The organism is Paenibacillus shunpengii (assembly GCF_042684905.1).
Taxonomy (GTDB): Bacteria; Bacillota; Bacilli; order Paenibacillales; family Paenibacillaceae; genus Paenibacillus; species Paenibacillus shunpengii.
The window spans coordinates 2,008,086-2,469,458 of record NZ_JBHUMJ010000002.1 but is presented as its reverse complement, the minus strand read 5'-3'; the positions used below and the strand labels follow the sequence as shown (position 1 = coordinate 2,469,458).

The 461,373-nt window shown below is 43.7% G+C and carries 430 protein-coding genes, 14 pseudogenes, 2 riboswitches and 1 other annotated feature (2 of these 447 running past the window's edge); of the genes and pseudogenes, 290 read left to right on the top strand and 154 right to left on the bottom strand.

The genetic code is table 11. From position 1 onward, the window contains the following. The 7 genes from fsa to ACFSVM_RS11530 all read left to right on the top strand — a co-directional run. Nucleotides 1-17: the end of a fructose-6-phosphate aldolase gene (gene fsa, locus ACFSVM_RS11560; RefSeq protein WP_076313803.1), read on the top strand. The gene continues 649 nt to the left of window position 1, outside the view; 17 of the gene's 666 nt are visible here — the last part of the coding sequence; its start codon lies beyond the left edge, outside the window; the stop codon is at nucleotides 15-17. Nucleotides 18-58: 41 nt separating this feature from the next. Beyond that, a complete protein-coding gene (gene gndA / locus ACFSVM_RS11555) occupies nucleotides 59-1,495 on the top strand; it encodes an NADP-dependent phosphogluconate dehydrogenase (protein ID WP_379262226.1) in 1,437 nt (478 codons plus the stop codon). Between the two features lie 269 nt (nucleotides 1,496-1,764). After that, entirely contained in the window at nucleotides 1,765-3,405 is a 1,641-nt protein-coding gene (locus ACFSVM_RS11550) for a hydroxysqualene dehydroxylase (RefSeq protein WP_379262224.1), read from the top strand. Between the two features lie 252 nt (nucleotides 3,406-3,657). After that, nucleotides 3,658-3,990 carry a hypothetical protein gene (locus tag ACFSVM_RS11545; protein ID WP_076313806.1) on the top strand — a complete coding sequence of 111 codons (333 nt, stop codon included), beginning with the start codon at nucleotides 3,658-3,660 and terminating at the stop codon, nucleotides 3,988-3,990. Continuing rightward, entirely contained in the window at nucleotides 3,983-4,786 is an 804-nt protein-coding gene (locus ACFSVM_RS11540; RefSeq protein ID WP_076313807.1) for a lipase family protein, read from the top strand. Before ACFSVM_RS11545 ends, ACFSVM_RS11540 begins: the two co-directional genes overlap by 8 nt. A gap of 1 nt (nucleotide 4,787) precedes the next feature. Beyond that, nucleotides 4,788-5,933: a hypothetical protein gene (locus ACFSVM_RS11535; RefSeq protein WP_379262221.1), complete on the top strand. Its 1,146-nt coding sequence runs from the start codon at nucleotides 4,788-4,790 to the stop codon at nucleotides 5,931-5,933. 111 nt (nucleotides 5,934-6,044) lie between these two features. Continuing rightward, nucleotides 6,045-11,201, top strand: a complete 5,157-nt coding sequence (locus ACFSVM_RS11530; protein WP_379262220.1) for a protein kinase domain-containing protein — start codon at nucleotides 6,045-6,047, stop codon at nucleotides 11,199-11,201. Here the strand turns inward: ACFSVM_RS11530 and ACFSVM_RS11525 are convergent. Further along, the gene (locus tag ACFSVM_RS11525; RefSeq protein ID WP_076313810.1) at nucleotides 11,174-11,932 is read right to left on the bottom strand and encodes a response regulator transcription factor; all 759 of its coding nucleotides are present in this window, start codon (nucleotides 11,930-11,932) and stop codon (nucleotides 11,174-11,176) included. The two genes, ACFSVM_RS11530 and ACFSVM_RS11525, sit on opposite strands and share 28 nt — an antisense overlap. A 264-nt stretch (nucleotides 11,933-12,196) precedes the next feature. Here ACFSVM_RS11525 and ACFSVM_RS11520 point away from each other — a divergent pair, with 264 nt between their 5' ends. Beyond that, entirely contained in the window at nucleotides 12,197-12,853 is a 657-nt protein-coding gene (locus ACFSVM_RS11520; RefSeq protein ID WP_379262217.1) for a CPBP family intramembrane glutamic endopeptidase, read from the top strand. Between the two features lie 100 nt (nucleotides 12,854-12,953). Here the strand turns inward: ACFSVM_RS11520 and ACFSVM_RS11515 are convergent, their stop codons facing one another. From ACFSVM_RS11515 to tlp, 5 genes are all read right to left on the bottom strand, one after another. Further along, the gene (locus tag ACFSVM_RS11515; protein ID WP_076313812.1) at nucleotides 12,954-13,250 is read right to left on the bottom strand and encodes a putative quinol monooxygenase; all 297 of its coding nucleotides are present in this window, start codon (nucleotides 13,248-13,250) and stop codon (nucleotides 12,954-12,956) included. 29 nt (nucleotides 13,251-13,279) lie between these two features. Beyond that, a complete protein-coding gene (locus tag ACFSVM_RS11510; protein WP_076313813.1) occupies nucleotides 13,280-13,708 on the bottom strand; it encodes a MarR family winged helix-turn-helix transcriptional regulator in 429 nt (142 codons plus the stop codon). Nucleotides 13,709-13,807: 99 nt separating this feature from the next. Continuing rightward, nucleotides 13,808-14,446 carry a nitroreductase family protein gene (locus tag ACFSVM_RS11505; protein ID WP_090724400.1) on the bottom strand — a complete coding sequence of 213 codons (639 nt, stop codon included), beginning with the start codon at nucleotides 14,444-14,446 and terminating at the stop codon, nucleotides 13,808-13,810. Between the two features lie 221 nt (nucleotides 14,447-14,667). After that, nucleotides 14,668-14,856, bottom strand: coding sequence for a hypothetical protein (locus ACFSVM_RS11500; RefSeq protein WP_047910314.1), 189 nt, complete (start codon nucleotides 14,854-14,856; stop codon nucleotides 14,668-14,670). A gap of 39 nt (nucleotides 14,857-14,895) precedes the next feature. Continuing rightward, nucleotides 14,896-15,123: a small acid-soluble spore protein Tlp gene (gene tlp, locus ACFSVM_RS11495; RefSeq protein WP_076313815.1), complete on the bottom strand. Its 228-nt coding sequence runs from the start codon at nucleotides 15,121-15,123 to the stop codon at nucleotides 14,896-14,898. A gap of 302 nt (nucleotides 15,124-15,425) precedes the next feature. Between tlp and ACFSVM_RS11490 the strand changes: the two genes are divergently transcribed. The 5 genes from ACFSVM_RS11490 to ACFSVM_RS11470 all read left to right on the top strand — a co-directional run bounded on the left by ACFSVM_RS11490 (nucleotide 15,426) and on the right by ACFSVM_RS11470 (nucleotide 21,785). Next, nucleotides 15,426-16,778, top strand: a complete 1,353-nt coding sequence (locus ACFSVM_RS11490) for an amino acid permease (RefSeq protein WP_090724401.1) — start codon at nucleotides 15,426-15,428, stop codon at nucleotides 16,776-16,778. Between the two features lie 276 nt (nucleotides 16,779-17,054). Then, nucleotides 17,055-18,041, top strand: a complete 987-nt coding sequence (locus tag ACFSVM_RS11485; protein ID WP_076313817.1) for an ABC transporter substrate-binding protein — start codon at nucleotides 17,055-17,057, stop codon at nucleotides 18,039-18,041. A 32-nt stretch (nucleotides 18,042-18,073) separates the two neighbouring features. Beyond that, nucleotides 18,074-19,309: an amidohydrolase gene (locus tag ACFSVM_RS11480; RefSeq protein ID WP_090724403.1), complete on the top strand. Its 1,236-nt coding sequence runs from the start codon at nucleotides 18,074-18,076 to the stop codon at nucleotides 19,307-19,309. Further along, nucleotides 19,306-20,502 (top strand): amidohydrolase family protein, encoded by a 1,197-nt coding sequence (locus ACFSVM_RS11475; protein ID WP_090724405.1) that lies wholly within the window; start codon nucleotides 19,306-19,308, stop codon nucleotides 20,500-20,502. The genes ACFSVM_RS11480 and ACFSVM_RS11475 overlap by 4 nt, the downstream gene beginning before the upstream one ends. Then, nucleotides 20,499-21,785, top strand: coding sequence for an amidohydrolase family protein (locus ACFSVM_RS11470; protein ID WP_090724406.1), 1,287 nt, complete (start codon nucleotides 20,499-20,501; stop codon nucleotides 21,783-21,785). The genes ACFSVM_RS11475 and ACFSVM_RS11470 overlap by 4 nt, the downstream gene beginning before the upstream one ends. A 127-nt stretch (nucleotides 21,786-21,912) precedes the next feature. Here the strand turns inward: ACFSVM_RS11470 and ACFSVM_RS11465 are convergent, their stop codons facing one another. Beyond that, nucleotides 21,913-23,574, bottom strand: a complete 1,662-nt coding sequence (locus tag ACFSVM_RS11465) for a PucR family transcriptional regulator (RefSeq protein ID WP_379262211.1) — start codon at nucleotides 23,572-23,574, stop codon at nucleotides 21,913-21,915. 155 nt (nucleotides 23,575-23,729) lie between these two features. On the opposite strand from ACFSVM_RS11465, the gene ACFSVM_RS11460 reads away from it, so the two are divergent. The 4 genes from ACFSVM_RS11460 (at nucleotide 23,730) to ACFSVM_RS11445 (ending at nucleotide 28,000) form a co-directional block, all read left to right on the top strand. Then, nucleotides 23,730-24,212, top strand: coding sequence for a hypothetical protein (locus tag ACFSVM_RS11460; RefSeq protein ID WP_090724410.1), 483 nt, complete (start codon nucleotides 23,730-23,732; stop codon nucleotides 24,210-24,212). Nucleotides 24,213-24,391: 179 nt separating this feature from the next. Further along, nucleotides 24,392-25,855 carry a MocR-like pyridoxine biosynthesis transcription factor PdxR gene (gene pdxR, locus ACFSVM_RS11455; protein WP_090724411.1) on the top strand — a complete coding sequence of 488 codons (1,464 nt, stop codon included), beginning with the start codon at nucleotides 24,392-24,394 and terminating at the stop codon, nucleotides 25,853-25,855. A 32-nt stretch (nucleotides 25,856-25,887) separates the two neighbouring features. Continuing rightward, complete coding sequence (locus ACFSVM_RS11450) at nucleotides 25,888-26,832, top strand: D-alanine--D-alanine ligase (RefSeq protein ID WP_090724413.1); 945 nt, start codon at nucleotides 25,888-25,890, stop codon at nucleotides 26,830-26,832. Further along, nucleotides 26,822-28,000, top strand: a complete 1,179-nt coding sequence (locus ACFSVM_RS11445) for an aminotransferase class I/II-fold pyridoxal phosphate-dependent enzyme (RefSeq protein ID WP_090724414.1) — start codon at nucleotides 26,822-26,824, stop codon at nucleotides 27,998-28,000. The genes ACFSVM_RS11450 and ACFSVM_RS11445 overlap by 11 nt, the downstream gene beginning before the upstream one ends. Here the strand turns inward: ACFSVM_RS11445 and ACFSVM_RS11440 are convergent. Next, the gene (locus ACFSVM_RS11440) at nucleotides 27,975-28,856 is read right to left on the bottom strand and encodes a PhzF family phenazine biosynthesis protein (protein ID WP_379262207.1); all 882 of its coding nucleotides are present in this window, start codon (nucleotides 28,854-28,856) and stop codon (nucleotides 27,975-27,977) included. The two genes, ACFSVM_RS11445 and ACFSVM_RS11440, sit on opposite strands and share 26 nt — an antisense overlap. Nucleotides 28,857-29,244: 388 nt before the next feature. On the opposite strand from ACFSVM_RS11440, the gene nhaC reads away from it, so the two are divergent. Further along, nucleotides 29,245-30,642: a Na+/H+ antiporter NhaC gene (gene nhaC / locus ACFSVM_RS11435; protein WP_379262205.1), complete on the top strand. Its 1,398-nt coding sequence runs from the start codon at nucleotides 29,245-29,247 to the stop codon at nucleotides 30,640-30,642. A gap of 150 nt (nucleotides 30,643-30,792) precedes the next feature. Here the strand turns inward: nhaC and ACFSVM_RS11430 are convergent, their stop codons facing one another. Beyond that, a complete protein-coding gene (locus ACFSVM_RS11430) occupies nucleotides 30,793-31,308 on the bottom strand; it encodes a hypothetical protein (protein ID WP_083655940.1) in 516 nt (171 codons plus the stop codon). 279 nt (nucleotides 31,309-31,587) lie between these two features. Then, nucleotides 31,588-33,003, bottom strand: coding sequence for a catalase (locus ACFSVM_RS11425; protein WP_090724417.1), 1,416 nt, complete (start codon nucleotides 33,001-33,003; stop codon nucleotides 31,588-31,590). Nucleotides 33,004-33,270: 267 nt separating this feature from the next. On the opposite strand from ACFSVM_RS11425, the gene ACFSVM_RS11420 reads away from it, so the two are divergent. Beyond that, nucleotides 33,271-34,584, top strand: a complete 1,314-nt coding sequence (locus tag ACFSVM_RS11420; RefSeq protein ID WP_256702896.1) for an alkaline phosphatase — start codon at nucleotides 33,271-33,273, stop codon at nucleotides 34,582-34,584. 255 nt (nucleotides 34,585-34,839) lie between these two features. Here ACFSVM_RS11420 and ACFSVM_RS11415 read toward each other — a convergent pair whose 3' ends face one another. Continuing rightward, nucleotides 34,840-35,715 (bottom strand): hypothetical protein, encoded by an 876-nt coding sequence (locus ACFSVM_RS11415; protein WP_379262203.1) that lies wholly within the window; start codon nucleotides 35,713-35,715, stop codon nucleotides 34,840-34,842. 315 nt (nucleotides 35,716-36,030) lie between these two features. Here ACFSVM_RS11415 and ACFSVM_RS11410 point away from each other — a divergent pair, with 315 nt between their 5' ends. The 3 genes from ACFSVM_RS11410 to ACFSVM_RS11400 all read left to right on the top strand — a co-directional run bounded on the left by ACFSVM_RS11410 (nucleotide 36,031) and on the right by ACFSVM_RS11400 (nucleotide 40,307). Next, nucleotides 36,031-36,609, top strand: a complete 579-nt coding sequence (locus ACFSVM_RS11410) for a TetR/AcrR family transcriptional regulator (protein ID WP_076313828.1) — start codon at nucleotides 36,031-36,033, stop codon at nucleotides 36,607-36,609. 58 nt (nucleotides 36,610-36,667) lie between these two features. Further along, nucleotides 36,668-38,149, top strand: coding sequence for a DHA2 family efflux MFS transporter permease subunit (locus tag ACFSVM_RS11405; protein ID WP_076314099.1), 1,482 nt, complete (start codon nucleotides 36,668-36,670; stop codon nucleotides 38,147-38,149). A 448-nt stretch (nucleotides 38,150-38,597) separates the two neighbouring features. After that, nucleotides 38,598-40,307: an ABC transporter substrate-binding protein gene (locus ACFSVM_RS11400; RefSeq protein ID WP_076313829.1), complete on the top strand. Its 1,710-nt coding sequence runs from the start codon at nucleotides 38,598-38,600 to the stop codon at nucleotides 40,305-40,307. A 96-nt stretch (nucleotides 40,308-40,403) separates the two neighbouring features. On the opposite strand, the gene ACFSVM_RS11395 is transcribed toward ACFSVM_RS11400, so the two are convergent. Both ACFSVM_RS11395 and ACFSVM_RS11390 read right to left on the bottom strand, forming a co-directional pair. Continuing rightward, nucleotides 40,404-41,384: a YpdA family putative bacillithiol disulfide reductase gene (locus tag ACFSVM_RS11395; protein WP_177178699.1), complete on the bottom strand. Its 981-nt coding sequence runs from the start codon at nucleotides 41,382-41,384 to the stop codon at nucleotides 40,404-40,406. Nucleotides 41,385-41,615: 231 nt separating this feature from the next. After that, entirely contained in the window at nucleotides 41,616-43,094 is a 1,479-nt protein-coding gene (locus tag ACFSVM_RS11390) for a DHA2 family efflux MFS transporter permease subunit (protein WP_379262200.1), read from the bottom strand. A gap of 167 nt (nucleotides 43,095-43,261) precedes the next feature. On the opposite strand from ACFSVM_RS11390, the gene ACFSVM_RS11385 reads away from it, so the two are divergent. Beyond that, a complete protein-coding gene (locus ACFSVM_RS11385) occupies nucleotides 43,262-43,825 on the top strand; it encodes a TetR/AcrR family transcriptional regulator (protein ID WP_379262198.1) in 564 nt (187 codons plus the stop codon). Between the two features lie 54 nt (nucleotides 43,826-43,879). On the opposite strand, the gene ACFSVM_RS11380 is transcribed toward ACFSVM_RS11385, so the two are convergent. Together ACFSVM_RS11380 and ACFSVM_RS11375 are read right to left on the bottom strand one after the other, a co-directional pair. Next, nucleotides 43,880-44,833 (bottom strand): L-lactate dehydrogenase, encoded by a 954-nt coding sequence (locus ACFSVM_RS11380; protein WP_379262196.1) that lies wholly within the window; start codon nucleotides 44,831-44,833, stop codon nucleotides 43,880-43,882. 388 nt (nucleotides 44,834-45,221) lie between these two features. Continuing rightward, the gene (locus tag ACFSVM_RS11375) at nucleotides 45,222-45,326 is read right to left on the bottom strand and encodes a DUF6254 family protein (protein ID WP_256209697.1); all 105 of its coding nucleotides are present in this window, start codon (nucleotides 45,324-45,326) and stop codon (nucleotides 45,222-45,224) included. 276 nt (nucleotides 45,327-45,602) lie between these two features. Between ACFSVM_RS11375 and ACFSVM_RS11370 the strand changes: the two genes are divergently transcribed. From ACFSVM_RS11370 to ACFSVM_RS11315, 12 genes are all read left to right on the top strand, one after another. Continuing rightward, complete coding sequence (locus ACFSVM_RS11370) at nucleotides 45,603-46,379, top strand: TerC family protein (protein WP_076313834.1); 777 nt, start codon at nucleotides 45,603-45,605, stop codon at nucleotides 46,377-46,379. 267 nt (nucleotides 46,380-46,646) lie between these two features. After that, nucleotides 46,647-47,795: a glycosyltransferase family 4 protein gene (locus ACFSVM_RS11365; RefSeq protein WP_076313835.1), complete on the top strand. Its 1,149-nt coding sequence runs from the start codon at nucleotides 46,647-46,649 to the stop codon at nucleotides 47,793-47,795. A gap of 16 nt (nucleotides 47,796-47,811) precedes the next feature. Then, complete coding sequence (locus tag ACFSVM_RS11360; protein WP_256209698.1) at nucleotides 47,812-48,702, top strand: patatin-like phospholipase family protein; 891 nt, start codon at nucleotides 47,812-47,814, stop codon at nucleotides 48,700-48,702. 14 nt (nucleotides 48,703-48,716) lie between these two features. After that, nucleotides 48,717-49,922 carry an NAD-dependent epimerase/dehydratase family protein gene (locus tag ACFSVM_RS11355; protein WP_083655943.1) on the top strand — a complete coding sequence of 402 codons (1,206 nt, stop codon included), beginning with the start codon at nucleotides 48,717-48,719 and terminating at the stop codon, nucleotides 49,920-49,922. 263 nt (nucleotides 49,923-50,185) lie between these two features. Beyond that, a complete protein-coding gene (locus ACFSVM_RS11350) occupies nucleotides 50,186-51,385 on the top strand; it encodes an MFS transporter (protein ID WP_143757762.1) in 1,200 nt (399 codons plus the stop codon). A 37-nt stretch (nucleotides 51,386-51,422) separates the two neighbouring features. Continuing rightward, nucleotides 51,423-51,599, top strand: coding sequence for a hypothetical protein (locus tag ACFSVM_RS11345; RefSeq protein ID WP_177178700.1), 177 nt, complete (start codon nucleotides 51,423-51,425; stop codon nucleotides 51,597-51,599). Between the two features lie 180 nt (nucleotides 51,600-51,779). After that, on the top strand, nucleotides 51,780-54,035 hold the full coding sequence (locus ACFSVM_RS11340; RefSeq protein WP_379262192.1) for an ATP-binding cassette domain-containing protein: 2,256 nt from the start codon (nucleotides 51,780-51,782) through the stop codon (nucleotides 54,033-54,035). A gap of 73 nt (nucleotides 54,036-54,108) precedes the next feature. Then, a complete protein-coding gene (locus tag ACFSVM_RS11335) occupies nucleotides 54,109-54,417 on the top strand; it encodes a hypothetical protein (RefSeq protein WP_090724427.1) in 309 nt (102 codons plus the stop codon). Between the two features lie 324 nt (nucleotides 54,418-54,741). Continuing rightward, nucleotides 54,742-57,165, top strand: coding sequence for an RNA polymerase recycling motor HelD (gene helD / locus ACFSVM_RS11330; RefSeq protein ID WP_379262983.1), 2,424 nt, complete (start codon nucleotides 54,742-54,744; stop codon nucleotides 57,163-57,165). 145 nt (nucleotides 57,166-57,310) lie between these two features. Further along, a complete protein-coding gene (locus ACFSVM_RS11325; RefSeq protein WP_076313840.1) occupies nucleotides 57,311-58,495 on the top strand; it encodes a serine hydrolase domain-containing protein in 1,185 nt (394 codons plus the stop codon). 33 nt (nucleotides 58,496-58,528) lie between these two features. After that, nucleotides 58,529-59,068 (top strand): LytTR family DNA-binding domain-containing protein, encoded by a 540-nt coding sequence (locus ACFSVM_RS11320; protein ID WP_379262189.1) that lies wholly within the window; start codon nucleotides 58,529-58,531, stop codon nucleotides 59,066-59,068. A 10-nt stretch (nucleotides 59,069-59,078) separates the two neighbouring features. Then, the gene (locus tag ACFSVM_RS11315; protein ID WP_379262187.1) at nucleotides 59,079-59,516 is read left to right on the top strand and encodes a hypothetical protein; all 438 of its coding nucleotides are present in this window, start codon (nucleotides 59,079-59,081) and stop codon (nucleotides 59,514-59,516) included. Between the two features lie 142 nt (nucleotides 59,517-59,658). On the opposite strand, the gene ACFSVM_RS11310 is transcribed toward ACFSVM_RS11315, so the two are convergent. Then, nucleotides 59,659-60,990, bottom strand: a complete 1,332-nt coding sequence (locus ACFSVM_RS11310) for an APC family permease (RefSeq protein ID WP_076313843.1) — start codon at nucleotides 60,988-60,990, stop codon at nucleotides 59,659-59,661. Between the two features lie 253 nt (nucleotides 60,991-61,243). Further along, a riboswitch (guanidine-I (ykkC/yxkD leader) is annotated at nucleotides 61,244-61,352 on the top strand. Nucleotides 61,353-61,423: 71 nt separating this feature from the next. Here ACFSVM_RS11310 and ACFSVM_RS11305 point away from each other — a divergent pair. The 8 genes from ACFSVM_RS11305 to ACFSVM_RS11270 all read left to right on the top strand — a co-directional run bounded on the left by ACFSVM_RS11305 (nucleotide 61,424) and on the right by ACFSVM_RS11270 (nucleotide 70,919). Then, nucleotides 61,424-62,149 carry an urea amidolyase associated protein UAAP1 gene (locus ACFSVM_RS11305; protein WP_379262185.1) on the top strand — a complete coding sequence of 242 codons (726 nt, stop codon included), beginning with the start codon at nucleotides 61,424-61,426 and terminating at the stop codon, nucleotides 62,147-62,149. Continuing rightward, on the top strand, nucleotides 62,146-62,823 hold the full coding sequence (locus tag ACFSVM_RS11300) for an urea amidolyase associated protein UAAP2 (RefSeq protein WP_379262183.1): 678 nt from the start codon (nucleotides 62,146-62,148) through the stop codon (nucleotides 62,821-62,823). Before ACFSVM_RS11305 ends, ACFSVM_RS11300 begins: the two co-directional genes overlap by 4 nt. After that, entirely contained in the window at nucleotides 62,816-66,433 is a 3,618-nt protein-coding gene (gene uca / locus ACFSVM_RS11295; RefSeq protein WP_379262181.1) for an urea carboxylase, read from the top strand. Before ACFSVM_RS11300 ends, uca begins: the two co-directional genes overlap by 8 nt. Next, nucleotides 66,430-68,163, top strand: coding sequence for an allophanate hydrolase (locus ACFSVM_RS11290; RefSeq protein WP_379262179.1), 1,734 nt, complete (start codon nucleotides 66,430-66,432; stop codon nucleotides 68,161-68,163). The genes uca and ACFSVM_RS11290 overlap by 4 nt, the downstream gene beginning before the upstream one ends. A 164-nt stretch (nucleotides 68,164-68,327) precedes the next feature. After that, nucleotides 68,328-68,426, top strand: a riboswitch (guanidine-I (ykkC/yxkD leader). 101 nt (nucleotides 68,427-68,527) lie between these two features. Then, entirely contained in the window at nucleotides 68,528-68,860 is a 333-nt protein-coding gene (locus tag ACFSVM_RS11285) for a DMT family transporter (RefSeq protein WP_047910280.1), read from the top strand. Nucleotides 68,861-68,863: 3 nt separating this feature from the next. Continuing rightward, complete coding sequence (locus tag ACFSVM_RS11280; protein WP_047910279.1) at nucleotides 68,864-69,178, top strand: DMT family transporter; 315 nt, start codon at nucleotides 68,864-68,866, stop codon at nucleotides 69,176-69,178. 358 nt (nucleotides 69,179-69,536) lie between these two features. Then, a complete protein-coding gene (locus ACFSVM_RS11275) occupies nucleotides 69,537-70,112 on the top strand; it encodes a LysE family translocator (RefSeq protein WP_076313848.1) in 576 nt (191 codons plus the stop codon). Between the two features lie 21 nt (nucleotides 70,113-70,133). After that, complete coding sequence (locus tag ACFSVM_RS11270) at nucleotides 70,134-70,919, top strand: AraC family transcriptional regulator (protein ID WP_090724439.1); 786 nt, start codon at nucleotides 70,134-70,136, stop codon at nucleotides 70,917-70,919. 51 nt (nucleotides 70,920-70,970) lie between these two features. Here the strand turns inward: ACFSVM_RS11270 and ACFSVM_RS11265 are convergent, their stop codons facing one another. After that, on the bottom strand, nucleotides 70,971-71,933 hold the full coding sequence (locus ACFSVM_RS11265; protein WP_379262176.1) for a helix-turn-helix transcriptional regulator: 963 nt from the start codon (nucleotides 71,931-71,933) through the stop codon (nucleotides 70,971-70,973). A 106-nt stretch (nucleotides 71,934-72,039) separates the two neighbouring features. Between ACFSVM_RS11265 and ACFSVM_RS11260 the strand changes: the two are divergent. From ACFSVM_RS11260 to ACFSVM_RS11250, 3 genes and pseudogenes are all read left to right on the top strand, one after another. Continuing rightward, nucleotides 72,040-72,518 (top strand): annotated as a pseudogene (locus ACFSVM_RS11260) (GyrI-like domain-containing protein). A 19-nt stretch (nucleotides 72,519-72,537) separates the two neighbouring features. Further along, nucleotides 72,538-73,017: a phage tail protein gene (locus ACFSVM_RS11255; RefSeq protein WP_379262174.1), complete on the top strand. Its 480-nt coding sequence runs from the start codon at nucleotides 72,538-72,540 to the stop codon at nucleotides 73,015-73,017. Between the two features lie 214 nt (nucleotides 73,018-73,231). After that, a complete protein-coding gene (locus tag ACFSVM_RS11250) occupies nucleotides 73,232-74,014 on the top strand; it encodes a tyrosine-protein phosphatase (RefSeq protein ID WP_379262172.1) in 783 nt (260 codons plus the stop codon). A gap of 98 nt (nucleotides 74,015-74,112) precedes the next feature. Here ACFSVM_RS11250 and ACFSVM_RS11245 read toward each other — a convergent pair whose 3' ends face one another. Continuing rightward, complete coding sequence (locus ACFSVM_RS11245) at nucleotides 74,113-74,883, bottom strand: EcsC family protein (protein ID WP_379262170.1); 771 nt, start codon at nucleotides 74,881-74,883, stop codon at nucleotides 74,113-74,115. 394 nt (nucleotides 74,884-75,277) lie between these two features. Here ACFSVM_RS11245 and ACFSVM_RS11240 point away from each other — a divergent pair, with 394 nt between their 5' ends. From ACFSVM_RS11240 to ACFSVM_RS11210, 7 genes are all read left to right on the top strand, one after another. Next, entirely contained in the window at nucleotides 75,278-75,922 is a 645-nt protein-coding gene (locus tag ACFSVM_RS11240) for a FusB/FusC family EF-G-binding protein (RefSeq protein ID WP_379262168.1), read from the top strand. A 144-nt stretch (nucleotides 75,923-76,066) separates the two neighbouring features. Then, complete coding sequence (locus ACFSVM_RS11235) at nucleotides 76,067-76,975, top strand: DUF3885 domain-containing protein (RefSeq protein ID WP_379262166.1); 909 nt, start codon at nucleotides 76,067-76,069, stop codon at nucleotides 76,973-76,975. 19 nt (nucleotides 76,976-76,994) lie between these two features. Further along, entirely contained in the window at nucleotides 76,995-77,444 is a 450-nt protein-coding gene (locus ACFSVM_RS11230) for an NUDIX hydrolase (RefSeq protein WP_379262164.1), read from the top strand. A 1-nt stretch (nucleotide 77,445) separates the two neighbouring features. Further along, nucleotides 77,446-78,168: a hypothetical protein gene (locus ACFSVM_RS11225; RefSeq protein WP_379262162.1), complete on the top strand. Its 723-nt coding sequence runs from the start codon at nucleotides 77,446-77,448 to the stop codon at nucleotides 78,166-78,168. A 128-nt stretch (nucleotides 78,169-78,296) separates the two neighbouring features. After that, nucleotides 78,297-79,280, top strand: coding sequence for an aldo/keto reductase (locus ACFSVM_RS11220; RefSeq protein ID WP_379262160.1), 984 nt, complete (start codon nucleotides 78,297-78,299; stop codon nucleotides 79,278-79,280). 50 nt (nucleotides 79,281-79,330) lie between these two features. After that, nucleotides 79,331-79,867 carry a hypothetical protein gene (locus tag ACFSVM_RS11215; protein ID WP_379262159.1) on the top strand — a complete coding sequence of 179 codons (537 nt, stop codon included), beginning with the start codon at nucleotides 79,331-79,333 and terminating at the stop codon, nucleotides 79,865-79,867. 73 nt (nucleotides 79,868-79,940) lie between these two features. Next, a complete protein-coding gene (locus ACFSVM_RS11210) occupies nucleotides 79,941-80,303 on the top strand; it encodes a DUF423 domain-containing protein (RefSeq protein ID WP_379262157.1) in 363 nt (120 codons plus the stop codon). 150 nt (nucleotides 80,304-80,453) lie between these two features. Here ACFSVM_RS11210 and ACFSVM_RS11205 read toward each other — a convergent pair whose 3' ends face one another. Next, entirely contained in the window at nucleotides 80,454-81,269 is an 816-nt protein-coding gene (locus ACFSVM_RS11205) for a MerR family transcriptional regulator (protein ID WP_379262155.1), read from the bottom strand. Nucleotides 81,270-81,373: 104 nt separating this feature from the next. On the opposite strand from ACFSVM_RS11205, the gene ACFSVM_RS11200 reads away from it, so the two are divergent. Continuing rightward, the gene (locus tag ACFSVM_RS11200) at nucleotides 81,374-82,633 is read left to right on the top strand and encodes an MFS transporter (protein WP_379262981.1); all 1,260 of its coding nucleotides are present in this window, start codon (nucleotides 81,374-81,376) and stop codon (nucleotides 82,631-82,633) included. Between the two features lie 60 nt (nucleotides 82,634-82,693). Here ACFSVM_RS11200 and ACFSVM_RS11195 read toward each other — a convergent pair whose 3' ends face one another. Next, complete coding sequence (locus tag ACFSVM_RS11195; protein WP_076313860.1) at nucleotides 82,694-83,053, bottom strand: MerR family transcriptional regulator; 360 nt, start codon at nucleotides 83,051-83,053, stop codon at nucleotides 82,694-82,696. 120 nt (nucleotides 83,054-83,173) lie between these two features. On the opposite strand from ACFSVM_RS11195, the gene ACFSVM_RS11190 reads away from it, so the two are divergent. Both ACFSVM_RS11190 and ACFSVM_RS11185 read left to right on the top strand, forming a co-directional pair. Beyond that, on the top strand, nucleotides 83,174-83,812 hold the full coding sequence (locus ACFSVM_RS11190) for a nitroreductase family protein (protein ID WP_379262153.1): 639 nt from the start codon (nucleotides 83,174-83,176) through the stop codon (nucleotides 83,810-83,812). 127 nt (nucleotides 83,813-83,939) lie between these two features. Further along, the gene (locus ACFSVM_RS11185; RefSeq protein ID WP_379262151.1) at nucleotides 83,940-84,482 is read left to right on the top strand and encodes a hypothetical protein; all 543 of its coding nucleotides are present in this window, start codon (nucleotides 83,940-83,942) and stop codon (nucleotides 84,480-84,482) included. A 1-nt stretch (nucleotide 84,483) separates the two neighbouring features. Here ACFSVM_RS11185 and arsC read toward each other — a convergent pair whose 3' ends face one another. The 4 genes from arsC to ACFSVM_RS11165 form a co-directional block, all read right to left on the bottom strand. Continuing rightward, nucleotides 84,484-84,906, bottom strand: a complete 423-nt coding sequence (gene arsC, locus ACFSVM_RS11180) for an arsenate reductase (thioredoxin) (protein WP_177178703.1) — start codon at nucleotides 84,904-84,906, stop codon at nucleotides 84,484-84,486. 38 nt (nucleotides 84,907-84,944) lie between these two features. After that, nucleotides 84,945-86,237, bottom strand: coding sequence for an arsenic transporter (locus ACFSVM_RS11175; protein WP_379262979.1), 1,293 nt, complete (start codon nucleotides 86,235-86,237; stop codon nucleotides 84,945-84,947). Nucleotides 86,238-86,251: 14 nt separating this feature from the next. Then, nucleotides 86,252-86,569: an ArsR/SmtB family transcription factor gene (locus ACFSVM_RS11170; RefSeq protein WP_379262149.1), complete on the bottom strand. Its 318-nt coding sequence runs from the start codon at nucleotides 86,567-86,569 to the stop codon at nucleotides 86,252-86,254. Between the two features lie 200 nt (nucleotides 86,570-86,769). After that, a complete protein-coding gene (locus tag ACFSVM_RS11165; RefSeq protein ID WP_379262147.1) occupies nucleotides 86,770-87,252 on the bottom strand; it encodes a hypothetical protein in 483 nt (160 codons plus the stop codon). 131 nt (nucleotides 87,253-87,383) lie between these two features. Here ACFSVM_RS11165 and ACFSVM_RS11160 point away from each other — a divergent pair, with 131 nt between their 5' ends. From ACFSVM_RS11160 to ACFSVM_RS11145, 4 genes and pseudogenes are all read left to right on the top strand, one after another. Continuing rightward, nucleotides 87,384-87,692 (top strand): hypothetical protein, encoded by a 309-nt coding sequence (locus ACFSVM_RS11160; RefSeq protein WP_379262145.1) that lies wholly within the window; start codon nucleotides 87,384-87,386, stop codon nucleotides 87,690-87,692. A gap of 68 nt (nucleotides 87,693-87,760) precedes the next feature. Next, on the top strand, nucleotides 87,761-88,207 hold the full coding sequence (locus ACFSVM_RS11155) for a VOC family protein (protein WP_076313868.1): 447 nt from the start codon (nucleotides 87,761-87,763) through the stop codon (nucleotides 88,205-88,207). A gap of 116 nt (nucleotides 88,208-88,323) precedes the next feature. Beyond that, nucleotides 88,324-88,956: a LysE family translocator gene (locus ACFSVM_RS11150; RefSeq protein WP_076313869.1), complete on the top strand. Its 633-nt coding sequence runs from the start codon at nucleotides 88,324-88,326 to the stop codon at nucleotides 88,954-88,956. An 83-nt stretch (nucleotides 88,957-89,039) separates the two neighbouring features. Beyond that, nucleotides 89,040-89,228, top strand: a pseudogene (locus ACFSVM_RS11145) (manganese catalase family protein); the annotation flags it as partial. A 130-nt stretch (nucleotides 89,229-89,358) separates the two neighbouring features. Here the strand turns inward: ACFSVM_RS11145 and ACFSVM_RS11140 are convergent. After that, entirely contained in the window at nucleotides 89,359-89,586 is a 228-nt protein-coding gene (locus tag ACFSVM_RS11140; protein ID WP_379263013.1) for a hypothetical protein, read from the bottom strand. Here ACFSVM_RS11140 and ACFSVM_RS11135 point away from each other — a divergent pair. Further along, the gene (locus ACFSVM_RS11135; RefSeq protein ID WP_379262977.1) at nucleotides 89,509-89,784 is read left to right on the top strand and encodes a helix-turn-helix transcriptional regulator; all 276 of its coding nucleotides are present in this window, start codon (nucleotides 89,509-89,511) and stop codon (nucleotides 89,782-89,784) included. The genes ACFSVM_RS11140 and ACFSVM_RS11135 overlap by 78 nt on opposite strands. 149 nt (nucleotides 89,785-89,933) lie before the next feature. Here the strand turns inward: ACFSVM_RS11135 and ACFSVM_RS11130 are convergent, their stop codons facing one another. Next, entirely contained in the window at nucleotides 89,934-90,476 is a 543-nt protein-coding gene (locus ACFSVM_RS11130; RefSeq protein WP_379262142.1) for a helix-turn-helix domain-containing protein, read from the bottom strand. 414 nt (nucleotides 90,477-90,890) lie between these two features. Between ACFSVM_RS11130 and ACFSVM_RS11125 the strand changes: the two genes are divergently transcribed. The 11 genes and pseudogenes from ACFSVM_RS11125 to ACFSVM_RS11075 all read left to right on the top strand — a co-directional run bounded on the left by ACFSVM_RS11125 (nucleotide 90,891) and on the right by ACFSVM_RS11075 (nucleotide 101,854). Further along, entirely contained in the window at nucleotides 90,891-91,130 is a 240-nt protein-coding gene (locus ACFSVM_RS11125; protein ID WP_379262140.1) for a hypothetical protein, read from the top strand. Nucleotides 91,131-91,152: 22 nt separating this feature from the next. Beyond that, nucleotides 91,153-91,473: an SDR family NAD(P)-dependent oxidoreductase gene (locus ACFSVM_RS11120; protein WP_379262138.1), complete on the top strand. Its 321-nt coding sequence runs from the start codon at nucleotides 91,153-91,155 to the stop codon at nucleotides 91,471-91,473. Further along, nucleotides 91,473-91,700 carry a hypothetical protein gene (locus ACFSVM_RS11115; RefSeq protein ID WP_379262136.1) on the top strand — a complete coding sequence of 76 codons (228 nt, stop codon included), beginning with the start codon at nucleotides 91,473-91,475 and terminating at the stop codon, nucleotides 91,698-91,700. Before ACFSVM_RS11120 ends, ACFSVM_RS11115 begins: the two co-directional genes overlap by 1 nt. A 52-nt stretch (nucleotides 91,701-91,752) precedes the next feature. Then, nucleotides 91,753-93,702, top strand: a complete 1,950-nt coding sequence (locus tag ACFSVM_RS11110) for an alginate lyase family protein (RefSeq protein ID WP_379262134.1) — start codon at nucleotides 91,753-91,755, stop codon at nucleotides 93,700-93,702. Nucleotides 93,703-94,271: 569 nt separating this feature from the next. Continuing rightward, complete coding sequence (locus tag ACFSVM_RS11105) at nucleotides 94,272-94,460, top strand: hypothetical protein (RefSeq protein WP_143757750.1); 189 nt, start codon at nucleotides 94,272-94,274, stop codon at nucleotides 94,458-94,460. 134 nt (nucleotides 94,461-94,594) lie between these two features. Further along, nucleotides 94,595-96,358 (top strand): right-handed parallel beta-helix repeat-containing protein, encoded by a 1,764-nt coding sequence (locus ACFSVM_RS11100; RefSeq protein ID WP_379262132.1) that lies wholly within the window; start codon nucleotides 94,595-94,597, stop codon nucleotides 96,356-96,358. 470 nt (nucleotides 96,359-96,828) lie between these two features. Further along, nucleotides 96,829-96,991, top strand: a pseudogene (locus ACFSVM_RS11095) (manganese catalase family protein); the annotation flags it as partial. A 68-nt stretch (nucleotides 96,992-97,059) separates the two neighbouring features. Continuing rightward, nucleotides 97,060-97,506 carry a DUF6609 family protein gene (locus tag ACFSVM_RS11090; RefSeq protein ID WP_379262130.1) on the top strand — a complete coding sequence of 149 codons (447 nt, stop codon included), beginning with the start codon at nucleotides 97,060-97,062 and terminating at the stop codon, nucleotides 97,504-97,506. 157 nt (nucleotides 97,507-97,663) lie between these two features. Continuing rightward, entirely contained in the window at nucleotides 97,664-98,443 is a 780-nt protein-coding gene (locus tag ACFSVM_RS11085; protein ID WP_379262128.1) for an IclR family transcriptional regulator, read from the top strand. 221 nt (nucleotides 98,444-98,664) lie between these two features. Continuing rightward, nucleotides 98,665-99,399, top strand: a complete 735-nt coding sequence (locus ACFSVM_RS11080; protein ID WP_379262126.1) for a type 1 glutamine amidotransferase — start codon at nucleotides 98,665-98,667, stop codon at nucleotides 99,397-99,399. Between the two features lie 154 nt (nucleotides 99,400-99,553). Beyond that, nucleotides 99,554-101,854, top strand: coding sequence for a heavy metal translocating P-type ATPase (locus ACFSVM_RS11075; RefSeq protein ID WP_379262124.1), 2,301 nt, complete (start codon nucleotides 99,554-99,556; stop codon nucleotides 101,852-101,854). Between the two features lie 177 nt (nucleotides 101,855-102,031). On the opposite strand, the gene ACFSVM_RS11070 is transcribed toward ACFSVM_RS11075, so the two are convergent. Continuing rightward, nucleotides 102,032-104,617 carry a glycosyl hydrolase gene (locus ACFSVM_RS11070; RefSeq protein ID WP_379262122.1) on the bottom strand — a complete coding sequence of 862 codons (2,586 nt, stop codon included), beginning with the start codon at nucleotides 104,615-104,617 and terminating at the stop codon, nucleotides 102,032-102,034. Nucleotides 104,618-104,876: 259 nt separating this feature from the next. Here ACFSVM_RS11070 and ACFSVM_RS11065 point away from each other — a divergent pair, with 259 nt between their 5' ends. Both ACFSVM_RS11065 and ACFSVM_RS11060 read left to right on the top strand, forming a co-directional pair. Further along, a complete protein-coding gene (locus tag ACFSVM_RS11065) occupies nucleotides 104,877-105,518 on the top strand; it encodes a hypothetical protein (RefSeq protein ID WP_379262120.1) in 642 nt (213 codons plus the stop codon). Nucleotides 105,519-105,684: 166 nt separating this feature from the next. Further along, nucleotides 105,685-107,028, top strand: a complete 1,344-nt coding sequence (locus tag ACFSVM_RS11060; protein ID WP_379262118.1) for an FAD-binding oxidoreductase — start codon at nucleotides 105,685-105,687, stop codon at nucleotides 107,026-107,028. Between the two features lie 73 nt (nucleotides 107,029-107,101). Here ACFSVM_RS11060 and ACFSVM_RS11055 read toward each other — a convergent pair whose 3' ends face one another. After that, nucleotides 107,102-107,938, bottom strand: a complete 837-nt coding sequence (locus tag ACFSVM_RS11055; protein WP_379262116.1) for an alpha/beta hydrolase — start codon at nucleotides 107,936-107,938, stop codon at nucleotides 107,102-107,104. Nucleotides 107,939-108,197: 259 nt separating this feature from the next. Here ACFSVM_RS11055 and ACFSVM_RS11050 point away from each other — a divergent pair, with 259 nt between their 5' ends. The 5 genes from ACFSVM_RS11050 (at nucleotide 108,198) to ACFSVM_RS11030 (ending at nucleotide 111,937) form a co-directional block, all read left to right on the top strand. Then, nucleotides 108,198-109,232, top strand: coding sequence for a WxL protein peptidoglycan domain-containing protein (locus tag ACFSVM_RS11050; protein WP_076313884.1), 1,035 nt, complete (start codon nucleotides 108,198-108,200; stop codon nucleotides 109,230-109,232). Nucleotides 109,233-109,289: 57 nt separating this feature from the next. Beyond that, on the top strand, nucleotides 109,290-109,943 hold the full coding sequence (locus ACFSVM_RS11045; RefSeq protein ID WP_076313885.1) for a hypothetical protein: 654 nt from the start codon (nucleotides 109,290-109,292) through the stop codon (nucleotides 109,941-109,943). 209 nt (nucleotides 109,944-110,152) lie between these two features. Continuing rightward, nucleotides 110,153-111,019: an aminoglycoside phosphotransferase family protein gene (locus tag ACFSVM_RS11040; protein WP_379262113.1), complete on the top strand. Its 867-nt coding sequence runs from the start codon at nucleotides 110,153-110,155 to the stop codon at nucleotides 111,017-111,019. A 67-nt stretch (nucleotides 111,020-111,086) separates the two neighbouring features. Continuing rightward, a complete protein-coding gene (locus ACFSVM_RS11035; RefSeq protein ID WP_076313886.1) occupies nucleotides 111,087-111,605 on the top strand; it encodes a GNAT family N-acetyltransferase in 519 nt (172 codons plus the stop codon). Between the two features lie 62 nt (nucleotides 111,606-111,667). Beyond that, entirely contained in the window at nucleotides 111,668-111,937 is a 270-nt protein-coding gene (locus ACFSVM_RS11030) for a KGG domain-containing protein (RefSeq protein ID WP_076313887.1), read from the top strand. A gap of 211 nt (nucleotides 111,938-112,148) precedes the next feature. Here the strand turns inward: ACFSVM_RS11030 and ACFSVM_RS11025 are convergent, their stop codons facing one another. From ACFSVM_RS11025 to ACFSVM_RS11005, 5 genes are all read right to left on the bottom strand, one after another. Beyond that, nucleotides 112,149-113,372, bottom strand: a complete 1,224-nt coding sequence (locus ACFSVM_RS11025) for an FAD-dependent oxidoreductase (protein ID WP_379262110.1) — start codon at nucleotides 113,370-113,372, stop codon at nucleotides 112,149-112,151. Nucleotides 113,373-113,441: 69 nt separating this feature from the next. Continuing rightward, complete coding sequence (locus tag ACFSVM_RS11020) at nucleotides 113,442-114,158, bottom strand: FAD-dependent oxidoreductase (protein ID WP_076313889.1); 717 nt, start codon at nucleotides 114,156-114,158, stop codon at nucleotides 113,442-113,444. An 85-nt stretch (nucleotides 114,159-114,243) separates the two neighbouring features. Continuing rightward, a complete protein-coding gene (locus ACFSVM_RS11015; RefSeq protein WP_076313890.1) occupies nucleotides 114,244-115,089 on the bottom strand; it encodes an SDR family oxidoreductase in 846 nt (281 codons plus the stop codon). Next, nucleotides 115,086-115,526 (bottom strand): MarR family winged helix-turn-helix transcriptional regulator, encoded by a 441-nt coding sequence (locus ACFSVM_RS11010; protein ID WP_076313891.1) that lies wholly within the window; start codon nucleotides 115,524-115,526, stop codon nucleotides 115,086-115,088. The genes ACFSVM_RS11015 and ACFSVM_RS11010 overlap by 4 nt, the downstream gene beginning before the upstream one ends. A gap of 296 nt (nucleotides 115,527-115,822) precedes the next feature. Next, nucleotides 115,823-116,593: a helix-turn-helix domain-containing protein gene (locus ACFSVM_RS11005; RefSeq protein ID WP_379262107.1), complete on the bottom strand. Its 771-nt coding sequence runs from the start codon at nucleotides 116,591-116,593 to the stop codon at nucleotides 115,823-115,825. A gap of 118 nt (nucleotides 116,594-116,711) precedes the next feature. On the opposite strand from ACFSVM_RS11005, the gene ACFSVM_RS11000 reads away from it, so the two are divergent. Together ACFSVM_RS11000 and ACFSVM_RS10995 are read left to right on the top strand one after the other, a co-directional pair. Continuing rightward, complete coding sequence (locus ACFSVM_RS11000; RefSeq protein WP_379262106.1) at nucleotides 116,712-117,851, top strand: DUF2264 domain-containing protein; 1,140 nt, start codon at nucleotides 116,712-116,714, stop codon at nucleotides 117,849-117,851. A 30-nt stretch (nucleotides 117,852-117,881) separates the two neighbouring features. Beyond that, nucleotides 117,882-118,997, top strand: a complete 1,116-nt coding sequence (locus ACFSVM_RS10995; protein WP_379262104.1) for a glycoside hydrolase family 88 protein — start codon at nucleotides 117,882-117,884, stop codon at nucleotides 118,995-118,997. Nucleotides 118,998-119,136: 139 nt separating this feature from the next. On the opposite strand, the gene ACFSVM_RS10990 is transcribed toward ACFSVM_RS10995, so the two are convergent. Continuing rightward, the gene (locus tag ACFSVM_RS10990; protein ID WP_379262102.1) at nucleotides 119,137-119,928 is read right to left on the bottom strand and encodes an SDR family oxidoreductase; all 792 of its coding nucleotides are present in this window, start codon (nucleotides 119,926-119,928) and stop codon (nucleotides 119,137-119,139) included. Nucleotides 119,929-120,227: 299 nt separating this feature from the next. Between ACFSVM_RS10990 and ACFSVM_RS10985 the strand changes: the two genes are divergently transcribed. From ACFSVM_RS10985 to ppsA, 3 genes are all read left to right on the top strand, one after another. Beyond that, nucleotides 120,228-120,668 carry a helix-turn-helix domain-containing protein gene (locus ACFSVM_RS10985; RefSeq protein WP_076313895.1) on the top strand — a complete coding sequence of 147 codons (441 nt, stop codon included), beginning with the start codon at nucleotides 120,228-120,230 and terminating at the stop codon, nucleotides 120,666-120,668. Next, the gene (locus tag ACFSVM_RS10980) at nucleotides 120,665-121,840 is read left to right on the top strand and encodes a macrolide family glycosyltransferase (protein ID WP_379262101.1); all 1,176 of its coding nucleotides are present in this window, start codon (nucleotides 120,665-120,667) and stop codon (nucleotides 121,838-121,840) included. Before ACFSVM_RS10985 ends, ACFSVM_RS10980 begins: the two co-directional genes overlap by 4 nt. 266 nt (nucleotides 121,841-122,106) lie before the next feature. Beyond that, nucleotides 122,107-124,725 carry a phosphoenolpyruvate synthase gene (gene ppsA / locus ACFSVM_RS10975; protein ID WP_379262099.1) on the top strand — a complete coding sequence of 873 codons (2,619 nt, stop codon included), beginning with the start codon at nucleotides 122,107-122,109 and terminating at the stop codon, nucleotides 124,723-124,725. A 353-nt stretch (nucleotides 124,726-125,078) separates the two neighbouring features. On the opposite strand, the pseudogene ACFSVM_RS10970 reads toward ppsA, so the two are convergent. Together ACFSVM_RS10970 and ACFSVM_RS10965 are read right to left on the bottom strand one after the other, a co-directional pair. Continuing rightward, a pseudogene (locus ACFSVM_RS10970) lies at nucleotides 125,079-125,309 on the bottom strand (class I SAM-dependent methyltransferase); the annotation flags it as partial. Then, the gene (locus ACFSVM_RS10965) at nucleotides 125,261-125,407 is read right to left on the bottom strand and encodes a hypothetical protein (protein WP_379262097.1); all 147 of its coding nucleotides are present in this window, start codon (nucleotides 125,405-125,407) and stop codon (nucleotides 125,261-125,263) included. The pseudogene ACFSVM_RS10970 and the gene ACFSVM_RS10965, both read right to left, overlap by 49 nt. A 196-nt stretch (nucleotides 125,408-125,603) precedes the next feature. On the opposite strand from ACFSVM_RS10965, the gene ACFSVM_RS10960 reads away from it, so the two are divergent. Further along, complete coding sequence (locus ACFSVM_RS10960) at nucleotides 125,604-126,533, top strand: VanW family protein (protein ID WP_379262095.1); 930 nt, start codon at nucleotides 125,604-125,606, stop codon at nucleotides 126,531-126,533. A 19-nt stretch (nucleotides 126,534-126,552) separates the two neighbouring features. Here ACFSVM_RS10960 and ACFSVM_RS10955 read toward each other — a convergent pair whose 3' ends face one another. After that, entirely contained in the window at nucleotides 126,553-126,972 is a 420-nt protein-coding gene (locus tag ACFSVM_RS10955) for a DMT family transporter (RefSeq protein ID WP_379262093.1), read from the bottom strand. Between ACFSVM_RS10955 and ACFSVM_RS10950 the strand changes: the two are divergent. The 5 genes and pseudogenes from ACFSVM_RS10950 to ACFSVM_RS10930 all read left to right on the top strand — a co-directional run. Beyond that, nucleotides 126,972-127,262: pseudogene (locus tag ACFSVM_RS10950) on the top strand (cupin domain-containing protein); the annotation flags it as partial. The gene ACFSVM_RS10955 and the pseudogene ACFSVM_RS10950 sit on opposite strands and share 1 nt — an antisense overlap. A 186-nt stretch (nucleotides 127,263-127,448) precedes the next feature. After that, nucleotides 127,449-128,195 carry a type I methionyl aminopeptidase gene (gene map, locus ACFSVM_RS10945; protein WP_379262091.1) on the top strand — a complete coding sequence of 249 codons (747 nt, stop codon included), beginning with the start codon at nucleotides 127,449-127,451 and terminating at the stop codon, nucleotides 128,193-128,195. A 400-nt stretch (nucleotides 128,196-128,595) separates the two neighbouring features. After that, on the top strand, nucleotides 128,596-130,050 hold the full coding sequence (locus ACFSVM_RS10940; RefSeq protein ID WP_379262089.1) for an aldehyde dehydrogenase family protein: 1,455 nt from the start codon (nucleotides 128,596-128,598) through the stop codon (nucleotides 130,048-130,050). Nucleotides 130,051-130,068: 18 nt separating this feature from the next. Continuing rightward, complete coding sequence (locus tag ACFSVM_RS10935) at nucleotides 130,069-130,935, top strand: methyl-accepting chemotaxis protein (protein WP_076313900.1); 867 nt, start codon at nucleotides 130,069-130,071, stop codon at nucleotides 130,933-130,935. A 62-nt stretch (nucleotides 130,936-130,997) separates the two neighbouring features. After that, the gene (locus tag ACFSVM_RS10930; protein WP_076313901.1) at nucleotides 130,998-131,231 is read left to right on the top strand and encodes a transcriptional regulator; all 234 of its coding nucleotides are present in this window, start codon (nucleotides 130,998-131,000) and stop codon (nucleotides 131,229-131,231) included. Between the two features lie 78 nt (nucleotides 131,232-131,309). Here ACFSVM_RS10930 and ACFSVM_RS10925 read toward each other — a convergent pair whose 3' ends face one another. Continuing rightward, nucleotides 131,310-132,230 carry a TauD/TfdA dioxygenase family protein gene (locus ACFSVM_RS10925; RefSeq protein ID WP_379262086.1) on the bottom strand — a complete coding sequence of 307 codons (921 nt, stop codon included), beginning with the start codon at nucleotides 132,228-132,230 and terminating at the stop codon, nucleotides 131,310-131,312. A 488-nt stretch (nucleotides 132,231-132,718) separates the two neighbouring features. Here ACFSVM_RS10925 and ACFSVM_RS10920 point away from each other — a divergent pair, with 488 nt between their 5' ends. After that, a complete protein-coding gene (locus ACFSVM_RS10920; protein WP_379262084.1) occupies nucleotides 132,719-133,495 on the top strand; it encodes an ABC transporter ATP-binding protein in 777 nt (258 codons plus the stop codon). A gap of 144 nt (nucleotides 133,496-133,639) precedes the next feature. Here the strand turns inward: ACFSVM_RS10920 and ACFSVM_RS10915 are convergent, their stop codons facing one another. Beyond that, nucleotides 133,640-134,254 (bottom strand): TetR/AcrR family transcriptional regulator, encoded by a 615-nt coding sequence (locus ACFSVM_RS10915; protein ID WP_076313904.1) that lies wholly within the window; start codon nucleotides 134,252-134,254, stop codon nucleotides 133,640-133,642. Between the two features lie 599 nt (nucleotides 134,255-134,853). Here ACFSVM_RS10915 and ACFSVM_RS10910 point away from each other — a divergent pair. After that, the gene (locus ACFSVM_RS10910; protein ID WP_379262081.1) at nucleotides 134,854-135,624 is read left to right on the top strand and encodes an alpha/beta fold hydrolase; all 771 of its coding nucleotides are present in this window, start codon (nucleotides 134,854-134,856) and stop codon (nucleotides 135,622-135,624) included. Nucleotides 135,625-135,740: 116 nt separating this feature from the next. Here the strand turns inward: ACFSVM_RS10910 and mraY are convergent, their stop codons facing one another. Beyond that, nucleotides 135,741-136,691: a phospho-N-acetylmuramoyl-pentapeptide-transferase gene (gene mraY / locus ACFSVM_RS10905; protein ID WP_379262079.1), complete on the bottom strand. Its 951-nt coding sequence runs from the start codon at nucleotides 136,689-136,691 to the stop codon at nucleotides 135,741-135,743. Nucleotides 136,692-136,970: 279 nt separating this feature from the next. On the opposite strand from mraY, the gene ACFSVM_RS10900 reads away from it, so the two are divergent. The 15 genes from ACFSVM_RS10900 to ACFSVM_RS10830 all read left to right on the top strand — a co-directional run bounded on the left by ACFSVM_RS10900 (nucleotide 136,971) and on the right by ACFSVM_RS10830 (nucleotide 155,864). Then, nucleotides 136,971-137,984, top strand: a complete 1,014-nt coding sequence (locus tag ACFSVM_RS10900) for an NAD(P)-dependent alcohol dehydrogenase (RefSeq protein WP_379262077.1) — start codon at nucleotides 136,971-136,973, stop codon at nucleotides 137,982-137,984. A 144-nt stretch (nucleotides 137,985-138,128) separates the two neighbouring features. Next, nucleotides 138,129-138,659, top strand: coding sequence for a TetR/AcrR family transcriptional regulator (locus ACFSVM_RS10895; RefSeq protein ID WP_379262075.1), 531 nt, complete (start codon nucleotides 138,129-138,131; stop codon nucleotides 138,657-138,659). A 117-nt stretch (nucleotides 138,660-138,776) separates the two neighbouring features. Beyond that, nucleotides 138,777-139,733 carry an NAD-dependent epimerase/dehydratase family protein gene (locus tag ACFSVM_RS10890; protein ID WP_379262073.1) on the top strand — a complete coding sequence of 319 codons (957 nt, stop codon included), beginning with the start codon at nucleotides 138,777-138,779 and terminating at the stop codon, nucleotides 139,731-139,733. Between the two features lie 496 nt (nucleotides 139,734-140,229). Beyond that, nucleotides 140,230-141,909 carry a sensor histidine kinase gene (locus tag ACFSVM_RS10885; protein ID WP_379262071.1) on the top strand — a complete coding sequence of 560 codons (1,680 nt, stop codon included), beginning with the start codon at nucleotides 140,230-140,232 and terminating at the stop codon, nucleotides 141,907-141,909. Then, a complete protein-coding gene (locus ACFSVM_RS10880; protein ID WP_379262069.1) occupies nucleotides 141,906-143,537 on the top strand; it encodes a response regulator transcription factor in 1,632 nt (543 codons plus the stop codon). Before ACFSVM_RS10885 ends, ACFSVM_RS10880 begins: the two co-directional genes overlap by 4 nt. A gap of 173 nt (nucleotides 143,538-143,710) precedes the next feature. Next, on the top strand, nucleotides 143,711-145,084 hold the full coding sequence (locus ACFSVM_RS10875) for an ABC transporter substrate-binding protein (protein ID WP_379262067.1): 1,374 nt from the start codon (nucleotides 143,711-143,713) through the stop codon (nucleotides 145,082-145,084). A 73-nt stretch (nucleotides 145,085-145,157) separates the two neighbouring features. Then, nucleotides 145,158-146,060, top strand: a complete 903-nt coding sequence (locus ACFSVM_RS10870; protein WP_379262065.1) for a carbohydrate ABC transporter permease — start codon at nucleotides 145,158-145,160, stop codon at nucleotides 146,058-146,060. 11 nt (nucleotides 146,061-146,071) lie between these two features. Continuing rightward, nucleotides 146,072-146,899 (top strand): carbohydrate ABC transporter permease, encoded by an 828-nt coding sequence (locus tag ACFSVM_RS10865; RefSeq protein ID WP_379262063.1) that lies wholly within the window; start codon nucleotides 146,072-146,074, stop codon nucleotides 146,897-146,899. A gap of 30 nt (nucleotides 146,900-146,929) precedes the next feature. Next, entirely contained in the window at nucleotides 146,930-147,931 is a 1,002-nt protein-coding gene (locus ACFSVM_RS10860; protein ID WP_076313914.1) for a glycoside hydrolase family 130 protein, read from the top strand. Between the two features lie 17 nt (nucleotides 147,932-147,948). After that, a complete protein-coding gene (locus tag ACFSVM_RS10855; protein ID WP_379262060.1) occupies nucleotides 147,949-151,053 on the top strand; it encodes a glycosyl hydrolase in 3,105 nt (1,034 codons plus the stop codon). Then, nucleotides 151,028-153,157 (top strand): galactose-binding domain-containing protein, encoded by a 2,130-nt coding sequence (locus ACFSVM_RS10850; RefSeq protein WP_379262058.1) that lies wholly within the window; start codon nucleotides 151,028-151,030, stop codon nucleotides 153,155-153,157. The genes ACFSVM_RS10855 and ACFSVM_RS10850 overlap by 26 nt, the downstream gene beginning before the upstream one ends. 331 nt (nucleotides 153,158-153,488) lie before the next feature. Continuing rightward, complete coding sequence (locus tag ACFSVM_RS10845) at nucleotides 153,489-153,902, top strand: nuclear transport factor 2 family protein (RefSeq protein WP_379262056.1); 414 nt, start codon at nucleotides 153,489-153,491, stop codon at nucleotides 153,900-153,902. Between the two features lie 33 nt (nucleotides 153,903-153,935). Then, the gene (locus ACFSVM_RS10840; protein WP_379262054.1) at nucleotides 153,936-154,817 is read left to right on the top strand and encodes an ergot alkaloid biosynthesis protein; all 882 of its coding nucleotides are present in this window, start codon (nucleotides 153,936-153,938) and stop codon (nucleotides 154,815-154,817) included. A 155-nt stretch (nucleotides 154,818-154,972) separates the two neighbouring features. Beyond that, nucleotides 154,973-155,557 (top strand): TetR/AcrR family transcriptional regulator, encoded by a 585-nt coding sequence (locus ACFSVM_RS10835; RefSeq protein WP_379262052.1) that lies wholly within the window; start codon nucleotides 154,973-154,975, stop codon nucleotides 155,555-155,557. Between the two features lie 46 nt (nucleotides 155,558-155,603). After that, nucleotides 155,604-155,864: a hypothetical protein gene (locus ACFSVM_RS10830; RefSeq protein ID WP_076313919.1), complete on the top strand. Its 261-nt coding sequence runs from the start codon at nucleotides 155,604-155,606 to the stop codon at nucleotides 155,862-155,864. A gap of 74 nt (nucleotides 155,865-155,938) precedes the next feature. On the opposite strand, the gene ACFSVM_RS10825 is transcribed toward ACFSVM_RS10830, so the two are convergent. Continuing rightward, nucleotides 155,939-156,913, bottom strand: coding sequence for a bile acid:sodium symporter family protein (locus tag ACFSVM_RS10825; protein ID WP_379262049.1), 975 nt, complete (start codon nucleotides 156,911-156,913; stop codon nucleotides 155,939-155,941). 295 nt (nucleotides 156,914-157,208) lie between these two features. On the opposite strand from ACFSVM_RS10825, the gene ACFSVM_RS10820 reads away from it, so the two are divergent. The 8 genes from ACFSVM_RS10820 to ACFSVM_RS10785 all read left to right on the top strand — a co-directional run bounded on the left by ACFSVM_RS10820 (nucleotide 157,209) and on the right by ACFSVM_RS10785 (nucleotide 168,659). Beyond that, entirely contained in the window at nucleotides 157,209-158,165 is a 957-nt protein-coding gene (locus ACFSVM_RS10820; protein WP_377782672.1) for an ABC transporter permease, read from the top strand. A 26-nt stretch (nucleotides 158,166-158,191) separates the two neighbouring features. Further along, nucleotides 158,192-159,073 carry a carbohydrate ABC transporter permease gene (locus tag ACFSVM_RS10815; RefSeq protein WP_379262047.1) on the top strand — a complete coding sequence of 294 codons (882 nt, stop codon included), beginning with the start codon at nucleotides 158,192-158,194 and terminating at the stop codon, nucleotides 159,071-159,073. Nucleotides 159,074-159,129: 56 nt separating this feature from the next. Further along, nucleotides 159,130-160,662, top strand: a complete 1,533-nt coding sequence (locus ACFSVM_RS10810) for an extracellular solute-binding protein (RefSeq protein ID WP_379262045.1) — start codon at nucleotides 159,130-159,132, stop codon at nucleotides 160,660-160,662. 124 nt (nucleotides 160,663-160,786) lie between these two features. Next, complete coding sequence (locus ACFSVM_RS10805) at nucleotides 160,787-163,066, top strand: AraC family transcriptional regulator (protein ID WP_379262043.1); 2,280 nt, start codon at nucleotides 160,787-160,789, stop codon at nucleotides 163,064-163,066. Between the two features lie 184 nt (nucleotides 163,067-163,250). After that, entirely contained in the window at nucleotides 163,251-167,417 is a 4,167-nt protein-coding gene (locus ACFSVM_RS10800) for a family 16 glycoside hydrolase (RefSeq protein WP_379262041.1), read from the top strand. 268 nt (nucleotides 167,418-167,685) lie between these two features. Next, complete coding sequence (locus tag ACFSVM_RS10795; RefSeq protein WP_076314111.1) at nucleotides 167,686-167,994, top strand: PadR family transcriptional regulator; 309 nt, start codon at nucleotides 167,686-167,688, stop codon at nucleotides 167,992-167,994. Further along, nucleotides 167,991-168,338 (top strand): DUF1048 domain-containing protein, encoded by a 348-nt coding sequence (locus ACFSVM_RS10790; RefSeq protein WP_076313928.1) that lies wholly within the window; start codon nucleotides 167,991-167,993, stop codon nucleotides 168,336-168,338. Before ACFSVM_RS10795 ends, ACFSVM_RS10790 begins: the two co-directional genes overlap by 4 nt. A 9-nt stretch (nucleotides 168,339-168,347) precedes the next feature. Beyond that, nucleotides 168,348-168,659 carry a DUF1048 domain-containing protein gene (locus ACFSVM_RS10785; protein ID WP_379262038.1) on the top strand — a complete coding sequence of 104 codons (312 nt, stop codon included), beginning with the start codon at nucleotides 168,348-168,350 and terminating at the stop codon, nucleotides 168,657-168,659. Nucleotides 168,660-168,773: 114 nt separating this feature from the next. Here ACFSVM_RS10785 and ACFSVM_RS10780 read toward each other — a convergent pair whose 3' ends face one another. Next, nucleotides 168,774-169,634, bottom strand: a complete 861-nt coding sequence (locus tag ACFSVM_RS10780; RefSeq protein ID WP_379262036.1) for a helix-turn-helix domain-containing protein — start codon at nucleotides 169,632-169,634, stop codon at nucleotides 168,774-168,776. A 149-nt stretch (nucleotides 169,635-169,783) separates the two neighbouring features. Between ACFSVM_RS10780 and ACFSVM_RS10775 the strand changes: the two genes are divergently transcribed. From ACFSVM_RS10775 to ACFSVM_RS10765, 3 genes are all read left to right on the top strand, one after another. Then, nucleotides 169,784-171,388, top strand: coding sequence for a response regulator (locus tag ACFSVM_RS10775; protein WP_379262034.1), 1,605 nt, complete (start codon nucleotides 169,784-169,786; stop codon nucleotides 171,386-171,388). Nucleotides 171,389-171,461: 73 nt separating this feature from the next. Beyond that, on the top strand, nucleotides 171,462-171,587 hold the full coding sequence (locus ACFSVM_RS10770) for a hypothetical protein (protein WP_379262032.1): 126 nt from the start codon (nucleotides 171,462-171,464) through the stop codon (nucleotides 171,585-171,587). A gap of 109 nt (nucleotides 171,588-171,696) precedes the next feature. Continuing rightward, entirely contained in the window at nucleotides 171,697-173,478 is a 1,782-nt protein-coding gene (locus ACFSVM_RS10765) for a cache domain-containing sensor histidine kinase (protein ID WP_143757753.1), read from the top strand. Between the two features lie 80 nt (nucleotides 173,479-173,558). On the opposite strand, the gene ACFSVM_RS10760 is transcribed toward ACFSVM_RS10765, so the two are convergent. From ACFSVM_RS10760 to ACFSVM_RS10750, 3 genes are all read right to left on the bottom strand, one after another. Continuing rightward, nucleotides 173,559-174,449 carry a carbohydrate ABC transporter permease gene (locus tag ACFSVM_RS10760; RefSeq protein ID WP_379262031.1) on the bottom strand — a complete coding sequence of 297 codons (891 nt, stop codon included), beginning with the start codon at nucleotides 174,447-174,449 and terminating at the stop codon, nucleotides 173,559-173,561. Nucleotides 174,450-174,465: 16 nt separating this feature from the next. Then, entirely contained in the window at nucleotides 174,466-175,356 is an 891-nt protein-coding gene (locus tag ACFSVM_RS10755; RefSeq protein ID WP_379262030.1) for an ABC transporter permease, read from the bottom strand. Nucleotides 175,357-175,440: 84 nt separating this feature from the next. Then, entirely contained in the window at nucleotides 175,441-177,042 is a 1,602-nt protein-coding gene (locus ACFSVM_RS10750; protein ID WP_076313935.1) for an extracellular solute-binding protein, read from the bottom strand. Between the two features lie 337 nt (nucleotides 177,043-177,379). Here ACFSVM_RS10750 and ACFSVM_RS10745 point away from each other — a divergent pair, with 337 nt between their 5' ends. Both ACFSVM_RS10745 and rarD read left to right on the top strand, forming a co-directional pair. Then, entirely contained in the window at nucleotides 177,380-178,093 is a 714-nt protein-coding gene (locus ACFSVM_RS10745; protein ID WP_076313936.1) for a glycosyltransferase, read from the top strand. Nucleotides 178,094-178,315: 222 nt separating this feature from the next. Beyond that, nucleotides 178,316-179,194 (top strand): EamA family transporter RarD, encoded by an 879-nt coding sequence (gene rarD, locus ACFSVM_RS10740; protein WP_379262027.1) that lies wholly within the window; start codon nucleotides 178,316-178,318, stop codon nucleotides 179,192-179,194. Nucleotides 179,195-179,287: 93 nt separating this feature from the next. Here the strand turns inward: rarD and ACFSVM_RS10735 are convergent, their stop codons facing one another. Beyond that, a complete protein-coding gene (locus tag ACFSVM_RS10735) occupies nucleotides 179,288-179,926 on the bottom strand; it encodes an NADPH-dependent F420 reductase (RefSeq protein ID WP_379262025.1) in 639 nt (212 codons plus the stop codon). A gap of 132 nt (nucleotides 179,927-180,058) precedes the next feature. Between ACFSVM_RS10735 and ACFSVM_RS10730 the strand changes: the two genes are divergently transcribed. After that, nucleotides 180,059-180,406 carry a winged helix-turn-helix transcriptional regulator gene (locus ACFSVM_RS10730; protein WP_379262023.1) on the top strand — a complete coding sequence of 116 codons (348 nt, stop codon included), beginning with the start codon at nucleotides 180,059-180,061 and terminating at the stop codon, nucleotides 180,404-180,406. Next, the gene (locus ACFSVM_RS10725) at nucleotides 180,403-181,221 is read left to right on the top strand and encodes a pentapeptide repeat-containing protein (protein ID WP_076313940.1); all 819 of its coding nucleotides are present in this window, start codon (nucleotides 180,403-180,405) and stop codon (nucleotides 181,219-181,221) included. The genes ACFSVM_RS10730 and ACFSVM_RS10725 overlap by 4 nt, the downstream gene beginning before the upstream one ends. A gap of 21 nt (nucleotides 181,222-181,242) precedes the next feature. On the opposite strand, the gene ACFSVM_RS10720 is transcribed toward ACFSVM_RS10725, so the two are convergent. Further along, nucleotides 181,243-182,127: an AraC family transcriptional regulator gene (locus ACFSVM_RS10720; protein ID WP_076313941.1), complete on the bottom strand. Its 885-nt coding sequence runs from the start codon at nucleotides 182,125-182,127 to the stop codon at nucleotides 181,243-181,245. Nucleotides 182,128-182,291: 164 nt separating this feature from the next. On the opposite strand from ACFSVM_RS10720, the gene ACFSVM_RS10715 reads away from it, so the two are divergent. From ACFSVM_RS10715 to ACFSVM_RS10675, 9 genes are all read left to right on the top strand, one after another. Next, entirely contained in the window at nucleotides 182,292-183,443 is a 1,152-nt protein-coding gene (locus ACFSVM_RS10715; RefSeq protein WP_379262020.1) for a Gfo/Idh/MocA family protein, read from the top strand. A gap of 267 nt (nucleotides 183,444-183,710) precedes the next feature. Beyond that, nucleotides 183,711-184,577: a M15 family metallopeptidase gene (locus ACFSVM_RS10710; RefSeq protein ID WP_379262018.1), complete on the top strand. Its 867-nt coding sequence runs from the start codon at nucleotides 183,711-183,713 to the stop codon at nucleotides 184,575-184,577. 181 nt (nucleotides 184,578-184,758) lie between these two features. Continuing rightward, nucleotides 184,759-185,961: a glycoside hydrolase family 5 protein gene (locus ACFSVM_RS10705; RefSeq protein WP_379262016.1), complete on the top strand. Its 1,203-nt coding sequence runs from the start codon at nucleotides 184,759-184,761 to the stop codon at nucleotides 185,959-185,961. Nucleotides 185,962-186,417: 456 nt separating this feature from the next. Then, complete coding sequence (locus ACFSVM_RS10700; RefSeq protein WP_379262015.1) at nucleotides 186,418-189,750, top strand: DUF5107 domain-containing protein; 3,333 nt, start codon at nucleotides 186,418-186,420, stop codon at nucleotides 189,748-189,750. Continuing rightward, a complete protein-coding gene (locus ACFSVM_RS10695) occupies nucleotides 189,747-192,062 on the top strand; it encodes a beta-galactosidase (protein WP_379262013.1) in 2,316 nt (771 codons plus the stop codon). Before ACFSVM_RS10700 ends, ACFSVM_RS10695 begins: the two co-directional genes overlap by 4 nt. A gap of 15 nt (nucleotides 192,063-192,077) precedes the next feature. Further along, on the top strand, nucleotides 192,078-193,370 hold the full coding sequence (locus ACFSVM_RS10690; protein WP_379262011.1) for a cellulase-like family protein: 1,293 nt from the start codon (nucleotides 192,078-192,080) through the stop codon (nucleotides 193,368-193,370). A gap of 93 nt (nucleotides 193,371-193,463) precedes the next feature. Further along, entirely contained in the window at nucleotides 193,464-193,784 is a 321-nt protein-coding gene (locus ACFSVM_RS10685) for a hypothetical protein (protein WP_379262009.1), read from the top strand. 166 nt (nucleotides 193,785-193,950) lie between these two features. Then, a complete protein-coding gene (locus tag ACFSVM_RS10680; protein WP_379262007.1) occupies nucleotides 193,951-194,508 on the top strand; it encodes a PadR family transcriptional regulator in 558 nt (185 codons plus the stop codon). After that, nucleotides 194,501-195,220 carry a CPBP family intramembrane glutamic endopeptidase gene (locus ACFSVM_RS10675; RefSeq protein WP_379262005.1) on the top strand — a complete coding sequence of 240 codons (720 nt, stop codon included), beginning with the start codon at nucleotides 194,501-194,503 and terminating at the stop codon, nucleotides 195,218-195,220. The genes ACFSVM_RS10680 and ACFSVM_RS10675 overlap by 8 nt, the downstream gene beginning before the upstream one ends. Nucleotides 195,221-195,462: 242 nt before the next feature. Here the strand turns inward: ACFSVM_RS10675 and ACFSVM_RS10670 are convergent, their stop codons facing one another. The 3 genes and pseudogenes from ACFSVM_RS10670 to ACFSVM_RS10660 all read right to left on the bottom strand — a co-directional run. Next, nucleotides 195,463-196,896: an exosporium glycoprotein BclB-related protein gene (locus ACFSVM_RS10670; protein WP_379262003.1), complete on the bottom strand. Its 1,434-nt coding sequence runs from the start codon at nucleotides 196,894-196,896 to the stop codon at nucleotides 195,463-195,465. 31 nt (nucleotides 196,897-196,927) lie between these two features. Next, a complete protein-coding gene (locus ACFSVM_RS10665) occupies nucleotides 196,928-197,206 on the bottom strand; it encodes a hypothetical protein (RefSeq protein WP_256702912.1) in 279 nt (92 codons plus the stop codon). A 682-nt stretch (nucleotides 197,207-197,888) separates the two neighbouring features. Beyond that, nucleotides 197,889-198,276 (bottom strand): annotated as a pseudogene (locus ACFSVM_RS10660) (carbohydrate ABC transporter permease); the annotation flags it as partial. Between ACFSVM_RS10660 and ACFSVM_RS10655 the strand changes: the two are divergent. After that, nucleotides 198,249-199,829, top strand: coding sequence for a glycoside hydrolase family 2 TIM barrel-domain containing protein (locus ACFSVM_RS10655; protein ID WP_379262001.1), 1,581 nt, complete (start codon nucleotides 198,249-198,251; stop codon nucleotides 199,827-199,829). The pseudogene ACFSVM_RS10660 and the gene ACFSVM_RS10655 sit on opposite strands and share 28 nt — an antisense overlap. 26 nt (nucleotides 199,830-199,855) lie before the next feature. Here the strand turns inward: ACFSVM_RS10655 and ACFSVM_RS10650 are convergent, their stop codons facing one another. Next, nucleotides 199,856-200,749 carry an AraC family transcriptional regulator gene (locus tag ACFSVM_RS10650; protein WP_379261999.1) on the bottom strand — a complete coding sequence of 298 codons (894 nt, stop codon included), beginning with the start codon at nucleotides 200,747-200,749 and terminating at the stop codon, nucleotides 199,856-199,858. 108 nt (nucleotides 200,750-200,857) lie between these two features. On the opposite strand from ACFSVM_RS10650, the gene ACFSVM_RS10645 reads away from it, so the two are divergent. From ACFSVM_RS10645 to ACFSVM_RS10620, 6 genes are all read left to right on the top strand, one after another. Beyond that, nucleotides 200,858-201,271 carry a hypothetical protein gene (locus ACFSVM_RS10645; RefSeq protein WP_379261997.1) on the top strand — a complete coding sequence of 138 codons (414 nt, stop codon included), beginning with the start codon at nucleotides 200,858-200,860 and terminating at the stop codon, nucleotides 201,269-201,271. Nucleotides 201,272-201,508: 237 nt separating this feature from the next. Continuing rightward, nucleotides 201,509-201,743: a binding site (T-box leader), on the top strand. A 94-nt stretch (nucleotides 201,744-201,837) separates the two neighbouring features. Next, complete coding sequence (locus ACFSVM_RS10640; protein ID WP_379261995.1) at nucleotides 201,838-203,403, top strand: 2-isopropylmalate synthase; 1,566 nt, start codon at nucleotides 201,838-201,840, stop codon at nucleotides 203,401-203,403. Then, a complete protein-coding gene (locus ACFSVM_RS10635; RefSeq protein ID WP_379261993.1) occupies nucleotides 203,400-204,266 on the top strand; it encodes an NAD-dependent epimerase/dehydratase family protein in 867 nt (288 codons plus the stop codon). The genes ACFSVM_RS10640 and ACFSVM_RS10635 overlap by 4 nt, the downstream gene beginning before the upstream one ends. 209 nt (nucleotides 204,267-204,475) lie before the next feature. Then, nucleotides 204,476-205,642 carry an epoxide hydrolase family protein gene (locus tag ACFSVM_RS10630; protein WP_379261991.1) on the top strand — a complete coding sequence of 389 codons (1,167 nt, stop codon included), beginning with the start codon at nucleotides 204,476-204,478 and terminating at the stop codon, nucleotides 205,640-205,642. A 39-nt stretch (nucleotides 205,643-205,681) separates the two neighbouring features. Continuing rightward, nucleotides 205,682-206,827: a winged helix DNA-binding domain-containing protein gene (locus tag ACFSVM_RS10625; protein WP_379261989.1), complete on the top strand. Its 1,146-nt coding sequence runs from the start codon at nucleotides 205,682-205,684 to the stop codon at nucleotides 206,825-206,827. A 102-nt stretch (nucleotides 206,828-206,929) separates the two neighbouring features. Further along, nucleotides 206,930-207,850 carry a helix-turn-helix transcriptional regulator gene (locus tag ACFSVM_RS10620; RefSeq protein WP_379261987.1) on the top strand — a complete coding sequence of 307 codons (921 nt, stop codon included), beginning with the start codon at nucleotides 206,930-206,932 and terminating at the stop codon, nucleotides 207,848-207,850. 142 nt (nucleotides 207,851-207,992) lie between these two features. Here ACFSVM_RS10620 and ACFSVM_RS10615 read toward each other — a convergent pair whose 3' ends face one another. Further along, entirely contained in the window at nucleotides 207,993-208,529 is a 537-nt protein-coding gene (locus ACFSVM_RS10615; protein ID WP_379261985.1) for an NAD(P)H-dependent oxidoreductase, read from the bottom strand. 305 nt (nucleotides 208,530-208,834) lie between these two features. On the opposite strand from ACFSVM_RS10615, the gene ACFSVM_RS10610 reads away from it, so the two are divergent. After that, nucleotides 208,835-209,134, top strand: coding sequence for a winged helix-turn-helix transcriptional regulator (locus tag ACFSVM_RS10610; protein ID WP_076314114.1), 300 nt, complete (start codon nucleotides 208,835-208,837; stop codon nucleotides 209,132-209,134). Between the two features lie 175 nt (nucleotides 209,135-209,309). Here the strand turns inward: ACFSVM_RS10610 and ACFSVM_RS10605 are convergent, their stop codons facing one another. Further along, nucleotides 209,310-209,966: a ThuA domain-containing protein gene (locus tag ACFSVM_RS10605; protein WP_379261983.1), complete on the bottom strand. Its 657-nt coding sequence runs from the start codon at nucleotides 209,964-209,966 to the stop codon at nucleotides 209,310-209,312. A 106-nt stretch (nucleotides 209,967-210,072) separates the two neighbouring features. Here ACFSVM_RS10605 and sigZ point away from each other — a divergent pair, with 106 nt between their 5' ends. The 5 genes from sigZ to ACFSVM_RS10580 all read left to right on the top strand — a co-directional run bounded on the left by sigZ (nucleotide 210,073) and on the right by ACFSVM_RS10580 (nucleotide 213,835). Next, a complete protein-coding gene (gene sigZ / locus ACFSVM_RS10600; RefSeq protein WP_379261981.1) occupies nucleotides 210,073-210,633 on the top strand; it encodes an RNA polymerase sigma factor SigZ in 561 nt (186 codons plus the stop codon). Between the two features lie 144 nt (nucleotides 210,634-210,777). Next, nucleotides 210,778-211,401 carry a flavin reductase family protein gene (locus tag ACFSVM_RS10595; RefSeq protein ID WP_379261979.1) on the top strand — a complete coding sequence of 208 codons (624 nt, stop codon included), beginning with the start codon at nucleotides 210,778-210,780 and terminating at the stop codon, nucleotides 211,399-211,401. A gap of 162 nt (nucleotides 211,402-211,563) precedes the next feature. Then, on the top strand, nucleotides 211,564-212,442 hold the full coding sequence (locus ACFSVM_RS10590) for a CPBP family glutamic-type intramembrane protease (protein WP_379261977.1): 879 nt from the start codon (nucleotides 211,564-211,566) through the stop codon (nucleotides 212,440-212,442). Nucleotides 212,443-212,450: 8 nt separating this feature from the next. Then, complete coding sequence (locus ACFSVM_RS10585; RefSeq protein WP_341180715.1) at nucleotides 212,451-213,206, top strand: MerR family transcriptional regulator; 756 nt, start codon at nucleotides 212,451-212,453, stop codon at nucleotides 213,204-213,206. Between the two features lie 143 nt (nucleotides 213,207-213,349). After that, the gene (locus tag ACFSVM_RS10580) at nucleotides 213,350-213,835 is read left to right on the top strand and encodes a GNAT family N-acetyltransferase (protein ID WP_076313961.1); all 486 of its coding nucleotides are present in this window, start codon (nucleotides 213,350-213,352) and stop codon (nucleotides 213,833-213,835) included. A 107-nt stretch (nucleotides 213,836-213,942) separates the two neighbouring features. On the opposite strand, the gene ACFSVM_RS10575 is transcribed toward ACFSVM_RS10580, so the two are convergent. The 3 genes from ACFSVM_RS10575 to ACFSVM_RS10565 are packed head-to-tail and all read right to left on the bottom strand — an operon-like array spanning nucleotide 213,943 to nucleotide 216,037. After that, complete coding sequence (locus tag ACFSVM_RS10575) at nucleotides 213,943-214,542, bottom strand: response regulator transcription factor (protein ID WP_379261974.1); 600 nt, start codon at nucleotides 214,540-214,542, stop codon at nucleotides 213,943-213,945. Next, entirely contained in the window at nucleotides 214,539-215,642 is a 1,104-nt protein-coding gene (locus ACFSVM_RS10570; RefSeq protein ID WP_379261972.1) for a sensor histidine kinase, read from the bottom strand. The genes ACFSVM_RS10575 and ACFSVM_RS10570 overlap by 4 nt, the downstream gene beginning before the upstream one ends. Nucleotides 215,643-215,659: 17 nt before the next feature. Beyond that, a complete protein-coding gene (locus ACFSVM_RS10565) occupies nucleotides 215,660-216,037 on the bottom strand; it encodes a hypothetical protein (RefSeq protein ID WP_076313964.1) in 378 nt (125 codons plus the stop codon). A 160-nt stretch (nucleotides 216,038-216,197) separates the two neighbouring features. Between ACFSVM_RS10565 and ACFSVM_RS10560 the strand changes: the two genes are divergently transcribed. Together ACFSVM_RS10560 and ACFSVM_RS10555 are read left to right on the top strand one after the other, a co-directional pair. Next, a complete protein-coding gene (locus ACFSVM_RS10560) occupies nucleotides 216,198-216,653 on the top strand; it encodes a DinB family protein (protein ID WP_379261970.1) in 456 nt (151 codons plus the stop codon). Nucleotides 216,654-216,716: 63 nt separating this feature from the next. After that, a complete protein-coding gene (locus ACFSVM_RS10555; protein WP_076313966.1) occupies nucleotides 216,717-217,067 on the top strand; it encodes a winged helix-turn-helix transcriptional regulator in 351 nt (116 codons plus the stop codon). Between the two features lie 21 nt (nucleotides 217,068-217,088). Here ACFSVM_RS10555 and ACFSVM_RS10550 read toward each other — a convergent pair whose 3' ends face one another. After that, on the bottom strand, nucleotides 217,089-217,646 hold the full coding sequence (locus ACFSVM_RS10550) for an NAD(P)H-dependent oxidoreductase (protein WP_047911821.1): 558 nt from the start codon (nucleotides 217,644-217,646) through the stop codon (nucleotides 217,089-217,091). A gap of 366 nt (nucleotides 217,647-218,012) precedes the next feature. Between ACFSVM_RS10550 and ACFSVM_RS10545 the strand changes: the two genes are divergently transcribed. From ACFSVM_RS10545 to ACFSVM_RS10450, 20 genes are all read left to right on the top strand, one after another. Next, on the top strand, nucleotides 218,013-218,945 hold the full coding sequence (locus ACFSVM_RS10545; RefSeq protein WP_076313968.1) for an ABC transporter ATP-binding protein: 933 nt from the start codon (nucleotides 218,013-218,015) through the stop codon (nucleotides 218,943-218,945). A 20-nt stretch (nucleotides 218,946-218,965) separates the two neighbouring features. Next, nucleotides 218,966-220,081: an ABC transporter permease gene (locus tag ACFSVM_RS10540; protein ID WP_379261967.1), complete on the top strand. Its 1,116-nt coding sequence runs from the start codon at nucleotides 218,966-218,968 to the stop codon at nucleotides 220,079-220,081. Beyond that, nucleotides 220,078-221,175: an ABC transporter permease gene (locus ACFSVM_RS10535; RefSeq protein ID WP_379261965.1), complete on the top strand. Its 1,098-nt coding sequence runs from the start codon at nucleotides 220,078-220,080 to the stop codon at nucleotides 221,173-221,175. Before ACFSVM_RS10540 ends, ACFSVM_RS10535 begins: the two co-directional genes overlap by 4 nt. Nucleotides 221,176-221,220: 45 nt before the next feature. Next, nucleotides 221,221-222,321, top strand: a complete 1,101-nt coding sequence (locus ACFSVM_RS10530; RefSeq protein ID WP_379261963.1) for a sensor histidine kinase — start codon at nucleotides 221,221-221,223, stop codon at nucleotides 222,319-222,321. Then, nucleotides 222,305-222,919 carry a response regulator transcription factor gene (locus tag ACFSVM_RS10525; RefSeq protein ID WP_379262975.1) on the top strand — a complete coding sequence of 205 codons (615 nt, stop codon included), beginning with the start codon at nucleotides 222,305-222,307 and terminating at the stop codon, nucleotides 222,917-222,919. The genes ACFSVM_RS10530 and ACFSVM_RS10525 overlap by 17 nt, the downstream gene beginning before the upstream one ends. Before the next feature lie 10 nt (nucleotides 222,920-222,929). Continuing rightward, entirely contained in the window at nucleotides 222,930-223,232 is a 303-nt protein-coding gene (locus tag ACFSVM_RS10520) for a GyrI-like domain-containing protein (RefSeq protein WP_379261961.1), read from the top strand. A 432-nt stretch (nucleotides 223,233-223,664) separates the two neighbouring features. After that, on the top strand, nucleotides 223,665-224,462 hold the full coding sequence (locus ACFSVM_RS10515) for a C40 family peptidase (RefSeq protein ID WP_379261959.1): 798 nt from the start codon (nucleotides 223,665-223,667) through the stop codon (nucleotides 224,460-224,462). A gap of 163 nt (nucleotides 224,463-224,625) precedes the next feature. Beyond that, nucleotides 224,626-225,189, top strand: a complete 564-nt coding sequence (locus ACFSVM_RS10510) for a GNAT family N-acetyltransferase (RefSeq protein ID WP_379261957.1) — start codon at nucleotides 224,626-224,628, stop codon at nucleotides 225,187-225,189. An 88-nt stretch (nucleotides 225,190-225,277) separates the two neighbouring features. Then, complete coding sequence (locus ACFSVM_RS10505; protein ID WP_076313976.1) at nucleotides 225,278-225,379, top strand: DUF2087 domain-containing protein; 102 nt, start codon at nucleotides 225,278-225,280, stop codon at nucleotides 225,377-225,379. 12 nt (nucleotides 225,380-225,391) lie between these two features. Further along, a complete protein-coding gene (locus ACFSVM_RS10500) occupies nucleotides 225,392-225,889 on the top strand; it encodes a GNAT family N-acetyltransferase (protein ID WP_076313977.1) in 498 nt (165 codons plus the stop codon). Nucleotides 225,890-225,985: 96 nt separating this feature from the next. Then, nucleotides 225,986-226,927, top strand: a complete 942-nt coding sequence (locus ACFSVM_RS10495) for a DMT family transporter (RefSeq protein WP_379261954.1) — start codon at nucleotides 225,986-225,988, stop codon at nucleotides 226,925-226,927. Nucleotides 226,928-227,255: 328 nt separating this feature from the next. Next, the gene (gene sigY, locus ACFSVM_RS10490; RefSeq protein WP_076313979.1) at nucleotides 227,256-227,786 is read left to right on the top strand and encodes an RNA polymerase sigma factor SigY; all 531 of its coding nucleotides are present in this window, start codon (nucleotides 227,256-227,258) and stop codon (nucleotides 227,784-227,786) included. Next, nucleotides 227,773-228,183 carry a YxlC family protein gene (locus tag ACFSVM_RS10485; protein WP_076313980.1) on the top strand — a complete coding sequence of 137 codons (411 nt, stop codon included), beginning with the start codon at nucleotides 227,773-227,775 and terminating at the stop codon, nucleotides 228,181-228,183. The genes sigY and ACFSVM_RS10485 overlap by 14 nt, the downstream gene beginning before the upstream one ends. Beyond that, a complete protein-coding gene (locus tag ACFSVM_RS10480) occupies nucleotides 228,176-228,424 on the top strand; it encodes a hypothetical protein (RefSeq protein ID WP_076313981.1) in 249 nt (82 codons plus the stop codon). Before ACFSVM_RS10485 ends, ACFSVM_RS10480 begins: the two co-directional genes overlap by 8 nt. A gap of 24 nt (nucleotides 228,425-228,448) precedes the next feature. Further along, entirely contained in the window at nucleotides 228,449-228,643 is a 195-nt protein-coding gene (locus tag ACFSVM_RS10475) for a PLD nuclease N-terminal domain-containing protein (protein ID WP_370510353.1), read from the top strand. Continuing rightward, nucleotides 228,640-229,563, top strand: a complete 924-nt coding sequence (locus ACFSVM_RS10470) for an ABC transporter ATP-binding protein (protein ID WP_076313982.1) — start codon at nucleotides 228,640-228,642, stop codon at nucleotides 229,561-229,563. The genes ACFSVM_RS10475 and ACFSVM_RS10470 overlap by 4 nt, the downstream gene beginning before the upstream one ends. Then, the gene (locus tag ACFSVM_RS10465) at nucleotides 229,560-230,339 is read left to right on the top strand and encodes an ABC transporter permease (protein ID WP_379261950.1); all 780 of its coding nucleotides are present in this window, start codon (nucleotides 229,560-229,562) and stop codon (nucleotides 230,337-230,339) included. Before ACFSVM_RS10470 ends, ACFSVM_RS10465 begins: the two co-directional genes overlap by 4 nt. 19 nt (nucleotides 230,340-230,358) lie before the next feature. Continuing rightward, nucleotides 230,359-231,267, top strand: coding sequence for an ABC transporter ATP-binding protein (locus ACFSVM_RS10460; RefSeq protein ID WP_379261948.1), 909 nt, complete (start codon nucleotides 230,359-230,361; stop codon nucleotides 231,265-231,267). After that, complete coding sequence (locus tag ACFSVM_RS10455) at nucleotides 231,264-232,097, top strand: ABC transporter permease subunit (protein ID WP_379261946.1); 834 nt, start codon at nucleotides 231,264-231,266, stop codon at nucleotides 232,095-232,097. Before ACFSVM_RS10460 ends, ACFSVM_RS10455 begins: the two co-directional genes overlap by 4 nt. Before the next feature lie 56 nt (nucleotides 232,098-232,153). Then, entirely contained in the window at nucleotides 232,154-232,792 is a 639-nt protein-coding gene (locus ACFSVM_RS10450) for a nucleotidyltransferase family protein (protein WP_379261944.1), read from the top strand. A gap of 176 nt (nucleotides 232,793-232,968) precedes the next feature. On the opposite strand, the gene ACFSVM_RS10445 is transcribed toward ACFSVM_RS10450, so the two are convergent. Next, nucleotides 232,969-233,520 (bottom strand): TetR/AcrR family transcriptional regulator, encoded by a 552-nt coding sequence (locus ACFSVM_RS10445; RefSeq protein ID WP_076313987.1) that lies wholly within the window; start codon nucleotides 233,518-233,520, stop codon nucleotides 232,969-232,971. Between the two features lie 204 nt (nucleotides 233,521-233,724). On the opposite strand from ACFSVM_RS10445, the gene ACFSVM_RS10440 reads away from it, so the two are divergent. Both ACFSVM_RS10440 and ACFSVM_RS10435 read left to right on the top strand, forming a co-directional pair. Continuing rightward, nucleotides 233,725-234,699 carry an aldo/keto reductase gene (locus ACFSVM_RS10440; protein WP_379261942.1) on the top strand — a complete coding sequence of 325 codons (975 nt, stop codon included), beginning with the start codon at nucleotides 233,725-233,727 and terminating at the stop codon, nucleotides 234,697-234,699. 309 nt (nucleotides 234,700-235,008) lie between these two features. Next, complete coding sequence (locus ACFSVM_RS10435; protein WP_379262972.1) at nucleotides 235,009-236,691, top strand: carbohydrate-binding protein; 1,683 nt, start codon at nucleotides 235,009-235,011, stop codon at nucleotides 236,689-236,691. 173 nt (nucleotides 236,692-236,864) lie between these two features. On the opposite strand, the gene ACFSVM_RS10430 is transcribed toward ACFSVM_RS10435, so the two are convergent. Further along, entirely contained in the window at nucleotides 236,865-238,361 is a 1,497-nt protein-coding gene (locus ACFSVM_RS10430; RefSeq protein WP_379261940.1) for a lytic polysaccharide monooxygenase, read from the bottom strand. A 358-nt stretch (nucleotides 238,362-238,719) separates the two neighbouring features. Here ACFSVM_RS10430 and ACFSVM_RS10425 point away from each other — a divergent pair, with 358 nt between their 5' ends. The 4 genes and pseudogenes from ACFSVM_RS10425 to ACFSVM_RS10410 all read left to right on the top strand — a co-directional run bounded on the left by ACFSVM_RS10425 (nucleotide 238,720) and on the right by ACFSVM_RS10410 (nucleotide 241,524). Next, entirely contained in the window at nucleotides 238,720-239,085 is a 366-nt protein-coding gene (locus ACFSVM_RS10425) for a cupin domain-containing protein (protein WP_076314118.1), read from the top strand. A 276-nt stretch (nucleotides 239,086-239,361) separates the two neighbouring features. Continuing rightward, entirely contained in the window at nucleotides 239,362-239,787 is a 426-nt protein-coding gene (locus ACFSVM_RS10420) for a MaoC family dehydratase (RefSeq protein WP_274337146.1), read from the top strand. Nucleotides 239,788-239,796: 9 nt separating this feature from the next. Continuing rightward, a pseudogene (locus ACFSVM_RS10415) lies at nucleotides 239,797-239,967 on the top strand (MmcQ/YjbR family DNA-binding protein); the annotation flags it as partial. 441 nt (nucleotides 239,968-240,408) lie between these two features. Beyond that, on the top strand, nucleotides 240,409-241,524 hold the full coding sequence (locus ACFSVM_RS10410) for a glycoside hydrolase family 88/105 protein (protein ID WP_379261937.1): 1,116 nt from the start codon (nucleotides 240,409-240,411) through the stop codon (nucleotides 241,522-241,524). A 263-nt stretch (nucleotides 241,525-241,787) separates the two neighbouring features. Here the strand turns inward: ACFSVM_RS10410 and ACFSVM_RS10405 are convergent, their stop codons facing one another. After that, nucleotides 241,788-242,084, bottom strand: a complete 297-nt coding sequence (locus tag ACFSVM_RS10405; protein ID WP_379261935.1) for a nitroreductase family protein — start codon at nucleotides 242,082-242,084, stop codon at nucleotides 241,788-241,790. Between the two features lie 32 nt (nucleotides 242,085-242,116). Further along, nucleotides 242,117-243,058, bottom strand: a complete 942-nt coding sequence (locus ACFSVM_RS10400; RefSeq protein WP_076313992.1) for a DMT family transporter — start codon at nucleotides 243,056-243,058, stop codon at nucleotides 242,117-242,119. 166 nt (nucleotides 243,059-243,224) lie between these two features. Here ACFSVM_RS10400 and ACFSVM_RS10395 point away from each other — a divergent pair, with 166 nt between their 5' ends. After that, nucleotides 243,225-244,568 (top strand): aminotransferase-like domain-containing protein, encoded by a 1,344-nt coding sequence (locus ACFSVM_RS10395; RefSeq protein ID WP_379261933.1) that lies wholly within the window; start codon nucleotides 243,225-243,227, stop codon nucleotides 244,566-244,568. Between the two features lie 75 nt (nucleotides 244,569-244,643). After that, entirely contained in the window at nucleotides 244,644-245,312 is a 669-nt protein-coding gene (locus ACFSVM_RS10390) for a DNA alkylation repair protein (RefSeq protein ID WP_379261931.1), read from the top strand. A gap of 74 nt (nucleotides 245,313-245,386) precedes the next feature. Here the strand turns inward: ACFSVM_RS10390 and ACFSVM_RS10385 are convergent, their stop codons facing one another. Further along, nucleotides 245,387-246,226, bottom strand: coding sequence for an AraC family transcriptional regulator (locus ACFSVM_RS10385; protein ID WP_379261929.1), 840 nt, complete (start codon nucleotides 246,224-246,226; stop codon nucleotides 245,387-245,389). Nucleotides 246,227-246,458: 232 nt separating this feature from the next. Here ACFSVM_RS10385 and ACFSVM_RS10380 point away from each other — a divergent pair, with 232 nt between their 5' ends. Next, complete coding sequence (locus ACFSVM_RS10380; RefSeq protein ID WP_379261927.1) at nucleotides 246,459-247,463, top strand: aldo/keto reductase; 1,005 nt, start codon at nucleotides 246,459-246,461, stop codon at nucleotides 247,461-247,463. A 325-nt stretch (nucleotides 247,464-247,788) separates the two neighbouring features. After that, nucleotides 247,789-248,943, top strand: a complete 1,155-nt coding sequence (locus ACFSVM_RS10375; protein WP_379261925.1) for an alpha/beta hydrolase — start codon at nucleotides 247,789-247,791, stop codon at nucleotides 248,941-248,943. 217 nt (nucleotides 248,944-249,160) lie between these two features. Here the strand turns inward: ACFSVM_RS10375 and ACFSVM_RS10370 are convergent, their stop codons facing one another. Continuing rightward, nucleotides 249,161-250,012, bottom strand: a complete 852-nt coding sequence (locus tag ACFSVM_RS10370) for an SDR family NAD(P)-dependent oxidoreductase (RefSeq protein WP_379261923.1) — start codon at nucleotides 250,010-250,012, stop codon at nucleotides 249,161-249,163. A gap of 174 nt (nucleotides 250,013-250,186) precedes the next feature. Between ACFSVM_RS10370 and ACFSVM_RS10365 the strand changes: the two genes are divergently transcribed. From ACFSVM_RS10365 to ACFSVM_RS10350, 4 genes are all read left to right on the top strand, one after another. After that, entirely contained in the window at nucleotides 250,187-250,678 is a 492-nt protein-coding gene (locus ACFSVM_RS10365; RefSeq protein WP_379261921.1) for a MerR family transcriptional regulator, read from the top strand. Nucleotides 250,679-251,374: 696 nt separating this feature from the next. Then, entirely contained in the window at nucleotides 251,375-252,310 is a 936-nt protein-coding gene (locus ACFSVM_RS10360; RefSeq protein WP_379261919.1) for an NADP-dependent oxidoreductase, read from the top strand. 391 nt (nucleotides 252,311-252,701) lie between these two features. Beyond that, the gene (bglS, locus tag ACFSVM_RS10355) at nucleotides 252,702-253,415 is read left to right on the top strand and encodes a beta-glucanase (protein WP_379261918.1); all 714 of its coding nucleotides are present in this window, start codon (nucleotides 252,702-252,704) and stop codon (nucleotides 253,413-253,415) included. Between the two features lie 201 nt (nucleotides 253,416-253,616). Then, nucleotides 253,617-255,305 (top strand): extracellular solute-binding protein, encoded by a 1,689-nt coding sequence (locus ACFSVM_RS10350; protein WP_379261916.1) that lies wholly within the window; start codon nucleotides 253,617-253,619, stop codon nucleotides 255,303-255,305. A gap of 186 nt (nucleotides 255,306-255,491) precedes the next feature. Here ACFSVM_RS10350 and ACFSVM_RS10345 read toward each other — a convergent pair whose 3' ends face one another. Together ACFSVM_RS10345 and ACFSVM_RS10340 are read right to left on the bottom strand one after the other, a co-directional pair. Then, on the bottom strand, nucleotides 255,492-257,132 hold the full coding sequence (locus ACFSVM_RS10345; protein WP_076314001.1) for a response regulator: 1,641 nt from the start codon (nucleotides 257,130-257,132) through the stop codon (nucleotides 255,492-255,494). Nucleotides 257,133-257,141: 9 nt separating this feature from the next. Continuing rightward, entirely contained in the window at nucleotides 257,142-258,851 is a 1,710-nt protein-coding gene (locus ACFSVM_RS10340; protein ID WP_379261913.1) for a sensor histidine kinase, read from the bottom strand. 144 nt (nucleotides 258,852-258,995) lie between these two features. On the opposite strand from ACFSVM_RS10340, the gene ACFSVM_RS10335 reads away from it, so the two are divergent. Genes ACFSVM_RS10335 through ACFSVM_RS10325 form a run of 3 tightly spaced genes read left to right on the top strand, consistent with a single transcriptional unit; the run spans nucleotide 258,996 to nucleotide 265,336 of the window. Continuing rightward, nucleotides 258,996-259,946 (top strand): ABC transporter permease, encoded by a 951-nt coding sequence (locus ACFSVM_RS10335; protein ID WP_379261911.1) that lies wholly within the window; start codon nucleotides 258,996-258,998, stop codon nucleotides 259,944-259,946. A gap of 15 nt (nucleotides 259,947-259,961) precedes the next feature. Further along, on the top strand, nucleotides 259,962-260,840 hold the full coding sequence (locus ACFSVM_RS10330; protein WP_076314004.1) for a carbohydrate ABC transporter permease: 879 nt from the start codon (nucleotides 259,962-259,964) through the stop codon (nucleotides 260,838-260,840). A 41-nt stretch (nucleotides 260,841-260,881) separates the two neighbouring features. Beyond that, nucleotides 260,882-265,336 carry a carbohydrate binding domain-containing protein gene (locus tag ACFSVM_RS10325; protein ID WP_379261909.1) on the top strand — a complete coding sequence of 1,485 codons (4,455 nt, stop codon included), beginning with the start codon at nucleotides 260,882-260,884 and terminating at the stop codon, nucleotides 265,334-265,336. Between the two features lie 79 nt (nucleotides 265,337-265,415). Here ACFSVM_RS10325 and ACFSVM_RS10320 read toward each other — a convergent pair whose 3' ends face one another. From ACFSVM_RS10320 to ACFSVM_RS10305, 4 genes are read right to left on the bottom strand one after another with little or no spacing between them, the layout of a single operon-like run. Further along, nucleotides 265,416-266,828 (bottom strand): ABC transporter substrate-binding protein, encoded by a 1,413-nt coding sequence (locus ACFSVM_RS10320; protein WP_379261906.1) that lies wholly within the window; start codon nucleotides 266,826-266,828, stop codon nucleotides 265,416-265,418. Between the two features lie 21 nt (nucleotides 266,829-266,849). Further along, nucleotides 266,850-267,965 (bottom strand): efflux RND transporter periplasmic adaptor subunit, encoded by a 1,116-nt coding sequence (locus ACFSVM_RS10315; RefSeq protein ID WP_379261904.1) that lies wholly within the window; start codon nucleotides 267,963-267,965, stop codon nucleotides 266,850-266,852. A 39-nt stretch (nucleotides 267,966-268,004) separates the two neighbouring features. Beyond that, complete coding sequence (locus ACFSVM_RS10310) at nucleotides 268,005-268,898, bottom strand: carbohydrate ABC transporter permease (protein ID WP_379261902.1); 894 nt, start codon at nucleotides 268,896-268,898, stop codon at nucleotides 268,005-268,007. Next, nucleotides 268,895-269,776 carry a carbohydrate ABC transporter permease gene (locus tag ACFSVM_RS10305; RefSeq protein ID WP_379261900.1) on the bottom strand — a complete coding sequence of 294 codons (882 nt, stop codon included), beginning with the start codon at nucleotides 269,774-269,776 and terminating at the stop codon, nucleotides 268,895-268,897. Before ACFSVM_RS10305 ends, ACFSVM_RS10310 begins: the two co-directional genes overlap by 4 nt. Before the next feature lie 143 nt (nucleotides 269,777-269,919). Here ACFSVM_RS10305 and ACFSVM_RS10300 point away from each other — a divergent pair, with 143 nt between their 5' ends. The 4 genes from ACFSVM_RS10300 to ACFSVM_RS10285 all read left to right on the top strand — a co-directional run bounded on the left by ACFSVM_RS10300 (nucleotide 269,920) and on the right by ACFSVM_RS10285 (nucleotide 275,770). Next, a complete protein-coding gene (locus ACFSVM_RS10300) occupies nucleotides 269,920-270,612 on the top strand; it encodes a response regulator transcription factor (protein WP_076314009.1) in 693 nt (230 codons plus the stop codon). 71 nt (nucleotides 270,613-270,683) lie between these two features. After that, a complete protein-coding gene (locus ACFSVM_RS10295) occupies nucleotides 270,684-272,222 on the top strand; it encodes a sensor histidine kinase (RefSeq protein ID WP_379261898.1) in 1,539 nt (512 codons plus the stop codon). Between the two features lie 222 nt (nucleotides 272,223-272,444). Then, nucleotides 272,445-273,779: a condensation domain-containing protein gene (locus ACFSVM_RS10290; RefSeq protein ID WP_379261896.1), complete on the top strand. Its 1,335-nt coding sequence runs from the start codon at nucleotides 272,445-272,447 to the stop codon at nucleotides 273,777-273,779. A gap of 512 nt (nucleotides 273,780-274,291) precedes the next feature. Then, nucleotides 274,292-275,770, top strand: coding sequence for an Lsa family ABC-F type ribosomal protection protein (locus tag ACFSVM_RS10285; protein WP_379261894.1), 1,479 nt, complete (start codon nucleotides 274,292-274,294; stop codon nucleotides 275,768-275,770). A gap of 37 nt (nucleotides 275,771-275,807) precedes the next feature. Here the strand turns inward: ACFSVM_RS10285 and ACFSVM_RS10280 are convergent, their stop codons facing one another. Then, complete coding sequence (locus ACFSVM_RS10280) at nucleotides 275,808-276,056, bottom strand: IS3 family transposase (protein WP_076314012.1); 249 nt, start codon at nucleotides 276,054-276,056, stop codon at nucleotides 275,808-275,810. A 77-nt stretch (nucleotides 276,057-276,133) separates the two neighbouring features. Here ACFSVM_RS10280 and ACFSVM_RS10275 point away from each other — a divergent pair, with 77 nt between their 5' ends. The 7 genes from ACFSVM_RS10275 to ACFSVM_RS10245 all read left to right on the top strand — a co-directional run bounded on the left by ACFSVM_RS10275 (nucleotide 276,134) and on the right by ACFSVM_RS10245 (nucleotide 286,931). Continuing rightward, nucleotides 276,134-277,222 carry an NAD(P)-dependent alcohol dehydrogenase gene (locus tag ACFSVM_RS10275; protein ID WP_076314013.1) on the top strand — a complete coding sequence of 363 codons (1,089 nt, stop codon included), beginning with the start codon at nucleotides 276,134-276,136 and terminating at the stop codon, nucleotides 277,220-277,222. A gap of 198 nt (nucleotides 277,223-277,420) precedes the next feature. Then, complete coding sequence (locus ACFSVM_RS10270) at nucleotides 277,421-278,479, top strand: LLM class flavin-dependent oxidoreductase (protein ID WP_379262970.1); 1,059 nt, start codon at nucleotides 277,421-277,423, stop codon at nucleotides 278,477-278,479. A 19-nt stretch (nucleotides 278,480-278,498) separates the two neighbouring features. Then, nucleotides 278,499-279,065, top strand: a complete 567-nt coding sequence (locus ACFSVM_RS10265; protein WP_379261891.1) for an NADPH-dependent FMN reductase — start codon at nucleotides 278,499-278,501, stop codon at nucleotides 279,063-279,065. An 8-nt stretch (nucleotides 279,066-279,073) separates the two neighbouring features. Next, nucleotides 279,074-279,598, top strand: a complete 525-nt coding sequence (locus ACFSVM_RS10260) for a riboflavin kinase (protein WP_083655964.1) — start codon at nucleotides 279,074-279,076, stop codon at nucleotides 279,596-279,598. Between the two features lie 360 nt (nucleotides 279,599-279,958). Next, nucleotides 279,959-281,716, top strand: a complete 1,758-nt coding sequence (locus ACFSVM_RS10255) for a right-handed parallel beta-helix repeat-containing protein (protein WP_256209960.1) — start codon at nucleotides 279,959-279,961, stop codon at nucleotides 281,714-281,716. A gap of 50 nt (nucleotides 281,717-281,766) precedes the next feature. Next, nucleotides 281,767-285,999 carry a sugar-binding protein gene (locus tag ACFSVM_RS10250; RefSeq protein WP_379261888.1) on the top strand — a complete coding sequence of 1,411 codons (4,233 nt, stop codon included), beginning with the start codon at nucleotides 281,767-281,769 and terminating at the stop codon, nucleotides 285,997-285,999. A 188-nt stretch (nucleotides 286,000-286,187) separates the two neighbouring features. Beyond that, nucleotides 286,188-286,931, top strand: a complete 744-nt coding sequence (locus ACFSVM_RS10245) for a phytanoyl-CoA dioxygenase family protein (RefSeq protein WP_379261886.1) — start codon at nucleotides 286,188-286,190, stop codon at nucleotides 286,929-286,931. A gap of 75 nt (nucleotides 286,932-287,006) precedes the next feature. Here the strand turns inward: ACFSVM_RS10245 and ACFSVM_RS10240 are convergent, their stop codons facing one another. Beyond that, the gene (locus ACFSVM_RS10240) at nucleotides 287,007-288,152 is read right to left on the bottom strand and encodes a Gfo/Idh/MocA family protein (protein WP_076314020.1); all 1,146 of its coding nucleotides are present in this window, start codon (nucleotides 288,150-288,152) and stop codon (nucleotides 287,007-287,009) included. Nucleotides 288,153-288,314: 162 nt separating this feature from the next. Between ACFSVM_RS10240 and ACFSVM_RS10235 the strand changes: the two genes are divergently transcribed. From ACFSVM_RS10235 to ACFSVM_RS10190, 10 genes are all read left to right on the top strand, one after another. After that, nucleotides 288,315-289,202, top strand: coding sequence for a helix-turn-helix domain-containing protein (locus ACFSVM_RS10235; RefSeq protein ID WP_379261885.1), 888 nt, complete (start codon nucleotides 288,315-288,317; stop codon nucleotides 289,200-289,202). A gap of 169 nt (nucleotides 289,203-289,371) precedes the next feature. Beyond that, entirely contained in the window at nucleotides 289,372-290,178 is an 807-nt protein-coding gene (locus tag ACFSVM_RS10230) for a hypothetical protein (protein ID WP_379261883.1), read from the top strand. Further along, complete coding sequence (locus ACFSVM_RS10225) at nucleotides 290,175-292,073, top strand: FAD-dependent oxidoreductase (protein WP_379261881.1); 1,899 nt, start codon at nucleotides 290,175-290,177, stop codon at nucleotides 292,071-292,073. Before ACFSVM_RS10230 ends, ACFSVM_RS10225 begins: the two co-directional genes overlap by 4 nt. Nucleotides 292,074-292,149: 76 nt before the next feature. Then, complete coding sequence (locus ACFSVM_RS10220) at nucleotides 292,150-292,983, top strand: AraC family transcriptional regulator (RefSeq protein WP_076314024.1); 834 nt, start codon at nucleotides 292,150-292,152, stop codon at nucleotides 292,981-292,983. A 14-nt stretch (nucleotides 292,984-292,997) separates the two neighbouring features. Further along, entirely contained in the window at nucleotides 292,998-293,963 is a 966-nt protein-coding gene (locus ACFSVM_RS10215; RefSeq protein ID WP_076314025.1) for a 2-hydroxyacid dehydrogenase, read from the top strand. 377 nt (nucleotides 293,964-294,340) lie between these two features. Next, a complete protein-coding gene (locus tag ACFSVM_RS10210) occupies nucleotides 294,341-295,402 on the top strand; it encodes a suppressor of fused domain protein (RefSeq protein WP_090728112.1) in 1,062 nt (353 codons plus the stop codon). Between the two features lie 909 nt (nucleotides 295,403-296,311). After that, nucleotides 296,312-297,262 carry a LacI family DNA-binding transcriptional regulator gene (locus tag ACFSVM_RS10205; RefSeq protein ID WP_379261878.1) on the top strand — a complete coding sequence of 317 codons (951 nt, stop codon included), beginning with the start codon at nucleotides 296,312-296,314 and terminating at the stop codon, nucleotides 297,260-297,262. Between the two features lie 75 nt (nucleotides 297,263-297,337). Next, the gene (locus ACFSVM_RS10200) at nucleotides 297,338-297,970 is read left to right on the top strand and encodes an HAD family hydrolase (protein ID WP_379261876.1); all 633 of its coding nucleotides are present in this window, start codon (nucleotides 297,338-297,340) and stop codon (nucleotides 297,968-297,970) included. 28 nt (nucleotides 297,971-297,998) lie between these two features. Further along, complete coding sequence (locus ACFSVM_RS10195) at nucleotides 297,999-298,217, top strand: hypothetical protein (RefSeq protein WP_379261874.1); 219 nt, start codon at nucleotides 297,999-298,001, stop codon at nucleotides 298,215-298,217. 40 nt (nucleotides 298,218-298,257) lie between these two features. Continuing rightward, complete coding sequence (locus ACFSVM_RS10190) at nucleotides 298,258-298,755, top strand: DUF4825 domain-containing protein (protein ID WP_379261872.1); 498 nt, start codon at nucleotides 298,258-298,260, stop codon at nucleotides 298,753-298,755. 374 nt (nucleotides 298,756-299,129) lie between these two features. Here ACFSVM_RS10190 and pdxR (ACFSVM_RS10185) read toward each other — a convergent pair whose 3' ends face one another. Next, on the bottom strand, nucleotides 299,130-300,608 hold the full coding sequence (gene pdxR, locus ACFSVM_RS10185; RefSeq protein ID WP_379261870.1) for a MocR-like pyridoxine biosynthesis transcription factor PdxR: 1,479 nt from the start codon (nucleotides 300,606-300,608) through the stop codon (nucleotides 299,130-299,132). Between the two features lie 161 nt (nucleotides 300,609-300,769). Here pdxR (ACFSVM_RS10185) and pdxS point away from each other — a divergent pair, with 161 nt between their 5' ends. From pdxS to ACFSVM_RS10160, 5 genes are all read left to right on the top strand, one after another. After that, nucleotides 300,770-301,651, top strand: coding sequence for a pyridoxal 5'-phosphate synthase lyase subunit PdxS (gene pdxS / locus ACFSVM_RS10180; RefSeq protein WP_076314032.1), 882 nt, complete (start codon nucleotides 300,770-300,772; stop codon nucleotides 301,649-301,651). Between the two features lie 277 nt (nucleotides 301,652-301,928). Continuing rightward, entirely contained in the window at nucleotides 301,929-302,378 is a 450-nt protein-coding gene (locus tag ACFSVM_RS10175) for a MarR family winged helix-turn-helix transcriptional regulator (RefSeq protein WP_076314033.1), read from the top strand. 71 nt (nucleotides 302,379-302,449) lie between these two features. Further along, complete coding sequence (locus ACFSVM_RS10170; RefSeq protein WP_379261867.1) at nucleotides 302,450-303,844, top strand: NAD(P)-binding domain-containing protein; 1,395 nt, start codon at nucleotides 302,450-302,452, stop codon at nucleotides 303,842-303,844. Between the two features lie 158 nt (nucleotides 303,845-304,002). After that, nucleotides 304,003-304,185: a hypothetical protein gene (locus tag ACFSVM_RS10165; protein WP_379261865.1), complete on the top strand. Its 183-nt coding sequence runs from the start codon at nucleotides 304,003-304,005 to the stop codon at nucleotides 304,183-304,185. A gap of 269 nt (nucleotides 304,186-304,454) precedes the next feature. Beyond that, nucleotides 304,455-304,697 carry a hypothetical protein gene (locus ACFSVM_RS10160; RefSeq protein ID WP_379261863.1) on the top strand — a complete coding sequence of 81 codons (243 nt, stop codon included), beginning with the start codon at nucleotides 304,455-304,457 and terminating at the stop codon, nucleotides 304,695-304,697. A 65-nt stretch (nucleotides 304,698-304,762) separates the two neighbouring features. On the opposite strand, the gene ACFSVM_RS10155 is transcribed toward ACFSVM_RS10160, so the two are convergent. Next, complete coding sequence (locus ACFSVM_RS10155) at nucleotides 304,763-305,638, bottom strand: NmrA/HSCARG family protein (protein WP_379261861.1); 876 nt, start codon at nucleotides 305,636-305,638, stop codon at nucleotides 304,763-304,765. Nucleotides 305,639-305,801: 163 nt separating this feature from the next. On the opposite strand from ACFSVM_RS10155, the gene ACFSVM_RS10150 reads away from it, so the two are divergent. After that, nucleotides 305,802-306,146: a winged helix-turn-helix transcriptional regulator gene (locus ACFSVM_RS10150; protein WP_256702922.1), complete on the top strand. Its 345-nt coding sequence runs from the start codon at nucleotides 305,802-305,804 to the stop codon at nucleotides 306,144-306,146. A gap of 157 nt (nucleotides 306,147-306,303) precedes the next feature. Here ACFSVM_RS10150 and ACFSVM_RS10145 read toward each other — a convergent pair whose 3' ends face one another. After that, complete coding sequence (locus tag ACFSVM_RS10145; protein WP_379261859.1) at nucleotides 306,304-306,561, bottom strand: DMT family transporter; 258 nt, start codon at nucleotides 306,559-306,561, stop codon at nucleotides 306,304-306,306. Continuing rightward, nucleotides 306,524-306,889, bottom strand: a complete 366-nt coding sequence (locus ACFSVM_RS10140; RefSeq protein WP_379261857.1) for a DMT family transporter — start codon at nucleotides 306,887-306,889, stop codon at nucleotides 306,524-306,526. The genes ACFSVM_RS10145 and ACFSVM_RS10140 overlap by 38 nt, the downstream gene beginning before the upstream one ends. A gap of 549 nt (nucleotides 306,890-307,438) precedes the next feature. On the opposite strand from ACFSVM_RS10140, the gene ACFSVM_RS10135 reads away from it, so the two are divergent. The 6 genes from ACFSVM_RS10135 (at nucleotide 307,439) to ACFSVM_RS10110 (ending at nucleotide 313,404) form a co-directional block, all read left to right on the top strand. Then, nucleotides 307,439-308,671 (top strand): serine hydrolase domain-containing protein, encoded by a 1,233-nt coding sequence (locus ACFSVM_RS10135; protein WP_076314123.1) that lies wholly within the window; start codon nucleotides 307,439-307,441, stop codon nucleotides 308,669-308,671. A 461-nt stretch (nucleotides 308,672-309,132) separates the two neighbouring features. Beyond that, nucleotides 309,133-309,483, top strand: a complete 351-nt coding sequence (locus ACFSVM_RS10130; RefSeq protein WP_368665075.1) for an S-adenosylmethionine decarboxylase — start codon at nucleotides 309,133-309,135, stop codon at nucleotides 309,481-309,483. A gap of 188 nt (nucleotides 309,484-309,671) precedes the next feature. Then, entirely contained in the window at nucleotides 309,672-310,283 is a 612-nt protein-coding gene (locus tag ACFSVM_RS10125) for a TetR/AcrR family transcriptional regulator (protein WP_379261855.1), read from the top strand. Nucleotides 310,284-310,319: 36 nt separating this feature from the next. Beyond that, nucleotides 310,320-311,426 (top strand): ribosome small subunit-dependent GTPase A, encoded by a 1,107-nt coding sequence (gene rsgA, locus ACFSVM_RS10120; RefSeq protein ID WP_379261853.1) that lies wholly within the window; start codon nucleotides 310,320-310,322, stop codon nucleotides 311,424-311,426. A gap of 56 nt (nucleotides 311,427-311,482) precedes the next feature. Next, nucleotides 311,483-312,130: a GNAT family N-acetyltransferase gene (locus ACFSVM_RS10115; RefSeq protein ID WP_379261851.1), complete on the top strand. Its 648-nt coding sequence runs from the start codon at nucleotides 311,483-311,485 to the stop codon at nucleotides 312,128-312,130. A gap of 521 nt (nucleotides 312,131-312,651) precedes the next feature. After that, nucleotides 312,652-313,404 (top strand): SDR family NAD(P)-dependent oxidoreductase, encoded by a 753-nt coding sequence (locus ACFSVM_RS10110; RefSeq protein ID WP_379261849.1) that lies wholly within the window; start codon nucleotides 312,652-312,654, stop codon nucleotides 313,402-313,404. 293 nt (nucleotides 313,405-313,697) lie between these two features. Here ACFSVM_RS10110 and ACFSVM_RS10105 read toward each other — a convergent pair whose 3' ends face one another. The 3 genes from ACFSVM_RS10105 to ACFSVM_RS10095 form a co-directional block, all read right to left on the bottom strand. Beyond that, on the bottom strand, nucleotides 313,698-314,114 hold the full coding sequence (locus tag ACFSVM_RS10105) for a MerR family transcriptional regulator (RefSeq protein ID WP_379261845.1): 417 nt from the start codon (nucleotides 314,112-314,114) through the stop codon (nucleotides 313,698-313,700). Nucleotides 314,115-314,146: 32 nt separating this feature from the next. Next, complete coding sequence (locus tag ACFSVM_RS10100; RefSeq protein WP_379261843.1) at nucleotides 314,147-314,536, bottom strand: VOC family protein; 390 nt, start codon at nucleotides 314,534-314,536, stop codon at nucleotides 314,147-314,149. A gap of 217 nt (nucleotides 314,537-314,753) precedes the next feature. Next, the gene (locus ACFSVM_RS10095) at nucleotides 314,754-315,296 is read right to left on the bottom strand and encodes a TetR/AcrR family transcriptional regulator (protein ID WP_076314045.1); all 543 of its coding nucleotides are present in this window, start codon (nucleotides 315,294-315,296) and stop codon (nucleotides 314,754-314,756) included. A gap of 165 nt (nucleotides 315,297-315,461) precedes the next feature. Between ACFSVM_RS10095 and ACFSVM_RS10090 the strand changes: the two genes are divergently transcribed. Together ACFSVM_RS10090 and ACFSVM_RS10085 are read left to right on the top strand one after the other, a co-directional pair. Continuing rightward, nucleotides 315,462-316,379, top strand: coding sequence for an alpha/beta hydrolase (locus tag ACFSVM_RS10090; protein WP_076314046.1), 918 nt, complete (start codon nucleotides 315,462-315,464; stop codon nucleotides 316,377-316,379). A gap of 379 nt (nucleotides 316,380-316,758) precedes the next feature. Beyond that, nucleotides 316,759-317,646, top strand: coding sequence for an aldo/keto reductase (locus tag ACFSVM_RS10085; RefSeq protein WP_379261840.1), 888 nt, complete (start codon nucleotides 316,759-316,761; stop codon nucleotides 317,644-317,646). 731 nt (nucleotides 317,647-318,377) lie between these two features. Here the strand turns inward: ACFSVM_RS10085 and ACFSVM_RS10080 are convergent. Next, complete coding sequence (locus tag ACFSVM_RS10080) at nucleotides 318,378-319,238, bottom strand: AraC family transcriptional regulator (RefSeq protein ID WP_379261838.1); 861 nt, start codon at nucleotides 319,236-319,238, stop codon at nucleotides 318,378-318,380. 179 nt (nucleotides 319,239-319,417) lie between these two features. On the opposite strand from ACFSVM_RS10080, the gene ACFSVM_RS10075 reads away from it, so the two are divergent. After that, nucleotides 319,418-320,161 carry a phytanoyl-CoA dioxygenase family protein gene (locus ACFSVM_RS10075; protein WP_379261836.1) on the top strand — a complete coding sequence of 248 codons (744 nt, stop codon included), beginning with the start codon at nucleotides 319,418-319,420 and terminating at the stop codon, nucleotides 320,159-320,161. A gap of 23 nt (nucleotides 320,162-320,184) precedes the next feature. Beyond that, nucleotides 320,185-321,000, top strand: a complete 816-nt coding sequence (locus ACFSVM_RS10070; protein ID WP_379261834.1) for a sugar phosphate isomerase/epimerase family protein — start codon at nucleotides 320,185-320,187, stop codon at nucleotides 320,998-321,000. 85 nt (nucleotides 321,001-321,085) lie between these two features. Here the strand turns inward: ACFSVM_RS10070 and ACFSVM_RS10065 are convergent, their stop codons facing one another. From ACFSVM_RS10065 to ACFSVM_RS10055, 3 genes and pseudogenes are all read right to left on the bottom strand, one after another. Next, a complete protein-coding gene (locus ACFSVM_RS10065; RefSeq protein ID WP_076314053.1) occupies nucleotides 321,086-321,292 on the bottom strand; it encodes an AraC family transcriptional regulator in 207 nt (68 codons plus the stop codon). Nucleotides 321,293-322,821: 1,529 nt separating this feature from the next. After that, nucleotides 322,822-323,295: pseudogene (locus ACFSVM_RS10060) on the bottom strand (Tn3 family transposase); the annotation flags it as partial. A gap of 43 nt (nucleotides 323,296-323,338) precedes the next feature. Then, nucleotides 323,339-323,911: a recombinase family protein gene (locus tag ACFSVM_RS10055; RefSeq protein WP_379261832.1), complete on the bottom strand. Its 573-nt coding sequence runs from the start codon at nucleotides 323,909-323,911 to the stop codon at nucleotides 323,339-323,341. A 180-nt stretch (nucleotides 323,912-324,091) separates the two neighbouring features. Here ACFSVM_RS10055 and ACFSVM_RS10050 point away from each other — a divergent pair, with 180 nt between their 5' ends. Then, nucleotides 324,092-324,667: a recombinase family protein gene (locus ACFSVM_RS10050; protein WP_079524004.1), complete on the top strand. Its 576-nt coding sequence runs from the start codon at nucleotides 324,092-324,094 to the stop codon at nucleotides 324,665-324,667. A 112-nt stretch (nucleotides 324,668-324,779) separates the two neighbouring features. Beyond that, nucleotides 324,780-325,625, top strand: coding sequence for an AraC family transcriptional regulator (locus ACFSVM_RS10045; RefSeq protein ID WP_229387497.1), 846 nt, complete (start codon nucleotides 324,780-324,782; stop codon nucleotides 325,623-325,625). Here the strand turns inward: ACFSVM_RS10045 and tnpB are convergent. Both tnpB and tnpA read right to left on the bottom strand, forming a co-directional pair. Then, nucleotides 325,612-325,896, bottom strand: a complete 285-nt coding sequence (gene tnpB / locus ACFSVM_RS10040; RefSeq protein ID WP_379262967.1) for an IS66 family insertion sequence element accessory protein TnpB — start codon at nucleotides 325,894-325,896, stop codon at nucleotides 325,612-325,614. The two genes, ACFSVM_RS10045 and tnpB, sit on opposite strands and share 14 nt — an antisense overlap. A 189-nt stretch (nucleotides 325,897-326,085) precedes the next feature. Continuing rightward, complete coding sequence (gene tnpA, locus ACFSVM_RS10035) at nucleotides 326,086-326,193, bottom strand: IS66 family insertion sequence element accessory protein TnpA (protein WP_379261829.1); 108 nt, start codon at nucleotides 326,191-326,193, stop codon at nucleotides 326,086-326,088. 236 nt (nucleotides 326,194-326,429) lie between these two features. Here tnpA and ACFSVM_RS10030 point away from each other — a divergent pair, with 236 nt between their 5' ends. The 3 genes from ACFSVM_RS10030 to ACFSVM_RS10020 are packed head-to-tail and all read left to right on the top strand — an operon-like array spanning nucleotide 326,430 to nucleotide 330,199. Next, a complete protein-coding gene (locus ACFSVM_RS10030; protein ID WP_379261827.1) occupies nucleotides 326,430-327,509 on the top strand; it encodes an endospore germination permease in 1,080 nt (359 codons plus the stop codon). A 3-nt stretch (nucleotides 327,510-327,512) separates the two neighbouring features. Continuing rightward, entirely contained in the window at nucleotides 327,513-329,048 is a 1,536-nt protein-coding gene (locus tag ACFSVM_RS10025) for a spore germination protein (RefSeq protein WP_229387493.1), read from the top strand. Beyond that, nucleotides 329,045-330,199 (top strand): Ger(x)C family spore germination protein, encoded by a 1,155-nt coding sequence (locus ACFSVM_RS10020; RefSeq protein ID WP_379261824.1) that lies wholly within the window; start codon nucleotides 329,045-329,047, stop codon nucleotides 330,197-330,199. The genes ACFSVM_RS10025 and ACFSVM_RS10020 overlap by 4 nt, the downstream gene beginning before the upstream one ends. 114 nt (nucleotides 330,200-330,313) lie before the next feature. Here the strand turns inward: ACFSVM_RS10020 and ACFSVM_RS25805 are convergent, their stop codons facing one another. After that, on the bottom strand, nucleotides 330,314-330,412 hold the full coding sequence (locus ACFSVM_RS25805) for a sunset domain-containing protein (protein ID WP_449290221.1): 99 nt from the start codon (nucleotides 330,410-330,412) through the stop codon (nucleotides 330,314-330,316). Between the two features lie 4 nt (nucleotides 330,413-330,416). On the opposite strand from ACFSVM_RS25805, the gene ACFSVM_RS10015 reads away from it, so the two are divergent. The 3 genes from ACFSVM_RS10015 (at nucleotide 330,417) to ACFSVM_RS10005 (ending at nucleotide 331,834) form a co-directional block, all read left to right on the top strand. Then, a complete protein-coding gene (locus ACFSVM_RS10015) occupies nucleotides 330,417-330,767 on the top strand; it encodes an HNH endonuclease signature motif containing protein (RefSeq protein WP_379261822.1) in 351 nt (116 codons plus the stop codon). A gap of 31 nt (nucleotides 330,768-330,798) precedes the next feature. Then, nucleotides 330,799-331,329 (top strand): SMI1/KNR4 family protein, encoded by a 531-nt coding sequence (locus tag ACFSVM_RS10010; protein ID WP_379261820.1) that lies wholly within the window; start codon nucleotides 330,799-330,801, stop codon nucleotides 331,327-331,329. 298 nt (nucleotides 331,330-331,627) lie between these two features. Then, a complete protein-coding gene (locus ACFSVM_RS10005; protein ID WP_379261818.1) occupies nucleotides 331,628-331,834 on the top strand; it encodes a hypothetical protein in 207 nt (68 codons plus the stop codon). A 351-nt stretch (nucleotides 331,835-332,185) separates the two neighbouring features. On the opposite strand, the gene ACFSVM_RS10000 is transcribed toward ACFSVM_RS10005, so the two are convergent. From ACFSVM_RS10000 to ACFSVM_RS09990, 3 genes are all read right to left on the bottom strand, one after another. Then, nucleotides 332,186-335,155 (bottom strand): Tn3 family transposase, encoded by a 2,970-nt coding sequence (locus ACFSVM_RS10000; protein WP_379262965.1) that lies wholly within the window; start codon nucleotides 335,153-335,155, stop codon nucleotides 332,186-332,188. 13 nt (nucleotides 335,156-335,168) lie between these two features. Then, complete coding sequence (locus tag ACFSVM_RS09995) at nucleotides 335,169-336,086, bottom strand: tyrosine-type recombinase/integrase (protein WP_379261816.1); 918 nt, start codon at nucleotides 336,084-336,086, stop codon at nucleotides 335,169-335,171. A 669-nt stretch (nucleotides 336,087-336,755) separates the two neighbouring features. Next, nucleotides 336,756-337,736 carry an SDR family oxidoreductase gene (locus tag ACFSVM_RS09990; RefSeq protein ID WP_379261814.1) on the bottom strand — a complete coding sequence of 327 codons (981 nt, stop codon included), beginning with the start codon at nucleotides 337,734-337,736 and terminating at the stop codon, nucleotides 336,756-336,758. A gap of 61 nt (nucleotides 337,737-337,797) precedes the next feature. Here ACFSVM_RS09990 and ACFSVM_RS09985 point away from each other — a divergent pair, with 61 nt between their 5' ends. The 4 genes and pseudogenes from ACFSVM_RS09985 (at nucleotide 337,798) to ACFSVM_RS09970 (ending at nucleotide 341,011) form a co-directional block, all read left to right on the top strand. After that, entirely contained in the window at nucleotides 337,798-338,367 is a 570-nt protein-coding gene (locus ACFSVM_RS09985) for a DUF4277 domain-containing protein (RefSeq protein ID WP_379261812.1), read from the top strand. Further along, entirely contained in the window at nucleotides 338,364-339,497 is a 1,134-nt protein-coding gene (locus tag ACFSVM_RS09980; protein ID WP_379261810.1) for a zinc-dependent alcohol dehydrogenase, read from the top strand. Before ACFSVM_RS09985 ends, ACFSVM_RS09980 begins: the two co-directional genes overlap by 4 nt. Nucleotides 339,498-339,605: 108 nt before the next feature. Further along, nucleotides 339,606-339,962: pseudogene (locus ACFSVM_RS09975) on the top strand (Tn3 family transposase); the annotation flags it as partial. Between the two features lie 143 nt (nucleotides 339,963-340,105). Next, a complete protein-coding gene (locus tag ACFSVM_RS09970; RefSeq protein WP_379261808.1) occupies nucleotides 340,106-341,011 on the top strand; it encodes a DUF2268 domain-containing protein in 906 nt (301 codons plus the stop codon). Between the two features lie 206 nt (nucleotides 341,012-341,217). Here ACFSVM_RS09970 and ACFSVM_RS09965 read toward each other — a convergent pair whose 3' ends face one another. Beyond that, complete coding sequence (locus tag ACFSVM_RS09965) at nucleotides 341,218-341,814, bottom strand: TetR/AcrR family transcriptional regulator (RefSeq protein WP_076314054.1); 597 nt, start codon at nucleotides 341,812-341,814, stop codon at nucleotides 341,218-341,220. Nucleotides 341,815-341,995: 181 nt separating this feature from the next. Between ACFSVM_RS09965 and ACFSVM_RS09960 the strand changes: the two genes are divergently transcribed. After that, nucleotides 341,996-342,640 (top strand): DJ-1/PfpI family protein, encoded by a 645-nt coding sequence (locus ACFSVM_RS09960; RefSeq protein ID WP_076314055.1) that lies wholly within the window; start codon nucleotides 341,996-341,998, stop codon nucleotides 342,638-342,640. A 504-nt stretch (nucleotides 342,641-343,144) separates the two neighbouring features. On the opposite strand, the gene ACFSVM_RS09955 is transcribed toward ACFSVM_RS09960, so the two are convergent. Both ACFSVM_RS09955 and ACFSVM_RS09950 read right to left on the bottom strand, forming a co-directional pair. Further along, on the bottom strand, nucleotides 343,145-344,023 hold the full coding sequence (locus ACFSVM_RS09955) for a sensor histidine kinase (RefSeq protein ID WP_379261805.1): 879 nt from the start codon (nucleotides 344,021-344,023) through the stop codon (nucleotides 343,145-343,147). 146 nt (nucleotides 344,024-344,169) lie between these two features. After that, the gene (locus tag ACFSVM_RS09950) at nucleotides 344,170-344,841 is read right to left on the bottom strand and encodes a response regulator transcription factor (protein ID WP_076314057.1); all 672 of its coding nucleotides are present in this window, start codon (nucleotides 344,839-344,841) and stop codon (nucleotides 344,170-344,172) included. Between the two features lie 186 nt (nucleotides 344,842-345,027). Here ACFSVM_RS09950 and ACFSVM_RS09945 point away from each other — a divergent pair, with 186 nt between their 5' ends. Both ACFSVM_RS09945 and ACFSVM_RS09940 read left to right on the top strand, forming a co-directional pair. After that, nucleotides 345,028-345,795 carry an ABC transporter ATP-binding protein gene (locus ACFSVM_RS09945; protein WP_274359995.1) on the top strand — a complete coding sequence of 256 codons (768 nt, stop codon included), beginning with the start codon at nucleotides 345,028-345,030 and terminating at the stop codon, nucleotides 345,793-345,795. Beyond that, nucleotides 345,782-348,979: an alpha/beta hydrolase gene (locus tag ACFSVM_RS09940; RefSeq protein WP_379261802.1), complete on the top strand. Its 3,198-nt coding sequence runs from the start codon at nucleotides 345,782-345,784 to the stop codon at nucleotides 348,977-348,979. Before ACFSVM_RS09945 ends, ACFSVM_RS09940 begins: the two co-directional genes overlap by 14 nt. A 1,165-nt stretch (nucleotides 348,980-350,144) precedes the next feature. Here the strand turns inward: ACFSVM_RS09940 and ACFSVM_RS09935 are convergent. Then, on the bottom strand, nucleotides 350,145-350,417 hold the full coding sequence (locus ACFSVM_RS09935) for an HU family DNA-binding protein (protein ID WP_379261800.1): 273 nt from the start codon (nucleotides 350,415-350,417) through the stop codon (nucleotides 350,145-350,147). 112 nt (nucleotides 350,418-350,529) lie between these two features. Beyond that, nucleotides 350,530-350,733, bottom strand: coding sequence for a cold-shock protein (locus tag ACFSVM_RS09930; RefSeq protein ID WP_076314061.1), 204 nt, complete (start codon nucleotides 350,731-350,733; stop codon nucleotides 350,530-350,532). Nucleotides 350,734-350,901: 168 nt separating this feature from the next. On the opposite strand from ACFSVM_RS09930, the gene ACFSVM_RS09925 reads away from it, so the two are divergent. The 6 genes from ACFSVM_RS09925 (at nucleotide 350,902) to ACFSVM_RS09900 (ending at nucleotide 356,135) form a co-directional block, all read left to right on the top strand. Continuing rightward, complete coding sequence (locus ACFSVM_RS09925; RefSeq protein ID WP_379261798.1) at nucleotides 350,902-351,825, top strand: tyrosine-type recombinase/integrase; 924 nt, start codon at nucleotides 350,902-350,904, stop codon at nucleotides 351,823-351,825. Between the two features lie 576 nt (nucleotides 351,826-352,401). After that, nucleotides 352,402-352,755, top strand: coding sequence for a hypothetical protein (locus ACFSVM_RS09920; RefSeq protein ID WP_379261796.1), 354 nt, complete (start codon nucleotides 352,402-352,404; stop codon nucleotides 352,753-352,755). Between the two features lie 485 nt (nucleotides 352,756-353,240). Further along, a complete protein-coding gene (locus ACFSVM_RS09915; protein ID WP_379262963.1) occupies nucleotides 353,241-353,639 on the top strand; it encodes a DUF3969 family protein in 399 nt (132 codons plus the stop codon). 675 nt (nucleotides 353,640-354,314) lie between these two features. Then, nucleotides 354,315-354,830 carry a helix-turn-helix domain-containing protein gene (locus ACFSVM_RS09910; RefSeq protein ID WP_379261794.1) on the top strand — a complete coding sequence of 172 codons (516 nt, stop codon included), beginning with the start codon at nucleotides 354,315-354,317 and terminating at the stop codon, nucleotides 354,828-354,830. A 48-nt stretch (nucleotides 354,831-354,878) separates the two neighbouring features. Continuing rightward, nucleotides 354,879-355,802, top strand: coding sequence for an alpha/beta hydrolase (locus tag ACFSVM_RS09905; RefSeq protein WP_379261793.1), 924 nt, complete (start codon nucleotides 354,879-354,881; stop codon nucleotides 355,800-355,802). 30 nt (nucleotides 355,803-355,832) lie between these two features. Continuing rightward, a complete protein-coding gene (locus ACFSVM_RS09900) occupies nucleotides 355,833-356,135 on the top strand; it encodes a hypothetical protein (protein WP_379261791.1) in 303 nt (100 codons plus the stop codon). 181 nt (nucleotides 356,136-356,316) lie between these two features. On the opposite strand, the gene ACFSVM_RS09895 is transcribed toward ACFSVM_RS09900, so the two are convergent. Both ACFSVM_RS09895 and ACFSVM_RS09890 read right to left on the bottom strand, forming a co-directional pair. Further along, nucleotides 356,317-357,030 (bottom strand): rhodanese-like domain-containing protein, encoded by a 714-nt coding sequence (locus ACFSVM_RS09895; protein WP_379261789.1) that lies wholly within the window; start codon nucleotides 357,028-357,030, stop codon nucleotides 356,317-356,319. A gap of 43 nt (nucleotides 357,031-357,073) precedes the next feature. Then, nucleotides 357,074-358,891 (bottom strand): alpha-galactosidase, encoded by a 1,818-nt coding sequence (locus ACFSVM_RS09890; protein WP_379261787.1) that lies wholly within the window; start codon nucleotides 358,889-358,891, stop codon nucleotides 357,074-357,076. A 124-nt stretch (nucleotides 358,892-359,015) separates the two neighbouring features. On the opposite strand from ACFSVM_RS09890, the gene ACFSVM_RS09885 reads away from it, so the two are divergent. Together ACFSVM_RS09885 and ACFSVM_RS09880 are read left to right on the top strand one after the other, a co-directional pair. Beyond that, on the top strand, nucleotides 359,016-359,840 hold the full coding sequence (locus ACFSVM_RS09885; protein WP_379261785.1) for an AraC family transcriptional regulator: 825 nt from the start codon (nucleotides 359,016-359,018) through the stop codon (nucleotides 359,838-359,840). Between the two features lie 144 nt (nucleotides 359,841-359,984). Further along, nucleotides 359,985-360,245: a beta-galactosidase gene (locus ACFSVM_RS09880; protein WP_076314073.1), complete on the top strand. Its 261-nt coding sequence runs from the start codon at nucleotides 359,985-359,987 to the stop codon at nucleotides 360,243-360,245. A gap of 96 nt (nucleotides 360,246-360,341) precedes the next feature. On the opposite strand, the gene ACFSVM_RS09875 is transcribed toward ACFSVM_RS09880, so the two are convergent. Together ACFSVM_RS09875 and ACFSVM_RS09870 are read right to left on the bottom strand one after the other, a co-directional pair. Beyond that, a complete protein-coding gene (locus ACFSVM_RS09875) occupies nucleotides 360,342-360,752 on the bottom strand; it encodes an imine reductase family protein (RefSeq protein WP_379261783.1) in 411 nt (136 codons plus the stop codon). 259 nt (nucleotides 360,753-361,011) lie between these two features. Continuing rightward, nucleotides 361,012-361,086: a hypothetical protein gene (locus tag ACFSVM_RS09870; protein WP_256702933.1), complete on the bottom strand. Its 75-nt coding sequence runs from the start codon at nucleotides 361,084-361,086 to the stop codon at nucleotides 361,012-361,014. Between the two features lie 156 nt (nucleotides 361,087-361,242). Here ACFSVM_RS09870 and ACFSVM_RS09865 point away from each other — a divergent pair, with 156 nt between their 5' ends. Then, a complete protein-coding gene (locus ACFSVM_RS09865; RefSeq protein ID WP_076314074.1) occupies nucleotides 361,243-361,623 on the top strand; it encodes a MerR family transcriptional regulator in 381 nt (126 codons plus the stop codon). A 52-nt stretch (nucleotides 361,624-361,675) separates the two neighbouring features. Here the strand turns inward: ACFSVM_RS09865 and ACFSVM_RS09860 are convergent, their stop codons facing one another. Further along, a complete protein-coding gene (locus ACFSVM_RS09860) occupies nucleotides 361,676-362,434 on the bottom strand; it encodes an SDR family oxidoreductase (protein ID WP_379261780.1) in 759 nt (252 codons plus the stop codon). A 327-nt stretch (nucleotides 362,435-362,761) separates the two neighbouring features. On the opposite strand from ACFSVM_RS09860, the pseudogene ACFSVM_RS09855 reads away from it, so the two are divergent. The 15 genes and pseudogenes from ACFSVM_RS09855 (at nucleotide 362,762) to ACFSVM_RS09785 (ending at nucleotide 374,635) form a co-directional block, all read left to right on the top strand. Then, nucleotides 362,762-363,176: pseudogene (locus ACFSVM_RS09855) on the top strand (3-hydroxyacyl-ACP dehydratase FabZ). Between the two features lie 160 nt (nucleotides 363,177-363,336). After that, on the top strand, nucleotides 363,337-363,762 hold the full coding sequence (locus tag ACFSVM_RS09850) for a hypothetical protein (RefSeq protein WP_379261778.1): 426 nt from the start codon (nucleotides 363,337-363,339) through the stop codon (nucleotides 363,760-363,762). A gap of 124 nt (nucleotides 363,763-363,886) precedes the next feature. Beyond that, entirely contained in the window at nucleotides 363,887-364,363 is a 477-nt protein-coding gene (locus ACFSVM_RS09845; protein ID WP_379261777.1) for a tyrosine-type recombinase/integrase, read from the top strand. Further along, nucleotides 364,294-364,728: a tyrosine-type recombinase/integrase gene (locus ACFSVM_RS09840; protein ID WP_379262961.1), complete on the top strand. Its 435-nt coding sequence runs from the start codon at nucleotides 364,294-364,296 to the stop codon at nucleotides 364,726-364,728. Before ACFSVM_RS09845 ends, ACFSVM_RS09840 begins: the two co-directional genes overlap by 70 nt. Nucleotides 364,729-364,904: 176 nt before the next feature. Next, complete coding sequence (locus tag ACFSVM_RS09835; protein WP_076315801.1) at nucleotides 364,905-365,483, top strand: TetR/AcrR family transcriptional regulator; 579 nt, start codon at nucleotides 364,905-364,907, stop codon at nucleotides 365,481-365,483. A 224-nt stretch (nucleotides 365,484-365,707) separates the two neighbouring features. Next, nucleotides 365,708-366,409, top strand: a complete 702-nt coding sequence (locus ACFSVM_RS09830; protein ID WP_076315802.1) for an SDR family oxidoreductase — start codon at nucleotides 365,708-365,710, stop codon at nucleotides 366,407-366,409. Further along, complete coding sequence (locus ACFSVM_RS09825; protein ID WP_379261774.1) at nucleotides 366,406-367,218, top strand: SDR family NAD(P)-dependent oxidoreductase; 813 nt, start codon at nucleotides 366,406-366,408, stop codon at nucleotides 367,216-367,218. Before ACFSVM_RS09830 ends, ACFSVM_RS09825 begins: the two co-directional genes overlap by 4 nt. Nucleotides 367,219-367,246: 28 nt before the next feature. After that, complete coding sequence (locus tag ACFSVM_RS09820) at nucleotides 367,247-368,329, top strand: alkene reductase (protein WP_379261772.1); 1,083 nt, start codon at nucleotides 367,247-367,249, stop codon at nucleotides 368,327-368,329. 114 nt (nucleotides 368,330-368,443) lie between these two features. After that, entirely contained in the window at nucleotides 368,444-369,457 is a 1,014-nt protein-coding gene (locus ACFSVM_RS09815; RefSeq protein ID WP_076315805.1) for an NADP-dependent oxidoreductase, read from the top strand. Between the two features lie 327 nt (nucleotides 369,458-369,784). Beyond that, nucleotides 369,785-370,600: an alpha/beta fold hydrolase gene (locus ACFSVM_RS09810; protein WP_143757815.1), complete on the top strand. Its 816-nt coding sequence runs from the start codon at nucleotides 369,785-369,787 to the stop codon at nucleotides 370,598-370,600. Between the two features lie 910 nt (nucleotides 370,601-371,510). Next, nucleotides 371,511-372,248 carry a UMP kinase gene (gene pyrH / locus ACFSVM_RS09805; RefSeq protein WP_379261769.1) on the top strand — a complete coding sequence of 246 codons (738 nt, stop codon included), beginning with the start codon at nucleotides 371,511-371,513 and terminating at the stop codon, nucleotides 372,246-372,248. A 316-nt stretch (nucleotides 372,249-372,564) separates the two neighbouring features. Continuing rightward, complete coding sequence (locus ACFSVM_RS09800; RefSeq protein WP_379261767.1) at nucleotides 372,565-373,008, top strand: GNAT family N-acetyltransferase; 444 nt, start codon at nucleotides 372,565-372,567, stop codon at nucleotides 373,006-373,008. Nucleotides 373,009-373,084: 76 nt separating this feature from the next. Next, the gene (locus tag ACFSVM_RS09795) at nucleotides 373,085-373,459 is read left to right on the top strand and encodes a DUF2750 domain-containing protein (protein WP_379261765.1); all 375 of its coding nucleotides are present in this window, start codon (nucleotides 373,085-373,087) and stop codon (nucleotides 373,457-373,459) included. A 241-nt stretch (nucleotides 373,460-373,700) separates the two neighbouring features. Beyond that, nucleotides 373,701-374,132, top strand: a complete 432-nt coding sequence (locus tag ACFSVM_RS09790) for a GNAT family N-acetyltransferase (RefSeq protein ID WP_379261763.1) — start codon at nucleotides 373,701-373,703, stop codon at nucleotides 374,130-374,132. Between the two features lie 152 nt (nucleotides 374,133-374,284). Further along, on the top strand, nucleotides 374,285-374,635 hold the full coding sequence (locus tag ACFSVM_RS09785; protein ID WP_379261761.1) for a hypothetical protein: 351 nt from the start codon (nucleotides 374,285-374,287) through the stop codon (nucleotides 374,633-374,635). Between the two features lie 109 nt (nucleotides 374,636-374,744). Here ACFSVM_RS09785 and ACFSVM_RS09780 read toward each other — a convergent pair whose 3' ends face one another. Then, nucleotides 374,745-375,050, bottom strand: coding sequence for a hypothetical protein (locus ACFSVM_RS09780; RefSeq protein ID WP_379261760.1), 306 nt, complete (start codon nucleotides 375,048-375,050; stop codon nucleotides 374,745-374,747). A 215-nt stretch (nucleotides 375,051-375,265) separates the two neighbouring features. Here ACFSVM_RS09780 and ACFSVM_RS09775 point away from each other — a divergent pair, with 215 nt between their 5' ends. The 3 genes from ACFSVM_RS09775 (at nucleotide 375,266) to ACFSVM_RS09765 (ending at nucleotide 378,215) form a co-directional block, all read left to right on the top strand. Further along, entirely contained in the window at nucleotides 375,266-375,763 is a 498-nt protein-coding gene (locus tag ACFSVM_RS09775) for a DinB family protein (protein ID WP_379261758.1), read from the top strand. Between the two features lie 392 nt (nucleotides 375,764-376,155). Beyond that, on the top strand, nucleotides 376,156-376,827 hold the full coding sequence (locus ACFSVM_RS09770; RefSeq protein ID WP_379261756.1) for a response regulator transcription factor: 672 nt from the start codon (nucleotides 376,156-376,158) through the stop codon (nucleotides 376,825-376,827). Further along, nucleotides 376,824-378,215, top strand: coding sequence for a HAMP domain-containing sensor histidine kinase (locus ACFSVM_RS09765; RefSeq protein WP_379261754.1), 1,392 nt, complete (start codon nucleotides 376,824-376,826; stop codon nucleotides 378,213-378,215). Before ACFSVM_RS09770 ends, ACFSVM_RS09765 begins: the two co-directional genes overlap by 4 nt. Nucleotides 378,216-378,311: 96 nt before the next feature. On the opposite strand, the gene ACFSVM_RS09760 is transcribed toward ACFSVM_RS09765, so the two are convergent. Next, nucleotides 378,312-378,512 (bottom strand): hypothetical protein, encoded by a 201-nt coding sequence (locus tag ACFSVM_RS09760; RefSeq protein WP_379261752.1) that lies wholly within the window; start codon nucleotides 378,510-378,512, stop codon nucleotides 378,312-378,314. An 8-nt stretch (nucleotides 378,513-378,520) separates the two neighbouring features. On the opposite strand from ACFSVM_RS09760, the pseudogene ACFSVM_RS09755 reads away from it, so the two are divergent. Beyond that, nucleotides 378,521-379,510, top strand: a pseudogene (locus ACFSVM_RS09755) (IS110 family transposase); the annotation flags it as partial. A gap of 393 nt (nucleotides 379,511-379,903) precedes the next feature. On the opposite strand, the gene ACFSVM_RS09750 reads toward ACFSVM_RS09755, so the two are convergent. Next, nucleotides 379,904-380,734, bottom strand: coding sequence for an SDR family NAD(P)-dependent oxidoreductase (locus tag ACFSVM_RS09750; RefSeq protein WP_379261750.1), 831 nt, complete (start codon nucleotides 380,732-380,734; stop codon nucleotides 379,904-379,906). A gap of 161 nt (nucleotides 380,735-380,895) precedes the next feature. Here ACFSVM_RS09750 and ACFSVM_RS09745 point away from each other — a divergent pair, with 161 nt between their 5' ends. The 5 genes and pseudogenes from ACFSVM_RS09745 to ACFSVM_RS09725 form a co-directional block, all read left to right on the top strand. Continuing rightward, nucleotides 380,896-381,777 (top strand): LysR family transcriptional regulator, encoded by an 882-nt coding sequence (locus ACFSVM_RS09745; RefSeq protein WP_379261749.1) that lies wholly within the window; start codon nucleotides 380,896-380,898, stop codon nucleotides 381,775-381,777. 52 nt (nucleotides 381,778-381,829) lie between these two features. After that, entirely contained in the window at nucleotides 381,830-382,006 is a 177-nt protein-coding gene (locus ACFSVM_RS09740) for a hypothetical protein (RefSeq protein WP_179085596.1), read from the top strand. Between the two features lie 699 nt (nucleotides 382,007-382,705). Continuing rightward, entirely contained in the window at nucleotides 382,706-382,978 is a 273-nt protein-coding gene (locus tag ACFSVM_RS09735; protein ID WP_076315284.1) for a DUF2277 domain-containing protein, read from the top strand. A gap of 442 nt (nucleotides 382,979-383,420) precedes the next feature. Next, a pseudogene (locus ACFSVM_RS09730) lies at nucleotides 383,421-384,128 on the top strand (endonuclease MutS2); the annotation flags it as partial. Further along, nucleotides 384,110-384,621 (top strand): annotated as a pseudogene (locus ACFSVM_RS09725) (glutamate synthase); the annotation flags it as partial. The pseudogenes ACFSVM_RS09730 and ACFSVM_RS09725, both read left to right, overlap by 19 nt. Before the next feature lie 149 nt (nucleotides 384,622-384,770). On the opposite strand, the gene yeiL reads toward ACFSVM_RS09725, so the two are convergent. Beyond that, nucleotides 384,771-385,442 carry a transcriptional regulator YeiL gene (gene yeiL, locus ACFSVM_RS09720; RefSeq protein WP_083656206.1) on the bottom strand — a complete coding sequence of 224 codons (672 nt, stop codon included), beginning with the start codon at nucleotides 385,440-385,442 and terminating at the stop codon, nucleotides 384,771-384,773. Nucleotides 385,443-385,519: 77 nt separating this feature from the next. On the opposite strand from yeiL, the gene ACFSVM_RS09715 reads away from it, so the two are divergent. The 4 genes and pseudogenes from ACFSVM_RS09715 to ACFSVM_RS09700 all read left to right on the top strand — a co-directional run bounded on the left by ACFSVM_RS09715 (nucleotide 385,520) and on the right by ACFSVM_RS09700 (nucleotide 388,384). Then, nucleotides 385,520-386,221 carry a YjjG family noncanonical pyrimidine nucleotidase gene (locus ACFSVM_RS09715; RefSeq protein WP_379261746.1) on the top strand — a complete coding sequence of 234 codons (702 nt, stop codon included), beginning with the start codon at nucleotides 385,520-385,522 and terminating at the stop codon, nucleotides 386,219-386,221. Next, nucleotides 386,218-386,868 carry a YczE/YyaS/YitT family protein gene (locus tag ACFSVM_RS09710; protein WP_076315281.1) on the top strand — a complete coding sequence of 217 codons (651 nt, stop codon included), beginning with the start codon at nucleotides 386,218-386,220 and terminating at the stop codon, nucleotides 386,866-386,868. The genes ACFSVM_RS09715 and ACFSVM_RS09710 overlap by 4 nt, the downstream gene beginning before the upstream one ends. 80 nt (nucleotides 386,869-386,948) lie before the next feature. Continuing rightward, nucleotides 386,949-387,826 (top strand): annotated as a pseudogene (locus tag ACFSVM_RS09705) (PhzF family phenazine biosynthesis protein). Nucleotides 387,827-387,850: 24 nt separating this feature from the next. Further along, nucleotides 387,851-388,384, top strand: coding sequence for a polymorphic toxin-type HINT domain-containing protein (locus tag ACFSVM_RS09700; RefSeq protein WP_083656204.1), 534 nt, complete (start codon nucleotides 387,851-387,853; stop codon nucleotides 388,382-388,384). A gap of 945 nt (nucleotides 388,385-389,329) precedes the next feature. Here ACFSVM_RS09700 and ACFSVM_RS09695 read toward each other — a convergent pair. Next, nucleotides 389,330-389,959 carry a TetR/AcrR family transcriptional regulator gene (locus ACFSVM_RS09695; RefSeq protein ID WP_379261743.1) on the bottom strand — a complete coding sequence of 210 codons (630 nt, stop codon included), beginning with the start codon at nucleotides 389,957-389,959 and terminating at the stop codon, nucleotides 389,330-389,332. A 163-nt stretch (nucleotides 389,960-390,122) separates the two neighbouring features. Between ACFSVM_RS09695 and ACFSVM_RS09690 the strand changes: the two genes are divergently transcribed. Then, a complete protein-coding gene (locus ACFSVM_RS09690; RefSeq protein ID WP_076315277.1) occupies nucleotides 390,123-390,485 on the top strand; it encodes a winged helix-turn-helix transcriptional regulator in 363 nt (120 codons plus the stop codon). A gap of 109 nt (nucleotides 390,486-390,594) precedes the next feature. Here the strand turns inward: ACFSVM_RS09690 and ACFSVM_RS09685 are convergent, their stop codons facing one another. Further along, a complete protein-coding gene (locus ACFSVM_RS09685; protein ID WP_379261741.1) occupies nucleotides 390,595-391,815 on the bottom strand; it encodes an MFS transporter in 1,221 nt (406 codons plus the stop codon). 51 nt (nucleotides 391,816-391,866) lie between these two features. Further along, complete coding sequence (locus tag ACFSVM_RS09680; protein WP_379261739.1) at nucleotides 391,867-393,291, bottom strand: hypothetical protein; 1,425 nt, start codon at nucleotides 393,289-393,291, stop codon at nucleotides 391,867-391,869. 608 nt (nucleotides 393,292-393,899) lie between these two features. Here ACFSVM_RS09680 and ACFSVM_RS09675 point away from each other — a divergent pair. Together ACFSVM_RS09675 and ACFSVM_RS09670 are read left to right on the top strand one after the other, a co-directional pair. Continuing rightward, nucleotides 393,900-394,277, top strand: coding sequence for a reverse transcriptase domain-containing protein (locus ACFSVM_RS09675; protein ID WP_218639267.1), 378 nt, complete (start codon nucleotides 393,900-393,902; stop codon nucleotides 394,275-394,277). A 42-nt stretch (nucleotides 394,278-394,319) separates the two neighbouring features. Beyond that, entirely contained in the window at nucleotides 394,320-394,604 is a 285-nt protein-coding gene (locus ACFSVM_RS09670; protein WP_218639264.1) for a hypothetical protein, read from the top strand. 410 nt (nucleotides 394,605-395,014) lie between these two features. On the opposite strand, the gene ACFSVM_RS09665 is transcribed toward ACFSVM_RS09670, so the two are convergent. Both ACFSVM_RS09665 and ACFSVM_RS09660 read right to left on the bottom strand, forming a co-directional pair. Continuing rightward, the gene (locus ACFSVM_RS09665; RefSeq protein WP_143757796.1) at nucleotides 395,015-395,248 is read right to left on the bottom strand and encodes a hypothetical protein; all 234 of its coding nucleotides are present in this window, start codon (nucleotides 395,246-395,248) and stop codon (nucleotides 395,015-395,017) included. 158 nt (nucleotides 395,249-395,406) lie between these two features. After that, nucleotides 395,407-396,150, bottom strand: coding sequence for a hypothetical protein (locus ACFSVM_RS09660; protein WP_076315261.1), 744 nt, complete (start codon nucleotides 396,148-396,150; stop codon nucleotides 395,407-395,409). A 1,165-nt stretch (nucleotides 396,151-397,315) separates the two neighbouring features. Between ACFSVM_RS09660 and ACFSVM_RS09655 the strand changes: the two genes are divergently transcribed. From ACFSVM_RS09655 to ACFSVM_RS09645, 3 genes are all read left to right on the top strand, one after another. Continuing rightward, on the top strand, nucleotides 397,316-397,561 hold the full coding sequence (locus ACFSVM_RS09655) for a hypothetical protein (protein WP_256703041.1): 246 nt from the start codon (nucleotides 397,316-397,318) through the stop codon (nucleotides 397,559-397,561). A gap of 285 nt (nucleotides 397,562-397,846) precedes the next feature. Beyond that, a complete protein-coding gene (locus tag ACFSVM_RS09650) occupies nucleotides 397,847-398,416 on the top strand; it encodes a YdcF family protein (RefSeq protein ID WP_076315260.1) in 570 nt (189 codons plus the stop codon). Nucleotides 398,417-398,498: 82 nt separating this feature from the next. Then, the gene (locus ACFSVM_RS09645; RefSeq protein WP_379261735.1) at nucleotides 398,499-398,738 is read left to right on the top strand and encodes a MazG nucleotide pyrophosphohydrolase domain-containing protein; all 240 of its coding nucleotides are present in this window, start codon (nucleotides 398,499-398,501) and stop codon (nucleotides 398,736-398,738) included. A gap of 337 nt (nucleotides 398,739-399,075) precedes the next feature. Here the strand turns inward: ACFSVM_RS09645 and ACFSVM_RS09640 are convergent, their stop codons facing one another. Continuing rightward, the gene (locus ACFSVM_RS09640) at nucleotides 399,076-399,222 is read right to left on the bottom strand and encodes a hypothetical protein (protein WP_179085595.1); all 147 of its coding nucleotides are present in this window, start codon (nucleotides 399,220-399,222) and stop codon (nucleotides 399,076-399,078) included. A gap of 164 nt (nucleotides 399,223-399,386) precedes the next feature. Then, the gene (locus ACFSVM_RS09635; protein WP_379261732.1) at nucleotides 399,387-400,073 is read right to left on the bottom strand and encodes a PadR family transcriptional regulator; all 687 of its coding nucleotides are present in this window, start codon (nucleotides 400,071-400,073) and stop codon (nucleotides 399,387-399,389) included. A 283-nt stretch (nucleotides 400,074-400,356) separates the two neighbouring features. Between ACFSVM_RS09635 and ACFSVM_RS09630 the strand changes: the two genes are divergently transcribed. Then, nucleotides 400,357-400,953, top strand: coding sequence for a hypothetical protein (locus ACFSVM_RS09630; protein WP_379261730.1), 597 nt, complete (start codon nucleotides 400,357-400,359; stop codon nucleotides 400,951-400,953). Nucleotides 400,954-401,051: 98 nt separating this feature from the next. Here ACFSVM_RS09630 and ACFSVM_RS09625 read toward each other — a convergent pair whose 3' ends face one another. The 4 genes from ACFSVM_RS09625 to ACFSVM_RS09610 form a co-directional block, all read right to left on the bottom strand. After that, the gene (locus tag ACFSVM_RS09625) at nucleotides 401,052-401,954 is read right to left on the bottom strand and encodes an SDR family oxidoreductase (protein ID WP_076315257.1); all 903 of its coding nucleotides are present in this window, start codon (nucleotides 401,952-401,954) and stop codon (nucleotides 401,052-401,054) included. Between the two features lie 223 nt (nucleotides 401,955-402,177). Further along, nucleotides 402,178-403,377, bottom strand: coding sequence for a TraB/GumN family protein (locus ACFSVM_RS09620; protein WP_379261728.1), 1,200 nt, complete (start codon nucleotides 403,375-403,377; stop codon nucleotides 402,178-402,180). A gap of 297 nt (nucleotides 403,378-403,674) precedes the next feature. Continuing rightward, entirely contained in the window at nucleotides 403,675-404,100 is a 426-nt protein-coding gene (locus ACFSVM_RS09615; protein WP_076315256.1) for a MarR family winged helix-turn-helix transcriptional regulator, read from the bottom strand. Between the two features lie 34 nt (nucleotides 404,101-404,134). Next, nucleotides 404,135-405,043 carry a LysR family transcriptional regulator gene (locus ACFSVM_RS09610; RefSeq protein WP_379261725.1) on the bottom strand — a complete coding sequence of 303 codons (909 nt, stop codon included), beginning with the start codon at nucleotides 405,041-405,043 and terminating at the stop codon, nucleotides 404,135-404,137. A 135-nt stretch (nucleotides 405,044-405,178) separates the two neighbouring features. Here ACFSVM_RS09610 and ACFSVM_RS09605 point away from each other — a divergent pair, with 135 nt between their 5' ends. From ACFSVM_RS09605 to ACFSVM_RS09595, 3 genes are all read left to right on the top strand, one after another. Continuing rightward, the gene (locus ACFSVM_RS09605) at nucleotides 405,179-406,216 is read left to right on the top strand and encodes a 2,3-butanediol dehydrogenase (RefSeq protein WP_379261723.1); all 1,038 of its coding nucleotides are present in this window, start codon (nucleotides 405,179-405,181) and stop codon (nucleotides 406,214-406,216) included. A 261-nt stretch (nucleotides 406,217-406,477) separates the two neighbouring features. Next, nucleotides 406,478-406,906, top strand: a complete 429-nt coding sequence (locus ACFSVM_RS09600) for an EamA family transporter (RefSeq protein ID WP_379261722.1) — start codon at nucleotides 406,478-406,480, stop codon at nucleotides 406,904-406,906. 146 nt (nucleotides 406,907-407,052) lie between these two features. Next, nucleotides 407,053-407,853, top strand: a complete 801-nt coding sequence (locus tag ACFSVM_RS09595; RefSeq protein ID WP_379261720.1) for a M15 family metallopeptidase — start codon at nucleotides 407,053-407,055, stop codon at nucleotides 407,851-407,853. Between the two features lie 109 nt (nucleotides 407,854-407,962). On the opposite strand, the gene ACFSVM_RS09590 is transcribed toward ACFSVM_RS09595, so the two are convergent. From ACFSVM_RS09590 to ACFSVM_RS09560, 7 genes are all read right to left on the bottom strand, one after another. After that, nucleotides 407,963-408,880, bottom strand: a complete 918-nt coding sequence (locus ACFSVM_RS09590; protein ID WP_379261718.1) for a methyl-accepting chemotaxis protein — start codon at nucleotides 408,878-408,880, stop codon at nucleotides 407,963-407,965. Between the two features lie 160 nt (nucleotides 408,881-409,040). After that, a complete protein-coding gene (locus ACFSVM_RS09585; RefSeq protein ID WP_379261716.1) occupies nucleotides 409,041-410,606 on the bottom strand; it encodes a helix-turn-helix domain-containing protein in 1,566 nt (521 codons plus the stop codon). Beyond that, entirely contained in the window at nucleotides 410,603-412,372 is a 1,770-nt protein-coding gene (locus ACFSVM_RS09580) for a sensor histidine kinase (protein ID WP_379261714.1), read from the bottom strand. The genes ACFSVM_RS09585 and ACFSVM_RS09580 overlap by 4 nt, the downstream gene beginning before the upstream one ends. A 44-nt stretch (nucleotides 412,373-412,416) precedes the next feature. After that, nucleotides 412,417-413,292 carry a carbohydrate ABC transporter permease gene (locus ACFSVM_RS09575; RefSeq protein ID WP_379261712.1) on the bottom strand — a complete coding sequence of 292 codons (876 nt, stop codon included), beginning with the start codon at nucleotides 413,290-413,292 and terminating at the stop codon, nucleotides 412,417-412,419. 83 nt (nucleotides 413,293-413,375) lie between these two features. Next, nucleotides 413,376-414,257, bottom strand: coding sequence for a carbohydrate ABC transporter permease (locus ACFSVM_RS09570; protein WP_379261710.1), 882 nt, complete (start codon nucleotides 414,255-414,257; stop codon nucleotides 413,376-413,378). Nucleotides 414,258-414,314: 57 nt separating this feature from the next. Continuing rightward, on the bottom strand, nucleotides 414,315-415,628 hold the full coding sequence (locus ACFSVM_RS09565; RefSeq protein WP_379261708.1) for an extracellular solute-binding protein: 1,314 nt from the start codon (nucleotides 415,626-415,628) through the stop codon (nucleotides 414,315-414,317). 159 nt (nucleotides 415,629-415,787) lie between these two features. Further along, complete coding sequence (locus tag ACFSVM_RS09560; RefSeq protein ID WP_379261706.1) at nucleotides 415,788-416,225, bottom strand: hypothetical protein; 438 nt, start codon at nucleotides 416,223-416,225, stop codon at nucleotides 415,788-415,790. A gap of 152 nt (nucleotides 416,226-416,377) precedes the next feature. On the opposite strand from ACFSVM_RS09560, the gene ACFSVM_RS09555 reads away from it, so the two are divergent. Further along, a complete protein-coding gene (locus ACFSVM_RS09555; protein WP_076315244.1) occupies nucleotides 416,378-417,172 on the top strand; it encodes a sulfite exporter TauE/SafE family protein in 795 nt (264 codons plus the stop codon). 123 nt (nucleotides 417,173-417,295) lie between these two features. On the opposite strand, the gene ACFSVM_RS09550 is transcribed toward ACFSVM_RS09555, so the two are convergent. From ACFSVM_RS09550 to metE, 5 genes are all read right to left on the bottom strand, one after another. Beyond that, complete coding sequence (locus tag ACFSVM_RS09550; RefSeq protein ID WP_379261704.1) at nucleotides 417,296-418,015, bottom strand: hypothetical protein; 720 nt, start codon at nucleotides 418,013-418,015, stop codon at nucleotides 417,296-417,298. Between the two features lie 114 nt (nucleotides 418,016-418,129). After that, entirely contained in the window at nucleotides 418,130-419,602 is a 1,473-nt protein-coding gene (locus ACFSVM_RS09545; protein ID WP_379262958.1) for a protein adenylyltransferase SelO, read from the bottom strand. A 75-nt stretch (nucleotides 419,603-419,677) separates the two neighbouring features. Continuing rightward, complete coding sequence (locus ACFSVM_RS09540) at nucleotides 419,678-419,815, bottom strand: hypothetical protein (RefSeq protein WP_379261702.1); 138 nt, start codon at nucleotides 419,813-419,815, stop codon at nucleotides 419,678-419,680. 261 nt (nucleotides 419,816-420,076) lie between these two features. Continuing rightward, the gene (locus ACFSVM_RS09535) at nucleotides 420,077-422,473 is read right to left on the bottom strand and encodes a polyprenyl synthetase family protein (protein WP_379261700.1); all 2,397 of its coding nucleotides are present in this window, start codon (nucleotides 422,471-422,473) and stop codon (nucleotides 420,077-420,079) included. 254 nt (nucleotides 422,474-422,727) lie between these two features. Beyond that, a complete protein-coding gene (gene metE, locus ACFSVM_RS09530) occupies nucleotides 422,728-425,019 on the bottom strand; it encodes a 5-methyltetrahydropteroyltriglutamate--homocysteine S-methyltransferase (protein WP_379261698.1) in 2,292 nt (763 codons plus the stop codon). 338 nt (nucleotides 425,020-425,357) lie between these two features. Between metE and ACFSVM_RS09525 the strand changes: the two genes are divergently transcribed. Further along, on the top strand, nucleotides 425,358-425,486 hold the full coding sequence (locus tag ACFSVM_RS09525; protein WP_076315239.1) for a DUF4023 family protein: 129 nt from the start codon (nucleotides 425,358-425,360) through the stop codon (nucleotides 425,484-425,486). Between the two features lie 150 nt (nucleotides 425,487-425,636). Here the strand turns inward: ACFSVM_RS09525 and ACFSVM_RS09520 are convergent, their stop codons facing one another. Then, nucleotides 425,637-426,203, bottom strand: coding sequence for a 5' nucleotidase, NT5C type (locus ACFSVM_RS09520; RefSeq protein WP_379261696.1), 567 nt, complete (start codon nucleotides 426,201-426,203; stop codon nucleotides 425,637-425,639). Between the two features lie 89 nt (nucleotides 426,204-426,292). Beyond that, entirely contained in the window at nucleotides 426,293-426,760 is a 468-nt protein-coding gene (locus ACFSVM_RS09515) for a DinB family protein (protein ID WP_090727005.1), read from the bottom strand. A 222-nt stretch (nucleotides 426,761-426,982) separates the two neighbouring features. Between ACFSVM_RS09515 and glsA the strand changes: the two genes are divergently transcribed. After that, a complete protein-coding gene (gene glsA, locus ACFSVM_RS09510; RefSeq protein WP_076315236.1) occupies nucleotides 426,983-427,927 on the top strand; it encodes a glutaminase A in 945 nt (314 codons plus the stop codon). A gap of 63 nt (nucleotides 427,928-427,990) precedes the next feature. Here glsA and ACFSVM_RS09505 read toward each other — a convergent pair whose 3' ends face one another. The 17 genes from ACFSVM_RS09505 to ACFSVM_RS09425 form a co-directional block, all read right to left on the bottom strand. Beyond that, nucleotides 427,991-428,431, bottom strand: a complete 441-nt coding sequence (locus tag ACFSVM_RS09505; protein WP_379261693.1) for a hypothetical protein — start codon at nucleotides 428,429-428,431, stop codon at nucleotides 427,991-427,993. Between the two features lie 20 nt (nucleotides 428,432-428,451). Then, nucleotides 428,452-428,685 (bottom strand): hypothetical protein, encoded by a 234-nt coding sequence (locus ACFSVM_RS09500; RefSeq protein ID WP_379261692.1) that lies wholly within the window; start codon nucleotides 428,683-428,685, stop codon nucleotides 428,452-428,454. A 261-nt stretch (nucleotides 428,686-428,946) separates the two neighbouring features. Then, nucleotides 428,947-429,762, bottom strand: a complete 816-nt coding sequence (gene thiD, locus ACFSVM_RS09495) for a bifunctional hydroxymethylpyrimidine kinase/phosphomethylpyrimidine kinase (protein ID WP_076315234.1) — start codon at nucleotides 429,760-429,762, stop codon at nucleotides 428,947-428,949. 176 nt (nucleotides 429,763-429,938) lie between these two features. Continuing rightward, nucleotides 429,939-431,315, bottom strand: a complete 1,377-nt coding sequence (locus ACFSVM_RS09490; RefSeq protein ID WP_076315233.1) for an MATE family efflux transporter — start codon at nucleotides 431,313-431,315, stop codon at nucleotides 429,939-429,941. Continuing rightward, nucleotides 431,305-432,132 (bottom strand): sugar phosphate isomerase/epimerase family protein, encoded by an 828-nt coding sequence (locus ACFSVM_RS09485; RefSeq protein ID WP_090727010.1) that lies wholly within the window; start codon nucleotides 432,130-432,132, stop codon nucleotides 431,305-431,307. Before ACFSVM_RS09485 ends, ACFSVM_RS09490 begins: the two co-directional genes overlap by 11 nt. 41 nt (nucleotides 432,133-432,173) lie before the next feature. Then, complete coding sequence (locus tag ACFSVM_RS09480; protein ID WP_090727011.1) at nucleotides 432,174-433,229, bottom strand: oxidoreductase; 1,056 nt, start codon at nucleotides 433,227-433,229, stop codon at nucleotides 432,174-432,176. A gap of 42 nt (nucleotides 433,230-433,271) precedes the next feature. After that, the gene (locus ACFSVM_RS09475; RefSeq protein ID WP_379261689.1) at nucleotides 433,272-434,186 is read right to left on the bottom strand and encodes an AraC family transcriptional regulator; all 915 of its coding nucleotides are present in this window, start codon (nucleotides 434,184-434,186) and stop codon (nucleotides 433,272-433,274) included. Between the two features lie 18 nt (nucleotides 434,187-434,204). Further along, complete coding sequence (locus ACFSVM_RS09470) at nucleotides 434,205-434,960, bottom strand: sugar phosphate isomerase/epimerase family protein (RefSeq protein ID WP_177178826.1); 756 nt, start codon at nucleotides 434,958-434,960, stop codon at nucleotides 434,205-434,207. A gap of 76 nt (nucleotides 434,961-435,036) precedes the next feature. Next, entirely contained in the window at nucleotides 435,037-436,149 is a 1,113-nt protein-coding gene (locus tag ACFSVM_RS09465) for a Gfo/Idh/MocA family protein (protein ID WP_218145904.1), read from the bottom strand. Nucleotides 436,150-436,274: 125 nt separating this feature from the next. Continuing rightward, entirely contained in the window at nucleotides 436,275-436,859 is a 585-nt protein-coding gene (locus ACFSVM_RS09460) for a hypothetical protein (RefSeq protein ID WP_076315228.1), read from the bottom strand. Between the two features lie 162 nt (nucleotides 436,860-437,021). Next, nucleotides 437,022-437,726 carry a hypothetical protein gene (locus tag ACFSVM_RS09455; protein WP_076315227.1) on the bottom strand — a complete coding sequence of 235 codons (705 nt, stop codon included), beginning with the start codon at nucleotides 437,724-437,726 and terminating at the stop codon, nucleotides 437,022-437,024. 27 nt (nucleotides 437,727-437,753) lie between these two features. Continuing rightward, nucleotides 437,754-438,410 (bottom strand): hypothetical protein, encoded by a 657-nt coding sequence (locus ACFSVM_RS09450; RefSeq protein WP_090727015.1) that lies wholly within the window; start codon nucleotides 438,408-438,410, stop codon nucleotides 437,754-437,756. Between the two features lie 165 nt (nucleotides 438,411-438,575). Beyond that, on the bottom strand, nucleotides 438,576-439,778 hold the full coding sequence (locus tag ACFSVM_RS09445; RefSeq protein WP_076315225.1) for an aminotransferase-like domain-containing protein: 1,203 nt from the start codon (nucleotides 439,776-439,778) through the stop codon (nucleotides 438,576-438,578). A gap of 198 nt (nucleotides 439,779-439,976) precedes the next feature. Further along, complete coding sequence (locus tag ACFSVM_RS09440; protein WP_379261686.1) at nucleotides 439,977-440,771, bottom strand: PHP domain-containing protein; 795 nt, start codon at nucleotides 440,769-440,771, stop codon at nucleotides 439,977-439,979. Between the two features lie 54 nt (nucleotides 440,772-440,825). Then, entirely contained in the window at nucleotides 440,826-441,659 is an 834-nt protein-coding gene (locus tag ACFSVM_RS09435; RefSeq protein ID WP_379261684.1) for an energy-coupling factor transporter transmembrane component T family protein, read from the bottom strand. After that, entirely contained in the window at nucleotides 441,620-443,437 is a 1,818-nt protein-coding gene (locus tag ACFSVM_RS09430) for an ABC transporter ATP-binding protein (RefSeq protein WP_379261682.1), read from the bottom strand. Before ACFSVM_RS09430 ends, ACFSVM_RS09435 begins: the two co-directional genes overlap by 40 nt. Further along, the gene (locus tag ACFSVM_RS09425; RefSeq protein ID WP_379261681.1) at nucleotides 443,430-444,308 is read right to left on the bottom strand and encodes a cell division protein FtsQ; all 879 of its coding nucleotides are present in this window, start codon (nucleotides 444,306-444,308) and stop codon (nucleotides 443,430-443,432) included. Before ACFSVM_RS09425 ends, ACFSVM_RS09430 begins: the two co-directional genes overlap by 8 nt. 200 nt (nucleotides 444,309-444,508) lie before the next feature. On the opposite strand from ACFSVM_RS09425, the gene ACFSVM_RS09420 reads away from it, so the two are divergent. Further along, nucleotides 444,509-445,339, top strand: a complete 831-nt coding sequence (locus ACFSVM_RS09420; RefSeq protein WP_379261679.1) for a MurR/RpiR family transcriptional regulator — start codon at nucleotides 444,509-444,511, stop codon at nucleotides 445,337-445,339. Nucleotides 445,340-445,443: 104 nt separating this feature from the next. Here the strand turns inward: ACFSVM_RS09420 and ACFSVM_RS09415 are convergent, their stop codons facing one another. The 5 genes from ACFSVM_RS09415 to ACFSVM_RS09395 are packed head-to-tail and all read right to left on the bottom strand — an operon-like array spanning nucleotide 445,444 to nucleotide 449,482. Then, the gene (locus ACFSVM_RS09415; protein WP_379261677.1) at nucleotides 445,444-446,346 is read right to left on the bottom strand and encodes a fumarylacetoacetate hydrolase family protein; all 903 of its coding nucleotides are present in this window, start codon (nucleotides 446,344-446,346) and stop codon (nucleotides 445,444-445,446) included. Nucleotides 446,347-446,371: 25 nt separating this feature from the next. After that, nucleotides 446,372-447,145 carry an SDR family NAD(P)-dependent oxidoreductase gene (locus tag ACFSVM_RS09410; RefSeq protein WP_379261675.1) on the bottom strand — a complete coding sequence of 258 codons (774 nt, stop codon included), beginning with the start codon at nucleotides 447,143-447,145 and terminating at the stop codon, nucleotides 446,372-446,374. Between the two features lie 37 nt (nucleotides 447,146-447,182). After that, nucleotides 447,183-447,977 carry an SDR family NAD(P)-dependent oxidoreductase gene (locus ACFSVM_RS09405; protein ID WP_379261673.1) on the bottom strand — a complete coding sequence of 265 codons (795 nt, stop codon included), beginning with the start codon at nucleotides 447,975-447,977 and terminating at the stop codon, nucleotides 447,183-447,185. Nucleotides 447,978-447,989: 12 nt separating this feature from the next. Continuing rightward, nucleotides 447,990-449,150: a UxaA family hydrolase gene (locus tag ACFSVM_RS09400; RefSeq protein WP_076315216.1), complete on the bottom strand. Its 1,161-nt coding sequence runs from the start codon at nucleotides 449,148-449,150 to the stop codon at nucleotides 447,990-447,992. Then, nucleotides 449,147-449,482, bottom strand: a complete 336-nt coding sequence (locus ACFSVM_RS09395) for a UxaA family hydrolase (protein ID WP_305954057.1) — start codon at nucleotides 449,480-449,482, stop codon at nucleotides 449,147-449,149. Before ACFSVM_RS09395 ends, ACFSVM_RS09400 begins: the two co-directional genes overlap by 4 nt. A gap of 381 nt (nucleotides 449,483-449,863) precedes the next feature. Here ACFSVM_RS09395 and ACFSVM_RS09390 point away from each other — a divergent pair, with 381 nt between their 5' ends. Further along, nucleotides 449,864-451,036: a cation:proton antiporter gene (locus ACFSVM_RS09390; RefSeq protein ID WP_379261670.1), complete on the top strand. Its 1,173-nt coding sequence runs from the start codon at nucleotides 449,864-449,866 to the stop codon at nucleotides 451,034-451,036. Nucleotides 451,037-451,124: 88 nt separating this feature from the next. Here ACFSVM_RS09390 and ACFSVM_RS09385 read toward each other — a convergent pair whose 3' ends face one another. The 3 genes from ACFSVM_RS09385 to ACFSVM_RS09375 all read right to left on the bottom strand — a co-directional run bounded on the left by ACFSVM_RS09385 (nucleotide 451,125) and on the right by ACFSVM_RS09375 (nucleotide 453,615). Further along, nucleotides 451,125-451,601 carry a GNAT family N-acetyltransferase gene (locus ACFSVM_RS09385; protein WP_076315214.1) on the bottom strand — a complete coding sequence of 159 codons (477 nt, stop codon included), beginning with the start codon at nucleotides 451,599-451,601 and terminating at the stop codon, nucleotides 451,125-451,127. Between the two features lie 108 nt (nucleotides 451,602-451,709). After that, nucleotides 451,710-452,666 carry a DMT family transporter gene (locus tag ACFSVM_RS09380; RefSeq protein ID WP_076315213.1) on the bottom strand — a complete coding sequence of 319 codons (957 nt, stop codon included), beginning with the start codon at nucleotides 452,664-452,666 and terminating at the stop codon, nucleotides 451,710-451,712. A gap of 19 nt (nucleotides 452,667-452,685) precedes the next feature. After that, a complete protein-coding gene (locus tag ACFSVM_RS09375; RefSeq protein ID WP_083656190.1) occupies nucleotides 452,686-453,615 on the bottom strand; it encodes a helix-turn-helix domain-containing protein in 930 nt (309 codons plus the stop codon). A 59-nt stretch (nucleotides 453,616-453,674) separates the two neighbouring features. On the opposite strand from ACFSVM_RS09375, the gene ACFSVM_RS09370 reads away from it, so the two are divergent. Further along, a complete protein-coding gene (locus tag ACFSVM_RS09370; protein WP_379261667.1) occupies nucleotides 453,675-455,210 on the top strand; it encodes a sulfatase family protein in 1,536 nt (511 codons plus the stop codon). A 386-nt stretch (nucleotides 455,211-455,596) separates the two neighbouring features. Beyond that, on the top strand, nucleotides 455,597-456,703 hold the full coding sequence (locus ACFSVM_RS09365) for a PdaC/SigV domain-containing protein (RefSeq protein WP_076315211.1): 1,107 nt from the start codon (nucleotides 455,597-455,599) through the stop codon (nucleotides 456,701-456,703). A 138-nt stretch (nucleotides 456,704-456,841) separates the two neighbouring features. On the opposite strand, the gene ACFSVM_RS09360 is transcribed toward ACFSVM_RS09365, so the two are convergent. Together ACFSVM_RS09360 and ACFSVM_RS09355 are read right to left on the bottom strand one after the other, a co-directional pair. Continuing rightward, a complete protein-coding gene (locus tag ACFSVM_RS09360; protein WP_379261665.1) occupies nucleotides 456,842-458,614 on the bottom strand; it encodes an ABC transporter ATP-binding protein in 1,773 nt (590 codons plus the stop codon). Beyond that, complete coding sequence (locus tag ACFSVM_RS09355; protein WP_379261663.1) at nucleotides 458,611-460,356, bottom strand: ABC transporter ATP-binding protein; 1,746 nt, start codon at nucleotides 460,354-460,356, stop codon at nucleotides 458,611-458,613. Before ACFSVM_RS09355 ends, ACFSVM_RS09360 begins: the two co-directional genes overlap by 4 nt. Before the next feature lie 303 nt (nucleotides 460,357-460,659). Between ACFSVM_RS09355 and ACFSVM_RS09350 the strand changes: the two genes are divergently transcribed. Further along, nucleotides 460,660-461,373 carry the 5' portion of a serine hydrolase gene (locus tag ACFSVM_RS09350; protein WP_379261661.1) on the top strand. 1,410 nt of this gene lie beyond the right edge of the window, so 714 of the gene's 2,124 nt are visible here — the first part of the coding sequence; it begins with the start codon at nucleotides 460,660-460,662; its stop codon lies off the right edge, out of view.

Sequence of the window (461,373 nt, the reverse complement as noted above, 5' to 3'; positions counted from 1 at the left end):
AAAAAAGCGTGAAATAATCGAAGTAAACTGGAAACCGAAACAGGAGGAGAAGAGATTCGTGAGCAAACAACAAATCGGGGTAGCCGGCCTTGCGGTGATGGGTAAGAATCTGGCCTTAAATATGGAGAGCAAAGGCTTCACAGTAGCTTTATATAATCGATCGTCAGAGAAGACCAAAGAACTGCTGGCAGAAGCAGAAGGTAAAAATTTTGTAGGCACATACAGTATTGAGGAATTCGTAGCATCCCTTGAAACACCGCGCAAGATCATGATGATGGTCAAAGCCGGCGAACCGACGGATGCGCTTATTGAACAGCTTGTACCTCACTTGGAAGAGGGAGATATTCTGATTGACGGTGGAAACGCCTATTTCCCTGACACCGAACGCAGATATCAAGAGCTCGCAGCCAAAGGGCTTCGGTTTATCGGAGCTGGTGTTTCCGGCGGTGAAGAAGGAGCACTTAAAGGACCTGCCATTATGCCTGGCGGACAAAAAGATGCTTATGATCTCGTGGAACCGATTCTTACAGCCATTTCTGCAAAAGTAAATGGAGACCCTTGCTCCACTTATATTGGAGAAGGCGGCTCCGGTCATTACGTGAAAATGGTTCACAATGGTATCGAGTACGGTGATATGCAGCTGATTGGTGAGGCGTATCACTTGCTGAAGGATGTTCTTAATCTGAACACAGATGAGCTGCATGAGATCTTCACAGAATGGAACCGCGGTGAGCTGGACAGCTACTTGATTGAGATTACAGCTGATATCTTCTCCAAACAAGATCCTGATACAGGCAAGCCGATGGTTGATGTCATTCTGGATGCTGCAGGTCAGAAGGGTACGGGTAAATGGACAAGTCAAAGCTCTCTTGATCTAGGGGTTCCGCTCTCCATCGTAACGGAGTCTGTATTTGCACGCTTCCTGTCCGCAATGAAGGAAGAACGCGCAGCGGCCAGCAAGATTCTGAGCGGTCCTAATACTAAACCTTATGATGGTGATGCTAAAGAATTTATTGAAGCGGTTCGTAAAGCTTTGTATGCGAGCAAAATTGCTTCTTATGCCCAAGGATTTGCACAGCTTCGCTCTGCATCAGATGAATACAACTGGAATCTGAATTTCGGAAGTATTGCTATGATCTTTAGAGGAGGCTGCATTATCCGTGCCCGTTTCCTCGAGAATATCAAGGAAGCTTATGACAAGAATCCAGACCTCAAAAATCTGCTGCTGGATGATTACTTCGGCTGGGTAGTGAACAACTATCAGGAAGCTTGGAGAAAAGTAGTCTCTATCGCCGTTCAGTATGGTATTCCGGTTCCTGCGTTCGCTTCTGCGCTCGCCTACTATGACAGCTATCGTACAGAGCGTCTTCCGGCAAACCTGCTGCAGGCTCAGCGTGATTACTTTGGCGCGCATACGTTCAATCGTGTGGACAAGGAAGGAACCTTCCATTACCAATGGATGGAGTCTGCTGAGAAGGTTCTGGAGACGAAATAAAATTGCAATTATAAGCCGATTCATAATGATCAGAGTGCTCATGGTTACCATCAGGTAGCCGTGAGTACTCTTTTTTTATATGCAGGTGTATTTTTTTAGATAGGTGTTATTGCAGTAATATTGATAGGCAGGGTCGTATTCGAGAATATTATGGGCCGAATGAAGATACGATGATATTGTCTATTTTTTAAAATAGGTGAAATACTTTTCTGTCGAAATTTGCTATGATGAGGGGGAATAACGCTTCAGATAACATGGGGAGGGGAAGTATGGGCAAGAAAGTAGCAGTATTAGGTGGAGGAGTTGCAGGTTTAACGGCCGCACATGAGCTCGTCGATCGCGGTTTTGAAGTGGAGGTGTACGAATTCAAAGCCATTCCAGGGGGGAAGGCACGCAGCATGCCTTATTCTGGCTCTGCTGTAGGGGATCGTTCGGATCTTCCAGGCGAGCACGGATTTCGGTTGTTCCCGAAGTTCTATAGACATGTCATTGATTCGATGAAGAAAATCCCTTATGAAAATGGGAAGGTGGTATACGATAATTTGGTGGAAGTGCCCCGTCTGGATATTTCTACAGATACACATCCACTCGTTCCACTTGTGACCGAGATGAAATTCTCACTTGATGATCTCCGAGATTTAATCAAATTGTTATTTGATAATGGACTAGGCTTAACAGAAGCTGATCTGGAACAGTATACATCTAAGCTATGGCAGGTCATGACCAGCTGTGATGAGAGACGAGAGAATGAGTATCAGGACATACCTTGGTGGGAGTTCATTGAAGCAGACAAATATTCTCCAGCCTTCCGCAAAGTGTTTGGCAATATTACGAAGACGCTGGTCGCGTGCAAGTCGACTAAGGCGAATACCAAAACTGTGGGTACAGTTGCGGCACAGATGACACTGGATATATTGACCCCAGGCTTATCGTTTGTGCGCATTCTGGATGGACCTACGAATAATCGCTGGATTGACGCTTGGGTTCATTATATCGAGAGCAAAGGTGCGATCTACGAAACTGAGGCGCAGGTGAAGGAACTCCACTATAAGAACGGTCAGATCAGCGGGGTTACGGTAGTGAAGAATGGAGAGAGCAGCACGATCACAGCTGATTACTATGTAGCTGCATTTCCGGTTGAGATCATGTCAGAATTTATTACGAACGAGATGGCATCGGCTCATCATGAATTAGCGAACATCCGCCTGCTGTCGAAGTCCATCGATTGGATGAACGGTATTCAATTCTATTTGAAGGAAGACGTCCCTGTGGCCCCTGGCCATGTGATGTATTTTGATTCTCCATGGTCATTAACCTCCATATCGCAGGCCCAATTCTGGGATGGCTTCGATTGGAGCAATTATGGAGACGGACAAGTTAAAGGCGTATTGTCAGTAGATATATCTGATTGGGAAACCGAAGGAATACATATTCGCAAACCGGCTATGGATTGTACACCGGAAGAGATTAAAGAAGAGGTATGGGAGCAGCTAAAGAGGGGATTGAATGTAGGCAGCACCATTTTGCGTGATGAAGTGCTTCATTCATGGTTCCTGGATACAGATATACATTTCGAGAATCCGCATCATACGGTGAATCTGGAGCCCCTGTTAATCAATGAGGTGGGAACCTGGGAACTGCGCCCGAATGCGTATACCTCCATTCCAAACTTATTCCTCGCCTCCGACTATGTTAAGACCAACACGGATCTCGCTACGATGGAAGGTGCAAATGAAGCAGGAAGAAGAGCGGTGAATGCTATTCTTCATGCAGCAGGCTCTAGTCAGAAGCTGTGCAAGATTTGGGAGATGTATGAATATGATTTTCTCGGTGTTGATTATTTGGCACCATGGCATGCACATGACCGTCACCGCTATCACAAGGGACTTCCTTGGGACGGTAAAATATAATTTGATAATTCCTCAAAGCATCGTCTTGTAAAAGGCGGTGCTTTTTTATGCTTAAATTTAGCATTTCCAGGTTCAAATTTAGCATTTTAAGGTTTAAGTTTATATATCCCACTCTACAATTTAAGTTTTTTTAACTAAAGATTAAGAACGATCTTTAACTAATCTTTAGATTGGCTTGAACGTAACTTTAACCGATTCTTGTAAGATCATAAGTACCAAGTGAGGAACCCCAGTATAGAAAGGAAGATTTTGATGCATACCCAATCAATTCCTGTAACAAAAGTTATCGTCAGATTGGCGAAAGGGGAGGAAACGTTTGTTGCTGTCAGTAACGATTCGGTTTCTGCCGGATATGACTGGAGAGTTGAACCGGGTTCACCGATATCGGTAACCAGAGAGGTATATACCCCTGCTCCCGTTAAAGATCATGCATCATTATTACCTTCCGTCCTGCATGTATTTACCCTAAGGCTTGAACAAGAATTGACTGGAGAGTGGATCGAACGTATTGAGCTGATCTCGCCGGCACTGGGCGAGACGATTCGAGTGATTGAAGCTCATATTGGAGCTGTTCATTATGGTTAATCCGGTGCTTAATCGAGATGAGGCAATGCGGTGGGGTAACATGATTAAGGCTTTGTATACAGCAGGTGATGAGGCTTCAGATGCGGGTACTACTCCAAATATCTCATGTCCTTCTAATTGGCGTATCATTGCCAATATTACGCTTGAGCCTTCCCAATTCCAATGGCAATCGGAACAATGTATCGGTTGTATCATCCAGTCGATCGCCGATCCTTCCATCTATGCAATCTTGTTCCGCGGGACAGCTGCGCTGCTTAAATGGGCAGAGCATTTCGATTTCTTCCTGCTGTCCTATTCTGAACCAGGTGGAATCGGCAAAGTGGAGGAAGGATTCGCAAGGATGTATCGATCCTTGAAGGTCTGCTGTACGGTGACCAATAAGGTACAGATGCTCACAGCGTACATTGAGGATATGAATGCTTCTCATTTGATAGTGGCAGGCCATAGTTTAGGGGGAGCCTTAGCCATGCTTACTGCTTTTGCAGCCGCTTTTTACAATATAGATACAGAGGTTTACACTTTCGGTTCACCCATGGTAGGGGATCGGGTGTTCATAGAGACATATGAACAGGCTGTTCCTCGTACGTTTCGAATATATAATGTGCCTGATATCGTTCCGAAACTGCCGAGCTGCGAGCTGGGTTACGTTCATCCAGAATCAGGATTTCAAGTTGATTCCTTGAACAATCCCGCGATTGGAAGAGGAATTACCGAATATCACAAGCTTGATACGTATCTGTCATGTATTGCTCAAATGAAGTTAGAGCACGATCAGAATAAAGAAAGAGTTGGATGATATGCTGAATTTATTCCGGAACAATCATAAACGTAGAGCAAGGTGGATTGAGCTGTATGCTGATGTAGAATCCCTGCTTCACCAAATGAAGGAGAAGTATAAGCATTTCAAGGAATTAAACGATGAAATTCATGATAAACTGGGTCTGCTATATACAGAGCATGACTTTGCTCCACAGGCAGAGCTCCATGAAATATGGAAGCTGTCTGAATTGACACATGATACTGGGGCTAACCGTACGCCGATGAGGATTTCCAGTTTAATAATGTGTACGGCTGCAGTGATTGGTTCTATTCTGCTGCTTGCTCCTGAAGCTACAGCACAGCACATCGGAGCCGGATTATTTGACTCGGCTTGGGCTGGGGAGCTCGCTGGCTCAGCCTTCGGTGCAGAGGTGAGCGTCGGTCTGACTGCAGGCGCATTGACAGCAGGTACTGTCGCAGCGATGGCGTCCGCTGGAATCCGTACAGTACAGCAGATGATCCTGAGAAATAAACTTCGCAGAAATATTCATCATCTGAATCATATTCGGGCAATGAAGCTATTGACCTTGAATCGACTAGACATCATCATTCGCTCGATGCACTACATTAAGTATCAATTAGACCAAATGCAGGACAGAGGGGATGCTGTTACACGGGTCACGTTGCAGCAGATGGTCGTGAATTTTGTCGAACCGGCAGTAACCAAGGCAAACGCGCTTCAGCTGTCAGATGCCGTGCTTCAATTGAATCAAATGGACGAGGCTCGGGCCTCATGGACGCAAGACGATGTGGTACCTACAGCTTCACCTCAACCTCAGCGTTTTTTCCAAATTGACCAGGTTCCGATCCAATTCTTACCTTCGATTCCAGCGGATCTAAAGGCACTGAGCCTGACTTCACCGGACACCTTTGAACCCAAAGAGGTATATCCTGTCTTAAGATCCAATAGCTATACCTATTGGCCGCTCAGCTACGCAGATCATCGAATGGGGATGGCCATTGTCGTGTTTGACTCGGAGGGGAATTTGGTTAAACGATGGGATAAGATCGGTGCGAGGTATATTGTTGATATCACGGCCAATCCGACAAATCATGCGATGATCTTCAGAGGAGAATCCAATCATTATTTTTCGATGTCGTGGTCAGAACTGGGGGCAATGTAGATAGAAGTTTTTTTGTCGAATAATGGAAGAATACTCCTTCTCACTGACAACGCTTTTACGTATAATGATCTCAATACCTGTGCCATAAGTATAAGTGAAAAGGTGAAGAAGATGAGAATTGGCGAATATTCCGGTTACGAACGATTGAATGACGGGAAGTATGCAAGTGTTTTTCGAGCACGCTCCAGTAAGAATAATCAGAAATACATACTTAAAGTACCGAGAACAGAACCTCCTATTGTTGAAGAATGGCAAAAGTTAAAGCAAGAATACGACATGATCAGCAATCTTTCTATACAAGGGATCGTCAAATCGATCGAGTTAATCCCATACTACAATGGATATGCACTTGTGCTGGAGGATAATGAGGGTGTATCCCTTCAGCAATTGATTAAAGAAAATTCGCTAACGCTTGAAGCGGCTCTAGAGATTGCCATCTCTATTGCTTCCATCGTCGGGCAGTTACACCGACATCGAATTATTCATAAAGATTTGAAGCCTAGAAACATTATCGTAGAGCCGGAGAGCTGCAATGTTTGGATTACAGATTTTGGTATAGCGAGCCGCTTTCAGTCTGAGTACGTTGGATCGACAGCTTATGGGCAATTAGAAGGAACGCTGTCCTACATGTCACCTGAGCAGACGGGGCGGATGAACCGAATGGTGGATTATAGAACGGATCTGTATTCCCTTGGAGCAACCTTATACGAAATGCTCACAGGTGTACCCCTATTCCAGGCGGAATCTCCGATGGAATGGGTTTATTGTCATTTGGCGCGAACACCGATACCGCCTTCTCATCTGGATGCTCGAATTCCTTCGGTCTTGTCCGACATTATCATGAAATGTTTGTCCAAGAACCCGGAGGATCGGTATCAGAGTGCACAAGGCTTGGAGCATGATCTGTCCCACTGCCTTAATGAATTGGAGCAGCATGGATATGTAACCGAATTTGTAATTGGCAAGCAAGATAAGAAGGACGTCTTCTACATACCAAGCGGCCTGTATGGGCGAGATTCGGAAGCAGCAAGACTTAGACAGCTGTACGAGCGCCTTCAGTTTGGAAGCACGGAATGTGCCATGGTAAGCGGGCTTGCCGGTTCAGGGAAGTCGAGCTTGGTTCAGGAACTCATGCTGGATGTAACACTTGGCGGAGGACTGTTTGTTTCCGGTAAATTTGATGTCTTGAAGCGTCAGGTTCCTTATAGTGGTGTGCTGCAGGGGTTGCGTGGAATCTTACGCTCCCTATCATCTGAAACCGAGGATGAGCTTGCTGTATGGAAGGAACGAATTACCCAGAAGCTCAAGGAGAGCACGCGTGTGCTTGTTCATATGCTGCCTGAATTAGAGTGGATTATTGGCTCTCAAGACGCGGCAGAATCTCTAATGGCGCTATCGGCTGCAGAAGCGAAAAATCGTCTGCATTTTGCGGTATTTCAGCTGCTGGAGTGCTTGGCAGAGCACAGGCCGATTGTATGGTTCGTGGATGATCTTCAGTGGGCAGATCCGGGCTCGCTGCAGCTCCTGCACTTCTTAATGACGGCATCAAATGCGCCTTCACTGATGCTGATCGGTGCATATCGGGCAGAGGATTGGGAGAAGGAGCATTTGCTCAGATGGTTCGTTGGAGAGCTTAATTCCCGTATAAAGGGAATTGAACTTATTACACTCGCTCCTATGGATGAAGAGATAATCCATGCACTGCTTGAAGATACATTTGGATTGGGTATACAGCAGCCTCATCGCTTCCAGAAGCTTGTAATGGAGTATACCGGAGGCATTCCATTTGATGTGAAACAATTTATATATAGTCTTATCGAACAGAATTTAATGTGGTTGGACGAGAAATCGGGAACCTGGATGTGGGATGAGGAACAGCTGTTGACAAGGAAGGTATCCGATCAGATGTCAGGCTTCCTCTTGCAGCGAATCGATCAATTGGCAGAATGCGAGAAGGAAACCTTGAAGTATGCTTCATGTATTGCAGATAGATTTGATTCGGAGCTTCTTGCGGAACTATTGCAAATGGATAAGGCACAGCTTCAGCTTCATTTGAATCCGTTAGTTGATCTAAGATTAATTGCACCCTCTGGGCCCTATGAATATATCTTCCTCCATGACCGAATTCGCGGCTTCTTCTATCATCTGTTGCATATGGACGAGAAACAGCAAATTCATCTTCAGACGGCAAGACTCATTGCACGCAGTACGGCTGGAGATAGCGAGGAACGTTTATTTCTATCCGCACATCACTACCGGCTAGGCTTGTCATTGCTGAATGATGAATCCGAGAGGCTGCACATTGCTCAGATCTTTCAGCTTGCTGCGGAGCAAGCCAAAGCCTCTGGTGCATACGACTCGGCTGCAGAATGGTATTCTTGTGGAATTGAGCTTCTTGAGGAGCGGGATTGGGAGCTTTCCTATGAACTGGCATTCCGTTTATTTCTCGGGAGATGGGAGTCCAATTCACTGCAAGGAAGATTTGAAGAAACGGAACAAGGATTTGAAGAGATTCTCGAGCTGGCAAAGACTTCAACCCATCGTGCAGCGGTCTACACAGTGATGATCAATCAATATACGCAGAGTGGTCAGCACGAAAGAACGATATCCATGGGAATGGAAGGACTGAGCCGTATCTTTGGACTTCAGTTAAATGCTGCTCCAAGTCAAGGTTCACTTCATTTGTCTCTACTCGATATTATGTACCAAAGGGTTAGAAAAGGAAGCAGAGAGAAGCGTAACTTACGGGCTCCCCAGATTCAAGATGAGATCAGAAGTCAGATGAAACTCCTCATGGACACAGCGACATCTGCTTACTTCGTTAATCCAACTCAATATTTATACATGATGCTGACGATCGTCAAATATTCGATCCATTATGGCAATTTTACCGAATCGTCTAACGCTTATAACGCGATGGGACTGTTATTAGGCTCAGGATACGGAATGTATAGCCGCAGCTATGAGCTAGGTTGTTATGGGGTGGAGCTTAGCAACCAGTTTAAACATCCAGGACTTCGCTGCAAGACACACTTTACCTTTGCTGTATTTATTTCTCCCTGGAAACGTCACTTACGTCATACTGTCGACGACCTATGGACTTCCTACCATGCCGGAATGGAAGCGGGGGATTTGGTGTACGCAGGCTATGCAGTGACCTATATCCTTCTTGCTCATGATTTTCTCGGTCTGCCTGCTGAGCGATGGATTGAAGAGGCGGACAGGCATTTGCCTTTCTTGAGACAAACGGGCAATCCAGAGACAGTGCATATGATTGAATTAGTACGTAAGACACATGTTCGCCTTACAGAAAGCTATGGCCCAAACGTCATGCTGTCTGATCGTGAGGCCGAGGAAGAGTTATGGATTAAAGAACTGGAGGGAATCCAGAACCAGGTTGTCATTCAGGTCTTTTACATGAAAAAAATGATGCTGTCTTATCTATCAGGAGACTATGAAGCCGCGTATGACATGTCACGAAGATCAAAGGGAGCGCTGGCCGCTTCGTTCGGCTTGTTTCATAAGGTCGAACATGAATTATACACGGCGTTAACGATATATTCGCTGATTGAGGAGGTTTCGAAGGAGCGGAAGAAGCCCCTGCTCCAGGAAGCGCGTCAGTGCGAACGCAAATTGTATCGCTGGGCGCGAGAAGCACCTGAGAACTATCAGCACCTCTATTTGCTGATCAAAGCAGAAAGATATCGTGCTGAAAGTAAGTTGAAGCAGGCTGAGAGATGCTATGAGCAGGCGGTAGAGGGAGCTAGAGCTAACGGGTTTTATCATTTTAACGCGATTGCCGCTGAACGCATGGCAGACTTCTGTTTGGCTGAAGGCCGGATGACGGCAGGCCGTCTGTACATGGCGGAGGCTTACAATTTATATGAGCAGTGGGGTGTCGTGAACAAGGTGAGAAGAATCGGAGATATTTATCCGGAATTTAAATCAGGCTCGTATAATACAACCACGACGATATCAACAGATTTTCTGGATCTGGAAGCCATAATGGGCGTCTCACAAGCTCTGTCTCAGGAAATTGTGCTTCAAACACTACTCGAGAAAATTATGACAATCCTGATTCAGATATCAGGTGCAACCAGAGGCGTACTCGTTGTTAAACAAGCAGAGGGTCTCTATGTAGAAGCCGAAGGAGAAGGCGGGGGCAAGGTTGGAGACGGTACAGCCAGACACACAGCAGCTGAAGAGATCCATACCTATAAGGAAGTTCCGTTGTCTATAGTACAGTATACAGCGAGAACTAGTGAAGACGTAGTGCTTGATGATGCTTCAAGACAAGGATTGTTTGTCAAAGACCCTTATATACAAAATAATGAAGTGCGCTCCATCCTGTGTATTCCGATTTTGCATCAGGGTACATTGAATGCGATTGTTTACTTGGAGAACCGGTTTACTTCTCATGTATTTAACGATGAGCGTAGAATGGTTGTGCATATGCTGGCAGGCCAGGCTGCAATATCCATCGAGCATGCGAAATTGATATCAACACTGGAGCATAAGGTCAAAGAACGAACAGAAGAATTGATGCAGATGGAGAATGATCGGCGGAAGCTCCTCGCTAATATATCGCATGATCTTGGAACACCACTGACCTCGATTCAAGGCTATGTCGAAGCCATCCTGGACCGTGTCGTGACAGAAGAGGAACAACAGCGCAAATATTTAAAGGTGATTCATTCCAGAGTTCTCAGTATACAGAGATTATTCAAAGATTTGGTGCAGCTGAGCCGAATGGAGGCCAAGCAGTTAACGATGACCAAGACTCCAATGCATGCGGGAGTATTCGTACAATGGTTATCACAGAAATATGAGCTCGATATTGAGCAGGCGGGAATTGAGTACATGGTGAGTCTTGACCCTACTATGATGGATGCAGCCCCTGGGGAAGACATGCACATCTTGGTGGATCGGGAGCGGATGGGACAAGTATTTACGAATCTGATCAGCAACGCCATCAATCATACATCTCAGGAAGGTTCGATTGCTTTGTCGGCGGTCATTAGCGATGAAGGTCCCCATTTAGTTGTACAGGTGAAGGATACGGGGGTAGGGATTTCGGAAGAGGATATACCTTATGTATTTGAAAGGTTCTATCGCGCTTCGAAATCCCGCAATTCAAAGTATGGTGGAAGTGGACTGGGTCTTGCTATAGCCAAAGAAATTGTTCAATTGCATGACGGTGAAATCTGGGTAGAGAGCACATTGGGTCAAGGCAGTGCGTTCTATGTTAAACTTCCTTTTATTTCTTGAGCACCTGAAGCAGCCGGCTGTGCGTGGAATTTATAACCTACTCCGCGTACAGTCTGGATATATTGCGGCATCGATGGATTGGCTTCGATTTTTTTGCGTAAATTGCTGATGTGAACCATTACGGTTCTGGTGTCACCGTAGTGGTCTGCGCCCCATATAAAGTCAAATAGCTGCTCAGTTGGAAAAACACGTCCCGGCTGGCATGCTAGCTTATGCAGGATATTGAATTCCGTAGCAGACAGCTGCACGGCTGTTCCGCGAATATGTACTTCATGCGTCGTTTCATTAATTAACAAATCTCCGAAGTCTAGAATATGACGATCATAGATTACCTCATTGCTAGTGACTACAGGCTGAGGCTGTCGATGGACCCGGCGAAGATGTGCCTTAACTCTGGCAACCAACTCTCCCGGACTAAACGGCTTCGTCATATAATCATCAGCTCCTACACTTAATCCACTAATCTTATCCCAGTCCTCACCTTTGCAGCTCAAGAAAAGAATGGGGGCAGGGGTATGATCTCTAATCTGTCGGCAAATTTCTAATCCGTCCATGTCAGGAAGCAGAATATCAAGAATAATCAAATCAGGCTGCAGCTCGTAAACGGCTTGAATCGCTGCCTGCCCTGTACTTACCGTGGTTACATGATACTGTTCTCTTTCCAGGTATAATCGGATAAGTTCACTAATTTCGAGCTCGTCATCCAGAACGAGAATGGATTCATGGGACATGCTAATTTCACCTTCTTGCAATATTTAATAGTCAAATTATACCTGACCTGCGTCAGATGCGAAATAACTTCTGGATAAAATGACCTATGAAATTTGACGTGCTTCAATCCATTCAAGTATAGTTTGATGGTGATAAGGTATGGTAGAGAGGGGTTTTCACTGCAGTTTTACTTTATCTTATGAAGAAGAAACTGTCATGTAGACGTAGAATATTGTCGAAATCGGGTTAGGAGATCTAAAATGTTAAACTCAAGGAAAAATTGGGTGAGTATAATACTCATTGTGGTATTCAGCTGTGTCATCATGGGCTATGTCGATGCAGTACTTAAACCGGATTATGCTGTTAAATCCATCATCAAAATCATGCTGTTTCTCACCTTACCGGCGCTGTACGCCTATTTTAGCAGGGAGGTTTCTTTTCGGGCCTTATTCAAATTCGATAAGAAGAGTCTAAAGTTTGCCATGCTGCTAGGCATCGGAGTATTTATATTCATTTTGGGAAACTACTTTCTCATAGGACCTTACTTTGATTTTACCCTAGTTACGGGAGCACTGCAGAATAATATGGGGGTTAATGCGGGAAATTTTGTATTCGTAGCCATCTATATATCAATTATAAATTCATTGCTCGAAGAGTTCTTCTTCAGAGGATTTGCGTTCTTAACTTTGAAAAAACTTGCCGGCCGCAGGCTAGCTTATCTGTTCAGCGCAGGAGCGTTTGCAGTCTATCACATCGCGATGATGACAAGCTGGTTTACGATTCCTTTGTTCGTCTTACTGATTGTCAGTCTCTTCGTCGCAGGTATGCTCTTCAACTGGTTGAATGAAAGAAACGGGAATATCTATGCTTCCTGGATGGTACATATGTGTGCCAACCTTGCTATCAATACCATCGGTTTCATCCTGTTTGGGATCATATAAAATGAATTGAATTACAAGAAAGACCTTGGGATACTGTATATTCCCAAGGTCTTTCTTGTAATTTAGGTGTAATAGGTGATATATACCTATATACGTTAGATTAAACTTCTAGAGGTTCGCCGCTGAATATTTTGAGTTCCATGGGTGCAGACAGAAGCTCTTTGGCTTTGTGAGTGAAGGCAGTGAAGTGTGCACTTGCATTATGTGCTCCTGCTGCCTCCATATCCTTCCACAGCTCAACCATGGTGTACTTATGTTCTTGCTCCGTTGATTTCATGAGTTCATAGCTGATGTTTCCTTCCTCAGCTCGCGTTGCTGCAAGAAGAGAATTGACTTCTTCAAGAAATACAGCTTCCTGGTCCGGTTTAATAAATAAATTAGCATGAACGATGATCATTATGATGACCTGCCTTTTCTAGTAGTCATTTAGTATTCACTAATATTGCTCTGCATGCGTTGCAGCATATCATTGAGAACGTCGACTTCTTCCTTGCTGAAATCCATCAGCATTTGATTCACGAAAGTTGTCTTTTCTTTCTTGTAATTGACGATATGCTTCCGACCATCTTCGGTCAGTCGAACAAAGGTTACTCTTTGATCAGAAGGGTTGCGTCTTCTGGCGACCATGCCGTCTGCTTCCAGTTGTTTCAGATGACGAGTAATGGCGGCACTGTCAATATTGATCGCTTTCTGCAGGTGAGTCTGGTTGACCTCATCTGCAAGATACAGCTGATATAATAAGTCATAACGAGATGAGCTGATTCCCGTGCATCTTTCAAACTTGGGGCTGATCTGATTATTCAGATTTTTAAGCAGATGCAGAATTTGCTCCTGCTCTGAGAATGAACATTCCATATAATTGACCTCCACTCATTATTTGAGCTATCAATTAATATAATGCAAATCCCCAAAGAGTGCAAGGTAACCATACCGCATATTCCATCTGCTTACCGATTATTTCCACACAGCGACTTTGTCGGCAGGCAAACGATAAGAGGTGAATCCTTCACTTGCTGCTTTACCGATGGTAATTAGCATGACCGGTAGATAACGGTCTTTGTCCAAGCCGAATGCTTCAGCAATCTGATCCTTCTCAAATCCGCCGATTGGGTTAGTATCATAGCCATGGGCACGTGCTACAAGCATGAGCTGCATCGATACCAAACCGGAATCCAGTAGAAGAATTTCACGCATAGCTTCATCCGACATGTTTTCATACATCGGTTTAAAAGCACCAAGCTGCATGTCTTTGACTTCCTGAGGCATATAGCCAAGCTCTACGGCTTTACCATAGATTTCTTCAGCGTAATCAAAATTATTCATGTCCCCGAAGACCGCAATCACTGCAGAAGCGGAAAGTACTTTGTCTTTATTGAATTTTGCAAGTGGAGCAAGTGTAGCTTTGGCCTCATCACTTTCGATGACCACAAAACGCCACGGCTGCATATTAATTGACGAAGGAGCTGTAACCGCCTCTTCCAATATCTCGGTCATTTCTTCTTTGCTGATCTTTACAGCAGGGTCATATACTTTGATGGAACGACGTCCATATACAATCTCGTTAAAATCATTGGTTTGTTGATATTTGCGCATGTCACTAGACACTCCTTAATAAAAAATTAGTTGATGACTCAATATTTGAGTAGTCAATATTTGATACGTCAATTAATATAATGCACTTCTGCAGAATTTGCAACACCTAATTTTCAGCAATAACAGATGAACCGAGGGGAATCCTATGCTCTTCAAGGACTTGATATATCAATTAAGCCGATCCACACGGGATCGGCTTGGTTACTCGGGTCAAGATATAGTCAAGCTCTTTTATTTTCGACCGATTTCATGCGGTTCTGATCATCAAGCTTGCGGTCCGTACTGAATTCCTGTCCTGCTTCTAGTTCCGTATGACCTGATGCACTGCGCGCAAATTTGGTAAACTGTTCTTTCTGCTCATCCAGCTTGTGCTTTTGCTGCAGCAGCTCCTGTGGATCCTGTTTTGTCATATGAAGCAAACCTCCTCTGGAGTCAAAGTGCAAAATACCTTAAGAATGTGACTGATGATCGGCTTCATCCTTAATTTCCTCACGGAAACCGGAAATGCTATGCTTGCGGCGTTCATTTTTCTCTTGAATTTGGGCTTTTTCCTGAGCAGGAATCTCATCTCCGAACTCTTCGAGATAGCCCTCAGCTTCACGGTAGTTCTCTATGGTGTTTTGTACTGCATTTTGCAAATGCTCAACATTATCCTTGCGATTATCCGGCTTAGCCATACGAAATACCTCCCATAAATGATGATATTGGATTGAGATTTGTAGTTAAATCCTTACGTAGGAAGTTTTCCTTAAGACAGAGATGCTTATGCATTCAAGCTTTATTTTTATCATGTACATGTGGAAGGATGAGCTTAAGCGCAATGTGTAATAATAAGCAGGATACAGGAGGATAAGCCCATATAGTTATCATATTCGTTCCATTTACCTATGTAATTGAGAGCTGAAGCAAGTATGATATAAAAACGGGAGATTGAGCTGTCAACCGAATTGACACCAGAGAAAGAGAGTGAAGCTAACCCATGGTACAGGATGAGAATTTGACAAGAGGGTTAAAAAACAGACATGTGCAGCTTATCGCCATAGGTGGAGCAATTGGTACCGGCTTGTTTCTGGGTGCTGGCAAATCCATTCATTTAGCAGGTCCCTCGATCCTATTTGCTTACATAATAACGGGCATCATATTATTTTTCATTATGCGGGCTCTCGGCGAATTGTTATTAAGCAATCTGAATTACCACTCGTTCGTTGATTTTGTTAAAGATTATATGGGAAATGGAGCCGCCTTTGTCACAGGCTGGACCTACTGGTTCTGCTGGATTTCGATCGCCATGGCAGACTTAACGGCCGTCGGTCTATATACTCAATTCTGGTTTCCAGAGATCCCTCAATGGATGCCGGGACTTATTGCGCTTGTGATCCTGCTGATTATGAATTTGGCAACCGTGAAGCTGTTTGGTGAAATGGAATTCTGGTTTGCCTTAATTAAAGTTATCGCAATACTAGCCCTCATCGTCATTGGAATCGTGATGATTGTGAGAGGGTTCTCTACAGATCAGGGTCCTTCCAGCTTCACGAATTTGTGGGCGCATGGAGGCATGTTTCCGAATGGAATGCACGGCTTTTTACTATCCTTTCAAATGGTAGTATTTGCTTTTGTAGGGATTGAGCTTGTCGGTCTGACAGCGGGCGAGACGGAGAATCCGGAAAAGGTCATTCCGCAGGCAATCAACAATATCCCCATTAGAATATTGATCTTCTATGTTGGTGCACTGCTGATCATTATGAGTATCTATCCATGGAATGCGATTAATCCGGATGAAAGTCCGTTTGTTCAAGTATTTCTGGCTGTAGGTATTACTGCAGCAGCAGCAGTCGTTAATTTTGTCGTGCTAACATCTGCGGCCTCAGCCTGTAACAGCGCTATTTTTAGTACGAGCCGTATGGTGTATTCCTTGGCCAAGGACGAGAATGCTCCTGAACGTCTAAGTAAACTGAACAGGAGAAGCGTGCCTTCAAATGCTTTGTATTTCTCTTGTGCGGTCATATTAATCGCCGTCATTTTAAACTATGTGATGCCGGAGGGAGTATTTACATTAATTACGAGCATTTCGACCGTATGTTTTCTTTTCGTCTGGGCGATGATCATTATCAGTCATTTGAGGTACCGTAAGATGAAACCGGAATTGGCACGCAGCAATAAGTTCAAGCTGCCGCTGTATCCGTTCTCTAACTATTTGGTCTTGGCCTTTCTTGCCTTTGTGCTTGTCATCTTGGGGCTGGCCGAAGATACGAGAGTCGCTTTGTTTGTAACTCCGGTCTGGTTTATCATCGTCATCGCAATTTATCACATTCTTAAGAAGAAAATAGCATAACGATATTCTTCACGAGAGCCGAGGCCATATTTGCCTTGGCTCTTTTTGTGGTTCCATTCTATCTGATTAGAATAGCAGCATATACGAATAAATCGTTACTTTTCAGTTTTAATGTTATATTAAATTACTTATAAAGTTATATACATGAATATATTTGTACTAATCCAATAAAAATGCACCCTTATTTTGTATTCATGATCTAAAGACGTGAAGAAATATAACATTTATAATTGCTTCAAGGTACAGATCAATTCCAGAGAAAAGGGTGGAGAATATATGGGAATCAAGTGGCTGGGTAAAAAAGTAACGGGTTTACTGGCAAGTGTGGCTGTCGTCACGGCTTTAAGCGGCTGCGGAGGGACAAATGCTTCTGGAGTCCAAGAAGTAAAGGTCGTGTTGAATTGGTTTGCTGCTCCAGGGCATGGAGGGATCTACGCTGCCAAAGATCAAGGATATTTCGAAGAGAAAGGACTGGATGTGACGATTGAGCCCGGCGGTCCTCAAGTATCTTCCATTCAGATTGTTGCTTCTGGCAAAGCAGAGTTTGGTCTTGCCCATGGAGATCAGGTGCTCATCGCACGTAATCAAGGAATTGATCTGGTCGCACTGGCTGCTCTTAATCAGCGAAGCCCGCAAGCATTTATGTTTCATAAGGGGCATGGGATTGAGAGCTTCGAAGAGCTGAATGGACGAACCGCCTATATTCAGACCGGAATACCGTACTGGGATTACTTGAAGTCACAATATGATCTCAGCAACGTGAGAGAGCTTCCTTACTTAGGCGATTCTACGAATTTTATCAATGACAAGGAGTCCGCTGAACAGGTATATATCTCAGGTGAACCGTATTTCATGAAGGAGCAGGGGATTGAAACGGAAGTTAAGTTTATTTCGGATTCAGGCTATGATCCATATAATTATGTGCTCTACACGACGAGAGAATATTTGGATAAGAATGAAGAAACGGTGCGCGATTTCGTGTCTTCCATGGTAGAAGGCTGGTCTTACTACAAGGATTCTCCTGACGATATTCTTAAGATCATTAATGAGTTCAATCCGGATATGACCTTCGATTCGCTGAAGTTTCAAGAACAAACGTTAAAAGAGTATATTTATGGATTTGACGCCGCAGAGCATGGGGTAGGTTACATGACTGAGGAACGGTGGAATACACTCATTGATCAGCTGCATACCGCTGGCCTGCTGAAGGAAAAATTTGATGCTTCTGAAATGTTCACGACAGAATACTTAGATGCGGAATAAACGAGGACAGAGCAGATAGGAGATTAGAACAGATGCATAAAGCCTATTGGTTAGTCAATATCAGACTTGAAGATGGATATGAGGTGGAGGATAGCACTCCTGTCAGAACGTTAACGAAGCAATATCATTTATTCGTCGAAAATGGAAAGATCGCAAAAATTGTTTCGGCGGAAGAGCAGATCAAAGATCATCATGACAAGATAGAGGGGGGTGGAATGCTAGCTCTGCCGCCTATCGCTGACAGCCATTTTCATCTGGATAAATCATATTATGGAGAGGAATGGAAGGCAGCAAAGCCGGCGGCTCATTTACTTGATCGACTCGAAGAGGAAGCGAAGATTCTGCCCGGCAAGCTAAATACGGTAGAAGTAACTGCCCGTCTGCTGATAGACAAAATCATGGAGGCCGGTACGACTCATATTCGAACTCATGTGAACATTGATCCGTATGTAGGACTGAGACACCTCGAGATTGTGCGGGAGGTTCTAGACGATTATCGTGATCGTCTTACGTATGAGATTGTGGCTTTTCCACAGCAAGGACTACTGAGGACAAATGCAGCAGCGCTCATGCGTGAAGCAATGAGGAATGGTGCTACTCATGTTGGGGGCTTGGATCCTGGCGGCATCGATCGAAACATCGAGCGCTCCCTGGCCGATATGATGGATATTGCGGTAGAAGCGAATGCAGACATTGATATTCATCTGCACGATCCAGACTATTTGGGACTATACACGATAAATAAGCTGCTTTCACTTACGGAGGAAGCAGGGTGGGTAGATCGGGTCGCTATTAGTCATGGGTTCGCCTTAGGAGGAGTCACGCTGTCGGAAGCTCAAGAAACGGCAGAACGGATGGCCTCATGTGGGGTTCGTCTAATCTCAGCTGCTACGATGCGAGCAAGAACGACGCTCCCGCCTCTGGAGGAATTGAAGGCGAGGGGAGTGCAGGTAGATCTAGGCTGTGACAGTATATTCGATTGGTGGGGTCCTTTTGGAAATGCAAGCATTATTGATCGTCTTAGCCTGCTTGCCGAATATAACAGCTGGATTGATGAGCGCTCTCTAGCAGAATCACTAGGTTACATTACGAGAGGTATCACGCCGCTCAGCGCCGCGGGCGATCGAGTATGGCCGCAGGCAGGTGATGATGCGAGTATGATTCTGACAGAGGCACGGTGTTCTCCTGAATTTATAGCCAGAAGATCACAAGCTGTGAAGATCATTCATCAAGGCGTGCTTCAGAATAAGAGGGGGGAATCTGCTTGATATCAACTTGGAATAGAGTAAGAGTAGGCAGCCGGCTGTATAATTTGGAGATAGAGAATGGCTGTTTCTCCGCGATCACTCCTTATCATCACGAACAAGCATCAGCAGGATCTTCGAGAGGAAATACTCATGATGCAGAAGGTTTATTATACATTCCCGCTATGAAGGATATGCACTGTCATCTGGATAAGCATTTTTTGAATGAACCGAAATGGTACTCGCGTCAAACCATTGATACACTGCCTAATCAATTGAGACGGGAAAAAGAACTGCTCGGGCAGCTGACCCAGAGCGTCGAAGAACGGGCCAGAGTCATGCTGGATACCATGCTTCAGTTAGGTACGACCCAGATTCGAACCCATGTTGATGTAGATCATGAGGTTGGACTCAAATCACTGGAGGCCGTACTCAAAGTTCGAGAGGAATATGAAGGCACCATTGATATCGAAATTGTCGCCTTTCCCCAGCAGGGGCTCATTCGTTCACATGCCCTGCCGCTGATGCGGGAAGCGATGCAGATGGGTGCTGACCTTGTCGGAGCCGTGGACCCTGGCGGACTGGATGAGGCAATTGATCCTTGTTTAGAAGAAGTCTTCGGTCTCGCGGTCGACTATCAGGCCGGTGTAGACATTCATTTGCATGATCCAGGTCACCTAGGTGTATATACCATTGAGCGAATGACAGAGTTTACGGCACAAGCCGGACTTAAGAATCGAGTAGCGGTAAGTCACGCCTGGGGTTTGGGACATATCTCGGATGTGGAGCTCAGTAGGCTCGCTGACAAATTAAGAGAGCAGGGTGTAGCCATTATCAGCAGCGTTCCCATTGACCGTCCGATGCCGAATTTGCCCTTGCTTCGTTCACTTGGCGTAGCAACAATGATCGGTACCGATAATGTACTCGATGCTTGGTCTCCATATGGTAATGGAGATATGCTTCAGCGTACCTCCAGACTGGCTGAACGATATCATTGGGTCGAGGATGAGCAATTATTGGGAGCATTTAACTACACAGCAGTTGGAGCAATAGAGCCCAAATTAGGTGAACGCGCCGATTTCATGCTTGTGAATGACGCTATTAATGCAGAGCACGCCTTGTGTAAAGTACCAGAAAGAGAGTGGGTAGTGTCCCATGGCAAGATTGCAGGCGGGATAAGGGCAGGTACAAGGCAGAAGAGAGCGTTAAGCCGATGATAATGAATGATCGGAGCGAGCACAATAAGGTTCAAATCATTTATAATTGCCGACTTCCAGAGCAAACCGGGTTTTTTGACGTTACCTTACGTGGAGAGCATATTGAACAAGTAAGTTCACGGGTAGGTGAAGACATAGCATTAGAGTCCGTATTAGAAGAAGATCTGATCTCCAATGAAAGGAAGATCGATGCTAGAGGCGGACTGCTGATCCCTGGATTAATAGAACCTCATATTCATATGGAAAAAGCAATGCTTCTCCATCGGATGCCAAAGGAAGCTGCCTCGCTGCAGGAAGCTATTGCGATGACGGTCAAGCTAAAGGAAGGCTTTACCAAGCAAGACATGATTGCACGTTCCTTGGATGTAGCTTATAGAATAAACTCTTATGGAGTAACAACTGCCAGATGTCATGTTGAGGTAGATCCCGTCCTCGGTCTATCGGCAATAGAGAGCTTGCTGGAGGTAAAAGACAGGGTAAGTGACCGCATGGACTTAAACATCGTGGCCTTTCCACAAGAAGGCATCTATGCTGCACCAGGAACTGCTGAGTTAATGAAGGAGGCAGTCAAGCTCGGGGCTGATGCTGTCGGTGGAATTACGTATATGGATCCTGATCTGGACGAACACTTAAGCTTTGTATTCAGATTGGCTGCCGAATATGATCTCCCGCTTGATTTTCATGCCGACTTTTCACTAGATCCTTGTGACCGCGGGATCATGCAAATCGCCCGTAGAACGAAGGAATTCGGATATGAAGGCCGTGTAGCGGCAGGCCATGTTACCTCTCTCGGAGCGATGCCTAGAGAAGAGGCTGTACTCTGTGCACAGCAAATCGCTGAGTCAGGTGTTCACATCATTACCTTGCCTGCTACAGATCTCTATATGAACGGAAGGCAGGATACAGATAATGTCCGCCGCGGACTAACTCCGGTAAGACTCCTGCTAGAACAAGGAGTGAATGTCCTCTATGGCGCTAACAATATCCGTAATGCCTTTACGCCGTTCGGAACCGGTAACGTGATGGATATTGCCTGGCTTCTGGCTCATACGGCATATATGGGAAGTGAGAATGATGCCAAGCTGCTGGTCAAAATGGGGACAACACTGGCAGCACAGGTACTCGGAATGTTTAATTACCGCATTTCAGCTGGACAGACTGCAGATCTTGCGCTGTTTCCTGTCGCTTCCGAGAGAGAACTGCTGATTGAACGACCTAAACCCTTAGCGGTCTGGAAGAATGGAAAGATGCTGAGGCCTATCAAAACGGCTGAGGATTACTAGTATACATGAATAATGAGTGTGACAAGAAACCCGCCTGCCAGGCGGGTTTCTTACGCAGTCCCATGTTGTTTCCTGTAGCATGAGCGCGCTCTTCTTCTGTGTTGATTAGTTCTTCCTAACATGCTCCTTATAATCCACCTTGAGGAAATATCATGGATTCTATGGCAAATGCCATTCGAAAGCGGAGGCTGGTCGAAGGGTCCTTCAAACGGAGTCCGGTGATCTTCTCACATTTATCCAATCGGTATACGACGGTGTTTCGATGAACATATAGCTGCTTGGAAGTTTCCACGAGCTGGCACTGGGTATCATAGAAAACCCTTAAAGTACGCAGTAATTCTTCGCGCTCCTGCGGGTCCACCTGATAGAACGAGCGCAATGTGTCCTCATAGAATTGGCGCAGTTCATCATGAGGCAGCATCCGGAACAGGTAGGCTGTGTCCTTGGATTGAAATGATTCGACGAATCGATACATGTTCATCTGATAGCCATACTGCAATGCTTTGACTGCCTCGTTATAAGAAAGTCCGATATCCAGCACACTTGTAACGAGATTCCCTATTCCGATCGATATGCTGATCCCAGCATCATCGAATAAGGCATCAACTCTCCCTCTCAGCTCTTCGATTAGAAGGTGCTCATTCCATGTGATCTCGTCAATCGCAAGCAGGATTGCAAAATTGTCATTCTTGGTGAACATCTTAAATGGATATCGAAGCCCTTGAAGCTGCCATTTAATGAATTCGTACTGCACGTCTCTTTCTGATATGGACAGCTCATTCAGATTCGAACCACGCTTGTGTAAGGAGCGGGTGCGATCAGGCTCGTCTATTCTGGCAGTTACTACAACCCAGTTCACATTAGGAGTTAATCCAAATTTCTTCCCAGAATGAAACACTTCAGCTTCTGTACTATAGTAACCTTCAATTAGATCAGAGAAGAATTCGTTCTTGTATCTCCTCGAGCGTTCCTTCACGGCCTGTGCTTTAGTCAGCTCCATCCCGATGACATTCACTGCCTGCTCCATCGTTAGACCATAACGTCTTGAAGGTGATGGGGATCCGTGAAATGTCAGAAGATACCCTTCAAGTCGGTAAGTATGGACAGGATAGAGAAGTACATGTGAATAATGACGGAACCTGGTTTCCAATAAACAAAACGTACTAGAAGCAGTACCAAACTGAGTAGAATCGAGCGCAGATCCGATCATCCTGGTTATTTCCTCAAGCTGGGAAGAAGGGAGATTCGAGCTTGCGATCAGCTGGCGTTTGTCGTTCAGCAGCACGATTGGGGAGGATAACAGCTTTGCGAGTGCGGCAACGAGGTCAGCAATGCTCTTGCCCTGCATCGACATATCACAGAAGCGCTTGTGAATATGAAGCGCATATTGTAATTCCTCATTTTTGTTGTCGAGTATAAGACTCGTGGACCGCTGCAATATCTCGCCCAGGGATAATTTGGATTCAGAGATCTCAATGATAGGGAACTGCAGCCGTTCTGCTTCAGCAATGACGTCATCCGGAATCGTGATGCCGAAACGTTTTGTTTTGATGGCGATTCCCGAGCACTTCAACTGCTGCATATCGCTGATCAGCTTGGGTAACGTATCCGGCGCAGCCTTAAAAAAGAACCCATTGGTGAGCAGCAGTTCATTTGGCTTCAGGAAATGTATGATATCCGGTGTGTCCATAATATTGACGGTTTCAACCTGACGAGACATGCCTTCTGCTCCGGCAAGAATTTGTGAGCTGTCATAAATATCACTGCGAATTAGTTCATCTAAATGCATAACTCACCTCTATTCCAACGATGCTTCTGTTATCAAAGCTAGCACTATGCTCTGAAGTAGTAAATACATATGTTAGATATCAATTTAGAACGGAACGAAATTGCAGATTATGTAGTCTATACTTTATAACGGAGATCATGATGAAGGAGGTAAGTATGCATAAGATCATATGTCTTATATTATTCAGTGTAGCGCTCATGACGGGATGTGAAAAAGGGGGTTCAAGTCATTCTCCGCTTACAGGGAACAAGCCTCCTGGAGTGCAGATCAAAATAGCAGATCAATTCTACGATACGAAGCTAGGTACATATTGCTGGTCCAGCAATAATCAGGGAATCTGTGTAGATACAGCGGGACCTGTAGAGCTGCTGCAAGATGTAACACCGCTTAGGGTATCACCGGAAGCCGCGATACAGTTTGTAATGAACTATGAGCCTAAGCCCAATCAGTGTTCGCTGCAGCAATATAGCGGGGAGAATATTCATAAGGAAGTAAGTATTGAAAATAACGCCTTTACTGCTCCGACTCAAGAAGGCACTTATTATTATTCATATGGAGTCTGGTGGATGGATGAGGAGAATGAGCAAGTATCTCATGGGGATGCATTTTATCATTTTGTAATAGAGGTTGAAAAATAAACGTTTATTACTACTAAACACAGCTATAAATGTGAGGTTGACGGACCATTCGATTAGGTGATCGAAAGGTCTTTTTTATTATAATAGAACAAACCACTGCCAGCGAGAATATGTGACATCGTGGATCTAGTGGTCTGACAGATTATATGCGATGATGATGTCGAAGGGGCTGCTGAGAAATGTATTCGGATTTTGTACTTGCAAATGAGCGACCGGCTTATATACAGGTCAAAGATTATATGAGACGGCTAATAACGACAGGGGCGCTGCAAGGTGATCAGAAGCTGCCTTCTACCCGTGAACTATGCGGACTCCTCCATGTTAGCCGTAATACCGTCATAAATGCTTACTCGGGGCTTGAAGAGGATGGTTTTATTTATACTGTGAAAGGTCAGGGGCATTTCGTTACTCTGTCTGCTGCACCTTCGGATTCTCTATTTCAGTCACACGATGTGAAGATTAACTGGAGTACGAAATTAAATGACTATGCCAGGCTGGCCGAAGAACATGATCTAATGAAGCATGGTATTCGCGGACAGAAACAAGCCATTTCTTTTACCAGTATTGCACCTGATGAGAAGCTGTTTGATCTGCAAAATGTAAAAAGGGCCTTTATGGACCGAATGTCATTAGAGGGAGACGTGCTTCTGAATTACGGCTACGCCAAAGGCTACAAACCGCTGATCGAATATCTGCTGAGCTACATGGAGAACAAAGGCGTGGACCTAGCGGGTAAGGATCTGCTCGTGACGAGTGGTTTCACGGAGGGACTCAGTCTGGTATTGTCCAGCTTCAAGCAAGGAAGCGGACGGATTTTGTGCGAGAACCCTACTCATCATACAGCGATCAAAGCATTTAAAATGCATGGTTACAAGATTACCGGAGTGCCTATGGAGAGGGATGGAATCAATCTCAAGGAGCTTTCACGTGAGCTTGCCTCACAAGCTTATGATTTGGCTTATCTTATACCCTCTTATCATAATCCGACAGGTATCGTCATGTCTCATCCAAAAAGAAGAGAAGCGCTGCGGCTTCTTAATCAATATCACGTTCCCATTATCGAGGACGGATTTAATGAGGAGCTCCGATATTCAGGATCGCATATTGCACCGCTTGTCGTGAGTGCGGGTAGTGGAAACAACAGTGTAATCTATATAGGGAGCTTCTCTAAAATACTATTTCCCGGTTTGCGTGTCGGGTGGATTCTTGCTGATCAATCTTTGATTGATTATCTGGAGAGCGTGAAGCGTGCACGAACTATCCACACATCAACGCTCGATCAATCCTTGTTGTATCAGTATTTATATAACGGCAATTTTGAGAAGTATCTTAGACGAGCGAAGGCGGAGTACAAGCGAAAATACGAGCTGGTCGTCAGAAGCTGCAAAGAATGGCTGCCTGCACATCAGCTGTCAAGTGATGGAGGGCTTCACGTATTTATTGAGTTTGCAGCCGGCTTTGATACAAGGGAGCTGTTGAAGCTCTGCTCAGAACAAGGGGTTTTATTTACACCGGGTGATATTTTTTATACAGACGGCAGGGGTCAGAATACACTTCGGCTTGGGTTCTCACGTGTATCGGAAAGGGATATTCAGAAGGGAATCCAAATCATTGGTTACTGTGCGGAGAAGCTGCTGTCATAACCGCACCGTATGAATTCAAGGGAGGTATTGTTGTGAAGGTTGGCATTTTGATGGGCGGAGTATCTTCCGAAAGAGAAGTTTCACTCCAAACAGGCAAGCAAATGATGGTTCATCTGGACCAATCCAAATATAGTCCGATACCAATTGAGATTAGGGATAAGCGTGACATGATCACGAAGACAGAAGGGATTGACGTCGCTCTGCTCGCACTTCATGGAGCTTTTGGTGAGGATGGAAGAGTGCAGGCCACCCTGGATACATTGGGGATTCCATATACAGGAAGCAGCGTTCTCTCCAGCAGTATTTGTATGGATAAAGACATGAGCAAGAAGCTGCTGAGGCAAGAAGGTGTTCGTACACCGGACTGGATGAATGTTAGCAGCTTGGAAGAGCTGGCGACCGTAGATTTCGAAACTATTGCATTTCCGGTCGTCGTCAAGCCGAATAGCGGCGGGTCGAGCATCGGAACTCAAATTGTTCGCTCGGCTGAGCTTCTTGAGGAAGCAGTAGCAACAGCATTGAAGTGGGACGGTCATGTCATGATAGAGCAGTATATAGAAGGAGAGGAGCTAACTTGCTCTATATTAGACGGTGAGCTTCTGCCGATCATATCGATTAAACCCAATGCTGAGTTTTTTGACTATGTGTCCAAATATGAGGCAGGGGAAGCGGAGGAGCAGGTCATTCAACTCACAGATGTGCTGCAAAACGAGGTGAGTGACGTGGCATTAAAATGCTGCTTGGCCCTAAAATGCAGCGTATATGCCAGGGTGGATCTTATGCTGAAGGACGGATTGGTCTATGTGTTAGAAGTAAATACGCTTCCGGGAATGACTCCAACGAGTCTGTTTCCGCAGAGCGCCAGAGCAGCTGGCATAGAGTACGAAGAGCTGCTGGATCGAATCATTACAGCCTCCTTGAAGGAAAGAAGCAAAGAGAATGTACGTATTGGGGGGACCGATGATAATGAATCTTAAGAACCGATTCCTATCCCCTGTCGTACAGACGATGCCTCCGTCGGGAATACGCCAATTTTTTAACGCAGCCGAAGCAGATCCCGAGGTGATCTCTCTAGGTGTTGGAGAACCTGATTTCGTTACACCTAAGCGAGCAATAGAAGCATGTGTTAAGGCACTTAACAATGGAAAAACCATGTATACACCCAATGAGGGACTCATGGAGCTTCGGGAAGAAATTGCTGAATATTTGAACGAGTATTTTAACATGAGCTACGATCCTATAGATGAGATTCTCGTCACCGTTGGCGGTAGTGAAGCAATTGATCTGGCACTGCGCGCACTTATAACACCGGGTGATGAGGTTGTCATACCTGTGCCAGGTTACGTGGCTTATTCACCGCTTGTACGTTTAAACGGTGGCGTTCCGATTGAGCTGGAGCTGCTCTATAAGCACGATTTTAAACTGAACGAAGAGTTACTAGAGCAGGCCATTACTTCAAGAACGAAAGCCTTGATCGTCAATTTTCCTAGTAATCCCACAGGTGCAGTGATGAAGAAAGAAGATTGGCTGCCGATTGTACGCTTGGCAATACAGCATAACCTCATCGTAATTACGGACGAAATGTATGCTGAACTCACGTATGATGGTCATCATGAGAGTATCGCATCAATGCCTGGTATGAGAGAACGAACGCTGGTGGTCAGCGGCTTCTCCAAAGCATTCGCGATGACAGGATGGCGAGTAGGTTATTTATGCGGACCTAAGCAGCTCCTGCAGGAAATGGTTAAGATTCACCAATATACGACCTTATGTGCACCTATTATGGGGCAAATTGCCGCAATGGAATGTCTAAGGAACGGACATGAAGAAAAAGAAGCAATGAAGCGTGCTTATAATGAGCGGCGAAAAATGTTCATTCAGAGCTTAAGTGAAATGGGTCTGTCCTGCCGGCAACCGAAGGGAGCCTTCTATGCCTTTCCAGACATTACGTTGACAGGAATGAGTTCTCAGGAGTTTGCAGGCAGGCTGCTCCACGAGGGTAAAGTAGCCGTGGTCCCTGGTCAAGTGTTTGGCAGTGGCGGCGAGGGTTTCGTCCGATGCTCATATGCCTCTTCATTCGCTCAGCTGGAGGAAGCATTGGAAAGAATCAGCCGCTGGCTCAGATTAACACAGGGAATTCATTGACATAAACCGCACTGCCCGTGATCTCGATCGTGTCGCCGCCGGTCACATTTACTCTTACTCGGCCATCCTTACCTAACTCCTGTCCTTGTTCTATGAGCAGCTCGAACGTTGAAGCTAATTCCTTCTTGATATACTTTGCATAGTAAGCCCCCAATACACCAGAAGCTGTGCCTGTAACCGGGTCCTCGATCGTACCTGAATACGGGGATGAGAAATGCCGGGCATGGATATGAGCAGCTTCATCATAGGTCTGTAAGCAAAACGGATGGATAGAAGCACGAGGCATTTCCTTGAGTACGTTTGGAAAAAGATTGTTCTCAGGCTTCATCCGCCTGAACGCATCCAGGGTTTTTACCGGGACTATTAAGGTCCATGTTCCCGTGCTGCCATAGACGATGGGGATATCTGTATCGATATCGCTGACTTCAATTCCGATCGAATTCACCAGTTCTTGAAGGGAGCCATGAAAGGTGTGGAATTTGGGAGCTGCCTGCTTCATCGTAATATATAACTGCTGCTGTTCCAGATTAAGTCTGATCGGCAGGACGCCGGCTTTTGTTTCAATCGTAAAATTCATCTTATCCCCTAGCATGCCTGATGAATGCAGCGCATATATGGATGCCATGGTGGCATGACCGCATAGATTGATTTCATGTCCAGGTGTAAAATAACGAATTCTCAGATCAGCGATTTCCGACTTCATCGGGAACGCGGTTTCATTGAATCCTACCTGCTCAGCCACCTGTCGCATTTGCTCCTCCGTCAGATCAGCACTGTCCAGTACAACCCCGGCTGGATTCCCCATACCAGGAATATGGCTAAATGCATCGTAATGAAAAACTTTTATATTTCCCATATAACCTCCAGTAATTTGTAAGACGTCCGTTATAATCGTTTGTGATCCTAATAATCGACATTTAGCTTAGAGTACCTTTACTACTATGCTCGCTGTCCAAAATGTCAATGGATTTTTGACAGGAGTAATGAATTAGTGTAAAGTGATGTCTGCACACACGGTTTAACGCTTAAAAGCATTTTAGCATTTTAGTGATAAAAGAGGATAATGAAATTTGTCGTCAACCGATGGATTTATTTCGCACCTAGACGGTAACAAGCTTACAGAGAGCAGGAGTTCTAAGTTATTCATCCGCGATAAGAGCGGAGCCTAATGAGTCCTTTCGTCACTAAAGCGAAGGGGCTTTTTTTATGTTGATGTGCATTACGATTTTGATATGGAGGCAAATATGAATCAAGAAAATAAGGTATTAAAGATCCATCCCATAGAAGCGGTAGTGATAACGGCTCTGTTAATGGGACTGCTTGGGTACCTAATTATTGGAGTTAAAGCAGTTCCTCATATGGCAGTAATGTCCGGTATTGCCTTTCTGTTAATTTACGGTGCTATAAAGAGGGTGGGGTTCAAAGAATTGGAAGGAGCCATGGCAGATGGGGCTAAATCCGGGATTGGTGCTGTCATGATCTTCTTTTTCATCGGGATGCTGATCAGCAGCTGGATGGCTAGTGGGACGATTCCGACCTTCATCTATTTATCTGTTGAGCTGGTGTCGGGTAGATTCTTCTATGCGATCGTCTTCCTAGTTACCGCTATTATCGGAGTTAGTCTTGGCAGCTCACTAACGACGGCAGCAACCTTGGGTGTTGGGTTCATAGGTGCGAGTACGGCACTGGATATGTCACCGGTAATCACGGCAGGAGCCATTGTTTCAGGAGCATTTTTTGGGGATAAGATGTCACCTCTATCAGATACAACAAACCTTGCTGCTACGGTAGCGGGGGCGGATCTATTTGATCATATTAAAAATATGGCCTGGACGACAATTCCTGCATTTATTATATCATTCATCGTATTCCTAGTGCTGTCTCCTGAACAAACGAGTACAAGTATAGAACAGATTGAGCTGGTAAAAGAGACCTTGATCCAGTTGAATCTTGTTAACGGATATGCACTTCTTCCATTTGTCATCCTTGCGTTGCTTGCTTTTATGAAGGTGCCTGTTACCGCTGCCTTGCTGGGAGGTACGTTGTCGGCATTAATCATCTCCATCTGGACGGGTAATGGCATGGAAATGAAAGGAATGCTGGAGCTGCTCTATTCTGGTTACCAATCTGCCAGTGGTGTGGAGGATGTGGATTCCATGCTGACTAGAGGCGGAATAGAAAGTATGATGTTCAGTGTGTCTGTTATACTGCTCGCGTTAAGTATGGGAGGCTTGCTGTTCAGACTTGGAATTATACCTGCGTTATTGTCTATCGTACAGCGGTTCTTAAATCGTGTTTCGATCCTCATTTGCTCTACCGCAGGAATGGCTGTAGCCGTCAATTTTATTATTGGAGAGCAGTATTTGTCGGTCTTACTGCCCGGAAATGCGTTTAAAGATTACTATAAGAAGGCAGGGCTTGAACCAAAGCATTTGTCACGTGTGCTTGAGGATGCGGGAACGGTAGTGAATCCCCTTGTTCCATGGAGTGTATGTGGTGTGTTTATTGCTTCTGTGCTGGGAGTTTCCGTTGTGGAATATGCACCATTTGCTCTGTTCTGCTTGCTATGTCCATTAATAACTGTTTTCTATGGATTTACAGGCATCTCTTTGCCGAAATCCATCAAAGATACACAGAAATAAGGAAGTCGTCTAATGGTTAATATATAAGCAGCCGAATACAGAGCACTATTATCTGTTGTGAGGGAATCTACAGCAACGAATAATTAGTGGCTCTTTGCGGCTGCATATATATTAGTAATGTTGAGCTAGTTTACGCGTTGTCTGTTTGACTTAGTCCCAATACTTTACGGAGCCGGAGCCGCTGAAGCTTTCGTATACATAAAATTCTGCCTTTTTGTTGTCACCATCTACATAGCTTCCGATTCCCCTATAGATAAGCGTGTCGCCAGGGTACAACAAGTACTCGTAACCAGTTACAAGCTCGTCAGCATTACTGCCTGGATCATATTCACGTAACTGATACCAAGTGCCACCACTTGGACCGCTGGCAACTTGGAATTTGAAATCACCACCACCAGAGTGGACATAGTTTGTAGGGTTTTGAGAGGATACGGTAGATCGCTGACCGAGATAATCCCATTCGCCTTCTGCCATAGGAGAAATAACTTCACCATTGGCCCGAATAATGGTCACGTTAGGTGCTGCAACAGCAGATTTATCTACTTGTCTGACTTCAGCTGCAGAATCCTCAGCCATAACCGATGAAATGGGAATAGCCACTGTTAATGTTAGAGCTGCAACCGCAGCAATCAACCACTTCGACTTCGATTGGTTCAAATACTTCACATCATCATCCTCCATATCGTAATTTATATTTAAAACCAGAGATAATGTAGCATGTATCGAGTGTCGAAGTAAGTAGAAAATAGCAAAATAATTCCATAAAAACAAAAATAATACTTTAGTCTTATTCTATACTCTAATAGTCTTATGATACAGAGCTTTTCGCAGGAATGAATTGATGTATAGATCACTAATTTCATACCAACAACATGCAAACAACCATAGTCCAGACCTGGACTATGGTTGTAGTCAAACTAAATTTTACACAGAAAAAAGTAGTCTCTATTTAATTTGTGATTGAATTAGCCTTGCGACACGTTCACCTAGCTCAGGAGAGGCTTGATAGAGATAGCCAAGAACGATGCTCGTCGTTTCTTGAGATACAGCTTCAAGATCCGCGGCGAGATTATCTGCTAAATGTTCTTGCTGTACAGGAGGCAGGCTTAGATAGTATTGACCTGCTTGGGTAAAATCATCTTGCTTCGGTATATCAGACCTCGTCAAATGACCCTCAACAAATCTGCCATTGCCGCTCGTAATAAGCTCATCGGTGGTCCAGTTCTGCTGATGGTTAACAGGAACACTGCGGAAATCAGGACCGATCCTTCGGCGTTGTGAATCCCAGTAAATATTCGCACGACCTTGCAGCATTTTATCATCTGAGAGTTCGACGCCTTCAAGCAAGTTTGAAGGGGAGAACGCGATTTTTTCAACCTGTTCCATATAATTATCTGGATTGCGGTTCAATACCATCCTGCCGACTGGTATCAAAGGATATTGCCGTTCATCCCACACCTTCGTGTCGTCAAGGGGATCAAAAGGCAGAATCGCTTCATCTGCAGGATTCATCAGCTGAACGTACAATCCATACTCTATTGTTTTTCCTGCGGCTAAGGTATCATAGAGGTCTTTCCCTGCATAATCTGGATTTTCACATGCAATTCGAGCTGCTTCTTGACGATCGATATATTGCACGCCTGCTAAAGGAATCCAGCAGTATTTAACATAAGTACGTACACCCTGTGCATTTCTCCAAACATATGTATTCACACTGTTTCCCGGTATATGACGGAGACTCTTTACCGTACCGGCGTCGGAGTAGAGCCAAACCAGGAAGTTCATCGACTCCGGCGCCCTTGCTACAAAACTCCAGAATCGTTCAGGATCAATTAGATTGTTAACTGGTGAAGGAAGAAACGCTTTGATTGATTCTGGGAAGCGGATAGCATCTCGCACGGAGAAGACAGGGATATGGTTGCAAATAAGATCAAAGACACCCTCCTCTGTGTAAAATTTAGTTGAAAAGCCTCTTACATTACGGGAAGTGTCAGGAGTTCCTTTGTTACTGACAGCGAGCGAGAATCTGACCGTGACTGGGACTTGCTGCCCAGGCTGCTGTAAAAAATGCAGCTTAGTATATGCCGACATCGAATTTACCGTCTGAAAGTATCCGAAAGCACCGTAGCCTTTGACGTGTACAGGCCTTTCAATAATTTTAGTATGTACGAAGGTTTCCAGAGTTTCATGTAATACATTGTCCTGCTCCAGTACGGGTCCCCGGCTGCCGACTGTTTGAGAATGGAGCTCGGCGGGAATGTCGCCAGCCCATTTCGAGCCTGCTCCTGTATTCTGATATCCTTGATTTTCGTTTGTAGAAGGATTTCGAGAGAAATTTGATTTAGTAGAGTTTTCGTCCATCATTCAAGCCTCCTAATCAAAAGTTGACAAGTGAATAACGAAATAGCGTTGATATATTATGCTTAAATGCAGATTGTCGTTCTTTCATCCTTATTCTTTCATGGATAGAAATAGTACTGCAGATCGGACTCTGCTTACAAAATAATTCGATCTCAATCCAGAAAATATAACGACGATATTATTACAATGAGAAAACGTTTAGAAAATATAGAGTTAATACTTCAGCTTTATATTTTAATAGATTTGATAATTAAAGGAGGAATAATAGTGAACAAATTTAAAAAAAAGGCAATAACGATTACGGCAGCATCTGCAATCACTCTTGGCACAATAACTGCCGGAAGTAACTTACCCATCTTAGATGCAAAGGGGAATCAGAATAATAATAGAAAAGCCGATAATGTCATCTTTATGGTTCCGGATGGTTTCTCTGCTTCTTATGCAACGAATTACCGTTGGTATAAAGGAGAAGAAACAGCACTGGATTCGATATTAGTTGGCATGCATCGTACATACTCTGCAAACTCTGAGATTACAGATTCAGCTGCAGCAGGCACCGCTTTTGCAACAGGTGTAAAAACAAATAACGGCATGATCAGCACTTCCCCTGATGGCAAAGAGCTCAAAACCATCCTGGAAGCAGCTGAGGAAAAGGGCAAGTCTTCTGGTTTAGTTGCGACTTCAACCATTACACACGCTACACCGGCTGTATTTGCCTCTCACGTAGCCAGTCGGGCAGATGAATCGGCCATTGCTCCACAGCTTATTGATAACGATGTTGATGTAATTTTGGGCGGAGGTAAAAAATACTTCCCTGACTCACTTATCAATGAAGCAAAAGAGGATGGATATCAGTACATCTCAAGCAAAGCTGATTTGAAGCGTGTTGAAAGATCGGACAAAGTGATTGGTTTATTTGCAGAAGCTGGCATGGCCCCGGAGTTGGACCGCGAAACGACGAATGAGCCTAGCCTGCAAGAAATGACAGAAACGGCATTGAAAGTTCTCGACAAGGACAAAGACGGATTTTTCCTTATGGTAGAGGGAAGTCAGATTGACTGGGCAGGTCATGATCATGATGCAGCCTGGGCTATGAAGGATTCAGAAGCATTTGAGAAGGCTCTGGAGTCTGTATTGGAATTTGCCAAGAAGGACAAGAACACACTGGTTATCGTCGCAGGGGATCATGATACAGGAGGGATGTCCGTTGGAGGAAACGGCCCAGGGGATGTAGATCTTGAGGTGATTCGTAATGTAACGGCTACCGGTGATTATATGGTTACCAAGCTGAATTCCACACGCAGTAATGTCAAAGAGATTGTGAAGGAATATACTGCACTTGAACTTACAGATGAAGAGGCTCAATTGATCAAGACCTCAGAACAACCGGCGATTACGATAAATGAAGTTGTATCTGCCCGGGCAAATATTGGGTGGACAAGTCTTAATCATACAGGTGTAGACGTACCGCTGTATGCATATGGCCCGGGTGCAGAGCTATTCTACGGACTTCATGAGAATACAGATTTGCCTGTGTTAATGGCAGAAGCGTTCAAGATTAAGTTTACACCAGGAAAATAAACCAGCTGTAATTTCCATTGCTCTGAAAGTAAAAGATCACTTGGGAGGTGAGAAGATACCAATCCCAAGTGATCTTTTTCAATGAAGAGCAGACTATCATCCATTGTAAATAGAAAAATGGCTATTCACAGCACGTAAAATATAAGCGTGAATAGCCATTACATTATGTAGTTCATTGTTGGCAAGGAGATCGTTAATTATTTAGGTCTAAACTCAGAACCGTGATCTAGAAGCTGGATTGAATTTGGTACAAAGTCAGGATAAACTACGAAGATGAACAGACCCAACACTGTCAGAGCGGCTAGAATACCTTTTTTCATTAGGGAGATCTCCTCTCATAAGAATTTTATTGAGTATATCATAACACGTTTTGAGCTGAGAAACAGTACCAAATTTCCTAAGAATTTCAAACAAAGAAATTGCCTTTTTGAAATACTTGTCATTTCTCATTTCATCGGCAGCATCCAGAATATGAAGGGTAATATCAATAGCGGTTGAATGTTCCTCATTCATATTTCGGTATAGTGCGAGCTGGTACTGGTAGGACAAGTAATGTGCTGCTTTTACTTTATCATTGTAATGCTTGTAATCTTCTACGTAGTTTGATAGGTGTGTTATGATCGAGTCCACGTCATAATAAAATTGATTCGCAGAACGAAGGATATTGATTAAGCCTTGAAGTACTTGATCGGGGTTAGCGTCTAGGAATTGTACATATTCGGGAAGCCTGTCCTTCTTGCCATCCAGAATATCCAGCTGTAGCTCATTGGCAGAAGAAAAGAATTTAAAGTGTTCGATCAGATATTTGCCGGTTTCTGTGGAATCATCAAGCCAGTCCAGATTGGCATAGAAGGAGATATACTCTCTTGATTTGGTGAAATCACCCAGCTTCTGATAGGAGAGACCACTCATTAGATGACTGTATCCAAAGTAATAGATGATATGGTCTTTATAAACATGTGACGTGGAGTCTGTCTCTATAAGCTCTTGATGAACTTCCTTAGCTAGCTGCATGAGCTGATCGGATAAGGATAGAACCTCTTCCCAATTCTCGATTGTATAATTTGATTGGATCAAATTTACTAGAGAGTCCAAGTCCAGAGGCTCATCGTAAGGAAAATGTACACTCATTTATTCCTCTCCTCGCCATAATTTTCATAATATTTACTTTATATTACAGGAGAAGAATTAGGAGGTCAATAAAGCTTTCGTAGGGGAAAATTACTTCTTAAAGATTGTGCTCCATAGATTTAACACGGATTTGATTATGATCATGTACTGGATACATAAAGGCATTGTAAGATGGTGCATGTTGAGCAATAATTTGATGTTATCCGCACTATAACGATGCGAACCACCCTTCTCAAAATAATGCTTGACAGTAAGCAATGATATGGTTTTAATTATATAGACCAATCGTTATAATGCTTAAGGATGTGACTCTGCTTGAGTGAGAAGTCTAATGCGAAGGAATGCATCGTAAATACAGCAGCAAGACTGTTTTTTTCACAGGGATATCACGCGACCGGGCTGAATCAGATTATTAAGGAAAGCAATACACCCAAAGGCTCGTTGTATCACTACTTCCCGCATGGCAAGGAAGAGCTCGCCCATGTATGTATCCAAAAAGCGAATGAGGATATTTTGCAGAAATTTGAAGCTTGCTTTGCAGCCAGCGACAATACCGGAGACGCTATACAACTCTTCGTTCATAAGCTTGCCGATGAGACTGAAGCAGCTGGATTTACAGGGTTTTTGCCATTCAGCTTCTGGGCTGCTGTCGAAACATCGTGCATCAGTCATCAGCTGCGAGAAGCTTGTCAAAGCGTATTTGCAGATTGGCAGCAAGTGATTGCCAAGAATCTCATTAAGGATGGCATTAGTGAACAGAAGGCACGAGAAACAGGGTTATTGGTCATTTCCTTGCTCGAGGGAGCACTCATTATAAGCCTCACCAACCAAGACAAACAGCCGATGCTGACGGCTGCAGATTATTTGTCGGTTGTTGCAAAGAACGCGAGGTAGATTTAGAGAGAGATAAATGATTATAGATTAAGAGGAGGATGGAACCGTGGAGGTTACCATGAAAGCTGATACTGTACAAGAGAGGCAGGAACAAAAACAATATAAGGTACTGCCCATTTTGTTCGCCATGCTGCTCAGCGGATTTATCGGTCTATTTGGAGAAACGGCACTTAATGTAGCGATGACTCCGCTGATGGATCTGTTAGAAGTAGGGCCTACAACCATTCAATGGCTGACTACTGGTTATTTGCTGATATTGGGTATTTTAGTACCTGTGTCTGGATTGCTGCTGCAATGGTTTACGACGAGACAATTGTTTACAACTTCATTAATTTTTTCAATTGCAGGTACTTTGGTAGCTGCGTTGGCACCAACCTTTGAAATGCTATTAATTGCAAGGGTGCTTCAAGCAGTGGGTACAGCTTTGTTGCTGCCGCTGATGTTTAACACCATATTGATTATTTTCCCGATTGAGAAGCGGGGTTCTGCGATGGGTCTGATCGGACTGGTTATTATGTTTGCGCCAGCGAGCGGCCCGAGTATTTCCGGTTTGATTCTTGCGAATCTGACCTGGCATTGGATCTTCTGGATTTCTTTGCCGTTCTTTATCATTTCGCTGGTGTGCGGCTTAATGTTCCTGCCGAACATCTCGAAATTGACGAAACCCAAAATTGATGTACCTTCCATTGTCCTATCCACACTTGGTTTTGGGGGCATCGTTTACGGATTTAGTAGTGCGGGCGGACACGGAGAAACCGGCAGTGGCTGGGGAAGCCCCGTTGTTATCGGTACACTGTTAGTCGGAGTATTGTCTTTGCTCATCTTCAGCATCCGACAGCTCAGAATGAAGCAGCCGATGCTGGATCTTCGGGCATTCAAGTATCCAATGTTTACAATTGGGCTCATTCTCATCTTCTTCTGTATGATGATGATGTTATCGTCCATGCTGATATTGCCAATGTATTTACAGCAGGGACTAGCGGTTACTGCCCTGACAGCTGGATTGGTACTATTGCCGGGCAGCTTGCTGAATGGATTTTTGTCTCCCGTGATGGGTCGTTTGTTTGATAAATTTGGTCCTAAATGGCTTGTTCGTATTGGACTCGTTGTAGTGGCTGCTGTCCTGTTTATGTATTCTGGCATTGAGCCAACTACACCGCTCGCTATGATTATTACAATGCATTTATTCATGATGATCGGTATTTCCATGATTATGATGCCTGCACAGACGAATGGACTTAATCAGCTTCCACCGGAGTATTATCCGCACGGAACAGCTATTATGAATACACTGCAGCAGGTGTCTGGAGCGATCGGAACTGCGGTCGCAGTAAGCATTCTGAGTGCAGGTCAGGCAAGCTACTTGAGTGGAGTGACGAATCCGGAAAGTCCGGAGAATCAACTCGCTGCATTTACAAGCGGCGTACAAAATGCCTTTGTATTCGCATTAATCTTGGCTGTCATTGGTCTAGTCATCTCTTTCTTCGTTAAGCGGGTGCAGGTTACTGGACAACAAAGTGGTCAAGGTCCTATGCATTAATCATATAAGTTATATAGAAAGGGAGGCTTCCCGCAGTACTGGAAGCCTCCCTTTTTTGTATAGTTTAGGTTGATTCCATTTCATAATGTTCTTTGGTTTCTGCAAACAAGAGGATGACGATGTGATTATTCCAAGTGAATGATAATGCAGAATATTTTTAAAAAATAGGATTGACTTATTGAATGATATTTCATACACTGAATGCAATGAAAGCACTTACATTTAGGTTCGAAAACGTTACCTCATTTGATTTCCCGAAATGCTTCCTCTTTTTCTCTAGTACACTGCACTGCAATGAACAATGCTCTATTCATTAATTTCATTATGTTCCTAAAGCGCTTTATTTCAAGGCTTACAAGGGTATGTATGTTTCCTTGCTTTTCAATTCGGTATAGACAGGGATGCCTGTTATACATATAAAAAAGCTATCTAAGGGGGATTACAGCAAATGAAACACAAAGCGCCAAAAACGGTTGCCATGCTTCTACTTGCAAGCACAATGTTGTTTACTGCTGCCTGTGGAAATACGAATGATGGAGCAAGTACTGGAAATGAAGGGGCTTCATCGGAATCGAATTCGACAGAACCAATCACCTTTACGTTCTTTGGAGCGGACGCAAGTCCGAACTGGAACAAGATGCAGGATGCAATAGGCCAGAAGATTATTGAAGAGACAGGTGTAACGATCAATGCCGAGTATGATGTATCAAGCGGGGGCGGAGATGAGAAGATCCCTCTGATGGCAGCAAGCGGTGATTATCCTGATCTCATCTATCCTAAAGGTAACTTGTCCAAACTGGTTGATGCAGGTGCGATGATTGATCTTACGGATCTCATTGAAGAGCATGCACCGAATCTGAAGAAGGTTTACGGAGATCAAATGAATCGCCTTAAATACAGTAATGAAGATCAATCCATATATTGGCTTCCAACGAATGCGGGAGTTGGAGAGACCTTGTTCGATGCAGGAGGCGGTTTCTCAATACAGCATCAAGTGGTGAAGGAGCTGGGTTATCCAGAGATCAAAACCCTTGAAGATTTTGAGAATGCGATTCGTGCATATTATGAAAAGCATCCAACAACAGAAGATGGACAGCCAACGATTCCGATCTCACTCAGTGCAGATGGATGGAGAATTATGATAACGGTTACAAATCCAGCCTTCGGTGTAACTGGAGCTCCGGATGATGGCGAATATTACATTAATCCTGAAACCTACGAAGCGATGTTACATTACAAGCGTCCAGAGGAGAAAGAGTTTTTCCGCTGGTTGAACAAAATATACAACGAAGGCTTGCTTGATAAAGAGAGCTTCATTCAAAAGGATGATCAGTACAAGGCTAAAATTGCAAGTGGACGCGTACTTGGGTTACTTGACCAGGATTGGGGATACAGTGACGCAGAGAATGCTTTGAAATCTGCCGGAAAGTATGAACAGACCTATGGTCACTACCCTGTATCTTTGGACGAAACATATAAACGTGCCGATTTCCAAAGCATCGGTCTGGATGCATACGGTATCGGAATCACAACGAGCTGTGAAGATCCGGTTCGTGCCATTAAATTCCTTGACTGGCTCGCTTCTGACGAAGGCCAGGTGCTTCGTAATTGGGGTATTGAAGGAGAACATTACGTTGTAGAAGACGGAGTTCGTAAGATACCGGCAGAGGTTCAAGAGAAAAAGAACAACGACAATGCAAACTTTACGAAGGAATCCGGAATTGGTCTGTATAACATCTTCAGCGCGCGTTATGGTGATGGGGTAAAAGATTCAACAGGTAATTACTATACAACGAACTTCCCTGAGGAAATCATTAAGAACTATAACCCAGTTGAGAAAGAAACCCTTGCAGCATATGGGGTAGATACTTGGAAAGGCTTGTTCCCGACGGAAGAGGATTTCCCTGTGAAAGAGTGGGGGGCAGCATACAATATGCCGGTTCCATCGGATACAGAATACAATGTTATATTCCAGAAAACACAAGATATTATTCGCAAGCGAATTCCAGAAGCGATTGTCTCATCACCGGATCAATTTGATCAAATTTATGACAGCATGCTGGCGGAGATTGATAAAGCGGGTGCGGTTGAGATGGAGCAGCAATACACAGAATGGCTTAAAGAGCGTATTAAATTATGGACAGGAAAAGATGTGTAGTTATATCAAATCTTTGAAGGATATTTATAACGGGAACGAAGAAGACAGCCGAATGTTGATGCTCGGCTGTCTCTGTTGTATTCATCCCAATAGCTGTTACACGGATACAAGCAGTCTCTTTTGTACCTCGTCCGCAATCTTTCCCCCATGAAATCTGCCGTCCTCGATATATACACGATTCGTCGTTCCACCTGTAACAACCCCAGCCAGAAACAAGTTGGGAACGTTGGACTCATACGTATCAGCTCGATAGGAGGGCACAGAGGTCAACGCATCCACTTGAACACCGGCTTGACTGAGCAGACTAAAGTCTGGCCGATAGCCTATTAATGAAAATACGATGTCATTAGGTATGCTGACCAGCTCTTCTGGAGTGCGTATAGAGACTGTACTGTGGGTGATTTCTTCCACATGGGACAAGGGATAAAATTTAATTTTTTCCTTCTCTACAAGATTGCGAATGTCAGGAATTAGATAAGGCTTTATGCCGACATGTGCGGATTCTCCTCGATGAACGAGTGTAACATGGGCTCCAGAGCGATAGAGATCAATAGCGGCTTCAATAGCTGAATTCTTACCACCAATCACCGTAACCTGTCGTCGGTAATATGAATGCCCTTCCGTATAGTAGTATTTTACTTTGTTCAGATCCTCACCTGGTATATGCAGCTTTCTTGGATTATCATAGATGCCTGTGGCAACGACAAGAAATTTACTATGGTATGTATGCTGGTTTCCTTTATCATCCACCGCTTGTACAGTGAATAAGTCAGGGCTTGAAGTTATACCGACCACATTCTGATAACAGTGTACGTTTAGCTCCTCGCGCTCTGTTACAAGTCGGTAATATTTCAGCAGCTCCGATCGGGTTGGACGTGCTTCCTGTGTAAGAAATGGAGTTCTGCCGATTTCCAAACGATCCGAAGTACTGTAGAACCGCATATCGGCTGGGCAATTGACAATGGAGTTAACAATCGCTTCTTTTTCGAGAATGAGATAGGAAATCCCTTTTTCCTGCAATGCTAAACCCGCTGCTAACCCGCAAGGTCCTCCGCCAATAATAATTACATCCACCATGTATATTGCCTCCCTTAACTCAAATGCTGATTTATTGAAATTGCCTTCACTCATATCGTGTTACCTATTCTATCATACGTGCTACTTTTTAGCTCTATTTTTATAAAAAATGGGATGTAAGATCGGTCTGATGTCATAATTAATACCGCAAACGTTTTGGAAATCAACAAAAAAAGAAGATGGACAGCAACAATGGCTGATCTCATCTTCCTCCATTTTTATGAAAAAATGCTATTTAGATAACACCGTCTCTTTGTTCCCTACAGCTTGCTCCGTTATCTGCTTTTGTGCCTTTTTGCCAGGCATGAGCAGCGTCAGTACAAGTGCAAGGATCCCTATAATCATCATAAAATAGTATGCGTCGCCTGAGCCTAATATGGAGGACAAGGTCGCGATGAATTCAGATGAAGCCGTGGGATTCTGACTCTGAACTTCAATCGAATGACTTGCTGCTTGAGCGGTATAGATGGTGATCACAACAGCTGTTCCAATTGCTCCTGCAATTTGCCGAACCGTATTGTTCACTGCGGAGCCATGTGTGCCCAATTGTCTTGGCAAGGCATTCAAACCGGCCGTGTTAAGCGGCATAGTAATAAAGCTGAGACCAATACGCAAACAAATGGTTCTGATCATTAAATACATATAAGAAGTGTCACCGGATAAGTCAGTCACAGCCCACATGGATGGGATAATGAAGAGAAGACCTGTAACAAACAGTGGCTTTGCACCGAATTTGTCATACAGCTTGCCTGTAACTGGAGATAGCAGGGCATTAATCACTGCACCAGGCAGTAATAACAGTCCAGCTTCAAAGGCGGTAAAGCCTTTGCCGCTTTGGAGATACATCGGCAGCAGGATCAAATCCGCATACATCAGCATAGTAACGAGAACATTGATGATAGATGTGAAGGTAAAGATCTTATTCTTAAATACATCAAGGTTCAGCAAAGGATCCGGGGACTTGATTTGCCGCATACAAAATAGAGACGTAAATACGAGTCCGATGATTAAAGATAGGATTACACTTAAGGAATCCCAGCCTTTACTCCCAGCGGTACTAAATCCATATAATATAAAGCCGAAGCCGATCGTAGACAATACAACACTCACGACATCAAGCTTGGCTTTGACGGTTTGAGAAACGTTAGCCAAGAATTTTAATGATAGTAAAATGACAATGGCCGCAAAAGGCACCAATCCAATAAAGAGCCATCTCCAGGAAACGTATTCGATGATAAATCCCGCCAGCGTAGGGGCAATTGCAGGTGCAAATATAATGGCAAACCCGATTAAGCCCATGACACTGCCTCGTTTTTCAATAGGGAAGACAATGAGGATGACACTCATCATGAGTGGTGTAATTATTCCTGTACCTGCAGCTTGGATCATTCTCCCTGTAAGCAGAATACTAAAATTAGGAGATATTGCACATATGACGCTTCCGATTAACAGCAGCAGCATGGAGCTTACAAATAATTGTCTGGTGGTGAAACGCTTCATGAGGTAGGCCGTGGCGGGAATCAACACACCGTTAACCAGCATAAAGCCAGTTGCAAGCCACTGTATGGTTGTAGCCGACACTTTGAATACATCCATCAGATCATTTAGAGCTACATTGAGCAAGGTTTGATTCAAGGTCGATAAAAAACAACCTAAAATTAAAATAAATAATAGTATTCCTTTTTTTACATTTGGCTTCTCTTGTTCCATTAAGATACTCCTTCCAAGCATTGCTTTATCAACACCGTATCAATAAAATAGATAGTACCACAATGAAAATGAATTGACTATTTGCAATATTTTTCAAACCGTCGTTTAATCAACAGGGAAGGAGAAACCGATTATAATCATCGATTTAATCGACAAAGGAGAAGGAAATGTCTATGAGGAAAAAGGAAGATCCACGAGCGACTCGCTCTAAAAATATGTTTAAACAAGCTGCGCTTTCGCTTCTGATCGAGGAACCATCCATGACACAGGTCACGGTACAGAAGGTAGCCGACCGTGCTGAATTAAATAGAGCCACATTTTATTTGCATTATGAAGATATTCATGATCTGATCACCAAGGTAACTAATGAAATCTTTGACGAGCTGTCAATAAAGATAGAACCGCTTGTCCAGTCGGAAATCATGGATAACGAAGAGGACCTTACACGATTTTTGGATTATATATACGATAATAGGAAACTCTTCGCTGTACTGTTTGAGCATAAAAGCTATGAATCGAGGTTATTTAATCTGTTCAAGAATTTGATTGAAACGAGAAGAGATAAAGCATTGATCACGAGAGGGTTACCAGAACACTTGGTATCGATCGAGATTCTGACAGCTTCCATTATTGGGGTGATCATGTGGTGGATTCGAGACGGAATACACTTTAGCTCAGAGCATATAGCGAATCAAATTTCAATGATTTACAAAAGGTCACCTATAAGTTAGCCATAAATTCAATATTGAACATGAAAAATCCCTCCATGGGGAGGGACATTTAATCTACTTATTATATATTGTGCCAATCATTTCTTTGAGAACGGAGGCAGAGTGATTGAATTTCTCGGTTTCTGTCTTGTCCAGTCCAATTTCGATGACTTCTCGAATTCCACCGCGGTTGACTATTGCGGGTACGCCGATATATACATCTTCTTGGCCATATTGGCCTTCCAGCAGACAGGATACGGTAAGAATGCTGTTCTCGTTTCCAAGAATGGCCTTAGTGATCCGAACGAGGCACATTCCGATCCCGTAGTAGGTAGCTCCCTTTCGCTCAATAATATGATAGGCGGCATCCCGTACATTGACGAAGATCTCATCAAGCTTGGATTGGTCTTGTGGATTATTACGGCGCTCCAGCACTTTGGACAAGCTTTCAATTCCGATGGATGCTTGGCTCCATACCGCAAATTCGGTATCCCCGTGCTCCCCGATAATCGCTGCATGTACATTACGAGGGTCGACCTGCAGGTAATCACCAATCATGTAGCGGAATCGTGCCGAGTCCAGGGTTGTACCGGAACCAATGACGCGCTCCTTCGGCAGACCTGATTCTTTCCAGGTCACATAAGTGAGTATATCTACGGGATTGGTAGCTACGAGAAAAATCCCGTCAAATCCACTGTCCATAATCTCGCGTATAATGGTCCGAAATACTTTCGTATTCTTATCAATGAGATCGAGTCTAGTCTCGCCAGGCTTTTGAGGAAGTCCTGCTGCAATAACGACAAGATCTGCAGAGTTGCAGTCTGCGTAAGTACCGCTCCACACTCGAGTGGGTGTTAATGTAAAAGCCATTCCATGATTCAGATCCATGGCTTCACCTTCTGCTCTGCTCTCGTTAACATCAATTAGCACAAGCTCTTCTGCCAAGCCTTGATTAATCATGGAATAGGCATAACTGCATCCTACTGCTCCTGTTCCAACAAGTACAACACGGTTGACATTATTCTTCAAGACAGTCACCTTCCTTTATATGTTTTATTAACCATATCATAGAAGTCTGTTTCATTTTATCAGCTGATGAACATTCATGAAAGCTTGTCATGCATAGTACAATCCAGAATCGTCATCATAAGGAAAACGAAGGGCGAAGGAGACAGAAATAATTTGCTATGCCTTGTTCAAAAGAGCAGCCGATAGGGAGGAGGGATCGCAGAAGGGCTGAGACAGTCAAGGAATCAGCAGGATGTGTTATTTCATTGTTCGGTTTCTGGGCGAAACTTTCAGGTTATTGTTATAGAGGAGCTGTTGAATAAGTTGAAATGATAGTAACTGCAATCATAAAAGACTGCCGACAATACATGCCAGCAGTCTTCTTCAGTAATCGCAGTAAGCCCATCTCTTACTCGCTTGACAATTCCTTGAGCGATTTTACTTTACCATGTGGATGCTGTTCTTGCTTGCGTGACTTCCAGGCAGCTTCTTTTCGTCTCTTCTGGTTGGTCATAACAGTAATCCTCCTTAGGCAAATGAGATGTATACTACTTCTTTAGGGTGTCATTGCGCGGTGAATTTCATTCGTCTATATCAAGTTAGGCAGCTCCAATATAACGAAGTTTGTTAAATTTTTTCTGATAACGAAACGAAATGGGACTTAATGTCGTACATAAAAAAGGAAATAAGTGAAATCATGTAAGTATTCATTTCCTGTCATGATGAGAATCATGAGGTATGTACTAGAGTCATCAGCAAGAACATTTTAAATGGAGAGAGGGTAACACGATTGGAGTCTATTTGGCTGGAGTATGCATGGGCGCTGCTAATTCTTATTGGATTGGAAGGATTGTTATCAGCGGATAATGCCCTTGTTCTGGCGGTAATTGCGAAGCACTTGCCGGAAGAGCAGAAGAAGAAAGCGATCAATTATGGAATTATGATGGCCTTTGTGTTTCGTTTTGGTGCCTTATTCGCCATCTCGTTTATTGCAAACGTTTGGCAAATACAGGCCATCGGTGCAGCGTATCTTCTATACCTCGGATTAAAGCATGTTATCAAAGCAAAATTCGGGAAGAAAAACGAGAAAATTCGTGAGGACGTCAAGGAAAAAGCTGCCGGAAAAAGCTACTGGGCCACTGTTGGTAAAATCGCGCTTGCCGATATCGCCTTTGCGATTGACTCTATACTGGCTGCAGTAGCTCTTGCCCTCGGACTTCCGGATTCACCGCTTGGCAATTTCGGAGGAATGGACGGTGGTAAATTTATCGTTGTAGTGCTCGGTGGTATCGCTGGACTGGTACTCATTAAGTTTGCTGCCACATGGTTTGTGAAGCTGCTTGTTGACCGCCCGGCACTGGAAACGACAGCCTATGCAATCGTTGCATGGGTTGGTGTGAAGCTGGCTGTAATTACCCTTGCCCACGAGGACATCGGAGTGCTGGATCATCACTTTCCACACAGCACAGGCTGGACGCTTGTATTCTATGGGGTGTTGGTTGCTATTGCACTGTGGGGCTGGTTTGCTCCAGCGAACAAGAAGCAAGCGGCAGAAGATATTGTATAGTTTCAACCTGCTGTCAGCAGAGAAATATAACTTGTCGTTGACAATATGAGCATGGAATTCCAGGAGCTGCGAATGACGCGGCTCTTTTTATATTTTATATCCGCTTGTTCTTACCCTATGTAGGGCTGATTTGATATTATACATAGTGAAACAATTAATAACTCAACAGCAATTCACTTCATTTTTTCTATAGTATTGTGAAATTAACTCAGCCTTAATAGAAATTGGGTATCATTAGAGTTGGATCAACTAAGGAGGAAGTGTACTATGAAAATTGCGATCATAACAGAAACATTTCTGCCTTCTACTGACGGAATAGTGACCCGATTAACAGCGTCGATTCGCCATTTTCTCGCCGAAGGTCATGAAGTGATCGTTATTGCGCCGGATCTGGGAGTCACAAGCTTTGGTGAAGCGAGAATTTATGGCATCCCAGCACGTCCACTTCCGTTATACAGAACGAAAAACTTTGCAATGCCGAGCCCTAAAGTAGGTAAGCTGCTGAAAGAGTATGACCCTGATGTTGTGCATGTTGTCAATCCGGCTCTACTTGGGGCTGCCGGAATCTATTACTCGAGAAAGTATGGTTACCCATTACTGGCGTCGTATCATACCAACCTGTCGCAGTATCTTGATTATTACAAGCTCTCTTATTTAAAAGGATTGATGTGGTCCTATATACGATCACTTCACAACCGGGCAGCCGTCAATCTGTGCACTTCCCATACTGTACAGGAAGAACTAACGTCGCGGCAGTTTCGGAATGTACTGCTCTGGAAACGCGGTGTCGATACCGAATTGTTCAGCCCGACTCAATACAGTCCGGTTATGCGTGAACGGCTGTCTCAAGGACAAGAAGGCAAGAAGATATTGCTCTATGTAGGCAGATTGGCAGTAGAGAAGGAAATAGAGAAGCTTAGAGATCTGTTTGATGCTTCTGATCAATTTGTTCTGGCCATTATCGGAGATGGACCGCATCGACAGGCACTGGAGAATCATTTTAAGGGTACTCCGACACTCTTTACGGGCTTCCTGTATGATCAAGAGCTGGCACAGGCGTTTGCATCCTCCGATGTATTTGTTTTCCCATCAACGACGGAAACGCTGGGACTTGTCCTCCTGGAAGCCATGGCGTCCGGTCTTCCTGTTGTTGCTGCAAGAAGCGGGCCAACAGTTGAACAGATTAGACACGAGCATTCAGGATTATTGTATGATGCTAACGATCACAACGATTTTATCTCCGCTGTCTGTCGGTTTGAAGATGAAGCTGTAAGAAAAAGGATGGCAGAGGCTGCTTATCAAGAAAGTATAGGCAAGGGGTGGTCAGAGGCGGCAGAGCAGGTGCTTGGCTATTACAAACAGACGATCTTAGAAAGGAAGCTCAAGCATAACGAGGAAATCTTGAATTCCAATTAGAAGGAGAGATGACGGCTTGAATTCAGCGGTGAATGATATTGGACTTATCCTGGAAGGCGGGGGAATGAGGGGGTTATACACGGCAGGTGTATTGGATTGCTTAAGCGATTGGGGCATCGAATTTCCGATTGTTGTATCTTCATCCTCCAGCGCGCTCATTGGAAGTTATTATATTTCGAATCAGAAAGGGAAGATATACAAGGCCTTTAATCAACTGCTGGATGGTCGTAGTCTTGTTTCACTGAAGCGGATGCTGACCCATCAGGAGCTTTTTCATATGGATCTGATATTTAATATTCTGCCGACGCAGCTGGCACCCTTTGATTATAATACCTTTTCTCAATCGAATGCATTGTTCCTGATCACGACGACGGATATGGCAACGGGATCTGCAATGTATCATGATCAATATGATTCGGCGGAGCATCTGTTCAACCTGGTCCGTGCTTCAAGCAGTCTACCTGTACTCTCTCCAAGTGTATTGTTCCAGGGTAGACGTCTTCTTGACGGCGGCGTAGCAGATCCAATTCCGATTCAGCCTTCCATTGATCGAGGCTACAAACGTCATCTTGTCGTTCTAACCCGAAATAAAGGGTATATAAAAAAGCCTGAGCCTTACGGCTGGATGTATTATGGATTGTTCAGACAATTCCCTCATCTCCAGCATCAGCTGAAGAAAAGACATCATTACTATAACCAGACAACAAAGCGATTGATCCGAATGGAGAAGGATGAAGAAGTATTCATCATCCAGCCTGAACACCCTTTGATTGCAGGGAGAACGGAGCGCAACAAGCGAGTGCTTATGCAGCTATACTGGCAGGGCTACCGTGAAACAGAGCAGCAGAAGGATGCCCTCTTCCGATTTTTGTTTAATTCACATAATAAGAACAGATTGAATGCGTAAAGGATGGGTTAAAGATGACAAACATGGATGTACATAAAAAAATAATTGTATTTGGCGGCGATGGCTTCTGTGGTTGGCCGACCAGCCTTCACTTGTCCAGTTTAGGACATGAAGTGATTATAATTGATAACCTATCCAGAAGAAGAATTGATGAGGAGTGCCAGACCAATTCTCTTACACCAATTCAGTCCATGGAAAATCGTCTTGAAGCCTGGAAGGAAGTATCAGGCAAGCACATCCAGCATTATCTTCTAAATGTCGCCGAGGATTACGATGACCTGTTAAATGTCATAGTGGAGGAAAAGCCGGATGTAATGATCCATTTTGCAGAGCAGCGATCTGCGCCTTATTCTATGAAGTCCTCTCGTTTGAAGCGTTATACAGTGAACAACAATATTAATGCTACTCATAACATACTCAGCGCAATCGTGGAGAGCGGCTTAGATATTCACTTGATTCATTTAGGAACGATGGGTGTCTATGGCTATGGTACGGCAGGGATTCCGATACCTGAGGGGTACCTAGATATTGAGGTAGTTACTGAAGCCGGAGATCGTGTGCAGCAGCAAATTTTGTACCCTACCCATCCGGGATCTATCTACCATATGACCAAATCTCAGGATCAGCTGTTGTTTGCTTTTTATAACAAAAATGATAAGCTTCGCATTACTGATCTTCACCAGGGAATTGTATGGGGAACGCATACCCGAGAGACTCAATTAGACGAAAGACTGATTAATCGCTTCGATTATGACGGAGATTATGGTACAGTTCTCAATCGATTCCTCATGCAGGCAGCGATTGGGCATCCGATTACCGTACATGGGACCGGTGGTCAAACGAGAGCCTTCATTCATATTCAAGATACCGTACGATGTATACAGCTTGCGGTTGAACATCCTCCTGCAACAGGTGATCGAGTGCTCATCATGAATCAAATGACCGAGACACATCGAGTTATTGATCTGGCTGAGATAGTGAGTCGGTTGACCGGCACTGAAATTGCTTTTGTTCCGAATCCAAGACAAGAGGCGGCTGAGAATGATCTCCATGTCGAGAATGGTCTCTTTCTATCCAAGGGACTGGTTCCGATTACGCTCAATGAGGGGCTGTTGTCGGAAATCACGGAGATTGCGAAGAAGTATGCCAATCGTGCCGATCATTCGAAAATTCCTGCCATGAGTACGTGGACGAAGCAGCAGAAGCCGGGATTGCTGTAATCTATTGAATTATAGTCTATAGAACATGGGTAGAAAAGGAGCAGCAGCCGTTCGTGCAGACGCTCCTTTTTGGCTTAAAAGAAATTTTAAGTTCCTTATTTTTATATGCAACAGTATTAATCTTATATTTATAACTCGAGCGGTTCGGTCTAATATATAGCAGCGAAGGATATTGTCTAACTCGTGCAATATCGCAAAGTGAGTACATAAGGAGACTTCTTAGAGTGAATAAACGTACAGGAACATTCAACAAAATTTATGCGATGCAGCTGGCAACGATATTTATTGGCTTCATCATATTCGGCTTGTCAGAGAACATTAAAGGTCCCGCCATCCCCCGCATTCAATATGACTTCATGCTGGATGAATCTCAGCTCGGTACATTGTTATCTCTAAATGCGCTTGGCTATTTAATTGCCTGCTCATTCACTGCTTATCTAACAAGATTATGGGGGATCAAGGTCATAACGGTGTTATCCTTTGCTGCTATGGCGATCTCGGGAATATTTATATTCCTATCACAGCAGTATGCCTTATTCTCAGCCTCCTATTTCTTGATGTATATCGGTAACGGCATGCTGGAGATTGGGCTCGCCATTCTTGGTGCTCGTATATTTGTGAAGAACACGGGAACGATGATGAATTTGACCCATGGATTCTATGGCCTGAGCTCGACAGTGGCTCCTCTAATTGCAACAGGACTTATGGAGGTTACAATTAACGGATATACGCTGGATTGGCGAGGAATGTACCTTGTCATGCTGCTTTTGTCTGTTATTCCTATCATTTTTGCCCTGTTCAGTTCTTTTCCTGGTGATGATGTCGCACAGGAGGATCGTTTGCCGCTAAAAGTTCTCCTGAAGGACCCCGTGCTATGGCTTATGGTGCTGGTGTTATCATTCGGAGTTGTATCTGAATTGGCTGTCGGAGGGTGGCTCGTTAACTTCCTTGAGAAGGCTTACGGCTGGGATACTGTGTCGGCTTCAGGTATGTTATCAACCTTCTTCCTATGCTTCGCTCTGGCGAGATTGATCTTAGGTCCTGTTACAGACAGAATCGGATTTACCCTATCTTTAATTATTTTCTCTGGAGTATCTGCAATCTGTACATTTATTGCTATATTTGGCGGAGAACAGCTTGCATTTCTATTTGCGGCTTCAGGGATCGGTATTGCGATGATCTATCCAACGGTGATGGCCTTCATCGCTAGACGATATCCAAACGGAAGTGATACCGCCATTACGTTTACCGTCACGCTTATGGGAGTAGGCAGTGTGATCGGGAACTATCTTATTGGAGCTATTACAGAGTGGACGAAGAGCTTCTTTGGCGCAGATACCCAGCTCGGGCTATTCCGGGGACTGCAGGCGGGTTATGGATTCATCGGATTATGTGCCGCATTATGTGCAATTACAGGGGTCATTCTATATATTTATTTGTCCAAACGTAAGCAAGTCATATAATGAGATCATACTCTTTGATGAAAGGATCGTAATTTACATGTATTACAAAGGTGCGCTTCCAGGAGTTGATAATTTGATCTATTTCAAGAGCGACGTTCAATTGAAAGAAAATGACGTCGTTGTCTTGAATGATCAGAAATATTTCATTCAAAGTATAGAGAATGGATTGCTGCTGCTTCTGAGAGTTGGTTCGATTGTTACGGTAAGTGTGTAACAGCATGTGATAGATATTAAGACTAAGTCGCCTGATTTGGCGGCTTTTTTCGTGTGATTTGGTTATCGGTGATTCACGTTGACATGACCTGATTGGAGTCTTATAATCGTTTCGTCAACAAACGGTTTTTTTAGATGTAAAGTGTGCATATATCGAAAATGATGATAAAGGAGTGTAGGCATGGCAGAATGGAATCAAGAGTACATTGTACTCTCCGGGGCAAGGGAGAATAATTTGAATGATGTGTCCCTGCGCATCCCGAAGCGAAAGATTACCATCTTCACCGGCGTGTCGGGATCGGGCAAGTCATCTATTGTATTTGATACAATCGCCGCAGAATCTACTCGCTTGCTGAATGAAAATTTCAGTATGTTTGTACGCAATTTTCTCCCTCGTGTGCCGCAGCCGGATACGGATTCGATTGAGAATCTAAGCATGGCCGTTATTGTGGATCAGAAACGACTGGGGGGAGGGTCGCATTCCACGATGGGTACAATTACTGATATTTCTCCGATCCTGCGCCTTCTGTTCTCTCGAGTCGGTCAGCCGCATGTTGGGGCAGCGCATATGTTCTCTTTTAACGATCCGCAAGGGATGTGCCCGGAGTGCAGCGGCTTGGGACGGAAGCTGGGTGTTAACATGAATAAGGCCATCGACATGTCCAAGTCCCTCTCGGAAGGAGCTATTATGCTGCCTGACTATTCGGTGAACGGCTGGGAATGGAATATGCTGATGCAGTCTGGAGACTATGATCCAGATAAGAAGCTGAGTGATTATTCGGAGGAAGAGCTGGATCATCTGCTCTATTCCAAAGCACGGAAAGTGAAGATGGATTTTGCCGGAAAGCCAACAAATGTGACGGTAGAAGGTGTCATTGAGAAGTTTACCAACAAATACATCAAGCAGGATGTAAAGACCAAATCCGAACGGACACAAAAAACAGTCGCACCCTTTATCTCTGAAGGCCCTTGCTCGAGTTGTCACGGTGCGAGACTCAGTCAAGCCACTTTAAGCTGCAAAATTAATGGGCTTAACATTGCGGATCTGTCCTCTATGGAAGTGGGAGAGCTGCTTAATGTGATTCAAAATATTGACGAGCCGATTGCAGCTCCCATTGTTAAATCGCTGACAGAGCGGCTTCAGCATCTTGTCGATATTGGACTCGACTATTTGACACTGGATCGTGAAACAGATACCTTGTCCGGGGGTGAGTCTCAGCGGGTCAAGATGGTCAAGCATTTAAGCGGGAGTCTGGTTGACGTAACTTATATTTTTGATGAGCCCAGTGTGGGTCTTCATCCAAGGGACGTGCATAGACTGAATGAATTACTGCAGAAGCTGCGCGATAAGGGCAATACGGTGATCGTAGTTGAACATGATCCTGATGTCATCAAGGTCGCGGATCATATTGTGGATGTAGGTCCTTATGCCGGAAGTCGCGGCGGGAATATCGTATATGAAGGCAGCTACCAAGGTCTGCTTGAGTCGAATACGCTCACGGGCAACCATATGAAGCTTCCGCTTCAATTGAAGCAGGAATCGAGACGCCCCTCAGGACATCTCTCGATCAAGGATGCATCGCTGCATAATTTGAAGAACGTGAGTGTTGATATTCCAGCAGGCATTCTGACCGTTGTTACAGGAGTTGCTGGTTCGGGCAAAAGTACGCTGATTAACGATATATTTCTCAGCGAGCACCCTGATGCAATCGTGATCGATCAATCCGCAGTTGGTGTCTCAACACGTTCAAATCCGGCTACCTACACGGGGATTATGGATGATGTGCGCAAAGCGTTTGCTTCCGCAAACAAAGTAAACCAAGGCTTATTCAGCTTTAACTCCAAAGGGGCTTGTGAGAATTGCCAGGGGCTGGGGGTTGTATATACGGACCTTGCATTCCTTGACAGTGTGAAGCTGCCGTGTGATGTGTGTGGAGGCAAACGCTTTAAGGAAGAGGTGCTGGAGTACAAGCTGAACGGCAAATCGATTGCCGATGTACTGGCAATGACGGTAGAGCAGGCCCTGGAATTCTTTGAGCTTAAGGAAGTCGTCCGTAAGCTGCAGGCGATGAGTGATGTAGGACTAAACTACGTGACACTGGGACAACCCCTCAGCACATTGTCTGGCGGAGAATGTCAGCGTATCAAGCTGGCAAGCGAGCTGCATAAGAAGGGCAGCATCTACGTTATGGACGAGCCGACAACGGGTCTCCATATGTCCGATATTGGCCACCTGCTAGCGATCATGAACCGTCTCGTAGATGCTGGCAATACGGTCATTGTCATTGAGCACAACCTTGAAGTAATCAGTCAAGCGGATTGGATTATTGATCTGGGGCCTGATGGAGGAAGCAAGGGCGGTCAAATCGTGTATGAAGGTCCCCCAGCACAGATTCTTCATGCGGAATCGTCGATTACCGGACGGTACCTAAGGTAAAGGTGGTACTTTCTTCGATTATTGAACGATGTATGTTAGAATAACAGCTTAACTTACTTCTGGAGGATATAGAATGAATCAACGATTTCGAATTACAAGATCGATGCAAGATGCTGCGGAAGCTCTTGAAATTTCATTAGATGAGTGCAAAGCCTATTTTGCAGAGAAGGATGATTTTACTTATGAGACTGTACTGACTGTCAAAGGTCCGGAGAGCACGATGTCAATTAAGGGTGATTTCTTCATGTGGGAGCTGAGAGAGATGCGGATTCCGTTCCGGCATTATAATGGGGATATTTATGTAGCCATTTCTCAAGAAGAGGTTGTACCTAAGATGATGGAAGTCGCGTCAGATCTACGTGCAGACATTGTGGAAGGTTAATGAAGTTCACATCAGGGGTTAATGAGTAAATAATAAATACTTTAAATCAGAGCCACCTAACAGGGTGGCTCTATGTATTATAAAGGGAGCGTGTTAGACACAGCAGAAGCTGGAGTATACAAAAAAACAGACCCGACTGGCTGCCGAGTCTGTTTATAAATAAAAAATGATTTGCACACAAAAAAGCAATGTGATACTATGTTGAAACGAATGTCTCAATACATTGTCACAAGGCATAATGAACCTATTTTTTATCTCACACTATTATTTTATCATATGCCTTGTGGATTGTCAAATCTCGAATGAAGGGCGGATCTGCAAGTGATGAATACTAAAGAATGGAACCTAGAGCAGGAACGGTTAAATCAGGTTGTACGGGAGCTGGAAGCGAGAATCATTGAATTGGAACCGGAGGTTACTGGGCTGCATGATCAGGTAACAGGTATTCGCCGTCGTTTCTGGGAAGAAGTGACCGTCAACACCAATACGCATGAGGACTTTGAAGAAACGTTTTACAGCATAAGGCAGCAGGAGGCGCTATTGTCAGAGCGGGAGAGAAGCCACAAGCTTCGCTTGCAGCAGTTGAGGAATATGAAGCGATTACTGAAATCGCCTTATTTCGGCAGGATTGATTTCAAGGAAAAAGGGATGAGCGTCACGGAGAAGGTTTATATTGGCGTTTCTTCCTTTGTAGATTCGGAAGGGATGGATTTCTTGGTTTATGACTGGCGCACGCCCATAGCAAGCATGTATTACGATTATGAGCCTGGAGCGGCCAGCTATGATACACCCAGCGGACAGATCGCGGGTATGATGACGCTTAAGAGACAGTATCAAATTCGGCAAGGTGAGCTGTGCAATGTGTTTGACACAAGTCTGACGATCGGGGACGAACTATTACAACAGGTGCTTGGTCAAGGTGCAGACCATCAGATGAGGAGTATAGTAGCCACAATACAGAAGGAACAGAACGCAATTATTCGTAACGATACCAGTCGATTGCTGATCGTTCAGGGTGCAGCAGGCAGCGGCAAAACTTCAGCAGCGCTTCAGCGGGTTGCATATCTTCTCTACAAGCATCGGGAGAGATTAACCGCAGATCAAGTCGTTCTATTCTCGCCCAATCCGATGTTCAACAGCTACGTGTCGACTGTACTGCCTGAGCTCGGCGAAGAGAATATGCAGCAGGTGACCTTTCAGGAATATCTTGATTATTCGCTCAGCGACACATTTCATCTCGAGGATCCGTTCGATCAAATGGAATATGTATTGACAGCACAACGATCCCATGAAGAAGAGTACGCAGCAAGGTTAAGCGGTATAAAATACAAAGCTTCCGAGGGATTTCTAAATGTGATACAAAATTATGCAAATTGGCTTACGCACGAAGGGATGAAGTTTAGAGCCATTCGGTTTCGTGGACGTGATCTAATCTCAGCAGAGCAAATAGAATCTAAATTCTACAGCTATGATGCTTCCATTCGACTTGCCAATCGGATTGCTCTGTTGAAGGAGTGGCTGCTAAGTGAACTTCGTATTCTTGAGAAAAAAGAGCTGGAAGCTTCTTGGGTACGAGATGAGCTTGATTATCTTGATCAGGATGCATATGCCGAAGTATATCGTGAATTGCATAACGAGAGGGCGGTCTTTGACTTTGCCGAACAATATGAAGAGGTCAGAGAGAGATTAAATAACCGGCGCAGGGCGGATGAAGGGGATTTTGATTTCGCCGATCGAGAGGAAGAGCTGCTGCGAGTAATGGTTGTGAAAGAGAACTTCTCACCTGTAAAACAAAGTGTAAAGCGGTTGTCATTCATTGATCTAGCTCAGATATATTCGAATTTATTTGAGGAAGAGCGTGTGTTTGGACAGATGGGGGATCAAGCAGATATGCCGTCATTATGGCCGCAGATTTGTCAGCAGACGAGGGATAAGCTCGGGCAGCTTGAATTATTTTACGAAGATGCTACACCCTATTTGTTTTTAAAAGAGCTCATTGAAGGCGTGCGGACAAATACCCAGGTGCGGCATGTGTTCGTAGACGAAGGACAGGATTATTCGATGTTCCAATATGAGTACCTCAAAAAAATGTTTCCTCGTGCTCGAATGACGATTTTGGGTGATTTCAGCCAGGCCATCTACACGCAGGCAACGGAGCTGCATGGTGTTGACTCCCCCCTCATTCGGCTATATGGTGAAGCAGACACCAGTGTATTTCACCTGGTTCGGAGTTATCGTTCGACGAGAGAAATTGTTGAATTTACCAAAGCGTTGCTGCCCGAAGCCAAAGAGGTCATCCCTTTCAATCGCAGTGGCAGGAAGCCTGACCTATATAGAATTGAAAATGGAGAGAATCGGATCATTCGTATTGCTGAGCACCTCACTTCTCTTAGGGAAGAAGGACTAACCTCGATTGGTATCATTACAAAGACGGCAGCCGAGAGTAAAGAGGCATTTGAGCTGCTAACTGCAAGTGGCTGCCAAGATGTGAAGCTGGTAACGAAGGGTACGCTCACCTTTGAAGCGGGTGTGTCGATCATCCCTGTCTACTTGGCAAAGGGTGTGGAATTCGATGCTGTCCTTATCTATGATGCGTCTGCTGATAGTTATCAACAGGAGAGCGAGCGTAAGCTCTTCTATACGGCCTGTACACGTGCGATGCATCGGCTGCTGCTCTATTCAACAGGAGAATGGACACCGTTCGTCCAATCACTGAATGCAGATTTGTTTGTGATGACCCAGGCATAACGAGTGCTGTTCGTAGCTGCTTTGAGCCATCCCAAAAGATGACTTAGCCTTAAAAAATGACCACTTACCGTAGATTGGCATCTATTTTCCAATCTACGGATTAGATTATGTATATAAATACATGAATCGAAAGGTGGTTCACACGTTGAGAATTGTCATTAGCATTTTGGCAGGCATCGTCATTATTGCTGTATTAGGATGGGTCATATTAGCTGTGATGAATAGGCCGTTGTCAGAGGAAGAAGCCAGTGAACAGATCCGCAGCCATTTATCCAAAATCGTCAATAACAACCGTGATTTATCGAGTGTCTTACTAACGATTTACTCCAACCAAACGGGATACCATGGACAATTTGCGGTAGGAACAATAAACCGTTCTTCACAAAAACCTGTTCATGCTGACAGTCCGTATCATTCTGCCAGTATCGGTAAAACGATGTGCGCTGCTGTCTTTGGTTTACTGGTGGATGAAGGCAAGCTTGAATATGAAGATAAGATCAATAATTGGCTCGATCAGGATATACTTGAGAGATTATTTGTGATAGACGGCATAGATTATAGTGATCAAGTAACGATCAGACACCTCTTGAACCATACTTCAGGAGCTGCAGATTACTTTGAGGGTCCCGTACTGCACGGGGAACCGATGCTGACAAGAATCTCATCAGATCCAGATCTTGCCTTCACTCCCCAGGAACTCATCTCATTCACAAGAGATTATCAAGAACCCGTGGGAATTCCGGGTCAACAATTTTATTATTCGGATACGGGCTATATTTTGCTCGGACTTATCCTGGAAGCGGTGGAAGGTCGGCCTTACTCGACAATTTTAGAAGAAAAAGTATTTAAACCATTAGGCATGGATCATAGTTATTTGTTCACTAAGGATCGACCGGCGGCGGCTGAATTACTTGGAATCTACATCAACGATATTGACTTTAGCAGAAGAGATGCATTATCGGTTGACTGGGCAGGCGGAGGAGTGGTCACAACGATGAATGATCTATTAAAGTTCATGCGAGCACTAGAGGATGGAGAATGGTTGTCTGATGAGGTATACCGTCAGATGACGAGCTTTGATCAGCAATATGAAAAAGGGATTCATTACAGCATGGGCATGATGTTATTTGATTTTAGTGAGCTGTCCTTTCTGCTGGGCTCAATGACCGATCTGTATGGCGGTGTCGGCGCTACTGGGACTTATATGCTCTATGATAAACAAAAGGATACGTATTTTATTGCGAATTTCGGTTCTCTGGAATACAAGAAAAAAGGGATTGAGGAGTTAATAAAAATCAGGATGATCTATGATAGGATGGTTGTAGAATAACGAATTTGGTATGCTGTCAATAGGAGACTTCGGATGGTTCAATTGATATGTTCAGATAAGGTTCGGGATAAATTAAGGCAAGAATTGATCAAGTATCAGATAGAAGTCTCGCAGGACAGCAGTATTGTACTCGTAGAACGAGGTCATGATCTGCCCAAGGAGAAGCTCAGTATTGTTTTTGATGCACTGGATTACATGGATGTAATTAAGCTGCTCGTGTCCGGTATTCGTGATGATTATCAGATCAGGAATACACTAACCGGATTTCTGGATAATAAATTTGCAGTCATCGATCCAACAGATGTCTTATATCTAGAAGCGGGATCGGAGGGGATTATGGCCTATACGGTCAAAAATCAATATAGTATCAAAGAGACGCTGCAGTATTACGAGAACCTGTGGGCTGTAAAAGGATTTGTGCGAATTAATAAATCCCAGCTCGTGAATTTGCTGCATGTCAAAGAGATTATTCCTTGGTTTAACTCCAGATATGTCATTCGTATGGACAACAACACAGAACTAGAAGTATCAAAGATGTTCTCGAAGAAGCTTAGGAACACACTTAAAATATAGGAGAATCACGATGGAAAAGATTCATTATGCAAACATTATAAAGTCATTTTTTCTGGGCCTCTTCATGGGTGTGATTCTCCAGTTTCTAGACACATCAGATACAGCGTTCACCTATAGAGCAATGGTTGTACTGGCCAGCGGAAGTATAGGGCTCATCATTGGGTTCCTTACGGAATGGGTCACAGCTCTTCTTCCGATTAATATTGCAAATCCTCGAACCTACTTTTTCATTAACAATCTGATTGCCCTGCTGGTGACAGCATGCATAATGATTACTTTTTATATGTTAAGCAGAGGCGAAATAGAGAGCAGAGGAGAATTCACCACGTCCCTGCTGATAGTGCTTGCCATCATTTGTATTGCGAATGTATTGGATTATGTAATGTACCGACGAGCGCAGAAAAGGTTGGAGAGGTTTAAGAATGTAGTTAAGAGGAATAACCTGTAGCTGAGAAGCGTTATGTCATAAATAGGGCATGGATCGACAGCCCACTTCACTAAAGGATATCTAGTGGTTTGTTTTTGTATTGAGCATTACAACAAAACAGCAGCTTTTGGCTGCTGTTTTTACTTTATATCAGGAATACAACCTATACTGCCTTTTCAATCTCGCCTAAGACCACGCCTTCTTTTACCGATCTCGCTCTGTTAATGGTATACAATATGAGTCCAAGTATGATCCAGCCAGATCCGAGCAGAAGAGAAGAAAGCTCAAGCAAGGTGATCAGATAGAATACAAATCCAGCACCAATAAGCGGGAATGCAAGGCGGAATACGAGGTCTTTAGATTCTCGCTGCTTATTCCGGATTATGTAATGGAATATGACAGATAAGTTTACGAACAGGAAGGCGGTTAGTGCTCCGAAGCTGACAAACATGATGGCAGTTTCAAGACTGATAAATATAGCGAACAAGGAAATGATGCTGACGAGTACGATGTTAAACACCGGAGTCCGGAATTTGGGATGAATGGAGCTGAATTTGCTTGGAAGCAGGGAGGATCTGCCCATGACCAAGAGAAGGCGTGACACCGTAGTCATGGAGGCCATTCCTTGCGCAAGTATGGAGAAGATAATAACAAAAGTGAAAATTGATGCAAGTAAACCCCCGCCAATCATCTGCATGAGTTCGAATCCGGCAGCGTCGATATGACTAAATGTGAGGGAGGGATATAGCTGCTGTATGAGGTATGCTGTCACAAAATACATGATTCCTGCAGCGATCACAATAATCATGATGGCACGAGGAATGGTCTTCTTGGGGTCTTTGGTTTCTTCCGCCATTGTTGTAATCGAATCGAAGCCAAGAAATGAGAAGCAGACAAGGGAAGCGCCGGCCAAAATAGAGGAGAAAGAAACTCCCGTCGTGCTGCTCAGTGGATTCAATCCGGCAGTAAATCCTTCAGTTACTGCTTTGTAGGCAAGAAATGCGCAGAAGCTGGCGATAAACAAAATTTGCATCATTACAAAAATCTTGTTTATGTTTGCAGAGGTCTTTATCCCAATTATATTAATGGTCATGACGACAAGCGTCAGCAGGATGATCCATACATAAGAGGGTACAGTCGGGAACTGGGCATGTAGATTAATGCCAAACATCAGAACCGCGACAATACAGGAGAACAAGTAATCCAGCAATATGACCCAGCCGACAATGAAGCCCATAAAAGGATTCATTGCTTTGCTTACATAGGTATAGGCAGAACCGGATACAGGAAATGCTCTTGCCATCTGACCGTAGCTTGCTGCGGTAAATAAAATCGCTGCGAAGGCCAGAACATAGGCTGCCAGCAGCATCCCTCCTGAACCTTCATGAAGCACGCCGAAGCTTGTGAAGAAAATCATGGGGGACATCCAGGCAAGTCCCATGGTCACAACATGAGTGAGTGATAGGTCTCTTTTTAGTGTTATGGTTTGTGACATATACATCCTCCTCCAATAGCTTATTTATCCGCAAATTCTCGCATGTCATTTCTCCTCACATTGTTTCAGGGTTTTTTTCAAAAATCAAGCATTATTTTTGATGATAATAGAATCATATGTTCTGATTTAGTGGAAAACACAAGAGTAATAGTACTTTAATGCAAATAAATTTGAGGTATTTCTTTATTTTCCGGAAATATATATTGCATTATCGGATATTTAGAGTTAGTATTTATGACATCAACAATTACATACCAAAGTTTTCTAGGGTTCCGGGTCGTATAATCGACTGGCTGGTCCGAGAGAAAACGCATCAGCAGCTTATCTACTGATGTACACGGCGGGAAAAAAGCCCGGGAGAATCCATCAAAGTGTTCTTTGATGTTTCTCCCGGGCTTTTTTATATTTATATGCACACAGGAGGAATGAGATCATGACAGCATTATTCTCAATTACAGTAGAGCCGGGCGGCAAATGGTCAGCTTATGTGGGCAGAGGTAAAACCATTACCTTTACAGCGCAAAGTGACAGGGCCAATCTGTCTACATTATTGTTTCACGCACCTTTTCCATCGGAAAGATACAATATGCCAGATACGCTGAAAGCTCAGCATACTGCATTTTTGACACAAGGACATGTGTTAATGAGTGATCAGGGCAGAGTACTTGCCTCGATTACTGAGGATTCGGTTGGTTGGCATGATCCGCTCTCCGGATATACAACAAAGCAAATGACGGATGACAAGTATGGTGTCACAAGTTATCAGAAGGATCGGAACCAGCGGCTGCGAAATGGGGAAGAGAATTTGATTGTGGAGATGTACAGACACCATTTGTCTCCGCGGGACTTGAGCTCCCCCATCAACTTCTTCTCGAAAGTCATCTGTGAGCTGGACGGAACGATGAAGTATGTCTCTCAATCCACGGCAGGTAGATCGGTGACCCTTCGAACGGAAATGGATGTGCTGCTGGTCTTGTCGAACACGCCTAATCCAATAGACCCGACGACCGAATATCCTGCATCGAGTGTTCAAGTGGATGTCGCGGATGCGGCGCCTGTTACTGAAACCGATCCATGTGTAACGCTTTGTGATGAGAACAGACGAGCGTTTGAGAATACCTGGAATGCTTACGCATTGATGAAGGGAGCGAACGAATGATGAGTACAATTAATCCTAATCCCGTAACAAGCAGTCTCAAGCCAGAAGATGCAGTATACAAACAGATCATTCCGGCAGGTGAGGGCTGGCTCTATGATCTGAAGCAGGGGCAGGTGCTGCGAATCGTTGATGTGGAAGGGAATCAGGCCGTGGACACCCTTTTTTATTCAAGTGAGAATCCAACCGATCATTATAGTGCTGTACGCACCATATCAAATCAGGGCAATATTTATCTAACAACAGGCTCCACATTGCTGGCTGAATCCGGACAGGAGCTGCTTCGCATTACGGCTGATACTTGCGGCAGACATGATACGATCGGAGGCGCTTGTTCGGCGCAGAGCAATACGGTACGTTACGCACACGACAAGCTGCCGATGCATAACTGCAGAGACACCTTCATGCTGATGTTATCTGAGCGGAGTGAGTACACCAAGCGGGATCTGGCTCCTAACGTAAATTTCTTTATGAACGTACCTGTTACACCGGAAGGTGAGCTGACTTTTGCAGATGGAATCTCTGGTCCAGGGCGATATGTAGAGCTCATTGCTCTTGTGCCCGTAACCGTGCTGATCAGCAATTGTCCGCAGCTGAACAATCCGTGCAATGGCTATAATCCTACTCCGGCGGAGGTTCTAATCTGGGAAGCGAAAGGGGAGCAATTCGATGTTTAAAAAAGTACTTGTTGCCAATCGCGGTGCTATTGCGGTTCGAATTATTCGCACATTGAAAAAGATGGGGATTTCATCTGTGGCTGTCTATACGAAGGCAGATCGCGACAGCCTTCATGTCGAGCACGCGGATGAAGCTGTTCTTATCGGGGATGGACCCGCTAAGGAAAGCTATGTGAATGCAGAGCTCATATTGAATACGGCTCTAGAGTCAGGTGCGGATGCCATCCATCCGGGATATGGGTTCCTAAGTGAGAATGCGTCCTTTGCCCAAGCCTGTGCGGATCATGGGATTGTCTTTATCGGCCCATCTGCAGAACATATTGAGCTCTTTGGTCTAAAGCATACAGCACGTGCCATGGCAGAGGAAGCTGGTGTTCCGCTTCTTCCGGGAACCGGGCTGATCGATACAGTTGAAGCAGCCGCTCAGCAGGCAGCAGCGATCGGTTATCCTGTCATGCTGAAATCTACAGCAGGCGGCGGAGGAATCGGAATGCGGATCTGTGAGGATGAGTCTGTGCTCCGAGCCGCCTTTGATTCGGTAACTCGCCTCGCGATAAGCAACTTTAATGATGGCGGCGTTTTTCTCGAGAAGTACATTGCAAGAGCGCGTCATGTGGAGGTACAGATCTTCGGAAGCTCGAACGGTGAAGCTGCAGCCCTTGGCGAACGAGATTGCTCTGTACAGCGACGGAATCAAAAAATCATTGAAGAGACACCAGCACCACAGCTTCCTGAACATGTGCGGTCAGCGATGCTGGACAGTTCACGCAGGCTTGCTGTGACAGCAGGTTATCGGAATGCGGGTACGGTTGAATTTTTGTACGATCCAGAGCATGAACAATATTATTTTCTCGAAGTGAACACTCGTCTTCAGGTAGAACACGGCGTCACGGAAGAAGTGCTGGGTATAGATCTGGTGGAATGGATGGTAAAAGAGGCAGCGAATGAGCTTGATTTATTAAATACAGATATGCCTCAGTCCAAGGGTCACAGCCTTCAGGTTCGTTTATATGCCGAGGATTGTGTCCATGATTTTCGTCCAAGTGATGGCCGGATTGATGCGATTCATTGGCCGGAGGGTGTACGTGTGGAATCCTGGATTCAAAAAGGGGTGGAGATCACGACGCTGTATGATCCGATGCTGGCCAAGATTATCGTCCATGCAGATACAAGATCTGAAGCCATTGCGAGAATGACAGAGGCTTTACAACGTCTTCGTATATATGGAATCACTACAAATCAATCTTATATTGAGGCGTTCCTCCAAACCGAGCTCTTTCAAAAAGGTGAAGTCTACACGCGCATGCTCGGCGGATTCATGCCTGATGAACGTGCGATCGAAGTGCTGGACGGTGGTGTGCAGACGACGGTACAGGATGTTCCGGGGAGAACGGGATATTGGGATATTGGTGTACCCCCTTCAGGGCCGATGGACCGTCTTGCTTTTCGGATCGGCAACAAGCTCCTTGGTAACAAGGAGGAAGCGCCAGGTCTTGAACTGACCCTTCGAGGTGGAGAATATCTGTTCAGAGAGAAGATTACATTCTGTATCACGGGTGCAGATATGGGGGCAGAACTAAATGGTGTGCCTATAGAATTGTATACACCGACGGCAGCACCTGCAGGGGCGATTCTTAAATTTGGTGAAGCTAAGAAGGGGATGCGAGCTTATCTGCTCGTAGCAGGCGGTCTTGATATGCCTCTCACATTAGGTAGTGCATCGACCTTTACACTAGGCGGCTTCGGAGGACATACGGGGAGCGCTCTGAGAGCCGGCGCTGTTATTCGTGTATCCAGCCAGACCGATGGAGGAACGCTGCAGCCACTTGCTGAAGGTTCGCGTCCGATGTACACAAGAGAATGGACCATTGGAGTTATACCGGGACCGCATTGTACGTCAGAGTATCTGCTTCCTGCATATTTGGACCAGCTGACAGGAACAGAGTGGGAGGTTCATTTTAACAGCTCAAGAACAGGTGTGAGATTGATAGGCCCTGCGCCGCTGTGGGCGAGAGAAGACGGGGGAGATGCAGGACTGCATCCTTCAAATATCCATGACAATGCTTATGCGGTTGGTGCGCTGGATCTAACGGGTGATATGCCTATATTACTCGGACCGGATGGCCCAAGTCTAGGTGGATTCGTCTGCCCGGTAACAACGGCATCGGCAGAGCTGTGGAAGATCGGCCAATTAAGTCCAGGGGATAAGGTACGATTCCAGCTGATTACGGTAGAAGAAGCAGAGCAGCTAAGATATGAGCAGGAGCAGTACTTGAATTCTCTATCACGAGACTCCGTATTGCCATTGCTGCCAGAGCATTCTACGGGAGAATACATACCTGTACTGGCATTTGATGAGGAGCATAGACGGTTTCCAATTACCGTCCGTTGTTCCGGGGATGAGAACATTCTGATTGAATATGGAGATCGTGAACTAAATCTTCTCTACCGCTTCCAGGTGTATGTGCTCATGCAAGCACTGCAAGAAAACGGAGAAATTCCTTATATTGAAATGACACCTGGCATTCGTTCCTTGCAGGTTCATCTGGATGCTTCAAGGATGACCGTCAAAGAAGCTGCAGCTCGAATTATGGAGATTGATCTGCAGCTTCCGGAATTAGAGTCCATTGAAGTGCCTTCTCGGATCGTGAAGCTTCCTTTATCCTGGGATGATCCGGCGACGAGGCTGGCCATTGAACGTTATCAGCAAAATGTTAGACCGGATGCACCTTGGTGTCCGAGCAACCTAGAATTCATTCGCAGAATGAATGGACTTGGTTCCTTGGAGGAGGTTGCGGAGATCGTATTTAATGCTTCTTATCTGGTGATGGGACTTGGAGATGTTTACTTGGGAGCCCCTGTTGCCGTACCGCTAGATCCAAGACACCGGCTAGTCACGACGAAATATAACCCGGCGAGAACATGGACACCGGAGAATGCGGTAGGAATCGGTGGAGCTTACCTCTGTGTGTACGGTATGGAAGGCCCTGGAGGATATCAATTTGTCGGTCGAACCGTTCAAATGTGGAACAAATTCCGGGAAACAGACAATTTTGAACAAGGCAAGCCATGGCTGCTTCGTTTCTTTGACCAGCTTCGCTTCTATCCTGTATCCGAGGAAGAGCTGCTGCAGATGAGAGAGGATTTCCCGAGAGGTGAGTTCAAAGTAGAGGTTGAGGAGACGACCTTCAAACTGGGTGAATATTTGCACTGGATCGAGAGCATCGAGAATGAGTCAGGTGAATTCCGTCATCAGCAGCAATCGGCCTTCCAGGCAGAGAGAGCTTATTGGAAGGAGCTTGGTATTGCTGAGTATGTAGCTGAGCCTGAGGTGCATGCTTCATTTGGAGAGGAGGAACTGCCCGAAGGGAGTCTCGGAGTTAACAGCTCGATGTCGGGTAGTGTATGGAAGGTATTAGTGGAAGAAGGGCAGCAGGTTAAGAAAGGCGATACCATTATAATAGAAGAAAGTATGAAAATGGAGTTTCCACAGACGGCTCCATTTGACGGAATCATCTCATCTATTTACGTAACCTCCGGTGACCAGGTTCGCTCCGGTGACTGTATTGCTGCAATTACACCGATTGAACAGGAGGCGACAGCATCATGACATGGAATGCCGTACCGTTTAACATGACATTGGAATCCTTACGGACAGGGTATTTGAACCAGCAGTTTACACCGCTTGAGGTTATTGAGGTCATTATTCAAAGAGCGGAAGAAGACAAAGACAAAAATATATGGATCTTGCCGCCATCCATTGAACGGATATCTTCATATATACAGCAGCTGCAGCATTTAGATGTGGCGGAACACCCTTTATGGGGAATCCCCTTTGCCATAAAGGACAATATCGAGGTTGCCGGCTGGCCTGTGACGGCCGGGTGTCCGGACTACTCCTATACTCCAGCTGAGCATAGCGAAGTCGTTGCGAGATTGATTGCAGCCGGAGCTGTTCCTGTCGGCAAGACGAATCTGGACCAATTTGCGACCGGTCTCGTCGGTACAAGAAGTCCCTATGGAGAAACACATAACGCACTGAGGAAGGAATTGATTAGCGGCGGCTCCAGCTCAGGATCGGCCGTAGCTGCTGCCCGGGGGCAATGTGCTTTTTCACTTGGAACGGATACGGCTGGATCGGGTAGAGTTCCAGCGGCATTAAATGGATTGGTAGGCTATAAGCCGGCTGTAGGTGCATGGCCGTCTGCAGGCTTGATTCCGGCTTGCCGAAGTATTGATTGCATAACCGTGTTTGCCCACAGTGTTGAAGATGCTGAGAAGATCGATCACTTGGTTCGCGGTAAAAAACAAGGTGATGCGTATTCCAGAGATCTTCCGCTTGGAAATTCCGTGCTGCCTGAGAAATGGCTGCTTCCCCGAGGAGAGCTTACCTTCTATGGCCCTTTTGCTGCAGCATACAAGAAAGCATGGGAGGAAGTAAGACACAGCATCACTTCATCCGGGCATCTAGTGGAGGAAGTCGATATTTCCATCTTGCAGGAAGCAGCTGCACTGCTCTATGAAGGTCCCTTGGTCGCAGAGAGATGGTCTGATCTTGAGTCATTTATTGAAGCCAATCCAGACGCTGCCTTCCCCGTAACAGAGCAAATTCTTAGGTCTGGAGCCAGAGAAGATTTTACTGCCGCCGCATTGTTCCGTGCACAGCATAGATTGGCTGAAATGAAAGAAATAACCAGGGGAATGATGACAAATGGTGTCTTGGTTCTTCCTACATGCGGAGGCACGTGGACACGTGAGCAGGTTCGTATCGATCCGATTCATACCAATAGTCAAATGGGACTTTATACGAATCATTGCAACCTATTGGATCTGAGTGCAGTTGCTATTCCAGCAGGGGAGGCGGAGGAGGATTTACCGTTTGGAATCACGTTGTTCTCACTGCCTGAAGAGGAATCAAGCATGGTCGAGGCAGCGAAATGGTATCAGCAACATGAGGAGCATGTCACAATTGCAGTGTGTGGACTTCACATGAAAGGTATGTCGCTGGAGAAACAAATGACCGCACTTCGTGCCGAGTTTATTAAAGAGACCTATACCTCTTCACATTATCAGCTGTATAAGCTGGATACATTGCCTCCGAAACCGGGTCTGGTTCGAGTGAATCATAACGGAGCGGCGATTCAGCTTGAGCTGTGGAAAATGCCTGTGGCCTCGTTCGGTCGATTTACGGCTTCTATTCCATCTCCCCTTGGAATTAGCAAGATCGAACTCGAGGATGGGAGATGGGTATCTGGATTCATATGTGAAGTAGCGGCAGTTCAACATGCGCTGAATATAACAGCTTCCGGCGGCTGGAGACATGCTGTCGTTCATAACTAACCTAATGTATTGGAAATAATGCCTATACTCATGATGATTTCATGAGTATAGGCCATTTTCATATTGATTATTATAAGGTGATGTATCTGTTGCTATAAATTGTAAATTAAATATTTATTGAATTTAATGATAAAGTGTGTATAATTCTAACCATAAGTTAATAACCAAATGTTATCTAGGGTTCCGCGATGATGTATCGGCTGGTCCGAGAGATAACTCACAGCCTTACGGTTGTGTCACGGAGGGATAAAAGCCTGGGAGATAAACTGTCTGAATGACAGTTTGTTTCTCAGGCTTTTTCATATTTTAGCTGCATTTGAAAAATAATATATGCAGTGTAATTTTAAAAAGGAGTGTGATACACATGAACAAAACGTGGTTGTCTGTTATTATCGCCGCAGTGTTTGAAGTAGGTTGGGTTATTGGGTTGAAGCATGCGAGCGGGATCCTCGAATGGGGGGCTACCGTGATTGCCATCATCGTAAGTTTTACCTTGATGATCAGAGCTTCCCGCTTCCTGCCAGTAGGTACGGTTTACGCCGTATTCGTTGGGTTGGGCACCGCAGGTACCGTGCTGGCTGAAATTATACTGTTCGGCTCTCCTGTGCAACTGGAGAAGATGGCGCTGATTGTATTGCTGCTGCTAGGTGTCATTGGACTTAAAATGCTGAGTAAAGAAAAGAAGGAGGCAGCGTAAATCATGGATTGGTTTTATCTTATATTAGCGGGTCTCTTCGAAATGTTCGGTGTTCTTATGATTAACAAGCTCAACAAGGATCGGAATGTCGTCTCATTTCTACTGCTGGTCGCTGGATTTGGACTGAGCTTCTTGTTCTTATCTCTTGCTATGAAAACTCTGCCGATGGGAACAGCATATGCGGTATGGACAGGAATAGGGGCATCGGGTGGAGCCATTTTGGGTATGATTTTTTACGGTGAGCCAAGGAATATTTTAAGAATTGTGTTCATTGCCATGGTACTGGGATCAGCAGTTGGATTAAAGCTGGTCAGCTGACCCGATTTCAGATTCTGATCTAGAAGCGGCCCATTCTTGGGTCGCTTACTTTTTGTACCTATTAGGTTTTGAAACCAAATCAACGCATGATTATTTCAACATATGAAAAATTCACAATAGTAAAACGCAAAATATCTATCACATTTACATATTACCAAACTTATATCGAATCTATATCCTTATCATTAGAAAAAGGGATTGCACAAGGTCTAGATAAAATGCAACTGTAATTTTGCAGCGAAGTACGTAAGTTTACATAATATTTACTATGTGTCTACTTAAGCAGCTGCAATAATGTACTATAGGCTCAATAATCCAAGATGTATGATATGAGGACCACATATGGAGAGAGGTTCTTGTGAATATGACATCTTTTCTGATCTATTGCATCATCGCGACATTTACTCCGGGGCCTACCAATATCGTCATTATGTCGACGGTACAGCAATACGGAACCAAAAGAGCAATCCAATATACGTATGGGGCGACGATAGGTTTTGCCTTATTACTGCTCTTATCTGCTATATTAAATTCAGTGCTGACAACAATACTGCCTAAAATATTGATTGTCATGCAAATCATTGGAAGCTTGTATATGGTGTATCTTGCTTATCTGATCTGTATGAAGAAGTCATCTGACGCAGGTCCCAGGCAGCTGGCTACGTTTTGGTCCGGCTTACTTATGCAATTTCTCAATCCTAAGGTAGTGCTGTTCACACTGACAGTTATACCGACTTTTATCATGCCCTATAATAACTCAGCAGCGGTAATGATGTTTGGTATTATGGTTATTACACTCGTCGGATTTGCGGCATTTATGACATGGGTTATCTTCGGAACTTTGTTTAAAGCATTTCTGCAGAAACATCAGAAGCTCGTTAACTTGATCATGGGGATCTGTCTCATGTATGCAGCATTCATGATATGGATATAAGCAAGTGAGGAGGTATGACGAATGGATCAGTTTATATATAAAAAATCAGCAGGCATTACAGTGTTATCAGAGAATATGACCGAGTTTAAATATAAAAAACATGCACATGAGGAGTATGCCATTGGTGTTACCTTGAGAGGTATACAGCATTATACTTTGGATGGAGGCTTACAATTATCGTATCCGAACGGGGTCATGATATTTAATCCGGAACAGGCACATGACGGGATGGCTCATGATCATTCGGGACTGGAATATGTGATGCTCTATGTGGAGCCCCATTTATTTTTGGAGGCCGCTCATCAAAAAGATGTTGTACAGTTCTCACAGCCTATTGTGTATGATCGCATGCTAAAGCAGCAAATATTAAGCCTGTCTTATCACGTGTTAAATGAGAAGGATGAGGCACTGTGTAACGAATTGTTTCTCTCCCTTACAGATCGTCTATTTCAAGTCGATTCTATCGCTATCGCTGATGCCAAACAAGACAACAGGTTCATCTCCATTGCAAAGGATATGCTTCGTGCCAATCTAGATCAGGTTCTCATGCTGGATGATATATGCAGGGAACTGGAGTGCTCCAAATTTCAGTTTATTCGGATGTTCAAAGCCCATACTGGCATTTCACCGTATCAATACTTTCTGAACTGTAAAGTAGAACGTGCGAAGCAGATCATTGAAGCGAGCAGAGATATTTATCTCGCCGTAGCTGCCTGCGGATTCGTTGATCTCACCCATTTGAACAGGCATTTCAAAAGTGTGTATGGCTTAACCGCATATGAATATATGACTCATATACATAGGTGATGGCCTAATAACTATAGCTTAGCTTGAAAGCTGTGCATTAATGAACATGATCTATATGCGGTATATTCCTAGCCTTTCCTCTATCTCGATTGAAATTGCAGCAGGCACTTCACGCAGCTTAATATCCTTACCTAAGAAGAGCAGCCAATCTGTTATCTCAGTGAGCTCTTCCGGGTGATGAGTATTTACGAACATCTTAAGCAAGGCCGTGGTTTGATATGGATTCGTGTAGGATATGGAGACATGGAGCGGATGATATTTTTTATACTGCGTAATTGCCTTAGGACCAAGCTCAACAACAAGATTATTGACTTCCTCCTGCTTATTTAATTTCCCAAGGATTTTTTTCTTGCTTTCTCTTCTCTTCACAGGGTAGGTCACCACGTCAAGCAGATGATCGACAGGGATGATCTGCCTATTTTCTTCCTCTAAATTAAACCCTTCGATTAGCCACACACTTTTCTCACGGTACAAATGCAAGAGATAAATAGGGTAGGATCTTATTTCCGTCGCTTCCTTAACGGTAACCAGCAAATAACAATCGGACAGCAATATTTGAATCAGCTTCTCTAATACAGGATGCGGCAGATCCGACAGATCAAGCAGGTCAGGATTATGAGGGTTCGTACCTTCAAATCGCAGTATTTGATTCAGAACAACAAGATCCTCCTGCAGGTTCTGGGAGAGGAGACCGAGTAATTTTTCAGTTAAAGAGTGGCGGCTCTTTAGATAAGGAAGCTGTTGGTTTCTTGTTGCCATAAATGCGATAAATAGAGCTTTGATCTCATTATCAGTAAAGCGAACCGTAGGAAGCACGGAGTTATTCATTACATAATATCCCCCGTCTCTTCCAACCTCGGCGACAAGCGGCATGCCCATGGCTTCAATCTCTTTAATGTCCCGAATCGCGGTTGAACGAGAAATATTAAATTCTCGCATGATTTCCGAAATCGTAAATTGGGCTCGGTTGTTGATATATCGCATGATGATGTTTATTCGTTCTACTTTTTTCATCCGGCACCTCTAAACAGTATCATTTTTTGACATGATTAAAGTTTATTATAAACCCATCAAGTGAAAACTCAAATTATAACAAAAAAAGAAGAGGAAGGTGCTTAACATGAGCAACTATGTAATCGAGGAAAAAGAAAGCTTTATCGTATTGGGAATTGGCACTGAGCTAAAGAGTGACTATACGGATTATGCTGGTATTCATAAGGAGAAGACGGAATTCTGGAGCACGATTGAGCAGGATGGCAGATTTGAACGTTTAAAATCAGTGCTGAGAATGAGTATGTATTCGCTGTAAACGAAGCCGTAAATAACAAAATGATGTACTATGCAGGCGTGATGACAGAGGCAACGCTGCCGGAACAGACCCGAATCATCCAATTTCCTGAAGGTGAATATCTGGTTGTCAGAGGAGAAGCGAACACACCCGGAGAACTTAGCAGCATGCTCACAGGCATTGCCTTCGGTCAAGTACTGCCGGAAGTGAACGAAGTTGCTTATGTCGGAGGCCCTAATGCTACGGTTGAAATGGGAGAACGAGATGGCCATGTTTATGGAGAGATGTGGATTCCTGTCGTTAGAAAATAAATAAAGTGAGGTGGAATAAATGTCCTATATTGTAGACTATACCCATGTGTCCAAAGCTGGCTTGGAGTCTTCAACCGCAGCTGAAGCGCTTGCCGGGCTGCGCGCCAATGAAGCTCGATATTTTATGAACAAGTATAAGCACGTGTTTACGGTGATTCCTGCCAGCGAGAGCCAAGACACACTGGATTATGTGAACCGTATATTGCGTGAAGAACGTGATATTCGCTTTGCAGCTAAGCCTTTGGAAACCTCGCGATTCCAGGTGGAAAATATGAAGTTTGCTTATGTATTTTACGACAACGGTCTTTCGGTCAATGTAATGTATGCAGTCGATGATCCCAAGAAGCGTGCGGTTGGATTCAAGCTGTCGGAAGGAATTGAAGTGCCAGAGGAGCTGGAAGGGAAGTTCAAGTTCGCGAGGCAAAAATCGAAACTGGCCGGCACCATTCGCGGATCATTCTTTGTCATCAAGGGAGAATATGAGATAGAGAATATGTAAGATACAACATAAAGATTAGCTCAGCTCACAGTCTGCTTGCTTGCAGGCAATTGGGTCTGGGCTGTTTCTTTTTATTTTGGATTTGATAGGTGTTTAATGATTTTACAATAAGCGTAGTTTAATAAAACATTCTTCATACAAATCATCGTTATGATGAATTCATAGAACTTACATACAAGTTGCATACGAAATTAAACTTAAGAGGTGTATGATCATGTCGATGATATTAGAGCATTATCCGAATAACCGTGTACTTCCGTTTGAAGGGGTATTGAACTTTCGTGATATGGGTGGATATGAGAGCATGGACGGCAGGAAGGTGAAATATGGTTTGTTTTTCAGATCGGCGGAGCTTACCGGAATGACAGCTAAGGATGTAGAGCTGTTTACATCACTTGGTATCAAGACGATTTTTGATTATCGAACAGATAAAGAAGCAGAGCAGAAGCCCGATCCCGAGTTTCCAGGCGTATCCAATCTGCGGTTTACGGTGCTGGAACAAGAGGTTCCTGTAGATGATAAAGAAACGTATCATGCAAGCTATCTAAAGAGCATGACACCCGAAGCTCTGGAAGCGATGTATATACAGATGGCAATCAAGAATGAATCCTACCGAAATCTGATGACGACGATCATGAACACAGACAATCTGGGCATTCTTCATCACTGCGCAGGTGGACGTGACAGAACCGGTGTGGGCGGAGCACTCATACTGTTGGCACTAGGTGTCCCTGAAGAAACGATTATCGAGGACTACCTGATCTCTAACACCACGCTTATTCCGATGAATAATAAGATGAGAGAACAGCTTGCCTTCGTCCTATCACCAGAAGAAGTCGATGAGGTCATTGCCAATCTTGAGCTTCGCCGGGAGTTTATGGAGGCTGTATTTGCAACGATCAAGAATAGCTATGGGACCATTGAGGCATTCCTGGAACAAGAATTTGGTATGACAGCAGAGCTGCGAGCACAGCTGCAAGATTTCTGCCTAGAGTAAACGATTAGAACCATTCGTAGAAAAGGATTCGTAAAACAGCTCAATTCCAGTTCACTGCGGTTCAAGCAGTTAAACGGAGTTGAGCTGTTTCTCATTTTTTATATGGGGTCCATTCGATAACTGGTACTCTTATCCTCAGCATCATCATGTAATCTGCGCAGTCGGTAAGCATTCATAGCGAATTCACGGAGCTCTTCAAGGATTGTATAGTTCGCCCATGCCCCTGCAATAGCACCGATTCCAGGCACCATCTGCAGCATTTTTCGAAAATCAATCGCATCTCGGTATTCCTTCTGAAAGGACTCCCAGTCCATATTCTTGGAATAGTCAGCGTCAGAGAGCCATTGCTCCTTCTCGATATGCCAATGCTTGATGGAATCGAGCAGATCGGCACGGTTCTCAGCACCCGAATAGGTCATCTGAAATACCTTGAGAATAAATATTCTCTCGGAGAACTGCTTGGTGTCATAACCGTACACATGCGCGGTTTCGAACAAATACTTCATTTTAATGCCGATAAGAGCCGGAAAGTCTACCATACTGAACATAATTCCGCCCGCACCGGTTCCAGCACCTTCAGCTACCGCGATTTTTTGGTAGAGGGTAAACAGTTCCTTGGCTTCCTCATCCGCAGTTGCTAGATCTAAACCATGCTGAACTGAACGTCTCGGTGTATATTCCGCGCCAAAAAGTGCTGTACGAACAATGGATTTGATGGTCGTCGTTATAACGGTGTGCACCTTCGGAGGGATGATGTGGTTAATTCGAGTACCGATTGTTTTCGATGTTTTTTCGAGCCATCCTGGTGGTTTAAAGAGCTGGCGTTCCCATTCTTCTACTTCTTTCTGAAGTTTAACCTCATCATTCATTCTTAATCGCTCCTCTAAAAGTCTTGGCTCTATTTTAATGGATAATTCGCTGCAGGGGAACAGACCATAGCAGGTTAGCAGACTCGACTAAAGTCCAGTCTGGCATGACATAGCACCTCTAATTACTTGTCTTGACCATAATCGTTGCTCCCATGCGTTTATCCGGTTATAATTTTCTTACATTATTTGAATTGGGGGTTATACCGTGGCAATGCTGGCAGCAGTGCTGGATTGCTCGTTCACTAGAACGCCTTACGCAAAGCCTGAATAGGGCGAGCTTTGTGTAGGGCGCAATCAGAATCGTAGCTAGACCGCCCTTGTTATCGATATGCTTTGCCCGCATTTGGCTTTGCACCTTATTCATTTACGACTATATAATAAGGGGCTAAAGACGATGCAAACACCATTTATTCAGAATCATCAATATAATGAAATTAAGAAACAAGTAAACTTCCTGTTGAAGGCAATGCGCACCGTTGCGGATCGGAAGGTGCTGGATACAGTCAGAAGTACGACAGTCAGCAACGCAATTGCGGCTTTTGACGAATTGAACGTTGAAGAGCTTCATCTTTTGGAACAATTGTCTAACCACGAGGCGGCACATGAGCTGCAGAATTATTTGGATAGCCTGAAAGCCTATATTGTGCCATTTCCACATGTGACACAGAAACAGATACAGAAGCTGTTCCCGAAAGTGAAGAAGCTCAAAGTACCGGATCTGGAAATGATCGATTACAACCATACCACGTACTTGAGATGGATTGATATCGCCACGAACCGCTTGTTTATCGTGTATCCTTATAAAGGACAATTAGTCGGTCTCGAAGGTTCCATCACACCGATAAACAAGAAGGGGTACTGTATGTTCTGTAACAGGCAGCATGAGCTTGGATTCTTCAATGTCAAGACAAAAAAAGGCGGATCGCAAGACAATTTCTCATCGATAGGCCAGTACGTTTGTATGGATGGGGAAGCGTGTAACCATAACATTACAGATCCTTCTGTCTTAGAAAGATTTATTCTTACGGTTCAGAAATAGAATTTGATATGAAGTGGAGCAGAGTGCCGATCGGTAATGCTCCACTTTTTCATAAAATAAACCACTTCATAATTTAGGCAAGCTATTATCTATTACTTGATCTATACATACAAACAACAAAGATAATGAAGGGAAATACAGCGAGTGAATATTGTTGAAGAGATGATTACCAAGGGTGTAAGTATTCGATATGAACTTGGAGTGGAGTCTTTAAAGGATGAGGAATATCGTATAGAGTGTATCCATCGTGCACATACGATATTGTGTTCGATTTTTAACCCGGAGGATGATGTGACCTTCATACATCGCACATTCCATGATGTAAAGGACAAGCCAACAGATAAGATTCGCTTAAAGCGATTCTTCAGAACGCAAATAAAACAGCTGCGGTCTTACACCACGTCTCACTGGTATGAAGAACCAGATGATCAAATGTATATACGACAATGGGCTGTGGATGTCAAAATGAAAGATATCCGTATTGCCTATGTCATTGAATGTATCTACAACTCAGATTTTGCGCGAAAACCAACTTCCGATGGTCAAATCTATCTTTATAATAAGAGAAACGGCATACTGTTTCATATGTATGATGATCGCGGATGTGATGTTTGCAGCTTGGATCAAAATGTCTTGTTACCGCTCTATCACCTGCATCGAAAATGGATCTTGGATTACGACCGATACGACATCGATCAGCTTTTTAATGAAGGACTAACGGGTATTACTGAGACAAAGGAAGAGAGAGAACTTCGACAGAAACTGAATGACCAAAAAGTAGCTGACTCCAAAATGGATCTTACTATAGATAACACTTCAAATGTATCTCATCATTTTGAGATTCCTACGGCTCATGCAACTAAGTTTGCAGAAGAAGTTTCTTTAACTGGTTTTACAGTTCGTCAGATTTCTGAAGAGAATAAAAGGACTAAGTTTGAAGTAAGCAAAGTTGAAATGATCACTCTTATTGATTATCAAACCCATCTTATGAGCATGTATGGTAAGAAATATGGAGCCTATACTGGCTGGAGCTATCAACAAATGAAAAGATAGAACGAAGGGGTGAAGGGCCTTGAATCCACGTGCCAATGCGCTTGGTATTGTAATTCGAAATACACAGATCCTTGTTGAGGAGCAATGGGGTAAGCATTCCCAAGGAACAGGTACTTACTATCGTCCCATTGGTGGAACCATTGAATTCGGCGAATATTCTCAAGATACCATTGTAAGAGAGTTCCTTGAAGAAATCGGTGCAAAGATCAAAGTGAAGCAGTATTTAAAATGCATAGAGAATATATTCTCAATTGATGAGAATATCGGACATGAGATTACCCAAGTATATGCCGTTCAATATATTGATCCGGATCTGTATGAGGTGGAGCAATTTCAAGTAACTGAGCAAGATAAGATAACTATCGCAAAGTGGATATCCATATCGGAATTTATAAATGGAGAAAAGTTCTTATACCCTAACGGTTTAACCGAGTTGCTGACATTGATCAACTTAGAGAGTGGTGAGTAAAATGAATAAAGCAGCTAAGATCTTGACTTCATTGCTAATATTAAGTGTTCTTATGGCTTGTAACAAGGATGAGCCATCATCCCCTATTAAGGTGCCGTCTGATCGTTATTCGGATAGCGAGGGGCGAGGGGTTAAAACCATCTTTCCGAATTCGGAGTATGCCAATATCATTACGGTAGACACAGTGAACACAGAGGGCACCATTAGAGCACGAAGCAGTACTGCATTAGGAGAACTAGTCGTCATAGCAAGTGGACAGGAAGAGGAAGGACATCTAAATACACCAAGTACGGCAGGTGTAGAAGGAGATTACACTTTTCAGGGGAATTACAAGGTGATCAACAAAATTAATGGGAAAGAGCAAGTGGTAACTGAACTAAAAGAACTGTCTTTTATTCAGACATCCAAAGAACCTATTAGCTTTGAAAAAGTAAACTTTGCAGAGGCGGATGTTTATTTCCTGACCCCACAGTATACAGGCGGTCACGGTTTATCTGCTTATGCATTTGTGGTTAACAAGGATAATGGAGAGGCTGCACCTCTTAAGTTTGTTAATCATGGAACAACAACTGACACTTTAAACTACGCCATGGATCATTTTCCACTTAATAAGAATGAAGCTTTAGTAGTCACTCCAGGAACGTCGGCTGGTACATCCGAAGCTAAAGCGGAGACAGTTCAATATAGATTGGATGTGGTCAACCAGTATTTTATTGCAGACTAGAATAGGGTTGTTGGAAGGATATGACTTGTCATAAATGTAAGCGTTATATTATTCTGGTTTAGAGCGGTTATGAATAGGTGAAACCGAGTTCATGTAGATGATTTTTTGTGAGAGGGGATTGTTATAATATGATTTATCGCGAATTAGGAAATACCGGTATGAAGATCAGTGAAGTAAGCTTTGGAACATGGGCAATTGGAGGCTCCTGGGGAAAGACAAGTGATATGGAAGCGTTAAGATCTCTGGAATATGCAATGGAACAAGGGGTGAATTTCTTCGATACAGCTGATGTATACGGAGATGGTCACAGCGAACGGTTATTAGCTAAGGCAACAAAGGGCAAAGAAGATCAAATATATATTGCGACCAAATTCTGCCGCCAAGGAGATATTGCCGATCCAGCGAATTACAGCTACGAGCAAGTATCTGCGTATTGTGAAGATAGTCTGCGCAGGCTAGACAGAGAGGCGATCGACTTATTTCAAATTCACTGCCCGGCAACAGAAATCCTGAAGGATGGACATGTATTTGAAGTGCTCGATCGTCTCAAGGAACAAGGGAAGATCCGGCACTATGGCGTAAGTGTGGAATCGGTAGAAGAAGGGCTCATATGCTTGAAGTATCCTAACATGAAGAGTCTGCAAATTATATTTAACATGTTCCGGCAGAAGCCATTAGAACAACTGATTCCTGAAGCTTATCAGAACGGCGTCGGACTTCTCGTCAGGCTGCCTCTGGCCAGTGGACTGCTGACAGGTAAGTTTACTGCAGACTATACGTTTGAAGCGGATGATCACCGCCGATTCAATGAGAACGGAGAAGCCTTTAATGTAGGGGAGACCTTTGCCGGACTTGGATTCAAGAAAGGGGTGGAGCTTGCAAATCAGTTACGGTGGATTGGAGAAGGCCGTCCATCTATGGCTAGTGCTGCGCTGCGCTGGATTCTGGATCATAAGGAGATCACTTCTATTATCCCTGGATTTAAAAATGTCCAGCAGGTGAAGGATAATCTCACGGCACGGGAGACCCAGTCATTTTCAGAAGAGGAGCAACAGAAAATACAGCAGTTCTACCAGGAGAAAGTCGTTGATTTCATTCGAGGACCATACTAATCAGACCGTTCTTATCCAATGAATAGAGCTGAGAATAAGGGAATGATGCGATGAATGAACAGCAGGGTTCTATTGCTAACATAGCTGGGTTAGATGGCAGTAAGATTCTTATTATCGGCATTGTCGCGAGTGGCAAGACTACCTTGGCCCAAAACTTAGCCCAGCAACTCGGTATACCTTGGTATGAGCTCGACTCTATTGTCCATCACCTGACTCCTGCAGGCAGATCTAAACGCACGCCAGCAGAACAAATGGAAGTGATCCGGGAAATTGACGCGAAAGGAACATGGATATTTGAAGGAACCGACCGGGATTCTTATCAAAGTCTATATGCGATCGCGGACAAGATTATATTCCTGGATCCTCCCCTATGGAAGCGAAAAATTCGGATCATGACGCGATTTGTTAAACAAAAGCTTGGAATCGAACGATGTCACTACAAGCCGAATTTGTCGATGCTCAGAAGGATGTACATATGGACGAGGGAGTTCGAACAGAACCGGGAGCATTTTGAATCAAAGCTTCAGCGATACGATGAGAAAGTGATCCGGTTGAGAGATACGAAGGACATCCTCCTCCTGCGCTAGCCTTCTTAAATTGGCCTCATGTGTGATACAATCAGGTCATTGTTGTTGAAATCATTAGAGGAGATGAACTTAAGTGCAAATATTGATTGTACTTGGAAGTATACTGATGGTTATAGCCGTGGCTCTGGGCGCATTTGGTGCGCACCTACTTAAGAGTAAATTCGAAGAAGGGAAACAGAAAGTATACGAAACCGGTGTCCAGTATCATCTAATTCATGCGTTAGCGATCATCATAGTGGGAATTCTGGCGGGTCAGTATCCGGAAGCAGGACTGCTCATAACAGCAGGGTGGTTGATGGCCGTTGGAATTCTGTTGTTCTCCGGAAGTTTATACATACTCAGTCTGAATAAGATCCGAATTCTCGGTCCCATTACACCACTGGGCGGGCTTTCCTTTATCGTCGCCTGGATCCTTGTTGCCATTGGCGTAATGTAGAGAATGAAGAAGTTGTAATAAGATATCATATATCATCAACTAGGAAAGTACCTACACCAAACCGCGGAAACCGCAAATTGATTTCACAAGAACAGGTGAACCAGGATTCGTACTGGTTCACCTGTTCCACTGTTAAATTGCCCGATTTTATTAAGAAATACCGACTGAAATTCGAATGATGAAGTTGTTATGATCCTTTTCGGTAACATAGTTTAACAGATCCTCCTCATATACCTGTCCCGTTATCCTCCTGTTTTGACTCGTTATAAACTCTTTTAACCTCGAATATGTCGTATTCATGGTTTCATAAGACCCAACATGATCCATAACGGCATATAAGCCTTTCGGTTTAATGATGGTCTTCTCTCCCGGAATCGGCTGCTGGATCTTGTTCGCAACATAATTCGGATAATAGTTCCCTGATATAAACGTCTCTCTCCGCATAATGGTCCAGGCTGAAAATGAATGTATTATATAATGATCTTCACAATATTTACGATGCTCGCTTAATTTTATCGCGAAGTTTGTATCACTATTTTCCTCTATACTAGTGGCAATATAATATTCTTCCTCACAATACTCTTCAATTGGAATTCTTCTAAGTCCCTTTTTCGCTTTTTCCGTCATATGCAGAGCATCTTCCAACAAATTTTCCATTTGCAAAATCCTTTGGAGCTCGATCTTGAGATCCTTCTGTTTTTGCTGTATAAGATGAACGAACTGATCTGTACTTTGATTGTGCAAGAATGCCTTGATCTCCTGCAGAGAACTGCCTGTCTTCTTTAATACATCAATAATATCAAGGGTATAGCATTGCAGAATGGAGTAATAACGGTATCCGTTCGTATGAACGTATTCAGGCTTCAACAGTCCAATCTCATCATAGTGAAACAAGGTATGCTTGGTGACGCCGCAGATTTTGGCAATTTCACTAGTGGTAAAATATTTTTTCTGGATTTTTGACAACGAGGCAGCTCCTTTGGATTTACAATTATTCTTCTCTAATTATAAAGATCAGCAGGGCACTTGACTATAGGGTTACCCGATAGTTTATGGTTTAGTATAGTGTGATGATTTCACAACTTAGAAGAGAAGGTAGTCAGAGGTGGAGTATGAATTCTTTAATGAAAAACAGAGTATTTCTTATCGTGCTGACAGCGGATCTGCTACAGCAGATGGGGATATGGATTCGCAATATGGCACTACTTTTTTACATCATGGACCAAACGAACAATAATCCGACCGCAGTTTCGCTGCTAACCGCCTTAGAGTACTTACCGATCTTTATCTTCTCCCTGATTGGTGGTACCTTTGCAGATCGCTGGAATCCCAAGAAAACAGTAATATTAGGCGACACGCTAAGTGCTTTATCCATGTTAGCCATCCTGTATCTGGTTTCCATCGGGGTATGGCAGGCGGTATTTGCAGCTACCGTTGTCTCGGCGATTGTCAGTCAGTTCTCCCAGCCTTCATCTGCCGTATTATTTAAAAAGCACATTCAGAATGAATTGGTGGGTACAGCTGTTGGATTTAACCAGAGTCTTATGGCTTTGTTCACCATTTTCGGACCGATGCTGGGAACGTTTGTGTATACGCAGCTGGGCATTACATCTTCGATCACCGCATTGATTATGATCTTTACCTTAGCGGCATTTATACAGCTGTTCCTTCCATCATCAAACCGAACCGAACGAGTGAGTAAGACATCACCGCTAAAAGATATCAAAGAAGGATTTACGTATGTAATGAGCAACACAAATTTGAAGCTCATTGCAATTATGTTCCTCATATCGGGTCTTGGGTGGGGGATAACGCAGCCGCTGGATGTGTTCGTAACCATGGAGCGCTTGGGACTGCCTAAAGAGAATGTTCAGTGGTTTGCAGCATCGGAAGGTGTGGGCATGCTGGTCGGCGGAGCCATCGCAGCTGTGTTAGCAGCGAAAATTAGCCGTCATCGCAGAGTCATTATATCCGTCACAATGGCTATATGGGCTTTCATTACCGTGGTTGAAGTCCTCTCTGTATGGCCGCTGGTTACAGCAAGCGCGAGAGTACTCTCCGGTGTGGCGACCGCTTTCTTTCAGGTCACCTTCAGTGCGATGATGATCGAAGAAATCAAGGAAGAGTATATTGGAAGAACGAATGGCATTATGATTCCGCTCATGATGGGAGGTATGCTGCTCGGAAGTGCATCCTCTGGATTTATTGTGAATCATTTAGATCTTATGGGTACCTACTTCCTGGCAGCCGGAATCACCTTATCCTGTGTCATTTTTACACTTCGCTTAAAGACCAATCCGATGAAGGATGATGTTGTGAGTAATGTATGACCAAAAAAAGCGCGGGAACGATCCCGCGCTTTTTTGCATTTTCGAGGAGCTTCCACGGTCTCAGCACTCTTTGTGAAACTTTGCTGTACCTTCCAAGATCGTATTCAAATATTGCTCAGACCGGTTCAATTGATTCTTAAGGTCATTGATTTCTTTGACTTTTTGCTTAACGAGCTTAAGCTTGTCCTCATATGATAGGTTAATCTCGTCATTAACTAGCAGGCTCAGCTCTTCTATAGAAAAATCTGCAGATAGCAGTGCCTTCACATCGTTCAGATACTCCACAATTTCCTCTGAATATACACGGTAATTATGTATATCTCTATACATATAGCTGCCCGGAATCAGCTGCTTGCGCTCATAAAATCTCAAGGTAGATATCGGCAGACCCGTTAATTTCGATACCTCATTTATTCTCATAATGATCCCTCTTTAACTTCTTGCTATAAACCTAGGTTCATAGCTCATAATGTGATCATGATAACGAACGGCATATCAAATGTCAAAAAAATCTAACGTTATCACGAAGGAGAGAGTCATATGTTCAACCATATTCAAAGTAATGATTTCACGGATATCGTGAAGGGACGTCGTTCAGTTCGCAACTATGATGAGAATTATATAATTCCGAGAGAAGAGATTACTGAAATAATATCTGAAGCCAGCCTGGCTCCTTCCTCAGCTAATATGCAGCCATGGCGAGTCGTCGTTGTGGACACTCTGGAAGGGAAGAATAAGCTTACACCCTTAGTTCGGTTTAATACACTTCAGAATAGTACCTCTTCAGCGATGCTATTAATTTTTGGAGACACATCAAGTTATCTATATGCAGAAGAAATATACAACACGGCAGTAGAACAAGGATTAATGCCTGCGGATGTGCGAGATCGGCAGCTTGAAACCATATCGTCGATTTTTCCAACGCTGACAAAAGAAATGAAAGTGGAAATTGCGAAAATAGACAGCAGCCTCTTCGCGATGCAGCTTATGTTAGTCGCCCGCGCACATGGATATGATACCAATCCAATGGCAGGCTTTGAAGCAGATCGGTTAGCTCGAGCGTTTGAATTAGATGAGGAGCGTTATGTTCCGGTCATGATCATCTCCATGGGTAAGGCCAAAGAGGAGGGATATGAATCCATTCGATTAGATGCCGAGAAGATTACATTTTGGGCATGACCTCTGATATGTAAAAATAGGGCTGCTGATGATTCAGCAGCCTTATTCCCGGGTGCAGGATTGTTGACTGATAACATCGAATTACAACATTTGACGATTGATTTTTTCGGAAGAGGTGGCAACTCCTATGTCTAGAATGATGAACAAACGAGAATTTATTGAGATGACCGTGAAAGAGGAACGCTCTGTTGTCCTTAGAGTTAAAGATCATGATGAACTTGTCCGTGGCGTTTCCAAACATATGAATGATCACTGCTTGTTCATAGACTCAGAAGAAGGTAACCGTCTGCAGTATGAGATGGATGATATCATTGAAGTCTTCGCGATCCAATCATTGACTCCTTCTCAAATGTCGGTACAAACTCATCTTGCCCAGTCTACCGATAGCGATGATGAACTAGAAATTCTGGTGCAGGAGTTCAATGGTTTAACTGAAGATCATCAGCTTCGGCTAACGACCAGATTATCTCAAATATTTAAAAAGGATGTGCTTATCTCAACCTCGGAGCTGGAAACCTACAGTCCTGCCGAGATTTGCATGCTTACGGACATCATCAACGGATATATCCTTACTGTAAGAACACCAGATCTATTCCCTAAATCAATCCATTCGATGAATTTACCATCCAAAATAGAGTTTGGACATCGCCCACCCATGGTAGAGGAATAAGTTAATTGCCAGATTCCACAAAACTTTGAATGCGTGCTTTAATGTCATCACGGACAGATCTGAACTCGCTCATGATTTCCTCTTCCGTTCCTGTCGCTTTTGCCGGATCCTCAAATCCCCAATGCCATTTGATAACCTCTGGATTGGATATTACCGGACAATGCTCATCTGCGTGACCGCATAGCGTTATGACATAATCAGCACGGTTAAGAATAGCTGGATCAATCACATCGGACGAATGACTAGTGATGTCAATTCCTGCTTCTTTCATCACTTGCACAGCTCTAGGATTAAGACCATGAGCTTCTAATCCGGCACTCTTCACTTCATACTTGTCACCGCCAAGCTCCTTCAAAAATCCATCGGCCATTTGGCTGCGACAAGAATTTCCTGTACATAAAAAGTATACGAGTTTTTTCTCCATATTCATTCTCCTTTGGTAATCTTCATTTGTATTTGCAATCAATAAATTAGGGTCAGCCATAGGAAGAGGCCAAATAAGGTAATTAAGAGTACCGGCAAGGTAAGTACAATTCCAACCTTGAAATAATATCCCCATGTTATTTTGACGTTCTTCCTAGCCAGCACGTGCAGCCATAAGAGGGTAGCGAGTGAACCGATAGGCGTAATTTTTGGACCGAGATCCGAACCAATGATATTGGCATAGATGAGAGCCTCTCTTAATACACCTTGTGTATTGGTTGCTTGAATCGCTAGAGCATCAATCATGACCGTTGGCATATTATTCATTATGGAAGAGAGCAAGGCAGCTACAAAACCAGCACCGATCGTGGCAGTAAGGAGTCCTTGATCCGCAAGCCATTGAAAGAGGTGGGCAAGCTCATTTGTCAAACCTACATTGCGGAGACCATATACAACCACGTACATGCCGATTGAGAATAACACAATTGACCATGGCGCTCCTTGAATTACCGATTGAACGTTGACTACCCGGCTGTATCTAGCTCGTACAATAAATACAATTGCAGCAACTCCAGCCATGATGGATACAGGGACATTGATAAATTCACTCAGCAGGTAAGCAGCGAGCAGCAGCGCAAGAATGAACCAAGATAACTTAAACATACGCGGATCTTTAATGGCTTCTCTTGGATGCTTAAGCTGTTGCAGATCTACCGTTTTGGGAATGCTCTTTCGAAATAGCAGGAACAATACGAGCAAGCTGCTGCCAATGGAGAACAATGTCGGTACGATCATTCTGCTAGCATACTCGACAAAACCAATGCCGAAGAAATCCGCCGAAACGATATTTACTAAGTTACTGACGATTAGAGGAAGGGATGCAGTATCTGAGATAAATCCGCTGGCCATGATGAAAGGTAAGATCATTCGATCATCGAACTTCAACGCTCTAACCATAGCTAGTACAATCGGAGTTAAGATAAGGGCTGCTCCATCATTGGCAAAAAATGCAGCAACAGCAGCTCCCAGCAGAATCACATAGATAAACAACACTCTTCCATTTCCTTTGGAGAAGCGGGCCATATGAAGGGCAGCCCATTCAAAGAATCCGATCTCATCCAGAACGAGAGAGATCAGTATAATGGCTACGAAGGCAAGCGTCGCATTCCAGACGATGCCCGTCACATCCCATACATCCTGCAGACTCACAATGCCGCACAGCAGTGCTAAGACAGCACCACCTATGGCAGAATAACCGATGTTTAATCCTTTAGGTTGCCATATTACTAAAATAAGAGTAACAAGAAATATAAGGCTTGCTGTCAATAACATCATTTCCTCCTAAGCTACCGGCAACAATCAGGGTCCAGATTATCGATTTGCTCCTTCATTGAAGGCATCTCATCTAAAATCCCTTGTAGATAAGGCTTTTCATCCATATTGAGAGAATAATAAACCCATTGCTTCCTTTTGGTCTCCGTCACAAGTCCCCCGTTCTTCAGTTTTCTAAGGTGCTGACTTACATTGGGCTGTGTCGTTTGCAGAAGATCGACCAGATCACACACACATAATTCTTTTTCCTTGAGAAGTGCCAAGATCATTAACCTCGTCCCATCAGAGAGCAATTTAAGAGTGTTTGCTATCGCTTCTATATCTTGAGACAAATGTATTCCACCTCACGATCAATTCCATCTTGTATTCGTCATGACTTCATTAATTATACATAGGATTGAATATAAGTAAACAGTTATATAATCAAATGATTATATGTACTTACGTATATTATATTTAAGAAATGAGAGCTGCCTAAGACAGAAGAAGATTAAGCATAGAATAAGGAAAGTTCATCGACCTTGGTCTCTCTTCAATGTTTCATTAAATTATTAAAAATATCCTCTACGTTATAAATATCATTATTCACTTTCCATTCATCATCCTCTTTTAGCATATAGATGGTTCCTTCGAGATCAAGTGTTTCTTCTGCCAATGAAATTGTCCCTGTATAATTCAGTTCAATTTGTGTGTCTGCTACGTTTCTTTCGGTAAATTCAAGGTCGGTCAGTCGGACCTCACTTTCTTTCAATTGTGCTAATTGAGATCCTCGGATAAATACACGGGAACTAACCGATCTTTCATAGAAGACTTCCGTTGTTAAAGGCTCCATCTCCTCGTATTTTTTGGATATGATCTGATCCGTAACCTCATTAATTTGAGGACTTTCTAATTCACCAAGCTTATATTTCTCTGCCACTTCAGCTGCTCTCGGTACATTCGAATTAGCGCAAGCGGAGATTATTAATAGCATTGTGAGTAATACAGTAATCATTATTACACGGGATTTTTTCATAATTAGCTCCTCTCTGGATCGTTAAAAGCATTTTACCATATTTAGGATAATTGAGACATGCAGACACCTCGTGCTGATTCCTGCTGTTTGATATACTAAATAGAGCAAAAAGTATACAAGGAGATGGACCAATGCGGGGGAACCTCTGCAGGAAGGGGAAGTCTTATGTGGAGAGCAGCACTTTTACTCAAAATGATGTCCGTTTATACATGTATGTCGGCGAAACGGAGGGAGTAGGGCGGGATAATTTGCAGCAGTATATGGTTCCGAATACGAAGAAGGTTTATCGCATTTTAACAGATAAAATTCCCGGTGGAGCAGATCAAATAATGCTGGAGACGGACCCAGAAGGTGTCCACAGTCACCAATATTTTAACAAGTATTTCCCGCGTGGAATGAGATTTGCGTATCCGGGTCCCTCTGTAATTCAGCGTGCGTAGTATACTTCGTATTAGGATTAGAGAAAAATTGATAACATGAATAAATTTAGATTAGGAGCGTGTAGAAGATGGTTGGAGTAGAACTGGATATGGTTGTAACAGACAGTTTAAAAGCACTGGAGTTGTACGAGGGTATATTTGATATTGAGCTGGTGGAAGCATCAAAGCTTCCTCGAGGTGAAAATGAAGTGGTTTTTACTCTATACGGCGTCCGCTTTCATCTATTGGATGAGAACCCGCAATTTCATCTGATTGCACCAACTCCTGAGCATCCTCAAACGAGCTGGGTAAATGTCTCGGTTCCTAATATTAAAGAGACATATAGCAAGGCGATGGGTTTGGGCTGCGCTGAAATACAGCCGGTAACGGAGCTGCCCGACTACGGAGTAGCAAATGCTATTTTTACAGATCCGTTCGGTTATGTATGGATGCTGCATCAAGTATATAAAGAGGTTAGTCATGAAGAACGAATCAAGCTGTGGGAGGAAAAAAAGAGAGAGCTAACCTCTGATTAAGCTCGTCACAATGGAAGTCAAAAGCGATATACGGTTATAAAAATAAAACAGTCGTACAAGCCTCCTCCAGTGCATAGGATATAACGATGTAATGTTGTTATCTAAGGAGGAGGCATATGTTAACAAGTGCTTATTTTGCCTATATGCTGCTTGGGTTGTCGCTTGCCGCTCCCATTGGCCCTTTGAATGCAGCTCAATTAAATATTGGGATCAGACGGGGCTTCTTTCACTCCTGGGTATTCGGTCTCGGGGCTGTGCTGGCAGACGTCGTCTACATGCTGCTTGTGTATTTGGGTGTAGTTCATTTTCTAGATACTCCGTTTGTGCAGACGTTTCTATGGTTATTCGGCTTCTTTGTATTAGTCTATACCGGTGTTGAAAGTCTGCTGAGCAGCGGTCAAATTAAGGAGTCAGAAACGTCAGAGAGAGAGCCGCTAGGCAGATCATTTCGATCCGGATTTTGGATGTCCTTGTTTAATCCGATGTCCATTTTGTTTTGGCTCGGCATATTTGGCTCCGTACTTGCACAGGAGACGGCGGCCAAGAGCACTTCGCAGATTGCACTGCTCAGCCTGGCCATTGTCGCTGGGATCCTTGTGTGGGATGTTACAGTCGCTGCGACATCGAGTTTTTTCCGTAAAGTGCTAAGTGCTTCCCTGTTAAGAGGAATATCTATTCTATCAGGTCTTTTCTTAATCGGTTTTGGCATACATTTTGGTGTACAAGCCGTTAAGGTTTTGTTCTTCTAGTATTATATTTTGTTTATTTCTGATCAATTGGTTTAATTACAAGTTAGTAAAATTGTAAATAAAACCTCTAAATTAGGAATGATATGAAGTTCCGTCATCAGAAAGAATTACAGTTTGAAGTTAAAGTGGATCGTCCAGATCCGATGCTGGCACGTCAGGTTCAAGAAGTTCTTGGGGGTCAGTTCGGAGAAATGACAGTCATGATGCAGTATTTATTCCAAGGCTTTAATTGCCGTGGTGAAGAGAAGTACAAAGATATGCTAATGGACATTCGCAGGGGGGACTAATTACGTCTTAAATCCCCATTCACTGGTCATTATCCATGTCGTGAGGTTCATTCGGTTGTTATCAAGAAGGGGACACCTATTAACCATTATGTAGTCGGATTCGATCAAGAATTTATCACTGCTGCTGTGGATCGTCCGACGGTGGAATAGGGAAGGGCTCCGTATACTGTCCGGCAAGCAGCATCGTAAACAGGATTATTCTAGCCTGGAGAGAGCCCTTATGTACGTCAACGCCAACTTCAGCGAACGGATTACCGTTCAGGAAATGGCCAAGCTCTGCTGTATGAGCGAAAGATACTTCATGAAGTTTTTTAAGTCGGTGATGGGAAAAACCTTCATTCATTACCTTAATTATGTCCGACTGTCTGAGGCAGAAAAGCTGCTTCTTTCCTCGGAGCTTACGATCACAGAAGCTGCACTTCAGTCAGGTTTTAACGACCCCAGCTACTTTGTCTTAGAAAGGCAACTGACAAGATACGGTATAGATAATGATATGGTAAGGAGATTTAGGACAAGTCGACAAATGAAGAATAGCCCCTAGTGCGGGGATGCAGAAGTCTGCTTCCTTGATCAGGGGCCATTTATTTTTCGAGAAATCATATTATATTTTTTATTCGCTGATCATGACATCATTATGGACTTCGTAATTATGGTACTTGCTAGATATTCAAGTGAGTACTTGACCTGTTGTCACTTCCTCAAATAATCGGATGGATTACATCCCATAACCTGCTTAAACAATCGGCTGAAATAATACACATTGCCGAACCCCGTATGCAAGGCGGCTTCCGTCACGTTGCATTCTCCACTTAACAACAAATCCTTTGCTTTCCCCAGCTTAATCTGGTTTTGATAATCCAATATGGACTGGCCAGTCACTTTTTTAAAAACCAATCGAAAGTGAGAGGTACTAAGGCCTGCCATGACCGCCAACTCCTGCACGCTATAATATCGGCTGTAGTTTTCTTGCATTAGATTAATAATGTTCTCAATTGCTGGCGTATGTGGGGAGTTGGGGAGTGAGAAGGTACGAGTTCGGATCATGTGGTACAGAATTTCCATGATGATGCTGCGGCAATGCAGTAAATAGCCGGGCTTCTTGCCGGCCCATGCAGGGCCAAGGGTTTGAAACAATTCTATTAATTGGTGGGGGTAAGAAGAAGGATTAACTCCTGAATAAGACGGGGGAAACCCCGGTTCTCCCGAAGGACTCTCCAAATCGAATGCAACCATAATCCCCAAGGTTCTTCAGGATCACTGAAGCCGGAGTAAACCAATTCCTTCGGGAAATAGAGCAGGTCTCTTTTTTTATGTTATATTTGTTCCTTCAATATTATAAAAAGCTCTGCCCCTTTTATTCGTATCCAGTATATGGTGAGTCTGGTTGCGGATTTCTCCAGTTCGCCAAGTGGGGTCAGGTTGCCTCTCTAGAACATAGCTAATATCGGATACGATAAAATCATACATCAACAAATAACCCCTTTGTCCACTTGTTCATATTACTCATTATAACATTCCTTGGACAGAAACGAACATAAGCGAATCGGATAAAAAGAACCTTGTAATGTGCATGGATGAAAAGGCTTTCTCTGCTTATGATTTTTAATAAGTGATCAACTCCTTAATATGAGATATGGAGGCATGGCTATGAATTTGGATGAATTAACAGCATCAAAGGAGCAGCATCAAATCGTTAAACTGCCTATAACAGATAAGCTATGCGATCGGTATTGTCGGACGGTTCGGATGCTGGAAGAGATCGTAGAAAATCAGCAGTATGATCTGGAGAGAATGATCAGCGATACGATGCCAATGGAAAAAGCAGAAGAGGCTATTCAGAAGATGATCCGCGGAGAGAATCTTGGGAAGATACTGTTAACTTACTAATTGATGAAAGGGGTATTGCGAATTGAGATCCTTGCAGAATAAAGTAGCCATTGTTAAAGGGGCAACAGGAGGTTTGGGTACGATATTGACGGAGGAACTAGCCTCCCAAGGTATGAAAATGGTATTGGCCTCCACTAATCCTAAAAAGTTAAATCTAATGAAAGAAAAATATGAATCCGAGGGAGCTTCGATCACTGTATCAACCGTAGATGTCACTAACGAGGAAGAAGTAAAAACATTGTTTCATCTTGCACAACAAACATACGGACAAGCGGATATCCTGGTCAATCTGGCTGGACTACCGTCACCTATGAGAATAATGAATTTGCAAAAGAGCATGTAATGGTCTATGCCTTCGCGATGGACGATATTGATACTATCACTGGCTGGCATATCTATAATACGGCTCCCAACGTGTATTTTGCTGAACCACCGAGCAAGGATGGGGGCCTTTCCGTAGAACTGGAACCAGATGGGGGACTTATTATACAGGATTACGGTACAGGACGAGTCTACGGACTTCGTGATGGCGAAATCGTGTTGAAAGATGATACACATCGTTCACAATGATTGGGAGATCAAGGAACAATGAAAAGCAAATTCCTATAAGGAGGTCTGAAATGTGAATAACCTGCCTCATGTATGCAATTTTACAGAAGTATGCAATTATATCCGACGCTATTCACCAGATTACATTCAGAGAACGATGCACTCCGCCGATATGGCTCTACAAGGAAAGCTGATTTTGTCAGGCACGCGCGGACAATGGCTTGTGGTAGGAAACCCTCCCGAATGGCATGACAACAAAGTGAATAACAACGGTTATATATGGATGTTAAATCGGATGAATCATTGGTTGATTTTAACTTATGCTTATCTGTTCTCTAATCAACGAAAGTATATTGATCGCGTACTCCTGGAGCTTCTGGATTGGATCGAATCATGCCCGGCTCCTGCCCTGACGGTAGATGTAAAGGAAGCCCAACGAGTTTATGGTTCAGTCGATCCCTGGCGCCAGCTTGAAGTCGGTGAACGGGTGGGGAATGTTTGGCCCTTCGTGATTAGGGTGATGGACCAAATTCCCGGCATGCTGGATTCTGCTCGTCCAACGATCCTTAAATCCATACTAGACCACGGGCGAATTCTACGTGAGGTTTGTCCGAAGTTTTGGCCCAATGCTGACCATAATTACTACCTAACCGAGATGTGGGGGTTGTACTCCATCGCACTGAACTTTCCGGCTCTTGAGGAGTCGGCGGAGTGGGGGGCATTCGCTCAACAGGAGCTTGAGCGTTGTATGTCCTCTCAGTTCTCTAAACAGGGGGGCCAATTGGAAGGCTGTCCAAGTTATCATAACTTCACCACGATTTACATGGGCAAGGTCGCTTTGCTGGCTCGTAAGAACGGAATTTCCCTCTCAGAAGCCTTTGTAGAAAGATTCCGTCAAGCAATGAATTACTGCATACAGACATGCCGGCCTACCGGCCAGGTCGTGCCTTGGGGTGATTCCGATGCAGATTACAAGGCAGCGGTAACGCTATCTCTAGGTGCTCTATTCTTGGGGGAGAACAATCTAGTGCGTCTTCTTCAATCTTTAATGGGTGAGCAGAAGTTTGTCAATGCGATTATACCTCTCTTATTTGATTACCCCGAGTTATTAAGCTTGACGGGGTTGCTAAATAGCTTGAATGTACCGGCAGCAGAGGAATTGGATGAACCTCCGCGTGTCTTTTGGGACAAAGAGCTGGATCAGGTCTCGATTCGCTCTGATTGGTCCAGGCAGGCATTTAGCGTGTTTTTCGTATGCCGCACTCCGGTGTATAACGGACATGCGCATATTGATCCATCGTCGTTTGATTTTACGGCATGGGGCCAACCGTTGGTGGTAGATCCAGGACGTTATAATTATTGGTGGCTGGAAGAACGCCGCAAGTTCAAGTCGGCTGCCTGGCATAATACCCTAACGATTAATGGTAAGGATCCTTTCGAATACCTCTCCTCTTGGGAGTATGGCCCCCAAAAGCAAGGGAAGATCGAGTATGTCGTTGATAGCGGAGATTGGATCCGGGCATCGGCCGTTCATCATAATTACGAACCTATAATCCATCGCAGGGACTTAGTTATGTTTACCGGTCAATTTTTGCTTGTCTTGGACGAAGTTTCAGGACTCACTGAGCAGGATACTGTTCAGTTGAACTGGCACCTGGATGCCGTTCAGTCCCATTGGAATGAGGATCGGCAGATTGCATACACACAGAGTAATGAAGTAAACGTAGCGGTATGGACTGCTGGAAGAAAAGTATATGGCGAACGAAAAGAAGCGAGCATTTCCGATAAGATGGACCATCTTAGACCCTCCACACGTGTTATCATGTCGGATTATGGGGGTATGGCCGGTGTCAGGAGATATGCTACGGTACTTTTCCCTTTCCGTGGTAAATTTCAGCAAGATCAACTCAGATCACTCGAAGTTTATGAAAAAAATGGACAAGCCTTTTGTCAAATGAAGTTGGATCATTCAAGCTATGAGGTTGTCTTCAAATATTATGGCAAACAGGAGGGCGAAGCATGAGTGAAGGGGAGTCCTATCATTAATGAGATGCCGCCCATCCGATCGGGTTCTAGAATAAAAACCCCGAATACTGAAGAAAAACTCTTCTTATTATGACACACCAGGTAAAGTATAGAAAACAATGCTATTCCTTTAGGGATAGCGGTGTTTTCTGTGGGAGTTTGATAATCTCCGGATAACTAGCAGCAAATAACTCCATGTGATCATGCCAAATAACTTTTAGACTTCGGTTTGCCTACAATAAAGAATTACATTACTAAGAAAACATAATTAATATTAAATCTATCTTCTATAACTAGGCCAATGGCACATGTTAGATTGAATGTAGATTAGCCATACTTTCGTACATCTAACTAAACCCATGGTCACGAATTCCAGTGATCCTCTTAGTTTTCTTGTAAACGCTTAACCTATGATGATTCTGAAAGGATCTAGATTTGCAGGGTGTAGTAAAGGGGGATAGTAGTATTCGGAGCAATTACCACAGACGATTAGTCGTGCAATAAACAATCGAAGGAGGATGAAATCATTGAAATTCTTTAAAAAAATGAATGTCTGGGTGTCAGAGATTGGATTGGAAAAACAATCAAGCTCCGCTTTCGGTATCCATCGATTATCAACCGACACCAGAGCAATTAAAGAAACCTGAACACATCAAGGTTTATTATATGGATGGGGATGGCAAGGTTATTAAGGAAACCGCCGGGAAATACGATGCTGCAACAGGTAAGCTGACCTTTACCCTGACTACAATGTAATGTAAGTAATAGGCTCCGCATTAGAAATGAAAGATAGTCGCGCGGACCGGGGAGTAATGAGGTTGTTATTCCCCGGTTCTTGTTCATGGTAAATTGTAAGCGATATCAATAATGTTTTATAATTGGAGGAAATTATGATGGATTTAGGATTTGGGAGTCGTACATCAAGATGGCTAATGAGTTTGTTCTTATTTCTGCTGGCAGCCTGCTCCTTGATTGTTTTTGCAAACTCAGCACATGCCGCTTCGCAAACGTATTACGTCGATATCGATACAGGTGTGGACGGCAGTGGTTACGGAACTTCCCCTGAAAAACCGTTCAAAAACATTCAATATGCAGCCAATCAAACCAATCCAGGCGATACAGTCTATGTCATGGATGGAACCTACTACAAGACCGATGATCAGGCCGTATTCCAAGTTAATCGCTCCGGGAATTCCAGCTCAACGGGTGGTTACATCAGCTACCTGGCTTATCCGGGACATCATCCTAAACTCAAGGCCATTGATGCTTGGAATCACATCGTCGTAAACGCCTCCTACATCAAAATTGAAGGGTTCGAAATCGAAGGGGACAACGCCAACCTGACATTAAGCGATGGCGAAGCGAGATATAACCATTTTATACAAAATAAACCGACCAATACCATTGATTGGGCTTATGTCCGCAAAACCCAAACGAATGGTATTTATATTAGACCCGAAGAGGGGAGCACCTCGTATCCTCATCACATTATTGTGAAAAACAATATCGTTCATGATGTACCTGGCGGAGGGATCAGTGCATCGGATGCTGATTATATAACCATCGAGAACAATACCATCTATAACAACTCTTGGTATACGTTCTATGCGACCAGCGGCATTTCGATCCTTACCCCTAAGAATATCGATTCGAATACAACAAGCTATAAAAACGTGATTCGCAATAATCGGGTGTATAATAATAAAACGTTGGTTAAATGGGAAAAAACGCAAGATTATTCGGATGGTAACGGAATTATTATCGACAGTACCATGAATGATCCTGCCTATACAGGAAAGACCCTAGTGACCAATAATCTATCTTATAATAACGGGGGTAGCGGTATTCATTCGTATAAAAGTGCGAACGTAGATATCATCAACAACACTGCCTACAACAATTCTTCCCAATTGAACTACGGGGAAATTTTCGCCCAATCTTCCAATAATGTCAATATACTTAATAATATTATGGTTGCCAGAACAGGGAGGAATATCAATACGAACTATAGCAATACGAACGTTACCAATAACTATAATGTTTACCATAATGGAAACCCTGTGGTAAGCGGGCCGAATGACATTTGGGGCGATCCTCTCTTTGTAAATCCTGCCGGAGGAGACTTCCATGTAATCATCGGATCCAAGGCGATCGATACTGGAACTAACAGCTTGGCGCCGAACAACGACTTCAGCTATAACCCAAGGCCAAGAGGTTCAGCGTTTGACCGAGGAGCCTATGAGAACCAAAACTTGATCGGCAATCCAAGCTTTGAGTGGGGCAGTCTAGGTGGAGGTTGGACCAAGGAGCAAAACACTGAAGGCATCACCATCCAAAATACGGGAGCGTACTCTGGAACCTATAAGGCTGCCTTCAGTACGAAAGACGCTACCAAGATGTCCCAGACTTTAACAGCACCAACGACGAAAACCTACACCATAACCGCATATATCAATACAAATATTGCAAGCAATGTGAAACTCGGGGCGGATGTTGCCGGAGTGAACAAAGCACAGCAGAGTGTCGTATCAGGGGGTTATAAGAAAGTGACACTCACCGTGAGTGCCACTGCAGGGGAATCGATCAAGGTGTGGATCAGCGCACCGCAAACCGCCAACGGCTGGGTAGCTATTGATGATGTTTCTGCAGAGTAATTAAATATTTGACTTGTATCAAGTAAAACAAAAACAAATTACAAGGAGCGATTCCGCTTTCACAGCTTTATAAGCCATAATGAGTTATATTAATTATAAACCAAAGCTATCCCTTGAGGGGGATGGCTTTGTGTCTTTTCAGCAACCAAACCACAACATTGACTTCCATTTGGTTAGGGGTGGAGGTCGACCTTTCTGACGCAACAGGTCGAGGGAGCAAACCCTGGACCAATTTTCGACTTCAGGGGGGCGGAATACTGCTAACTTGCGAAATAGTGACCAAATTTGTTCTAGTCGAGCTAATCGATGTATGCATGTGAATAAATATGCAAATGAGGCATTGCGCGAATTCTCACTAATACTGAAAATAAGCATTATATCCGGCGTTTACTAAAGGAACCCTTCTCATTATATATGAAAAAGCGCCTTGATCTATCAACATTTTTTCGTTGGTTTTTCTCACTAAATATGACAACACACAGGACATCGGTACCGAAGAGATTGGACATGTTGAAATGCTCTTGTGCATTGATCAGTCAGCTGCTTGACGGCACATCTCCAGAAGAACAGGATGAGGCTGCAAAAGATCCAGTGACCGCAGCGATTATGGGCGGGGTTAACCCGCAGCATTTACATCATGAGTATGTTAAATATGCTAGTTCATGGCAGGATCGTGTGATCATCTTGATCGTACTGTTCCCTTGCAATTCAACTACAAGAAGGTGATCGGTTATTTCATCGGTTTCTATATTTCGTTTTTGAATGCGAGAGTTCAGCGCAGATTAGCTGAGGGTCCCAGCACCCCATTTCAGGATCGAATGGGAAATATGGGTGTTATCTCTTTATTCGTGCTGATGTTCTTGATCGCAGGGCCTTTTTTCCCGAGCTTGGATCGGCGGATGATCTGGCTGGGTACATTTCTGGCAACAGGTATTCATTTCTTCCTGTTTTATTATGTCCACGGTAAGTCGATGCTTGTCATCGGTTCGATGGGCACCGTGATTGCAATAGCGGGGATGGTTCTCGAATCGATACCTTTTTTCTACTTTGGAATGGCAGATGGCCTCGCCAAGCTAGGAGTAGGACTATATCTATTATTCTATTCCAAGCCAAGCCGTCAGAGCAGGGCACATCAGCTTTCAGCATAAAAAAACTAGCAGCATTTAGGATTATAGTATTGGAGACATAAGTAGTTTCCTTCAAGCAGAAGTACATAGACAGATTAGCCGTCGTCTATTCGTTCCTGATCAGAATCGTTCTACCCTTGATATGATATAATCATGGCAAAGTTCTAGACGAGGAGATGTGAACGGATTGTCTGGCGTTATTAACAAAGTAGTGCAAATCTTGGACCTGTTACTTCCGCAGGGTACTGAAAAAGAGATGAGTGTAACGGAGATCAGTAAAGCGTTGAATATGCCGATACAGAGTGCACATCGATTACTCTCCTCTCTTACTGAGCATGGTTTTGTGTCGCAAAATGAGAAAACGAAACGGTATAAACTGGGCCTGTCTCTGATGAAGTATGGCTTTCTCATGTGGGATAGTTTGATGCTGCGCACGATTGCAAGACCGTTCATGGAGGAGCTATCGAAGCGTACTAAGGAAACCGTATACTTATCCGTTCGTGAGAATGCGGAAGGGATCTACATTGATTCAGTGGACTCACCGCAAGTTCTGAAAATATCGGAACCGATAGGGCTGCGCTTGCCATTATTTATCCGAGCATCGAATAGAGTGATATTAGCCTTCCTAAAGCCTGAGCTGCAGAAGTCACTGCTGGAATCATTTGATTGGGATGACGTCCCATCGTTGAAGCCGCTGTCCCGATCCTATATTGAGCAGGAGCTTATAGCAATTAAACAGCAAGGATATGCAATGACGACGAATGAGGCAACAGAAGGGACCACAGGAATTGGAGTCCCGATCTTTTCCTACGAGAATACAGTTATCGGGTCTTTGAATGTGGCAGGTCCTTCGATTCGTTTCAGTGAAGAGAGTATTGGTAAATATTCAAGTATGGCTCGAAAATATGCAGCCCTTATATCTAACGAGCTTGGGTATCGCGGACGTAACCTTCAATGATCTCCAGGTGAACTGACATCCTATGAAGGATAACCTTTTATTAAAATTGTAGCAGACCCCTGTCATTTTATGACGAGGGTCTTTTTCTGTTCCAGTCATCTCATTATTCGGGATAGATATAAACAATACTCAATATTTCTCAATATTATCTCACTATATGGGATAATAGCGTTGCTATCCTCCCTATTTGAGATACTATAGATTTATTCATATCATTCGAGGTGAGCCTATTGAACATCATTGTTTTCCGTCATTTTTCATTTGATGATCCATCCGTAATCGTGTCGTGGTCCAAACAAGCCGGGCATGATCTTATCCTACATGACCCTGCCAACGGGATACCGCCGGAATGGCTTCATTCATTAGACCTTCTCGTTATTCAGGGGGGACCCATGAGTGTCTACCAGGAAACGGAATACCCTTGGCTTATTCAAGAGAAGCAATTTGTAAGAGATGTCATTGAAGCGGGGAAGAAGGTGCTTGGGATATGCTTGGGAGCACAGATGATCGCAGAAATCTTGGGAGGAACGGTATCTCCGATTGGAGCAAATAAGGAGATTGGATGGCATCAAATCTACAGAAATAAGGAACATCATCCTTGGCTGGCTCAGCTTCCGGATCGTTTTATTTCTTTTTCATGGCATGGTGATACCTTCTCATTGCCTGAAGGTGCCAGACATCTGATGTACTCGGAAGCTTGCGGTCAGCAAGCATTTGCCTATGGTGATCATGTCTTGGCCTTGCAGTTTCACTTAGAGTCAACACCCGATTGCATCGAGGAAATGCTGTCCAGATGGTCACATGAACTGATCGATTTACCATTTATTCAGCAGGATGCAGAAATTCGCGAAGGCATGAATCATAGTGAACCTGCGAACAGGCTGCTGAAGGGAATATTGGCTCAAATTGCGTTGAGCATATCAGAAAGTGCAGATGAAAGCGTGCTTTCATCATAATGACGAAGAAGTCGATTTATGGAGAGGCCTCTTAACCTATGATAAGTGTAGGTTTGGAGGCTTTTTTTGACCCTAAGATAGCAATCATCAGAATCGAGAGTACAACGTATGATATGTAGAGGATAACGTTTAGTGAAGGAGAGCGCTATATCTTATGGATCCACTTTCGAATAATCACTATTCTACGAACGATAAATTAACAGACCATACTTATCAGCAAGCAAATCTAAAAATAACAGGGATGTCGTGTTCCGCATGCTCAGCTCGAATCGAAAAAGGCCTCAGCAAACTTCCCGGAGTGAAGCGAGTAAATGTGAACCTTACTTTAGAATCAGGACATGTTGAGTTCGTATCAGGAACACTACAAGCTTCAGATCTTATCCACCAGATCAGGCAATTGGGATATGAGGCGTATATTCAAACAACAGATGAAGAATCGCTTACCTTGAGAGAACAGGAACTACAACGAAAAAAATGGAAGTGGATCTTGTCAGCGATACTCTCTTTTCCCTTATTGTGGTCTATGGTTTCTCATTTTTCATTTACCTCTGGAATAGGTGTCCCTGACGTGTTATTAATACCTATTGTTCAATGGTTATTGGCAACGCCGGTACAGTTCTATTTTGGCGCGACTTTCTATAAAGGTGCGTATAAAGCGTTGAAAAACCGAAGTGCTAATATGGATGTGCTAGTCGCCCTTGGGACAAGCTCGGCTTATTTTTATAGTGTGTATTTTATTTTGATGACCAGTACCGGGGGGTTACTGGGTCATATTCACCAAGCAGTAGATGGGGCCGGCCAAGCTCCACTCCAGCTTTATTTTGAAACAAGTGCCGTGCTGATTACGTTAATTTTGTTCGGCAAATGGCTGGAGGCTCTGGCTAGAGGAAGAGCTGTAAGGTCCATCCGCAGTTTGATGCAGTTAGCTCCGCAAACGGCAAGAGTCGTTCGAAATGGCAAGATTATTGAAATCCCCTCTGAACGTGTCCATTCCAATGATCTTGTTCATGTAAAGCCAGGCGAGAAGATTCCTGTGGATGGAATCGTGGAAGAGGGAGCTTCCTCGGTAGATGAATCCATGTTAACCGGAGAGAGTCTACCAGTGGACAAGAAGCTTGGCGACACTGTTGCTGGAGCAACACTTAACATCAATGGCCGCCTCGTTATACGTGCGACACAAGTAGGTGCTGACAGCGCCTTGGCAAGGATCATTCATATTGTCGAGCAGGCTCAGGGATCAAAGGCTCCCATCCAGCGTGTTGCAGATACCTTATCAGGAATATTCGTGCCTGTCGTTATTAGTCTGGCTGCTATTACATTTTTATTTTCATTATTATTTGAGAGCTTAGGCAGCTTGAGTACCGCTCTGGAAAAAGCGATTGCTGTACTGGTCATCGCCTGTCCATGCGCACTGGGTCTAGCGACTCCGACATCCATCATGGCTGGCTCGGGTCGTGCCGCTGAATTCGGTATCCTGTTTAAAGGTGGGGAGCACCTTGAGAATGCAGGTTATATTCAGACCGTGATATTAGATAAAACCGGAACCGTCACTCACGGGAAACCGATGCTGACCGATGTAATTACTTCGCAGGGCTGGTCCTCGAACGAAATGTTAAAACGAGTAGGAATTGCAGAGCTCAGCTCGGAGCATCCCATTGCACAAGCCATAACGGAAGGGATAGAGGACAGAGGTATTAAGATGCTGCTTAGACCAGAGCAATTTGAGAATATGCCGGGGTACGGCGTTCGCGCCCGCGGTTACAGCCAGGACATTCTTGTGGGAACGCGGCGGCTGCTCACGGATGCGAAGGTACGGATTCCTGCTGAAGCAGGGGTTCAAATGTCTGAGCTTGAAGGTCAAGGGAAAACGGTGCTGCTCGTGGCAATCAATAATCAATGGGCAGGAATGGTCGCTGTCGCTGATACCGTGAAAGAAACCTCTGCACAGGCCGTCAGCCGTCTTCAAGCAATGGGGATTGAAGTGGTATTAATGACGGGAGACAACGAACGTACGGCTCTGGCTGTTGCGAGTCAGGTAGGGATCTCCAAAGTCATTGCAAATGTCCTTCCCGAGGAGAAAGCGGCAGAAGTAAAGCGACTGCAGCAATTGGGACATAAGGTAGCTATGGTAGGAGACGGGATTAATGATGGGCCTGCACTTGCTGTCTCTGATGTAGGCATATCTGTAGGCACTGGCACGGGAATAGCCGCAGAGGCAGCAGAAGTTATATTGATGCGCGGAGATCTAAATCAAGTTGCTGACGCGATCCAATTAAGTAAAAGCACGATGCGTAATATCAAGCAAAATCTATTTTGGGCACTTGCCTATAATGTAGTGGGCATTCCCATTGCTGCTATAGGTCTCTTAGCACCGTGGCTGGCTGGTGCAGCGATGGCGTTCAGCTCTGTTTCGGTTGTGCTGAATTCCCTGCGTCTCCAGAAATTGAAGCTGTGAAAATGCAGCTGCCTCATTTAAACAACAGTTAGCTGCTCTTTCATTTTAAATAGAAGAAAAGCGATATCGAAGTGCAAATATGGAATGATAAGCCTATATAGAAGTTTATGCAGAGCTGAATACAGAACAAGGGCGGGAGATAGGTCAAAACCTGTTCCGGCCCTTGTTTCCATCGAATTACGGTTCAATGCCCCAGCTAAGCTGATTGTTCAAATATCCAGTAACTTGATTACTATTAACATACTGTGTGCTGGTCGAATCGAAGGAGTAATCGTTTGTTTGCGTGTAGCTGGACCAATTGTTTTTCGAGAAGCGTGTTTGGACTTCTGCACTCTGACCTGGGCTTAATGTTCCAGCCGCACTAGAGAAACTAATTTCCAAGTAATGATCAGCCCCGTTAACCGGAGTCGTCAGTTTAACGAAAGTACTGCTCACATTAGCACTTCCTACGCTGGCCCAATCAGACCAGAAGCTCTGCCCTTGTTCCCCGTCAATGGTGTAGTAATACCGAATCTTGACATCACTCAATGAAATGTCGGAAGTCCCCGAGTTAACTACTTTGAATTTAGGCGAGATTCCGTTGGTAGATGCACTTGTGTTGCCATTATAAGCTTGAATCGCAATGGCCCCGTCAGGGGAGGGAACGGTTACGCCGCTGTCAGCAATATTCACGGTAAGGACGGCTTGACCACCTCCGCTGAATTGGAAGTTGATCGTACTCTGGCCAAGCGGTAGAGTGGACAGATAGGACTTGTTCAAAACGACAGAAGAGCCTGTCACCGTATAATCCTGACCCGATATAAGCGCATAACTACCATTATTAATACTGATGAGCTGCAGTCCATTCAAGGAAAGAGCAATTGTAATATTTTGCTGAAGATTGGCGGCTTTATCGAATGTGGTATTTACGGGTGAGATTGACGCAGCACTCGGTGTTGAATTGACGACCTTAACTTTAAGTGTAGGATCTTGGCCTTGGCTGAAATCAAATGTGAAGGTATGTTCGCCAACTTGCATCTGTGACAAGAATTCTTTTTTGAGTACAAGTGTGTTACCGCTTAAGGTATAGTCCTGGCTCGGGGTGAGTGCCTGAGTACCCACACGGATCGCAGTTAACGTATGGCTGTTTGAATTTAGGGTGATGGTTTGGTCACTCTGATTAGGTGTATACTTGTCGAATTCAATGTTGGAGGGTGATAGGGATGCATTTGGAGTTGGATTATTGGATTGCAGATTCGGAAGCTCATCTAACGTAATGACATAATCACTTTGATATAGAGTTGTCAGTGTGGCAGGATAGTTGAGGGCAGAACTCATCAGATGCTCACCATACCATGGACAGAAGTAGAGCCAGCCGGATTTTTCCTCAACTAAATTCTGTAAGCTCGGAACGGTATCATTCTCGGTCATGGCCACCATCTTTGTTCCATTCGTCAGATCAACCAGCTTATAGAAAATCGAAGTAATGGCGTCCTCGTTCGGAACGCCGGACAATCCGTCATCGCGATTGTAGACCGTATTGTATTTATCGTAGCCTACAAGATCGACCTGATCATCTCCTGGATACCATGCGGGAGAAGTACTGTACACATAGCTGTTATAAGTCCAGATCAAGTTGTGCAAGTCGTACGTTTCAGTTAGTTCGGTATAGAGCAGATCCCATAGATCTTTGTATACTTCTGCACCTGCTGAAGCCCACCAGAACCATGCACCTTCTCCATTCAAGCCCCCGTTTCCTTCGGCCTCATGATAAGGACGGAATAGAACGGGTACATTGTTATCCTGTAAAATTTGCAGCTGCTCCGCCAGATCCTCAATCGTCATCATGACGTATTGATACTCTTTCGTACCAGGTATGACCGCATTTGCTGTATTAAAATTGGTTTCGGATGGCTTATAGGTGGCATCCTTCCAATCTACAACCTGCCCAAGCTGATAGGTCGTGAAATTCTTAGGTACATTGATATGCCAAGCGGCTGTCGCAATACCGCCTCGATTGTTTACCCAGTCGATCATCCGATCAGTCGTGCCGTCTTCCCAGCCGTACAGTGGATTATAGTTCATAAAGTCAAAGCCGCGAATGGCTGGATACTTGCCCGTTAGATCATGGATCCATTCAAATTCGAGCTCATAATCGCCGTCATTACCGCCTCCATAGATCTCCTGCTGACCCGAGATAATATGGTTACCATACACATCTGTTAAATAATTCATAAGAAGCTGAGTCTCAGGTGTCGCTTGAGCATCTGTAAGTACAGGCTGTACTTCCAAGGGATCAAGATCAGCATAATCCACAGTGAAGGAATCAAAATATGCATATCCCCAGCCGGCCTTCAGTTGGACAGTATTGCTGCCTTGATTCAGCTTGAAAAAACCAAAATTGAAATCTGACCATGTTGTTGTGTATGGCAGCATAGAGGAAGCCTTGGTCACACCATTCACGGCCAAGGATTGCATTCTTCCGTCCGGGCTAACCTCCTGCATGTAACGGGTAAAGATTTCATACATACCTGTTTCTGGAACAGTTACGTTGAAGGTAATCGTCCCGGAACTCTGCATCCAGACAAATCCATCACCTGCGTATCCAGGCTTAGGCTGACCATAGATTTCCGTGACCACTTGCAGATCAGAACTGAGCTGAGCATCTTCGCTTTCAATAGTAAAGAGTGTGGCGTCGTCTGCTTGAGCAGGGACTGTCATTAACCCAACGAGCAGAGCAAATGCCAGCAGTATTGCGCTTGACTTTTTGAACAATTGTACCATTACCATCTTCCCTCCATAAAAGATATGTTGAAGAATGGATACTCTGCTCGGTCATGGATGCGCTTTCAAAGTAAACATATCATAATTACCATTAATTGTGAATGTATTGTATTTTTGTTATTTTGAAATTCTCAAATTGCAATTCAATATTCAGAATATTGCAGTAGTCTAAATTCCCGATAATAAGCGAGTATTGAATCATAGAGTCGGGTAATACATACTATGGAATCTAAGTGACTGGTTGAAAGGAGAGCTAAAATTGAAATTGAAAAAGAAGAATCGCTATTGGATAGCTGTTTCCCTCTTCATTCTGGTGATTATGATTTCCGCTTGTTCAGCGGAAATAGAGCCTGAGACGAAACCGGCAACAGGAGTAAGTGAGGATCCATCCTCTGTGCCTCCTTCATCTGAGCAGGAATCTCCGGAAGAGAAGAAGCGGGAAGAGACCAAGAGCTTTGAGATGCTGACATCCGAAGGAAATCAGTCAGTTGAAGGACGCTTGCATTACGCTGAAGGATTTAGTTTGTATGTCTTTGAGAAGTTTACATTTGATGCAGATACCGGCCGCTTGTCTTTGACGAGCAATCCAGATTACTATGTGGACATTAAACCTTTACCAGCTGATTATGATTTAGACCAGCTTAAGGCTGCCGCTAAGGAAGACTTGAGTGAAGCAGGAAAAGTGACTGATTATAGTGGCGAGTTGGTTGAACATCCACTTGGGTTCGCTGAGCTTTACCTTCAATCTTCCGGAGTGGAAGGCATCAGCGATTATATGGTGTGGACATCAGAACAAGGGGATGCTTTTGAATTCCGCCTTCATAATCCGAAGAGTGAGGAGGCTTCCAATTTCGCAGGACCTGTCCTCGTTTCCCTATCGACTGTACAAAAAAATAGGTAGTGTCGTCATTTACTTCAGAGTCGCATCCTTCGTGCGGCTTTTTTTGTGGTGCTTTGGTGACCTTGAACCTGTCTAACTCCGCATATGCCCAGACCAGATGCTGATCTTATTCATACATTAAATGGTGTCTGCCTACGAAGTTGAAAATAAAGGAGCAGGATCATGGATGAGTTCAAAAATTAAGCTCACAGGGCAAGTTATTTTTAAGGGAGACCCAGGTTACGAAGTTGCTCGTAAGAATTGGGACCCGCATACGGATCGATTTCCTAAGGTCTTCGTCTTTGCTCAAAAAACACAGGATGTGGCCAACGCTATTCGATGGGCACGTCAAAATCATGTTCCACTTCGCCCTAGAAGTGGAAGACATGCACTAGAAGGCAATCTTTCACAGATCAATGACGGCATTGTCATCGACGTAAGTGAGATGAAGAAGATTTCCTTGGATAAGAAGAATGGAACGGTCATCGTTGAGACAGGTAATCAGGTAGGAAGAATTGTGGATACGCTCGCGCGGCAAGGGTATATGGCTCCATTCGGCGATAGCCCAACGGTGGGGATCGGAGGTATAACGCCAGGAGGGGGAATTGGACCTCTGCAGCGGACAACAGGCCTCATCTGCGACAATCTCATCGGACTTGAAATGGTTGACGCGAAGGGACGAGTTATTCGAGCAAATCACAAACAAAATTCGGATCTACTGTGGGCTTCCCGTGGCGGAGGCGGAGGGAATTTCGGCATATATACTAAATATAAATTTAAAGTGCTGCGTGCCCCAGCCAAAGCTACCGTATTTAGCATCACATGGCCTTGGGAGCAATTCGAGAAAGTCGTGAAGAAATGGCAGGTATGGGCTCCTAATGCCAGCAGTAAATTAGGCAGTGAGTTAAGCGTCGGTCCCAAAAAAGGTGGAAATGTCAGCATGTTAGGGATCTATCTTGGTTCGAAGATCAATGCGCTTCACCAGCTGAAACCCATTCTTAGCGTTGGCACACCGACTCAAAAAGTTATCCGTTACCTGCCTTATACGGAAGCTACAAAATTCATGCTTGCCCCTGATCCGGTGCTTACTCAAAGATACAGTAATCAGTTTTCCAGTGGTTTCGGAAGACAGCCTTTCCCTGATAAAGCCTATAAAGTAATGCGCGAATTTCTAGAGAAAGCTGAGGGAGGGACACCGGCAGGCTTCTTTTTCCTGAACTGGGGCGGGGCCGTAAGCAGAGTAGCTCCTCAAGCGACGGCTTTCTACTGGAGAAAAGCTAAGTATTACGTGGAATGGAACAGCTCATGGGTTAACCCATCCCATGCAGCCAGAAATATTGCCTTGGCCCGGAACACAAGGAAGAAATTAAAGCCTTATATTGTAGGTTCTTATATCAATGTTCCAGACCAAGGGATTAAATATCCAGGACCCGTCTATTACGGGAAGAACTATGCTAGATTGAAGAAAATTAAAGCGAAATACGATCCGAAAAATGTATTTAACAATCCGCAGAGTATTCCTCCAGCTTAAAGAACAGAGAGCCGCTGATCCCATCGGATCAGCGGCTTAATTTATCATGCGATAGTTGATTGATGTGCATAGCTTAGGGCTGAAACAGCCAGCGGTGCGCATCCGGGAATAACAGACTCCAGGTAGATTCATGATGTGTTCCTTCAGGAACGGCATCAAATCGGACCCGGTCCTCCGGAACTCCTGCGGCAATCAGCGTCTGACGGGCAAGTTCAACATGCTCGTAAGCGGTCTTATTAAATTCGGGATTATCAGTTTCTAGTTCTCCAATGCTAAGGTAGACCCGCAGACTAGGGGAAAGCACGGAGTTCTGTATTAATTGAATCATTGCACCGTTATCGTGCCACATAACGAAGGAAATCCCGCCTACACGGCTGAATTGTTCTGGATAGCGAATGGCCGTATACAATGCGATATAGGCGCCAAAAGAACTCCCGGCAATCGTCGTATGCTCTGGTTCAGGGCGTGTCCGAAAGTGCTTGTCGATATAAGGCTTGAGCGTCTCCGCCAGGAAAGCAGCGTATGCCTCACCCTTGCCGCCGAAACCATACTCTTCGTTAACTATAAAATTATATTCATGGTTACGTTCCTTGCCCCCGTGGTCAATCGCGACCACGATAGCCTCTAGAGAAGGATCCTCAGTCCCCATCTGTGAAAGGGCTTCATCTACACCCCACTCGGTGCCCCAGGATGTCGCTTGATCAAATACATTCTGTCCATCTTGCATATAAATGACCGGATATCTGCGTTCTCCAATGTTATAGCTGCCAGGCAGATATATCCAGATTCTGCGCTCGATTTGCAGCTGAATTATCGGAAATGCGTTGAATATTCGGACATCCCCCGTTATAGTATGCGTGCCCTCGTTAGTAAGAACATCTCTCCAAGGTAAAGGATCACTAATCTTCATCCTCATTCTCCTAGTACTCATATTTACTAGAATCTTATCGTGCGCTACTAATGAATGCAATACAGTATGAATTTTAGATCGTTTATTGACAATGTTAAGAAGTAGTTATAGTATCTAATTAATTGAAAATTCGATCGAGGAAGCACCTCGCACTTACTTTGTTAAGTGTGGGGTGCTTTTTTTGCAATGAAATCAGACAGCGTCATCTAACGCGATGAACCTGGGTTTGTACAAACATATATTGAGGAGGTTGAACTAAATGTTACTTAAAATATGGAGAACGAAAATATTCTGTATGCTGCTGCTCACATTATTTGCCGCAACGGCTTCTGCTGCAGATTTTAATTTGTCGATGAACATCACAGACAAGAAGGCTAAGACATTAGCGGGTGGCTTTCATGCGCAGGTGCAACCAGGGTCTAAGCAAACATTTACAGTTACTGTCACGAATCACAGCAAAGATCGTCAGTCCGAATTTTATCTATATCCTGCGGATGCTGTTCCTAAATTAAATGGAGGTAAGGATTTTACTAATTATGGAGAAGAATTAACAGGGCCAGGTAAATGGATAAAGACAAAGCCCTTAAGGGTAACCCTTCCGCCTTTAGAATCTCAGAATTACTCTTTTGACGTTGAATTTCCTGAGCACTTGAGCTACGGCCAATATATTTCTTATATTGCACTACAAGAATACCCGGAGGCTGTGAGAGCAGATACTCAACAAGAAGTGAATTTTCAAACGGAAGCATTAACCAAAATCGGAATACAGATAATTGCTGATTATAACCCAGGTCAAGCACGTACCCAATTTTCATTTTCTGATATTAAATATGAATACTTACATAACGGCTTATTAAGCGTATCTCCATATATTAAAAATGAGGGGACTATACTCGGTAAGCCTGAAATTGAGATACAAATGGTTGATACCGACACGAATACAAGCCTCTATAAGAACAAACTGAGTATGGAATCTGTCTATGGAGGCACAGAGGCGGAATCAAAATTTATATTAGAAGGGCTGCACCTTGAACAAGGGGGTTATAAAGCGGTATTAACAGGACAGTGGAAGGATGAAGTATTTACGAAGGAATATGAATTTGTTCTAAACCGGGCGGAAGCTGCTAAATCCAAGCAATCTCTTGCTGATCATCATCTGGCTAAGGTGCTGCCTCAGAATAATAATGGAGGGATCTCCTTCCTAATGATCTGGTGTTTGCTTGCTATCATCTTCTTGTTACTGAGCCTGCTTATACGGATGAGATTCAAGAAGAACGATGAAAGGAGGGATTAAAGTGTAACATCCGAGGGAGGTACAGAAGCAACGAAACACTAAAGGAGAGATTATAAAATGTCAATCATGAAGAAGTTAGAGACAGCTCTACTCGGCTTAGTATTCATCATGTCAGTCCCACTGACAGCCGCAGCTGAAGAGTTAGATGTACAAAATCCGGAGAGTCAGTTTAGCTTAATCGGAGGTCAGCTCACATTCTCGGCAGATCCAATCATTTTTGCCGCCAAGGAAATCAACAACAAGGACTGGAAGGGAGCAACGGTAACCAGCAATATTCTTCTCACAGACAATACAGGCCGAGGGGACGGATGGACCATTACTCTAGCTGCATCAGATTTTGTAAGCCAGCCGCTTACGGATCCCACATCCGGAGGAAATGGGACATATACACTGTCCTATCCTGCCTCAAATGTTGAAGTTAGATCCGGACAGATTTATGTGAATACGGGGCAGCAAGTAGATACTACGTATGGTCCCTTATCCAAGAGCTTCTATCTATCATCTACACCACAAACCATTTTCAGTGCTGATCCAGGTTACGGTATGGGAGATTATCAAGTTAGTCCAACTTTTTGGATAAATACGCCAAAAACCGTTAACGTCAGTGAGCTTCATGGCACAGGATCTTCTTATGCGATCGGGGATACGGTGGGAGCAGTGGCAACTACATATACAAGTGTGTTAACGTACACACTGGCAAGCGGAATTTAACGAACAGAACTTAGTCAAAGCTTGAACGAAAAGAAAAAGATGCCTGCAGAAGCAGGTGTCTTTTTTAGCAAAAGAGCATTTTAAGATTGCTGCTGAATTGCCTACCTTCATATACATCCAGAGACCGATTTATAATTGGAGCTGTATGGTATACTCACAGAAAATGAGTACTGCACTTGCTTTCTATAACGGTTATGAGGGAAGGGAATATGTGCGATATGATAGGTAAACTTGGTAAGAAGATAGGGGAAGGTGGATGTGCAGAGGTTTTTGAATGGGAGGATGACAACAAGGTTATTAAGTTAGCTAAACCCAATACAAGTGTCACTGCACTAAGACGTGAATTTCATCATTGTCAAATTGCATGGGATTGCGGTCTTCCCGTTCCTAAACCAGTTGAGTTGATTAATGTTGATGGCCGTTCAGGGGTTGTATTTGAAAGAATTTATGGAGAATCCATTATGGAGCGTTTTATTAATAGAACTACAGAAGTCGCTGAAAGTAATGAATTGACACAGAAGATTGAAGATTATATTGACGCGAAGATGACGGCGCGACTTCTTTTTCAGATCCATTCTCATTCAGTTTTAAGCCTGCCGTGTCAGCGGGAAAACATCAAGAATGACATATTATATTCACAACACTTAACTGAACACGAAAAAAAGTCTGTTATCCATCACTTGGATCAATTACCGATGAAACAGCAGCTATGTCATGGAGACCCTAATCCAGGAAATATACTTTTTAGAGGAAACGAAGCCGTAATTATAGATTGGAACAATGCATCGATTGGGAACCCTGAAGCAGATTTGGCCGAATATATCATCATGATCAGATATGCCATATTACCTCCGAATCTTTCCAAACACACCAAGAATGCTTTAGATAAAACTCGTGAATCCAGTATTCGTGTATTTATAGATGAGTACGAGAGACTGTCGGGTATTGGTTATGCTGAAGTCGAGTCCTGGATCGTCCCTATGGCTGCGCGGAAATTGGCTGCTGATGGAATTACAGAAGAAGAAAAGTCCTTATTGGTCACAGAGATTCGAAGATCGCTAAATAAGAGCATGTGAATAATTGTAGTGAGAAGGACCATTCTTATTTATGTTCAAATATTAAGCTGTTAAAGGAGGTCTTAGCTTGATTATACGTATATTAGAAGAGAATGACGCTAAGGCATATCAGGAGCTCCGGTTAAAGGCACTGCAAACCAATCCGGAAGCATTCGGATCAACTTATGAGCAAGAATTGAATTATTCTGCCGAGCAGGTAGCCCAGCGTATTTCTTCAACAAATACCAAGTTTACACTCGGTGCATTTATAGAAGATAAATTGATAGCTATTGTGACGTTCATACGCGATGGCAACTTGAAGACAGCACACAAAGGAAATATTTATGGGATGTATGTATCATCAGAACATCGCGGAATGGGCGTTGGCAAAAGGCTGCTCAAAGAGCTGATTGTATTTGCAGGGAAGCTAGAAGGATTGGAGCAAATGAATTTAACTGTTGTTTCAGATAATATCGCTGCCAAAAAGCTATACGAGGAGCTAGGCTTTACTATATTCGGCACCGAGAAAAGAGCATTAAAATATTCGGGAGTTTATTATGATGAAGATTTGATGGTGTTGGAGTTTAATAATTTGAGAGGCGGGTAATCAAATAACGTACCGGAAGTAAGACAACTTCCTATACTAATCTACTTAAGGAGTGAATTCAAATGGCAAACAACCGTGGCAACAACATGAGTCGTGAAGAAGCAGGTCGTATGGGTGGGGAAGCAACCTCTAACAATCACGAGAAAGAATTCTACCAAGAGATTGGGAAAAAAGGTGGAGATGCGACTTCCCGGAATCATGATCAAGAATTTTATCAAGAAATCGGTCGCAAGGGTGGAGAAGCCCGTGATGACTCCAACAGTAATGGTAAAATGAGCAGGGAAGAGGCAGGTCGTAAGGGTGGACAGGCCCGCTCTCGTCAAAGGGATTAATCTTCCTCTGTTTTGATAAGACATGAATGGATAAACATGATTGAATCTTAGATTTTAACAGGTTCAGCAGTTGTATACTTTGTTTAATACAAAAAAAGAGAATGATTCCGGAAGAATTCGGAGTCATTCTCTTTATTTTTGCAGGAATATTACAGATAAATTCGATTGCGGCCGAGAACATAGCTGCCTTGATTATCTGAGTATAGTCTATTTATTTCTTTCTAAAGCGATCATTTATCGATAAAGCTTGATCTACTGCAGGAAGGAGGATGGACATCGCGAACTTTCTAATCCATTCATTCGTAAACCGACGCTGCCAAAATAAAGGAGGACGTGCTTCATCGATCGCTTTCGGAGCATATTTCAGCATCGCCTTCTGGTACATATGTAATGCTGTGGGGATATCTTTTTGCTCATTAAGCATTTTGGCTAAATGTACAGCATCTATAATCGCGGTGCTCGCACCTAAACCGCCCGTCGGCGGCATGGGATGAACCGCATCCCCAACTAGTGTAATCCGGTTATGCTTCCAGGCAGACAGATTGCTCGGGAACCAGAATTTGAAGGCGGCTGTTTCTCCTTCAACCGAATGGTTGACGAGCTCCTGATATCCTTGATCCCAATCATGTAACAGCCTTAAAGATTCCAGTTGCAACTCACCGGAAGTCAATTCTTTCAGGTCAGTATAAAAGGTTTCATCTAAGGCAGCAACGGACCAGATCAGGTAAGGCTCCTCATGGACAATTAAGGAGTTAACGAATTCCTGCGGTCCGTCATAAACCGGGTCATGTACGGACAAGAACATCCCGATTCCCTGTGGTCCAGCCGCAAATCCAGGTCCTATGAACAAATCCTTGTACAAGGATGATCTGAAATGATTCGTCAGCCGCGTTTTGCCTGCGATCGCGGTCACTCCAGCACTTTTTGCGGTCTTTCTATTTAATAACTGTCTTGCAACAGCAGAGTTTACTCCATCTGCACCGACCAGGACATCTACAAGCTCACTTTCTGCATTGGCAAAATGAAGCCGGATGCCGGTGTCTGCTTCTTCATAGCAGGTGAAATGTGTGTCCCAGCGAATCTGGTGCTCCAGCTGAGAAGCTAATATGGTACGCAAGGGCAGTCTTCCGATCATAAGCGGGTCGCTATGGTCGGGTTGACGAATACGCAGCTTCGTCTGTCCTTGATGATCAAGGATCGAAAATTGCTTGAAGGTTTCCTTGCCTGTGCCGCTTTTTCTAAGTGCATGTTCTGTTTCTGCAGGCAGAGCAAGGTGTAGGGATTTGAGGGCTTCTTCACTGAGGTGAAGCCGATATCCGCCTGTACAGGAAGAGGCAGGATCGCGGTCGAACAGAACGACTTCGATATGTTGACTCGACAATGCATGAGCTAAAGTAAGCCCGCCTATTCCGGCGCCAATGATCCCCACCCGCATGATCGTGCTCCCCCAATGTCTTCATTTGTGAATTGTATTCTCTCACTTCGGACGTATATGGACGCAAAATCAGGATTTATATCCTCGAAAAATATCTTTTTTAATATGCCCTTTTTTAATGTTATTGGATCTTAGCAAATCGGATATGGAACCCACCATCGCTTGAGAACCGGCAACATAATAATATCCTTGATTGCCTTGATAGGTAGCGTAATTTGAGATGTCTTTATAAAGTATGTTTCGATCCTGATAATATTGCACACGAATAGAAGGGTGCTTGCTTGACAGCTCATCCAGTTCATCCGCATATAAAAACACTTCGGAATGGTTTATATAAAAAAGATGATAAACCGCTTCATAAGTATTTCGGTTCGCCAAATCTTTCAAAATCGCCCGAAACGGGGTGATGCCAAGCCCGGCAGCTATAAATAAAATAGGCTGTTGAGGTGTATCAACATACATTGGTCCAATGGGCCCACGCATGTCCATCTCCATTCCGGGTTCCAGTTCCAGCATCGCTTGCTTGAATTCGCTGGGACTTTCAGAGATTTGCATGGACAGCTGTATTTTATTCTCAAATGGGGCTGAGGCAATACTGAATGGCCGGGTTGGATTCGCTACTTTCCGGTGCGTGATATTAAATACGCCGTGCTGGCCGGCTTTCCAGTTTAGCGCATCACTTTTGTCGAAGATAAAGGTGTAAATGTCATTTGCCTCATGAATTTTGTCCCTCAGCTTGATTTTCGTTTTGTTGAAGACAGGCCTTATATCTTGAATAAATCCCATAATTATTTCTCTCCCTCTTCTAAAGTATAATATTTAATATAAACAAATGATCTTTTGGATGAGTTGTGGTTTCAACAGGTAACGGCTAGAGCCAATCCTGTTTGAAATCCTCAATATATTGCCTGATGGTTGTAGGATTCTTTCCAGTTACCTTCATATAATCATGCTTGATTCCTTTTGCAAGTCCGAGCTTAGTAGGCATATGAATTCCAGCAACGACATTAACGAATTGTGCATCTACACCTGACTGTGTCATATATTGCTTGAATTCTTTGATTGAAGGGTTCGTGTATTCAATTTTTACGCCAAGCACTTCCGTCATTAGAGCTGCTACTTCATAAAAATCAAGTGCTTCATTGCCGGTGATGACATAGATTTGGTTTCTATGCTTTGCTATCTCCGTTAACGACAGAGCAGAGACTTCTGCAAGATCTCTAGTGTCCACAAAGCTTGTTTTTCCGTTTCCTGCGGATACAAAAATTCGGTGTCTTTCTTTAATTTCCTTACAGAGAAAATCACTCAAATTTTGCATAAAATAGCCCGCACGAACGAATGTGTAAGGTATTTTACTTTTTTTGATCCACTTTTCCATCTTGTAATGATGAATAAATGGCATAAACTGCACATCTTTTAGTGATAGATAGGTAATATGCTTGATCCCTTTTTCCCTGGCTTTCTCTAGAAATACATCGAAATGAAGATGTTGACCAGGCGGATACATTAAAAAAATCCGGTCAACCCTTTCAAGTGCCTCATCAAAGGTACTTATATCTGAAAAATCAAGACGAACGAATTCATAACCACTACCATATTTGGCCATCGCTTGTTCAACATTTCGCACCGCACATACGGTTGGTATATTTCTATACTTCAAATTATTAGCAACCCAGAAGCCGACCTTTCCGGTAAATCCCGTTACTAATATTTTCATTTCGTATCCTCCATGAAGTAATTTTCTATTGAGTTTGATATTTTGTTTAGCATTCGAATGGTGTTCAATAGTTCTTCCTCTGAGAAGTCACGCAAAATATATTGGTACAGTTCAACGTGCTCATTTTTCTTGTCTTGTACAAGTTTTTTCCCTTTCTCAGATAATGCCAAGGTAACAACTCTCCGGTCTGTATCACTGCGGTGTCTGTCAATCAAGCCTAAGGTCTCGAGCTTGTCAGCAATGCCTGTTGCTGCACCGGAGGTCACACCAAAGTACTCTGAAACTTCACTAGTCTTGATTTCACCTTTATTGTTGATCATAAAAAGAAATATCATCAAACTATGATTAATTTCTCCTATGTCTCTAGGCTTCATAATCGAAATACTTACTTCACTTGCTTTTTTTAAGGATATAAGTAAATTTTCAAAGATGTTCATCGTGTCCTCCTCTATCAAATATCTTAGGGACTAAGATATTTCAATTGAAGTATATCAATAACTAAAATGATTTTCAATATTTCAGCAAGTAGGAGCTCGTTTCGTTTTCTAAAGTGTCGGACGCAAGCCCGCATATGAAGTGTGTAATGGAATGGTTTGGGCAGGTAGGCTTTGAGAGTCTGGTTCGAAAAAAAACGTAGAAACGACCCGTAGAAGAAGCACTTAAGAAAAAGCGACGGGTTCTACGGGTCGTTTTTTAGGTTGCAGGCAAACTGTCTGGAGCATGAAGTGTGGAATCATGTTTCACTTCTGAATCGATACTGCCTTGGTGAGACTCCAATGAACTTCTTGAATTGTCTCATAAAATGGGTGTCGTTCTCGTAGCCGCATGAATGGGCAATGTGAGTGACTGACCACTCGCTGTGATCTAATAGATACTTCGCATGCTCCAGCCTGGCATTGATGATATCGGTCATGACAGAACAACCAAATAGCTCCTTATAGATGTGCTGGAAATACGATTTACTTAAATTCAAGCTCAGTGCGAGTTCCTGCACAGATCTGTACTTCTGGGGACTGCGGTACAGTTCGCTTCGAAGCTCGGTGAATCGGATGTAATGGTGTGGAGCAGTTCGTTCCCGCAGGTCCGTCAGTTTCATAAAAAAAGACCGAAGATCACTATCAATAATTCGCTCGCGCAGACGACCGTCGAGTCGATGCCTGTTCGTGAGCTCCATAATGCTTCGGGATATCAGCATCGGATCAGAGGCATCAACCGGCATATCCACAGGGAAACGGATATCCAGGAGGAATTCCTGAATGCCATCGCCATTACAATGAAACCAGTCGTTAACAAACGGGCTTTCCAGCTCGCGATAATAATGGGGCGTATGGGGTTGAAAGAGAATAAACGTATTTTTCTCTACCGTCAGGGTGTCGTCATGAAGCTTGACTTCCGCTCTGCTATTAAAAAATACAAAAATGTAGTTTTCTGAACCATTCGGTCTGTTTCGCACAATACCTTCACGGTGTATGGTATGGAACCCACAGGATAACAGCTTAATCATTCGCTTGCACTCCTAAGCACGATAGGTCAGTTTTTGATGATTATAGTTTATTGAATGGCCAGAGGCAACCGTCTATACTTTTTTTGGAAGCAAGGATATGAAAAAGGAGGCTACAGCGATGTCCGTCGATCGAAAGTATTGGGTGGATACTCTGGTTCGCATTGCTCATCCTGTACTGTATTCATTATCAGAACGTCGGCTTAAGATGGATATGCCTGTTGAAGCAACGGCTCGTGATCGATCCGATTACACTTATCTAGAAGCACTAGGGCGCACACTTGCCGGGATTTCGCCTTGGCTTGAGCATGGTCCTCGTACAGGAGAAGAAGGAGAAATTCGGGCGAGGATGGCCGATATGGCAAGGCGTGCCATAGATATGGCTACAGATCCGGAATCACCAGACTTTATGAATTTTGCAATAGGCGGACAGCCCGTCGTTGATGCTGCCTTTCTTGCAAACGCGGTGCTTCGCGCTCCAAATGAGCTGTATGTGCTATTAGATGAAAACGTGAAGCAGAATTTGATCTCCGCTCTGCAGGCAACACGCATTATACGCCCTGTATTCAGTAATTGGCTGCTGTTCAGCGCGATGATTGAAACCGCTTTATTCCGAATGGGAGTCAAGGATTGGGATCGAATGCGTGTGGATTATGCACTGAGGCAGCATGAGCAGTGGTATAAGGGCGACGGAGCTTATGGGGATGGGCCTGCATTTCACTGGGATTATTACAACAGCTATGTCATTCAGCCTATGCTGGTGGACATATTGAATGAGGTTGGAGATCAGTATGGGGATTGGGCGGAACTCCGAGCGAAAGTATTAACGAGAGCTGAACGTTATGCCGCTATATTGGAACGATTCATTTCACCAGAAGGCACTTTCCCGCCTATTGGACGATCACTTGCTTACCGCTTCGGTGCATTTCAGCATTTATCGTTAATGTCCTTAAGGGAGGAGCTTCCGAAAGAGCTGGAACCAGCTCAAGTTCGCTGTGCGCTTACGGCGGTCATCAAGCGGCAGGTACAGATGCCGGGCACTTTCGATGATAATGGCTGGCTTCGAATCGGATTTGCCGGACATCAGCCTGATATCGGAGAAGCCTATATTTCGACAGGCAGCTTATATTTGTGCACGACTGTATTTTTGCCGCTCGGGCTGCCTCCTGACGCTGCTTTTTGGCAAGGACAGGCCGAGTGGACGTCACTTAAGGCCTGGTCAGGTGGGAACGTTTATTTGGACAAAGCCATTATAGGATAAAGCATAGAGTTCTTGAGAGGAGCATGTAATATGACAGTTCAACCGGATTGGGTGCAAGAAGCTTGGGATCAAACGGTAACAAAAGTGAAGCGAATTCATCATCGAATTGGAGACCGCTTTCCACACGCAAGTGTGAACGGAGAGTATCAGCTGGAGCGGGCCTCGTGGTGGACGGCCGGCTTCTGGCCAGGCATACTGTGGCTTGTTTATCGTGATACCAAAGACGAAGTACTCAAGGTAACCGCAGAGTCCTGTGAAAGTCAGCTGGATTCATTACTTACGGATGCCCATCAGGTAGATCACGATATCGGATTCATGTGGACTTTGACAAGCGGGGCAAGATATAAGCTTCTAGGAGCAGAGGACTCGAAACGAAGAGCGCTGCTTGCTGCCAACCTTCTGGCTGCGAGGTTCAACATTCAGGGTAATTATATTCGAGCGTGGAATGGAGAGAATAACGCTGGCTGGGCCATCATTGACTGCTTAATGAATTTACCTCTGTTACACTGGGCATCCCGTACGACGGGAGATCCAAGGTACAAGCACATTGCTGTGAAGCATGCAGATACGGTGCTGAAGCATTTTTATCGTCCTGACGGCTCGGTTGCTCATATTGTCGTATTTGACCCTGAAACTGGAGAGAAGCGGGAAGTGATGGGAGGACAAGGGTACGCACCAGAATCAGCTTGGTCTCGTGGAACAGCTTGGGCGATTTATGGAATGAGTCTAAGCTATCATTATACTGGTAAGCAGGAATATCTGGATGCAGCTAAACAAACCGCGCATTTCTTTATAGCTAATTTACCGGAGGATCATATTCCGTATTGGGATTTCCGATCACCTGAAGGAGTGCCTTCGATTCGAGATTCCTCAGCCGGCGCCTGTGCCGCCTGCGGACTTCTGCTTATCGCAGATCAGGTTAACGGACTGGAGGCGGAGATGTACCGCAAATGTGCAGAGCGAATTCTCTACTCCTTGTACACCAATTATGGAGCATGGGAATCGGAGACAGAGGAAGGACTCATCTTGCATGGAACGAGTCATTACCCAGGGAAGAGCAATATTGATGTCCCACTAATCTACGGAGATTATTACTTTACAGAAGGCATTTCACTGTTAATGGGACACCACGATAGGTTCTGGTAAGATCTAAGTTCATAGAATAAATATTTCGACCTTTATCATATTCTGTACGATCAGCCGCCAATTGGCGGCTTTTCTTTTTTTAGCAGATACAAATTTAGTTGAATACAATAAGGGTTCCACGATGTTCAATGCGCTGTGGTCATTTAAGAAGCGACTCTGCTCCATCAATATAAATTTCGGTTCCGGTAATATGTGAGGATAAGTCGGAAGCGAGAAATGTCACTAAATCCGCAATCTGTTCAGGTTGGCCCGGTCCGTGCTCCAGAGGCTGATCACCTTCAGGATATTCGACGGGGATCTCAATGTCTTTTAGATCCGTCGAGCTGTGTATGGAATCTCCAATATGGGTTTTAATCGCGCCTGGGCAAATCGCGTTCACGCGTATTTTGTACTGTGCAAGTTCAAGCGCAGCCATCTTCATGAGTGCAATTTGTCCGGCTTTAGATGTGCTGTAAGCAGTATAACCAGGCTGAGAGAATATACGGTTTCCGCTAACAGAGCTTGTAATAATAATACTGCCTCCATGCTTTTTCATGAAGGGAATGGCATGCTTAACGGTCAAGAACGTTCCTCTTAAATTCGTATGGATTGTGCGGTCCCAATCCTCCTCATTCATCGTTTCGATAGGCGCCATTTCCCCGGCGATCCCCGCGTTGGCAAACACAATATCAAGTCCTCCCCAATGTTCGCTTGCCGTTCGGATTCCCTGCTTGATGTCATGAGAAGAATTGATATCACACTTCAGAGCTATGGCTTCGCCTCCGGATTCCTCAAGGTGAGCCTTCACGCTGTTCACATGATCCAGATCAAGATCTAATAGACATACCTTCACACCTTCTCCTGCGAATTGCAGTGCTGCAGCACGTCCTATACCCGAGCCAGCGCCAGTGATTACAGCGATTTTACCGTTTAGGTTAGGATGCCTTAACATAGCTTTGGTCCTTTCGATTTTAGAGTTTTTCAAGTATTTTAAACCAGTCATCGATACAATAAACTCCGAAACATTTGATTTTTTAGAAAAGAGGGCGTTGCTTGCTCCATTTATCTAGAAATTGATTAAGCACTTCACTTGGAAGAAAGTTTGGTTTCGCTAACTTGGGACGGTTGGTGGAATAATTAATGAGAACTCTAAAGGAAATGCTACAATCCTTAACATGCAAATGTTAAAGTTCGTTGATAGAACTCACCTTAGATCTTCTATAAGATGTAACTTACAAGGAGATGAAAAATATGATTGATATGAATATTCGTACTTTTCGCAAAAAGCTAAAACTTAGCCAGGAACAATTGGCAGAGAAGGTAAACGTGTCACGACAGACCGTAGCAAAGTGGGAGAATGGAGAAGTCTTGCCTGATATATATAAATGCAAATTACTTTCTGATATTTTTCAAGTCACATTGGATCAGCTCTCTCGCAGCATGAGCGAAGAAGAGGTGCACCAGGTTGCTCCTAAGGGGAAGCATTTTTTTGGTGTGGTAAAGGTCGGAGAACGAGGTCAGATTGTGATTCCCAAGCAGGCACGAGAAATGTATCAAATTCATGCAGGTGATAAGCTGGTGGTGTTGGGAGAAGACGCAACGAGAGGTATTGCTGTTATGAAAAGTGACGGTTTCCTGCAATTTGCAGAGATGATTAGGACATCCGAAATCACGGAGGAGGGAATAGAATGAGTAAAATTGTCTTTTTCTCGATACCCGCTCATGGTCATACCAATCCGACTATTCCCGTTGTCAGAGAACTAGTCAATAGAGGACACGAGGTATGGTATTATTCGTTTCTGGAATTTCAGGAGAAGATCGAAGCCGCTGGTGCTGTATTTATAGCCTGTGATGAATATTTGCCCAAGCTGTCACCTGAAGAACTGGATCGCAAGGCGGGCAAGGATTTTGCAGCATTGATTGAAATGGTTGCCGATACGACCATAGCTTTAGATGCGAAGGTGTGCAAGGAATTACAGGAATTGCAGCCGGATTGTATTGTATCCGATTCATTATGCTTCTGGGGGAAGCTGTTTGCCAGTAAATTAAAAATTCCCTATATATGCTCGACAACTACTTTTGCGTTTAATCAACATACAGCCAAGCTGATGAAGCGCAGCTTCAGGGAACTATTAAAGATGGCCTTTGGTATGCCCCGAATCAATAAAAAAATTCAGATGCTTAGGAATCACGGTTATGATGTGAGAAGTTTTATATCCATTGTTCAAAATGATAATGATACTGACACAATTGTATACACGTCAAAGGAATTCCAACCGATGGCGGACACCTTTTCTGAACGGTATGCCTTTGTTGGACCTTCGATTAGAACGTTGTCGCCACAGGAGAACAATAAAAAGGATAGACAATTAATCTATATTTCCCTCGGAACCGTTCTTAATAATAATCGTGAGTTCTATGACAATTGCATCAACGCATTTGCACAATCCAATTATACGGTTGTCATGTCCGTGGGTGAGAAGACAGATATTAAATCACTCGGCATTATTCCGGAAAATTTTATGGTGAGGAACACAGTGGATCAGATATCTGTATTACAAACCGCAGATGCTTTTATTACACACAGCGGTATGAATAGTGTGAGTGAAAGCTTGTATTTTGGTGTTCCCATGGTGTTATTTCCACAACACAGCGAACAAAAAATGGTTGCCAATCGGGTAGCTGAACTGGGAGCGGGCGTATTGCTGAAAGGGAAGAAGCGAGCAGATCTGGCAGCATCAGTAACGGAGGTGCTGACAAATGTGAAATATGAGGAAAACGCGAAGAAGCTATCAAAGTCCTTACGAAATGCAGGAGGTGCGGTAGAAGCGGCGAATGTGATTCTGAAGCAGACCCAGGAGTGACATTATGGTGATCTATGCCAAAATTTCGTTTTGTTCAGGTTACCCCGAGATCAGAGTATATCCTGAATAAACAAATAAAGAACCTCGGTAGCCAATACCGGGTTCTTTTGTCTTGTATATGAACAAAAACGCTGATATAATAAAATAGATTTTCTATCGCTTTAAATATGTAGGCATAATTAACTCATCTTATATATTAAGAATATCATGCCGGCATATGGTGTGTCAAATGTTTTTTCTCAATCTAGTAGTAAGGGGAGATATGGATGGATTATCCTTTGGTTCTCGGTTTTCAAGAAATGGATAGAACGCAGTTATGGCTTGTTGGTGGAAAAGGGTTAAATCTAGGAGAGTTGTCCAAACTTCAAGGAATTGAAGTGCCAGATGGATTTTGTATCACAACTAGAGGATATGAAGCAGCTATCGCACAAAACAAAGTGTATCAGGAACTGCTTAATCGACTTGCTATGCTAACTGTAGAGGATCGGGATCAGATCGGTACAATCAGCGAGGAAATTCGGCACACCATCAGGGCTGCAGGAATCCCTACCGATGTTAAGGAAGCGACAGCTCACTATCTCTCCAAGCTGGGTGAAGAACATGCCTATGCCGTGCGTTCGAGTTCGACTGCTGAGGATTTGCCGCAAGCTTCTTTTGCCGGTCAGCAAGACACATACTTAAATGTTATTGGCACAGAAGCGATATTGCAGCATATCAGTAAATGCTGGGCATCTCTATTCACAGATCGTGCGGTGATGTACCGTATGCAAAATGGATTTGATCACAAGCAGATTAAAATATCTGTTATCGTTCAAAGGATGGTGTTCCCGGAAGCCTCGGGAATATTATTCACTGCAGATCCCATGACTTCAAACCGAAAGCTCCTCACCATTGATGCCAGCTATGGACTAGGGGAGGCACTCGTTTCTGGAATCGTATCTGCAGATGGCTATAAAGTGTGTGACGGAGAAATCGTCGATAAGAAGATAGCAAAAAAGAAATTGGCGGTATATGGACAACCAGAAGGCGGTACGGAGACACAGAGGATACATCCCGATCAGCAAAAGAAACAGACCCTGACGGATCAGCAAATTATGGAGCTCGCTCGGCTCGGTAGACAGATTGAAGCTCATTATAGTGCTCCACAGGATATTGAATGGTGTTTGGCTGATGATACATTTTATATTGTTCAGAGCAGGCCAATCACGACGTTATATCCAATTCCACATGCAAGTGATCAGGAGAATCATGTGTATGTATCTGTTGGTCACCAGCAAATGATGACAGATCCCATCAAGCCGCTGGGTTTGTCATTTTATCTGTTAACGACACCTGCACCTATGCGCACAGCAGGCGGAAGATTGTTCGTCGATATTACGCCAGTACTGTCTACAGCTGCTGGGAGACATCACATGATCAACACGCTGGGACATTCCGATCTTCTCGTTAAGGATGCGCTTATAACCCTCATAGAGCGTGGAGATTTTCTTCCCGCATTAGATCCGGAGAACAAAGAGCCGAGTAGAAATGCAGGCAGTGAGCGCGCGTCGTCTATTCCAGCTGAGGCTTGGGTTGAATTCGATAAGTCCATTGTATCAGAGCTGATCCATAAGACTCAGAATTCCATCGCAGAGCTGAAGCATACGATAAAAGCGAAATCAGGAAGCGATTTATTCGATTTTATTCTGGAGGATATGAAGCAATTAAAGAAGATCTTGTTCGATCCACAAAGTTCACAAATAATTAATGAAACGATGAAGGCTTCAGCCTGGATCAATGAACATATGTACAACTGGCTTGGTGAGATCAATGCAGCGGATACCTTATCCCAATCGGTACCACATAATATTACTTCGGAAATGGGTCTTGCTCTGCTTGATGTTGCGGATACCATACGTCCTTATCCGGATATCGTGAACTTTTTACAAGAAGCCGAAGATAATCGCTTTATAGAGGATCTCGGTACTTTTGACGGCGGACAGAAAGTGCAGGATGCCATCTATGCTTACCTGGACAAATACGGCATGCGCTGCGTCGGGGAGATTGATATAACGCGAACGCGTTGGAGTGAGAATCCGATGACGCTCATTCCTTTAATCCTAGGGAATATTAGAAATTTCGAGAAGGGCGCAAGCGAGCTTAAATTTGAGCAAGGACGTCAGGAGGCACTCCATAAAGAGCGAGAGCTTCTGGAGCGACTAAAGCGGCTGCCGGATGGTGAGCAAAAAGCCAAAGAGACCAAACAGCGAATCGACCTCATTCGGAATTTCAGCGGATTTCGGGAGTATCCTAAATATGGTATGATCAATCGATACTTTATATATAAACAGGCGCTGTTGGTAGAAGCAGAACAGCTTGTGCAGGAAGGTATTATTCAGAATAAAGAAGATATTTACGATTTGACTTTTGATGAACTTCATGAGGTCGTGCGCGCCCATACACTAGATTACGAGCTGATTAAGAATCGAAAAGCAGAGTATCGTCGATACGAGAAGCTGACGCCACCACGCGTAATGACCTCTGATGGAGAAATGATAGCAGGCAGATACCACCGTGAGAATCTTCCTCCGGGAGCGATTGCGGGGTTGGCTGTGTCTACCGGAATTATTGAAGGACGTGCGCGCGTCATTATGAATATAGAGGATGCGATTTTGGAGGATGGAGATATATTAGTTACCTCTTTCACTGACCCTAGCTGGACACCCTTGTTTGTATCTATAAAAGGTCTTGTCACTGAGGTTGGCGGACTGATGACTCACGGAGCCGTGATTGCTAGGGAATACGGTATACCAGCAGTGGTCGGTGTAGATGATGCCGTTAAATTGATTAAGGATGGGCAGCGAATTCGTGTGAATGGAACAGAGGGGCATATCGAATTGCTGTAATAGGATGCATGTGAGTGCTTGTTAGGAAAAAGCGTGATAGTAAAAAAGATTCCGACAGTTAGATCTATCCGTCGGAATCTTTCTTTTGTTAATCCCAGCTTCTCTGCAATTTGGCTGATTGGTTCTTTTGTGGTCAAGAGCAGGTTCTCAGCGAGATCCAGCAATCGGGATTTAATGTACTCCTGAGCGGTTTTACCTGTTTCTTTTTTTAGCATATCGGAATGATAACTGTGCAAGACTCTTTACACTGGGTGTACCTGAAGGTGTAATAACTTCTATTGTACAATGTTCATTCAATAGCGTTTCAAACTTTGATAATAAAAGAAAGCAGGGGGTAATCCCCTGCTTGGCTACTATAGCTTTCTTGCTTTAATTACAAAAGTAACAGGAAGCAGCTTGGCTCTGTGTGCAAGCTCACTGTTATCTGTCCGGGAATGCAGCAATTCTTCGTCAGTTTCCTCAATCATTTGTTCAATGACAAAGCCCGCTTTTGATAACGCATTCACAAAGGTTGATAATTTGCGATCCGCTAAGGTTAGCAGGCCTTCATCAAGAGGTACCGGATACCAAGCTTCATCGAAATAAATGCTCCATAGTGAGGAAGCACGATGGCTCTTAAGAAGTCATTTCCAATAGTATCCCAATAGTAGCTGTTTGTTTTATGTATTGTAGTAATGTTCATGCAAGACCCTCCTCGACCATCTTAAAATTTAGTGCCAATTCAAGATTCAATTCTACCAGATAACTTCCACACTAATGAATAGAAATAATTAAGGATAGCGCATCTATCTCAGCTGCTGATGCATGAATTTCTCAAAAGCTTACCATAATACCAGAAGGACTGTTATGGAATCGATTGGGGAAGGAGGCAGACGCATTTGAAATGGTTATCCATCATGGTCCTGTTTGGACTGCTCACGACACAGGCAAATCCGGCGGATCTATTAACTGTAACCCAAGATGGTAACTCACTAAGCACACTGGATCGGAGCGAGTATAATATTGGCGTGTTTCCGCTCATTAACACGGATACCTATGAACAGTGGGTGGACAAATTGGATCGTAAGACGATAAAGAAGCCTGAGAACGCACGAATTGCATTGGATGGTCATATTGAAGAGGGACAGAACGGATATCGCTTGGATCGACGTAAAATGCGGGTACTCTTCTACAACTATTACTATGGAAAGGGGCCGGCAACGGTCGAGCTGCCAACCTACATACTACATCCCAAAGTAGATAGCGAGATACTGACTTCAATCCGAACGAAGCCGATCGGGTATTACGTTACTTATTTTAATTCTAATAATAAAAATCGCTCGCATAACATCGCATTGGCGGCCAAGGCGATTGACAGCGCTGTTGTTTTTCCGGGAGAGACCTTCTCTTTTAACGAGGTTGTGGGTATGAGAACGGTAGAGAAGGGTTACAAAAGAGCAGGCGTCATCGTCCGGGGTGAACTATCGGAAGGTGTAGGTGGTGGAATATGTCAAGTATCCTCTACTTTGTTCAATGCCATTGACAGAGCGGGGCTGCAGATCGTGAAGCGGTACTCTCATAGCCGAAACGTACCTTACGTTCTGGCTGGAAGGGATGCAACCGTCAGTTGGGGAGGGCCGGATTTCGCCTTTGAGAATGCCTATAATGAGCCGATCCTTATTCGGGCTTACAGCAACGGGGGACAAATTGCAGTGGCTGTGTATTCATCGGAATTTATTGAGTATCAGCCACGGCACGTACCAGGTATGTCCAAGCAGCTGCCTGAAGAGATCATCGACCGACGGGAGACCTCCGTGAATGGAGACTAGCGTTCTTGTTTCGTTGATTCTATGAGTTTGCGCGATCTGAAGAGGCCTCTTTATTAAGAGCTAAGTAGATCACCACGATCATGATGCAGAGCGTGCCCATCCATTGAAATCCTCCAAAGGATTCCTTCATCCAGAATACGGTCGTCAGCACGGCTGCGATTGGCTCAAGGCTGCCCATCAGACTGGACTCCTTTGGAGACAAGCTGTTTAAGCTTTCAATATAGAACCAGAAGGCCATTGTTTTTGATCTGTCGAAGATCTCAAATATGTTTCTGCTGTCCTTTTTACAACAATGGACGGTAAGAAGGAGTATTCCTGCAATCAGTAATCGGACAGTTACGAACGATCCCATATCTATTCCGTATTGAAAGAGCTTTTTTGCAACCGTTCCGCCAATCCCCCAGAATAAAGCTCCCAAAATAATTAGAATTAAACACATGCTATCACACGACGATCATTCACCATATTAACGGATATATCCCATTGCACTGGCATGAAGAACTCCAATTTGTACTTGTAGTCAAAGGGCAGGCTGTTTTTCAGATTCAGGAGAAAAAAGTGAACTTGTCTAAGGGTGAAGCGTTATTTATCAATAGTGGCTGCCTGCACCTTGCCAGAGATAACAATAATTCGGGTTGTGTCTATATTTGTTTGAACGTTTCTCCGAGATTCATGTTGTCCCAAGAGTTATACGGAACTTATGTGAAACCTTATATAAAAGCAACGAACAGACTAGCAGTGGGTGACAAGCATTATAGACAGCATCCTTGAGATTGACCGTTTGATCCAGCAACGTCCACCAGTGCTGCCGCTATTTTCAAAGATTTATAAAGGGAATAGCCCGTTTATCCATAAATATTTAAATAAGTGATAGATGTGGTAAATTAGATACATTAGTTAAATGGAGGGGCTTAGATGACAATAGGATCGCAAAATGATATTGAAGGTCTGAAGGAAATAGGCAGGATTGTTGCCTTGACGATCAAAGAAATGAAAAATCAGGCACGTGCAGGAATGACAACAAAGGAGCTTGACGAAATTGGAGGGCAGATTCTGGGCAGGTATGGTGCTGTATCGGCACCAAAGATCACTTATGATTTCCCTGGAAATACCTGTATTAGTGTTAACCACGAAGTGGCTCATGGTATACCAGGTAACCGAATTATTCAGCCAGGCGATCTAATCAACATCGATGTTTCTGCAGAAGCGGGGGGTTATTATGCGGATGCGGGGCAATCTTTTTTGATTCCTCCATATGAGCCGTCATTAATGCAGCTGTGCCAATACACACATCAGACAATGATGAAAGTAATCTCTTCACTGAAGCACGGAGTAAAATTGAACGAAATTGGAAGGATTATAGAAATCGAGGCTAAAAAAGGCGGATACAACATCATTAAAAATCTGTGCAGTCATGGTATTGGAAAATCACTGCATGAGTCTCCGACTGAAATTCTGCCCTTCTACAACAAACATGATAAACGCGTATTGAAAGAGGGTATGGTTATAACGATCGAGCCTTTTCTATCTACAGGCGCAGGATATGCCGTTGAGCAGCCAGACGGCTGGACATTAGGTGTCCCTGACAATAGCTTTGTAGCACAGCACGAGCATACTATCATTATTACCAAGAATCAGCCTATTATCTTAACTGCAGTATAGTTGGTTATCTAAGTCAGAAACGTAAGATCGGTGACATCTCAGAGCGTACTACGGCCGCTATAGCGGCCGTAGTACGCTCCTTTATAATTTCTGCCATTGATGAAATTTAAATGAAGTGTTAATTATGTTTAGCATTTGTGTGAATCCGGTGATCTCCTTAGCATCAAAATCGTTAATTGACTGAAGAGCTTCATTGCAGGTGTTTTTCGTTCATTTATTTTACGTGTTTAAATGAACGATCGCATGATAACCTTTCTCCAATATAGGCATTAAGCACTAAATATCATTGGTAATCCCTGTTTTTGCCAAGATTGGTGTAAAACGATCTTATTCAACACAAGTATTTTGACGATATTATATTTGATCATCTGAAGCAGTCCATAATTAGAGGAGGAAGCATATGAACTACATAGAACTAGGGAAACAATTTATAGGTGGTGACTGGAGAGAGGGATCCAGCGAGAAAGTGCTGCATGATATCAATCCATATAATGATGAGATTATCACGACTTTTCAAATAGCCAGCGTAAATGATATTGATGAAGCATACAAATCAGCTCATAAAGCCAAGCTCGAATGGGACAAGGTTAATCCTTACAAGAAACGCGATATTCTGGAGAAAGCTGTTACATACATAGAAGCAAATGAAGATGAGATTACATCCCTTATCATTCAAGAGCTGGGTGGTACTCGGATGAAGGCCGCGTTTGAGATTGGTCTTGTTAAGAATATGATAAAGGAAGCGGCTACCTTCCCGCTCCGCATGGAAGGAAAGATTCTTCCATCTACAGAAGATGGCAAAGAAAATCGTCTATATCGAATTCCTGCTGGAGTGGTTGGGGTTATCAGTCCATTTAATTTCCCGTTCTTCTTATCCATGAAATCTGTTGCGCCTGCCCTCGGTGCGGGAAATGGTGTGGTGTTAAAGCCGCATGAGGATACACCGATTACAGGTGGTACACTGATTGGCAAGATCTTCGAGGAAGCAGGTATTCCAAAAGGTCTATTAAATGTTGTTGTTACTGATATTAAGGAAATTGGAGATGCGTTTGTCGAGCATCCGATTCCTAGAATTATTTCCTTTACGGGATCAACTCAGGTCGGTAGCTATATTGGCCAGCTGGCAGTCAAGAACTATAAGAAGCCTCTTCTGGAGCTGGGTGGAAATAGTGCATTCATCATACTAGAGGATGCTGATCTTGATTATGCAGTTCAAGCGGCAACTTTCAGCAGATTTACACATCAAGGTCAAATCTGTATGTGTGCCAATCGTATTCTCGTACAAAAATCAATATATGAACAATTTATCAGCATGTTTAAAGAAAAAGTAGCTGCGCTTAAGGTGGGGGATCCTAGCGATCCAGAGACGGTCATTGGTCCTGTCATTAATAGACGCCAGGCAGAAACACTTGAGAAGCTTATTGCGAAGGGAATTGAGGAAGGAGCCGTTCCTCTCCTGCAAGGCAAGATATCAGGAAGAATGGTAGAGCCGACGATTCTCATTGATGTCAATCCTGAGATGATCGTTGCTCAAGATGAGCTGTTTGGTCCGGTTGTCTCCATCATTCCTTTTGAAACAGAAGAAGAAGCCATTGATATCGCAAACGATACGAGATTTGGACTTAGCGGTGCAGTCCACACTTCCAACCTGGAGCGGGGGGTAGAGCTGGCGAAAAAAGTGCATACCGGCATGATCCATGTCAATGATATTACGATAAACGATGAGCCCATCATTGCGTTTGGTGGAGAGAAGCAATCCGGGTTAGGTCGTATGAATGGAGCATGGAGTCTGGATGAATTTACGACGATGAAGTGGATTTCGGTTAACTATGGACAGCGGAAATTTCCGTATTAAGAACAAGGAGAGAAGAAGATGAATACATCAATGGAACCCAACACACAGCACGATCTTATCAAATCATTTATAACAGTAGCTCCATTCTTGAATAGCCTCTCAAATGATGACATTACCATTGGAATCTATGATACAGAGAAGCTGATCATTAATATTCCGGGGAAGACTTTCTCTCTTAATGTAAGCCCGGGAGACCCTTTAATGGAAGGGGATATTGTAACCAATGCCATTCGAAATAATACGGCTTTATCCGCGATTGTACCAAAGGAGCTGTTTGGGTTTCCTCTAGCGGCTAGAGCGATTCCACTGCATGACGAAGAAGGCAGAGTGATTGGTGGAATTGGTATGGGGACTAGTCTTGAGAAAGCGAGCAAGCTGTTTGAGATGGCGGAGAGCTTCTCCGCCATTGTCGAGGAGTCTACGGCCTCAATTGAGGATATTAGTCGTGCTGTGACTCATCTTAATGATCGTGTGACAGGCATGACTGCACAAATGCAAGACATAAGTTCAAGTGCTCAGCAGATTGGCAAGATCTCGGCCGTAGTTAAGGAGATTTCGGATCAAAGTAACCTGCTTGGTCTGAATGCTGCTATCGAAGCTGCTCGAGCTGGTGAAGTGGGAAGAGGCTTTTCGGTTGTTGCCGGAGAGATTAGGAAGCTGGCTACGAGCTCCAAGAGTAACGTAGATCAAATTAATGGTATCACACAAAATATCCAAGAACTGCTGCTGCGTTTAAACCAAGCTTTTTCCGATATTCATACACTTGCTGATACCCAATCAGGTACCATTCAAGAATTTACGGCTACGATTCAAGAGATCAGTGTCAAAGCAGAAGAGTTAGCTCAGGTTGCAGAACAAACTTTGTATTCAAACGATAGTCAGTGAGTATATACATGCTGGTAATGGACAACCCTTAAGGTAAAAAATTATTGGGAGGAGTTCAACTCTTGAAATTTGAACTTGGACGTTGCTTACTCAATGAACGATTAATGGTATCCGATAGGTCAGTGGAATGGCTGGCTAAAGAGCTGCTGATTAAACCGGAACGAGTATACGACTTTATCGAAAACAAAAGAGTGATGCCCCTCAAAATGGCGATATCCATCGCCTATACTATCGGTTGTGATGTTGCTGACTTGTATGAACGGATACCGAGCTTATCTGAAACAAAGAGAGATTAACAGATGAATCGGCGGCCTGCATAAGACTTATAAAAAAAGATCGATTCATTAAGAACCGATCTTTTTTTTATATACGAATTAGAACGGCCGATCACCAGCAATAGATACGCGCTCTGCCACCCTGCGATGCGGGTAATAATCAGAGACAGCATAATGCTGGGTTGCCCTGTTATCCCATAGTGCGACGGAATTGGCTTCCCAATGGAAACGAACCTGATATTCTGGAATGTGAGCCTGACGGAACAGGTAATTAAGAAGCTTCTCGCTCTCTTCCTCCTCAAGTCCGACAATCCGGATGGTGAAGGCGCCATTAACAAATAGTGTCTTGCGCCCCGTTTCGGGATGAGTCCGCACGATGGGATGCTCTGCAGCAGGAAACTCTTCCTGTTTTGCAGCAAGGATCTCCGGCGGCATAAAGCGTCCGAACGTCGTCGTAAAATCATGTATGGCAGTAAGACCGTTGATTCTTTCTTTTATTTCATCTGGAAGGTTGTCATAAGCTGCTCCCATATCCGCCCATATCGTGTCACCGCCGAAGGGAGGGACTTCGGATAATCGAAGCACAGAGCCAAGGGCAGGGTCAATACGCCAGGTCACATCTGCATGCCATACATTTTCATTGCCAGTCATATTTGCGTTTTTCTCAAACCGCGTAATTTCTTCTGCACTTCCCCGGGGGAGGAAAGGATGCTTCTCAAGTTCTCCCCACTCTTTGGCAAAAGCCACCTGCTGTTCGCTCGTAATGTGCTGGTTCCGGAAGAACAACACTTTCCACTCCAGAAATGCGCGATGAATTTCGGCCTTGATTTCAGGAGTCAGCGGCTTTCCAAGGTCAACACCTTCGATTTCTGCTCCAATAATCGGACCAAGCGGTTTTAATGTGAACAACGTATAAGGACGATCCTCTAATCCTTCTGCAAGTCGGTTCAAATGTCTCGCTCCTGCTTTAAATTCCCGGACAGGTGCGTAATCACGTGACAGATAAGTGGTTTGACTCATGGATATTAGCCTCCTCAATTATAGTATTCCTACGTTTTTAGTGGACTTTAGAACGAAAAAAAGACGCCAGAGAAGTCAGACACGAAGAAGATGCATTACATCCCTCGTATCCGAATCTCTGGTCGTCCAGTTGATCCGTTCATCGCTTACAGACTGATTTATAGTTCAGTGTGTGATGGAGCAAATCTTATCAGCAAGTATCGCAAACTGTCAACCTGTATTTATCTAAAATATGTAAGATTTTTTCGCGGTTTAGTTTAGTCTTTTTTACTTACTAATGTAATTCTACCTGTTTAATCGGGTATTGACAATATCCTCCCAGCTCTGCTAAGATGAGCCACAACAACGAATGATTTGGATTTCTTAACGGTAATTTAAATCGATATGTGTGAATCGACTGGAACGACCAGAGATTCGGCTGCACCCCTTTTTTTCAGAAGGTGAGCCGAGTCTCTTTTTTATTTTTCACTAAGAATGGGGGAGCCAATATGTCCGAAGAACGAAGATCAATTCTCGAAGTGAACGCAGTGAATAAAACCTTTAGAGGAGACCAAGGCTCTAATCATGTGCTGGATGAGATCAATCTTACAGTGAAGGAAGGGGACTTCACGACCATTATTGGGCCGAGCGGCTGTGGGAAGAGCACACTGCTCAAAATTGTTGCAGGCCTTGATACCGATTACGAAGGGGATGTATTTCTCAAAGGGAAGCGGGTAGAGCGTCCATCTCAGGAAAAAGGCTTTATCTTTCAGGAGCACAGGCTGTTTCCGTGGCTCAGTGTAGAGCAGAACATTGCAGCGGATTTATCACTAAAAGATCCGGAAGTTCGAAGCCGAGTCGACGCGTTGATTGAACTGGTTAAATTGAAAGGTTTTGAAAAGGCATTTCCAAGAGAACTCTCGGGTGGGATGTCACAGCGGGTTGCCATTGCACGGGCACTGCTCAGAAATCCGGAGGTCATGCTGCTCGACGAGCCGTTTGGTGCACTGGATGCTTTTACAAGAGGCCATATGCAGGAGGCGCTGCTCGATATATGGCAGACCAATAAGACTGCGATGGTTCTCGTCACCCATGATATTGATGAAGCGGTATTCTTGTCCACCAGGGTGGTCGTGATGGACCGGCGTCCAGGTCGAATCAAGGCGATCGTGCCGATTGATCTACCCTATCCACGTAAACGAACCAGCCGTTCCTTTACTGAGCTGCGTACTTTGGTATTGGATGAGCTGGATCACCGGGAGGAGCAAGAAGCATACAGTATTTGAATTCAATATTATATTAACGTAATAGCGTTTAATATAATACATAAGAACCCCCACTAGTAAACAAGGTTAGAAAGAAATCGGGTAATTTAGATTTCTCTTGTTGAATGATGGGGGTTTTTATGTTGTATACAACACTCGTTAGGCTTACATGGAGGCGGGTGATCCCAATAACGTACCGCGCAAGAAGATTTCCACGATCTCCTTGCCTAAATTGGCAGAGTAAGTCTCATTTTTATTACCTATAACCATCATGGTAGAGAAAGTTTGAGCCAGTAGCATTGGATTATTCTTTCGAAGTATATTACGTTCCATGGCCTCTCGAAAATAGTCAGCTAATTCCTCGTAAATTTGATTTTCAGCTTCTCTAATCTTCTGGATCTGTTCCTCACTCAGAAACTTCTCTGCTTCTCTAAGAAGCGTCTCTATTTCCGCATGGGGATTGGCTAATCTTGCTTCTGCAACCTTTAGTAATCCTTCTTCCAGATGCTCTGCATCTCTTAATAATCCTGACGTATGTTGATGTACATTCTTGAACATAGTCGTAACCGCAACCTTAAAAAGTTCAGCTTTGCTGGTGAAATGATAGTAAATGGTCGGTTTGGTCACATTGCAAGCTTTAGAAATTTGCTGGAGCGACACGGGCTCATAACCATGACTCATAAACAGCTGTGCAGCCGTTTGAAGTATAACTTCTTGTATGGATAACTCATGTTCAGCTTGTTTGGGTCTTCCTGGTGAACGTTGAATATCGATATTCATCAACATAACCTCCGTGAATATTTTATGACAAATAGTCTATTTGAACAAATGAATCGTGCAGTGAACCTTGTAATTATACTTAACGGTAAATATAATTTACTAGAAATGTATCAGCAATTCAATGACAAGAAGAAAGCGAGCGGGTATTTTATCAGCAGCTACACTCGTATTAATTCTTTTGTACAGCCAAAAACGGAGAGACTTACAATTTTTTGCGCTGCTCACGTTAATATTTGTAAGTATTCAAGGAGCAATGGTTGCGCTCTTGGTGGTATTTAGCAGGCGCATGCTCTCTGATTTCCGCTGTGTAATGGAACATTATTGCCAGAACTATCAGGAGGAGTGGGAATTGCATGAGTATAAGAATAATAGAGAACTGAGAATCTTAGGGAATAGCGCACTTACTCTTATTCTGTTTCAAGTTCTTTCCGGGGCGGATTAATGCTTACCATGGATCGCCCTGAAGTGTATATGTTTGTTGTGCTTGCTCATATGACAAGTATGGCGGTGCTTTTTGGCCTGTTATCATACATGAGCTATATCGTTTGGAGACTAGCCAAGCCTGCAGTTTAACATTTCATTGATAAGGAGTTTTAACTTTGACAAAAAAAACAAAAAGCAGTAAATGGAAAAAAATATTATTATGGGGATGCTTAATCTTGGTGATTGGTGCCATTGGTTTATGGATGTATCTGAATTCGATCACCTATAATCCTACCCAGCAAGCAGAGCTAGCTTTTCAGAGCGATAGCCAGGTGAAAGTAACAGAAGTTAAAGGCGGCTTCAAATTCGAGACTGAAATGGGAAATATCAAGGAACCTAATATCATTTTTTATCCAGGAGGGCTAGTTGAACCCGAAAGCTACTCGCCTTTTGCGAGAGAACTAGCTAAACTAGGACATCGCACATACATTGCCGACATGCCCCTGAACCTGGCCATTTTCGGTCAAAACAAAGCCGACTCCTTCCTTAAGGAATACCCAGACGAATCGTTTGTTATTGGGGGGCACTCCTTAGGTGGTTCGTTTGCAGCCAGATATGCTGCTGAGCATACTGAGGAGCTTGAGGGTGTGTTTTTCTTGGCTTCTTATGCTGATGAGACGGGTTCATTAATAGATACAGATCTATCTGTGCTGCAAATTACAGGTACATCGGATGGAGTCCTAAATAGAGAAGTGTGGGAAAGCTCCAAAACCAATCTGCCTGCACATACTTCTTATGTCAGTGTAGAAGGAGGCAACCACGGACAATTCGGATCCTATGGGAAGCAAAAAGGGGATAATGATCCAGCTATTGATGAGGAGGAGCAACGACAAGAAGTAGTTAATGCTATAGAGGAGTGGATCACGGAGATCAACAGTCAACGATAAACGTTTTTTCAAAAAGAATTGGAGATTAAATGTTAGTGTGAACGGTTAGTTCCACACGACCGGATGTAACCGCAGCTATAAATTTAGCTGCGGTTACTTTTTTGGCGCGACATTGCCTATAGAGCATATTTCCAAATAAACCAGCAGATAAGAGCGGACGCCCAAGAAATAAAGCCAAATACGATGACAATCTTATTCTCGCTCCAGCCATATTTCAAGCTGAAATGATAATGAATAGGGGCCATCTTAAAAAGACGTAATTTTGTGCGTTTAAAGTACCAGACTTGCAGTATGACCGAAATTTGTTCAGTCAGATAAACGAAAAATAGAATCGGGATTAATATTTCAACTTTCTCTATAACAGCTAGGATAGAGAGCGAACCACCGATTGCTAAAGATCCGGTATCCCCCATGAAAGCTTTGGCAGGATGAATATTATAGAAAAATAACCCGAGCAAACAGCTAATCATTACGAGGGTGAATATTTGAACTTCCTGCTTGTCCGAAATCAAAAAAAAGAAAAAGTAACTAGGGATCGCAACATTGATTAACAGTCCGTCCAGACCATCAGTAAAATTAATCGCATTCGCTGATCCAACCACAAATAGTGACATGATCACTATGTATACGTAAACGGGCAGGTGTATTTTAAAACCATATAATAATGAAATATCGCTCGACAAATTAAATGAATGAATTAGAGTAATTAGCAGAATAAAGGTAAATGCGAATTGAAACATAAGCTTGGTTCGTCCGGAGATGCCTGATGGATCTTGCCATACTGCCTTTTTGAAATCATCCATAAACCCAATAAAGCTGAATAAGAGAAAGGTAACGCACATAAAGATCATCAATGGTGCAGGAGAAGATTGTAAAGATATGACCACTCCGACAAGTAAAATGAGACCAGCCATCAATGGAGTACCTTGCTTAGCTTGATGATCAGGGGGTAACTCGGATCGAATGGGCTGTGTTAGCTTCAGATTGCGTAATCCCCATATGAGTATGGGAGCACAGAGTGCCACAAGCACAAACGAAAGAGCAGATATACCTAATATGCCAAACATTTCGGATAGGCCCCTTTCATATCATAATATAAATCTCCCTTTAACGATTAAATGATCATTTTAGATCCACTATACATAAGGGTGAAGAATCAATAAAGCGAAATTTAGCTTCAACATTTTTCCTGTTTTAATTGCTCCTTGTGATCAATAACAGGATAGAATACATCATTTAACATTGGAATAAATTGAATTTGAAACTTCTAAATATTTACAGCGTATGAGACGTTTGAAAGTGAACTCTTTGGTGTGATCGAATGGAGAATGATGATGAGAGAAAGAATGGATAACAATGGATTGTCCGGCAAGCTGGGTCCCTCCTCCATGAATGCTTTGGTGTACGATACCTACGGAACACCAGAAGTTCTCCGTTTAGAAGAAGTAGCAGTCCCCGTACCCAAGGGTAATGAAGTCTTGATCGAAGTCTATGCGACCTCGGTAAATTCCTGGGATTGGGATCTTCTTCGCGGAAAACCATTCGCAAACCGTATCGGTGCATTTCGGCAGCCTCGTTACCGAATTCTTGGCGCAGACGTAGCAGGAAAGGTAATCGCAGTGGGAGCGGATGTCACCAGATTTAAACGAGGAGATGAGGTGTTTGGTGATCTTTCTAGTTGTGGCTGGGGAGGATTTGCGGAGTATGTTTGTGCTAACGAAAATGCCTTAACACCAAAGCCTGCTGCAATCAGCTTTGCGCAGGCAGCCGCTATCCCACAGGCAGCCGTTCTAGCTTTGCAAGGTCTGCGTGATAAAGGAGATATAAAGCAAGGACAACGTGTGCTCATTAATGGCGCCGGTGGTGGAGTAGGAACATTTGCCATTCAATATGCCAAATTGCATGGGGCAGAAGTGACGGCAGTTGACTTGGCTGAGAAGCTGGAGATGCTGCAAGCTTTAGGCGCGGATCATGTGTTGGATTACTCCAGTGAGGACTTTACTACAAGAGGATACAAATACGATTTGATACTTGATGTCGTCGGAAATCGCTCCACATTTGCCTTAAAGCGCACCCTAAAAAAGGGTGGAAGATATGTTATGATCGGGGGCACGATGTTACGCATCTTCCAAAATCTATTGCTCAGCCCCTTCGTTTCTAGGCTAGAAAAAAAGAAAATGATGCTGCTCATCCACAAACCAAACAACGGAGACCAGCAGGTGTGGAAGGAACTTGTCGAATTAGGGCAGGTCTTGCCGGTTATTGATCAGGAGTACCCACTGAGTGAAGCAGCTCAGGCGTTTCGAGATATTGGAGAAGGCCGGTTAAAAGGAAAAGCCGTCATCTCCATCAAGAATTAGATGTTGTAACTCTAAGGAAACAGCCGGATTAATCGGCTGTTTTTTCAATGCAACTGCTTGATTGCAAGTATATCTTATATAAGCTATACTTTACTGATATTTTGTTATTGATTAGTTACTAATTAAAAAAGAGGTGTAGGAAGTATGGCAAGAGATGAGAAGAAAAGCGTGAACCGTAAAGCCGAAATCATATCGGCAGCAATTGAGGTCTTTGCGGAAACTGGATATTACCGTGCAACGACAGCACAGGTTGCAGAGCGGGCAAATATTTCCCAGCCTTATGTGTTTCGTTTTTTTGCAACAAAGGAAGCGTTGTTACTCAGCGCACTGGAGCTTTCGTGGGAAAGGATCCAACAATCGTTTAAGCAGGTCGTGGAAACCGCAGCTGGCCCAGAGCAATTAGAAAGTGATCTGATTGAGGCGTATAAGGAGATTCTATCTGCACATACGAATGAAACCTACTTGCAAATGCAAGCCCAGACAATGCGAGAAGAGCCTATTCGGGAAGCCATGCGAAATGGGTTTCGGGAAGTGCATCGAATTGTACTGGATGCTTTTCGCCAGAAAGGGCTATCGAATCCAGGGGAACGAACCTTTTTGTTTCTGGCGAGAGGAATGCTCTGCAATATTTCGTGGGCTCTCGATATGCCAGAGCTTATCGATAGAGGGGTGTGATATGGCGAAAGCCATAATTTGAAATTTAGTTATTGACCAATCACTAACTGGGTGATATAGTTTGGTTATTGAATAAGTAATTGATCAATCACAAACTAATTTGGGAGATGACGAAGTATGAAAAAAGCGATAGTAATCGGTGCAACCGGCGGTACGGGTGCTGTTATTGTGTCTGAGCTGGTGAAGCGTGGGGTGCCGACAATTGCATTCGGGAGATCTAACACAAAGCTGAAGGAGATTGCTATCAGACATGGCAATCCTGCTCATTTGTCGCTGGCAGTTGGAGACGCATGTCGGCCGGATGAGATTGTGGCTGCGGTGCAAGATGCAGATGTCCTGTTCCATTGCGCGAATGTCCCTTACAACGAGATGGCAAGTAAGCTGACTCCTCTGGGTGAATCTATTATGGAGGCAGCTGATCGACTTAGTATGAAGGTCGTTGTCGTAGATGGGATCTACCCTTATGGAAGAAGACAGATGGATTTCGTAACTGAAGAGCACCCTAAACAACCTCATACGAAGAAGGGAAAGGTTCGTCTTGCCTTTGAGCAAATGGTCTTTAGCAGCAGATGGAAAAAGGCGCGTCCGATGATTGTGCGCCTTCCTGATTATTATGGACCAACTGCCAATCAGGCTTCCTATTTAGGTGGAACACTCGAAGCGATTGCAAATGTAAAAATGTCCTTTTTCATAGGTAATATGAGAACTCCCCGCGAATATGTGTATCTGCCTGATGCAGCCCATATGATTGTTGAGCTTGCGAGAAATGAGCATGCCTATGGGGAGAACTGGAATATACCAGGCTCGGATATCATAACTGGCCATGAGATTGTCCGTATCGCACAACAGGCAAGCGGCACTAAAAATCCCGTCATTGCGCTAGGCAGAATTGGTTTGTCACTGTTAGGCTTATTCGTCCCGGTTATGAAGGAGGTTGTTGAAATGCTGTACTTAACAGAAGAGCCACTGCGCTTAAGCGGTGAGAAGTATAAGCGTCGTATCGGAAGCTTCTCATCAACCAAACCGGAGATTGGAATTACCGCAACTATTCGCGAATTGCAGAATAAGAAATAAACTATGAATATTTGTGATTGATTAATCACTAATATGTTTGCTAGCTTGCTTATTCTTTGTTTGATCGTATTTTCTGTATTGTGGATGTATTATGTGAGAAAATTTTAGGGTTAGATCTAGGCAGTTAAGCATAATCTGAATGACAGAGTAAAAGTAAATTTGTGTTAACTGGAAATTAGATTAAGCATTACTTTGCTAAAATTAGATATTTGTGCACTAGGAGGCAAGTCATTTAAATGATTTGCTTCTTTGTTGTTAATTCGGGGTCCATTTCATTCCTACAAATAAAAAATCTTCTTGTAAAATTTCTTCTTTTCAATTAGCTTAGTCATGCTAGGACTATTGAATTAGAGAGGCTGATCGATATTTGATAAGGCGACTAAAGTTGGAGCGATTGATCGAAAAGTTGGGTGAACGTCTGCATAGTGTTTCTTTTAAACAAAGAGTTCGTGTGTCCTTCCTAGTTATGATAGCGCTTGCAATAGGGGTATCTGGCATGATCACGTATGGGATTGCTTCTAAGGAGCTTCAGAGAAATGCCTTTGAATCGAGACAGGAGACGGTCAACAAAACGATCCAAATTCTTGACGATAAGCTGACTGGGATTTCTAATTCTGTCCGTTCCCTTATGTTCAGTTACGCTTTTAAAGAAATGATGCTGGATGTACAGAGCAATGACATTTCGAATTATTATGTTCATTTGTCCGAGCTTCAGTATGTTTTTTCACAGGTTTCCTTTAATGAACCTCTGATTGAAAGCATTCTTATTGCTACGCCAATCGGGGATTTCTATCCCGTGTCACAGCGTCGATCTCAGGTACAGTCCTTTTATGAGTCGAGTATGTATTACGATGTCAAAGAGAACTACGGCGGAATTTGGATTAAGGGTCATATCGACAAGTTTTTTACTGGAGATAGTCGTACTCTTTCTTTTATTACGAAGGGAACGCTGGAGAATGTAACAAACAGCAATGTATTCATTGTCGTGAATGTGAACGAAAGCCAATTGATTGGAACCGTGAACCAACATTCTGCGAATGATGACAGCGATTATTTTATCATCGATGCCAAAGGTGAGGAAGTGATTCGGACAGCGTGGTCATCCCGACATAATCTTATGGAGGACATCCCTTTCTTGCACAATGTTTCTGAACGAAATGAAGGTGCTTTTTTTCATCAATTTGATCATACCGATTATCTTGTGAACTATGCAAGATCCTCTATAGTAGAAGACTGGAGCCTATTCGGTATCCAGCAGAAGGATACGCTGCTTAAGCAAATGAATAGCGTAAAACGTACCACCTTCTTTATTATGTTGTTTTTTCTGCTAGTCACCTGGATTATATCCACAAAATTAACCACAATTTTGCTTAATCCGTTATATAAACTCCAACGACTCATGAGGGAGGTCGAAGACAACCGTCTTAATGTCCGGTTTAAGAGCCGTTCTCATGATGAAGTAGCACAGGTAGGTTACCAATTCAACCGCATGCTGGATGAAATTAATCGGCTTATCAGTGATGTAAGACGGATCGAATCGGCAAAACGTCAGGCGGAGATGAGAGCTTTGACTGCACAGATGGAACCGCACTTTTTATACAACACTCTAAATACGATATATTGCAAGTCAGTATTAGGCGAAAACGATGAGGTCAATGAAATGATCTTGTCCTTGTCCCAGATGTTCCAGTTAGGATTAAGCGGGGGCAAAGATTGGAACACACTGGAGGATGAACTGCAGCATGTGAAACAATATTGCCTGATTCAACAGAAATGTTATGAAGGATTGTTTGAGTATGAACTTACTGTAACAGACGAATCATTACTTAGCTGTCTCTTGCCGAAAATCCTCTTACAACCCATTGTTGAAAACAGCATTCAACATGGCTTTAAGGAGATTCGTTCCGGGGGGCGAATTGACTTACATGTTAGTAGACAAAACCATCTGATCTATCTAATCATAGAAGATAACGGGATAGGGATGAATGCAGATGAAGTGAGCAAGCGGATGCTGGAAGAGCCCGTTTCTAAAAAGGGTTATGCCTTGAATAACCTCGTTAACAGGCTCCAGCTCTTTTATGGTGAAGATGCCAAGATCAAACTGACCAGCATTATTGGTGCAGGATCAAGGACGGAAATATGGATTCCGATGAAGGAAGGAAGGGTTGAATCATGATGAAACAGCATTCATTAATTCGGTTATGCATCATTGATGATATTCGAAGTGTGGTAGAAATGATCGCACGAAAGCCTCCTTGGGAGGAATTCCATATTGAGGTAATAGGTACGGCGCTGGACGGTGAAGAAGGCATTCAATTGGTTAAGGAAATGAAGCCAGATATCGTACTGACGGACATCCGGATGCCGAAAAAAGATGGTCTTGCCATGACACAAGAGATTCTAGAATATTCCCCTTCTACTAAGATTGTCATTCTCAGTGCGTACACCGATTTTTCTTATACGAGACAGGCTATTCGTCTAGGCGCATTTGATTTCATAAAGAAACCTTTTTCAATAGATGAAATTGTTCAGGTCGTTTTGAAAGCAAAGTCAGCTTATTTAGAAGATCGGCAGAAGCAAAGCCAGGTGATGGAATTGAAGCAGAATATGTTTACAAGTTTACCGGTATTGCAGCAAGAATACTTGTCATTGCTGGTTCATCATCATACAAATTCATCTGCAGCTTATCTAAGATGGCAATCTCTTGGTATTACGTTAAAGCCTCGATTCTTCAATCTGTTTATCGTGGAAATGGATCGATTCATGGGCAAATATAAAGATCAACCTGCAAGGGAAGTAGAGTTGATTCGATTCAGTCTTCGAAACATATTAGAGGAGACGATTAAAGGTTTTACCCAGGGAATTGTTTTTAGTGAAGCCTTGAACCGATTTGTATGCTTGTTCAATTGCGAAGATATGAAGGTCGCAGAACAAATAGCGGGAGCCTGTCAGAAGAACATGTACCAATTCACACATTCCACCATTTCCATTGGAATTGGCATGTGCGTGACTTCTATTGATGAATTGCCAAATTCATATGAGACAGCTCTGAATGCTTTAGAATACCATTTCTACGCTAATGGAGTGAACAGTTACCGTTCGGATGACGAGAAGACCTTCTGGAGTTACACGGAATCGACCGAGCAAGAATTACTATTTGCGCTGCGTTCCGGGCATCAGGAGAAGTGCCGACTCATTCTGGAGCAAATTTTTAATGATATCTTGCAGCTAGATCCACTCCCTAAGCCGCAGCATGTCGAAAATATATGCTATGAGCTCTCATCCAAAATATGCAGGGTCATGTCAGAGCAATTCTCACAGGATCGGGTAAAGAGGCTTGAAGAAAAATGGAATGCGGTTAAGCGTTCAGGCTTGGTATCGTTCCAAATCTTACGGGAAACGGTTAAAGAAATATGTCTTGAAGCCTGTTCCTGGATTGAAGAGGAACGTTCAGATGAATCCACTAAATTAATCTATCAGGCTAAGGAATTTATATGTTCTAATTTACATAAAAACTTGACGCTCGATATTTGTTCCAAACAGTTTAATATAAGTCCCGGCTATTTTTCAAATCTTTTTAAAAAGGTGCTGAATATCACTTTTCAGCAATTCGTGATGCATCAGCGTATGGAAAAAGCGAAAGAGATGTTAATAAATGATTATCAGGTACAGGAGATCGCTCAGGAGCTGGGGTATGAGCATCGACGCTATTTTAGCGAGGTATTTAAGAAGCATACCAATATGACTCCATCAGAATTCAAGTTGTATAGCACAGGGAGAGTTACTCAACCTATAGAACAGTAGATATAGCAAGCCTTGTTTCCGTTTATGGATACAAGGCTTGCTTTGCGAGAAGGGCCAGTTTGAATATAAAACCTGCCCTTAATGTGTGGTTACCCGCATTATGTGAGTAAGAAGATGCCTTTATACTGAGAGAGCAACAACGATATTTCGCTCATAAAAGGGAGGTTCTATGGATGAAGAAGAAAAATAAATCTTTCGTATTTGCGATGTGTTGTATGCTGCTTGCCGGAAGTCTTGCCGCTTGCAGCAGCCCGAGCTCTGAGGAGCAGGGATCGGATTCTGAGACCAATAGTAAGACAAAGATCACTTATTGGACGGGAGATCGTCATGATTCTGAATTCGTTAAAGAGGTCATCGATACGTTCAACCAAACGAATGAAGATAACATCGAGGTTGAACTCGTTATCAAGGGTGACGATTTTGATCAAGCGCTGGATATGTCCTTTCAGACCTCAGATCCGCCTGATGTGATTCGCGTGAAAGAGAACACCATTCAGACCTTCTATAAAAAGGGATTTATTGCCCCCATCGACGAGTTTCTAACAGATGATATAAAGGAGAAATTCCCATTGATGGAGGATCTGAACAGCTTCGATGGACAGCGCTACAGCCTGCCGAATTACGGTACAACGATGCGATTGATCTATAACAAAGAGCTTTTCGCCAAAGCGGGTATTGAACAACCACCTACCACGTTGGATGAGTTAGTGGAGACGGCAAAGAAAATAACGGAAGTGGGGAAAGAAAGTGGTGCTTATGGCTTCGCCCAAAATTTCAAGAATCCATCTAGTGCGTTCGGTCGTTCTGCGCGCGTGATTGCCGAGGTGAGCGGTTATGGAGGCTTTGGATATGATTTCAAAACGGCTCGCTATGACTTCACCGGATTCAAGCTAATCATAGAAGCATTTAAAAAAATGAAGGACGATGGGAGTATGCTTCCAGGGGTTGAATCTCTAGATATCGATCCACTGCGTGCTCAATTCGCGGAAGGAAAGATTGGAATGTACTTATCCTTTTCCGCTGAGGCAGGAGTGTACCAATCCCAATTTCCTGCAAAGATTGACTGGGCAGCAGCACCGGTTCCTTCCATTGACGGTCAATTTAATGGCGCGTCAGGTTTCTTAGGAGGACAATGGCTGGCCATTAGCTCGGAGTCGGAACATAAAGAAGCGGCATGGAAATTTCTAACGTACATGTATGACGAATCTATCCTTCAACAGTACCAGGAAAAAGGGTTTGGGATATCAATGGTTCCTTCGGTTAGTGCGGTTGCTGCGAAGCCTGAAGTGAATGGAATTGACGGATTCCTGCCTAACAAATATGACGGTGTCTGGCCGGTATACCCGACGGTTGCCGTGCAGGGAACGAAGTCTGATGACGCTTTTTTCAAATATATGCTAAGTGGCGGAGATCTGGATGCCATTATTAATGATTTGAATACACGCTATAACGCCGCCTTAGATAGCGCTATAGCCAGTGGGGAAGTAAAGGCGGAGCCGATGGCAGATTTTAATCCTCTCGACCTAGCCGGACAATATGCTGAATAACTTTTTTCTTATGGGGATGGTTCACGCTCCATCCCTTTCTAAATCTTATTGTAATGCAAGGAGTTGAGAGGATATGAATAAAGCAAAGGGTGTTGCTTTTTCATACAGCTTTCTGTTGCCGAGCTTTATTCTAACCGTGGTCCTGGGCATCTACCCTATTATGTGGGCTATGAGATATATGTTTTATGATTATAAGGGGTATGGAACCGAGAAATTTGTGGGACTGGCTAATTTCGAACGTGTCATAATGGACCAGCAATTCTGGGAATCTGTAACCAACACGTTTATCTATGCCGGAGGCAAACTTCTGATATCCATTCCGCTTGCTCTGATCCTGGCAGTTATTCTGAACTGGAACATTAAAGGAAGAAACCTGCTTCGAGCCATCTTTTTTATGCCGACCATTATAAGTACATCCGTAATGGCTGTCGTATTTTTTACCATATTTAATTCCTATAATGGGATCCTCAATCAGTTTCTGATGAAGTTTGGTCTCGTTAAGAGTGCCATCGATTGGCTCGGTGTCGATTTTGCGATGTTAACCATTATTATCGTATCCGTCTGGGGGGCCGTTGGGAATTACATGCTTTTATTTTTGGCAGGGCTTCAGAACATACCTAATGATGTTTACGAAAGCTCTGCACTGGATGGGGCAAACAAATTTCAGCAATTCCGATACATTACCATTCCCATGCTAGGACCCGTCATGCAGATGATCATTATGCTGGCTATCATTAATGCGTTAAAAGGCTTTGAAAGTATCATGGTACTGACCGATGGGGGTCCAATTGGAAAAACGAATGTCATGTTCTTATATGTGTACAAATTATTTTTCCCGCCAGCAGGTTCAACAGCATCCACTCAAATTCAGGAGTTTGGCTATGGCAGCGCAGTCGCTTTTGTTACAGCGGTGATCGTTGGCATGATAACGATACTTTACTTCTATGGTTCAAAAAGAATGAACCAGTATGAATAGGGGGGACGTTCATGAAAATTGTATGGAACACTATATTGTGGACGTTTTTAATTTTGGTCGCATTTCTGACACTGTTCCCCGTTGTAATCACCTTCCTTGGTTCTTTTAAAACGAATGCTGAACTTACCGCCGGAGCCACTTTTCTTCCGTCTGACTGGCAGTTTGAGAACTATCTTGAAGCATGGGTTCATGCCAATTTTTCTACATACACGCTGAACAGCCTATTCGTTGCCAGTGTCACAACGATCGGCACCTTATTGGTAGCTTCGATGGCGGCCTATGTAGTGAACCGAATGGAGTTTATCGGTAAAAAATTATATGTCGGCCTTCAAGCGTTTACGATGTTTGTAGCCATAGGGGCAGTCGTATTGCGTCCTCAATTTGACCTCATGGTAAAGCTTCATTTACACGAATCGCTGTGGGGTGTAATTCTGATCTTAATTAGTGCTCATGCTTCTGCATTTTTTATCTTACTCAGTTTTATGAACGGGATTCCGAAAGAACTGGATGAAGCAGCTCGGATTGATGGGTGCTCACTTGGACGAACGTTTTGGAGAATCGTTATTCCTTTGCTTACTCCGGGACTTGGCGTTTGCGCGTTGTTTGCTTTTCGAGGTGCGTGGAATGAATATCTGCTTCCTTTTGTGTTTACGCTCAGTAAACCCGAGCTGCAGACACTCACCGTCGGTCTTGCTAATTTGAAATACGGTATAGCGGCCGCTTCTCAGACCCACTTCATGATGGCAGGTGCCTGTCTGTCTATTCTTCCCATTCTTATTGCTTATATCTTTGCCAACCGATCCTTTATGCAGATGACAGCCGGCTCCTTAAAGGGCTAGTTAAAATTCATTGAACAGGAGGCTCTTCACATGAATTCTTTTTCGATTGGGAAACTCATCTCAAGTCCCGTAATTAAACGGCATTCGGATAATCCAATATTGGATGCATCCCGTGTTCCCTATTCAACCGCTCTCGTATTTAATGCTGGCGTCACCAAATTTAATGGAAGATATGTCATGGTATTCCGCAACGACTACGGTTGTGTAGAGAGCCAGATCCTTGAGCCACATCACACAACCGACCTTGGCGTTGCCTTCAGTGATGACGGAATTCACTGGGATGTACGACCTAAGCCGTGTTTTAAGCTGCATGATGAAGAGAACATTCGTGTGTATGATCCTAGGCTTACTGTGATTAACGGTCGGTGTTATATGTGTTTTGCCGTTGATACACAGCATGGCATTCGCGGTGGTGTTGCAGTTACAGATGATTTTGAGAATTTTGAAATTTTAAGCTTGTCGACTCCGGATTTGCGAAATATGGTGCTGTTTCCCGAGAAGATCAATGGGAACTACGTGAGGCTTGAGCGGCCGTTTACGGTGTACAGCCGAGGGGGAATCGATCGATTTGATATGTGGATTTCGGAGTCGCCTGATTTGAAATACTGGGGGAATTCGGCTTTGCTGCTTGCAGTGGAAGATGTCCCATTTGCAAATGATAAGATTGGACCGGCAGCTCCGCCAATCAAGACAAAGAAGGGATGGCTTACGACATTCCACGCCGTAGATCTTGATCCAGCAAGAGGAAAAAACGGGTGGGAACCTACTTGGAAAAAACGTTATACAGCCGGTTTGATGCTGCTGGATCTGGAGCATCCTCAAAAGGTCATCGGCATGTATAAGGAACCTTTACTTGCACCTGAGGTTAGTTATGAGACTGATGGAGGTTTCCGTAACAACGTGATCTTTCCGGGCGGAATGATATTAGAAGATGACGGTGAGGTAAAAATTTATTACGGTTCAGCAGACGCGGTGGAATGTCTGGCGACGGCACATATTGATGATTTGATTAGGTTATGTCTAGAGGTATAGGGGAGGTGGAGAAGACAATGACCGTATGGAGCCTCCTTAAGAGTCCTCCTGCTCGTTACCAAACGATACCCTTCTGGTCCTGGAATGACGATCTAAATGAGAACGAACTTATGCGACAAATCGAAGAAATGTATAAAGCCGGTATCGGAGGTTTTTTTATACATGCCCGCGGGGGCCTTATGGTACCTTACATGGGTGAGGAGTGGATGGAGGCGATACAGCTATGCATCAAGAAAAGTCAGGAGCTCGGGATGGAGGTGTGGCTGTATGACGAAAATGGCTGGCCCAGCGGTTATGCCGACGGAAAGGTACCTGCAATGGGGCCCAATTATCAGCAAAAGCGGCTGACCTGCGAATGGGCACCATTTAAGCAAGAGGATATGGTGACCATCGCCAAGTATGTTCAGGTTAGTGATGAACTGCAATTACTTGCTCCGGATGACGCAACCCAGCCTGACTTTCGAATAGGCTACGAGGTTAACCCTTATTACATCGACACACTAAGCAAAATGACAGTGAATGCATTTATTACAATCATCTATGGAGCATATTGGGAGAAGTTTGGCAAAGAGCATGGCTCCATACTCAAAGGCATTTTTACAGATGAACCCCAGTTTGGACGTGGTCATATTCCATGGTCGTTAGAATTAACAGAAGTTTTTGAAAGTCATTATGGATATTCTCTTCTTCAAGCACTTCCGGCACTTTTTAGGGAAACCAAGGGTTGCCGAAAGATAAGGTATGATTATTGGGAATGTGTTACCAGGATGTTTACGGAAGCGTATGCCAAACAGATCGGAGCGTGGTGCAGGGACAAAGGGTGGGTTTCTACCGGGCATGTTGTAGACGAGCAAACCCTTATGAGTCAAGCCACTTCGGTAGGTGATCCACTCCTCTTTTACGAGTATCTGCAAATACCCGGCTGTGACTGGCTCGGACGGTTCGTTAGTGAAGAGCCGATTGTTCCGAAACAGGTGAGCTCCGTTGTCAGGCAGCTTGGCAAAAAAACAGCCATCACCGAAAGCTTCGGTTGCAGCGGATGGAATGTCAGCTTTCAGGAATTAAGGAGAATCGGAGAGTGGCAGTTTGTTCATGGAATAAATCTGATGTGTCAGCACTTGCAGGCGTATTCACTTCGAGGCATGCGAAAACGGGATTATCCGCCATCCTTATTCTATCAACAGCCTTGGTGGAAGGATTATCATCAATTTAATGATTACTTTTCCCGGTTGTCCATGCTGCTATCAGAGGGGACGCGGCAAGCAGAAGTACTTCTGCTGCATCCCATCAGAACAGCCTGGGTGGAGCAAGAAGGCCTAGATTCAACAAGGATTGAGCCTTATCACCATTCTTTCGCACAGTTATCCCGCTGGTTGTGCCAATCATTTATCGAGCATGACTATGGGAGTGAAGGCATCATTGAACATCATGGCAAGGTAGTAGATGGACAATTTGTCATTGGAGAGGCTGGATATCGAGTAGTTATTATCCCTCCTAGTATTACATTAGACAGAATCACGGTAAATTTACTTCAGGAATTTTCACTTCAAGGTGGAAGATTAATCGCATTTGAACCTTATCCATATCTAATGAATGGAGAGCCATGCGAACATATCGATTCTTTAATAGCTGCGGCATTAAAGCCTGCCCGAGAACGCAGCTCTTTGGCTAAGACGGTTTCTTGTACAGTTTCACCATCCATTTCTGTCCATAATAATCAGGGGAAGCCAATGGTGTCGGATATGATTAACGTGCAAACACTCCAACTGGATGATTGTTACCTCTATTACATCGTGAATTCTGGAGAAGAACTTTACCCAAATGTGAAGGTAACAATTCATAAGAAGGGCAGGTTATCCCTTATAGATCTGGAGAGCGGGGAGATACAGGCTGTGGATCAAACCGTCGTGGAGGAGGGCACCCAGCTAAATTTGACTCTCTATCCTGCTTACTCATATATGATCCGGCTTGAACAAGCGGATATTCCATGTGATCTCGTTACGGCTACGGAATTACAGTCTCGTCATGAGGATAGTCATATTCAGATCTTGGATGAGCGATGGAGAATTGATTATATGGATCTTAACAGTTTAACGCTGGATACATGTCGTTATCGAGTAGAGAATGGAGAATGGTCACCCTCTTTACCCATTATTTTTATCCAAGAAGAGCTGCTAAGGATAGGCTATCCGGTAAAAATCGATCTGGAATTTGACGTTAATCTTGCTTTTGAGCCTACAGATGACAAGGAAATGTATCTAGTTATAGAGAATCTCGAAAGCACGAAAATCGTGATTAACGATAAAGAGGTACCTTCTGTTAGCTGTGGATGGTGGAGAGACATTGCTTTTGAGAAGGTAGATATTCGAGGTTGCCTTCATTATGGCAGGAACACCATCATTCTGAACCTTGAATTCTGGAACACACCCGAAACTTATGAAGCTATAGAGCGGTCTGCACAATTCGAAGCTGAAGCCAATAAGCTTAAGCTCGATACAGAGCTTGAAAGTATCTATATAATTGGAGATTTTGCTGTCGTGTCAGAAACGGAATATGTGGATGATGAACATGGAGTTATATATACGGATGGTCCTTTTACACTTACGGATTCACCTGAGTATATTTCGCTGAAAGACGATTTCATTAGGCAAGGATTCCCCTTCTTCGCGGGGAGTATAAGGGTAGTACAGACTGCTAATGTGAATTTAGATCATGCTGCTTTATGGCGATGGCAGTTTGGCTCAAGGCCAGATGCGATTGTCACCCGATTGGTGATAAACAATATAGAAATTCGGAGCTTTATATGGGAGCCCTATGAAGCAGATATTTCAGAATATCTCCTAACAGGAGTTAATGGAATTGAACTCGAGTTAACAGGGAGCTGCAGGAACTTACTCGGTCCGCATCATCATGTAAAGGGAGAGCCTCTTAAGGTAGGACCAGACAGCTTTAAGGATAAGCCGGGCTGGACGGATAAGGACCTTCAACCAGATACCTCTATTTATCAGGATCGATATGCTTTTGTCCGGTTTGGATTGTCAAATATTCCGGGTTTGGTTTCTATATCTACCCGTGAACCAAAGGAGGCAAAATGCAATGACATGGGCAAAAAAATGGTTTAATGCAACGGTTGGATTAACGCTTGCTGCGGTTATGCTGTTACCGCTAACCTTAAACCCTCAAGCTAATGCATTAGCGAGCGCAGAGTTCCTTGAACACTCGGCTCCAGCCTCAGTCATAACCTATGAACCCTCAGAACGTTACGAGGACTCCGCAAACTATACACTTAAAGCAAATGGGGTCTCGGTTCCAGTGATAAAAGGGTTCAGCGACTATGATTATGCACATTTTTCGATGTCCGAAGGCCCAGTAACTTACGAATTAACGATTCTGAATACGGATAAGGTACATGAATATTCGATCAGTCCCAAAAAACTTGGGATACAAGCAGACAAAATAGAGGGAAGGACACTCACCTTTACGACCCAATCGGATGAATATTTAATTGTCATGATGAACAACCGCAAGACCCGAATGGTCATCGCTGCAGATCCGCTGGAGAGTGATGCTCCAGCTTCAACAGGAGCGGGAATATTCAACATTACTTCTGCTCCTTATCATGTTACACCTTCAGGAACCTCCACTACGGAAGTCTCGGCAAGAACTGCAGCGATTCAGCATGCGATTGATGAGGCGAGCGAGTACGGAACCTCTGAAGGAGACGGTAAACAAGGTATTGTCTATATACCAGCAGGTACTTATTCTATTGGCAATTTGGTATTACGAAGCAATACGGCCATCTATTTAGAACCGGGAGCCACTTTGCTGGGGACAGGAAGGACGGACCATTATGCAGAACACTGGTTTAAGGATTCGATGGGAAGGCCGGCAACGTGGTGGATCTCCACCGAATTTCAATCAGAGAACATTCGAATATATGGGAGGGGCACCATCGACGGAAATGGGCAAGTCCTCCACAATGACAAAGAAACAAATGGTAAGGGCATGATCAACAATTTAGTCGTTCCGATTGATACTTCCCGATTTGTGATGGACGGCATTATTATAAGGGAATCTTCGGGATGGGCAGTCGTGACAGTTCGATCAAACGATCTTACTTTTCGAAATTTAAAGCTGTTTAACAGTTTGGGCATGGGGGAGAATGACGGTATTGATATTTGTGAATCTCAAGATGTTGTCGTACAAAATGTGATAGGCATTTCTCTGGATGATCCGTTCTCAACGAAAGCCTGGCAAGAGGATACTGACATTGCTTCAGGTAAAGTACCTTGGCCGGGAAACCCTGAACCTGTTCAGAACGTCCTGTTTGAGGATACGATCGCTTGGACATTATGCTACGGATATAAAGTGGGTCAAGGTGTCATGCAGAATCAATCTGATATTGTATTCCGTAACGGCGTTGTGTACAAAGCCGCCGTAGGATTCGCTATTCATCACAAATACGGGACCGGCACAGTGAGTGATGTACGATTTGAATCCATGGACGTTGAAGATATCAGTGGAAAGAATGAAGACAATAGTGCCTGGATGACTTTATTCATTGTGAATGGCAGCAATCACGGGGTGGGACCTATTCATGATGTTAAAGTGAAGGATATTACGGTACGTGACGCGGGTGAAAGTTTTGCCAAAATTAAAGGTATGGAAGGTGCATTGATTACTGATCTCACGTTTGAGAATATTTTTATGCCTGGTGAAAGCGAACCGGCGACTACGCTGCACGAGATGAATTTTTTGAACAAAGAACATTATGGAGATGTCACCATTAGACCCGTTCAGAATAACGAACCGCTCCCGAAAACTAACCTGGCACTGCACCGTCCAGCGGTAGGCTCATCCCAAGACGGATTAGAGGATACCGTTCCGTACGTAAATGACGGGAATTTAGCAACACGTTTTGGCACAAAGCGGGGTGTAGATCCGGGTTGGGTTTATATTGATCTTGGAGAAATTAAGAAGATAAACGAAGTCAGGCTCTACTGGGAAGCAGCTTATGGAAAGAGCTATCAAATACAGGTCACTGATGATCCAAGCCAAGAAACCCATTGGAGAGATGTGTTCAGTACTACAGCAGGTAAGGGTGGACTTGAGGTCATTACTTTTGATGAAGTAGAAGCCCGCTATATACGAATGCACGGAACCGTCCGGGCCACAATATATGGCTACTCTATATGGGAATTCGAAGTTTATGGTCCTCCACAATAAGGGTGCGATTTAGCGGTTATGCCCGGTGATCAACCGGGCTTTTTTTACGAAGAACACGATGTATAAATATTTTCTTGACTGATCAGTCCGTAATTATTATAATAACGATCAAGGAGGTGAAATATGGAAGGAAATACATGATAACGGATTAGTTTCGGTAAATTCAGCTGAGCTTAGCAATAGATAGTGAGTAGGTAAGGCTGATGAGGGTGTACATCTTCATTTTTATTTCTCGATTTTAGACTAATTGTTCTGGAAAAGGGATTTCATTTATTCATTATTTTTTTTGATCATTCTAGACTAAAAGGTCCGAAAAGAAGGGGAGATTACTATGAATAACGGAATTTTAACTGAGACAGAGGCAGCTGAAATCTTAGAAACATTTCATAACAGCATCATAACCCAGGATTTTGAAAGCTGGTTAGAGCTGTTCAGCGAAGATGCGATCTTTGAATTTCCTTATGCCCCAGAAGGTTACACTAAGCGTTTGGTTGGTATTCAAGAAATTCGAAATTATATTTATGAGCTGCCTAAGCTGATGAATGTGCATGCCTTTTCAAACGCGGAGCTGACCATTACGAATGAGAAAATTGTTGCCGAGTATACGTGCGATGGAGTGATTATAGAGACACAAAAACCATATCAACAAACGTACATTTCCGTAATCCATACTAAGGGTGGAAAGATTACACGCTTTAAGGATTACTGGAATCCGGTAGTGGTTCTGAATGCGGTGCAAAATTAATTACGGCTACTAGCCAATAAGGAGATGACTCTGATGATGAATCATAACAAAATACTTATAACCGGAGGAAGAGGTAAGACGGGAACGAGAATAGCGAATCGACTAGATCAATCCGGATACCCCTACAGTACGACACTTCGAAATAAACAGGATATTATTAATCCTATGAAACAAGTCCATTTTGACTGGTATGACCGTTTAACGTTTCTTCCAGCTGTAGAAAATGTAGAACGCGTATATTTGGTTGCTCCGGTAGGCGATCCAGAACCAATTGAAGTGATGCAACCCTTTATCGAAATGGCATTGGAACAAGGCGTTCGTCGCTTTGTATTGCTTAGCAGTGCCTCCATTTCAGAGGAAGGACCTGTATTTGGACCGGTTCATCAATTACTGAAGGAACGGGCCCCTGAGTGGACTGTACTGAGACCTTCTTACTTTATGGAGAATTTTACCGAAGGTCAGCATGCTAAGACGATTCGTCAGCAGGATTCAATTATTAGTGCCGCAGGTCACGGAAAAGTAGGCTTCGTATCAGCAGAAGATATTGCAGAAGTCGCTGTGAGAGCACTTGTTGATGTTGAAGCTCATAATACGGAGCACATCATAACTGGGCCTGATTCACTTTCATATGAAGATATCAGTCAAATTATAACAAAAGTAATAGGAAGAAATGTGACTCACCAATCCATATCAAGTGAAGAACTTACCCGTAGCTGGTTAGCAGCAGGACTCAATAAGACCTATGCAGAGATCATGACGGAGCTGGACCGTAGAATCCGTGAGGAAGGGACGGAAGATTTAAGGACTGACACGGTGGTTAGGTTGACTGGAAAGGAGCCGATTTCCTTCCATAGGTTCGCGGAAAAACATGCTTCCCTATGGAACTCTGCTATCAGCGATAAACAGCACCAATGAACATAGACTGAACACTTAAGAATAGGGGTCTATAAGTCCTATTGGGATAAGAGATGAATTCCTTATATCTTAATAGGTACGGTTAGTATATTTGTTATTATGCTTGACTGAGAGATTCTATGAAAGATAGGATGAAGAGAAGGGAGGCGGGCTTTTTGGCAAGAAATAAGGAGTTTGATACGACGATTGTGCTGCATAAGGCTATGGAAGTATTCGGCCATTATGGATACGCAGGCACATCACTGCAAATTTTACTCGATGGTCTCGGGATAGCCCGGCAAAGTTTATACGACACTTACGGTACGAAACGTGACCTTTTCATTAAAGCAGTTAAGTACTATGTTAATGAGAAATCATCTTCAGTTGTGGCTTATTTGGAGCAGTCAGCACACGTTAAGGAAGCCATTAACCATATATTTGGGACTATTGTGGAAGCACTAACAGATGAGAAGCGCCGAAATGAATGCTTTATTCTAAATAGTGCAATTGATCAGATTCCACATGACCATGAAATCGCTGAAATCTTCGTACAGGATAAGCTTCTCTTGGAGCAGGCGATTTATGAAGCCTTGATCCGTGGACAAAAACAAGGAGAATTTGATCCAAACGTCGATTTGCGAGAGCTGGCTGCTTATCTATATCACGCTCGGTATGCCTTAACTCAATCTGCTAAAATGACAAAAGACCCTATCGTGATTACACAGATTGCGAAAATAACGCTGGATATACTTAATAGATGAAATATATGGACGAACGATTCTCGTCGGCGGCAACGACGCCAACAGCGTGCTGACCTCGAAGGAGCTTACGCTTACGGATGATTCGAAGGTTGTATACAACTTTCATCATTATGATCCGCTGTTCTTTACCCATCAGCTTGCTCATTTCAGCGAGGATATTCTGGGGTACAACAAGGTCATTCATTACCCGGGGGAAATGCCTGATGTGCAGCAGTATCTTAACGAACGGCCGAAATACTTACATAAACTGGGTCGCCAAGCCTGGGAGACGAACGACAAGCAGCTGATCAAAGCATTGTTTGGATAATATTTATGCAACTAAGGAGAGCAGTCTACCGATGGGTAGCTGCTCTTTTTTTATTTGAGCTAAATACAATTGCTCTATGTTTGGTTTATAGAGGATTCCCCCGCGATCTTTTTGTTCCTGGAGCGGGTTCCGAGCAGGAAGCCAACGATTGAAGCCAAGAGCTGCTGGAATACCATCCCGAGCACAACCGGTACAGCGACCGGAGGAGGAAAGTATGAAACGGCAAGAACTGCACCTGCGCTAATATTACGCATGCCTCCATTAAATAGAAGAGCGACTTCGTCTGCTTCATTCCAACGCAGGATTCGGGCCGTAAGAAAACAAAGGGCGTATCCAGAAGCCGCCATAGTCACAATAACGACAGCAAGCCCAACTAATTGCAGGTTAATGTCAGTCAGGTATGGAGAAATGACAGATCCATTAATCATGATGACAACAGCCATAAAAAGTTTGGAAAATGGATTTAGTCTGGGACTCCACTTAGGAGCCACCTTGCCTTTGCTCCATTCATTAAGCACCATGCCCAGTAGTGATGGTACCACGATCATCCAGAACAGACTGCTCATCATGGCCCAAGTGTCCAGCTCAACGCTAGTTCCGATCAGCAATGATAGAACACCTGGTACGACAAAGGGAGCTAGCAGTGTATCAATCAAAATGATGGATAGCGTAAGCGCCGTATTTCCTTTGTAAATACTGACCCATATAAAACTGCTAATTCCGGTCGGAATAACTGCAGCTAGCACAAGTCCGGTAATTGTATAATCTTCGGAGGAGTAGAGTGCATTCCCGAACCCAAGGGCAACCAGCGGCATTGCAATGTGAAGAATAAAGATACAGATGAACAAAGGCAGCGGATTTTTAAGCACATTCAAAAAATCTTTAAATCCAAGGCTGATGCTTCCGGTAAATGTCATAAAAGCAAATAGCCAGGGAGTCAAAGGAGTATAAGAGGAAAGCGCACTTCCGCAAAGCACACCAATCAAGACACTGAGCGGAGTAATCAGCGGCATCATTCGGTTAAGTATACGGTTTATAGTAAGCAGCATGACATAACTTCCTTCTTCAATAAGTTCTTTACATTATACACCTTTTATGGGGATAGACGTTTCCAAATCAAGAAAAGTCATGCTGAATGTAATGTAGCGGTCCGTCTTCTCAAATGACTATCCAGGTATGTTAATGATTATACGGTTTCGGCAAACCCTTGCTGCATCTGGATTTTTTTAACTTCTATCGGAATGACTATATACGGCAACAGGACGATTCACCTACAATTCGGAGGAATAGAAACGGCGCCGTTTCGTATTTGGAAGAGAGAAAGAGGAAGAAAGGAGATGCCATATGAAGAGCGAAGTGATTACCCCACATCCGTCCTCGGTCGGCAAAGCATATCACCGTAACAGGCTGAGGCGGATGGTCCGTAACAAATGGCTGTACATCATGCTGCTGCCTGGACTGATTTACTTCATTATTTTTAAATATATTCCGATGTATGGAGTCTTGCTTGCCTTTCAAAATTACCAGCCTTTTCTCGGATTTTTGAACAGTGAATGGGTGGGCATGAAGCACTTTGACCGTTTTTTTGGGGATCCATTGTTTTGGATGCTGCTTAAGAATACGTTCATTTTGGCAGCGTATAATATTTTCTTCTTTTTCCCGCTGCCGATCATTGTAGCGCTTATGCTGAATGAGCTGCGGATTGAGGTATACAAGCGATTTATCCAGACACTTATCTATATCCCTCATTTCATGTCATGGGTTGTAATCGTTTCCATTGCGTATCTGCTGTTTACGACGGAGGGCGGGGTAGTCAATGAAGCCATTGCTGCGTTTGGGGGAGAGAAGATACAATTTCTCGCCAGCCCGGAATGGTTCCGCGGCTTCGTTACCGCTGAGGTCATCTGGAAGGAGACCGGTTGGGGAACGATCATATTCCTCGCCGCCTTGGCTGGCGTAGACACCCAATTGTATGAAGCAGCGAGGATGGACGGAGCGAACCGTTTCCGCCAGCTATGGCACATTACGCTGCCGGCAATCCGATCCACCATTATCGTGCTGCTTATTCTGCGGCTTGGCAATTTTCTTGATACGGGCTTTGAGCAAATATGGCTGATGCTGAATCCGCTGAACCGTGAAGTTGGGGAAGTATTCGATACGTACGTCTATTCAACCGGCATTGCGCAAGGGCAGTACAGCTACAGCACCGCCGTTGGCTTGTTCAAGTCCGTCGTTGGGCTAGCGCTTGTATTTGGAGCCAACTATTTGGCGAAACGGTTTGGAGAGGAAGGTATTTTATAACCTGGTGAAGAAGGGAGGTGTATTTGATGGTTCGGGACCGCACATGGGGCAGCAAAATGTTTGATACATTGAATGTTGTTCTGCTCGGATTGTTTGCTCTGCTTACCATTATTCCTTTTGTTTATGTCGTAGCGGGCTCATTCGCGACCCAAAGCGAGCTGCTTGAGAAAGGATTTATTCTGTTTCCTACGGAATTTACTTTAAGCGCTTACGAATTTATATTCTCAACCAGCACGCTGGTCAAAAGCCTTGGCGTTACCATATTCATTACCATATTCGGAACCTTAATCAATATCGTTGTTACCTGCCTGATGGCATATCCGCTGGCGCGAAAGGATTTGGACTTTCGCAAGCCGATTCAGCTTATGGTGATTTTCACGATGCTGTTCAGCGGCGGTATGATTCCTACGTTTCTAGTCGTCAAGGAATTAGGCATGATCGATACGTATTGGTCGCTTCTTATTCCTGGAGCGGTTAGCGCATTTAATCTCATTATTATAAGAAGCTTCTTCCAGCAGCTGCCCGAAGGGCTGGAGGAAGCAGCGAAGATAGATGGCGCAAGTGATCCGGGCATTTTGATTCGAATTGTGGTTCCGTTATCGCTGCCTGTAATTGCTACATTCAGCTTATTTTATGCGGTAGGGCATTGGAATACCTTCTTCAGCGCTGTCCTGTACATTAACGATTCAACCATGTGGCCGATTCAGGTTCTGCTAAGGCAAATCGTTATTTTGTCCCAAGGCGGTAATATCGGTGATACGGCCGCGTTCGAGTCAGACTTTGTTCCGCCTGAGCAATCGGTGAAGATGGCGGTTATCGTCGTTTCCACCCTGCCAATTCTGCTTGTGTATCCGTTTCTGCAAAAGCATTTTGCCAAGGGAGCCTTATTAGGCTCTGTGAAGGGCTGATAATGAGAAGAGGAACATTGAATAAATTTGTTTATGAATAGGGAGGTAAACGGCTTATGACAATGGCAAGGAAACAAAAGCGAATTAAATGGGGGGCTGCCTTCTGTACAACAGTGCTTGCTGCAAGCTTACTCGCCGGTTGTGCTGGCGGCGGATCGGCAGGGAATACGGGGCAAGAAGGGACAGGAACGGCAGCCGGTACAGATGGGCAGAAGCCGTTCAAAATGTCTATCATGCTGACGAGCTACAATCCAGAGTTTCTTGATCCGGAAGGCGAAATCTATAAACGGCTGGAGGAGCGCACCAATACGGATTTAACACTTACTTGGGTGCCGTCGACCACTTATCCCGATAAAGTCAGCGCGACGGTTGCATCAGGAGAATTGCCTAGCGCCATCCTGGTATTGAATCAGAAGCTGCCGTACATTTTGAATGCCGTCCGCTCAGGGATGTTCTGGGAGCTAGGGCCTTATCTGAAGGATTATCCAAATTTAAGCCGGATGGATCAGATCGCTCTTGACGGTATAGCCATCGACGGGAAAGTATTCGGCATTTACCGGGAGCGCGATCTGGCGAGGGACGGCGTTATGCTACGCAAAGACTGGCTGGAGAAGCTGGGCCTGGAGATGCCGACGACGATTGATCAATTCTATGAGGTGCTGAAGGCCTTTGCAAATGGTGACCCAGACGGAAATGGCAAGGCCGATACAATTGGGCTTGCTGAATCGGCAGAATCAGGCAGCTGGCGTTCGATGCTTGTATGGCACGGAGGTCCGGTCGACTGGGAGATCGTAGATGGCAAGGCGATTCCGGCGCATATGACTCCAGTATATAAAGAGACATTGAAATTCTATCAGAAGCTGTACGACGAGAAACTAATCAATCTGGACTTCGCTGTAGTGAAGGATGGCAAGCAGCTGATTAACGCCAGCAAAGCAGGTGCATGGGTTGCCAACTTGAACGATGCGCAAGGTATTGAAGAAAGCGTCAAAAAGATTGTGCCGACCGGCACGATTACGATGACCAATGCACTGGAAGGACCTAAAGGACTTCGCAGCGCAGGCGGCTCGGGTTCTTATGGACTATTTATGATTCCGAAGACGACGGTGAAAACGGAGGAAGATTTGAAGGCGGTGCTCAACTTCTTCGATAAGGTGTCGGATGAAGATATGCAGAATATGCTGGTGAACGGTCTAGAAGGACGTCAGTATGAGATCGTAAACGATGAATACGTGAAGACGACCGACTCCAAAATGCTTGTAGAATACGGTATGGGCGATTCGTCTCAGCTAGCTGTATTGCGCGATAAGGTTACAACATTTGGCGGACCGCTCGTTCATATGCGCAACGAAATGTACAACAAAAACAAGGAGATTGCCGTCAGCAATCCGGTACTCTCTCATATATCCGATACGTACAGCGAAGTGGGCTCTGAGCTGGACAAAATTATTGTAGATGCAAGAGTCAAGTTCATTATGGGCGAGATTACCGAAGCGGATTTTGACGCAGCGGTTGCCCGATGGAGGGAGGAAGGCGGAGACAAAATTATTGAGGAATATACGAAAGCCTATAACGATAGTGCCAAATAGTACGATATAGGAGTGCTGCTGACCCACATTATTATGATAAGATATCAACCAACTATATCGAGCATGTGCTCTAAAGGCGCCTGAATGATGCAGGCACAATAACGTATACCGGGGGTAGTGAACGATGCGCACATCCAGCTATTTATTGAAATTGGTTATTCTCACATCCATGATCGGGATATTTCCAATTCTAACATTGGGATGGTATTCGTATCACTACTCCTCTATGTCGGTGCTGCGGCAAGCGGAGGATAGCAATGCTCAAGTATTACGGCAAAGCCAGCTCCGTGTAGAGCAAGCACTGAAGATGATCGATAATTCCACCACGCAAATATTAAGCATGCCCGCCGTAACCGGCGCATTTCCAACTTCGCTAAGCATCAGCGACCGGGAGCTCATTCTTGAGCTGTACGATGTAATCGCTGCCATTCAATCCTACGAATTGGGCATCAAGGACGTTTATCTGTACAGCCTGGAGAAGGACTGGATCATTACGAATGCAGGCATGAACGAATACAACCCTCCCAGCCTGAAGGAAAAGCTTCACAACTATTCAGACTTTCCGCAAGGCTCAGTCTGGATCAGCGGCAGCTCGGCTCCGCTGCAAGGCCCGGAAGGCACGGTCGATTTGGACAATGCAGTCCTTAGCGTGAAGAAGTGGCCGATCAATGCCGTTAGTCCGCGAGGTCTCATTGCAGTCGTATTATCACCACAGCAGCTGAATCAGTGGATTGCAAGCGACTCCTTGCCTGGGCGTATCTTCATTATGGATGAAGATCATCGCGTCATCGCCGATTCGGACGATGCCATCATTGGAGCGGATTTGACAGACCAAGCTTATATCCAGAATATAGTACAGGTTTCCGGCTCAGAAGGCGTCATTCAGGAGGAAGTGAACGGCGAGCAGGTTTCGATATCCTTCCGCAAATCCCCTTATAACAGCTGGACCTATTTATCTGTTGTTCCCACCGCTTCAATCACGAGCCAGGCGAGAGCGATTGGCTGGACCTCCATTTTGATTAGTGTAACCCTGCTGGCCGCTACCGTTCTGTTTGCCACGATTGGCTCACGGCGGATGTATAGTCCTGTACGGCGCATTTATCACAAGCTGCTGGACGGGAAGGAAGGGCAGGCGCGGGATGAGTTTCTGGCTATCTCAGAGCGGATCGAGCGGATTCTATCGGATCAGTCCCGTCTTAGATTTGAGATGAAAGGACAGCAGGAACAGCTGGTGGAGCTTCTTGTACGCAAGCTGCTGCTGAATGAGGGCAATGGCCAGGATCTGCGGGAGCGGCTTCACTATTACGGCTATGAGCAAGTGGAGCAATGGAATACAATGCGGGTTATCCAGATCCAGATTGAACGACTGAACAGCGGTCGTTTCTCGGAGAAGGATCTGGAGCTGCTGTTGTTTGCGGTCAGTAATATAGCTGCTGAACTAATGCCGGCAGGTGACCGCCTCCCGCCGATAATTGTGCAGGACGCGGTAGTTGTACTGGCTGGGGCTGGTGCCTTGTCCGATCAGTCGTTCAAGGAAGCTGTATTCGAACGGTCCAGCCAGGTACAGGCGTCAGTCAAGCATTATGTGTATCTGCAGACGAGTATCGGGATCAGCCGGCCTTTCGGACAATGGGAAGCAGCGGGAAGAGCATTCGCAGAAAGCGGGCTGGCACTCAAATACCGTGCACGGCTTGGCGAGGAAGCGATTCTGTTCATCGAGGACGTCATGCCGGATAAAAGTAAGGAAGTAATTTATCCGAGAGAGCTAGGAGAAGAATTGCTATCTGCCATCCAATCGGTCGACGAAGAGCGGGCAGGGGCTGCACTTAAGGTTCTGATGGAAGCTCTGGCCAAACAAGACGGTAATCATAATGATTACCAGCTGGCTCTTGCCAGGCTGCTGATGGATGTGGTCCGGTTGTTCCAGGACGCCGGCATATCGTCTCAGCTGTTCAAGTTTGGCGAAAGCTCCCTGCTTGGCGAATTTCAGAAGCTTAATACGGCAGCCGAGACACAGGAATGGTTTCGAAGCCATGTACTTATACCGGGCATTCGTCTGCTGGATGACCGCAGGCAGGCCCAATTTGATACGATCTCTCAAGGCGTTATCCGTCTGATTGAAGAGGCATTTGATACCGATCTTACGCTGGAGAAATGCGCCATGCGGCTTAATTATCATCCCCAATATATAGGGCGCGTCTTCCGCCAGGAGACCGGCATTAACTTTGCAGATTATTTAGCTCAATACCGGCTGAAGATGGCGAAGCATTGGTTGAAGGAAACGGATATGACGATCACAGATATTGCCTACAGGCTCAGCTATAATAATCCCGCAAACTTCATCCGTTACTTCCGCAAGATGGAAGGGATGACGCCGGGCAATTACAGGGATAAGCTGGGTTAACGCGGGGAAATCACTTCCATCGGAGGAAGGCTCCTTTTACAGAGCTGCGGTTCATATAAGGAGTTACTTGCTTGAGAGATAAATTGCCGCCACCATATTCAGGTTGGTGTAGAGGATAGCGTAAATAACGATGTGGAGCATAGGAGGGAACCAAATCTATGGTAAATGGAGGAATCCGGCACACATGAAAATGTACACGACTGGACTACAAGGTGCAAAATTATTCAAAGTGCGCTTATCGAGGCTGATGGCAGCTGTTATGGCCGTAACCGCAGTACTCGGACTATCGCCGACATCATCAACAGGAGGGGGAGTTGGCCATGCAATGGCATCCAGCTCTGCCGAGGTGGAATTGGCAGCCGATTACGCGATACCGGATGGCAAGCTGATCCGCACGGAGCAGTTCAACAATACGAACTATACGCCGCTCCCTGTTCATGTCGTCGATGAACTGAAAGGAATTCGAACTAAAGTCGTGCGGGATTTTGTCAAAATCAATTGGTATTACAACAAGGATGCAAATAATCCGGATTACTTGGCTTATTCCATCAATGATCCGGATAATTTGGCCACGAATCCGGACCTGAAGCATGGCAGGAAGGAAACGTACGATTTCATGGGGCAGTTCTCTGAATCGTTGATGCTGACACTTGGCTATTCGTATGGGGGCGCTTCTAATCCCGGTAAAAATCGGCTCATAGCCGGTGAATCGGAAATGAACTGGTCTGAATTTGATGCGGCAATGAAAACAATCATCATGACCTTAAAGCAAAAAAATCCGAAGCTGGAATATATCGAAGTTGGGAATGAGCCTAATCTCGAACCGGCCTTTTACGGGCATGAGCTGAACGTCATGGAGCATACCGATGATAAACCCGGCTATATGCGAATGTATCAAGGGATGTCCGAAGCGGTGCTGTGGGTGAACGAGCAGCTTGGGCTCGATGATACATTCCAGGAAGGGCAGGGAAAGCGGATTAAGGTTGGCGGTCCCGTGCTTTCTGGCTATGATTTTGCGAAGCAAAAGGAATTTGTCGATATCGCCTACCGGGAAGGCTATCATGTCGATTTTGTCTCCTGGCACCGCTACCGGACACAAACGTCGGAGAATGAAACGCAAGAGCTGGAGATGAAACGGTATTTGCGGCAGTATTATCCGGAAGCTATTACTGTCGTCAGCGAATACGGCTGGAAAGGGGGAGGGGGATTAAGCGATTCTACTAACAATATTGCCTTAGCCAAGCAAGCGGCTTTCATGACGGATTCGGCGTATTACTACGAGAAGGGCGGCACCGATATACCGATGAACTGGGTGGCAGTCCATACGCTGAATGCTTATTTCAAAAACCAGTTTGATGTGGATTACGCCTTAAGCAGCGGGAATACCGAAGCGTATCAAAGCTTTGATTCCGGCTACGAGGGGCCGGTGCGATATATGAATTTGCGCGGCTGGCGCGAATCGGCAACAACAGGGGAAATGACAATCAAAGAGCTGCGCCTCTATGATCGCGATGGTAATCCGGTTACCATTCCAAACGCAGCTGGCGATCCATCGGTAGCTTCCGTCATCGATAATGACTCCTCCACTTTCTTCAGGCAGGCCGATTATTGGTCGTGGCTGAAGCTTGATTTAGGCGCACTGAACGAGGTCGCCCGTATTGATATATTATGGGGAAATCCGGACATCAATAAGTTTCAGCTTGTCGGCACGCCGGATAAGCTGCGCTATTACGAGCTTCTTGGTCATACGTACATGACGCCCTACTTCAACACGATGCGAATGTTCGCCCGGCTCGGAGACGACAAGGTTCATACGGAGGGAGGACATACAGGCAATACCGGCGTAAGACTGCTGGCGACCCGGAACAGCGATTCTAAAGTTTCGATGCTGGTATGGAACCATCAGCTGGATGGAACGGTCAGCCAGGATGTTAGCATTGCGGTGCGCAATCTTCCGGCCGGTTTCGAAGGGAAAGCGATCAGGTACAGAAAATATATTGTAGATGCGACTAGCAGCAATTATGCCTACAACAAGCAGGATGAGCTGGAGCTTGCCGAGCAAGGCTCGATGAATGTGACTGGGAATGAGGTACTCACTCAGACTTTAAGCCCAAATGCCGTCATGCTCATTGAACTGGAGGCTGTTGACTCCAGCATAAGCAATATCGTATCTGCAGGTAAAGAGGTAAAGCTGGCGGAAGGCAGCCTAAAGAATCTGCAGGCACTTGTAGACGGTGATTCTATATCAGCTGCGGCGGCGGAGAGCAGCGATTACCCGCAAAGCGTCGTGATTGACTTAGGGAAGGAATATCATTTGTCCGGGACGGAGGTGGAATGGACTGATTCGTCCTCCCGCGGCTTTCAGTATACAATTCAAACGAGCAGAGACGGCCAATTCTACTCCACCGCCGCTGAAGTTGAATACGAATTAGGCAGGTCGCTAAACGGGTTTGAGAATAACCCGAGAGCCCGTTACGTCAAGCTGAATGTTACCGGTTCCACGGCGAGCGGTGCATTATCCATTAATGGGATCAACGTTTATGCGGATGCTCTGTATAAGAACAGCTTTGAGACGGCAGAAGAACAGGCTGAGGTTGAGGAATGGAATAAGAAAGGGAATAGCAAAAAGCAAGCGAGATGGCTAACTGTAACGGATTCCGTATACGGTGATACTTATGTGATGTCAGAAGGCGCATCCGTTAGTGAAACGCCTGTGGTTGCCATTTTTACTGACGCTCAAATGAAGGATACGCGCGACCTTGGCATGGAAGCCCGGCTGAAGTTAGCTGCTTCTCTTGAAGGTAGCAGTGCAGAGATGGGGCTGCTTGTGAGGACGGCTAATGGCGGCAAACACTATTTCTTTTACTTGGAGCATTCCACTTCAGGTACCCGTGTTGTTCTGAACAGGCATCATTCAAACGGCAATAATGAAGAAGAGCTGGGCAGTGCGGAACTGCCGGAGTCCTTTGATCCTATGGAGTGGCACACCCTTAAGCTTGAGGCAGTGGGTGATCGTCTGACCGGTTATGTAGACGGCTCGAAGCTAATCGAATATACGGATACAACTGATCAGAAGCTTGCCTCAGGGAAAGCAGGGCTGCGCAGTAATCTGGCATCGGTTCAATTTGACGAAATAAAGGTGTATCCGATTATGCCGCTGCTTGGCGATATACAGGTTAACGGCCAAAGCATTGAAGGATTTAGCCCATACATCAGCCGCTATTCGCTGAAGCTGCCCGTTGCTCAATCCGATACTGCAACGGTAACCGCCTCGGTTTATGACGGAGCGCACGCCAGGGTACATCCATCGGAGGAAGCTTCTGTTCCACTCGGTGGTGTAGGTGAGGAACAACAGTATACGGTATCCGCTATGTCTGCGGATGACAACGGAGCAACCTACTATACGCTGGCTATGGCCAAGGCAAGCGAAGACGCTACGCTGAGCAGTCTGAAGCTGTCCGTTATCCCGGACAGCGGACCTTATAACCCGGGAGCACTTGCCGACAGTGATATTATACTCATTCCGGGTATTTACGAGTATACGGTCAAGGTGCCGTCACGGACGACGTATGTGGCCGTAACCGAAGCAGTACCGACAGCAAGCAATGTCGCAACAGCGCAAATTACGGATGCGGTGCTGACAGAGGGAAGCGGGACAGCATCTGTCAAGGTGACGGCTGAAGCAGGCAATGTTCAGACCTATACTGTTCACTTAGAGGCGAATCCGGATGCAGCGCACGGAGCAGTGCTGTATGAAGAAGACTTCGAGAACGGTATTTATAATCAAGATCCATCAAGCGGCTGGAAGCTAGGCACGGCAATCGATACGGCGAACCTCCGTGTCGTCAACGACGGCGGTGGAAAGGTGCTGGAGAAATATACGAATCCTAACATGGCGTTTACCGTTGGCTCCGGTGCATGGACGAACTATGAGGTGAGAGCAAGGTTGAAGGCTGTGGCTAGCCCTGCTCTACCGGGTATTATCGCACGTGCCTCCGCAGACGGCCGAAACTTTTATATGCTCCGGATTCATGATGGAGAGAACGGGCTGGCAGGCGGCAGCAAAGGGTATATCTCGTTAGGTCGGTCTGTAGACGGTGCGTTGAAGGAATACACGGTGAAAATGCCATATCCATACGTCGTTGGCAAATGGTATCAGCTTCGCCTCGTCGTAAATGGAAGCCGGTTGATGGGGTATGTGGACGATAAACTTGTATTTGACGTTACAGACAATGGAAGCCTGTTCCCGGGCCAGCCGCCGGCGCTTTCGCAAGGTAAGGCAGGCATTCGGTCGGCAAATCAGGCGACCCGGTTTGATGATTTTGCGGTTTACGAGCCGGAGAATAATTAACGAAACAAAATGGGTCGGCACTGTCCATGAGGGATTACCGGTTGCGAGTGAGCTTCAGCCGGTAATCCCATTTTATATGTGATCATTAAATGCGCTTTCTTAAAATACTGCAAGGATTTGTTTATGCGGTTTGTGGTTATCCGCTGTATGATTGCCATCCTGTTTGACAAACTGGCTACTACGTGTTACTTTATAGTAGTAGTAAGTATTACTTCATACAAGTCATACAGAATAGTGAAGGTGATTGTGCTTGGAAAACCTAACTGAAATGCTCAAAGGCGTGCTTGAGGGCTGTGTCCTTGAAATTATAAGCCGCAAAGAAACCTATGGATACGAAATCACACGGAAGCTGAACGCGCTCGGCTTCACCGATGTTGTGGAGGGAACGGTATACACCATCCTGATCCGACTTGAAAAGAACAAATTAGTGGAGATTACGAAGAAGCCTTCTGACATCGGACCCCCGCGAAAATTTTACGCAATCAACGATGCGGGGCGTAAGGAATTACAGAAGTTCTGGGTTAAATGGGAGTTTGTATCCTCAAAAATGAATGAGCTAAAGGAGAAGATAGAATGAATTTTTGGGAGCAAATTACAGGCAGCGATATGACGAAAGAAATGAAAGCTTTTGATTCACGAGTAAAGAAGCTGCCGTCTGACTATCAAGCCGCATGGGAAGAGATTGATACCCATCTCTGGCCACACTCCGATTTCACGGGCCGTAACCTTATGCCCATTCTTGATGGTGTGCTTGGCCTGTTCGAAGAAACAGCGGCAGAGGGTCAGAGTGTCCAAGAGGTGCTTGGTGGAGATATAAAAGGCTTTTGTTCAGCACTGGCCGGCGAAGAAGGGGCAAAGTCTTATCGAGATAAGTGGCGCGATCAGCTCAATAATAATATTGCCAAAAAATTAGGTAAATAGGAGGGTAAAATGCGAATACAAGATATCATCGAAGGCAAAAAGGAATGGCGAGCCCACGTTGCACGTGTCAAAGCGCTCCCGCAGGATTATCAGATCGTCTACAAAGAAATTCAAAAGTATCTCTTTAAGGTGGGTCCTGTAGAATTGACCGAAGAAACAGGTTTGCTCTCGGGGATTGTCGATCTTTTTGAAGAGGGTGCGGCCGCGGGAAAAGGTGTGCTCGAAGTAACGGGCCGTGACGTAGCGGCTTTCTGTGATGATCTGATCAAGGATTCAAAAACCTATGCTGATATTTATCAGGAGTCTAACATTACAGATTGAATTAAACGATAAAGATCTAATACCTTGCTTAGTGGATTGGACTGGAATGTCGCCCCTTAGATTTAACCGGAAAACATTTGGTTTCTCCGGCTAAATCTAAAGGGGATTGAGGTCTCACGTTAATTCCCTTTGTCTGAATTGTTTGGGAGATATTCCATAAGTGCTGCGAAATCTTCTTGTGAAATAATTACTGTCGTTGAACCCGGATTGATATGATACTTGAGTTATAGGCAGCTGGGTTAGCCTTAGAAGATTGCAGGCTCGTTCTAATCGCAAACGTTGAAGGTATGCGATGGGTGAAGTCTGATAGTGAGATTTAAAAATTCTGTTGAGATGTCTTGGAGAAATATTAGAATAGAGCGCTATATCTTCTAAAGAAATCTGATCCAGATAATGATCCTCAATATAGGATAATGCTGTCGCCAGATGCCTTATATGCTCTTGTGTGGATTTTCGAGTTGATTCACGTTGTCTTGATAGATAAGTAACAAGTTCAGTGAATTTTGAAGTTAGCATGGTCTTATAACCCGGCTGTCTTATTTGATACTCATTTATCATGCCGTCAATGAAGGCTTCTATATACTCCAGATCGGTTAGAGACATATATAAATGATTCTTGGTCTTATTACGATAAAGTGGTTCCAACACGAACAATTCATGATATCCATTGAAAGAGATGAGATCAGCTCCAATATGCTGTAACATCTCGGGCTGATACATAATATTGCATATTCTAAAATCACAAGGATCTAGATAAGCGTGGGCCGTTTCGCCATTGATTACAAAAGCATGTCCCTTCTTAATAAACGAAATTTCGTCATTAACAATATGGGTTGCATGACCATTCAGTACGATAACAAGTTCTGAGAAATCTGTATGATAGTGCAGAGGAAAATCTTCGGTATGACCACCGTATTGAATGAAAAATGGAAATTCTTTATCATCCGTAAACCATCTTAATCGAACCTTCTTCATGAGTGTCACCATTCACCTTAGATTATTGTTTATATCATGCGATAATTGTTTCCATAATTCAAGTATACGATGAAGAAGCTAATTAGGGCAGGAAATCGGTGTCACCTATCGAATTAATAGAACAATTTAGGAAAAATTGAGGGGTATCGATGTATAAATTGATGATTGTGGATGATGAGATGCTGATGCGAATCGGAATCCGTTCCTCGTTAATGTGGGAAGAGCATGGATTCCGCATTGTGGGAGAAGCCGGGAACGGCAAGGAAGCTCTAGAAATTGCGCTTAGAAGTACCCCTGATTTAATCATTACGGATATCAAAATGCCACTTATGGATGGCCTGGAGCTGATACGGGAAATATCGAAGGCACTACCGTCCTGCCGATATGTCATTCTTAGTAATTTTGATGAGATCGCCTATGTTAAGGAAGCGCTTAGGCTGGGAGCCTTGGACTATTTAATCAAGAGCGAAATCTCGCCGGCATCACTTACAGACCTGCTGACTAGAATTCGTGGAAAAATGTTGTCCGAGATGGGCAGCCAGGACAGCTTGTTTGCTGCGCCGTTTCATTTTACGCAGAGCTTGACGCATCTGAAGGAAAACTTCTTTAAGGATTTAATAAGCGGTCTTCCAGTTGGGGAAGAGGCTGCCTTCAAGGCCGAGCAGCTTCAGGTACGCTTGAATCCACATCAGCTGGTGCTCATCAAATTCAAGATGGATCAATTCGAAGAAGTGAAGAAGAAATACAAGGAGAAGGATGAGAAACTGCTTCGTTTCTCGATCTTGAATGTCATTAAAGAGGTGACTCCGACTAGAGAGAACTGCGAAATTGTTGTGGAGAGCTCTTCCGAGTACCTGGTCATCAGAAATGCAACCCAAGTGGAGGAAGGGGCTTGGCGGAAGGAGATCGAGAAGTTGTGCGGTAAGATTCTCAGTACCATGAAGGACTTCATGAATCTAACCTTTTCTGTCGGAGTGAGCACGATTGTTCCGGATCTGTTATCTCTGAAGAGGGCTTATCGAGAGGCAGATGCTGCATGGCGGCATCGTTTCTTTACAGGCGGCAGCAGCATTCATTTCTTCGAAGATATGACATTCACAACCGATTGTGCAGGCGTTCAATATACATTGAGCAGAGATCGTGAGAATAAGCTGCGACTCCTTCTTGATCGTCATAATGCGGAGTGGATGAGTAACTTCTTGGATGAATTTCGTATAGAACTAGAGGAAGCGTGGGCTGACGAGCAAGCTATCCGCAAGGCCTACGTTCTGCTCTTGGAGATCTTCAATACCCAATTTTCCCAAGCCTCCAGGGCGCTTCTGTTATCCGAAAGAAAGTCTCCTTACGAGTCGGTCTCAGCTGCCGAGACATGGTATGAACTGCACCGGATTGTACAGGATTATGTGCTGGAATGTTTACAGACCAAAAGCCGTACTATGCAGCAGCTTACCTATGCAGACATCGCCGTCGATATCATTCACCAGTACTACGCGGAAGATATCACACTCCAGAGCGTAGCCAGCCAGATTAATGTGAATCCATCCTACTTGAGCCGAGTATTCAAACAAGAGAAGAATGAGAATTTTGTCTCGTATTTAACTCGTATCCGCATCGAGAAGGCGAAGTCATATTTAGAGAATCGAAGATTGCGCGTATACGAGGTTGCGGATAAGGTCGGATATCACAATTACACGTATTTCAGCAAAATTTTCAAGAAAATCGTCGGTGTAAGTCCTGAAGAATACAGAGGTTAGTATATTCGTAATTTTTGAAAGCGGTTGCGAGATTACAGGCGAACCGTTATATGATCCTAATCGACACGCCCGCGTGCAGCAGCTCTTGTGGCTGCCTGACGGTACACCTTATTTTGGAGAGCCGGGCTGGACACTTGAAACGGCAGGCCACACAGCAAAAGCGGAGATTACGGTTCGTGGAAAGAATAACTCAGACTAATGAACAGGAGGAATAGGGCTGTGAACCATGCTGTAGATGGCTTACAGCCCTATATTTATAAATAGGATGAATCATTGTATAGCTCACTGTAATCACTGAATAGAGGTGCATGATGTGGAAGCGTGCTTCACTTTTTCGAATCAAGAACAAGATCATGGTTATTTGTTTGACCGTAATTATACTTCCGGTACTTGTGATGACCATCAATTCGTATTATTCCTCCGAGCGGTTATTGGTCCAGAACTACACGAAGCTGATGAACGATCTAGCCAAACAGACGAATATTCGCATTGACGAGTTCCTTAAAGAGATTGAGAAAATTTCGTTACTGGCCAGCAACGGACTCAGCAGCAGTGTATCTGCAACTCATGAAGGAAGCTTTCCAATCCAAGATTACCTAAGAGATGGCGGCAAACAGAACAAGAATGCGGCCTACAATATTTTGATGAACTACATCATGATGAAGGACCGCGTATTTTCCATTTATCTCTACAATCTGAACGGAGGAGATGATCTGTTTGTCAGCCCCAACCAACCCATCGACACAAGCTACAATGTGGAAAGCGAATTGTGGTTCAAAAAATTCATGCATTCGAATGATCGCATCATCACGCTGACGACAAGGATCGACAATCAACTGAAAAATAAAATATTGGCAGTATCACATGCTCGAAAAATTTATGATGTGGCCACGGGGAAGCTGCTAGGGGTGATTGTTGTCAGCATCGATATTAAGTTTGTTGAGATCGTGAATCGTAACTTGCAGGAAGGGCTTCGATCGAGGTTTATGATCGTCGATGAGGATGAGAAAATCGTATATAACGTTAACGACCAGCTCATCGGCACGTTATTTCGGGACAACGTAAGACCTGACGAATCCTTAAACGTCGTTGCGATTAATCCGCTAAGTCAGCAGAAATGGACAACCTATTTGTATATGCCTATGGAAGAGCTGACTGCGGATGGCGCGATATTAGGAAGCAATCTTGTGACACTGGCAATGGTCATGTCGGTTTTTGCGGCCATTATTTCCATCTTCTTATCCCATGTCATTACACGTCCTATTAAGAAGCTCATACGGAATATCGGTTTGGTTGAAAAAGGGCATTTCGAACAGGTAGAGCATATTCGCTCTCGGGATGAAATAGGTTACTTGTCTATTCGATTCAATAAGATGTCGTATGAATTAAAAAGGCTGGTTGAGAGAGTGCAGCAGGAAGAAATCGACAAAGCAGCAGCGGAGATGCGTGCACTGCATGCCCAGATCAATCCCCATTTTCTGTATAATACACTCGGATCGGTTAAATGGATTGCGTCCATGCAAAGAGCTGATAAGATTGTGGAAATGACAGAGGCACTGATCTCCATGCTCCGCTATGCAACAAGGTCCGATGGAACCTTGGTATCAATTCGCGAGGAGTTAGATCATATATCAAATTACATTACCATTCAGAATGTCAGGTACTACGATTCTATCCAGATGAAATATGAGATTGAGGATAATATGCTCGATTATTATATGCCAAAAATGATTCTGCAGCCGATCATTGAAAATGCGATTTTTCATGGTTTTGCCGAACTTGAAGAAGGGGGAATCATTACGATCCAAATTCAATTCCAAGGAGATGACATTGCTATCAAAGTTTACGACAATGGAGCCGGTATGGACCAGGAAACGATCCAAGACTTATTGGAGATGAGCAGTGCGGGTGCAGATGATGGAGTCAAGGGGATCGGGGTACAAAATGTGCAGCGGAGGATACAGCTTCATTTCGGTCCGTCATATGGTTTGCAGGCTGCAAGCATACTGGGAGAAGGTACGGTATTTACCATTCTGCTGCCTGCTATTTCGAATCAACCAGAGGCGGTAAAACGTGCAGTTAGTCAATAGTCGCTACCTAATCCATTGGTTTGAAAGAGGCTCACCATAAATAATAAAAGGCTTGCAGCCAAATACTGCAAGCCTTTTATTTACCCTTTGACGCTGCCGAGTACTAAGCCCTTGGTAAAATACTTCTGCAGGAACGGATATATGATCAGAATCGGAATGGCGCCTAGAAACATTTGTGCTGCTCGCCCGGTCCTGGCGTTCATCATAGACAGCAGCTGCGTATAATCGGTTCCCGATTTCAGCATGATTTGCTCAAAGCTGAGCAAAAGGGTCTGAAGATAGCTTTGCAGCGGATAATTGGCAGGATTGTTCATATAGATGATCCCATCGAACCACGAATTCCAATGTCCAACGATACTAAATAAGCCGACTGTTGCGAGAGCAGGCTTCAAGAGAGGGAGCAGAATACGGACAAGCACCTGGAGAGGACCTGCTCCGTCAATGATTGCCGATTCTTCGATTTCCTCCGGCAGCCCCCTAATGAAATTCATGAGGATAAGCATGCTGAATACAGGAAGGGCACCAGGTAGAATCAGCGACCAGATGGAGTCGATCAGTCCCATTTTAACCACGACGAGGTAGGTTGGAATTAACCCTCCATTAAAAAGCATGGTCACGATGAAAAAAGTCATATACACATTGCGGCCCATCAGCTTATGTTTCGATTTGGCGAGCGGGTAAGCAGTGAGCATCATTAACACGAGATTTACTGTTGTTCCGAGCACGACCCGTTTTATGGCTACCCAGAGGGAACTATAGAACTCCCCCCCTGTCAATGCAAATTCATAAGCCTTGGTCGTAAAATCGATAGGCCAGAACGAAACACTGCCGGCGGACACAGCCGCACTGCTGCTGAATGAAACGGCCAGCAGATTGATAAAGGGGAGGATACAGAGTAGAGAGATTACAATCAAAATCGTATAGTTAAAGATATGAAATAAGCGTCTTCCCATGCTTTTGTCTTCAATCATAATGGCAGTGCCTCCCTTAGAAGATACGATAGCCCGCTACCTTGTAGGCAAGGAAATACGACAAGGCAACCAGCACGCTGGAGATGACGGACTTGAATAATCCGATGGCTGTACCGATGGAATATTGTGCCTGCTGAATTCCAAGACGGTAAACATAAGTGTCGATAATATCGCCGGTCTGATAGACGACAGGGGAGTACAGGTTATAAATTTGGTCGAAGCCAGCGTTGAGCACATTTCCTAGCGAGAGTACAGTCATCAAAACAATCGTCGGCATAAGGAGAGGGAGAGTAATGTAGATCGTTTGCTTCCACCTTTTGGCCCCGTCAATGACGGCTGCCTCGTAAATTCCCGGATCGATACTGGTAAGGGCTGCTAAGTAAACAACGGTGCCAAAGCCAAATCCTTTCCAAATATCGCTTAAAATCATTGTCCATGGAAAGAGGGATGGTTTGCCAAGGAAGGAGATCGGCTCCATCCCGAGTACACCCAGAAAAGTGTTAACGATGCCATCAGAGCTAAGTATGTCAAGCATAATACCTGCCATGATTACCCAGGACAAGAAATTTGGAATATACACAAGTGTCTGAAAAGTACGTTTAATGGCATTGTGAGCAACTTCGTTCAGGAGCAGGGCGAAAATGACGGGTACAACGATGCCGCCGATAATTTTAAAGGCGGACATATACAGCGTATTCCAGATCGTCCTCACAAAGTTAGGCTGACTAAACACGTGAGCAAAATTGTCCCACCCGACCCAAGGAGAGTTAAAGCCCAGGCCAGGATTGTACTTTTGAAATGCAATGATGAGTCCGTAAAAAGGGATATAACTAAAGATGAACACTAAGATAATGCTTGGTAACAACATCAGATGATAGGTGCTCTGCTGTCTTAATTTTCTGAACATTCCTGATCCTCCGTTCTTGAGGTAATAAGGATGTATAAAATAAAGGAGAGGAGAACGTACGCATCCTCTCCTGGCATAAAGCGGTTATTTCCCGTATTTATCGTTAACTGCCTTGGTGGCTTCATCTCCACCAGCTGCCCGCCAGTTCTGAACAACTGTATCGAAGTAGTCAATATCGCTGCCCATAATGATCTTCGTAAAGCCCTCTGTCAGGATATCGTCAAGTGTTGTACCGTAGCTCGCCAGTTGTTCTGGCATGGCTCCCCACATTGCCGTCTTTGTGTAGTTCCCGCTGTCCAGGATATGCTTAGACAGGCCGTAAGCCGTTTTTGGAGCGCCTTGCTGCAGATAATCGCCGACGGCTCCCGGTGTTGCATTTTCCATAAATTCTACGCTGTTGTTATACTTTTGCCACATCCCTGAAGTCGTCAGACCGCTGGTATCCTTGGATTCAAGTGCTGCCGATACGGCCTCGTACTGCTCGTAATCCGAATTCGGATTAAGCACCCGGAACGCGCCGACAACGTGGGCAATATCATTGTCCAGCAGGGCTGACAATTCTTCCTCGGATTCCTTACCCACACCTTCGTCCACAATGTAGGCATAGTCATTTAGTATCTCGATGACTTTCTCAGGGTGTTCGAATCCTTTTTTCATAACAATATAGTTGCCGTTCGCGAAGAAGATCGATTGCTTTGCTTCCTTTCCGTCCACTGTAGGGATGAGATACGGGTAGAAAATGGCATCCTTACCCAGATTCGATACGGTATCGACACCAGGGTTATAGCCCCACCACTGGTAATAAGGCTGGATACCAACTTTGCCTGCTACAATATCCGCGTTCATTGCGTTGAAATCCTTGATCGCAAATTCCGGATCGATGATACCTTGCTTATACCATTCCGCCCACTCGGCCAGCGCAGCCTTCATCTCGGGTTGAATGGAGCCGTAAACGAGTTGTCCACTGCTATCCTCAATCCACATATCCGGATGAGCATTCCAGGCAATGGCAAGCAGATTCAGATAATCCAGCGTCTGGTCTACGGCTATGCCGTAACCGCCATACTTTTCCATGAATTTCAGGGCCATATTCTTGATATCATCAACAGATTTCGGATCACTAAGCTGAAGCTCTTCCTTCCAATCGTTTCGAATCCAGATAAAGTCCGGTTGATCGATCAATCCCCAGTGCATCTGCGGAATCCCATACAATTTACCGTCCTTCTTGCCAGATTCGTAGCTGTCTGCATCGGCTTCCATGTAGCCTTTAAGGCGCTCTGATGCATTTTGATCAAAGACCTCCGTGAGGTCCATCACCATATCTGCTTCGATCAGCTGCTGCAGCTGGGAAGGATTGACCCTGAACACATCGGGGAGGTTATTCGATGAAATAGCTAGATTAAGCTTCGTATCATACTCATCACTAACCCAGTCTGTTTTGACGTCGATATTAAACTTTTCTTTGTACCGTCTGATCCACACGTTGTCTGTAATATCGTCTCCTGCGGGGTATTTTGCGGAAGTGTATTCGGACGTCACGGTGTGAATGGTTACATTCCCCGAATCCTTAGTTCCTGAATCCGTATTGATCGAATCCTTTTCCGAGCTGCTGTTATTGCTACAGGCTGCCAACAAAGCGGTTGAAATACATAGAGATAGGATTAAAGCTGCAGTCTTCTTAGCCATACTTTGTTTCCCCCTATTCACAATAAATTCATGAAAGACTTGCTCAAAAATATTGTAAAGGAGGAAGAAATAAAGAGATATCAAAGTTATTGACGAGAAGCCGCAACTTTTTTACCTTTATCATGAATAGGCCTAAAGACAAAGCGTCAAGCGTGCACAAATTTTACTTTGTACATTCTTTTTTTTACTGAGTGAACTTAACTCACTTTGATTCATGGAGAGGTAGAAGTCATATTTCCTATACGGTTGTTATTCTATAATTCATTTCTGCTTGCCTACACGGGCTCAACCCTTCTACCATATGATAAAAAATCATGGATAGAAGAGAGGTTAAGCTTTGAAGAGAAAAGGAAGTAAATATGGCGTTTCTATTGTTGTATGTACGAATAGACCGCAATTTTTTAACAATATCCTGACAAATTTTAATAGGCAGCAATACAAGAACAAAGAGCTAATTATCATCCTGAATCATGACAGCATGAATCTAGAATCCTATCGCAAACGTATTCGAGAGTACGCCAATGTAAGTATATTCCAAGTTCCCGAAAGGATATCATTAGGACAATGCTTAAATGCAGGAATTGAGCGTGCCCGCTTTCCGTTAATTGCGAAGGTTGATGACGACGACTATTATTCCGCCTATTATTTGAAAGAACAAGTAGGAGCACTGAAGAGGACCAACAGTGATATCGTAGGAAAACATTCTTGTCTTGTATATCTAGGCGCTTCAAAGAAGCTCCTGATCAGATCCCCTGATGAGGCAAGCAAATTTGTTGAATTTGTACAAGGCGGAACGATACTGTTCAAGAAGGAAGTTCTCAGAAAGGTTCGATTCACCGATCGGTCAGTAGGGGAGGATGTTACGTTTCTGAGACAGTGCAGGAAGAGAGGATTTAAAACATATGCTACCTCACCTTATAACTATGTGTATCATCGCAGGCAGAACAAGAAGAGCCATACATGGAGAGCCGATGACGAGTTTTATCTAAGAGGCAGCAAATTGATTACGGTCACAGACCAGTTTCGTCCGATTGCAGATAAAGAGTTCTAATCGTATTTACTTCAAGGAGCAGATTGCCACAGCAGTCTGCTTCTTTGTTATCAATGAATACCAGATAACGTTATTGCTGCAGGGATTATAGAAATCGAATTGCAGTTGCAGTTGAAAGGCAGGTTCCCTTCTCTCATTGATAAGATAATTTCCTTTACTTAAGCGAGGATCGAGGCGTATAATTCGTTCTGACATCGGAGCGAGGAGAAAGGGAAATAGATTATGAATAGTGGTTTGGTTAACGCGATTATTGCGTACATTATGTGGGGAGTGCTCCCACTGTATTGGAAGCTGTTTGACAATGTACCGGCAGGAGAGGTCTTGTCACATCGAGTTGTCTGGTCATTCGTCTTCATGGGTATACTTGTCGCGTTGCAGCGGCGCTGGGCTGATATGAAGCGGATTGCGGCCAGCAGAACGCTTCTCCTGTCACTTACTGCCAGTGGATTACTGATTGCTGTGAACTGGCTGATCTTTATCTGGGCGGTTAACAATGGGCATGTCGTTGAGACAAGTCTTGGATATTATTTGAATCCGTTACTGAATGTGCTGCTAGCCGTCGTCTTCCTTCGTGAGAAGCCAAACCGAGGCCAATGGCTTGCGATTGCGATTGCTGGTGCCGCAGTGCTCATCATTGCCATCGATTATGGACGGTTTCCATGGATTGCGATTTCTCTTGCGGTATCGTTTGGATTATACGGACTCGCCAAGAAGAAAATCGCACAAGATGCTTCGGTAGGCTTGCTGTCAGAGACGGCTGTAGTCCTGCCTATCGCGCTTGGCTACTGGGTCTACTTGGCCGCAACAGGAAAGACAACAGCATGGACACTGCCTGCCCACACGTTCATCGAGCTGCTGCTATCCGGTGTGGTTACGGCGCTGCCACTGCTCTTTTTTGCACGTGCAGCTGCACGGATGCCACTGTCTACACTCGGTTTTGTTCAATACATCGGGCCGACGATTATGCTGTTACTAAGCGTATTTGTATTCAAGGAATCGGTCTCACCGATTCTCTTCATTGGTTTCGCACTGATCTGGGTTGCACTCGTTGTATACGCTGCAGCATCGGTTCGAAGCGCAAAACTCGCGAAGGCGAGCTGACAGCATTCTGGTAACATCAATACGCCCATTCCCATACGATGAGCAGGGAGTGGGCGTTTTCTTTTCTTCATATAAGATTAATGCAGGATAAGCTTAATTTCTTAATAAGGCGAACGCCGATCCTGGCGATTGTAATTGAGTTTCACTAATCACACACGCTAGCATCATGGATTCTTGTAATCTGCTTTGTCTAATATCACCTAAGTCAACAATGGTGGACCAACCCAGGTCCTTAAGAAGAGCGTTGACCCGATCTTTGGATGATGGATTGTTCCCAGATATAAACATAATGGGAGAGCCTTCCTTGAAATGAGGATGAATCATGATTTTGTCACTGACCGTATTTAGTGTTTTAACAACATGACTTTCCGGTAACAGCTGTTGAATGATTTCTCCTGCTGATGTATCGACAAGCTGCAAGCGTGGACCGTCATCAAAATATACCGCATTGCTTACATCAATGACCGTCTTATTTTTGAAATAGACAGGATTAATTGTTTCTATTACATCCTTTAAGCAAGACCACGGAAGGGCCACAATAATGATCTCACCAAACAGCGCGGCTTCATGAAATGATGTAATATTCCCTGATTTACCTACTTCAATCTTCCATTCAAAATGCTTTGGATCATGTGAAACACGACTGCTGATGCAGACATCATAACCCGCACTAATTAATCCTTTGCCTAACATTTTACTTACGTTCCCCGCCCCAAGAATACCAATATTCATGTACATTCTCTCCCTTCTACGAGTGATTATATGAGCTTTAATTCTTTTGTACAATTAGGCACTTTTTAGTATCCAATCTGTTTTCATATGCTTTAATATATAATTGAACCCGAAGATAAATGAGGTGAGAGAATGCCTGTCCAGCCGAGTGAATGTCCCGTAGAGTCGGTGATATCTATACTAAGCGGGAGATGGAAAATCCCTATATATCGGTACCTATTTATTAATAACAAACCAGTACGTTACAGCGAATTGCACAGACATCTTCCATCCATTTCGAAGAAAATGCTAACAGAACAGCTGCGTGAGCTCGAGCGTGACGGAATTATTGAAAGAAAATCTTATCCGGAGCCAAGGCCAAGAGTAGAATATACATTGACCTCCTCAGGAAGATCCATGATTGTATTCCTTGATCAGATGAGCGATTGGGGTCAACATCATAACCAAAATAAACGAGATGAGAGGGAAGATATTATTTGAGTTCCAGATTACAATCCGATTGTGAGAATTGCTTTGGAATATGCTGTGTGGCCTTACCCTATGCAAAATCAGCCGATTTTTCTTTTGATAAAGAAGCGGGAGTCCCTTGTCGTAACTTGCATTTAGATCATCGTTGCAGCATCCATGAGCATCTGAGAGATAAGGGCTTTCATGGATGTGTCTCCTATGAATGCTTTGGAGCAGGACAACATGTTTCGCAAGAAATTTATGAAGGCAAAGATTGGAGATTAACTCCAGCGTTATCGAATGAAATGTTTGCGGTGTTTCCTATTGTTCAACAATTACATGAAATGCTTTATTACTTAAATCAAGCCTTGGATTTAGAAGACACTCAAACCATACATGATGAGCTGAGCAACGTTTTTGAGAGAACTTTATCCCTAACGAGACTTAACCCTAGAGATATTTTGGATTTAGATGTACCGAATCATAGGGTAATCGTGAATGATCTATTAGTAAAAACAAGTGAATTCGTTCGAAGAGATTTCATTCAAAATAATAAAAAAAGAAAAGTACGCAAAGGGCTGGATTATTTAGGTGCAAATTTGAGAGGTATTGACTTCAGAGGTGCAAATCTCCGAGGGGCATTATTAATTGCCTCTGATTTGAGAGATGCTGACTTAAGAAAAGTGGATTTTATAGGGGCAGATCTAAGAAACGCAGATTTGTCTGGTGCAAATCTTACGGGATGTATCTTCCTTACTCAAGCACAAGTCAATTCTGCAAAGGGGAATCAACATACTAAATTACCTCGTTATTTGAAATTCCCTGCTCATTGGTTAACTAAATCTTAGGCGGAGTTGGATTCATTACTGTCAATTAAACGGATGATTAATCCATCTTTTACGATACTGGAGCGGAGTAACACCCATATATTCTTTAAATAATTTGCAAAAATACGACACATTCATTAAGCCGATTTCCTCTGCAATGACCAGGATCGGCTTGTTTGTCGTTGTTAACAATTGAACAGACTGATGTATTCTGCGAGCCGCAATATATTGAGAAATGCTGACTCCAGTTGCTTCTTTGAATAAGTGAGCAAGGTGGTAAGAAGAGAGGTGTAAGGAAGCGGCTAAGTCATCCAAACGATAAGGAATATGATAGTTCTTTTCGATCCAGCTTAATATTTTTTCCACCTGGTGGTTTTTGCGCTTAACAGGAAGAAATGCCGAATTACCTTCCCGTTTCATCCACAGGGGATGAATAAAATGAAACAAGTTGACAAGAAAGAGTGAAACCTCCTCTGAGCGGTTGGACTCGTCTATATTAGGGATACGCTCTTGGAAGGATTTGAATTGGTGAATGAGGATATGCTGATCGTCAACTTCATACAGGCAGGGAAAGGGCAGATTACCTTGACAAATATGTTTAAAAAAAGCGTGAAGCGCAGGCCATTTTTCGAAATAGGTTTCATATAGACTGGGTTCAAAAATAGCCATGGATCTTTCAAAACATTGATCATTTGAATAATCCAATGTTAGATGATGAAGCTGATAAGGCTGAAATATACAGAGCATGCCGGGTTTAATATCGTAGCTTCGGTTATTTACGATCATCGTACCGCGCCCATCGTGGATGAATAGCAGCTCGATGCCCAGATGGGAGTGAAATGTTTCCCTATGTTCATTATTAATACTTTTGCGTCTGTAAGCAAAATGAAGGTTTTTTTCACTAAATTGATGAAGATCATATCGCATATTGCATCATCCTCCAAGCAAGTATCTCCAATGCTACCAATATATCGAACCTCTTACAAAACCGCAATATAGCGTTATTTTATCCACATTACAGCATCACATCGAATCTTCTTGTTGAGGTATGATCATGTTGAGAATAACGTTAGGTATAGGGAGGAGCTGCAATGCAGAAGGTTGCGATAATAGGTGCTGGGGCAATTTCCAGAGCGCATATTGATGGTTTTTTACAGTTTAAGGATCGCTGTCAGATAGCAGCCTTATGTGATATATATCCTGACAAGGCTGAAGCCAAGAAAGAGGAGTATGGACTGGACGCTAAAGTTGTTAGCGATTACAAGGAACTGCTTCATGACGGAATTGATCTCGTCTCCATCTGTTTACCTCCATATGAGCATGCACGGACAGCGATTGATTTTCTGAATGCAGGAACTCATGTTTTAGTGGAAAAGCCGATGGCTTCATCGCTGGAGGAATGTGATCTCATGATCGAAGCCGCTCAGAAGAGCGGTAAAGTCTTGTCGGTTGTGGCTCAAAACCGGTTCACCAATCCAATCATGAAGCTTAAAAAGATGCTGGACACCGGGCTAGCAGGTCCAATCCTGCATGCTCAGGTAGATTCCTTCTGGTGGCGCGGACACTGTTACTATGATCTCTGGTGGCGTGGTACCTGGGAGAAGGAAGGAGGCGGATGTACGCTGAACCATGCGGTTCATCATATCGACGCCTTGCTCTGGATGATGGGACGTCCGATTCAGGTTCAAGCATTCATGAGCAATGTTGCCCATGACAATGCGGAGGTGGAAGATCTATCGATTGCGATGCTTCGTTTTCCGAATGGGGCACTCGGACAGATCACCAGCTCGGTTGTGCATCATGGTGAAGAACAGCAGTTTATTTTTCAAGGAAGGCATGCTCGAATTTCGGCCCCTTGGAAAATATACGCTTCCTCTTCAAAGTCGAACGGTTTTCCTGAGAAAAATGCCGAGCTCGAAGAACAGCTGCAACAAGCTTATGAGCGTCTGCCTGATCTGCCGTATGAGGGGCATGTTGCTCAAATTGATAATGTCCTGCGTGCTATTGAGACAGGCGAACCTCCGTTGATTGACGGAGTTAGCGGACGTACGACCTTGGAAATGATCATGGCTATCTATACAGCTGCCAGTACTGGAGAGGTTGTTAGTCTACCGCTGGTTGCGGGTGATCCATTCTATACGCAGGCAGGAGTTAAACAGCATGCCATTCATTTCTATGAGAAAAGCGGTCATATCGATAATTTCGCTGATCAAGAGATTACTACAGGTACGTCATTGGAATAGTTAATTCCAATGATAGATGAGGTGAATCAGGAATAAGACGGGATGAAGTGTCTATTAACCCAAAAGGAAACAGGTGCTATCCCGTTCAAAATTTGATAAATGCAAGGCCAAAAACAGCTCATTTATGATGCCATTATCGTAATGAGCTGTTTTTTTCATGACTTATAGTAAAATTTTAAGAAAAAATTAAACATTTCCCCACTTTCATGTTAAACATTCTCCCTTATCCTTAGAGAATCACATTGAAATACAAGGGAGTTACTTGGAATGAAAAAGTGGTGGATTTGGGTATCAATGTTTTTGGTTCTATCGGGCTGCGGCTTTGGGGAGGAACAGGATGTTAAAATAACGGTTGATGCAAAGATACCTATAGATGGAACGTCCCCTTCTCTGCAATTGACGAGGAAGCAAGTATATACTGGATCACTGGTGTTGGTGAACAAGGAACGTAAGCTTCATAAGGAGGCAGTACCGAACGATATTATCGATTTAGGAGTAAGGGACGAGTTAACGAAAGGGTTTGAATTACTCGAATCTTCTATACTCTTGTCCGAAAAGGTTGCCCGCAAGTTCGGAGAGATGGTTGAAGCTGCCGCTAAAGATGGTGTGCACGACTTTCGTATTAGTAGTGGGTATCGGGATATGTCTGATCAAGAGCAGCTATTTGAGGAAAAGGGGGAGGATTACGCGCTTCCGGCTGGGCATAGCGAGCATAATCTCGGGCTGTCACTCGACATCGGATCCACGTCCGGACCCATTGATCAGTCCGCAGAGGGTAATTGGCTAAAGAAGAATGCTTGGAACTACGGCTTTATTCTCCGTTATCCAAAGGACAAGACAAATATAACCGGCATTCAATATGAGCCTTGGCATTTCCGCTATGTAGGTCTACCGCATAGCCTCATCATGAAGGAGAAAGATTTCGTATTAGAGGAATATCTTGCTTATCTGAAGGAACAGGGTTCCATTCAGGTGGAAGCTGGTGGTGAAACATACCAAATTATTTATGTACCAGCCTATGTTCCCGTTTCAAAGCAGCCGAAGGTTTCTATACCATCAGGGAGCAAGTATGACGTATCCGGAGATAATATTGATGGTTATATAGTGACGGTGCTTCTGACAAACATTTTGTAATAAACTAACAAAACAACATATTTAAGCGTTTCCATAATTATGTTATTCTGTTAGTGTTACAACTCTATTTTGTTTGTTTAATTGTTAGTGGGAGGAGGATAAATGTTATCTAAATAATGTATTTGAGCTTGTTATATGAATTGTTTGTTAAAACAAAAATATGATAATCGGAGGATTCGTTATGCTAGCGCAAATGAAGAGATTTGGCGTTCTCAGCTTAGCTCTTGTATTACTTGTGACTGTTGTCCTTACAGGGTGGAGCACCCGCGCATCCGCAGCTAATTTCAGGTCATTGTCAGCATCTCAAATCGTGCCTGAGATGGGTGCGGGTTGGAATCTAGGCAATCAGCTTGAAGCATCCATAAACGGCACCCCGAATGAGACCGCTTGGGGCAATCCGGTCATTACACCGCAGCTGATTCAAAAGGTGAAGGCTGCCGGTTTCAAAACGATTCGAATCCCTGTGTCGTATCTTAATCATATTGGAAGCGCTCCGAACTACACGATCAACGAAGCATGGCTGAATCGCATTCAAACCGTGGTTGACTATGCTTATAACGAAGGCTTGTATGTCATCATTAATATTCATGGCGATGGTTACAATTCCGTTTCTGGCGGATGGCTGCTGGTGAATGGAAGTAATCAAGCTGCTATCAAGGAAAAATATCAAAAGGTCTGGCAGCAGATTGCTACTAGATTCAGCAGCTATAATGAACGTCTTATTTTTGAATCAATGAACGAAGTGTTTGATGGAACTTACGGCAATCCGAATGCAGCATACTACGCGAACCTAAACGCCTACAATCAAATCTTTGTGGATACGGTCCGCAAGACCGGAGGCAATAACAATGCCAGATGGCTCTTGATTCCAGGCTGGAATACCAACATTGATTACACGGTAGGTAATTATGGCTTCGTTCTTCCGACGGATAATTTCAGATCGTCCGCTATTCCAAGCTCGGAGAAGAGAATCATGATCTCGGCGCACTATTACTCTCCATGGGATTTTGCAGGTGAAGAATCCGGCAATATTACACAGTGGGGTGCAACGGCAACGAATCCTTCTAAGAAATCCACTTGGGGACAAGAGGACTATCTGGAATCGCAAATCAAAGCGATGCATGATAAGTTTGTAACCCAAGGCTATCCGGTTGTCATTGGTGAATTCGGCTCTATCGATAAAACGGCGTATGATTCTACTAATAACGTTTACCGTCAAGCTTTTGCCAAAGCGGTAGCAGCAACCTCTAAGAAATACAAATCGGTTCCGGTTTATTGGGACAATGGTCATAACGGACAGCATGGATTTGCTCTGTTTAACCGCTCGAATAATACCGTTACCCAGCAAGGCATCATTAATGCCATCATGCAAGGTATGCAATAATTGAGTGCCTGCGTTTCATTGTACAAACGGCGTGTTCCCGTAATAGGGGACATGCCGTTTTTGTTGCTGTATGAAGTTATCCAAAAGACATCGTCGCAAATGATAGGTGTGCTTATCAATTGGAGGAAGACGGAAAACCGGTCATTCTTGACCAGGATAAATACAAGAACGAAGTAAGCTGGGCAAGTGACTTTACAATGCTATACAGAAAATCAAGTCGATGAAGAAGTTCCTGCACAGAAAGAAGCACTGAGACTATTCCAGGAATCCATTGATGCCTATATGAACGATCTCCCAGTAGGTTAAGGTTTGACCCATTCCGAGCATAAGCGTAAGGGAATATAAGAATATAGTCCATTAAATACAGAGGATTATCAATTGTCCGCTGGCTTTGAACCCTGTAATCTTGAGCTAAGACATGTAAGCAGCTTAAGAAGGACCAAAGGAGTGATTGAGTTGAGTACTAGAGTATTAAAGGCGTCCGTACGGGAAACGATCGTGCAAATTCCTACATATGGCGTGGGTAAACCGGATAAGAATCCGATGTTTTTAGAAAAAAGAGTATATCAGGGCAGCTCTGGCCGCGTGTATCCGTATCCTGTCATCGATAAGATCGAAAATCAGAAGAAAATTCAGGAGTACCGGATGATCATCCTAGAAAATGAGTATCTGCGAGTTGAGGTGATGCCAGAGCTTGGCGGACGAATATACCGTGCCGTGGACAAAACGAACAATTACGATTTCGTCTATCATAATCAGGTAATCAAGCCGGCACTGGTAGGATTAGCAGGTCCGTGGATCTCGGGTGGAATTGAATTCAACTGGCCGCAGCATCACCGTCCGAACACGTTCGGACCCGTAGAGTTGAAGCTGGAGGAGTGCGAGAGTGGAAGTGCGACCGCGTGGGTAAGTGAAATCGATCGAATGTATGGTACGAAGGTTACCACCGGATTTACACTACATCCAGATAAAGCTTACATTGAAATCAAAGCTATCTTATATAATCGAACGAGCCTTCCGCAAACCTTTCTCTGGTGGGCCAATCCGGCAGTAGCGGTGAATGAGCATACACAGTCGGTATTTCCTCCAGATGTTAACGCCGTGTTTGACCACGGTAAGAGGGATGTGTCTCGTTTTCCGATTGCAATGGGCACTTATTACAAGATGGATTATTCAGAAGGTGTGGACATTTCACGCTACAAGAACATTCCGGTGCCGACCTCTTATATGGCTTACAAATCGAATTACGATTTCGTTGGGGGCTATGACCATAAATTGAAGGCTGGTCTGCTGCACGTGGCTAATCACCATATTTCACCGGGCAAGAAGCAGTGGACATGGGGCAACGGTGAATTCGGGCAAGCATGGGACCGTAACCTGACGGATGAGGACGGACCTTATATCGAGCTGATGACCGGCGTATTCACAGATAATCAGCCAGACTTTACTTGGCTGGCGCCATATGAGGAAAAGTCGTTCACACAATATTTTATGCCTTATAAAAATATTGGACTAATTAAAAACGCTTCCATTCATGCAGCGCTCAACTTAGAAACCGATCGTAATCGAGGGATTGCAACGATACAGGTCTATGTCACTTCGGAACAGAAAGGGGCAAGCATTGAGTTAAGGAGCAGCAAAGGGACGTATTTGCTAGAGACAGTGGATTTGTCACCTTCTGTTACCTTTATGAAGGAGGTGCCAATTCCTCCAGACGTTGAAGAATATGACCTAGTCGCTTCCGTTATGGATGGCACTGGCCGCAGGCTGGTGAGTTACCAGCCTCATAAGGCCGAGATCGAGCAAATCCCTGATGCTGCACGAGCGCTTCCAGAGCCTGAAGAGCTGAAAACCAATGAGCAGCTGTACTTGGCAGGCCTTCATCTAGAGCAATATAGGCATGCAACATTTGAGCCGGAAGCTTATTATTTGGAGGGATTGAAGCGGGACAAAAATGATATTCGGATAAATGTCGCTTACGGTACCTTGTTACTTCGCAGAGGCGAGTACGAGAAGAGTGAACAGCATTTTCAAAAGGCAGTATTATCATTGACCTGGTTAAATCCCAATCCATACGATAGTGAAGCATATTATATGCTTGGCTTATCTCTCCAAGCTCAAGGCCGCAAGCAGGAGGCATATGCTGCATTTTACAAATCGGTATGGTCTTCCGCATGGCAGGATGTTGGCTATTTTTCACTCGCTCAGATCGCATCCGAGGCAGGGGAGTACGTTGAAGCATTGGAGCTGGTAGAGCGTGCACTTGTACGTAATGCACATCATTTTAAAGCAAGGAATTTGAAATCTATTTTGCTTCGTAAGCTGGGACGACTGGAATCTGCAATAACTTGGTTAGACAGCACCATCGCCATTGATATAGCTGATTTTGGCGCTTACTTTGAGAAGTACTTGTCATTAGAAGCGCTTGGCCGAGAAGCCGAGGCAGCAGCAGTCAAGGAAGAATACCATAAGCTGATGCGGGACGAAGTCCACAATTATTTGGCATTGGCATCAGATTACGCGGCGGCGGGGATGTATTCAGAAGCAGCTGTAATCGTAAACGGTGCACCAGAAAAGGCAGCCCTGTATCCTATGATACATTACACTAAGGCATACTTATACGAGAAGCTTGCAATGGAGGAAGAAATGAGTTTGGCGTTAACATCTGCCGCAGCAGCAACACCGGATTATTGCTTCCCTAACAGTCTGTTTGAGTTCGATGTACTAAATTTCGCTGTTCAAGTCCGTCCTAACGATGCCAAAGCTCATTATTACTTGGGAAATCTATTATATGATAAAAAACGCCACAGGGAAGCGATATTGTGCTGGGAGACTTCTCGTGAACTGGACGACAGCTATTCTGTTGTGCACCGAAATTTGGCCCTTGCTTACTACAATAAGCTGGATCAACCAGACGAGGCTCTCGATTCATTGAAGAAGGCATTTGCTCGTAATCCCGGTGATGCCCGCGTATTCTATGAGCTCGACCAGCTGCACAAGAAGCTGAACACTCCGCCAGATATTAGACTGGAATTAATGAACGCGAATACAGAACTCGTCGTTCAGCGGGACGATTTATATTTGGAATTTGTTACACTGCACAATACGCTCAAACGGCATGAGGATGCACTAAGACTGATCGAGGAACGAACCTTCCATCCTTGGGAAGGTGGTGAAGGTAAAGTTACCGGGCAATATGTACTGGCAAAGGTGGAACTAGCCAAAAAGGCAATCGCCGACGGACAATATGTGAAAGCAGTAGAGACTCTGAGAGAGGCAACCGTCTATCCTCTTAACCTAGGAGAGGGCAAATTAGCTGGTGCTCAAGAAAACCACATTTATTATTATCTAGGATGTGCCTATGAATCCCTTGGCTTGACTAAGGAAGCGAAAGAAGCTTTTGCTGCTGCATCTTATGGCCTCGATGAGCCTGCGAGTGCGATGTATTATAATGATCAACCGCCAGAAATGATTTATTATCAAGGACTGGCGTGGAATAAGCTCGGAAATGTTAAAGAGGCTGCACGGCGGTTTCATAAGCTGATTGATTATGCAGAGAAGCATTTGTTTGATGATGTGAAGATCGATTACTTTGCCGTTTCGCTGCCTGACTTTCTAGTCTTTGATGATGATCTGAACCGGCGCAATGTCATTCATTGCCGATATATGAGAGCATTAGGCTTACTAGGATTGAATAGGGTACCAGAAGCAGCCGAGGATTTCCGGAAGGTGCTGGAGCTGGATCCCAACCATCAAGGAGTATTGTTCCATGGGGAGGTAAATATATGAAACTGCTTACACTCAAGCTTAAATCGGAAGCGAAGCCGATCCATTCAGGCAGGCTGGGAGATTGCAAGGGAATTAATCCCAAGGGTGAGAGTTTTGGTTTTACGAATTACTATATGACAAAAGACGGGCGACCGGCTATACCTGTTGTCGGTGAATTTCATTTCTCGCGTTTCTCCTCTCTTCACTGGGAGGAGGAGCTGCTTAAGATGAAGGCAGGCGGCATAAACATCGTCGCGACCTATGTGTTCTGGAACCACCACGAAGAGGAGGAAGGTGTCTTCGAATGGGGAGGCCAGCGTGATTTACGCCATTTCATTGACTTGTGTTCAAAAATCGGATTACCGCTCATCATCCGGATTGGTCCTTTTTGCCATGGTGAAGTGCGTAATGGGGGGATACCGGATTGGGTGTTTCACAAGCCGCTTGAAGTCCGCTCGAACGACCCTCAGTATATAGCACTAGCGCGCAGGCTGTATCGTGAAATCGCGAAGCAGGTGAAAGGCACCTTGTTTCAGGAGGGCGGACCGATTATCGGGATCCAGCTGGAGAATGAATATATGCATGCCGGAGCTCCACTAGACGCATGGGGATATAAGACAGGCGTGTTTCTGAGCGCAGGAAAAGAAGGCAATCAGCACCTTGCTGAGCTCCGCAGGCTCGCTGAGGAAGCAGGCTTGAAGCCGATGTTCTTCACGGCCACAGCGTGGGGCGGGGCTGCTGTTCCGGAGAGCGGGACGCTCCCGATGCTTGCTGGTTATGCATATACACCGTGGATTCCGAATCAGCCGCCTAGCGGAGAATACATATATCGGGATTTACATGAGAGTCCTATGGAGCCCGTGGGGTATGATACGCTCCAATATCCTGTTGCATACTGTGAGATGGCTGGGGGAATGCAGGTAAGCTACACGGCCCGGCCGAATGTGTCTCCAGACAGCGTGGAGGCGATGACACTGGTGAAGCTGGCAAGCGGAAGCAATATTCTAGGCTATTATATGTATCATGGTGGATCGAATCCTAAGGGTAAACATACGTATTTAAACGAACACGGACTTCCCAAAATCTCTTATGACTATCAGTCTCCACTAGGTGAATTTGGCAGAGTGGGAGAATCATACGATCGTATTCGGACACTTGCACTCATGCTGGATGCCTTTGGCGAGAATATTGCCCCCCTTGGAACGGAGCTGCCCCCAGGTCAATCCGAAATCCTACCTCAGGATATAGAAACGATTCGTTGGTGTGTACGACAAAAGGATGGCAGCGGCTTTCTGTTCTTGAACAATTTTCAGGATCACGTGGAGACGAAGGAACATTCCGATGTACGTATTGAGCTCGTCACGGGCAGAGGCATTGCTGCATTTCCTCGTGAGGGCGCGCTTACGATGAATCGTGGGATGGGCGCGGTCCTTCCGTTTCATATGGCCATACATGGCATCCGAATTGTAACCGCTACCGTACAGCCGCTGACCAAGCTGGATAACGAAGCGTCACCGCTGGTTGTCTTTCAGGCACTGAATGACATTGAGCCAGAGCTCGTATTGGATAAACAGACAGCAGTTCGCATATCTGCAGAAGGCGGACAAGTAATTGAGGAGGAATCGGTTTGGATTATAAGGCCTGCCGTAGGCAAGGAATATACGATCGATGTTCTGAAGCCGAATGGAGAAACCGTTAAAATTGCAGTATTCTCCAGGGAAGAGGCGCTTCAGACGTATAAGCTTGACCTATGGGATCAAGAGAGGCTTATAGTCAGCAGCAGCCGATTGTATGTAAAAAACGGGCGTCTCGTCTGCAGCTCTGAAGGAGCAGAGCATTGGCAGGTTGCCGTCTATCCTGCATTATCGTCTGATCTGCAAACTACGGTTGGCTCTATTAGCTCTTCCTCTCTAGGCAGCTTTGACCTAATTGAGGTGAACGTACCCTCTTATCGTCCGATGGTCGAGATCACTTATCCATCCGACAAGCATGCCGTATTACAAATAAATACCGATTGGCCAGAGCAGATCGGTGACGTGTTCTTATCTATTGATTACAGCGGCGATGTAGCAGCAGCATATCTGAAGGATGAATTGCTTACAGATCATATTCAATATGGTGAGGCGTGGCCTATTGGGTTAAAACAGTTTCGTAATGAGCTGGAATCCGCTTCTCTTACACTGTCCATAACGCCTCTGCGAGAAGGCACAGTTCATACCTTTGTTAATCAAGCGCTTGTGGAAAGATTTGAAGGAAGGGAAATCGCTGAATTCCTTCATATCGAAGCGACTCCGATTTATGAGGCAGCCTTGTCTCTTTCATTTCATCGTTAAGGAGGTGAAATCAATATGAGTAAGATTAGAAATAATCTGCCTCGGAAGCTCACGATTACAATGTGGGATTTCTCTTGGTATACGATGACGATGCCGGGTGAGCCGTATAACGACTTAAGTGCGCGTTTTAAAGAAGCGGTGGAACGGGGATACAACACGATTCGGATCTGCGCTATGCCGTTCATGCTGTTCACAAGTGAAGGGAAGCGTCCTGGTCCATTGAAATTCGGTAATCTAGGGAAAGTCGGTCAGCGCACGCGCTGGTACAATTGCCGCGGTGGAGCTGAGCTGGACGGTCATGCTCATCTGCTGGAGCTGTTCAAGCAGGCACAAGCTCATAACTGTTATATTATGTTATCCTCCTGGGAGTATCAACAGAGCCCTAGCTTTCTAGCCCATCCCGAGCTGCGGGATGAGCTGGCTGCGATACCGCCAGAGAAACGGTTCATGGCTATCGCTGCTTCGATGAATCAGTTAATTCAATTCGTTAAGAAGGAAGGCTATGGCAGCCAAATTGTCTATGCAGAGCTGCATAATGAGGTGGAGTTCGGACAACTGACAGCGATTGGAACCAGCCAAGGGATATCAGATACGAATACGCCGGAACTTGTCGAAGTGATGCAGCCATACATTGAAGAGGCCGTAGGTTATCTACGAGAATGTCATCCTGATCTATTGATAACCGCAAGCTATACGCTGAACGAAGCTTATCCAAAAAGCGATGTTGCGCGTAACCTTCAGGTCGCTCATTTTCATTTATACATTAAAGGCGTGCTGAACGAGCTGATGGACTTAGCCGGACTGAACGAGGACAAGTCGTTTCCGAATCCTTTTGTACAGTCATTGCTTAGAGAAGATGCTCCACCCATTGAAGAATGGACACTTCCGGTAGGACAGGAATGGCGGATGGATGGTAATCCGGTCGGAATGAAGCTTATTTATCTGCATGACTGGGCGGATCCAGACAAGTGGGACTTGTTCTTATATGAGCGCTATGCGGCACATAAACTCGCAATGCTGCAAAAAGTGGATCTTCGATTTGAGGAAGTTCATGACTGGGTACGGCGTAACCGTATTCCGGTTGTCATTGGAGAAGGATACGTTGGATATACCCCGCTGTACGCAGGGTTTGAAGAAGGGCCGGTTGGGAAGTTTATCGCCGAATATGCAATCCGCAAAGGAATGGAGCTTGGCTTCTGGGGAATGACACTATGCTCCAATTGCGCACCGCATCATCCGTTCTGGGACGACATCTCTTGGCAGCAGAAATGGAACCGGTTCATTATGGAATATAATGAAATCCGTTAGATTTCGTTAGATACTCTTGAACATCTTGAACGTCTTGGCAGGGATAAACTCTCTCTTTGGCGAATGTTTTTGGAAGCCGGAGGGGGTGACTTCATGAGTATTGACGGAATAGATGAGTTAAGCAATAGCAGGTTAAATGAAATTAAAGAAAATGTTCGGAATCTTGAAAATAATCGCTCTGTTTCTTTTGATGAAATGTTTAACTCTTATTTCATGACGAGATTCACAAATTTTGAGAGTATAGATGAATTCTTCAATAGAAGCGGATTTAATGCTGACACAGAGGAGGATTTCGAAGCTATTCATCGAGAAGAGCTGGATGCTTATGTATCGAAGCAAACGAAATTTGATAGCTGGGAAGAGATGGTTGGCAAAGCAACGGAGGAATATATTTTTAAGCTGTTAGGCTTCTGAAACGGATGTCAGATGACTAATTAACGGTTTCGGCACAACGTATAAACGTATAAGTAGACCTGTTCATACAGAATAGGTCTTTTTTTTATGGATTGTAATCTTTGATGCAGTGGGATAATATGTTAATTGTATATCTTAAAGATATATGATGTGTGAGGAGGGGCATATGAAAAGAGTCAATACTAGCTATTTTGCGATTCTCGGCTTACTTCGGATTAAACCTATGAGCGCCTATGAACTGGTCAAATTCTCGAAGGAAAGCATCGGCCTATTTTGGAACGAATCCTATGGACATATTCATAAGAGCATTAAGCAACTAGAGCTAGAGGGTTTAGTGTCGGTTGTGGAAGAAGCAGAGACAGGTAGGCGCAAAATCGTCTATGGTATAACGCAAGAGGGATGTGATCAACTTGATTCTTGGTTAACTCAACCTCCGATGGAGCCTGTGATGAGGAATGAATTACTGATGAAGCTCTTCGTCTCCGATGAACGGAATGTTCCCCAATTAGTCACTTTTCTGAAGGAAGAATTAGAGGCGAGTGAGCGATTAACAGCGATGCTTGCAGGAATCAAAGCGAGTGTTCCTGGAGCAGATCGTAAACAAGCCCAGCTCTGGTTATTGACTCTCGACTATGGTGAGCGATATCTGCAAATGACCATCGAATGGTGTCACCACGCACTTTCAATATTAAACGATCCACACAGGAGGCCTATAGATGAGTAAGAAACGTAGCAACTGGATGCCCATCCTGTTGATCACCATCGTGGTTGCCGCTTGTGCCCCTCTATTGCTAAGTTTCAGAAGTAGTCCGCTCCTCGCATTTGAGATATTCGATAGAGCTGTATACAATCTGGAGATTAGTTATCAAATTACTGTATTATCATTAGCTATTATCGTTATAGGTATTGTATACGGAATCGCGGGTAAAGAAGGTCTTACGTATTTAAATCTTAGAAGGCGAGATGGAATAATTCTGCCGGAACCATGGATAGGAATTAAGCCAAAAGAAACGGAGTCATGGAAAAACTTAGGTTTTAACTTCACGATTGTGATTACACTGGTAACCACTGTGGTCATTTACTTCCAACTGGGGTATGGGGAAAGCATAAGTTTAGAGCTATATCCTGGATTTATATTCATTCTTATCTTTTCGCTTATGAATGCCTTTTCTGAAGAAATCATCTTCCGGTTCTCATTTGTATCCATCGTTAGCAGATATGGCTTCTCACCGTATATAGCGCAGGGATTAGCAGCATTGACCTTTGGTATTGTTCATTATTTCGGAAATCCAGGGGGAATAGCGGGTGTATTAATGGCTGCTTTTATCGGATGGTTTTTGGCCAAATCGATGTTAGAAACGAAGGGATTCTTCTGGGCGTTAACGATTCATTTCTTACAGGATGTCGTGATTTTCACTGCTTTATTTATAAAATAATGACTGCAATACCGAAGATCTCAAAAGGTAATCATTCCATTGTAGCAGATGGTTCAATAGTTACAAAAAAGGTGCCAGCTTAGGGCAGGTATATATTATAAGCGTTGCTGCATTCAGACGAAACCTGCGAACAGATCTAATAGTACTATGCTCAACGGGTTTGTTTATAAATAAACAAGGACCTCTCACTAAGTTCGGTGAGGGTCCCTGTTTCTTGCCTTGATACATTAAAAGAAATGCCATTAAGTGATTGTAAGACCTGCGCTTGCATATCCCGCAATGGTTGTAGCCACATCAATTCCGGCCGTTACGGATGCTGAGAAAACCATAAGCAGTCGGTCATTGGAGGCAACCGGAATACTGAGCCCTGTAGTTAATCCGCTGGATATCGTGCCCAGTGCCAAGACGCCAGTCAGTGGTGGAGCGAGGGTTACCAGTGCACCCGGTACAGCCGTAAATGTGTTATCAGGTGTAGTAGAACGGAATAATTGAGCAGTTATGGTTACTGTAGATCCAACCAAGCTAAGTCCAGCTGTCGTACTGAAATAAGCGGCCAGTGAAGTAATGGTTCCTGCACGGGATGCCGAGAAAGCAAAGTTAAGTAAAGTTCCTGCAGCCCCGGTGAGATCAATAATTCCTCCGTTAACACTTATTCCAGTAGCACTGTTGCCAAAACCAACTAAACTTGAGGTGTTCAAAAGTCCACCCAATACCGTAGTCAACGCAACAGGAAGTCCTGATGCATAAGGAATGATGGCTCCAGAACCTGCAGCACCCGTGGCCCCGGTGACTCCTGCTAAGCCCGTGGCACCCGTGACACCTGTTGCGCCCGTAGCCCCGGTGACACCTGTTGCACCTGCTGAACCCGTGTCTCCGGTGGCACCCGTTGCACCTGCTGATCCAGTAGCCCCAGTGACACCCGTTGCACCTGCTGATCCAGTATCTCCAGTGGCACCCGTTGCACCTGCCGATCCAGTAGCCCCAGTGACACCTGTTGCACCTGCTGAACCTGTGTCTCCGGTGGCACCCGTTGCACCTGCTGATCCAGTAGCCCCAGTGACACCCGTTGCGCCTGCTGGTCCAGTATCTCCAGTAGCCCCAATGACACCCGTTGCACCTGGTGATCCAGTGTCTCCGGTGGCACCCGTTGCACCTGGTGATCCAGTATCTCCGGTGGCCCCTGTTGCACCTGGCGATCCAGTGTCTCCAGTAGCGCCCGTTGCACCAGGTGAACCCGTAGCGCCCGTGACACCCGTAGCACCTGGTAAGCCTGCCGCTCCCGTAGCTCCGGTTGCGCCGGTGGCCCCGGTGATGCTTGGGATTTCACCAAGCAATTCGGAAGAGACCAAACGATGCGCTGTTACCAAGGAACCTGTGCTGCTCTTACCCCATACGGATACTTGTATAGGATCATTCACCATCGCAGTTGTTGTAAAAGTAAACTCGAACGCATCAAAATTGGCAAAATAGTTGTTGGTTATTACTTGATTTGGTTCAATGTTAATTGACTCACTGACATACAAAGTCCTTATTCCACCATCCATGTAATACCCTTGTATTTGTACAGATGAGGCTGTCGAATCGCTGCGGTTATCGATGCTGATAGTAACTGACTGAGTCGGTCTTACACCGCTTACCGCATTATTTTCAATCGGTCCTGTTGATAAAAAGCTCATCGCTACATCTCCTTTTTTGAGGATTTATTCGCTAGATGTTCTTTATTGTCTTCTCGTGCGTCACCACACGATGTGTTTCAACCAATTGTCCGGACGCTTGTTTGCCCCACACTGAAATACCTACTTCTTCCACACCTTCTGCGTTTGTTTCAAAAACAAACTCATAAGCATCCAAATCTGCATAATAATTTCTGGTCACTACTTCATTAGGTGCAATACTGATGACTTCACTAATATACAGTGTTCTTGTTGTACTAAGCGCGTATCCCTGCACGGATACGGTTAGAGTGTCCATAGCAGCACGACTCACCAATCTAATTGTCACCTGTTGCGTCGGTCTAACTCCCGAAACGGGAATGTTTAGTATCGGCCCAGTTGATTGAATCGCCATTTTACCCATCCCACCTTTTATGATCTAATACTCGAGCAATATTTGGCATTGAGCCACAAGACAGTAGTATTCAAACACTAAACCAGCGGTGTGGACTCTAATACGGTGGCAAGTTAAAGCACTAACAAAAAACAATCCCCTTGTACACCATGGGCTGAAGCTAAACAAAAACCGGAAATGTTATGAGCAGCAGATTCCTTTTTTTCTTAAGCTAACATGCTGGTTTACTGAGATCGTTAGGTAGAATGTTGGTGACCCGAAAGCCGCATATTTGCTGCTTTTTCTTATTTTATGTATAACTTACTTGTAGCTTGATGTCTTATATATAGTATGTAAGCTTAAATTTTATGTAATCTTTAGATTCAGTTAAGACTTTATAAAGATCGCACAGATTATGGTCCTAATATATTACACCAAACCTACGAATTTTTTCGACAACTGATTTTTTTAGTGTGCATTTTTTGTAACAACAAAGAGCCGCATGTCGGCGGCTCTTTGTGTTTTCTCGAGTGAATGGATTATGAGGGAATGGCATGTGCCTTTGTTATAATTAATGGAAGAAGCTCGTTGATCGGGTTCAGGCACTTCAAGTCCACGTCCTTTATTCTTTGAGTGCACCAATTCATAACGCCGTGCGCAAAGTACTTCTGCAAGAATGGATATAGGACCAGGATTGGCAATGTAGATACAATAATCGTCGCATACTTTATTGTTATCCCGATATCTAGGCGGTCGCCTGTAGATGCTCCAGTCATCATACTATCTGTGCTGTTGGAGATAAGAATTTCTCTAAGCACTAGCTGAAGCGGGAATAATTCCCGATCACGTAAATAGATCAATGCACTGAAATATGAATTCCAATGTCCAACAGCGTACCATAAGATCATAACGGCAATGACGGGCAGGGATAGAGGGATAATAATTCTGATCATAATGACCCAATCATTTGCCCCGTCAATTCGTGCCGATTCCTCCAAGCTTGGCGGAATACCCTGATAGCGGACACGGAGCAATCGATTACAGCAAAATACAGGCCGTGCCTGTATTTAGTGATGAAAGAAATGGGCGTAGCTGCTCGTACGGTTTATTATCAGGGGAGATTCGTTTATGGGAAGAAGAACAGGGGAGTCGAACCACAGCACTTTTTAAGCTTATGGTAACAGTAACCAGTGATGATGGCTCCATAATTTCAGAAAAATGGGAATTGGCTAGCAATGCAGGCATGTTACGTTTTGATAATTTAAAGGTGGTGGAGAGCCCCAAGCTCTGGCATTTTGATCATCCTCATTTGTATAAGGTTAATCTTGCTTTGTACATGGATGATTCGCTTTCGGATGAGGAATCCATAGAGGTCGGCTTCCGAGAAATTCGATCAGATGGTCATACATTGCTACTCAACCGAGAGCCCGTCCGACTTATGGGGGTTGAATGGATGCCGGGATCTCATCCGGATCGAGGCATGGCTGAAACGCTTAGCGAGCTTCAGGAAATGCTCCGACATATGAAAGAAGCAAATTGCGTAATTACCCGTTTTCATTGGCAGCAAGATAACAAGTTACTAGAATGGTGTGACCGCAACGGTCTATTGGTACAGGAAGAGATTCCGCATTGGCAAACGCCGTATGATCCAGACGACGAATGGCTTCAGACGTCTATGCAGCATGCCCGTGAAATGATTAATCGACACTATCATCATCCATGTATTTATGCATGGGGACTGGGTAACGAGATAAATGGACAATCTCCCATCACAGTTCGTTATTTTGAAAAATTGAAGACGCTTGTCCGCGATTTGGATGACACCCGATTTATTAACTACGTTTCCAATACAGTACATGAAAATCCTTCTACTGACGCAGCCGGTGTAGGTGATGTTATTATGTGGAATGATTATATTGGGACTTGGCATGGGGATTTAGATAGACCGGCTGTAATCGAAACGATTACAGAAGCTTACAAGAATAAACCGATCATTGTTGCCGAATATGGACTATGTGAACCTGCTTATGCGGGAGGTGACGAACGACGTAAGGAAATTCTAATAGAGAACACGCTGGAATACCGGAAGCACTCTGGTATTGCTGCATTAATATTTTTTAGTCTGAATGATTATCGGACACAGATGGGTGAAGCCGGTGAAGGCATACTGCGACAGCGTGTACACGGTTCCATGTATTTGGATGGTACGCCTAAGCCATCATATGAAACCTTGCGTCAGTTGGCTTCACCGATCAATGTATCCATAAATTTAGAAAATAAAGAAGGAAGTATGGCAGTCGTTATAGATACTTCGAATGACATTCCGTCTTACAGAATATCCGGATATACAATTAAGCTTACTGATCCATTTGGTAACAGTTACAAGAAAGATATTCCGGCATTAGAACCTGGAGAGCATTGCGTGTTACATTTTTGGGATATACCTCCAATGGAAACGGAAGAATTCATTCTAGATGTTCAGAGACCGACCGGATTCTCGGTAACAAGCGGTCCATTGAACAAGTTTACAGGACATTTTACAGATCATCATTTAGTTCAGTAATACAGTCTCTTAACTATTTACTATGATCAACCTTTTGGGATGCTCCGATATTCGGTCGGCGAGCATCCCATTATTTTTTTGAACAATCTTGAGAAATAATAAGGGTCCTTTATACCGACAGCTCCGGCTATTTCCTTCACGCTTTTATCCGATAAAGATAACATTTGCCCAGCTCGCTGCATCTTGAGTCTGAGATAGAACTCAATGGGAGGCACGCCTGTTTCCTTGTTGAACAAGTATATCAAATGTTGTTTGGATAAGCCTAAATGATGTGCTAATTCTGGAAGCGTCAGAGATTCAGTCATCCGATCCGTCATGTATTGTACAGCCTGTTCTAAATAACGTTCACTTTTATTATCTTGAAGTGTATGCATTAAACTGAATCCTACATGACTAATTAAGTGCCGGATGCACTGGGACACATAAATCTGATTGTTCATGGCGTACGGTTTATCTGATAACATGTCATAGCATTGTTCAAAGTCATCGATCCACCTAGAATGCAAGTTTAATGTAAAAGGGAGAGGGCCCGCGTCTAAAGAGTAAGTTCGGATAAGAGATTCTGCGTCTGCCCCTGTAAGGTGCATCCAGTAAATGGTCCAAGGATTTTCATGAGATGCGCCATATCGATGCGGAATTTCCGCTGGAATAACGATAAGCTGTCTGGGCTGAATTTGAACGGATTTATGGATTTCCACCCAGCCTTCACCCTTGACACAATAGATGAGGATATGAGATTGAGATCCCTTGGGTCTTTGTCTGTAATGATATTTTGCCGCAGGGAAAAAGCCGATATCGCTTATATGGAAATGACTTGTTAATGCATTATTTTGTAATTCTTTGAGCATAAATTCGGGTTGTATAAAAATCTTTTCCTCTTCAAATCCATCTGACTTCAATTTCCGGTCCGTATCTATCATAAAGTATCCTCTTCTCTAAGCATATTGATTAATATTATCACATGTGGATACAATGAACCGACAGCCCCTGTTACTCAAGGAAGTGAATTTCAAGAATATACTCCATCAATGGAGACTGATATATCAAGTGAATTGAAATCCCAGTTTCCGGATAATGGATACAGTATTGAAATTGACACAGTCCAAGAAGAACTCTCAGTTCGAGCCCAAATTAACACAGATCACGGAGTTCTTTCCGTTGTTACAACAGGCACAGAAGAAGTCGGCCATATAACAACGCCGAGTGTTTTTGGAGCTGAAGGAGATGTTACCTTTAGAGGGAAGTACAATGTTGTGCTAAGTACCGACGGATCTGTACAAGTGATTAAAGAATTTAAAGATCTTATCTTTGTACAGAAATCCGATGGGCCAATCACGTTTGATGTAATTCCTTTTGAGAAGGCAGATGTATACTTACTAACTCCTGAGTACATGGCAACGAGAGGAACGAATTCATATGTATTTGGAATACCTTGGATTTAGATAATAAACAATTCATCTTAGAAACGGATACATAGCTATTTTAACAAACGCCGGACTAGACTAGCGTACGATGAAACTTTGGATTTAGCATATTGGGGATGATGCGAAAAGCCGGATAAAATTCTGGCAAAATATAAGTTTGCGAATGCTTCTGGACCATGGTTTATGAAGTTATCGAAGACTGACAATTGACAAAGGTTATTCCTATAGATATAATTACCAATAATTTCAAATCATTTAAATGTGCTGATTAGAATTAGTAGAAGCCATGAGACCTTTCAGAGAGCCGTTGGTTGCTGCGAAACGGCAGTGTCGATTGCTTTGAACTCGTCTATGAACAGTTTTCCTGACATGTAGGGGAAACCGGGTTTCCGCCGTTACAAGGATAGATGGTGATGGCCATCGAAGGAGTTCATTTCACCCCAGTGTAATGAAATTAGAGTGGTACCGCGGGTTCAACCTCGTCTCTATTGCAGAGACGGGGTTTTTTTGTTGGCGAAATTCCGGGTTTCGCCAACCCCGCTTGATATAGATATTCCATTAGATTAAGAGGAGGAGCTCAACTGATGAAGCGTAACATTATTGTATTAGACACCACTTTACGTGACGGGGAGCAAGTGCCAGGAGCCAAATTGAATATGCAGCAAAAGGTTGAATTTGCACAGCAGCTAAAGCGCCTGAAGGTCGATATTATCGAAGCCGGATTTCCGGCATCTTCCCAAGGGGATTTTCAAGCGGTGAGGGAAATTGCCCGTACGGTGGGAGATAGCGTGTCGGTCACGGCACTTGGCAGGGCAGTAAAAAGTGATATCGATGCCGTCTACGAGAGCATCCGCATCGCGCAGCAGCCGCTCATTCATATCGTGCTGGGATCCTCGAATATTCATGTGGAGAAGAAATTCAACCGCTCCAAGGAAGCCGTCCTGCAGATGGGCGTAGACGCGGTTCGTTATGCCAAAACCTTGCTGCCGCAGGTACAGTATTCAACCGAAGACGCATCGAGAGCGGACTATGAATATTTGTGGACGACGATCGAATCGGTCGTAAAGGCAGGTGCAACGATCATTAACGTGCCGGATACGGTCGGATATGCGGAACCGGATGAATTCGGCGAGTTGATCCGCAAGCTGAACGAGCGGCTTATGAATCTGAATCCTGAGGTCTTACTTAGTGTGCATTGCCATAATGACTTGGGATTAGCAACTGCCAATACACTAAGTGCAATCAAGAACGGCGCCGGCAAAATCGAATGCACGATCAACGGCTTGGGCGAACGGGCGGGCAATACATCGCTTGAAGAAGTTGTCATGGCACTCAAGGTTAGAGAAGCGCGTTACCAATGCGGCACGAACATCCAAACCACCGAGCTGCTGCGAACGTCGAGGCTGTTGACTTATTTGACGGGACTGGATGTCCAAGTAAACAAGGCTATCACCGGGGAGAATGCTTTCGCCCATTCCTCGGGTATTCATCAGGATGGCTTGCTGAAGGATAAACAGGTATATGAGATCATGTCGCCGGAAGAAGTGGGGGCAGATAGTATGGAGTTGATATTAACGGCTCGATCAGGCCGCCATGCATTCAAGCATGCGGTGCAGCAGCTGGGCTTCGATCCCGGTGAAGGCGAGGAGCTGGAGCAGCTGTTTCAGCGTTTTCTTGAATTGGCTGACGCCAAGAAGGAAGTATATGATCATGATCTGTTCTATTTGGTATCGGAGCATCGAGAGCAATCGGCAAGCAGCCGGCAGCTCTTTGAACTGCTATCGTTCCAAGTCGTAACAAATGATGAGTGTCCAACCGCAGCATTCACGCTGCGCAAAGGCGATTCGGTATTAAAGGGCAGCGCTGTCGGCGATGGTCCCATCGACGCTTTGTTTCGCGGGATAAAAGCACTGGCAGAGCTGGACGTCAGCTTGAAGCACTATAAGATCAACAGCATCTCTAGAGGCACCGAAGCGGTTGGAAGGGTCAACATTCAGCTTGAATATGGCGGCAAGACCTATGCCGGCCGCGCGATGGATACTGATATTATCAAAGCCAGCGCTCAGGCGTTCTTGAACGGCATAAACGCTGCGCTGCTGGATACGGTATACGCTCAAGAGGATTCCGCGAGCGGTGAGGTCATGTTATGAAAATATTTGTAGCTGGCGCTGCAGGTGTAATTGGACGGTTGCTTCTACCCAGATTAGTGCAGGCTGGACATGAAGTCATTGGAATGACCCATAGACCGGAGCGCAAGCCATTTATTCAAGCTGTTGGGGCGAAATCTGTCGTCGTTGATGCATATGAACGGGATGCTATTCTCTCTGTAATTGAGGAAGAACGTCCCGATGTCATCATTCATCAGCTTACTTCGCTTAGCAATTGGGATCTCGAGGAGAATACCAGGATACGAATAGAAGGGACTAGAAATTTGGTGGATGCAGCCAAGGCTGCAAATGTTAGCCGATTCATTGCACAGAGCATCTCTTGGGCTTATGAGCCAGGTGATCTTCCGGCATCGGAAGAGGTTCCCTTGGATGTTCAGGCACCTTTGCCGCGGAAATCAACTATTGATGGTATTGTTGCACTTGAAGAGGCCGTAGCTGAAGTGCAGAACCACGTAATTCTCCGGTATGGAATGCTCTATGGACCTGGAACCTGGTACGACAAAAAGGGAGTTATGGCAGAAAAAGTGCTGCAAAGGCAGGTCCCTGCAACCGACGGAATTACTTCCTTCCTGCATGTGGAGGATGCGGCAAATGCAGCTATGCTGGCATTAGAATGGCCTAGCGGCCCGGTAAATATCGTGGATAATGAGCCTGCTGCTGGAATACAGTGGCTGCCTGTTTATGCTGATGCTCTGCAAGCCCCCTCCCCGGAATATCAAGCGAAAATCGACATGGGCGCGCGCGGGGCATCGAATACCAAAGCGAAAAATGAATATGGCTGGGTTCCTAAATACCCGACATGGAGATCCGGATTTGCACAGAGCTTAAGATCACGATCGTATTAAAATCGTGCTAGCGGGGGAAACGACTTCTTTTTCTTTTTGGTAACGGATTGAAATTGCTCCTCTGAGTAGATCCCTTATAGCCGTGAGGTTTCAAAGCGAAGTATTTTTCGTAAAAGTTTTAATTAATAGAAGCACCCTGACATAATGTTGTCAGGGTGCTTCCATTAATATGGGGATATAAACAAACCCATTTTAAGGAGGATGTTCGCATGACAAGAGCAAGAACGATTAATTCCGAGGGAAATGCAGAAATTCAGTCGTTTCGTATTTCCGTTGCGCAAAATGATCTTGAGGATCTTCGATACCGCTTATCTCGGACTCGTTGGCCGGAAACGTTAGGTGAAGCAGGCTGGAAATATGGGGTTTCGCTGGATTATGTGAAAGAATTGGCAGTCTATTGGGAGAAAGAATACGATTGGCGTACATTCGAAGCTCGTCTAAATGAATACCCACAATTCATTACGAATATCGATGGTGCTAACATTCATTTTTTGCATGTTCGTTCCCCAGAGCCTGGCGCATTTCCACTACTGCTTACTCATGCATGGCCTAGCTCTATTGTCGAGTTTTTGGAACTTATAGGCCCGCTCAGTGATCCGCGCAATCACGGCGGAGATCCGGCTCAAGCATTTCACCTTGTCATTCCTTCCGTGCCTGGATTTGGTTTCTCAGGACCGGATCTTGAATCAGGATGGGACATTGCCCGCATATCGAAAGCGTGGGATGTCTTAATGAAGCGCTTGGGATATATGGAATACGGAGCGCACGGGAGTGATTGCGGTGCACTTGTGTCCAGACAACTCGGCATTCAGAAGCCAGAAGGACTTCGCGGTATTCATGTACTTCAGCTGTTTTCGTTCCCTTCCGGTGATCCGGCGGAGATGGCTGACTTATCGGAAGAAGATCAAGGTAAACTTCAATTCCTGGCTAATTTTCATCAACGGGCGGGTTTTAACTCGATCCAGTCCACACGTCCGCAAACACTCTCTTACGGGCTGGCAGATTCGCCATCAGGTCAGCTTGCTTGGATTGCCGATTTATTTTGCGGTTTTGGCGACCATGTGGATTTTATTGACCGGGATGCATTTCTGACTAACGTCACCTTGTATTGGTTGACCAATACGGCGGAATCATCTTCTCGCTTGTATTATGAGAATGCGCATAACCACGGGCAGGAGACGCACGGACCGAATACGATTCCGACTGGAGTGGCTGTGTTCGGAGATGATTTTAAATCGATAAGGCGCTTTGCTGAACGGGATAACACGAACATTGTGCAATGGACGGAATTTAAGCGTGGAACCCATTTTGCCGCGATGGATGCGCCGGATCTTCTCATTCCTGAGCTTCAGTCTTTTTTCCAAAGATTCCGTTAACACTATATTCAATAAGGTTAACAAGATGGGAGCTATAACATGAGTAATCTAAAAAAAACACAAATCCGAGAGGCTGCAACCGATAATGAACCTTGTAAAATACTCAATAAACTTGAGCTGAACCGTTCACTGCTGGCAAGGCAAATGCTGCTAAGCCGTGAAAAGCTCCACATCTTGGAGGCCATTGAGAAGCTGGTTGGGATGCAGGCGCAATCCCAGAACGCCCCGTATTTCGGTTTGTGGTCGCGGATCGAAGATTTTCGACATGAAGAACTGTCTGGGCTCTTAAGGGATAAGAAGGTCGTTCGTATGGCGCTGATGCGTTCGACTCTGCATCTGGTCTCGTCCCGTGACGCATTGAAGCTGCGTTCCTTACTGCAGCCTGTTATGGACCGCAGCCTGAAGGGTGCTTTCGGTAAGCAGCTTAATGGAATAGACCAAGAAGTACTTGCTGCTGCTGGAAGGGCAATGGTCGAAAAGGAGCCAATGACGCTCCGTGAAATAGGTTTGCGACTAAGTGAACATACGCCGGTGCTCGATCCGGAAGCAGCGGCTGGAGTAGTTCGGAACAAGGTGCCGTTAGTCCAAATTCCACCGCGGGGGATTTGGGGGGAAAGCGGTCAAGCTGTGCATACATCAGTTGAAGTATGGCTCGGCCAGCCTTTATTCTTATCGCCCGAGCCAGAATGGCTCATACGGAGTTATTTGTCCGCATTTGGGCCTGCTACAGTCAAGGATATACAGGTGTGGTCAGGCCTTACACGTATTCAAGAGGTTATAAAATCCTTGCGTCAGAATCTGATCACTTTCCGAAACGAACGAGGCGAGGAATTGTTCGACCTGCCAGATTCACCTCGCCCTGATGCCGATACACCAGCTGAGCCAAGGTTTCTTGGCGAGTTCGATAATATGCTGCTCTCCTATGCGGACCGCAGCCGAATCATGGATGAGGTGTACCGCAAACGAGTATTTACATCGAATGGAATCATTCGTGCAACCTTTCTGGTCGGCGGTTTTGTCACCGGAACCTGGAAGCTGACAAGCGGGAGACATGGCACGGAACTGCACATAGAGCCTTTTCGCAAGCTTACTGAGCAAGAGCGGGATGCGTTGTCTGGGGAGGGGGCTCGTATGCTTGATTTCGCCGCTTCAGATGCGGCTGCCTCCGCTATTATTTTTCACTGACTCGTTATGTCATAGAAGGCTTGGTTGTTCAAATGTAGAATAAGGAAAGGATGAATCTGACTTTTGCAAGGTGCTCGGATTACCATATGGGAGGGTGCTTCTATGAAACTGGATCGTTTGCTCGCAATTACGATGATGTTATTAAATCAGCCTCGCGTCAGTGCTACTGACCTAGCCAAGCGATTCGAGGTTTCCCTGCGAACGATCTATCGTGACATGGATGCAATTAATCAAGCAGGTATCCCAATTGTGTCTTTCGCCGGATCGGAAGGCGGGTATGAGATTATGCAGGGCTACCGATTGGAAAAGCAGGTATTATCTTTGGAAGATTTCTCATCAATCTGCTCCGCCTTGCGCGGAGTGCGTTCCGCGACGGATCATTTGGAAATCGATCGATTAATTGAAAGAATCGGTGCGTTAATGCCTGGGCAAAAAACAGCCAGAAATCAGACTTATGTGGATCTCGATTTCAAGCCGGCACCAAACGATAAAGCGCACATGGGCCCTATACATCAGGCAATCAAAGATCGACAATACGTTTCATTCACATACTTGGATAATAAAGGTACGGAGACGGAACGCAAGCTGGAACCGATGGGTCTTTTTCTCAAGGGATATACTTGGTATTTGTACGGCTATTGTCTGACTCGAATGGACATCCGCATATTTCGACTGTCCCGTATAGGAGACCTGAAGATCTTAACAGAACATTTTGTGAGACGAGACTTCACGTTGCAAGATGTTGAAGAACAATTTATGAGCAGAGTCGATTTCAAAAAATTGCAGGTGGTACTCATTTTTCAACCCGAGATAAAAACCCGGGTGCGTGATGAGTTCGGCTTCGACCAAATGATTGTAAGTCCTGATGGAACCTTGTCATTAACCACCTATTTTTCATCAATGGAACGAGCGATTCAGAAAATTTTAAGCTACGGATGTATGGTAAAAGTGCTGGAGCCCCCGGAATTAATTTCGAACATACAGCATCACATTCAGATGATGGCTCAGCTTTATGAGCGATGAGAATGAAAAACCTCCTAAAAGAAGCTGTTAGAATGAACAGCTAATTTTGGAGGTTTTATTTATTGTGAGGTACAAAGTTACGTGAATTGTATGGTATGAAGCAGATAGCCGTATTTAGCGATAATGTCCAATTGTCTTGAAATTAATGGATAAGGATTTCCATGGGTGCCTTTACGGCTTCAAGGTAACTTTCTGCAATATGTTCCAGTTCAGCATCGGTAGCTTGCATTACGCTGTATCCAACGAATACCGGAAGAAAGTTACCTTTGCATCTCGTCAGTGTTCTTTCGATTGGACGCATGAGCTCGCTGATTGTATACTTGTTGTCACCGCCTGACCTGTAGCTTGCTTCCGATCCTCCTGTCGTCGTGGCGATCATGAACTCTTTGTCACGCAGATTGTCTCCCCCTGGACCATAAGCCCAACCGAACGTAAGTACATCGTCGAACCACTTTTTGAGCAGCGGCGGACAGCTGTACCAATAAAAAGGGAACTGAAACACAATCCTGTCGTACTGCAGCAGAGTCTGCTGTTCTTTCTCAACATCGATTTGCCAAGTGGGATACTCCAGATACAGGTCGCGGACGTAAATATCCACGTTTTTAAGTTTCTGAATTAAGGCCTTATTGACTCTGGATTGATTTAAATCGGGATGCGCAGTAATCACCATACTATTCATAAGATCATCCTTTTTATCGATTTTGGCAGCATCGCGATCTGCACTCTCTATTATTGGGGAGTAAGAGCATCTTGCAAAGTACGCTCTTTTTTCATACTAAGTTCTGTCGAACATACTGTGGATTTCCTGAAACATTTATTAATAGTATGGAAAAGTGTACTAAGTACGGTGAATGGGTGTACTTTCCAAATTTCCAATACTCTGATAAAGTGGCATTACTAATTAGTTAGTAGTACTTGGAGGCGAAAAGCGTGTATGACGAAATACGAGATCCAGATCATCGAACACAAGGTATTATAGCGATAATGCATGCAATAGGTGGAAAGTGGAAGCCGTTGATTTTGTTTATTTTGCTGCATGATGGGACGAAAAGGTTCGGGGAATTACGCCGACTTCTCCCGAACATTACTCAAGGAATGCTTACGAGTCAGCTCAGGGAGATGGAACAGGATGGACTTATCGTGCGTCAAGCATATCAGGAAATTCCTCCGAAGGTTGAGTACTCGTTATCCGATCATGGCAAGACACTAAGCTCGGTGTTAAACGATATGTGCAAATGGGGCTTCAAGCATATCGAATTTACGAAACAACCGGAAAACGATTGAATAACATAGGGAAGCGGATATATATCCGTTTCATATCTTTAAGCAAACAGGCGCATGCACTTACTTACGAAAGCCTCGTTTTAAGATAATAACACAAAAGGCAGCGTAGCTAGGACAACTGCCTTGTGTGTATGAATATGACGAACATTTAATGAGAACAAGCTTCTAATCCATATTAAGTAGCCGTCGTAACCGGCAGGCTTCCTGCTGTATACACAACACTGTTGCGGATCAATTGCCGGAAGGGCTCTGGCTCGAATGAGCGAGCGTCATGACCTGGCTGCAGGTAGACAATTTTGCCCAATCCAAAACCATTCTCCCACGCTGCGGGATATCGACGGCCATGATATTCGTATTCCAGAAATACCTTCACAGGAGCAAAGGGGTCGAACTCAACGACGTAAGGCTCCTCCGCCATAACAAAATTCGGTACTCCTTCAAGCAAAGGATGTGTCGGTTCTATGCCGTGGTAGCTCAAAATCTGATAAGGTGGATGGGTAATGAATTTCGCCCCTATCATCTGTGCTAATTCAGAGCTCCGCTGAAGGGAGATCCCGTTATGAATCGCCAGTATGCCTCCCCCTCCTGCAACGAAGGTGATTAACCCTGCGGTTTGTTCGGTTGTCAAGTTCCGCAGCCAGCAGTCCGTATAGGAAATAACGACGTCAAATTCATCTCTCGACAGCTCCTTCAAGGAATCATAATCCTCCGTAACGGTAAGATTAGTGGATTCACCGATAATCTGCACAAGCTGCTGACGAGCCGGCTCTAAAGGATGCCAAACATCCACACCGTTATCACCAATTAGAAGGGCATTGATTCTTTTGTTCATTGTATTTATCTCCTTTTCATGTCTAAATAATTAAAATACACTAATGATGTCGCAGAACATCATAAAAAGACGCAGTTATGCTAGATTTTTTTTTGGAGGAATAATTATGGAGCTGGAGACGTTGTGGATAGATTATCATGAGCAAATACGTCACTTTGTTCATAAGAAGATTCGTGAGCATAACGATGCTGAAGACATCGTACAGGACGTATTCATCATGGCTTCTCAAGGCTTAGCGCAGCTTAAGGACGAAGAAAAATGTCGCGCTTGGATTTATCAGATCGCTCGTAACCGAATCGCGGACTATTACCGCAGGCATAGAAAGACCGAGGAGCTAACGGACATGGCAGAGCCGGAAAAGGATGAAGCCTGCTATAGCGCCCGGGAGGCGATAGAGGGAATGAAGTCCATCTTAAAGAAGATGCCTGACAAATACCGAGAAGCAGTCGAGTTAGCTGACTTAAAGGGAATACCTCAAAAAGAGCTTAGTGAGTTTCTAGAACTCTCATATTCCGGGACAAAATCAAGAGTTCAGCGGGGCCGTGAGATGATTAAGGCGATGATGACCAGCTGCTGCGAAATTGAAACCGATCGGTACGGCAATATTATCGAGTACCGTGTTGTGAAGGACGAACCTGTGCCGGCAAGAAGAACGACAAGAACTTAATTGCTCCGCTGATAAGATAATTATCCAACTAATGGACCGTGTACAATATCTAAATCTTGCTGTCTTACTCCGAATTTCTATATCCCGTTAAAGGTGTGTGATAAATTAATGAAAAATAGATCTTAGAGGAGATGTGAGTTTGTTATGCATACGGTAATTGAACCCAAAATTCTTTACTTTGGCACCTCAGTCGTACTCATAAGTACGATGAATGAAGACGGAACGTCCAATCTTGCTCCGATGTCCTCTGCCTGGTGGCTCAATCAATCGTGTATGCTCGGTATGAGCAGCAAGTCTCAAACCGTTCAGAATCTGATCCGTGAGCACGAATGTGTGCTTAATCTTCCTTCCATTGACTTGATTCCTTCGATTGATCGGCTCACCCTATTAACAGGACGTAATCCGGTACCCGAATCCAAAGCATTGAGGGGCTATACATATGAAGCCGATAAATTCGGCGTCGCAGGGTTAACCCCGCTTCCGTCGCAACTTGTTCAAGCACCACGTGTGAAAGAATGCCCCGTCCATCTCGAGGCCAAATTTGTGATGATACATCCATTCGAACAACCCAGCTCCCTTGTCGCCATTGAAGTGCATATTGAAAAAGTTCATATCGAAGATTCGCTTCTAATGAATGCGAACTCAAACTATGTCGATCCTTCAAAATGGAATCCAATGATTATGAATTTCTGCGAATATTTCGGTCTGGGCGAGCAACGATCTGCATCAAAATTAGCCCCGGTATTTGGACCTGAGTCTGTAGAGTAGGCTTGTAAATAAAGTCCGTACTACACGCATTATCGTGTTATGGTTGAACGGGCAGATTATACGCTAATGCACTAATGCTGTTGGTATATAAGATTCTCTCTTCAATGACTTGACCCTGACGTATACTGTAGGGTTTATAGTCAAGGGAAGGAGGGAATGGACATGAAAAAAAGGAACATTTCGGAATCAGAAAAAGGCTTGGATTTTAGCAAAGGGCTTACCCTCGAATTACTAGGCTGGCTGTCGATGGTAATCGCGCTATTTACAGCAACGCTCATAGGACGACAGATTGAACAATCGGGTTATCCATATTGGGTTTCGGCAGGGACGAAAGGTATAATTACCTCATTTATCGTGGTTACTGTGGTATTCTGGATACGAAGACGTTACCCTAATCAACTTAAGCTGACACCATTGTCTAGGGTCGGTTTGCTTCATTTGTTAAGTGGTGCAATGCTTCCTTTACTGTTGGTAATATGTGGTTTTATTATAGCTAGTCAATTAAATTGGATTGAGATTGTGGAGTGGCATTTCTCCTATTCACTATTCTTCGGTATCATTCTAAATGTATGTTTTGCTTTTTTATACGAGGCACTGCCCGAGGAATTGACGATGCGGGGGTTGGTATATAGTGGCTTAAGAGTGAAACTCCCTGCCTTTCTGGCCTATGCCGGGCAAATCTTTTTGTTCGTACTTGTGCCTGTCACCGTAAATTTTCTGCAGCAGCTGGTCGGTATGGAGCCTGGCGTTGAAATTAATACTGATTATATCCTTCTGCTAATAGCCTTTGGAACAGTACTGCAGCTGTTGCGAAGTACTACAGGATCTCTATGGGCGTCTATAGGATTTCACCTTAGTTACTTGGAGATATCCAGATTTATGGTCGCGCAGAATGATCTGCGATTATTGACGTATTCCGAACTGCATGAAGGTACAGGCAGCTTGTTTATTTTATTTACGATGGTGATATTGGTGGGAATCTTGATCGTCGGAGCATTCTCTATCTGGCTGAGGACAAATGGAAAGAAAGCAAAACGTTAAAAGGATGGATGTTTAAGTTGTATACAGTCGGACAGTTATCGAACCTGACGAAAATATCGATTCGCACGCTGCATTACTATGAGAAGCTGGGGCTGCTTAATCCGATCCGGGATGAGATTAACCAATATAGACAATACAGCGACCGAGATATTTTGATACTTCAACAGATCGCAATTCTAAAAAGAATGAAATACAAGCTGAGCGAGATTGCGGTGTTTCTAGATCAAAACGGACCTGTGGTTGGTGAGTCATCTCATCATGTTGTGACGGCATGGATGCAGTCCTTAGAAAAACAACTTAAGATTGTAAGAGAGCAAAAGGAAGATTTGAAAAGGGTAGAACAGCTTCTGTTCTCTACCCTCTATTCAATACGTGTTACTGATGAGGTTAATCTCGATGAGATGCTGAACTTTATTAAAGAACTGGATCAACCTAAGGACCTTTCTAGAAGTACACTGCTACAGCAAGTTTTTACGCCGGAAGAGTTGAAGGTTCTGCCAATAGACAAATCGGGGACTGTAGAGATGGAATGGGCGGACATCCTAAAAGAAATTAACAAACACATGCACGAAGCGCCGGATTCCGAGGCCTCTCAGAAGCTGGCTAAGCGAATCAGCGAGTATGCTTCCGTGTTATTTCATGGTGACGAACAACTTGCTGAGAAGTACTGGGAATACATTACTCCGGAAGATGGACAGTCACCACGAGCGTACGGTATGTCTACGGAAGTAATGCGGTATATTGAAAAAATATTAGAGCGGTAGGACTAGAGCTAGCAATCGCTTGGACGATATCTTAGGAAGGGGGCTGTCCCGATTACAGGGATAGGGTAGACGCAATATAAGTTATGGGAAGAAGCGGAAGACCTTACAGCATTCCTTCAGACTAATGATAGGAGATAAAAGCGATGAGGAGATTTGAAATTATAAAAGCTAACTCTGAAGATGGCAAAATAATATCAGCGTTAATAAAAGAGTCCTTTAAGCGACAAGCTGAGTTATTAAACATATCAGAGTCAGAATACCCAAATTATGTTGCTTTCGAGACGGAAGAAATGGCAAGAAATAGAATTGTTAACACGCAAGTGAAAATTTTGTTTGTAGATGCAGAGCCTATAGGTACTATCGGTTCGTATAAGGAAGATGAAGTCGGATATATTGAAAGGTTAGCTATTCTTCCAACATTCCGCGGAAATGATTATGGTAAACGCTTGTTGGAGAAGACAGAAACGGAACTATTCAATAATGGATGTAAGGTGATCCGTTTATCGATTGTTGCAAGTTTTGAAAGATTACAACAATATTATGAGCAACATGGATATCGCTGTAATGAGAAAAAGAGCTATCCATTCTTACCCTTTGAAGTGCAATTTTTAAGTAAAAACATCGAATAGTTGAGGCATTCTAATTCGGAGTGAGGAAGGGGAATGGGCGTTTGCAATCCAAGGGCAGCTGTCAATGTGTAGCTGCTCCTTTCGTTTTTTATACGTTCTTCCGAGGCTCAGATCCAGCCCTTGCTTAGAGCAATGGCAACGGCATCGATCCGATTCTTCGCCTCGAGTTTCTGAAGGATCTCTGAGATGTAGTTACGGATGGTAGCGGGAGACAAATATAATAGCTTGCTGATTTCGCTCACCGAATATCCGTCTCTCAAATAGGATAGAAGCTCTGACTCCCGATTCGTTAAAGGATTCACTTCTTCGCTCATGGAGAAGGTGAGGAGAGGACTGAATACGCGACTGCCCTTATAAATTTTGCGCAAAGATACGGCAAGTTCCGATACGGGAGCATCCTTTAGGAAATAACCCATCACTCCAGCTTGAACCGCTCGCTGATAATATCCGCTTTTGGCAAAAGTCGTCACGATGGCGATCCGGCATTTACTGCCCTCTGCCATAAGCTGTTCAGCTACGTCCAGTCCGCTTAATAGCGGCATTTCAATATCTAGTACGGCAATATCCGGCGACAGCTTTCGGATCAGCTGCAAAGCTAGCTCGCCATTGTCGGCTTCTCCGACGATTTCGATGTCCGGTTCCATACCGAGGAGCCGGCTGATGGCGCTTCTTAACATTCCTTGGTCCTCTGCAATGACAATCTTCACCCTGTTTCCTCCTTGGCCCGCGTTCGGTGATGAGGTATGGTAATCTTCACTTTCGTGCGATTCTCAACATCAGAAGCCAGTTCCAGCGTTCCTCCTATTAAAGATAACCGTTCCTTCATGCCCAGCAGACCGGCACCCCATTTCCGCGTTTGGTTCTGACCCTTCGCTATGCCGATCCCATTGTCACAAGTGAGTAACAAATAGCGTTCCTTATCTTCCAGGAGCTGAATGGAACATTTTCCTGCCCCGCTATGTTTGACGACATTGGTTATACATTCCCGCAAGCACATGCCAAGAACATTCTGAACAATAGGCATCATTCTTTCCGCGTCCATCCGTATGTGCGTTTCTGCCTCAATGCCGGCAGTTTGAAGAATATGCACAGCACGATGAAACTCATCTCGGATATCGATGGATTGCATATCATTAACCATTTCCCGGACCTGCAGCAAGGCCGTTCTAGAGATCCGCTGGATATCACCGACTTCAATAATAGCCTCATCGGGACTAGATCGAATAAGTCTCTCCACCAGCTCGCTCTTTACAGTAATCATGGAGAACGTCTGGCCAAGCGTATCGTGCAAATCTCTTGCAATGCGTGCTCTCTCCGCATATTTCACATTTTCTGCGCTGGCATGATAAAGCTTCATCTGCATCTCGTAAGAGACTTGGTACAGTTTGGACACATAGGGAAGGACAATCAAAGCGATAGAGATGGGCAGCCATTCGAACCGAAGAGGTTCGCCGGACAGGTAAGCGGACAGGCAGACCGCGATTGTAAAGCAGCCTGCCATGAAACCGACCAGCCAGGAAATTCTGCGATACGAGACAAGCATCGACATGGCTAAGGAAGGGTAAAAGCCGAAGCTCATATGCCAAGGAGTATGAACAAGGATGAAGTAGGAAACGACAATAAGCTGAATGCAGATATTCATCTCACGGTGCTTCGTATATAGCAGGCTCCTCCAATAACAGAAGGCAAGCAGCAAAAATAGGAATTTATCCAGCCATGCTTCTTGAAGCGGTGTGAAACCATATAAATAGACTGCCGGTATAATCAGAGGTACGAAGGCAAGCCATTTTCTTGAAATCGTATTCATGACACGTTCCTATCGTTTTAATTTGGAGAGCGCCGGTTAGTAAGCCAGGTTGGAATCCACGCAATCGACAGGGAGGCTGTTAGCGCATGAAGCGTGTTTGCAATCCCTGCAATATTGGGTTCAGATGGATAAGCCCAGTCATACAGCGATAGAAGTAGTGCCACCAGAACGGTGACTAGCCCATAGTAGAACCTTGGTTTAGAAGTCCTATCCTGGATCTTGTTATAAATAAAGGCGCCTATTACATTGACGACGATTGACGCAATCATGATTGAGAAGGGATTCAGCTGTTCAAACCGAAGATCCAGCAGCGCACACAAGACATAATATAGAATAATACACATGATCCCGGAAAGGAATCCTACACTTATACCAACCTTAAAGATTCTGTTCATTTCGTCACCCACTTCATAAGGTTTTGATTACAACCTTAGTGTATCAGCGTCAAAAATCGGTTAGTAGTTATAAATATCATTTTTTGAATCAGCCCTAGACAGCCAGCGGATTATACCCGAATATAATAACATATATAACTGACGCAAAGGAGAGATCGTTTTGGAGAAGAGTTCTATCGACCGACTTGAAGGGTTTGTCCAAGCAATTCCCGCAATAATCGAACAATTGGGCTGTGAGCATATTAGGGTTCCACGGTCCGAAGGGAAATGGTCCAGACTGCAAATCCTGGGTCATCTGTGCGATTCGGCCATTCATAATTTGATTCGGTTCATTGACGCCCAGCATACATCGGGAAGATATACGGTAACTTCATATAACCAAGATGCTTGGGTTTCGGCGCAACGATATGAAACGGCTTCGGTGGAGGAGGTCCTGGCGCTCTGGGAGAGTGTAAATCTCTCTATTCTTAGAGTCGTTTCCTCTATCCCTGAAGAATCGTTATCTTCAAGTCAGGTGCTGCTGCCGGATGGGGAGATCCGAACCTTGTTGTGGCTAGTGGATGATTATGTCGAGCATATGAATCATCATCTCCGGCAAATTCTCCATGTCGACTGATTCTGAGATGATAAGGATTCAGGAAGTTTAATATAAAAATACAACAAAGGAAGTGTGATCTTTATGGATGTAAATCGTGGAACCTGTGTTCCGCATGGGGTGAATCAGAAAGAAACCGGGTTCGGTTATACGCTGTCCGTTATTGGTGGCAAGTATAAAATGACCATTCTATATTGTCTGGCCGAACACAATGTTCTGCGCCCCAATGAAATGTTGCGTAAAATTAACGGCATTCCTTTTAAGACGTTAAGTATGATGCTAAAAGAGCTCGAAGCGGACGGCTTAATTCTCCGCAAAGATTATGCCCAAATTCCCCCGAAGGTTGAATATTCCTTATCGGAACTAGGGCAATCGATCATTCCAATTTTACATATGATGTGTGAGTGGGGAGAGAAAAACAGGAGGCTTGATTAAACCTCCTGAAGAGTGTATGCCTTACAGAGTGTCTATAAAGCGAAGATATTCATGTGCTCTCACTTCCAATAGGTTGGTCGTCGGTCTATTGTCTTCGACTGTTGACGCTTCGTCGCCCTCCTTACCATAAACAGCAAAGAACGAGCGGTAGTCTGAATTGCAGTAGTGGAACGTTGTTTCAAATGGTGCTAGCAGTTGCTCTAACGAATATTTGTATTTCCCGTCAGAACTATATTCCTCTCGTCTTATCCCGGTTGACACGGCTAGAGCGACTTTTCGATGTTTCATTTGGTTACCGCTGCTTGAACCATAGCCCCAGCCGTAAGTCAATACATCATCAAGCCATTTTTTCAACAGTGGCGGGCAATTGAACCAGAAGATCGGGAACTGAAATACTAGATTTGCATGCGATTCTACCAATCTCTGTTCGCTCTTTACATCAATGTTCCCGTCGGGGTATGTCTTGTACAAATCGTGGACGGTATACTTCTCCGGAAACTTATTTAATTCTTCTACCAGCCGTTTATTAATCGTTGACGTTTCTAAGTTTGGGTGCGTTACAATCACCAGGGTTTTCATGTGACCCCTCCTTTATTCATGAGTATAATGGCGATTGCCTCAAATTATAAGTACGCACATTTTTTTCAGGTACTTACCAAAAGGTAACCGGCGGCTTTACAAGAACTGATAAAAATAGGAGGACTCCGGCCAGAGTTCAGCTTATTATGCTCAACAGCGTTAAGGCGAAGAAGAACTTGGTGCAGCAAATAAGTCGCGGATATCGCGGCTTTTTTGTTTGTGTTTAATAAAACCGAATTACTGATTTATAAGCAGACATGACAATTGTCATGTCAATTCATTCCTCTGTTCACTGTGAGCACGTTCTTTACAAGAGTAAGATGATTTCAGATACAAATAAGAACAGAACAGTGAGGAGTAAGAGGGATGATCATAGAAGTAAAAAATCTGATTAAGCGTTATAACGATTTTTTGGCACTGGACCATATCAGTTTTTCGATAAGGGAAGGGGAAATCTTTGGTTTGCTGGGTCCCAATGGAGCAGGCAAATCGACGACGATCAGCATCCTTTCAGGATTGACAGGATTTGACGGCGGAGAGGTTCTATTTCTGGGGAAAAAAATCGGCAGAAATGAGATGGAGGCCAAACGTGAGCTGGGGATTGTCCCCCAGGATATTGCCTTGTTTGAGGATTTGACCGCACAGGAGAATTTGGACTATTTCGGACGCTTATATGGACTGAAGGGTAAACTTCTTAAGGAGCGGATCAATGAGGCGCTGGCATTCACAGGCCTTACGGAACGGAGAAAAGACCGGCCAAAGGGTTTCTCGGGCGGGATGAAAAGAAGGCTCAATATCGCCTGCGCGATCCTGCACCACCCCAAATTAATCATTATGGATGAGCCAACGGTAGGCATTGATCCCCAATCAAGGAATCACATCATGGAATCGATCAAAGAACTGAACCGTATGGGTTCGACGATCATATACACCTCGCATTATATGGAAGAGGTCGAAGAGATTTGTACGAAAATTGCTGTTGTAGACCGTGGACGGGTCATTGCTCAAGGTACAAAGGAAGAACTGAAATCACTTGTATCATCGGAAGAAAAGATCACGATCGAGTTGTCTTCCGTTAATTTCACCATGGTAGAGGGCATCAAAAAAATCGAGAGCATCAGCGAATGCGTTGTAAACGGAAACCGCTTAGATGTAGTAGGCAGGAAAGGTGAAAATAATGTTAACCGCATCATACAGGTCATCTCCGAGTCGGAAGCTGATATTTTGTCCTTAAATGTTGAAAAACCAAGCCTGGAGGCCGTTTTCTTGACGCTGACCGGCAGGTCGCTCCGAGATTAATCAAGAGAGGAGGGAACGGAATGAAAGTTTGGACAATTGCTTATTATACCGCTTTGCGTCATGTGCGTGATGTTAAAGCGATGGCTGCCTTTCTGCTGCTGCCGCTGATCATGATGCTAATGCTCGGCACGATGCAAAGCAGCAAATTTACGCCAACCAAGGTAGAGCCCGTGAATGTGGGGTTCCTGAACAAAGACGAGGGTAGAGTAGGTGTCGAACTCGAAAAGTATCTGCTTTCTCAGAAGGTCCAGGGACTGGTTCAACTGATTCCCGTTTCGGATATTGCCGAAGGAAACGAATTTATGAATACGGGTAAAATCAACAGCTTGATCCATGTGCCGACTCATCTGTCCAATCAGCTCTTGGATGGAGAGGAGGTACAGGTGGAATTTTACGGTAAAGAGGATCACCCCTTCATTCAGCCTATCGTTGAAAGCTTTATCCGAACGCAAAATTTACGAGTAGTCGCAGATCATGCAGGGAATCCGGCCGCAGGGACAGAGAGCGAATCGAGCATTCGTGAGGTGAAGCTGGAAACGGAAGGGAAAATACCGACAGGCGTAGATTATTATGCTGTTACGACCATGTTCCAATTCCTGCTGCTTGGCGCATTGTTTGGCGTGTTTGCCGTAACGAAGGATATCGGCAATCATACCTACTCGAGATTTTTAGCCGCCCCTGTATATGGCAGTCGGATAACGTTAGGCAAGCTGTTGGGTAGTTTGATCACGCTGTACGGGATTTCAATGTTTCTATTTCTAGTATCCAAATATGTCTTCCGTGCGAATTGGGATACAAGTTTATGGATGATTATGCTGGTTCTGCTCTTGTTCGCAGCCATTTCGGTCTCGTTGGGGATGATCATGGCGTATTTAACCAAAAGCACGTTGATTTCTTCGCTCTCGCTCTTTATACTTTCGTTCGTATTTACGCTGATCTCCGGCGGCATTACGCCGATTGATGGAGCCGTATTTGATACGCTGAGCCGATTTGCGCCTAATTCATATGGTCAAAAAATACTGTTTGGCAGCATATATGATGGAACCTTCATGTCATCAGCCATGCGCGGGTTGGCCTTGTACACGGGGATAACGATCATACTGGCCATGGTTTCTGGAAGGAGGAGAGTAGCTTGAGCATCTTCAAACATACGATAAAACGAATCTTCCGGAATAAGATTCAGCTGATCTTCATTATTCTATTTCCGCTTGCTTACATGTCGCTTGGGTTAATAGACGATCAGCGGCGGCTCAAAGCGGCAATCATCGATCATGATCAAACGGAATTAACAGAGCACCTTATTCAAGGCTTGGAGACAATGGCCGTGATGAAAGCCGTGAAGGAGGAGGATATCGAACGTGAACTAAAAGATTTGAAGGTTGATTACGTTCTTGTGATCGATCATGGGTTTACAGAGCGTCTCATCCAAGGGGAGAACGGCGGGCTAAGTGAGTACTCCGTTAAGGAGTCGAATCTGTCGCAGCCGCTAAGCATCTATTTGAGACAGTGGGCAGATCAAGTTGGGATGATCGCTGCTGTCGCCGGACATCAATCCGATGCCTTCTATACTTCTTACAAGCAATATGAGGAGCATACTCCTCTCAAGCTGGATAATCGTCCTATTGAAAATCAGCAAGAGGACAAGTCGCGCAAGGTACTCGGTTTTCTTGTCATCCCTATGCTGTATACGTCATTAATTGCAGGCCTGCAGATTATATCCAACCGAAATAATCATACGCTGTACCGGACACTAGCTGCGCCAGTCCGCATTCGCAGCTATATGCTCCAAATGATCGGCAGCTTTTTATTTGTGGCCGTCATTCAACTCACCTTTGCCATGCTTGTGTTGAAATGGGGCTATCAGGTTCCGATGAATGATTCAGAATGGGGGATATATGCACTCCTGATCTTGTTTTCGGTGGCTGCTGTCTCTTTCGGAGTGGCCGTCAGTTCCATCTCGAAATCAATCCTTCAAGCCTGTCTGATTGGCATTTGCCTTATTGAACCAATATCCATGCTGGGCGGGGCATACGGCCCGCTGGACTGGGCTCCAGATGTCGTCAGAACCATAAGCCAATTTACCCCGGTGTATTGGGTAATGGACGGTATTGATCAGCTTCTGCGCGGCCAGCCCCTTCTTGGACTTGGTAAAGAGGCGGTCATGATCATTCTGTTCGCGATTATCTTCTTCCTATTCGGGACTATAAGGAAAACAGATATCGCCAAATAGGATCATTTGATATACTGTGTCCAAAAGCGCATGGAAAGGTCTGACATGAACTATATTGTAAAAACCGTTATTTTCGGATTTCTAATCATCGAGTTGATCTTGGGAGGAAATATTCCCTATGAACAGCTCGTGATGGTTATGATTGCAATTGTTCTTCAGCTCGTAAAGGAACGATATTACGATTCCATTTGGTTAACCATCGCAATGCTGCTGCTTACTTGTGCAGGCGTTGCGATGGACTTTCATTTCTCAATATGGTTTGCGATCGTTTTCTACGATTTTATGTTAAAAAAAGGATGGGGCGGGCCGTTGGCCACACTAATATGTGTCGTCATTTTTCTAGCCTATGCACCGCAATTTTATTGGCTGGTTGCATTCATCTCCCTATCCGGTATGCTGGCTTATCAGATCCGGAGGAAAAGGGAAGAGGCAAGTCATTTTACTCTAACACTTGATAATGAGCGGAGATTACGTTACGAATTGGAGCAGGCAAAGGCCCAGCTGCTGCATGCTTCTAAAGAAATTGCCGGAATCACCGAGGTGAAAGAGCGCAACCGGATCGCACGCGAAATCCATGACAGCGTTGGCCATAATCTGGCGGGGATTTTTATTCAACTGCAGGCAGCCCAAAAAATTCATGCCAAAGATGAGAACAAGGCGATGAGCATTGTCAAAGCATCCATCGATGGTCTGGCTAATACGATTGAAGTGCTCAGAGATACTGTACATAATATTAAGCCTCGGGAAAGCCTCGGAGCAGATTACTTTCAGGAAATTATTAAAAACTATCAATTTTGTCCCGTCGATCTGCAATTGAGCGGGGACTTCAATAGTGTACCGTCTGCACACTTTGAGCTTCTAAGTGCCACGATCAAGGAAGCATTGACCAATACAGCACGATATTCCCAAGCGACGAAGGTAGAAATAAAAATTGATGTAAATATGAACTATACCCGATTGTACGTTAAGGATAACGGAATCGGCAGTGCAAACATTAAGGAAGGGTTAGGACTAAGCGGGATGAAGGAACGTACCCGTAATTTGGGCGGAAGCTTCAGTTATCACTCGCTAGACGGATTTATGATCGTATGTGTTATTCCAAGGCAGAGGGGCGGGGAAATGCTTGAAGGTGCTTATCGTGGATGACGATGCATTAATTCGGGATAGACTCAAAATTTTGATCGAAATGGAAGACGATTTCGAAGTAATCGGTACAGCTGCCAACGGGCAGGAAGCTTTTGAGATGTGTCAGCTGAACAGGCCGGATTTGGTGCTGATGGATATACGCATGCCTGTTATGGATGGCGTTCAGGGAACCCAACTGATCAAACGTCATTTTCAGAATATGAAGGTCGTTCTATTGACGACGTTTAAGGATGACGAATACATTAAAGAAGCTGTGAAATCCGGAGCGGAAGGGTACATATTGAAGAATCAGTCCTCTGACAGCATAATTGAAAGCCTTCGTGCAGTAGGAAAAGGAAACACCGTATTTGAGAAAGAAGTTGCCCAAGCCTTATCCGGCTTACTGAAAGAAGTTAAGAAGCCTGTATCAACGGCAGGCTTGAATCCACGTGAACTGGAAGTGTTGGAGCTAATTTCCAATGGATACTCCAATAAGGAGATTGCTGAGCTCTTATTCCTAAGTGAAGGAACCGTGCGAAATTATGTAACCACTCTGCTTGAAAAACTTCAGTTTCGCGACCGCACACAGCTGGCTATATTTTATCTTAAGCATCATTAGACTTAGACATATGGCGAATCTAGAAAAAGGGACTTTCCTTTACTTTGTCGGTGGATTAGCCAAATCAACGAATAGAAGTGTAAGTGACGATATCGTTAAACAAATTCTTCCTGCTGGCGAATATGTAGTATGTAGAATTGAAGCAGAGTCCTTCGAAGAGCTTGTTACCACCGCATTGAATCAGGCAAATAAATATTTGTTTGAAACATGGCTGAAGAACCATGAAATCGAAATACATCCGTTCTCTGCCGAAAAATATGACAAGGAAAATCCAGAAATGAATTGTATGGAAATTTGGGTGCTTCCTTTGTGATATTTTTCTGAAAAAGCACTAATATTCACGATACGCTAGATACTGAAATAGTTACAAAAAAGTTAAGAAATCAAAACAAACTTTCAGTATTTATATTTGACACTTCAGCATGTGGTAAGTAAATCCAACTAAAAAGATGCTAAATGAAATATAGATATATTGACCTAATATAATTCAGGCTGATATTTGATGTTAATGATATATTTAAATCTGATATTTAGCTAATAATCAGCGTTAGTATATAAAAAAGATATAGTTCATAGATTTATTTTGTAATAGCTGTTGTAGTTATATTCTACTATGTAAAGTGCGGGTGTTTTAAGTCTTAAGTCCGATGAAATTTAGCTATATACTAGAATACAATGAGTTCAGTTTATGGCTTTTGAAGGATTTAAAAATTAACAAACCTATTACATCAGGAGGATCTACAACATGAAGGTTACAAAAATGATACTATCTGGAGCTGTTGCATCTGCATTGCTCTTCGGCTCAGTAAGCCTGCCAGTATTCACAAGCCAAACTTATGCAGCAGCAACAACCAAAGAGGTGCTATACGGAGTTAACCTGCGAGAGAAAGCAAGTACTTCTTCTTCTGTTATTCGATTGCTTAAAAAGGGCGAGACCGTTACCCTGCTAGGCACTTCCGGCTCTAACTGGATTAAAGTTAAGGATACAAAAGGAAACACGGGATATATTTCGTCCTCCTCTAAATATACACAAACCGTAAATGGAAGCAGCTCTTCAAGTAATGAAAGCAGCTCCAGCGAAGGCTCTGTTTCAACTAACACCAGCTCAACGGTAGAGAAAGTCATTTCTGCTGGCATGAAATATCTGGGAACACCGTATGAATACGGTGCATCACGCAGCAGCACAGATACATTTGACTGTTCTTCTTTTGTGAGACAAGCATTCATTGATGGAGCAGGAATTACCCTGCCTTCAGATTCTCGTAAGCAAGGAGCTTACGTCCAAAATAAAGGAAATGCAAAATCCAGTATTTCTTCCTTGAAACGTGGAGATCTGATGTTCTTTATGTCTTATAAAGGGACAAGCAAATCTGCTTATTCCGAAATAAACAAGAGCTCAGCTACAATTACACATGTTGGAATTTATCTTGGTGATGGCAAAATCCTGCAGACTTATTCAGCTGAATCCGGCGGAGTAAGAGTCGACTCCATTGAAGGCAAGCATTGGGAATACCGGTTCCTATTCGGTGGCAGCGCATTGTAATCATGATCGTAGCATCCTAGCCTTTTCCTTAGGGAAATGGCTTTTTTTGATGGTTTAAGGAACGGAAGCTGTTCATCAGTTGTATTTTCTTATTGCGTATCTTAACATTGAGCATAACAAAGACTTCAATTTCATAGCTGACTTCATTGGAGAGTGGATCATCGTGAGTATATCTGAACCTATTTATGGCAGCACAGAACGATTGTTTTTAAGGCAATTCTCAGAACAAGATATTGAGCCCTTTTATTCGTACCGCACTAATCCGGTTGTGGCTAAATTTCAACCATGGGGAAACTATCAGTATAACGATGCAGTATCGTTTGTTAGACAGCAAATAACAAATGTGCCAGGTCAGCCTGGTACCTGGTTTCAGTTTGCCATTGTTTTGGTTGAAACGAATCAATTCATTGGAGATTGCGCTCTACACACACTCTTGGATGAGCCTCGAATTGTTGAAATTGGATTTACGCTCGCTGAAGAGCAACAAGGAAAGGGCTATGCCAGTGAGGCGGTTAAACTTTTATTCAATTTTGTATTTGAACAGCTTAATAAACACAAGGTTATCGCGTTTACCGATGTTAGAAACGAAGGCTCAATTCGTCTACTTGAACGGGTGGGTATGAGGAGAGAAGGTCATCTTTTGGAAAACTATTACTCAAATGGACAATGGGTCAACGAGTATCAATATTCCATACTTCAGTCCGAATGGATTAATTTGAAAAAATAAAAAAACGCTACCTAAACTAATAATGTCATAAACCTTTAATTCATAACAATTGACCGTGAGCAGATCAAAGATCCGCTGACGGTTTATTATGCCTTGGGAGCAGGTTTATGTCTCTGTGCGTCGTAAAATGATTGAACACGGTTTTATGGACCGGACGGATGATTGCAGCTTGTATTGGATAACAGGATAACAGGAGGAAAACATGCTGACACTAGTAGAAATAAGCGAAAATTTGCTGCAGGCAGAAATGGAGATTTTGAACTCGGATCCGTATTTTAACCGTGTATCGTTCGATTCCGAAGTAATGAATCCGGAGGATCTGGCACGCGATAAAGAAAACGGAGCGAGGCTAGGTGCTGAACGGTTTCTCGTTCGGGAGGAAGAGCGGTTTGTCGGAATATTGGAGTTTATAATGTTAAACCCCAGCGATAACTGCCCTTGGCTTGGGCTGCTGCAAGTGGACAAAAAGCTGCAAGGTCAAGGATACGGTTCTCGAATACTGAGGCTTTACATGGAAGAGATGAGGAGACGGAACGTCGCTGTATTTCGAATCGGTGTTCTGGAAGGAAATGATTCTGCGCTTGGTTTTTGGCGGCAACAAGGCTTTGAAGACGTAAGCACGGCTAGAACTGTGGTCAATGATCGTGAGAAAACAGTATTCGTAATGGAGAAAAAAATAAATGAACAAGGACAATATTAGACCCATTGAAAGTATGTTGTTAAGCGTACTATTGGAGATTCGTTTCAATGACCTGAAAAGGTCTGCAGGCTGGTCATTCAATCGCGAGGTCATCAAATGAAGCCCGTATTCTTTGGTGTTGCTTCGGCCTTCTTTTTTGCTTTTGCATTTGTTCTTAATGCTTCTATGGAGCTATCGGGCGGAAATTGGGCTTGGAGCGCTTCGTTGAGGTTTCTTTTTATGCTCCCCATATTACTGTGCATCGTATTGATTCAAAAAAAATGGCACCCTCTATGGGCTGAAATGAGGAGACAACCGAAAGCCTGGCTTTTGTGGAGTACGGTAGGTTTTGGATTGTTTTATGCACCTATATGTTTTTCAACCGCATTTTCTCATGGATGGCTTATAGCAGGCACATGGCAAGTGACCATTATTTCAGGTATACTGCTTACTCCTCTTTTTAGCGAGAAGGTATCCTCTGAAAAAGGATTAGTAAACATTCGATACAAAATCCCTATTCAAAGTCTCTTCATGTCGCTATTCATCTTGTTGGGAATTATCTTAATGCAAATCGATCAAGCTAAGACCATATCATTTCATCATCTCCTCCTTGGAACAATCCCTGTTCTGATCGCGTCTTTTGCTTATCCTTTGGGGAATCGTAAAATGATGGAACTATGTGAAGGGCGCATCGATACGATTCAGAGAGTACTGGGAATGACGATTGCAAGTCTGCCTGTCTGGTTGATCCTGTCCTTGTACGCCCTGTCTAGCACAGGATTGCCGAGTTTGGAGCAGAGCCTTCAATCCTTACTGGTTGCTCTGTTTTCCGGTGTTATCGCTACCATCTTATTCTTCAAGGCTACCGAGATGGTGCGAAAAAACATGCGAACGCTGGCGGCAGTTGAAGCTACTCAGTCGATGGAACTACTCTTTGCATTAATTGGAGAGATATTGTTTTTATCACTTCCCTTACCTTCTCTGCTATCTTGGTGCGGTATAATCATTGTTATGCTTGGAATGATTTTGCATAGTTTTGCTGCTAATAAAATGAAGTGAAGGCTATAGACAACTAAATCAGCTTAAGAACTCATGCAGTACCTGAAAAATACAAGCAGGTACTGCTATTTTTTTCTTAACTCTTACTTCGTGGACTTAGATATTACGAGTAAAGATGCGTCCCCATTGTGGAATAAAGGAATAAATGTCTAACGGATACTTAATGCTAATTTCATGAAGATAAATCCGTTGTTTAAATAATGAAAAGGAAAATAAAAAAATTTTTATACTCAAGTGAACGAATTCGTGAACCTCTTCGTAATATATTTGATTCTGCTGATGTGGTCATATAGCAAACATAAATCAAGGAAAGGAGCAGTGACTGCAGTTGGATGAGCTTAAGCAAATAAAACGCGCGCAGCGTGGGGATCGTCAGGCGATGGCACTTCTGCTGCAGACCCACTACTCCTTTTTAACAAAGTATCTCATTAAAATGACGATGAATCCGGAGCAGACCGAGGATGTGGCGCAGGAAACCATGCTGAGGTGTATTGAGAAGATTCATCAATATAACGGAAGATCGAAGTTCTCTTCCTGGATGATTACGATTGCTACCCGGATTTATATCGACCAGATGCGTCGCACAAAGGTAGAGAAGCAGTGGAGGGACCGGGAGCAGGCATTCCGGCGAACGGAGTGGCAGATGAAAGCTCAGCAGGAGGAATGGACTGATGCGATGCAGGCTTTGTCCAGACTGGGGTACGAATGGCGGCTGCCGATCTTGCTCAAACATTATTACGGTTATGCCTATGATGAGATTGCCGTCATGATGGACATTCCGCCGGGGACGGTTAAGTCCAGAATCCATCATGGATTGCAGCAGTTAAGAAAGGAGATGGCGACTGATGAAAAGGAATAAAGGAACGCAGGAACGATCCGCCAATCTGAATGAGCAGGATCCTACGTATGGCGAAGGCTTCCATGAAGTATCGGCAGAGGATCAGGCTCTGATTGCTGAGCTAGTGCATGGGTTCGACCAGATGGAGCTGTCCATTCGCAAGCCGGACCCCCCTCCACTGCATGAACTGGAGCAGCTTGTCGCAGCTGAGCAGCAAAGGCTCCGCAAACGCACAGGACTGGAAGTTGCCCTGTTTTTGATCATTGCTCTGGCTTTAATAGGAAGCAATATGCTCTTGGCATCCATGAACATCGTTGTATTTGTCGCCATCCAGGCACTGGTCTTCGTCGGGGCGATCGCGTTTGCTGTACGATTTTTTTATCGTTCAAAGAAGAAGGTGAGATCCGAGCATGCATAATACGAATCTCGAAACGATTCCTGTGTGGGCTCTATTACTCGTCGCCTGCATCTTGCTGACTCAAAGCCTATTTTTATTCATCCATTCCCGCCGTCATACGAAATACTACTGGATCTGGGGAATCGTGGGGCTGATCCAGGCTCCGGGACCGCTTATTGCCTATTGGTTTGTTCATATTTATTGGCCTAGGAGAAAAGAACACCTGAAGAGAGGGAAAGATCGGAGTAAACCAAACAAGTAAAAGGGGGAAACACTCATGGATACAATGTCAAGCATACCTTGGAATCTGATTATGCCTATCATCGTCCTGCAGCTGATTTTGGCTGTGGTAGGATTGATATCTTTATATAAAGCGGAAGCAACTCGCGGACCCAAATGGTTGTGGGTCATCATCATCTTGTGTGGTAACATTCTGGGCTCTGTTGCTTATTTTGTCTTCGGAAGGAAGGATGTCTCATGACCCAAACATTGCTGCAGGTAAGGGATTTATCCAAGCGCTTTAAGGAGCGTGAAGTTGTCAAAGGAATATCGTTCAATATTACGGAAGGCAGCTGCGCCGCTCTGCTCGGTCCAAATGGTGCCGGCAAAACAACCACGATCAATATGCTGGCTGGATTACTCCAACCGTCAGGAGGTTCGATTGAGCTGCTGGTAAACGGAAGCCCGACTACGGATCGGCGTCCATACATCGGCTTCTTACCTCAAATGCCTGTGTTTTATCCCTGGATGACCGGTGCTGAATTTCTGCTCTATGCTGGGGAGCTTGCCGGTTTGACAAGCCATGAGGCCAAGAAGGAGACGGGAGAATGGCTTGAGGCAGTAGGCATTCGGGATGCGGGGAAGCGCAAGATCGGCGGTTATTCAGGCGGCATGAAGCAGCGTTTGGGGCTTGCTCAGGCACTCATTCATAAGCCGAAGCTGCTCATTCTTGATGAGCCCGTGTCAGCGCTCGATCCCACAGGACGCAAGGATGTACTGACTCTGCTTCAGCGCATTCGCAAGGAGACAACGGTCTTGTTTTCCACACATGTGCTGCATGACGTTGAAGAGGTTTGTGATGAAATTCTCATGATTCGGAGTGGCGATATTGCCCTCCAAGGAAGTCTTGATCATGTCCGCCAAACTTACAGCGAGCCAGTGATCAGTCTGGAGGTGGGTGGAGACGAGGCATCGCGGTCCTGGTTAACCGCTGTCTGCGGCAAGGATTTTGTCATCCATTCCGAGATTTCTGGAGGGCGTGCAAAGATGAGGGTCGCGAACGTGGAGCAAGCTTCCCTTGCACTCATGGCCGATGCAGTATCCCACCGCATCATGATTCGTTCGCTAGAAGCAGGCCACAGCACACTCGAAGACTTATTTATGAAGGTGGTGCAATCATGAGGCAGTTCTTATTGTTTCTTCGTAAAGAAATGCTGGAGATGGGACGCAGCTATAAATGGCTGTGGGTGCCGCTCGTGTTTCTGATGCTGGGGATCATGCAGCCTTTGGTCACACGTTTTTTGCCGGTCATTTTGGAATCTGCCGGTAATATGCCTAAAGGCATGATGATCAACATCGAGCTTCCTTCTGGAACGGAAGTGATGGGGCAGACGCTTAGTCAATACAACTCTGTCGGGCTCATGATTCTGGTGCTGTCCCTCATGACGATGATTTCAGGTGAGAGGCAAAGCGGGGTTTCGCAGATGATCTTTGCAAAGCCGGTGTCTTACGTATCCTATGCTGCGGCGAAGTGGGCGAGCATGCTGTCTCTCGTTACCGTATCATTCGTGTTAGGCTATGCGGGTGCCTGGTATTATACTGTTCAGATAATTGGAAGCGTCGAGACCGGGACAGCCCTAAGAGCAGGACTTCTCTATTTGCTGTGGCTCTGGTTTACCGGATCGCTTACGCTGCTTATTAGCTCTCTCATAAATTCTGCGGCAGACATCGCCTTCATCAGTTTAGGGTCGGCAATACTGCTGTCCGTAGCTTCGGGGTGGCTGCCACGGTTTACAGCTTACAGCCCGGGTTCCTTGCCGCAAATATCGATGCAGTGGCTGCAGGCAAGCAATGAACCTACGGGTGCCTTGGGCGCGGCAATCCTCTGCTTGATATGCATGATATTCTTTTTCTTCGTCGCAGCTCATCAAGTGAGGATAAGAAAATCCAAACTATAACATAAAAAGGAGCGATATTTTGAATTCATCCTACATCGAAGTTCGTGACATTAATAAAAGCTACAATACACAGAAGGTATTAACAGGAGTCTCCTTCTCGATTGAGAAGGGGAGTATAGTCGGACTGCTTGGTCCAAACGGCTCTGGAAAAACGACGCTCGTTCGCTTGATGAATGGCGTCATCCTTCCCGATCAAGGCACGATGTGGATCAATGGTTTCGATCCGGTCACCGACGGAAATGCTATCCGGCGTCTTAGTGGCGTAGTTACGGAGGGAGCAGGACTGTATCATGAGATGAGCGGTATAGATAATTTGCGATTTTTCGCCAAACTTTACAACTGCTATGATGAACAAAGAATTCGAGAATTGTTGCAGCAATATGGCCTGGAAAAAGCTCAGGACAAGAAGGTTGGAAGCTACAGCACCGGTATGAAAAAGCGTTTGGCCTTGGCGAAGGCACTTCTCCATCAACCGGAGATATTGTTTCTGGACGAGCCGACAAACGGTCTCGATCCGGAAGGCATCAAGCAAGTTGTAAGTGACCTGAAAGCGATGAATGAAGCTCATGGCACGACGATCATCCTCTGTTCGCATGTGCTGCAGCAGTTGGAATCACTGTGTCATTCCTATATATTCTTGAGCAACGGCACCGTACTGGACATTGGGACGAAAGAAGAGCTGAATAAGAGGCATTTTACAACGGTTCAGCTTCGTTTAACCACAGGATTATCCGTAGAAAATAATAGCTACCATGGTTATCTCGTTCAACGACTAGGCCCAAGTGAGATCCTGCTGGAGCTGCCTTCAACCGATTTGATATCGGTTTTACTACGTAAAATATTGGAAGAAACATGGGTGCACACTGTCGAGATCATGAATCATGACCTGGAATCTCTATATTTTCACGTGAGGGGGGAGAAATCATGAATTGGATCCAGATTAGAGCCATCGCTCAGAAGGATATTAAAGCAATCACAAGCAACGCGCAGGTATGGATCGGGATTATAATACTGCCACTTGTATTCGGTGTGCTGTTACCAGGAGGCTTGATCCTCGCAATGAAATTGGTGAATATTGTTGATTCAGATTTAGTCAACATGGTACAGAGGGTTGTTAATCAGCTGCCTACTGGAGACAAGAACGCATTAATCACCCAACTTCCCACGATTAATCATCAAATCATCTACATTTTCGTTAACTACATGCTTGGACCCTTCTTTATGCTTATCCCTGTGCTGAATTCGTTAATGATTGCATTGAACAGTCTAGTCGGAGAGAAGGAGCGCAGAACGCTGGAAAGTCTACTGTTCGCTCCGATCGAGGTAAAAGACCTGTTTATGGGCAAATTGGTCGGGACCTTCATTCCTACCTTTATCGTTACGCTCGTGAGCTTTGTTCTGTGCGGTATCGTCATTAATGGGCTGTCATACTCCATGTTCGACGGTTTGATCTTCCCGAATCTATCCTGGGGCATCATCCTGCTGTGGGTGACGCCAATGTTCACCGGATTAGTTATTCTGATCAGCATCTTTATCTCCGCGCGTTCCAAAGGGTTCCAAGAAGCTCAGCAATTAGGAGGCGTCGTCGTACTGCCCATCGTCGGAGCTGCAATCTCCCAAATCACGGGAATCGTGTTCCTAAGTCCACAGATCCTGCTTATCACTGGTTTATTGTTGTTCATTATCAATATCTTTTTATTGCGCCGGCTAACAAAAATGAATCAACGGAATGTGTTATTTGAGCGCCAAGTCCATTAAAATTAAAGAACCAGGAACGGCTGCCTTTTGTGTTGATGAATAAAAAGAGGACTTAGATGAAAGCTTCGCTTCTAATAGGGGGGATGATGACAGATATGAACTTATTGGCTCGCAATAAAGACTTGTTCAGTCAAATCAATAGTCTTACAGAGATTGTTACGTTGAATCCTATTACAAATCATATTCTCATGGAAGCACCTGACCTAAAACTAACAGATTATTATATAGGTGCAGGATGCATCGCCCAAAGCATTTGGAACTATGCATGCGGGTTACCTGTAAATTATGGGATCAATGATATTGATTTTGTTTATTTTGATTCTGATCTTTCATATGACAAGGAATGCGAGGTTATCGATAAAGTAAAACAAAGGTTCGGAAATCTTCCTATAAGACTCGATATAAAAAATCAATCACGTGTCCATTTATGGTATGAGAACCATTTTGGGTATCCCATAAATCCATATTCTTCACTTGAAGAAGCCATAAACACTTGGCCGACAACTGCTACATCGATAGGGATGCGAAAAGATGTGAATGGAGAATGGAGCATATATGCACCGTTCGGTTTGAATGATCTATTCTCTTTAATTGTAAGAGCAAATAAAGCCCAAATCACAAAAGAGATTTATGAGAAAAAAGTAGATAGATGGAAGGGAATATGGCCAGCCCTTACTATTATTCCTTGGGATTAATCGGCTACAGATGAGCTGGCTAGAGAGAAGCTTTATACTAAGCTGCGTGGAGTACTTAAATTTTGGTGTGGCCATTTATAGAAGCAAACTGGTGTCGATACTCGATCGGCGTCAGTTTGTTTATTTTATGTAGTGGCCGTCTTGGGAAATTCGCAATATTGAGTCAAGTTGGATGACTATAAATTTCGATCTAACAGAATTCCAGTTTGCTTGGCCATAACGCGAGGAGGGATGGTTAATCCATTCCTGAACCACCATTCCACGGCCCCTACAACAGCTGCTGCAAAAAATTGAAGAATAACTTCCTCATTTAAATCTTCATTTATTCCTTCTGTTACATTCACTTCAACCCGATATTCTTGAACAACTAACTCAAGAAACTGTTTTCGAAAATAAGCCGCACTTTTAGTATTCAGCATTGTTGAGAAGAACAAGTGATTATCTGCAAAATATTCAAACCAGACGTAATTTCCTTCTTGGAAGCTCATTTCAGATGCCGAATGACAAAGTTCACGGAGATTGTTGATGTGTTCTTCAATGATCTTATCCAGTAAATCGTATTTATCCAGGTAGTGAAGGTAAATGGTTCCTCGGTTCACGTTGGCTCTATCAGCGATATCTCGAATGGTAATAGCGTCAAAATTTTTCTCAGTCATTAATTCAAGAATGGCTTTCTTTATGGCTTCTTGAGATTTAAGAACCCTTCGATCTACTTTAGTGTTGGTCATTTCTATAGTCTTCTCCTTGTGAGATAATGGGCAATTCCTGCAAAGCTGTTGAGTAAACCACACATCGTGAAATATTGATTATTGAATCGCTTTTGTTTCTGGTTAAAATTATAAACGATTGTTGATTAATCGATCAATGTTCATTTTATCGCTAAGGTTTAAATTAAAATCACTTTAATTATTTAAAAAGGGTGGAACAAGTAGATGTATTATACGAAACTTGGTAATACAGGATTGGATGTATCCCGAATTTGTCTAGGGTGTATGGGGTTTGGTGATGCTTCAAAAGGGCATCATCGCTGGGTACTGAATGAAGAACAGTCTCGTCCCATCATAAAAAAAGCATTGGAAATGGGAATCAACTTTTTTGATACAGCAAATGTTTACGCTGAGGGGACCAGCGAGGAAGTTCTTGGAGCAGCGTTAAAGGATTATGCTGACCGTGATGAGATTGTCATTGCAACGAAGATACATGGAAGAATGCACCAAGGACCTAATGGCGCTGGGCTTTCCCGCAAAGCGATCATGAGCGAAATCGATAAGAGTCTTAAGAGACTGAAGACCGATTACGTGGATTTGTACCAAATACACCGTTGGGATGCTGACACACCCATTGAAGAGACAATGGAGGCTCTTCATGACGTAGTTAAGGCGGGTAAAGCACGATATATCGGTGCTTCTGCCATGTGGGCATGGCAGTTCCAAAAGGCGCTACATGTAGCAGAGAAAAATGGATGGACCCGCTTCGTATCCATGCAAGATCATTTGAACCTCATTTACCGCGAAGAGGAGAGAGAAATGCTGCCGCTTTGTGCGGAAGAGAAAATCGCGGTTATCCCTTACAGCCCGCTAGCAGGAGGAAGATTGGCGCGGGAGGCAGCTACACATCGTGCTGAAACAGATGAAATTGCCAAACAAAAATATGATGCAACAGCGGATGCTGATCAATTGGTGATCGAACGGGTCAATAACCTTGCCGAGAAGCATGGCGTTCGGAGGGTCCATATCGCACTTGCATGGCTTCTCCACAAAGATCCAGTTACCGCTCCAATTGTCGGTGCGACTAAAATATCTCAACTCGAAGATGCGCAAACCGCCCTTTCCATTAAACTAACTTCCGAAGAAATTTCATTTTTGGAAGAGCCCTATGTACCTCATCGAATCGTTGGCCATGATTGAGAAGGATATTTGACCAACTGTACAACCAAGAAGAAGGTTAACATAATGTGTAGACAACGGCAGCCGATTCTTCGGCTGCCGTTACTATAGCAGGGTGATGGAATATGGAACGACTATGTATGTAAAAGAACTATAATATATCAGGTTTTAACCCCGAGAATTATATTGTAAGATTTACAAAAAATAATTATTTTGTTTTACATTTTATGCAATACGAGAGGAAGTGGTAAGTATACCTTTGATAGACGAAGAAGCTTCTATTATTGAATGCGTTTTCATTTCTAACATTAGTTAAGGAGAGTGAAGATGATGAAAGTGAAATTAACAAAATCGTTCCATATTTTGTTGGCCTTATTAACCATTCTGCCTCTAGTGTTAACCCCGACAAATGTATCAGCCGCTAGTGATGCCAACATTAATCTGTCCTCTGAGAAACAGCTGATCAAGGGCTTCGGAGGAATTAACCATCCAGCTTGGATCGGCGATTTGACGCCAGCTCAGCGTGAAACCGCATTTGGCAATGGACCGAATCAGCTTGGTTTTTCCATTCTGAGAATCTATGTCGACGAAGATCGAAATAACTGGTACAGAGAGGTTCCTACCGCAAAAAGAGCGATTGAGCAAGGTGCACTTGTATTCGCTTCACCGTGGAACCCTCCGAGTGACATGGTCGAAACCTTTACCCACAATGGGGATCCGAACGCCAAACGACTGAAATATGACAAATATGCCGCGTACGCGCAGCATCTGAACGACTTTGTAAATTATATGAAAAACAATGGCGTAGACCTGTATGCTATCTCGGTTCAAAATGAGCCGGATTATGCCCATGACTGGACCTGGTGGACACCACAGGAGATGCTCCGTTTCATGAAGGAGAATGCTGGGTCCATCCAAAATACAAAGGTCATGGCGCCTGAATCGTTTCAATATTTGAAAAACATGTCTGATCCGATCCTGAATGATCCTCAGGCACTTGCCAACATGGATATTTTGGGAGCACATACGTATGGAACCCAGTTCAAAGACTTTGCATACCCGCTCTTTAAGCAAAAAGGAGCTGGCAAAGAGCTGTGGATGACCGAAGTGTACTATCCGAACAGTGATAACAACTCATCGGACCGCTGGCCTGAGGCATTGGACGTATCTTACCATATGCACAATGCCATGGTTGAAGGGGATTTCCAGGCTTATGTATGGTGGTATATTCGGAGACAATATGGTCCGATGAATGAGGACGGGAGTATTAGCAAACGTGGATATAACATGGCACACTTCTCCAAATTTGTTCGGCCAGGATATTACAGAGTAGATGCAACCAAAAATCCGGATACCAATACTTTTGTGTCAGCCTACAAAGGCGATAACAAGGTGGTCATTGTTGCGATTAATCGCGGCACCTCCGCTGCAAGCCAAAGATTTGTTCTACAAAACGGTAACGCCTCTACCGTATCCTCATGGGTTACAGATAGCAGCCGAAATCTTGCAAGCGGAACGCCGATTACAGTGTCAGGTGGAGCCTTTACGGCACAACTGCCAGCCCAGAGTGTAACGACATTCGTAGCCAGTATCTCCGGTAGCGGTGGTAATAATCCAGGTAGTGGCACAACTTACGAAGCGGAGACAAGTACGACTCTTACCGATGCGGTCATTGAAACCCTCTATCCTGGATACACTGGGGCCGGATACGTGAACTTCAGCACTTTGACGAATTCGGCCATCCAATGGAATGCCATTAATAACACGATTACAGGTACCAAAAACGTGAAGTTTCGTTATGCATTGGAAAGCGGAACTCGTAACCTCGATATATTCGTTAACGGAACCAAAGTCATCAGCAACGAACCTTTTCCTGCAACCGGAAGCTGGTCGACTTGGAGTGAAAAAAACATTCAGGTTCCCATGAACGCGGGAACCAATTCGATTAAAGTGGTCACAACTGGCTCAGAAGGACCGAATGTGGATAACATTACGGTCACAGCTGTTCAATAATCATGCCATATACATTGAAGCAATCCATAGCCGCGTAATCCGCGGCTTTTTCAGTTTCAATAATCTCTTCAAGACAATAAAGTAGCTATTGTTTCAAAAAAAAAAGACTTTGCCGTCCAGTTGAGACGGTAAAGTCTTTTCTTATCTTTACTAGCAATGATAATTTTGTTCTTTTATTGTACAATCTGCCAAACACCTAGTTGACTAGGCACATTGCCTTGCGTCCACCACTTCGCTTGGTATGTAACGCCTTCATATAGGACACGATCTCCACCAAAGTAAGATTTGCTCGCACTCCATACTGGTGTTATGCTGCTGAGCAGCTTCCATGCATCCGAATTATCGGGTTGATTGCCTTGCGTCCACCATTTCGCTTCATATTCATTGCCTTGGAACACAACAAGGTTACCGCTTGTATACACTTTTGAAGGATCCCACGCTGGTAATTCTCCGGCTTGTTGTTCTTTTGTTTTCAATGTAATAGTATTACTCGCTTCCGATACATTGCCTGCCGCATCAACTGCCTTCACAACGTATGTGTACTCTGTGTTCGGCTGTAAGCCGCTGTCTGTTGCCGATGTACCTGTTACGGTCTGAACTTTAACCCCATTACGATAGATTTCATAGTGCTTCACCCCTACATTATCCATAGAGGCGTTCCACATGAGATCAATCGTCGAGGTCGTCTGTCCCATCGTGTGCAGGGAGGTCGGGACCGTTGGGGCCGTTGTATCTTTAGCTGGGATTGGCTTGGTTGTCACTGTAATTGCAGTGCTTTCCTTGGAAACATTACCTGCCGCATCCACAGCCTTTACCGTATACGTATAAGAGGTATTTGCTTCCAGTCCTGTATCGACAACGGAAGTACCGGTTACCGTCTGTACCTTCACCCCATTGCGATACAACTCATAATGATTAACACCTACGTTATCGGAAGCTGCGTTCCAGCGCAGTTCAACTGTGTTCGTCGTTTGTACAGGAGAGGTCACTGCAGTAGGGGCCGCTGGTGCCGTTGTATCCTGTAGATCTGGAGTTCCGTTCGTATCGTTAATCAAATTCACATCCACTACCTGATAAAAAGCATTTGCGGTATCCGCAATTTCCCATACACCCAGAATTACATAATAGCCGCTGCGATCTGTCGGCAAGTTAATTTGGTGCGAAACCGAGCTTGACGGCTTGGCTCCGCCATCGTTAAACGTCTGAATAAGCTCAAAATCAGAGCGAGCTAAAGGCTTATTTGGGTTCCAGTCCTTCTTGGTTATGTAATACTTCCATTCTTTCGTTGCGTGTTGGGCAGTCAATGTCCAATTTATGGTGTTCTTCCCGCCATGCATCGTTACTTTACTCCAACGAGTAGCTGTCTGCTCATCAAGCTGTGGGAACACACCACCACCTGCGATATGGCCATCAGCAGGTCCACTCGCCGGGAAGCCGCCCAGACCTTCCACGCTTTGCGGTTCGTATTGCACGGGTCCGCAGCTTGTGTTCTTCTGCTCCTTACATAGAGCCGCACGACTAGAGTGAATATAACCATGAGCAGATACTTGATCAACGAATAACATTGATCCGATGACTCCACATACGAGTAACGATGCTGCTTGCAGTGCCTTTTTCCTCTTAACCCCTGCATTTAAGTTTAAATTGTTAAACATTTTACTAATCATCATCTCTCTCCTTTAAATGTATTGACAACTCTCAGAGACATCAAAAATTATCGGATATTGTAGAAAGATTGTGAAGACACAATCGGAAAATAATCTAAACGACTCATCTGCTAGTCCTATTCATTCAGGTATAAGGGACTACGACTTTTTTAAATCTAGCACAAACGACATGCGTCTGTTAACGATGAAAAGAGCCGCTAATTAAGAACAGGCAGGATAATCCAATTTTTTCTAGAATGTTTTAGATTTAAAAATTACGTATTTTCTAACCGCATCGCGGCCGGCATGTTCGTGCAATACATAAGTCCGGCAGCTTAAAGTGGCGGGCGTCGTGAATATCGTAATAAGAGGAGGAATTCAAATCAAATACCAAACGATTAATCTGTCGGAGAAATTGTCAAAGTTTAATGAACATTGGTCTCCAAAAGTCATTGGGGAAATGAATAACTACCAATTTAAATTGGTCAAGATTGCCGGTGATTTTGTATGGCATAATCATACAGACACCGATGAGGTTTTTATTGTGATCGATGGGGAGATGTTCATTGATTTTCGAGATGGTCAGGTCAAGCTGTCCAAAGGAGAAATGTTTATTGTACCAAGGGGAGTAGAACACAAGCCCTTTGCCAACAAGGAGTGTCATATCATGCTGGTGGAGCCTAAAGGCACAATAAACACGGGCACAGCAGACTCAAACTTAACAGCACTCAATGATGTGTGGGTTTGAGCTGAAACGTTTGGTAAGATATGTAGAGTAAAGATATGTAGTGTAAAGATGAAGAGATCAACAAATTGTCATATCCTTTGACTGTATTACTAAGTTAACAAGCGCATGGAGGAGCACATTGATACAATTGTCGTAACATCTAGCCATTTCCTTACGGAAATGGTTTTTTGATGATTTAGGAATGAAGTTGGTGATTCAAAAACAAACTGGCAGGATTTTTATTAAAAATGCTACACTATGGGCAGAGCATAAATGAAAATAAGAAGGTGTGAATAAATGAGGTTTGGAGAATTTTATATTGGACAAGAATTTAAAACCAAGTCCTTGAGATTGTCCAAGGATGATATCATCAGGTTTGCGTCTGAATTCGATCCCCAATATATGCACTTAAACGAGGACAAAGCGAATCAGGGAAGATTCAATGGAATTATAGCCTCAGGAATTCAAACCCTAGCGGTTTCGTTCAAACTATGGGTTGAAACAGGTAATTATGGTGATGAAGTCATTGCCGGAACTGCTATGAATAATATCAAGTTTATAAAACCTGTTTATCCGGGGGACGAATTATATACTCTTGTGAAGGTCACTGAACTGAGGGAAAAACGCAATGAAACCGGATTAGTAACTGTTTTACTAACAACGTTTAATGAGAAAGAGGAGGTCGTTTTTGAAGGAGAACTGACAGTACTAATAAGAAAATAAAAAACAAACAAAGCTGATTTGCTACGTACCATTTTTGAAGATGTTAAACCTGGTTATCACATGAACAAAACGCACTGGAATACGATTATTTTGGATCGTAACATGAAAGAGGATGATATCTTCGAGATGGTGCATCACAGCTTTGAACTTACGAAGCCGAAGCCAAAGATACAGACGTAGTCGATTGAGGTCAAGTTAATCAACTACCCCATTTTCTAACGATTAGTGACAGTGAACATCTGTGATTATGTTGATTTGCATCATAAACGGACATAAAGTAGTAGACTTTATATTTATATATTGCCTATAATATGTGTACAATCCTAATCATCCAAAAAACCAACATTGCAGTGATTTTGTTGTGGAAGCGCTTCAATTCTGATTTTGCCGATGCTTATCGTCAGTTACGATGAGAAAACAGGAGTGCTTGAAGGAAAAATTCATGAGATTTGGGGTGAAGAGCAGCGAACGAATGTGTTGATGAAAATGCCAGGAATCTTAGCAACGTTAAGGTTAAATGTATGGAATTACATATTCATATAAGGTCTTTCTGAAGCCATTCATTCTTATCAACTTATAGGTGCCTCTGCTGTATGTGGAGGATCCGGAAATGGAGGATTTATGAAATTAAATATTCCTAACTCTGCTGCCGATTTAAGACAAATAGCGGATCGTGTGGTGGATTACACATTTGGCATGGATTTGACTTGGGATTGGCCAGGCGGGGTTGCCTTCTACGGCGTAAGCCGGGCATTTGAAGTGACTGGTGAACAGGTCTACTTGGAACGAATGGCAGATTGGGTAGATGAATATCTGGAAGCAGGTCTTCCGCGATGGACGGTAAACACGTGCGCTATGGGGCATATGTTAATTACTCTGTATGAGCAGACAAATGACCAGAAGTACCTCGATCTTATTCTCAGTAAGGTGGATTATTTGGAGAACAAGGCATTGCGTTTTGGGGATCGTGTACTTCAGCATACCGTGTCCTCAAAAAATGATTTTCCAGAGCAATGCTGGGCAGACACCCTATTTATGGCCGCCTATTTTATGCTTCGTGTTGGCGTCAAGCTGAAGGAGAAACGATTAGTTGACGATGCTCTGCATCAGTATTTCTGGCATATCAATTATTTGCAGGATGAGGACAACAGTCTATGGTATCACGGCTATAATCATATCAACAAAGACCACATGTCAGGAATTCATTGGGCGCGTGCTAACGCTTGGGCCGCTTACACGATGTCTCGTGCAGCAAGAGGGGTGCCTGAAGGTTATCTATATCCTCCGATGATGCATATCTGGAGTTCACTTCGAGATCAGCTTGCGGCAATTAAAAAGCTGCAGAAGGAAGACGGACTCTGGGGAACTGTACTTGATTACCCGGAGGCGTATGGTGAAGTATCCGCCACTTCGGGTATCGCTGCCGCCATGATAATGCAAGATAATCCGCTTCATGCGAAGTACGTTCGAAAGGCCTTAGACGGCGTCCTTGCCAACATCTCCGCGAACGGACGAGTAATGAACGTCTCGGGCGGAACAGCTGTTATGAACGACATTGAAGGGTATCTGCGCATTGACCGGAAATGGGCACAAGGCTGGGGGCAAGGGCTGGGTCTCGCTTTCCTAGCGGCAGTAATTGAGATGGTTGAATCACAGGAGGAAGGCTCAACTACTCAGGAAGGATTGAATCTAAGTCCTACTAAGTTAGAGAAAGAGAAGGGAATTGAAGCAAAGTGATTTCTCAGCAGATTTTGAGTATATGATTAGCGGATATTACGCTAAGTTGGAAAGCTCTTATTTTAATGATATAGATGTTGTTATATAACAAATGCCCTAGGAAGATTCCTAGGGCATTTTCGTTAGATCTCTATGGTTTAATGAAAACTTCTATCGCATACCAGTGTATCATGTTACCGCTCAGTTCCCTTTCGTGAAACGAGCGGCTTTTTTTACTTATCAATGAAGTCTTAGGAGGTACCAATCTGTCTAGTGTTAACATGTTAAGATCGGAAGCTGTTCCAAGTGATTGTTTGTTCAACAGGGAAGCGGCTGGATGGGTGGGCACAGACAGTTCCCTTGCCGATGGCCACCAGCAGGATCGGAATATACCGAGATGGAACCGCAAACTCAGCATTGAATGCATCGCTATCAAATCCGCCTATAGGACAGGAGTCGAGCCCTTTGGCCTTGGCTGTCATGATTTCTTGCTTATTTAACTTATAGTTAGAGTCGAAATGTTTGACGGCATGGCGATTCCGAACCAAAGCGAAGAATTCCTTTTGTATAATATCTGACATAGTTCTATCCGCTCCTTTATTTATATTAATCTTTATCCGGCTTTTGCACGATGAAGAACTTGCTCCTCCCATTTGTTCCCTAGCAGATTGGTTCCCATGACACCGGCAATAATAAGCGCAGAACCGATTATATGGTACATTCTGACTTCCTCGCCAAGCAAAAGCGCTCCTGCAATGATAGACACAATCGTCGATAGATTGGAGAATACGCTCATTTTGGATGCTTCGATTCTGGACAAGGCAAAGTTTGAACTAAGCGCCGTAACCAGTGTGGACATGATGCCAAGATAGAGGATGGACACGATAAACGTACCGCTGGCAAGCGGAGAGAACAATTGATCAATCGTTCCTGCCGCTGCATGCCCGGTGAGTGACACAGAAAGGAAGGAAAGAAAGGCAATGCCGAGTATGAAATACGTCATCTCCGCAGGACTGAATGATTTAAGCAGCCGTCTCGCGAGTACGTTGTACCCTGCCATTATCAAGCAAGACAAGAATAAGAGAATGATCCCCGTCATGTTGGACCAGTCGATTCGGCTGCCCTTCATGATAAAGATAAACAGGACTCCGCTGACCGACAGACAGATGGATAGCTTTTGCAAGAGAGTGGTCGTTTCTTTTAAAAACAGGAATGCCAGCAGCACCGTTAAAATCGGTGTGAAAGCAAACAGAATCCCCCCTTCGCTTGAAGTGGCATACTTCAGGCCGTATGATTGGAGCGTAAAAAATCCCAGCGGATACAGAATGGCCAAGAGCAGTACCTTGTGAAGCTTCTTCCTACGATAGTTTAAACGGACCCGGCCCAGCAGTACAGGGATGGATATCACGGCGAATGATGCGGCGAAGCGGAATGTCAGTGTATCTAGGGGTTCGGCGAATTCGAGTGCAATCTTGGTGAATACAAATGAAAAACCTATGATCAAAGCATTCAGAACCGCGCAGAGATAAGCAAGTTTGATTCCGGAAGAATTCATTCAAGCATTTGCCTCCTTCAACAATTAGTGTCATGTTCGCGAACATGGAAGTGATAATTGAAATGGTAAAGCGAAATGAAGATGCCAACAACAACAAATTTACAAAATTGTATCGATACAGTTGTTCGTATCAAGTATGATGAAATGGAAGGAAGAGGTGAGCAGCGTGAAAAGATACTTGTCTATCCTTACCGATATGGAACTCAAAATAAATGATGGGCACTACCACCCAGGACAAAGGCTGCCTTCCGTCCGTGATGCCGCAAAACTGTACGGATGCAGCGTCAGTACCGCCGTCCGGGCTTACGCTGAACTGGAAAAGAAACACGCCATCTATTCCATTCCCCAAAGTGGGTACTATGTCGTTGCCAAACCGGAAGACCTATCCAGTGGCAGAGATGACAACAAGATTGATTTTTCATCAGCACTGCCGGATATTAACGTATTTCCTTATATGGACTTCCAGCATTGCTTGAACAAGGCAATTGATACGTATAAGCAACAGCTGTTTACGGGTGGCGATTTGAGAGGGTTGACGAAGCTTCGACAGACGTTAATGTCCCACTTGGCGAATGACCAGGTGTTTGCCAAAATGGAGCAAATTATGATCACTTCGGGAGCTCAGCGGGCATTGGAAATTTTGGCTAGAATGCCATTTCCAAATGGTAAAGAGACCATTCTGGTTGAGCAGCCAAGTTACGATATCTACTTGCGATATCTTGAGGCGGAGGGCATTCCGGTCGATGGAATTCCGCGAAGCGCAGCTGGCGTTGATCTGCAGGTGCTGGAACAGAAGTTCAAGTACGGAGGAATTAAATTTTTCTACACAATGTCCAGATATCACAATCCACTAGGAACCACGTACAGCGCGGAAGAGCGAAAGACAATTGCCAGGCTAGCGGGAAAATACGATGTGTACGTCGTCGAGGACGATTATATGGGGGATTTAGGAGAGGAAAAAGGATTTGATTCAATTTACACGTATAACCGGACATCGCATGTCGTTTACGTGAAGAGCTTCTCCAAGATTATTTTCCCGGGTTTGCGCTTAGGTACGGTCGTGCTGCCGGAACGGCTATTGGATACATTCCTCGCATACAAGGGGCATGCCGATACTTCGCTATTGTCGCAAGCGGCGCTTGATGTATATATCAGAAACGGCATGTATGAACGGCACAAATATAAGATCAGAAGCCAATATGCAGCGCGGATCAAGGGGGTAAACGATGCGGTAAGCCGTCAAAATGACGCGGGATACGTGAAATTATCGGGGGTCGACTCCGGCCTGTATATTCAGTTCAAGCTACCGCAAACCGTTAACTTGGATCGGCTGATGAAGCGGCTGTCGGTGAGGAATGTGAAAGTCATGGCCGGAAAGCAGTTTTATTTAACAAACTGGCTTGAGCGGGAAAAGTTTATGCGAGTCAGTATCTCGCTGGTCAAGCCGGAGAAAATTGAAGAGGGAGTGAGAATAATTATGGAGGAAGTAGGGAGGGAGATGGGGACATAGATATCGCACGTGCGTATACAAAGTTGAGGGACCAGGAAGAGGATCAATAATTTGGAGATTAAGGAGCTGAATAAAATGAATGAAAATAAAGCTACCGAAATAAAACGTTCTTCAAAAGCAGAAAGCATTCTATCCCAGTTTAATAGTAAAACAAAGCTAGGCGACTTACGAAAAATCGCAAAGGACATTAAAAAAGATCACGAGCTAGCGATGGAACTGTGGTCAACCGAAGAGTTTTTGCCCAGACTATTAGCAATCTTAATTATGGATAAAAAATTACTTTCACAAGAAGTGCTAAATCTGCTTGATAAGGATATGCTCACTCACACTTTTGATGAGCGAAATAACTTAATGGATTGGCTAATGGCTAATCAGCTCACCAAAGACAAGAAGACGATTGCAATGATGGAGTCATGGGAAAATAGCCCTTCTGCTCTTCAAAGACGAGCTTACTGGTATTATCAAGCGCGATTGAGATGGACTGGACAAACACCGCCTGATAACACCGCAGACTTACTATCTACATTAGAGGCTAATATTACGCAGGAGGAACCGGAAGTTCAATGGGCTATGAATTTCACCGCAGGCTGGATAGGCGTTTATGATGAGAAGCATCGTTCACGTTGTATTAAATTTGGTGAGAAAACGGGTCTTTACAAAGATGAGATCGTATCAAAAGGATGTACTCCCAGCTATCTACCGGAGTTTATCACAATTGAAGTTAGCAAACGACAAAATAAATAGTTCCTTAGAGATGAAGATTATTCCATTTCGTGATCAGCTTCAATATCAAATTCAAAGAGAGTAATGAGCTTAGACTATGAGCTTTCTTCAGCAGAAAACGAAGTTATTTGTTCCCGATAAGCTGAAGGAGAATGACCTATCGTTTTCTTAAATAATTTTGAAAATAATAGTGGATCCTCGTAGCCCACCGAGCGTGCAGTATCACCAATCGATAAATGCACGTGATGTAAAAGGTCGCATGCTCTGTTCATTCGATACTTGATGAGAAAAGCTTGTATACTAAGACCCGTGTACTCTTTAAATACACTGCCTAGGTAATTTCGCTGCAAACCAATGCTCTTTGCGATGCCTTCCACCGTAATTCTACTGTCATAATTTAATCTAATAAAATCGATGACTTGGTTTACGTATTTTTCTTTTGGGTTATGAGAAACTACACTTTTAATTTCAGTGCTTCTTTGTGCCAGCTCACCAAAGTACATATACAATAGTCCATTTAAATAGATGCTGCGTCCCTGAGCACTCGAATTTGTCCTCAACATCGTTTCAACATATTGAGTTAAGGAGCCGTTATTCATATGAAATATAGGCACTTCGTTTGAAAGTCCTGCTTCAAGAAGCAAATTTTCAACAGATGTTCCATTGAATCCAATCCAGCAATAATGCCACGGACGTTCATGATCTGCTTTATAAAAAGCGACTTTCTCAGGACAGAGAAGAAATCCGTCACCTTTTTTTAGATTGTACCTTCTTCCTTCATATTGAAACACACCTTCACCATCAAGAATATAATGTATTTTGTAGTATTCACGTATGGACGGGCCGAAGGAGTGTCCAGGCTTACAGGATTCCATACCAAATTGGATTAAATAGAGATCATGCAAATGAGGGTTCGGTGAAATAAATTCGGTCATGCAGATAACTCCTTTGCCGTAAAGCTTAAACGTTTGATATATAAAATTAACAGTACCACATTACGAGCATGATCGAATAGATCTCGCATCTTATCCCTAAGAGATAACATACATAAAACCATAAGAGAAACACATTGTGACATTATAAACACTTTTCTTTTCTTGTAAGATCTAACTAGTAATACGAACCTAATATTTGTTAGTTTAATTCTTACTCAGAGGAGAAATAGTCATGATATATCAGGCGAATGATCAACGGTACAATAGGATGGAGTATAGGCGATCCGGTAAAAGCGGTATAAAATTTCCTGCTATTTCACTTGGATTATGGCAGAACTTTGGAGGCAATAAACCCTTTGAAGAATCAAGGGCGATGATACGGCGTGCATTTGACCTGGGTATCACACATTTTGATCTAGCCAATAACTATGGTCCCCCTGCAGGATCAGCTGAGGAAACATTTGGAGGAATACTCAAGAAAGACATGATGCCATATCGCGATGAAATGCTAATATCAACAAAAGCGGGGTATTACATGTGGCCCGGGCCATATGGAGAATGGGGCTCTCGTAAAAATTTGCTCGCGAGTTTGGATCAAAGCTTGAGACGAATGGGAATCGATTACGTTGATATTTTTTATCACCATAGACCTGATCCTGATACTCCCTTGGAAGAGTCGATGAGCGCACTTGCACAAGCGGTGAAACAAGGGAAAGCACTATATGTCGGTTTGTCCAACTATGGTCCGGAAGAAACAAGACGAGCTGCTGAAATTCTTAAGGAGCTTGGAACGCCCCTCCTTGTTCATCAGCCTAACTATTCTATGCTGAATCGGTGGATTGAGGATGGTCTAACAGAAGTGCTGCAGGAACAAGGCGTAGGATCCATCGCATTTTGTCCGCTTGGTCGTGGCCAATTAACAGGCAAATATATAGACAAGTTGGAGCATGAATTGAATTCCGGCGAAATCACGTTGAAGCCTCAGGCGGTAACTGCAGAAAGACTCTCTAAATTTCGTGAACTAGAATCCATTGCAGCTCACCGCGGACAAAGCTTGGCACAAATGTCACTTACGTGGGCTTTGCGAAAAGGTGGAGTTACCTCCGTGTTAATCGGAGCAAGCAAGGTAAGCCAGATTGAGGAAAATGCAGCATCCGTATCTTTCCCAGCATTAACCGAAGACGAACTTAAAAGGATTGATAGTGTGCTAGAACAAATAGGGAATTTCCCTTGGTAATGAATTGAACATGTGCTTTAATAGACGTGTGTGAAACAAAATAAAACACTTTCAAGGGAATACCTCTTATCGTAAAGATATGGAGAACAACCTTGGAGGTGTTTTTCATTTGTTCACAAATCATGCCATAGATCTAACGGGTGGTACTTCCCTTTCTTCAATTCGTTTGTTTTAAATTTTGTTAGGAGGAGAGTAGCTTGCTTATATCGAAAACAGAAAGGTTGGTTTTGCACTAATTCACTTAGGACAATCAGTATATATAACAGGAGATCAGCAAAACAGCTTGTATGTAATTTATGACGTATTACAGGGAGAGGTGCTACGGATGGTTAACCGATTAATCGAGCGTGATTTTTGTTGCAGAAGAGAGGGGCTGATGATTCGAGGAAGAGAATTCCTGCCACAAGGAGATCATTTACCAGCGATCATCATTAGTCATGGATTTGGTGGAAATTCAATGAACCTGGAATCATACTGCCGAACGTTTGCAGGATGGGGATATGCGACATACTGTTTTGACTTCTGTGGCGGTTGCCCTGATGAAGAGGGAAGAAGTGACGGAAAATCAACGGAGATGACTGTACTGACCGAACGTGACGATTTGATAGCCGTTATGGACTATGTTAAAGAGTTACCTTATGTTGATGACAGCAAATTGACATTAATGGGGTTTAGTCAGGGCGGATTTGTATCGGCGCTTGCCGCTGCCAAACGCGCAAATGAAGTACACTCAATAATACTTATTTACCCGGCATTTTGTATTCCGGACGATGCCCGAAGAGGTGCATTAGCGAACTCATCCTATGATATCAATTGTGTTCCTGAAATTATAGATTGCGGGAAAATGACTATTGGCAAGATGTTTCATGAGACTGCCGCAGATATGGATCCTTATGAAGAGATCATTCCTTACAAAGGACCTGTACTTCTGATCCATGGCACCTCAGATGAGATTGTACATTACAGTTATTCTGTTCAAGCCCAAAATTCTTATGAAACAGGTCAATGTCAACTGCAACTCATCAAGGAGGCCGGACATCATTTTACCGAGGAACAAACGGAAAGTATGATTGTTTCCATACATCAATTTTTAAAAGGAAAAAAGGAAGTGTTAACGATTGATGTTCAAATTACAGGCAGCGAGGTGAGGAAAGATACGGGAACGGATAAGCAGATTGCTGTCTTTTTTACAGGAAGCAGTGAAAGCCCTTTCTTCAAAGGTGATATTGTCCAGGGGGCTGAGGACGTGCAGGATTATTATGAAGGTAACCTGACTAACATTCGAGCAGATTATGCGCTGGAGGGCGTTGACTATGTGGGGGATCACTGCCGAATACATATTGTGAACCAGCGTGTTAATGGAGAGCTGAAGCCTGTTATACATACAGATAGCAGAGCACTTGATTTTCTTAATCATGCAGATCTGACGGCCAGCATTGAAGGTTTTACAGGTGGACTTACAGTTCGTATTTTCTCATAAGTAGAGTGTGTTGAGGCTAGGGTGCCTAAAGGTGCTCTAGTTCTTTTTGATAACGAAACAAATCCGAGCATTTAAGCCCGATTACTGCTCATGCAATAATAACGTTACTGTCGAAATAGCTTAATAGCTAGGGAGCAGTTTGTTATTGCAACAATCGCTCCCTCCGTCGTTAAGCCAAAGAGTAGATTAGTGCGGTATCCTGTTTAAGATCTGTGCTTCAAGACACGAGAAATTCGTGTTCATAAATCGCTTGAATCCTTTCCAGAACGTTCTGCGCCTGGTCTTTAAACTTTAGTTCTACGACCCGTCCTTTTATCAATAACACGCCGCTCTCATGATGATGATCCCCGAACGCCCCTTCGTACAGCTTGTTAGCACCAAGAGTAGGAGGCGAGAAAAATAGCTTCATCACTACTTCAATCAAAATGGGCAGTCCGGATTGTTTCCCTTTTCTTAACGTATTATTGCCGCCCGGGTCAACGCTAAGGATCTTGATGTCGTCCTTCGCGAGCTGTGATGCGATGGCCTGAGTCCATAGGGAAAGAGCTAGCTTTGAGGTCGCGTAAGGACCAATTAACTTGCGAAAGGTTTTGGGATGTTCCAGAACTTCGATCGAAAACTCTTTTGTAAATTTTAGAGCTGAAGATGAGGTATTGATTACCGTTTTTAAACGACTGATACTAATGAGTTCCTTCAATTCCATCAGAATAATATAAGGAACGACCGTCATCAGTTCATAATGCTTCTCGCGTCCTTGTTTCGAATAACTCAGCTCGTGAAAGGAGCCTCCGGCGTTATTGAATAAAATATCGATCCGCTGCTCCTTGCTTTTGATCTCATCCAAAGTAAGTTTTAAGCTCGCAAAGTCGGAAAGATCATCTGTTTTATAGATCCGAAGCGATCCCCTCCTAATCGCATTGTGAATGCTCCTATCGTCCTTAGGAAAGTCAGAACGGTTTACGGCAACCACATGCCAGTTCTCCGACAGTAATTTCCGTGTTAATTCCAACCCGATCCCGGCGCTTGCGCCTGTAATCAATGCGATATGTTCACCTTGGTCCTTGTTCATTGTACATCTCCTTTTTATATCGGGGTAATTGATTCGATAGCGCACATTCTATAACTTGAAGTCGACTCCAAGTCAAGAAGCGAAAACAAAGATTTTCTCCAATAAAAATAGATTTGACTTGGAGCCAGCTTCAAGTTGTATAATGTACAAAATCAATCTCAGGGAGGGAACGGGATGAAGGAAGAGCAATGCTTTACGATAAAGCAAACCGCTGAGCAAACCGGAATGACTGAGGATACAATCCGTTACTACGAAAAGATCGCGCTGCTGCCTCGCGCAGAGCGGAAGGATAACGGGCATCGCATTTATCGGCAGGAGGACATCAATACGATCCAGCTGATAGCATGCCTAAAAAAAACGGGGATGCTGCTAGAGGAAATTCGGCCTTTTTTGACGGTCTCGGCTGATACTGATCCCGCGGAATATCCTGAGCTTGTGGAACTCTTAAGAAGTCATCGTAAAAATATGATCAACCAAATCGCTTCTCTGCAGCAAGTTGTAGATTTTATTGACATGAAGTTGGAAGAGGGGAGATATAGACGGAGCTGCACGGATAGAGGTCTTGATGGCATACCAGAAAAAAAGGTGCTTGAACCGAAACCAAAGCCTGTCTCACCCGGCGAGATGAGGTATTTTTCCGCATCGGTCAAAGCAGGCAACTCATAGCATTCTGTATCGCAGTGAGGATATTGAGAAACTCTTCCCTTAAGAGTAGTCAGAAGTAAAAGATAACTTTCCCGTCGGAAGTCGCATGAAGTGCGGCTTTTTATTTTTTTTCTGGTACATGAGAAACCAATATGCGGTCAAGAGTCAGATAGAACACATGTGAGTAATGAAGAGATTAGCAATGGGCAAATTGCAGAAAATACAACTGAAACAACAAATACAACCACAGATAAGATGGGTAGTACAACAATTTAAGTTCAAAAGGAATTCAGGGAACAAGATCCGGATCTTTTAAAATTCAAAGAAGGAATTTCTTTTGACTTAACTGACTATGTAAAGGATTTCTTCACTCAGGATATAGCGGATAAACTTCAAAATAATATGGAGTCAATTGTGGAGCACAACGAGGCTAAATACTAAAAGAATATGTATTATGTATCAGGATAATAATCCGAATCATAATCTCTGATTTTAATTTTGTCCACATCACCCTTACGTTTTAATGAGACGTTGAGATTGTATCGCATAGCCATGTTGTAAGTACATAAGAACATTGATGAATTTATTTTTTGCATACTTTTATCTTAGTTGTTAAAAATGAGTAAGGATAAATTCATGGGCATCTAATGACTAAGTACAAATAAATAAACGGGTATATTACTTATAAGGCTATTCGCTTAAAGGAGTGTTATCAAAATGAAGGCAGTTGTAATTAATCAATACGGTAGCAAGGAAGAGTTAGTTGAGCAGGAAGTAAATATACCAAATCCAGAAGCCAATCAAGTGGTTGTAAAACTAGAGGCTACATCCATCAACCCAATTGATTGGAAATTAAGAGAGGGATATTTGAAAGAAATGTTCGATTGGGAATTTCCAATTATCTTAGGATGGGATGCAGCTGGAGTCATAACAGACATTGGTTCAAACGTTACGAAGTGGAAAGTTGGGGACCGAGTATTCAGTCGTCCTGAAACAACACGTTTCGGGACGTATGCTGAATATACAGCAGTGGATGAGCACCTACTGGCAAAACTACCTGATTCAATCTCATATGAGGAGGCTGCGGCTGTCCCTTTAGCTGGTTTAACAGCATGGCAGGCATTGTTTACTCATGGCCATTTAAAAGAAGGTGAAACTGTACTTATTCACGCTGGTGCTGGTGGTGTAGGTATCTATGCCATTCAACTAGCAAAGTATGCCGGCGCTCATGTTGTAACGACAGCAAGTGAAAAAAATCATGAACTTCTCTATTCATTAGGTGCTGATCAAGTCATTAATTACAAAAAGGAAAACTTTGAAGAGATTCTAAAAGATATAGATTTAGTGTTTGACACCATGGGTGGACAAGTAGCTGAGAATAGCTATAAGGTGCTTAAGCCAAATACCGGAAGACTGATTACCATAGTTGGTGAACCCAATCATGATACTGCTCAGTCTCATAATGTATCAGCAAAGGGGATTTGGCTGCAGCCTGATGGTGATCAATTACAGAGAATAGCAGATCTGATGGAAGAGAAAAAGATAAAGTCGATTGTAGGGGCAACATTCCCGTTCAGTAGGCAAGGTATTTATGATGCACATGCTTTGAGTGAAACTCACCACGCTGTAGGTAAAATCGTCATTACATTCTGAAGAGAAAATAATTCAATGCCTTCTTTCAGGGAGTAAACGTCCAAGATTGGTGTACTGGTTTTCACCGTTATTAATTAAAGTGAGAGCTCTTTCAGTATTTCGCAGGAAGGCTCTGATATAGGATGATCATGTTTACGTTATGAGTAAAATCCGGGGGACTAGTATAGTCATGAGCAATACCAAGGCCGAATCAACTGACCTTGGTATTTTTTTATTTTCAAATTACTGCTGTGACTGTTCTCCAATAGATTGTCGTTCTGATTTACTTAAAAAATGAACATTAATTCTTTAATGTTTACTATAGCTTGCTTATCCTAGTCCATATAAAATGGAGACACCATCTATGAAAGCGCTTTATTATTGTGGATGGAATTAGAGATGGAGGTGTAAGATGAGAAGGAAGACCTGGTATACATTGATTGTTTCTGGATTAGTGTCTTTATTCTTTTCAGTAAGTGCTTTTGCGGGGTATGTGTTCTGGGAGCCATTGAGTTATTTCAACTCCAGTACGTGGCAAAAAGCCGACGGTTACTCCAATGGATCCATGTTCAACTGTACTTGGCGAGCGAATAATGTTAATTTTACGAGTGATGGTAAACTCAGACTCGGTTTGACAAGTTCAGCATACAACAAATTTGATCGCGGTGAATATCGGTCAACGAACAGCTATGGGTATGGTTTGTACGAGGTGAGTATGAAGCCTGCGAAGAATACGGGAGTGGTATCTTCTTTCTTCACTTATACCGGGCCTGCTCATGGCACGCAATGGGATGAAATTGATATCGAATTTCTAGGAAAGGACACGACGAAGGTCCAATTCAATTACTATACGAACGGAGTCGGTGGTCATGAGAAGATCATAAATCTTGGCTTCGATGCTTCCCAAGGCTTCCATACGTATGCGTTCGATTGGCAGCCTGGTTCGATTAAATGGTATGTAGACGGTGTTCTGAAACATACGGCAACGTCCAACATTCCGAGTACGCCTGGCAAAATCATGATGAATCTGTGGAATGGAACAGGCGTTGACAGCTGGCTTGGACCGTATAACGGGGCTAATCCGTTGTATGCTGAATACGATTGGGTGAGATATACGAGTAACTAAACTTACATGCAGAAGCAGCCGCTGTTCAGGCTGCTTCTTTTGTATCCTGTGAGGATTGCATTTTTACAAGATTCATATCCATTTTTCAATATCCTAAATTAATACAATAAATGTTGTAATATTAGTATGGGCATACATATGGATCTTTCATTATGATGGACTCTGTAGACAACATTACTATATAGACAGGGGGAGCAAAAGTTGGAAACTAGCAAAAAAAGAAAGATCGGCGGTCTGGCACTCGCAGGAATGTTCGTGCTTTCAACAGTTCTCAGTGCGTGCAGCAGCAGTGGGCAGAGTAAGGAAGCTGCGCCGAGTACACCAAGTGTTGCACTGGAGATGAAGGATGGAAAATATGATCCACCTGTAACCATCACTTATTTGCGGCCATGGGGTCCAGATGTGAAGTTCAAGCCGGGAGAGGATCAAGACAACAACGTACACACGAAATGGGCTAAAGACAAGCTCGGTATCGAATTGAAAAATCAGTGGGTCTCACCTTCCACCAATAATGCCTTCGAAACCAAGCTTCGTTTGTCACTTGCATCCAACGCAGAGATGCCCGATATTATCTCCTATCGTGGAGAGTTCAATCTGGTACGTGAGCTGATCGAAACCGGCAAGTTTGTCGATGCTGGCGAGTTATTCGATAAATATGCGAGCGACACTTGGAAATCCGCAGTAAATGAAGATCCAACTGTATGGTATCCTTATATGCAGGACGGCAAACGAATCGGTATTCCGATTCTGGATTATGCCTATAATGGAGATCCGGTGATGTGGATTCGGGAAGACTGGATGAAGAAATTCAATCTCGAAGCCCCTAAAACACTGGATGATCTTGAGGTTATTATGGAAACGTTTACAAATCAAGATCCGGATGGAAACGGCAAAAAAGACACGTATGGCCTGACGATCGGATTCAAAAACTGGCTGAACACCTGGATGTCTGATGCCGGCTGGATTTTCGGAGCTTACGGAACCATGCCGAATCAATGGAATCTTGACGCTGATGGTAAGCTTGTGTATGGCTCCGTTACACCAGGCGCTAAACAGGCACTGGCTACATTGCAGGACTGGATGAGCAAAGGATATATTCCAGAAGAAGCGGGCGTCTATGACGAGACCAAAGCAGCTGAAGAGTTCACGGCTGGAAAAGCAGGTATTGTGGTAGGACCTCACTGGATGCCATCATGGCCGCTCGAGGATGTGAAGAAAAATAATCCGGAAGCGGAATACAAAGCTTATCCTATTCCGGCTGGACCAGACGGTAAAGCAGGGCGACACGGTACATCCAACGGTAACGGCGTGATCCTGATTAACAAGGACATGAAGAACCCGGAAGCATTTTTTACCTATCAGAACTATCTGTTTGACCACTACGCGAATCCACAGGAAGGCGATGAATTCGAACACGGCTTCGCGGAAGGATATGACTGGGCTATGGTTGACGGCAAACCTTCTACAGATGCCAGTGTAACGCAAGGTTATGCGCCTGAGAAGTACACGTTGACATTTGACGGTGCGCGGATTCCAAGCCTGAGCATGACGACACTAGCCAAACTCGCAAGCGGGGAAGAAGCAACAACACCTTTCGAGAAGAAGATAAAATCCGGTGTGCCGGAGCCGATGCTCGCAGCAGCCAAAATTGTCCTGGATCAAAAAGACATTGTCTACAACCAAATGTTCACAGGCGCACCAACGAAGACGATGCAGATGAACAACGATATTCTGTCCAAAATGGAGAAAGATTTGTTCTCACAGATTGTTTACGGCAAAGCTCCGGTCGATGCATTCGACGATTTCGTAGAGAAGTGGAAATCTTCCGGCGGCGATCTGATTACGCAGGAAGTAAACGAGTGGTATGAGTCTGTATCGAGTAGTAAATAAACGACGGAAATAAGTACTTAAAAGCAGCTCACGATTAAGCTGAAGTCCATTCATCAGGGCGGCCACACAAAATAAAAAAGGCATTGCTGGGAAAAATTCCGGCAATGCCTTTTTGGCTGTAAGGGCATAGTACATGATTTTGTTATGTGTGACAGCGGTACAGCCAGACTTTGGTTCCTTGTTGTATCAAACGGGCAGATTCTCTCTGTATTCTTGCGGTGTTACGTCATAGAACTTTTTAAATACTCGTATAAAATAAGCGGTATTGTTATACCCGACAAGCTCAGCAATTTCAAATACCTTTGCACTGGATGAACGTAAGTAGTAGGCCGCTTTCTCCATTCGTAACCGATACACATAAGCGGTAAGAGCTTCTCCGGTTTCTGCTTTGTACACCTTGGACAAATACACCGGGTGAAGGTGAACATACTCTGCTATAGCGGGCAAGGAGACATCACCGTCGAGATGTTGATCCACAAAGCTTTTGACACTGCGGACAATCGTACTGTGATTGTCCTTCAACTCTTGTTCGGCATCCTGACTGATCGTATGGAGCGTCCGGATGGACCAATCCTTAAGCTGCTGCGCGGTCGCGTAACTCGGTGCCTGAAAGTATCGAAACTTATCTGCAGGGAGGACGGAAGAGATCTGCTTGCCGTTCTTATGAATGATATAAGCAAATGCACCGGCCAAGGCATGGTACACTTCGATGGTCGTTTCCGCAATATCATGATACTCTCCAGATTGCAGCAGTTCTTCAAAAATTAACTCAATCTTCTGCTCTACATCGTCGAAACGTCCCGCTTCAAGCAGGCTGATCAGTGTAGGTGGCTTGTACAAGGAACGAATTGCTGGTATCGGATGAACATCCGGATCATCCGATGCGGTCACGAACAGGCCTCGTACCTGACCCATGCGTTTGCGCATGGAGCGCACAGCGCCCTCATAGATCTCCCCGATTTCGTGTGGGAATTTGCCCCAATGAGAGACCGAAATGGAAATGGCTCCTTTCAAGTAGAGCTGTACATTGGTTTGAATCTGAGCTGCATAATGCTCTAGCAGGGCTTGCGGTTTCTCATCCTTGGTCGATCCCTTCGGTGCAGCTTGTTTAACACTAGCCAGGACGACAAGATAATCATGGACATCCTTTGTGTGCCAGATATGAAAATGATGCTGCATCACTTCGCTGATAATATTGCATATCGCATATTCCATTAAAGACAGATCCTGGTTTCCCATCTCGGTTAAATGCTCTTCCATACGAATCACCATCATACCTAGCTCTTCACCGACAGAGTAGGGCAGTTCCAACAACTCAAGCTTGTCTGACAGTGCTTGCTCAGAATAGGTTTTGCCTGTGAGCAATTCATGGAGCATGGTCGATTGCAGAAGAGGAAGGTTTTCTTGAAATGCATGCATAGCACGTTGATACGACGCAGCTGTTTCCCATTTTTGTTTGATGCGGTTCACGAGGCGCTGCACGGTCTCAATCAGGTCTTCATCACTGACGGGCTTGAGTAAATAGTCGAAACTTTCCTGTGCCATTGCCTGCTTGGCATATTCAAAATCGGCGTATCCCGATAACAGAATGGTCTGTACATGCGGCCAGCGTTCGTGAATGGCTGTAATCAGTGCAATGCCTGACATTTCCGGCATGCGAATATCGGTCATGACGATATCTATATCGTGATTTTCCATAATTTCCAATGCGACTGCGCCAGACAGTGCTTCATGAACAGTGCCGATGCCGCAGCTTTCCCACGGAATCGTTTCGGCTAACGTTTCGACAACGGATTTCTCATCGTCTACCAATAAAATCTGTAACATAGATGTCACCTACTCGTTATTATTGTCTTGCCATTTGATGTGTACCTTCACTCCGCCACGGGTTGAATGTTCATATTCTAATCCAGCACCTTCACCATACAAAAAGTACAAACGTTGATGTACGTTCCAGGTACCGCAGCCCATATTCTCATCCAGTGGTTTCAGCAGGTTGTTCCTGAGTTCATCCAGCTGTTTATCCTCCATGCCACGCCCGCTGTCTTCAACGGTTATCCTGTACCTGTCGTCCTTGTAATCCGCGCGAATGATAATATGACCGTCCTCGGAACGTGGCTCAATGCCATGGATAATAGCGTTTTCCACGATAGGCTGAAGGGTGAGCCTAGGTACGGTTTTGCCCAAAATTTCATCAGGTACATCAATTGTAAAATGCATTCGCTCTAGCCTCAGCGCCTGGATCTCCAAATAATTTTTGACCATTGTCAGCTCTTCCTCAATCGTGGCATGGTCCTTCTCCGACCTGGTTATGTATCGATAATACTCACCTAGATTTAGTGCCATGGCAACAACCGCTTTTTCATTTTTCATTCGGGCCATATTCTTGATGTAGAAGAGGCAGTTATACAGAAAATGCGGATTAATCTGCGATTGCAATTGTTTTAGCGTGGCCTCACGTCTTCTCAGTTGCTCCTCGTAAACGTTCTCAATTAACTCCTGAATTCGCTGGGCCATGATGTTAAATCGTGCAAACAGCAAGCTGAACTCATTCCGGGAAGAATCATGTAAACGAACGGAAAAGTCGCCGGTAGATAATCGATTCGTACCTTTCACCAGCTGCAGAAGCGGGAGCTGAACACTCCTGAACAAGACATATAATACCACGATGCTCATGGCAATCAGTACAGCAATGGAAGCAAAAAAGAGATTCCGACTGCTTGTAATCGGCTTCAGAATCTGCTGCATCGGAACATAATCCACATAGTACCATCCAAGACTGTCGGATTGGATATAAGACACATAGTACTCCGTCTGGTTCAGGTTGGCGGTGAAGCCGCCTTTGTCTTGCAATTCAATCTCATGCAGCTTGGATTGCACTGCATTCAAGGTGTTGCTTCCGCTGCTATTACTGATCAGGCCAAGTTCTGGATGAAACATGAAGGGGTCACCCTTGTTATTTAACTTGTTCTGATCCAGCATCGCCGTTAAATGACGTACCGGAAAACTGATCTTGGTAATTAACCGGGCTTCGTCAGGCTTGATGCTCGCTGTGGTCGGGTCGGTCGTGTACCACTCAAACTGGTCATGTGTATACGTCCATGATTTCGATAGCGGCTGGCTGAATTCGTCTTCGCTATACGGAATGTAGGCATAATAATCCGTCGAGATGACTTTTTGCAAACGTGGAAAATACAACGTAATGGTCGAATGCCATTGGCTTGCCGCATTGTACAGATTCATCTTTTCCAGAATGGCACTGCCGACCTTGACACGTTCATATGGAATATCTTTGTAGTCCGGGCGCTGGTATTCCTGAATGCTGGAATCTTGTCCCATGGACATGCCATAGAGAGATAGTTGGTAAATATTGGATTCCACAGATTCGGCAAAAGTGGATAGTTGATTCATCGTATTATTCTGGATTTCTTGTTCAATTACACGTACGCTTTCTCTATTTGAGTATGTATACAGAAACAGTACCAGTACCAGCAGCACAACGAACAGCAACGTAATTTTAGTAAAGATATTTAGACGGGCAAACAACGCACCACCTCCTCAATTCATTAAAATATTGATATCGTTGTTGCAATATTAGGATATAGATTGCAAATGACCGTTGCTATAATTTTAATATACAAGTTCATGTGGACTTGTAAAATACAAAATTTAGAACTTGGGGGATGTTGGGTGAAGGAACATACGTTAGAAGCGCCGATAGAACGGCAGGCTATCAAGAAAAAACAGCGCTGGAACATGCAACGAAATTGGTCCTTGCATTTGATGCTTATTCCGGCGGTTTTGCTGGCGATCATTTTTCAGTACATACCAATGGGAGGCATTGTCATTGCTTTTCAGGATTTCAAACCTTATCTAGGTTTTACCGGATCGGAATGGGTAGGATGGGATAATTTCAAATACTTGTTCCTCTATCCAGATGTGGGGCAAGTCATCTGGAACACGCTGGTGATTGCCTTTTTCAAAATTGTTGCAGGATTAATTGCTCCTTTCCTGTTCGCTATTTTGTTAAACGAAGTACGGCTCACTGCCTTTAAAAGAGTCAGTCAGACACTCGTTTATCTACCACACTTTTTGTCCTGGGTTATTCTAGGCGGCATTTTGCTGGATATCCTTTCTCCGCAAGGAGGCCTAGTAAACCAAGTGATCGTTGCCATGGGCGGTGAGCCGATCTTTTTCCTTGGGGATGGAACCTGGTTTCGGATAACACTGATTGTCAGCGATGTATGGAAGGAATTTGGCTTCGGTACGATCGTATTTTTGGCTTCTCTATCCGGCATTAACCCGGCACTGTATGAAGCTGCAGAAGTGGATGGAGCCAACCGTTTCAAGCAGACGCTGCACATTACGATTCCTGCGCTGATGCCGATAACTATCGTACTCATGACACTTTCCATCGGCAACATTCTTAATGCAGGGTTCGATCAGGTGTTCAATCTGTACAATCCGCTTGTGTATGACAAAGGCGATATCATTGATACGTTTGTCTATCGACTAGGTATTCTGAACGGTCAGATGAGCTTTGCTACAGCGGTAGGATTGTTTAAATCGGTCGTAGCAACGATTCTAATCGTCATCTCATACCGACTTGCTTACAAATGGGCTAACTATCGAGTGTTTTAGAGAGGAGAAAACGGCTTGTATTACAAAACAAAAGGATATCGAATATTCAGCGTTGCCAATTATATTTTTCTCGGTGTATTGTCACTGCTGTGCATACTGCCTATCATTCACATTTTGGCTGTCTCGTTCAGCAGCATGGCGCCGGCTTCATCCAATCTGGTCAGCTTGTGGCCGATCGGATTCACTACAGATGCCTACGTGAAGACGTTTGGCAATTCAAATTTCATTAACTCCTTGCTGGTCTCGCTCGAACGAACAGTCATTGCAACCGTCCTTGGTATGGTCATTATGTTAATTACAGCGTTTCCACTCTCGAAGGAAGACATCAGCTTCAAGGGTCGTTCCATATACACATGGTTCTTCGTATTTACGATTCTATTCAGCGGAGGTCTGATTCCGAGCTATATTCTCATTCAGAAGCTGGGGCTGATGGATACCATCTGGGCTCTGATTCTACCGGGTGCGCTGTCCGTATGGAATGTAATTCTCATGATGAACTTCTTTCGAGGACTGCCCAAGGAACTGGAGGAAGCTGCCTATCTGGATGGTGCTGGTCACATCAAAACACTCGCGCTGGTCTATGTTCCGCTGTCTCTCCCGGCGATCGCCACACTGTCACTTTTCACGATGGTAGGTCAGTGGAACTCCTGGTTTGACGGCATGATCTATATGTCTGATGTAAAAAATTATCCGCTTGCTTCCTTACTTCAGACCATTATCGTGCAGCAGGATCTTAGTAAAATCAATGTAGATCCGTCCATGCTGGAGAATGTCTCCCAGCGTACGGTCCGCGCAGCACAAATCTTTATCGGAGCATTGCCTATTTTGCTGGTTTATCCATTTTTGCAGCGCTTTTTCGTAAAAGGTATCGTGATCGGGGCAGTGAAGGAATAGCTCTGCCTTGAAAGCAACCATACATTTAGGGAGGAATATGGATGAAAAAAGGTTTGGCTTGTCTCTTGGCAGGAAGCATGATGATTATACCGATCGCTCCGGCATCAGCCGGAGCGGGGAGCACAGCGAAGCAAGTAGAGACGGGACAGATGCAGGCGGACAACCTGCATTCTGCCCCATACCAGGACCTTGCGGGTCATTGGGCGGAAAAAGCGGTAGTGCGAATGCAGAATCTGAACTTAATCAAGGGATACTCGGACGCCACATTTAAACCGAATGAACCGATGAGCCGGGCCGAATTAGTTGCGCTGCTGGACCGGATATTCGGCTTTGCCGGGAGGCAAACAGCAGCTCCAGCTTCTTTTTTAGATATGAATGAAAAAGACTGGTATTACGATGTCATGGTACGTGCACATGGCTCCGGGGTCATCCAGGGAACCGATGCTGAACATCTGTCGCCAGAACGATTGGTTACCAGACAAGACGCGGCTGTTATGATCGATCGGGCGTTTCAGCTGTCGACAGGTAAGGAAGAGGGGCAAGCCTTAACCGGTTACAAGGATGCAGGAGATGTGGCAGGTTACGCACAGAAAGCATTCAGTTATTTTGTTCAGCAGCAAATTGTAAACGGATACAGCGGCAAGTTAGCTCCAAAATCAGAAATTACACGTGCAGAGGCAGCCACCATAATCTCCAACCTGATCTCGGATGTGAAACATACGCCGGGTACGTATGAATCTAACGTTGAAGGTAACCTGGTCGTTCGATCAACGGATATCACCCTTCGAAATATGACGGTCAACGGCAATCTGTTACTCACCGAAGGAATTGGAGAGGGTACAGTGACCCTGGATGGTGTAACCGTTACGGGGAGTGTCATAATCACAGGGGGAGGAAGTCAATCCATTGACATCCGCGACTCCAAACTGCAACAGGTTAACGTCAATAAAGCTTTTGGTACGGTTCGTGTAAATATCGAAGGGACCAGCGTGGTCGATGAGATGACCATTAAGCGCCAAGCAACGGTTGAACTATCAGAGGAGAGCATCATTAACAGGTTACGCGTGAACAGCACAGCCCCTCATACCCGCATCGATGCCAAAGGTAAAATCAAGCTAATGGTAGTGGAAGCCGGAAACGTACTTGTTAACGGGGAATCCGCTGCAATCGGGGAGCATCATGTTAACACAACAGAAGGCAATGAGGAGTCCGAACAACCTAAACCAAACCAACCTAGTAGTGGAAACGGTTCAGATACCACACCGTCCAATCCTGGCGGAGGAACACCATCCGTACCTGAAACGCCATCAGGTGAGAAGCCCGTTCCTGCGACTACTATACCGAACGAGCAATGGGAGCTTATCTGGAATGATGAATTCAGCGGTTCCACTGTAGATACCACCAAATGGACCGTTCAGGATACCGGACTTGTCTATAACAATGAGATGCAGTATTACAGCCCTGACAATACACGCATCGTTACAGATGGTGAACGGAATGTATTGCAAATTGAGGCCAAGCGAGAGCAAAAGGACGGGAAAGAATTCACTTCAGGGAAGCTGATCACCATGGGCAAAGGAGACTGGACCTACGGAAAAGTTGTCGTTCGGGCGAAGCTTCCTGTTCAGCAGGGCATGTGGCCAGCGATCTGGATGATGCCAACGGACGAAGCTCATTATGGGGGATGGCCGGCTTCAGGCGAAATTGACATTATGGAACTGATTGGTGGCAAAGACAGAGATCATGAAGTCTACAGCACGATCCATTATGACTCCGTTAGACCTGACGGTTCACACGGACATGATCAAGGCAAGTTCTTCCTGCCACAGGAGCAATCTTTTGCCGATGAATATCATGATTTTCAGGTGGAATGGCTGCCTGGCATGATCCGATTCTATGTGGATGGCAATCTGCATCATCAGGTAAACAATTGGGAGACCACAGCGGCAGGGCAGCCGGAAAGCTACACCTTCCCTGCACCGTTTGACCGACCATTTTATCTGATTCTCAACCTGGCGGTAGGTGGAGACTGGCCGGGATCACCGGATAGTGAATTCGTGTCGGAGAAGATGAACGTTGATTTTGTGCGAGTGTATTCGTATAAAGGGCTAGATCAATGGCCTGATGTAACCTCCAATCCGATTGAGCCCGAACTTCAGCGCGAGCCGCAAGCGGATGGGAACCAGATATACAATGAACAATTCACGGAAGGTGTAGATGAAGCAGGTGTACCGAAGGAATGGAAGTTTATTACCAATGCAGGTGGCGCCGGCAAGGTTGAAGTTGTTGATGATGAACAAAAAGGCAAAGCCGCGAAGGTGACCATTTCAGAGGCAGGAACTGAGAATTATTCAGTTCAACTGACACAAATGCCAATCTACATGAAGAAAAACAAAAAGTACAAGGTTCAGTTCGATGCAAAAGCTTCCGATAACCGCATCATTCGTTCGAAAGTGACGCAGTTTGAAAAGAGCTGGACGAATTACTCCGAAGAGAAAGAATTTGCTATAACGTCCGATTGGCAACCGTACGAATACACATTCAACATGCGTAATGGTTCCGACAACAACGCAAGGTTTGAATTCAATCTAGGATTAGTTGAAGGAGAAGTTACACTGGCGAATGTGAAGCTGATCGAGATCGGTGAGGCCGATCCTCTCCCGGTGGAACGCAAAGTATTGCCGGACGGTAATTACATCTATAATGGTACGTTTGATCAAGGAAAAGAGCGTCTCGGCTTTTGGGAGAGCCGGATTGAAACGGGTGCCGAAGCTCAAGTATCCGTGAATAACTTCTTGAAGTTCCCGATTATGGAGCGGCAGCTCGTGGTTGAGGTGCAGCAAACGAATGGGGAGCCTGATCAAGTCGCAGTCGTCCAGCCGGATATAATACTGGAAGGTGGTACGACCTATGGATTCTCTTTTGATGCCAAAGCGGATGTGTCCCGCACCATGGATGTGAACTTATCCAGCGCTGAGGGTCATGAAGTGAAGGTAAATGGGGGGCAGCAAATTCAGCTTGGACAGGAACTTCAAAATTACACAGGTGAGATTGTCATCGGTGAGGGAGCGGCTGAAGCAACCGCTGAATTAAAGCTTCTCTTCGGCAGTTCTACTGGCAAGGTCTATGTGGATAATGTCAGGTTGACCAAGTACGGAAAGCCGATATCGATCCAAGGTTATGCCCATATTCCTGCAGGCGAGGCGTGGAAGATGCAAGGCTTACAACTGGAGAACTCCGATGAAGGCGGCAAACATGTCGGCTATATGGATGAAGGTGATTTGCTTCAATTTAAAATGAATGTTACGAGTGACGGAGTCTACGCATTCTCCACACGTATGGCGAGTGCCGCGGCCAATTCAACCGTCCGATTCAGTGTTAAAGACGAGCAAGGAATAACCGTAGCAAGCTCGGAACTAATGCTCGGAGACACGGGTGGATGGCAAACTTACAAAACCGTACATCTGCCAGCAGTTCCATTGAAAGCCGGAGTTACTTATTACGTTAATTTTGAAGGGAACGAATACAACACACGCTGGTTGGACGTTTCACAGAGCCAGGTGAAAAATGGCGAACTGACTGAAAATGCGACGGATTGGACACTGATTCCTAACGTTTTATCAGCAACGTATGGTCATGATCACGGCATGAGCATTACTGTGCCGGGTACAACCGAGAATTGGTGGGAGGTGTTGTTGCAGCAGGGGCAGCTTTCTCTTGAGGGGGGTAAAACGTATCGTCTGAGCTTTGAGGCCTCAGCATCCGCTCCAAAGTCGATACAAGCGGTCGTCTCACAAAGCAGCGGCGGAGATATAAAGTATATGAATGAAACCGTACATCTGACGGAAACCAAGCAGCAATATGCTTATCACTTTACAATGGGGGAACAAGGGGATGCTGCGGCCTTACTGAATTTTGGTCTGGGTACCCCTCCAGCAGGAGAGCATAAAGTCTCTCTTCAGAATGTGATGTTATACGAGGTGAATCCGAATGCAGATCAAGGTGGACAGCCGGTATATGTCAATCTGATCCCGAATGGAGATTTCTCTAAAGGCAGTGAAGGATGGTTTAAACACGCTGACGGGGTTGAGTCAGAACTAATGATGAGCGTTGAGAATCAGAAGCTTCAAGCAGTAATTGGTCAGGCGGGGAATAATCCTTGGGACCGACAAGTTATTAATGAAGGATTTGCGATACAACAAGGTTATAAATACCAGCTGAAGTTTACAGCCAAAGCTGACAAACCACGTAAAATGGGACTTGGCATCGGTTGGCTTGATGTTCCCGCTGGATATGTGTGGCATGGATTCTATGGTGAACGAGTAGATTTGACCACTTCTGAGCAGGAATACACCTTCACATTCGATACCACCGAGCCGAGCTATGCAAACAGTCGTATTGTGTTTGATATGGGTAACATCAGTGGGGCCGAAGACGGGAATACAACGATAACATTATCTGAAGTGAGCCTCATTAATATGGGGCCAGCCCAATAAAACGGCATAAATTTATCAAAATAAATCCTCAAAAAAACCTCTAAAGCCATGATGGCTTTAGAGGTTTTTTGATCTGTCGTTATTCGTTCAAATACGTATTAACTTTGCTAGCGACAGCAGCTGCAACTGCCTCAGCCGATTTGCTGCCTAAGAAAAAGGAGGCTGTTTCTTCTTTTATCATGGCGATAACCTTATCGTCCTTGTGTTCATAGTTGCCTACGGAAGGGAGCAGTTTTAACCCGTCGTTAATTTGTTCATCTGTGGCGGACAAGGATTGAGCGGCACCGTTCTTATCTGTGAGCACAACAGAAGCCTCGCCGCTATTTAAACGTTCGGTGATTTGCTCCACTCTCGTTTTTACGGCAGCCTGATGGACAGGAAGCACAGTCAATGACGGGGACGATTGGATTTCCTCCGACAGCAGAAATTTAACGAATTCCCAAGCAGCCGGCTTCACCTTGGACTGCTTGTTCAGGGCAAAAGCCAAATCGGAGGTGAAAGGGAGTCCTTCGTCCGTTCCCGTTCCCGGAGGCGTCAGCACTTCTGCGATGCCGTTGCCCAGCGTGCTTGGCAGCGTAGCTATTGCCAGTGGATCTAGTATGTCCATCGTGGAAAAAACTTGATTCATAATGCCAAGATGATCCTTTGAAGCGGCGCCACTGTCGTATAGCTCTTTGATTTGTTCCATATAAACGCGGAATGCCTCCTCATCGAACGTGCGGCTGGTGCCTTCCTTAAGAACAAGCTTTTCATATATCGTTTCCGTCAAATAGCCAAGCAGCTCTTCCGGCTTCATGCCCCCAAATACAGAGGTTTTGGTTCCGCTTGCTTGTGCTTGCGAAGCGAATTTCTGGGATAACGCCATGAATTGCTCCCATGTCCATGTTTCATCATCGATCTCGCCACCTTGGGCAATCGCTGCCTTATTTCCAAGCATAACTTTAAGGGAGTAGCTTATCGGGATGGCGTACCAGCCGTTATTCGTATCGGATATTCCTTTCAGAACCCGCTCGTAATAGTCCGCAGTCTGAAATTCGCCATCCTGATCAGCCAGCTTGCTCCAGTCCGAGAGCAATCCTTTATCCAAATAACGGTCTACCGGGAGATAACCCACCGAGATGAGGTCGGCGGCATTGCCAGACATAAGCGCGGTATTGACCGAGTTGACATATTTCTCAATATCTTCCGCAGCAGGGACGATATCATACATTTGCGACTCCATGTTAGCGATAGGCTCCGTGGGCACTGTCTCCTGGATTTGCACGTCAATATTCGGATAAGCTTGTTCGAATTTGTTGACAGCTTCCTCGAGGAATCGGTCCTCCGTGAACACGGAAACTTTAAGTATCTGCTTCTCGCTTACATCAAGAGAGGTTGGTTCCTTGGTGACTGCCGGAGTGCTGCCGTTACCTGAGCTGCAGGCCGCTAATGTCGAACACAGCAGCGTTAAAGATGCCGTTATGGCCCATTTGGTCATCCATACCTTTCTCATTGCTTATTCCTCCCTAATAATTTATTCCAAGCGTACGCGGTTGCCGTCGCTAAGCGGTTCGCTTGTATCCGTAATAAATAGTTCCTCGGGCAATAATCCGTTCGTAATAACAACCGTTTCGTTGTTTTTGGCGCCTATATTGACATATGTTTTTTTGGCAAAATAGGATGATCCAAGCGGCCCCTCCGTGACGGATACCGTAAACAGGTATGTTCCGTTTAAATCCGATTGCATTACATCTGCCGGAACCATAAATCCAGGCTGTTGGCTTTCCTGATGAATATAAGCGGTTGCTTTCAATCCTGGCTTCAGGTCGGTTCCGTTTACGTCAATTGTGACGGCTCTCGAATCCGGGTCCGCTGCTCCGCTTTCGGAAGCTGAAGCTGAAGCTGGATCCCCCTGATTTTCGATGCTGGAAATGATCCCGTCCAGAACGCGTACGCCGCCATCGTCAATATTTACTTTAACTTCACCCCCGATCCGCAGGGTTGAGGCTTGGTATTCTGAGACGATAACATCCAGCTTGTAGCCTGAATCGTCGCTGGCTATTATACATACCTGCTGCGCTGCGGACACGGTGATGCCTTCCTTGGCTGTTAATTCGGTGACAACTCCGTCGTATGGCGCGCGAAGTACGCGGCCATCAAGGATTTGCTGCTCCAAATCCTTGAGTTCACGCTGCTGGATGGTCATATTCAGCTTCTGGATCTCGATTTGATGCTCTTGATTGGCTATCGCTTCGGTATCATCCTCGCGCAGCAGCGGCTTTAATGCCTCCATTAATTGGTTCAGCACAAGCTCATCCTTCTGATACCGCGTTTTTGCATCCTCCAGCGCCCGTTCCGTAACGCCGAGATCAAAGGTAATCAGCGGATCGCCCTTGCTTACATGATCGCCTTTTTCGGCATGAACCTTTAAGATGGTCCAATTGCCGGCCGACATTAGCGGAGTGGAATAAGCGGGCTGCAAATACCCTTCCTCGGATACGCTTAAGTCAAGGCTGCCCATGGCCGCCTTCTCTACTGCCACTTTTGGCAAAGTCAGTGATTGAATCGTATTGGACAAAAACGTTAGCAGCAGCAGTACTGTGAAAAATAGGATGATGATAAGACGCAAGGTTCTTTTTTTGGTGGACATTTCTTTCCCCCTTTCTTGCATAATGCAGTAAATGCGAAATTATCCCTTAACTCCGGACCGCTGAATGCCTTCCACCAGACGCTCTTCTCCGTACAGAAACAGCAGTACCATCGGTGCCATATAAAGCGCGGAGGATGCAAAAGCGACGCCTTGCTCACCAGCGGTTATGCGAGCGAGGTAGACGGATAACGGCTGCCGCAGCTCTTCCGTTAAAAACAGCAGCGGCTGCTCCACCATGTTCCAATTGTCCGCAAAAGCCAGCAGCAATAACGCGGTCATGCCCGGCTTGACTTGCGGCAGCACGATATGGAAAAAGGCGCGAAAATGACCGGCTCCGTCGATTTTGGCCGCTTCCAGGTACGCATCGGGAATAGCGGACGTGAACTGACGCATCAAGAATACGCCAAACGCTGCAAACACGCCGGGCCAAATAATGGCTCCATACGTATCCAGCAGCCCCAGCTTATCCGCCACTATGTAGTTGGGAACCAGCGTTACTTGGTACGGCATCATCATTGTCAGCAGATAAACAAAAAACAGCTTGTCTCTTCCGGGGAATTTCAGCTTGGCAAAAGCGTAGGCCGCAAGTGTTCCTACCACCGCTTGCCCGATAAGAATAGGTACCGTCAGCCGAACCGAATTCCAGAACAGCAGCAGGAAGGTTGGCTTAAAGATAAGCACTTCTGCAAATGGCTTCAGCGTGACCAGCTCCGGAATGAAGCGGATCCCTACGTGCTCCTTGGGCATGGCCGCCGCATCCAATCCATCTGCCTCGGTGTCGTACAACGCGCCGTAATGATGCCCAATTTCCCGCTCCGACATGAAAGCATTTGTAACAGTCAATGCAATAGGAAACAGGACAATAGCGGACAGCTGGATGAGAAACGTCAGCTTGACAGCGATGGCAAGCCGGCTAATAGCTACCTTCTTCATTCCATCCCCTCCCTAAAACGGCGTTCTGCTCGAAACAGCACATACACAACAGCCCCGATGGCAAGCGCGAGAAGCACCGCCGCAGACGTCAGCTTTGGATAATCCAGATTGTAAAATTGATTGTTCATGAAGTGCTGCAGCGTATAGATGGCATCGTGGGGATAAGCGCCGGCTACCAGATAGGCTTCACGAAACACTTTAAACGAGCTGACGATTGACATGATGATAACAAAAAAAGAAACAGGAGCCAGTCCCGGCCATACAATGGACCGGAAGCGCCGCCACGTGCCGGCTCCGTCAATCGACGCCGCTTCATGCTGCTCCGCCGGAATGTTTGCTAGGCCGGCCATAAACAGCACTAGGTTGTAGCCGGTATTTTTCCATACGAAAACAGCCATCATCACGACAAATGACCAGCGGCTGTTCATCCAATCGATTGGGTTAAGCCCGGCGTTCGCCAATAAACCGTTAAACGCCCCGTTGTAATGGAATAACGCCTGCCAGACAAGCACGACCGAAGCGACTGGAACAACCAGCGGCAGCAAGAGAGCTGTCCGGAACGTTTGGCGAAGCGGCATCGCTTTGTTCAGCAGCAGCGCGAGGCTAAGAGATACGGCGAATAAGACCGGAACACTTGTGGCTGCGAACAGCAGCGAATTCATAAACGCTTTGCGGAATGATGAGCTGTCCCATAGCTGACGGTAATTGTCCAATCCAACGAAATTTCCCTGCATAGGCGAGTCAACGAAAGAGTAGTAGACAACAGCCCCAAATGGAATGAGAAAAAACAGCAGAAAGCCGGCCAGACTTGGCCCCAGAAATGCCAAAATGGCAACTGCCTCCCGAATGCGAAGCTTCGGCGCCTTAAATTTGGTCAAGATGCTTCCTCCTTTCCTGATTTTGACGTCCCTAATCATAACCCGGCTTTGTTACAGCTGTGTGACAGCTTGGATGTGGCAAATGAGAAGTTATCCCGTTACAATGGAGCTACGTCTATTTTGATGCGGGAAGGAAGATTCAATTGAACAAGACTGTGCTGATCGTTGAAGACGAGAAGAAGCTGCGGGAATTGATAGCCGATTACCTGGAAGCCGAAGGTATCGCATGGCGCGAAGCCGCTGACGGTGACGAGGCGGTGGCGGTGTTCCGCGAAGCCTTGCCGGATCTGGTTATTCTCGATATTTTGATGCCGGGTCTCGACGGGTACGATGTGTGTGAGGAAATCCGCAAGGTGTCGGACGCACCGGTATTATTTTTGACGGCCAAAAGCGAAGAGGAAGACAAGCTGCTCGGGTATGATCTTGGTGCCGACGATTATATGACCAAGCCCTTCAGCCCGAAAGAGCTGGTAGCAAAAGTGAAAGCATTGCTCAGGCGCGCCGACAAGGCGATGGCTGAACAGGCGACAACGGAAGGGGAGCCGTTAAGCTTGGACAGCATCCAGATCGACGTATCCGGCAGGGAGGTGCTGCTGGACGGACAGCTGCTGGCGTTGTCGCCAAAGGAATTTGATCTGCTGCATTATTTTGTCAGCCATAAAAATATCGTGCTCAGCCGGAATCAGTTGGTAGAGCAAGTGTGGGGTTATGATTACGAAGGCGACGAGCGAACGGTGGACACCCATGTCAGGCGGCTCCGTCAGAAGCTGGGCTCGCGGGCGGATTGGATAACCACGCTGCGCGGCAATGGCTACCGGTTTAAGGTGACGCCATGATTCGTTTTCGCCACTCGATTGCATTCCGCCTTTTTGTAATCACATTTGTTGTGATGATGGTCTTTGTTGGATTGCTGCTGGTATTGCTGGGGAACGGGTTTTCCCGTTTTTATGAGCGGCGTCAAGTCAGTGATGTTACGGAAGCTATGAAGGGGATTGGCCAGCAGTATGGTTTGGATTTGAAGCAAAATATCGAACCAGGCTTGCCAGCTTATATTTCGCAATTTGAAAGCAGCTACTTCGCCAAAGTTGCAGTATTGACGATTGAAGACGGCATTGCCAACCAATTGCTAACAGGCGGCGGTACGGAAAATTCGCAATTAGTATTGCAGCTGCAGGCCCCCAGCAATTCTGATTTTATTGTGACGCCAAAACCTTCCGTGGAATCAGAGGTGTCAGGCTTAATGGCTGCACTGCAGGAATGGTTAGGTGATGAAAACTCGTTCCAGCAGGTGATGGAGCAAGGCCAAACGCTCACTTACAAGTCAGAAGCAGCTTCCTCTGCTGCCGGCACCGCCGTGAGTCCGTTAATTGCCATAACGGCTGCTTCAACCGATGGCAGCCAAAGCGGTACCATTCTGCTGGCGGTTTCCTCTTTGCAGCCCATCACCCATGCGGCCAGTGTGTTCAGAGGCTTGTCACTGTATGTTTTTGGCGCCGCTCTTGTATTTGTGCTGCTGCTGGCGTTTGGATACGCTCAAATGATTGCTAATCCTTTGATTCGGCTGAATGCATTTGCCGGCCGCCTTGCCAATTTGGAGTTCGATAAACGCATCGGCTGGAAACGCAAGGACGAAATCGGAGAGCTGGCGCGTACGTTTGACTTTCTGACGGATAATTTGCAGCAAACACTGGAGCAGCTGCAAACGGCAAATGAGAAGCTGCGGCAAGATATTGAACGGGAGAAACAGCTGGAGCGGATGAGACGCCAATTTGTAGCGGGAGTATCACATGAGCTGAAAACACCGCTGAGCCTAATTGGAGGTTATGCAGAAGGGCTGAAAGACAACATTGGCAAGGGAGCCAAACGCGAGAAGTATGCCGAAGTCATACTCGAGGAGACCGGAAGGATGGCGGCGATTGTAGCCGATATGCTGAATTTATCCCATTTAGAATCGGGACAATATGCGTTAAAATGGGAAACGTTTGATGTGGCGGAGCTGCTGAATGCGGCGGCGGATCGGGCGGACGGGTTACGTGCGGGAAAAGCGGGATTGCACGTCAAAGTAAATGTGACGCCAGCGCCTAATGGCGAGACGGCCGCTGTTGCGGACCGCTTCCGGATTGATCAGGTGCTGACCAATCTTGTTTCAAATGCGGTGCGGCATACGCCGGACGGCGGGATAATTGAATTATCGGCATCTGCAGGAGAAAAGGAGTGGACGGTCACCGTCTATAATGAAGGTGATTCGATCCCGGAGGAGGAGCTTACGCGCATTTGGGGTGAATTTTACCGCATCGACAAAGCGCGGAGCAGGGAAAGCGGCGGCACAGGCATCGGTCTGGCGATAGTGCGCGAGATTATGGAGCTGCACGGCAGCCGCTGCGAAGTCCGCAACGAGCGGGGCGGCGTTGCGTTTCGGTTTAAGCTGCGCCTCGCGGGCTCGTAGCGGGTCAGCAGGTTAGCAGCTCTAAATTAATATATCCTTACCACCATATTAGGCCACCAAAAAAAACAAATCAGTGCTGCCGAATTAATGCAGCGCTGATTTGTTTTATACGAGCACTTGCTATCGTATTTGCTGACGGAAGAATCTACTCTACATTGTACTTGTCCACACATAAAATATGGGATATAAAGATGGGATAGTATATTAGTAGGAGGGATTACAATGAAAAACAAAAAGCTGCGCATCTATACCGAACGTCATATGTTGCGAAACCCTGCACTTACTGTATTGATGAAGATAAGCGTTGATGGACATTTTGATGAGCCGCGTTTTGAAAAGGCATTGCAAAAATTAAAACATGTTCATCCGTTACTTTATTCGTCCGTTGTCATAGATAATGACGGAGAGGCTTATTATCGTGAAAATGCCGTCCAACGACTTGAATTGCATTGTGCAATGCGTGAGCGTAAAGATCAATGGCTGGAGGTTGCCGAAACCGAAAACAAGCATCCCTTTCATTGTGAAAAAGGGCCACTTGTTCGTTTTTTTGTGTTTTACAGTGAAACGGACTTCGATATTCTGGCCATTGTACAACATTTGATTGGTGACGGTGACGCTATTGCCCGTTTGTTGCGGGACGTGGTAACTGCTTATGCGGGTATTGATTTGTCACATAAAGAACAAATACTCATTTCAAGTCAAAATGATTTTCCGCATACCGCAACACCAACTTTTCTTGTAAAAGCATTTACCCGAACAATGAATAAAATGTGGGATAAAGGTGAGAGGCGACGTTTTGGAGAACATGAATTTCAAGAAATGTTTTTTAACTATCATCAAATAGCGGATATTGGATTATCTTATTCAACGATAAACTCAAGTGAGATGAATGACTTATACATAGCATGCAAAGCACATGGCGTAACCGTAAATGAAGCAATTGTAACAGCATTAATTGGGGCTATGCAAGAAATTTGCCTACACAGGAGCAATAAAAAAACGGTTGTAGGAGTTCCAATAAATATGAGAAGACAACTTTCATTACCCACGGATGATTGCTTGGGCAACTTTGCTTCAGCTGTTACCATTAAAGAGCTCTACGATACAAAAAAAGATTTTTGGCAAAATGCCGTCCAGGTGCGAAGCAAGTTGAAATCAAAGTTGGAATCTGCTAAAGCCCCGTGGGTGCCCTTGAATCTTTTTGCACTCTTGAATCCTTTGCTTATTGACGCTATGTATTTTGCCGCTTATGGCAACTGTGATGATATGGCGGCAAAGAAAGCGGCGGCTATGCTTTCGATTGATAATCCTTCTTCTACGGCAGTATCTAATCTTGGACGGTTAAATTTTGATTGCCAGATAGGTTCATACCACATTCGTGATATGGTATTCTTTGCACCCAAAGCCCCCGGCAGTTATGTTGTGCTTGGAGTGGCCACATTAGCAGATAAAATGCAGATTGGATTTAGCTATGATCGAAAAAAAATATCATCTGATACTATGGAGGATGTAAGTTCAACGATGCTTGAGTTGCTAATCTCGAGATCACAGAGGTAATGAGGCGCGTCAAAGTTGTGAGAGAGCGGCTGCCAATTGTAATGTTAAGCTGGTGGAATCGCTCGTGATTCGTGACTTTACATAGGAAAACAATTATGCTAAGTTAATCAATGTTAGTCTCAATCAATAAGAAAGAGGTGAAAGCAATGTTAACCGTTTTTGGAATTATGTTTGGTGGTAAAAAAGCAAACGTGGATATAAAAACAGTTATCGGAGCTTATCCTCTACGACAAATTCAATGACATCATGTCTTGTATAGTTCTGAGTGATTTGTATTTAAGCGTAACACCGATAATTATATCGGTGTTTTTTTATGTTTTTATAATTCAAGAAACCAATTGGAAATCCTATTGAAAAGGAGAGATAACATGGCTATAGAATTGGATGTTACGCATGTAATGCTCCGTATAAGTCGATATACTCCATCAAACTTATACGGAGTAAAGTAATACGGATGGATATACCGACTTTGTAATCATAAGAAAGGATGATATACAAAGGAGGATTTAAATATGTCAATAATCCAAGTTCAAAATTTGTCTTTCTCATATCCGAGCAGTTTCGATAACATCTTTGAAGATGTAAGCTTTCAGATCGATACAGATTGGAAGCTAGGCTTCATAGGCAGGAACGGACGAGGGAAAACAACTTTTTTCAATTTATTACTCGGGAAGTACGAATACATCGGAAAAATAAGTTCTTCGGTGGAATTTAATTATTTCCCCTATCCCGTCAAAGATAAAAGTAAATATACCTATGAAATTCTTGAAGAAATCTGCCCTCAAGCGGAAGACTGGGAATTTCTTAGAGAGATCGCTTATTTAGATGTTGATTCAGAAGCGATGTACCGCCCGTTTGAGACCTTATCGAACGGTGAGCAAACCAAGGTTTTACTTGCCGCTCTTTTTTTGAATGAAGGACAATTCTTGTTAATTGATGAGCCCACAAACCATTTAGATACGGAAGCTCGTAAGATGGTCTCTGATTATTTAAGGAGAAAAAAAGGATTTATTTTAATCTCGCATGACCGTCAGTTTTTAGATGGCTGCGTTGATCATATTTTGTCTATAAATAGAGCAAATATAGATGTCCAAAGTGGGAATTATTCGTCTTGGAAACTGAATTTTGATCGCCAACAAGATCATGAAGAAGCAACAAATGAACGCTTGCAAAAGGATATCGGAAGGTTAAAACAATCTTCAAAACGTTCAGCAGGCTGGTCTAATCAAGTCGAAGCTTCAAAAAACGGAACAACGAATTCAGGATCTAAATTAGACAAAGGATTCGTTGGACATAAAGCTGCAAAAATGATGAAGCGCTCAAAAAATCTTGAAGCTCGGCAGCAAAAGGCGATTGAAGAAAAGTCGAAGCTCTTAAAAAACGTTGAAAAGACGGAATCCTTACAGTTAGAACCTTTGGAATACAAATCAAAGGAGCTTGTTCAATTAACTGATGTGTCTGTCATGTATGACGGCCAAATGGTGAATTCACCCATAAGTTTTAATGTCGAACCAGGAGATCGAATTGTATTGGACGGGAAGAACGGCAGTGGGAAAAGTAGTATTTTAAAATTAATTCTAGGCCATTCAATTCAGCATACAGGCACGGTGAATATAGGTTCCAGCCTCATCATTTCTTATGTTCAACAAGATACCTCGCATTTAAAGGGGATGTTATCGGATTTTATTGAGGAACATCAGATTGATGAAACGTTATTTAAATCCATTTTAAGAAAAATGGATTTTGACCGCATTCAGTTCGAAAAAGATATATCCAATTATTCAGGTGGACAGAAGAAAAAGCTGCTTATCGCAAAGAGTTTATGTGAAAAAGCGCACCTGTATATATGGGATGAACCATTAAATTTTATTGATATTTACTCACGCATGCAGATTGAAGAGCTTATCCAAACCTTTAAACCGACGATGGTTTTTGTGGAACATGACCATGCCTTCCAAAAGAGAATTGCTACAAGAACAATAAAAATGTAACAAAAAAGGGCCGTGGGCGGCATGATGTAATAAGTCATCAAAAAACCTGAAATAATAGTAAACAAAAGACTCCCCTAGAGGGAGTCTGGTCAAGACCCCTTCTAACAAGCTGATTCCTGTACTCAACAGGGGTCAGCTTATTTAGTTTACTTTGCGCTCGTTCTTCATTATAAAAACGGATAAACTCTTCAATTCTTCTTTGTGCTTCCTCGATTGTGACATGCTGATTTGGGCGCCAACCTGTGGCAGCATGTCGTGGTATGCATGAGACGTCACGTGAATACATTATCGCTGTTTGGATAACTTAGTTTCATGAACTCATTTAAGGTATTTGATTGAGTTATCAATTTCTAGGAGGTAACCATGAAAATTCAAGCAGCTGTTACTCACGGTAAGGGAGAAGAATTCAAAATTGAAGAAGTAGAATTAGCAGCTCCAAAAGCAAATGAAGTGTTAGTGAAAATCGTTGCTACAGGTGTTTGTCATACAGACGCAGTTGCACGTGATGCAGCAATCACACCGCTGCCGGCTGTACTTGGACATGAGGGTGCAGGTATTGTAGAGGCGGTTGGTGAAGGAGTTACACGTTTAGCAAAAGGTGATCATATTGTATTATCATTCGCACATTGTGGCCATTGTGATAACTGTTTAACAGGTCACCCAACAGTTTGCGAAACGTTTAATGACTTAAACTTTGGTGGCATGCATGACGATCACACACATCGTTTATCAAAAGATGGTCAACAACTCTCAACATTCTTCGGTCAATCTTCATTCGGTACATTTGCCGTTGCTCATGAGCGCAATGTTGTCAAAGTAGATAAAGATGTGGATCTAGCATTACTTGGTCCTTTAGGCTGTGGGATTCAAACAGGTGCAGGTACTGTTTTAAATAAAATTAAGCCTGAATTCGGCTCCACAATTGCCATATATGGTGCAGGTGCAGTAGGTCTAAGTGCTATTATGGCCGCAAAAATTGTAGGATGCAAAACGATTATTGTCGTTGATGTACACGATTCACGCTTAGAGCTAGCGAAAGAGCTTGGTGCAACTCATTCATACAACGGAACAAAAGTGGATGTTGTGGAAAAAATTAAAAAATGTACAAACGGTGGTACAAATTACGCTGTCGATACAACAGGCGTTCCACCCGTTGTCCGTCAATGTTTACAAGCATTACGTCCACTAGGCGTTGCTGCGATTGTTGGATTTACACCAGAAATGAACATTGATGTGCATAATGATCTAATGGCCGAAGGAAAAACAATGATGGGTGTAATCGAAGGCGATTCAGTGCCCAATGTTTTTATTCCACAATTAATTGATTACTACAGAGCAGGTCAATTTCCATTTGATAAATTAGTAAAATTCTATGACTTCGCAGAAATAAACGAGGCATTTGAAGATTCTAAAAAAGGTTTGGCCATTAAACCCATAGTAAAAATAAGCTAGAGCATAACCGATATGGAGCATCGAAGTCGCTATTTTAGCGGCTTTTTTTGTTTTATCGGCACAAGTTCTTGTCCCAGCATAAAAGTTGACAGGAGTTGTATGATTAAATATACTTAATATAGTAACTAACAAAAATATATTAACAAAGATTTATTAATAGAACATAGATCTCACAAGAGCGGAGAAAAGAGGATGAACATGGAACAATACCGGATTGATATAAACAACGGTTTAGAGTTTGGACTATATACATTGGGGGATCATTTAGCTAATCCTGAAACGGGTAAGCGGATATCAGCCAAACAGCGTATACAGGAAATCATTGAATTGGCGAAGCTTGCAGAACAAGCAGGCATTGAATTTTTTAGTGTTGGAGAGAGCCATCAGGAATATTTTGCAACTCAGGCCCACAGTGTTGTCCTGGCAGCCATAGCACAGGCTACAACTACAATGAAAATAGGCAGCTCATCTACAATAATAAGCACCTCTGATCCAGTCAGGGTGTACGAAGATTTTGCAACGATTGATCTTATATCGAATGGCCGGGCTGAGATCATTGCAGGTCGTGCCTCTCGAGTAGGGTTATATCAGTTATTAGGATATGATCTCAACGATTATGAGGAGTTATTCGAAGAAAAGTTTGATTTGTTATTGAAGATAAACGAGAATGAAGTGCTGAATTGGAAAGGCGAATATCGTGCTCCTCTTAACCAAGCAAGAATTCTCCCGCGACCTGAAGAAGGCTATCTACCTATTTGGAGAGCCGTAGGGGGAACCCCTGCCAGTGCAATTAAAGCAGGTGTTGCAGGAGTTCCTATGTTTTTGGCTCATCTAGGTGGACCAGCCGTGTTATTTAAAAGATCCATTGATGCTTACCGAGAAGCTGCACGTCAAAATGGACATGATCCGTTGAAATTACCTGTAGCAACCGCCGGATTCTTTTATGTAGATGAAACGACACAAAAGGCTCAAAGAGCCTATTATCCTTATATTAATGAGGGAATGAAATTAACCAATGGACGTGGGTTTCCAAAACAGGCATTTGCACAAGGAGCTGACTCCCGTGATGTTATGAATATTGGCAGCCCACAAGAAATCATTGAGAAGATCCTATACCAGCACGAACTCTTTGGGCATCAGAGATATATTGCGCAAATGGATTTTGGTGGAGTTCCTTTTAAGAACTTAATGAAGAACATCGATATCATTGGCAATGAAATTTTACCAGCGATAAAGAAGCATACAGCTAAAAAATAAGACATTGGAGGTCAGTAGTATGAAAGTTGTCGTATTGTCCGGTTCGAAGATCGGCTCCAAAACCAGAATCGCTATGAATTACACCGTAAACTCGATTCACAATAAGTATCCGGATGCTGATGTTACATTATTAGATCTGGCTCTCTTTGATGTTCAATTCAGTGATGGACGGAATTATATGGAGTATGAAGGAGACACGAAATTCGTCATTCAAACCGTTATGGAGGCAGATGTGATTGTGATTGGAACTCCTATTTTCCAAGCCTCCATTCCAGCGACACTGAAAAATATATTTGATTTGGCACCTGAAAAAGCCTTCCAAGGGAAGGTAGTAAGCATGATCATTACGGCAGGCTCTCAGCGACACTTCCTCGTTGCAGAACAACAATTAAAGCCCATTTTGACTTTCATGAAAGCTCAAATGGTATCAACCTATGTTTTTATTGAAGAAAAGGATTTCCTTCGCAAAGAGATTGTGAATGATGATGTCTTATTTCGTATAGACCGCTTAGTGGAAGATACCTTCGTATTAGCGGAGACTTACACTAAGATCCTAGAGGCTGAAGAAGCGAAATATGGATTTTAAAGGAGCCAATGATGATGACTAATAAGGAGATTACGATTAAGAAACCATTGACGCCTGAGAATCGATCCCTTGGTGAGCTTGTGATACAGGGGGATATGGAGAGAATTATACAACTGTATGGACACCCATATACGATTAAAGGGACCGTGGTACATGGTCAAGCACTGGGAAGAACGTTAGGCTATCCAACCATAAATCTGGGAGGGGAAGCTGACCTCTATGTATCTCCAAAACCTGGAATCTATTTCGGGACTTCAGTAATATTTGAAGGAGATCGGGAGACTGAGCAATATAACGCCATAATAAGCGCTGGTTACCGTCCTACAGTAGGTGGAGAATCTTATTTTATTGAAGCGTTTTTATTAGATTATTCTGGCGATATGTACGGTCGGAATGTATCACTTCAATTTTTAAAATATGTGAGGGAAGAAATTACGTTTGCCAATCTTGACGAGTTAATCATACAAATGAAATTAGATGAACAGCACGCAAGAGATTACTTTAGCCATAAAAACTTACTGAATAAACAGTGATATCATGAAGAATCTGCTAATACGATAATACGATTCTCATATATGTGACAGTAATCTTTTTAGAAACAAATGGAGGCTCTCTACGAACTGAGAAATAACCTTCTAAAGGGCAATAGCCTGTTTCCCGTACTTAAAGACTCGGGAGCAGGCTATTGTTGTTTAGCATCATTTTTTAATGAAACTGCTTAAACAAACATAGTCAATCTTAAGATTATAATATGTGATTATTCGAGCACACGAAGTATGATGAAAGAGTCTCGTCAGAAATCTATCCGGGAGGTGAGAAGAGTCATGAGAAGCACAAAATTGTAAGCGGCATCATTTGATGGCGCAGCAGGCTCAATCAAAAAGGAGGAATTCATGATGATGAAAAAAAGTTTGGCTAAGCTATTCACGGCAGCCATGTGTTTGATAAGCGCCAGCCTATTAGGGGCGTCGCTAGACAAAGCACATGCGGATACGGCGTATTATGTGAGTCCGACAGGCCAGAATAGCAGCGGGTATGGTACGAATCCCTCGACTCCTTTCCGGACGATCCAATATGCGGCCGACCGGACTAATCCGGGTGATACCGTCTACGTCATGAATGGAACCTATTCCGAAACAAACAATGAAGCCGTCTTAAAAGTCACTCGATCCGGGAATGAAAATGCCTACATAACGTACAAAAATTATCCCGGACACAGCCCGAAACTGACAACGGATTCTGCCTGGAATCACATCCTCGTAGCAAGCGCATCCTACATCCGGATAGAAGGCTTTGAAATTGCCGGAAACAACGCCAACCTTACCGTTAGTCAAGGAGAAGCGCGTTATAATCATTATCTGCAGAACTATCCATCCGGCACGGTTGACTGGGATTACATGGCTGTAACGAATACGAACGGTATTAATGTCAAGCCTGCCAGTACGACAAGCGCAAAACCCAGTCATATCATTATCGAAAATAATAGTGTTCACGATGTGCCCGGCGGAGGCATCCTCACAGAGGAATCCGACTATATTACCATCCAGAACAATAACGTCTATAACAACGCGTGGTACGCGGTTTATGCAAATAGCGGTATCAGCGTCTTTCACTCTTATAATTCGGATAACAATACCAGTAATTATAAAAACATCGTACGCAACAACGAGGTGTATAACAACAAAGGGCTTGTTAAGTGGGTGAAGACGGAAGATTATTCGGATGGCAACGGTATTATTATCGATGACAACAAAAACACGCAGCTGAATGGCAGATTGGCGCCGTATACCGGGAAGACGCTGGTGACCAACAATATTACGTACAACAACGGGGGTTCGGGCATTCACGCCTACTCCAGCGCAAGGGTCGATATTATGAATAATACGTCCTATCAGAATGCCTCCCAGCTTAACTACGGTGAAATATACGCGCATGACAGCACAAATGTTAACTTGTTCAACAATATCATGTATGCACGCACTGGGCGACATATAACGTCGAACTCCAATAACAGCAATGTGAATTATAACTACAATATTTATTACAATGGAACCCCTGCCGTAAGCGGGCCGAACGATATTACCTCTGATCCGTTATTCTATAATGCGGAAGCCGGAGATTTCCGTGTCCATATCGGTTCGAAAGCGATCGACAACGGGACTTCTAGTCTAGCACCGAACCATGACTTTAGCGACAATTCGCGTCCAAGAGGATTTGCGCCGGACCGTGGCGCCTACGAAAGCCAAAATATAATCGGGAATCCCAGCTTCGAGTGGGGCAGCTTGACGGGCTGGGACAAGGAGCAGAATGCTGCTGGGATAACGGTCGTCTCAAATGGGACTTATAGCGGAACCCATAAAGTGGCGTTCGACACGACTGCAGCCACAAAATTATCGCAATCCAGAACCGCACCAGCAACTAAAACATATACCGCAACCGCTTATATAACCACGAATATTGCAGATAACATCAAATTGAACATCGAGGTCAACGGTGTAGCCAAAGGTACGCAGACAGTTGCTGCAGGCGGCGGGTACAAGAAGGCGACGGTTACCTTCTCAGCGAATGCGAATGACACGATAAAAGTATCCATTACCGCACCACAGACTTCAGGCGGTTGGGTCGGAATTGACAATATCTCAGTAGAATAATAGTGCCGAACTTCTATAAGATCATTTCAATACAACAGGAGGTTGACGAAGTGAAGAGGATAGTAGGACAGATCTTGATATTCGCGTTGTTTATTAGTTCATTTTATTCGGCTGTGCCTGCGGAGAAGGTGTTCGCCGACAGCGGGTCCAAACGATACGAAGCGGAGGCTGCAATACTAGAGAATGCTTCTGTAACAGATGCTGTTTACGTGGACATGTCCAATGAAGCATCCAGCATCACTTGGGATACAGTGAGTGCTTCCGTGTATGCGAATTATAATTTGAACATTAAATACAGCAGCAGTGCAAGTGGTATTGTAAAGCTCCATGTCAACGGTCAAGAAGTTGCCTCATTTACAACGGGACAAGAGGGAACACAAGAAAACTCGGTGTGGAGCGATCTGAACGCCATTGTTACGCTTCATCCCGGCACTAATGTCATTCTACTGACATCGGAGGGGAAAGGCGGTCCTCTGGTCGATTATCTGGATGTCACACCATTCACGAAATTTATTGAAGGTGAATCGGGTCATGGCACAACGCATGTGAATCATACTTTTGGAGCCAACACAGCTGCTGCGCCAGGCTTTTCCGGTACAGGCTATGTCATTATTCCAGGCGGCAGAACACCGCCCGCATACTTACTATGGGATAACATTTCTATTGCAGAAACAGGAAGCTATACACTTAAATTCAGATATAATAATGCCGATAACGGAGCCAGACCCGTAAATCTTAAAGTAAATGATGTAGAGGTTCCAGGTTTTACGGGAGCAAGTACAGGCGCTTGGAGTAATTGGCAGCTTCAAGAAATCAAGAATGTTACCTTAAATGCCGGAACGAATTCGATAAAAATAGAGCCTAAATTAACAGCAGCAGGTCTAACGGCAGCTATGCCCAATATTGATCGAATTGAAATCCATCCGGAGTCCATTCCGGTCATAGGTGATCAAATCTTTCGAACAACAACCTTCGAGGCAGATGATGTAGATCCTGTCATTGCAGCGACTCCTGTTGGAGCAAATCTGGTTACTCCATTATTAGATGGCAAACCGGTGGATCCTTCTTCTAATACCGCTGTTACTTTAACTGAAGAGAATGGCAACCGGATGGCGCAGGTTACAATCCCTGCACGAAGTACGGGAACCATTGGATTTCCGTTCCATAGCAGCTGGACAACCCCTGTTTCCATGAATAGCTACACCATCGAAGCTAACCTGATGTTTAAAGATCAAAAGGCTAATTATTTGTTTAATCTCGTAAATGGTTCCGATTCGCTTCATAATCCAATGCTCGTATTTGGTATGGACGGAAAGATGTACGCTCGTTCAGACAACAGCGCAAATGGTGCGTTGGCAGCTAGGACGGACTGGGAAATTAATACTTCCTATAAGATAAAGATGATAGCTCATGTCGATACAAAAAGCTATGATCTCTACCTTAATGACACCCAAATTGTAAATAATGAACCTATGAAAAATGAAAATTACTCTAGCGGCCTGAAAGCCTTTTATCTGCAAGTAAAGGACGGGCCGCATGAGGAGACTGCCGTAATCGTCGATAACATTAAGCTTTCTGGTTCCAATGAGGCTGGATCTGCGCCGGTAGTAAATCCGAATCCTGGAGAGTATTATATTGACTTTCCTTATATTGGAGAACCTGTGGATTATTATGTTAGTCCCTCGGGTTTGGATACCAATGATGGTTTGACGCCAGAAACCGCATTCAAAAACATTCAAACGGCCGCAGCATTAACAAACCCGGGAGATACCGTATATATTATGCCGGGTACCTATACAGCGAGTAACACGAGCTACGGAAGTGAATGGTTAAAGATTACACGCTCAGGCGCCAAAAATAAAAATACGGGCGAAACAGCTTATATTACGTACAAAGCCTATGATTTTAACAACAAGCCCAAGCTTAAGCTGGCCGATAACGTTCCGGGCATATGGAATATGGTCGATATTCAAGCGAATTACATTATTATTGATGGACTTGAAGTCGAAGGCAACAATATGAACATTTCGTTGGAGCAAGCAGAGGCAAACTATGAGCACAAAATAGCGGGCGGCTCGAACTGGGCCGAATATGCAAAGACCAACACCAATGGGATTAATGTTAAAGGACATCACATCATTGTCAAAAACTCGTATGTCCATCATATGGCTGGCGGCGGCATTGGCGGAGCAGGCGACTATATGTGGTTTGATCATAATATCAGTCACAGCAACAGCTGGTACTCGATGCATGCAACCAGTGGCATGGGTTCGATAAACAATGTGTCTTTCGATGATAATACGGCGGATTACAAAATTATCATGAGCAATAACATTATTTATGATAATGAAGCTAAAGTGAAGTGGGAAAAAACCAAAGGCTATTCGGATGGCAACGGCATTATCTTTGATGTTGATGACGGCTATTACGGAAAGAAATTAGCTTTCAATAATATTGTCTATAACAATGGCGGCGGTGGTATCCACATTTATAGAAGCAATAATGTTCATGTCATCAACAACACGATATATCATAACAGTAGAAGCCCGCATCTGAAATATCCCAATATGGATGCTCAATCTAGTGACAATTCCATCTTGATAAACAATATCTCGATTGCTAGGGATGAAGAGGGTGAATATGCCAATCTAAACAGTGGCTGGAATAATATGTTTGCCAACAACATTTACGGCGGCAATGTTCGGTTCTTGGATCAGAATGAACAGGTTATCAATCCCAAATTCGTAAATGTTTCTCAGGCAAATGGCAGTTTTGATTTCACATTGCAAGCAGATTCACCAGCAATCGATACCGGTACACGCGAGATATTCTCTAAATTGCCGCGGATTGCTGAAGGTTTTGGAGATGAAGTGGGTATCGATTCTCCATTCTCAAAGGACTTTTTAGGCAATGATCGTCCTTATGCCGGAGTCGGATCCAATAATAGAATTGATATCGGAGCCTATGAAACTGAATATAATAATCCAGAATACTTGGTAGATGACTCTATTGAATTTAAGACGCCGATTCCGGATGAAATTCTGAAAGCAAAGGCATCGAAAGGAACACCGGAATTAGATGGCGAGATTGACGAGATCTGGTCAACAACAGAAAGCTTCCAGGCGATGAAGATCAGTGACCCTACCAAGGCAGCGCCTATGGCAACTATGCGTTTGCTATGGGATGAACATAATCTTTATGTTCTGGCCGAGGTTGAGGATGACAACCTAAGTGTCAGAGGTGCGAATTTGTGGGAACACGATTCCATGGAGTTCTTCATGGATGAGAACAATGGAAATTCGACAGCATTTCAATTAGATGACGGTCACTATCGAGTGAATTACGAGAATCTGAGAACGGGGGGATCCCGCGGTAAGGGCATTAACGCGAGCAGTTTCTCCTCAGCAGCGAAAGTAGTAGATGGCGGATACATTATTGAAGCTAAGCTGCCGCTTACAACCATAACAGGCTCCGTCGGGAAAGTTATTGGTTTCGATGCTGGAGCAAGCGATGACAACAATGATGATGGCATCCGCGATAATGCAACCATGTGGAGCAACCAACGCTTTAATTCCCATGAATCCACGGAGTGGTATGGGGATGTAACCTTTGTTGAAGCGGGGGATCTTCCGACAACGCCGGGGCCAGCACCGACGCCGGTTGTGGAGGGTTCTATGATTCAGTTGACACCAACCCTCACAGGTAATACGGCCAAGGCGGAGCTCTCACAGGAACTGCTCGACGACCTGCTCAAGCAAGCGGAAAGCGATGCAAGAGGCGAGAAAAACGTAAGAATTAAGCTCAACCCGATCGCTAACGCCAAATCGTATAGTCAAAGCCTGCCGGCACAAATGTTCAAGGAAGGCGATGGCAAGATCTCACTGACGGTACAGTCGGAGCTTGGTACGATTACATTATCTAACGATATGCTGAAGGCGAATGATTTAGCAGACGCTTCAAGCGTACAGATTGTTATAACAGCTACAGATACGTCCGGCCTGAAGCAGGAATTGAAGGAAAGAATCGGCAGCAAGCCCGTTCTGGATCTCTCCGTACGGGTTGATGGTCAATTAATCGCATGGAAAAACAACAAGTCACCCGTAACCGTATCCGTCGATTACGAGCCAACAGCTGAGGAATTGGAAAAACCGGAGAATATCTTCGTGTGGTATATTGACGCCAAGGGCAAGGTTGTCAAATTACCATCTGGAAAATATGATACCGCATCCGGGAAAGTTACGTTTACAACTTCTCACTTTAGTCTGTTTGCAGTTGCTTATTAGATGAACAGCTTCGTGATGCTTCACACAGGATCGATGACCGTTACAGTGGAAGGCGATTCCTATAACGTGGTTTATACTCGAATATCAAGGACAGACACAATAAGGTGAATTGCAGCCATTGTTCGGAAGTAGGCGTCGACGTATGCTTAAGGCATGAAAGACACCAAGCGAACAAAGGAGACAATGAGATGAACACGACATTTATTCCGCCGCTCAAGCCTTTGACGGATGAGCAAATCGAGCAGTTCCGGGAGCAAGGATTTATTCTGTTCAAGAAAGGCATGTCGGAGGATTTAATCGAGGCCTTTAACGGACACGTCTACGATATTCGGAACCAATCGCCTATGCCGGAGTTGGCAGCTTGCGAAGAGAGCAAGAAGTATTCCCTTCGTCTATTTAACCCGCATAAACACGACAGCTTCTCGAGGCAATTGATGAAAAACGCTATCGTTCGCGGAGCGCTGGAGCAGTTGATGGGCAAGGAAGCCGTATGCGTGCAGAGCATGTATTTCTACAAAGAGCCGGGTTCCCCGGGGCAAGCTGCTCATCAAGATTACTATTACATTAAGAATGATCCGATGACGATGATTGCGGCATGGATCGCGATGGAGGAGTCGGTGGATGTCGAGAATGGTTGTCTGTGGGTTATGCCCGGCACGCACAAGCTTGGCCTGCTTCCGCATGGTGCTGTAAAAAATATCGAGGAGCACGAGCATTGGACGGAGGAGACCGAAGGGGTAGATACAACAAAACAGGTACCGGTTCTGATGGAGAAAGGCGATATCCTGTTCTTCAGCGAGCTGCTCATTCATTCCTCGAACAAAAATAGGAGCTTAAATCGTTGGCGGAGGTCATACGTGTGTCATTACATTCGCGAAGATTCCAGCGTGCTTCATCGTGAAGATTTGCGTCAGAAGTATCCGCTTTATTAGGAGGCGGCGAAATCGACGGCCTTAGTCCATTGGTATCGGGGCTAAGGCCGTCTTTTTGTGCCAAATATTCTGCTGTTACTCCTCAAACGAAGGAATCAGTACTTCCTTTCCGCCTTTCATGGCAGATTCGTGTGCGCAAATGCCGGCAGCTGTCCAGTTGGCGGCAGTCACGGCGTCGATACGAGGCTTGCGATCCTCGACGATACTCCGTATAAACTCATGCACCAAATGCGGATGGGAACCATGATGGCCATTTCCCTGGAGTACGGATTGATGCGGGTTGTTCGGATCCAGCTCATCTTGATTCGTAATGTAATAAGCTAGCTCAGGAGGCAGCAAATCGGGACGGGCAGGCGGAGCAACACGTTCCGTATGAATGTTACGGCCCCTGCCTTCCTCCAGATCGCCCATCTTGAACAGGATAGGCGCTTCATCTTCCATATGCCATTCCATTGAAGCTTTCTCCCCATAGATATTGAAGCTCTCCATATACGCTCTTGCCGTGTGGAACAAAGTACGTGTGACCTCTGCACTGATCGGCTCCTTATCCAGTTGGAAAATCGCCGTCTCCACCGGATAGGGGTTGCCATATCGCTGTACAAGCTCCTCACGCATCGTACCGGAGCCAAAGCAGTGCACTTTGGTCGCACGCGCACCGGTTATGGCCAGAAGAGGAGAAACGGCGTGTGTTGCATAGTGCATCGGGGGAAGACCCATCCAGTAGGCAGGCCAATTCTCCATGTCCTGATAATGGGCGCCGCGAAGGAATTGTATCGGACCAAACTCGCCGCGATCCATCATCTCCTGTGCATACAAAAATTGATAAGTATAGACCGCAGTCTCCATCATCATATAATTTCGGTTGTTGAGCTTCTGGGCCGCAACGATAGCCTTCAGTTCATCAATGGTTGTGGCCATAGGAACAGTGCAGGCGCAATGCTTGCCCGCATTCAATACAGCTATGGATTGCTGCGCATGCATGGGAATCGGAGTAACTAAATGGACGGCGTCATATTCATCGGAACGAAGTATTTCTTGCAGATCCGTGTAACGGCGCTCGAAGCCGAACTTATCCCCGTACTGTTGCAGCAGCGTTTCGTCCGGATCGCATATGGCTACATGCTCTACATCGGGATGTGCATGATAGATCGGGGCAAACGCACCTCCAAACCTAAGGCCTGCAAGCGCGACCCGTAATTTTCTGCCTTGTTGGTTGTTCATATAGGTGATCTCTCCTTTATTGATGTTATGAATAATTCTATTATTACGAAACGTTTAACCGTTGAGAATGAACCGATTCGCAGAATAAATATACTTTGTTCAGGTTTTTAATGAAGTCGAAAGAAAGTAAAAAAAACAGACTCATAGATTGGGGGTGGAGTCTTGCACGAGGTTATACTTCTGGGAAGCGAGTACCCGCTTGTTCGCGACATAGGTACGACGTATACCCAAGGCCGATGGATACATCCGGAACGTGTTGCGGACTACCATGTATGTATTTATTGCATACAAGGCCAAATGCAGGTTGTTGAGGATGGGAAGGAGTACATTCTGCGAGACGGAGATATTATGTTTTTGAAGAAAGGTGTTCATCATTGGGGTAGCGAAGGAACGCTTCCCGGTACTTCGACCTTATGGATCCACTTCTACGATTCACCGAATAACCAGGTTGAATTGCCGGCAACGGAACAAACATCTCTTCATCAAATGCTGTTCGCTCCTACTGATCAACTATTCTCAAAAAGTCAGTACGAGTGTACAGTCGTTCTGCCGAAGCTGATGAATATCAAAGGATTCCCGCACATGAACAGAAAAGCCCGAGAGCTTTATGAGCTATATTCGTCATCACGGCCATTTCGTCATCTCTATGTATCCCTGGAGACGATGTCTCTGTTCCTGGAGATCTACCGCATCTCACTCATGCGTCATATTCCCGGCAAGTCTGATGCGCTCGTTCAGAAATTGGCTAGATATTTGGAGGAGCACTGTGAGGAAGAACTGGATATAGAGCGAATAAAATCAACATTTCAACGTAACTACAACTACCTCAGCACTTTGTTTAAAGCCAAGCTCGGGACGAGCATCTTCTGCTTTCATGAACGGCAGCGTATCATGAAGGCGGCCGAATTGTTGAAGAACACATCAATGAATATTACGGAGGTGAGCTATGCTCTTCAATTCAATAGTCCTTATTATTTCAGTCGGGTGTTCAAGAAGGTGATGGGCGAGTCGCCGACCGATTATATTAAAAATATTTACCGGATGAAGTAGGACTACTTGGATAGTTTCATGTTAGAAAAGATAGGGTCTGGAACGAGAAGATAATTGACCATGTTTTATAGAGGTTTCTCCATTGAGGCCATGCCACAAGAGAGTATAATCATAGGTGAGCGAAAGTAAATCATCCATATGTTTGTATGGGAAGAAGGGTGTGATAAGGTTGCATCAGATCGAACAGGTATCAACGGTGATCATAGGCGCTTCATTCCTAGGTTTGGGGCTTGCCTCTCGTCTTGGCCCAGATGTTTTGGTTATCGAGCCTTCTAATGGTGTGGGGAACGAATTCATTCGCAGCTTCCGGCTGTCGGACCGCAAGTATACGCCTGTGACTGCAAGCGGTGTTGAACTGCTTAGGGAGCTTATCCTCAGGAATGTAACGGATAAGGAGGGAAGGCTTCATTTGCCGGGGATGATGCCGGTGATGATCCAGCATATCACTGGACAGAAGCTGCATGTGAGAATGCAGACGCAAGTTGTGGAGGTGCACCTTCGTGACGGAAAATTCGAAGTCGTGTGCTATGATGCCTCGGGATTTCGTTATTTCGTTGCTGACCGTCTGGTGGACACGACTTCGCAGTGTGTCACTAGGAATGGTCAGGGCTGTGTAAAGACCAAGAGCCTGAATATGATGCTGCTCGGTACCTTCGGCACTCATCACTCAGAGGAATCTTCAGCGTACACGATATACCAAGGGCACTTCCCGAACGAAACGGTGTTGAAATTCGCTGTAGATCCAATGGATGACTGGATAACGGCAAGAAGCAAATTGTTCGATTTTTGGCTTAATCGTCCGGAGCCATTGCGTCACTGCTCATTCGTGACGCACGCAGATGAGTTCGATATAGAGCTTGATACGATGCAAGCATCGATTCAACCAGGATGGGACTGGCTGCCTTCCGCCTATTATGCGAATCCGCTGGAAGCCTATGATCAGGGATACAACTTTGAGATTGGGGGTAGACGATGATGCGTTTAATGGAGAAACATGCTGGGGTGATTACGCCATCTGCTAGTAAGGGCGTATTCGAGGATCACTATGACGTTATCGTAGTAGGCCTCGGTACGGCGGGATCCATGGCCGCTATTCGTGCAGCCCAAAGAGGATTGAAGGTGCTAGGGCTTGAGAAGCTCTCTTGCATGGGAGGGACAGGGACGACAGGTGGTGTTGTAGGCTATTACTATGGCAATCGAGGCGGGGTTTTTGAATCCATAGACAGTCAAGTGGCTGCTTACCAGAGGCAAGATGATCTCGTACCTTTCCTAGGTGTGCATTCCGAGATTAAAAACTGGGTAATGGATTCCGAAGCGATGAAGGCAGGCGTCGATGTCGAATACGAATCTTATGTTATAGGAGTGTACCTGGAGGGCCAGGCGGTGAAGGGTTTGCGTTGGGTATCACCGAAGGGTGTTCATCAGACTTCAGCTAAGTTCATTATCGATAGTACCGGAAATGCGGAGGTTTGTGAGCTGGCTGGCTGCTCCTTCGATATGGGCAGGGAAATGGATGGGACCTGCCAGCCTTTCTCCAATGTGCAGATGAGATTGTACCCTAATCATAAAGTAGGCAACTTCTATACGGATTCAGGCTACATGGATATCAGTAAGGCGGAGGATGTGACCCGTGCGATCTTCGAATCGAATCTGTTAGGTACCCATTTGCAAGAGCGTTATGATGCAGAATCAATGCTGCTGAAGATCTGTCAGCTGCTAGGTATACGTGAAAGTCGCAATATCGTGGGGGAGGAGAGAGTTACCTTCTCAGATTTTCTTGAAGGCCGGGTGACAAGGGAACCTGTATTTCAAGGCTTCTCCAACTTGGATAACCATGGGAAGGATATGGCGTTCGAAAGCAATACCCAGCAGGATTGGCTTGTCGCAGCAAGCTTGTTCGGTCCTTGCTTCAACGTTCCAATCCCTAGAGAGGCCTTGATCCCAAGAGGATTTGACGGGTTGCTGGCCGCTGGCCGCTGTATTTCGCTTGATCATGACATCGCCTCTGCCATAAGGCAGAAGCGGGATATGGAGAAATGCGGGGAGACCGCTGCGAATATGGCCTATCTGTCCATTTCGGAGGAAGTTCCAATCAGAGAGATTTCCTATGAACAGCTGGTAGAGCTGCAGCTCGAGACCGGGTGCATGAGAGCAGGAGACCGACCTGAATTCAAGGAGATGACACCGCAAGAATCGAATGAAGAGCTAGCTGTCCCCGCTATGAAGTGGCTGAACGATCCGCAAGAGATAAAGGTTGCCTTAAGTTCGGATAAATCGGGCTTTGCTATCTGGTCTGCTAAGCGGTTGGGAGATCAGATGAGGGGAACCTTACAGGAGTGGATGGGTGAGCAGGATTACGGCTTGCTTCGTAAAAACTGTGCGTTGGCACTTGGTTTGATCGGAGATTCTGTTTGTTTGCCTGTGCTGCGGGAGATGGTATATAGCCGAGATCTCTATGTGCCAAAGTCTAGCCGTAAGTTCAATCAACCTCATGTATTTGCAGCCATTTATTTGTTGGGCCGGCTAGAGGATCAGGACATCATGCCAGAGCTGCTCTCTTTCATACGAAGTGAGGCTTTCATTGATAAAATGGATGTAGATCGAAGCAATGATGAATTCATTTTTGATCTCAAGGAGTTATATTTCCAGTTCTTCTCTTTCTCCATGATAGCTGCCATTCGAATCGCGGATGCTTTCCCGAAATGGAGAAGTCAAGTGACTGAGTTGTTAACTAATCGGCTCGCCGACCCTGAATTAGAATTAGTCATTACTCTAAAAACTCATATTAAAGAAGCGAATGGATTTTTGAAGAAAAATATGAATGACCGGGTTAATTACATTTACGAAAAGCGAGTCCAGCATTGGATTTAATAGGAATCAAATGGCTTTATCTCTTATAATAGGGAAAGGCCATTTTTCCTATTAAATCAGGGTTGGAGGTGCAGGGATGGATCAGGATTTCATGAATCGGTTTATGCCGAGAGTTATCGATGTTTTGATTCGGGATAAGGAGCACTGGAGCAATCACCAATATGAGGTGGAAATCCCTTTGACACGAATGTGTAATATGGGGTATGTCTTCAACGGCGAAGGGAAACTGGAGATTAATGATGAGAGCTATAAGCTGCGCAAAGGGTGTTTTTATCACGTCTCTCCGCCTGGTGTCCGATTGAAGTTTACTACGGAGTCAAGTAATCCGCTATTATATATTGCTGTGCATTTCGATTATCGATTAATGGAGTGGGAAGGACGAGAGTTAATTTCCAAGGTATCTCGTACTTCTTTGCGGCTTCCGCATGTGCTTGAGTTAGAGAGTGTGACGCGGGCAGAAGAGCAGTTTCGGCAGCTGCTTCAGCTGTGGAAGGATAAGGGGCCGGGGTATGAGTGGCGCTCCCGTAATTTTCTTATTCGTTTATTGGATCAACTGGAAGGTATGCAGGCGTCTAAGCCATTATCTGAATTAAGGGCAGAGCACTCGATTCACCGTGCTATGGAGCATGTACATGAACACTTCAGAGAACCATTAAACAGAGAAGAAATGGCACAATATTGCTCCTTGTCGGTCAGTTATTTTTCTCTATTATTTAAGAAATATACAGGATACAGCTATGTTCAATACCTACATAAAGTGCGCCTGGAGAAGGCCAAGATGCTTCTGCGCAATGGATTCGCTCCTGTTTCGGAGATTGCGCGTGATATTGGCTATGAAGATCCGCTATATTTCTCCAAGCTCTTTACGCGGGAAGTGGGCTTATCACCGAGGGATTATCGCAAGGGATAAAGGGGTTGATTAAAATGAAGCCTAAAATCTTTATTACAAGGAAAATTCCATCCAGTGCACTGGACAAGCTTGCATTGATATGTGAAGTGGACCTGTGGGACGAAGAAGAGATCCCTGTTCCCAGAGATGTGTTAGAGCAAAAGGTTAAGGATGTCGAAGGCTTGCTGTGCTTGCTTACCGAAGCAATAGATCAGCCCTTGTTAGAGAAAGCGCACCGTTTGAAGGTGGTTAGTAACATGGCCGTCGGCTACAACAACATTGATGTGGCCGAAGCCAGCAGCAGAGCCATTATGGTCACGAATACCCCGGGTGTGCTTACGGAGACTACGGCGGACTTAACCTTTGCTTTATTAATGGCGACCTCGCGAAGGGTTGTGGAGGCTTCCCAATATCTACGGAAAGGCGAATGGAAAACCTGGTCTCCCATGCAGCTGACGGGACAAGATATATATGGAGCGACCATGGGAATCATCGGGATGGGAAGGATTGGCCAAGCGTTGGCGAAACGGGCGAAGGGATTCGATATGCGGGTGCTCTACTTTAATCGGAGTCGCAAGCTTGATGCAGAGCAGGAGAACGGCATAGAATACGCAGAGTTGGATGCTCTTCTAACCCAGTCCGATTTCGTATGCTTGATGACTCCGTTGAGCGATGAGACGTATCATCTTATTGGGAAGCGAGAACTGGAGCTGATGAAGTCCACGGCTGTCTTGATCAACACCGCGCGTGGAGGAATCGTGGACGAGGAGGCCCTGTATGATGCGTTGACGCAGGGCGAGATCTGGGCTGCCGGTTTAGATGTATTCGAGCAAGAGCCCATCCGGATGGATCATCCGCTGCTCAAGCTGCCGAACGTAGTCACACTGCCCCATATTGGCAGTGCTTCCATTCGCACCAGGACGTTAATGGCTGAGTTAGCTGCGGATAATTTAATTCGCGGATTACTTGGACAACGGCCGGAACACTTGGTGAACGATTAACACCGAGTAAACTACTGCTTTAGCTTGGGGAAGATTGATGCACCACGAGAATTCCACATTAATTTGACCGCTATGTCACAGTTAACGGGAAACTTTAGCCTAATATACAGGGAGCAGATTGCCGCATGGTAACTGCCCCCTGTTTTCATTCACGGAATCGACTGAATTATATCATACTCTTCAAGCTCAGTAGGAGGCCGAATTCAAATCGCTTGTTTGGCACAATGGTCAAATAAAAGCTTAAAAAACGGAATTTGGGTACTGGAAAAAGGTATGGAGGGACAAAAAAATGTTCCGATCAGCGATAAGGTATATAACTAATCGGTTTCTGCATGTTATATTAATTTTAATGAGGGCGAATTTGAGGAGGAATACGGATGAAAGAGGAAGAAGATATGGCCCCAGGATGGGATGCCATTGAAGATGCGATGACCAAGCTATACGGAGATCAGAAGCCTATGCACTACGGCTCGTCGCTGCCTGCTATGTTCGGAGGTGATCCGCTGGACGGCATCAGTGTATATAAAGCGGAGCATCCTGCGCCGCATTGGCATATGGTGACTTTTGGATTTACGGAGCTGTACGGCAAGGAGAAGGAGGATAAGGAGCATAGCGGTTTCGGCTTTGAGCTGACCTTCAGGCTGAAGCGCAGCGAGACGGAGGAGCAGCCTCCGGCATGGGCGCTTGACCTACTGCAAAATATGGGAAGGTATATATACAAAAGCGGAAACCGATTCCGGTCGGGTGATTACTTGGATACCAATGGTCCAATCTGCTTGGGTTCGGATACGAAGCTTAAAGCGCTATGCTATACGGAGGATCCGGAGCTGCCTTCGATAGAAACGCCAAATGGGCGTATGGAGTTTATCCAAATGATTGGCATTACAGGGGATGAACGAGATGCAATGCAGACGTGGAATTCGCATGCCATGCTGAAAATCTGCGAGCCATATATGCCTTACTATATAACGGATCTCGAGCGGTCATCTTTGCTGATGCTGCCTGCGGTTGCCACAGCGGTGGAGGAAGGCTTGAAGCGTGACGGGTCGAATACGGGCTTCCTGTATGTCAGCCAATTAGGCTGGGAGCCGCCCGTGAAACGGCTGTTAAGAAAATCGCCGGCGGTGCTTACGCTTGGTGCCAAGCAGGCAGAGATTATCGGCAAGATGCTTTCGGGCCGCATTTTGAAGCAAAACCCTCTGTATCTCTCAGGTCCGAACGTTCGGGTAGCGCTGGAGCCGGGAGATAATCCGGTGATTGAAGAAGGTCCGGAGCACATTCGTATCGTGCTGGATGCGGCAACCGTTGCCGAGCTGTCAAGCAAGCTGCGGCCGAAGGAGGAGCTGATTAAGCTATCCTCCTTTAAGGGTCTAACCGTTCAGGTAGCCAAAACGTATATTAAAGACCAGCAAGACAATGTGGTAGAGACGATTGGTTGAAAGTTAACTTATTAAGGCTAAGAATAGGGCTTCTCAAAGGTCATCACAATGAGAGGCTGTATTCCTTTGTTAAGGGCTTGTCTGCATCGGCATTATGGACTTAAATGAGCCTCTACATTAATCTTTCCCATTCACTGTGGGACGGACGGCATTCTGCACTAAAACTGAATAACTTAAAAACACTTAAACAAGCCTGTCTTTATAAATAGACAGGCTTGTTTATACTTTTAATATATCAAGTTAAACGAAGAGCTTCTATATGTAGAAGAGCAAACGAAGGCATGAAAGTCAATTGTTATATTGACGGTTCACCAAATTGAATAATAGGAGAATACGTTGTACAATCTCTATTTTAGAGCATGGGACAAAAACATGATTAGTGTTTGATTACAGAAGATGACAAAGAGCTTTGCGTTCTTATAAAAAAATGTGTAGAGCAGGAAAATCTAACTGCTGTGACTGCTACCGGTGGTGCAGCCGGGCTGAGGTTGGCTGATGAAAAACGCGATACCTCTTTCGCTTGTCATTCTTGATGTAATGATGTCCGGCTTGGATGGTTTTCAAGTGCTTCAAAAAATTAGAGAAACCAGTAATGTTCCTGTTCTAATGCTTTTGTCGGCTATATGGAAACAATCGAAAACGGATTAGTACCCGGGCAGGAAAAAGACAAATATGTTCAAGTAGCTTCTGTTAAATTCCTTACATGTAAAATATTCTCATATTTTAGTAGTGAAAGTTCGCAGCACGGCAGTTTGTTGTGTCGGCTGTGATATTCAATAAACGAATGAAAGAATAAGCGGATTAAAGGGCACAAATGAGAAGTTGTTATAACGTTCATTATGAGACGGACAGATGACGTTGATGGAAATATTCAAGTTGGTTTAGTAAAAAGTGCAGGAGTGTGTATGCGTGGCAAATATTATTGATATTGCAAAGCTAGCAGGAGTATCCGTATCCACCGTATCAAGGGTAATAAACAATCATCCTTATGTCTCGGAGTCGAAGAGGGAAATGGTACAGCGAGTAATTGATGAGCTTGACTTCACTCCAAACCGGTTAGCTGTTGATTTAATCCGTAAGGAAACAAAATGCATCGGTGTGATCATACCATACAACAACAATCAAGCCTTTGATCAACTGCTCCATGGCGTACTCAATCGATCGGTTGAGCATGATTATTCTGTAATGGTGCTTCCTACGAAATATGATCCTGCAAAAGAGCTTCGCTGCTTAAACATGCTAAAAAATAAACAATTGGACGGAGTCATTATGACTTCTCGTTCCAATGATTGGAATTCGATCCTTTCGTATAGTAAGTATGGAACGATCGTTGCATGCGAGTTCACTGATCATCCCCAAATTGGGTGCGCCTATATTGATCGTTATGCATCTTTCGTGGACGCGTTCCAGTTGTTGAAGGACAAAGGTCATTCACGCGTCGCGTTTACAACAGCAAGAGGCGAAGAGAGTAGCAGCACACAGCTGACAATAAAAGCATATAAGCAAATATTTGGAGAATTGTCACCAATGTATCATTTGAATGATTGTCAAACGATGGATGACGGGTTTATAGCAGCACAGCGACTGCTTAATATGGATAGTAGACCCACAGCTATATATGCCAACGGTGATGAGGTCGCGGCAGGGATGTATCAGTGTGCAAAAAACATGAATTTAAGCGTACCGGAGGATCTGGCAATTATTGGCCAAGAAAATCAACCGGTTGGTATTGGACTGAGCCTATCTACAGTTGATCATCAGTTAGTAAAAGTTGGTGAACAAGCCTTTGATCTTACAATGGATAGAACCAACAATAAGGTAAAGATTCCCTACCAAATCATTATACGTCAGTCTACTTAGCTATTGACCTGAAAAGGATTTCATACTTTAGCATACGAATAGGAGTTCATTACTTATCATGCTAAGGAGGATGAAATGATGTACAAAACCGTTATTTTTGATATTGACGGAACATTAATCAACACAGAACAAGCGGTGTTAGGCTCATTACAGAAGCTGCTGGAGAAGAACTATAATCGGATAATGAAAAAGGAAGATCTCGCATTTGCACTTGGGATACCGGGAGCCGTATCTTTGGGGCAACTCGGTATCGAAGATATTGAATATGCGAATAAATGCTGGAATGATCTGATGAATGATTTCCGGCAAACCATTCACGTATTTGAGGGTTTTCAACAACTGCTTGCTAACCTGAAGAAACAATCCGTTGCAACGGGTGTCGTGACGTCCAAGACTAAACGAGAGTATCAAGATGACTTCGTTCCTTTTGGTCTCGCATCTTATTTGCCTTATGTGGTATGTGCAGATGATACAGATCGGCACAAACCTCATCCTGAGCCATTAGTTAAATTTCTAGATATATCTGATGCAAAGGCGGAAACCTCCATTTACATCGGTGATACGATCTATGATTACGAATGTGCCAGAGACGCCGGAGTAGACTTTGGATTAGCATTGTGGGGATGCAAACAACCTGATGCAATTCCGGCAAAATATAAGTTCGCGAATCCAGAAGATATTCTTGTTCTTTGGGATGACATGAAGTAAGTAATGATACGTAAACAAGGGAGATGAAATGATGAGTTTTAAAGTGACAGAGTACGTTGACGAGAGATTGGAAGAGATTGAAAAATTAAAGAGTGAAACATTCAATTGGTTAAAAAATGTAACCAAGACTGTTGATGAGCTGACAAAAGAAGAGGAAATAGAAATCTTAGAGAAAAAAATGATTTATTATTCTGCTTCTGGTGCGTTAGAGGAGCTAAGCAGATTAAAAGAGAAATTGGATGAATAGTCGTTATTGAACTAACCTCATTAATAAAGGGGAATCGAAATTGAGGGAAAAGATTAAATTATTTATGTCTTTACTATTTGCAGTATTTTTATTGAGTGGTTGTAATTCATATTCGAATGATAATGATGTTGATTTATTCCAATATAAAGGTTCATATGTAGGTGATAACAGTGCAGTATTTAATTCTGTTATTAATATAGAGGGAGCAAAACATTTGAGTGGTTTAGAGCTCAAAACAAAAGAAAAACCATATGGGATAATTGTAAACTATGATTGGTCAGATTCGGAACTAAATGGCAAAAAAACAGCTATTAACAATGCATCATACCTATTTGTACTATTACAAAATGTGGAATGGATAAACTTTAATTTTGAAAGGGGCGATGGTATAGAAGAATATAAAATTACAAGAGATAATTTACAAACATGGTACGGAAGAAATTTAGATATGATTGATAAGGAAGATCAACTAAAAGTCCTTATAACAGAATCTTTAGAAGATGAAGAGAAGGTAAACCAGCTTAGAACTAAAGGTTAGTGACATTCTTTTACTGATCGACTCCCCCATCGAAGAAAAGCTGATTGAGATGTTAACAAATGCCAAGGAAATAAATATTGGGCTTGGTTATAAGAATGTACTTTGGAGCAGCTTCATTGGCCGCTTATTTAGTGTGAAGAAGAAACCTATAGCCCCTCATTTGCTCCCGAAACGGACGATCGGAGGATCAGGAAGATGTGGGATACGATGAATGGATATTTTGGATAGGTAAAACTACTATGTCGGGGGATAAGAACATATTGCTATTGAGAGTCGCAAATTTTGCGGCTTTTTAGTTTTATATCCCCCTCTACAATCTCATATCGAGACACAAACACAGCAAAAACAATTATGCGATACGATGCCACATTACCTCATACATGAGATCGTATGGCATTTCTTAATCTTAATACACCTTCCTTTAATTCCGAATCAGATAAATGTGCAAAAGATAAATAAATACCATGTTTCGTGCTTAGAGCTGTGGAAGTACTGACTTCCGAGTATATAACCCCTTGTGTTCTTGCTAAAGTCCGGAAGGTATCATAACTCGAGGAATCCCCTTTCCACCAACCAAAAACATGAAGTCCCGCTTCGTTTTCCACCCAATCAAACCAAGTCGAGAGCTCCTGTTTTAATAGTTTAAGTAACAGATGAAATTTGCGACTATACAAGCGATTCATCCTACGCAGATGCCGCTCATATTGACCACTTGTCATAAATGCTGCTAAAGCTCGCTGCTCTAATAAATTTACTGGTCTAGGTTCATATAATGCTTGAGCTTTTCTAAATGTATCAGACAATGATGGAGGAAGAACGACATAACCAAGTCGCACTTCAAATGGCAATGTTTTGGTAAAGCTGCCAATGTAGATTACGCGTCCATCTTTATCCAGTGTTTTCAGAGGTTCTACATGCATTCCGCGATATCTGAATTCACTATCGTAATCATCCTCCACAATCATAGCATCATGACGATGTGCCCAGTCAAGCAAGGTTCGTCTGCGTTCAAGGCTAAGCATTTCACCAGTAGGAAATTGCCTGGATGGCGTGACAAATAACATACGAGCATCCCAATCTTGAGGAACAATTCCTTGACCATCAAGATTGGCTTCAATCAACTTCGCACCCGTAGCCAATACAGCCTGAGAAATTCCGACGTAACAAGGGCTTTCTGTCACCACATGATCACCAGGATCTGCAATTAATTGCGTAAGAAGTGCTATAGCTTGCATGGAGCCTGCAGTCACAGCGATCTGATTCGAATCGACCTGGATTCCCCTCATCCTTCTTAGGTAGGCAGCAATAGCTTCTCTCAATTTTGGCTCTCCCAATGAGTCCACAGTTGCGTAAGTTGTATTGGAGTAATGCTCTCGATGCCGTACCTCCGCATACAGTCGATTGTTCCATTCATCGTAAGGAAATTTGGTTAAATCGGGTTGATATTTGCTAAAGTCAATTAATGCTTCACTTGTTAAGCGGGTAACTGTTGATTGTGTATGTCTTTGAGGTGTTGTTTGCACAAGCTGCTCTATACGATTTCCCCAAGCGGATAAGTGCTGCGGGCTATATTGGGTTGTATTCTCCACCTTGTTAAACTCACTTTGATAAGCAACAAAGGTACCTCTTCCATGCTGTGAATGAAGATAACCTTGAGAAGTTAACATATCATAGACCTGATTCACGGTTCCTCGAGAAATTTGATACGTTGCAGCTAATTCTCGTGTAGATGGCATCTTCTCACCGTGCAAGAGATTCCCCTCATGAATAGCTTCGCGAATGGCATGATACAGAGCCTTCATCTTGGTATAATGGCGGTTTAAATATGAGCTATAAGCGGCATGAAATTGCATATGACCTCCGTAATTAAGAAAGTGGTACAATGAAATTATAAATTATTGGATCTTTTTAATTGTCAGTTTCCCCTTTATATTAATCCATAGATTCAAGTCAATCAAGAACTGAAAAGAGCTGTGATTAGATTGTTAAACATGGTATAGGGGGAATAGAAGTTATGAGAACAGGTACAGATCGTGTCAAAAGAGGGATGGCTGAAATGCAAAAAGGCGGCGTCATCATGGACGTTATGAATGCAGAGCAAGCAAAAATCGCAGAAGCGGCAGGGGCAACTGCCGTTATGGCTCTTGAGCGCGTCCCTTCCGATATTCGCGCAGCCGGCGGTGTCGCTCGCATGGCAGATCCAACGATCGTTGAAGAGGTTATGAAGGTGGTCTCTATCCCAGTGATGGCTAAGGCGCGTATCGGTCATTACATAGAAGCAAAAGTACTGGAATCCCTTGGCGTAGACTATCTGGATGAAAGTGAAGTCCTTACACCTGCGGATGAAGTGTTCCATATTGATAAACAGGAGTTCACCGTACCGTTTGTATGTGGAGCAAAAGATTTGGGAGAGGCTCTTCGCCGTATTGGTGAAGGGGCATCCATGATTCGTACAAAAGGTGAACCAGGAACGGGTAACATTGTGGAAGCAGTCCGCCATATGCGTCTGATCAATGGTCAGATTCGTAAAGTGCAAAACATGTCCAAGGATGAGCTCTACGCTGAAGCTAAAGTTCTGGGTGTGCCTTACGAGCTTCTGTTTGAAGTTCACGAGAATGGTAAGCTTCCTGTCGTTAACTTTGCAGCCGGCGGTGTTGCTACTCCGGCAGATGCTGCACTAATGATGCATTTGGGAGCAGACGGAGTCTTTGTTGGATCTGGTATTTTCAAATCGGACAATCCTGAGAAGTTTGCTCGTGCCATCGTTGAAGCCACAACACATTATACGGATTATAAACTGATTGCCGAAGTATCTAAGAACTTGGGTACCCCTATGAAAGGGATTGAAATTTCTAAACTGACTGCAGCAGAACGCATGTCTGATCGCGGTTGGTAAGAGGAGAATTAGAGTCACGCATACCCAAAAATCAAACTATACCCTTGGAACTCGTTTCCGAGGGTTTTTTCTACATGCACTAAAGAATCATTGTTTGGATCTAGATCATGATCGGCAGCGATTAAAGGAAGGAAAACCACCACAACAAAGACCGATATTCAACCCTTTTATGAAGGAGGATGGTAATCGGATACTTACATAAAAATGGAGAAATTCGAATCATATACTTGTAAAATGCAAATATATATTGTATAACTGAAGCAAGAGGTGAGCTTAGATGGAAGAAAGTCCGAGAGAACTACTACAAGTGACTGCACGCCGATTCGGCCTTCTGAATAAGAATTGTTGTAGTGTAGGGACTAATGAAATATCAATGATCCAAAGCCATATTCTTTATGAAATTGATCGACAGCATGAGCCATCTATGCAGCAGATCGCAGATTCACTCGGTATGGATATCACTACATTTAGCCGTCAGGTGCAAACGTTGATTAAAAAGAATTTAGTCAAGAAAACAACACATCCCGAGGATCGTAGAGTATATATTCTACATCTTACGACCGAAGGGAAATTCGTGGCTACAACGATTGATGAGAATATGAACAGTTACTTAAATGAGGTTTTCTCTTTTATGAATGAATTTGAGCGTGAAACTGTTCTGCGATCGATTAAATTATTAAATGAAAGTATGCTTAAATCAGACAAATGCTGTACTCCTATGGGGTGATCTTGAAGATCACCCCATATATAAAATATATACTTGCATATTACAAATAAAAAATAAGTGAGGTATGTGAAATGAAGGAAATCCAATTCAAACAGGTTCAGAACAGTTGTTGTGCTCCTGAAACCAAGCAAGATTTAGTGAAACCGGACAGTAACCTGTTCACCAATCTTCCTGTTGCCATCATTGGAGCCGGTCCGATCGGACTTGCTGCAGCTGCACACCTTATTGAAAGAGGAGAACGTATTATCATCTTTGAGTCGGGATCTGAGGTTGGAAGTCATATTAAGGAGTGGGGGCATGTACAATTATTTTCCCCTTGGCAATATAACATCGACAAAGCAGCGGCTAGATTACTCGAGAAAACGGATTGGGAAAGACCAAATGATGATGATTTACCTACAGGTAAAGAGCTTTTGGAGCAGTATCTATATCCATTGTCCCGATTGCCTGAAATAGAGTCCAACCTAAAGCTAAATGCAAAAGTAACAGCAGTCAGCAAAAAAGATATGGATAAAATGAAAACCTTAGGGCGTGAAAGCCAGCCATTCATTGTATTCGTGGAGGAAAACCAATTAACAACCCTGTATGAGGCAAAAGCAGTTATTGATGCGACAGGCACGTGGGGGAAAGCGAATCCGATCCATAGCAGCGGGATATGGACGAAAGAAGAAGGAGACCTTAAAGAACATATTTTTTACGGAATTCCTGATATTACAAACAGAGATGGAGAACGATTTAATGGTAAAAAAGTGGCTGTAATTGGAGGAGGGCATTCGGCAATCAATTCAATGCTGGAACTGTCTGAAGATCCAATTACGAAAATTTTCTGGATCATGCGGAAGAGTAAAGTAGGAAATGCGTATGGCGGGGAAGACAATGACCAATTGAAGGCTAGAGGTGCACTCGGAAGTCGAATTCATCGACTTGTAGATCAAGGTAGAATACAGGTCTTTACACCATTCCGTATGCATCAGTTGAAACAAGTGGATGGTAAAATCAATATTATCGGCATGAGCCTTGGTGGAGTAAAGCAAGTTGAGGGCATAGATGAAATTGTTGTGAACACAGGAAGTCGTCCGGATTTCTCGTTCTTAAGCGAGCTGCGACTGAATATCGATCCAACTACGGAGAGTGTAGAAACGCTAGCTCCACTTATTGATCCTAATGTACACAGCTGTGGAACGGTTCGTCCACACGGTGAAAAAGAACTTCGGCATCTGGAAAAGAACTTTTATATGGTAGGCATGAAGAGCTACGGCCGAGCCCCAACCTTTCTAATGGCGACAGGCTACGAGCAGGTGAGATCCATTGCTGCATACCTGGCAGGAGATTACGAAGGCGCCGAAAAAGTAGAGTTGGAATTACCAGAGACTGGCGTATGCAGTATAAATAATGTATCCGATCAAGCTGAGGAGAGCTGCTGTTCTACAACACCTGCTGCTAAAGTGTCTTCATGCTGTAGCTAAGCTAGTGAAACTCAAATATATAAGATAATTTAGATGGGCCCGCCGGATGACGGGCCTTTCTGATGTTCATTAGATTAGATTTTCGGAGCTCATTTTCTCGACTATCACGGCATCGAGCCACTCATCCCCTAACATTAAAAATTAAGGAGAAAAGCTAAATGAACTATGACTATAAAGCTGCTTTTTCGCAGACGGATATTACTCCCGATTTTCCTGTAGAAATGATTGGCCGTTCGCCTGAGAAGAATAAAGTAAATGGTATTCATTATCCATTGAGTGCTCAAGTAGTACTGTTTGAACATCAAAATGACCGCTATTGCTTGATTGCCATAGATAGTTAGGCCTTACCACAGCTCTATCAAATGAATTACGTGAAAGGGTTGCGGAAGCATTGGACACTACTGCCGTTAATGTTATGCTCAATTTTTCCCATACCCACTCGGCACCAGATCCTTTTTCGCCGCTTAATGGACAAAAATATTATTCGCTCCTATGTGATAGAGTGGTTTCCTGTGTAAAGGAATCGCTAGTAAATTTACAGCCATGCCTCGTCTCCTGGTCAGTTGGTGAAACAGATATAGGTGAAAACCGGCGGGACGGGAGCAGCGTTGTGGATAAGCGACTTGGAGCATTGCAAATTGTTAATGCTACTACTCAAAAATCGATTGTGATGCTATTACGGGTTGTGCACATGCCATTGCCTGCGTTTGTAGTGAAGGCGAAAAAAGATGGGGCTTCGAAGGCCGCAACTGTTGTTTCGAATGGTCCTTTTAAGATTAAACAAGGGCAAAAAGGGAAGCTCTCGAAGGCCCGCCGCATGGCAGCCCTTCGCTATGCAATCGAGAGACGATAGTTCAGAACAACAAAGCGTCAGCTGATTAAGGATCAGTTTGAAGTAAAGGGAGGATAGCGGGGCGATCACTCCTGCTGGAATAATGCTTTTCCTTGCCTTTCTACCCAATCCTCAAAATTCATAAGCTTTGGGTGCAAATTACGCAGTAGTTTAATATCCACTTCATATCCTTCACCATTTAACCATTCGTATAAATCGGCTAATGTTTCATTATTTTTCCGAACTGTCTCAATAGAAAGATGAACATAGCTAATAGAACGACCGGTTGCCTTAGCAATTGCTGCGGCGATATTGGGTGGAGTTAGAGCATCACCGGCAATTTCGATAGTCTTTCCCAAAAATACATCCGGATGCCTGAAGGAAATTTTTACGAAAACGCCAATGTCTTCGACAGCAATAAGTTTGACAGGAATATCTGGTTTAATCGCTTCTGTTAACGTACCATTCTGAATCCCAATCAATGAATTTGCATAATTTTCCATAAAACTTGAAGGTCTCAATATTGTTGCAGGAAGACCCAGTTTTTTTATATATTTTTCGATTTCCCACTTGGCGAGATAACGAAAGCGAGCCTGTTTGTCTGCACCGCTAACCGATGAATAGACAAAGTGGCGAACTTGTGCAGCTTTCGCCGCATCGGCAACGTTTTTACCCATTCGTAATTCTTTTTCGGTAGCTGCATCGCTCGGATTCCATTCAGGAGGCTGCACACTGAAAACTCCGTACACTCCTCGCATAGCTTCATCTAAAGAATTGCGATTCTCCATGTCCCCCTGGAAAAGTTGTGCTCCAGCCTGAGCTATGATTTTGGCTGTTAAACTTGAGGGGTCCCGGGTTAATGCTCGTACTTGCCAACCGTCTTCAAGTAATTGTCTCGTAGCTGCACCACCTTGTTGACCAGTAGCTCCAATCACTAAAATACTCCTATTATAACCAGACATAAACTTCCTCCTAAATGAATTGGTTTGGGTGTGAGTAAAGCAATATAGCATCTAATAAGCCCTGGTGAAATTGTAATTCATGAATTATAATTTTATAAGGAGGCACTTTTTTTAGTTCTACTAACAAAATGTAATTAGCTTTATTATGAAAGAGTGTGATTGCTTGAGGAGAAATGAAGAGCAAAAATGTTTTGTCGCGGTTAATGAGGCATTACAGGTGATTCATAATAAATGGGCATTTCAGGTTATTACTCAACTATATTATAGCCGCCAACGATTCAATCAACTGAGACGAAATGTCGGAGATCTAAGTGTTAAATCTTTAATCGATACTTTGCGGCATTTGGAACAATTGCAAATCGTTAATCGCGAAGTGTACCCTACAATACCCGTAAGCGTGGAATATTCCTTAACGGAAAAAGGTAAGGAATATAGAAAAGTACTGCTTCAAATGCGGGAGTGGGGAGAAAAATGGATGCTTGATTCTGAAAATGCAGAAAGACAGTAAGAGACCCCCTTTTGGTAGACCAGGAAAACATGAAGGCATGGCGAAATAGAAGGGGAAGTTTCCGTCCCATTCCATCTATACTGATCGCATTCTCCATTAACCAATAATTATTTCAAGTGCTAATATTTACAAAATAAAATATTTAATCAGTAAGTATCTATAAGGGACTTTTTGATTCCTTATAAAATAAAATGCCGATTACTGTAGCACCTACTGTCCCAATTCCAGTCCATACTGCGTAAGCAACAGACAGTGGGATTTGTTCTAGGGACATACGTAAAAGCGACAAACTGATGATAAATCCTCCAATGAGAATGATGTAGGTAAACCAGCTACCCTTTTCTGATACCTTTTTTAATCCAACAACTCCAACAATTTCAATTAAGCCTGCTAGAATCAAATATACCCAACTCAATTATTTCTTTCAAAAGGCTGATTGTTTCTTGAAACAATGCGAAATCAACAACTACCATCCCAAATACACCAATACCCGAAAATACTGCATAGGAGGTACCAACACCTAATTCCTTTACGGATTTAATGAGCAAATCAAAACTAATAATTAGCACAACCGATATCTCTTCGGTTACTGACTCTTTTTTAGATTCTGCACCTGCTTTTTTCTTTTTTGGAAATATAGTCTCTATTATCTCTAATATTAGATGAATAATTAGAATCGGTTTCCATATAGCACTAATGTTGTTAGCTATGCTATTTTTGTAAATGTTTACTCCGTGGTTCAAGAAGTTATCCTTTATTTATTCCTTATAATCCACATTTCCCAATTCAGAAAGTGGCATAGCCCAAAATTCGAACCATCAAAATTTGGATTGGAATATACGTATGCTGCTCATAGTTATTCAAAATAAAAGAATCCGCTAGTAATGTGAAGTCAATCTACTTTCTTTAACAAAACTCCTGGGATGCTTCCCCACCAAACTACATATCCTGTTTGTAAAAACTAAGCCCTTTTGCTTTCTAAAGGAGAGGAAAGCTGAAGGGAAGCTCCTAGTTATTAAAAAAGCATCACTTTCACAGATCATAAAATAGCTAATGGCAATTTTCTTATTGACAAAAATTGGTACAAAATCTACTATATTTATTGATTGATCTTGTCAATCAATAAATTATTCCAAAGTGAGGTGCTTGGTTGTATTGAAAAAATGAATCCACAGTGAAAGAACAGAAGCAGAATTCTTTATAAAGGAAAACGCCAAGCCGGGAGAGCAATTGTAGTTTGAAACAATAGGATTCATAAAAAGTAAAGTGAGGGAAATTAAATGAAAACGTTGATGGGACAAAGCAACGTAGGCTTCTCCAAAACAGGGCTGCAAAGAATGCGAGACGTGCTATCACGACATGTCGAGTCCGGGAAGATTCCTGGGTTTGTCGCCTTAATCAGCCGGAACGGTGAGACGCACGTCGAAGCAATAGGCACGATGTGCCATGACGGTGGCGCTCCAATGCGCCGGGACACGATCTTCCGGATGGCATCCACTTCCAAGATGGTTGGGGCCGCGCCAATAATGATCCTGCTTGACGAGTGTAAGTTGCATCTCGATGACCCAGTAGACCCATGGTTGCCCGAACTTGCTAACCGGCAGGTGCTGAAACAACCCAACGGTCCGCTAGACGACACGGTGCCGGCGCGGCGGCCAATCACCGTTCGGGACTTGTTGACCTCTACGTTCGGGCTCGGAGTGGATATGACGTTAATGGGCTCTCCGATCCAAAACGCGATCTTCGAAAATGGATTATTTGACACGCCAGGGCAGGAGATGCCTGAGTCAGATGAGTGGATGCGTCGCTTGGGTACTCTTCCGCTATGCTACCAGCCCGGAGAGCGGTGGCAGTATCACATGAGCAACGAAGTGCTCGGCGTACTCGTTGCCAGGGTCACGGGTCAGACATTCGAAGGGTTCCTGCGCAAACGCATCTTTGAACCGCTGGGGATGAAGGATACCGGCTTCTACGTTCCCGAAAGCAAGATTGACCGGCTGCCGCCCGCCTACGTCCCTGATCCGCAGACCGGTGAGTTCATAGTGTGGGACGAGGGTGCAGGCGGACGCTACAGTAAGCCTCCGGCATTCCAAGCAGGTGGAGGTGGGTTGTTGTCAACCGTCGACGACTATCATGCGTATTTACAGATGCTGCTAAACCAAGGGATGCACGGGACCGAACGGATCCTGTCCCGGCCTGCTGTCCAGCTGATGACCACTAACCGCCTTACGCCCGAGCAACAAGCATTCCGAGACGACTTAGCAAAAAACAATGTCCATTTGTCACATGGCCAAGGGCAGCACGGCGGCTGGGGCTTCGGGATGGCGGTACGCACCTACCGCGGCGACTATGCATCCATCGGTCAGTTTGGCTGGGACGGCGGAACCGGCACCTCGGCTTATGCCGACCCGGATAAACAACTCACAGGAATCCTGCTTACCCAGGTCGGTATGTCCACCCCGGATTCGGCGCATCTTATCCACGACTTCTGGACCATGGTCTATCAGGCAATCATCGAAGACTAGCACCGTGACCTCATGTGTAGTTTCATAATTTAGCAAATACAATACTTATTTTAATTTATAATGCTTAATATATATTCCTCAAATTTCTCAATGAAGTTGTTCCTTCATCAATCGCAACTAAACAAATATTTGCCTTTATCAATGAGCACAAATTCCTTACAATATGATAAGATTTCATCATAAAAGGCATTTAGTAAGATAGAGAATTTTTGAATCAATAATACATTAATTAAATTTTATAAGGTGTTATTAAACTAACGGGACACGTTAGTTGAAAACAGTGTAGAGCAGTTTGCCGCCGGGCAGCTGCTCCTTTTTTTAAGAGTGTGCCCAGCTAAGCACGCATCTTCGGAGAAAGGGACGTTGCAGACGACCTACTTGAAAAGATACTAAGCAGAGACAATCTGAATAAAGCCTACAAGCAGGTCAGAAGCAATCATGGGGTGCCGGAAATTGACGGGATGACCGTCGAAGCGGCACTGCCGTGGCTGCGAGAGAATAGAGACGAGCTCTTGCGAAGCATCCGGGAAGGCAATTCAATCCAAGTCCAGTGCGGCGTAAAGAGAGATTTCCAAACCCGATGGGAGCGGCGTAAGGAAGCTAGGCATCCCTACCGTTCAAGCGATAGGGAAAGTGAAAGCTTTGCGGAAAAGGGTTCCAGCCACGCGAACGGTTATGCAAGTATTGATATATACACATGTGGGAGGTATGTTCAACCAAAGTTAGCAATTCAGCACCTGTATTCATCTTTAGAGGCAAAATATAATAACTGTAGAGAACTCATAAGAGGCATAAAATCTAGTAAGTTGTAAACAACCAGTACTTTTTATCGAACAAACATTAACCCAAGGTCAATTAGGGCACGATGAAAATGATCAAAGTTTTTCGAATCAGATAGTAATCGATGTTATTCATATTGAGAGTTTCATTGACAAGTAAACGATCGTTCACTATAATTACAATTAGTAAACGATCGTTTACTACAATGGAGGTTGCATTAATGATTGATACAAAAGAAAAAATACTGATTACATCATTGCACCTGTTTGCAAAAGATGGCTATGAGGCTGTTTCTGTCAGTACCATAGCAGGAGAACTAGGAATGTCAAAAGGTGCATTATATAAGCATTATAAAAACAAGCGAGATATATTTGATTGTATTGTGGATCGTATGTACCAAAAAGACATAGAGCGTGCACAAAAATATGAATTACCAGATGAAACCTTTGATAAAGCCCCGATGACTTATCGCAACGCTTCTATCGATAAAATAAAGGGATTCATTGAATCTCAATTTCACTTTTGGACAGAGGATGAATTTGCAAGTGATTTTCGGAGAATGCTGACACTTGAGCGATATCGAAGCCCTGAGATGGCTGATTTATATCAAAAGATCTTAACGAGTGGCCCAGTCAGCTATATTGAAGACTTGTTTCAAGAAATGATGGATCAAAGTATTTTAAATATCAGTAACCCAAAGCAACTTGCAATTGAGTTTTATGCTCCGTTTTATCTACTAATAAGCATTTCAGATGAACTCACTAATAAAGATGAAGTAACGGTTCTCTTTTTGGAGCATGTGGATAAGTTTTTGAAAAGAAACGTTACGTAGCAGGATAAAACTAAGCTGCTATAAATGGGGTTAGGTATGCTACTCGACGAATATATAAGACAGGATTTGAACCCAGTGAATATAAATTTGAAAAACTACGGACTAAATGAACGCTTTGAACAGGAAGGTGCTACGTACATCGATTTATTTATTGCCAGAGTGACTGAACAACACCGGGAGTTATACAAAGTTATCAGTGAGTGCGGCGAGATCGATGCCAGTGTATCAGGAAAATTCGCTTACAACGCAGATGACCAAACTAGCTTTCCCGCCGTTGGGGATTGGGTGATGATTGACCGAGTAGATGCAAAGGGCGGCAAAACAATCATTCATCACATCCTGCGCCGCAAAAGCGTTTTGTCACGGCAAGCTGCCGGTACCGAGAACGCCGGACAGATTATTGCAGCCAATATCGATACCATTTTCATTTGCATGTCGCTCAATGCAGATTTTAATATCAGGCGAATTGAGCGATATTTAACGATTGCTTGGGATAGTATGGCAACTCCGGTTATCGTCCTGACGAAGTCGGATTTGTGCGATGATTTGCCACAGAAATTGGCGGATATTGCTTCCGTGAGCATGGGCGTGGATGTAATTACCTGTTCGTCGGAAAACGGGGATGGGCTGGATGAAATTAGCACTTATGTAGGGCAAGGAAAGACAATCGCGTTTATCGGTTCATCAGGCGTCGGCAAATCTACGCTCATTAACCGCCTTATGGGGCAGGATGTGCTGAGAACAAAAGCGATACGGGAAGATGACGCAAAGGGCAGACACACCACAACGCATCGACAACTGCTGCTATTGCCGAACGGCGGCATAGTCATAGATACGCCGGGTATGCGGGAGCTACAGATCTATACGGGGAACCTGTCAAAAACCTTTGAAGACATTGAGGAAATTGCTGCCCGATGCAAATTTGGCGATTGCTCTCACGAAACAGAGCCGGGTTGTGCGATCAGAGAAGCTCTTAAAAATGAGACCCTATCCGAAAAACGGTTTGCGAGCTATAAAAAGTTACAACGAGAAATGTCCTATAGTGGATTAAGTGCCCGACAGCTTGAAAACGAGAAAATCAACAGAATGTTCGGTGGCAAGGATGAAATGAAACGATTCATCAAAAATGTAAAAAAAAGATGAGATAGCGAAAGAATAAGATGGATCAACTGAACTGTCTTACAGAAGGAGGAACAACTATGATTAACATACGTAACGAACAACCTAAGGATTATCGGCGGGTCGAGGAAATCACCCGCAAAGCATTCTGGAACTTGTACTTCCCCGGTGCAACTGAGCATTATCTTGTACATTCCATGCGCAGCCACGAGGACTATATGCCCGAATTGTCTTTTGTCATTGAAGAGAATAACGAAATCATTGGCAGCATTCATTTTACTCAAGCAAAGGTGATAACCCCTGGTGGTGAAGAAATCCCTGTTCTTTCCTTTGGGCCCGTCTCCATCACACCGGAGCGGCATCGGCAAGGACTTGGTCGCATATTGATAACCCATGCTATAGGAAGCGCAAAAAAACAAGGACATCGGGCCATCGTGCTTGGTGGATTTCCCTATCATTACAAACCGTACGGGTTTGTTGGCACAAAAAAATATAATATCTCGATGCCGGATGGAAAATTTTATACGGGGGTCATGGCCCTGCCCCTTTATGATGGTGCGCTGGACGACGTGACCGGCACAATTAAATTCAGCGATGGTTTGTATCCAGATGAAAACGGGCTGGAAGCTTTTGAAGCAACTTTTCCACCGATGGAAAAGCTTTCGCTTCCCCATCAAAAAGCATTTGAGCAAGCAGCCAGTGAATTGGATGAGCAGGAGTACAAATAAGTATAGAAGATCTATTTTAAGAGCCCGCTCCCTGAGCGGGCTTTCTGTTTAGGCGGCCTAACGGACGGGCAGAAAAACAAGGAAATGAAGTGATCACTGCATGAAGAAAAAACCTCAATATACTCGACTAGGTGGGGCTCGCTAGCTATGGTTATGTGGGAAGAAAGCTTCATCAAGTGGTATACAGAAAAAATTATCAATGAGATTATAATAAAACATATGGTTAAAAAAATCAGGTTTTCATGATGGAGCTACTACGAGTCAGATCACTGGGCAAGTGAATTAGACTTGGAGTTGTGCAGCACGGAGTAAAGCTCTATACAACGAACCATAATGGATATTCCCATTGTATCTCCTATGGTTAGATAAACAAGAGTAAAAAATTATGTACTGATTTTTTACTAATTGTTAAACTAAAAGGGCAGTAATCTTGAAATAAAGGCAAGGTAAATGTTCCATCCCACGCTTGATACATAATAATATCCAAATATTAAAAAGAATACAGTCAGGAGGTAGAGATTGTGCAGGATTTACAAGGGAAAATTGTTCTCATTACGGGAGCCAGTTCTGGAATTGGTCAGGCGACGGCGCAATTAATGGCTTCTAGAGGGGCAAACGTTGTCATCAACTACAATACAAACGAAAAGGGAGCAACAGAAACAGTTACTGCGATTCGAGAATTGGGTGGTGAATGTATAGCTGTCCAAGCAGATGTTACTAAGAAAGACCAAGTTGAGGCAATGGTTCAAGAGGTTATTTCGATTTATGGAGCCGTTCATGTATTGGTAAATAACGCTGGTGGAGGCATTAAGCAGAGCACATTCATGGATATGACCGAAGAACTTTGGGACGATACCTATGCGTTGAATGTAAAAAGTATCCTCTTATGTTCACAGGCGGTATTAAGAGACATGCTTCCACGAAAAAGTGGTAAAATTATTAATCTTTCTTCGGCAGCGGCTCGTATTGGAGGTTCAGGCGAAAGTATCCACTACGCCTCAACAAAAGGTGCAGTAAACACGATGACAGTTGGAATGTCTAGGGAGTTTATTGAATATGGGATTATTGTAAATGGAGTCGCCCCCGGAATGGTTGAAACACCATTTCATGATAAGTTTGCCCCTAAAGATAACCGCCTCGAACGATTAGTAGCTTCCGTCCCAATGAAACGTGCTGCAACTCCACTGGAAATAGCAGAAGTCATCTGCTTCCTCGCATCAGATGTATCAAATTATATTTTGCGAGAAACCATTACCGTTAGTGGTGGTAGATGAGTGCAAGAACTTATACCGATTACCGTATTGGACAAGAGTGCTTAAGGAGATATTCAATCGATGATATCGTACACTCACACCACAAAAAGTTGCAATGCTAATCATGAACAATCCAATGGATATGATTGAGTCTGGAGAAAAATGGGTGATGGTCAATCATTTTGTTCAGTGTCCAGTAGGAGTCGGGGATAAAGGTCGAACCGAAAAGCTAATAGAGATGGTTCGATCTTATGTTATGAACGATCTGGGATTGCAAAAACTATTCTTGTCGATTCGGAGCTTATTCATACTTGCTATTCGGCGGGATTGCAGGCGGTATTGTTTAAGTCGGGATTTACAACGATCTCATGATAATTGTCGAGCTTGTAATCAATAATTCTTTGCGTCTCTATCAACCGTTCAATCTCTTTCTGAATTCTTTCCTTGTGTTCCATTAGTATGGAGACTCTCTGAGGAATAGAGGCAGCGCCTGCTTCGTAAAGATTGCGGAAATACTTCATCTCCTCCAGCGTCATGCCTGTTGCCTTGAGCCTCGTTAAGAAAACCATGCCCGCCAATTGGCTTTTGCTGTACGTTCGGTGTCCGTTTGCTTTGCGGTCGGCATGCGGAAGCAAGCCAATCTTCTCGTAATAGCGGATCGTATCCTCGGAGAGCCCCGTTAATTCGGATGCCTGTTTAATGGAGCTTACAGATTCAGGAATTTCGATCACTATGCCGCACCTCCTTATCTTCCTATTCTAACTCAAGCAGAGGCTGGTTGATACAATTCTAAGCGTTCTCCGTCCGGCCCTTGGAAGAATATGAATCTGGTTCCGTCCGCCAATGTTACTATTTTTTCGTTAATAAAAGCTACGCCAAGCTCTGCAATCCGAGCTGCTTCCTGTTCGACATCCTCAACCGTAAAGGCAATATGGTTCACGGTTCCTTCGTTTGGCAGCTCTGAATTTGTTCTTTCGACCAGCTCGATGATGAGATTCGCTTCCCGGGGAAAACCTAAAAATCCAAGACGTACGTTAGGGTTAGGCTGACGGATTTCTTTAAGCTCCATGCCAAGCACTTTCTCGTAAAATGCTGAGCTTTCGTCGATGCTTCTCACGACTACGCCTACATGCTCCAGTTTTTGAACTCCCATTATTTCGCGCCTCCAAGAAGTGGAATTTACTTGCATACTGATAATGATACAACTTGGAGTACACTCCAGATCAAGAGTGAAATTTTCGAAACCGTTACTCGTCAACTTAAAAGATTCGCTCAAGTTACGTGAATTAAGTGGTATTCAATGCCGGACGACAAATGTGAACTCAAAGAGATGTTCGAAGAATTCCGTGAGAAGGTTGGAACAGGTCATTTTAGTTCATAAGTTTCTCATATAATTGCACCACTTGCGTTGCTAAACCTTCAATATCACTATCTATTTCTTCCAGTACATAAGCCTCCAGTACTCCCATGGTTGCTGTTCCTAAAAACTTCAAGAAAACATTCCTATCAATAAGGGGACGCGAATCCTTATGAAGCTTGTTGTCTATCTCACCTGTAGTAAACGATAACAGCTTACTGCGAATTGAAGAAGCGTATTTACTTTTAAACAAAGAAGCAAAGAACAATTTATGCTGCTCAAAATAAGAGAACCATATTATCGAACCCTCTATAATCCCCATATCTTTTTTTTGGTCACATATTTCTCGCAATTGAACAATATGGTCATCTACAATCTTATCTAACAGATCATACTTATCAACATAATGAAGATAGAATGTCTTTCGACCCAAATTGGCTTGTTCCGTAATACTTTTGACCGTAATCTCGTCGAACCCTTCCTTAACTAACATTTGCAAAAAGGTCGTTTGAATCGCCTGTCGAGACTTTACAATTCTTCGATCTATTTTCTCCACACTGAAAGCCTCCTTCAGTTTGTACACACATAAAACATAATGTAAATTAACACCCATAACTCACAATGTGGTTATTGGATCAACTCTTTATTTACAATATTATAAATAAACACAAGGCGCTTAACACGCACAAGTGTAATAAAAAATGAAGGTGGTATGAAACATATGACAGTTATTAAAAAGAGAGTTTCATTCCCGGCGCATGGACTAAAAGTAGCAGCGATTTTAAATATACCAAAGCATGCTGAAGAAAAGAAACAAAACCCAGCTATTGTCTGTGTTCATCCGGGTAGCAGTTGTAAAGATCAAACGGTAGGAATTTATGCGCAGAAACTTGCTGAGCTAGGGTACGTAACCATTGTATTCGATGCATCCTATCAAGGAGAAAGCGAAGGCGAGCCTCGTTATGCCGAATACCCGGCTGCCCGTGTTGAGGATATTCGGTCTGCGGTTGATTACCTAACTACACTAGATTATGTCGACGAAAATCGTATTGGCGTGTTAGGTGTTTGTGCAGGAGGCGGATATGCTGTAAATACTGCAATGACAGAACGGCGCATCAAAGCAGTAGGTGCGGTTTCCGTCGCGAATATAGGTCGTGGATATCGTGAACTCGATCCCATCAAAATGTTGGAGCAAGTTGCCCAACAACGCACTGCTGAAGCACGCGGAGCCGATCCTCTTATTACACAATGGGTGCCTAGCAGTCACAGAGAAAGAGAAGCGGCCGGCATAATTGAATTCGACATAGTAGAAGCTGTTGATTACTACAGAACACCAAGGGGTCAGCACCCTAACTCTCCGAACAAATTGAAATTCACAAGCGTAGACTCAATCATCGCCTTTGATGCCTTCCACTTGGCAGACACTTTACTGACTCAGCCTTTGCAAATCATTGTCGGTGGCGTACAAGGAGCGTTTGGTTCATACAAGGACGGTCATGACCTTTATAACCGAGCAGCTTCTGAGAAAAAAGATTTGTTCGTTATAGAAGGGGCAGGCCATTATGACCTGTACGACAGACCAGAGCCAGTAAGTAAAGCCGTTGAAAAATTAGGTGCTTTCTTCAAAGAAAATCTTTAATATTCATGCAACACAGCCATAATCATAAAAGAAAATCTGCTCGTTCGTATTATGAGGTCAGCTAGTTTTTACTGGTTGACCTCTTTTTTCTTTAAGGGGGATGTTACGGGGAGCCGGGGTAGAACGTCTCAGCCCTTGGGGCTCAGAACCCGTGAGCTAAACTGGCGACGACGATTGGAGCCATGCCAAAAAGGCGACTACCGATGCGATCGAAAGTCACCTCTGACCAGCTGAACCTCTTCTTGGATTAGAAAATGGAAATGCTTTAGATTGATAGATTTTCCGATATCCTTTATCATGAAAGCGTTATCTGTTAGGTGCTATACCGATTGTACAATCCGGTCACTTGACCAACATATCAAATCATGAGGTGAGAAGAATGAAGTACAGAAGATTGGGTAAGACCGAACTGGATGTATCCGTTGTAGGCGTGGGCACGTGGCAGTTTGGCGGTGACTGGGGCAAGGATTATACCCAGAAAGAAGTCGATGACATTCTCTACCGGGCCAAAGAACTGGGCATTAATTTGATTGATACAGCCGAATGCTACGGACCTCACCATATGTCAGAGAAATTTATCGGCGATTTTATGTCCCGGAACCGGCGTGAGGATTGGGTGATTGCAACCAAGTTCGGTCACCAGTGGCATGCGCAATGGACAAATGCCTGGAGCGTGGATCAGATTCGTGTTCAGCTTGAAGAATCCCTCAAAGCCCTTAGAACGGATTACATCGATTTGTATCAGTTCCATTCCGGGTCGGATGAGGCGTTCGATAACGATGAGCTGTGGACTATGTTGGACAAGCAGGTGCAGGCTGGTAAAATTCGCAATCTCGGTATCTCAATCGGAAGTAACGATAATCTGTATCAGACAAGCAAGGCTACCGAGTTGAATGCGAAGGCTATTCAGGTTGTGTATAACCGTCTGGACATGAAGCCGGAAGAGAGGGTATTCCCATCATGTCAGGAGCAGGATCTTGGTGTGTTGGCGAGAGTCCCGCTGGCCAGCGGCTACCTGAGCGGCAAATACAAGCCGGGCATCGTGTTCAAAGACAATGTCAGGAAGGGCCACGAGCGTGAAGAGATAGACGAGAAGCTGAAGTTGGTGAGTGAAATCCAGAAGAACGAAGTACCAGAAGGTGTCGACATGGCATCGTGGGCTCTTGCCTGGTGTTTGAAGCATCCAGCCGTTAGCTGCGTCATTCCGGGATGCAAAAGTCCGGAGCAGGTTGAAGCGAACGCCCGGGCGGCAGATCTGGAGTTGTAAGGGAGCTTAATAGACATAAGTTAAAACACAAGATAAAAAGAATCCGTATCTAACCGGACTGACCCTCGTTTGAGACAGGGATCAAAGCTCCTTTCAAGTTATGCAGCCAGTCGTCGATAATGAATCGGCGACTGGTTATTTAGTTTCGTTTGAATGCGATCGAATAAAAAGATGTTTCTATTGACCATGCGACGATTCTACTGGCGAATCCCTGACTCGATATAGACGAATGATTCATTTGAGATTTGTTGTCCCAAAAAAGACTGGTTATGTGTGGAGATTCGGGTGAAGTTTCACCATTCACACTAAATTGTCCACGTCCTCTTCGATTCCGGTAATCCGCGGTTTTCCAATCAATCCGTAGTAAAAAAGGCGAGCCATATCTTGAAGCATCGACGTGCTAGATTGTGCTATAAATCCTGGTCGAGCCAGCACTTCTTTAAACATTTGAATATAAAACAATACCGCTTCCATTGAAAGATTCGGGTCGATACAACCTTCTTGTTTACCTAATTCGATCAAATTAATAAAAAAAGGAATCGTCCTCTCCTTGTAAAACTCCTCGACACCTCGATATGTACTTGTTCATGGTTTTATTCATGAGATCGATAAGAGTCATTCGGACAAGTTCATCTTTGCTACCAAATGGAATACCGGGAGCGAATCCGGTCCGGCAAGCGCGCAGATTAAGTTCGCCTGCTTCGGTCCGATTCATAAGAAGGAAGCCCTGCTCATTCGCGCGGGGCTTCCTTCTTCATGGATATGTCCGGATGCCGAAGCTTGCTCGTGCGCAGTCCCTGCCAGGAGTTGTGGCGGATTTGGGTAGCGGTCAGGCCGGTCGCTTGCTTCATATGTCTGGAGAAATGATGGCTTGTCTTGAAGCCGCAGCGCTCAGCGATTTCGGTGACGGTCAACCCTGTGTGGACAAGGAGGTCCAGCGCCCGTTTCACTCGCAAGTTCCACAGGTAGCGCATGGGGGTGTCGTTCTCGTATTGCCGGAACAAGCGGACGAGATGCTCAGAAGAGACGCCGGCTTGTTCCGCCAGATCGGACAAGGCGATCTCGTCGGCATAGCGTTCTTTCATCCATGCAATGGCTCTGTAGACGGAGGCATGCTTCTCGCGGTCGGACAGGAGCCTGCGTTCCGTCGGATATAGCTGCAGCGCCGCCAAGCCTAAGGTGCGAAGCAACGGATCGTCCGGCAACGCGCTGTGCTGAAGTGACAGCAGAAGATCGGTCAGCCGGTTCATCTCCTCGGATAAGGGAAGGACGACGGGCAATTGGGTCACGAACGCCAGCGCTTCCTCCGATAAATGGTGCACATGGACGGCAATCCACCGATGCCACGTTTCCTCCTCCTCCGCGAACTTAAACGTTTCGTGGTGTCCGGGCATTAATTTGACGACGTGACCGGGCTGAATGCGCAGCGTCCGATCGTCGACGACGACCTCCATCGTACCGGTGTACAGCATGACCAGCTGAATGTCCTGTTGCATGCGCGGACCGAAGCGGCCGCCAGGCGGATAGACGACCGTCCCGGCAATGACCGAACAAATATGGTCCAGTTGAAGGGGAAGCTCTTCAGGCATCATCGACGCTCCGTTCGGTTGAAATGTCGTAAATGGGGTGCATGTTGGCTTTATTCTAGGGCCTCGGAACGATCGATGTCAATATCAGACACATAATTGATAATTGCAGTCATTGTTGCGACGGCATGGCTGCGGTAAGCTGTTCCTAGCAAGAAAACCTATTGCTCATGGAGGGAATCGCGATGAATAAGACCTATGCGCCGCCGCTTCAACCGTTAAGCCAGGAAGATGTCGAATTTTTTAGGGAGCAGGGGTATTTTCTGTTCAAGAACGGCATGGGCGCAGATCTGATTGATGCCTTTAACGGACACATCTACGATATTCGCAACCAATCCCCGATGCCGGAATGGGCTGCCGTGGTAGAGAGCAAGAAATATTCGCTTCGCCTGTTCAATCCGCACAAGCATGACAGCTTCTCCCGACAGCTGATGAAGCATGCCGTCGTCAGGGGGGCGCTGGCGCAGCTGATGGGGAAGGAAGCGGTATGCGTGCAGAGCATGTACTTCTACAAGGAGCCGGGTTCCCCGGGGCAAGCGTCGCACCAGGATTACTATTACATCAAGAACGATCCGATGACGATGATCGCGGCGTGGACGGCGATGGAAGAATCGGTCGACGAGGAGAACGGCTGTCTGTGGGTCATGCCCGGAACGCACAAGCTCGGCCTGCTGCCCCATGGCGCAGTCAGAAACCTCGAAGAACACGAATCGTGGACGGAGGAGACCGAGGGCGTCGATACGAGCAGGCAAATTCCGGTCGTCATGGAGAAGGGCGACATTCTGTTCTTCAGCGAGTTGCTCATTCATTCCTCGAACAAGAACAGAAGCCTCGATCGCTGGCGCCGCTCGTACGTGTGCCACTATATCCGCGAGGATAGCAACGTACTTCACCGCGAGGATTTGCGGCAGAAATACCCGCTATACTAATTGGGCCCAAGGAGAGATCGTGCATGAAATTATTAAGCTTCAAAGCATTGTGGGGGATGGAGGGCAATTACGAGGAGCAGTTCGCGCGGGTTGCCGCGGCGGGCTACGCCGGCGTGGAGGCGGCCTTACCTCCTGCCGGCATGGAAGAGAAGTTCCAAGAGCTGCTCGACCGTTACGGTCTCGCCTACATCGCGCAAGTCTTCACGGGCGAAGATCATGCCAATTCGTTCTACAGGCAGGTGGAGCAGGCTGCCCGGTTCGGACCAGTTAAGATCGTGTCCCACAGCGCGCGCGACTGCATGAGCGAAGACGAACAGGACCGGTTCTTCGCATCGGCGCTGGAGACGGAGACAAAGTTCGGGATTGCGGTCGGCCATGAGACGCACCGGCAGCGGGCGATGTTTACGCCATGGACGACGGCCCGGATTCTGCGGAAGTTTCCGGAGCTTAGGATCACGGCCGATTTCAGCCATTGGATGAACGTCTGCGAATCTTATCTGGAAGACCAGGAAGAGCAGCTTTCGCTAGCGATGGAACGAACCATTCACATTCATGCCAGGGTCGGCTTTCCCGAAGGGCCGCAGGTGCCTCATCCCGGTGCCCCTGAGTATAGCAAAGAACTGGAACTGCACTTGGGATGGTGGCGCACCATTCTGAACCGCCAGGCAGCGGAAGGCGCTGCGCAGGCCACGTTCACCGCGGAATTCGGCCCTCCGGGGTACATGCCTACGCTGCCGTTCACGAACGTGCCGGTCGCGAATTTGTGGGAGGTCAACCGTTGGATGTCGGAACGGGTCCTCGAGCATTGCGAAGCGAAGAAAATGGTTTCGAAATCTTAACTTGCGTACAAAGCCCCGGCAGCGGTCATCGCTGCCGGGGCTTGCCGTTTCTCTAGTCGTTCGCGCGATAGCCGGCCGGCTCCCGCTATTGGAGCGCCTTGCGATAGCCGACCGGCGTGATCCCTTTATGCTTCTTGAACAGCTGATTGAAGTACGATGGATGGAGCTTCCCGACACGGTCGGCAAACGCTGCCGCCGCATCGGCCTTCGGCGCAGTCGGCTTGACGTTGGACGACGTGCCGTCGCCGTCCTTGACGAAGATGAGGCTGTTCGTCTGCTGGCCCTCCGGCAATGAAGCCGCCCGACGCGGTATCCTGCATCTGTAGCAGGAAGTCCAGCTCCTGCTTCATCTCGTCCAGAATATCCGGAATGCCGTTGCCGCTCTCGGGAATGTTCATCTGGTTATCCGAGAAGGAATCGGGAAACGTCTCGTAGGCCCACAGCAGATATCCGTAGCGCCGTCATTGACATATTTGCCGAAATCGCCTGCATCGTAGCATCCTGCGGAGACATCGCGCGTGACAGACGGATTGGAGGACATATAAGCGTTGGCCGCTTGCGCGTGCCAGGGCGGATGCGGATAGTCCGGCGCATGAGCCGGGCTCAGCTCGCTGCTTGCCCGCTGGTAAATAAGGGGAAATAAATATGGGAGCAAACTTCACTGCTATATTCAAAAATAATATGATAAGTTTTGATCATGTAAATTCTTTTAAGGATAAAATGTTAAAAGACTGGAACGAGTATACATTGAGCCATTCAGCTCTAGATTGAGTCTCAATTTATTGTGATGAGCCAGAGGTACATTATAAAGAATATGGTTTTGTAGGATTAATTGGATTAAATGATATTGTTATTCTTATAAGTCCATATCTTTGTGAGATTCAAAGAAATGAAAGAATGGGTAGAATTTTTAAGAAATCCTGACATTCAAGTAGAAATAAGACGAGATTGAAGAGAATTCTCAAAATTCTTGGGAAACCCTATATACTTATCAGATTCATATGGTTACTCAGGATATATATATGATGGTAAGAGTTACAATGAACTGCTGTCATCATTAAGATGTAAGTTTGGTGAGCCAGTGCAAAAGATAAAGGATATGTATATACAAAGAGAGTTCTCGTGGGAAACACAAGGATACTATATTAATAACGTAGCCTTAAGCTAATATTCACAGAGGAACTGAAGAATCATTGAGTGGTTACATTAAGTTTGGAATTTTGGTTTAGCTTATGTGTCGGGGGCAAGAACATATTCCTATTGAAGTCGCTATTTTAGCGTATTTTATTGGTACAAGTTCCTATTGCCGATTAGTTAAATATCTAACGGGGGATACATCAATTCGATACTTCATATTCATCGCTTCTTGAATTGAGATTTGAAAGGAGAGACGGGGATACATAGTTAATCTTGCGCAACTGGATGCAGCTTCACGAGGAGAGAGGCCATGCCTTATGCGAAAAGAACGGGCAAATGACTCAGGTGAATCATATCCATACATTAGCCAATCTCGATGCCTTTGACCTTTCCACTCTGAAGATCTAACACGGCTAGTGATAGACGAGGGTTTCGAATATATTCCGTTAATGGAATACCAACGACTAAGCAAAAACCCGCCCGAACTGGTGCGCACTACAGCCTGTGAGCTCCGCAACATTGTTAAGATCAAAAGTCCTCTGTCAAGTGCTCCTCAATATACGTGACCTGAAATTTCTTGCTTGAACCTAACGTAGCGTGATCCCTTATTGGGGTACCGTCAGGAAAATGCGGATTTACAACGTTAAGCCTATTTTCCTGACGATTCCCCCATTTTTAACAACGTTAAGAAAGTTTTAGTGGTCTTAAAGAATCTAATGAGATCACTTTCTCCGAATTAAAATGATATTCTCCTAGCAAATTAATATGTTCCCAACCTAAAGGTGACATATGGTGTAACAAATCTTCATTAAAACTACCAGTCTGTTTTTGATATTCAACTGCTTTTGTTAGATGTAAGGTATTCCATATACTGATGGCATTAATGATTATGTTTAAGGCACTGGCCCTTTGCAATTGATGCTGTATGGTTCGCTCCCTAAGCTCACCTTGTTTTCCAAAGAAAATAGCTCTTGCTAATCCATTCATGGCTTCTCCTTTATTCAATCCTCTTTGTATTTTTCTTCTTAATGATTCATCCGAAATGTAATTCAAAATAAAGATCGTTTTTTCTATTCGTCCCATCTCACGCAAGGCTGTGGCTAAGCTATTTTGTCTTGAATAAGAGCCTAGTTTCCCCATAATAAGGGGTACGGAAACGATTCGAGGATTGAGGGGCCACATGTGTAAAAATTTCCAATTCCTATAACGTATCTTTTTCGATTTCCTTTAACTTCCGATAAAACGCTGCCTGACTAACTCCTGTAATTGCACAAATTTCCTTTACAGTTTTATCGGTCGTTTTTCGTAATTCAATAGCATGGTTCATTCCTGAATGCTTATCTGTATATTTTTTTACTCTTCCTCGATATTTGCCCTTTTGTTTAGCCAATTTAATTCCTGAACGCTGCTTCTCCTTTATCATTTCACGATCCAGTTCACTAAATGCTGCCATAACTGTTAAAAAGAATTTACCAGTAGGTGTTCTTGTATCAATTCCTAAGTTTAGGATAACAAAATGTATGTTTCTTTCACGAAGCTGTTCAACCAGCTGCAACAACTGAACAGTGTTTCGACCAAGACGATCCATTCGAGTTACAACTAAGGTATCACCAGTTGTAATCTTGGAAAGAAGTTCATCCAATTGTTGCTTCTGTTTAGAAACACCACTGATTTTCTCCTTTACAATTTCGTCTACTCCGAATTTTGTAAGTTGTTCGATTTGAGTATCAAGGTTTTGGTCTTGTGTACTTACCCGGGCATATCCATAGATCATATTTCGTCCTCTTTTAATATGTATTTTTGATAGGTGTTATTGAGAGCCTATCAACCTAATAATATCAAGGAGACAAAATCTTATCAATAGGGTGTACTCTATTGATACAAGTGTAGGAGACTGATAAAATCATAGTTAAGAGCGTCTCATAAGACTTGTCTCAAAAAATGAGGTGATATTTTGCGGAAAATTGGTTATATACGTGTCAGTTCAACTAGCCAGAATCCTTCAAGGCAAGTTCAGCAACTGAACGAAATCAGAATGGATATTATTTTTGAAGAAAAAGTTTCCGGAGCAACAAAAGATCGTAAGCAACTTCAAAAGATGTTAGAGGATATACAAGAAGGCGACATCATTTATGTTACAGACTTAACTCGGATCACTCGAAGTACGCAGGATTTATTTGAATTGATTGATTTAATACGAAGTAAAAAGGCGAGCTTAAAATCACTCAAGGATTCATGGCTAGATTTATCAGAAGATAATCCTTACAGTCAATTCTTAATTACGGTAATGGCTGGTGTTAATCAATTAGAGCGAGATCTTATCCGTATGCGTCAACGTGAAGGGATTGAGCTGGCTAAGAAAGAAGGCAAGTTTAAAGGCCGGTTAAAGAAATATCATAAAAATCACGCAGGAATGAATTATGCAGTAAAACTATATAAAGAAGGCGGTATGACTGTAAATCAAATTTGCGAAATTACTAATGTATCTAGGGCTTCATTATATAGAAAGCTATCGGAAGGAAACAAATAGTTTGTCCTGATTCTATCAAAAGGTGTATTTTTTCACCAACATTTTTAGGCATGAAATGTCGGCAATTATTATCTATTTTGTTTTATAGTAAATATTGAAAGGGATTAAACTTATGGATTGGCTAGAAAGAATGAACAATGCGTTAAACTACATTGAAAATAGTCTGGATGAAGAAATAGACTACAAAAAGATTGCAAAAGCAGCTAATTGTTCTGAGTTTCATTTTTCAAGAATGTTCTCTTCAATCTCTGGTATATCGCTATCAGAATATATTAGACGTAGACGGTTAACACTCGCAGCATTTGAAATTCAAAAAAGTGATATTCGGATTATCGATGTGGCAATTAAATATGGTTATGTTTCTTCTGATACTTTCTCACGTGCCTTTCAAAAAATGCATGGAGTAACCCCTTCCAATGCTCGTAATAGAGGGGTACAGTTAAAAGCCTTTCCCAGAATTTCCTTTCAAATTTCTATTAAAGGAGATAACGAGATGGACTACAGAATTGAAAACCTTGATTTTGATTTAAGAATTGTTGGAAAAAGTAAGCCAGTAAAAACAAGCAGAGCATTTAAAACAATCCCTACGCTTTGGAACACTGCTAAAAAAGATGGATTTATGCAAGAACTAGTAGATATGTCATGGGAAAATCCAAAATGCACGCTTGAAAGCCTTCTGGGGGTTTGCGGAAAAGAAGCCGCCATAACAGATGAACAATTTTCCTATTTCATGGGCGTAAGATACGATGGGGAATCCCCAGAAAATATGGAGACGCTTATTATTCCCGCAGGTACATGGGCAGTTTTTCCGAACATAGTGGATGCATGGAAACGTTTATATTCCGAGTGGGTTCCTACCTCCGAGTATGAACTTGCAAATTTACCGTGTATAGAATGTTATTACGGTCAGAAGCATAAACCAAGACACGAACTCTGGGTCCCTGTTATCCCGAAGTAATATACATATTCTCCAATAATAGAAGACTTTTATGGAGTGACAAAAAAGCCAAATTTCTCAATTTAATTGACGAGAAATCAGGCTTTTTATATTGGAATTTCCTTATTGTTGTAATCGGCATTTTCATGACGCTACCCTTATTGCAACAAAAAACAAATAGACTTGATGAAAATGGGTCTAGATTAAACTCCACGTGAACCAAAATAGCTAATCCGTCGATAGATTTCCTCATATTCGTACTACCTCGTTCGAGATAGACACTTTCAATCATTGAAGGTCTCAACATACTGATTGAAGCGTCCTTACTACATCTGGAAGTAACTTTGGATCGCATTCAGGTTCAACATCTAAAGAAGCTTGACCACCCCCTACCACTAATCTTGATTTTCGAAAGAATCGTCCATTTCTAATGTCAACCATATAGGTGAATTATCACTTGTATCCTGAGTCATTTTAAGCTTTATTTCCAATACCAGAACTGATGAATGCTTCCTTCATTAGAAGCACACCATTTTGAAGCACTTTGTCCGCTGGCCAAACAGTTGGTAATCCGTTGTCCCCATTCCATTCATAATTGAGATTTATTCATCGCAAAACCTCCTTAGAATTCGATCTTTAGGAGATTATCGCATATAAAAAAATGCCAAACATGTGGGTAAGGTAGAGGCTTACACTTATAATATGAGGTGTTATATGAATAATTTCTTAATAAATGGAGAAAATACCGTTTAGTATCCTTGCCAATTAGTTTTGATGTGATTAGTTTATTCTTTATAAAATCCAACTAAGTTAGTAGGTTTAACAATGCAACAACATAAAGCGAATTTTTCACAAGTATTTGTTTTGTTTATGATGAGTATTGGCTTAATGAATCACGTTATGGTGATTCCTATGTTATTAGCTATCTCGAGGAGAGATTCATGGATTTCTGTCCTCTTATCTGGGGGATTCATTCTGGGATGGTTACTTTTTATTCGATTTATTATGAAAAAGTTAGACCACACACATCTGTATTCATGGTTAAATAACCACTTTGGGAATATTGTTGCAAAGGGATTATGTTTATTAATGTATATGTTTATTCTCTTATTTATTGGAGTTACCTTAAAAGATATGATTGTATGGACAGTTACATCCTATTTTCCACAAAGTCCTGCGCCCATTTTAGCTATTTTATTTTTAGTTATCTGTTTTTTTGCTGCAACATCTAATTTTACAACCTTATCTATTCTGTCAGGTTTTTTATTAGTATTTGTTGTTGCATTGGGCTTTTTCGTTATGAGTCTTAATCTTCCTCATAAGGATTATTCTCAAATATTTCCTATCCTTGAAAATGGATTGACACCCGTTATTAAAGGAATCGTCTACAGTTTAGGTTCTCTGCTAGAAGTGACTTTAATTTTTTTTATTCAACATAATTTAAAAATGAATATCAAGTCACGGAGTTTTATTATTCTTGGGTTAGTGTTGATCTGCTTAACGCTTGGCCCTTTATTGGGCTCTATTGCTATTTTTGGACCTGAAGAGGCTGCTAATCAGAGGTATCCTGCTTACGAAGAATGGAGATTATTGAAAATAGGAAAGTATATTGAACATGTAGATTTCTTTTCAATTTACCAATGGCTATCAGGTGGATTTATTAGGATAAGTTTTGGTTTATATATTATTGGACAATTATTTTCATTTAAAAACGAGAAAAAAAGGAATGTATTAATAGGAATCAGTTCACTAATTACATTTGTGGCTGTTCTTCTTCCTATGAGTGATATTGAATTTGTTCGTTTTTTACAAAATGTTTATTTTCATTTATCTTTTTTATTTCTGCTTTTCTTTTCATTAGTATTAGGATTTTTAGTTTTTCTAAAAAGATTAAAGGAGAGATAATCCTTGAGAAGAGGGGAACAGAATAATAAAAAAAATGGGAATGGAAAATATACTATCTATAAACCTAATCCAATTATAAATGAGGAAAAAATACGTTCAACATATCAAAATAGTGAAGATGTAAAAGTAGTTCTCCATAAAATCGGGAGTGAAGATAGTGATATAGAGACCTTTTTCATTTATTGCGAGAGTTTAGTGGACAAAAAACAAATTAATCAATTTATTATTCCTCAATTAGAAAAAATAGCTCAAAAACATCAATACCGTTTCTTAAAAGAAGAAATTGATAAATATCAACAAGACCTAGAATGGACACCTTTAGAAGTGAGTGAAGGGTTCGAGTCTATTTCTTTGGAAATATTTAATGGAAATTTAGTTCTGTATTTTCCTAAGTCGTTTACCTTTTTCTCTGTTAGTGCATCAAATAAACCAAACCGTTCTACCGAACAATCTAATTACGAAACATCCATTCGTGGGCCAAGAGACAATTTTATTGAGGATATTTCAACAAACGTGGCACTTATTCGAAAAAGATTAAGACATCCCACCTTATCTTATCAAACATTGACGTTAGGTAAACGGACTCAAACTCAAATAGGGATATTATATTTAAAAGATGTAGTTAATTTAGAGATACTAAATAACATTCTAGAATGTCTAACTTTAATTGATATTGATGGCGTAGTTAGTTCAACTCAAATTCAAGAGATGGTATCGAAACAATCTTTATCTATTTTTCCTCTTTGTGGTGATACAGCCAGACCTGATTTTGCAGTGGAATGCTTATTGCAAGGTAGAGTAGTGATTATAATTGATGGCTCCCCAATTGTTATTATCGCTCCTGTTACTATAACTTTTTTAATAAAAGCTGCAGAAGATTCCCACTTTAATTTTCTAACTGTATCATTTGCACGCTTTTATCGGTGGGTTGGATTTCTTTTAGCTGTCTTCCTACCCGGATTTTGGATGGCATTACTTGCTTATCACCAAGATCAAATTCCTTTCCCTCTTCTTGCGACTGTGACTGTTGCAAGATCAGGTCTACCATTTCCAGCACCACTTGAGCTTATAATTGTTTTGTTTCTTTTTGAGATGTTCCGTGAAGCTGGTCAAAGATTACCTTCCCCACTTGGTCAAACCCTTTCAGTAGTAGGCGGACTAATCATTGGGGATGCTGCAATCCGTTCGGGTTTTATTTCCCCATCTGTGATTGTTATTACTGCTTTATCTGCTATTGCGGGATATACCCTAGTAAACCAACTACTAGCAGGAGCAGTATCCATACTCAGAGGCTTTGTACTATTATGTTCAATTTTAATGGGGTTATATGGTTTTATGCTTGGGGGATTTGTAATCGTTCTTTATCTTTCTAGATTGCGTTCCTTTGGGATACCTTACTTAGCTTTGGTTTTCCCAAAATCTAGTTCTGATTTTTTCAAGGCATTATTTCGCTTACCGTGGAGAAGTTATGGGCATAGAGTAAGTTACCTTCGGACCAATGATAGTTCTAAAACTGATGAAGGAGAAGGGAAAGAGTGAAGCTGAACAAACTAAAACTAATAACCATGATACTCTTGTCTAGCACAATATTATCTGGATGCTGGAATATTAAAGAAGTACAAGATATTTATTATGTAGCAGCTCTTGGTATAGATTTTAAAGAAGGAAAATATATAGCCTATGCTCAGTTACTTGACTTTTCTAATGTTGCTAAGTTAGAAGGGGCAAGACCTGATAAACAACCACCAGTTTGGATAGGAAGAGGGGAAGGCATTACAATTACGGAAGCATTAAATCAATTATATAAAGATGCACAACAAAGACTTTTTTGGGGACATGTCTCTACGCTAATTTTGAGTGAACAACTCCTAAAACAAGATATTAAAGATTCGATTGATTTTATTAATCGATACCGAGAAATACGCTATAATATTCTCTTATATGCTACAAAGGAACCCATAGAAGATGTACTTAAAACAAAAGCGTTTTTTACATTGTCGGGATTGTCAACCATTCTCCATGAACCATATGAAAGCTATAAACAGAGATCTTATATACAACCTAAACAGTTTCATCAATTTATTAGAGATAGCGATCCAATGGGACAAACAGCTTTAATTCCATCAGTTAAAATTTCGACGGAAAACTGGAAAGAAGAATCAAAAAAATCACCATTATTAAGAAATGATGGTGCTTTTTTCATAAGAAATAATCGCCTAGAAGGCTGGCTTTCTGAGACTGATTTAAACGGTCTAAGATGGATGGATGAAAAAACCGTTCGATCTCCTGTGTGGATTGTTGAGAATGATAGCGCTGTTGTTTCAGTAGTGGTAGAGAAACCTAAGATTACCATTACCCCTATTATGAATAGTAAACCAATACTTTTTAATATTACAGTTGAGGTGCAAGCCGGAATCAATGAGAAAATCAAGGAAATTAATGATAAAGAGTTGGTTACAAAAACTGAAGATATTATAAAGTTAGAAATTCTAAACTCCTTTGAAAAAGGAATAGAAATAAATTCAGATATCTACAGATTAGGGGAATCATTATATCGCCAAAACCCAAGTAAATGGAAAGAAGAAGTGAAAGCAGGCTCGTTTTACTTAAATAAACATAGTATAAAGCATTTAAAAGTTAAAGTTAATTTAGTTAACTCAGGAAAGTTGAAGTACCAAGACGGATATTAATGTTAAACTTATAATTTTAGGGTGTTTTAACACATTCAAACTAGGTGATCCCTTATTAAATGATGGGTGATATACAGAAAGGCTTGTATATCACCCATTACTTCCAATTACCAATTAGGGAAAGCTCACTACTAAATATAAAGGAGCTCGCATACAAAAAATGACTTCTGACTTAGTTCGTTCATACCGAGGTGAATCTGCTGTATGATAAATTTTTATGATACTGAGAAATTGGACTTTTTTCTATTATAATTTCCTTAACGTTGTAAATCTGCATTTTCCTGACGGTACCCCTATATACACTGACGTCGCTTCTGCTAAAGTAATGAAAGAACCAGCAAGAGCCGATTGGGCTAGAACAACCCCTATTTCATGGACTACTACTGATCGCAACAAATACAAGGATTGGTTCAATAAAACATATCCCAATGTTTATGATTGGAGCTTGAATGAGGTCCATCATATGAGACCTAGAAACTTGGGTGGAACCAATGACTATTCAAATTTAATACCCATTCCTATACATCATCATCGTTCGGTAGTTAGCCCATGGTTTGTGGCTTACTAGATCTATTAAATATGTAAAGGATGTTGACTTAATGAGCACATACAATACTTTCAACAAGGGGCTTAAAGGTTTGATTACCCGAACAGGAGACATCAATTATAGGGAACGTGCCTATAATATTGATGGTATTGAAGAGATGTACACGTTTAAGTTCAATAGTCCTGTAAGTACTGATATAATCGCTTCAAAGCTTTTAGTTAACTTAGAATTTAAGCTGCCGCTTGACTACGAGGATTTTCTAAGTACTACTGATGGTTGTCGTCTTTTTGAGCATTCTCAAGATGGCTCTGAACATGATATATATGGCTTAAATGAAGTGTTAACACAGAAAGAAATTATTGACTCAACATATGAGAAACCTGAACTACTAAATGTCGCTTATATTCTACAGGATTATATCTTCATTAATCTTAAAGAAGCGTCTGAGGGCAAACCAACCTACATGTATGTTAATGATTGTTATTCACCTTTAGAATATATGAGAAGTTTGAATTGCGACTTTCAAACATGGTTAGATCGCTTTATAGTATGCCAAGGAAATAAATATTGGGATTGGTTATAAGATTGGAGCAGCCATCATTGGCTGCTCTTTTAATTATTATGAAGCGAAGGATCAAAAAAGATTGAAAATAATCAACTATAATATGTAGGAAAAAAATTTTAACGATATCTAGAAAGATGTAATTAATAAAGAATACATAAATTTTATTGTGTGATATGCAAAGATTAAAACCTGTAATACTTACATCAATTATTTTATTGCGGAGCAGCTCCGGATCTCATTAAATACCGTATACCAAAATTCATTACTGTTAAGAATGTGAAAGGTAAGACATCATGGAAATGAGGAGGAGATCGACATGAAAGTTGTAAGGACAGGTCTCATTAAAGGTAGTGAGTTTATAGGTGCAATTGGGGAACTGGATAACGGGAAATGGATGGCATCTCTCGCAGCAGTAGCTACAACTGAAGGTGGTTTCAACCAGCACTACACTAAAGTATGTGACGATGAGGACACAGCAGTAAGAGCCATAAACGATACCTGGTCCGAACTGGAGAAAATTTAATTATTCAAGTGACACTATAAAGAGATGGGTATCCAATGTAAAGAGTCTGGCCGGGCTGTGGTCATGAACTTGTAGAAAATGAACACAATTTATTTGCTTGTATCTCAGAATGTGATTATTTGGATGAAGACGACAATGAAGCTATTCATGAACCTGAAGAAGCCTGGCATGATTAATGCCAGGTTTTTTAATTCCGATTGGCCACACATGGAATTTGTACATCGCTGCTCAGTATTAGGGGTCCCGCCAACATTTTAACGAAAATATACGCTAAGCCCTTGGATGTCACCAGTTTTGCGTTTTTTCTTACTCTAAGTATAACAGTCCGGGTGGCATAGCCCGGACCACTGGTCATTCAACTTCCTGTTCCTTCAGCGGCCGTAATGAACTAAGAGACGTATTCTGCCTGAAATTGAACTTGTATTCGCCTAAGAAATTGATATGCTCCCATCCAAGCGGAGAAATATGGTTTAGTAGCTCTTCCTGAAGCTTTCCTTGCTTTTTGCGGTGTTCTGCTGCCTGCTGTAGATAGACGGTATTCCAGACGCTAATTGCATTGATGATAATATTCAATGCGCTGGCCCGTTGGAGCTGGTCTTGTAGCGCACGTTCTCGCAGCTCGCCGTGTTTGCCGAAGAATATCGCTCTGGCCAATGCGTTCATGGCTTCCCCTTTATTTAACCCCCGATGGATTTTTCGCCGCAGCGCCTCGCTCGAAAGGTAATCCAGGATGAAGATCGTTTTCTCGATACGTCCCATTTCTCGCAGTGCCGTAGCCAAACTATTTTGTCTTGCATAGGAACCGATTTTCCCCATAATTAGTGATGCTGAAACGGTGCCTTCCCGGATGGAGTGAGCCAGCCGAAGTACATCGTCGTAATTATCTTGAATGATCTTTGTATTAATCTGTCCGCGCAGCAGCTTCTCCAATTTTGGAAAATCGGAAGGTTTTCCGATAGCGTAGAGTTTGGAATCAGCCAAGTCGCGTAAGCGCGGCGCAAAGCGAAATCCAAGCAGATGCGTTAAACCGAAGACTTGGTCGGTGTAACCGGCTGTATCTGTATAATGCTCCTCAATGGCCAAGTCCGTTTCATGATGGAGCAAACCGTCGATGACGTGTACGGCATCCCGAGCGTTCGTATTGATAACTTTTGTATAGAACGTGGAAAATTGGTCGCTCACAAACCGATAAATTGTAGCTCCTTTTCCGGTACCGTAGTGGGGATTCGCATCTGCGTGAAGCGACGAAACTCCGATCTGGACGCGCATTCCATCAGACGATGAGGTCGTGCCGTCCCCCCAATATGAGGGCAGCGCCAGCTTGTGATGAAAATTAACAAGAACAGCCTGCGCTTTATTCATTGCGTCCTCGTACAGCCGCCATTGCGCTGTATTGGCCATTTGCCGATATGAAATGCTCGGAGTGGCTTCAGCCATTTTTGTAAGCCCAATGTTCGTTCCCATTGCCATAAGGGTGGCCATAAGAATTGTCGTTTCTTCCTCATTCGGAGCTCGGTTGCTGGAAGCATGAATAAACTGCTCATGAAAATTCGTCCAGTTGGCTACTTCCATGAGCAGATCCGTTAGCTTGATTCGTGGCAGTAGATCATAGAGGGAAAGGCTGAAATTCCGGGATTCATCGGGAACATCTTTCTCCAATCGCTCGATATGCAATTTCCCGTTCTCCAAATTAACGCCGTCCAGTTCATCGATGTGGTCCGAAACCCAATTTATTCTTTGAAGCAGTGATTCAGTACGCTCTTCAAGATATTTCTTTGCGGACAAACTAACGGCAAGCTTTGTAGCGTTAGGATCGATACCATTCCAATCAGATTTCGGTACAAGGTATTCCTCAAAATCCTTATGCTGACGGCTTCCAACAATGGATACGTCCCCGGAACGAACGTAATTCCGCAGCTCTGTCAGGACAGCCATTTCGTAATAATGCCGGTTTATGGTTCCGTCATCGTCGTAAACATGTTTTTGCCAGCGGTTCGAAACGAAGTTTAGCGGTGCGTCTGCCGGAATCTTTCGCTTTCCGGTTTCATTCATATCCCGGATGATATCGACCGCCTTCATCAGCGGCTCTGCTGACTTAGTAGACCGAAACTCCAATGATTTTAGCAACGTTGGTGTGTATTTCCGGAGTGCATAGAACTTCTTTTCCAGCAAGTCCAAATAGTCGTAATCTATGGGTCGTGCCAGCCGTTTAGCTTCTTCCACTGACGCGACGATCTGATCCCACGGCATAACGGCATCAAGCGCAACAAACGGATCAATTCCTTCACTTCGGGCCTTAATTAGCGCAGCCCCAAGATCGGCAAAGTGAACAACTTTTTCGTTGATCGATTTACCGTTTTGTTTTTGAAGTTCCTCTTGGGCTTTTCTCCCTTTGGAGAGCAGTATCATAATCTGCCGGTCGTGAATCTCGAAAGCCATGTCTGTCAAATCCTGAATTAGCTCTAATAGGTACGCTACTAAAATCGCGTATTTTTTCGGATCATTAAAGCGGCGGAAAGAATGAGGTTCATAACGGGAACCGATTTTAGAAAGCTGCCGTAGCCGGTTCGGATGGATGCCTTTCGTATCGACTTGCAGTTGCAAATCTCTTATGTATTCGAGCTTTTCAATAACCTTCAAAAAAGAATCCGGAGAGCTGGTACCTGGAATTTCCCTTAACCATGCCAAGTAGGTTTTATTGCTTTCCGGCATGGTGGTTATGACGCGATCCAGCTTAGCAATTTGTAATTCTGTCAGTGAGTTGCTGAGTAGCTTAAATATTTTTTCTTCTGTCCGTTTGCGAGTTTCCCAAACTGCTCTTTCAATCGTGGCCATTGAAGGCAGGATGATTTTACGCTTACGTAAATCTTCGAGTACAAGCTGAATCAGGTGTAAGGGATTGCCGTTTGCCATTGCATGGCTAAAAAGATGCTTGCACAAAGAACGATATTCGTTCAAGGTAAATGTCTGGTAGCCATACTCCTTCCGGATTTCATCCAGATGCTCGTATTTCGTAGCTTCCCGTTCGCCGTAAGATGTAAAAGACTCCACATCGGCATTGATTTGCTTTGCAATATAACGAAGAACATGAACCGGCACTTCCTTTATATCAGAAAGCGTCCAGCCGAGATAACGAAGTACGCCCAGCTGCACGGCAAAGCCGAGTCGATTATAATTTCTTCGCCGCTGCTGGATGATATCAAGGTCATGCTGCGTAAATGTGAAATAGGTGCCCAATTCCCATTCGCCGAGATCAGGTGGTATCTGCAAATATTGCAGCCGTTCCTCCGGAGTCAGCAGTCCCCTTACTCTCGCGTACATCGTTCTCATCCCCCTATTGCCAAGCTATTTTTTCGACTTCCGCTTGCAGATCCGCACGGGTTGCTTTTACGTAAATCATCGTTGTATCCAGGCTATCGTGTCCCATAATTTGCGCCAATCGGTGCAACGGCGTGTTTTCTGCCATCATATAGCCGAACCGGTGCCGTAGATCGTGAGCGCTCAATCCTTCAAGCCGTGCTACTTTCATATATTTTTGAATCAAATGACGTAAAGCACGTTCAGATAATCGATTACCGGTTTTCTCCGAAGGAAACAGATAAGAGCTATCCGAATTGAGTTCTGCCAGATATTTTTCTAAAGTAGTTCTACACGTAGCGTTCAAAGGAACTTCCCGCTGTTTATTCCTTTTTCCGGAGCGGACCTTAAGCTGGCCGCTGCGTTTACCGATTTGAATATCTCCTGGAGCCAGGTCACACACCTCCATTGTTCGTAAGCCAGTGTGAAACATCACGGTTAGAATAGTCTGGTCCCGAAGAGAACCGCTGTGCTCAGCCGCAGCGATCAATGCAGCTTCTTCTTTGTCTGTCATCAGTCTTGGACTTACCTTTTCTTCCGGAACCAATTTGACCGGCTTCGAAGGGTCGCGGTGAATTCTGGATTCCTGCGTAGCCCACTCAAAAAAACGTTTCAAGGTTATAAGTCGGCGGTTAATGGTCGCCGGTTTCAATTCCATCACTTTTTGCGCTGCTTCCCGGTATCGTGTTAGTGTTGGAGTCGCCACTTCTTCAATTTGAAAGATAATCACCTCCTCTTGGTGATCTGCTGTCTCAAACCAAACGATAAAATGCTTCAAGTCGCTTGCGTACTCTTTTAGTGTTTTGGGATTCAAATCTTCGTGGGTGGTGAGAGCTTGAATAAAGTCCTGAATCGTCTGCTCGCCCTGTTCTGAAATCCCAGTCGCCTCTCTCATTAGCAAAGCCTCCAAATCTTGAATTACATTAGCGGACATTTTAATTTCATCTTAAACGAAACATTAGCGGACATCAAGTATATGCTTTGAAAACACCAAATGACCGCTAATCTTAATTAGCGGTCATTTGCTTAAAGTAGGAAAAATTCCCTTTCTTTAAGTCTTAACGTCCTTAGCTTATATTTTCGCGAAATGTTGGCTGGACCCCTAGTCAAAATAACACCTCGTCCAGAAAACTTTAATGACTATAATATAACATTTTTCTTTAAGTAACCTGCTCCACACACAAAGTGGCTCTTGGATATGCAAGTCATGGTTATCAAATGTTTAATAATCATAAGGACGACTGTATAAAAGTCGTTTTAAAACCGTTATCCTATTAGTTTATATGGATGAATTGAAAGTTAGCATAATTGCGAACCCTAAGCGAAATGTAGAATGGACTTCCACACTGTGTATAGAAGTTCTATTTCTCTGTTATTATTTTTAGATTATTGGATAGTTCGGCTCGTATCTTGGGTGGCAATAGTATGGTGGTCTAAGTCCTATTTTAGGCATTGGCCAGGAATCCTCCATATAGACCATCTTTACTTTTTCATTTGAATGGTTTACTAGCAATAGCTTTACTTCTGGATTAAATTCATATCTCAAAATGGTACCCCCCTTCCATTAGGAATGTGTGGATTCTCCCCCATCAACATGAAGAACTTGACCAGTAACAAAACGAGAATCATCAGAAGCAAGATAGACAAAGGTTGGTGCGAGTTCAAATGGATGGGCAACACGTTCCATTGGATTAAATGCTCCATATACAGCGACCTGGTCTGACGAGAAACTTGCTGGAATAAGTGGGGTCCAAATTCGGCCGGGGGCGACGGCATTGACTCGGATCCCTTGTTTCACGACATTTTTAGCCAAGGCACGTGTCCAACCAACTATTGCGCCTTTTGTGGCCGTATAATCAATCATTTGCTGCTCACCAACATACGTCACCACTGAAGAAGTGCCAATGATTGAGCTGCCTGGTTTTAAATGAGGAAGCGCTGCTCTTGTTGTGTAAAAATGAGAGTATATATTAACTTTGAAGGTGTCATCGAATTGCTCATCTGTAATGTCAAGCAGACTTAGTTGTTGGAATTGGATACCAACGTGGTTACAAAGAATATCGAGACGTCCAAACGTGTTTACTGTTTGTTCTACAATGGTGATGCACTGTTGTTTGTCTCGCAAGTCACCAGGCATTAGAAAACAACGTTGTCCGAGTTGTTCAATCCTCGTCTTTGTTCTATTTGCATCCTCATGTTCATCTAAATATGAAATAGCAACATCTGCCCCTTCTTTAGCAAACGCAATTGCTACCGCTGCACCAATACCACTGTCACCCCCTGTAATAAGTGCTACTTTTCCTGTTAACTTTCCACTCCCTTTATAGTTCGGGTTTTCGATAATTGGAAGGGGCACCATATATTTTTCCACTCCGGGATGGTGCAGCTGGCGCTGTTCAGGTAAACTTATCGGAATTTCTTCGTAACGTGTGATTTTCCCATAGTTAGGGTACATGGGATAAGGTTGAGTTTTCATGTTCGCTTTAAACATTTGTTGCATTTGCTTTATTTGGTCTAATTGACGACTTTGATCATTTTGATCCATGGGAACCTCCTATAGAAATAATTTTCTTCTATAGAATGTTTATGTTGTTCTTGCTTGCCTCATGCAATTTGAAGATATGGTATCGATCTCTGCGGGGCCGAGTCAATTAATTGCGGCTCTCTGCGATGAAATCGGATTGGAAGACATCATCAACCGCTCGCTCACGTGGGAACCGACCTACTGTAAGGTGTCACCGGGCACGCACGTCAAAGCGATGATCATCAACATTCTCTGCTCCCGGATGCCTCTGTATCGCATCGCTGTGTTTTACGCGACCCAGGATACCGAGCAGTTATTCGGTGCGGGGTGCGAAGCAGCTGTCTTCAATGACGATGCCTTGGGGCGTATGCTTGATCGACTGTTTGAAGCGCAAAGCTGGAAGGTATACTCCGAATTGTCGCTCGCCGTGCTGCGCACGTTAGGCTTGCCATTGGATCGATTGCATGCCGACACCACATCCTTTTCTCTGCAAGGGGACCGCGTGTGCTGCAAACCTACAAAGGGCAAGCCGCAGCCCTCTGGAAAATTAATTCATGCGGAAAGCCGGGACTATGTATATTATGTACTTTCTTTGTTAACCATAGTTATGAGTGTTAACAGTATTAGAAATAGGAGGGCCATGCATTTATGAAGGCTGTAACTTATCAAGGACCAAATCATGTACAGGTTAATCAAGTAGAGGATGCAAAATTAGAAAAAAAAGACGATATTGTAGTTAAGATTACTTCTACTGCTATTTGCGGATCTGATTTGCATTTATATCAAGGTAACATGCCATTACCCCGAGGATATATTATTGGCCACGAACCAATGGGTATTGTGGAAGAAGTTGGACCTGAAGTCACAAAAGTAAAAAAGGGAGACCGTGTTGTCGTTCCCTTTAATGTTTCATGTGGACATTGCTTTTATTGCCAACATGAAATGGAAAGCCAATGCGATAACTCAAACCCTCATTATGATTCTGGCGGATACTTTGGTTATACTGAGAAGTTCGGTAACCATCCGGGTGGTCAGGCTGAATATTTAAAAGTCCCTTTTGCAAACTTCACTCCCTTTGTTATCCCGGAGTCATGCGAATTGGAGGATGAGTCACTGCTCTTTTTATCGGATGTTCTGCCAACAGCTTATTGGAGTGTAAAAAATGCAGGTGTAAAATCAGGCGATACAGTTATAGTTCTTGGATGTGGACCTGTTGGATTGATGGTACAAAAATTTGCCTGGATGGAAGGTGCAAAACGTGTAATAGCAGTTGATTACTTGGATTACCGGATCAATCATGCGAAAAAGATGAACAATGTTGAGGTATTTGAGTTCACAAAATACCCTGATATGGGCGAACATTTAAAAGAGATCACACATGGTGGGGCAGATGTCGTCATCGATTGTGTAGGTATGGACGGAAAGAAATCACCCCTAGAGTTTCTGGAACAAAAACTCAAACTGCAGGGCGGAACCCTTGGACCTATTCAAATTTCTACTAAAGCTGTCCGAAAGTATGGGACAGTTCAAATGACTGGTGTTTACGGGGGTAACTATAATCTTTTTCCATTAGGTGCATTTTGGATTAGAAATATTAATCTTAAAATGGGACAGGCTCCAGTCATTCATTTTATGCCAGAATTGTTTAAAAAAATAACAAATAACGAATTTGACCCAAGAGATATTATCACACACAAAATGTCCCTTGAAGAAGCAAGTCATGGTTATCGAATTTTTAATAATCGTGAGGATGAATGTATAAAAGTCGTTTTAAAACCTTAATCCTCTTCTCTTTCCAAAAAGACTTCTTACTTTGTATAGAAGTCTTTTTGTCTGTAAATTTTTTAGATGATGGATAATTCAACTGGTATTATGGATAGGCATAGTATGGAGGTCCGGCGAAAAATCCATCGGGGGTTAAATAAAGGGGAAGCCATGAACGCATTGGCCAGAGCGATATTCTTCGGCAAACACGGCGAGCTGCGAAAACGTGCACTACAAGACCAGCTCCAACGGGCCAGCGCATTGAATATTATCATCAATGCAATTAGCGTCTGGAATACCGTCTATCTACAGCAGGCAGCAGAACACCGCAAAAAGCAAGGAAAGCTTCAGGAAGAGCTACTAAACCATATTTCTCCGCTTGGATGGGAGCATATCAATTTCTTAGGCGAATACAAGTTCAATTTCAGGCAGAATACGTCTCTTAATTCATTACGGCCGCTGAAGGAACAGGAAGTTGAATGACCAGTGGTCCGGGCTATGCCACCCGGACTGTTATACTTAGAGTAAGAAAAAACGCAAAACTGGTGACATCCAAGGGCTTAGCGTATATTTTCGTTAAAATGTTGGCGGGACCCCTTATTATATGTGTTAGGAGGTGAAAAATAGTGGAACTATTTATTGAAGACACAATGAATCAGTATGAAAACTTATTTACTATGCCTGAAGAAAAACGTGAGAGTTATTTCAGGCATACTATGATGGGCCCATTTGAGAGGATGTGGAACACAATCAATGTTCCTATGAAGGCAAAACAATCAGGTGGATATGATGTTATTATGGCTACAAAAATGCTTGGATATTTAGATGTTAAGGAAACAGAGATCGGACAAACAGGTACAAGGGAACTCAAAAAAATTAGTATAAATAATGTAGCTGAGCAAACGCTTTTACATTGTATAGATCAAATGGGACAAGCCGGCCTATCTGTAAATGCTCCATCGCTGCACTTCGGCGCCTATTTAGCTGATCCTCAAAAACTAGCATACACAAAGGGATACTCAGGTTTTGGGGGCATACCTGGATATATTCAGCTAATGATATATCCAAACGATTATAACATCCCTAGAATTCCAGCTATTCTGGCGCATGAGTTTCATCACAATATTCGTTTTTCATATTTTGATTGGGATAACGGAAATATAACAGTAGGTGACTACATCATTATTGAAGGACTGGCTGAATCCTTTGCAAGTGCGATTTACGGTGAGAACATGATGGGACCGTGGGTATCCTCTTTTGATGAGGAAGATTTACACTATTCAATTGAGGTCATTCGTCAAGCTTTAGATGTGAAAGGATTTGCAGAAGTTAGCAGTTACATGATCGGTGATGATATCGCTAAGGAAAAGGGTTATCAACCAGTCGGGCTGTCTTTTGCTGCTGGTTATGCTGTGGGCTATCATGTTGTTCAAGAATTTTTAAAAAATACAGGGGCAACAATTTACGATGCAACACGACTGTCAGCAGCAGATATCATTGAAGGTAGTCGAGTTTCTCTGGCAACGCACTAAGGGCAGGAAAGTGCGAACTCAACGTATGTCTCCCATTGAAGTCGCTATTTTAGCGGCTTTATTATGTTATCGGTACAAGTTCGTGTCCCGAGTCAAGGACAAGAACATGAGCCGATTACCGATTAGATAAATATCTAACTGGAATTTAATGATCAAAAGGAAAAGGCCGCAGATGCGATTCGGCGGCCATCCTGCGGCGAGAGAATTCAATTTCTCGTTCGATATTTATCAATCTCACTCAGCAACCGATTAATGTTAGAACGGATATGTGAATTGTCTTCGTACAGTCTACTCAACATGACTCCGCCCTCAATTACTGAGGTTATATAGATGGAAAATTCTTCTACCTCTATCTCTTCTTTAAACTCCCCTTGTTCGATCCCCAACCGAAGAAGAGAACGGATTAATTCCAAAAAACTACCCATCGCTATTTGCGCCTTTTCCTTTAATGCAGGATGAGTGTCATCACTCTCGATGGCTGTGTTTAGAACGGGACAGCCGCCTGCAAGCGGGGGATTATCATAAGCATCCTGATAGACTGAAATAACGGCAGACAGCTTTTCAAAAGCCGTCTTTTTGTTCGCCATCGCATCCACGAAAGATGCTCTCAATACCGTTGCAGCATGTTCAAACGCTTCTAGGGCAAGCTGATCCTTATTCTCGAAATGATTATAGATTCCGCCCTTTTGCATACCTGTGACACGGGTCAAATCCGAGATAGAGGAGCCAAAGTACCCTTTCTGATTGAATAAAACGGCAGCTTGTCGGATGATAAAATCCTTGGTCTTTTCTCCTTTTTTCAACGCCATCCCCCTCAAAAAAAAACAATCGTTCGTTATTTTGATTATATATCAAATGATGCCTCTGTAAAGAGTCGAAAATGTATATAGACGGTTAATGAAATTTATGGTAATTTATATAACGAACGTTCGGTTTTTTTGTGGTGTGCAAACATTTTAATTCAAAGAGGAGTGATTGATACTTATGAAAAAACAATGGTCGGTAGGTATGCTCGTATTTGATCAGGTTGACGCTTTTGACTATGTTGGTCCGTCTGAGATTCTATCAGTTACCCGATACAGTGCTCAAGATGTTCAGAATATGATCTTTGGCTCAGCGGATGAGCAGCCTAAGCCATTTTTAGTCCATACGGTATCAGAAACAGGGGGAATGGTTACGGCCAGCAATGGCCTCCGCATTATGGCCGACTACAGCATTGAGAATGCCCCCCAATTTGATATCGTTTTGATTCCAGGCGGTTTCCAGCCGATAATCCGCAAACTGATCGCTAATACAAGGTTGATCCAGTGGATCACCGATCAAATGAAAACTGTAGAATTGATGACATCTGTCTGTACGGGTGCATTCGCTTTAGCTCAAGCGGGGCTGTTAAATGGGAAAAAAGCAACTACCAACCGAAAAGGACTGGACTCTTTCCGGAAGTATTTTCCTGAAATCACGGTAATTCAAGATCAAAAGTTCGTAGATGAGGGGAGCATTATTACTGCACAAGGACCAGATGCGGGGCTTCACTTAGCTTTTCATCTTGTCAAAAGACTATTGGGTGAAGAAGTGGCCCTCATGACAGCAGATACAGTAGAGTATGATGGATATGAAAAAGCTTTTTAGGTCGATTTCCGATTCGATTGTGGCCAGCGAATTAGTCAAAAACCCGAGAAACTGATTTTGCTATTGTCGAAAACGATCTTCCTACTCCAGGCGACCAACGAGGTACTTGTAAAAACGTTGTATTTATCCATTGACCCTTTCCTGAGGAATATGATGAATGAAAAGGATTTTGTGGGACCTTGTGTTCCTCTCGGTCATGTGTTCGGCGTCTTTGCCACAGGTGAATAACTTGTCTCGTTTCAAACCGTATTGTCGCCCCGAGCACCGTTGTCTATGGGCTTTAGTGAGTTTTGTTACGCTAACGAGAGACATTAGTTGAATGCAGGAAGCAGCACGCGATAAAGCACCATTCAAAAATGAATGGTGCTTTTATTTATGAGTAAGGGGGATTTTACCAGGTTCTTGTCATTTATGTTATCAAGTTCTTGTCATCCGACAACAAGAACTGTCGGGGGACAAGAACAAAGTCCCATTGAAAGTCGCTAATTAAGTGTATGTGTGAAATTAAATATAGTGATAGATGCTACGCGATTTAGGGAAGATTATTGCAAGTTCCGTATATTGACCCTCTTCTGATTTCACAGTTAGCGAGTGGCCAAGTTTGATTGCCATCTGATTGGCCAGGTATAATCCCATGCCAGTAGAGCTAGTGTTTTTTCTACCATTAGAACCAGTATATCCTTTGTCAAAAATTCTGACCAGCTCTTCCGGAGGAATACCAATGCCGGTATCCTCGATCAATAGGCGCTTCTCTCTCGTATTTTCCTCAAGAGAACAGATAACGGAACCTCCACGCTCTGTATATTTCAAAGCGTTGGTGACGATCTGGTCTATAATGAATCCAAGCCATTTAGTGTCACTGTAAACCGTTGTTTCTTCTTCCCACATGGTGAATCGGATTCGCTTGGCGACGAACATCTTAGCATACTTCCGGACACTGGCCCGCATGATTTGATTCAATGAAACCTCTGCAATCAGATAATCTCTTGAGAATGAATCGATCCGGGAATAATAGAGTGTTTGTTCTACATAATGATCAATTTTGTTTACTTCATCCTCCAGCTTGTTCACGAGCTCCTCTAAAGAACTGATTGTATTATTTCTTAACAGTAGATGGCATGCTGTTATAGGTAGCTTCACTTCATGAATCCAAGATATGATGAAGTCATGAAAGTCCGTTCGCTCCTCATGGAAAGTCTGGTCTGCTTCCAATTTGGCTTTATGGAGCTTTCTGGCCAGAGACATATACAGTCTCTGTTCATGACTTACAGACTTAGGGATTGCAGCAAAGAAATCGTTTCCGCCATTTTTGATTATTTCACTCAGTACTTTATAATGTCCGTAGCGGCGAGTGAATGAGACGACCAGATATACTCCTATCAAAGTAAAGCAACCTAACAAGTTGTACAGAATATCCCCAGTGTCATACCTGCCACCTGGACTGATAAACATCATTAAGCTGGTAAAAAGCATCATTGAAACAGCCAGTATAATAACAGAAAGCCTATCTTCTAAGTATTGTAAAAGACTCATTTAATGATATACCCCTCACCTTTGATCGTCGTTATGAATTGATTCTGTCCCAACTCCATTAGTTTTTTTCTGATACGGGTCATATTCACGGTTAATGTATTGTCATCTACAAAACTTTCATCTTCCCACAGACGTCGCATCATTTTCTCTCGACTGACAATTCTTCCTTTGTTTTGCATCAAAAGATTTAAAATTCGAAACTCATTTTTCGTAAGTTCGGCTGTTTGTTCCCCGCATAACAGCTTTCCGTCATTCAGGTTCAATATCACACCGTTATGCTCAATTACATTTAGGACAGAATCTGTATAAGAGTATGTTCTACGCAGCAGCGCTTTGATTTTAGAGATGAGGATCTCGTCATAGAATGGCTTCGTGATGTAGTCGTCTCCACCCATATTGATCGCCATTACCATATCCATGGGAGTGTTTCGGGAAGAGAGGAAGATAATTGGGACTTTGGAGACTTCTCTGATCCTACTGCACCAATAGAATCCATCATATACTGGCAGATTGATATCTAGAAGCACCAGATGAGGTTGTTCTTTCACATATTGCTGCTGGACCTGATCAAAATCGTTACAAAGAACAGCTTCGAATCCCCATCTCTGAACGGTCGCTCCAAGCATTTCTCTTATCGTCACATCGTCTTCTATAACCATAATCTTCACACTTGTTACCTCCAATTAGGTTAAGTCCATCTCATTATACCTTTGTTATATAAAGGAAACATCTCTATTATACAAGGTGACAAAAGTGTAAGTCTGCTTACGGAAAACGTAAGTCAGAACCAAGGTTCCTTGTAAGTGAAGGTGTTATGCTACAAAGTAATTAACAAAGGAGGTGCTATGCAAGAAATGAAAGAGATCGTTAGAATTAATCAATTACAAAAGTCATTCGCCGTCAAAGGAAATGTCATGCCTGTACTGCATGGGATTGATATGAACGTTTATGAGGGGGAATTTGTAGGTATTATGGGGCCTTCCGGTTCCGGGAAAACGACACTGCTCAATATCGTTTCCACAATTGACGAGCCGACCTCAGGAGACGTTGTAATAGATGGGGAAAGTGTGCTGCAAATGAATGAAGCTCAGTTATCCGAGTTTCGCCGATCGAAGCTAGGATTTATTTTTCAAGACTATCATCTATTAGATACGCTAACTGTCAAGGAAAATATAGTGCTTCCTCTTGCTCTGGCCAAGATGGACGTGAAAGAAATAGAGCACCGAGTTGAGGCAATCGGGAATCGGTTTGGCATAGAAAAATTGATGGATAAATACCCTTATCAAATCTCTGGCGGGCAAAAGCAGCGTACCGCAGCATCACGGGCAATCGTTACCAATCCGAGACTAATCCTGGCGGATGAACCGACAGGAGCCCTAGATTCACGTGCAGCAACAGATTTGCTGGAAACCATGAATGATCTGAACAGGCAGGAGTTTGCCACGATTCTTATGGTTACACATGATGCTTACGCAGCAAGCTATTGCACCCGAGTGCTCTTTATTAAAGATGGCGGTATTTTCGCAGAGCTAGTCAAAGGCAACATGACCAGAAAAGAGTTTTTTAAAAAGATACTTGATGTGCTGAACGTGCTCGGAGGGGATGCAAATGACGCTGTTTGATCTGGCAAGGAAAAATATTCAGGGTAATTTCCGAAGTTACTTCGTTTATTTTTTTTCCATGTTTGTAAGTACGGTCATTTTTTATATTTTCGTTTCTCTTCAGAATAGTACAGAAATCATCAGATCAATTGAATCATCGGAAAGTATGAAATCTATTTTTTTCATCGCCTCCATAGTCCTGATCTTGTTCGTTTCAGTGTTTATCTTGTATTCGAATCAATTCTTTACCCGGAAACGGAAGCAGGAGGTGGGGCTTTACGCGCTACTGGGGTTACCTAAGCAAACGATTGGGAAACTACTGTTTTATGAAAACCTATTGATTGGTACGATTGTGCTGGTCTTAGCAGTTATGGTTGGAACCCTATTATCAAAGCTGTTCTCCATGATGTTGGCGAGGTTGCTCGGCGTTAATGTCGACATTAGCATTTCAATTTCATTTCCAGCAGTAGCAAGTACAGTCATTGTGTTCATGATCATTATTCTGATTACGTCACTGCAAGCTTACAGACTGATTTACCGATTCCGGTTGATCGAGTTGTTTAGGGCAGAACAGGAAGGTGAGAGTGAATCGCGAGCTTCCATCATTTCTGCGTGTGCTGCGGTCCTTATCTTGTCAATCAGTTATGCGATTGGTTTAAGGGAGTTCACAAATACTGAACAGATACTAACCAACCTAGGAATGATGACGGTTGGAATCATTTTGGGCACTGGACTTATGTTTTCATCATTTGTCATTTTTATGCTGAGATTGATGAAAAGCCGTAAGCAGCATTACTTTAAAGGTATGAATTTGGTTATTACCTCAAATCTTGTATACCGGATGAGGGGCAATGCCCGTACGTTCACCATCATTTCCATCTTGTCGGCATTGGCTTTATGTGCATTTAGTTTTGGATTGAGCACCTACCACACCTACGAACATTCTGCGCGTTTGGCTGCTCCATTCAGCTACATGTTTGTCAGTCAAGACGAAGCTTTCAATAAGCAAGTGGACAATATCATTAAAAGAGATGCCGAACATCCTGTCACTGCGCAGGTGGAGATTTCAGTCGTTCAACTTAACGGTTATTCTTCCAATAACGAAATTATATCAAACAAACAGCTAGCCAATAACGAGCAGCCCATCAAAGTGATATCGATGAGCGGATATAACCAAGCTGCAGAAGCACTAGGCATTCCCCAAGTTAATGTAACGGAAAGCGATCAAGCGATTGCAATTCGCCCGATGTTTACCGAACATGAGTGGGCAGATTATGATGGTGAAACCATCTCTCTGCAGCTGTCCTCTCAGCAGTTAACCTTGGCTTATACAGATATGACGATTGAGCGAATCGTGAACTGGAGCTATCCGGATAACATGATCGTAGTAGCTGACGAATTATACAAATCCGTAGAACGGCAAAGTACGCCTGTAAATTATATTGGATATGCGGTAGAAGAACAAAAAACGACGAAAAAAACCTCCGATACGCTTGCCGACATAGCAACACCGGAATCCAAGATGTCCTCGTACTATGCCGAGTATCGTGTAGGAATTGAAAATGCGGGGTTGAATGTATTTATTCTTGGTTTTCTTGGGCTTGTGTTCCTCCTTGCATTGGGTAGTGTCCTTTATTTTAAGCAATTGACTGAAGCTACAGGTGATATTTCCCGCTATGATATTCTCAAGAAGATTGGTGTGAGTAAAAAGGAAATCAGAACGTCCATCATCAAGCAAAACGCTGTAGTTTTTATGCTCCCGCTGATTGTTGGAATAGTCCACTATGTTGTCATTTTCACCTGGATGAGAAGGTTGTTCGGAGGATTGGGAGGCATCAGCCTTTTGGAGCCGATACTGATCTGTATAAGCATCTTTTTGGTGATTTATATGTTCTATTTTATATTGACCATAGGTTCGGTCAGCAAACTCCTCATCGGGGAAGCATTACATTCCAGCCGTCTCGCTTTACTTGGTATAGTAGCAGGTATCCTAATACTCGTTGGGTTCCTCGTCTGGTTGGCTCCGGAACCACTGAAAGAAGCTGATGATCGAGGTACAAGCGATGTTCACTTTGATTTACCTAAACCGAAAGGGGATTACGTGATCGGCGTTACAGAGCTTCACTTGGTGGACACGGAAAGAATAGATCCATGGGTGAACCAACTCCAGAGGGAACTTATGATCAGTATTTGGTATCCGGCTGAAAAAGAAAGCGGACAGCGGGCAGCATATATGCATGAGGGTGCGGCTATGCATTACGATGAAGAAGAAATCCCATCGATTGGTCTGGATCCTGGGACGATTGATTTATCGGGCATCGATACGCATGCATGGCTGGATGCACCTGCCGTTGCTAAAAAAGGAGGATGGCCAGTGATTTTCTTCTCACCAGGAGGCACTGTACCACGAAGTTTTGGCACTATTCTAGTTCAGGAGCTGGCTAGCCAGGGGTATGTTGTTATCACAATAGATCACACACATGAATCTTCTGTAGTCGAATTTCCCGACGGGCGGATCGTAAAGGGAACATTACCGGAGATTAATGCTGAAACGGTGCTAAAGATGATAGATGTACGAGTTGATGATGTGCGATTTGCATTGGATCAATTGGAGGAGATGAGGACCGGGAGTAATATCGATGCAGAGCAGAAGGGATTGCCTCAAGGGTTGCCTGAAACGCTTGATTTGTCAAAGGTAGGCATCTATGGGCACTCCGCAGGAGGTGCGACAGCAGCTCAAACGATGTATGAAGATGATCGGTTCGATGCGGGAATTGATATGGACGGAACTTTAGGGCATATGCCTAACCATCCACTTCCCGTGGCTCAACATGGTCTAGATCGTCCATTTATGCTGCTTAACTCCGGTATCAATGATGAGGGGAAAGTGGACTCGCATTTGACTGCTGAGGACCGGGGTATGTTCTGGAGCCGAACAAGCGGATGGAAATTCGATTTAAGTATACCGAACGGAGCGCATTTTACCTTCACTGATTATCAGTACCTGTTACCTCAGATTGCGATGAAGCTGAGTCTCTCCAGGCAGGTGATCCATCAAAGCATAGGCCCCGTTGATCCTCAGCGAGCGCTTGATGCTCAGAGGGAATATGTATCCGCGTTTTTTGATTATCACTTAAAGTCTATCTCGCAGCCCTTGCTAGAGTCATCTAAATCATCATACGCAGAGGTTAAAATAATTAAGTAGTCTTATGTGAAAGAGAGAAACAGAACAAACAGTATCTTAAGGAATGTTAATTGATAACAGCAAGGAGCAGTTGGCTGGATAGCAGCTGCTCCTTGAGGTAACGGGCAGGTTAGTTGTCGAGGGACAAGAACATGGGCCTATAACCGATTAGATAAATATCTAACTGGAATTTACGGCTATTTCATTAAGCTATACCAGCTAATAGCTTGTCAAGATTACCAGCAAAATGAACTTAAGTCATGTGGAATAGTAAAAATAAGCATGACAAATCACCCTCCAATTTCCTAGTTTTGGAAAATTATACCAAGATGAGTGGTTAGGCAGTGCGGAAAGGTTCTTTACTTTTCAGGATAACATAAAGCCTAGAGAAGGGGGACAAATGGGTGGTCATATCCCTTTTAGAAAATGCAATTGAACTTCACTTGTTATTAAATATACATCTAGTTAGCGGGGAATTTTATACGGGTAAACCCAATTGGACACCCGATCCTAATGTAATAGTAATAGAAACAGAAGATGCCAACATGATTCTTATATCAGTATGGTCAATTAAGCGTGTTAAAGTCATTAATAAAATTTAACATACCCAAAATTCCTTAATTGCTGCAGCAATCAGGTTAGAAAGGATAAATAGTTGGCTATTACCGACGTCGTGAGCTAGAGGGGGGGAGTTTTTTGGTGGAATTCACCGTTTAGGAGCTTGAAAGGCATAATCACCAAGTTTCCCCTTGTAGAGTAACCAAATAAAATAAGGCAGATCGCAAAAACTTACGATCTGCTACTTGTTTATTCTTTTAGTCCCGAAAAATCGTTTGCTGCTATCATCCCACAGTCGCTATTGAAGCACCCGTAGATCTAATAAAATTTCGATGGCAAGAGCATCATCCATGAGGGCGTTGCTCTTAAAGTATCTGCTGTAAGTTATAGTTCAACACCATACCCGTATTCTATGGCGGGATCCTACTAGGTAACTTACTTACTTGTGTCATTCCTTAAATTACTCGGATCGGCTGCTTTTGGCTGCAAGTCCTGTTTCGAATAATAATTAATAATGTCATCAATAGTAGCAAATGGGACATTTATATTTGAATCACTTGTAATTATCTTGATATAAAACCACTTTTCTGATGTATTTACATCTTTAATTTTAGCTTGGGGTGACTTTTTAGTTTAATGCTTCTTTTAAAGCAATTCCTGCCGTGAATACTGGAATGTTACCTGCCGGAAGTGACACCTTTTCGCCGGTTTTGCTGCTTTTTCCCGTGCGTGCTTTACGATAGCGTACATTAAATTTTCCAAAGCCGACTAGTTCAACTTCTTTTCCTTGCTTTAAGGCTTCAAATATGGATTCCAGCACTTGTGTAACAGCTTTTTCGGAGTTCTTTTTTGAAAAACCACTAGACTTATACACTTCTTCTATTAATTGTTCTTTATTCATTCACACTACCTCACTTCTATGATTATAGATTATGAAAATGAAAGGACTCATGTATGGATGCTAGTAAAAATAAACAAAAAGCTCTCCCACGATTAGGAAAGCTTGAAAAATTTCAATCTATTTTAGAAACGTTCTCAGCCTGAGGTCCGCGATTGCCTTGACCCACATTGAACTGAACGCGTTGACCTTCATCTAATGATTTGAAACCATCACCAACAATCGCACTGAAATGAACGAATACATCATTTCCGTCTTCGATTTCGATAAAGCCAAAGCCTTTATCAGCATTAAACCATTTAACTGTACCTGTTTGCATAGAATTCCTCCTAAAATAAATTTAACCATAACCATTTGTTTTGACTGCTAATATATATTAGCGGTCATTAGGTGTTATCAATGCATACAAGTTGATGTCCGCTAATGTTTAGGTTAAAATAATAATACCATGTCCGCTAATGTAAGTCAAGATTTGGAGGCTTTGCTAATGAGAGAGTCGACGGGGATTTCAGAACAGGGAGAGCAGACGATTCAGGATTTTATTTATGTCCTCAACACCCTTGGGAATTTGAATCCCAAAACATTAAAAGAATACGCAAGCGACTTGAAACATTTTATCAGTTGGTTTGAGAAAGCCGACCATCCAGAGGAAGACGTAGAGGTTATATTCCGAGTAGAAGAAGTTGCTGTTTCAACACTCATACGATATCGAGATTACGCGCAAAAAGTGATGAAATTGAAACCAGCAACCATTAACCGAAGGCTTATAACCCTGAAACGTTTTTTTGAATGGGCCATGTCGGAGTCCAGGATTCTCCGTGACCCTTCCAAGCCCATCAAATTGATTCCTGAAGAAAGGGTAAGCCCACGGCAGATGACAGATAAAGAAGAAGCTGCATTACTCTCTGCAGCTAAGAGCGGAGGTTCTTATCGAGATCATACTATTCTAATCGTGATGCTTAACACCGGCTTACGAACAATGGAGTTATGCAATTTGGCCCCCGGAGATATACAAATCGGAACACATAGCGCTCAGCTTATCGTTAGATCGGGAAAACTGAATAAACAGCGTGAAGTACCTTTGAACGATACGTGTAGATTTGCTTTAGAAAAATATTTAGAGTCACTCCCTCCAGACAGTCAATATTTGTTTCCTTCAGAGAAAACCGGTGACCGCTTGACTGAACGCGCTTTAAGGCATTTAATTCAGAAATATGTAAAAGCATCGTTGCTTGAAGGAATAAGCGCCCATGATTTAAGGCACCGGTTTGGTTATGTGATGGTAGAAAATACACCGTTGCACCGTTTGGCACAAATTATGGGACACGACAATCTAAACACAACGATGATTTACGTCAAGGCGATGCGTGCGGATTCCAAATTAGAAGTAGAAAAAACCGCGTTGGAATAACTAAATTTATAGTCTCTCTGTGCAGTAATGCAGATGATAAGTGCCTAATAAGTCCACGTTTCTCCGAATTAAACACTGGGATTTGATGAACCATTAAAGATCGTATTCCAAAGCAAGTGTACAACCGAAGTCGAAGGATTAAAAATCACTCCATTGAGTTGTTAGAAGAGAGGTGGATTACTTTTGAAACCATTGCTGTCATTTGTGCGGGGCCCGGCTTAGGTCTCATTGGTTACAACAGTCGATTCCCGATTAAATGAGTATCTAACTATGTTCCTGTGCAATTCATTGGATTGTGTTTTAAGGAATCGGGCTAATTGAAATGAAAAGGGGAAGTGATGTCGGGGGACAACAACATATTCCTATTGAAGTCGCTATTTTGCGGCTTTTTTTATGTTATCGGTACAAGTTCGTGTCCCGAGCCAAGGACAAGAACTTGTACCGATTGCCGGAATGGACAAGAACATGATCCTCTTTTTATTGAACTAACAGGCAGAGCTCAGAGCTTTATAAATAAAAAGTCATTTATGGTATTATATGTAATTATGGGGCGTTTGAAAATAGGGGAATCAATATATGGAACGAAAAATTCAACTAATGGAAACCTACGTAAATATCGATTTTGGAAACTCTCCGTTTTTAAAATTAGATAAAGGGTTGCAAATTCCTTACTCTTCAATCAAGGGAACAACAACAGGTAGACCGATACCAGATGGTTTTAAACTATATGGTGCTTTATTCGGGGAAATGAGAAATGGGTTATTTAGATCAGATGGTGGCTTTCAACTACACTTTTTTGAAAATGAGCTTGAAACCCTCCATTTAGATTTGAATAGCTTTAAAGTTGGTATGTTCAAAATATCAAAGTTGATCATTGGTGTTCAAAATCCTGAAGAAATAAGTAAAATTATTTCCGAAAGAGTGAAGTGATATCTGTTGAAGACCTGTTCACTAAACTAAAGCGTAACGATAGCTTAACAAAACGAGAAAGCGGAGAAACCTATCAAGGACATTCAAGTCGGAGATAAGGTTCTTGCCAAGCCTGATGAGACTGGAGAAGTGGCTTACACAGAGGTTGCTGGGCTGTTTCAGAAGAAGGCTTTCAACTCGTATTTTGTTTCTAACCTTGGAGTATGGGTTCATAACTGTGCATTGCAAAATGTATATAAATCAATTAAAGATGGACCTCTATATCCACAAGCATTCTCAGGTGCTAAAACGGAACTGTGAAAAACAAAGTGAACAACGGAGAATTACTAGAGGAATTACGAGCAATCGAATATCCGGTCAAGTAGTTAATGTCAAGGTGAAAAATGGGTGGAGCAACTCATTTAGTCAAATGCCTTAATAAGGAGTGGTATATTAAATTTACAAATTGAATTGAAGCATTCTGACGAAATTCAAAAGTTTTATGTATATTAAATCTTGGCATGCTTGATTCCTTGCTTGAGGGGGCAATAACATTTGAAGATGCTTACGCGTATCTATACCGTCCTTATGTAACACAACTTTTGGAACAAAATAATGCGAACAAGGAAACGATCGATTTATTTGAAGAATGCTGTATGTTGGAAGATATTCGAGATATAGCTCCCGAAAAGCTACAAAATGCACTTGAACTAAAAAAGAAAGAGACATTCGAATTACTTAAATCCACGCCCAGCTTGGGCGTCATCTATAGGGTGAAAGTCCCGAACGGGGGCTGGAAAACGCCTACCGTTAGCAAAGAGTATAAGGAGATGGTATCCAATGCAAAGAGTCTGCCCGGTTGCATGGTTTGTGAGAGTAAAATGCCAGCAGTGTTGACCGCTTGAAACGCCGAGAGGTCATTCAGGGCGATCATAGATGTTCACTTTAAGGGAGTTGCATCAAACTATCTTGAAGATTCAAATTTCGTCAAGAAATGAATGTGGGTCTTACTCAATATCTCGGTGAAAGTCCTTATATTAAAAAATGAGGTGAAGAATTAAAACTAATGCCAAGATGAAACAATACATTAATATGCTTATGACCTTATCATTGATGAGCTGCAACGTTTGAAATGACCATGTATAGTTAAACATGAAGAACATAAAGAATATAATGATTATGAATACATTCAAAAAGAAATATTTCGGACGACAACAACATATATACAACGGAAGCCGCATAAACCGCGGCTTTTTTATTTTTTGTATAGAAGTTCTTGTCGTGAGCTCAAGACAAGAACTTCTATACAATGCCGTGACAACTGCTACTATTGCCAACTGGCGGCATTGTACGAAATAACTCTTACAGTGACAATGAAAATTGTTCATTTAAAGGATATTCTATGCATTCGATAGGAAAGAATAGAATGGGGAATACAGTCAGGAGCTCATTGAGGCAGCTGAAAGAGCAGATATTGTAACCTTCTTTTAAGTGAATGGATTTTATTAAGAAATGTGAAACGGCTTGAATAATCCCATTGTTGGTATTAATATTATATTTGGAAACAATGGAGGTGTAACATGTCAAAGGATATATATGATGTAATGATAAATCCTACGCGAATGAGAATTGTACAGATACTTGCTTCGCAAGAAAAAAAGACAGCTACCGAGTTATGCGAATTAATAAGTGATGTTCCACGCACTACTCTATATCGGCATATCAACATCCTAATAGATGCCCATGTGCTGACAGTTGTTGAGGAAAGAAAAGTACGTGGAAGTGTTGAGAGGACTCTTTCGCTCAATACGGATGAATTGAGCAAGCAAAATACTATGGAGGACGTCCCAAAAAAGCTGTTTACGTTCCTTATGAACATCTATACAAAATTTGATAAGTATTTCAATCGAGAGAACTTTAAGCCGGGAAACAACAAGATATTTTTCAATAATACTATCTTAATGATGGACGATCGGGAGTTTGACCAATTCCTTTTGGAACTACAAGGCTTACTCATAAAACACTCGCACGAAATGTCAGAAGGAAGAAGACCAAGAGATATTTCAATTATATCTGCCCCCCCCCGGAGAAAGTGAGAAATAGAAATGCGTAAGCACTCAAGAAATAAAAGGTGGAAGAAAAAAATGTTGACTATTCTTGCTGTTATCCTATGCATTATGGTATCAATAAACCTTATTAGCCTAATTATCAATCAGGTGTTTTTTTCCAATGGGTTAGAAAAAATCATACCATATGGAGAAATGGTTGAAGTAAACGGTCAAAACATGCACATCTATTCAATGGGTGAAGGAGAAAAAACCATTGTGCTACTACCGGGTTTTGGAAATCCGTTGCCTTCTGCTGATTTCGGGCCGTTGATGCGAGAGTTATCAAAAAATTATACCGTTGTTTGTGTTGAGTATTTTGGTGTTGGTTTTAGTGATGAAACAGAAGTGCCGAGGACGAATGAAAATGTTACAGAAGAAATAAGAACGGCTTTATCTGAAGCTGGTTTTTCCGCTCCGTATTTACTAATGCCACATTCCGGATCTGGCATTTACACTGAACACTACGCATCAACATACCCTGATGAAATATCCGGAATTATTATGCTCGATCCTACATCATCGGCTACGAAGGGAGCCGATACACCCGGTTTTGTGTATGGGATAAGTAAGATACAGGAGGCTATTGGGCTAAGTAGATATGTTAATCCTCTTATCGTATCATCCGTGCTTTCCATGAAGGAATCCAATGGATATACCGAACAAGAAATTGATGATTACACCAAATTTATGAACCATGTAAATAATGATAATCTCATAGATCAGATGAAGCGTCTAAATGATAATATTCTTCAAGTAATGGATATGGATTTTCCAGAAAACATTCCTGTTTTAATAATAGGCGCCTCCAAAACAGGAGAGGAATACCATACAGAGCATTTGAAACGGCTCGGCCAGAACGCAGAATTAGCCATCCTTGAAGGATCACACTATATCTATCATTCCCAGCTTTCTGAAATACACAATAAAACCGACACATTCGTTGAAACACGGATAAAGTAATACCTTCACTTCGGGCAAAGTTGGCCCGAAATGCGAACACTCAAAACAGCCGCTACTTTAGTGTTTTGGTCGAGGTCATATGAGCAATATCTGATTGAAATAGAAGAGAATAGACGCCAACGAAAAGAATTCAAGCGTCTAGAACAAAGGGAGGAGGCTAATGCGGAGAGGGAAGCGCTTGAACTGAAGAAAACTAGACGCGATATCCATAAATACTCCAAGGATATTCTGGCAGAACGTTCGATGTTGAACAGAGGCATGACACCAAATGAAAAGCGTTTGTTCTTGACTCTGGCGAGTAAATATGAATTAGGGGCATACAATCTCGGTTGATCGGAGCATGGTGCATAATCCGAATGCCCAAGAGGTTTGGGTTAGCGCAGACGGCGAATCCGTCCGTATTGCGACAGGCGAAACGAAGAGGCTGAGATAACAAGCAAGGATCAAATAACCCCCATCTTTGACATCAAAGACGGGGGCTATTATGAGGACAGCGGAAGCAGCCGGTCTCCTATTACAAAGGGTACGAATACTGCGCTATTCCTGGAATCGTATAAACTCTGCTATAACCCGCATCTATAAGGGCTTGTGAAGCTATAGAACTTTTATACCCCTTTTGACAGTAAAGGATTAATGGAGTATCCTTTCGCACGCACACCGAGAACGGGTTATTGAAGATATCCTGTAACGGTATACAAATGCTTCCTCGGATATGCCCTGTTCGATAATCCTCATTCGTACGCACATCGACTAGCATTGCCGTAGGGTCACTCACCATCAGCTCCCATGCTTCATCAGGGGTCAGATGCTTACTTTGAAATACTCTGCCCTCAGTCCGAGGAATACGCTGCTCCCTATCAAGCATTCTTGCTACAATTACTTCTGCTTCCACACGAGTTAAGCTGCCCGCTGCATCGAACAGGTATGGGTCACGTCCGTGCATTATACCTTTTACATATATCTGCGCGATGTGCATGACGCAGGTACGGCAGGAATACAAGTCCCTAAGATATTCTGCCGCCGACCAATCCTGCTCGTCTCTTTCTCCGAATTCGGTCAGAAGGGCCTCATGAACGATTCTTGCAGCGGAACGGCGCTCAATGGGTTTGCTTATGTTGGTTAGATCATAGTCCTCAATTATTCCCTTATACAACGCGTAATCCATATAGCCTGACGACCAACTGCCGCGCGTTGGCTCTATATGGCCTTTTATGCTTCTAATGACCATGGTCACAAACTGTTCGGTAGTAATAAGATCCTCAATCATCAGCTTATAATACAGGAGTAACTCTTAGGGTAACATTGTCATAGGCGTCAATGCCTGTAACAGAGAAGGTCTTTGAAATGCTCGTTGTCACCTCGCCTGTCCATAAATCCTTTAGGCAATAGCTTGCTGCATGTTTGAATGTTTCAATATCAACCATTTTATGTCCAAGATAATCGATAATGCGGCTTACATCAACGGAGTGCTCCGTCGTATCTTTCGAGTCGCTGAGATTGATAAAGGATATGGCCATATCTCCGTTCGCAAGAGGCTTTGCCAGAATATCGACCCGGTTGTTATTCGCAATATAGGCCGTATCGGGATTGGCATGATCGATAGAGCAGTAAATTCTTTTGGCTTGGACACCGAGGGAATCCTGGTTCAAGGCGATGACCTCTTTGTTCGCAATAATCCTCCATAGCTCGTCGCCCTTAGCAATCCGTCTTAAATCCATTCCAAGCATAATCGGAGAATTCATCATGCACCACATCGTCATATGCGTTTTGCTCATGGTCGTTGTAATCCCGTTCATACCGATGACAAGCATATCGGGATCGTTCCACCCCTTATCAAGCCCGGCAAACTCATCCATAATAACCGCCTTGCTATATTGCGAGGTTATGCTTGCGGTATGGTTCGAACTCCATTCGGCGGAGCCCGGATTTCCATCGGAGCCGACGCTGAAGGTTATGTCGTTAAGAATACGCCAGGAGTCACCAACCTTATATCCCCAGTTTTGCGGCTGCGTTTTTCCCCATTCGCAAATGGAGAATACAATATCATGGTTAGGGTCAGCCTTGTTCAAGCCTTCCAGCAAAACCGCATAGGAATTAAGCGTATTTTCTTGTCTTCTATGATTCATAAGACGTATGATGTTCTCTCCTTCATTTAGGGAAACCGTTATTTCTTCCGAATCTGCAAAGGCAGCCGTACTTTCGGTAAGAGGAAGCAAATCATCGAAATATCGGGTTTCATTCTCTGCGCTTCCAACCGCAAGCTGAAGCCAGCGTCCCGTGCCATTCTCCTCGCCGCTTGCGTAATTAACGGTTATGGCGTAGTTTCCGCCTTCTGGCACGTTTACGGTAAACGCCAGCTCTCCCCAGCGGTCGCCTACAGGTGTTGTCCCCACGTTTGTTCCGTCGAAGGTGCCGATATGGGTCACGTAGTCGCCGCTATTTTTTGATGCACCTTGGCCTAGAAGCACACCGTCATTAACAGCATTTAAAGTGATATTCAGTTCTTCGCCCGTAACCGTAATGCTTCTGATATTCGGGGCGTAGGAATATTTGGCGTTTGTGGAGTCCGAGAACGTGGCGTTGTCCCAGAGGTAGTAGCAATTATCCACTTTGATAAAGTCAACCCCCCATTCTATATAAGACCTCGTGTCGACATCCTCAAAGCCGCAGGTGCCTACCGCGGAGCCTGCGCAAAGATGGGTGCCTATATCATTGTACATACCGAATTTAAGTCCCTTGCCGTGGATGTAATCGGATAGCGCCTTAAAGCCGCTTGGAAATTTAATCGTTTCGTTTGAAAGCAACCCGTTGACGCGTTCGGACTTATAGCAGCCGTCATCGAGCACGACATACTTGTATCCCAGCTCCGCAAGCCCCAAATCGACGATCGCGTCCGCCATCAACTTTGTGAGTGTCTCGCTGTTCTTGCTGCCGAAGGCATTCCAGCTGTTCCAGCCCATGGCAGGGAGGCGGCCCTGCTTTTTATTCAGAAGCACCTTGCCGTTCGAGAAAGCCGGAAACATGTAGTCGGGATCCATGATCTTGTCCGGCGCTGTCCTTGATGTAACTTTAGCTGATACTTTCTCCATAAGAAATCCTCCTCGCAAGTTGCATTTTTATTGTTATGATAGGATAAATAGTGAAGTAGATAAATGTGTTTTTATCGAGTGATTATGGGGAAATGTGATATAGTAGTTCCGGGAGCTGAATACAATGAAACTCTACTATGCGAAAAGTCCTTTAATCTCATCCGATATTTATCCCATGCAATATGGGGAACAGCAGTGCGATAACGGATATTCCTTCGGGCCCGCGGCGCGTAACTTCTATCTCATCCATTACATTTACAGCGGGCATGGCGAGCTGCATATTAATAAAAAAGTTTATCAAGTACACGCGGGACAGTTTTTCCTGATCTATCCGAAACAAACGGCCTATTATAAGGCGGATGACCATGATCCGTGGCTGTATCGCTGGATAGAGTTTGACGGCAGCTTCTCGGAGAAGATGATGTCCGTGACAGGCTTCTCGCATGAGAACCACGTCATAAATGATGATAACGGCGTCGGAAACGCGCTGAAGAATATAATCGATTTAGGCTGGACCGACTTTGAAACGATCATGAGCCATTTTTGGCCGTTTATCGCGGCGCTTACGAAGGGCAAATTATTGACAAAAGATGAGAATACGGCAGAAACCTATGTCTCTTATGCCAAAAACTATATAAGAAGCAATGTGCACAAACGGATAGCCGTTTCCGAAATTGCCCATTTTTTAAACATAGACCGCAGTCACCTGGCACGCATCTTCAAAAGCATTTGCGGCATAAGCACGCAGCAATTTATTATTTCTCTTAAAATGGAGATGGCTTCGCAATCTCTCAAAAAGAGCAGCATGACCATAAAAGAAGTTGCCAATAGTGTCGGATATGACAATCAGATGGAATTTTCAAAGCTGTTTAAAAAACACTTTAATATGACCCCCACGCAATGGAGAGAACGTGTTTTCTATCAACAGTCCATAAATAACTATGAATAAAAACGTAAATGACGCACGATGGGTGCGTCATTTTTTTGTGCACACTACTGTCTATTTCGTGCAATTCCATGCCTTGATAATCTTGGTTCACAATGAAAGCGATAATTTAATGTGACAGTATTGGGATATAGGGGTGGATATGAAATGAGAATGGTTGTTGACTATTATCCGGAGCACTGGGAGCGGTCGATGTGGGAGCAGGATGCAAGGCTAATGCGCGATACGGGAGTCCTCCTGATTCGCGTGGCCGAATTCGCCTGGTCGCGCCTAGAGCCGGAGGAAGGCCGGTATGCGTCTGGCTGGCTATTTGAAGTTGAATATACCAGGTACCAAAGTCTTTTGACTCTGAAGCTGATAATTGCGCTATTTACACCTCAAAATCTGAAAGTATGGTGGGAGTGTTAAAAAAAGTGTTGGTACAGGGCGGTTAATCATTGTCTCGAAGACGTGCTCGAAACCGTCATTGCCATATCCTTTGGCTACCATTTGATCGGCGACAGTCTAAATGGGGAGCAACCAGTCGGCTGTCACACCCAACTTCCGGCTGCTCTTGACGATGATATCCAGTCTTAGCTTATTGACCGCCATGTTGGACAACTCCGTCATATATAACCCTTCATCCAAGATGCGGGCGGAGTCCTTACTTGTCAATGCATGCAGCCAATAGCTTGCATAAGGCAAGAAGTTCTCCGCAGAAGCATTGGCCGTACGCAGCAACGCATGGGCATGAAAATAGCTGTACCAAGCGCCGTACAACATCGTAAGCATTGCTAGATCATACAAGAGTTCCACACCCGTATCTTCGCTAAAATAGGTTGTGCTTCCCTCCATAACTTGAAGGATCGGCTGATACGCATCAAAGAGTTCCTTTCTGCCGCCGTAGAGGATAAGTGCGTCTGGACTACCGATCAACGGGGGAACCGCCCATGATTGCCCCATCCAAATAATCGATTTTCTTGCTCAGAATCCATTCCTCCATGCGATGCGCTGCATCTCGAGTTCCGGTGGTCAAGTTGATGCTGACGTGCCGGCGAGCTCCGCATCGAGCGGCATCAGTGTGCTTTTAACAACTTCATATGTCGACAAACAGACCACAATTACACTGCCCTACTTTAACGGCCTCTGCTGCTGTTTCAGCTCGAACTGCCCCGTTGCCTACTAGACGCTCGGCTTATTCCGTAGATGGATTCCAGACAGTCACAGGGTGACCTGCCGCTAGATAAGCAGCCGCCAAAGCTTGGCCCATATTCCCGAACCCAATGACGGTAATATGGATAAAATCGGTTTCCTTGTCTGAGTTTTTATTAGACGAGTATTCTTTTATGGTTTTCCTCCTTAACTTTAATTCCTTGAAACATTGGCATATAATGGGATTAATACTAGTTGCAAGGAGGCTTGATTTATGAAAATAAGCGAATTATCCCGACTGACAAATGTCAGCACGCGCGCAATACGACATTATGAAGAAAAAGGGTTGCTCACTGCCGAAAGACTTGAGAACGATTACCGTGATTTCAACGAATCTGCCGTCGAACGGATCCGGTCAATTCAGCTCTACTTGAAGCTTGGCTTTACGGCAGATGAAATAAGGAGCCTGTTCCAGTGTGAGGTTGCGTCGCCGGATGATTACGAATACTGTGAAGAAATGCATGAAATCTACGAAGAAAAATTACGCAAGGTGAAAGGCCAGATCGATTCCATGCTGCAATTGAAGCGGCTCCTAGAACGGCAGGTTGCGCTTACGCTTGCCAGCAAAACGGAGAACCTGCGGGCTTCTGTCTAGCGAGTCTAAGATTATAGGCATGGACACGCCGGTCTTCTGCGCTACCATTCTCCTATTCCACGGAAAGACGTTGACCTAGGCCGCCATCTACTGTCAATTTGGCTCCTGTTGTATAGGTGGCCTCGAAGGCGAGAAACAATACCGCCTTGGCCACCTCCTCTGGCGAGCCATGGCGTTTCATTGGTGTAATCTGGTCGCCAAGCTTCTCAAAGGCAGCCCGTTCTGACTCCGAGAAGCCTGCCACACCCATCGTCGGCGTATTAATGAAACCGGGACTAACCACATTGACGCGTATGCCCCGCGGCAACAGTTCAGCAGCAAAACCTGAGGCAAGCGATCTCAGCGCTGCTTTTGAAGCGCCGTAAACGCTCATTCCCGGGGTCCCGCCCTCATCTGCGACGGATGACGTTAATATGATCGATCCGCCTTCTCGAATGAACGGAGCTAGACGTTGAACCGTAAAGAATGCTCCCTTCGTATTAACGTCAAATGTCTTGTCGTAAGAGCTTTCGGTCACTTCCGTGAAAGGCTCGAGCGTTGCGATACCTGCATTGATGTGGACGAAGTCAATCTTACCGAACCGTTCCGCGACGTAAGCACCTAATGTATCAATATCCTCCAATAGCGACACATCGGACTGAATGACATATGCCTGTTCTCCGAGTACCCGTCTCGCGTCTTCTACATTTTTTAGATTGCGTCCTGTCAATATGACTTCGGCTCCCCCCGCCAGCAATGATTTAGCAACAGCCATTCCCATACCGTGAGTACCGCCCGTTATAACAGCTTTCTTTCCTTCATATCCCTTCATGATCTTGCTCCTCCTCGTTTCCTAATGTTTGTTGCCGACTTACTAAGGACAGTATAAAGCTTCACATTAGCGTGAAGGTCAACTGATTTATCGCTGATAAATAGGGATGTTCTCCATGTGTCAATCCCATAAAATTTTGAATTGAGTATTAAAGAGGCTGTCATTGAACTAACGGGAAACGATAGTTAGATAATTTTTACAGGAGCAGGTCGCGCGGCGCCTGCTCCTGTTCGTTGAAGTAACTGGTAGTTTAACGTGGAAATGACCAAATTAACAGGTGAAGTAGCTTTAGAATGGCAATAAGCCATTCTTAGAGGAGGCAATCCCATGTTTGATATCAATAAAATTAAAGAGGTTATCCCACATAGATATCCTTTTCTATTGGTCGATAAAATCTTAGAAGTTGTTGAAGGAAAGAAAATGTAACAATCAACGAACCTTATTAGTTGTGGAGGCACTGGCACAGGTTGATGGTATCGTAATGACTGATGAAGAATGCAATTCCAACAAGATAGGGTTATTGACCGGTATTGATAATTGTCTTTTCAAAAAGCAAGTAAAACCAGGACTTCAACTCCATCTTGAATTTGAGGTAACTCGAATTAAAGGACAGATTGTAAAAGGAAAAGGCATAGCCACAGTTGACAATGAATTGGTTTGTGAAGCTGAGATCATGTTCGCCTTCAATTTAATTGGGGCACTGGGGAACAAGAGCTTAATAAGACGGGCCTGCCGACACTAACGGCAGCCTGTGGACATCATTGGCAACGTGTGCAGTTATCTGTTAGGATAATGCAACAAAAATGCCGAATAGCTCGTCTTTAACTACTGGATGCAGACAGAAGTACTTTTGAATGAATAGAGTCTGATTTCCTGATTAATATTTTTGGAGTTGAGTCAAGATGAGTAAAGACAATTTAGATAAAAGGAAAGTACGTAGGATAAAACGAAAGGCTGCTCTCGGGGAGCGGAGGTTAGATGTCGGCTATAGTTACGAAATGGACAAAAGCGATGCACAAATCATTCTGGACGCAGTATTCAACTATGTAAATCATCATCGACACGAGCCGCGTATGAAATTGTGTACGGTTAGTAGGGATCAAGGGGAAACTTGGACAGAAGAGTTATTAAACGTAGCCATTACTGATCCAGAGTTGTCCACCTTAAAGGTAGGAGATATGGTTAAAAATAAGGGAGAGGAAACGACCTATGTCATCGTAGCTAATGAAGGTGTAAATAAATTCCAAAGTCCCTTCCAAGATGATCCAACCTCTCCTTTCTTTCTTTCGGAAGGTCACTTATACTGGAATGCCTTACCATACATTTAGTATAAACCTTGTATTGGCATTATGATGAAACTAACGGGAAACGCTAATTCAATCACATATAAGATTAAAACCTCCTAATAGAAGCAAACTAGATTTAGTAGCTCTTTTATAGGAGGTTTTATTTATGTTGATAAGCGAGTTATGGCGATTGTATGAAGCAGATAAACGTATACAGGGATTCAGTCCGAAGACATTAAAAGCCTATGCTCTGCAGTTGAAAATGTTAATACGTGGATTGGGAGATTTAGATATATCGGAGGTTACTCTGATCCTGCTGAAGGAATATCTAGCAAAGCACTCTGATCGGTTGAAGCCAAACAGTTTGGGGCATCGTATTCGCTTTGTCCGTTCATTTTTTCGGTTTGCTTACGAAGAAAACTATATAACAGTGAACCCTTCTTTAAAATTGCGTGAGCCTAAAACAGAGAAACGTGTGCCGAAATTCTTAATTGAAGAAGATGTCATTCACTTGAAAATCTGCTGCCAATCATTAAAGGAAAGAGCACTGCTTGAATTCTTGTATAGTACAGGCTGCCGGGTTGGAGAAGTGGAGAAATTAATATCGAAGACCTTAATTGGGACAACTGTTCAGCTATTGTAAATGGCAAAGGATCAAAACAAAGAGAGGTATACTTTACAATCGAATGTAAGGTGTGGTTAAGAAAATATCTTGAAAGTAGGAAAGATACCAGTAGAGCACTGTTTGTTACGGAAACACAACCTATACGAAGAATGGCCATTCCGACAATTAGATGGACTTTAAAAAGGATTGCAACACGGGGTGAGATAAAAGCAAATGTTTATCCTCACAGATTTAGGCATACATATGCTTGTCAGCTTCTGGATAACGGAGCCCCATTAGAGTTTATTCAAGGTATGTTAGGACATGAAAAAGCATCGACCACTCAAATCTATGCTCAACTACGTGGGGAGCGGCGCCGAGAGCTATATCGCCGATTCTTTTAATGAAATTATAATTATATATATTTAGAATGTATAACGGTGGATAGAAACAACGACTGCCGTTTTCTTAACTAACGGGCAGGTTAGTTTAATAAAAAAAGTGACAATTAATTGAATTATAGTTTCTTTTCTTTACTGATCGTTCTCAATATGTTATGTTTTTTTCAGGGGGGACTAGAATGGCAAGAAATAAAGAATTTGAAGAGAATGTAGTGTTAGATAAAGCAATGAAGCTTTTTTGGGAACAGGGTTATGAAAAAACATCTATGAGTGACCTTGTAGAACATATGGGGATTCACAGAAGAAGCATATATGACACATTTGGCGACAAGCATTCACTATTTTTGAAAGCGATGGATCGTTTTCACAATAAAGTGGATGCTGGGCTTACGGGTAAAGTTAAACGCTCTGATACCGCGACAGAGGCACTTCAGCTTATCTTTGACTACATGATATATGGTGAAGAAGATTCTCCGTCGGGTTGTTTAATGGTTAATTCAGCCGTGGAATTGGCAATGCGTGATGCTGATGTTGATTCGAAATCCACTGAATCTTTTAAAATATCTGAGCAATTGCTCAAAGATATTATTATATGGGGGCAGCGGAATGGCGAGTTTAGCACAGCAAATAATGCTGATGAACTTGCCGAACACTTGCATACGGTTTGTGTAGGGCTAAGAGTAATGACTAGGACTTCGATGCCCAAAGAGAAATTACATCGAATAGCCGAAGTATCCCTTAAACTTTTATATGAGTAATTACGCTTGATGTCTCGAACAGTGAGCCTAGACTTAAACAAGGCATAATCGTGATCGATTATGCTTTTTCTAGAATGATCATTCTCAAAAAGCTTGCTATAATCTACATTTGTAAGATAAATGAATCTTCCTTCATTTTTTATAGTTATTAGAACGATCATTCTCCTTTAATAAAATACTTCTCCCTAAACTAAAATTCAAACCGAGATAAAGGAGTTATTAAAATGAAAATATCAGAACAAGTGGCATTTGTCACAGGAGCAAACCGAGGTTTTGGTCGTCATCTAGCACTTGAATTACTATCGAGAGGAGCCAAAGTTTATGCAGGTGCTAGAAATCCAGAGACCATTGATATTCCGGGTGCTATACCAGTAAAACTTGATATTACTAACCTACAACAGGTTGAAGCAGCTGCTTTGATGGCTCAAGATGTTACGCTTCTGATTAACAATGCAGGATCGGCCACAGGTGCGACTTTACTTAACGGTGATCTTGATCAGATACAGTTGGAATTTAATACGCACTTCTTTGGCTCATTATCTATGATTCGGAATTTTGCACCAATTCTTATTAAAAATGGTGGGGGATCAATTCTGAACATTCTCTCCGCATTATCATGGTTTAGCACTGGAGGGGGCGAAGGAGCTTATTCGGCTGCCAAGGCGGCTGAATGGGCAATGACGAACGAGTTGCGCTTAAATCTCTATCCTCAAAATGTGAGAGTAGCAGGCTTGCATGTGGGCTTTATGGATACAGATATGACATCAGGTATAGAAGTTCCGAAATCCAACCCCGCTGATATTGCAAAAATTGCAATTGATGGAATAGAGTCCGATAGCTTTGAGATTCTTGCTGATGAACCGAGCCGTCAAATCCAGCATGCTCTCGCTGGTGGTATAGCTGCTATTTACCCACAGCTTAAATGATGGCAAAAACTGTACTCATTACCGGAGCATCGGGTGGAATTGGAAAAGAGCTGGCAGATCGTTTTGCTAAAGACGGATACAACTTAGTGTTGGTCGCTCGCAGCGAGGATAAGCTTGTGGATCTCGCGAGGGAGTATCAGGAAAAGTACCGTGTTCATACGACATATATCGCCAAAGATGTTGCGTTACCTGGCGTGGCAGAGGAAATCTACAGGGAGCTTAAAGAAAAAGAAATCATCATCGACGTTCTTGTTAATAATGCAGGTTTCGGCTTATATGGGAAATTCTTGGATACACCGTTAGAGCAAGAAACAAATATGATTGACATTAATATCAAAGCTCTGACTGTAATGACTAAAGTGTTCTTACCGGATATGGTCAAACGGCACCAAGGAGGCGTGCTGAATGTGGCTTCGTTGGTGGGTTTTTTTCCTGGACCACTGATGGCAGTTTACTATGCAACTAAAGCGTACGTATTATCGTTCACTGAGGCCTTGGAGAATGAGCTGCGTGGCACAGGAGTGACTGTTTCTGCACTCTGTCCGGGACCGACAGCGACTGGATTTGTCGATCGTGCTGGACTAGCTACTTCAAAGCTGTTTAGAAGCGGCGTAATGGAGGTTGAACGGGTGGCTGACATAGGATATCGCGAATTCTTGCGCGGCAAGACTGTAATCGTAACAGGGGGAAGAAACAAATTTATGGCTTTTTTACCTCGATTGCTGCCTCGCAAGATGATGACAAGTGGAGTCAGATACGCACAGGCTAAGAGCGATCATAAAACACATCACATTGGATTCAATAAATAAACTTCATACAAAGAGAGGAATTTTTTAAATGGAGAAACTATGGAGCAAAACGAAAGTTGGCAATATGGAATTACCCCATCGATTAGCGATGGCTCCAATGACACGTAGCAGAGCGCAAGAAGATGGTACGCCAGGAGAACTAAGTCCTCTTTATTATTCTCAAAGAGCATCTATGGGATTAATTATTAGTGAAGGTACACAGCCTTCTGAGGATGGACAAGGTTATTTAAATTCACCTGGTATATATACTGATAAGCATATAGAAGGTTGGAAAAAGGTTACGAATGCTGTGCATGATGCGGGTGGATATATGTTTATACAATTGATGCATGTGGGACGTATGTCCCATCCTGACAATACTCCGCATCATCGTCAAGCAGTTGCACCATCTGCCATTGCGCCTGGCGCAGAAATGTTTACTAGTAAAGGGATGCAGGAAATACCTGACCCACGAGAGCTAAGTGAAGAAGACATTCAAAATACGATTGCAGACTTTCGTAAAGCAGCAGCAGCAGCAATTAAAGCCGGTGCTGATGGGGTTGAAATTCATGGAGCTAACGGTTATTTAATCAATCAATTCATTGGCGAAAATTCAAATAAACGAGACGATAAATACGGTGGAACTGTGGAGAATCGTGCTCGCTTTGCAATTGAGGTTACAAAAGCAGTCGTTGAAGAAATTGGGCCTGAAAGAACCGGGTTTCGTATTTCACCAGGAACACCTCTTGGAGGCATTGATGAAGGAGAACAAGGACCTGAAGTATATCAGTATCTTGTAAAAGAATTAGCTAAACATAATCTAGCATATCTCCATGTTATGCATTTAGGGAACGAAAAACTGCTTCGTGAGATTCGTTCAATTTGGACAAACTCATTATTGGTCAATCGAGCAGGAAGAGCACTTGAAGATATTAGTGTGGATCTCGATAATGGAGTTGCTGACGTAGTCCCAGTCGGTATTTGGTCCTTAGCTAATCCGGATTTAGTTGACCGACTTAAAAATGGTTATCCATTAAATGATGTTGAACCTAATACATTATATGCGGGTAACGGAAGCTTGGGTTATACAGATTATCCTTCTATGGAAGAATTAAAATTACAACAGGAGTAAGTAAATACGAGCAATAAAATCATGATGAACTGGCGTACAACACAAAATTGTACGCCATGATTCTTTCTAACACAAAAACTAACCATATTCACTAGCGGAAGGATGCTGATTATAGTGAACACACATATGAAGGCAGCACAAATAAACAAGTACTCAAAACAAATTCAAGTTCAAGTTAACGAAATTCCAATTCCTGAAATCGACGATAACGAAGTTTTGGTAAGAGTAAAATCTGCAGCAGTTAATCCTCTCGAAATGTTAATTCTTACAGGTAGTGTGAAGTTGATTCAAGATTATGAACTTCCATTAACACTTGGTAATGAATTGGCCGGAGTTATTGAAAAAGTAGGTAAAAATGTGAAGGGTTATTATACAGGAGATAAGATTTACACACGTCTACCACTCAAAAAAATTGGTGCTTTTGCGGAATATGCTGCAATTGACGCTGCTGCAATTGCACCTATGCCAAAAAATTTATCCTATGAAGAAGCTGCTGCTGCAGCGTTGACTGGACTTACAGCTTATCAGGGCTTACATGAGGAACTAGAGGCAAGACCAGGTGAATCCGTTTTTATCCCAGGTGGATCGGGTAGCTTTGGTCAGATGGCCGTCCCAATTGCAAGGGCAATGGGTTTACATGTTATTGTTAGTGGGAACTCGCAAGCACGCGGACGTACTCTTGAAATTGGTGCGGACCAATATATAGATTACACCAAGGAAAACTACGTTGATGTGGTGTCTAAGGTCGATTATGTAATAGATACCTTAGGAGTAAAAGAATTTGATAATGAATTAAAAATCATTAAACCCGGAGGTAAGTTGCTCTCTCTCCGTACAGGGCCCAATAAACAATTCGCCGAAAATAATAACTTTCCTTGGTGGAAACAGAAACTTTTTACGCTTGCTGGCGCAAAATACGACAACAAAGCCAAGAAGCATGAAGTGGAATATCGATTTCTCTTCGTTCGCTCTGACGGTTCACAATTAAGGGAAATAACAAAAGTAATTGAAGAATACAACATTGTTCCACCGCTTCATCATAAAAGATTTACTATAGGAGAAATAAATGAAGCATTAGAACAGGTCGCTACTGGGCGTCCAAAAGGGAAGGTGATTATAAATTTTTAAGTCGATCCTGATAAACTCTTTGACGTGCCCTGAGAGGGGGAACATTAGGTATGGGTTTGTTATTCAATTATTGTATACCAATTTATTAAGCTAACGGGAAACGATAGTTCAATCAAACAAGGAGTAGTTTGCCTCGGCAGCTGCTCCTTGTTTTCATTACGAATGGGCAGGATAGTTCAAAAGTTTCGCGAATACCCTACATATGGAATTATTTACGAAGTTCGTGAATAAGACGTTATAGGAAATCAGCGAAAAACAAGACTAATACAAGACTAATAAATTATGCCAAGTTGTTTATCATTACGATAAAAATAGGAGGTTAGATTTATGCAGAATATAAATTTAACAAGAAGATTCTCTTCAACTTATGGAACAGTATGTTATGGAATCATGGGTGAAGGTCCTCCTTTAGTCCTTGTGCATGGCACTCCTTGGTCATCTTTTAATTGGCGGCACATCATTCCCGCATTAAGTCAATGGTTTACCGTGTATTATTATGATCTTTTAGGTTATGGTGAATCTGAAAAAAATGATGGAGATGTCTCGCTAGGCGTACAGAACAAAGTCTTTGTAGAACTATTAAATCATTGGGAACTTAAGGATCCGTATGCTATTGGACATGATTTTGGCGGAACAACTGTTTTAAGAACACACATGTTAAATAAACGTGACTTTAAAAAGCTTATTCTAATTGATCCCGTGGCAGTAGCACCTTGGGGTTCTACTTTCTTCTCACACGTAAACAAATATGAATCAGCTTTTCAAGGAGTTCCTAGTTATATACATAAGGCTATGGTTTCTGCATATGTTCAAGGGGCAACATATAAACCAATGAATGATGAAACTTTAAAAGGTATATTAAATCCTTGGCTTGGATCAACGGGTCAGCCTGCATTCTATCGTCAAATAGCCCAAGCTAGCCAAAAATATACAGATGAAATTGAAGATAAATATGGAGAAATTAAGATACCAGTATTAATTGTTTGGGGGAGGCAAGACAAATGGGTTCCAATTGAAAAGGGGCACAAATTGCATAGTGAGATAAAGACATCACAGTTTGTTACTATCCCTGAAGCAGGACATTTAGTTCAAGAAGATCAACCAGCAGTTTTGTTATCACATATTTTAAAATTTTTAATTTAATGTGGAAAGAATAATTCAGGAATTTCGAAGAAGTCGCTGACATCCTATAACAATGTGTTCACTCATCTCCGGACAAGCCGTCTCGGTCCCGGAAGTTAAGTCGAAGAAGTAGATGCCGGGACACATCCGCACCGACTAACCACATCGCGGCCGCTCACTATCGTTCGCTTAAGTCGGGGGACGTCGTGAACACATGGGAAGTACTGTAATTGAATATAGAATATCAGAACTTTGCAAATATTAATTTCTATTTTACGACCTGTCGGGGGACAAGAACATATTCCCATTGAAGTCGCTAATTAAGCGGCTTTTTTATGTTATCGGTACAAGTTCGTGTCCCGAGTCAAGGACAAGAACATGTACCGATTGCCGGAATGGACAAGAACATGTACCTATTACCGATTAGATAGATATCTAATAAATATCTAATAAATATTACAGCTTTCTCATTAAGCTAACGGGCAGGTTAGTTTAATAATCATAATCTATACTTTTTGACATGCTTAATAAAGGCGGAAGCGGGAAAGTATTGGCTTCCAATAATAGACCGATACAGTTTTGTTTTGGGAGTAAGGTGTAGAACGGCTTCTGGAGTGGTCTGGCGAGGTGTCGAAGGTTTACATCAAACTTGTGCTTGGCACTTTCAGAAATGACGTTAGCACATCCATCGACCGACTTTGAATATAATTTAAAGCGATATGATAACAAGTAAAATATGTAGGTTGCGATCATTGCAATTTACCTTCACGTAATGTAAAATTATTTGATGGAAAAAATGGAAGGAGTGGGAGTATGAGGTGGAAACAGAAGACTTACATTCAGTCGACTTGCGTAATTTCATATTTCCATTCCATTAGGACACTAAAGCATTTATTGCTTTAGTGTTTTTTATTTTATGGGGGTGTAAGAATTGTCAAGGTACAAAAGGGTTCTCGTTAAGCTAAGTGGTGGAGCAGTAGCAGGAAACTCTGAATTTGGTTTTGAGCCAGAAAGGTTAGACCATATTGCGGATGAAATTATGTCAGTAGTAAACTTAGGCGTTGAAGTATCGTTAGTTATAGGTGGGGGTAACATTTTCAGAGGTAATATGGCGGAAAGCTGGGGGATAGAAAGGGCAGAAGCTGATAACATTGGGACGCTTGCGACTGTAGTAAATAGTTTAATGCTTCGTGGAGTTCTTAAAGCCAAGACCAAAAAGGAAGTACGAGTAATGACGGCAATACCTATTACTTCAGTTGCAGAACCATACATCCGTCTAAGAGCAATCCACCATCTAGAAAAAGGCTATATTGTAATTTTTGCAGGGGGGAACGGTCAACCTTACGTTACAACAGACTATCCTTCAGTACAAAGAGCCATCGAGGTTAATTGTGACGCTTTATTAGTTGCAAAGCAAGGTGTTGATGGTGTTCTTAATGCAGACCCTAAATTTGATAAAGATGCAAGGAAATTTCGTTCGCTTCATTACAACGACGTTTTAAAACACAACTTAAAGGTAATGGACCAATCAGCTTTCATTTTAGCAAGAGACTACAATCTGCCAATGCATGTGTTTAACTTCGATAAACCAGGCTCGATGAAAGAAATTTGCGAAGGTAAGAATAACGGTACGATAATTAGTGGCGAATCAGTTTTAGAGATGGAATGAAATAGGTTAGAACTACTACTCTCCTTGATTTAGCGGAACAATAGTTCCATAAAAGAAAAGTTATAAACACAAACCATTCCGCCAAAGGAGTGGGTTTGTGTTTATACTGATATGTATATCTTGTGTTCAAACTGTACTTTGTGCTTAGATACATCACGGTGAAGGGTATCATAACCATGTGAAATTGTTGAACTAACGGGAAACGTTAACTTAATAATACAAAGAAGGCAACTGATCAATGAACGGTTACACGGACAGGATTGCTTCATCAATTGTCGAATCCTATCTTCGCAAACATATTTTACGGAGGGAGGATATGAAAATTAAGATACGAGAAATTTTATCAAAAGATTATACTGAAGTTGTTATCTTATGGAATGATGTACTGGGCGTACATACTGTTACGAATGAGAACTTTCGTGTTACGATGGACAAGATGATCAGAGCAGGTAATTACAAAACGTTTGTAGCGTTACTTGGGAATCATGTTGTTGGATTCATATCTATAGTCCATTCATTAGCTGTAGGGTCTGCGAATGGTTATCTGCATATAACTGGACTTGCCGTTCATCATGATTTTCAACGTCTTAAGGTAGGAACTGAACTGCTACGATACACTGAAAATTATGCGACAGACAGCGGAATCTCCAGCATTATTCTATGTACTGGGATGAAACGAACTGATGCCCACGCTTTCTATGAGCATAATGGCTATGACAAAGATTCATACTGTTTTGATAAGATTATTAGAATTGACTAATTGATAACCACTTTTTCATTTAACTAACCATTGAATTAACGGGTAACTTTAGTTTAATCACTAGGAGAAGATAATTTTGAATCATAAAGAATTTGAAGCAGTTATAAAACTTCCCGCGAATATTCGATATGAGTATTTTATTAAGAAGGTTGTTGATTTTGAAGAAGTTTGGGGATTGTATGATGACGGATGGGCAATGACTTCAGACGACGATGGAAGCATGATGATTCCATTCTGGCCAAAGAGAGAATTTGCGGAATATTGTGCTTTTGGAGAGTGGTCTAATTATAAAGCACAGAGTATCTCTTTAGATGAGTTTATCAATGAGTGGTTACCAGGTATTGAGGAAGACCAGTATAAGCCATCAATTTTTTGGAATAGAAATGATTCAGCTGTTCTTACGGTTAACGTACTGCTAAACGATTTGGATCAAGAACTTGAAAAGTACTGAACAACGTTACGCTAACGGGAAACGTTAGTTCAGCTATTCAGGAGCAATTTGTCACAACGGCAGCTCTCTTTTTTATTAAGCTAAAGGGCAGGATAACACAGAAAAACAAGTCATAAAAAAGGAAATAAGAGGAGGTTTCGGGAATATGTAAATAAACTAAAGTACTCAAATAAGTTAAATTTCAAAATTATCAGAAAGTGGAGGGATAGTTACGAAAATTACCCAAACTACAGATTATGAATTGCTTGCACGCTTAAATAAACACATACACGAATTACATGTAACGTTATACCCAGAGTTGTTTGTGACATATAACTTCGAAGGTATTCGAGAATCATTTAAGCAGTTGGTGATGAATGAGAATAGGGCTTATTTAGTTTTGGAGGATATGGGAGAAGCACTTGGCTACGCATGCATCGAAATCATCGAATATCCTGAAGATACCATAACGAAAGAGAGAAGATCTGTATTAGTGCATGACCTCAGTATCATAGAAGGGCAGAAAAGGAGAGGATATGGATCGCATCTTATGAATCATATATATGAAATTGCCAGGAGTAAGGGGATAGACCTGATTGAACTAAGTTATTTTGCTAATAATGAACACGCCAGTAATTTCTATAACAAGCAAGGGTTTGTAGATTATAGAAAAATTGCATACAAAAAACTGTAAGTCCTTTTTTGACGAGGCACAAGCATGAAAGCATCTGAATGAATATTGCTTGTTACGCTAAAGGAGAACTATAGTTCAATCAACAAAGCTGCAGCAGATCGGAGGATCAGCTGCAGCTGTTGTTGAAGTAAAGGGCAGTTCAGTTCCAATATGTGGTATTATGTACATCTTCACCAACACCAGCAAATTCTGAGGCAATACAAACCGTTAACTTTGATGCAACGATTAAAAATAGAAGAAGTTATCCTATAACAGAAGAAAAAGAGAACATGGTGCACGGTTTGAAGATATACTGCGTGGATATGGCGGCGCATTTTTTACGAAACTTTAACATTCCTGGAGATACACAAGATGTAGTTGTCACTACGCTATCCGGAGCAATTGGTGGAGATAGTGGAGGGTTAGTTTACTCTATCGCTAACAATGGAACAAAAAACTATGCTCGTTTAGAAGGAGTTTATGCAGGATCGTTATTGCAAAATGGCATCGAAGAAAGCAGCTGATCAAATGATCGGCAGCTTTGTTCACTTATGGACAGGTTAACTAAAATTTTTTGGGTTAAACAAGCCAGAATTTCTCATATAAAAAAGCTTGCTGAAGATATTAATATTTTCACTCGGGATAAGCTTCCTCGATTGTTAGAGCTTTGGGTTGGCCAAAAAAGTTTTTATTAAATCTTATATAATATTCTTTTCCTTCTTCGAGAAAGGGTGTCACGATTTGTGGAACCCCAATTCCTTTATGAGTAATGTTATCCATATATGTTACATGGATTGATTTTTCGTTGATTCTATCTAATTTTACTACAGCACTTCCCACTCCAGTTTTAATGGAAAGGTAGATAAAAATAATAATCACAATTAACAAAATTCCAGTTGAATAAAATAACTTATTATGATTTTTTCTATTTCTTAACATAAGAACAAAACCTCCGTATTACTAGACATATAAGTCCAAGAAAGATCCCGCGACCAATCAGCATTTTTTCCAATAAAAGTATATCAAAAACTAATAATACAAACTACTTATAAAACAAAACAATAATTGAAGTTACTTTAAGCTAGCGGTAGAATACTTACAATATATGCTAGTATGTAAGGAGTACATTTCACACAAGGGGGACGAGGGATTCAATGGTGAAACAACTGATCGTTGGGGACGCGATGCAGGAGCTGACCATGACGCGCCATATTCTGGAGCGCTTGCCCGAGGAGCATATGACGTGGAAACCACACGTGAAATCGATGACGTTGGGCGGGCTAGCCACACATCTGATCAACCTGCTGAACTGGCAAATCGCCATATTTCTTTATCCAGAATTTGATTTATCGACCATTCCGCTTCGGCGGGAAGCCTTGGAAACACGCAATGACGTGCTGGAGGAATTCGACGCGAACGTCGTCAAGCTTCAGCAGCTGTTAGCCGACTGTGATGAGAATACGCTAAGTGAGGAATGGACCTTGCGGAATGGTGACCATATCATCCTGCGCCAACCGCGGGCAATCGCACTTCGCACCTTCGGATTAAATCACATGATTCACCACCGGGCGCAGCTTGGAGTGTATTTGCGGCTCCTTGATATTCCATTGCCAGGCCTCTACGGTCCTACTGCTGATGAAGAAGGCAAATGAACGAACGTTCAACGAATGAATCAGCGTAGTCCAAAACAGAAGAAACAGGCCTTTCCGAAGATCACCACGAAGGACAGCTGGGGGTCTTGGACACATCCTGAATATACGCTGTATGCCAACCGAAATTATTCCTATTCGTTGGTAATCAGCGTTGTGGGATAGCTTTGGACAGCTAATAAATATGAGATTATAAAGCAGTTGCCCTGTGGCAGCTGCTTTATGTTTTGTATGCCTTTTTTGCATGCCTAGAGGATATAAACATGTTTATTGTGAGTAATTTTGTTACATAGAAATGATAGCCGTCATAAAGTAGGTTGTGAGAGTTGACATTGGGTTTAGATTCAACGGTTATTATATTGCTTATTAGTTCAGTTTATCTAAGGAGAAGTTGTATGAAGATTCTTGTAGTAGATGATGACTTTAATATACGGCAACTCGTTTCCATACACTTAACAAAGCAAGGATATAAAGTGATAACTGCAAACAACGCAGAAGAGGCGCTTCTGTTGTTAGAAGAATCTCATGTGGATCTGGCTATTGTTGATGTAATGATGCCCGGAATGAACGGGTTTCAATTAACGAGATGCCTCACTGAGGAATTATCTATTCCTGTCATACTCCTTACAGCGAGGGGACAGATCGAAGACAAAGAGAAGGGATATTTAGCCGGAACCGAAGATTATATTGTAAAACCGTTTGAACCCCAAGAGCTGCTGTTCCGAATGGCCGTGGTTCTTAGGAGAATGGATCGCTCCGTCCAATCCGTACTGGAGATCGGTAACGTTCAATTGGACCATCGAAGTTTCGAAATGAGAATTGGGAAAGAGACGATGTTAATGCCGATGAAAGAGTTTGAATTACTCTCTCTGATGTTTTCATATGCTCCTAAAGTGGTCACTCGAAGTTTTCTAATGGAGGAAGTCTGGGGAGACAGCGAGGAGAATCTGGAATCCACACTAAATACACATATTAATCGCATTCGAGATCGACTGAAACGTCATGAAGCTAACGTTGAGATTCAGACCGTTCGTGGAGTGGGTTACAAAATAGAGGTTTTAGTATGAATAGCTTGTATAAACAATTTGTTACAGCTGCTTTGACTACGTTATTCATTAGTACGTTAATAGGGTTTCTTATTGTAAATACTTATTATACGGATGTAACGAAGCATAATACAGATGAACAGTTGGTTGAAATTGCGTATCATGTCGTCGATTTTCTAGAGAATACACCATTATCTACAGAAGCTGTATTTGAGTATCTAGATTCAGTAGCTCTACTTGGATACCAGATTCACCTCGATAATTTTGAGGGAGATACCTATGTCTTTGGTGAACCGTTTAATAGTAGTCATCCATTGTCTGACTCTGCAAAAGAGATCGTACAAGGTGGAGAAGTTTACCATGGCGTTCGTCATTTAAAAAACGGTATGTTTAGCCATTTTGATAATGAATTGCGGAACACGGTAGGTGTTCCTTATCATAAGGGTGAAACTGCATATGGTTTGTATATCAGGGCAAGTAATGATACGGTAACCACCGATTTTCACAAGTTGTTGATTGTATTCCTGCTTATTATTGCAGTTGTCAATGTTCTAGGTATGTTGTTGCTGGCTAGGCATATGACAAAGTCCATTTCTTATTTAACAGAAGCGACGAAGCAAATAGCTGTCGAAAATTATAATTATCATTTGCATATTTCTAGAAAGGATGAGATAGGGCAACTTGCCTCAAGCTTTCATCTTATGCAAATAAAGCTGCGTCACAATGATCTGGCAAGAAAAACATTCATAAGTAACGTTTCTCATGACTATCAGTCTCCTCTCATGAGTATTCAAGGCTATGCCCAGCTCTTGAAATCTCCTGTAATAGATGATAGTGAACGAATGGAGTATGCAGCAATAATTGAGAAAGAAACCCAGCGTTTGTCTAATCTAACCAATCAACTCCTAGTGGTCACTTCACTTGATCAAGAGTCGTACCCAATGACTTATACCGATCTACAATTGGATCTTCAGATAAAAGAAGTCATTCGAAAGTATTGGTGGAGAATTGAGGAAGCAAACATTGATGTATCGTATATTTTGCCATCAACTACGATATATGGTGATAAGAAGCTGCTCGAAAACATATGGGATAACCTATTGACCAATGCTGTGAAATATAACAAGCCCGGGGGGCTTATTGATGTTTCCATCGTTCCATTAGGCAAGAGCGTGGAAGTCATATTTAGAGATACCGGGATTGGCGTAGAGGAGGAGGATCTCCCTTATATATTTGATAAGTTCTATCGTGTAGATCCTTCAAGACCGAAGGAAGGTACTGGCCTAGGTCTATCCATTGTGAAACAAATCGTTGATTTGCACCAAGGAACGGTTGAAGTAGAGAGCACTCCTGGAGTCGGAACAAAGTTCAAAGTGCGCTTGCCCCTGTCACGATCCATCAAGTCATAAAGATAAGGGAGGAGAGAGCATATAATGTCATTAATGCAAGCGGATGTATCAAATCCAGAGCGGTAAGCCTGTCTAATAGGCACGCCCGGTAACCTTCTATGGGAGCCGCTTGTCTTGTTTAAGTAAATACAATAATATCTCCTCCGTGCCTGAACCTGGGACCGGAACAAAGAAACACCAGTGCAATCCGGGGTCATTATCGATGACAGCCGTGGAATGAAGCTCGAACTCCATCTCCTGTCCGTCTGGAAGACGAAATAATGCGGTGGCTACACGCTTTTGCTTGATTTCATACATGCGGTGTTGTAAACCCATTGCACGTAAAGAAAAGCAAAGAATTAGATGACAATTCGCCTACGAAAAACGATGTTAAAGATGCGAAAGTCATTGCGCAGTTGGTCAAGGATGGGAGATACGCCGTACCAAGCTTTCCTCAAGGCATTTATGCCGAACTAAGGGAAGCAATGAAGATTCGCGAGATCCTAACAACCGACCTTTGCATGGTTCAAGCACGAGTCCATAACTGGTTAGATCGGTACTTCCCAGAGTTCTTGACGGTGTTTAAAGATTGGGAATGCAAGTCTGCCATTCAAATGTTGAGTCTTTATTTAATGCCGAATGAGCTTGTTGAGGTCTCGGATGAAGCCTTACTGCAGCATTTACGAGCAGTTACAAAGCGAGGTCTTGGTCTTGGTCTAGGTCGGATCCAGAATCTGAAGGAAGCAGCAAGCCGATCTGTAGGCATAAGAGAAGGCACAGAATTAGCGAAAATGGAACTTAAGCTCATGCTTACTCAGTAAGAATGGCTTCATAGCCAACTCGAGGAACTGGAAGCAAGGTTAGATTCGTTACTCATACAGATTCCTCATGTGCAACAGTTACTGGCCATTAAAGGAATTGGATGAGACACCATCGCAGGTTTCCTTGCTGAAGTAGGTGACATTAGCAAGTACCGACATCCTAGGCAAATTACAAAGCTGGCTGGATTGAGTTTGAAAACTAATTCGTCCGGTACTCATACAGTCAAACTAAGATAACGAAGCGAGGCAGGAAACGTCTTCGTGCCTTGCTTTTTAAAGTTGCCGTTGGTGGCTAAGAACGCAGATTTCAAGGCATTGCACGAGTATTACACAAAGCGGCCGATAAATCCGTTGAAGAAAATGCAATCTCTCATCGCATTATGTAACAAACTCATACGGATCCTGTTCGGCATTTTGAAGAAGGAACATGAGTTTAGCGAAGGGAAGATGATACAGGATATCCCTCGATTAAAGGAGTTACCACTAGCAGCTTAACGAAGTGTTTTTAAGGACGATGACCAAACCAATATAACAAGAAGCACGGATGAGTCGGAACTGAACTAACATACGGACGAAGATCCTTTCGGGCAGCATATCTGACCTCCACCTCATGGACAGGTTGAATGAAGGAATGTGAGAGCGTAGACTCTGTGAGATGTGGGAGGGTTAACTACCATGGGCTATGTGGAGATCCAATCTTAGAAAAGATAGTTTGGTCAAAAGCTAAGAAAACGTGAGCATTTAAGAGAAAAGTGATTCTCCATAGAGGGAGTTTAGTTGAATTGAAGTCTACGTATCGGCTCACTTGGAAGTATCGTAAAGAAACAAGGGACAGACTGCCTTGTCGGCAGCTGCCACCTGTCTCTTTACCTTTTGCTAATTCAAAATCTAACGGTGGCTTATCGACGCTGCGTTCGAAACAGCCTCCCATGTCTCCCAAGTGGCTAAACGATCGGCATAGACACCGCGCACCAAAGGCAAGACCCCTGAGCCGACCGCAAACCGAAGAGGTGGGTCCTCGGCGTCTATGATTTGAAGAATTGCATCGGCCGTCGCATTCGGATCGCCTCGTTCTTCTGTCGATAAACGAACGGACACCTGATTTCGAAGTTCAGCGTAGACTTCCAATCCCTGTGATGTCTTCATGGACAGTGGGCTTCCAAAGTCAGTTGCGAAGGCGCCCGGCTCGAGCAAAGTGACCTTAATGCCGAAGCTTTTAACCTCCTGAGCGAGGCTATCGTGCAATGCTTCGACTGCCCATTTGGACGCGCAATAGAAGCCGATGAGCGGAGCTGCAACAATCCCCATGGCACTTGAGACGCCGAGAATGTGCCCGCTGCCCTGTAGTCGAAGCAGAGGCAGGGCAGCTTGGATCACACGAAGCGTACCAAAGTAATTGGTGTCAAATAGTTCGCGGACGTCGGATTCGTCAGCCTCTTCAGTCGTGCCAACCAGGGTGTAACCGGCGTTGTTTAGGACGACGTCCAGCCTGCCGAAATGCGCATGAGCCTGCTGAACGACATGCTCGACCTGCTGGGAATCTGTTACATCGAGCGCTAGGGGGAGAACAGCGTCTCCAAAACGTTCCTTAAGTTCGGCGATGTTTTCGGGTGTTCGAGCAGTCGCGGCGACCTTATCCCCGCGAGAGAGTGCAGCCTCCGCCCAAATGCGCCCTAATCCGCGAGAGGCTCCTGTAATGAACCAGACTTTGTTTTCCATAGTATTATCCTCCAATACAGTTCTTGTGTGTAGTATTTTTCAAGCTTCTGTTTTCTCTTTCGTTCTTCTATAATGTTACGGTTTAGCAGGTTGATACGGAATTTCAAATAAGTTAGCATGGTATTAACTTATGGTTTATGCAAAAGGAGGAGCCTGCCTGAATGATTGAGCAATTAAAGACGTTTGTTCAAGTGGCGGAGTCCGGAAGTTTTTCTAAGGCAGCCGAAAAGCTTTTTATCTCTTCAACCGCTGTGATGAAACAAATGAATTTGTTGGAAAAGCAAACCGGAGTCCCACTTCTTATCCGTACCAACCACGGTGTAAGCCTCACAAAGGCAGGAACAGCTTTTATCAAAGATGCGGAATATATGCTGCAGTATTTTCAAGAATCTCTTATTCGCATGCATCACTCTGCACGGGCCGATCGGCATGTTGTTCGGGTGGGTACTTCTATGCTTAATCCCTGTAAGGTTTTAATTGATTTGTGGAATGGGATTAGCGACCGATACTCTCAATTCGGTATAAACATCGTTCATTTCGAAGATGACGCACATACACTCCCAACCACTTACCGCATGATTGGCCAATCACTCGATATCATTGCGGGGCCATTTCTTACAGATAATTTGAAAGATTACTATCGTGTACTTGAACTGGGGAGTTACCGCGTTTGCTTTGCCGTATCTCGGCAACATAGGCTCGCTTCAAGAAAAACACTTTCTGTCAAAGATTTGTATGGGGAAAGATTGGCTGTAGTGAATGGTGGGAATAGTGCCGTCATTCATGAACTACGTGATTTCCTGAAAACGGAACATCCTCAAATACAAATAAAAGATGTTCCGCGTCTCTATGATCTTGATGTGTTTAATCGCTGTGAGGAAAGTAATACAGTTATGTTAACGTTGGAGGCGTGGGCAGATATTCATCCATCCTTGGTGACGATCCCTAGTGATTTAGATTTCGCAGTTCCATATGGTTTAATATATCCATTACATCCATCCAAGGAAGTGGGTCAATTCTTAGAAATTATAAAAGAAATGTAAGGTAATATTTTACCTAAGGCTGAGTGATGTCGAGGACAGCACAACGAAGTTTATGGCAAGGCGGAAAGATGCAGATCACGGGCAGATGTTGTATTATGCAGATGGCTATGTGACTGCTTCGTTTATGTATCACCTCAAAGGTGATGAAGAAGCGGCCAATGCGTTTTTCGGAGAGAATGCAGAGATAATTCATAACGAAAAGTGGCAGGAAACTGCGAATAATCAATAAAGGGACTTAACATAATTTCTTTTAATACCTAGCAACCGTGTTAAACCTCTCAGCTTGTCAGTTGTCACATAACATTGTGAACATTTTCATGCATTATGGTACTTAATGTGATCCGGCTCAGTTTGGTCGTGTCGAGGGACAAGAACATATTCCCATTGAAAGTCGCTATTTAGCGGCTTTTTCATTTTATCGGTACAAGTTCTTGTCCCAAGCCAAGGACAAGAACTTGTACCGATTGCCGAAAAGGACAAGAACATGGGCCGATTACCGATCACCTTAATTCATTAAACTAACGGGCCAGGGTACTCCTCAAAATCAATTAACCGGGGTAGCCCCAACGAACTCCTTGTCGCTCCACAGCATCGCATGTGATACGGGATTGATGTCCCAACCAGCCTCGAACATGGTTATGACAAGTAGGTGTGAACATTATAGCGCTCGGGATCTGGTCCCACGGGCAGGTGCGTTCGATCCGGCTACTGACAAATACACCACAGAGTAAAAGTGGTCAACCAGTAAAAACTGGCTGACCTCATAATACGACGGGAAACGTTAGTTCAATACAGCAAAGGGCAGTTTGCCGGTTGGCAGCCGCTTCTTTTTTTAATATGAGATGTTGAGTAACTACAGGAATGAACAAACTATGTTATGCTGGATACAACAAAGTGCGTTCATTTCAAGAAAGGGGTTTAAAATGCCATGTGCCGAAATATCAAGACCTTATTCAATTTTGACCCGCCTGCGACGGAAGAAGAAATTCAGGCTGCAGCGTTGCAATTCGTAAGGAAGCTCTCGGGCTTTAACCGTCCTTCCAAAGCAAACGAAGCTGCGTTTAACCAAGCGGTGCAAGAGTTCACCGTCGTTGCACAACAGCTGCTAGATTCTCTGGTGACTCAAGCCGAACCTCGCAATCGAGAGGTTGAGATCGCTCGGGCACGGGCACGAAACGCCAAGCGATTCGGGGAATCCTAAGCGGGTATAGACGGAATCGCATTAGATTCAATGAAATAACTATAAAATTAATGAGAGGTGCTTTTTCGGTGAGTGTAGTAGGTACGAAATAGGAAAATTTAATGGAATAAATACGATAGCAGAAGGAAATTATACTCATAATATCCTTTTATCTAGTTATGTTTCTATTCCATAACCTATGAAGATACCTTCAGTAGATTTATAAAGCGCCTAATATTAAGGAAATAGCTGTATTTATATAGCTTATTTCAATATGTATATTTACACAGGTCTTGTGAATGTAAAAAGCTGCGGTATCCCCGCGGCTTTTTTGTGTTTACTTATATTTCTATGAAAATAAACAACAAACTATATCATTTTATAGTTGCAGTGTCATTGAAATCTAATAAGTAGGTATCTTCATTATGTGCGTCGAGAAAAATATATAATGAGGAGAATTAAAATGAACGAGACAACTTACGAAAAACTACAATACAACGAATTAAAACAAATAATTAAATCTTATTGTGTGAGTGGATTAGGAAAACAATTATTAGATAAATTAAAACCAAGTACAAATCTAAATGTAGTCAAAAAGCGTTTAAATGAAACAACGTAAGCACGAACAATCTTAGATGCTGGGTGGCATGTGCCTTTTTTAGGTGTATCTAATATTGATCATTCAATACAAAGTCTGGAAAAAGAGTTTTTTGCACCAGTACTTGCATCATATGCCAATTCAATGACTGAATTTGAGAATGTGGAAGAAGAAATCAATTTTACGATCAAAGGAAGCAGTATTGATTCAGCTGCTAGTAAAGAATTAAAGAAAATTCGAAATAGTATTGAAGTTACTGAGGAAAAAATAAATGATCGATTAAATAAATTTTAAAAAAGTAGTGCAAATAAGGAGTATATTCAAGAATTCTTTATTAGTAAGAAAGGTGAACGCTTTACGATTCCTATAAAGGCTTCTTACAAAAACCAAGTTCCAGGTACAATAATTGAAGTTTCTCCTAAAGGTTCCACTGTGTTTATAGAACCAACTACAGTTACAAAGCTAGGTGGAGAACTTGCAAGTCTAAAAGCTGAAGAAGCAATGGAGGAATACCAAATATTGGCTAGTTTATCAGGAATGATTTTAGAGCACATCCATTCCGTATTCATCAGTTGAAACAAGTGGATGGTAAAATCAACATTTTCGGCATGAGCCTTGGTGGAGTAAAGCAAGTTGGGAGCATAGATGAAATTGTTGTGAACACAGGAAGTCGTCGGGATTTTTCGTTCTTAAGCGAGCTACGACTGAATATCGATCAAACTACGGAGAGTGTAGAAACGCTAGCTCCACTTATAGATCCTAATGTACACAGCTGTGGAACGGTTCGTCCACACGGTGAAAAAGAACTTCAGCATCTGGAAAAGAACTTTTATATGTTAAGCATGAAGAGCTACGGCCGAGCCCCAACTTTTCTAATGGCGACAGGCTACGAGCAGGTGAGATCCATTGCTGCATACCTGGCAGGAGATTACAAAGGAGCCGGAAAAGTAGAGTTGGAATTACCAGAGACGGGTGTATGCAGTAAATAAATAATGTATCCGATCAAGCTGAGGAGAGCTGCTGTTCTACAACACCTGCTGCTAAAGTGTCTTCATGCTGTAGCTAAGCTAGTGAAACTCAAATATATAAGATAATTTAGATGGGCCCGCTGGTTGACGGGCCTTTATGATAAAAGCTGACGATTCTTCAATTCTATAATTGAGTTAAATCAACGACTCCAATCTGATACGTTATTTTCACCAAACATATAATAAATTAATCTTTTTTTGAACTCATTCTTTCTAACTTTTCTTTATTAATGATAAAATATTCCCTGCCTTGTTTTTCTAATATTCCTTCTTCACGAAATTGGTTAAGTGTGTATAATAGATGTCGATAGCTTCCCCCCACGTATTCTGCTGTTTCGGTATGCTTCTCTTGAAAGTATCCATTATTTTCTATTTCTAGAATATATTTGGCCAATCGATTTTTAAATTCATAATCCTGCATAGCTGTATAATGATCAGTTCTTTTAAGTAATTTATTACCTAAATATTTTGATAAATTATGGAGGAAAAGATTGTCATTTAACAGATGCTCTTTCGATGAAGCCAATGGAACCGCTAAGCATGTGCAGTTATTTATAGCCACAACATCCTTTAAATTCTTTTCAACCTCAATCAAAGATAATTCACCAATAAAATCATCTTTCTTTAGAAACTGAATCAGCGCACGTTTTCCATTTTCGTGTACTAAATATATTTTTGCCTTCCCATCCAATAATAAAAATAGGTACTGAATATCTTCATCAAAGCGCACTATATATTCATTAGCAGAAAACTTACAAACAAAAGCCTGATGTAAAGCTGTTTTCGGAAAAGTTTCTTGAATATCATTATATATATCCACAAAATTTTCAGCGTAATCCTTTAAATTAATTTTCTCCATTTTATCACCTCTATATGAGATATCTCCTATTATTATATTTTTACTTTAGATATATTACTACCTAGAGGTGGTTAGGAATGAACAAATACAAACATATTATTTTTGACTTAGATGATACGATACTTGATTTTCATAATTCAGAAGAGAAGGCTTTGAAACAAATTATTACATTGTACGAGTTACCTTATAACAAACAAACCATTGCATGTTATAAGTACATTAATGATGGATTATGGCATCAATTAGAGGAAGGCTTGATTTCTCGTGATGAAGTGCTGACAACGCGGTTTTCGCTTTTTTTGAAGGAATTTCATATAGATGAAAACGGAGCAAAAGTTGAAGCTATGTACCGAGAGCATTTAAACCAAGGTCATTTGGCCGTTACCCATGCACATGAATTATTAAATGCTCTAAGTAAGCAAGATTATAAATTATACATTGGAACAAACGGTGTAGGAAAGACTCAAAGAAAAAGATTAGAAGATGCCAAGCTACAAGGATATTTTGAACAACTTTTTATCTCAGAAGAAATTGGTTATGAAAAACCGAATCCCCATTTCTTTTACTATATTTTTGATGCCCTGCATATAAGCCGCAAAGAACAAGTTCTAATGATAGGTGATCGTTTGACATCAGATATTCAAGGAGCGATCAATGTCGGAATAGATTGTGTGTGGTTTAACCCTAAGAAAAGCATGCCTAAATCATGTTCACCAAAGAGCACATATACAATAACAAATTTAATGCAAATAATGGACTTATTAGAGGAAGAATCATGAAAAAAGTAATTCCATCAATCCTACTCTATATAGTAAGTGCTATTGGCATTAGTCTTACATTAAAAGCCGATGTTGGAGTAAGCAGTTTTAATGCGATGAATTTATCTATATCTGAGTGGACTTCCATCAAAGTTGGTACAATTACATTCATTGCAAATCTCATTTTTCTAATCGGATATATCTTCCTTTGCGAAGAAAAGGATTATAAAAAATTCACTTTGATGTTCATTTCCATCTTGTTTTTTGGAATGATTATTAATTTCTTCCTCTATACTATTTTCGGTACGATTCACGTAGAAAATTATTTAGTAAGAATCGGACTTCTTATTTTTGGTTTGATACTAGCCGGTGGATCAACAGGTATTATTCTATCATTAGATATTATTCCTTTTCCTATTGAAAGTTTATGTTTACGAATAGCTGAATTAACAAAACGCTCTTTCTCTCAGTATAGATATTGTGTCGATCTATTCTCTATTGTTATATCAATAACAATATCACTACTATACAGTTTACCAATCAATATCCGTGAAGGAACGATTATCAGCTTCTTCTTATTGTCCGGCATTATTTCTTATACACGATTGAAATTTGCCAACTATCAGCAGAAACCAAAAAAAGGGGAATATAGCGCTAGCGCTAATTAGCCCTATAACTGCGACTTACCATGGAAGTGGGAGAGATTGACTGGGATAATCATTACACATCCGTTGAGGAGGAGAGGAACATGAATGTGGAAGTGTATACGTTAAATGCGTTTGCGAAAGGGGACCGTGGCGGTAATCCAGCTGGCGTTGTCTTGGAGAATGGCCTTTCGCTGGATGATACCGAGAAGCAGCTCATAGCGAAGGATTTGGGCTTTTCGGAAACGGCCTTTATGGAAAAATCCTTGCTTGCGGATTACAAAATCCGCTTTTTCACCCCCACCAGCGAAGTTGATCTGTGCGGACACGCCACGATTGCTGCATTTGGACTAATGCGTTCGCTGGGTTTGGCAGAGGAAGGGGCCTTCTATAGGATAGAAACCAAGGCAGGAATATTGGATGTCGATATTAGCTCGGAGGGTCTTGTTTATTTGTCACAGGCTTTACCACAATTTCTTGAAAGGATATCCTGTGAGGAAATCGCCCCATCTTTGGGGATGGATGCCGAGGATCTTGAAACCGGGTTGCCCATCCAGATTGTTTCGACGGGGCTTCGGGACATTTTGATCCCGATTCGCAGTAGGAAGCTCTTGAATGAGGTTCAGCCCAATTTTGACGCTATAACCGCCATAAGCAAAAAATATGATGTGGTTGGATATCATCTGTTCACACTGGATACTCCAGACGATGCTGCTGCGGAATGCAGAAATTTTGCGCCGCTGCACGATATTCCCGAGGAGAGTGCGACAGGAACATCCAACGGTGCCCTGCTCTGCTATTTGTACCAACATGCCAACGATCTTTGCGGGAAGTGGAGCACGTCATGATCCGGCAAGGGTATTCGATGGATTGTCCTTCTGAAATCAAGGTTGGATTGCGCCTGAGCGAGAGCGGCGAGATCAACCAGGTTCGGGTTGGTGGTGCGGTAGCTGGCATTGAACGAAGACAAATTATGATATAAGCGGAATTTATTTGAAAACTTGAAATTCCTTCTGGAAAAACAGTTGAAAAGAAGTTTAAGTTAGAAGGTCAAGCATTAAAATATGCACAGTGTAATTGTTTTACAGAAGGAACTAAAGTCCAAACAGACGAAGGGGAGAAGAGTATCGAAGGCATTGAAGTCGGAGATAAGGTTCTCTCGAAGAATGAAGAGACTGGCGAGGTTGCTTATAAAGAGGTAACAGCGACGTTCAACCATGAGACGGATGAAATTTATCATATTTATGTGGGCGATCAAGTCATTGAATCAACCTATAATCATCCGTTCTATGTAAAAGACAAAGGATGGACTTTCGTTAAAGACCTGAAAGTTGGCGACTTGCTTGTTTCGAGTGATAGTTCTAAACTGGCAATAGATAAGATTGAGAAAGAGCCACGGGAAGCAACGGTTTATAACTTTGAGGTCAAAGACTTTAATTCTTATTTTGTATCCAATCTTGGAGTATGGGTGCATAATTGTGGGATTCTTAAAGCCAATAATATGTCAGAGTTCTTTAAACTTGATTTGGTTCTTCGTTAAAGAATTTTTCACAAAAAACAAGTACTGTTGTTAAAGGTGCTACGGTGTACAAGATTACTGGAAAAACAGTTAATGATTATTTGAAAAAAGGTGACCAATATTATTTAGATACATTAAGGAAGAACTAAATGAACAAGTTTCTAATTTAAATGATTTCCAAGAAATGATTATTGAACTTAGGGATATTTTATCCAAACTTGAGAACAGTGATTCACATTCGGTAGATGAAACGGTTGAAACCCTGCTACAACTGCACTTGAAATATTCAGACTGCATTTGGCATATTGACCAAATCCATGAGTTAGTAAAAAAAAAGGCAGGAAACTATCGAGATTCAAATTAGTTTTTTATCAGAGACCTTGGGGCAATAAATCCTCAAGGTCTTTCTTTTACCCCACGAAATCAGGAGTACCCCGTATGCCAAGAGAAAGACGTACATTTACAGCAGAATTCAAGAGACAAATGGTTCAGTTATATGAAAATGGGAAAACAAGAGCAGCCATTGTAAAAAGAGTATGAGCTTAGCCCATCTGCTGTCGGGGAACAAGAACATATTCCCATTGAAAGTCGCTATTTTAGCGACTTATTTATTTTATCGGTACAAGTTCTTGTCCCAAGCCAAGGACAAGAACTTGTACCGATTGCCGAGATGGACAAGAACATGATCCGATTACCGATTAGCAGTATATCTATTCGATTCTCAGCCTGCTAAATCATTAAGCTAACGGGTAGTTTAAGCAGATTCCTCATTTAATTGAAAAAGTTTTATAAAAAGGTAAGCGATACGTTGATCGAATTATTGTGAGGGGCTGAACCAGAACTTTATTCCGTGATAAAAAGGAGAATTATGATGTTCCTTCAACACAGGAATAACGACGACCAATCTAAAAAAACAATAAATTGAATATGGGCATCGATGCCACTCTATCAAGTAATTTGTATTGCTCAATCAATCCTCTCGATTACGTTGTCAACAGATAACAAATCCCATACGCTCATCAAATGAGTTATGGCAGCAGCAATTTCCTCGTATGGAACATCGTCTCGGGCTTGCGTAGAAATCCCTCGTAAAAATGTTTCAAATAACGTAATCACCATGGAAATATCCGTGAATTCTGGCAACTCCCCGTTGGCTACGGCTCGTTCTATACAATCTTTGATCCACCCCCGGACTCTCTTTCTTTCATTTGATAGAAGGTCTTGGATATGTTGTTGCTCAGGAGAACAGTTAACTGTGGACAACACCAACAGACAACCTAAAGGGTGAGTGTTCTCTGTCTGGAACCGAGCTGCTTCTAGCAGTCCCAATTCCATGGCTGCTCTCGACGTTATGTTTGTATTTTTGAAAGTTTCCGAAGCATGTCCATACATCGATATGTACCGATCAATCACTTCGCGGAACAGATCTTCTTTTGACTTAAACGCTGCGTAAAAACTTGCAGATGATATATTTCCCATTGCGGCCTTTAACTGAGCTAGTGAAGTGGATTCGAAGCCATATTCCCAGAAAAGAATCATGGCGGCGTCAACCGCCTCGTCACGATTAAATGTACGTGGACGTCCTGTTCGCGGCATAAGATGACCTCCTTTTTTAATTTTATACTAATCGATCCAGAAGTCCTTGACAAGAATGGAGTGTTTAAACATAATATATGGAATGAATGTTCTATAATTCGAATTGGCTGAAGAGAGATCACTTACATTTGTATAATCTTTTCTAAAAAGGATGTGTCGACAAATGATAAACTTTCGAGACAAAGAATATCGCTGTACCTCGGAAATTGTACTCGGCTTAATCAGTGGGAAATGGAAGATATCCATTTTAAACCGCTTAGCAAAAGGTCCAGTACGGTATAATGAGCTGCGACGGGAACTTCCTGAAGCAACCCAACGTATGCTTACGATGCAGCTAAGAATACTAGAAAGCGACGGGCTTATTATTCGCAAGGTTTATCCAGTTTCACCGCCAAAAGTGGAATATTGCTTATCTCAGCTGGGCGAACAACTTTCCGTTATGCTCATGATGTTATGCGATTTTGGAACCAACTATATCGAAAACTTTCCCGATGAAGTATTGTACACAGATCACAAGAATGCATAAAAAGCTACTGCTGTGCATTTACCATTAACCTTGCCTTGATCGGGCTGCTCTTGATACTCGAAAAGCAGGAGGTACTTTTCAAATTACCTCCTGCTTTGATATGTCTTAATTATATATTTCCTTCGTGTTGATCTCGCAGTGCATTATTCACTTTAGTCTTACTGACGGTTCCTTGCTTCAAACGATAGTTGACCCATGCCAACACTGCCGCGAGTACGGCTACAATTCCCCCAGACCAGGATAGATCAATAAGCTTCATGTTCGTAGTGACAAATCCACCTAAAGCGGATCCGATCGCAATGCCAACGTTGTTGGCAACGGAGGTTAAGGACGAGGCTAAGTCTCTTGCCTCCGGAACATGCTCATCGGCAAAATCAATGAAGTACAACTGCATCGTCGAGTTCATAAGATAAACAACGAGAGCCATGAATGAGATGCTGACGAGTCCCCCAACAAGAGAGCCGGAAGTAAAATATAGTGACACCAAGATGACAGCTTGAGCCAGAAGCACATAGCGTATTTTTTTCATCCCGTCACCGACAGCCAGCTTTCCTCCGATTAGCGTGCTGAAAATAGACACAATACCATACAGTAAAAAAATGAGACTAATATAACGAGCCGGAACAAAAAGCACATCCTGGAGCAAAGGAGCTAAATACGTATAGATGCTATAAGTAGCTGCTATACTTAACATCATAATGGCGAAAGCAAGCACAATTCTGGGGTAGGTTAGCAATCTGAGTTGTTTTGTGAGTGGACTGTGCGTTCCTTTTAGTCCTCTAGGAATGGTTGCGATGCTTGCTATCAAAGAAATGATTCCCAACAATGTGGTTAACCAGTATGCCAAATGCCAACCGCCCCATTGTCCGATAAAAGTACCAAGAGGTACGCCAAGGACGCTTGCCACAGTGAAACCAGTAAAGATGATGGAGATCACAGGCCCTCTTTTTTCCGGAGGCATGACTTCACTTGCCACTGACATCGCGAGTGCGATCAAGACGCCGGTAACTACGGCCGTGATTATTCTTGACACCAGAAGCAGGCCATATGATTCTGATAAAGCCGTGATGATATTCCCAACAATAAATATGCTGAGTAAGACAAGGATGAGAGGGAATTTGGAAAATCGGCTGAATAATGCTGTGAAGACCGGTGTACCTATAGCAAAGGTAAGCGCAAAAGCCGTCACCAGAAAGCCTGCAGTCGATATGGCGATTTTCATATCTGTGGCAACTTCAGATAATAATCCGACCATCAAAAACTCACTGGTCCCCAGAATAAAGGTCATTAAAAATAAATTCATTGTCAAAAACTTTTGTTGTCTGGTCAATATAGATTCTTCCTTTCTATCCAAAATGAATGGTGGGTTTCATTTCACAATTTACAGCACTAGAAATTGCGTACCGAAGCCTTTGCCGGAAACATATGCCGCCTCCAGCTCCTCCTGATCTCCTTTATCCAATAAAACTACATTTTCGGGATAGAGTTTGCCTAGTAGAGCCCATAGGACAAGTTCGTTTTTGCCAGTCGGAATGAAATGGATGCCATCTGCATTGGTGACCAATCCTGAATGCGAGAGAATGTCTTCAGCAGGGTGCCAGTTGATGTAATCTCGTTTTTTAAATTCGCACCCGGCATTGCTGCTTTTTTGTGGCCGATATAAAAACCGCTGCCCCCTAAAAAGTTGACCAAGATCTACTGCAAACTTGCTGCCTTTTATCTCCAAACTGAACTGAAGGGTCGTTCGATCTGTACTGGTATTTGGCAGCAACCGGCCAATGGATGGTTCATTGTAATCCTCCCCATATTCAGGAAGCAATTCGTCGTCAGCGGGTGTTCCTTTTACTGCCTCTTTACGGGGCGCGGAAAAATAATCTTCATATTCATAATCGAAGGAGACCGCAGCCAAACCATCTGCATCTTCTGCCTGTATCGTTTGTACGGGATGCCATCTGAGGAGATAACGGGATGCCGTACGGGCAGACTCACCCAAACCAGCCGGCAAAACAGTGCCTAGAGGATATTGGAAGCCGTAACCGACTTTATCCAACCCTGAGCTAACCACACTTTGTGCATAGTGGATGATCGATTTGTGTGTCAATTTTTTCTTGAACAGTTGCGTTAAGAATACTTCTCGGGATGGCTCTAGAAAACGCAATCCTTTGAATTCCCTATATTCCTTGACTTCAAACGGAACCTCTTCCCAATTGGCAAATGGTAATAAGGCATCCCGAAGTAAAACGAATTGGTGTAAGTATTCATTATAAATCTGCATAATTCTTGGTCCGCCGAATGGTCCCCAAACCTGAGCAGTGGCTTCCGGGGTCAGTGGATGACCATAACAGTGGCTTCGAAATTCCAGTTCACTAAGCGTTTCTGATCCATACTTAGCCAATGTCTTTTTCTCAGCATTGATCTCTCTGGCCCAGCTTACCAATTGTTCTCCGATACGTACCGCTTGAGCACTAATCTCTATACCGGCATGATCTTCAAGTTCCAATGATTTTAAGGGCAAAGAAGACAAGCGTCCGGAAATCGCCAAATTGGCTAACAGGCTATTTAAGAGTACTGTCGGATCGCTCTTCACTGGTTCGCCCAGCTGAACCAGCATGGCCTCAAGCATTTTATCGAGTTCGATAACAATCTCTTTTGCTCGATATATGCCTTCAGGCAAATTCCAATCCACGTTCGAGTTCACGCCCTGTCTGATGGAGTTGACTGGTTTGCTGTCAATGAGTCGCTCAATATCTATGGTTTCTCCCCAAACGACTTTCTTCTCTTTCAAAATAAGTTGATATTCCTTCATTTCTTAGCACCTCACCTATGATTTTTTTAACGACTGTGTGTCGCACAATCAATTGTGGATTGATCGTTCTGTATGTAAGGTTATCAGCCTTACTAATTGGTGAAAAGTACGCACTTTTTTGTGTGAACGGAACATTTTTGTGGGGTAGGATACATTTTGATACTAGAAATGGACTTGATACAAAGATCGGCTCTGCATGCCGATGGTGTCTTGAGATGAAAGAAGGGCGGGAAAAGATTTTTGAGCAATGATAGTTTTTACTTCCTTTCAGAAGGATGGTCGACTGATTGATGCTCTGGAGATGATTTGCCATTAAAGTAGGGGAATGTTGATGAATGAGGCCTAATCGAGTGATTTATTAAAAACTTGTGCGCAGCAGGCCATTCGGAAAGTAAAAGCCTATGCCGAACAAGGATACAGTTACGCGGTCGAAATTGACCTGTCCAAATACTTCAACACACTGAACCATGAGCTTCTTTTGAATCTGCTACGCAAACCAATCCAGGACAAACGTGTGATCGACCTGATCAAGAAGTACCTAAAAAGCGGAGTCATGGAGAAAGGGAGTCCGTCGCGCAACGGAAGAAGGTTCACCACAAGGTGGACCGTTGTCCCCGCTTTTGGCAAACGTCTATCTGAACGAGTTCGATCAAGAGATGGAAAGCCGAGGTGTGAGGGTCATCCGCTATGCGGATGACATCGTGGTGCTAGCGAAGAGCAAACGAGCAGCTATACGACTGCTAGAATCCAGCCAGACGTATTTGGAAGAGAAACTAAAACTCCAATTGAACACGCAGAAGAGCAAAGTCGTCAGTGTCGTGGCGAAGAAACACTTCAAATTCCTAGGATTTGCTTTGGGGAAGAACGCAAACGGCGTATACGTGCGCGTACACCGTCAATCCCTCGTTAAAGCAAAGAAGAAGCTAAAAGAGCTAACAAGTCGAAGTCAGGGCAAGAATGCACGGCAGGTCATGGAAAATGTGTAAGTCTACATTCGTGGCTGGATTGGATACTTCTATGTAGCAGACATGAAACGAATCCTACAAAGCTGGAATGAATGGCTACGAAAACGGATGCGCATGTACATTTGGAAACAGTGGAAGAAGCCTCGAACGAAGGTGCAAAACCTGCGAAAGTTAGGAGTACCGGAGTGGCAGGCTTACCAATGGGGGAACACAAGACTGGGCTACTGGCGGATAGCCGGAAGTGCAGTATTGAATCGCTCTGTAACAAACAAAAGGCTCGCACAGGCAGGGTACTATGACTTCCCTGCCCAGTACGAGCGCTTGCGTCAATTGCACTTAAACGGTTGAACCGCCGTATACCGAACGGTACGTACGGTGGTGTGAGAGGTCGGCTACTCAACTAATGAGTAGCCTCCTACTCGATTACGATCAGCATTATAGGGTGAAACTTCCGAATAGTGGCTGGCGAATCTACTCCCCAGAGTAAGGAAGTCTGTTGTGCGAATAGATCCTAAGGAAGCTGGAGGCACGGCTTAACAACTGAATTCAATGCAAGAATAAAGGGGTGAGTTTCCGTTAAATAATGGTTCAGATTATTTCTTTAATTTTTTTATAATTCAATTTGATTTACTACTTTCAATAATTCTTGAAGAATAGCATGTTAGAAGAAATCGTAATAAAATGGTCCTTAGAGATAATGTGGACCACTTTTCTTACTTCTCAATCAACATATGCAACGGCATTTCCATTTAGTTCTGTTATTCTAATTTTTCAAGTGAATAGGATTTTTTCAAGCGTTCGATAACTACATCTTTCTCTGCTGTAGCGTCTGCTTGAATTATTCGTATTAGATCACCATCTGGAGTGATAGAAGAAGAGCTAACTACAAAAGTGGAGTCGTATTTTTCTGCAGTATCAATAACAGAAGAATCAGATCTAATTGAAGTGTTATTTGAGTGAAGGGGAATGTGAATGTCTTCTTGTGGGATCATTGATATATCTACTGTTCCTTCAGGTCTTTCACCTGGAACAACATCGATGCTAAATCGATTTCTATTTAAAACATTTCTCTTCTAATATCTATTTAAAGAAAAACAGGCTGCCATCGTGGTAGCCTGTTTTTTTATTGTACTCACTCTTTTTTCATGAGCTATAGTATTCTTTGCTCTTGATATTGATAGTCTGTCGGAGATAATTTCCCTTCGTCTAGACTGAATTTAACAATAACATATCCTATAAATGTTCCCGGTGATACTTGAATTGGTATTTCGGCGACAATTCGATTATCCAAGAATCCGTACCTTATTATATTGCCCATAACAGGTTCATCAAACCAACTGACAACATCACTTTCATTAAATATAAAGGCTTTCCCTTTTCCAAGGATAGAAATAGAATAATCGCGGGTACTGTCTCCCTTTTTCAAATTCCATTTTACTACATCCTTAAGTTTATCTAATGGATCGGTGACTTCAATTTCTGAGAAGTCTCTCTTCAAAACGTGAATATTCGATTCACGAATACCTATACCTTCTCCAGTGGTCAGAACAATAATAACTTCATCTTCTTTGTCTACATCTACGTTTCCGACGAATATTTGCGGATAAAATGATGGATTCGTTATGTTAGTCCAATTAAATGTTTTATTTCGGCCATTTATTTCTACATTAATCGAGGAAAATATATCGCCTTCTTTATTTATACCATTGACAACGATCCCCTCGGTCTCATCTTGACTAAGCAATTCCTTATTTTCAGTAATTTCTTTTTCTGTTGCAGTCTCAGTTTGCTCGATTTCACTTGTGCTAACCTGAGAATTGCTTTCTTCAGCCTCTTTTGCACAACCCGACAGTAGCACCGCTCCAAGTGTAAAAACTAAGAAGATTTTCTTCATTATAAACCTCCATTTTTTAATGAATGAAGCCTGGAAATTGGATATTTTTAATAGTTTGAGCGCAGTCAGGTTCCTATCGGTTTTGTATTACCCTAAGTGTATGGACCTGGTGTTTCTATCTTTTATAACCATAACTACTACATAATTCTTTTCTTCAGCTTTTTTTAACCACCTTTGCGTTAGCCGGTAAGAATTATATCAAATTAAGGATATAGTTAAATAAGTGTCCGGAAAGAATACGAAATATTACTACTTCATAATATTGATTTCGATGAACATGTGTTTAGAGCTATAGTCTTCTTCTGATTGAGCTGATGTAGATTTTATTGACTATCGAGATCGTAAGAGGAGTAGCACCTAAAGCGCTAAAGTCATATAATTATAAAAACGCAATTAAGTTGGAATGAGTTATATAAAATAGCAAAAATATATTAGGAGAAATAAAGAGTAAGAAGTATTTAAAATACTTATTTGCAGAGACAGGTGAAAGGAAAAGGTCACCTTTTTACAGAATACTATAAATTACGAGCCAGCACCATTTGACTCCTGAAGAGGTGTCAAGGGGCAAGAACATGGTCCCATTAAAGTTGCTAATTTAGCGGCTTTTTTATTTTATCGGTACAAGTTCTTGTCCCAAGCCAAGGACAAGAACTTGTACCGATTACCGGAATTGACAAGAACATAGTCCGAATGCCGATTAGATGAATATCTAAATATTGTTCACATGCACTTAAAACTGCATTAAGTACCATAATAAATGAAATGTTCACATTGTTTAAGAACAACTTAAGCGATGAGAGGTTAAATACCAGCGGTTAGGTATTAAAGAAGCGTAATATTGTACTGAAACTTGCGGTTGAGGACAAGAACATGTTCCTATGCCCGATTAGTCATATATCTAATAGTTATTTACCGTTAATTCATTAAGCTAACGGGCAGGATAACGTAGTCATGAAACTAAGGTAGGGGTCGGGAACTTTTTATAACGATTTTATACCAATCATAAAGCATTGATTGGCAGTATACTTTTGGTTGTGTGTTCTATTATTGAAGGGAGTGTTGTGGTATGAAGAATATATATGCTCTTGTGCTTGTTACAGAGGAAGTTCAATTATAATCATAGAGGGAATTCCTCTGTGATATCAAATTCTGGAGGAATTTACTTATGAATATTGAGTTAAAGCAAGTATCACTAGAGAACTGGTACGATTGTACCAAGTTAAATGTAAAGTTAGAACAAAAAAGTGTTTTTCCAGCTCCTGTTGTTTATTGGATTGCAGAATCTAAATACGTTCATGATTTTGAATTGCGCGCAATATATTCGCAAGCGATACTAGTCGGTTTTACTGCCGACAACTCTGTGTCCGATCATTATTCTTTTACAACCATTTTGCCTCATAAAGTCAATTAATTCTCTCATTGCTTTTTTGCCGTAGCCATTCCCTTGATGGTTCTCATCAATCATGAGTGCTGGTATCCAATGGTTGCTGTCTTCGTCGGCGGTTTTACAAAAGGTGAAATCATACGTTTACTACAACTTAATTGAAGGTTCCTTAATGAAATTATTGTGGCTGTCAGTATTTTCTGGCAGCTATTGTTCAACTAACGGGAAACTATAACTTAAACATGATAAGGAGAAGGAGATAAAAGTGTTGATCCTTGTCTTATAACGGGCATTTTATAAGGGGGAGTTATTTTGTCTTACCCATTTGATTGTATAAGTGATTTTATGTTCTTTGAAACCGAGATAAAGAAGTCGGATGTAATATTAATACCTGGTGCAAGTCATTCTCAATTAATTGAAAGGGCTGCAATGTTATTTCACCATGGAATTGCGCCGTATATCTTGCCTTCAGGTGGTGCAACACCAAATGTAGAAACAACAGAATGGGAGTTTTTACGAAATATAGGGATATCACTAGGGGTACCTACTGAGGCAATCTTAAAAGAAGATAAAGCCACGAACACATTTGAAAATGCACGGCTATCTTTGGAGGTTTTACAACAACGAGGAGTTCAACCAAAGAATGTTGTCTTGGTCTGCAAAAATTACCATGCACGGAGAGCACTGCTTACTTATCAATTTGTATTTCCGAGGGACACGGAATTTTATGTAAGCCCAGTCATTGATAAGACAGGGACATCTAAAGAAAACTGGTTTCTTGATGAGAATAAAATAAGCTACGTAATGAATGAGCTTGAAAAGGTGGGCAAGTATTTCAGACCTGCTATTTATCGACTAGGGTCAGGCATTGAGTTAAGCTAACGGGCAGGATAGTTTAATAGCTTCACGAATAACCTTATTTGGCAAATCTGTTTACAATATAAACATTAAAGGGAGGATTTATATGGAGCAATTAACGTTTCATGAGTTACAGAGCTACTTAGCGCAAAAATACAAAGAAGGGCGCAATTCATCAGCTTTGTTTATGAAATTAGTAGAAGAAATTGGCGAGGTAGCAGAGGCGCTAAACCAGTTAGAAGGTCGAAAGGAAAATTTAGGGGATTCTTCTTTAGAAAAAGAGTTAGCTGATGTTATTCATTACGATAAACAGTATCGAGCAGATTGCCTTCTGGTTAAATTATAGCCCATATACATATGTACAAAATACGGGTTTTGTGAACATATAGTAAAAAAAGTTCTCAACAATTAGCTTTTTACAAGTAATTTTATTGCAGTCCTTTTATGTACTAATGTGACCAAATTAAATTACTTGTACGGGTTTTGTGAACATATAGTAAAAGATTACAGAAATAATCTCAACCCAATTCTTTTTACAAGTAATTTTATTGCAGTCCTTTTATGTACTAATGTGACCAAATTAAATTACTTACCTCGAGTTTCCTTTCATTTTATATAAATAAATATGACTTTTTTAATATATCATTATATTCTTTATGTTCTTCATGTTTAACTAAACATGGTCATTTCAAACGTTGCAGCTCATCAATGATCTGATCAAGTCGTTCCAGCATCAATTTATCGTTTTCCATTTTTCTTTTCATATTTACTTCAATGGCAACTACTTCGATGGTCAGTACTATAGCCATGAGGATTAATATAATCGACATGAAATCACTCCCGAATGATTTAATTATGTATCTTCTAAGTTAACACTATAAATGAAGCAACAGTTTCAACTCTTCAATGATTTTATCATCCGTAGATCTGCTTCATATTTCTGTACAAAAAAAACCGCATTTGTCATGCGGTTTTATTGTGAAAGCGTTATCTATCATTCTAAGTCGTTACTTGCAGCTTCATCTTCACGATGCGTATTATTCTGTTGAGCTCCTATGATTTCACTCAGTTGTGTTTGAAATTGATCCATAAGCTCTTTAATCTTAGCTGCCTGCGCTGATTCCGGATTAAGCTTGATTTCTTTTACAGCATCCGCCATAAGAAACAAAAGTTCCGGCTGCTCCTTCATTAAGCCTCGTAGATGGTGTCTTCCTGCTTCTTTTTCCGGACGCAGATGACGTCTACGCTCTTCCCAATGCTCGCCAGGTTGATCTTGAGCCTTCTTTCTATCTGCCAATACAGCTAAGCCTTCCTCGGTAATATGATACAGCTTCTTTCCATCTGTATCTGTATTTCTGATCAGCTTCATGTCTTCTAACAGCTGCAGATTAGGATATACGGATCCTGCACTGGGAACGTACAGACCACCTGTCTTTTCTTCCATCGCCTTAATTAACTGATAACCATGCATCGGCTCAGATACTAATAACTCCAGCAAAGCAAATTTGAATTCACCTCTCCCAAAGAAACGATGTCGGCCTTCCCCTCGTCCGCCTCGATGCTCTCCGCGTGAGCCTCCATGCCGGTGCTTTACATCATTACCTTCGAAATGACCTTCAACAAGAAAATCCCGGTGCCCTGCAAAATGTCTCCGCTTCCTGTGTCCGTCTTGAAACTTCATATGACATCCACTCCTCTTTAACGATATATCGTAATAATATAGCGATATATCGTTAATGTCAATCTGATTTTAGTTTTTCACCCTATATCTAGTGAGACCACTTGCCTATTTATCCATGTCATGTTAACTCATTCGTAAGTCCCCTGCTCCTTCGGAAATGTGTAAACAGGAAGTTATGAGAACTATTTTACGTTATATGTAAATGATTTCCTGTAAATATCATGATGGATTATGTTAAATTATCCAAGTGTTTAAAAACAACATAGAATGGGAGTTATGAAAGATGAAAAAGAACAAAACTTGGTTACTCGCTTTGGCATTAAGTGCGGTATTTACCGCGAGCACGCTCCTTCCTTCTGTTTCTCTTGCAGCAACAGTAGTCGAAGGCACAACAGAGACCAGCGAATCGAGTACGCCAAACCAAACCGATGATTCTGTAATTAGCGAGGACGAAGAAGTTGAATTAACCGCTGAACAGCTGGATTTTGAGAGTTATCTCGATCAGTTGCTTGCGATTGCACAGTACGAGGAAAAAGCTTTTGCTGCACTACCAAGTACGTTTTACATAACCTCTTCAAACCGTAAATCCTTGTTCCTGAAACTGAACAATACAGTGGTGCCTAATTATACAAAATATGTGTCACAGCTGAAGCAGATCAAGCCGGAAAATGCGGAGCTGCAAAAAATCCATAACAAATTAACTCGAGGAAGCTACAACCAGCTCGAAGGATACCTTCTGTATAAGCGTGCACTATCTAAATACACCATCAACCGTACCCTGCTTACCCAAGGTAATGCCAAGGTGAAAACGGGTCAAGAATTGATTGAGCAGTCCAAGCAAGAATTCGATGAATATGCTGAACAGCTGGGCTATGAATAAGGACGTTCTACTAATCAAATGATTTATCACACAAAAGAACGGTGATCTGATGAAGATCCCGTTCTTTTGGTGTAAATATCGATCATGGGTGTTGCACCTTATGGTGTAGGTGTTCCACCGTTGGCATTAATCGTCTCACCGGTAATATAGCTCGATTCCTGACTCGCGAGGAATACATAGGACGAAGCCATTTCAGCAGGCTGTCCCGCACGACCAAGCGGCGTGGTTGAACCAAATTCAGCGAGCTTCTCTGTCGGTTGACCGCCTACGATCTGAAGTGGAGTCCATACCGGTCCCGGCGCCACCACATTTACACGAATCCCTTTGCTTCCTACCTGCTGGGCCAACGCTTTGCTAAATGTATTAATCGCGGTCTTCGTTGTTGCGTAATCCAGCAATATTGGCGATGGTTTATAAGCTTGAATGGAGGAAGTGTTAATAATGGAGCTTCCCGGCTTCATATGCTTCACCGCCGCTTTGCACAGCCAGAACATGGAATACACATTTGTCTTAAAGGTTGCATCGAATTGCTCTGTTGTGAGATCCTCGATCTGCTCCACATATTGCTGCTTACCTGCGACATTCGCCAGGATATCGATCCCTCCCAGCTCTTTGACCGCACTTTCAATCAGCTTCACGCAGTAGGCTTCGTCCTTCAGATCACCAGGAATGGCGATGGCCTTCTGACCTGCCTCTTCAATCAGCTTCACAACTTCTTTGGCATCGGATTCCTCTTCAGGAAGATAAGACAGCACTACATCTGCCCCTTCGCGTGCATAAGCAATGGCTGCAGCACGTCCAATTCCGCTGTCTGCTCCTGTAACAACCGCTTTACGTCCTTTGAGACGTCCTGTTCCGCGATAGCTGGTCTCTCCGCAATCCGGAACAGGCTCCATCTTCGATTGAATACCCGGCTCAGGCTGCTTCTGCTTCCACTCTGGTGTAGCCTTCGGATACTGTGTCGTTGGATCCTGCATCATATATTGGTCTTGATTTGTCATGAATAGTACCTCCTTAAGTTACAGCATTAGGATATAGTAAAGGTGCAGCTCTCTTCTTTGTAACCTAAAATTTTCGTTTTAAAACCAAGTACTGGACGATCCTATGAAAAAGGTGAACGCCATAAAAAAACCATCCCCCCAGAGCAATTTCCAGTAAAGGATGGTTACCTAACGATATTCAGTTGGTTATGATGGATTAATGATGTAAATTATGGCCAGTGCTTTATTTGCGAGTTACCGTGTAGCCACGATCCTGCAGGAGCTTCACGATGCCGTCTTCACCTGCATAATGAGCTGCTCCTACGACGATAAAGTAATCTGCTTCATCTTCTGCAGTTAAATATCCTTCAATTTTGTCCGCCATCTTCAAATTACGGTCTACCAGCATACCGTTGTAGTACTCTTCATTCGCCTTCATGCTATTTGTAATTTCGAGCAGTGCCTCTTCGTCACCTAGCTTCCACATCTCCGCCATTTGATCGACAGAATCATCGACCAGATGGTAGTTATCTAGAACAGATTTCAAATTCTCCTCTTGCAGCTCACCTGAGAATCCGCTTAACAGCTCCAGCTGGGACTGATAGGATTCAAGCTCAATGATAGGCATTTTGCGTTCAATAGCTTTTTGCAGGAAATGAAGATCAATGCCGATCTCCCCTTGATACCCGGCTTCCATGGATTTAAGCTGTGACATCGTTATTTCAACAACCCATGGCTTATAGCCGTCTAACACATCTTTCTCCAGACCGTTCTCAGCAAGGATTTCGCCAAGCTGCTCATAGGTATTGCTGGAAATATGATCCTTTAGAGTCGTTCCATCCTGATACATTCCGAGATCCAGCATCATTTTCTGCATGGTTTCATCCTGTGCTTGGGTCAGGTCAATCTCTACGCCCATATACTCTGAATCCTCGAATGCAATCTCATAGGATGGGTCTAATGGATAGAAGCTGTCATCAGCAATATGCATTGATCCCACGAGGTACACTGTATTGTCCCCATTGCTTACTTCCCACAAGAAGCCCTTGCCTCCTGTAGTTAGAATGATCGTGCGGGTTGCAGGATCCCATTCTACCTTGTAGCCCATCTGCTCACTAACCACGCGTACAGGAACATAGGTAGTACCATTCACAATCTTTGTCTTCGCATTTACCGTTAGCTGTTCATTATCCACTAGTACGGTAATTGTTCCTGTCTTATCGGATTGAATGAGTGTTGCATTGAGTGCTTTGAGCAGATCCCCTTGAGGTGCATATGTAATTCCTCTTTCAATCAATGGCAGTCTGCTCGTAAAATCAATCTCATGTCCGTTCACTTCAATATCCGTGTCAGAAACAGCTGCCGCCGCAGGAACGACAGGAAGCACGAGCATGCTTGCGGATAATAGTACGGCAATAATGGATGATTTTTTCCTTCTCATCATAGGTTAGCTTCTCCTCTGAATCCATTTTAAAATGTATGTATTGCTTCAACCTACTTGATAAAACACTTGTTAAAAGAATTAACTGTTCATATCAATATACACACTATACACTCTGCTCTCTTCATCCGTCAACCATAATCTGGATTTTCAACTTTCCTAGATTTGGATCAACAAAAAAGAAGCACAGATTTGCTTCTGCGCCCTTTACGAGTACTATATTAGATTGAAGCCTGCCTTTGCGGCACTTGTAGCTACGATGTATCTCGAGATGCATTTCCTGCAACCATCATACTTGTCTTACGCATCTTCTCTTGTATTTACCATATTCTGACGAAGCAGTGGTATGGCCTCGAATAACGCTTCCTGCTGCGCTGGAGTAATCCCCTCCATAATACGGAGCTCTAAGGCTGTTATTTGCTGTCTGCACTCTAGATAGATGGCTTCACCAGATTCGGTGAGTTCAATTATTTTCTCCCGTTTATCTTTACCGGGGATCTGACGCACAATGTTCAGCTCCTGAAGTCGATGTACTCTTCTTGTAATCGTCGGTTTCTCCACCTGATAGTACGCTGAAATAGCAATAAGCGTGTCTGGTCCATTGTTTTTCAAATAATAAATCACCTGCCATAAAGAATACGAGAGCTCGTAACTGCTCATCAAATCATTGAGCTTCGTAATAATAGGCCGATATAGACCAAGATAACGCTGAAAAAATCCTTCCATACTTCTCACTCCTGCATCGTTATTATATCCTGATCTAGAGCTTCGCTCTGTTAAATTCCTGGTCAAACTTCATCATGCACAGCTGGTGCAGCAGCGTCATATGATTCTTCTCTGATCGAATCCAGCCTACCTGCATAGCAGGAGTTTCAATCGGCTTGATTTCAATTAAAGCATACTGATCTGATAACCATTTCCGCTGACCAAAGAATGAAAAATCATGACCGATCGTGACCGCCATATTTTCCTCAAGCGCCGTTCTGATCGCCTCCCCATTATTGGTTTGGAATAGAATCGGCAATTCACCATAATTGGCCTGATGTTCTGCGAGAAAATCGTCAACAAATACATCGTTGAACAGGGCAAATGAATATTTGACCAAATCTTTGGGATGAATCGATTTATGCTTTGCGATATCTGAATTTTTGTTCGCACAAATGACAAATTTTCCTTGAACGATCGGTTCAAATACAAGTCCTGCGAGCTGTTCGATGTCCTTCTTGTACATCGCGATGAGACCCAGCCCGACACGATTCAGCTTGATTTCCTCCAGAATGAGGTTTGAGGTATTCTCTTCAATATTAATTTGAACCAAGGGATAATCTTGTTTGATAGCCGCAAGACAACGAACCAGTACAGGCATTACACCTGGAAAGGCAGCGACATTCAGCTCACCACTGATTCGATTGCTCTCGAAGCGGGACAGCTCCTTAATTTCGTCTATGGTCTGAATTGCCTCCATCGCTTTATTCAGTATCCTTCTGCCTTCCTCCGTGACTTCAGCTCCCGCGTATGAACGTTTAAAAAGGGTCAATCCGAGTTCCTCCTCTAATTTGGAGACGGATTGAGATAGTGCAGATTGGGTGATATGCAGCTGATGGGCAGCAGCCGAGAAGGAACCGGATTTCGCAATTTCAACGATATATTCTAGCTGTTCAATATTCATTTGATGCTCCTTTACTATTAGCCATACTAATAGGGTTATTACAAACGTTAATTATATCTTATTATGTAACTCAAGGTATAATCAAATTGTAATCGTTATCAATATTTATGATTGATTGTTAAGGGGATGACTCATATGAAAGCAGCTGTATTCTATGATATTAAAGATGTACGCCTTGAAGAGAGAGAAATTCCTGCAACACCTGCAGGCAAGGTTAAAGTAAAAGTGAAGTTTGCAGGTATATGCGGCAGTGACCTTCATGCTTATCACCATGGGATTGGAGTTCAGACAGGTACTCCTCACCCGATATCCGGTGAAATGGCTCCGCTTACGCTCGGTCATGAATTCTCTGGAGTGATTGAGGAAATCGGTGCAGAAGTCACAGGTTATAACGTCGGGGATCGAGTGGCCATCGAACCGCTGATCTATTGCGGCCAATGTGAGAATTGCAGAAAAGGAAACTACAATCAGTGTAATCAATTCGGATTTATCGGCCTAAATGCGGATGGAGGGTTCGCTGAATATGTGCTCGTCGAGGCTTACATGCTTCATAAGCTGAACGATCAGGTATCGTTCGAGGAAGGTGCGCTCGTTGAACCTACGGCAGTCGCTCTACATGCAGTACGTCAAAGCAAGTTGAAGGTAGGAAATAATGTTGCTGTATTCGGAGCTGGACCTATTGGACTTCTTACGATCTTGTCTGCCAAATCCGCAGGAGCTGCGCGCATCTATGCTATCGACGTATCCGATGAACGCTTGGAGCTGGCTGCCTCTTTAGGCGCTGTACCAATTAACAGCTTAAAGGATAATCCGGTAGATATCATCAATGATGCCGGAGGGGTTGAAGTCGCTTATGAAGCAGCCGGTGTTCAACCGACATTCAACAGTGCCCTATCCGTTGTCAAAAAGGGCGGCGAGGTCATGGTCATCGCTGCGTTTGCGCAGAATCCAACTGTAGATATGATGCAGCTCATGTCTAAGGAAGCAAATATCACGTCTATCCTTGCCTATCGTCATATCTTCCATGAAGTGATTTCGCTCATTGCTGAAGGAAAGTTAGATGTGAAGAAAGTCATCACGAAGAAGATTACACTGGATCAGATTATTGAGGATGGACTTGAGCTATTGGTGAGAGACAAGAGCCAGGCCAAAATATTGGTCGAAATTGTGTAATTTAGTTGCCAATTGTTATTCTAGATTCGAAGACCCTCCGCACCAATGTGCGAAGGGTCTTCTTTGTTTTTGGTCTATCTCCATGCGCTGATCCGTTCTGTCACAAGCCATTTGCAGGATTGAGCACGACCAGAGAGCCGCTAAGAATGCCAACCGGTAATTCGGCACCAGGCGGTTGCTGCTCTTTGAAGCTTGCGTAGAAAATGGCATATTCGACCATACTTATTATACAGAAAAAATGTAGTGAAGGAGGATGACAACATGCCCATGTGGCTTCTATATTCCATATTGTCTGCTATTACCGCTGCCCTTGTTGCGATCTTTGGCAAGATAGGATTAGAGAACATCGATTCTAATTCAGCCACCGCCATTCGTTCCGTCATCATGGCATTATTTTTAATCGGTGTTATTGCTGTACAAGGTAAATTTGCTGAAGTTGGTGAAATACTGACACAGAAAAAAGCACTGAGCTTCATCGTTCTTAGCGGGGTAGCTGGAGCGTTATCCTGGTTGTTTTATTTTCTGGCTCTCAAGTACGGCAAGGTGTCTCAGGTGGGTCCAATTGATAAATTTAGCGTTGTAATTGCAGTCATTCTTGCGGTTGTCTTTTTGGGTGAAAAAATATCTTGGCTAAATGGTATAGGGGTCGCACTCATCGCGCTCGGGGCTATCCTTGTTGCAATCAAGTAAACACCGGGCAGGACATATCCACCAATTCTGCATTTTTGGATCACAAGATAGGCAGGCGTATCACACTTAAATGATGGCTTGACTATATGCTGTAGCATGATCCCATATGGTGTTATGGATTAGATCCTAACTTGGAGGTGTAGTGCATGGCTGCATTGGCGGAGCTGAAAGCCAGGTCTGCAGCATACCTCGTCGGGTTACTGCCCGCTGTGAAGCTTGCAGCGGAGAAGCTGATTGAGCGTTGCTATGCGGAAGGTGTGGAAATAAGACTTACGGCAGGCTACAGAAGTGCAGCTGAGCAGCAGCGTCTGTACGAGCAAGGCAGAACCAAGCCTGGCCCCATTGTCACAAATGCTAAACCAGGCCAGTCCAATCATAACTACGGGCTTGCCATTGATTTTGTTCTTGTCAAGAGCGGCTATAACATGAATGCCGATGATGACCATGATGGTATCTCTGACTGGGCGGAGGTCGTTGCTGAGGCGAAGCTGCTGGGGTTCAGCTGGGGCGGTGACTGGACTTCATTCAAAGACTATCCGCACTTCGAGATGATGTTTGGACTGAGCCTTTCTCAGCTGCAGGCAGGAATGAGGCCGACCTGGCAGCAGCAGCAAGCTGTAATCAGCAGAATTCAGAGATTGGAGGAATCAGATGAGATGTCAAAAGTGGAGGAGCTTCTTCAGAAGGACAAAGAAAAGTCAGCGATTATAGCTGCTCTTGAACAGCGAATCATTGCGCTTGAACGGAGAGTGAACATATCCCAGAACCAAACGCCTCCGGATGCTTATCATGCAGCGTTGCAGGCAGCCAAGACTGCAGGAGCGATGAGCACATCCAATGACAAAGATCTCTCAGGTCTTAAGACGATTCAAATTCTATATAACATGGGGCTGTTCGATCCGGCGTTCACCCGATTTATTCACAGTTTAAAGCAAGCAGGAGAGTAACAACTGCCATCATATAAGGTACTTCATAAACTTTAAATACAATATGGTCGCTATTATTCAAAAAAAGTAAGCAGTGGAGAACATTGTTCTCCACTGCTTTTTTGCTTCATTACAGTATTTCGGACACATGCTGTGCTTTAAGGTCTAATTGCTCAGAGGATTGAGAAATGTTGGTGAATTCATCAATCGTTACTTGAAGCTGCTGCCGGCTCTGATCTATGTATTCCTGTACTGATCTGGTTCCTTTTGATATATTAATGATTTCATTGGACATTCCTTTAATGCTGTCGCGAATTTCGTAGATCGAATCCTGCACCATTAACGACAGATTCTTCACTTCCTTGGCGACAACATCAAATCCTCTGCCGTATTCCCCTGCATGTGCTGCCTCGATCGCAGCGTTAAGGGCAAGAAGCTGTGTCTGTGAGGCAATGTCCCGAATCGTTTGAACAATCCCTTGCACAGCATGTGATTGCTGTTCCAGCTCACCTAATATGTTCATATTGTCTTTGGATACTTCATCTACCGTTGAAAGACTGTTCAGCAGCTCCGAGCTTCTATTTATACCCTCTGCAGCTCTATTATTCAGGCTGGAGGACATGTCTTGCAGCTCCTCAACGAATTGAACCACCTCATTTTGCCGGTTCGTAATGTTGGTCGCTATTTTGTATACCCCAATGATGTTATTCCCTTCTTCATCATAGATAGGCATATAGGTAGCTTCAAGCCACACTGTATTATTCTGTGCATCCTTTCTCTCAATCTTATCTTGAAAGCTATGCCCATCGAGTATATTGGCCCAGAAGGACTCATACTCTGGACTCGAAGAGAAGGACGAGAAGCAGAACTGATGATGATACATTCCATAGATTTGCTCTATTGCATAACCCATCGTTTCGGCAAAACGTTCGTTTACATAAATGACCTGCCGTTCAAGGTTGAATCCGATGATGGCCAGGTTCTGGTTAAAAGCCCTTAGCACCGCCGTTGAATCAATAGCAGGGATGGGTTCCAATTGTGTATTCATTAATGCAAAAGCCTCCGTATATTTATAATATGGCCTCAAGAAAAAGGATGGAAACCATAAAGTCGTATGGAATTAACCCGATTTATGAGAATAGTCCTATTACTTATATACTACCGAGTGAAATGTTTGAATCACTATTTGTCGAATTGTTGTTATTTTATTAAATAGAAGATCGATTCTCTCGATAATCACTTGGGGTTAGGCCGTAATGCTTCTTAAACAGTCTGCTGAAATATTTTACATCCTCATAACCGATTAGCAGTGCGATTTCGCTAAGTTTAGCAGGAGATACGGATAACAGCTCCTCTGCTTTTTTCATCCTTAGTTCAGTGACAAATTCAACAAAGGATCTGCCCGTCACCTTCTTAAACAGTTCACTAAGATGACCAGGATGCAGATGCAGATGATTCGCTACATGCTGAAGATTCACCTCTCTGAGTGATACCGATTCCATGAATGCTTTTGCTCGATCCACATGGGATTCTGGACCTTGACTGACTTGAGCATGATAGCTGGACATGATGGCATGAAGATAGCGGAACAGCGCTGCTTCCGGAATAAATCCATTTCCCTCTGCCTCTAAGCTCGACTCGATATGGACCTCTCCGTCGGAGCCGAGCATTCGAACTGTCCTGTCCATCCATCGATGTCCCGCCACAGCAGCAGACCGTAAACAAGCCATTGCCGTTTCGAAGGTACATTCCGGATCCATGATCAAATTCTCATATAACTGTGCGGTCCATACTTTGAGAGCGACAGGATCGTTGTCTAGTAGAATGACGCCCAGCTGGTTCTCTTCTTCTGGACTGATAATGTTTTTCCCACCTCTCCGGTGTTCAATGTCGAGGTACTTGATTATCTTATCAGGCAGGAGAGGTAAATACCGCAGAGCACAGGCAGCTTCTTCGTAGCTCACATGCGCATTTTCTAAATTCGCTACAGAGCTTCCCGCTGCCATTCGTATCGAGCATTTAAGCAAGCTCTCTGCTCTTTCAAGTAGTCTTGACCATGATCCGTAACGAGGTAAATCTTGAGCATCATCAGCAGGGATAAGGCAGACCAAGGTTTGTTGATGAATCAAATAGATACAGCTAGGTACGAGATCCTGTAGTAGATTTCGAAGGGCAAATAACAGAAGTCTTGATGAATAGTTGGGTCCATTCCATCCACTGGCTTCCCATATAAGCACCTTACAGCCTGAACTGAAATGATTAATTGTCTTGTCCCCAGACAAACCGTTTGCTAAGAACTCGATCGTTCCCTCTGTCACTTCCCCATGAACAATCCACTGTACCCATTTTCGTTCGAATTCCTCACGGGCCTGCAATACATCCCTTCCCTTCTCAGCCCAGCGTTCCGTAATCCGGCGTTTAGCCTCAAGAACGGTGCGGATAATATCCTCAGGAGGACTTGTTTTGAGCAGATAATCCGTTACCCCCTGCCGAATGGCGGTTTGAGCATATGAAAAATCATCATACCCAGACAAGATAATCACTTCCAGGTCAGGCAGAATCGTTTTCGCTCGTTCACATAGCTGAAGTCCAGAGATTCCATTCATTCGTATATCGGTCATTAGAATACTCGGACACTCTTGTTCGATTCGCTGAAGAGCTTCTTCTCCAGAAGCAGCAGGCTGAAGCAGCTCAAGTCCAAGCTCACACCAGGATATAACTTGGGCTAATCCTTCTCTGATAATTTCTTCATCGTCAACAATGAGTACTCTCATATCGTCTCCTCCATCATCGGCAGGGTAAAAGCAATTCGGGTTCCTCCGCCTTCCCTGCTGTCAATTTCAAGATGAGCTTCAGGACCGTAATGCAGCAGAAGACGCTCGTTCACATTTCTTAGTCCGTAACTGCCCTCCTTCACACGAACATGTAACGATTCATGCCCATTTGCAGGGGTTTCTATCATTCTGCGGACGTCTTCTAAGCGATTCATCGACATGCCAGCCCCATCATCTAAGATTAGAAAGCTCATCCGATTCTGCGCTTTCCGAACCATAATCAGGATTGAGCCCGGTCCGTCCTTCTTGTTAAGGCCATGAATCATCGCATTCTCGATCAATGGCTGCAGGAGCAGCTTAAGCATCCATTTATTCTCCAGCTCTGGATCAACCATATATTCGATCTTAAACTTGTCAGGATAACGAATATTCTGCACCCGGACATATTGGTGGATGTGGTCTATTTCTTGGGAGACAGGGCAATACTCCTGCCCATGATTCAAGCTTAAACGCAAAAATTGGCTCAGCCCCTCCACCATATCAGCAATTCGCTTCTCTTTGGCCATCAGTGAAATCCAGTGGATCGATGCTAATGTGTTGTATAGAAAATGAGGATTGATCTGTGCTTGAAGCGCTTGCATATCGGCTTCTTTTTTACGTGCTTCCTCACGGATCAGATCCTGCTTGAGCTGTTCAATATGTGCTCCGAGCAGGTTATAGCTCTGTCCGAGCTTACCGATCTCATCTTCGGTTGTAACTCTGAAATGGGGGAGCGGCTCGTGAGGATTAATCCGATATAAATGACGTGTAAGAAGCAGCAAAGGTCGAGTAATTCTGCGCACAGTCGCCCAGACTAAGCACGCGCTGATCAGAACCGAGATTGCAACCGCAACCGCTGTAATGGTTAAGATATAACGGTTCTCTTCACGATATTGGTCATAGGGAATAGAGCCGATCAGTGTCCATCCCGTAGAAGGCTCTCGCACGTACATGACCGTCTTCTTCTCCTTCTTCTCTCCGTACACCGCCGACCCGCTTGTTCCTTGATTCAGCATCGTTAGAAGTCCTGGATATTGATCTTCGATTCGTATCCCTAATCGGGTCTTGTCAGGAGAAGATAGAATCACACCGTTAGAATCAATGAGTTCGATTCTACCGTTCCCACTCGCGAACTCTTTTTCAGCAAGCCGATGAGAAATTTCTTTCTCACTCAAGCTGATGGACAGCCATCCAAGATGCTTATAATCATGAATACTTCTTATGGGCCTGGTCAGGGTCATCACATACTGTTCTCCAGCGTAATTTACAATTCGGTATACAGGAGACCAGTGTTTTTGTCTAATTTCGGTTAATGCTCCCTCAGGTATATCCGCTTCATACCAGTTTGCTGTCGTCAAATCGGCAGAGAATTGTTCGGGCTGAATCACAATATTGGCTATATATGATTTGGAGGCGGCAAGGTTGGTCATTCTGCCTATAATCTCCCGCCTCTCTTCCTCTTGATCCTCGTCCTGCACCAGATAATCTTGGATATCTCGCTCACCAATCAAATAGATGGATAAATTGTCTACATCCTGAAGCATAAATTTTAAATTTGCTTCCAGCTGTTTGAGATAGTCAATACCGGACAGCGTGGCCTTCTCTTCCGAAATGCGTGCCGCTGTATCAAAGGCAAATAAACCAAGCACCACGAGGGGTACAATGATCGAACCAGCAATGAGCACGGACAGCTTACGCTGTAATGATGATCGTAGCCAGCTCCTCAAGAGATACCCCTCCTTCATGATGTGGTTATTGGTATTGTTATTCGTTAACCCTTGACTGCTCCGGCTGTCATCCCTTTCATCATCTGCTCCTGAAACAGCAGGTAGAGGAGAACTGTTGGGATAATAGACAACGTCATCGCAGCCAGCGTAAGTCCATAATCGGTCTGATAACCGTCGGCAAAATTGGCGATGGCTAATGGCAGTGTTTTGAGCTCTGTTTTATTAATGAACACCAAGGCAAATGAGAAATCATTCCATGCATGTAAAAAGCTAAGGATCGTGACTGTAGACAGGGCGGGCAGTGACATCGGAAGCATAATGCGGAAAAATAATCCCCACAGCCCTGTACCATCCATAAACGCGGCCTCTTCAATATCACGAGGAATACTGGTCAAATATGCAGTAAGTATAAAGATGGCTGTTGGCAGGGCAAAAGCAGTGTAAGGCAGGATTAGAGCCCAGTACGTATTTAATAGAAGCATCTGCTTCATTAGAATAAACAAAGGAACCAATGTGCTGTGTATAGGAATCAGCATGCCGATAACAAAAAATGCAAGCATAATCCCCTTCCATCGAAAGGCAAACCGGGCAAGCACAAAGGAGGCAAGAGCGGATATAAATAAGGTGAGTGCCAAGGAGCCTATTGATACAATCATCGAATTGTTAAAGGCATTTCCAAGGTTTGCGCTCTCCCAGGCTACAGTGAAATTCTCCCATTTCCAGACTTCCGGTAATCCAAAGGGTCTGTTATAGAAATCCTCATTGGTCTTGAAGGCACTCGTAACAAGCCATACAAAAGGATACAATGTCACAATTCCATAGAGCAAAAGCACAAACCAAAATAACGCTCTTCCGATACGACGAAACAAAGTGGAAGCTTGAGAAACGGCAGGTCTTGAACCTGCAATGTTTGGCTGCATGTGTATGCCTCCTTTCAATTCTATTGGCATGGATTTAATTTGCAAATGTATTTTGGCCTATAATCAACTCTGAAAAATGCAAATTACACCGATGATTCTTTTTTTCTCGAAGCGAGCCACTGACTTGTTCCAATCAATAAGAGACTGATCAGTACGATCGTTGTCGAAATGGCGCTTCCGAATCCGTAACGATAGGTCGTAAAGGTAGAGTTATACATGTAGGTTGCCAGCAATTCTGTGGTATGCGCAGGTCCGCCCTTTGTCATGATGTAGACGAGATCAAATGACTTCAAGCTGCCGGATATGCACAAGATGACGGCCACCTGCACGGTGTTTTTAATCATGGGCAGAGTAATGCTCCATATTTTTCGAATCCCTGTTACTCCGTCAATCTTAGCTGCATCATGAATTTCACCTGGGATGTTCTGAAGTGCTGAGACGAAGATGATTAAGTACAATCCGACAAAGCTCCAGAGTAATGGAGGAACGAGCGAATAGATCGCGATGGCCGGATCTGACAGCCATTCCATCTTCCAATTCTCGAGATGTAGTGCATCCAGGAGAAAGTTCAAGATACCGATCTGAGGGTGATAGATATACTGCCAGATCATACCAATAACAACCGTAGACAAGACCATAGGTAAGAATACAGCTGAACGTAGAAACTTTTGCAGAAAGCTGCTCTTATGCAGCAGAACGGCCAAGACCAGCGCAAGTGGGATCTGTCCAAAAACAGAGGCAAGCACAAAGATAATGTTGTTTTTCAGTGCTCGCCAAAAGATCGGGTCTTTAAAAATCTCTGCGTAATTCTGAACTCCGATATAGACCGCGTCCCCAATTCCTGACCAGTCAAAAAAACCATAGTACGCTGACCAAATGACCGGTACGAATACGAACAGCGCATATAGAATTACTGCAGGAGCGAGTCCTATAACAATAAAGCGGCGATTTCGCAATGCATTCATGGCTTTGACACTCCCTTTAAATGAGAATACCCCTCCCCTATCGGGAAGGGGATTATTCTATTTTCCAACGGCTGCAGCCTGGGCATCCTGAATCTTACGGGCAACCTCTTCCGGATTGCCGTTCATCAGCAGCTCCTGCAGGCTATTGTTGACCACTTCGGTTGCGGCTGAGCCAAACTTGGAATCATATACAGGCGTAATCTTGACATCCTGCATCAGTTCATACAGTTCTACAAAGAGTGGATGAGCCTTGCTTCGATCCAGTTCAACGTCATAGCTGACGAGCGTGCTGCTCTCAAGCGTTGCTTTTTGACCGTCTGGACCGGCTAATTCATAAAATAGCTCCATAGCTGCTTCTTTGCGTTCGCCAGTCAGCTTCTTGCTAACACCAAGACCCGTGCCGACGACTCCAGCGGTTACATTCTCCTGGCCCTTCCCTCCTTCGATTGGAGGCAGTATCGTGATATGGGTATTGTTCAGCACTTCTTCCGGTGCGTTATTCACCAGGTTAGCCAGGGCCCATCCGCCATTAATGACCATCGCTGCTTTTCCTTGAAAATAGAGCTGCATCATTTGCGTTTCATCGATGCTGTTAAAGCCATCCTGAAAAGCACCTGAGTCTCCAAGCTTCTTAAGCACATTCAAAGCTTCTACAAACTCTGGATCTGTAAATTTTGCACCGCTCTGCTCGATCGCCGATAAGAACCATTCTGTTCCTGTAATCCGGTCGGCAAGTGTGCTGAATAGTGTAGATTGAACTACCCAGTTAGCCTTATTACCGAGAGCAATGGGAATGACATCCTTCTCATTAAATGTCTGAATTGCGGACTCCAGTTCCGTCCAAGTGGTTGGGACCTTAACCCCGTGCTCTTTGAACAAGGCTTCGTTGTAATAGATAAAAGAGCTTGGCGCAAGGTTCATCGGTACAGAGTATATATTCCCATCCACGGTATAGCCGTCAAGCGCATTGGGAATGAACTTATCCTTCCACTCCGGATTTTGGTCAAGTTCTTCGTTAATAGGCTGGAGCAGATCCCCTTTAACGAATTCCTTGGTCATGGCATCCGGCCACATGACGAAAAGATCAGGCATTTCATCAGCGGCAGCCACCGTACGGAGTCTTGTACGCAGCCCATCGGACGGCAGTCCTTCATCAATCACTTCAATGTTGGGATGATCAGCTCTAAATTGCTCAATAATACCTCGCATCGCTACGGCCTTGGCATCCTGACCTGTCCAGTTGTGCCATATGGTGATGGACACCTTCTCTGAATCTTCGTTATTGCCACTCGTACCACTTCCTCCGCCGCATCCTGCAGCAATGACCGAGATAAGCAAGCACAAGCTAAGGACAATACTCCATTTCTTCATGTATGGCTAACCCCCTTAAATATGTTAAGTCTCATTCTAATAGAAGCGCTTACACCTGATAAGGAGAATAACATCGGTAAGAAGGTAGAAAAATAACGGATAAAAATAAACCGCGATGATCGCGGCTTATCGATAAACGATTTTATAGTCAATTCTTTCTTAAAGGAGTTTGAACAGCACTTCGGGATTGATCCTTCTTGTGAGCTCATCCAGCTCCGGTGAAGCATACCAATCCTGCTCAAATAAACTCTGACCGTATTTAACGGTATGGATTACCGACCCGGCGGACAGATAAATATTGTGATGCACTTCTGGAAGAAATACGACACTGTCTCCCTCTCTTAATATCTGGACTAATAGCTGATCAGCACGCTTTTCCGCATAAATAATCCATCCTGTTTGCACAATGTACAGCTCTGTTGCTGCCCGGTGAAAATGACTGTTCTGCCAAGTACCTGCATCAGGTGCTACTGTCCTGCAATATGAGCTTCCGTCCATAGAACAGTTTAAACGGAATTTGCTCTCGCCATTGTCCATCTGATCAAATTTCGTATAGACTCCATATGCTTGAGCTTCAATTTCGGATATTTTTTTCAAATATATTCATCTCATTTCACTTATGTAATTTCCTTTATTTTACTTAGTGGAACGTGTTTCTGCCTATATACATATGTGACTTGGTTATGGAGCAAGGTTTGTGATTCATGTAGAATAAGGGTTGGCTAATTCACACGGAAGAAGGTTTACATATGATTGAAATTGTCGTACTGCTCCTTGTCGGAGTATTGTCTTCATTATGCGGAGCGGTCGTTGGACTTGGCGGAGGATTTATCATTGTTCCTTTTCTTGCCTTCGCCTATGATATGCCTGTCTCGGAGATTGTCGGAACGTCTCTAGCTGTATTAGTGTTCGGATCACTATCCAGCACGATTGCTTATGTGAAGCAGAGAAGAATTGATATGAAGAGTGGCACATTATTCGCGGTCGCCATGATACCTGGTTCTGTTCTCGGTGCCTTTACAGCCAATATTGTGAGTAATCGTGGATTTTTCGTGGCACTGGGTGTTTTTCTACTATGCATGGCGATATTTCTACTGAAAAAACCGCAAAAATCACAAAATTCATTACTGAAGCCTACGGTTACTCGAGCATTCAGTGATGCGAGTGGAACAACACACACCTATTCATTTAATCTAAAGGCCGGCGTCTCCATTGCACTGGTTGTCGGATTCATATCCAGCTTCTTCGGCATCGGGGGAGGCTCTGTCATGGTACCGACGATGGTCATGCTGCTCTCGTTTCCAGCACATATCGCTGCCGCCACTTCCAGCTTATCGATCCTGATCTCTGCTACATCAGGAAGTATTGCGCATCTAGCCTTAGGACATATCGATTTCATGAAACTATTGTGGCTGGCAGCAGGTTCTCTCATCGGCAGTCAGCTTGGAGCGAGAATTGCATCGAAGCTGCCAGGAGGAGTCATTCTGCGCTTCCTGTCCATTGCGCTGATCTTCGTAGCGATACGGTTAATGTTCAAGAGCTAACAACAGGGCAGCTAAGTTAAACACAAAAATATAGGCTGGAATGCTCCAACCTATATTTTTAAAACATCATGTTTGAAGGAAAATCACGCATTTTAGTACCTGCTGTATTCGATCTCACAAGCATCATTTCTTATTTGCTCTATAATTGTTAAATATGTAAGAGTTGATCTCGTCTGATTTGTTATCATGATCTACCACCTCAAGCTCCGATTCAATTTGTGCATTTCTATGTATCGCTAATTGACCGATCATTAAGGACTTGAGTGTCTGTTTCGCAGATTTCGTAACTTCTTGCAGTTCAGCGAGATAGAGTGGCTGCTCTCCGCTATGCTTGATATGCTGAACAACGGCTTGAAGCTGCAGATCTTCTCCAAGATGAAGGGTAACCCGATCATTTCTTTGAAGTCCAAGAACGGATCCTGCGGCAAACAAGATCTCGTTCATGCTCAAATTTTTCACTTCACCTATAGAGTCTGTTTCATTGCTCAGCGATCCAGCATCTGCTGACTTAAGTTCTCTTTCAATAATACAAGTTAGCTGATGTACCGGCAGCAGTACTTCTTTGCGACGCTGGAAGAATCTTTTCTGAACCGGCGGAGGAAGAATACATAATATATGTTTTCGATAAAGGCCGATAGGATAGGTATCAAAGGTAATCAATCCTTCTGCATAAATGGTGATGCCTATGGATTCCCCGAGAGAGATCCTCTTGTTCTCATTTAGTGCAATTTCAAACACATCTCCATCAATATATGTAATACGTCCTCCGAATGTATGATCCCGCGTCCGAATCATCACCATACTCTCCAATAGAACAAACTCACTGATCTTGTCTATTAACATTGTTTACCCATCCTCTCGCGATCAGGACATAAAAAAGCACACATTTACCAATTAGGTGAAATGCATGCTCCTCATTGATTCTATATATATCGGCATTTTGAATCCATTCGTGAATTAAGTCCCGCAAAAGGTTTGATATTCACAATCCTTCGGAGGCAGTATGGCATATTCCTTTTGTTCCTTGGAATAGGCATACGGATCAGCTAGAACCTCCAATAACTGCTCCATCACCGACAGATCCTCATCCTCCACAGCTGCTTCCAGCGCTTCCTCCACTCTGTGATTTCTAGGAATCACGGCAGGATTGCTTCTCTTCATTAAAGCTTGCGACTCAGCCTTGCTCTCTTCTTGCCGCTCTAGACGCTTCTGCCATTTGGAATGCCATTCCTTATACTCTTGCGTATCAAACATGACTTGACCAGCCAGCTGATTCAAAGTCAATGCACGGAACGTATTCGTATAATCCGCCTGATGCTCCTGCATCATATCCAACAGCTCGGCTATTAAAGCCTCATCTTCTGGTTCTTCATTAAATATACCGAGCTTGGATCGTAGACCCGACAGCCAGTTCTGATGAAATAAGCTGAAATATTCTGATAACGTCTCTTCGGCCATCTTCACAGCAGTATCTTCATCCTCGTGCAGGAGGGGCAGCAGCGTTTCTGCAAAACGTGCCAGGTTCCATCCTCCGATCTGAGGCTGGTTGCCATATGCATAGCGGCCCTCTCGATCGATGGAACTGAATACGGTTGCCGTGTCATATGTATCCATAAAGGCACACGGACCATAATCGATCGTGATTCCGCTCAGCGCCATATTGTCGGTATTCATGACCCCATGAATAAAGCCGACCAGCTGCCATTTTGCGATGAGTGATGCTTGTTGTTCCACCACTTTCTTCAGGAGATTCAAATATCGTCCTTCATCCTGCTCTACATCAGCATAATGCCTAATTAATGTGTAATCAGCGAGTGCTCTTAGATCCTCGATACTTCCCCAATTTCTCACAAATTGAAAGGTTCCAACACGAAGATGACTATCTGCAACACGGGTGAGTACAGCGCCAGGCAGCACGCTCTCACGATATACGGGTTCACCGGTTGAGACAACGCCCAGACTGCGGGTTGTAGCTATTCCAAGTCCATGCATCGCCTCACTAATAATATATTCACGAAGCATCGGTCCGAGCGCTGCCCTTCCATCACCACCTCTGGAGAAAGGCGTTCTTCCCGCTCCTTTAAGCTGAATGTCTAAACGCTCACCGTCTGGCGTCAATTGTTCACCTAACAGAATGGCGCGCCCGTCCCCAAGCATGTTGAAATGCCCAAATTGATGTCCAGCATACGCCTGAGCGATGGGAATAGCTCCTTCGGGGAGGATATTGCCTGCGAGAATGGCTGCTCCTTCATCACTATTTAACAAATCTGGATTCAATCCTAGTGACATCGCAAGCGGTTTGTTAAATATAACAATGCTTGGAGCTTTAACTTTAGAAGGTTCTGTAGGTTTATATAGCAGATTCGGCAGTCGGGAATAGCTCTGATCCAAGTTCCAGCCTGCATCCTTACTTGCATTCATATTTGTCATCATGTCTCCTATATTCTCATCAAAATGAAAACTCCACTTTTGTATTGTTTACGGCAAAGCCAAACTTATCCGCATTCACAACTCGTATTGATCTGCAATCGCAGCTTTAATGCTTAATCCTAAGTTTACCAAAAAACCTGGAGAAAGTCCTTTAGATCCAAAAGTGTTATTTTGCTGATATTCTTGATATTGCTTCAGGTTTGTTCTAATCAACTTCACCACACTCCTCATATTAAGATAAGATCCGCTTTCCCGTCAGTTCCTGAATCGCTCCAATATTATGCGTGAATTCAAGTGTCTAATGAATCATGAATTTCTAATGAATCTACTCTCAAATTATCATTGGATAACTTGCTGACTTGTGATTACAATCACAAGAATAAGGCGTCCTTTTGAATAATAAAAAAAAGAGCCGGCGTTTATTCGCCGACCCTGCTGTTAAGCTCTATACAGCTTCCTTCTTGTATTTCTAATTTAATTGTTCCGATTAATAATGTAGTCAAGCAAATGCTTCAGAAAATCGGTTTTTCTCGACATTTCATTCAGGGCTTCGATGGCGTTACAATAATGATCCCACATCATCTTGCTCGCACCTTCCTTACCTAGCACAGTGACAAAGGTGGAGTTATTATTCTCAACATCCTGTTGGATCGGCTTTCCTAATGCCTCTACATCCCCTTCGGCGTCAAGCAGATCATCCTTAATCTGAAAGGCAATACCTGCATGGTAAGCGTACTTTTTGAGCAGATTCACTTCAGCTTCATTCGCCTTAGCAAGAATTGCCGGCATCACGAGAGAGGCTTCGAATCCAATCCCTGTTTTGTAGAAACAGATCATATCAAGCTCGGCAAGTGTCAGCGGCTTCCCCTTGGAATTCAGGTCCATGGCTTGCCCCATACAGATTTCCCCTGCCTTTTGGGAGGAGTATTGGATCAGAGAGAGCACCGAAGCTGGGTCGAATTGATGCAGGGAGGTTTGTTCCTCCGTCGCTTTTTGAATCAGAAACAACCCGGTTAACTCAGCAATAGCACTGCTGTGCACCTCATGCAGTGTAGCCCGGCCTCTGCGGGTAGCCGCATTATCCTGTGATGGAAGATCATCGAAGATCAAGGAAGCCGTATGCATATACTCCAGCGATCGAAGGAGCGGGATAAGGGACGAATATTCCAGACCATATTCATTGACTCCCATAACCCAGGCTAGCAGTGGGCGCAGACGTTTGCCTCCTCCTTCAAGACTATAGTTGGCAGCATCGATGAGCGGCTCCTTCATTGGAGAGATGCCTTCAGGCTTCGTGATCTCAAGCACACGGTTGATTTCGTTCTGAGCTGAGTTAAGCGTCTCTAGAAACTTTTCTTTCTCGGATTGATCATGCTTCATCACGTTCAGCATCTCATCTCGCAGCAATTTGTCGAAGAAGTCGACGTCTTCTGCTTTATCCACCATGTACTGAATGAGCTGGTTAAACTCAGGATGCCCGGAAGAAAAAATCTGCATGATTTCGTTGTATCTTTGTTGACCGACACGCTTCTTGCAGCGCTTCAAACCATTGATTGCCCGATCTAATATCACTTCTCTCGTCTTCGGATCAGACTTGTATACATTGTGAATCAGGTTCGAGATCACTGCCCAGTATAACTCAAAAGGGTTAACCAAATCTGTTCTATGATCCCGGTGTGTTAGATAGTACGTATAGGGCGTAACCGCGCCATCCTCCAAGTCTTCGAACATATCCGCGAAATCATCCGCCAGCTGATTGTAGATCCCATAGTAAAAGGTTCGATAATCAAAGCCTTCATCCTCAGGAGCACTGATGACGGAACGCACAATGAGCCGGGAGGAGGAGGATTTGAGAATGACAGGAAGGTACAGCTCTTCATTGGTGTAGCTTGTGTTTTCAAGGCTTTTTACACGGTCAATGTCCTGTGACTCAAAGAACACATAGGATTGTTCAAAAAAAGTATTTATCGACTCCGGGCGCTGATAATTTTTAATATACTCAAATGCTTCCTTAAGCTCAGAATGAATAAATTCAATGAGTGCTGTATTATCTCCTGACCATTCTTGAATATGTAGTGCAGGGACTTTTCCGGTAAGCAGTGCCGTTCGAATAAAATGAGCGTACCTCTCCTTCTCCTGGGTGCTTAACGTTTCGGAATCGAGCAGATCGTCAATATAAGGATAAGTCAGGCCATAGGAATATCCGAGTCTTATTGCCTCATCAATTCTCCTTGCCCGTTCTGTAGGCGGTGTATCGCCATCCATATCATCCAGGACATGCATAACAACGCCAAATATGATCTTAATCAGCTTGCGCTGAGCCTGCTCCGCATTCATCTGCTCAGGGATATGGGAGGAGACGCTGTTTAGCTTATTCATCACCCAAATGGCCGCCGGCTCCACCTTTTCCTTCTGAGCCCACCGATAAAAAGAAGCCAAGCTTACGAAATCCGGCTGTGACTTCCCCTTTTCATTACTATGCTTAGGTTCTATCAAATGACGTTTAATCATGGTAACCATCTGCTGCACTTTCAGCTCGGTATCCGGAGAATCCAGATATTTGCCCATATCCCTTAAGTAAAAATAAGATACACTGCGATCTAGATAATCATCTAATTTTCCCGTTATATTCAAGTAAGATAGGTATTTGTGATAATTGCTGGCATCCATTTTCTGTTTATCCTGCGAAAAAAAAGACCATATCGAACGTCGATGAATATGTTTGTTCTTCCACACTTTGAAATCATCCTTCAGCGCAGATACATAACTCTTATCCCATACTTGCTGCTGTAGCAGTTTAAAATACGCCGTCGCCTTCTGTTCGGATTGCAGGTACCATGTCTCGGATTGATCTGTATATTGCTTAATCATTTTGTTGTCTAACCTCAGTTTCCTAATTTGTATATGTTTAATTATAGATTTCATCAATTCTCTTTGTTCCTATACGTATTACAAGCTGATGGGTTACAAATGTATTGTTCGAATCTTCATTTGGTAAGTAACTTCAGAATGAATACTATGGATATAAATTAACATCCTTCACGGAATAAGACAAAAAAAGAACCTGGCTGGTCTGCCAGGTTCTTAATACTGCGAAAAAGTTGCGAAATAAGGATCACGATTTGTTATTTGATGGAAACCGCATATTTTTCCCGAGCTGCTTGGGTCGCTTCAACCATATGCTTCAGTGATTGTACCGTTTCTTCGGCTCCTCTTGTTTTCAAACCGCAATCGGGATTGATCCAGAATAATTTAGGATCCAGCACGCGCAGAGCACGGTCAATCATAGAGGTCATTTCTTCAACCTTCGGAACACGCGGGCTGTGAATATCGTAGACTCCAAGTCCGATGCCCAGCTTGTAAGTATTATCCTCGAAGCTATGAATAAGCTCACCGTGACTGCGTGATGTCTCGATCGAAATGACATCTGCGTCCATATCTTCAATCGAATCAATCATATCATGGAATTCGCAGTAACACATATGGGTATGGATTTGGGTGGAGTCCTTCACCGTGCTTGTAGTCAAGCGGAAAGCCTTCACTGACCAAGCCAAGTATTCTGCCTGCTCTTCTTCTTTTAAAGGAAGTCCTTCACGAACTGCAGGCTCATCGACTTGAATCATTCCAATGCCCGCCAGTTCAAGCGCTTCAACCTCTTGTCTTAGTGCGTAAGCAAGCTGATAGGCGATCTGCTCTCTTGAAATGTCATCTCTCACAAATGACCAATTCATAATAGTGATCGGACCTGTCAACATCCCCTTAACAGGACGTGAAGTTTTGGATTGGGCATATTTCGTTTCTTTGACCGTCATCGGTTCTTCAAATCGAATGTCCCCAAAGATGACAGGCGGCTTCACGCAGCGAGAGCCGTAGGACTGTACCCAGCCGTTCTGAGTGAAGGCAAATCCGCCAAGCTTCTCACCGAAAAATTCAACCATGTCTGTCCGTTCAAACTCTCCGTGTACAAGCACGTCCAGTCCAATCTCTTCCTGCAGATGGATCCATGTATCGATCTGCTCCTTGATGAAGCCTTCGTATTTGCTGTCGCTCCACTCGCCCTTACGCCAGAGTCTGCGCGCTTTGCGTACCTCAGCCGACTGCGGGAAGCTGCCAATCGTGGTTGTAGGTAGCAGCGGCAAATCCCATTTATCCTGTTGAAGCAGGTGACGTTTCGAGAATGGCTGACTTCTCTCTGGATTGACGGAGCTAATGGCTGCGACCTGCTCACGAATATCGTTACGCTTGCGATCTGGTGACTGTTCCAGCGCACTTAGAGACGCATCACAATCGGCAAGCTCTGCTTGGATTGCCTCGCTTCCTTGATTGATCCCCTTGGTCAGAAGAACCAGCTCCTTCAGCTTCTCGTCGGCAAAGGCCAATGCGCCTTTCAGTTCGGGGGCGAGAGCTGTTTCGCTTGCTAGGGATACAGGTACATGAAGCAGGCTGCAGGAAGATTGAACAATGAGACGATCCTCAGATACCCATTTGCTGATATCTTGCAGCTGTGCAAGCTTGTCACGCAATGAGGCTTTCCAAATCCCGCGTCCATCGATAATACCAGCTCCAAGCACTTTGTCTTGAGGGAATCCATGTTTCTCGAGCGACCTTACATTGCCTGAATATCCATGAACCAGATCAAGTCCGATCCCTTGTACCGGCAGCTGAATGATATCCTCATAGTTCTCAACGGATTCAAAATAGGTTTGAAGCATAATTTGGAGCTTAGGTGCTGCAGCTGCAAAGGTACTGTAGATCTTTTGCAGCCGCTGGATGTCCTGTGAATCCAGCTTCGTCACAAGGATCGGTTCATCAACCTGCACCCATTCCACACCTTCATTCGACAATTCCTTAAGGATTTGATTATATAGCGGGAGGAGCTGCTCGATCCATTGATCCAGCTCTCCTTCCTTGTAGCCTTTGGACAGCTTCAGGAAGGTCAGCGGTCCAATGATGACCGGTTTACCTTCAATACCGAGTGCCTCCTTCGCCTCTTTGTAGGCAATGAGAGGTTTATTTTCTGTAAGTGCTGGAGCTGCTCCGTCCAATTCAGGAACAATATAGTGATAATTCGTATTGAACCATTTTGTCATTTCACTTGCTGTGGCCTCTTCGGTTCCGCGAGCAATCCCATAATACATGGAGAGGGGTACAGCGCCGCCATCATATGTAAAGCGCTGTGGTACGATACCGAACATTGCAGCCGTATCCAGCACTTGATCGTAGTAGCTGAAGTCACCAACAGGGATAAGATCGATTCCTTGTTCTTTTTGTTTGCTTAAATGACTTAAGCGAATCTCTCGCAATTGTTCATGAAACGCGGCTTCTTCAAGTTTGCCTGCCCAATAAGCCTCCAGTGCTTTTTTCCATTCTCTCTGTGCCCCAATTCGTGGATATCCTAATATGCTGCTCTTAACCATTTCTTAACACTCCTATCTGAAAAATTGTTAAACAAAAGATATCACGGATCAAAGGTTATAGTGTAACTGTAATAAACTATATCTGGTTATAGCCTGTAGCTATAGCTAACAGCAGAGAGAAGGATAAATTGTCGAATACATGATTACGTATGACTCCACAGGAGTGGATCATTCATTCGTCAAATAAGTTGATTTAAAGTTGTCGAAAAGCCACAAAAACAAACGACAAACAAATGGAGTGGATTAGGTCGAATCATGAAATATATTGAGCAGTGCGTGGTTATATTAAGCAAGGTAAACGAACGAAGAAGAACTTAATTAAGAGGAGGCAACAAATCATGGAAAGCACTCATGAATATGTGAAGAAATTAAACGAAAATGCCGAGAAACAACGCCATAACAAAAATAATGGCAAAGGCACGCCTGGCGATAAGCTCCCATCCAAGCAGCATAGTACCAATAAGTAAACGACATTTATATATCTACATTTTTGTCGTTTTAAGATTTTCAGGAGCCTGTCTGTTTGGTCAAGCCTCTGTTTCCGACAGAGATGCGACCTATAGAAAAAAGCCTGACGTGTCAGGCTTTTTCAAATCCATCATTCAATCTTGATAGTTTCATGATTGCTCCATATTGAAGATCGCATCAATTCTTTCTTTTGCACCTTCCCATGATTCCATCACAGGTACTTTGTATTGCTCCAGTGCCTTTAGATTCCATGGATGAGGGATACAGAGAACCTTCTTCCCTCGCTCTATGGCGGGCAATAGATTATGCATACCATCATCGATGAGAAGATCATATTCGATCAGAGATTTCCTTTTACACACAAACATCTGCTGTAAAGAAATAAACGGCATATGCTTCTGAAGCCAGTTCCACTTCTCCGCTGCCGATGAAGGGTCTCCCGCCGTAACGATAATCAGATCATATGCTTCATTAAGCTTCTCCATCTCAGCTACAACATGCTCATCAAATAGCTCCAGCTCTTCGTAAATTCGCGGCCGGTTAAAGAATACATCACGCGTACTGTCTGGATGACGCAGGTGATCCGTGTTCCAGTCGATCATGTCTTCATACCGTAATGGATGTGTCGGAAAATCATTGTTGTTATGAAATATTGCTCTTCTGATGAAATGACATATCGTATCGTCCATGTCTACTGCTACTACGGGCTTCGTCATAGATCCTCCTGCTATTGGCTGAAATCTTACTTTCTAATTCATTTTATTGATACATTAGAAGAAAGCATTTGTCAAACGACAGACATGAATTATTTATTTCTGATTTGTCTCTTTATAGCTATAATCGCACCCAAATGAAGTCCTTCATGAAAAATAGTTCGGATGAGCACTTGCTCAATTGTGTGCATTCCCATCTCTGTAGGAGCAAACTCTTCTTCCATTCGATCCTTGTATGTCTCCCGAATAAAGCCTGGTTGTGCCTTCAATAGAGCGGCCAGCTCAGGCAAGGATGGGGTATCTTCTGTGAACTGGGCCGGACTGGTTCCATAACCGAACCACTCATTAAATGCACTTGATACTGCCAGTTCTTCCTTAGTAAGAACACGTATCCATAAATACTGATCTAGAATGATATGCCCCAGATTCCATCTAATATTGTTGTTGAACCCCGCAGGTATGATCTCTGCTTCTTCTGCGGTAACGTCCTGCACAAGGTGTAGCAGCTCCATTCGATATGTATTCAACTGTTCAAATAATACCTCATGTCTACTGTTCATTACGTCCCCTCCTCTTCTATTTGTATCAATATTATACAAAATTTTACTAAATCCTCTATGCAAGGTAATACTAACTTCAGTCAAATTCAATCAAATGATCGGATTCTTGCTTGCTATTTTGTTCCCCCAGAACTTCAAATAAGGTAAACTAAGATATTAAGAAATTAGATGTTTTCTTATACAGAGAAAATAATGGATAGCCGTGTAAAGGAGAGATTTTGAATGTCCGATAAAAAAGAACTAGGTACCTTGCGGCAGTCATTACCGAGCTGGGTGGAAGCCAGTATCCCCTGTTCCGTGAATGGAAAAGTTGCCTCTTATATTCCCGAGCTTTCCAAAGCTCCACATGATGCACTCGGCATCACCATCCTTGCACCTGACGGCGAATCTGTATCTGCAGGAGATTGTTCCCAGGTGTTTACCATGCAGAGCATCTCAAAAGTGTTTACACTCATTCTCGCGCTCATGGATAATGGCGAGGATGAAGTGTTCAAACGTGTTGGCATGGAGCCCACAGGAGACAATTTCAATTCCATGCTGAAGCTTGAGCTTGTGCGTCCAGGTATTCCCTTCAATCCTTTTATCAATGCAGGTGCGATTACAGTTACTTCTCTCATTCATGGCAGAAACATGGAGGAGAAATCGCAGCGAATTTTAAACTTATTTCATAGCTTGACCGGAAAAGATGAACTTGCTTATGATATCGATGTTTTCAATTCAGAGCTGGAAAGCGGCGATCTAAATCGTTCGATTGCCTACTTTCTTAAGGGGAATCAAGTGCTGATTGGAGACGTGGATGAGGTACTGGACATTTATTTCAGGCACTGCTCCATCCTGGTTCAGTGTGCGGACTTGGCGCGAATGGGGTTAATTCTTGCCTTTGATGGCATGGATCCACTTACGGGGAATAGACTGCTGCCCAAGAGATATGTACAGATTGCGAAGACATTCATGACAACATGCGGCATGTACAATGCTTCTGGCGAATTTGCCATTGATGTTGGTTTGCCTGCCAAAAGCGGTGTTTCCGGTGGGATCTTGTCACTTGTTCCTGGTCGATACGGAATCGGCGTTATTGGTCCTTCGCTGAATGATAAGGGGAACAGCCAGGCAGGAGTTCATTTGCTTGAGATCGTATCCAAGCAGATGAACTGGAGCATGTTCTAATCCGGAAAGAGAAGCTACACACTTGGACAGCTTTAACGATGTGTAGCTTCTTTCTGTTCACATTTATATTTGTTTTTCTAACCAAATGGCGATCGTTTGACTCTCTTCAGTGCCAGCTTCACCCGATACATCATTGTAAATTCCTTTTACAGTAAACCCTGCAGCACTTACCTCTTCAATCAATGATTCTGCTGTAAAGAATTGATGCCAGATGTTATAGGTTGCTATCTTGTCCTCAGTAACCACTGTCGTTTGCTCTAATGTTACTCGATTCGGATATTTGAGATTTCTTACGATAGCTGCATAGGAATCCCCAGACCAAAAACCACCGTTCTCATGCAAACTCCAATATTGTTCTTCCTTGAACTGATCAAATTTATACTGAGAGAACACATCTAATAATAGCATTCCACCATTCTTCAAACTGTTCCAAATGTTAAAAAGCAATTTACTGCGATCTGCTGGCGCAAGAGCACCATAATCACAATATATCAATAGGGCCAAATCATACCTATTTGATTCATTTAACCCGGGCCACAGCCTAAATCTAAGACTTTTTGATAAGGTTTCTGGGGAGCAGCTAGTTGAATAAAATCAATAGATTTATCGATAAATTCAAAGCTTCTACTGGCTCCTTCAGCATCAGAGTTTAGATGAACTTCTAACAATTGATCAGCAATATGGGGCTCTTGCCAAAAAGTATGATCGGTCCGTTCAAATTGTAAAGGTACATGCAGCTGGTTTAATAATCGTTTCATAAAACATCCTCCTTATAAATAGATCAACACAAAGAAACCGCAGAGCTCTACTCTGCGGTTAACCATAGAGAATACGTCCGTAGAGTAAATAATCAAATGGACAAACCAAATAAACACTAAAAAATGCTTATTTCTGTTTGCTTCAATTGATCTTTTACTCTTTTCCAGTCATAACAAAGTCCGTGAATTTCAAACTTCTGCTATGCCGAACTTCTTCACCGAACCCCTCAATTTGTATACTAACATGAAATATGTCTAATGCTATTTAACCGATTCTTGAAGTCTGTGAGCTGCGTGCAGTGTAGGTCCTACAAACCGGTTCAGCGGGAAACCGCCTGCAATCGCTTTGGTAATGAAGGACTTCCCTTCACGAACTGCATCTTTTACAGACAAGCCCTTCGCAATACCGGCAGTAATCGCCGCAGAAGTTGTACATCCCGCACCATGTGTATAGTTAGTTTGTACGACATCGGCTTCCTGCCATTCAAAGCTCTTGCCATCATATAGCAGATCTACTGCTCGTCCAGGTTCAATGACGCCCCGATCTTTGATGAGGACATTCTTCGCTCCATGTTCATAAATGATGGCAGCTGCCTGCTGCATCTGCTCACGAGAACGAAGGGGTCCTGTCTTCGCCAGCTGGGAAGCTTCAAATAAATTAGGCGTAACCAGATCTGCTCCAGGGATAAGATATTTCAGCATCGCCTCGGTATTTTCCGGTTGAAGCACTTCGTCAGTACCTTTGCACACCATTACAGGATCGATTACGATTCCTTTATGCTCACTACGCTTCAGTTCCGAAGCAACAAGCTCAATAATTTCAACTGAGCCCAGCATGCCAGTCTTCATAGCGTCAAATCCAATTCCGTCAAGAACAGTACGAAGCTGTGCCTCTACGATGCCAAGGTCTACAGGATATACAAGGTGATCCCACGTATCAGGCTTCATCGCAACAACAGTTGTGAGAACCGTCATACCGTAGACGCCGAGCTCCTGGAAAGTCTTGAGATCCGCTTGAATGCCAGCACCTCCGCTTGTATCTGAACCAGCTATCGTTAATGTTTTTGGAATAGTCATGATGGTATTCTCCTTTACAATATACAGTTGGAATCATCCTACTGCGAATTCAAGAGCTTGTCAAACGATTTTAGAGTGTCACCTCATCAATTAAAAAAAGAAGAGGAGCAAACTTTTCCTCTTCCTTCCAATACTACGTACATAGTATTTCACCATTCTTCATTTAAAATGTATATTTACAGTGCTTGACTATTGCGATCCGTATGAACCAACGTTTTTTGCTGCCAAGCCTTGCTCTTCCAGCGAATAAACAGCAGAATGCCTCTCATCCATTCATCTGCAATAAATGCCGCCCAAATCCCATACAATCCGTAACCTAAATGAATGCCTAGTATATAAGTGAGCGGGACACTGAAGCACCAGGTCACCAGAATCGACACCAGCATGGCTGCTTTGGCATCACCTGTGGCTTGAAGGGCTCGCTCCAATATAACATTGAAATTACGGCCAGGCTCCAGCAGAAAACTGAGCAGCAACAGGGAAGCTCCCATCGCAATAATATCTGGATCTGTTGTGAACAGCCGGATCAGGGGTTCCCGAAATAAGACAAGGATAGATACGGCACCTAAGGTGATGAACTGACTTCGAATTAAATTACGGAGTACGGTGCTGTAGGTGGCTTCGTGCTTCCCAGCTCCAACCAGCTGACCAACAATGATCTGACCCCCTCTGCCCAGTGAAACGGCCAGGATCATCACAAAAAACATAATGTTCTGAGTGTAAATCTTCGTTGTCAGCGCACTTGCACCCAGCATTGAAATAAACGCTGTTGTCACAAACTGATTGGTGGAATAAGACAAGGATACCGCAGAAGAGGGAACTCCTACACGCAGCACCTTCTCCATATGATCTCTGCGCCAATGCAGCATATCCATCCATTGTATACGAACTTCCGCCGTTCTCCGAAGCAGGATTAGATTAATGATAAGGCCAGCACATTGCGCAATAATTGTGCTGATAGCTACCCCGACAATGCCCAGCTTAGGAAAGCCAAAAGGTCCAAAGATGACTAGGTAATTACCGCATATATTTATAATATTCATGAAGATCGATACAACCATCGTTTGTCGGGTTAAGCCATGGGACTGGATCATCGCTGTTGCTGCACTCAGAAGAGCCTGTATAACCAGTCCTCCTCCAGCAATCATTAAATAGCTCTGTGCCTGATCGAACAAGACCGGATCCAGATTAAACAAGCGGAGTAACGGACCACTAAACACAACTACAGCGATACTGACGACAATCCCAAAAAGAAAATTGAGCGCAAGCGAAGATCCTGCAAGTCTGCCGATCTCTGACTTTTTGCCGGCCCCCAAATACTGCGAAATCACAACAGCAGAGCCGAGTGCAACAAAATTAAACATCAGCACTGCAAACATGATAATTTGATTCGCCACGCCAACAGCGGCTACCGCATCATCAGAAACTCTGCTGAGCATGAAGGTATCGGATGTACGGAGCAGCATCTGCAGAGCCGACTCGACAAAGATCGGCCAGGTAATCGCAAACAAAGTGAGCCTGCCAGCTGGCAGGATGTTCTTATTAGATTCCATATGCTTTCTTTATTTTCTGGGTCCCAAGCTTAGCTGTTTCAAGAGCGGTTAATGCTCCATAATCTGCCTTAAACAGCTCTAGAGATAAGTAGCCCTTATAACCGGATTTGTGTAACAGAGCAGCGAGCTGTCGAGATGGAGCAATTCCGTCACCTGGGAACACTCGGTCCGCATCCTCGATATGCTCCTTCAAAGGGACTTCAGGATAATCATTCACATGTACAATGCCAATCTGATCACCCGTCCAGTCCGCAAGATCTTCTAAATTACTGCCTCCCGTATACATATGAAACGGGTCTAATAACACTTTAGCTCCGGCAACACCGCTCGCTTGTATAACATACTGTGCATCTTTAACACAATTGAGCCGCTTAGCCTTACCCCAAAATTCCAGATAAGGCTCGACTCCGATTCCCCTCGCTAACTCTGCCAGTTTTGCAAATGAAGAGGCAAAGTTATCAAGTTCCACATCACTCACGTTGCCGTAAGGTGGAGCTGCCGCAGCAGTACAGCCAAGCTCTGCAAGGATGTGCAGTTCTTTTTCCGCCAGTTCGAATCCTCGTCTCCGCTCCTCTGGATTGGTGTCTGCCCAGCTCCAGAATGCAATGGCATTCGCGAATTCAAGGCCGTGGGCATCCAGCTCGCTTCGCAGTTCGGATAAGTGTCCACCTGCTTCAAGATAGGCATCAATATCTTTAACCCACAGCTCAATCCCCTGATATCCCGCTTCAGCTGCGATTCGGATCTGTTCCCTTACACCGAGCCGATACGGCAGGAGTGTGGATGTATTCAAGCATAATTTAAAAGGCAGCAACATAATCTCCTTCTTTCCGTATGTAGTTAAGGTTTAGCTTAGGGTTATGGAGTAAACGGTATCCTTCTCTGATCGGCATGACTTTGCATCCCCAGCTCAATAACACGAATAGCCATTCTTGCCTGCTCAGCCTTAACCGTAAGTTCACTCATACCAGTGATGGCTTCATAGACGTTGCGATAATAGGAATCATAGCTGCCAGGGATGGTCTTCATCCGTCCAGTGAAATGAAGCCCATCTAACGTTGTGTTTAAAGTTCCCCACTTATCGTCCGGTTCTTCTCCCCAATGCGGTGTCCCTGGTACTCCGCCAGCTTTGAGTGCATCCTCTTGTGGATCTTCGCCATATTTGAGATAAGACCCGTTCTTGCCATACAAGCGATATCTCGGGGCTGGTTCTACCGAGAGCAAGGTTGACTTCAATCTCACCGACAGTCCGCTGTCATAATGAAGCGTAACATCAAAATAGTCGGATGCCTGAGCCCCTTCTCGCTGCACCTTCAAGTCGGCTTGAATACTGTTGGGCAATCCAAACAAAGTCAGTGCCTGATCAATCAGATGGACACCGAGATCATAGAATGTGCCCGAGCCTTCCCCTCCAGCATCCCGCCATCGTCCTGGATGTGCGAGCGGACTGTAACGGTCCCATATGAACTCCGCTTCTGTTATAGGACCGACCAGCTTCCGCTGAACTACTTCTTGCAGCGTTAGATAATCTCCATCCCATCTGCGATTATGGAATACGCTGAGCACAAGCCCTTTTTCCTGCGCGATGGAGATCAATTCATCGGCTTCCTCGGTTGTTGTCGTGAAGGGCTTCTCCACGACAACATGCTTGCCGGCCATAAGCGCATCCTTGGCAAATGAATAATGATTCGTGCTCGGTGTCGTAATGACAACCAGATCAATGTCAGGATTACGATAGAGCTCGTCGGCCTTCCGCATGACCTGAATTGATGGGTAGTCGTTCAGGCAGGAATTACCGCTTCGCTGAACAATCGCTGCAAGCTCTAGTCCTTCAACAGATGATATGACTGGAGCATGAAAGGTTTTAGCGGCAAAGCCATATCCGATAATACCAACTCGGACACTTTTATTCATATTTAAATTCACCTACTTGATATATTCGTATATGTTCTATCTCTAATGAGATCCAATGTTATATAAAATTCGATTAATCGGATACTGCGATTCAGACACTTTGACAGGAACGAGATCACGATAGACCGGATTGAAGTACTTCTTGCGGTATTGACTGGCTGTGAGACCTTTCACCGACTTAAACAGGCGGCTGAAATAATTCTCATCCGTAAACCCTACGGCAAAAGCAACCTCCTTAATACTCCCAGCTTCATACAGAAGGAGCTGACAGGCTCGATCAATACGTCTGTGAATAATGGTTTCTCTCGGTGAGCGGCCAATAAACTGTACAAAGGATCTAGTAAAATGTTCATGTGACCAGCCGACCTGATGTGACAGCTGTTCTATTGAAATAGGCTCATTCAAATGCTGATCTATATAATCCAGTGCCTTGACGATCTGACGCGGCACCCGATTGGCAAGCTTCATCATCGGCTCGTCATATAGGTATCCATCGATCTCCATCAGTAAAGACCATAGCAAGGAGCTGCCACGCGTCTGAAGTTTGCCGGGATAGGCATATGCGATATGCATAATTTGCTTCATTAATCCAATATGCAGCTCTTCACTCAGTGGAACACAGCTTGGTCCTCCAAGAGCAAAAAAGGGCAGGATCTGTTCAATTTCAGATGGATCGGCGAATCCAAAATGAATGAATAAGTGCCTCGCAGGCTGGTTCGGATCATATTCATAGGAATGCAGTTCGCCTGGTCTGGTCAGAACAAAGCTCGGCTCCTTCAGCACATAAGCTTGGTCCTCTACCCGATAGACACTATGAGTGCTGTCCGGGAAGAACAGCAGCTCATAATCATCTATCCGTCTTGGACCGAGAGCGGTACCGGGCTTCTTGACAATATCGCCGACAATATGGATACGCGGCAATTGGACCTGATGTGTGTGTTGTACCCGGTTTGACATAAGGCTCATCCTTTTCTATTACGCTTTAATCCCCAGCTTCTGCAAATTTCGGAAGCTGATCTTAAGACTTTCCATCGGATCTCTACGGCTCTGATCCTGTTCAACGACGAGCCACTGCGTTCCTACTTGCTTAGCTGTATCTGCAATAGCATGGAAATCGAGAATTCCTTCTCCAATCTCGGCAAAAAACTGCTCCTCCCCAGCTTCCATATCTTTAATGTGCAGCAGCGGACAGCGATTCTTCAATTTGCTTAAATATTGAACCGGATCTACGCCGCCCCGCTTCGCCCAGTAGGTATCCAGCTCAAGCTTCACAAGCTCAGGATCTGTTTCCCTTAAGAGGATATCTAGAGCAAGTTCGCCATCAAACTTGTTGAATTCCCAGTCATGATTATGATACAACAGCTGAACTCCTCTTCGCTTGAACTTCTCTCCGGCTTCATTCAGCTTGGCGGACTTCAGAAGCACCTCATCCATAGAAGAAAAGCGAAGTGACAAGGCAACAAATTTCTCACCATTCACTTCTTCCAAATAATCGGCGATAGCATCCGGGTCAAAGTCAAATTTATCAAATCCTGCATGACTGCCAACAACCTTAAGACCGAGATGATCCAGCAGTGATTTCTGTTCTGCTATAGTCATCCCTTCTGGAGGACGACCTAATTCAATCCCCTGATAACCAATTTCAGCAATTTGGGTTAGCGTTCCCACATAATCTTGGCTGAGTTGTTCGCGAACGGTATAGGGCTGTACTGCGATTGGAAACGTATTCATACTTGTATACATCCTCTCTGGGCTTCTTTTGTATTCATGTATTTCTGTCAATAGTTATCCTTACAATCAATCAAGGCTACATATCCAAGGTGTTATACTTCAGTCCCATTGGGATAGGTGCTGGTCTTTCTGCGGAAGATTTCAGCTTAATATGCTGTCCTTGCTCCGATGCTTCAAAGATTCCCAGCGAGATATCCAGCACATGCCGAGCGAGCTGTCCACTGGCTCGATTTTTCCGTCCTGACTGGATTGCATAGGCCATATCGGCAACACCCATACCCCGTCCTTCTTCTGCATACGGATGGGAATGTGGAATTTCCTTCGTCTGCCCGTTCGCAAATTGAATGGAAATCGTTCCGCCGAAGAAATTCGGGTCTGGGACGTACAGTATGCCTTCCGTGCCATAGATCTCCATACGAGGGGAATAGCCGAACGCTTCCTTAGCCGCAGTGAAGCTGGCCACCGCTCCGCTGTCAAAATCAAGCACAGCCGATACATTGGTCGGGGCCTCGATGGGAACCGACTGGCCAAAGGCAGGAGATTTAGGGTTCTGAATAATGACTTCCTTATGTAGTTGACGCGCAGATCCGGTTACACGGTTCACAGGACCAAGAAGTGCAATCAGAGCGGTCAAATAATAGGGCCCCATATCCATAATCGGGTCTCCACCCAGCTTCAAGAAGTTGCGGAAATTGGGATGCGTACCGCTTGTCGAGTTCCCCATAATAATGGTGGCGCTTGCAGAATAAGGGGTTCCAATCCAGCCGTCATTGATTAATTTGATACAAGTCTGAATCCCCGCACCAAGGAACGTATCAGGCGCACAGCCCACGAGCAAGTTTTTTTCCTTCGCCAGATTTAACACTTGATCGGCATCCTCCCGGTTTAGTGCAAATGGCTTCTCTGTGTACACATGCTTGCCTGCATGCAATGCCTGTAAATTGAGTGCAGCATGCGCACTGGGTGCCGTCAAATTGAGAACGATTTCAATCTCGGGGTCAGCCAGGAGCTCCTCCACGGTATATACATGAGGAATGCCGTATTCCTCGGCTCTTTTCTGGGCAAGCTCCGGTACCAAGTCCGACACTGCTTTGACCTCCACAATGCTATCAAACATGCCGGTTAAATTTTTTAAATATATAGCACTAATTACACCTGTACCTATAACGCCTACTTTAATCCTGCGCACGATCACATCATCCTTTACATATGAAATTGATTCTCTTGTGTAATTATTATTACGCATTACAGCCAGGAGCTCAATGGACTGTAACGCAAATAAACTGGATTTATTTGATGTGATCTCAGGATGAATTACAACGATTCCAGGAACAACAGGTTACGATAAATGTATGGACTGCAGCTAGGCTTGAAATTAAGGGCGATACCTCCATTTTCAATTCCGGATTCAACACGGATCAAGGCTTTCGATTTAACGAGAGCTCGAACCATTTTGTTAACGGCTTTCCCATCTCCTGCGCCTGCCGCTCTCGATAGGGCTGCTGCGAATGGACGGTTGTATGCGAGCTGCGTGTACAATGGAATGACAGCCCTTGCGATCTCGCGGTGCACCCTTGTATTAAAGTGAAATTGAACGGAACCTGGTATAATAGTCGTGCCATTGGTCAGCTCGGTGAATGAATTTTTTTGGGGAAAAGAAATAAAATATCCGATGCCATTGGAACCGAGGGGCAGCCCGATGGCCTTCCTCGAAGCCAGTCCAAGCAGTAACCCCATCTTATCCAGATCCGCTGCAATCACTGCCCGGCTCCACGCAGCTGCATATTTCGGATGCTCTGCAATCGCACGATAGAAAGGCAGCATTACTTTAGCACTGTATTGAACCCGAGATACCGGAATATGCGCTGATTTTTTAGGCGTCTTTCGCTTCATCGTCATGTCCAGAAGCCTCCTACAGGTAAGAATCATTCATAGGATCAGTGTATGACGCTGCTTAGTACATGATTGGGCAACTAATGGCATTTATCAGGTGAAAAAATACAGCTCTGCCGTAAGCAGAAGCTGTATAGGATATATATATTAACTTCTGGGGCAGGATCATTAAAGCTCAGGAGCTGGCATAGCGTCATTGTATATAAAAGGAAGGGAATTACGCATGGCATTATATAGAGGATGATCCTCTCTATGTCTCGAATTCATTATTGATTTCACTGCCATTGTGAATCCGGTGTAGATTTTATGTGGACCATTCTCATTGATGTGAAGATCACCTATGTAATATTTATAAGTTTGATAATCCTGGAGCAGCAGCTCTATGTTATCCAAAAGCAGCTTATGCTCTTCACTCCCCTTCTCGATGATGACTGAATTCGACTCAGACAGCAGCACCTCTTCAATGTAATGACTGTATAGCTGGTTCGTCACAATAAATTGGTTCGTTGACACTTTTTCCCCACCTCTGCCATTGAAATAGGGCTCTATTAATGTAAACTGCTCAACCGCGCGTGAGATATGATCGGAGATTTGACTCGCCCGAAGCGCCAGGTCTTCTCTCTTGACATTGTCCTGATTAAGCAGCACCTGCATGGCTGTCAGCTCGGACACGGGAGCATCAATCCAGTTGCTCTTCAATTCCTCCCACAGCTTTTTATTCACCGACCACAGCTCTGATTTTGCAGCTTTATATGTGCTCAGTTCATCCTCGCTGCGACCATACTGGTAGAATGAAGCAATGCTTGCCCATATGAGCAGTATAGAACATATTATGACGACCCAGATTCTCGTCTTTGAAATTTGATTTGTCATTGTATTACCTCAATTATATTAATATCCTTAGCGTAATTTCTCATAGAAAAAATGTTCGCTGCGATCCTGCTGATTCGCTATCTCTTTGATAACTCGCTTGTAAGTGGTCACGATATCCGCAGGGGCATCTGTATTGAGTTGATAGGGGGCTAGTGCCTCCGTCAGCATCGTGTAATCCGATATAAGATAGCCGACTTCTGTCCGCAATTGATCCATTAATTCCTGATCACCATCACGAAGGGCTATATCGAATTTCAGAAGCCACTTTTTCTTCAGAAATTCCATGTACTCTCTCGTCACCGAATCCATAGATGTGATCGTTACCCGGCCGTTTCTATCAAAATGGTCCTCCATCAGGGTAAACAGGAATAACGCTTGCTCCCAATGGAAATAGACGTTATTCATCCTGTCCCTGATTTCGTCAGATTTCAATTCTTCTTCATTTAGAAGCTCAGCCACTTGCTGCAATTCTTCCAACGGATACTGTATCCAGTGCTGCTTTGTCTTCTCCCAAGCTAGTTCTCTCATTTCCTGAACCGTGTCCTTGGTATAAGCCAGCTGATTGATTTCCTGCTCTGTCTTATGCTCCTCATAAGCATTAATGGGAATGGAGATCAGCGGAATAAATAGAATAAGTCCCAAACATGCGGTTAGAATTAATTTGTTCTCTTTGGATATCTTCATGTTCAACTCCATCATTCATCATTCTGTCGATAAGATAACTAATATTAGCAAAATATACTATATATTAATACTCTTTAAAAGTAATATTTTGGATAGCAAAAAAGAGACAACTTGGTTAACAACCAAGTTGTCTCTTCTGGATACTGCAGGCCAAAATTCAATTGTTTAGTTTGAAACCGTCACATCATTCAGTTCACGCTGCAGCACTTCGCCAATTCGCTTCATGCCTTCCACAATCCGCTCATTTGGCATATTGGAGTAGTTAAGACGCAGTGTATTCTTAACCCCGCCGTTCGGGAAGAATGGTGCTCCAGGTACGAATGCGACATTATTATTCAGGCATTCAACAAACAGCACGCTTGAATCAACCGTGTCCGGAAGCTCAACCCATATGAATAAACCACCCTCGGGCACACTGTGCTTGATGCTTGCAGGGAAATACTCCTTGATACAGGACAGCATCGTCTCGCATCTTTCTTTGTAAACGTCTTTGATCTTCTCCACGTGGGCATTAATGTCATTCTGCTCCATATATTTCGCGGTAAGCATCTGAGCGAAGCTGTCTGTGTGCAGATCAGCCGATTGCTTCAATGCCACATACTTATCAATGATCTCTTCACTTGCACATACCCAGCCAAGACGAAGTCCTGGTGCAAATATTTTGGAGAAGGTGCTGAGATAAATCACTCTGCCTTCGGTATCAAAGTGCTTGACCGGTGGAAGAGATTCACCCGCAAATCGAACCGCACCATACGGATTATCTTCGACAATCAGCACATTATATTTATTCGCCAGCTCCACCATTCGCTGCCTTCTATCCAGCTTCAAGGTACGACCTGTCGGGTTCTGGAAGTCAGGAATCGTATAGATAAACTTGGCCTCCGGATGGGCTTGAAGGGTCTTCTCCAGCTCCTCCATGATCATGCCGTCATCATCCATAGCGACTTCTACGAACCTAGCGTCATATACTTTAAATGCATTAATGGCAGCCAGATATGTAGGACTTTCACAAATAACCGTATCGCCTTCGTTAATAAACAGCTTGCCTGTCAGGTCAATCGCCTGCTGCGAGCCAGATGTAACGAGAACCTGCTCAACCTTCGATTGAATTCCAATCGCGCTCATTCGTTCACAGATAGCTGTACGCAGAGGGGTATATCCTTCAGTTGTACTGTATTGAAGCGAAGCTTGTCCCATCTCCGTCAATACGGCATCGGCGGCTGCTCTGATCGCATCAACCGGGAACAGTTCAGGTGCAGGAAGGCCTCCTGCAAAGGAAATGACCTCGGGTCTTTCCGTTACTTTTAAAATTTCTCTTGTCTCCGACGGTTTAACATAGCCGGCTCTAGTTGAATATTTATCGTCCATTCATTTACACTCCTTTGAATTATATAATAACACGCTATGGCGAATTGTAAAAAATAATAATTGTCATTCAATTTATACAGAGAATCACTTCTTATGTATTGTATCAATAATTGCAGGATCAATTCGTTGTTATCTTCAATATGCTGCGGCGTGTTATAAACAAAAAAACTGCGGATCTCCCGCAGTTCATTACATTGATTATGTGGTGACTACCTGATCCCATTCGTCTCTGGAAGGGGGTTCTCCCTGAAGCTGCTTCAGGAGCTTCTTCATCATCACGGATGCCTTAACCCTCAGCTCTAGTGAATCCGATATTTCAACTTGATAGGCTCCCTGCTGAATAGCCAGTCTTAGTTCAGCGACGCTATGAACAGACTCGTTCATCCTATTGATCACGCTCCCATATTGAAGACATTGATGACTGTCGCTTCCAGCGACAATCGGGAGCCCGAGAAGTTCTGCAAAGGGATAAATCTTCGCCTGATACGCCGTTATGCCTTGTTTGTACAGATCCTTAGCATTAAGATCCAGGGCATCAAGCCGCTTCAGCAGGTTTACATTGATATGGTGAAGCGGGGTCCATGAGCGATATGGATGCGCTCCAATCTTAAGTACATTCCGTTCCTCTACAAGGTCAAGCAGCTGGGCAAACGGGATGAAGTTATCTTTAGACAGATAAGGCTCAAGCTGTTCCCGAATGGACAAGATCTCCTCTCTTGTGCTAATCAGAAGGATATGTCCTGTTTCTCTAATATCGACCTCCATCCCTGGAAATACACGGACCCCCTCGGCCTCGTAGTAATGCCCATTATAAGAATAAGCCTCATCAAGTGCTGCATAGATCTGTCCAAAATTGTTCGTATTAAAATGCTCGGTCAGGGCGATGCCTGAAATGTTGTTCGCCCTTGCTTCTGTCAGCATCTCCTTGAAATAGGCTAGCGAAAAATCAGATTTCTTGGATAACTTCCCATGAGTATGCAAGTCTAAGAACATTGGATTCAACTCTCCTTAGATATAACTTGAGTTAGGAACCTTTCTGTCAATTGGTTAATACAGCAGGTTCGGCAGACTCTCTCCAAACCAGAACAGCCAGCTAATATAAGCAATTGAAAATACAATAAAATAAACATCGAGGGCTCGAATCTTAAGATAGGACAGCCTCAGCTTCTTCACCTCGGGATGATTCATCCCGTAGGTAAAACCTCTGATCTCAAGTGCCTCAACGGTCGTCCTCGAACGTTTAGCCGTATTCAGCATGAGGGGATAGAAGCTGAGCACCAGAATACGTAAATAGTAAATGATGTTCCTGAAGTAGAGTACGCCAGGACGCTCCGGCGAGCGTCCTCTTAGCCGATAAGACAGCAGGATTTGATGAAACTCTGATAACAGTGTGGGTAGTATTCGATAACCGTACGATAAGCTGAACGAGAATGCTTCGGGAACGCCAAACGCAGATAGACCGTCACTTAATTTCTCTGGATCCATACTGGAAAATACAGCAATGCTCGCCAGCGAAATAACGGATAATTTGAGTGTAAGAGTGAGAAGCGGTAATAATGATTCAAGGCTGCCCCCAAACAGCATGGAGAATAGAAACATCCACCCTACCTGACCAACGAGACCCAGCGTTAAAATAATGAGAATAACGTAGCTGACCCTCGCAAGGGCCGTCATACTAACGATAAACACAAACATACCGAACAGTACGGTCGTGTTATGTATGAACCAAGGAACGATCGCAAAGAACAGATACCACAGCAGCAAGGTTCGTGGGTCTAACCTTCCAATAAAAGTCGTTGATCTGCCATAGGCAGTCCCTAACAGCTCCAGCTTAATCCGTTCTACGGAGATGCGGTCAAGCGTTTTTCGGACGATATCCATGTGCTCACCTCCCCTTCCCCCGTTAGCTCAGACCCGCTTGCAGGTGAATAAAATGCGAGAAACTCCTCAAGTGTATAGCAGATCCTTGGCAATCCTAGAGCAAGGCTAAGCTCCATGAGCTGCGTCGATACTAGACCTGCACGCTCCAGCAGTCTCCCGTCAGCGAAGATTTCTTCCTTCGTTCCATCTGCGAGTACAACTCCCTGATGCATAACGATGATTCGAGTAGCCCACTCGGAGACCAGCTGCATATCATGCGTGGCAATAATAACAGTCTCTACCTTGTCCTTCAATGAAGCTAATACGTGCTGCATCTCCTGCTTGGTCGCGATATCCAGATTAGCTGTCGGTTCATCCAGGAGCATAATAGCTGGCTCCATGGCTGCGCCAATCGCCAGGGCCGTACGGCGCTGCTGTCCACCGCTTAGCAGCCGGGCATCCTTGTCCCTAAGCTCCTCTAATCGGAAATGCTGCAGCATGCCTTCAAGCCGCTGATCTTTACCTTGTACACGATGCGCATTCAGATAGTAAGCAATTTCTTTTTCAACGGAATCTTCAATGAACATTTCCTCTGGATTTTGGTATACATAAGCCGTATGTCTAGCCATTTTCTCTGGTGTCATTGATCTTACATCATGACCATTTACCTGCAAGTAACCCGATGTCGGCTTCACAATACCCGCAATCAGCTTCAGAAGAGAGGATTTGCCTGCACCGTTATTGCCCACGATGGCGATGGACTCACCCGAATGAATGTGCAGATCAACTCCATCTAATACCGACTGCATTTTTCTAAGAATTGTTCGGTAGGACAGATGAACATCTTCAGCCAGGATCAGGGTGTTTGCTGCATCTTTAATGTCCGTCTGGTGGTGGATCATTGGCTTATCCTGAGTTTTCGCCTCGATTCTCTCCTCCGCAGCAAACCAATGTATGGCTTCCTCCAGTGTTATGGGAAGAAGCTGGTCCTTATGCGCATGCTCTTTCTGTGGATCTATGCTATGTTGACGGGCAACCCGCCAAGCTGCCTGAGTCACCTGCGGCGGGAAGATACCGAGATCCAGCAGCGTTTCCACTGAAGATAATGCCTCGCGTACAGGAAGCTTCCACTTCATTCGACCACGATCCATTAATACAACCTCATTGCAGTAATCAGCAATAAACTCTGCATGATGTTCGATGACAATAATGGTTTTTCCCAAAACCTCATTCAGATGCTGTAGAATATCGTATATTTGCCGGGCGTGACGCGGATCAAGCTGGGATACAGGCTCGTCGATAACCAGAACTTCAGGATCCATGGCAAGTGCACCGGCGAGGGCGAGCAAATGCTTCTGTCCACCGCTAAGTGACCAGATAAAGGCATCCTTTACACCGTAAAGTCCCATCATGCGCAGCGCTCTCTCGCCGCGGGCAGCGTAATCCTTATATCCGTAATTCAGCGGTGTGAACATGACATCGTCCATGACGGTAGGCCTGACCAGCTGATTCTCAAAATCCTGATATACATAGCCTACATATCTGGATAGCTCTGCTACCCCTGCAACTTCTGCAGCCAACCCACAGACCGTCACATCCCCGGTATATTCACCTGTATAATAGTGCGGGATCAGACCGTTAATACATTTACATAGCGTAGATTTGCCCGACCCATTGCTTCCGACAATGGCGATAAAATCACCCTTGTTCACGGTAAGCGATACCTGATCTAACACAGGGACTTCATCACCGGGATATGTAAACGAAATGTTGGATAATTGGATGATGGGCTCAGACATTTTTGGTCTCCGTTCCTGTATCCGACTTCCCAGCTTTGCTGCGCATTATAATAAGTGTAACGACCGTTATTAGAGCGGCTGCGCCAATACTGATCCATATGAGCTGCTGTTCGGACACGCCTGTAAAGATATCCTCCCATTCGGCAATGTTCCATTCTGTCTCAGAGAGAATTTCTGCTCCAACCGCTACAACGGCAAGAATTACACTGAGGATCACATATTTCGGTGATAACCATGCAGCTGTATCATATTTCATTCCTTTATGACGAGGACGTATGCCTAGAAGCGGTTCGATCTTTCCATACAGCCGGGGAACAAGATATAGGGTCGGAAGCAGAGCGAACAATATGCCTGAGAAAAACACGTCGTTTAGGAAACCAACCCCTTCGATGACGACGATACTTTCAGCAAGTCCCTCCACTGCTTCAAGCTCTTCTACACCTACCCAGACCTTAACAATGTCCACTATAGAACTAAGTAATTGATGAATCGCCACCCCCGTAATGGCTGCGATCCCTACCTGAAGCTTGTTCGTCGGATCCTTAACTAATCGACCCGCTGTGTACATTGCCAAGGAAAAAGTGATGAATTTCTCAACTTCGCCGAGGCCGCAGAATTGACCGAGCATCAGCTCACCGAAGATGATCTCCCCTACCGATGCGCCGACAGCAGCATACAGCGGATGAAACAGCATGCACAGCGTGAGTGGAATGAAGGCGAAGTACTCCACCGATAATTCGATAGGCCCGAGCTGCACGCTTGGAATCAGTTCTGTGAACATGTTGGACAAACCATACAAAGACATGGACAGTACGAATATCATCATTTTTTGAGATGAGGTCAGTGTGTACCGTGCCGACAATGTATTCATCGTTTTAATTTCCTCCTCTAATCGTGAATATAACACCATTATAGGAAGGGCTGATTATCGCAAAATTCCAGTTATATTAACGCAAGATCAACATTTTTTCATCATTTTTGACGGTGTAAACATATTTACATAACATTAGCTCCCTATATTAAGGCTATCTATGCGAGGGAAGAGCAAAAAAATTGGGGGTGTGCAATCAGATGTATGAAGAATGGGGTAAAAAACACTTTTCTACTAATCAGCGGCTGCTGGCTGATTTTATACAGCGGAATGAGCAGCGAATTCTGTATATGACGGAACAGGAGATTGCAGACGAGGTTGGAATCAGCATTGCCTCTGTGTCAAGGTTCTGGAAATCCGTGGGTTACGTCAATGCCAAGCAGTTCAAGGCAAAGCTTCGTTTCCGCTTGGAATCGGCTCCTGCGGTCAAATTAGAAGAAACGATGAGCAAGATCGAAGGTCTCCCACTGCCACAGACACTGCTCAGTACAATTCATCATCATTTGGATGAAACATGTAAACGACTGGATTCTGAAGTACTTAATGACGCCTCTGAAGCGATACGTCAAGCGAGACAGATCTTTGTTTTTGCCCCAGGTCCGTGTATTTCGCTCGCAGAACTGTTCGCATTTCGATTACATCGATTTGGCCTCCATATTCAGATTATGGCTGCAAGCGGTCATGAATTACTCGAGACGCTGATGCACGCAGGCCCCGATGACGTGCTTCTTGTCTTTGGTTTCGTCCAGATACAGCCGGAAATTGAAGTGATATTGGATTATGCTGAGGAAGCAGGCTATCGGGTCATTCTGATCACGGACCGCCTGGTATATCCTCGGGCAAGTCAGGCAGATCTGGTGCTGTATGCGGGAAGAGGTGAAGTATGGGAATTCCATTCCATGATTGGACCTGTATTCGTCATTGAGAATTTAATTCTCAACGTGGGTCTCGCTATGAATGAGGAAAGTCTCGGGAAGCTGAGACATCTACAGCAATTACGGGCAAGATATTATTCTAAGCTTCCGCGTTAGTAAATTAGTGTAGGAGAATGTATGTGATAGCTAAAAAAGGACTGCTTACCACCACAAATAGAACGATCGAATCAACATATCGATTCGATCGTTCTTAGCTGTATTTATTCAGAGACCATCCGATTTGTCAGAGATCCCAGCTTCTCTATTTCGATAGTCACGGTGTCTCCTGGTTTCAGATATACCCGGTCTTCCTTAGGTAACCCAAGAACGACCCCTTCCGGAGTTCCTGTCAAAATGATATCTCCGGGCAGAAGCGTCATATGCTGTGAGATATAGCTGACAATCTCGTCACAGTGAAAGATCATGTCCGAGGTATTGGAGCTTTGCTTTGTTTCTCCATTTACAATACACCGGATATCCAGTGAGTTAGGGTCACCAATCTCGTCAGCTGTTACCAAGTAAGGGCCAAGCGGAGAGAATTTGTCGCACGATTTACCAAGCAGCCATTGAGGAGTTCGCATCTGCAGATCACGTGCAGACAAATCATTCACATTACAATATCCATAGACATAATCCAGCGCATCTGCTTGGGTTACGTATTTGGCTTCCTTCCCGATAACAATCACAAGTTCAGCTTCATAATCCACTTCACTGCTAACTCTGGGCAGCGGAATGTCTTCCCCATGTGCAGCCAGGGTGTTATTGAATTTATTGAATAGAATTGGATATTCAGGAATTGCCGCGTTTGTCTCCTCAGCATGCCGCCGATAGTTCAGTCCAACACAGATGATTTTGCTCGGATGGGTCACACATGGAGCATAGGAGACCTCATCTTCCGGCAATATGGATTGTGCTTGCACTTCCTTATTCTCTGCGACCGCACTCTTAAGTCGTTCCAATTCTTGTATTCCTGACTGCCCTGCCTCAATTGCAGCATGGATATCCATTGGAACCCGGTTCATGTCTGGCAGCAGCGAAGCAGCTGTATTTACATCGATAATGCCATGATCAATCTTAATCCCCAATCGGATATCACCATTTACTAGAAATGTAACAAGCTTCATGTTCAAGTCCACTCCTTTTTATGTATTATGCATTCTTGCCGAAAACAACGCCGCCATCAATATACAGAGGGGAACCCATCATGAATCTGGATTCGTCGGAAGCAAGGAAGAGCGCAGCACTGGCTACGTCATCCGGTCTCCCCAAATCGCCGCTTAATTGTCTTGTCTTCAAAGCTTCAAAGGCTTCGGCTGGATCATCATAAGAAGATCGCAAGTAATTTTCAACGAAAGGGGTAAGTATGGTGCCGGGGAGGAGAGCATTCACCCGAATGTTGTATGGGGCATAATCAACCTGCATGGATTTGGTGAGGGCCAGCACCGCTCCCTTGGTCGCAGAATAGGATGCACGCTTGGCTAGTCCAATCTCGGCAATGCAGGAAGACATATTGATAATAGATCCGTTCTTCTCCTTCATCATATGAGGAAGAACATATTTTGAAGGCAGATACACACCACGAATATTTACCGTCATGACACGATCCCAGTCGTCTGGCTCTATCTCATGCAGCTGTCCAATTCCGCTGATCCCTGCATTATTAAACAGGATATCAACTCTGCCAAATTGATCTATAATGCGTTCAACCATCTCTTCCACCTGATTGGCGTGGGTTACATCTGCTTGCATGAATAGAGCTGTACCTCCAGAAGCAGTGATCTCCTGAACGGTCTCCTGTCCTTTATCCTCATTCAAGTCATTGACAAGGACAACAGCACCTTCCTTAGCAAAGAGCAGTGCACTGCTCTTGCCGATTCCAGATCCGGATCCGGTAATTAAGGCGATTTTATTTGCCAAACGCAATAGTAATCCCCCCTTATTCGTTATCCACCTCAAACTGCTATCGTTCCATATGATCCTCTGGCTGAGCAGCTTTCACTGATAAGCCACCATCCACCATCAGCAAATGTCCGTTCACCTGCATCGCCTCTTCTGATGCGAGAAATACAACTGCATCTCCGATTTGACGTGCTGTACCCAGCCTCTTCATCGGATTGGCTTCAATCTCTTTGGCCCGGATTGCCGGGTCAGCCAGAAAATCAGTACACATATCCGTGTCTACTGTACTCGGTCCAACGGCATTAACGTTAATTCCATATTTGCCGAGCTCAATCGCCATGCCCTTCGTCAGCATATGACCTGCTGCTTTGGATGATTGGTAATGTGGGATTACAGGACTTGTAACGACAAGGCTTGCTGTAGATAGAACATTTACTATTTTTCCGCTTCTTTTGGGAATCATTTTACTAGCAGCGAGCTGAGAACAGAGGAAGATTGATTTGACATTCGTATCAAATGTTCGATCCCAAGTCTCTTCCGTGGCCTTCATAAAAGGCTCGAACGGCGCAATTCCTGCATTGTTGACCAAGATCTCGATCTCTCCAAGTTCCTCCTCTATGGCTGAGAACATGGCATCCACTTGAGCTTTCTTACCTACATCGGCCTGCACGATCATCGTCTTAACACCATGGACTTCAGCATTTCTGGCCACTTGTTCGGCCAGCGCTCTTGATCGATCCGAGGAATAATTAATTGCCACATGAGCTCCTTCCTCAGCAAGCCTGTATACAATAGCCTCTCCAATTCCCCGGCTTCCTCCCGTCACCAGAGCAATGCGGTTCTCGAGTCTCCCCATCTTCCTTCCTCCTTATAAACTAGGTCCAATGCGATTAATGCTGAATTCCTGGTGGCCGAGTATTTCTGCTTTTGTCAGCTTACCGTTCGCTACTTCAACAATCTCCTCCCAGATGGCTTCCCCAGCTTGTTCTAAGCTGAGTTCCCCGGACAGCATTCCGCTTACATCAACATCCATATTGTCGCTCATCTGGTCATACATCCGCTTATTCCCTGTAATCTTAATGACAGGAAGCACAGCTGCACCTGTCGGGGTGCCTCTTCCGGTCGTAAAGCAGACGATATGTGCACCGCCGGCTGCCATTCCTGATACACATTCAATATCGTTTCCAGGTGAATCCATAAAATATAAACCGCTTTCAGGAATCGCTTCTGCATATTCTATAATTCCATTAATAGGTGCAGTACCGCATTTACTGATACATCCAAGTGACTTCTCTTCGATGGTGGACAGACCGCCCGCAATATTTCCTGGACTGGGATTGCCGCCGCGCATATCTGCGCCCATACGTTCGACTTCTTTTTCAAATCGATCAACGATTTCAAACATCCTGCGCTTCATCTCTGGTGAAGTACACCGTTCAGCAAGCACATGCTCCGCTCCTATGATCTCTGTTGTTTCACCGATTACGACGCCTCCACCTTGGCCAATAAGCATGTCACTGGCCGCACCCAATGCAGGATTAGAAGCCAGGCCGGATGTTGCATCTGAACCTCCACATTTTACACCCACCTTCAGCTTGCTTATCGGAACAGACACCTTGGGCATGGCATCCAGCTGTGTCTTCATTTTTCGAGCAATTTCGATTCCGTGTGTTATCGCTTTGACAGATCCTCCTACAGATTGGATATCAAACATTTCAACCGGCTTGCCTGTTTTCCTGATTTCCTCTGCCAGTGCAGCGGGGTCCACAACCTCACAGCCCAGACTGATAATGATGACGCCACCCACATTCGGATTCTTCCCTGTCCCCGCCAGCATGTTAAAGGTACGCTCCTTATCTGCTCCGATCTGCGAACAGCCGTGCTGATGAGGAATTGCAACGGTATCCGGCACCATCTGCATAATACGATTACTGACTTGGTTAGAGCATATTACGGTGGGGATGATTAACAAATGATTGCGAATTCCAATATCGCCATTGGGACGCAGATAAGCTTGAATCGTATTCATACTATCCCTTCCCTTCCTGCTTGATCACCGCGTCCTCGTAATCCTTCAATATTGTGAATATGCACATGCTGCCCTGCTTCGATCGCGATACTAGCCTGGCCTATAACTTCCCCGTACTTCTTTATCTTCGTGCCTTCGGGTATTTGACTCAGCGCCACTTTATGACCGAACGGGATGTCATTCAGAACGGTTAATTGAAAACGGTTACCATTAAAAACAAAAGAGATGTCCTCTCCGGCTTGCAAGTCCTTGAGCGCTGTTGCCACATGATCATCTGCATGCATTTGAATAACATCAGCACCGATATGCACATCTTCTCTTATGATACTCACCGCCTTATCATACTGGAATCCACGCTATCATAAACCTTAAATTAACAAGGTTGGTTGGTACTGTCAATAGTTCGAATTTCTCTTCATATAACTGAACCTACTCGATGTTGAAAGTAGATAAATAAAATAACGGCTGCATATTCACAAAATGAATTCGAACTGTTATAATAAAAATTATAGTTGAATCATTTTCTTAACTCATGATTCAGTTGTTAAAATCAAATATGTTGTTCACGGGAGGAGCCTGCCACACAAGGCCCCTCTCTGTTTATTTTTAAGGCGTGTTTACGGGGATATTGCGTAAATGCGCCTTTTTAGTTGAGAGTGGATATTTCTCCCGATGATGTAACAACATAAATGTGGAAACGAAAGGAGAAAGATATGGAATTTATTCTACACCTAGTCCTCATCCTCATCTTCACTAAACTGGCAGGTCATTTGTCCCTCAAGCTGGGGCAGCCTTCCGTTCTTGGAGAATTGATTGCCGGTGTAATTCTTGGTCCGGCTGTACTTGGATGGATACATCAGACCTCATTTATTCATGAATTCTCAGAAATTGGTGTCCTGATCCTCATGTTCATTGCAGGACTGGAAACGGATTTGGAGGAGCTCCGAAAGAACTGGAAGGCTGCTCTTGCTGTAGCGGTTGGCGGTATCATTCTGCCATTCCTGGGCGGATACAGCTCTGCTTTGGCTTTTGGAATTGAGCAAAGTCATGCATTATTCCTTGGACTTCTGCTCTGTGCAACATCCGTGAGTATTTCCGTTCAAACGCTGAAGGAAATGAACAAACTGAATTCACGCGAGGGTACAACCATACTGGGTGCTGCCGTAGTGGATGATATTCTTGTCGTTGTCCTGCTTGCCGTGATGATGAGTCTGCTGGGAACAGGAGAATCCGTAAGTATTGGTTCTCTTATTGGTAAGAAGGTATTGTTCTTCGTTGTCATCATCGCAGCAGCAATCTGGGTTGTTCCGCTCATCATGAAGTGGCTCAGCAAGCTTAGAGTGTCGGAGACCGTAATCTCCGGTGGTGTCATCATCGCACTTGCCTTTTCTTATTTTGCCGAGTGGATGGGCGTTGCAGGTATCATCGGCGCATTTGCAGCAGGGATTGCCATTTCTCAAACACCATACAAGCACACGGTGGAGCACAAGCTTGAGCCGATCGCATACAGCTTGTTTGTTCCGGTATTCTTTGTAAGTATTGGTCTTAATGTGAATTTCGAAGGCGTTGGCTCTCAGATCGGGTTCATCATCGTCCTAAGTGTGACGGCCATTCTCACGAAGCTCCTCGGTGGAGCACTGGGTGCCAAGCTGACAGGATTCAATATGCATTCCTCCTTCTCCATCGGTACAGGAATGATATCCCGGGGCGAAGTTGCTTTGATTATCGCCGGAACTGGCCTTGCTTCAGGCCTATTGGATCCGCAGTATTACACTTCGGTCATAATCATGGTTATTGTAACAACTCTCGTTACTCCCCCGCTTCTCAAAATCATGTTCGCGGATAAACATGCGAAGAAGCGGAGTCAAGCAAGTTCACAGAAATAAAATGGTGAATACATCAAAAAAAACAGGCACGACATTTCTGAAAAATGTCTGCCTGTTTTTTGATGGACGAGACTCGAGCCACCAATCTTTAATCCAGCTCCATCTCATATCTAATAGATTTGGTGCTCATTCCATTGGATTCCAGGAAAGCTTCAGCACGCTCATTATCCGCTAGTATATCGATCTCAACAGCATCTGCCTTTCTCTCTTTACCCAGCTTAATGATAAATTCCATTAAAGATTGACCCACGCCTGCTCCTCGAATCTCCTCGCGGACACAGAAATCACGAATGAACAATACCTTTCTCTGCTTGTATATCTTGTGTGCATTTACTTGCTCTTCATCCACGATGGCATAACCTGCAATTACATTGTTCGTGGCTTCAGCAACAATCACCTCTGATTGAGGGGCACCAAGGAATCCACGGACTTCTTCCTCCGTATAATTGTCAGCAAGCTCATACAGATCAGGTCTTCTGTCGGCGATGACTTCATCGTAGTCTTTTCTTAATTGAATAATAGATGGGATATCCCCTTCAACTGCATTACGAATTCGTAGATCCAATCAAATCTCTCCTGTCATAATAGGCTCGAAGCTAGATATCTATATTATTACCCATTTGTGCTATAAACGATCTCCATACTTGAATGAATCCATTTCGCATCGAAAGATTTATCCTTTTGCTTCTTGATAGTCTATTCGAGAAACATAGCTATGCAGCACCATACCAATCACAACGATTAGCATCCCCACCCATGAAATGGATGAAGGAATCGCAATGGACAATAACAGCACTTCACCTGCAAGCGCGAATAGCACTTCCATGGACTGCGTTGCCTCCACTGCCGCTAATTTCTGCATATTTCCTCTTACCATATCGGTCGCTTTGAAAAATAGTACAGTTGCAATGACTCCGGAACATAGAGCCACAAGCAGCGACTGCATACTCTGATCCAGACTTGGCAGGCCCTCCGTAGCTAGACCATACACAGACAGCAGAATCCAGAATGGCAGGCTGGCAAGTGTCATGCCCAGCACTCTTTGGTAAGCGTCCAACCTTCCTTCGCACAGCTCCATCATTTTACGGTTACCCAGCGGATAGGCAAAAGAAGCGATAAATACAGGAATGGCTCCTAGCAGCAAATTCTCTAGAGAAAAGCTCTTTGCATGCTCAATTTGCATCAGCACTATACCTAGCAAGATAAGGATCGACATCAGAAGTCCCTTCATAGGAATTCGACCTTTGATCTGAAGGTGGCCTGAGGAAGTATGTATGGTTTCAGTAAATAGAGGGGCAAGAAGCATGCCGGCAATGATCGTAAACTGCCACGTCCCTGCAACCAGCCATCCCGGAGAATAGGCGGCCGCAAAGCATAATGGAGCATAAAACAAGCCAAAGCCTACACAGCTCCACAAGAGCCAGGTTCTCGGCTGTTTTTTCATCTCGACTATTAGTGTTCTGAAATTTCTTCTGAACATAACGATCGCAGTTAGAAAAGGAATCATAAATATGTAGCGGAGTGAGGCGCTCCAGATCCAGCTGCCGCCGGACAACTCCATCGATGCGTTTAATACAAAAGTAAATGCAAAAAAGAAGGCCGCGAATATTCCTAACAATATCGGTTTCAATGAATTCACCTCAGGTGGTCTAAGAATTAGCTGTATGCAGATTACGATAATCAGTTGGAGGCATGCGACAATGGTTCTTGAAAGCTCGGGTGAATGAATACAGACTCGTATAACCAACGCTATATGCGATTTCTGTAACGGTTGCGGTGGATTGACTGAGCAGATCCTTCGCTTTATCCATCCTTACCCGGGCGATGTACTCCGCAGGTGATACTCCGATGGCGCTCCTGAATTCGGTTGAGAAATAAGTGCGGTTCAGCCCCGCTAGCCGTGCGACCTGCTGTACAGTAATCCCCTCCGTGGCATGCAGGCGGATGTAGTCCAAGCTCTTAGAGACCCAGGATAGTACACGGTGCTCCGGCTGTCGTTCACTCGAGCTCATCAACTGACCCAGCAAACTATAGAAGCGTCCTCTGAGATCCAATCTGACAGCTTCATTTGCTGTGTCCTTCTGTCTCAGCACGTTCATCAATCCGGAGATGTGTTCTTCGATCATAGGGCTGCATCGATTCAAGAGATAAGGCTCATGACGTGACAATCCAAGCAGCGTTAGAATTTCCTCCATCCCAGGACCATCCATTGCCATCCAGATAAGCCTAAGCGATTCCTTGTCTTGATTCTTGTAGTACAAATAAGTGATGCCTGGATACATACAAAATAAATCTCCCGGTCCAAGCAGTCGCTGTTGCCCGTCATATTCAAAAAAGATATGGCCTTCCTGCACAAAATGAATACTGTAGCATTCGATTCTTCTCGGTCCCACTCGATAGCTGGGCTTAGCGATATTTCGCCCCATTCTTACAAGCCAAGCCTGGTCTCTCTTGTCGAATTCAGACGGCGAATCATATAGGAATTCAGCATATTCATGCTCATACTCTTGAAAAAAGGTTGGAACCACTGTACACACATCAACACCCCATACAGACAAAATGTTAAATACATCATACATTAAGTTATTTCCTCTGTGCTGATCTTTTTCTATAATTTTCGTATAAAGGAGGCTGTAGAATGAAGAAACCTAACATATTGTTAATTACAAGCGATCAGCAGCACTGGGATACGATCGGCGCTTTCAATAATGAGCTGCATACCCCTAACCTTGATCGGTTAGTAAGAGAAGGGACGACTTTTAATAGAGCTTATTGTCCTAACCCGACTTGCACGCCTAGCCGTGCCTCCATCATTACGGGCATGTATCCAAGTCAGCATGGAGCCTGGACACTCGGCACCAAACTACTGGAGGATCGGCATACGGTGGGTGAGGATTTCAAGGCGGCCGGCTATCAAACTGCGCTGATTGGGAAAGCGCACTTCCAGCCATTAGTATCCACAGAGACTTACCCTTCCATGGAAGCACATCCTGTGTTGCATGATTTTGATTATTGGAGGGAATTCAATGGTCCTTTCTATGGATTTGACCATGTAGAGCTGGCACGTAACCATACGAATGAGGGGCATGTCGGTCAGCACTATGCTCTATGGATGGAAGAGAAAGGCCTGCATAACTGGAGAGATTACTTCCTTCCTGAGATCGGGACTATGGATCGCACCCGAACCTATAATTGGCCTATTCCGGAAAAATATCATTACAATACTTGGATCGCTGAACGGACCAATGCACTGCTTGAAGATTTCAAAGCGAACGACGACAGCTTCTTCTTGTGGTCCAGCTTCTTTGATCCTCATCCGGAGTATTTGGCCCCTGAGCCTTGGGATTCGATGTATGATCCAGACCAATTGACCATTCCCACGATAGTCGAAGGTGAGCATGACAAGAATCCGCCCCATTTTGGCAAAACACAAGAGGAAAATCCCGACTTCTCCTACTTGTCGGAAACCGGTCAGGGAATACACGGATATCGCTCACATCATTACTATGAATACGGCAAGCGTGCGAGACTTACAGATTACGATAAGAAGAAGCTTGTAGGCGTTTACTACGGAATGATCAGTCTGATGGACAAATATATTGGCAAAATACTCGATAAGCTTGATGAGCTCGGACTTGCCGACAACACGATTGTCGTCTTTACAACGGATCATGGACATTTCTTCGGCCAGCATGGCTTACAGGCAAAAGGCGGGTTTCATTACGAGGATCTAATTAAGCTGCCTTTCATTGTACGTTACCCGGGTCATGTTCCAGCCGATCAGCAAAGCAATGCCATCCAATCATTGGTTGACCTTGCCCCTACCTTCCTGTCATTCTGCGATCTGCCCATTCCACATGCGATGACTGGTGTTGATCAGAAGAAGGTGTGGCTGGGTGAGAGCACTTGTGCTCGTGATCATGCGATATGTGAGTTCCGGCATGAGCCCACAACGATTCACCAGAAGACTTACGTGGATGCTAGGTACAAGATTACGATATATTACAATCAAACCTATGGTGAAATCTTTGACCTTCAGGAAGATCCGCAGGAGCTGAACAATTTATGGGATGACCCTGAACGGAAAGATCTCAAGACAGAGCTGCTCTTAAAGTATGCATGGGCTGAGTTGGGCAAAGAGTCCATGCCGATGCCAAGAATTACAGGAGCATAAAATATGAGTAACTAGCCGCATGAACAAATTATGGTTTGTGCGGTCTTTTTCTTACAAAAAAATGTAGAGTTGTCATCTGATTGCGAACTGCACCTCGCACATCAACATACTGTTTGATGAAATGTGGTTACTTACGAAGCTCTCCATAACGGCTTAATCCCCCCCCATTCTCCTGTTTTCAACAACAATACTGTAACCCTCACTGTAAACATTTCCCCTCATTTCCTCCCTATAATAAATCTTGTCTTACAGCAGTATTGCTAACAAGAAGTCAATTGACTCCAGTGACTCGTGTCAATATAAGAGTTTTCTCTTATAAGAAAAAGGAATTTTTGGGTAATACATAATAAGAAGAGCGAACAGCTTAGATTAGGGAGGAAATAATAATGAATAAGAAAAGTATGAAATGGTCCGCAGCTATTTTGTCCGCAGGTCTATTGGTAGGTAACGCGAGCTTCTTAAGTGGGCAGTCCGAAGCAGTCGTTGCTGCCGCAACTTCAGTCAAAGCTTCTGACGTGGTAATGAAATATAATGGCAAGACTCTTTCTGCTTCAGGCAAGCTGGTAAATGGAAACACGATGATTCCCATCTCGGTGTTAAGAGATGATCTAGGGCTTAAATTAAGTTATCAAGCTGGCAAAGATGGTTTTAAAACCTACACTGTCGGAAGCGGAGTCACTCAAATGAAATTGGAAGTGTCCGAATATGGCATCAACACCTATATCAATGAACGTTATATTGGTAATAACAGTATCCAGTATGAAGCCAAAAATATAAATGGGAAGCTCTATGTTCCTTTTCGAGTGTTGAAGGATTATTTAGGTTTCCAGGGATCTTATAATGCATCAGCCAAAATATTAACGCTGAAAAAGCAGCAGCAAAACAAGGTGAACATCTCTTCGGAAACGATCTCAGACAGTAATAACAATGCAACCATTGACATCCGCTATCCTCAAGTAAGTGGTCTGGTAAATAAAGAAGCGCAGGAAGCAATGAACAAAACGTTTAAAGATAAAGCGGAAGCTTTCGCAGCAGAAGCGAAGAAAAAAGCAAACGATCGGGATGCTGAATATGAACGTCCTTATGAATTTCATGGTACCTTCCTCGTCACCTTTAACCGTGAGGGCGTGCTCAGCATATCCACTGACCTGTATGAATATGTTGGTGGTGCTCATGGAATGACTTACCGTGAAGGCTTTACTTTCTCCATCAAAGATGGTAAGCAGTTGACAATGGACGATCTGCTCCATTCATCAGATGCTGCCAAGAAGAAGCTGGATCAAATGCTGAAGAAGAAGACAACCGCAGACAAGTATAACTTTGGATTTAATGGTTTGAAGGAAGATCCGGATTTCTATGTATCCGAGAGTGGATTAACGGTCTTCTTCCAAATTTATGAGATTGCATCCTATGCTGATGGATTCCCAACCTATACCTTTAATTTTGCAGATCTACTGCCTAAAGGAACGGATCCATTTGCGGCTGCAAAATAAGAATAAGGAACTTCTAAATGCGTTCAAGTTGAAACCATATACGGATATGAAAAAACACCTTTGGAGCCTCCAAAGGTGTTTTGGTACATCATTCCGAATTTACATCCTAACACGCAGGTCATTGTGAGATGATGATCGCTAGGATACTTTTACTGGAGTCTGTTCTCCTTGCCATAGCAGCTGCATCTCTTCACAGCTCTCTAATAGTTCATGAAGGCTGCCTTCTGCCTCAATTCGTCCATCCTTCATTACAATAATATGGTCTGCCTTGGATAAGGCTGCTCTTCGGTGAGAGACGGCGATGCAGGTCACATCCTCTTCCTTGAACAGTCCATCCCACACCTGCTGCTCGGTTTCAACATCTAGTGCGCTCGATAGATCATCGAATATATACAGATCTGAGTCAGTCATCAGCATGCGCGCCGTAGCGGCCCGCTGTATTTGTCCACCGGACAGCATCACGCCTCTTGGTCCAACAAGCGTATCGAGTCCTTTTTCCAGGTCCCCTACATCTTTATTCATTACAGCCAGATTCATCGCACGCTCGAGGGACTCTTCCACACGGCTAAGCTTGCCCTGAACTATATTCTCCTTCAAGGTATCACTGAACAAGCGTGGCACTTGCGGTGTATAAGCCGCTCTTGGCGGTGTTAAGAACTGTGCCGGATCGATCTCAGTTCCATTCCACTGAATGGATCCTGCCTGCTTAGGAAGCAATCCCAGCATAGCCCGAACCAAGGTCGATTTACCTGAACCGATTCTTCCCGTAATAACAAGGAACTGTCCACGCTTCAGCTGCAGATTTACATCCTTGATCCCGTGATTCGAATTCGGATATTGATAGGTGAGATTACGGACGGTGACCTCTCTCAGTTTCTCCGTATCATCTCTGCTTATGACGGGCAGCTCGGGAGGATCTTCATACAAATATATTTCACGATGATCGATAATCCGGTCCTCTTCACCTGGGCGGAACAGCATACGCATACGGTCAAAGGACACCTTAAGACGCTTGTGCTGGAACACCATATAACCGAATAATGAGATACTAAATCCAATGCTTGTTAAATAAGTGGTAAATAGAGCGAAATCTCCAACGGTAAAATTACCATTTCTCATCTCAGCTGCACACATCAGAAGGATAAGTCCCGTACATATACTTAGAATATGCTGATTCAACGATCTCATCCATTGCTTAAACAAGTTATCCTTGAGCGCAGCCTGACGGCGGTCTTCGTTCAGCTTCATAAATCGAGCATGTACGTGATCTTCTGCCTGGCCCAGCTTCAGTGCTTGAACGGCGCCGAAGGTCTCCGCGATAAAGCTTGTAATTCGTCCGGTTGCCTCCTGATTCTGCTGCCCATATCTGCGCGCCCGATTGCCAGAGAGGTTGTTCAGCAGTGTAACGATGATTAACGGCAATACAGCAACTAAGGTAATCTTCCAGTTAATGCTTGCCATGATGGAGACTGAAACGACAGCGAATACGAACATTCCCCAGAAATCGACCCAGGATTCCACATATTCAACGACCTCATTCACATCATCACGGAAACGACTCATCGCTTCTCCAGGCGAAGCAGGCAGATTCCGTCCCGGCCAGCGCATAATGCCTGCCAGCATATTCGTCCGCAGAATCGCTTGAATATGAAAAATATAGGTTACCCATTCATAGAAGGCGATGAGCATGGTTCCTACTCTCGTAATTCTGACAGCTACCATGACGAGCAGCGGCACAGCAAGCCACAAATAATCGTTGGTATTCGCGGCAGCTGCCCGATCGAAGAACCACTGCATCGCAAGCCCGATAACTAGCGGGAGGGAATGGAACATACACCATAAGAGACCATTGATAATAAATAAAAATGGCTTGAATCGAAACAGCTTATTAATAAATCCTGTTACGGTCATGCCAGCTCCTCCTCTCTGCCTGTAACGAGCAATCTTGCATAGTGGGAGGCTGGATTTCTCGCGAGCTGATCACGTTCTCCAAACTCCAATATTTTTCCATCACCCAGCACCATAATTTTGTCTACTTGATTCAGTGTAGCAAGCCGGTGAGCAATCATAATGCCGGTGCATTCCTTCATCATCTGATCAACAGCCGACTGAAGCATCGCTTCCGTTGCCGCATCCAGCCTCGAAGATGGTTCATCGAGGATGACCAGGCTCGGTTTCGTAAGAAACACTCGGGTTAAGGCAAACAATTGAGCTTCACCGGCGGATAAAGAGGTACCTCCCGTGCTCAGATGTGTATCAAGTCCGTTAGGCTGAGCTTCAATCCATCTGCTTAGACCGAGCTGCTCTGTTTTGCGCAAAATCTCATCATCCGAAATATCTTGATTGAACAGGGTCAAGTTCTCACGAAGTGTCCCATCAAACAGCTGTACATCCTGAGTAACCATCCCTATGCGTTTATACAGCACAGGCAGAGACAGCTTGGTAACATCTACACCACCTACTCGTATAACACCGCTGTTGATATTGTATAACCTAAGCAGAGTTCGGCTAAGGCTGGATTTGCCGCTGCCCGTCCGGCCTATAATACCTAACAGTTCTCCAGGCTTCAGCTCGAAATGAATATCGGTGAGAATTGGTTTATCCTCGTTATAACTGAAGTGGACATGCTCAAATTCGAGACTCAATGGTCCTTCCGGAAGCTCAGCTTCTTCACCTTCTCTAATTTCACTGCGTAAGGATAACAGTTCTCTTGAACGCAGCATTCCGGATTTTGCTTTTTGAAATTCCTGTATTTGATCACCCAAAATTTCAATAGGTTCGTTCAGCATCTGAGTATATTGATAGATTAGGTACAATGTACCGAGTGTAATGGCTCCGGTCATATAATAATGCACGCCGATCAGCAGCACCGCGGTTACCGCAAGCGCAAACAGGATAACCGTTGTATTCCACGGAATAACCCGAAGCATCCAGGCTCTTCTTCCCTTAATAAATACGGAGCGCATCAGCCGATGAAATCGATTCATGACATATGGTACGTGACCATTAGCCTGAACATCTTCAATTCCAGCAATTCGCTCTTCAATTAAACCGAATAGAGAAGCGCTGGCCTCCCTTTCTTCCTTTGAGGATCGCACTCCAAGATTACGGATCACAACCATGAATAAGATCGAAATCAGCGTAAATGCCGTCATGACGAGTGCAATAGGTACGTTGATCGTGAACATGAAACCCAAGATCCCAGCGAGCAATACGAAGCTGCCGACGACTTGAACGATAAACATCGCAAAAAAATTGGAAATGGCCGTGACATCGCCATCGACCCGTTCAATCATCTCACCTGGCGTTCTCACATTATGGAACTTCATATCAAGCCGAAGACAGTGCTTCAGCAGATCACCACGCAGCTGATTGGTTGAACGCCAGGATACATCATTACCGAAATAGCTGACGGCTACCGTTATTAGTTGATTAACGACGGCTACAACCAGGTATATTCCTGCCAGCTGAAATAAAGTTCCGAGCAGTCCTCCGCCTGCAGCCGTGTCGATAAACCGCTGCACAATTTGCGGATTCAATAGCTGCAGGCCAGTTGATGTCAGTAACATAACCAGCAGCAAAAGCAGCCGTCCTTTGACTGGCTTCAGATACCTTAGCAGCCATGTCATCGATAATTTTTCTTTCTTGGGCACAGTGCCCACCCCCATCTAAATACAAATATGTATCTCTTTTTTTCATTTGACCTTAGGTCATTTGCTGATAAATCATAATAAGTCTACACGAAACGAACATCCATTCCTAGGTAAAAAATAATTATAATCCCAATCTGAATTGAATAAGGGTGCAATGATTGTCATGCCTGCAAAACGACCTTTCGCTCCTGCAAATCATTAATATATTTCTATAAATCTCCCCTTCTTCTAACATCGCTCTGTTATAATAAATAGGATTCCTAATCTTTCCAAGGGATCAAAATTCAGATAAGGAGTGATTTCATGGTATCCAAGTTCACCTTGCACAAGCATGTAAAATCACTGTCCAGCGTATTTCTCGCTTCAGTGCTTGTACTAGGGTCTATTGCCCCAGCGGCCCTGGCCGAAGAGCAAACCGCTGCGACAATGCAAGCTCAGCAGGTTAAAGTGCTTAATCCAGAGACAGCTTCCGTATTCCTGGATAAGTTCTTTAATTCACCTGAGGCAATGGCACAATATGTGGGAGCCTCCGTGGCTATTGTGAAAGACGGTGAAGTCGTTGCACAAGAAGGCTATGGATATTCTGACCTTGCAGCACAGACACAGGTCGATCCGGAAGAAACGGCTTTTCGAGTAGCCTCTGTATCCAAGACATTCAACGCGGTGGCCGCGATGCAGCTGGTTGAACAAGGAAAAATCGACTTGAAAGCTGACATCAAGCAATACATAAAGGGTCTTGAATTCGATAACCCTTATGACAAACCGGTAACGATTGAGCATTTGCTGACACATACGACAGGGTTTGAGATCCGGGATCCACAGCAGGAAGATATTCACACGGATTTTGATAAAAACGTTTCCATTGAGGATTATGTTCGAGAGCATATGCCTCCCGTTGTTCGTGAACCGGGGAGCTCTTATATGTATGATAACTTTGCCTCTCTCTTATTAGGACTTGTCGTTCAAGAAGTGAGCGGTCAACCGTATGAGGAATATATGCAGGATCATATTTTTGAA

What these genes read in the sequence shown, in the direction of transcription:
- ACFSVM_RS10765 (WP_143757753.1), top strand. Translation starts at nt 171,697, where the DNA reads ATGATGTGGAAGCGTGCTTCACTTTTTCGAATCAAGAACAAGATCATG.
- ACFSVM_RS09470 (WP_177178826.1), bottom strand. Translation starts at nt 434,960, where the DNA reads ATGAATACGTTTCCAATCGCAGTACAGCCCTATACCGTTCGCGAACAA.
- ACFSVM_RS11365 (WP_076313835.1), top strand. Translation starts at nt 46,647, where the DNA reads ATGAAAATTGCGATCATAACAGAAACATTTCTGCCTTCTACTGACGGA.
- ACFSVM_RS10610 (WP_076314114.1), top strand. Translation starts at nt 208,835, where the DNA reads ATGCATGCAATAGGTGGAAAGTGGAAGCCGTTGATTTTGTTTATTTTG.
- ACFSVM_RS10625 (WP_379261989.1), top strand. Translation starts at nt 205,682, where the DNA reads ATGAGTAATCTAAAAAAAACACAAATCCGAGAGGCTGCAACCGATAAT.
- ACFSVM_RS09715 (WP_379261746.1), top strand. Translation starts at nt 385,520, where the DNA reads ATGAACAAATACAAACATATTATTTTTGACTTAGATGATACGATACTT.
- ACFSVM_RS10605 (WP_379261983.1), bottom strand. Translation starts at nt 209,966, where the DNA reads ATGAACAAAAGAATCAATGCCCTTCTAATTGGTGATAACGGTGTGGAT.
- ACFSVM_RS09885 (WP_379261785.1), top strand. Translation starts at nt 359,016, where the DNA reads ATGAAACTCTACTATGCGAAAAGTCCTTTAATCTCATCCGATATTTAT.
- ACFSVM_RS11195 (WP_076313860.1), bottom strand. Translation starts at nt 83,053, where the DNA reads ATGAGAATAAATGAGGTATCGAAATTAACGGGTCTGCCGATATCTACC.
- ACFSVM_RS11245 (WP_379262170.1), bottom strand. Translation starts at nt 74,883, where the DNA reads ATGAATGATGAGGTTAAACTTCAGAAAGAAGTAGAAGAATGGGAACGC.
- ACFSVM_RS11285 (WP_047910280.1), top strand. Translation starts at nt 68,528, where the DNA reads ATGAACAAAACGTGGTTGTCTGTTATTATCGCCGCAGTGTTTGAAGTA.
- ACFSVM_RS10720 (WP_076313941.1), bottom strand. Translation starts at nt 182,127, where the DNA reads ATGCGATATGATCTTCATCAATTTAGTGAAAAAAACCTTCATTTTGCT.
- ACFSVM_RS10840 (WP_379262054.1), top strand. Translation starts at nt 153,936, where the DNA reads ATGATGAATCATAACAAAATACTTATAACCGGAGGAAGAGGTAAGACG.
- ACFSVM_RS09880 (WP_076314073.1), top strand. Translation starts at nt 359,985, where the DNA reads ATGAGAATGGTTGTTGACTATTATCCGGAGCACTGGGAGCGGTCGATG.
- ACFSVM_RS10775 (WP_379262034.1), top strand. Translation starts at nt 169,784, where the DNA reads ATGTATAAATTGATGATTGTGGATGATGAGATGCTGATGCGAATCGGA.
- ACFSVM_RS10785 (WP_379262038.1), top strand. Translation starts at nt 168,348, where the DNA reads ATGCGAATACAAGATATCATCGAAGGCAAAAAGGAATGGCGAGCCCAC.
- ACFSVM_RS10260 (WP_083655964.1), top strand. Translation starts at nt 279,074, where the DNA reads ATGATGATGACTAATAAGGAGATTACGATTAAGAAACCATTGACGCCT.
- ACFSVM_RS09780 (WP_379261760.1), bottom strand. Translation starts at nt 375,050, where the DNA reads ATGTTAAGAAATAGAAAAAATCATAATAAGTTATTTTATTCAACTGGA.
- ACFSVM_RS11515 (WP_076313812.1), bottom strand. Translation starts at nt 13,250, where the DNA reads ATGATCATCGTTCATGCTAATTTATTTATTAAACCGGACCAGGAAGCT.
- ACFSVM_RS09935 (WP_379261800.1), bottom strand. Translation starts at nt 350,417, where the DNA reads ATGAATAAAGAACAATTAATAGAAGAAGTGTATAAGTCTAGTGGTTTT.
- ACFSVM_RS10925 (WP_379262086.1), bottom strand. Translation starts at nt 132,230, where the DNA reads ATGAGTCAAACCACTTATCTGTCACGTGATTACGCACCTGTCCGGGAA.
- ACFSVM_RS09455 (WP_076315227.1), bottom strand. Translation starts at nt 437,726, where the DNA reads ATGACAAATCAAATTTCAAAGACGAGAATCTGGGTCGTCATAATATGT.
- ACFSVM_RS11345 (WP_177178700.1), top strand. Translation starts at nt 51,423, where the DNA reads ATGTATTACAAAGGTGCGCTTCCAGGAGTTGATAATTTGATCTATTTC.
- ACFSVM_RS09545 (WP_379262958.1), bottom strand. Translation starts at nt 419,602, where the DNA reads ATGACAAATATGAATGCAAGTAAGGATGCAGGCTGGAACTTGGATCAG.
- ACFSVM_RS10845 (WP_379262056.1), top strand. Translation starts at nt 153,489, where the DNA reads ATGAATAACGGAATTTTAACTGAGACAGAGGCAGCTGAAATCTTAGAA.
- ACFSVM_RS11015 (WP_076313890.1), bottom strand. Translation starts at nt 115,089, where the DNA reads ATGAAAATATTAGTAACGGGATTTACCGGAAAGGTCGGCTTCTGGGTT.
- ACFSVM_RS10620 (WP_379261987.1), top strand. Translation starts at nt 206,930, where the DNA reads ATGAAACTGGATCGTTTGCTCGCAATTACGATGATGTTATTAAATCAG.
- ACFSVM_RS10470 (WP_076313982.1), top strand. Translation starts at nt 228,640, where the DNA reads ATGACCCAAACATTGCTGCAGGTAAGGGATTTATCCAAGCGCTTTAAG.
- ACFSVM_RS10450 (WP_379261944.1), top strand. Translation starts at nt 232,154, where the DNA reads ATGAAAGCTTCGCTTCTAATAGGGGGGATGATGACAGATATGAACTTA.
- ACFSVM_RS11545 (WP_076313806.1), top strand. Translation starts at nt 3,658, where the DNA reads ATGCATACCCAATCAATTCCTGTAACAAAAGTTATCGTCAGATTGGCG.
- ACFSVM_RS10755 (WP_379262030.1), bottom strand. Translation starts at nt 175,356, where the DNA reads ATGTTCAGAAAATTAAGACAGCAGAGCACCTATCATCTGATGTTGTTA.
- ACFSVM_RS11310 (WP_076313843.1), bottom strand. Translation starts at nt 60,990, where the DNA reads ATGTCACAAACCATAACACTAAAAAGAGACCTATCACTCACTCATGTT.
- ACFSVM_RS11390 (WP_379262200.1), bottom strand. Translation starts at nt 43,094, where the DNA reads ATGGAACAAGAGAAGCCAAATGTAAAAAAAGGAATACTATTATTTATT.
- ACFSVM_RS09605 (WP_379261723.1), top strand. Translation starts at nt 405,179, where the DNA reads ATGAAAGCAGCTGTATTCTATGATATTAAAGATGTACGCCTTGAAGAG.
- ACFSVM_RS10690 (WP_379262011.1), top strand. Translation starts at nt 192,078, where the DNA reads ATGAGTAAGATTAGAAATAATCTGCCTCGGAAGCTCACGATTACAATG.
- ACFSVM_RS10640 (WP_379261995.1), top strand. Translation starts at nt 201,838, where the DNA reads ATGAAGCGTAACATTATTGTATTAGACACCACTTTACGTGACGGGGAG.
- ACFSVM_RS10435 (WP_379262972.1), top strand. Translation starts at nt 235,009, where the DNA reads ATGAAAGTGAAATTAACAAAATCGTTCCATATTTTGTTGGCCTTATTA.
- ACFSVM_RS09550 (WP_379261704.1), bottom strand. Translation starts at nt 418,015, where the DNA reads ATGTTAATAGACAAGATCAGTGAGTTTGTTCTATTGGAGAGTATGGTG.
- ACFSVM_RS10400 (WP_076313992.1), bottom strand. Translation starts at nt 243,058, where the DNA reads ATGAATTCTTCCGGAATCAAACTTGCTTATCTCTGCGCGGTTCTGAAT.
- ACFSVM_RS10325 (WP_379261909.1), top strand. Translation starts at nt 260,882, where the DNA reads ATGAAAAAAGGTTTGGCTTGTCTCTTGGCAGGAAGCATGATGATTATA.
- ACFSVM_RS10715 (WP_379262020.1), top strand. Translation starts at nt 182,292, where the DNA reads ATGCAGAAGGTTGCGATAATAGGTGCTGGGGCAATTTCCAGAGCGCAT.
- ACFSVM_RS09370 (WP_379261667.1), top strand. Translation starts at nt 453,675, where the DNA reads ATGAAGAAACCTAACATATTGTTAATTACAAGCGATCAGCAGCACTGG.
- ACFSVM_RS11485 (WP_076313817.1), top strand. Translation starts at nt 17,055, where the DNA reads ATGGGAATCAAGTGGCTGGGTAAAAAAGTAACGGGTTTACTGGCAAGT.
- ACFSVM_RS09405 (WP_379261673.1), bottom strand. Translation starts at nt 447,977, where the DNA reads ATGGGGAGACTCGAGAACCGCATTGCTCTGGTGACGGGAGGAAGCCGG.
- ACFSVM_RS10855 (WP_379262060.1), top strand. Translation starts at nt 147,949, where the DNA reads ATGACCGTATGGAGCCTCCTTAAGAGTCCTCCTGCTCGTTACCAAACG.
- ACFSVM_RS10980 (WP_379262101.1), top strand. Translation starts at nt 120,665, where the DNA reads ATGAGTAAAATTGTCTTTTTCTCGATACCCGCTCATGGTCATACCAAT.
- ACFSVM_RS10805 (WP_379262043.1), top strand. Translation starts at nt 160,787, where the DNA reads ATGCGCACATCCAGCTATTTATTGAAATTGGTTATTCTCACATCCATG.
- ACFSVM_RS09745 (WP_379261749.1), top strand. Translation starts at nt 380,896, where the DNA reads ATGATTGAGCAATTAAAGACGTTTGTTCAAGTGGCGGAGTCCGGAAGT.
- ACFSVM_RS11445 (WP_090724414.1), top strand. Translation starts at nt 26,822, where the DNA reads ATGAATCTTAAGAACCGATTCCTATCCCCTGTCGTACAGACGATGCCT.
- rsgA (WP_379261853.1), top strand. Translation starts at nt 310,320, where the DNA reads ATGCTACTCGACGAATATATAAGACAGGATTTGAACCCAGTGAATATA.
- ACFSVM_RS09900 (WP_379261791.1), top strand. Translation starts at nt 355,833, where the DNA reads ATGCGAACACTCAAAACAGCCGCTACTTTAGTGTTTTGGTCGAGGTCA.
- ACFSVM_RS09555 (WP_076315244.1), top strand. Translation starts at nt 416,378, where the DNA reads ATGATTGAAATTGTCGTACTGCTCCTTGTCGGAGTATTGTCTTCATTA.
- ACFSVM_RS09475 (WP_379261689.1), bottom strand. Translation starts at nt 434,186, where the DNA reads ATGTCAAACCGGGTACAACACACACATCAGGTCCAATTGCCGCGTATC.
- ACFSVM_RS11130 (WP_379262142.1), bottom strand. Translation starts at nt 90,476, where the DNA reads ATGGTTGCATTCGATTTGGAGAGTCCTTCGGGAGAACCGGGGTTTCCC.
- ACFSVM_RS11075 (WP_379262124.1), top strand. Translation starts at nt 99,554, where the DNA reads ATGGATCCACTTTCGAATAATCACTATTCTACGAACGATAAATTAACA.
- ACFSVM_RS11010 (WP_076313891.1), bottom strand. Translation starts at nt 115,526, where the DNA reads ATGAACATCTTTGAAAATTTACTTATATCCTTAAAAAAAGCAAGTGAA.
- ACFSVM_RS09460 (WP_076315228.1), bottom strand. Translation starts at nt 436,859, where the DNA reads ATGACGATGAAGCGAAAGACGCCTAAAAAATCAGCGCATATTCCGGTA.
- ACFSVM_RS10870 (WP_379262065.1), top strand. Translation starts at nt 145,158, where the DNA reads ATGAATAAAGCAAAGGGTGTTGCTTTTTCATACAGCTTTCTGTTGCCG.
- ACFSVM_RS10895 (WP_379262075.1), top strand. Translation starts at nt 138,129, where the DNA reads ATGGCAAGAGATGAGAAGAAAAGCGTGAACCGTAAAGCCGAAATCATA.
- ACFSVM_RS10565 (WP_076313964.1), bottom strand. Translation starts at nt 216,037, where the DNA reads ATGAACAGAATCTTTAAGGTTGGTATAAGTGTAGGATTCCTTTCCGGG.
- ACFSVM_RS09710 (WP_076315281.1), top strand. Translation starts at nt 386,218, where the DNA reads ATGAAAAAAGTAATTCCATCAATCCTACTCTATATAGTAAGTGCTATT.
- ACFSVM_RS09820 (WP_379261772.1), top strand. Translation starts at nt 367,247, where the DNA reads ATGGAGAAACTATGGAGCAAAACGAAAGTTGGCAATATGGAATTACCC.
- ACFSVM_RS10310 (WP_379261902.1), bottom strand. Translation starts at nt 268,898, where the DNA reads ATGAAGAAGGTAGCTATTAGCCGGCTTGCCATCGCTGTCAAGCTGACG.
- ACFSVM_RS10390 (WP_379261931.1), top strand. Translation starts at nt 244,644, where the DNA reads ATGAATGAAAATAAAGCTACCGAAATAAAACGTTCTTCAAAAGCAGAA.
- ACFSVM_RS11550 (WP_379262224.1), top strand. Translation starts at nt 1,765, where the DNA reads ATGGGCAAGAAAGTAGCAGTATTAGGTGGAGGAGTTGCAGGTTTAACG.
- ACFSVM_RS10695 (WP_379262013.1), top strand. Translation starts at nt 189,747, where the DNA reads ATGAAACTGCTTACACTCAAGCTTAAATCGGAAGCGAAGCCGATCCAT.
- ACFSVM_RS09800 (WP_379261767.1), top strand. Translation starts at nt 372,565, where the DNA reads ATGAAAATTAAGATACGAGAAATTTTATCAAAAGATTATACTGAAGTT.
- ACFSVM_RS10800 (WP_379262041.1), top strand. Translation starts at nt 163,251, where the DNA reads ATGAAAATGTACACGACTGGACTACAAGGTGCAAAATTATTCAAAGTG.
- ACFSVM_RS10215 (WP_076314025.1), top strand. Translation starts at nt 292,998, where the DNA reads ATGAAGCCTAAAATCTTTATTACAAGGAAAATTCCATCCAGTGCACTG.
- ACFSVM_RS10290 (WP_379261896.1), top strand. Translation starts at nt 272,445, where the DNA reads ATGAAAAACAAAAAGCTGCGCATCTATACCGAACGTCATATGTTGCGA.
- ACFSVM_RS11385 (WP_379262198.1), top strand. Translation starts at nt 43,262, where the DNA reads ATGTCTATGAGGAAAAAGGAAGATCCACGAGCGACTCGCTCTAAAAAT.
- ACFSVM_RS09630 (WP_379261730.1), top strand. Translation starts at nt 400,357, where the DNA reads ATGAAAAAGAACAAAACTTGGTTACTCGCTTTGGCATTAAGTGCGGTA.
- ACFSVM_RS10995 (WP_379262104.1), top strand. Translation starts at nt 117,882, where the DNA reads ATGACAGTTCAACCGGATTGGGTGCAAGAAGCTTGGGATCAAACGGTA.
- ACFSVM_RS11350 (WP_143757762.1), top strand. Translation starts at nt 50,186, where the DNA reads ATGCAGCTGGCAACGATATTTATTGGCTTCATCATATTCGGCTTGTCA.
- ACFSVM_RS10595 (WP_379261979.1), top strand. Translation starts at nt 210,778, where the DNA reads ATGCATACGGTAATTGAACCCAAAATTCTTTACTTTGGCACCTCAGTC.
- ACFSVM_RS09830 (WP_076315802.1), top strand. Translation starts at nt 365,708, where the DNA reads ATGAAAATATCAGAACAAGTGGCATTTGTCACAGGAGCAAACCGAGGT.
- ACFSVM_RS10410 (WP_379261937.1), top strand. Translation starts at nt 240,409, where the DNA reads ATGAAATTAAATATTCCTAACTCTGCTGCCGATTTAAGACAAATAGCG.
- tnpA (WP_379261829.1), bottom strand. Translation starts at nt 326,193, where the DNA reads ATGGAATGGGGACAACGGATTACCAACTGTTTGGCCAGCGGACAAAGT.
- ACFSVM_RS11500 (WP_047910314.1), bottom strand. Translation starts at nt 14,856, where the DNA reads ATGACAAAACAGGATCCACAGGAGCTGCTGCAGCAAAAGCACAAGCTG.
- ACFSVM_RS10255 (WP_256209960.1), top strand. Translation starts at nt 279,959, where the DNA reads ATGATGATGAAAAAAAGTTTGGCTAAGCTATTCACGGCAGCCATGTGT.
- nhaC (WP_379262205.1), top strand. Translation starts at nt 29,245, where the DNA reads ATGAATCAAGAAAATAAGGTATTAAAGATCCATCCCATAGAAGCGGTA.
- ACFSVM_RS09895 (WP_379261789.1), bottom strand. Translation starts at nt 357,030, where the DNA reads ATGGTCATTAGAAGCATAAAAGGCCATATAGAGCCAACGCGCGGCAGT.
- ACFSVM_RS09360 (WP_379261665.1), bottom strand. Translation starts at nt 458,614, where the DNA reads ATGACCGTAACAGGATTTATTAATAAGCTGTTTCGATTCAAGCCATTT.
- ACFSVM_RS11115 (WP_379262136.1), top strand. Translation starts at nt 91,473, where the DNA reads ATGGTCTATGCCTTCGCGATGGACGATATTGATACTATCACTGGCTGG.
- ACFSVM_RS10940 (WP_379262089.1), top strand. Translation starts at nt 128,596, where the DNA reads ATGAACTACATAGAACTAGGGAAACAATTTATAGGTGGTGACTGGAGA.
- ACFSVM_RS10780 (WP_379262036.1), bottom strand. Translation starts at nt 169,634, where the DNA reads ATGAAGAAGGTTCGATTAAGATGGTTTACGGATGATAAAGAATTTCCA.
- ACFSVM_RS11375 (WP_256209697.1), bottom strand. Translation starts at nt 45,326, where the DNA reads ATGACCAACCAGAAGAGACGAAAAGAAGCTGCCTGGAAGTCACGCAAG.
- ACFSVM_RS10750 (WP_076313935.1), bottom strand. Translation starts at nt 177,042, where the DNA reads ATGGCTAAGAAGACTGCAGCTTTAATCCTATCTCTATGTATTTCAACC.
- ACFSVM_RS09485 (WP_090727010.1), bottom strand. Translation starts at nt 432,132, where the DNA reads ATGTTGCTGCCTTTTAAATTATGCTTGAATACATCCACACTCCTGCCG.
- ACFSVM_RS11060 (WP_379262118.1), top strand. Translation starts at nt 105,685, where the DNA reads ATGAGTTCAAAAATTAAGCTCACAGGGCAAGTTATTTTTAAGGGAGAC.
- ACFSVM_RS09445 (WP_076315225.1), bottom strand. Translation starts at nt 439,778, where the DNA reads ATGGACGATAAATATTCAACTAGAGCCGGCTATGTTAAACCGTCGGAG.
- ACFSVM_RS10730 (WP_379262023.1), top strand. Translation starts at nt 180,059, where the DNA reads ATGCCTGTCCAGCCGAGTGAATGTCCCGTAGAGTCGGTGATATCTATA.
- ACFSVM_RS09595 (WP_379261720.1), top strand. Translation starts at nt 407,053, where the DNA reads ATGGCTGCATTGGCGGAGCTGAAAGCCAGGTCTGCAGCATACCTCGTC.
- ACFSVM_RS10090 (WP_076314046.1), top strand. Translation starts at nt 315,462, where the DNA reads ATGACAGTTATTAAAAAGAGAGTTTCATTCCCGGCGCATGGACTAAAA.
- ACFSVM_RS10175 (WP_076314033.1), top strand. Translation starts at nt 301,929, where the DNA reads ATGGAAGAAAGTCCGAGAGAACTACTACAAGTGACTGCACGCCGATTC.
- ACFSVM_RS11220 (WP_379262160.1), top strand. Translation starts at nt 78,297, where the DNA reads ATGATTTATCGCGAATTAGGAAATACCGGTATGAAGATCAGTGAAGTA.
- helD (WP_379262983.1), top strand. Translation starts at nt 54,742, where the DNA reads ATGAATACTAAAGAATGGAACCTAGAGCAGGAACGGTTAAATCAGGTT.
- ACFSVM_RS11135 (WP_379262977.1), top strand. Translation starts at nt 89,509, where the DNA reads ATGGCCAAGCTCTGCTGTATGAGCGAAAGATACTTCATGAAGTTTTTT.
- ACFSVM_RS10365 (WP_379261921.1), top strand. Translation starts at nt 250,187, where the DNA reads ATGAAGGAAGAGCAATGCTTTACGATAAAGCAAACCGCTGAGCAAACC.
- ACFSVM_RS09525 (WP_076315239.1), top strand. Translation starts at nt 425,358, where the DNA reads ATGGAAAGCACTCATGAATATGTGAAGAAATTAAACGAAAATGCCGAG.
- ACFSVM_RS09860 (WP_379261780.1), bottom strand. Translation starts at nt 362,434, where the DNA reads ATGAAGGGATATGAAGGAAAGAAAGCTGTTATAACGGGCGGTACTCAC.
- map (WP_379262091.1), top strand. Translation starts at nt 127,449, where the DNA reads ATGACAATAGGATCGCAAAATGATATTGAAGGTCTGAAGGAAATAGGC.
- ACFSVM_RS11505 (WP_090724400.1), bottom strand. Translation starts at nt 14,446, where the DNA reads ATGCGCAAATATCAACAAACCAATGATTTTAACGAGATTGTATATGGA.
- ACFSVM_RS11125 (WP_379262140.1), top strand. Translation starts at nt 90,891, where the DNA reads ATGAATTTGGATGAATTAACAGCATCAAAGGAGCAGCATCAAATCGTT.
- ACFSVM_RS09625 (WP_076315257.1), bottom strand. Translation starts at nt 401,954, where the DNA reads ATGACAAATCAAGACCAATATATGATGCAGGATCCAACGACACAGTAT.
- ACFSVM_RS09770 (WP_379261756.1), top strand. Translation starts at nt 376,156, where the DNA reads ATGAAGATTCTTGTAGTAGATGATGACTTTAATATACGGCAACTCGTT.
- ACFSVM_RS10570 (WP_379261972.1), bottom strand. Translation starts at nt 215,642, where the DNA reads ATGAATACGATTTCAAGAAAATGGCTTGCCTTCGTACCTCTGATTATA.
- ACFSVM_RS10245 (WP_379261886.1), top strand. Translation starts at nt 286,188, where the DNA reads ATGAACACGACATTTATTCCGCCGCTCAAGCCTTTGACGGATGAGCAA.
- ACFSVM_RS11265 (WP_379262176.1), bottom strand. Translation starts at nt 71,933, where the DNA reads ATGAAAAAAGTAGAACGAATAAACATCATCATGCGATATATCAACAAC.
- ACFSVM_RS11280 (WP_047910279.1), top strand. Translation starts at nt 68,864, where the DNA reads ATGGATTGGTTTTATCTTATATTAGCGGGTCTCTTCGAAATGTTCGGT.
- ACFSVM_RS10195 (WP_379261874.1), top strand. Translation starts at nt 297,999, where the DNA reads ATGATGAGTTTTAAAGTGACAGAGTACGTTGACGAGAGATTGGAAGAG.
- ACFSVM_RS09390 (WP_379261670.1), top strand. Translation starts at nt 449,864, where the DNA reads ATGGAATTTATTCTACACCTAGTCCTCATCCTCATCTTCACTAAACTG.
- ACFSVM_RS10375 (WP_379261925.1), top strand. Translation starts at nt 247,789, where the DNA reads ATGGTTAACCGATTAATCGAGCGTGATTTTTGTTGCAGAAGAGAGGGG.
- uca (WP_379262181.1), top strand. Translation starts at nt 62,816, where the DNA reads ATGTTTAAAAAAGTACTTGTTGCCAATCGCGGTGCTATTGCGGTTCGA.
- ACFSVM_RS10685 (WP_379262009.1), top strand. Translation starts at nt 193,464, where the DNA reads ATGAGTATTGACGGAATAGATGAGTTAAGCAATAGCAGGTTAAATGAA.
- ACFSVM_RS10045 (WP_229387497.1), top strand. Translation starts at nt 324,780, where the DNA reads ATGGATTGGCTAGAAAGAATGAACAATGCGTTAAACTACATTGAAAAT.
- ACFSVM_RS10115 (WP_379261851.1), top strand. Translation starts at nt 311,483, where the DNA reads ATGATTAACATACGTAACGAACAACCTAAGGATTATCGGCGGGTCGAG.
- ACFSVM_RS09640 (WP_179085595.1), bottom strand. Translation starts at nt 399,222, where the DNA reads ATGTCGATTATATTAATCCTCATGGCTATAGTACTGACCATCGAAGTA.
- ACFSVM_RS10580 (WP_076313961.1), top strand. Translation starts at nt 213,350, where the DNA reads ATGAGGAGATTTGAAATTATAAAAGCTAACTCTGAAGATGGCAAAATA.
- ACFSVM_RS10735 (WP_379262025.1), bottom strand. Translation starts at nt 179,926, where the DNA reads ATGAATATTGGTATTCTTGGGGCGGGGAACGTAAGTAAAATGTTAGGC.
- ACFSVM_RS10965 (WP_379262097.1), bottom strand. Translation starts at nt 125,407, where the DNA reads ATGAACATTACTACAATACATAAAACAAACAGCTACTATTGGGATACT.
- ACFSVM_RS10530 (WP_379261963.1), top strand. Translation starts at nt 221,221, where the DNA reads ATGAACTATATTGTAAAAACCGTTATTTTCGGATTTCTAATCATCGAG.
- ACFSVM_RS11540 (WP_076313807.1), top strand. Translation starts at nt 3,983, where the DNA reads ATGGTTAATCCGGTGCTTAATCGAGATGAGGCAATGCGGTGGGGTAAC.
- ACFSVM_RS10505 (WP_076313976.1), top strand. Translation starts at nt 225,278, where the DNA reads ATGCCTTGGGAGCAGGTTTATGTCTCTGTGCGTCGTAAAATGATTGAA.
- ACFSVM_RS10935 (WP_076313900.1), top strand. Translation starts at nt 130,069, where the DNA reads ATGAATACATCAATGGAACCCAACACACAGCACGATCTTATCAAATCA.
- ACFSVM_RS10880 (WP_379262069.1), top strand. Translation starts at nt 141,906, where the DNA reads ATGATGAAACAGCATTCATTAATTCGGTTATGCATCATTGATGATATT.
- ACFSVM_RS09960 (WP_076314055.1), top strand. Translation starts at nt 341,996, where the DNA reads ATGAAAAAACAATGGTCGGTAGGTATGCTCGTATTTGATCAGGTTGAC.
- ACFSVM_RS11340 (WP_379262192.1), top strand. Translation starts at nt 51,780, where the DNA reads ATGGCAGAATGGAATCAAGAGTACATTGTACTCTCCGGGGCAAGGGAG.
- pdxR (WP_379261870.1), bottom strand. Translation starts at nt 300,608, where the DNA reads ATGCAATTTCATGCCGCTTATAGCTCATATTTAAACCGCCATTATACC.
- ACFSVM_RS11200 (WP_379262981.1), top strand. Translation starts at nt 81,374, where the DNA reads ATGATTTCACAACTTAGAAGAGAAGGTAGTCAGAGGTGGAGTATGAAT.
- ACFSVM_RS09645 (WP_379261735.1), top strand. Translation starts at nt 398,499, where the DNA reads ATGGAGCAATTAACGTTTCATGAGTTACAGAGCTACTTAGCGCAAAAA.
- ACFSVM_RS10875 (WP_379262067.1), top strand. Translation starts at nt 143,711, where the DNA reads ATGAAGAAGAAAAATAAATCTTTCGTATTTGCGATGTGTTGTATGCTG.
- ACFSVM_RS10585 (WP_341180715.1), top strand. Translation starts at nt 212,451, where the DNA reads ATGTTTAAGTTGTATACAGTCGGACAGTTATCGAACCTGACGAAAATA.
- ACFSVM_RS10760 (WP_379262031.1), bottom strand. Translation starts at nt 174,449, where the DNA reads ATGATTGAAGACAAAAGCATGGGAAGACGCTTATTTCATATCTTTAAC.
- ACFSVM_RS11020 (WP_076313889.1), bottom strand. Translation starts at nt 114,158, where the DNA reads ATGGGATTTATTCAAGATATAAGGCCTGTCTTCAACAAAACGAAAATC.
- ACFSVM_RS11150 (WP_076313869.1), top strand. Translation starts at nt 88,324, where the DNA reads ATGTTAACAAGTGCTTATTTTGCCTATATGCTGCTTGGGTTGTCGCTT.
- ACFSVM_RS10265 (WP_379261891.1), top strand. Translation starts at nt 278,499, where the DNA reads ATGAAAGTTGTCGTATTGTCCGGTTCGAAGATCGGCTCCAAAACCAGA.
- ACFSVM_RS11335 (WP_090724427.1), top strand. Translation starts at nt 54,109, where the DNA reads ATGAATCAACGATTTCGAATTACAAGATCGATGCAAGATGCTGCGGAA.
- ACFSVM_RS10485 (WP_076313980.1), top strand. Translation starts at nt 227,773, where the DNA reads ATGAAAAGGAATAAAGGAACGCAGGAACGATCCGCCAATCTGAATGAG.
- ACFSVM_RS09420 (WP_379261679.1), top strand. Translation starts at nt 444,509, where the DNA reads ATGTATGAAGAATGGGGTAAAAAACACTTTTCTACTAATCAGCGGCTG.
- ACFSVM_RS10465 (WP_379261950.1), top strand. Translation starts at nt 229,560, where the DNA reads ATGAGGCAGTTCTTATTGTTTCTTCGTAAAGAAATGCTGGAGATGGGA.
- ACFSVM_RS10155 (WP_379261861.1), bottom strand. Translation starts at nt 305,638, where the DNA reads ATGTCTGGTTATAATAGGAGTATTTTAGTGATTGGAGCTACTGGTCAA.
- ACFSVM_RS10795 (WP_076314111.1), top strand. Translation starts at nt 167,686, where the DNA reads ATGCTCAAAGGCGTGCTTGAGGGCTGTGTCCTTGAAATTATAAGCCGC.
- ACFSVM_RS10885 (WP_379262071.1), top strand. Translation starts at nt 140,230, where the DNA reads ATGATCACGTATGGGATTGCTTCTAAGGAGCTTCAGAGAAATGCCTTT.
- ACFSVM_RS09990 (WP_379261814.1), bottom strand. Translation starts at nt 337,736, where the DNA reads ATGGATCAAAATGATCAAAGTCGTCAATTAGACCAAATAAAGCAAATG.
- ACFSVM_RS10010 (WP_379261820.1), top strand. Translation starts at nt 330,799, where the DNA reads ATGAGCACATACAATACTTTCAACAAGGGGCTTAAAGGTTTGATTACC.
- metE (WP_379261698.1), bottom strand. Translation starts at nt 425,019, where the DNA reads ATGGTTAAGAGCAGCATATTAGGATATCCACGAATTGGGGCACAGAGA.
- ACFSVM_RS10520 (WP_379261961.1), top strand. Translation starts at nt 222,930, where the DNA reads ATGGCGAATCTAGAAAAAGGGACTTTCCTTTACTTTGTCGGTGGATTA.
- ACFSVM_RS11290 (WP_379262179.1), top strand. Translation starts at nt 66,430, where the DNA reads ATGACATGGAATGCCGTACCGTTTAACATGACATTGGAATCCTTACGG.
- ACFSVM_RS10440 (WP_379261942.1), top strand. Translation starts at nt 233,725, where the DNA reads ATGTATTATACGAAACTTGGTAATACAGGATTGGATGTATCCCGAATT.
- ACFSVM_RS09835 (WP_076315801.1), top strand. Translation starts at nt 364,905, where the DNA reads ATGGCAAGAAATAAAGAATTTGAAGAGAATGTAGTGTTAGATAAAGCA.
- ACFSVM_RS09670 (WP_218639264.1), top strand. Translation starts at nt 394,320, where the DNA reads ATGAAACGAATCCTACAAAGCTGGAATGAATGGCTACGAAAACGGATG.
- ACFSVM_RS09845 (WP_379261777.1), top strand. Translation starts at nt 363,887, where the DNA reads ATGTTGATAAGCGAGTTATGGCGATTGTATGAAGCAGATAAACGTATA.
- ACFSVM_RS10495 (WP_379261954.1), top strand. Translation starts at nt 225,986, where the DNA reads ATGAAGCCCGTATTCTTTGGTGTTGCTTCGGCCTTCTTTTTTGCTTTT.
- ACFSVM_RS10710 (WP_379262018.1), top strand. Translation starts at nt 183,711, where the DNA reads ATGAAAAAGTGGTGGATTTGGGTATCAATGTTTTTGGTTCTATCGGGC.
- ACFSVM_RS09500 (WP_379261692.1), bottom strand. Translation starts at nt 428,685, where the DNA reads ATGAAACGATTATTAAACCAGCTGCATGTACCTTTACAATTTGAACGG.
- ACFSVM_RS11480 (WP_090724403.1), top strand. Translation starts at nt 18,074, where the DNA reads ATGCATAAAGCCTATTGGTTAGTCAATATCAGACTTGAAGATGGATAT.
- ACFSVM_RS11155 (WP_076313868.1), top strand. Translation starts at nt 87,761, where the DNA reads ATGGTTGGAGTAGAACTGGATATGGTTGTAACAGACAGTTTAAAAGCA.
- ACFSVM_RS11255 (WP_379262174.1), top strand. Translation starts at nt 72,538, where the DNA reads ATGTCCTATATTGTAGACTATACCCATGTGTCCAAAGCTGGCTTGGAG.
- ACFSVM_RS10550 (WP_047911821.1), bottom strand. Translation starts at nt 217,646, where the DNA reads ATGAAAACCCTGGTGATTGTAACGCACCCAAACTTAGAAACGTCAACG.
- ACFSVM_RS10370 (WP_379261923.1), bottom strand. Translation starts at nt 250,012, where the DNA reads ATGAACAAGGACCAAGGTGAACATATCGCATTGATTACAGGCGCAAGC.
- ACFSVM_RS10820 (WP_377782672.1), top strand. Translation starts at nt 157,209, where the DNA reads ATGAAGAGCGAAGTGATTACCCCACATCCGTCCTCGGTCGGCAAAGCA.
- ACFSVM_RS10955 (WP_379262093.1), bottom strand. Translation starts at nt 126,972, where the DNA reads ATGTGTTTAATTCTAATTATTTTGGGAGCTTTATTCTGGGGGATTGGC.
- ACFSVM_RS09635 (WP_379261732.1), bottom strand. Translation starts at nt 400,073, where the DNA reads ATGAAGTTTCAAGACGGACACAGGAAGCGGAGACATTTTGCAGGGCAC.
- ACFSVM_RS11470 (WP_090724406.1), top strand. Translation starts at nt 20,499, where the DNA reads ATGATAATGAATGATCGGAGCGAGCACAATAAGGTTCAAATCATTTAT.
- ACFSVM_RS09910 (WP_379261794.1), top strand. Translation starts at nt 354,315, where the DNA reads ATGTCAAAGGATATATATGATGTAATGATAAATCCTACGCGAATGAGA.
- ACFSVM_RS11535 (WP_379262221.1), top strand. Translation starts at nt 4,788, where the DNA reads ATGCTGAATTTATTCCGGAACAATCATAAACGTAGAGCAAGGTGGATT.
- ACFSVM_RS10345 (WP_076314001.1), bottom strand. Translation starts at nt 257,132, where the DNA reads ATGTTACAGATTTTATTGGTAGACGATGAGAAATCCGTTGTCGAAACG.
- ACFSVM_RS09490 (WP_076315233.1), bottom strand. Translation starts at nt 431,315, where the DNA reads ATGGAATCTAATAAGAACATCCTGCCAGCTGGCAGGCTCACTTTGTTT.
- ACFSVM_RS11160 (WP_379262145.1), top strand. Translation starts at nt 87,384, where the DNA reads ATGCGGGGGAACCTCTGCAGGAAGGGGAAGTCTTATGTGGAGAGCAGC.
- ACFSVM_RS09925 (WP_379261798.1), top strand. Translation starts at nt 350,902, where the DNA reads ATGAGAGAGTCGACGGGGATTTCAGAACAGGGAGAGCAGACGATTCAG.
- ACFSVM_RS10615 (WP_379261985.1), bottom strand. Translation starts at nt 208,529, where the DNA reads ATGAATAGTATGGTGATTACTGCGCATCCCGATTTAAATCAATCCAGA.
- ACFSVM_RS09620 (WP_379261728.1), bottom strand. Translation starts at nt 403,377, where the DNA reads ATGATGAGAAGGAAAAAATCATCCATTATTGCCGTACTATTATCCGCA.
- ACFSVM_RS10480 (WP_076313981.1), top strand. Translation starts at nt 228,176, where the DNA reads ATGCATAATACGAATCTCGAAACGATTCCTGTGTGGGCTCTATTACTC.
- ACFSVM_RS11490 (WP_090724401.1), top strand. Translation starts at nt 15,426, where the DNA reads ATGGTACAGGATGAGAATTTGACAAGAGGGTTAAAAAACAGACATGTG.
- ACFSVM_RS10360 (WP_379261919.1), top strand. Translation starts at nt 251,375, where the DNA reads ATGAAGGCAGTTGTAATTAATCAATACGGTAGCAAGGAAGAGTTAGTT.
- ACFSVM_RS09570 (WP_379261710.1), bottom strand. Translation starts at nt 414,257, where the DNA reads ATGAATGCATTGCGAAATCGCCGCTTTATTGTTATAGGACTCGCTCCT.
- tnpB (WP_379262967.1), bottom strand. Translation starts at nt 325,896, where the DNA reads ATGATTGAAAGTGTCTATCTCGAACGAGGTAGTACGAATATGAGGAAA.
- ACFSVM_RS10455 (WP_379261946.1), top strand. Translation starts at nt 231,264, where the DNA reads ATGAATTGGATCCAGATTAGAGCCATCGCTCAGAAGGATATTAAAGCA.
- ACFSVM_RS09375 (WP_083656190.1), bottom strand. Translation starts at nt 453,615, where the DNA reads ATGTATGATGTATTTAACATTTTGTCTGTATGGGGTGTTGATGTGTGT.
- ACFSVM_RS11240 (WP_379262168.1), top strand. Translation starts at nt 75,278, where the DNA reads ATGCAAACACCATTTATTCAGAATCATCAATATAATGAAATTAAGAAA.
- ACFSVM_RS10000 (WP_379262965.1), bottom strand. Translation starts at nt 335,155, where the DNA reads ATGTACGCGAGAGTAAGGGGACTGCTGACTCCGGAGGAACGGCTGCAA.
- ACFSVM_RS10385 (WP_379261929.1), bottom strand. Translation starts at nt 246,226, where the DNA reads ATGACCGAATTTATTTCACCGAACCCTCATTTGCATGATCTCTATTTA.
- ACFSVM_RS09535 (WP_379261700.1), bottom strand. Translation starts at nt 422,473, where the DNA reads ATGATTAAGCAATATACAGATCAATCCGAGACATGGTACCTGCAATCC.
- ACFSVM_RS09575 (WP_379261712.1), bottom strand. Translation starts at nt 413,292, where the DNA reads ATGCAGCCAAACATTGCAGGTTCAAGACCTGCCGTTTCTCAAGCTTCC.
- ACFSVM_RS10320 (WP_379261906.1), bottom strand. Translation starts at nt 266,828, where the DNA reads ATGAGAAAGGTATGGATGACCAAATGGGCCATAACGGCATCTTTAACG.
- ACFSVM_RS10315 (WP_379261904.1), bottom strand. Translation starts at nt 267,965, where the DNA reads ATGTCCACCAAAAAAAGAACCTTGCGTCTTATCATCATCCTATTTTTC.
- ACFSVM_RS09450 (WP_090727015.1), bottom strand. Translation starts at nt 438,410, where the DNA reads ATGAAGATATCCAAAGAGAACAAATTAATTCTAACCGCATGTTTGGGA.
- ACFSVM_RS11185 (WP_379262151.1), top strand. Translation starts at nt 83,940, where the DNA reads ATGTCTAGAATGATGAACAAACGAGAATTTATTGAGATGACCGTGAAA.
- yeiL (WP_083656206.1), bottom strand. Translation starts at nt 385,442, where the DNA reads ATGGAGAAAATTAATTTAAAGGATTACGCTGAAAATTTTGTGGATATA.
- ACFSVM_RS11140 (WP_379263013.1), bottom strand. Translation starts at nt 89,586, where the DNA reads ATGAATGAAGGTTTTTCCCATCACCGACTTAAAAAACTTCATGAAGTA.
- ACFSVM_RS11190 (WP_379262153.1), top strand. Translation starts at nt 83,174, where the DNA reads ATGTTCAACCATATTCAAAGTAATGATTTCACGGATATCGTGAAGGGA.
- ACFSVM_RS10005 (WP_379261818.1), top strand. Translation starts at nt 331,628, where the DNA reads ATGAAAGTTGTAAGGACAGGTCTCATTAAAGGTAGTGAGTTTATAGGT.
- ACFSVM_RS10515 (WP_379261959.1), top strand. Translation starts at nt 223,665, where the DNA reads ATGAAGGTTACAAAAATGATACTATCTGGAGCTGTTGCATCTGCATTG.
- ACFSVM_RS11055 (WP_379262116.1), bottom strand. Translation starts at nt 107,938, where the DNA reads ATGAAGATTAGTGATCCTTTACCTTGGAGAGATGTTCTTACTAACGAG.
- ACFSVM_RS09435 (WP_379261684.1), bottom strand. Translation starts at nt 441,659, where the DNA reads ATGGATATCGTCCGAAAAACGCTTGACCGCATCTCCGTAGAACGGATT.
- ACFSVM_RS10280 (WP_076314012.1), bottom strand. Translation starts at nt 276,056, where the DNA reads ATGTATTCACGTGACGTCTCATGCATACCACGACATGCTGCCACAGGT.
- ACFSVM_RS09430 (WP_379261682.1), bottom strand. Translation starts at nt 443,437, where the DNA reads ATGTCTGAGCCCATCATCCAATTATCCAACATTTCGTTTACATATCCC.
- ACFSVM_RS10650 (WP_379261999.1), bottom strand. Translation starts at nt 200,749, where the DNA reads ATGATAGATACGGACCGGAAATTGAAGTCAGATGGATTTGAAGAGGAA.
- ACFSVM_RS10850 (WP_379262058.1), top strand. Translation starts at nt 151,028, where the DNA reads ATGACATGGGCAAAAAAATGGTTTAATGCAACGGTTGGATTAACGCTT.
- ACFSVM_RS11100 (WP_379262132.1), top strand. Translation starts at nt 94,595, where the DNA reads ATGATGGATTTAGGATTTGGGAGTCGTACATCAAGATGGCTAATGAGT.
- ACFSVM_RS10420 (WP_274337146.1), top strand. Translation starts at nt 239,362, where the DNA reads ATGAGGTTTGGAGAATTTTATATTGGACAAGAATTTAAAACCAAGTCC.
- ACFSVM_RS09890 (WP_379261787.1), bottom strand. Translation starts at nt 358,891, where the DNA reads ATGGAGAAAGTATCAGCTAAAGTTACATCAAGGACAGCGCCGGACAAG.
- ACFSVM_RS11040 (WP_379262113.1), top strand. Translation starts at nt 110,153, where the DNA reads ATGTGCGATATGATAGGTAAACTTGGTAAGAAGATAGGGGAAGGTGGA.
- ACFSVM_RS09695 (WP_379261743.1), bottom strand. Translation starts at nt 389,959, where the DNA reads ATGCCGCGAACAGGACGTCCACGTACATTTAATCGTGACGAGGCGGTT.
- ACFSVM_RS09930 (WP_076314061.1), bottom strand. Translation starts at nt 350,733, where the DNA reads ATGCAAACAGGTACAGTTAAATGGTTTAATGCTGATAAAGGCTTTGGC.
- ACFSVM_RS10130 (WP_368665075.1), top strand. Translation starts at nt 309,133, where the DNA reads ATGACCGTCGAAGCGGCACTGCCGTGGCTGCGAGAGAATAGAGACGAG.
- ACFSVM_RS10085 (WP_379261840.1), top strand. Translation starts at nt 316,759, where the DNA reads ATGAAGTACAGAAGATTGGGTAAGACCGAACTGGATGTATCCGTTGTA.
- ACFSVM_RS09610 (WP_379261725.1), bottom strand. Translation starts at nt 405,043, where the DNA reads ATGAATATTGAACAGCTAGAATATATCGTTGAAATTGCGAAATCCGGT.
- ACFSVM_RS11530 (WP_379262220.1), top strand. Translation starts at nt 6,045, where the DNA reads ATGAGAATTGGCGAATATTCCGGTTACGAACGATTGAATGACGGGAAG.
- ACFSVM_RS09680 (WP_379261739.1), bottom strand. Translation starts at nt 393,291, where the DNA reads ATGAAGGAATATCAACTTATTTTGAAAGAGAAGAAAGTCGTTTGGGGA.
- ACFSVM_RS11050 (WP_076313884.1), top strand. Translation starts at nt 108,198, where the DNA reads ATGTTACTTAAAATATGGAGAACGAAAATATTCTGTATGCTGCTGCTC.
- ACFSVM_RS09565 (WP_379261708.1), bottom strand. Translation starts at nt 415,628, where the DNA reads ATGAAGAAATGGAGTATTGTCCTTAGCTTGTGCTTGCTTATCTCGGTC.
- ACFSVM_RS11215 (WP_379262159.1), top strand. Translation starts at nt 79,331, where the DNA reads ATGAATGAACAGCAGGGTTCTATTGCTAACATAGCTGGGTTAGATGGC.
- ACFSVM_RS11510 (WP_076313813.1), bottom strand. Translation starts at nt 13,708, where the DNA reads ATGGAATGTTCATTCTCAGAGCAGGAGCAAATTCTGCATCTGCTTAAA.
- ACFSVM_RS10135 (WP_076314123.1), top strand. Translation starts at nt 307,439, where the DNA reads ATGGGACAAAGCAACGTAGGCTTCTCCAAAACAGGGCTGCAAAGAATG.
- ACFSVM_RS11300 (WP_379262183.1), top strand. Translation starts at nt 62,146, where the DNA reads ATGATGAGTACAATTAATCCTAATCCCGTAACAAGCAGTCTCAAGCCA.
- ACFSVM_RS10170 (WP_379261867.1), top strand. Translation starts at nt 302,450, where the DNA reads ATGAAGGAAATCCAATTCAAACAGGTTCAGAACAGTTGTTGTGCTCCT.
- ACFSVM_RS09740 (WP_179085596.1), top strand. Translation starts at nt 381,830, where the DNA reads ATGGCAAGGCGGAAAGATGCAGATCACGGGCAGATGTTGTATTATGCA.
- ACFSVM_RS10590 (WP_379261977.1), top strand. Translation starts at nt 211,564, where the DNA reads ATGAAAAAAAGGAACATTTCGGAATCAGAAAAAGGCTTGGATTTTAGC.
- ACFSVM_RS11425 (WP_090724417.1), bottom strand. Translation starts at nt 33,003, where the DNA reads ATGGACGAAAACTCTACTAAATCAAATTTCTCTCGAAATCCTTCTACA.
- ACFSVM_RS11250 (WP_379262172.1), top strand. Translation starts at nt 73,232, where the DNA reads ATGTCGATGATATTAGAGCATTATCCGAATAACCGTGTACTTCCGTTT.
- bglS (WP_379261918.1), top strand. Translation starts at nt 252,702, where the DNA reads ATGAGAAGGAAGACCTGGTATACATTGATTGTTTCTGGATTAGTGTCT.
- ACFSVM_RS10920 (WP_379262084.1), top strand. Translation starts at nt 132,719, where the DNA reads ATGTCCGAAGAACGAAGATCAATTCTCGAAGTGAACGCAGTGAATAAA.
- ACFSVM_RS10210 (WP_090728112.1), top strand. Translation starts at nt 294,341, where the DNA reads ATGAAAGAGGAAGAAGATATGGCCCCAGGATGGGATGCCATTGAAGAT.
- ACFSVM_RS11440 (WP_379262207.1), bottom strand. Translation starts at nt 28,856, where the DNA reads ATGGGAAATATAAAAGTTTTTCATTACGATGCATTTAGCCATATTCCT.
- ACFSVM_RS09865 (WP_076314074.1), top strand. Translation starts at nt 361,243, where the DNA reads ATGAAAATAAGCGAATTATCCCGACTGACAAATGTCAGCACGCGCGCA.
- ACFSVM_RS09585 (WP_379261716.1), bottom strand. Translation starts at nt 410,606, where the DNA reads ATGAGAGTACTCATTGTTGACGATGAAGAAATTATCAGAGAAGGATTA.
- ACFSVM_RS09415 (WP_379261677.1), bottom strand. Translation starts at nt 446,346, where the DNA reads ATGAAGCTTGTTACATTTCTAGTAAATGGTGATATCCGATTGGGGATT.
- ACFSVM_RS10985 (WP_076313895.1), top strand. Translation starts at nt 120,228, where the DNA reads ATGATTGATATGAATATTCGTACTTTTCGCAAAAAGCTAAAACTTAGC.
- ACFSVM_RS09940 (WP_379261802.1), top strand. Translation starts at nt 345,782, where the DNA reads ATGACGCTGTTTGATCTGGCAAGGAAAAATATTCAGGGTAATTTCCGA.
- ACFSVM_RS10275 (WP_076314013.1), top strand. Translation starts at nt 276,134, where the DNA reads ATGAAAATTCAAGCAGCTGTTACTCACGGTAAGGGAGAAGAATTCAAA.
- ACFSVM_RS10270 (WP_379262970.1), top strand. Translation starts at nt 277,421, where the DNA reads ATGGAACAATACCGGATTGATATAAACAACGGTTTAGAGTTTGGACTA.
- ACFSVM_RS09985 (WP_379261812.1), top strand. Translation starts at nt 337,798, where the DNA reads ATGCAATTTGAAGATATGGTATCGATCTCTGCGGGGCCGAGTCAATTA.
- ACFSVM_RS09400 (WP_076315216.1), bottom strand. Translation starts at nt 449,150, where the DNA reads ATGAATACGATTCAAGCTTATCTGCGTCCCAATGGCGATATTGGAATT.
- ACFSVM_RS09765 (WP_379261754.1), top strand. Translation starts at nt 376,824, where the DNA reads ATGAATAGCTTGTATAAACAATTTGTTACAGCTGCTTTGACTACGTTA.
- ACFSVM_RS11025 (WP_379262110.1), bottom strand. Translation starts at nt 113,372, where the DNA reads ATGCGGGTGGGGATCATTGGCGCCGGAATAGGCGGGCTTACTTTAGCT.
- ACFSVM_RS11320 (WP_379262189.1), top strand. Translation starts at nt 58,529, where the DNA reads ATGGTTCAATTGATATGTTCAGATAAGGTTCGGGATAAATTAAGGCAA.
- ACFSVM_RS09945 (WP_274359995.1), top strand. Translation starts at nt 345,028, where the DNA reads ATGAAAGAGATCGTTAGAATTAATCAATTACAAAAGTCATTCGCCGTC.
- ACFSVM_RS10240 (WP_076314020.1), bottom strand. Translation starts at nt 288,152, where the DNA reads ATGAACAACCAACAAGGCAGAAAATTACGGGTCGCGCTTGCAGGCCTT.
- ACFSVM_RS10225 (WP_379261881.1), top strand. Translation starts at nt 290,175, where the DNA reads ATGATGCGTTTAATGGAGAAACATGCTGGGGTGATTACGCCATCTGCT.
- pdxR (WP_090724411.1), top strand. Translation starts at nt 24,392, where the DNA reads ATGTATTCGGATTTTGTACTTGCAAATGAGCGACCGGCTTATATACAG.
- ACFSVM_RS09760 (WP_379261752.1), bottom strand. Translation starts at nt 378,512, where the DNA reads ATGTATGAAATCAAGCAAAAGCGTGTAGCCACCGCATTATTTCGTCTT.
- ACFSVM_RS10165 (WP_379261865.1), top strand. Translation starts at nt 304,003, where the DNA reads ATGAACTATGACTATAAAGCTGCTTTTTCGCAGACGGATATTACTCCC.
- ACFSVM_RS10070 (WP_379261834.1), top strand. Translation starts at nt 320,185, where the DNA reads ATGAAATTATTAAGCTTCAAAGCATTGTGGGGGATGGAGGGCAATTAC.
- ACFSVM_RS10545 (WP_076313968.1), top strand. Translation starts at nt 218,013, where the DNA reads ATGATCATAGAAGTAAAAAATCTGATTAAGCGTTATAACGATTTTTTG.
- ACFSVM_RS09590 (WP_379261718.1), bottom strand. Translation starts at nt 408,880, where the DNA reads ATGAATACACAATTGGAACCCATCCCTGCTATTGATTCAACGGCGGTG.
- ACFSVM_RS10125 (WP_379261855.1), top strand. Translation starts at nt 309,672, where the DNA reads ATGATTGATACAAAAGAAAAAATACTGATTACATCATTGCACCTGTTT.
- ACFSVM_RS11045 (WP_076313885.1), top strand. Translation starts at nt 109,290, where the DNA reads ATGTCAATCATGAAGAAGTTAGAGACAGCTCTACTCGGCTTAGTATTC.
- ACFSVM_RS09440 (WP_379261686.1), bottom strand. Translation starts at nt 440,771, where the DNA reads ATGTTCTTAGACTTGCATACTCATGGGAAGTTATCCAAGAAATCTGAT.
- ACFSVM_RS09905 (WP_379261793.1), top strand. Translation starts at nt 354,879, where the DNA reads ATGTTGACTATTCTTGCTGTTATCCTATGCATTATGGTATCAATAAAC.
- ACFSVM_RS09520 (WP_379261696.1), bottom strand. Translation starts at nt 426,203, where the DNA reads ATGACGAAGCCCGTAGTAGCAGTAGACATGGACGATACGATATGTCAT.
- ACFSVM_RS10645 (WP_379261997.1), top strand. Translation starts at nt 200,858, where the DNA reads ATGGAGACTGATATATCAAGTGAATTGAAATCCCAGTTTCCGGATAAT.
- ACFSVM_RS09425 (WP_379261681.1), bottom strand. Translation starts at nt 444,308, where the DNA reads ATGAATACATTGTCGGCACGGTACACACTGACCTCATCTCAAAAAATG.
- ACFSVM_RS10100 (WP_379261843.1), bottom strand. Translation starts at nt 314,536, where the DNA reads ATGGGAGTTCAAAAACTGGAGCATGTAGGCGTAGTCGTGAGAAGCATC.
- ACFSVM_RS10890 (WP_379262073.1), top strand. Translation starts at nt 138,777, where the DNA reads ATGAAAAAAGCGATAGTAATCGGTGCAACCGGCGGTACGGGTGCTGTT.
- ACFSVM_RS09660 (WP_076315261.1), bottom strand. Translation starts at nt 396,150, where the DNA reads ATGAAGAAAATCTTCTTAGTTTTTACACTTGGAGCGGTGCTACTGTCG.
- ACFSVM_RS11400 (WP_076313829.1), top strand. Translation starts at nt 38,598, where the DNA reads ATGAAACACAAAGCGCCAAAAACGGTTGCCATGCTTCTACTTGCAAGC.
- ACFSVM_RS10405 (WP_379261935.1), bottom strand. Translation starts at nt 242,084, where the DNA reads ATGTCAGATATTATACAAAAGGAATTCTTCGCTTTGGTTCGGAATCGC.
- ACFSVM_RS09750 (WP_379261750.1), bottom strand. Translation starts at nt 380,734, where the DNA reads ATGGAAAACAAAGTCTGGTTCATTACAGGAGCCTCTCGCGGATTAGGG.
- ACFSVM_RS10900 (WP_379262077.1), top strand. Translation starts at nt 136,971, where the DNA reads ATGGATAACAATGGATTGTCCGGCAAGCTGGGTCCCTCCTCCATGAAT.
- ACFSVM_RS11315 (WP_379262187.1), top strand. Translation starts at nt 59,079, where the DNA reads ATGGAAAAGATTCATTATGCAAACATTATAAAGTCATTTTTTCTGGGC.
- ACFSVM_RS10080 (WP_379261838.1), bottom strand. Translation starts at nt 319,238, where the DNA reads ATGATGCCTGAAGAGCTTCCCCTTCAACTGGACCATATTTGTTCGGTC.
- ACFSVM_RS09655 (WP_256703041.1), top strand. Translation starts at nt 397,316, where the DNA reads ATGAATATTGAGTTAAAGCAAGTATCACTAGAGAACTGGTACGATTGT.
- ppsA (WP_379262099.1), top strand. Translation starts at nt 122,107, where the DNA reads ATGGATTATCCTTTGGTTCTCGGTTTTCAAGAAATGGATAGAACGCAG.
- thiD (WP_076315234.1), bottom strand. Translation starts at nt 429,762, where the DNA reads ATGACTATTCCAAAAACATTAACGATAGCTGGTTCAGATACAAGCGGA.
- ACFSVM_RS09480 (WP_090727011.1), bottom strand. Translation starts at nt 433,229, where the DNA reads ATGAATAAAAGTGTCCGAGTTGGTATTATCGGATATGGCTTTGCCGCT.
- ACFSVM_RS09615 (WP_076315256.1), bottom strand. Translation starts at nt 404,100, where the DNA reads ATGGAAGGATTTTTTCAGCGTTATCTTGGTCTATATCGGCCTATTATT.
- ACFSVM_RS10630 (WP_379261991.1), top strand. Translation starts at nt 204,476, where the DNA reads ATGACAAGAGCAAGAACGATTAATTCCGAGGGAAATGCAGAAATTCAG.
- ACFSVM_RS10430 (WP_379261940.1), bottom strand. Translation starts at nt 238,361, where the DNA reads ATGATGATTAGTAAAATGTTTAACAATTTAAACTTAAATGCAGGGGTT.
- ACFSVM_RS11070 (WP_379262122.1), bottom strand. Translation starts at nt 104,617, where the DNA reads ATGGTACAATTGTTCAAAAAGTCAAGCGCAATACTGCTGGCATTTGCT.
- ACFSVM_RS09825 (WP_379261774.1), top strand. Translation starts at nt 366,406, where the DNA reads ATGATGGCAAAAACTGTACTCATTACCGGAGCATCGGGTGGAATTGGA.
- ACFSVM_RS10815 (WP_379262047.1), top strand. Translation starts at nt 158,192, where the DNA reads ATGGTTCGGGACCGCACATGGGGCAGCAAAATGTTTGATACATTGAAT.
- ACFSVM_RS10790 (WP_076313928.1), top strand. Translation starts at nt 167,991, where the DNA reads ATGAATTTTTGGGAGCAAATTACAGGCAGCGATATGACGAAAGAAATG.
- ACFSVM_RS09775 (WP_379261758.1), top strand. Translation starts at nt 375,266, where the DNA reads ATGGTGAAACAACTGATCGTTGGGGACGCGATGCAGGAGCTGACCATG.
- ACFSVM_RS09365 (WP_076315211.1), top strand. Translation starts at nt 455,597, where the DNA reads ATGAATAAGAAAAGTATGAAATGGTCCGCAGCTATTTTGTCCGCAGGT.
- ACFSVM_RS11030 (WP_076313887.1), top strand. Translation starts at nt 111,668, where the DNA reads ATGGCAAACAACCGTGGCAACAACATGAGTCGTGAAGAAGCAGGTCGT.
- ACFSVM_RS10680 (WP_379262007.1), top strand. Translation starts at nt 193,951, where the DNA reads ATGAAAAGAGTCAATACTAGCTATTTTGCGATTCTCGGCTTACTTCGG.
- ACFSVM_RS11165 (WP_379262147.1), bottom strand. Translation starts at nt 87,252, where the DNA reads ATGAAAAAATCCCGTGTAATAATGATTACTGTATTACTCACAATGCTA.
- ACFSVM_RS11305 (WP_379262185.1), top strand. Translation starts at nt 61,424, where the DNA reads ATGACAGCATTATTCTCAATTACAGTAGAGCCGGGCGGCAAATGGTCA.
- ACFSVM_RS11005 (WP_379262107.1), bottom strand. Translation starts at nt 116,593, where the DNA reads ATGATTAAGCTGTTATCCTGTGGGTTCCATACCATACACCGTGAAGGT.
- ACFSVM_RS10475 (WP_370510353.1), top strand. Translation starts at nt 228,449, where the DNA reads ATGTCAAGCATACCTTGGAATCTGATTATGCCTATCATCGTCCTGCAG.
- ACFSVM_RS09850 (WP_379261778.1), top strand. Translation starts at nt 363,337, where the DNA reads ATGAGTAAAGACAATTTAGATAAAAGGAAAGTACGTAGGATAAAACGA.
- arsC (WP_177178703.1), bottom strand. Translation starts at nt 84,906, where the DNA reads ATGGAGAAAAAACTCGTATACTTTTTATGTACAGGAAATTCTTGTCGC.
- ACFSVM_RS10540 (WP_379261967.1), top strand. Translation starts at nt 218,966, where the DNA reads ATGAAAGTTTGGACAATTGCTTATTATACCGCTTTGCGTCATGTGCGT.
- ACFSVM_RS10555 (WP_076313966.1), top strand. Translation starts at nt 216,717, where the DNA reads ATGGATGTAAATCGTGGAACCTGTGTTCCGCATGGGGTGAATCAGAAA.
- ACFSVM_RS11525 (WP_076313810.1), bottom strand. Translation starts at nt 11,932, where the DNA reads ATGTCCCATGAATCCATTCTCGTTCTGGATGACGAGCTCGAAATTAGT.
- ACFSVM_RS11460 (WP_090724410.1), top strand. Translation starts at nt 23,730, where the DNA reads ATGCATAAGATCATATGTCTTATATTATTCAGTGTAGCGCTCATGACG.
- ACFSVM_RS09600 (WP_379261722.1), top strand. Translation starts at nt 406,478, where the DNA reads ATGCCCATGTGGCTTCTATATTCCATATTGTCTGCTATTACCGCTGCC.
- ACFSVM_RS09735 (WP_076315284.1), top strand. Translation starts at nt 382,706, where the DNA reads ATGTGCCGAAATATCAAGACCTTATTCAATTTTGACCCGCCTGCGACG.
- sigZ (WP_379261981.1), top strand. Translation starts at nt 210,073, where the DNA reads ATGGAGCTGGAGACGTTGTGGATAGATTATCATGAGCAAATACGTCAC.
- ACFSVM_RS09920 (WP_379261796.1), top strand. Translation starts at nt 352,402, where the DNA reads ATGGAACGAAAAATTCAACTAATGGAAACCTACGTAAATATCGATTTT.
- ACFSVM_RS10915 (WP_076313904.1), bottom strand. Translation starts at nt 134,254, where the DNA reads ATGAATATCGATATTCAACGTTCACCAGGAAGACCCAAACAAGCTGAA.
- ACFSVM_RS10705 (WP_379262016.1), top strand. Translation starts at nt 184,759, where the DNA reads ATGCTAGCGCAAATGAAGAGATTTGGCGTTCTCAGCTTAGCTCTTGTA.
- ACFSVM_RS09515 (WP_090727005.1), bottom strand. Translation starts at nt 426,760, where the DNA reads ATGAACAGTAGACATGAGGTATTATTTGAACAGTTGAATACATATCGA.
- ACFSVM_RS11405 (WP_076314099.1), top strand. Translation starts at nt 36,668, where the DNA reads ATGAAAGCTGATACTGTACAAGAGAGGCAGGAACAAAAACAATATAAG.
- ACFSVM_RS09980 (WP_379261810.1), top strand. Translation starts at nt 338,364, where the DNA reads ATGAAGGCTGTAACTTATCAAGGACCAAATCATGTACAGGTTAATCAA.
- pdxS (WP_076314032.1), top strand. Translation starts at nt 300,770, where the DNA reads ATGAGAACAGGTACAGATCGTGTCAAAAGAGGGATGGCTGAAATGCAA.
- ACFSVM_RS10635 (WP_379261993.1), top strand. Translation starts at nt 203,400, where the DNA reads ATGAAAATATTTGTAGCTGGCGCTGCAGGTGTAATTGGACGGTTGCTT.
- ACFSVM_RS09810 (WP_143757815.1), top strand. Translation starts at nt 369,785, where the DNA reads ATGCAGAATATAAATTTAACAAGAAGATTCTCTTCAACTTATGGAACA.
- ACFSVM_RS10055 (WP_379261832.1), bottom strand. Translation starts at nt 323,911, where the DNA reads ATGATCTATGGATATGCCCGGGTAAGTACACAAGACCAAAACCTTGAT.
- ACFSVM_RS10015 (WP_379261822.1), top strand. Translation starts at nt 330,417, where the DNA reads ATGATACTGAGAAATTGGACTTTTTTCTATTATAATTTCCTTAACGTT.
- ACFSVM_RS10380 (WP_379261927.1), top strand. Translation starts at nt 246,459, where the DNA reads ATGATATATCAGGCGAATGATCAACGGTACAATAGGATGGAGTATAGG.
- ACFSVM_RS11415 (WP_379262203.1), bottom strand. Translation starts at nt 35,715, where the DNA reads ATGAGTGTACATTTTCCTTACGATGAGCCTCTGGACTTGGACTCTCTA.
- ACFSVM_RS10825 (WP_379262049.1), bottom strand. Translation starts at nt 156,913, where the DNA reads ATGCTGCTTACTATAAACCGTATACTTAACCGAATGATGCCGCTGATT.
- ACFSVM_RS11225 (WP_379262162.1), top strand. Translation starts at nt 77,446, where the DNA reads ATGAATAAAGCAGCTAAGATCTTGACTTCATTGCTAATATTAAGTGTT.
- ACFSVM_RS10865 (WP_379262063.1), top strand. Translation starts at nt 146,072, where the DNA reads ATGAAAATTGTATGGAACACTATATTGTGGACGTTTTTAATTTTGGTC.
- ACFSVM_RS11395 (WP_177178699.1), bottom strand. Translation starts at nt 41,384, where the DNA reads ATGGTGGATGTAATTATTATTGGCGGAGGACCTTGCGGGTTAGCAGCG.
- ACFSVM_RS09690 (WP_076315277.1), top strand. Translation starts at nt 390,123, where the DNA reads ATGATAAACTTTCGAGACAAAGAATATCGCTGTACCTCGGAAATTGTA.
- ACFSVM_RS11175 (WP_379262979.1), bottom strand. Translation starts at nt 86,237, where the DNA reads ATGTTATTGACAGCAAGCCTTATATTTCTTGTTACTCTTATTTTAGTA.
- mraY (WP_379262079.1), bottom strand. Translation starts at nt 136,691, where the DNA reads ATGTTTGGCATATTAGGTATATCTGCTCTTTCGTTTGTGCTTGTGGCA.
- ACFSVM_RS10990 (WP_379262102.1), bottom strand. Translation starts at nt 119,928, where the DNA reads ATGTTAAGGCATCCTAACCTAAACGGTAAAATCGCTGTAATCACTGGC.
- ACFSVM_RS11270 (WP_090724439.1), top strand. Translation starts at nt 70,134, where the DNA reads ATGGATCAGTTTATATATAAAAAATCAGCAGGCATTACAGTGTTATCA.
- ACFSVM_RS11355 (WP_083655943.1), top strand. Translation starts at nt 48,717, where the DNA reads ATGACAAACATGGATGTACATAAAAAAATAATTGTATTTGGCGGCGAT.
- ACFSVM_RS11465 (WP_379262211.1), bottom strand. Translation starts at nt 23,574, where the DNA reads ATGCATTTAGATGAACTAATTCGCAGTGATATTTATGACAGCTCACAA.
- ACFSVM_RS09995 (WP_379261816.1), bottom strand. Translation starts at nt 336,086, where the DNA reads ATGAGAGAGGCGACTGGGATTTCAGAACAGGGCGAGCAGACGATTCAG.
- ACFSVM_RS09665 (WP_143757796.1), bottom strand. Translation starts at nt 395,248, where the DNA reads ATGATCCCACAAGAAGACATTCACATTCCCCTTCACTCAAATAACACT.
- ACFSVM_RS10030 (WP_379261827.1), top strand. Translation starts at nt 326,430, where the DNA reads ATGCAACAACATAAAGCGAATTTTTCACAAGTATTTGTTTTGTTTATG.
- ACFSVM_RS10445 (WP_076313987.1), bottom strand. Translation starts at nt 233,520, where the DNA reads ATGACCAACACTAAAGTAGATCGAAGGGTTCTTAAATCTCAAGAAGCC.
- ACFSVM_RS10220 (WP_076314024.1), top strand. Translation starts at nt 292,150, where the DNA reads ATGGATCAGGATTTCATGAATCGGTTTATGCCGAGAGTTATCGATGTT.
- ACFSVM_RS10075 (WP_379261836.1), top strand. Translation starts at nt 319,418, where the DNA reads ATGAATAAGACCTATGCGCCGCCGCTTCAACCGTTAAGCCAGGAAGAT.
- ACFSVM_RS10860 (WP_076313914.1), top strand. Translation starts at nt 146,930, where the DNA reads ATGAATTCTTTTTCGATTGGGAAACTCATCTCAAGTCCCGTAATTAAA.
- glsA (WP_076315236.1), top strand. Translation starts at nt 426,983, where the DNA reads ATGTCCGATAAAAAAGAACTAGGTACCTTGCGGCAGTCATTACCGAGC.
- ACFSVM_RS10500 (WP_076313977.1), top strand. Translation starts at nt 225,392, where the DNA reads ATGCTGACACTAGTAGAAATAAGCGAAAATTTGCTGCAGGCAGAAATG.
- ACFSVM_RS10675 (WP_379262005.1), top strand. Translation starts at nt 194,501, where the DNA reads ATGAGTAAGAAACGTAGCAACTGGATGCCCATCCTGTTGATCACCATC.
- rarD (WP_379262027.1), top strand. Translation starts at nt 178,316, where the DNA reads ATGAATAGTGGTTTGGTTAACGCGATTATTGCGTACATTATGTGGGGA.
- tlp (WP_076313815.1), bottom strand. Translation starts at nt 15,123, where the DNA reads ATGGCTAAGCCGGATAATCGCAAGGATAATGTTGAGCATTTGCAAAAT.
- ACFSVM_RS10810 (WP_379262045.1), top strand. Translation starts at nt 159,130, where the DNA reads ATGACAATGGCAAGGAAACAAAAGCGAATTAAATGGGGGGCTGCCTTC.
- ACFSVM_RS10670 (WP_379262003.1), bottom strand. Translation starts at nt 196,896, where the DNA reads ATGAGCTTTTTATCAACAGGACCGATTGAAAATAATGCGGTAAGCGGT.
- ACFSVM_RS10200 (WP_379261876.1), top strand. Translation starts at nt 297,338, where the DNA reads ATGATGTACAAAACCGTTATTTTTGATATTGACGGAACATTAATCAAC.
- ACFSVM_RS10285 (WP_379261894.1), top strand. Translation starts at nt 274,292, where the DNA reads ATGTCAATAATCCAAGTTCAAAATTTGTCTTTCTCATATCCGAGCAGT.
- ACFSVM_RS11000 (WP_379262106.1), top strand. Translation starts at nt 116,712, where the DNA reads ATGTCCGTCGATCGAAAGTATTGGGTGGATACTCTGGTTCGCATTGCT.